The sequence below is a fragment of the Cellulomonas sp. H30R-01 genome (genome assembly GCF_010119915.1).
Lineage (GTDB): Bacteria > Actinomycetota > Actinomycetes > Actinomycetales > Cellulomonadaceae > Cellulomonas > Cellulomonas algicola.
In genome coordinates, this window is record NZ_CP048210.1 from 807,107 (window position 1) to 1,268,479 (window position 461,373).

Annotated in this window: 399 protein-coding genes, 7 tRNA genes, 3 rRNA genes and 1 riboswitch (2 of these 410 only partly in view); of the genes, 279 read left to right on the forward strand and 130 right to left on the reverse strand. The window is 74.3% G+C overall.

Going from position 1 to position 461,373, the window contains the following annotated elements:
* The 3 genes in view from GXP71_RS03520 to GXP71_RS03530 are tightly spaced (at most 34 nt apart) and all read left to right on the forward strand, a layout consistent with a single transcriptional unit that may run on beyond the window.
* A protein-coding gene (locus GXP71_RS03520) for a hypothetical protein (RefSeq protein WP_162351526.1) crosses the window boundary here: on the forward strand, nucleotides 1-40 show its end. Its footprint begins 530 nt before the window's first position; 40 of the gene's 570 nt are visible here — the last part of the coding sequence; the start codon falls outside the window, past its left edge; it ends in the stop codon at nucleotides 38-40.
* A complete protein-coding gene (locus GXP71_RS03525) occupies nucleotides 37-573 on the forward strand; it encodes an OmpA family protein (RefSeq protein ID WP_162351527.1) in 537 nt (178 codons plus the stop codon). Before GXP71_RS03520 ends, GXP71_RS03525 begins: the two co-directional genes overlap by 4 nt.
* Before the next feature lie 34 nt (nucleotides 574-607).
* Nucleotides 608-931 carry a hypothetical protein gene (locus GXP71_RS03530; protein WP_162351528.1) on the forward strand — a complete coding sequence of 108 codons (324 nt, stop codon included), beginning with the start codon at nucleotides 608-610 and terminating at the stop codon, nucleotides 929-931.
* Nucleotides 932-1,029: 98 nt separating this feature from the next.
* On the opposite strand, the gene GXP71_RS03535 is transcribed toward GXP71_RS03530, so the two are convergent.
* Nucleotides 1,030-2,082 carry an LLM class flavin-dependent oxidoreductase gene (locus GXP71_RS03535; RefSeq protein ID WP_162351529.1) on the reverse strand — a complete coding sequence of 351 codons (1,053 nt, stop codon included), beginning with the start codon at nucleotides 2,080-2,082 and terminating at the stop codon, nucleotides 1,030-1,032.
* Between the two features lie 225 nt (nucleotides 2,083-2,307).
* Here GXP71_RS03535 and GXP71_RS03540 point away from each other — a divergent pair, with 225 nt between their 5' ends.
* The 9 genes from GXP71_RS03540 to GXP71_RS20090 all read left to right on the forward strand — a co-directional run bounded on the left by GXP71_RS03540 (nucleotide 2,308) and on the right by GXP71_RS20090 (nucleotide 11,323).
* The gene (locus tag GXP71_RS03540; RefSeq protein WP_162354186.1) at nucleotides 2,308-3,495 is read left to right on the forward strand and encodes an ROK family transcriptional regulator; all 1,188 of its coding nucleotides are present in this window, start codon (nucleotides 2,308-2,310) and stop codon (nucleotides 3,493-3,495) included.
* 92 nt (nucleotides 3,496-3,587) lie between these two features.
* Nucleotides 3,588-4,907: an extracellular solute-binding protein gene (locus GXP71_RS03545; protein ID WP_238402715.1), complete on the forward strand. Its 1,320-nt coding sequence runs from the start codon at nucleotides 3,588-3,590 to the stop codon at nucleotides 4,905-4,907.
* A 115-nt stretch (nucleotides 4,908-5,022) separates the two neighbouring features.
* On the forward strand, nucleotides 5,023-5,964 hold the full coding sequence (locus GXP71_RS03550; RefSeq protein WP_162351531.1) for a carbohydrate ABC transporter permease: 942 nt from the start codon (nucleotides 5,023-5,025) through the stop codon (nucleotides 5,962-5,964).
* On the forward strand, nucleotides 5,961-6,908 hold the full coding sequence (locus tag GXP71_RS03555) for a carbohydrate ABC transporter permease (RefSeq protein WP_162351532.1): 948 nt from the start codon (nucleotides 5,961-5,963) through the stop codon (nucleotides 6,906-6,908). Before GXP71_RS03550 ends, GXP71_RS03555 begins: the two co-directional genes overlap by 4 nt.
* A 1-nt stretch (nucleotide 6,909) precedes the next feature.
* Nucleotides 6,910-7,869 (forward strand): ROK family protein, encoded by a 960-nt coding sequence (locus GXP71_RS03560; protein WP_162351533.1) that lies wholly within the window; start codon nucleotides 6,910-6,912, stop codon nucleotides 7,867-7,869.
* Between the two features lie 40 nt (nucleotides 7,870-7,909).
* Entirely contained in the window at nucleotides 7,910-8,692 is a 783-nt protein-coding gene (gene nagB, locus GXP71_RS03565; RefSeq protein WP_162351534.1) for a glucosamine-6-phosphate deaminase, read from the forward strand.
* Between the two features lie 50 nt (nucleotides 8,693-8,742).
* Nucleotides 8,743-9,111, forward strand: a complete 369-nt coding sequence (locus GXP71_RS03570) for a DUF3039 domain-containing protein (protein ID WP_124344285.1) — start codon at nucleotides 8,743-8,745, stop codon at nucleotides 9,109-9,111.
* The gene (locus GXP71_RS03575) at nucleotides 9,108-10,922 is read left to right on the forward strand and encodes a DEAD/DEAH box helicase (RefSeq protein WP_162351535.1); all 1,815 of its coding nucleotides are present in this window, start codon (nucleotides 9,108-9,110) and stop codon (nucleotides 10,920-10,922) included. The genes GXP71_RS03570 and GXP71_RS03575 overlap by 4 nt, the downstream gene beginning before the upstream one ends.
* 242 nt (nucleotides 10,923-11,164) lie before the next feature.
* Nucleotides 11,165-11,323 carry a hypothetical protein gene (locus GXP71_RS20090; RefSeq protein ID WP_168679405.1) on the forward strand — a complete coding sequence of 53 codons (159 nt, stop codon included), beginning with the start codon at nucleotides 11,165-11,167 and terminating at the stop codon, nucleotides 11,321-11,323.
* 97 nt (nucleotides 11,324-11,420) lie between these two features.
* Here GXP71_RS20090 and GXP71_RS03580 read toward each other — a convergent pair whose 3' ends face one another.
* Complete coding sequence (locus GXP71_RS03580; protein WP_162351536.1) at nucleotides 11,421-12,779, reverse strand: nicotinate phosphoribosyltransferase; 1,359 nt, start codon at nucleotides 12,777-12,779, stop codon at nucleotides 11,421-11,423.
* 67 nt (nucleotides 12,780-12,846) lie between these two features.
* Here GXP71_RS03580 and clpS point away from each other — a divergent pair, with 67 nt between their 5' ends.
* The 8 genes from clpS to GXP71_RS03620 are packed head-to-tail and all read left to right on the forward strand — an operon-like array spanning nucleotide 12,847 to nucleotide 19,148.
* Entirely contained in the window at nucleotides 12,847-13,140 is a 294-nt protein-coding gene (gene clpS / locus GXP71_RS03585) for an ATP-dependent Clp protease adapter ClpS (protein ID WP_124344637.1), read from the forward strand.
* Nucleotides 13,140-13,769, forward strand: coding sequence for a DUF2017 domain-containing protein (locus GXP71_RS03590; RefSeq protein ID WP_162351537.1), 630 nt, complete (start codon nucleotides 13,140-13,142; stop codon nucleotides 13,767-13,769). Before clpS ends, GXP71_RS03590 begins: the two co-directional genes overlap by 1 nt.
* A gap of 10 nt (nucleotides 13,770-13,779) precedes the next feature.
* Nucleotides 13,780-14,595: a glutamate racemase gene (murI, locus tag GXP71_RS03595; RefSeq protein WP_162351538.1), complete on the forward strand. Its 816-nt coding sequence runs from the start codon at nucleotides 13,780-13,782 to the stop codon at nucleotides 14,593-14,595.
* On the forward strand, nucleotides 14,592-15,380 hold the full coding sequence (locus tag GXP71_RS03600; protein ID WP_162351539.1) for an MBL fold metallo-hydrolase: 789 nt from the start codon (nucleotides 14,592-14,594) through the stop codon (nucleotides 15,378-15,380). The genes murI and GXP71_RS03600 overlap by 4 nt, the downstream gene beginning before the upstream one ends.
* A gap of 58 nt (nucleotides 15,381-15,438) precedes the next feature.
* Nucleotides 15,439-15,987, forward strand: coding sequence for a hypothetical protein (locus tag GXP71_RS03605; RefSeq protein WP_162351540.1), 549 nt, complete (start codon nucleotides 15,439-15,441; stop codon nucleotides 15,985-15,987).
* Between the two features lie 10 nt (nucleotides 15,988-15,997).
* The gene (gene rph / locus GXP71_RS03610) at nucleotides 15,998-16,819 is read left to right on the forward strand and encodes a ribonuclease PH (RefSeq protein WP_162351541.1); all 822 of its coding nucleotides are present in this window, start codon (nucleotides 15,998-16,000) and stop codon (nucleotides 16,817-16,819) included.
* On the forward strand, nucleotides 16,816-17,442 hold the full coding sequence (gene rdgB, locus GXP71_RS03615; protein WP_162351542.1) for an RdgB/HAM1 family non-canonical purine NTP pyrophosphatase: 627 nt from the start codon (nucleotides 16,816-16,818) through the stop codon (nucleotides 17,440-17,442). The genes rph and rdgB overlap by 4 nt, the downstream gene beginning before the upstream one ends.
* Nucleotides 17,439-19,148 (forward strand): ABC-F family ATP-binding cassette domain-containing protein, encoded by a 1,710-nt coding sequence (locus tag GXP71_RS03620; RefSeq protein ID WP_162351543.1) that lies wholly within the window; start codon nucleotides 17,439-17,441, stop codon nucleotides 19,146-19,148. The genes rdgB and GXP71_RS03620 overlap by 4 nt, the downstream gene beginning before the upstream one ends.
* A gap of 79 nt (nucleotides 19,149-19,227) precedes the next feature.
* Here GXP71_RS03620 and GXP71_RS03625 read toward each other — a convergent pair whose 3' ends face one another.
* On the reverse strand, nucleotides 19,228-19,782 hold the full coding sequence (locus GXP71_RS03625; protein ID WP_124344645.1) for an NUDIX hydrolase family protein: 555 nt from the start codon (nucleotides 19,780-19,782) through the stop codon (nucleotides 19,228-19,230).
* Nucleotides 19,783-19,913: 131 nt separating this feature from the next.
* On the opposite strand from GXP71_RS03625, the gene trxA reads away from it, so the two are divergent.
* Both trxA and GXP71_RS03635 read left to right on the forward strand, forming a co-directional pair.
* Nucleotides 19,914-20,294 (forward strand): thioredoxin, encoded by a 381-nt coding sequence (gene trxA, locus GXP71_RS03630; protein ID WP_162351544.1) that lies wholly within the window; start codon nucleotides 19,914-19,916, stop codon nucleotides 20,292-20,294.
* Between the two features lie 291 nt (nucleotides 20,295-20,585).
* Complete coding sequence (locus GXP71_RS03635; protein WP_162351545.1) at nucleotides 20,586-23,546, forward strand: glycosyl hydrolase; 2,961 nt, start codon at nucleotides 20,586-20,588, stop codon at nucleotides 23,544-23,546.
* Nucleotides 23,547-23,602: 56 nt separating this feature from the next.
* On the opposite strand, the gene GXP71_RS03640 is transcribed toward GXP71_RS03635, so the two are convergent.
* A tRNA-Leu gene (locus GXP71_RS03640) sits at nucleotides 23,603-23,688 on the reverse strand.
* 81 nt (nucleotides 23,689-23,769) lie between these two features.
* Nucleotides 23,770-24,237 (reverse strand): thioredoxin-dependent thiol peroxidase, encoded by a 468-nt coding sequence (bcp, locus tag GXP71_RS03645; protein WP_162351546.1) that lies wholly within the window; start codon nucleotides 24,235-24,237, stop codon nucleotides 23,770-23,772.
* 130 nt (nucleotides 24,238-24,367) lie between these two features.
* Here bcp and GXP71_RS03650 point away from each other — a divergent pair, with 130 nt between their 5' ends.
* The 3 genes from GXP71_RS03650 (at nucleotide 24,368) to GXP71_RS03660 (ending at nucleotide 25,132) form a co-directional block, all read left to right on the forward strand.
* Complete coding sequence (locus tag GXP71_RS03650; protein WP_124343865.1) at nucleotides 24,368-24,664, forward strand: co-chaperone GroES; 297 nt, start codon at nucleotides 24,368-24,370, stop codon at nucleotides 24,662-24,664.
* A 100-nt stretch (nucleotides 24,665-24,764) separates the two neighbouring features.
* On the forward strand, nucleotides 24,765-24,980 hold the full coding sequence (locus tag GXP71_RS03655) for a hypothetical protein (RefSeq protein ID WP_162351547.1): 216 nt from the start codon (nucleotides 24,765-24,767) through the stop codon (nucleotides 24,978-24,980).
* Between the two features lie 76 nt (nucleotides 24,981-25,056).
* Nucleotides 25,057-25,132: transfer RNA gene (locus tag GXP71_RS03660), tRNA-Lys, on the forward strand.
* Between the two features lie 13 nt (nucleotides 25,133-25,145).
* Here GXP71_RS03660 and GXP71_RS03665 read toward each other — a convergent pair.
* Both GXP71_RS03665 and GXP71_RS03670 read right to left on the reverse strand, forming a co-directional pair.
* Nucleotides 25,146-26,147, reverse strand: a complete 1,002-nt coding sequence (locus GXP71_RS03665) for a YrhK family protein (protein WP_162351548.1) — start codon at nucleotides 26,145-26,147, stop codon at nucleotides 25,146-25,148.
* Nucleotides 26,144-27,565 carry a glutamate decarboxylase gene (locus tag GXP71_RS03670; protein ID WP_162351549.1) on the reverse strand — a complete coding sequence of 474 codons (1,422 nt, stop codon included), beginning with the start codon at nucleotides 27,563-27,565 and terminating at the stop codon, nucleotides 26,144-26,146. The genes GXP71_RS03665 and GXP71_RS03670 overlap by 4 nt, the downstream gene beginning before the upstream one ends.
* A gap of 162 nt (nucleotides 27,566-27,727) precedes the next feature.
* Between GXP71_RS03670 and GXP71_RS03675 the strand changes: the two genes are divergently transcribed.
* Nucleotides 27,728-29,206 (forward strand): NAD(P)/FAD-dependent oxidoreductase, encoded by a 1,479-nt coding sequence (locus tag GXP71_RS03675; RefSeq protein ID WP_162351550.1) that lies wholly within the window; start codon nucleotides 27,728-27,730, stop codon nucleotides 29,204-29,206.
* 198 nt (nucleotides 29,207-29,404) lie between these two features.
* Here GXP71_RS03675 and GXP71_RS03680 read toward each other — a convergent pair whose 3' ends face one another.
* From GXP71_RS03680 to GXP71_RS03690, 3 genes are all read right to left on the reverse strand, one after another.
* On the reverse strand, nucleotides 29,405-30,409 hold the full coding sequence (locus GXP71_RS03680) for a glycine betaine ABC transporter substrate-binding protein (protein WP_162351551.1): 1,005 nt from the start codon (nucleotides 30,407-30,409) through the stop codon (nucleotides 29,405-29,407).
* Between the two features lie 70 nt (nucleotides 30,410-30,479).
* On the reverse strand, nucleotides 30,480-31,265 hold the full coding sequence (locus tag GXP71_RS03685) for an ABC transporter permease (RefSeq protein WP_162351552.1): 786 nt from the start codon (nucleotides 31,263-31,265) through the stop codon (nucleotides 30,480-30,482).
* Nucleotides 31,266-31,276: 11 nt separating this feature from the next.
* Nucleotides 31,277-31,951: an ABC transporter permease gene (locus GXP71_RS03690; protein ID WP_124343858.1), complete on the reverse strand. Its 675-nt coding sequence runs from the start codon at nucleotides 31,949-31,951 to the stop codon at nucleotides 31,277-31,279.
* 131 nt (nucleotides 31,952-32,082) lie between these two features.
* On the opposite strand from GXP71_RS03690, the gene GXP71_RS03695 reads away from it, so the two are divergent.
* From GXP71_RS03695 to GXP71_RS03705, 3 genes are all read left to right on the forward strand, one after another.
* Nucleotides 32,083-33,216: an ABC transporter ATP-binding protein gene (locus GXP71_RS03695; protein WP_162351553.1), complete on the forward strand. Its 1,134-nt coding sequence runs from the start codon at nucleotides 32,083-32,085 to the stop codon at nucleotides 33,214-33,216.
* Complete coding sequence (locus GXP71_RS03700) at nucleotides 33,213-34,142, forward strand: RimK family alpha-L-glutamate ligase (RefSeq protein WP_162351554.1); 930 nt, start codon at nucleotides 33,213-33,215, stop codon at nucleotides 34,140-34,142. The genes GXP71_RS03695 and GXP71_RS03700 overlap by 4 nt, the downstream gene beginning before the upstream one ends.
* A gap of 104 nt (nucleotides 34,143-34,246) precedes the next feature.
* Nucleotides 34,247-34,322: transfer RNA gene (locus GXP71_RS03705), tRNA-His, on the forward strand.
* Between the two features lie 87 nt (nucleotides 34,323-34,409).
* On the opposite strand, the gene orn is transcribed toward GXP71_RS03705, so the two are convergent.
* From orn to GXP71_RS03720, 3 genes are all read right to left on the reverse strand, one after another.
* On the reverse strand, nucleotides 34,410-35,000 hold the full coding sequence (gene orn, locus GXP71_RS03710) for an oligoribonuclease (RefSeq protein ID WP_370521010.1): 591 nt from the start codon (nucleotides 34,998-35,000) through the stop codon (nucleotides 34,410-34,412).
* Between the two features lie 151 nt (nucleotides 35,001-35,151).
* Entirely contained in the window at nucleotides 35,152-35,412 is a 261-nt protein-coding gene (locus tag GXP71_RS03715; protein ID WP_162351556.1) for a hypothetical protein, read from the reverse strand.
* A gap of 258 nt (nucleotides 35,413-35,670) precedes the next feature.
* On the reverse strand, nucleotides 35,671-35,880 hold the full coding sequence (locus GXP71_RS03720; protein ID WP_162351557.1) for a hypothetical protein: 210 nt from the start codon (nucleotides 35,878-35,880) through the stop codon (nucleotides 35,671-35,673).
* 285 nt (nucleotides 35,881-36,165) lie between these two features.
* Between GXP71_RS03720 and GXP71_RS03725 the strand changes: the two genes are divergently transcribed.
* From GXP71_RS03725 to GXP71_RS03740, 4 genes are read left to right on the forward strand one after another with little or no spacing between them, the layout of a single operon-like run.
* On the forward strand, nucleotides 36,166-37,356 hold the full coding sequence (locus tag GXP71_RS03725) for a PP2C family protein-serine/threonine phosphatase (RefSeq protein WP_162351558.1): 1,191 nt from the start codon (nucleotides 36,166-36,168) through the stop codon (nucleotides 37,354-37,356).
* Nucleotides 37,356-39,293 carry a glycosyltransferase family 2 protein gene (locus tag GXP71_RS03730; protein WP_162351559.1) on the forward strand — a complete coding sequence of 646 codons (1,938 nt, stop codon included), beginning with the start codon at nucleotides 37,356-37,358 and terminating at the stop codon, nucleotides 39,291-39,293. Before GXP71_RS03725 ends, GXP71_RS03730 begins: the two co-directional genes overlap by 1 nt.
* Nucleotides 39,293-39,625 (forward strand): STAS domain-containing protein, encoded by a 333-nt coding sequence (locus tag GXP71_RS03735; RefSeq protein WP_162351560.1) that lies wholly within the window; start codon nucleotides 39,293-39,295, stop codon nucleotides 39,623-39,625. Before GXP71_RS03730 ends, GXP71_RS03735 begins: the two co-directional genes overlap by 1 nt.
* On the forward strand, nucleotides 39,615-40,016 hold the full coding sequence (locus tag GXP71_RS03740; protein WP_162351561.1) for an ATP-binding protein: 402 nt from the start codon (nucleotides 39,615-39,617) through the stop codon (nucleotides 40,014-40,016). The genes GXP71_RS03735 and GXP71_RS03740 overlap by 11 nt, the downstream gene beginning before the upstream one ends.
* A 160-nt stretch (nucleotides 40,017-40,176) precedes the next feature.
* Here GXP71_RS03740 and GXP71_RS03745 read toward each other — a convergent pair.
* Nucleotides 40,177-40,249, reverse strand: a tRNA-Arg gene (locus GXP71_RS03745).
* 163 nt (nucleotides 40,250-40,412) lie between these two features.
* On the opposite strand from GXP71_RS03745, the gene GXP71_RS03750 reads away from it, so the two are divergent.
* The 7 genes from GXP71_RS03750 (at nucleotide 40,413) to GXP71_RS03780 (ending at nucleotide 50,780) form a co-directional block, all read left to right on the forward strand.
* Complete coding sequence (locus GXP71_RS03750; protein ID WP_162351562.1) at nucleotides 40,413-42,182, forward strand: dynamin family protein; 1,770 nt, start codon at nucleotides 40,413-40,415, stop codon at nucleotides 42,180-42,182.
* Nucleotides 42,179-43,699 carry a GTPase gene (locus GXP71_RS03755; RefSeq protein WP_162351563.1) on the forward strand — a complete coding sequence of 507 codons (1,521 nt, stop codon included), beginning with the start codon at nucleotides 42,179-42,181 and terminating at the stop codon, nucleotides 43,697-43,699. The genes GXP71_RS03750 and GXP71_RS03755 overlap by 4 nt, the downstream gene beginning before the upstream one ends.
* A gap of 200 nt (nucleotides 43,700-43,899) precedes the next feature.
* A complete protein-coding gene (locus GXP71_RS03760) occupies nucleotides 43,900-44,454 on the forward strand; it encodes a single-stranded DNA-binding protein (protein WP_162351564.1) in 555 nt (184 codons plus the stop codon).
* Nucleotides 44,455-44,570: 116 nt separating this feature from the next.
* The gene (gene ettA, locus GXP71_RS03765) at nucleotides 44,571-46,253 is read left to right on the forward strand and encodes an energy-dependent translational throttle protein EttA (RefSeq protein WP_162351565.1); all 1,683 of its coding nucleotides are present in this window, start codon (nucleotides 44,571-44,573) and stop codon (nucleotides 46,251-46,253) included.
* 195 nt (nucleotides 46,254-46,448) lie between these two features.
* On the forward strand, nucleotides 46,449-48,449 hold the full coding sequence (locus tag GXP71_RS03770; protein WP_238402606.1) for a dynamin family protein: 2,001 nt from the start codon (nucleotides 46,449-46,451) through the stop codon (nucleotides 48,447-48,449).
* A complete protein-coding gene (locus GXP71_RS03775; RefSeq protein ID WP_162351566.1) occupies nucleotides 48,446-50,227 on the forward strand; it encodes a GTPase in 1,782 nt (593 codons plus the stop codon). The genes GXP71_RS03770 and GXP71_RS03775 overlap by 4 nt, the downstream gene beginning before the upstream one ends.
* Nucleotides 50,228-50,279: 52 nt before the next feature.
* Entirely contained in the window at nucleotides 50,280-50,780 is a 501-nt protein-coding gene (locus tag GXP71_RS03780) for a thioesterase family protein (protein WP_162351567.1), read from the forward strand.
* Between the two features lie 89 nt (nucleotides 50,781-50,869).
* On the opposite strand, the gene GXP71_RS03785 is transcribed toward GXP71_RS03780, so the two are convergent.
* The 6 genes from GXP71_RS03785 to ptsP form a co-directional block, all read right to left on the reverse strand.
* Nucleotides 50,870-51,628 carry a glycosyltransferase family 2 protein gene (locus GXP71_RS03785; RefSeq protein ID WP_162351568.1) on the reverse strand — a complete coding sequence of 253 codons (759 nt, stop codon included), beginning with the start codon at nucleotides 51,626-51,628 and terminating at the stop codon, nucleotides 50,870-50,872.
* A complete protein-coding gene (locus tag GXP71_RS03795; protein ID WP_238402607.1) occupies nucleotides 51,625-53,583 on the reverse strand; it encodes an SDR family oxidoreductase in 1,959 nt (652 codons plus the stop codon). Before GXP71_RS03795 ends, GXP71_RS03785 begins: the two co-directional genes overlap by 4 nt.
* A 76-nt stretch (nucleotides 53,584-53,659) precedes the next feature.
* Nucleotides 53,660-54,661, reverse strand: a complete 1,002-nt coding sequence (locus GXP71_RS03800) for a DNA topoisomerase IB (protein ID WP_162351569.1) — start codon at nucleotides 54,659-54,661, stop codon at nucleotides 53,660-53,662.
* 96 nt (nucleotides 54,662-54,757) lie between these two features.
* Nucleotides 54,758-55,630, reverse strand: coding sequence for an acyl-CoA thioesterase II (locus tag GXP71_RS03805; RefSeq protein ID WP_124344562.1), 873 nt, complete (start codon nucleotides 55,628-55,630; stop codon nucleotides 54,758-54,760).
* A 201-nt stretch (nucleotides 55,631-55,831) separates the two neighbouring features.
* Nucleotides 55,832-56,215: a globin gene (locus tag GXP71_RS03810; protein ID WP_162351570.1), complete on the reverse strand. Its 384-nt coding sequence runs from the start codon at nucleotides 56,213-56,215 to the stop codon at nucleotides 55,832-55,834.
* A gap of 88 nt (nucleotides 56,216-56,303) precedes the next feature.
* A complete protein-coding gene (gene ptsP / locus GXP71_RS03815; RefSeq protein ID WP_162351571.1) occupies nucleotides 56,304-57,995 on the reverse strand; it encodes a phosphoenolpyruvate--protein phosphotransferase in 1,692 nt (563 codons plus the stop codon).
* Nucleotides 57,996-58,145: 150 nt separating this feature from the next.
* On the opposite strand from ptsP, the gene GXP71_RS03820 reads away from it, so the two are divergent.
* Nucleotides 58,146-58,376, forward strand: a complete 231-nt coding sequence (locus GXP71_RS03820; RefSeq protein WP_124343219.1) for a glucose PTS transporter subunit EIIB — start codon at nucleotides 58,146-58,148, stop codon at nucleotides 58,374-58,376.
* A gap of 149 nt (nucleotides 58,377-58,525) precedes the next feature.
* On the opposite strand, the gene GXP71_RS03825 is transcribed toward GXP71_RS03820, so the two are convergent.
* Together GXP71_RS03825 and GXP71_RS03830 are read right to left on the reverse strand one after the other, a co-directional pair.
* Entirely contained in the window at nucleotides 58,526-59,719 is a 1,194-nt protein-coding gene (locus GXP71_RS03825; protein WP_162351572.1) for a mechanosensitive ion channel family protein, read from the reverse strand.
* Entirely contained in the window at nucleotides 59,716-61,887 is a 2,172-nt protein-coding gene (locus GXP71_RS03830; protein WP_162351573.1) for a prolyl oligopeptidase family protein, read from the reverse strand. The genes GXP71_RS03825 and GXP71_RS03830 overlap by 4 nt, the downstream gene beginning before the upstream one ends.
* 154 nt (nucleotides 61,888-62,041) lie before the next feature.
* On the opposite strand from GXP71_RS03830, the gene malQ reads away from it, so the two are divergent.
* Together malQ and GXP71_RS03840 are read left to right on the forward strand one after the other, a co-directional pair.
* On the forward strand, nucleotides 62,042-64,198 hold the full coding sequence (malQ, locus tag GXP71_RS03835; protein ID WP_162351574.1) for a 4-alpha-glucanotransferase: 2,157 nt from the start codon (nucleotides 62,042-62,044) through the stop codon (nucleotides 64,196-64,198).
* 32 nt (nucleotides 64,199-64,230) lie between these two features.
* Nucleotides 64,231-64,812 (forward strand): toxin, encoded by a 582-nt coding sequence (locus GXP71_RS03840; RefSeq protein ID WP_162351575.1) that lies wholly within the window; start codon nucleotides 64,231-64,233, stop codon nucleotides 64,810-64,812.
* Nucleotides 64,813-64,866: 54 nt separating this feature from the next.
* Here GXP71_RS03840 and pepN read toward each other — a convergent pair whose 3' ends face one another.
* A complete protein-coding gene (gene pepN, locus GXP71_RS03845; RefSeq protein WP_162351576.1) occupies nucleotides 64,867-67,467 on the reverse strand; it encodes an aminopeptidase N in 2,601 nt (866 codons plus the stop codon).
* A gap of 209 nt (nucleotides 67,468-67,676) precedes the next feature.
* On the opposite strand from pepN, the gene GXP71_RS03850 reads away from it, so the two are divergent.
* Entirely contained in the window at nucleotides 67,677-68,291 is a 615-nt protein-coding gene (locus tag GXP71_RS03850) for a DsbA family protein (protein ID WP_162351577.1), read from the forward strand.
* Between the two features lie 148 nt (nucleotides 68,292-68,439).
* Complete coding sequence (locus tag GXP71_RS03855; protein ID WP_162351578.1) at nucleotides 68,440-68,946, forward strand: hypothetical protein; 507 nt, start codon at nucleotides 68,440-68,442, stop codon at nucleotides 68,944-68,946.
* 69 nt (nucleotides 68,947-69,015) lie between these two features.
* On the opposite strand, the gene GXP71_RS03860 is transcribed toward GXP71_RS03855, so the two are convergent.
* Nucleotides 69,016-71,001 carry a M13 family metallopeptidase gene (locus GXP71_RS03860; RefSeq protein WP_162351579.1) on the reverse strand — a complete coding sequence of 662 codons (1,986 nt, stop codon included), beginning with the start codon at nucleotides 70,999-71,001 and terminating at the stop codon, nucleotides 69,016-69,018.
* Between the two features lie 58 nt (nucleotides 71,002-71,059).
* Between GXP71_RS03860 and GXP71_RS03865 the strand changes: the two genes are divergently transcribed.
* The gene (locus GXP71_RS03865; protein ID WP_162351580.1) at nucleotides 71,060-71,512 is read left to right on the forward strand and encodes a ribose-5-phosphate isomerase; all 453 of its coding nucleotides are present in this window, start codon (nucleotides 71,060-71,062) and stop codon (nucleotides 71,510-71,512) included.
* 165 nt (nucleotides 71,513-71,677) lie between these two features.
* Here the strand turns inward: GXP71_RS03865 and GXP71_RS03870 are convergent, their stop codons facing one another.
* A complete protein-coding gene (locus tag GXP71_RS03870) occupies nucleotides 71,678-72,946 on the reverse strand; it encodes a GNAT family N-acetyltransferase (protein WP_162351581.1) in 1,269 nt (422 codons plus the stop codon).
* A gap of 106 nt (nucleotides 72,947-73,052) precedes the next feature.
* Here GXP71_RS03870 and GXP71_RS03875 point away from each other — a divergent pair, with 106 nt between their 5' ends.
* Nucleotides 73,053-74,138, forward strand: a complete 1,086-nt coding sequence (locus tag GXP71_RS03875) for a PP2C family protein-serine/threonine phosphatase (RefSeq protein ID WP_124343230.1) — start codon at nucleotides 73,053-73,055, stop codon at nucleotides 74,136-74,138.
* 112 nt (nucleotides 74,139-74,250) lie between these two features.
* On the opposite strand, the gene GXP71_RS03880 is transcribed toward GXP71_RS03875, so the two are convergent.
* From GXP71_RS03880 to GXP71_RS03920, 9 genes are all read right to left on the reverse strand, one after another.
* Nucleotides 74,251-74,580 (reverse strand): MGMT family protein, encoded by a 330-nt coding sequence (locus tag GXP71_RS03880; RefSeq protein ID WP_124343231.1) that lies wholly within the window; start codon nucleotides 74,578-74,580, stop codon nucleotides 74,251-74,253.
* A gap of 29 nt (nucleotides 74,581-74,609) precedes the next feature.
* Nucleotides 74,610-75,674 (reverse strand): LLM class F420-dependent oxidoreductase, encoded by a 1,065-nt coding sequence (locus GXP71_RS03885; protein WP_162351582.1) that lies wholly within the window; start codon nucleotides 75,672-75,674, stop codon nucleotides 74,610-74,612.
* Nucleotides 75,675-75,773: 99 nt separating this feature from the next.
* Nucleotides 75,774-76,760 (reverse strand): DUF1648 domain-containing protein, encoded by a 987-nt coding sequence (locus GXP71_RS03890; protein ID WP_162351583.1) that lies wholly within the window; start codon nucleotides 76,758-76,760, stop codon nucleotides 75,774-75,776.
* On the reverse strand, nucleotides 76,757-77,104 hold the full coding sequence (locus GXP71_RS03895) for a GntR family transcriptional regulator (protein WP_162351584.1): 348 nt from the start codon (nucleotides 77,102-77,104) through the stop codon (nucleotides 76,757-76,759). Before GXP71_RS03895 ends, GXP71_RS03890 begins: the two co-directional genes overlap by 4 nt.
* A gap of 143 nt (nucleotides 77,105-77,247) precedes the next feature.
* Nucleotides 77,248-77,832 carry a serine O-acetyltransferase EpsC gene (gene epsC, locus GXP71_RS03900; protein WP_162351585.1) on the reverse strand — a complete coding sequence of 195 codons (585 nt, stop codon included), beginning with the start codon at nucleotides 77,830-77,832 and terminating at the stop codon, nucleotides 77,248-77,250.
* Nucleotides 77,833-77,873: 41 nt separating this feature from the next.
* On the reverse strand, nucleotides 77,874-78,809 hold the full coding sequence (gene cysK, locus GXP71_RS03905) for a cysteine synthase A (protein ID WP_162351586.1): 936 nt from the start codon (nucleotides 78,807-78,809) through the stop codon (nucleotides 77,874-77,876).
* A gap of 407 nt (nucleotides 78,810-79,216) precedes the next feature.
* Nucleotides 79,217-79,858, reverse strand: a complete 642-nt coding sequence (locus GXP71_RS03910; RefSeq protein ID WP_162351587.1) for an SGNH/GDSL hydrolase family protein — start codon at nucleotides 79,856-79,858, stop codon at nucleotides 79,217-79,219.
* Between the two features lie 130 nt (nucleotides 79,859-79,988).
* Nucleotides 79,989-80,381 carry a hypothetical protein gene (locus GXP71_RS03915; protein ID WP_162351588.1) on the reverse strand — a complete coding sequence of 131 codons (393 nt, stop codon included), beginning with the start codon at nucleotides 80,379-80,381 and terminating at the stop codon, nucleotides 79,989-79,991.
* A gap of 280 nt (nucleotides 80,382-80,661) precedes the next feature.
* Nucleotides 80,662-81,096, reverse strand: coding sequence for a YdeI/OmpD-associated family protein (locus tag GXP71_RS03920; RefSeq protein WP_162351589.1), 435 nt, complete (start codon nucleotides 81,094-81,096; stop codon nucleotides 80,662-80,664).
* 137 nt (nucleotides 81,097-81,233) lie between these two features.
* Between GXP71_RS03920 and GXP71_RS03925 the strand changes: the two genes are divergently transcribed.
* Together GXP71_RS03925 and GXP71_RS03930 are read left to right on the forward strand one after the other, a co-directional pair.
* A complete protein-coding gene (locus GXP71_RS03925; RefSeq protein ID WP_202924328.1) occupies nucleotides 81,234-81,749 on the forward strand; it encodes a gluconokinase in 516 nt (171 codons plus the stop codon).
* A gap of 15 nt (nucleotides 81,750-81,764) precedes the next feature.
* Entirely contained in the window at nucleotides 81,765-83,138 is a 1,374-nt protein-coding gene (locus GXP71_RS03930; RefSeq protein WP_162351590.1) for a gluconate:H+ symporter, read from the forward strand.
* Nucleotides 83,139-83,224: 86 nt separating this feature from the next.
* Here GXP71_RS03930 and GXP71_RS03935 read toward each other — a convergent pair whose 3' ends face one another.
* Complete coding sequence (locus tag GXP71_RS03935) at nucleotides 83,225-83,641, reverse strand: CBS domain-containing protein (RefSeq protein WP_124341616.1); 417 nt, start codon at nucleotides 83,639-83,641, stop codon at nucleotides 83,225-83,227.
* Nucleotides 83,642-83,869: 228 nt separating this feature from the next.
* On the opposite strand from GXP71_RS03935, the gene GXP71_RS03940 reads away from it, so the two are divergent.
* Complete coding sequence (locus tag GXP71_RS03940) at nucleotides 83,870-86,182, forward strand: family 43 glycosylhydrolase (protein WP_162351591.1); 2,313 nt, start codon at nucleotides 83,870-83,872, stop codon at nucleotides 86,180-86,182.
* A gap of 19 nt (nucleotides 86,183-86,201) precedes the next feature.
* Here GXP71_RS03940 and GXP71_RS03945 read toward each other — a convergent pair whose 3' ends face one another.
* Together GXP71_RS03945 and GXP71_RS03950 are read right to left on the reverse strand one after the other, a co-directional pair.
* Complete coding sequence (locus GXP71_RS03945; protein WP_162351592.1) at nucleotides 86,202-87,338, reverse strand: epoxide hydrolase family protein; 1,137 nt, start codon at nucleotides 87,336-87,338, stop codon at nucleotides 86,202-86,204.
* A gap of 52 nt (nucleotides 87,339-87,390) precedes the next feature.
* A complete protein-coding gene (locus GXP71_RS03950; RefSeq protein ID WP_162351593.1) occupies nucleotides 87,391-88,179 on the reverse strand; it encodes a hypothetical protein in 789 nt (262 codons plus the stop codon).
* A gap of 194 nt (nucleotides 88,180-88,373) precedes the next feature.
* On the opposite strand from GXP71_RS03950, the gene GXP71_RS03955 reads away from it, so the two are divergent.
* Nucleotides 88,374-88,970 carry a hypothetical protein gene (locus GXP71_RS03955; RefSeq protein WP_162351594.1) on the forward strand — a complete coding sequence of 199 codons (597 nt, stop codon included), beginning with the start codon at nucleotides 88,374-88,376 and terminating at the stop codon, nucleotides 88,968-88,970.
* A 65-nt stretch (nucleotides 88,971-89,035) separates the two neighbouring features.
* Here the strand turns inward: GXP71_RS03955 and GXP71_RS03960 are convergent.
* A tRNA-Gly gene (locus tag GXP71_RS03960) sits at nucleotides 89,036-89,106 on the reverse strand.
* A gap of 97 nt (nucleotides 89,107-89,203) precedes the next feature.
* Between GXP71_RS03960 and GXP71_RS03965 the strand changes: the two genes are divergently transcribed.
* From GXP71_RS03965 to clpX, 6 genes are all read left to right on the forward strand, one after another.
* A tRNA-Pro gene (locus GXP71_RS03965) sits at nucleotides 89,204-89,277 on the forward strand.
* A gap of 153 nt (nucleotides 89,278-89,430) precedes the next feature.
* Nucleotides 89,431-90,768, forward strand: coding sequence for a glycosyltransferase (locus GXP71_RS03970; RefSeq protein WP_162351595.1), 1,338 nt, complete (start codon nucleotides 89,431-89,433; stop codon nucleotides 90,766-90,768).
* Between the two features lie 210 nt (nucleotides 90,769-90,978).
* Nucleotides 90,979-92,379: a trigger factor gene (gene tig, locus GXP71_RS03975; RefSeq protein ID WP_162354188.1), complete on the forward strand. Its 1,401-nt coding sequence runs from the start codon at nucleotides 90,979-90,981 to the stop codon at nucleotides 92,377-92,379.
* A 240-nt stretch (nucleotides 92,380-92,619) separates the two neighbouring features.
* On the forward strand, nucleotides 92,620-93,237 hold the full coding sequence (locus tag GXP71_RS03980; protein ID WP_370520978.1) for an ATP-dependent Clp protease proteolytic subunit: 618 nt from the start codon (nucleotides 92,620-92,622) through the stop codon (nucleotides 93,235-93,237).
* Nucleotides 93,238-93,286: 49 nt separating this feature from the next.
* Complete coding sequence (locus tag GXP71_RS03985; protein WP_124341611.1) at nucleotides 93,287-93,991, forward strand: ATP-dependent Clp protease proteolytic subunit; 705 nt, start codon at nucleotides 93,287-93,289, stop codon at nucleotides 93,989-93,991.
* Between the two features lie 236 nt (nucleotides 93,992-94,227).
* Entirely contained in the window at nucleotides 94,228-95,505 is a 1,278-nt protein-coding gene (clpX, locus tag GXP71_RS03990) for an ATP-dependent Clp protease ATP-binding subunit ClpX (protein ID WP_124341610.1), read from the forward strand.
* A gap of 119 nt (nucleotides 95,506-95,624) precedes the next feature.
* Here the strand turns inward: clpX and GXP71_RS03995 are convergent, their stop codons facing one another.
* Nucleotides 95,625-98,330 carry an HAD-IC family P-type ATPase gene (locus tag GXP71_RS03995; RefSeq protein ID WP_162351596.1) on the reverse strand — a complete coding sequence of 902 codons (2,706 nt, stop codon included), beginning with the start codon at nucleotides 98,328-98,330 and terminating at the stop codon, nucleotides 95,625-95,627.
* A gap of 83 nt (nucleotides 98,331-98,413) precedes the next feature.
* Nucleotides 98,414-99,418 (reverse strand): ABC transporter substrate-binding protein, encoded by a 1,005-nt coding sequence (locus GXP71_RS04000; RefSeq protein ID WP_162351597.1) that lies wholly within the window; start codon nucleotides 99,416-99,418, stop codon nucleotides 98,414-98,416.
* A gap of 358 nt (nucleotides 99,419-99,776) precedes the next feature.
* Here GXP71_RS04000 and GXP71_RS04005 point away from each other — a divergent pair, with 358 nt between their 5' ends.
* A complete protein-coding gene (locus GXP71_RS04005) occupies nucleotides 99,777-100,103 on the forward strand; it encodes a chorismate mutase (protein ID WP_124341607.1) in 327 nt (108 codons plus the stop codon).
* Nucleotides 100,104-100,241: 138 nt separating this feature from the next.
* The gene (locus tag GXP71_RS04010; protein WP_162351598.1) at nucleotides 100,242-101,441 is read left to right on the forward strand and encodes a hypothetical protein; all 1,200 of its coding nucleotides are present in this window, start codon (nucleotides 100,242-100,244) and stop codon (nucleotides 101,439-101,441) included.
* Between the two features lie 66 nt (nucleotides 101,442-101,507).
* On the opposite strand, the gene GXP71_RS04015 is transcribed toward GXP71_RS04010, so the two are convergent.
* Together GXP71_RS04015 and valS are read right to left on the reverse strand one after the other, a co-directional pair.
* A complete protein-coding gene (locus GXP71_RS04015) occupies nucleotides 101,508-103,325 on the reverse strand; it encodes a long-chain fatty acid--CoA ligase (RefSeq protein ID WP_162351599.1) in 1,818 nt (605 codons plus the stop codon).
* Nucleotides 103,326-103,379: 54 nt separating this feature from the next.
* Nucleotides 103,380-106,049, reverse strand: a complete 2,670-nt coding sequence (gene valS / locus GXP71_RS04020) for a valine--tRNA ligase (protein ID WP_162351600.1) — start codon at nucleotides 106,047-106,049, stop codon at nucleotides 103,380-103,382.
* A gap of 209 nt (nucleotides 106,050-106,258) precedes the next feature.
* Here valS and GXP71_RS04025 point away from each other — a divergent pair, with 209 nt between their 5' ends.
* The 6 genes from GXP71_RS04025 to GXP71_RS04050 all read left to right on the forward strand — a co-directional run bounded on the left by GXP71_RS04025 (nucleotide 106,259) and on the right by GXP71_RS04050 (nucleotide 111,186).
* Entirely contained in the window at nucleotides 106,259-107,230 is a 972-nt protein-coding gene (locus GXP71_RS04025) for a TIGR03557 family F420-dependent LLM class oxidoreductase (protein ID WP_162354191.1), read from the forward strand.
* Complete coding sequence (locus GXP71_RS04030; protein WP_162351601.1) at nucleotides 107,227-108,024, forward strand: coenzyme F420-0:L-glutamate ligase; 798 nt, start codon at nucleotides 107,227-107,229, stop codon at nucleotides 108,022-108,024. Before GXP71_RS04025 ends, GXP71_RS04030 begins: the two co-directional genes overlap by 4 nt.
* Before the next feature lie 134 nt (nucleotides 108,025-108,158).
* On the forward strand, nucleotides 108,159-108,656 hold the full coding sequence (locus tag GXP71_RS04035) for a toxin-antitoxin system HicB family antitoxin (RefSeq protein WP_124341602.1): 498 nt from the start codon (nucleotides 108,159-108,161) through the stop codon (nucleotides 108,654-108,656).
* A gap of 100 nt (nucleotides 108,657-108,756) precedes the next feature.
* Nucleotides 108,757-109,602, forward strand: coding sequence for a DUF4097 family beta strand repeat-containing protein (locus GXP71_RS04040; RefSeq protein WP_162351602.1), 846 nt, complete (start codon nucleotides 108,757-108,759; stop codon nucleotides 109,600-109,602).
* Between the two features lie 37 nt (nucleotides 109,603-109,639).
* Nucleotides 109,640-110,428, forward strand: coding sequence for an ABC transporter ATP-binding protein (locus GXP71_RS04045; RefSeq protein ID WP_162351603.1), 789 nt, complete (start codon nucleotides 109,640-109,642; stop codon nucleotides 110,426-110,428).
* Nucleotides 110,425-111,186, forward strand: a complete 762-nt coding sequence (locus tag GXP71_RS04050; RefSeq protein ID WP_162351604.1) for an ABC transporter permease — start codon at nucleotides 110,425-110,427, stop codon at nucleotides 111,184-111,186. Before GXP71_RS04045 ends, GXP71_RS04050 begins: the two co-directional genes overlap by 4 nt.
* A 104-nt stretch (nucleotides 111,187-111,290) precedes the next feature.
* Here GXP71_RS04050 and GXP71_RS04055 read toward each other — a convergent pair whose 3' ends face one another.
* A complete protein-coding gene (locus GXP71_RS04055; RefSeq protein WP_124341598.1) occupies nucleotides 111,291-111,677 on the reverse strand; it encodes a YbjQ family protein in 387 nt (128 codons plus the stop codon).
* A gap of 259 nt (nucleotides 111,678-111,936) precedes the next feature.
* Between GXP71_RS04055 and GXP71_RS04060 the strand changes: the two genes are divergently transcribed.
* On the forward strand, nucleotides 111,937-114,039 hold the full coding sequence (locus GXP71_RS04060) for a carbohydrate-binding module family 20 domain-containing protein (RefSeq protein ID WP_238402608.1): 2,103 nt from the start codon (nucleotides 111,937-111,939) through the stop codon (nucleotides 114,037-114,039).
* Between the two features lie 92 nt (nucleotides 114,040-114,131).
* Here the strand turns inward: GXP71_RS04060 and GXP71_RS04065 are convergent, their stop codons facing one another.
* The 7 genes from GXP71_RS04065 to GXP71_RS04095 all read right to left on the reverse strand — a co-directional run bounded on the left by GXP71_RS04065 (nucleotide 114,132) and on the right by GXP71_RS04095 (nucleotide 120,863).
* A complete protein-coding gene (locus GXP71_RS04065; protein ID WP_162351605.1) occupies nucleotides 114,132-114,707 on the reverse strand; it encodes an HhH-GPD-type base excision DNA repair protein in 576 nt (191 codons plus the stop codon).
* Nucleotides 114,704-115,333 carry a 2-phospho-L-lactate guanylyltransferase gene (gene cofC, locus GXP71_RS04070; RefSeq protein ID WP_162351606.1) on the reverse strand — a complete coding sequence of 210 codons (630 nt, stop codon included), beginning with the start codon at nucleotides 115,331-115,333 and terminating at the stop codon, nucleotides 114,704-114,706. The genes GXP71_RS04065 and cofC overlap by 4 nt, the downstream gene beginning before the upstream one ends.
* Nucleotides 115,330-116,316: a 2-phospho-L-lactate transferase gene (cofD, locus tag GXP71_RS04075; RefSeq protein WP_162351607.1), complete on the reverse strand. Its 987-nt coding sequence runs from the start codon at nucleotides 116,314-116,316 to the stop codon at nucleotides 115,330-115,332. The genes cofC and cofD overlap by 4 nt, the downstream gene beginning before the upstream one ends.
* Complete coding sequence (locus GXP71_RS04080; protein ID WP_162351608.1) at nucleotides 116,313-117,125, reverse strand: putative F420-0 ABC transporter ATP-binding protein; 813 nt, start codon at nucleotides 117,123-117,125, stop codon at nucleotides 116,313-116,315. The genes cofD and GXP71_RS04080 overlap by 4 nt, the downstream gene beginning before the upstream one ends.
* A complete protein-coding gene (locus tag GXP71_RS04085; protein WP_202924329.1) occupies nucleotides 117,116-118,195 on the reverse strand; it encodes a putative F420-0 ABC transporter permease subunit in 1,080 nt (359 codons plus the stop codon). Before GXP71_RS04085 ends, GXP71_RS04080 begins: the two co-directional genes overlap by 10 nt.
* Nucleotides 118,192-119,214, reverse strand: a complete 1,023-nt coding sequence (locus tag GXP71_RS04090) for a putative F420-0 ABC transporter substrate-binding protein (RefSeq protein ID WP_162351609.1) — start codon at nucleotides 119,212-119,214, stop codon at nucleotides 118,192-118,194. Before GXP71_RS04090 ends, GXP71_RS04085 begins: the two co-directional genes overlap by 4 nt.
* A 311-nt stretch (nucleotides 119,215-119,525) precedes the next feature.
* The gene (locus GXP71_RS04095; protein WP_162351610.1) at nucleotides 119,526-120,863 is read right to left on the reverse strand and encodes an aminotransferase class I/II-fold pyridoxal phosphate-dependent enzyme; all 1,338 of its coding nucleotides are present in this window, start codon (nucleotides 120,861-120,863) and stop codon (nucleotides 119,526-119,528) included.
* A 257-nt stretch (nucleotides 120,864-121,120) separates the two neighbouring features.
* Here GXP71_RS04095 and GXP71_RS04100 point away from each other — a divergent pair, with 257 nt between their 5' ends.
* The 14 genes from GXP71_RS04100 (at nucleotide 121,121) to GXP71_RS04165 (ending at nucleotide 136,285) form a co-directional block, all read left to right on the forward strand.
* A complete protein-coding gene (locus tag GXP71_RS04100) occupies nucleotides 121,121-121,969 on the forward strand; it encodes a nitrilase-related carbon-nitrogen hydrolase (RefSeq protein ID WP_162351611.1) in 849 nt (282 codons plus the stop codon).
* Nucleotides 121,970-121,997: 28 nt separating this feature from the next.
* Nucleotides 121,998-123,422, forward strand: a complete 1,425-nt coding sequence (hydA, locus tag GXP71_RS04105; RefSeq protein ID WP_162351612.1) for a dihydropyrimidinase — start codon at nucleotides 121,998-122,000, stop codon at nucleotides 123,420-123,422.
* 34 nt (nucleotides 123,423-123,456) lie between these two features.
* Nucleotides 123,457-124,488, forward strand: coding sequence for a TIGR03842 family LLM class F420-dependent oxidoreductase (locus tag GXP71_RS04110; RefSeq protein ID WP_162351613.1), 1,032 nt, complete (start codon nucleotides 123,457-123,459; stop codon nucleotides 124,486-124,488).
* Entirely contained in the window at nucleotides 124,485-125,363 is an 879-nt protein-coding gene (locus tag GXP71_RS04115) for an ABC transporter permease (RefSeq protein WP_162351614.1), read from the forward strand. The genes GXP71_RS04110 and GXP71_RS04115 overlap by 4 nt, the downstream gene beginning before the upstream one ends.
* Entirely contained in the window at nucleotides 125,360-126,259 is a 900-nt protein-coding gene (locus GXP71_RS04120; protein WP_162351615.1) for an ABC transporter ATP-binding protein, read from the forward strand. Before GXP71_RS04115 ends, GXP71_RS04120 begins: the two co-directional genes overlap by 4 nt.
* Entirely contained in the window at nucleotides 126,256-127,077 is an 822-nt protein-coding gene (locus tag GXP71_RS04125) for an ABC transporter permease (RefSeq protein WP_162351616.1), read from the forward strand. The genes GXP71_RS04120 and GXP71_RS04125 overlap by 4 nt, the downstream gene beginning before the upstream one ends.
* Nucleotides 127,078-127,184: 107 nt before the next feature.
* The gene (locus GXP71_RS04130; protein ID WP_162351617.1) at nucleotides 127,185-128,342 is read left to right on the forward strand and encodes an ABC transporter substrate-binding protein; all 1,158 of its coding nucleotides are present in this window, start codon (nucleotides 127,185-127,187) and stop codon (nucleotides 128,340-128,342) included.
* Between the two features lie 70 nt (nucleotides 128,343-128,412).
* Nucleotides 128,413-129,750 (forward strand): aspartate aminotransferase family protein, encoded by a 1,338-nt coding sequence (locus GXP71_RS04135; RefSeq protein ID WP_162351618.1) that lies wholly within the window; start codon nucleotides 128,413-128,415, stop codon nucleotides 129,748-129,750.
* A 59-nt stretch (nucleotides 129,751-129,809) separates the two neighbouring features.
* On the forward strand, nucleotides 129,810-130,574 hold the full coding sequence (locus tag GXP71_RS04140) for an SDR family oxidoreductase (RefSeq protein WP_162351619.1): 765 nt from the start codon (nucleotides 129,810-129,812) through the stop codon (nucleotides 130,572-130,574).
* A gap of 40 nt (nucleotides 130,575-130,614) precedes the next feature.
* Nucleotides 130,615-131,286: a SigE family RNA polymerase sigma factor gene (locus GXP71_RS04145; protein ID WP_162351620.1), complete on the forward strand. Its 672-nt coding sequence runs from the start codon at nucleotides 130,615-130,617 to the stop codon at nucleotides 131,284-131,286.
* Nucleotides 131,283-131,957: a hypothetical protein gene (locus GXP71_RS04150; RefSeq protein WP_162351621.1), complete on the forward strand. Its 675-nt coding sequence runs from the start codon at nucleotides 131,283-131,285 to the stop codon at nucleotides 131,955-131,957. The genes GXP71_RS04145 and GXP71_RS04150 overlap by 4 nt, the downstream gene beginning before the upstream one ends.
* Nucleotides 131,958-132,109: 152 nt before the next feature.
* Nucleotides 132,110-133,876 (forward strand): ABC transporter ATP-binding protein, encoded by a 1,767-nt coding sequence (locus GXP71_RS04155; RefSeq protein ID WP_162351622.1) that lies wholly within the window; start codon nucleotides 132,110-132,112, stop codon nucleotides 133,874-133,876.
* Nucleotides 133,873-135,681 carry an ABC transporter ATP-binding protein gene (locus GXP71_RS04160; protein WP_162351623.1) on the forward strand — a complete coding sequence of 603 codons (1,809 nt, stop codon included), beginning with the start codon at nucleotides 133,873-133,875 and terminating at the stop codon, nucleotides 135,679-135,681. Before GXP71_RS04155 ends, GXP71_RS04160 begins: the two co-directional genes overlap by 4 nt.
* Nucleotides 135,682-135,769: 88 nt before the next feature.
* On the forward strand, nucleotides 135,770-136,285 hold the full coding sequence (locus GXP71_RS04165) for a phosphoribosyltransferase (protein ID WP_162351624.1): 516 nt from the start codon (nucleotides 135,770-135,772) through the stop codon (nucleotides 136,283-136,285).
* A gap of 7 nt (nucleotides 136,286-136,292) precedes the next feature.
* Here the strand turns inward: GXP71_RS04165 and GXP71_RS04170 are convergent, their stop codons facing one another.
* The 5 genes from GXP71_RS04170 to GXP71_RS04190 all read right to left on the reverse strand — a co-directional run bounded on the left by GXP71_RS04170 (nucleotide 136,293) and on the right by GXP71_RS04190 (nucleotide 141,427).
* Nucleotides 136,293-136,940, reverse strand: coding sequence for a response regulator transcription factor (locus GXP71_RS04170; RefSeq protein ID WP_162351625.1), 648 nt, complete (start codon nucleotides 136,938-136,940; stop codon nucleotides 136,293-136,295).
* Complete coding sequence (locus GXP71_RS04175; protein WP_162351626.1) at nucleotides 136,937-138,931, reverse strand: histidine kinase; 1,995 nt, start codon at nucleotides 138,929-138,931, stop codon at nucleotides 136,937-136,939. The genes GXP71_RS04170 and GXP71_RS04175 overlap by 4 nt, the downstream gene beginning before the upstream one ends.
* Nucleotides 138,932-139,050: 119 nt before the next feature.
* Complete coding sequence (locus GXP71_RS04180) at nucleotides 139,051-139,734, reverse strand: hypothetical protein (protein WP_162351627.1); 684 nt, start codon at nucleotides 139,732-139,734, stop codon at nucleotides 139,051-139,053.
* 189 nt (nucleotides 139,735-139,923) lie between these two features.
* Nucleotides 139,924-140,679, reverse strand: coding sequence for a MerR family transcriptional regulator (locus GXP71_RS04185; RefSeq protein ID WP_162351628.1), 756 nt, complete (start codon nucleotides 140,677-140,679; stop codon nucleotides 139,924-139,926).
* A 64-nt stretch (nucleotides 140,680-140,743) separates the two neighbouring features.
* Nucleotides 140,744-141,427 (reverse strand): HAD hydrolase-like protein, encoded by a 684-nt coding sequence (locus GXP71_RS04190; protein ID WP_162351629.1) that lies wholly within the window; start codon nucleotides 141,425-141,427, stop codon nucleotides 140,744-140,746.
* A gap of 96 nt (nucleotides 141,428-141,523) precedes the next feature.
* On the opposite strand from GXP71_RS04190, the gene GXP71_RS04195 reads away from it, so the two are divergent.
* The 31 genes from GXP71_RS04195 (at nucleotide 141,524) to whiG (ending at nucleotide 179,193) form a co-directional block, all read left to right on the forward strand.
* On the forward strand, nucleotides 141,524-143,401 hold the full coding sequence (locus GXP71_RS04195; protein WP_238402609.1) for a glycoside hydrolase family 9 protein: 1,878 nt from the start codon (nucleotides 141,524-141,526) through the stop codon (nucleotides 143,399-143,401).
* 156 nt (nucleotides 143,402-143,557) lie between these two features.
* Nucleotides 143,558-145,930, forward strand: coding sequence for a LamG-like jellyroll fold domain-containing protein (locus tag GXP71_RS04200; RefSeq protein WP_162351630.1), 2,373 nt, complete (start codon nucleotides 143,558-143,560; stop codon nucleotides 145,928-145,930).
* A 342-nt stretch (nucleotides 145,931-146,272) separates the two neighbouring features.
* Nucleotides 146,273-149,557: an isoleucine--tRNA ligase gene (ileS, locus tag GXP71_RS04205; protein WP_162351631.1), complete on the forward strand. Its 3,285-nt coding sequence runs from the start codon at nucleotides 146,273-146,275 to the stop codon at nucleotides 149,555-149,557.
* Entirely contained in the window at nucleotides 149,554-150,933 is a 1,380-nt protein-coding gene (locus tag GXP71_RS04210; RefSeq protein ID WP_162351632.1) for a folylpolyglutamate synthase/dihydrofolate synthase family protein, read from the forward strand. Before ileS ends, GXP71_RS04210 begins: the two co-directional genes overlap by 4 nt.
* Nucleotides 150,934-151,127: 194 nt before the next feature.
* Nucleotides 151,128-152,123, forward strand: coding sequence for a dihydroxyacetone kinase subunit DhaK (dhaK, locus tag GXP71_RS04215; protein ID WP_162351633.1), 996 nt, complete (start codon nucleotides 151,128-151,130; stop codon nucleotides 152,121-152,123).
* 34 nt (nucleotides 152,124-152,157) lie between these two features.
* On the forward strand, nucleotides 152,158-152,790 hold the full coding sequence (gene dhaL, locus GXP71_RS04220) for a dihydroxyacetone kinase subunit DhaL (RefSeq protein ID WP_162351634.1): 633 nt from the start codon (nucleotides 152,158-152,160) through the stop codon (nucleotides 152,788-152,790).
* Nucleotides 152,787-153,500, forward strand: coding sequence for a dihydroxyacetone kinase phosphoryl donor subunit DhaM (gene dhaM, locus GXP71_RS04225; RefSeq protein ID WP_162351635.1), 714 nt, complete (start codon nucleotides 152,787-152,789; stop codon nucleotides 153,498-153,500). Before dhaL ends, dhaM begins: the two co-directional genes overlap by 4 nt.
* A gap of 96 nt (nucleotides 153,501-153,596) precedes the next feature.
* On the forward strand, nucleotides 153,597-154,274 hold the full coding sequence (locus GXP71_RS04230) for a TetR/AcrR family transcriptional regulator (RefSeq protein ID WP_238402610.1): 678 nt from the start codon (nucleotides 153,597-153,599) through the stop codon (nucleotides 154,272-154,274).
* 95 nt (nucleotides 154,275-154,369) lie between these two features.
* Nucleotides 154,370-156,097 carry an MDR family MFS transporter gene (locus GXP71_RS04235; RefSeq protein WP_162351637.1) on the forward strand — a complete coding sequence of 576 codons (1,728 nt, stop codon included), beginning with the start codon at nucleotides 154,370-154,372 and terminating at the stop codon, nucleotides 156,095-156,097.
* 9 nt (nucleotides 156,098-156,106) lie between these two features.
* The gene (locus GXP71_RS04240; RefSeq protein WP_162351638.1) at nucleotides 156,107-156,502 is read left to right on the forward strand and encodes a DUF4233 domain-containing protein; all 396 of its coding nucleotides are present in this window, start codon (nucleotides 156,107-156,109) and stop codon (nucleotides 156,500-156,502) included.
* Between the two features lie 54 nt (nucleotides 156,503-156,556).
* Complete coding sequence (gene ndk, locus GXP71_RS04245) at nucleotides 156,557-156,982, forward strand: nucleoside-diphosphate kinase (protein WP_124344401.1); 426 nt, start codon at nucleotides 156,557-156,559, stop codon at nucleotides 156,980-156,982.
* 111 nt (nucleotides 156,983-157,093) lie between these two features.
* A complete protein-coding gene (gene smc / locus GXP71_RS04250; protein WP_162351639.1) occupies nucleotides 157,094-160,657 on the forward strand; it encodes a chromosome segregation protein SMC in 3,564 nt (1,187 codons plus the stop codon).
* A gap of 118 nt (nucleotides 160,658-160,775) precedes the next feature.
* Nucleotides 160,776-161,114: a hypothetical protein gene (locus tag GXP71_RS04255; protein ID WP_162351640.1), complete on the forward strand. Its 339-nt coding sequence runs from the start codon at nucleotides 160,776-160,778 to the stop codon at nucleotides 161,112-161,114.
* Between the two features lie 116 nt (nucleotides 161,115-161,230).
* Nucleotides 161,231-162,457 (forward strand): signal recognition particle-docking protein FtsY, encoded by a 1,227-nt coding sequence (gene ftsY / locus GXP71_RS04260; protein ID WP_162351641.1) that lies wholly within the window; start codon nucleotides 161,231-161,233, stop codon nucleotides 162,455-162,457.
* Between the two features lie 178 nt (nucleotides 162,458-162,635).
* Nucleotides 162,636-163,940 (forward strand): ammonium transporter, encoded by a 1,305-nt coding sequence (locus tag GXP71_RS04265; protein ID WP_162351642.1) that lies wholly within the window; start codon nucleotides 162,636-162,638, stop codon nucleotides 163,938-163,940.
* A complete protein-coding gene (locus GXP71_RS04270; RefSeq protein WP_124343010.1) occupies nucleotides 163,940-164,281 on the forward strand; it encodes a P-II family nitrogen regulator in 342 nt (113 codons plus the stop codon). The genes GXP71_RS04265 and GXP71_RS04270 overlap by 1 nt, the downstream gene beginning before the upstream one ends.
* A 22-nt stretch (nucleotides 164,282-164,303) precedes the next feature.
* Nucleotides 164,304-166,097 carry a [protein-PII] uridylyltransferase gene (locus tag GXP71_RS04275; protein ID WP_162351643.1) on the forward strand — a complete coding sequence of 598 codons (1,794 nt, stop codon included), beginning with the start codon at nucleotides 164,304-164,306 and terminating at the stop codon, nucleotides 166,095-166,097.
* 24 nt (nucleotides 166,098-166,121) lie between these two features.
* The gene (gene ffh / locus GXP71_RS04280) at nucleotides 166,122-167,723 is read left to right on the forward strand and encodes a signal recognition particle protein (RefSeq protein WP_162351644.1); all 1,602 of its coding nucleotides are present in this window, start codon (nucleotides 166,122-166,124) and stop codon (nucleotides 167,721-167,723) included.
* A gap of 4 nt (nucleotides 167,724-167,727) precedes the next feature.
* Nucleotides 167,728-168,828, forward strand: a complete 1,101-nt coding sequence (locus GXP71_RS04285) for an amidohydrolase family protein (protein WP_162351645.1) — start codon at nucleotides 167,728-167,730, stop codon at nucleotides 168,826-168,828.
* A 181-nt stretch (nucleotides 168,829-169,009) separates the two neighbouring features.
* On the forward strand, nucleotides 169,010-169,441 hold the full coding sequence (gene rpsP, locus GXP71_RS04290; RefSeq protein WP_162351646.1) for a 30S ribosomal protein S16: 432 nt from the start codon (nucleotides 169,010-169,012) through the stop codon (nucleotides 169,439-169,441).
* Nucleotides 169,441-169,680, forward strand: coding sequence for an RNA-binding protein (locus GXP71_RS04295; protein WP_124343926.1), 240 nt, complete (start codon nucleotides 169,441-169,443; stop codon nucleotides 169,678-169,680). The genes rpsP and GXP71_RS04295 overlap by 1 nt, the downstream gene beginning before the upstream one ends.
* Before the next feature lie 151 nt (nucleotides 169,681-169,831).
* Nucleotides 169,832-170,416: a ribosome maturation factor RimM gene (gene rimM, locus GXP71_RS04300; RefSeq protein WP_162351647.1), complete on the forward strand. Its 585-nt coding sequence runs from the start codon at nucleotides 169,832-169,834 to the stop codon at nucleotides 170,414-170,416.
* A 1-nt stretch (nucleotide 170,417) separates the two neighbouring features.
* Entirely contained in the window at nucleotides 170,418-171,233 is an 816-nt protein-coding gene (trmD, locus tag GXP71_RS04305) for a tRNA (guanosine(37)-N1)-methyltransferase TrmD (RefSeq protein ID WP_162351648.1), read from the forward strand.
* A 218-nt stretch (nucleotides 171,234-171,451) separates the two neighbouring features.
* The gene (rplS, locus tag GXP71_RS04310; RefSeq protein WP_124343923.1) at nucleotides 171,452-171,814 is read left to right on the forward strand and encodes a 50S ribosomal protein L19; all 363 of its coding nucleotides are present in this window, start codon (nucleotides 171,452-171,454) and stop codon (nucleotides 171,812-171,814) included.
* A 217-nt stretch (nucleotides 171,815-172,031) separates the two neighbouring features.
* Nucleotides 172,032-172,874 (forward strand): signal peptidase I, encoded by an 843-nt coding sequence (gene lepB / locus GXP71_RS04315; RefSeq protein WP_238402611.1) that lies wholly within the window; start codon nucleotides 172,032-172,034, stop codon nucleotides 172,872-172,874.
* On the forward strand, nucleotides 172,871-173,698 hold the full coding sequence (locus GXP71_RS04320) for a ribonuclease HII (protein WP_162351649.1): 828 nt from the start codon (nucleotides 172,871-172,873) through the stop codon (nucleotides 173,696-173,698). Before lepB ends, GXP71_RS04320 begins: the two co-directional genes overlap by 4 nt.
* Nucleotides 173,699-173,767: 69 nt before the next feature.
* Nucleotides 173,768-174,091 carry a DUF2469 domain-containing protein gene (locus GXP71_RS04325; RefSeq protein ID WP_124343921.1) on the forward strand — a complete coding sequence of 108 codons (324 nt, stop codon included), beginning with the start codon at nucleotides 173,768-173,770 and terminating at the stop codon, nucleotides 174,089-174,091.
* A gap of 323 nt (nucleotides 174,092-174,414) precedes the next feature.
* Nucleotides 174,415-174,771 (forward strand): YraN family protein, encoded by a 357-nt coding sequence (locus GXP71_RS04330; protein WP_162351650.1) that lies wholly within the window; start codon nucleotides 174,415-174,417, stop codon nucleotides 174,769-174,771.
* Complete coding sequence (locus GXP71_RS04335) at nucleotides 174,772-176,295, forward strand: YifB family Mg chelatase-like AAA ATPase (RefSeq protein WP_162351651.1); 1,524 nt, start codon at nucleotides 174,772-174,774, stop codon at nucleotides 176,293-176,295.
* Between the two features lie 335 nt (nucleotides 176,296-176,630).
* Nucleotides 176,631-177,557 (forward strand): DNA-processing protein DprA, encoded by a 927-nt coding sequence (dprA, locus tag GXP71_RS04340; protein WP_238402612.1) that lies wholly within the window; start codon nucleotides 176,631-176,633, stop codon nucleotides 177,555-177,557.
* 736 nt (nucleotides 177,558-178,293) lie between these two features.
* A complete protein-coding gene (gene whiG, locus GXP71_RS04345; RefSeq protein WP_162351653.1) occupies nucleotides 178,294-179,193 on the forward strand; it encodes an RNA polymerase sigma factor WhiG in 900 nt (299 codons plus the stop codon).
* A 314-nt stretch (nucleotides 179,194-179,507) separates the two neighbouring features.
* Here whiG and GXP71_RS04350 read toward each other — a convergent pair whose 3' ends face one another.
* A complete protein-coding gene (locus GXP71_RS04350; RefSeq protein WP_162351654.1) occupies nucleotides 179,508-180,437 on the reverse strand; it encodes a M23 family metallopeptidase in 930 nt (309 codons plus the stop codon).
* 225 nt (nucleotides 180,438-180,662) lie between these two features.
* Between GXP71_RS04350 and rpsB the strand changes: the two genes are divergently transcribed.
* The 8 genes from rpsB to dxr all read left to right on the forward strand — a co-directional run bounded on the left by rpsB (nucleotide 180,663) and on the right by dxr (nucleotide 187,923).
* On the forward strand, nucleotides 180,663-181,673 hold the full coding sequence (gene rpsB, locus GXP71_RS04355) for a 30S ribosomal protein S2 (RefSeq protein WP_162351655.1): 1,011 nt from the start codon (nucleotides 180,663-180,665) through the stop codon (nucleotides 181,671-181,673).
* Nucleotides 181,674-181,716: 43 nt separating this feature from the next.
* Entirely contained in the window at nucleotides 181,717-182,562 is an 846-nt protein-coding gene (gene tsf / locus GXP71_RS04360) for a translation elongation factor Ts (RefSeq protein WP_162351656.1), read from the forward strand.
* A gap of 141 nt (nucleotides 182,563-182,703) precedes the next feature.
* A complete protein-coding gene (pyrH, locus tag GXP71_RS04365) occupies nucleotides 182,704-183,459 on the forward strand; it encodes a UMP kinase (protein ID WP_162351657.1) in 756 nt (251 codons plus the stop codon).
* Between the two features lie 54 nt (nucleotides 183,460-183,513).
* A complete protein-coding gene (gene frr, locus GXP71_RS04370; RefSeq protein WP_124343700.1) occupies nucleotides 183,514-184,071 on the forward strand; it encodes a ribosome recycling factor in 558 nt (185 codons plus the stop codon).
* Nucleotides 184,071-184,919 (forward strand): phosphatidate cytidylyltransferase, encoded by an 849-nt coding sequence (locus GXP71_RS04375; protein WP_162351658.1) that lies wholly within the window; start codon nucleotides 184,071-184,073, stop codon nucleotides 184,917-184,919. The genes frr and GXP71_RS04375 overlap by 1 nt, the downstream gene beginning before the upstream one ends.
* A gap of 73 nt (nucleotides 184,920-184,992) precedes the next feature.
* Nucleotides 184,993-186,117: a 23S rRNA (adenine(2503)-C(2))-methyltransferase RlmN gene (gene rlmN, locus GXP71_RS04380; protein ID WP_124343698.1), complete on the forward strand. Its 1,125-nt coding sequence runs from the start codon at nucleotides 184,993-184,995 to the stop codon at nucleotides 186,115-186,117.
* Complete coding sequence (locus GXP71_RS04385) at nucleotides 186,118-186,672, forward strand: DivIVA domain-containing protein (RefSeq protein ID WP_162351659.1); 555 nt, start codon at nucleotides 186,118-186,120, stop codon at nucleotides 186,670-186,672.
* An 87-nt stretch (nucleotides 186,673-186,759) separates the two neighbouring features.
* Nucleotides 186,760-187,923: a 1-deoxy-D-xylulose-5-phosphate reductoisomerase gene (gene dxr / locus GXP71_RS04390; protein WP_162351660.1), complete on the forward strand. Its 1,164-nt coding sequence runs from the start codon at nucleotides 186,760-186,762 to the stop codon at nucleotides 187,921-187,923.
* Here dxr and GXP71_RS04395 read toward each other — a convergent pair.
* Nucleotides 187,868-189,190: an FAD-binding oxidoreductase gene (locus GXP71_RS04395; protein WP_162351661.1), complete on the reverse strand. Its 1,323-nt coding sequence runs from the start codon at nucleotides 189,188-189,190 to the stop codon at nucleotides 187,868-187,870. The genes dxr and GXP71_RS04395 overlap by 56 nt on opposite strands.
* Before the next feature lie 211 nt (nucleotides 189,191-189,401).
* On the opposite strand from GXP71_RS04395, the gene GXP71_RS04400 reads away from it, so the two are divergent.
* The 3 genes from GXP71_RS04400 to GXP71_RS04410 all read left to right on the forward strand — a co-directional run bounded on the left by GXP71_RS04400 (nucleotide 189,402) and on the right by GXP71_RS04410 (nucleotide 192,963).
* Nucleotides 189,402-190,712, forward strand: a complete 1,311-nt coding sequence (locus GXP71_RS04400; RefSeq protein WP_162351662.1) for an RIP metalloprotease — start codon at nucleotides 189,402-189,404, stop codon at nucleotides 190,710-190,712.
* A 132-nt stretch (nucleotides 190,713-190,844) separates the two neighbouring features.
* Nucleotides 190,845-191,981: a flavodoxin-dependent (E)-4-hydroxy-3-methylbut-2-enyl-diphosphate synthase gene (gene ispG / locus GXP71_RS04405; protein WP_202924371.1), complete on the forward strand. Its 1,137-nt coding sequence runs from the start codon at nucleotides 190,845-190,847 to the stop codon at nucleotides 191,979-191,981.
* A 73-nt stretch (nucleotides 191,982-192,054) separates the two neighbouring features.
* Nucleotides 192,055-192,963: a GNAT family N-acetyltransferase gene (locus tag GXP71_RS04410; RefSeq protein ID WP_162351664.1), complete on the forward strand. Its 909-nt coding sequence runs from the start codon at nucleotides 192,055-192,057 to the stop codon at nucleotides 192,961-192,963.
* 104 nt (nucleotides 192,964-193,067) lie between these two features.
* Here the strand turns inward: GXP71_RS04410 and GXP71_RS04415 are convergent, their stop codons facing one another.
* A complete protein-coding gene (locus tag GXP71_RS04415) occupies nucleotides 193,068-193,958 on the reverse strand; it encodes an Fpg/Nei family DNA glycosylase (protein ID WP_162351665.1) in 891 nt (296 codons plus the stop codon).
* 80 nt (nucleotides 193,959-194,038) lie between these two features.
* Here GXP71_RS04415 and GXP71_RS04420 point away from each other — a divergent pair, with 80 nt between their 5' ends.
* Nucleotides 194,039-195,832 carry a proline--tRNA ligase gene (locus tag GXP71_RS04420; protein ID WP_162351666.1) on the forward strand — a complete coding sequence of 598 codons (1,794 nt, stop codon included), beginning with the start codon at nucleotides 194,039-194,041 and terminating at the stop codon, nucleotides 195,830-195,832.
* 72 nt (nucleotides 195,833-195,904) lie between these two features.
* Here the strand turns inward: GXP71_RS04420 and GXP71_RS04425 are convergent, their stop codons facing one another.
* A complete protein-coding gene (locus tag GXP71_RS04425) occupies nucleotides 195,905-197,014 on the reverse strand; it encodes a DUF4439 domain-containing protein (protein ID WP_162351667.1) in 1,110 nt (369 codons plus the stop codon).
* Nucleotides 197,015-197,154: 140 nt separating this feature from the next.
* Between GXP71_RS04425 and rimP the strand changes: the two genes are divergently transcribed.
* The 5 genes from rimP (at nucleotide 197,155) to rbfA (ending at nucleotide 202,825) form a co-directional block, all read left to right on the forward strand.
* A complete protein-coding gene (rimP, locus tag GXP71_RS04430; protein WP_162351668.1) occupies nucleotides 197,155-197,736 on the forward strand; it encodes a ribosome maturation factor RimP in 582 nt (193 codons plus the stop codon).
* A gap of 1 nt (nucleotide 197,737) precedes the next feature.
* Nucleotides 197,738-198,811: a transcription termination factor NusA gene (gene nusA / locus GXP71_RS04435; protein WP_162351669.1), complete on the forward strand. Its 1,074-nt coding sequence runs from the start codon at nucleotides 197,738-197,740 to the stop codon at nucleotides 198,809-198,811.
* A 155-nt stretch (nucleotides 198,812-198,966) separates the two neighbouring features.
* Complete coding sequence (locus GXP71_RS20630) at nucleotides 198,967-199,173, forward strand: YlxR family protein (RefSeq protein ID WP_370520981.1); 207 nt, start codon at nucleotides 198,967-198,969, stop codon at nucleotides 199,171-199,173.
* A 162-nt stretch (nucleotides 199,174-199,335) separates the two neighbouring features.
* A complete protein-coding gene (infB, locus tag GXP71_RS04445; RefSeq protein WP_162351670.1) occupies nucleotides 199,336-202,230 on the forward strand; it encodes a translation initiation factor IF-2 in 2,895 nt (964 codons plus the stop codon).
* A gap of 151 nt (nucleotides 202,231-202,381) precedes the next feature.
* Nucleotides 202,382-202,825, forward strand: coding sequence for a 30S ribosome-binding factor RbfA (gene rbfA / locus GXP71_RS04450; protein WP_162351671.1), 444 nt, complete (start codon nucleotides 202,382-202,384; stop codon nucleotides 202,823-202,825).
* Between the two features lie 115 nt (nucleotides 202,826-202,940).
* Here the strand turns inward: rbfA and GXP71_RS04455 are convergent, their stop codons facing one another.
* Nucleotides 202,941-204,413: an MFS transporter gene (locus tag GXP71_RS04455; protein WP_162351672.1), complete on the reverse strand. Its 1,473-nt coding sequence runs from the start codon at nucleotides 204,411-204,413 to the stop codon at nucleotides 202,941-202,943.
* 78 nt (nucleotides 204,414-204,491) lie between these two features.
* Here GXP71_RS04455 and GXP71_RS04460 point away from each other — a divergent pair, with 78 nt between their 5' ends.
* From GXP71_RS04460 to GXP71_RS04505, 10 genes are all read left to right on the forward strand, one after another.
* Nucleotides 204,492-205,067 carry a TetR/AcrR family transcriptional regulator gene (locus GXP71_RS04460; protein ID WP_238402614.1) on the forward strand — a complete coding sequence of 192 codons (576 nt, stop codon included), beginning with the start codon at nucleotides 204,492-204,494 and terminating at the stop codon, nucleotides 205,065-205,067.
* Nucleotides 205,064-206,011: a tRNA pseudouridine(55) synthase TruB gene (truB, locus tag GXP71_RS04465; RefSeq protein WP_162351673.1), complete on the forward strand. Its 948-nt coding sequence runs from the start codon at nucleotides 205,064-205,066 to the stop codon at nucleotides 206,009-206,011. The genes GXP71_RS04460 and truB overlap by 4 nt, the downstream gene beginning before the upstream one ends.
* A gap of 296 nt (nucleotides 206,012-206,307) precedes the next feature.
* A complete protein-coding gene (locus tag GXP71_RS04470) occupies nucleotides 206,308-209,550 on the forward strand; it encodes a glycoside hydrolase family 9 protein (RefSeq protein ID WP_238402615.1) in 3,243 nt (1,080 codons plus the stop codon).
* A 175-nt stretch (nucleotides 209,551-209,725) separates the two neighbouring features.
* Nucleotides 209,726-210,766, forward strand: a complete 1,041-nt coding sequence (locus GXP71_RS04475) for a bifunctional riboflavin kinase/FAD synthetase (protein WP_162351675.1) — start codon at nucleotides 209,726-209,728, stop codon at nucleotides 210,764-210,766.
* Between the two features lie 136 nt (nucleotides 210,767-210,902).
* Nucleotides 210,903-211,172: a 30S ribosomal protein S15 gene (gene rpsO, locus GXP71_RS04480; protein WP_013770699.1), complete on the forward strand. Its 270-nt coding sequence runs from the start codon at nucleotides 210,903-210,905 to the stop codon at nucleotides 211,170-211,172.
* Nucleotides 211,173-211,426: 254 nt separating this feature from the next.
* On the forward strand, nucleotides 211,427-213,664 hold the full coding sequence (locus GXP71_RS04485) for a polyribonucleotide nucleotidyltransferase (RefSeq protein WP_162351676.1): 2,238 nt from the start codon (nucleotides 211,427-211,429) through the stop codon (nucleotides 213,662-213,664).
* Between the two features lies 1 nt (nucleotide 213,665).
* On the forward strand, nucleotides 213,666-215,012 hold the full coding sequence (locus tag GXP71_RS04490) for a pitrilysin family protein (RefSeq protein WP_162351677.1): 1,347 nt from the start codon (nucleotides 213,666-213,668) through the stop codon (nucleotides 215,010-215,012).
* A gap of 91 nt (nucleotides 215,013-215,103) precedes the next feature.
* Complete coding sequence (locus tag GXP71_RS04495; protein ID WP_162351678.1) at nucleotides 215,104-215,928, forward strand: hypothetical protein; 825 nt, start codon at nucleotides 215,104-215,106, stop codon at nucleotides 215,926-215,928.
* An 11-nt stretch (nucleotides 215,929-215,939) separates the two neighbouring features.
* The gene (gene dapB, locus GXP71_RS04500; RefSeq protein WP_162351679.1) at nucleotides 215,940-216,692 is read left to right on the forward strand and encodes a 4-hydroxy-tetrahydrodipicolinate reductase; all 753 of its coding nucleotides are present in this window, start codon (nucleotides 215,940-215,942) and stop codon (nucleotides 216,690-216,692) included.
* 53 nt (nucleotides 216,693-216,745) lie between these two features.
* Nucleotides 216,746-217,159, forward strand: a complete 414-nt coding sequence (locus GXP71_RS04505; protein WP_162354197.1) for a hypothetical protein — start codon at nucleotides 216,746-216,748, stop codon at nucleotides 217,157-217,159.
* Between the two features lie 115 nt (nucleotides 217,160-217,274).
* Here GXP71_RS04505 and GXP71_RS04510 read toward each other — a convergent pair whose 3' ends face one another.
* From GXP71_RS04510 to GXP71_RS04525, 4 genes are all read right to left on the reverse strand, one after another.
* Nucleotides 217,275-217,826, reverse strand: coding sequence for a GNAT family N-acetyltransferase (locus GXP71_RS04510; RefSeq protein ID WP_162351680.1), 552 nt, complete (start codon nucleotides 217,824-217,826; stop codon nucleotides 217,275-217,277).
* Between the two features lie 216 nt (nucleotides 217,827-218,042).
* A complete protein-coding gene (locus GXP71_RS04515; RefSeq protein ID WP_162351681.1) occupies nucleotides 218,043-218,363 on the reverse strand; it encodes an AzlD domain-containing protein in 321 nt (106 codons plus the stop codon).
* On the reverse strand, nucleotides 218,360-219,082 hold the full coding sequence (locus tag GXP71_RS04520) for an AzlC family ABC transporter permease (RefSeq protein WP_162351682.1): 723 nt from the start codon (nucleotides 219,080-219,082) through the stop codon (nucleotides 218,360-218,362). The genes GXP71_RS04515 and GXP71_RS04520 overlap by 4 nt, the downstream gene beginning before the upstream one ends.
* A 47-nt stretch (nucleotides 219,083-219,129) precedes the next feature.
* A complete protein-coding gene (locus tag GXP71_RS04525; protein ID WP_162351683.1) occupies nucleotides 219,130-220,608 on the reverse strand; it encodes an NAD-dependent succinate-semialdehyde dehydrogenase in 1,479 nt (492 codons plus the stop codon).
* Between the two features lie 137 nt (nucleotides 220,609-220,745).
* Between GXP71_RS04525 and GXP71_RS04530 the strand changes: the two genes are divergently transcribed.
* From GXP71_RS04530 to GXP71_RS04540, 3 genes are read left to right on the forward strand one after another with little or no spacing between them, the layout of a single operon-like run.
* Complete coding sequence (locus GXP71_RS04530) at nucleotides 220,746-221,252, forward strand: dihydrofolate reductase (protein WP_162351684.1); 507 nt, start codon at nucleotides 220,746-220,748, stop codon at nucleotides 221,250-221,252.
* 60 nt (nucleotides 221,253-221,312) lie between these two features.
* On the forward strand, nucleotides 221,313-222,230 hold the full coding sequence (gene dapA / locus GXP71_RS04535; RefSeq protein ID WP_162351685.1) for a 4-hydroxy-tetrahydrodipicolinate synthase: 918 nt from the start codon (nucleotides 221,313-221,315) through the stop codon (nucleotides 222,228-222,230).
* A 15-nt stretch (nucleotides 222,231-222,245) separates the two neighbouring features.
* Nucleotides 222,246-223,931 (forward strand): ribonuclease J, encoded by a 1,686-nt coding sequence (locus GXP71_RS04540; protein WP_162351686.1) that lies wholly within the window; start codon nucleotides 222,246-222,248, stop codon nucleotides 223,929-223,931.
* On the opposite strand, the gene GXP71_RS04545 is transcribed toward GXP71_RS04540, so the two are convergent.
* Together GXP71_RS04545 and GXP71_RS04550 are read right to left on the reverse strand one after the other, a co-directional pair.
* Nucleotides 223,906-224,853 carry a DMT family transporter gene (locus GXP71_RS04545; protein ID WP_162351687.1) on the reverse strand — a complete coding sequence of 316 codons (948 nt, stop codon included), beginning with the start codon at nucleotides 224,851-224,853 and terminating at the stop codon, nucleotides 223,906-223,908. The genes GXP71_RS04540 and GXP71_RS04545 overlap by 26 nt on opposite strands.
* 70 nt (nucleotides 224,854-224,923) lie before the next feature.
* Nucleotides 224,924-225,868: a GlxA family transcriptional regulator gene (locus tag GXP71_RS04550; RefSeq protein WP_162351688.1), complete on the reverse strand. Its 945-nt coding sequence runs from the start codon at nucleotides 225,866-225,868 to the stop codon at nucleotides 224,924-224,926.
* An 85-nt stretch (nucleotides 225,869-225,953) separates the two neighbouring features.
* Here GXP71_RS04550 and GXP71_RS04555 point away from each other — a divergent pair, with 85 nt between their 5' ends.
* Nucleotides 225,954-226,820: an MBL fold metallo-hydrolase gene (locus GXP71_RS04555; RefSeq protein ID WP_162351689.1), complete on the forward strand. Its 867-nt coding sequence runs from the start codon at nucleotides 225,954-225,956 to the stop codon at nucleotides 226,818-226,820.
* Between the two features lie 90 nt (nucleotides 226,821-226,910).
* Here GXP71_RS04555 and GXP71_RS04560 read toward each other — a convergent pair whose 3' ends face one another.
* Nucleotides 226,911-228,050, reverse strand: coding sequence for a DNA glycosylase AlkZ-like family protein (locus GXP71_RS04560; protein ID WP_162351690.1), 1,140 nt, complete (start codon nucleotides 228,048-228,050; stop codon nucleotides 226,911-226,913).
* Between the two features lie 192 nt (nucleotides 228,051-228,242).
* Nucleotides 228,243-228,842, reverse strand: a complete 600-nt coding sequence (locus GXP71_RS04565; RefSeq protein WP_162351691.1) for a TetR/AcrR family transcriptional regulator — start codon at nucleotides 228,840-228,842, stop codon at nucleotides 228,243-228,245.
* An 83-nt stretch (nucleotides 228,843-228,925) separates the two neighbouring features.
* On the opposite strand from GXP71_RS04565, the gene GXP71_RS04570 reads away from it, so the two are divergent.
* The 3 genes from GXP71_RS04570 (at nucleotide 228,926) to GXP71_RS04580 (ending at nucleotide 234,319) form a co-directional block, all read left to right on the forward strand.
* Nucleotides 228,926-229,336 (forward strand): hypothetical protein, encoded by a 411-nt coding sequence (locus GXP71_RS04570; protein WP_162351692.1) that lies wholly within the window; start codon nucleotides 228,926-228,928, stop codon nucleotides 229,334-229,336.
* Between the two features lie 139 nt (nucleotides 229,337-229,475).
* A complete protein-coding gene (locus GXP71_RS04575; protein ID WP_238402616.1) occupies nucleotides 229,476-232,121 on the forward strand; it encodes a DNA translocase FtsK in 2,646 nt (881 codons plus the stop codon).
* Between the two features lie 8 nt (nucleotides 232,122-232,129).
* Entirely contained in the window at nucleotides 232,130-234,319 is a 2,190-nt protein-coding gene (locus tag GXP71_RS04580; protein WP_238402617.1) for a bifunctional diguanylate cyclase/phosphodiesterase, read from the forward strand.
* A 149-nt stretch (nucleotides 234,320-234,468) separates the two neighbouring features.
* Here GXP71_RS04580 and GXP71_RS04585 read toward each other — a convergent pair whose 3' ends face one another.
* Nucleotides 234,469-235,824, reverse strand: coding sequence for a CapA family protein (locus GXP71_RS04585; protein WP_162351694.1), 1,356 nt, complete (start codon nucleotides 235,822-235,824; stop codon nucleotides 234,469-234,471).
* 94 nt (nucleotides 235,825-235,918) lie between these two features.
* Here GXP71_RS04585 and pgsA point away from each other — a divergent pair, with 94 nt between their 5' ends.
* The 3 genes from pgsA to GXP71_RS04600 all read left to right on the forward strand — a co-directional run bounded on the left by pgsA (nucleotide 235,919) and on the right by GXP71_RS04600 (nucleotide 237,613).
* Nucleotides 235,919-236,512 (forward strand): CDP-diacylglycerol--glycerol-3-phosphate 3-phosphatidyltransferase, encoded by a 594-nt coding sequence (gene pgsA, locus GXP71_RS04590; RefSeq protein ID WP_124344346.1) that lies wholly within the window; start codon nucleotides 235,919-235,921, stop codon nucleotides 236,510-236,512.
* 76 nt (nucleotides 236,513-236,588) lie between these two features.
* Nucleotides 236,589-237,107, forward strand: a complete 519-nt coding sequence (locus tag GXP71_RS04595; RefSeq protein WP_162354199.1) for a CinA family protein — start codon at nucleotides 236,589-236,591, stop codon at nucleotides 237,105-237,107.
* Between the two features lie 164 nt (nucleotides 237,108-237,271).
* Nucleotides 237,272-237,613 carry a helix-turn-helix domain-containing protein gene (locus GXP71_RS04600; RefSeq protein WP_124344347.1) on the forward strand — a complete coding sequence of 114 codons (342 nt, stop codon included), beginning with the start codon at nucleotides 237,272-237,274 and terminating at the stop codon, nucleotides 237,611-237,613.
* A gap of 166 nt (nucleotides 237,614-237,779) precedes the next feature.
* Here the strand turns inward: GXP71_RS04600 and GXP71_RS04605 are convergent, their stop codons facing one another.
* Nucleotides 237,780-238,550, reverse strand: a complete 771-nt coding sequence (locus GXP71_RS04605) for a DNA-formamidopyrimidine glycosylase family protein (protein WP_162351695.1) — start codon at nucleotides 238,548-238,550, stop codon at nucleotides 237,780-237,782.
* A gap of 9 nt (nucleotides 238,551-238,559) precedes the next feature.
* Nucleotides 238,560-243,551, reverse strand: a complete 4,992-nt coding sequence (locus tag GXP71_RS04610; protein WP_238402618.1) for an ATP-dependent helicase — start codon at nucleotides 243,549-243,551, stop codon at nucleotides 238,560-238,562.
* Between the two features lie 93 nt (nucleotides 243,552-243,644).
* On the opposite strand from GXP71_RS04610, the gene GXP71_RS04615 reads away from it, so the two are divergent.
* The 5 genes from GXP71_RS04615 (at nucleotide 243,645) to GXP71_RS04635 (ending at nucleotide 248,897) form a co-directional block, all read left to right on the forward strand.
* Nucleotides 243,645-243,878: a DUF3046 domain-containing protein gene (locus GXP71_RS04615; RefSeq protein WP_162351697.1), complete on the forward strand. Its 234-nt coding sequence runs from the start codon at nucleotides 243,645-243,647 to the stop codon at nucleotides 243,876-243,878.
* An 8-nt stretch (nucleotides 243,879-243,886) separates the two neighbouring features.
* Nucleotides 243,887-245,977, forward strand: a complete 2,091-nt coding sequence (locus GXP71_RS04620) for an alkaline phosphatase family protein (protein ID WP_162351698.1) — start codon at nucleotides 243,887-243,889, stop codon at nucleotides 245,975-245,977.
* Nucleotides 245,974-246,912: an MBL fold metallo-hydrolase gene (locus GXP71_RS04625; RefSeq protein ID WP_162351699.1), complete on the forward strand. Its 939-nt coding sequence runs from the start codon at nucleotides 245,974-245,976 to the stop codon at nucleotides 246,910-246,912. The genes GXP71_RS04620 and GXP71_RS04625 overlap by 4 nt, the downstream gene beginning before the upstream one ends.
* 351 nt (nucleotides 246,913-247,263) lie before the next feature.
* Entirely contained in the window at nucleotides 247,264-248,304 is a 1,041-nt protein-coding gene (gene recA, locus GXP71_RS04630; RefSeq protein WP_124342842.1) for a recombinase RecA, read from the forward strand.
* A gap of 104 nt (nucleotides 248,305-248,408) precedes the next feature.
* Nucleotides 248,409-248,897: a regulatory protein RecX gene (locus GXP71_RS04635; protein WP_238402619.1), complete on the forward strand. Its 489-nt coding sequence runs from the start codon at nucleotides 248,409-248,411 to the stop codon at nucleotides 248,895-248,897.
* Nucleotides 248,898-249,094: 197 nt separating this feature from the next.
* On the opposite strand, the gene GXP71_RS04640 is transcribed toward GXP71_RS04635, so the two are convergent.
* Nucleotides 249,095-249,541 carry an Hsp20/alpha crystallin family protein gene (locus GXP71_RS04640; RefSeq protein ID WP_162351701.1) on the reverse strand — a complete coding sequence of 149 codons (447 nt, stop codon included), beginning with the start codon at nucleotides 249,539-249,541 and terminating at the stop codon, nucleotides 249,095-249,097.
* A 290-nt stretch (nucleotides 249,542-249,831) separates the two neighbouring features.
* Between GXP71_RS04640 and rny the strand changes: the two genes are divergently transcribed.
* Nucleotides 249,832-251,397 (forward strand): ribonuclease Y, encoded by a 1,566-nt coding sequence (gene rny, locus GXP71_RS04645; RefSeq protein WP_162351702.1) that lies wholly within the window; start codon nucleotides 249,832-249,834, stop codon nucleotides 251,395-251,397.
* Nucleotides 251,398-251,540: 143 nt separating this feature from the next.
* Here the strand turns inward: rny and GXP71_RS04650 are convergent, their stop codons facing one another.
* The 4 genes from GXP71_RS04650 to GXP71_RS04665 form a co-directional block, all read right to left on the reverse strand.
* Nucleotides 251,541-252,404 (reverse strand): amino acid ABC transporter permease, encoded by an 864-nt coding sequence (locus GXP71_RS04650; protein ID WP_162351703.1) that lies wholly within the window; start codon nucleotides 252,402-252,404, stop codon nucleotides 251,541-251,543.
* Nucleotides 252,401-253,090, reverse strand: a complete 690-nt coding sequence (locus GXP71_RS04655; protein WP_162351704.1) for an amino acid ABC transporter permease — start codon at nucleotides 253,088-253,090, stop codon at nucleotides 252,401-252,403. Before GXP71_RS04655 ends, GXP71_RS04650 begins: the two co-directional genes overlap by 4 nt.
* A gap of 108 nt (nucleotides 253,091-253,198) precedes the next feature.
* Nucleotides 253,199-254,065 (reverse strand): glutamate ABC transporter substrate-binding protein, encoded by an 867-nt coding sequence (locus GXP71_RS04660; protein WP_162351705.1) that lies wholly within the window; start codon nucleotides 254,063-254,065, stop codon nucleotides 253,199-253,201.
* Nucleotides 254,066-254,160: 95 nt separating this feature from the next.
* A complete protein-coding gene (locus GXP71_RS04665) occupies nucleotides 254,161-254,949 on the reverse strand; it encodes an amino acid ABC transporter ATP-binding protein (protein ID WP_162351706.1) in 789 nt (262 codons plus the stop codon).
* Nucleotides 254,950-255,148: 199 nt separating this feature from the next.
* Here GXP71_RS04665 and miaB point away from each other — a divergent pair, with 199 nt between their 5' ends.
* Nucleotides 255,149-256,732, forward strand: coding sequence for a tRNA (N6-isopentenyl adenosine(37)-C2)-methylthiotransferase MiaB (miaB, locus tag GXP71_RS04670; protein WP_162351707.1), 1,584 nt, complete (start codon nucleotides 255,149-255,151; stop codon nucleotides 256,730-256,732).
* A gap of 64 nt (nucleotides 256,733-256,796) precedes the next feature.
* On the opposite strand, the gene GXP71_RS04675 is transcribed toward miaB, so the two are convergent.
* Both GXP71_RS04675 and GXP71_RS04680 read right to left on the reverse strand, forming a co-directional pair.
* On the reverse strand, nucleotides 256,797-257,318 hold the full coding sequence (locus GXP71_RS04675; protein WP_124344412.1) for a YbjN domain-containing protein: 522 nt from the start codon (nucleotides 257,316-257,318) through the stop codon (nucleotides 256,797-256,799).
* 13 nt (nucleotides 257,319-257,331) lie between these two features.
* Nucleotides 257,332-257,931, reverse strand: coding sequence for a YbjN domain-containing protein (locus GXP71_RS04680; RefSeq protein ID WP_162351708.1), 600 nt, complete (start codon nucleotides 257,929-257,931; stop codon nucleotides 257,332-257,334).
* Between the two features lie 82 nt (nucleotides 257,932-258,013).
* Here GXP71_RS04680 and GXP71_RS04685 point away from each other — a divergent pair, with 82 nt between their 5' ends.
* From GXP71_RS04685 to GXP71_RS04700, 4 genes are read left to right on the forward strand one after another with little or no spacing between them, the layout of a single operon-like run.
* On the forward strand, nucleotides 258,014-258,835 hold the full coding sequence (locus GXP71_RS04685) for a hypothetical protein (RefSeq protein WP_162351709.1): 822 nt from the start codon (nucleotides 258,014-258,016) through the stop codon (nucleotides 258,833-258,835).
* On the forward strand, nucleotides 258,832-259,788 hold the full coding sequence (gene miaA, locus GXP71_RS04690) for a tRNA (adenosine(37)-N6)-dimethylallyltransferase MiaA (RefSeq protein ID WP_162351710.1): 957 nt from the start codon (nucleotides 258,832-258,834) through the stop codon (nucleotides 259,786-259,788). Before GXP71_RS04685 ends, miaA begins: the two co-directional genes overlap by 4 nt.
* A complete protein-coding gene (gene dapF / locus GXP71_RS04695) occupies nucleotides 259,785-260,777 on the forward strand; it encodes a diaminopimelate epimerase (protein WP_162351711.1) in 993 nt (330 codons plus the stop codon). Before miaA ends, dapF begins: the two co-directional genes overlap by 4 nt.
* A complete protein-coding gene (locus tag GXP71_RS04700) occupies nucleotides 260,774-261,208 on the forward strand; it encodes a thioredoxin family protein (RefSeq protein ID WP_162351712.1) in 435 nt (144 codons plus the stop codon). The genes dapF and GXP71_RS04700 overlap by 4 nt, the downstream gene beginning before the upstream one ends.
* 59 nt (nucleotides 261,209-261,267) lie before the next feature.
* Here the strand turns inward: GXP71_RS04700 and GXP71_RS04705 are convergent, their stop codons facing one another.
* The gene (locus tag GXP71_RS04705) at nucleotides 261,268-261,879 is read right to left on the reverse strand and encodes a class I SAM-dependent methyltransferase (protein ID WP_162351713.1); all 612 of its coding nucleotides are present in this window, start codon (nucleotides 261,877-261,879) and stop codon (nucleotides 261,268-261,270) included.
* A gap of 110 nt (nucleotides 261,880-261,989) precedes the next feature.
* Between GXP71_RS04705 and hflX the strand changes: the two genes are divergently transcribed.
* The 3 genes from hflX (at nucleotide 261,990) to GXP71_RS04720 (ending at nucleotide 266,773) form a co-directional block, all read left to right on the forward strand.
* Nucleotides 261,990-263,510, forward strand: a complete 1,521-nt coding sequence (gene hflX / locus GXP71_RS04710) for a GTPase HflX (protein WP_162351714.1) — start codon at nucleotides 261,990-261,992, stop codon at nucleotides 263,508-263,510.
* 35 nt (nucleotides 263,511-263,545) lie between these two features.
* Nucleotides 263,546-265,666: an ATP-dependent DNA helicase gene (locus GXP71_RS04715; protein ID WP_162351715.1), complete on the forward strand. Its 2,121-nt coding sequence runs from the start codon at nucleotides 263,546-263,548 to the stop codon at nucleotides 265,664-265,666.
* A 105-nt stretch (nucleotides 265,667-265,771) separates the two neighbouring features.
* Nucleotides 265,772-266,773, forward strand: a complete 1,002-nt coding sequence (locus tag GXP71_RS04720; protein ID WP_124343314.1) for an L-lactate dehydrogenase — start codon at nucleotides 265,772-265,774, stop codon at nucleotides 266,771-266,773.
* Between the two features lie 76 nt (nucleotides 266,774-266,849).
* On the opposite strand, the gene GXP71_RS04725 is transcribed toward GXP71_RS04720, so the two are convergent.
* Nucleotides 266,850-267,125, reverse strand: coding sequence for a Rho termination factor N-terminal domain-containing protein (locus tag GXP71_RS04725; protein ID WP_162351716.1), 276 nt, complete (start codon nucleotides 267,123-267,125; stop codon nucleotides 266,850-266,852).
* 97 nt (nucleotides 267,126-267,222) lie between these two features.
* Entirely contained in the window at nucleotides 267,223-267,984 is a 762-nt protein-coding gene (lexA, locus tag GXP71_RS04730) for a transcriptional repressor LexA (RefSeq protein WP_162351717.1), read from the reverse strand.
* A 266-nt stretch (nucleotides 267,985-268,250) separates the two neighbouring features.
* Here lexA and GXP71_RS04735 point away from each other — a divergent pair, with 266 nt between their 5' ends.
* From GXP71_RS04735 to GXP71_RS04745, 3 genes are all read left to right on the forward strand, one after another.
* Nucleotides 268,251-268,715: a LysM peptidoglycan-binding domain-containing protein gene (locus GXP71_RS04735; protein ID WP_162351718.1), complete on the forward strand. Its 465-nt coding sequence runs from the start codon at nucleotides 268,251-268,253 to the stop codon at nucleotides 268,713-268,715.
* A gap of 410 nt (nucleotides 268,716-269,125) precedes the next feature.
* The gene (gene nrdR, locus GXP71_RS04740; protein WP_238402620.1) at nucleotides 269,126-269,656 is read left to right on the forward strand and encodes a transcriptional regulator NrdR; all 531 of its coding nucleotides are present in this window, start codon (nucleotides 269,126-269,128) and stop codon (nucleotides 269,654-269,656) included.
* 73 nt (nucleotides 269,657-269,729) lie between these two features.
* Nucleotides 269,730-271,757, forward strand: coding sequence for a S9 family peptidase (locus GXP71_RS04745; RefSeq protein WP_162351719.1), 2,028 nt, complete (start codon nucleotides 269,730-269,732; stop codon nucleotides 271,755-271,757).
* 19 nt (nucleotides 271,758-271,776) lie between these two features.
* Here GXP71_RS04745 and GXP71_RS04750 read toward each other — a convergent pair whose 3' ends face one another.
* Nucleotides 271,777-272,802 carry an aldo/keto reductase gene (locus tag GXP71_RS04750; protein ID WP_162351720.1) on the reverse strand — a complete coding sequence of 342 codons (1,026 nt, stop codon included), beginning with the start codon at nucleotides 272,800-272,802 and terminating at the stop codon, nucleotides 271,777-271,779.
* A 214-nt stretch (nucleotides 272,803-273,016) separates the two neighbouring features.
* On the opposite strand from GXP71_RS04750, the gene GXP71_RS04755 reads away from it, so the two are divergent.
* A complete protein-coding gene (locus GXP71_RS04755) occupies nucleotides 273,017-273,214 on the forward strand; it encodes a DUF5302 domain-containing protein (RefSeq protein ID WP_124342213.1) in 198 nt (65 codons plus the stop codon).
* Between the two features lie 98 nt (nucleotides 273,215-273,312).
* On the opposite strand, the gene serA is transcribed toward GXP71_RS04755, so the two are convergent.
* The gene (serA, locus tag GXP71_RS04760) at nucleotides 273,313-274,512 is read right to left on the reverse strand and encodes a phosphoglycerate dehydrogenase (protein WP_162351721.1); all 1,200 of its coding nucleotides are present in this window, start codon (nucleotides 274,510-274,512) and stop codon (nucleotides 273,313-273,315) included.
* An 80-nt stretch (nucleotides 274,513-274,592) separates the two neighbouring features.
* Nucleotides 274,593-276,842, reverse strand: coding sequence for an AAA family ATPase (locus GXP71_RS04765; RefSeq protein ID WP_162351722.1), 2,250 nt, complete (start codon nucleotides 276,840-276,842; stop codon nucleotides 274,593-274,595).
* A gap of 208 nt (nucleotides 276,843-277,050) precedes the next feature.
* Here GXP71_RS04765 and GXP71_RS04770 point away from each other — a divergent pair, with 208 nt between their 5' ends.
* The 5 genes from GXP71_RS04770 (at nucleotide 277,051) to GXP71_RS04790 (ending at nucleotide 281,828) form a co-directional block, all read left to right on the forward strand.
* Nucleotides 277,051-278,295, forward strand: a complete 1,245-nt coding sequence (locus tag GXP71_RS04770) for a PP2C family protein-serine/threonine phosphatase (protein WP_162351723.1) — start codon at nucleotides 277,051-277,053, stop codon at nucleotides 278,293-278,295.
* Nucleotides 278,292-279,875 carry an ATP-binding protein gene (locus GXP71_RS04775; protein ID WP_162351724.1) on the forward strand — a complete coding sequence of 528 codons (1,584 nt, stop codon included), beginning with the start codon at nucleotides 278,292-278,294 and terminating at the stop codon, nucleotides 279,873-279,875. The genes GXP71_RS04770 and GXP71_RS04775 overlap by 4 nt, the downstream gene beginning before the upstream one ends.
* 74 nt (nucleotides 279,876-279,949) lie before the next feature.
* Nucleotides 279,950-280,327, forward strand: a complete 378-nt coding sequence (locus GXP71_RS04780; protein ID WP_235843378.1) for a response regulator — start codon at nucleotides 279,950-279,952, stop codon at nucleotides 280,325-280,327.
* Nucleotides 280,328-280,418: 91 nt separating this feature from the next.
* On the forward strand, nucleotides 280,419-281,351 hold the full coding sequence (locus tag GXP71_RS04785; RefSeq protein ID WP_162351725.1) for a proteasome assembly chaperone family protein: 933 nt from the start codon (nucleotides 280,419-280,421) through the stop codon (nucleotides 281,349-281,351).
* 273 nt (nucleotides 281,352-281,624) lie between these two features.
* The gene (locus GXP71_RS04790) at nucleotides 281,625-281,828 is read left to right on the forward strand and encodes a cold-shock protein (RefSeq protein ID WP_013770758.1); all 204 of its coding nucleotides are present in this window, start codon (nucleotides 281,625-281,627) and stop codon (nucleotides 281,826-281,828) included.
* Between the two features lie 52 nt (nucleotides 281,829-281,880).
* Here GXP71_RS04790 and GXP71_RS04795 read toward each other — a convergent pair whose 3' ends face one another.
* Entirely contained in the window at nucleotides 281,881-282,786 is a 906-nt protein-coding gene (locus tag GXP71_RS04795; RefSeq protein WP_238402621.1) for a spermidine synthase, read from the reverse strand.
* 164 nt (nucleotides 282,787-282,950) lie between these two features.
* Between GXP71_RS04795 and GXP71_RS04800 the strand changes: the two genes are divergently transcribed.
* Genes GXP71_RS04800 through GXP71_RS04810 form a run of 3 tightly spaced genes read left to right on the forward strand, consistent with a single transcriptional unit; the run spans nucleotide 282,951 to nucleotide 285,129 of the window.
* The gene (locus GXP71_RS04800) at nucleotides 282,951-283,430 is read left to right on the forward strand and encodes an SAV_6107 family HEPN domain-containing protein (RefSeq protein WP_162351727.1); all 480 of its coding nucleotides are present in this window, start codon (nucleotides 282,951-282,953) and stop codon (nucleotides 283,428-283,430) included.
* Nucleotides 283,427-284,698: a DNA polymerase IV gene (locus GXP71_RS04805; protein ID WP_162351728.1), complete on the forward strand. Its 1,272-nt coding sequence runs from the start codon at nucleotides 283,427-283,429 to the stop codon at nucleotides 284,696-284,698. Before GXP71_RS04800 ends, GXP71_RS04805 begins: the two co-directional genes overlap by 4 nt.
* Nucleotides 284,699-284,733: 35 nt before the next feature.
* Nucleotides 284,734-285,129 carry a DUF3040 domain-containing protein gene (locus GXP71_RS04810; RefSeq protein WP_124342222.1) on the forward strand — a complete coding sequence of 132 codons (396 nt, stop codon included), beginning with the start codon at nucleotides 284,734-284,736 and terminating at the stop codon, nucleotides 285,127-285,129.
* 411 nt (nucleotides 285,130-285,540) lie between these two features.
* Here the strand turns inward: GXP71_RS04810 and GXP71_RS04815 are convergent, their stop codons facing one another.
* Genes GXP71_RS04815 through GXP71_RS04825 form a run of 3 tightly spaced genes read right to left on the reverse strand, consistent with a single transcriptional unit; the run spans nucleotide 285,541 to nucleotide 290,089 of the window.
* On the reverse strand, nucleotides 285,541-287,838 hold the full coding sequence (locus tag GXP71_RS04815; protein WP_162351729.1) for a DUF3488 and transglutaminase-like domain-containing protein: 2,298 nt from the start codon (nucleotides 287,836-287,838) through the stop codon (nucleotides 285,541-285,543).
* Nucleotides 287,835-289,076, reverse strand: coding sequence for a DUF58 domain-containing protein (locus GXP71_RS04820; protein WP_162351730.1), 1,242 nt, complete (start codon nucleotides 289,074-289,076; stop codon nucleotides 287,835-287,837). The genes GXP71_RS04815 and GXP71_RS04820 overlap by 4 nt, the downstream gene beginning before the upstream one ends.
* On the reverse strand, nucleotides 289,076-290,089 hold the full coding sequence (locus tag GXP71_RS04825) for a MoxR family ATPase (RefSeq protein WP_162351731.1): 1,014 nt from the start codon (nucleotides 290,087-290,089) through the stop codon (nucleotides 289,076-289,078). The genes GXP71_RS04820 and GXP71_RS04825 overlap by 1 nt, the downstream gene beginning before the upstream one ends.
* A 359-nt stretch (nucleotides 290,090-290,448) precedes the next feature.
* On the opposite strand from GXP71_RS04825, the gene mraZ reads away from it, so the two are divergent.
* The 23 genes from mraZ to GXP71_RS04940 all read left to right on the forward strand — a co-directional run bounded on the left by mraZ (nucleotide 290,449) and on the right by GXP71_RS04940 (nucleotide 315,918).
* Entirely contained in the window at nucleotides 290,449-290,925 is a 477-nt protein-coding gene (gene mraZ / locus GXP71_RS04830) for a division/cell wall cluster transcriptional repressor MraZ (RefSeq protein ID WP_124342229.1), read from the forward strand.
* A gap of 216 nt (nucleotides 290,926-291,141) precedes the next feature.
* On the forward strand, nucleotides 291,142-292,152 hold the full coding sequence (gene rsmH, locus GXP71_RS04835) for a 16S rRNA (cytosine(1402)-N(4))-methyltransferase RsmH (protein ID WP_162351732.1): 1,011 nt from the start codon (nucleotides 291,142-291,144) through the stop codon (nucleotides 292,150-292,152).
* Complete coding sequence (locus GXP71_RS04840; RefSeq protein ID WP_162351733.1) at nucleotides 292,149-292,565, forward strand: hypothetical protein; 417 nt, start codon at nucleotides 292,149-292,151, stop codon at nucleotides 292,563-292,565. The genes rsmH and GXP71_RS04840 overlap by 4 nt, the downstream gene beginning before the upstream one ends.
* A 266-nt stretch (nucleotides 292,566-292,831) precedes the next feature.
* A complete protein-coding gene (locus tag GXP71_RS04845; RefSeq protein WP_238402622.1) occupies nucleotides 292,832-294,550 on the forward strand; it encodes a penicillin-binding protein 2 in 1,719 nt (572 codons plus the stop codon).
* Between the two features lie 61 nt (nucleotides 294,551-294,611).
* Nucleotides 294,612-296,189: a UDP-N-acetylmuramoyl-L-alanyl-D-glutamate--2,6-diaminopimelate ligase gene (locus GXP71_RS04850; RefSeq protein ID WP_162351735.1), complete on the forward strand. Its 1,578-nt coding sequence runs from the start codon at nucleotides 294,612-294,614 to the stop codon at nucleotides 296,187-296,189.
* The gene (gene murF / locus GXP71_RS04855; RefSeq protein ID WP_162351736.1) at nucleotides 296,186-297,637 is read left to right on the forward strand and encodes a UDP-N-acetylmuramoyl-tripeptide--D-alanyl-D-alanine ligase; all 1,452 of its coding nucleotides are present in this window, start codon (nucleotides 296,186-296,188) and stop codon (nucleotides 297,635-297,637) included. The genes GXP71_RS04850 and murF overlap by 4 nt, the downstream gene beginning before the upstream one ends.
* Nucleotides 297,634-298,716 (forward strand): phospho-N-acetylmuramoyl-pentapeptide-transferase, encoded by a 1,083-nt coding sequence (gene mraY, locus GXP71_RS04860; RefSeq protein WP_162351737.1) that lies wholly within the window; start codon nucleotides 297,634-297,636, stop codon nucleotides 298,714-298,716. Before murF ends, mraY begins: the two co-directional genes overlap by 4 nt.
* Nucleotides 298,717-298,761: 45 nt before the next feature.
* Nucleotides 298,762-300,147, forward strand: coding sequence for a UDP-N-acetylmuramoyl-L-alanine--D-glutamate ligase (gene murD / locus GXP71_RS04865; protein WP_238402720.1), 1,386 nt, complete (start codon nucleotides 298,762-298,764; stop codon nucleotides 300,145-300,147).
* A 4-nt stretch (nucleotides 300,148-300,151) separates the two neighbouring features.
* On the forward strand, nucleotides 300,152-301,378 hold the full coding sequence (ftsW, locus tag GXP71_RS04870) for a putative lipid II flippase FtsW (protein WP_162351739.1): 1,227 nt from the start codon (nucleotides 300,152-300,154) through the stop codon (nucleotides 301,376-301,378).
* Nucleotides 301,371-302,516: a glycosyltransferase gene (locus GXP71_RS04875; RefSeq protein WP_162351740.1), complete on the forward strand. Its 1,146-nt coding sequence runs from the start codon at nucleotides 301,371-301,373 to the stop codon at nucleotides 302,514-302,516. Before ftsW ends, GXP71_RS04875 begins: the two co-directional genes overlap by 8 nt.
* Before the next feature lie 56 nt (nucleotides 302,517-302,572).
* Nucleotides 302,573-303,943, forward strand: a complete 1,371-nt coding sequence (gene murC / locus GXP71_RS04880) for a UDP-N-acetylmuramate--L-alanine ligase (RefSeq protein ID WP_238402721.1) — start codon at nucleotides 302,573-302,575, stop codon at nucleotides 303,941-303,943.
* 410 nt (nucleotides 303,944-304,353) lie between these two features.
* Nucleotides 304,354-305,091 (forward strand): cell division protein FtsQ/DivIB, encoded by a 738-nt coding sequence (locus GXP71_RS04885; RefSeq protein ID WP_238402623.1) that lies wholly within the window; start codon nucleotides 304,354-304,356, stop codon nucleotides 305,089-305,091.
* Between the two features lie 230 nt (nucleotides 305,092-305,321).
* Complete coding sequence (gene ftsZ, locus GXP71_RS04890; protein ID WP_162351742.1) at nucleotides 305,322-306,578, forward strand: cell division protein FtsZ; 1,257 nt, start codon at nucleotides 305,322-305,324, stop codon at nucleotides 306,576-306,578.
* Between the two features lie 21 nt (nucleotides 306,579-306,599).
* Nucleotides 306,600-307,331 carry a peptidoglycan editing factor PgeF gene (gene pgeF / locus GXP71_RS04895; RefSeq protein WP_162351743.1) on the forward strand — a complete coding sequence of 244 codons (732 nt, stop codon included), beginning with the start codon at nucleotides 306,600-306,602 and terminating at the stop codon, nucleotides 307,329-307,331.
* 179 nt (nucleotides 307,332-307,510) lie between these two features.
* Nucleotides 307,511-307,996 (forward strand): cell division protein SepF, encoded by a 486-nt coding sequence (locus GXP71_RS04900; RefSeq protein WP_162351744.1) that lies wholly within the window; start codon nucleotides 307,511-307,513, stop codon nucleotides 307,994-307,996.
* Nucleotide 307,997: 1 nt separating this feature from the next.
* Nucleotides 307,998-308,288, forward strand: a complete 291-nt coding sequence (locus GXP71_RS04905; RefSeq protein WP_162351745.1) for a YggT family protein — start codon at nucleotides 307,998-308,000, stop codon at nucleotides 308,286-308,288.
* Between the two features lie 154 nt (nucleotides 308,289-308,442).
* Complete coding sequence (locus GXP71_RS04910) at nucleotides 308,443-309,102, forward strand: DivIVA domain-containing protein (protein WP_162351746.1); 660 nt, start codon at nucleotides 308,443-308,445, stop codon at nucleotides 309,100-309,102.
* Between the two features lie 148 nt (nucleotides 309,103-309,250).
* Complete coding sequence (locus tag GXP71_RS04915; RefSeq protein ID WP_162351747.1) at nucleotides 309,251-309,712, forward strand: TraR/DksA family transcriptional regulator; 462 nt, start codon at nucleotides 309,251-309,253, stop codon at nucleotides 309,710-309,712.
* A 20-nt stretch (nucleotides 309,713-309,732) separates the two neighbouring features.
* On the forward strand, nucleotides 309,733-310,395 hold the full coding sequence (locus tag GXP71_RS04920; protein WP_162351748.1) for a signal peptidase II: 663 nt from the start codon (nucleotides 309,733-309,735) through the stop codon (nucleotides 310,393-310,395).
* A complete protein-coding gene (locus GXP71_RS04925) occupies nucleotides 310,388-311,326 on the forward strand; it encodes an RluA family pseudouridine synthase (RefSeq protein ID WP_162351749.1) in 939 nt (312 codons plus the stop codon). The genes GXP71_RS04920 and GXP71_RS04925 overlap by 8 nt, the downstream gene beginning before the upstream one ends.
* A gap of 131 nt (nucleotides 311,327-311,457) precedes the next feature.
* A complete protein-coding gene (gene dnaE / locus GXP71_RS04930; RefSeq protein WP_162351750.1) occupies nucleotides 311,458-314,997 on the forward strand; it encodes a DNA polymerase III subunit alpha in 3,540 nt (1,179 codons plus the stop codon).
* Nucleotides 314,998-315,055: 58 nt separating this feature from the next.
* A complete protein-coding gene (locus GXP71_RS04935; protein ID WP_162354201.1) occupies nucleotides 315,056-315,421 on the forward strand; it encodes a helix-turn-helix transcriptional regulator in 366 nt (121 codons plus the stop codon).
* Nucleotides 315,418-315,918 (forward strand): SRPBCC family protein, encoded by a 501-nt coding sequence (locus GXP71_RS04940; RefSeq protein WP_162351751.1) that lies wholly within the window; start codon nucleotides 315,418-315,420, stop codon nucleotides 315,916-315,918. The genes GXP71_RS04935 and GXP71_RS04940 overlap by 4 nt, the downstream gene beginning before the upstream one ends.
* On the opposite strand, the gene GXP71_RS04945 is transcribed toward GXP71_RS04940, so the two are convergent.
* Together GXP71_RS04945 and GXP71_RS04950 are read right to left on the reverse strand one after the other, a co-directional pair.
* Entirely contained in the window at nucleotides 315,906-317,129 is a 1,224-nt protein-coding gene (locus tag GXP71_RS04945) for a HEAT repeat domain-containing protein (RefSeq protein WP_162351752.1), read from the reverse strand. The two genes, GXP71_RS04940 and GXP71_RS04945, sit on opposite strands and share 13 nt — an antisense overlap.
* Nucleotides 317,130-317,190: 61 nt before the next feature.
* Nucleotides 317,191-317,409 (reverse strand): RNA-binding S4 domain-containing protein, encoded by a 219-nt coding sequence (locus tag GXP71_RS04950; RefSeq protein ID WP_162351753.1) that lies wholly within the window; start codon nucleotides 317,407-317,409, stop codon nucleotides 317,191-317,193.
* A gap of 82 nt (nucleotides 317,410-317,491) precedes the next feature.
* On the opposite strand from GXP71_RS04950, the gene hisD reads away from it, so the two are divergent.
* The 7 genes from hisD (at nucleotide 317,492) to GXP71_RS04985 (ending at nucleotide 323,705) form a co-directional block, all read left to right on the forward strand.
* Nucleotides 317,492-318,814, forward strand: a complete 1,323-nt coding sequence (hisD, locus tag GXP71_RS04955; protein WP_162351754.1) for a histidinol dehydrogenase — start codon at nucleotides 317,492-317,494, stop codon at nucleotides 318,812-318,814.
* A gap of 143 nt (nucleotides 318,815-318,957) precedes the next feature.
* Nucleotides 318,958-320,100, forward strand: a complete 1,143-nt coding sequence (locus GXP71_RS04960; protein ID WP_162351755.1) for a histidinol-phosphate transaminase — start codon at nucleotides 318,958-318,960, stop codon at nucleotides 320,098-320,100.
* Nucleotides 320,097-320,717, forward strand: coding sequence for an imidazoleglycerol-phosphate dehydratase HisB (gene hisB, locus GXP71_RS04965; RefSeq protein ID WP_162351756.1), 621 nt, complete (start codon nucleotides 320,097-320,099; stop codon nucleotides 320,715-320,717). Before GXP71_RS04960 ends, hisB begins: the two co-directional genes overlap by 4 nt.
* Nucleotides 320,714-321,466 (forward strand): hypothetical protein, encoded by a 753-nt coding sequence (locus GXP71_RS20260; RefSeq protein WP_238402624.1) that lies wholly within the window; start codon nucleotides 320,714-320,716, stop codon nucleotides 321,464-321,466. The genes hisB and GXP71_RS20260 overlap by 4 nt, the downstream gene beginning before the upstream one ends.
* 63 nt (nucleotides 321,467-321,529) lie before the next feature.
* Nucleotides 321,530-322,177: an imidazole glycerol phosphate synthase subunit HisH gene (hisH, locus tag GXP71_RS04975; RefSeq protein WP_162351757.1), complete on the forward strand. Its 648-nt coding sequence runs from the start codon at nucleotides 321,530-321,532 to the stop codon at nucleotides 322,175-322,177.
* Between the two features lie 45 nt (nucleotides 322,178-322,222).
* Entirely contained in the window at nucleotides 322,223-322,963 is a 741-nt protein-coding gene (gene priA, locus GXP71_RS04980) for a bifunctional 1-(5-phosphoribosyl)-5-((5-phosphoribosylamino)methylideneamino)imidazole-4-carboxamide isomerase/phosphoribosylanthranilate isomerase PriA (protein WP_162351758.1), read from the forward strand.
* Between the two features lies 1 nt (nucleotide 322,964).
* Nucleotides 322,965-323,705, forward strand: a complete 741-nt coding sequence (locus tag GXP71_RS04985) for an SseB family protein (protein WP_162354203.1) — start codon at nucleotides 322,965-322,967, stop codon at nucleotides 323,703-323,705.
* Nucleotides 323,706-323,720: 15 nt separating this feature from the next.
* Here the strand turns inward: GXP71_RS04985 and GXP71_RS04990 are convergent, their stop codons facing one another.
* From GXP71_RS04990 to GXP71_RS20265, 3 genes are read right to left on the reverse strand one after another with little or no spacing between them, the layout of a single operon-like run.
* A complete protein-coding gene (locus GXP71_RS04990) occupies nucleotides 323,721-324,143 on the reverse strand; it encodes a spore germination protein GerW family protein (RefSeq protein ID WP_162351759.1) in 423 nt (140 codons plus the stop codon).
* Nucleotides 324,144-324,189: 46 nt separating this feature from the next.
* A complete protein-coding gene (locus GXP71_RS04995; protein WP_238402626.1) occupies nucleotides 324,190-324,921 on the reverse strand; it encodes a S1C family serine protease in 732 nt (243 codons plus the stop codon).
* Nucleotides 324,918-325,742 carry a hypothetical protein gene (locus tag GXP71_RS20265; RefSeq protein WP_238402627.1) on the reverse strand — a complete coding sequence of 275 codons (825 nt, stop codon included), beginning with the start codon at nucleotides 325,740-325,742 and terminating at the stop codon, nucleotides 324,918-324,920. The genes GXP71_RS04995 and GXP71_RS20265 overlap by 4 nt, the downstream gene beginning before the upstream one ends.
* Nucleotides 325,743-325,928: 186 nt before the next feature.
* Here GXP71_RS20265 and GXP71_RS05005 point away from each other — a divergent pair, with 186 nt between their 5' ends.
* Nucleotides 325,929-327,263 (forward strand): MFS transporter, encoded by a 1,335-nt coding sequence (locus GXP71_RS05005; RefSeq protein ID WP_238402628.1) that lies wholly within the window; start codon nucleotides 325,929-325,931, stop codon nucleotides 327,261-327,263.
* Between the two features lie 151 nt (nucleotides 327,264-327,414).
* Here GXP71_RS05005 and GXP71_RS05010 read toward each other — a convergent pair whose 3' ends face one another.
* From GXP71_RS05010 to GXP71_RS05020, 3 genes are all read right to left on the reverse strand, one after another.
* Nucleotides 327,415-327,810 (reverse strand): DUF1844 domain-containing protein, encoded by a 396-nt coding sequence (locus tag GXP71_RS05010; protein ID WP_238402629.1) that lies wholly within the window; start codon nucleotides 327,808-327,810, stop codon nucleotides 327,415-327,417.
* 99 nt (nucleotides 327,811-327,909) lie between these two features.
* Nucleotides 327,910-329,412, reverse strand: coding sequence for a catalase (locus GXP71_RS05015; RefSeq protein ID WP_162351761.1), 1,503 nt, complete (start codon nucleotides 329,410-329,412; stop codon nucleotides 327,910-327,912).
* 92 nt (nucleotides 329,413-329,504) lie between these two features.
* Nucleotides 329,505-329,933: a Fur family transcriptional regulator gene (locus GXP71_RS05020; RefSeq protein WP_238402630.1), complete on the reverse strand. Its 429-nt coding sequence runs from the start codon at nucleotides 329,931-329,933 to the stop codon at nucleotides 329,505-329,507.
* 449 nt (nucleotides 329,934-330,382) lie between these two features.
* On the opposite strand from GXP71_RS05020, the gene infC reads away from it, so the two are divergent.
* From infC to thiD, 12 genes are all read left to right on the forward strand, one after another.
* Entirely contained in the window at nucleotides 330,383-331,318 is a 936-nt protein-coding gene (infC, locus tag GXP71_RS05025) for a translation initiation factor IF-3 (protein ID WP_238402723.1), read from the forward strand.
* Between the two features lie 98 nt (nucleotides 331,319-331,416).
* A complete protein-coding gene (rpmI, locus tag GXP71_RS05030; protein WP_013770804.1) occupies nucleotides 331,417-331,611 on the forward strand; it encodes a 50S ribosomal protein L35 in 195 nt (64 codons plus the stop codon).
* Between the two features lie 64 nt (nucleotides 331,612-331,675).
* Nucleotides 331,676-332,059, forward strand: coding sequence for a 50S ribosomal protein L20 (gene rplT, locus GXP71_RS05035; RefSeq protein WP_124344182.1), 384 nt, complete (start codon nucleotides 331,676-331,678; stop codon nucleotides 332,057-332,059).
* A gap of 43 nt (nucleotides 332,060-332,102) precedes the next feature.
* Nucleotides 332,103-332,927 carry an RNA methyltransferase gene (locus GXP71_RS05040; protein ID WP_162351763.1) on the forward strand — a complete coding sequence of 275 codons (825 nt, stop codon included), beginning with the start codon at nucleotides 332,103-332,105 and terminating at the stop codon, nucleotides 332,925-332,927.
* A 180-nt stretch (nucleotides 332,928-333,107) separates the two neighbouring features.
* Nucleotides 333,108-333,755 (forward strand): RNA 2',3'-cyclic phosphodiesterase, encoded by a 648-nt coding sequence (thpR, locus tag GXP71_RS05045; protein WP_162351764.1) that lies wholly within the window; start codon nucleotides 333,108-333,110, stop codon nucleotides 333,753-333,755.
* A 384-nt stretch (nucleotides 333,756-334,139) separates the two neighbouring features.
* A complete protein-coding gene (gene pheS, locus GXP71_RS05050) occupies nucleotides 334,140-335,186 on the forward strand; it encodes a phenylalanine--tRNA ligase subunit alpha (RefSeq protein WP_162351765.1) in 1,047 nt (348 codons plus the stop codon).
* The gene (gene pheT / locus GXP71_RS05055) at nucleotides 335,186-337,750 is read left to right on the forward strand and encodes a phenylalanine--tRNA ligase subunit beta (RefSeq protein WP_162351766.1); all 2,565 of its coding nucleotides are present in this window, start codon (nucleotides 335,186-335,188) and stop codon (nucleotides 337,748-337,750) included. Before pheS ends, pheT begins: the two co-directional genes overlap by 1 nt.
* Nucleotides 337,751-337,986: 236 nt before the next feature.
* Nucleotides 337,987-342,951, forward strand: a complete 4,965-nt coding sequence (locus GXP71_RS05060) for an ExeM/NucH family extracellular endonuclease (protein WP_162351767.1) — start codon at nucleotides 337,987-337,989, stop codon at nucleotides 342,949-342,951.
* Nucleotides 342,952-343,066: 115 nt separating this feature from the next.
* Nucleotides 343,067-343,294 carry a hypothetical protein gene (locus tag GXP71_RS05065; protein ID WP_162351768.1) on the forward strand — a complete coding sequence of 76 codons (228 nt, stop codon included), beginning with the start codon at nucleotides 343,067-343,069 and terminating at the stop codon, nucleotides 343,292-343,294.
* A gap of 122 nt (nucleotides 343,295-343,416) precedes the next feature.
* Nucleotides 343,417-343,529: riboswitch (TPP riboswitch) on the forward strand.
* Nucleotides 343,523-344,389, forward strand: coding sequence for a hydroxyethylthiazole kinase (gene thiM, locus GXP71_RS05070; RefSeq protein WP_162351769.1), 867 nt, complete (start codon nucleotides 343,523-343,525; stop codon nucleotides 344,387-344,389). Its footprint overlaps the riboswitch before it by 7 nt.
* Nucleotides 344,386-345,162, forward strand: a complete 777-nt coding sequence (gene thiE, locus GXP71_RS05075; protein WP_162351770.1) for a thiamine phosphate synthase — start codon at nucleotides 344,386-344,388, stop codon at nucleotides 345,160-345,162. Before thiM ends, thiE begins: the two co-directional genes overlap by 4 nt.
* Nucleotides 345,159-346,673, forward strand: coding sequence for a bifunctional hydroxymethylpyrimidine kinase/phosphomethylpyrimidine kinase (thiD, locus tag GXP71_RS05080; RefSeq protein WP_162351771.1), 1,515 nt, complete (start codon nucleotides 345,159-345,161; stop codon nucleotides 346,671-346,673). Before thiE ends, thiD begins: the two co-directional genes overlap by 4 nt.
* Nucleotides 346,674-346,718: 45 nt before the next feature.
* On the opposite strand, the gene GXP71_RS05085 is transcribed toward thiD, so the two are convergent.
* From GXP71_RS05085 to GXP71_RS05095, 3 genes are read right to left on the reverse strand one after another with little or no spacing between them, the layout of a single operon-like run.
* Nucleotides 346,719-348,029: a TrpB-like pyridoxal phosphate-dependent enzyme gene (locus tag GXP71_RS05085; protein ID WP_162351772.1), complete on the reverse strand. Its 1,311-nt coding sequence runs from the start codon at nucleotides 348,027-348,029 to the stop codon at nucleotides 346,719-346,721.
* A 47-nt stretch (nucleotides 348,030-348,076) separates the two neighbouring features.
* Nucleotides 348,077-348,856 (reverse strand): DsbA family oxidoreductase, encoded by a 780-nt coding sequence (locus GXP71_RS05090; protein WP_162351773.1) that lies wholly within the window; start codon nucleotides 348,854-348,856, stop codon nucleotides 348,077-348,079.
* Nucleotides 348,853-349,836 carry a quinone oxidoreductase gene (locus GXP71_RS05095; RefSeq protein ID WP_202924330.1) on the reverse strand — a complete coding sequence of 328 codons (984 nt, stop codon included), beginning with the start codon at nucleotides 349,834-349,836 and terminating at the stop codon, nucleotides 348,853-348,855. The genes GXP71_RS05090 and GXP71_RS05095 overlap by 4 nt, the downstream gene beginning before the upstream one ends.
* Nucleotides 349,837-349,918: 82 nt before the next feature.
* Between GXP71_RS05095 and argC the strand changes: the two genes are divergently transcribed.
* From argC to GXP71_RS05225, 27 genes are all read left to right on the forward strand, one after another.
* Nucleotides 349,919-350,983 carry an N-acetyl-gamma-glutamyl-phosphate reductase gene (argC, locus tag GXP71_RS05100; protein ID WP_202924331.1) on the forward strand — a complete coding sequence of 355 codons (1,065 nt, stop codon included), beginning with the start codon at nucleotides 349,919-349,921 and terminating at the stop codon, nucleotides 350,981-350,983.
* A 52-nt stretch (nucleotides 350,984-351,035) separates the two neighbouring features.
* Nucleotides 351,036-352,253, forward strand: a complete 1,218-nt coding sequence (argJ, locus tag GXP71_RS05105; protein WP_162351776.1) for a bifunctional glutamate N-acetyltransferase/amino-acid acetyltransferase ArgJ — start codon at nucleotides 351,036-351,038, stop codon at nucleotides 352,251-352,253.
* Complete coding sequence (gene argB / locus GXP71_RS05110; RefSeq protein WP_162351777.1) at nucleotides 352,250-353,236, forward strand: acetylglutamate kinase; 987 nt, start codon at nucleotides 352,250-352,252, stop codon at nucleotides 353,234-353,236. The genes argJ and argB overlap by 4 nt, the downstream gene beginning before the upstream one ends.
* On the forward strand, nucleotides 353,233-354,540 hold the full coding sequence (locus GXP71_RS05115; protein ID WP_162351778.1) for an acetylornithine transaminase: 1,308 nt from the start codon (nucleotides 353,233-353,235) through the stop codon (nucleotides 354,538-354,540). Before argB ends, GXP71_RS05115 begins: the two co-directional genes overlap by 4 nt.
* Nucleotides 354,537-355,469 (forward strand): ornithine carbamoyltransferase, encoded by a 933-nt coding sequence (argF, locus tag GXP71_RS05120; RefSeq protein WP_162351779.1) that lies wholly within the window; start codon nucleotides 354,537-354,539, stop codon nucleotides 355,467-355,469. The genes GXP71_RS05115 and argF overlap by 4 nt, the downstream gene beginning before the upstream one ends.
* Nucleotides 355,466-356,029, forward strand: coding sequence for an arginine repressor (locus GXP71_RS05125; protein ID WP_162351780.1), 564 nt, complete (start codon nucleotides 355,466-355,468; stop codon nucleotides 356,027-356,029). The genes argF and GXP71_RS05125 overlap by 4 nt, the downstream gene beginning before the upstream one ends.
* Before the next feature lie 41 nt (nucleotides 356,030-356,070).
* On the forward strand, nucleotides 356,071-357,312 hold the full coding sequence (locus tag GXP71_RS05130) for an argininosuccinate synthase (RefSeq protein WP_162351781.1): 1,242 nt from the start codon (nucleotides 356,071-356,073) through the stop codon (nucleotides 357,310-357,312).
* Complete coding sequence (argH, locus tag GXP71_RS05135) at nucleotides 357,305-358,732, forward strand: argininosuccinate lyase (protein WP_162351782.1); 1,428 nt, start codon at nucleotides 357,305-357,307, stop codon at nucleotides 358,730-358,732. The genes GXP71_RS05130 and argH overlap by 8 nt, the downstream gene beginning before the upstream one ends.
* 111 nt (nucleotides 358,733-358,843) lie before the next feature.
* Nucleotides 358,844-360,145, forward strand: coding sequence for a methyl-accepting chemotaxis protein (locus GXP71_RS05140; RefSeq protein ID WP_162351783.1), 1,302 nt, complete (start codon nucleotides 358,844-358,846; stop codon nucleotides 360,143-360,145).
* Between the two features lie 35 nt (nucleotides 360,146-360,180).
* Nucleotides 360,181-360,759, forward strand: coding sequence for a (d)CMP kinase (locus GXP71_RS05145; protein ID WP_238402631.1), 579 nt, complete (start codon nucleotides 360,181-360,183; stop codon nucleotides 360,757-360,759).
* Between the two features lie 174 nt (nucleotides 360,760-360,933).
* Nucleotides 360,934-361,635 carry a DNA-3-methyladenine glycosylase gene (locus GXP71_RS05150; RefSeq protein WP_162351785.1) on the forward strand — a complete coding sequence of 234 codons (702 nt, stop codon included), beginning with the start codon at nucleotides 360,934-360,936 and terminating at the stop codon, nucleotides 361,633-361,635.
* A gap of 208 nt (nucleotides 361,636-361,843) precedes the next feature.
* The gene (gene tyrS, locus GXP71_RS05155) at nucleotides 361,844-363,106 is read left to right on the forward strand and encodes a tyrosine--tRNA ligase (protein ID WP_162351786.1); all 1,263 of its coding nucleotides are present in this window, start codon (nucleotides 361,844-361,846) and stop codon (nucleotides 363,104-363,106) included.
* A 967-nt stretch (nucleotides 363,107-364,073) separates the two neighbouring features.
* Nucleotides 364,074-365,593, forward strand: a 16S ribosomal RNA gene (locus GXP71_RS05160).
* Nucleotides 365,594-366,016: 423 nt separating this feature from the next.
* Nucleotides 366,017-369,121, forward strand: a 23S ribosomal RNA gene (locus GXP71_RS05165).
* 74 nt (nucleotides 369,122-369,195) lie between these two features.
* Nucleotides 369,196-369,312: ribosomal RNA gene (gene rrf / locus GXP71_RS05170) — 5S ribosomal RNA — on the forward strand.
* The 16S, 23S and 5S rRNA genes sit together here, the layout of an rRNA operon.
* A 2,021-nt stretch (nucleotides 369,313-371,333) precedes the next feature.
* The gene (locus tag GXP71_RS20270; RefSeq protein WP_238402632.1) at nucleotides 371,334-372,548 is read left to right on the forward strand and encodes a hypothetical protein; all 1,215 of its coding nucleotides are present in this window, start codon (nucleotides 371,334-371,336) and stop codon (nucleotides 372,546-372,548) included.
* Nucleotides 372,545-373,585 (forward strand): HAD-IIA family hydrolase, encoded by a 1,041-nt coding sequence (locus tag GXP71_RS05180; protein ID WP_162351787.1) that lies wholly within the window; start codon nucleotides 372,545-372,547, stop codon nucleotides 373,583-373,585. The genes GXP71_RS20270 and GXP71_RS05180 overlap by 4 nt, the downstream gene beginning before the upstream one ends.
* Before the next feature lie 221 nt (nucleotides 373,586-373,806).
* Complete coding sequence (locus GXP71_RS20095; RefSeq protein ID WP_202924332.1) at nucleotides 373,807-373,983, forward strand: hypothetical protein; 177 nt, start codon at nucleotides 373,807-373,809, stop codon at nucleotides 373,981-373,983.
* Between the two features lie 6 nt (nucleotides 373,984-373,989).
* Entirely contained in the window at nucleotides 373,990-374,844 is an 855-nt protein-coding gene (locus tag GXP71_RS05185) for a TlyA family RNA methyltransferase (RefSeq protein ID WP_162351788.1), read from the forward strand.
* Nucleotides 374,841-375,716, forward strand: coding sequence for an NAD kinase (locus GXP71_RS05190; protein WP_162351789.1), 876 nt, complete (start codon nucleotides 374,841-374,843; stop codon nucleotides 375,714-375,716). The genes GXP71_RS05185 and GXP71_RS05190 overlap by 4 nt, the downstream gene beginning before the upstream one ends.
* 1 nt (nucleotide 375,717) lies before the next feature.
* Nucleotides 375,718-377,454 (forward strand): DNA repair protein RecN, encoded by a 1,737-nt coding sequence (gene recN / locus GXP71_RS05195; RefSeq protein ID WP_162351790.1) that lies wholly within the window; start codon nucleotides 375,718-375,720, stop codon nucleotides 377,452-377,454.
* 6 nt (nucleotides 377,455-377,460) lie between these two features.
* Complete coding sequence (gene steA, locus GXP71_RS05200) at nucleotides 377,461-378,648, forward strand: putative cytokinetic ring protein SteA (RefSeq protein WP_124344518.1); 1,188 nt, start codon at nucleotides 377,461-377,463, stop codon at nucleotides 378,646-378,648.
* Between the two features lie 118 nt (nucleotides 378,649-378,766).
* A complete protein-coding gene (locus GXP71_RS05205; RefSeq protein WP_162351791.1) occupies nucleotides 378,767-379,798 on the forward strand; it encodes a copper transporter in 1,032 nt (343 codons plus the stop codon).
* Complete coding sequence (locus GXP71_RS05210; protein ID WP_238402633.1) at nucleotides 379,795-380,802, forward strand: hypothetical protein; 1,008 nt, start codon at nucleotides 379,795-379,797, stop codon at nucleotides 380,800-380,802. Before GXP71_RS05205 ends, GXP71_RS05210 begins: the two co-directional genes overlap by 4 nt.
* Nucleotides 380,799-382,466 carry a murein biosynthesis integral membrane protein MurJ gene (gene murJ / locus GXP71_RS05215; RefSeq protein ID WP_162351792.1) on the forward strand — a complete coding sequence of 556 codons (1,668 nt, stop codon included), beginning with the start codon at nucleotides 380,799-380,801 and terminating at the stop codon, nucleotides 382,464-382,466. The genes GXP71_RS05210 and murJ overlap by 4 nt, the downstream gene beginning before the upstream one ends.
* 79 nt (nucleotides 382,467-382,545) lie before the next feature.
* Nucleotides 382,546-384,216, forward strand: coding sequence for a CTP synthase (locus GXP71_RS05220; RefSeq protein ID WP_162351793.1), 1,671 nt, complete (start codon nucleotides 382,546-382,548; stop codon nucleotides 384,214-384,216).
* The gene (locus tag GXP71_RS05225; RefSeq protein WP_162351794.1) at nucleotides 384,216-384,830 is read left to right on the forward strand and encodes an NUDIX domain-containing protein; all 615 of its coding nucleotides are present in this window, start codon (nucleotides 384,216-384,218) and stop codon (nucleotides 384,828-384,830) included. Before GXP71_RS05220 ends, GXP71_RS05225 begins: the two co-directional genes overlap by 1 nt.
* Before the next feature lie 81 nt (nucleotides 384,831-384,911).
* On the opposite strand, the gene GXP71_RS05230 is transcribed toward GXP71_RS05225, so the two are convergent.
* Both GXP71_RS05230 and GXP71_RS05235 read right to left on the reverse strand, forming a co-directional pair.
* Nucleotides 384,912-385,724 carry an ABC transporter permease gene (locus GXP71_RS05230; protein WP_162351795.1) on the reverse strand — a complete coding sequence of 271 codons (813 nt, stop codon included), beginning with the start codon at nucleotides 385,722-385,724 and terminating at the stop codon, nucleotides 384,912-384,914.
* Nucleotides 385,724-386,746, reverse strand: a complete 1,023-nt coding sequence (locus GXP71_RS05235) for an ATP-binding cassette domain-containing protein (protein WP_162351796.1) — start codon at nucleotides 386,744-386,746, stop codon at nucleotides 385,724-385,726. Before GXP71_RS05235 ends, GXP71_RS05230 begins: the two co-directional genes overlap by 1 nt.
* A gap of 203 nt (nucleotides 386,747-386,949) precedes the next feature.
* Between GXP71_RS05235 and GXP71_RS05240 the strand changes: the two genes are divergently transcribed.
* Nucleotides 386,950-390,324, forward strand: coding sequence for a BTAD domain-containing putative transcriptional regulator (locus GXP71_RS05240; RefSeq protein WP_162351797.1), 3,375 nt, complete (start codon nucleotides 386,950-386,952; stop codon nucleotides 390,322-390,324).
* Between the two features lie 56 nt (nucleotides 390,325-390,380).
* Here GXP71_RS05240 and GXP71_RS05245 read toward each other — a convergent pair whose 3' ends face one another.
* The 5 genes from GXP71_RS05245 to GXP71_RS05265 all read right to left on the reverse strand — a co-directional run bounded on the left by GXP71_RS05245 (nucleotide 390,381) and on the right by GXP71_RS05265 (nucleotide 395,064).
* A complete protein-coding gene (locus tag GXP71_RS05245; RefSeq protein ID WP_162351798.1) occupies nucleotides 390,381-391,202 on the reverse strand; it encodes an ABC transporter permease in 822 nt (273 codons plus the stop codon).
* Nucleotides 391,199-392,215 (reverse strand): ATP-binding cassette domain-containing protein, encoded by a 1,017-nt coding sequence (locus GXP71_RS05250; RefSeq protein ID WP_162351799.1) that lies wholly within the window; start codon nucleotides 392,213-392,215, stop codon nucleotides 391,199-391,201. Before GXP71_RS05250 ends, GXP71_RS05245 begins: the two co-directional genes overlap by 4 nt.
* A 101-nt stretch (nucleotides 392,216-392,316) precedes the next feature.
* A complete protein-coding gene (locus GXP71_RS05255; protein ID WP_162351800.1) occupies nucleotides 392,317-393,297 on the reverse strand; it encodes a heme A synthase in 981 nt (326 codons plus the stop codon).
* A gap of 64 nt (nucleotides 393,298-393,361) precedes the next feature.
* Nucleotides 393,362-394,144, reverse strand: coding sequence for an ABC transporter permease (locus GXP71_RS05260; RefSeq protein WP_162351801.1), 783 nt, complete (start codon nucleotides 394,142-394,144; stop codon nucleotides 393,362-393,364).
* Nucleotides 394,141-395,064, reverse strand: coding sequence for an ABC transporter ATP-binding protein (locus tag GXP71_RS05265; RefSeq protein WP_162351802.1), 924 nt, complete (start codon nucleotides 395,062-395,064; stop codon nucleotides 394,141-394,143). The genes GXP71_RS05260 and GXP71_RS05265 overlap by 4 nt, the downstream gene beginning before the upstream one ends.
* Before the next feature lie 274 nt (nucleotides 395,065-395,338).
* On the opposite strand from GXP71_RS05265, the gene GXP71_RS05270 reads away from it, so the two are divergent.
* From GXP71_RS05270 to GXP71_RS05305, 8 genes are all read left to right on the forward strand, one after another.
* Entirely contained in the window at nucleotides 395,339-396,076 is a 738-nt protein-coding gene (locus GXP71_RS05270) for a metalloregulator ArsR/SmtB family transcription factor (RefSeq protein ID WP_162351803.1), read from the forward strand.
* Nucleotides 396,073-397,518 (forward strand): Fe-S cluster assembly protein SufB, encoded by a 1,446-nt coding sequence (gene sufB / locus GXP71_RS05275; RefSeq protein WP_124343621.1) that lies wholly within the window; start codon nucleotides 396,073-396,075, stop codon nucleotides 397,516-397,518. The genes GXP71_RS05270 and sufB overlap by 4 nt, the downstream gene beginning before the upstream one ends.
* On the forward strand, nucleotides 397,518-398,819 hold the full coding sequence (gene sufD / locus GXP71_RS05280; RefSeq protein ID WP_124343620.1) for a Fe-S cluster assembly protein SufD: 1,302 nt from the start codon (nucleotides 397,518-397,520) through the stop codon (nucleotides 398,817-398,819). Before sufB ends, sufD begins: the two co-directional genes overlap by 1 nt.
* Nucleotides 398,816-399,148 carry a non-heme iron oxygenase ferredoxin subunit gene (locus tag GXP71_RS05285; RefSeq protein WP_124343619.1) on the forward strand — a complete coding sequence of 111 codons (333 nt, stop codon included), beginning with the start codon at nucleotides 398,816-398,818 and terminating at the stop codon, nucleotides 399,146-399,148. The genes sufD and GXP71_RS05285 overlap by 4 nt, the downstream gene beginning before the upstream one ends.
* A 16-nt stretch (nucleotides 399,149-399,164) precedes the next feature.
* The gene (gene sufC / locus GXP71_RS05290; RefSeq protein WP_124343618.1) at nucleotides 399,165-399,923 is read left to right on the forward strand and encodes a Fe-S cluster assembly ATPase SufC; all 759 of its coding nucleotides are present in this window, start codon (nucleotides 399,165-399,167) and stop codon (nucleotides 399,921-399,923) included.
* A 98-nt stretch (nucleotides 399,924-400,021) separates the two neighbouring features.
* Complete coding sequence (locus tag GXP71_RS05295; RefSeq protein WP_162351804.1) at nucleotides 400,022-401,368, forward strand: SufS family cysteine desulfurase; 1,347 nt, start codon at nucleotides 400,022-400,024, stop codon at nucleotides 401,366-401,368.
* Nucleotides 401,365-401,850 (forward strand): Fe-S cluster assembly sulfur transfer protein SufU, encoded by a 486-nt coding sequence (gene sufU / locus GXP71_RS05300; protein WP_162351805.1) that lies wholly within the window; start codon nucleotides 401,365-401,367, stop codon nucleotides 401,848-401,850. Before GXP71_RS05295 ends, sufU begins: the two co-directional genes overlap by 4 nt.
* Nucleotides 401,847-402,173, forward strand: coding sequence for a metal-sulfur cluster assembly factor (locus GXP71_RS05305; protein ID WP_124343615.1), 327 nt, complete (start codon nucleotides 401,847-401,849; stop codon nucleotides 402,171-402,173). The genes sufU and GXP71_RS05305 overlap by 4 nt, the downstream gene beginning before the upstream one ends.
* A gap of 89 nt (nucleotides 402,174-402,262) precedes the next feature.
* On the opposite strand, the gene GXP71_RS05310 is transcribed toward GXP71_RS05305, so the two are convergent.
* Together GXP71_RS05310 and GXP71_RS05315 are read right to left on the reverse strand one after the other, a co-directional pair.
* Nucleotides 402,263-402,802: a GNAT family N-acetyltransferase gene (locus tag GXP71_RS05310; RefSeq protein WP_162351806.1), complete on the reverse strand. Its 540-nt coding sequence runs from the start codon at nucleotides 402,800-402,802 to the stop codon at nucleotides 402,263-402,265.
* 54 nt (nucleotides 402,803-402,856) lie between these two features.
* Complete coding sequence (locus GXP71_RS05315) at nucleotides 402,857-403,840, reverse strand: LacI family DNA-binding transcriptional regulator (RefSeq protein WP_238402634.1); 984 nt, start codon at nucleotides 403,838-403,840, stop codon at nucleotides 402,857-402,859.
* Between the two features lie 388 nt (nucleotides 403,841-404,228).
* Between GXP71_RS05315 and GXP71_RS05320 the strand changes: the two genes are divergently transcribed.
* A complete protein-coding gene (locus GXP71_RS05320; protein WP_162351808.1) occupies nucleotides 404,229-407,537 on the forward strand; it encodes a glycoside hydrolase family 9 protein in 3,309 nt (1,102 codons plus the stop codon).
* A 133-nt stretch (nucleotides 407,538-407,670) separates the two neighbouring features.
* Here the strand turns inward: GXP71_RS05320 and GXP71_RS05325 are convergent, their stop codons facing one another.
* From GXP71_RS05325 to GXP71_RS05340, 4 genes are all read right to left on the reverse strand, one after another.
* Nucleotides 407,671-408,558, reverse strand: a complete 888-nt coding sequence (locus GXP71_RS05325; RefSeq protein WP_162351809.1) for a neutral zinc metallopeptidase — start codon at nucleotides 408,556-408,558, stop codon at nucleotides 407,671-407,673.
* A gap of 92 nt (nucleotides 408,559-408,650) precedes the next feature.
* On the reverse strand, nucleotides 408,651-409,295 hold the full coding sequence (locus tag GXP71_RS05330) for an energy-coupling factor transporter transmembrane protein EcfT (RefSeq protein WP_162351810.1): 645 nt from the start codon (nucleotides 409,293-409,295) through the stop codon (nucleotides 408,651-408,653).
* Entirely contained in the window at nucleotides 409,292-410,011 is a 720-nt protein-coding gene (locus GXP71_RS05335) for an energy-coupling factor ABC transporter ATP-binding protein (protein ID WP_162351811.1), read from the reverse strand. Before GXP71_RS05335 ends, GXP71_RS05330 begins: the two co-directional genes overlap by 4 nt.
* A gap of 12 nt (nucleotides 410,012-410,023) precedes the next feature.
* Nucleotides 410,024-410,662 carry a biotin transporter BioY gene (locus GXP71_RS05340; protein ID WP_162351812.1) on the reverse strand — a complete coding sequence of 213 codons (639 nt, stop codon included), beginning with the start codon at nucleotides 410,660-410,662 and terminating at the stop codon, nucleotides 410,024-410,026.
* Between the two features lie 133 nt (nucleotides 410,663-410,795).
* Here GXP71_RS05340 and abc-f point away from each other — a divergent pair, with 133 nt between their 5' ends.
* Complete coding sequence (abc-f, locus tag GXP71_RS05345; RefSeq protein WP_162351813.1) at nucleotides 410,796-412,394, forward strand: ribosomal protection-like ABC-F family protein; 1,599 nt, start codon at nucleotides 410,796-410,798, stop codon at nucleotides 412,392-412,394.
* Here abc-f and GXP71_RS05350 read toward each other — a convergent pair.
* From GXP71_RS05350 to GXP71_RS05360, 3 genes are read right to left on the reverse strand one after another with little or no spacing between them, the layout of a single operon-like run.
* The gene (locus tag GXP71_RS05350; RefSeq protein WP_162351814.1) at nucleotides 412,378-413,394 is read right to left on the reverse strand and encodes an SURF1 family protein; all 1,017 of its coding nucleotides are present in this window, start codon (nucleotides 413,392-413,394) and stop codon (nucleotides 412,378-412,380) included. The two genes, abc-f and GXP71_RS05350, sit on opposite strands and share 17 nt — an antisense overlap.
* A complete protein-coding gene (locus tag GXP71_RS05355) occupies nucleotides 413,391-413,633 on the reverse strand; it encodes a hypothetical protein (protein WP_162351815.1) in 243 nt (80 codons plus the stop codon). The genes GXP71_RS05350 and GXP71_RS05355 overlap by 4 nt, the downstream gene beginning before the upstream one ends.
* Nucleotides 413,630-413,980, reverse strand: coding sequence for a DUF3099 domain-containing protein (locus GXP71_RS05360; RefSeq protein ID WP_238402635.1), 351 nt, complete (start codon nucleotides 413,978-413,980; stop codon nucleotides 413,630-413,632). Before GXP71_RS05360 ends, GXP71_RS05355 begins: the two co-directional genes overlap by 4 nt.
* Before the next feature lie 134 nt (nucleotides 413,981-414,114).
* Between GXP71_RS05360 and GXP71_RS05365 the strand changes: the two genes are divergently transcribed.
* Genes GXP71_RS05365 through GXP71_RS05375 form a run of 3 tightly spaced genes read left to right on the forward strand, consistent with a single transcriptional unit; the run spans nucleotide 414,115 to nucleotide 416,219 of the window.
* Nucleotides 414,115-414,867, forward strand: coding sequence for a beta-ketoacyl-ACP reductase (locus GXP71_RS05365; protein ID WP_162351816.1), 753 nt, complete (start codon nucleotides 414,115-414,117; stop codon nucleotides 414,865-414,867).
* A gap of 47 nt (nucleotides 414,868-414,914) precedes the next feature.
* On the forward strand, nucleotides 414,915-415,685 hold the full coding sequence (gene fabI, locus GXP71_RS05370) for an enoyl-ACP reductase FabI (protein WP_162351817.1): 771 nt from the start codon (nucleotides 414,915-414,917) through the stop codon (nucleotides 415,683-415,685).
* Between the two features lie 15 nt (nucleotides 415,686-415,700).
* On the forward strand, nucleotides 415,701-416,219 hold the full coding sequence (locus GXP71_RS05375; protein WP_162351818.1) for a histidine phosphatase family protein: 519 nt from the start codon (nucleotides 415,701-415,703) through the stop codon (nucleotides 416,217-416,219).
* A gap of 50 nt (nucleotides 416,220-416,269) precedes the next feature.
* Here GXP71_RS05375 and GXP71_RS05380 read toward each other — a convergent pair whose 3' ends face one another.
* The 3 genes from GXP71_RS05380 to glgC form a co-directional block, all read right to left on the reverse strand.
* Nucleotides 416,270-417,355 (reverse strand): DUF4037 domain-containing protein, encoded by a 1,086-nt coding sequence (locus GXP71_RS05380; RefSeq protein ID WP_162351819.1) that lies wholly within the window; start codon nucleotides 417,353-417,355, stop codon nucleotides 416,270-416,272.
* Nucleotides 417,352-417,972 (reverse strand): phosphoserine phosphatase SerB, encoded by a 621-nt coding sequence (gene serB / locus GXP71_RS05385; protein WP_238402724.1) that lies wholly within the window; start codon nucleotides 417,970-417,972, stop codon nucleotides 417,352-417,354. The genes GXP71_RS05380 and serB overlap by 4 nt, the downstream gene beginning before the upstream one ends.
* 221 nt (nucleotides 417,973-418,193) lie before the next feature.
* Complete coding sequence (gene glgC, locus GXP71_RS05390) at nucleotides 418,194-419,435, reverse strand: glucose-1-phosphate adenylyltransferase (protein WP_162351820.1); 1,242 nt, start codon at nucleotides 419,433-419,435, stop codon at nucleotides 418,194-418,196.
* Nucleotides 419,436-419,546: 111 nt separating this feature from the next.
* Here glgC and glgA point away from each other — a divergent pair, with 111 nt between their 5' ends.
* Entirely contained in the window at nucleotides 419,547-420,770 is a 1,224-nt protein-coding gene (glgA, locus tag GXP71_RS05395; protein WP_162351821.1) for a glycogen synthase, read from the forward strand.
* Nucleotides 420,771-420,776: 6 nt separating this feature from the next.
* Here the strand turns inward: glgA and GXP71_RS05400 are convergent, their stop codons facing one another.
* A complete protein-coding gene (locus GXP71_RS05400) occupies nucleotides 420,777-421,547 on the reverse strand; it encodes a hypothetical protein (RefSeq protein WP_162351822.1) in 771 nt (256 codons plus the stop codon).
* A gap of 112 nt (nucleotides 421,548-421,659) precedes the next feature.
* Here GXP71_RS05400 and GXP71_RS05405 point away from each other — a divergent pair, with 112 nt between their 5' ends.
* From GXP71_RS05405 to GXP71_RS05430, 6 genes are all read left to right on the forward strand, one after another.
* The gene (locus GXP71_RS05405; RefSeq protein ID WP_162351823.1) at nucleotides 421,660-422,445 is read left to right on the forward strand and encodes an ABC transporter ATP-binding protein; all 786 of its coding nucleotides are present in this window, start codon (nucleotides 421,660-421,662) and stop codon (nucleotides 422,443-422,445) included.
* Between the two features lie 120 nt (nucleotides 422,446-422,565).
* Nucleotides 422,566-423,036, forward strand: a complete 471-nt coding sequence (locus tag GXP71_RS05410) for an NfeD family protein (protein ID WP_238402636.1) — start codon at nucleotides 422,566-422,568, stop codon at nucleotides 423,034-423,036.
* 48 nt (nucleotides 423,037-423,084) lie between these two features.
* Complete coding sequence (locus GXP71_RS05415; protein ID WP_162351824.1) at nucleotides 423,085-424,245, forward strand: SPFH domain-containing protein; 1,161 nt, start codon at nucleotides 423,085-423,087, stop codon at nucleotides 424,243-424,245.
* A gap of 215 nt (nucleotides 424,246-424,460) precedes the next feature.
* The gene (locus tag GXP71_RS05420; protein WP_162351825.1) at nucleotides 424,461-426,206 is read left to right on the forward strand and encodes an ABC transporter ATP-binding protein; all 1,746 of its coding nucleotides are present in this window, start codon (nucleotides 424,461-424,463) and stop codon (nucleotides 426,204-426,206) included.
* On the forward strand, nucleotides 426,203-428,221 hold the full coding sequence (locus GXP71_RS05425) for an ABC transporter ATP-binding protein (protein WP_162351826.1): 2,019 nt from the start codon (nucleotides 426,203-426,205) through the stop codon (nucleotides 428,219-428,221). The genes GXP71_RS05420 and GXP71_RS05425 overlap by 4 nt, the downstream gene beginning before the upstream one ends.
* Before the next feature lie 88 nt (nucleotides 428,222-428,309).
* Nucleotides 428,310-429,203: an SDR family oxidoreductase gene (locus GXP71_RS05430; protein WP_162351827.1), complete on the forward strand. Its 894-nt coding sequence runs from the start codon at nucleotides 428,310-428,312 to the stop codon at nucleotides 429,201-429,203.
* A 53-nt stretch (nucleotides 429,204-429,256) separates the two neighbouring features.
* Here the strand turns inward: GXP71_RS05430 and GXP71_RS05435 are convergent, their stop codons facing one another.
* From GXP71_RS05435 to GXP71_RS05445, 3 genes are read right to left on the reverse strand one after another with little or no spacing between them, the layout of a single operon-like run.
* The gene (locus GXP71_RS05435; protein ID WP_162351828.1) at nucleotides 429,257-430,033 is read right to left on the reverse strand and encodes an FAD:protein FMN transferase; all 777 of its coding nucleotides are present in this window, start codon (nucleotides 430,031-430,033) and stop codon (nucleotides 429,257-429,259) included.
* Entirely contained in the window at nucleotides 430,030-430,548 is a 519-nt protein-coding gene (locus tag GXP71_RS05440; protein ID WP_162351829.1) for an FMN-binding protein, read from the reverse strand. Before GXP71_RS05440 ends, GXP71_RS05435 begins: the two co-directional genes overlap by 4 nt.
* Before the next feature lie 6 nt (nucleotides 430,549-430,554).
* Entirely contained in the window at nucleotides 430,555-431,979 is a 1,425-nt protein-coding gene (locus GXP71_RS05445; protein ID WP_238402637.1) for a ferric reductase-like transmembrane domain-containing protein, read from the reverse strand.
* A gap of 142 nt (nucleotides 431,980-432,121) precedes the next feature.
* On the opposite strand from GXP71_RS05445, the gene GXP71_RS05450 reads away from it, so the two are divergent.
* The 4 genes from GXP71_RS05450 (at nucleotide 432,122) to GXP71_RS05465 (ending at nucleotide 436,395) form a co-directional block, all read left to right on the forward strand.
* Nucleotides 432,122-433,381 carry a sugar MFS transporter gene (locus GXP71_RS05450; RefSeq protein ID WP_162351831.1) on the forward strand — a complete coding sequence of 420 codons (1,260 nt, stop codon included), beginning with the start codon at nucleotides 432,122-432,124 and terminating at the stop codon, nucleotides 433,379-433,381.
* 62 nt (nucleotides 433,382-433,443) lie between these two features.
* Nucleotides 433,444-434,760, forward strand: a complete 1,317-nt coding sequence (locus GXP71_RS05455; RefSeq protein WP_162354209.1) for an endo-1,4-beta-xylanase — start codon at nucleotides 433,444-433,446, stop codon at nucleotides 434,758-434,760.
* Nucleotides 434,761-434,806: 46 nt separating this feature from the next.
* Nucleotides 434,807-435,649 (forward strand): RNA methyltransferase, encoded by an 843-nt coding sequence (locus tag GXP71_RS05460; RefSeq protein WP_162351832.1) that lies wholly within the window; start codon nucleotides 434,807-434,809, stop codon nucleotides 435,647-435,649.
* Nucleotides 435,650-435,837: 188 nt separating this feature from the next.
* On the forward strand, nucleotides 435,838-436,395 hold the full coding sequence (locus tag GXP71_RS05465; protein WP_162351833.1) for a hypothetical protein: 558 nt from the start codon (nucleotides 435,838-435,840) through the stop codon (nucleotides 436,393-436,395).
* Nucleotides 436,396-436,483: 88 nt separating this feature from the next.
* Here GXP71_RS05465 and GXP71_RS05470 read toward each other — a convergent pair whose 3' ends face one another.
* Nucleotides 436,484-437,065, reverse strand: coding sequence for a YbaK/EbsC family protein (locus tag GXP71_RS05470; protein WP_162351834.1), 582 nt, complete (start codon nucleotides 437,063-437,065; stop codon nucleotides 436,484-436,486).
* Nucleotides 437,062-437,601 (reverse strand): YbhB/YbcL family Raf kinase inhibitor-like protein, encoded by a 540-nt coding sequence (locus tag GXP71_RS05475; RefSeq protein WP_162351835.1) that lies wholly within the window; start codon nucleotides 437,599-437,601, stop codon nucleotides 437,062-437,064. The genes GXP71_RS05470 and GXP71_RS05475 overlap by 4 nt, the downstream gene beginning before the upstream one ends.
* A 425-nt stretch (nucleotides 437,602-438,026) precedes the next feature.
* Between GXP71_RS05475 and GXP71_RS20275 the strand changes: the two genes are divergently transcribed.
* From GXP71_RS20275 to GXP71_RS05500, 4 genes are all read left to right on the forward strand, one after another.
* On the forward strand, nucleotides 438,027-439,259 hold the full coding sequence (locus GXP71_RS20275) for a hypothetical protein (protein WP_238402639.1): 1,233 nt from the start codon (nucleotides 438,027-438,029) through the stop codon (nucleotides 439,257-439,259).
* A gap of 10 nt (nucleotides 439,260-439,269) precedes the next feature.
* Complete coding sequence (locus tag GXP71_RS05485; protein ID WP_162351836.1) at nucleotides 439,270-441,294, forward strand: DNA polymerase Y family protein; 2,025 nt, start codon at nucleotides 439,270-439,272, stop codon at nucleotides 441,292-441,294.
* Nucleotides 441,287-445,222 carry a PHP domain-containing protein gene (locus GXP71_RS20280; RefSeq protein WP_238402640.1) on the forward strand — a complete coding sequence of 1,312 codons (3,936 nt, stop codon included), beginning with the start codon at nucleotides 441,287-441,289 and terminating at the stop codon, nucleotides 445,220-445,222. Before GXP71_RS05485 ends, GXP71_RS20280 begins: the two co-directional genes overlap by 8 nt.
* Nucleotides 445,223-445,481: 259 nt before the next feature.
* Nucleotides 445,482-446,366, forward strand: coding sequence for a dihydrodipicolinate synthase family protein (locus GXP71_RS05500; protein ID WP_162351837.1), 885 nt, complete (start codon nucleotides 445,482-445,484; stop codon nucleotides 446,364-446,366).
* A 35-nt stretch (nucleotides 446,367-446,401) separates the two neighbouring features.
* Here the strand turns inward: GXP71_RS05500 and GXP71_RS05505 are convergent, their stop codons facing one another.
* Nucleotides 446,402-447,625 carry an AI-2E family transporter gene (locus tag GXP71_RS05505; protein WP_162351838.1) on the reverse strand — a complete coding sequence of 408 codons (1,224 nt, stop codon included), beginning with the start codon at nucleotides 447,623-447,625 and terminating at the stop codon, nucleotides 446,402-446,404.
* 154 nt (nucleotides 447,626-447,779) lie between these two features.
* On the opposite strand from GXP71_RS05505, the gene GXP71_RS05510 reads away from it, so the two are divergent.
* Nucleotides 447,780-447,862: transfer RNA gene (locus GXP71_RS05510), tRNA-Leu, on the forward strand.
* A gap of 81 nt (nucleotides 447,863-447,943) precedes the next feature.
* Here GXP71_RS05510 and GXP71_RS05515 read toward each other — a convergent pair.
* From GXP71_RS05515 to GXP71_RS05535, 5 genes are all read right to left on the reverse strand, one after another.
* A complete protein-coding gene (locus tag GXP71_RS05515) occupies nucleotides 447,944-449,617 on the reverse strand; it encodes a beta-xylosidase (protein ID WP_162351839.1) in 1,674 nt (557 codons plus the stop codon).
* Nucleotides 449,618-449,682: 65 nt separating this feature from the next.
* Entirely contained in the window at nucleotides 449,683-450,714 is a 1,032-nt protein-coding gene (locus tag GXP71_RS05520; RefSeq protein ID WP_162351840.1) for an alpha/beta hydrolase fold domain-containing protein, read from the reverse strand.
* Entirely contained in the window at nucleotides 450,711-452,348 is a 1,638-nt protein-coding gene (locus tag GXP71_RS05525; protein ID WP_162351841.1) for a glycoside hydrolase 43 family protein, read from the reverse strand. The genes GXP71_RS05520 and GXP71_RS05525 overlap by 4 nt, the downstream gene beginning before the upstream one ends.
* Nucleotides 452,345-453,889, reverse strand: a complete 1,545-nt coding sequence (locus tag GXP71_RS05530; protein ID WP_162351842.1) for an alpha-N-arabinofuranosidase — start codon at nucleotides 453,887-453,889, stop codon at nucleotides 452,345-452,347. The genes GXP71_RS05525 and GXP71_RS05530 overlap by 4 nt, the downstream gene beginning before the upstream one ends.
* A gap of 67 nt (nucleotides 453,890-453,956) precedes the next feature.
* The gene (locus GXP71_RS05535) at nucleotides 453,957-454,961 is read right to left on the reverse strand and encodes a LacI family DNA-binding transcriptional regulator (RefSeq protein ID WP_162351843.1); all 1,005 of its coding nucleotides are present in this window, start codon (nucleotides 454,959-454,961) and stop codon (nucleotides 453,957-453,959) included.
* Nucleotides 454,962-455,342: 381 nt separating this feature from the next.
* Between GXP71_RS05535 and GXP71_RS05540 the strand changes: the two genes are divergently transcribed.
* The 5 genes from GXP71_RS05540 to GXP71_RS05560 form a co-directional block, all read left to right on the forward strand.
* Nucleotides 455,343-457,007, forward strand: a complete 1,665-nt coding sequence (locus GXP71_RS05540; protein ID WP_238402641.1) for an extracellular solute-binding protein — start codon at nucleotides 455,343-455,345, stop codon at nucleotides 457,005-457,007.
* Nucleotides 457,008-457,096: 89 nt separating this feature from the next.
* Complete coding sequence (locus GXP71_RS05545) at nucleotides 457,097-458,149, forward strand: sugar ABC transporter permease (protein WP_162351844.1); 1,053 nt, start codon at nucleotides 457,097-457,099, stop codon at nucleotides 458,147-458,149.
* 9 nt (nucleotides 458,150-458,158) lie between these two features.
* Nucleotides 458,159-459,121, forward strand: coding sequence for a carbohydrate ABC transporter permease (locus tag GXP71_RS05550; protein ID WP_162351845.1), 963 nt, complete (start codon nucleotides 458,159-458,161; stop codon nucleotides 459,119-459,121).
* A 167-nt stretch (nucleotides 459,122-459,288) separates the two neighbouring features.
* A complete protein-coding gene (locus GXP71_RS05555) occupies nucleotides 459,289-459,849 on the forward strand; it encodes a hypothetical protein (protein ID WP_238402642.1) in 561 nt (186 codons plus the stop codon).
* Nucleotides 459,846-461,373, forward strand: partial view of a right-handed parallel beta-helix repeat-containing protein gene (locus GXP71_RS05560; RefSeq protein WP_162351846.1) — the 5' portion only. The gene runs 512 nt beyond the window's last position; 1,528 of the gene's 2,040 nt are visible here — the first part of the coding sequence; it begins with the start codon at nucleotides 459,846-459,848; the stop codon falls past the right edge of the window. The genes GXP71_RS05555 and GXP71_RS05560 overlap by 4 nt, the downstream gene beginning before the upstream one ends.

Genomic DNA, 461,373 nt, shown 5'->3' on the forward strand with positions numbered 1-461,373 from the left:
GTGGTCGGTCGAGCTGCCCGCGATCCCGGTGGCGTCGTGAGCACGGTGCACCTCGCCGTCGCGGCGGCCCTCGCGCTCCCGCTGGTGGTCGTCCCCGCGGGCTACGTCGACCGGTCGGACGCCGCCGAGCCGTCGACGGCGAAGATCGAGAAGTCGATCGACCGCTACTCGACCGACGGGTCGGTCGAGGCCGTCGAGCCGCCCCAGCAGGAGGGCACCACGACGGTCCTGACGATCGGGTCGGACGTGCTGTTCGCGTTCGGCAGCGCCGACCTCGACCCCGCCGCGCAGGCCGCGGTCGAGCACCAGGCGCAGCAGGTGCCGCACGGCGCCGAGGTGTCGGTCGACGGGCACACCGACTCGCGCGGCGGCGACGCGATCAACCTGCCGCTGTCGAGCGCCCGCGCGGAGGCCGTCGCGGCGGTCCTGCGGTCGTCGCGGCCCGACCTCGTCCTCGCAGTCGGCGGCGCCGGGTCGAGCGAGCCGCTCGCGTCGGAGTACGCCGGCACGACGCCCGACCTGGAGGCGATGGCCCGCAACCGCCGCGTCGAGATCCGCTGGGCGACAGGCTGACGGGCCGTCCACGCGTGCGACGTAGGGTGACCCGGTGCACCGGATCCCCACCGCGCTGATCGCCGCGCTCACGCTCGTCGTCGGGTTCGCGGTCGCGCAGGCGACCGACGTGCGGGCGCTCGGCGGCGCGGTGCTCCTGGCCGGGGGCGCATGGTGCGCGGTGCGGTCGTGGCGCCGCGCGGGTCCGGTGCGGACCGTCGCGGTGCTCGTCGTCGCGGCTCTCTGCTTCGTCGTGTCGCACCTGCTCGCACCGCACCTGGGTGCCTGGCCGTCCGTCCTGCTCGTGGCCGTCGTGCTGGCTGCGGTGACGTGGACACTGGTCGACCGCCCGATGGCGCGCGTGCGCGCGCGGTCCTGACCGAGGCGCGGTCCTGACCGAGGCGCGGTCCTCCCCGAGGCGCAGTCCTGACCGAACCGCTGTCCGGACCGAGGCGCAGTCCTGACTGCTCCGCGCCGTCAGCCCAGCGCGTCCCGGACCAGCGGCGCGACGCGCGTGCCGAGCAGCTCGATCGCGTGCATCGACTCGGCGTGCGGCACGCCCGACAGGTCCATCTGGAACGCCTGCCGGTCGTGGTGCAGCACGCCGTGCAGCGCGACGATCCGCTCGGCGACCTCCTCGGGGTGCCCGACGAAGTAGGCGCCGCCGCGCGCGGCCTGCGACTCGAACGCGATCCGGTTGGGCTGCGCGAACCCGCGCTCGGACGCGATCCGGCGCAGGGAGTCGTGCCAGTACGGGTAGAAGAAGTCGCGCGCGGCGCGCGGGTCGTCGGCGACGAAGCCCATGCCGGCGACGGAGACGAACGGCTGCTCGGGGCGCCCGGGCCGCGTCGAGGCGGCGTAGGACTCGCGGTAGAGGTCGACGAGCGGCGCGAACGACGCGGGCTGGCCGCCGATGATCGCGTAGGACACGGGCAGGCCGAGCGCACCCGCGCGCGCCGACGAGCGGGGGTTGCCGCCGGTGGCGATGGCGATGCGCAGGTGCGGGCCGAGCCCGGGCTTGTCGAGCGGGCGGGGGAGGACGAGCGCGTCGTCGAGCGGCGCGCGGAACCGGCCCGTCCACGTCGTGCGCTCGTCCTCGTCGAGGCGCAGCAGCAGGCCGATCTTCTCGTCGAAGAGCGCGTCGTAGTCGTCGAGGGACGCACCGAACAGCGGGTAGGACTCGATGAACGAGCCGCGTCCGGCGAGCAGCTCGACCCGGCCGCCGGAGTAGAGGTCCATGGTCGAGAACTGCTGGTGCACGCGGACGGGGTCCTCGGTGGACAGCACGGTGACGGCGGAGCCGACGGTGATCCGCGACGTCTGCGCGAGCGCGGCGGCGATCACGGTCGCGGGGGAGGAGATCGCGTAGTCGGGGCGGTGGTGCTCGCCGATGCCGACGTAGTCGAGCCCGACGTCCTCGGCCAGGCGGATGCGCTCGAGGATCTCCCGCAGCCGCTGGGCGGGGGAGACCGTCGCGCCGGACGTGGGGTCGGGGTGGATGTCGCCGAACGTGTACAGGCCGAGCTCCATGCGTCGTCCAACGTGGGACGGCGCCGCGGTGTTCCGATCCGCGGCTACCACGATCGTGGCGTCGTCGCACGTCGGACGGTCTGGACACGCTCCCACCTCGGCAGATGTCGCCCGCGTGTCGCGCAGGACGACCGCGAGTCGGCCGTGTGAACGGTCGGTCACGATGTGGTCACGGTCACAGATGGACACTTGACCGAGATTAGTAAGGACGCTCTACTAACAAACGTGACGACGACCACCACGCCCGGCTCGGCAGCCGGCAGCGGGACCGCCCGGCCCGTCGGACGCGCGCTGCGTCCCACGGCCAAGGCGCTGCCCGAGCACGGTCGCGCGCACAACCGGTCGATGGTGCTCGCGCACCTCTTCCACGTCGGCCCGTCGTCGCGTGCCGACCTCGCGCGGAGCACGGGGCTCACGCGGGTCACCGTCTCGGGCCTCGTCGCGGAGCTCATCGCGGAGGGCCTCGTCGAGGAGCTCGGGGTCCGCGCCGAGGGCAAGGTGGGCAAGCCCGCGACGCTCGTCGGGATGCGCACCGAGGCGTACCAGGTCGTCGCGGTCGACCTGACCGACGACGCCCGCATGCACGGCGCGGTCATGAACCTCGACGGCTCCGTCGTCGCCCGGCGCTCCGTGCCGCTCGACGGTCGCACGGGGGAGGACGCGGTCCAGCTGCTCGACGCGCTGTGCCGCGACCTGCTCGGTGCCGCGCAGCGGACCGTCATCGGCGTCGGCATCGCGTCGCCCGGTGTCATCGACCCCGCGGGCGTCGTCGTCCAGGCGCCCAACCGGGGCTGGTACGGCGTGCCGCTCGCTGCGCGCCTCACCGACTCGCTCGGCGTCCCCGTGCACGTCGCGAACGACGCCAACACGCGCGCGCTCGCCGAGTTCACGTACGGCGACGCGAGCGGCAAGGGCACGATCGTCGTGACCGTCGGGCAGGGCGTCGGCGCGGGCATCGTCGTCGACGGCGCCCTCGTCCTCGGCCGGCACCACGCCGCGGGCGAGATCGGCCACGTCACGGTCCTCGACGGCGACACCCCCGAGCGGCCCGCGCCGTGCGCGTGCGGGCGCGAGGGCTGCCTCGAGACCGTGCTCTCCGTCCCCGCGCTGCGCCGCCGCACCGCAGGACGCGACCCCCAGGACTCCGACGCCGAGCTGGCGTCGGTCGGACGGCTGCTGGGCATCGCCCTCGCACCCGTCGTCAGCGCGCTCGACCTCGCGGAGGTCCTGCTCTCCGGCCCCTCGGAGCTGCTGGACGGCCCTCTCCGCGAGTCGGCGCTCGCCACCCTCCGCACCCGCACCATGCCCGTCATCGGCGACGGGCTGGCGCTGCGGATGGGCTCACTCGACGAGGACGGGACCCTCGCCGGCGCGACGGTCCTCGTCCTGTCAGGTCAGCTCGGGGTCACGTGACGACCCCGAGCCGACCCGTTGCAGTCGGAATCACCACCCCGGCGACGCCGTTCGGCGCTCGCCTCGCTCACGGGAGGAACCCCAACGTGAAGATGCTACGTTTCGCGGCCGTCGGCGTGGCAGCCGCGCTCACCCTGACGGCGTGCAGCCAGGGCGACGAAGGCTCGGACGACGCGACCGACAACGGCACCCCGGCGCCCGCCACGATCAAGCTGTGGCTCAACGGCACCGACACGGGTGACGCGCTCCGCGAGTACCTCGTGACGACGTTCGAGAAGGAGAACCCCGGCTCGAAGCTCGTCATCGAGGAGCAGGACTGGAGCGGCCTCGTGCCGCGCCTGCAGACCGCCCTCGCCTCCGAGGAGCAGACCCCGGACGTCGTCGAGATCGGCAACACCCAGTCCGCGACGTTCACCTACGCGGGCGCGTTCTCGGACATCAGCGACCTGTACGAGGAGGTCGGCGGCGCCAAGCTGCTCGACGGCTTCGTCGAGGCGGGCAAGGTCGACGGCAAGAACTACGCGCTGCCGTACTACTCGGGCGCTCGCGCGGTGTTCTACAACAAGGACATGTTCGCCGCCGCGGGCGTCGAGGTCCCGACGACGATCCAGGAGTTCGGCGAGGCCGCCAAGAAGCTGCAGTCCGACGCGGTCTCGGGCTTCTGGTTCCCCGGCCAGGACTGGTACAACGGCGCGACGTGGCTCTACACCGCGGGCGGCGACTTCGCGGTGCAGGACGGCGACCAGTGGAAGGGCGCGCTGTCCGACCCCAAGTCGGTCGAGGGTCTCGAGCAGGTCGCCGACCTGTTCGCGAACGCGACCAACGCGCCGGCCGACGCCGACTCGAACGAGCCGTGGGTCCCGTTCAACGCGGGCCAGGCGGCGATGTTCTCCGCGCCGACGTGGGCGCGCTGGAGCATCGACCTGCCGCAGTGCAACAAGGGCGTCGACCCCGACGACACCTCCGACGAGGCCAAGGCGCTGCGCGGTGAGCAGCAGGCCTGCAACGAGGAGCACACCGGCATCTTCGCGATGCCCGGCAACACCAAGGGCGAGTTCGCCACGGCCTTCGCGGGCGGTTCCAACATCGCGGTCGCCGCGAAGTCCAAGAACCAGGAGCTCGCGAAGAACCTCGTCCGCATCATCTACTCGCCCGAGTTCCAGGAGATGCTCGGCCAGAACGGCCTCATCCCGGGCAACACCGAGTACACGTCGTCGATGGGTGACGACGTCTACGCCCAGGCCGCGGTCTCGGCCGCGATCAACGCCAAGCTGACGCCGGCTGCCGAGAAGTGGGCCGACGTCGAGGGCGACCGCATCCTGGAGGACTTCTTCCAGCAGATCGCCACGGGCACCCCCGTCGAGCAGGCCGCGGCGGACGCGGACAAGCTCCTCGAGGACACGCTCAACTGATCCACCGGCCGGCCGGGCCCCGCCACGTGCGGACCCGGCCGGCCCCGGTCAGGCGCGGCCGGGCCGCCGGTGCACAGCCCCGGCCCGGCCGCACCCTGCGAAGGAGCCTTCCCGCATGGCAGCCACCGCCCTCGCGACGGACGCGCCCGACGCCCCGGCCGCACCGGTCCGCCGTCGCCGCCCCCGGCTCGGCGTCTACGGACTCCTGGTCCCCGCCGCCGCCGTCATCGCCGTCGCCCTCGGCTACCCCCTCGTCCGGCAGTTCGTCATCTCCTTCCAGGAGTACGGGCTGCGCCAGCAGTTCGGCCAGCCCGCCGAGTGGGTCGGCCTGCAGAACTACACCGACCTGCTGTCCGACCCCTACGTGTGGACGGTCATCGCCCGGTCCATCGCGTTCTGCCTCGTCAACGCGGCCGTCACGATGGTGATCGGCATGGCCCTCGCGGTGCTCATGTCGCGCGTCGGCCGAGCGGCGCGCACCGCGCTGCAGGTCTCGCTGCTCCTCGCCTGGGGCACGCCGGTCCTCGCGTCGATGACGGTGTGGCAATGGTTGTTCGACACGCAGTACGGCGTCATCAACTGGGTGCTCGTGCACGTCTTCGGCATCGACTCGATGGCCGGGCACTCGTGGATCGTCCAGCCGGCGTCGTTCTACGTCGTCGCGACCGTGATCGTCGTGTGGATGTCGGTGCCGTTCGTCGTGTTCTCCGTCTACGCGGGCCTGCTGCAGGTCCCGGAGGAGACGATGGAGGCCGCGCAGCTCGACGGTGCCTCCGCACGGCAGCGGTTCTGGAGCATCACGATCCCGATCATGCGGCCCGTCCTGTCGATCGTCCTGCTGCTGCAGGTGATCTGGGACCTCAAGGTGTTCACGCAGATCTACGTCCTGCAGCGCGCCGGAGCGCCCACGCGGGACACCAACCTGCTCGGCACCCTCATCTACTCGTACTCGGACGAGTTCTCGAAGGCCGGCGCGCTGGCCACGATCATGCTCGTCATCACGCTCGCCCTGACCGGGTTCTACATCCGGCAGATGCTCAAGGAGGACGAGCTGTGAGCGCGCTCGCCACACCCCCCGCCCCCGCGCCGCACGGCGTGCCCGACCCCGCCGCGACCGACGCGGTCGCCCGCACCGCACCCCGCCGACGCGCGTCGGCGGACTCCGGCCGGACGCAGAGCCCGCTCGCGCGGCGCCTGCTCGGCCTGGTCGCCGTGCTCGTCGCGGTCGTCTGGGTGTTCCCGGTCTACTGGATGATCAACAGCGCGTTCCTGCCGCTCAACAAGCTCCAGGCGCCGGACCCGACGTTCCTGCCGCTCGGCGGCACGTGGTCGAACTTCCGCCGGGTCGTGAACGACGACTCGTTCTGGGCGTCGATGCGCGTGTCCCTGTCGGTCGTCGTGATCGTGCTGGTCGCCGCGCTGCTGTTCGCGTTCCTCGCGGCGCTCGCGGTGAGCCGGTTCCGCTTCAAGGGCCGCAAGTCGTTCATCCTCACGATCCTCGTCGTGCAGATGATCCCGGCCGAGGGCCTGTTCATCTCGCAGTACCAGCTGCTCGACGGCTGGGACCTGGTGAACCGCGTCGGGGGCCTCGCGCTCGTCTACACGGCGGCGATCCTGCCGTTCACGATCTGGATGCTGCGCGGCTTCGTCGCGGGCGTGCCGATCGAGCTCGAGGAGGCCGCGATGGTCGACGGGCTCTCCCGCACCGCCGCGTTCTTCCGCATCACGTTCCCGCTGCTCGCCCCCGGCCTGGTCGCCTCCGGCGTCTACGGGTTCCTGCAGGCGTGGAACGAGTACACCCTGGCCCTCGTCGTCATGACCGACCCCGCCCAGCGCACCCTGCCGCTGTGGCTCCAGGGTCTGGTCGAGGCGAACCGGGCGACCGACTGGGGTGTGGTCATGGCCGGAGCGGCGATCATCGCCGTCCCCGTGATCGTGTTCTTCCTGTTCGTGCAGGGGAAGATGACGTCCGGCCTGGTGGCGGGCGCGGTGAAGGGCTGACGTGGACGTGCGGGTGAGGTCCGGCGGCTGGTCCGTCGGGCTGGACATCGGGGGCAGCAAGGTCCTGGGAGTGGCGCTCGACCCGTCGGGCGTCGTCCGGCACCAGGTGAAGGCGGGGACCGTGCGCGGCCTCGACGGCGTGGTCGCGGGTGCGGTCGCGGCGGTCGAGCAGCTCGCGGGCCGCGCGGGCGTGGCGGTGGGCGACCTCGTGGGCGTCGGTCTGGGCCTGCCGGGCGTCGTCGACGTCGCCGCGGGCACCGTCGAGCACGCGGTCAACCTGGGCATCGACGAGAGCGTCGCCCTCGCGGCGCTGGTCGCCGACCGCCTGGGATCCGTCCCCGTGCGCCTGGAGAACGACCTCAACGCGGCCGTGGTGGGTGCGGCGCGGTTCGTCGAGCCGCACGCGGACGGTGCGCAGCACGACCTCGCGTTCCTCGCGCTCGGCACCGGCATGGCGGCCGGGCTGCTGCTCGACGGCCGGCTGCGGCGCGGCTCGCAGGGCGCGGCGGGGGAGATCGGGCACCTGACGTTCGTGCCCGACGGCCTGCCGTGCAAGTGCGGCCAGGTCGGCTGCCTCGAGCAGTACGCGTCGGGCTCCGCGCTCGACGCCGCGTGGCCCAGCCGCACGGGCGCCCCCGCGCCGGCCGAGGTGTTCGCGGCGGCCGCCGCGGGCGACCCGCGGGCCGTCGAGCTGCGCGACCAGTTCGCCGCCGCGGTCGCCGCCGCGGTCCGCGTGCTCGTGCTCACGTGCGACGTGCGGCACGTCGTGGTCGGCGGCGGGGTGAGCGCCGTGGGTGCGCCGCTGCTCGACGCCGTCCGCGCCGTGCTCGACGCGGCCGCCGGCACGTCCCCGTTCCTGGCGTCGATGCGGCTCGCGGCGCGGGTGACGCTCGCGCCGGAGGGGGTGCCCGTCGGTGCCGTCGGCGCGGCGCTCGTCGGACGCGGGGAGCACGACGCATGACTCGCCGTGGCATTGCCGCGGCCCGACAGGAGGACAGCTGATGGAGGTCGTCATCGCGCCCGCGGCGCAGCTCGCGGTGATCGCGGCCGACGCGGTCGAGCGGCTGCTGCGCGCGCGTCCGACGGCGGTGCTCGGGCTCGCGACGGGCTCGAGCCCGCTGGCCGTCTACGACGAGCTCGCACGCCGGCACGCCGACGACGGGCTGTCGTTCGCGCACGCACGGGCGTTCATGCTCGACGAGTACGTCGGCCTGCCTGCCGACCACCCGGAGCGGTACCGCAACGTCATCGAGAAGGAGATCGCGTCGCGCGTCGACTTCGCCGAGGGCGCGGTGCAAGGGCCGGACGGTCTCGCGCAGGACGTGCCCGCGGCGTGCGCGGCGTACGAGCAGGCGATCGCGGACGCGGGCGGGGTCGACCTGCAGATCCTGGGCATCGGCACCGACGGGCACGTCGCGTTCAACGAGCCGGGGTCGTCGCTCGCGTCGCGGACCCGCATCAAGACGCTCACGCGCCAGACCCGCGAGGACAACGCGCGGTTCTTCGGCGGCGACGTCGACCAGGTCCCGACGCACTGCCTCACGCAGGGGCTCGCGACGATCATGGCGGCGCGGCACCTGGTGCTGCTGGCGACCGGCCGGGGCAAGGCCGAGGCGGTGCACCAGCTCGCCGAGGGTCCGGTGAGCGCGATGTGGCCGGCGACGGTCCTGCAGCACCACCCGCACGTCACGGTGCTCGTGGACGACGCCGCAGCGTCGCGCCTGCAGCTCGCGGACTACTACCGCGAGACGTACGCCGCGAAGCCCGGCTGGCAGGGTCTCTAGGGGCGGTGTCGATCCCGGTGGCGTCGGGGGCGCGACGTAGACTCCTGCGCATGACCGAACCCCTCCCGCCGACCGGCCCCGCCGACCCGAACGACCCGGGCCAGGGCACGTCGACGAGCGTGCTCGAGCGCCAGGAGACGCACGAGCAGGTCGAGCCGGGCGACCACGAGCGCTTCGCGCACTACGTGCGTAAGGAGAAGATCATGGAGTCCGCGATGAGCGGCAAGCCCGTGATCGCGCTCTGCGGCAAGGTCTGGGTCCCGGGCCGGGACCCGAACAAGTTCCCGGTCTGCCCCGTCTGCAAGGAGATCTACGAGGGGCTGCGCGACCCGCAGGACGGTGAGGGTGCGTCCGGTGACGGCGGCTCCGAGGGCTCGGGCGGGGGTCGTCGCTGGGGCTTCGGCCGCGGCGGCAAGTGAGCGCGGCCGCACGCCCGTCCTCCACCACGTCCCACGCGTCCACGTCGGCGGCCTCCCACCTGCCGCCGGCGTTCCCCGGGCGTGCGCCGTGGGGGACCGCGGGCAAGCTGCGTGCGTGGCAGGCCGAGGCGCTGGAGCTGTACCGGGAGCGCTCGCCGCGTGACTTCCTCGCGGTCGCGACGCCCGGGGCGGGCAAGACGACCTTCGCGCTCCGCATCGCGACCGAGCTGCTCGAGGCCCGTGTCGTGCGCCGCGTCACGGTCGTGGCGCCGACGGAGCACCTGAAGAAGCAGTGGGCCGACGCCGCGGCACGCGTCGGGATCCGGCTCGACCCGAACTTCTCGAACGCGCAGGGCCGGCACGGGCACGGGTTCGACGGGGTCGCCGTCACGTACGCGCAGGTCGCGTCGAAGCCCGCGCTGCACGCGGCGCGGACCACGGCCGAGCGCACGCTGGTCATCCTCGACGAGGTGCACCACGGCGGCGACGCGCTGTCGTGGGGCGACGCGGTCCGGGAGGCGTTCGAGGACGCGACCCGGCGTCTCGCGCTCACCGGCACCCCGTTCCGCTCCGACACGGCGGCCATCCCGTTCGTGCAGTACGCGCGCGACCACGAGGGGATCCGCCGGAGCGTCGCGGACTACACCTACGGCTACGGCGACGCGCTGCGCGACCACGTCGTGCGGCCCGTGATCTTCCTGTCCTACAGCGGCTCGATGCGCTGGCGGACGCGCGCAGGCGACGAGGTGAGCGCCCGCCTCGGCGAGCCGCTGACCAAGGACATGACCGCGCAGGCGTGGCGGACCGCGCTCGACCCGAACGGCGAGTGGATCCCCAGCGTCCTCGCGGCCGCCGACCGGCGGCTCACCGAGGTGCGGCGGGCGGTGCCGGACGCGGGCGCGATGATCATCGCGACCGACCAGACCGACGCGCGCGCCTACGCGGGCCACCTGGCGCGGCTGACAGGGGAGTCGCCCACGGTCGTGCTGTCCGACGACGACGGCGCGAGCGACCGGATCGACGAGTTCTCCGCGAGCGACTCGCGCTGGCTCGTCGCGGTGCGCATGGTGTCCGAGGGTGTCGACGTGCCGCGTCTCGCGGTCGGCGTCTACGCGACGAGCACCGCCACGCCGCTGTTCTTCGCGCAGGCCGTCGGGAGGTTCGTGCGCGCCCGCAAGCGCGGCGAGACGGCGTCGGTGTTCCTGCCGTCGGTCCCGCAGCTGCTGGGTCTCGCGAGCAGCCTCGAGCTCGAGCGGGACCACGCCCTGGACCGGCCGCAGACCGCCGAGGAGCAGGGCCTCGAGTACAACCCCGAGGACGCGCTCCTCGCGGCTGCGAACGCGGAGCAGAACGGCCCTGACGCGGTCGGGCCGGACGGCAAGCAGGGCACGTTCGAGGCGCTCGAGGCGCAGGCGTCCTTCGACCGCGTGCTGTTCGACGGTGGCGAGTTCGGCACCGAGGCGGCAGTCGGCTCGGACGAGGAGCTCGACTTCCTCGGCCTGCCCGGGCTGCTGGACGCCGACCAGGTGTCGGCGCTGCTGCGGCAGCGGCAGGCGGACCAGCTCAAGGGCAAGCGTCGCCCGGCGGCGTCGGAGCCCGCGCCCGAGATGGACCACCGCAAGCAGGCGGAGCTGCGCAAGGAGCTCGCGCAGCTGGTCGGGGCCTGGTCGCGGCGCAGCGGGCAGCCGCACGGCGCGGTGCACGCCGAGCTCCGTCGGCGGTGCGGCGGGCCGGAGGTCGCGCTCGCGGACCCGGCGCAGCTCACGGCTCGTGTCGCGATGCTGCGCGGCTGGTTCGTCGGCAAGAAGTGACGTCCGTTACGCCTCGGTAGCGTGACCAGACAACCCCCGTCTCACCATGCGAGACGGTGACAAATCCCTCATCTGTGCAGGTCAGAGCCCTGGACGCGCGACCACATAGCAGCGACCGGTGTGCGCGCAACTCGTCCTCTCGGCGTGCGGAGCCGTCACCCGTTCGGCAGCCTCGTCCTCGTGCTTCACGGCGCCGGGTTCCCCCGGACGCTCACGGTGACCACGTAGAAAGGGGTCGCACCATGCCCAGCTGGCTCATCCTCGTCCTCGTCGGAGCGGTTCTCCTCATCCTCGGCTTCGCCGGGGTCGGTGAGTTCCTCCTGTGGATCGGTATCGCCGTCCTGGTCGTCAGCCTGATCCTCGGCCTGGTCGGCCGCGGCCGCGGCCGCGCCCGGATCTGACCGGGCCGCGGCGCGGGTGGCGGGGGCCTAGCCCCCCTGCGCTCCCGCCCCGCGTCCGCGGCCTGGTCCTCGCGCAGCGGTCTGGCCGGACGGTCCCTCAGTCCCGTCCGGCCAGCCGCAGCGTCACGGTCGGCACCGCGGCCTCGTCGGCCGACAGCCGTCGCGCTCCGCGCGGCAGCTCGTCCCGCGAGGCGCGGTGCCGATCCCGCGCCCGGCGCACCCCCTGCGGACCCGTCCACGACAGGTCCACCTCCCCGCCGGTCACGAGCGGCACGTGCAGCGCACGCAGCTCGCCGCCCTCGGGCTCCCACGACGCGACCGCCTGGTCCGGTCCCGTCACCAGCACCTCCTCGACGGCCCGCCCGTCCGGCCCCCGCCGCCGCGCCGCCGTCTTGCGGCCCCCGACGCTCGTCTTCGCCGACGACCTCTTCTCGACCGGCGCGAGCGCACCGTCCCGCCCTTCGCGGGCCACGAGCTTGTAGACCATGCCGCACGTCGGCGCCCCCGAGCCGGTCACGACCGACGTCCCGACGCCGTAGACGTCCACCGGTGCCGCGGCCAGCGCGGCGATCGCGTACTCGTCGAGGTCCGACGTCACCACGATCCGCGTGTCGTGCGCTCCCGCCGCGTCGAGCTGCGCGCGCACCTCCTGCGCCAGCACTCCCAGGTCTCCCGAGTCGAGCCGCACCGCACCCAGACCGGTGCCGGCCGCGGCGAGCGCGAGCTCGACGCCGCGCTTCACGTCGTACGTGTCGACCAGGAGCGTCGTGCCGGGTCCCTGGGCCGCGACCTGCGCCGCGAAGGCGGCCTCCTCGTCGTCGTGCAGCAGCGTGAACGCGTGCGCCGCCGTGCCGATCGTGTCGAGGCCGTAGCGGCGCCCCGCCTCGAGGTTCGACGTGGCCGCGAAGCCCGCGACGACCGCGGCCCGAGCCGCCGACACCGCGGCCTCCTCGTGCGCGCGCCGCGCGCCCATCTCCAGCACCGGCCGGTCCACCGCGGCGCTCGTCATGCGCGAGGCCGCCGACGCGACCGCCGAGTCGTAGTTGAGGATCGACAGCGCGAGCGTCTCGAGCAGCACGGCCTCGGCGAACGTGCCCTCGACGACGAGGAGCGGCGACTGCGGGAAGAACACCTCACCCTCGGCGTACCCGCGGATCGACCCCGTGAACCGGTAGTCCGCGAGGAACGCGAGCGTCGCGTCGTCGACGACGCCCTCGTCGGAGAGCCAGTCGAGCTCGCGCGACGTGAACCGGAACGCGGGCAGCGCCTCGAGCAGCCGACCCGTCCCCGCGACGACGCCGTACCGGCGGCCGGGCGGCAGCCGGCGCGTGAAGACCTCGAACACGCAGCGGCGGTGCGCAGTGCCGTCGGCGAGCGCCGCCTGCAGCATCGTGAGCTCGTAGCGGTCGGTGAGCAGCGACGTCACGGGGACGGCGGCGGGCTGCGGCTGCGTCATGCGGCCAACGTAGGGCGCCCGGGACCGGGCGGCGCGCCCGGCGCGCACGGGCACCTACAGTGGTCGGGTGCCCGTCCAGACCGCGCCCGACGAACGCGTCGAGGCCGCCGAGCAGGCGGCCGTCGCCGACCCGTGGGTCACCATCGTGTGGAACGACCCCGTCAACCTCATGTCGTACGTGACCTACGTGTTCGAGACGTACTTCGGCCACCCCCACGAGAAGGCCGAGAAGCTCATGCGCCAGGTGCACGAGGAGGGGAGGGCGGTCGTGTCGAGCGGGTCGCTCGAGGGCATGGAGGTCGACGTGCAGGCGATGCACGGGTTCGGCCTGTGGGCGACGCTGCAGCGCAGCGGGGTCTGATGCGCGCGTTCACCGAGAAGCACGGCGCGTTCGTCGCCCGGCTCGACGCCGCGGAGCGCGAGGTCGTCGCGGCGCTCGTCGCGGACGTCGCGCAGCTGCTGGGCGCGCCGCGGTTCGACGAGGCCGGTCCGGCCGCCGCGCCCGCGGGCCCGCTGCTGCGCACCGAGCGGATCCCGCCACCGCAGGACCCGGCGGTGCGACGGCTGCTGCCCGACGCGTCGCAGGACGACCCGGACGTCGCGGCCGAGTTCCGCCGGCTGACCGAGGACGACCTGCGGGCGCGCAAGGTCGCGCGCCTCGGGGTGATGTGGACGCTGCTGACGACGCCCGGCGACGGCCGGCGGCACGACCTCCTCACGGTCGCCCCGAAGGACGCGCCCGAGCTCGCGGCGGCCATCACGGACCTGCGGCTCGTGCTCGCCGAGCGGCTCGACGTGCGGACGGACCAGGACGCCGAGTCGCTGTACGACGTCCTGTCCGACGACGCGCAGGGGCAGGACGTCGACGTCCGGCGCTATCTCGTGTCGCTGTACGGCGCGCTGAGCTGGCTGCAGGAGTCGCTGGTCGGGCTCATGCTCGAGCACGCGCGGCGCGGCGGGGCGTCCGGCCGCCCCGCGCACGAGGGTTAGGCTCTCGCCCGTGAACGACGCCCCCCTCGGCATCTTCGACTCCGGCGTCGGCGGTCTCACGGTGGCACGGTCCATCCTCGACCAGCTGCCGCACGAGTCCACGCTCTACATCGGCGACACGCTCAACACCCCGTACGGTCCGAAGCCGCTCGCCGCGGTGCGCGCGCACGCGCTCGAGGTCATGGACGACCTGGTCGACGCGGGCGTGAAGCTGCTGGTCATCGCGTGCAACACCGCGTCGGCCGCGATGCTCCGGGACGCGCGCGAGCGGTACACGCTGCGCCGCGGGATCCCCGTCGTCGAGGTGATCCTCCCCGCCGCCCGACGCGCGGTCGCCGCGACGCGGACCGGCCGGATCGGCGTCATCGGCACCCGCGCGACCGTCGAGTCCCGGGCCTACGACGACGCGTTCGCCGTCGCGCCCGGCGTGACGCTCACCACGCAGGCGTGCCCCCGGTTCGTCGAGCTCGTCGAGGCCGGCATCACGTCGGGGCCCGAGGTGCTGGCGGTGGCCCGCGAGTACCTCGAGCCCGTCAAGGAGGCCGGCGTCGACACGCTCGTCCTGGGCTGCACGCACTACCCGCTGCTGACCGGCGCGATCTCGTACGTCATGGGCGACGAGGTCACGCTCGTGTCGAGCGCCGAGGAGACCGCGAAGGACGTGTACCGGACGCTCGTCGCGCACGACCTCGAGCGCGACGCCGCGGCGGGCCCGCCGACGCACCGCTTCCTCGCGACGGGCGACCCGGACTCGTTCCACGCCCTCGCGCGCCGCTTCCTCGGCCCCGAGGTCGGGTCCGTCGAGTCACGGATGGCCCTGCGATGAGGCTCGTCGTCGTGGGCTGCGCGGGCTCGTTCCCCGGCCCCGACGCTGCCGCGTCCGGCTACCTCGTGCAGGCCGACGACGCCGACGGGCGCACGTGGACGGTCCTGCTGGACCTCGGCAACGGCGCGCTCGGCCCGCTCCAGCGGTACGGCGACCCGACCCGGATCGACGCGATCGGCCTGTCCCACCTGCACGCGGACCACGTCGCCGACATGGTCGTGCTCAACGTGCTGCGGAGGTACCACCCCGACGGTGCGCTGCCCCCGGTCGACGTGCACGGACCCGAGGGGACCGCGCAGCGGCTCACGCAGATCGCGGGCGGCGACCCGGCGACAGACGTCGGCGGCCAGTTCACGTTCCACGCCTGGGACCCGTCGACGCCCGTCGTCGTGGGCCCGCTGACGCTGACGCCGGTGCCCGTCGAGCACCCGGTCCCCGCCTTCGGGATCCGGGTCGCCGGCCCGTCCGACGCGGACCCGTCGACGACCGTCACCCTCGCCTACACCGGCGACACCGACGCGTGCGCCGGTCTCGACACGCTCGCGGACGGTGTCGACCTGCTGCTCGCCGAGGCGGCGTTCGTCGAGGGGCGCGACGACGCCGTGCGCGGCGTGCACCTCACGGGCCGGCGTGCGGGCGAGGCCGCGGCGCGGGCCGGTGCACGCCGGCTCGTCCTCACGCACATCCCCGCCTGGAACGACCCGCAGGTCGCGGTCGCGGAGGCCCGCTCGGCCTACGACGGTCCCGTCGCGCTGGCCCGCCCGGGCGACGTGCACACGCTCTGACGCGACACCCGCCGGACGGTCCCCGCGCGGGCTGCCGCGGCTGGCACGCTGTGCGGTCATGCGCACCCGTACCGTCCGCACGCCCGTCGGACCGTCCTTCGACGTCGCCGTGCAGTGGGCACCCCGGTGGGCCCGCGTGTTCCGTCGGCTGCGTCGGGCGCACCGCCGCAGCCGCGAGGGCGCGGACGTCGCGTTCGAGGGCGTCGGCGAGCTGGCCGGCGGTCTCGACGACCTCGGCGGGGTGTTCGTGTGGATCGTCGGGGCGGTCGCGTTCGTCCTCGGCGTGCTGCTCGTCTGGCTGTTCCTCGTGCCCCTGCTGCTCGTCGTGCTCGACCTGCTCGTCGTGGTCGTCGTCCTCGTGCTCGCGTTCCTCGGGCGGCTCCTGCTGCGTCGCCCGTGGACCGTCGCGGTGACGCCGGCCGGCGACGACGACACCCCCGTGGCGCTCGCCGACGTCATGGGCTGGAACCGCGCGCTGCGCGTCCGTGACGCGATCGGGGGACGCCTCGCGGCCGGGGCCCCGCCCGCGCAGGCCGTGCTCGACGTCGCGCTCGGCGACAAGGCGGTGACCGCCCGCGTCGCGGGGGGCGTGGGCCTGCGCGGTTAGGCTCGTCCGCATGACCGCCACCACTCCCGCGCTCCGCGCCGACGGCCGCCGCCCCGACGAGCTGCGCCCCGTCACGCTCACCCGCCGCTTCCTCGACGCGGGGGAGGGCAGCGTCCTCGTCGAGTTCGGCGGGACCAAGGTGCTGTGCGTGGCGTCGTTCACGGAGGGGGTGCCGCGCTGGCGCAAGGGCTCGGGCGAGGGCTGGGTCACCGCCGAGTACGCGATGCTGCCGCGCGCGACCACGACGCGGTCCGACCGCGAGTCGGTCAAGGGCCGCGTCGGCGGCCGCACGCAGGAGATCTCGCGCCTCATCGGCCGCTCGCTGCGGGCCGTCGTCGACGTGTCCGCGCTCGGCGAGAACACGATCGTCCTCGACTGCGACGTGCTGCAGGCCGACGGCGGGACGCGGACCGCCGCCATCACGGGCGCCTACGTGGCGCTGGCCGACGCGGTCGCGTGGGCGACGCAGCAGCGCATCGTGAAGCCCGGCCGCACGGTCCTGCGCGACTCGGTCGCCGCCGTGTCCGTCGGCATCGTCGACGGCGTCCCGGTGCTCGACCTCCCGTACGTCGAGGACGTCCGCGCCGAGACCGACATGAACGTCGTCGTCACCGGCTCGGGTGCGTTCGTCGAGGTGCAGGGCACCGCCGAGCACGCCCCGTTCGACCGTGCCGAGCTCGACGCCCTGCTCGACCTCGCGGTCGCGGGCGGCGCGCAGCTCACCGCGCTGCAGCGCGCGGCTCTCGCGTCTGCCCCCGGCGACGGCTCCGCCACGCGCTTGGTCGTGGACGGGGTCGACGGCGTGGACGTGGCGGGCGAGGTGGGCGCGTGACGGTGCCCGTCGGCGCGCGGCTGGTCCTCGCGACGCACAACGCGCACAAGATCGGCGAGCTCCGCGCGATCCTGTCCCCGTCGCTGCCGGGCCTCGACCCCGCCGCGGTCGTCGGCGCGGGCGACGTCGGTGCTCCCGAGCCCGTCGAGGACGGCGTCACGTTCGCGGAGAACGCGCTGCTCAAGGCGCGCGCGCTCGCCGCGTTCACCGGCCTGCCCGCGGTCGCCGACGACTCCGGTCTCGCGGTCGACGTGCTCGGCGGCGCGCCCGGCATCTTCTCCGCGCGCTGGGCCGGACGGCACGGGGACGACGCCGCGAACCTCGACCTGCTGCTCGCGCAGCTCCGCGACGTGAGGCCCGAGCACCGGGGTGCGCGGTTCGTCTGCGCCGCCGCGCTCGTCACGCCCGACGGGTTCGAGCACGTGGAGACGGGCGCGCTCGTCGGCACGCTCGCGGACGCGCCGCGTGGCGCGCACGGGTTCGGCTACGACCCGGTGCTCGTCCCGCTCGGCGAGGAGCGCACGTGCGCCGAGCTCGACCCCGCCGAGAAGAACGCCATCAGCCACCGCGGTCAGGCGTTCCGCGCGCTCGCGCCGACGCTGGTGCGGGTGCTGGGCGGATGACGCTGCCCGCCCGGCGGGACGAGCACGCGGTGGTCGACCACGTGCACGTCGCCGCCGACGCGGTGACGTTCGCCTACGGGGAGCAGGTCGTCCTCGACGCCGTCGACCTCGTGGTGTCCGCGGGCGACCGCGTCGGGCTCGTCGGGGAGAACGGCGCGGGCAAGACGACGCTGCTGCGGCTGCTCGCGGGCGACCTCGCGCCGTTGTCCGGTGCCGTGCGTCGCGCCGGCACGCTCGCCGTCGTCGAGCAGGAGCTCGACGAGCCCGCGGGGACGACCGTGGGCACGCTCGTCGACCGGGCGCTGGGCGCGGTGCGGGTCGCGTCGGGCGAGCTCGAGGCCGCCATCGAGGGCTTCGACCACGAGAACGGCGACCTGGCCCGCCTCACGGCCGCGATGGCCCGGTACGAGCACCTCGCCGCGTGGGACGCCGACCGGCGCGTCGACGAGGCGCTCACGCGGTTCGGGGCGCCGCGCGACCGCGAGCGGCCGCTCGACCGGCTCAGCGTGGGCGAGCGCTACCGGGTCCGGCTCGCGTGCCGGATCGGCGAGCGCGCGGACGTGCTGCTGCTCGACGAGCCGACCAACCACCTCGACGCCGCGGGCGTCGACTACCTGACGGCCCAGCTGCGGGACTGGCCGGGGGCCGTCGTGATCGTCACGCACGACCGGCGCCTGCTCGACGACGTGATGACCGCGATCCTCGACCTCGACCCGTCGATGGACGGCCGCCCCGCGCTCTACGGCGCGACCCGGTACGCCGACTACCGGTTCGCGAAGGACCAGATGCTGCGCCGCTGGCGCGCCCGGTACCGCGCGGAGCGCAAGCGTGCGCTCGCGCTCGCCGAACGGCTGGACACCGCGTACGAAGGGCTGTCCGACGAGTGGCGCCCGCCCAAGGGCTCGCAGAAGCACCGCCGCGGGACGCGTGCGCGCGTCCACGTGAAGGCCGCCGACCGGCTGATCCAGCGGCTCGAGGCGGAGGCCGTCGAGGTGCCCGTGCCGCCGCCCGCGCTCGCGTTCCCCGACCTGCCGTCGGTGCCCAAGCCCGTCGCGGGCGACCGCGGGGGCGGTGGCCCGCTGCTCGAGCTGCGTGCGCCGCGCGTCGACGGCGGTCCGGCCGGACGTCCCCGGCTCGACCTGCCGGGGCGACGCATCGAGGTCCCGCCGTGCGGGCGGCTGCTCGTCACGGGCCCGAACGGATCGGGCAAGTCGACGCTGCTCGCGGCGCTGGCCGGGACGGTCGCGCTCGACCGCGGCACGCGGGTGCTCGCGCCCGGCGCGCGGCTCGGGGTGCTCGCGCAGGAGGGACCGACCGAGCACGCCGCGCCGGCGGACGCCGACGGGTCGTCGCCGAGCGCGTTCGACGCGTACGCGCGGCACGCGCTCGACCTGCTCGAGGCCGGTCGCCTGGACCCCGAGCAGCTCGTGCCCGTGGCCGCGCTCGGGCTACTGAGCGAGGCGGACCTCGAGCGACCGCTGCGCGAGCTCTCCGTCGGTCAGCGCCGCCGGTTCGACCTCGCGTGCGCGCTGCTCGCCGCGCCCCACCTGCTGATCCTCGACGAGCCCACGAACCACCTGTCCGTCGGTCTGGTCGACGAGCTCACGGACGCGCTGCGGCTCACGTCGGCGGCCGTCGTGGTCGCGACGCACGACCGCAGGATGCGGGCGGACCTCGCCGACTGGCCGGAGCTCACGCTCGGCTGAGCCGGCGGGCGCGTCGGACAGGACCGCCCGCGGTGAGCACCGACGAGCGGTCCGGCACCGGCCGAGGCGGCGCGTCGGGTCAGGGCAGGCGGCCGACGTGCGCCATCGCCTGGCGCAGCAGCAGCCCTTGGCCGCCGTTCATCTCGACCTGCACCTGCTCGGCGCACGCCTCCTCGGGCGTGAGCCACGCGAGGTCGATCGCGTCCTGCTGAGGCCGGCAGTCGCCGGACACGGGCACGACGTACGCGAGCGACACCGCGTGCTGGCGCGGGTCGTGGTAGGGCGTGACGCCCGGCGTCGGGAAGTACTCGGCGACCGTGAACGGCTGCGGCGACGCGGGGATCTGCGGGAGCGCGACGGGCCCGAGGTCCTTCTCGACGTGCCGCACGAGCGCGTCGCGCACGCGCTCGTGGTACATGACCCGGCCGCTGACCAGCGCGCGCGACATCACGCCCTCGGGGGTGACGCGCAGCAGCAGCCCGACGGCGACCACGTCGCCCGAGTCGTCGACGCGCACGGGCACGGCGTCGACGTAGAGGATCGGGATCTGCGAGCGGACCTTGGCGATGCGCTCGGGGCTGAGCCAGCCCGCGGGGCGCTCGGGTCCGGGTGGGAACTCGGCGGTGTCGGTCACGGTGCAGTTCTACCCCGAGCCGCGGGTGGTCGCGGCCAGGCGCGCGCGCCCGGGTGGTCGTGGCGGCACCGGGAATATCGGCCGACGTGTGCGCGCTCTAGGTGGCGGACCTGACAACCAGGAGGTGCCACGTGGCGACGACCACGCTGACGGCCGAGACGATCGGCCAGGTCATCAACGAGAACGACATCGTGCTCATCGACTTCTGGGCCGAGTGGTGCGGACCGTGCAAGATGTTCGGCCCCATCTACGAGAAGTCGTCGGAGGAGCACCCGGACGTGGTGTTCGCCAAGGTCGACACCGAGGCCGAGCAGCTCATCGCGGCGCAGCTCCAGATCTCCGCGATCCCGACGATCATGGCCTTCCGCGAGGGCGTGCCGGTGTACCGGCAGTCCGGCGCCCTGCCGGGCCCGCTGCTCGAGAAGGTCGTGGCCGCGGTGAAGGACCTCGACATGGACGAGGTGCGCGAGAAGATCGCCGCCGCCGAGCAGTCGGCGACCGCCGAGGCCTGACGCCTCCGGCCGCCGCGACGACCCCGCACGGGTCCCGCGGCGCCGGCGAGGCAGGCCGCGCACGACGGCCCGGTCGCGGGGGGAACCAACCCCGCGACCGGGCCGTCGTCGCACCGGCGTGCCGGTGGCATGACCCGGGGTTACGGTTTCCTGACACCGCTCTCACACCGAGCGCGTCCAGAGGGGGCCGCGCGGGGAGCGGTCGCGGCGGGTCGCGACGGAGCGGCCGGCCGGTCACGCAGGGGCTGCCGCACGACGCCGTGCCGCTCACCCCTGCCCAGAGGGGCTGACATGAGCACATCACCCACCCGGCGTCGCCCGGGATCACGCGCACTCGTCATGGTCGCCGCCGGTCTGCTGGCCGGCACCGTCGTCGTCGCACCCGCCGCCACCGCGGCCGACACGGTGCCCGTGGGGCGGGGGAGCTACCTGACCTCGCCGCCCGGTCCGACGCCCGAGGGCTGCGACGCCCTCGAGGCGGACCCGCGCGCGTACCTGACGGACGACGCGCCCCGGGGTCCGTTGCCGACGAACGACTGGTGGTCCTCGCTGCTGTTCAAGCGGTGGAACTGCACCGCGTCCGAGCCGTTGCACGCCCACCCGGTCTCGTACCAGCCGACGGAGGCCGGTCTCGGGCTCTCGGTGACACGTGACACCACCGTGTCGGGCACCCCCGGCGGGGTCGGCGAGTTCCACTACCCGTACCGCCAGGACGTGCTCGTGGGCGTCTCCGGCCTGCGCGCGCCCGTCGTCGAGGTCGCCGACTGGAGCGACTGGACCGTGACGCCGTCGTGGGAGAGCGGGGGGAAGCGGCTGCGCGCCACGATCGGGCACGGCCTGCCGATCAGCTGGTACCACCTGACCGGCGGCGACGCCGTGCTGACCGCGGCCGCCGACCTGCGCGTCTGGCTGCGCGACGGGTCCACGCTGGGCTTCACGGCGGGCGGCAGCGACTACGTCGCCTACGCGCCGACCGGCGCGTCGTGGCAGGTGTCCGGCACGACCCTCACCAGCGGGCTCGCCGGTCGCGGTTTCCTCGCGGTCGCCGCGCTCACGACCGCGCCCGGGTCGACCGACACGCAGCGCACCGCGCAGGCCCGTGCGCTCGCGCCGTACGCGTTCGACGAGGTGACCGACTCCCGCGTGTCGTGGACGTACGACGAGGGTGCCTCGCGCGTGCGCACGACGTACGCGCTCACGACGACGCCGCTCCAGGGGCAGTCGCGGGGCACCGTCGTCGCGCTGTACCCGCACCAGCAGCGCTACGTCACGGCGACGACGGGCCCGGGCTCGACGGGCACGCTCGGCACGTACGTGTCCCCGCGCGGCGCGATGACCGCGTACACGGGTGCGACGTCGTTCACCACCACCACGCCGTTCACCGGGATCCTCCCCGAGGTGCCCGCGGTCGCGACGTCGACCGGCGCGGCGCGCGACCGGCTCGACGCGCTGCTCGGCGAGGCCGCGACCGACGACCTGGGGGTCCTGCGCGCCGACACCTACTGGACCGGCAAGGCCCTCGGACGGGCCGCCCGCATCGCCGAGATCGCCGACCAGCTCGGCCGCACCGACGTGCGCGACCGCACGCTGCGTGCGATGCGCACGACCCTCACCGACTGGTTCACGGCGACCGGCGGCAAGACCGAGCGCGTCTTCGCCTACGACGCCCGCTGGGGCACGCTGATCGGCTACCCCGCGTCGTACGGCTCCGACACCGAGCTCAACGACCACCACTTCCACTACGGCTACTACGTGGCGGCCGCCGCGACGCTCGCGCGGTTCGACCCGCAGTGGGCGGCCGACTACGGCGGCATGGTCGACGTGCTCGTGCGGGACGCGAACGGCTACGACCGGTCCGAGACGCGGTTCCCGTTCCTGCGCGACTTCGACCCGTACGCCGGGCACGACTGGGCGTCGGGCCACGGCGCGTTCGCGGCGGGCAACAACCAGGAGTCGAGCTCCGAGGGCATGAACTTCGCGGCGGCGCTCGTCCAGTGGGGCGAGGCCACGGGCCGCCAGGCCGTCCGCGACGCGGGCGCCTACCTCTACGCGACGCAGGCCGCCGCGATCCAGGAGTACTGGTTCGACCGCGCCGGGGCGATCCCGGACGGCTTCGGGCACAGCACGGTCGGCATGGTCTGGGGCGACGGCGGGGCCTACGCGACGTGGTTCAGCGGCGAGGCCGAGATGATCCAGGGGATCAACACGCTGCCGATCACGGGCGGGCACCTCTACCTCGGGCTGCGTCCCGACGACGTGCGCGCCAACTACGCCGAGCTCGTCCGCGCCAACGGCGGTCCGCCGACCGTCTGGCAGGACATCCTGTGGAGCTATCTCGCGCTCGGCGACGGTCCCGCCGCGCTGCGCGAGCTCCAGGCGAACCCCGGCTACACCGTCGAGGAGGGGGAGTCGCGGGCGCACACGTACCACTGGGTCGCCAACCTCGCGGCGCTCGGGACGCTCGACGCGACCGTGCGCGCCGACCACCCCCTCGCCGCGGTGTTCCGCGGGGCGGGTGGGCGCACGTACGTGGCGTCGAACGTCACCGCGACGCCGCTCACCGTGCGGTTCTCCGACGGCACGACGCTGCGCGTGCCGGCCGGGCGCACCGTGACGTCGGGGGCGCACACGTGGAGCGGAGGCAACGGACCGGGTGGTCCGACGACGACGCCCACCCCGACCCCGACGGCCACGCCGACCCCGACACCCACCCCGACGGTCACGCCCACGCCGAAGCCGACGCCGACGCCGACGCCGACGGTGCCGCCCTCGGACGCGTCGACGCTCTACCTCGACGGCGACGGCGGGCTCGTGACCAGCCCGGTGACGTCACCGGCGACGGTGACGGTCCCGCGCGCCGCGGGCATCGACACCGCCACCGAGCCGGCCGACGCGGTCGTCGCGACGATCGAGGGGGTCAGCGGCAGCCCGACGACCGCGGGGACGCGGTTCGACCTCGCGCTCGACGCGGGCGGCGTCGTCGGGAACGGCACGCGCGTGTCGGTCTCGTACGACCTGACGGGCGACGGCACGTGGGACCGGGTCGAGGTCTACCGCTACTTCGCGACCGACCCCGTGCCGGGCGTCGAGCGGTACACCGAGGCCGTCGGGACGGAGCGCGTCACCGGCACGCTGGGGCGACTGACGAACGGCACGGTGCGCGTCGCGGTGTGGAACGCGATCGGCTCGGGCCCGTCGACGGTGCGCCTCGCCGACTCGGTGGTCAGTCTGCCGCTGCGCGCCGCGAGCTGACGCCGGACGCACCACGGCCCGGCACCGGGATCCTCCCCGGTGCCGGGCCGTCGTCGTGGTGCGGGAGACGGGACTCGAACCCGCACGCCCTCTCGGGCACCAGGACCTAAACCTGGCGTGGCTACCGTTTCACCACTCCCGCGCGCCGAGTGTGGCACACCCGCCGCGCGCGTCCCGGGGGTCGCCGGGCGGGCGCGCGGCCCGGTGCCCCGGTCGGCGGTCGTCAGGCGATCTTCAGGTCCCGGCGCAGCTTCGCGACGTGGCCGGTCGCCTTCACGTTGTACTGCGCGAGCTCGACCTTGCCCTCGGGGTCGACGACGACCGTCGAACGGATCACTCCGGTCACGGTCTTGCCGTAGAGCGACTTCTCGCCCCACGCGCCCCACGCCTCGAGCACGGCCCGCTCGGTGTCCGACGCGAGCGGGAACGTCAGGTGCTCCGCCTCGGCGAACGCCGCGAGCTTGTCGACCGGGTCGGGGGAGACGCCGACGACCTTGTACCCGGCACCCTGCAGCGACGCGAGCGAGTCGCGGAAGTCGCACGCCTGCGTCGTGCAGCCGGGCGTCATCGCGGCCGGGTAGAAGTACACGACGACGTGCTCGCCGCGCAGGTCGGACAGCGTGACGCTGCCGCCGTCCGCGGTGGGCAGCGTGAAGTCGGGGGCGAGGTCGCCGACGGCGAGACGAGGCACGAGGACGCTCCGGTGGTCGCAGGGGAGGCGTCGGCCGGTCGACGCCGCGGTCAGCCTACGTCGCGCGCAGGGTAGCGTCGTGCGGGTGACCGCTCCCGCTCCCGACGCCCGTGCCGGGCTGCCGATCCGCATGCTCAACGACCGCCTCCTCGTGTCCGTCGACGGCGACCCCGCCGAGCGCCGGTCGTCCGCGGGCATCGTCATCCCGGCGACCGCGGCGGTCGGCAAGCGGCTCGCGTGGGCGTCGGTCGTGGCGGTCGGCCAGCACGTGCGCCAGGTCGAGCTGGGAGACCGCGTCCTGTTCGACCCCGAGGACCGCGCCGAGGTCGAGCTGGCGGGCGCGACGTACCTGCTGCTGCGCGAGAAGGACGTGCACGCGGTCGCGACCGACCGTGGCTCCGGTGAGGGCACCGGTCTGTACCTGTGACGATCCTGCGGAACCAGGACACCGACCTTGCACGTCGCGGTCACGTGGTGTGGCATGGAGACAGCCGGACGCCTGACCAAGGAACACCCAGGAGCCCCCGATGAGCGACGACACCCCCGAGACCCTCGCCGTGCCCGACGCCGAGCGTGTCCGCGAGCTGCTCGAGGCGCACGTGCCGCTCACCCTCATCGCCGACCTGACGGCCGCCGAGGCCGTGCCGTCGCAGGAGATCCTCGAGAAGGAGGGTCTGCCGGAGGAGGAGTGGTGGCAGCCGGAGAACGGCACCGCGCAGGCGAGCGGGGACGGACGTTCCTGACGTCGCGTGACGGTCGTCACGCCGGCCGGATCCGATTGGCTTCGCAGGCCGGACGGCTGCTAACGTTCTCAACCGCGCGCCATTAGCTCAATTGGCAGAGCAGCTGACTCTTAATCAGCGGGTTCGGGGTTCGAGTCCCTGATGGCGCACCAGCACGAAGGCCCTTCACCGCACGGTCGGTGAGGGGCCTTCGTCGTACCGCGGCCGCGCGGCGTCACGCGCCGCGGGGGCGTCGTCGTGCGGCAGCGACGCGCCGACGGCCGCCGCGGGCGCGCGGTCGCGCGCCGACTCGACCGGCAGCAGCACGGCGCCGACGAGGAAGCAGACCGCCCCGACGCACGTGCCCGCGTTGACGAGCGCCACGTTCGCCATCTGCTCGGTGCCGTGCAGGTAGCGGGCCGCGACGGCGGCGACACCGAACGCGATCGAGCCCGCGAGGTTGAGCCCCGCGATCGTCCACCCCACCGACCGGTCGGGGCGGGGGAGCACGCCGCGGTTGACCTCCGCGTAGGCGAACCAGCTCGCGACGAGGAAGCACACCGACCCGAGCACGTCGGGCGCCCACACGAGCGTCTTGTCGCCCGCGACCGCGAGACCCGTGCGGGTCGCGCTGAACGTGCTGACGTTGAACAGCACCGTGCCGACCAGCTGCACGGCGGACGCCCACAGGTCGATGCGGTCCGCCCGGAACCCGACGAGCGCCGCGATCCGGCTGCGCGGCGGCGCGGTCGCGAGGACGTCGCGCGGCGCCCGCGCCGCCTCGTCGTACTGCAGGGACGCGGCGCTCGTGAAGAACACCGACCCGACCGCGAACGTCCACGCCGTGACGGCCGGTGCGACGGTGTCGAAGTACGCCGGCACGGACCCGAGCGCGAAGCAGATCGAGCCGATCGCGAAGAGCGCGCCGATCCACCAGCTCCACGCGTCGGCACCGCGACGCGCGCCCGCGTCCGCCGGTGCCGGGGCGACGGCGGCGTCCGCCGGTGACGACCGCACGGGCGCACGTGCCCGCAGACCCAGCCCCTTGCGGTGCCGCCGCGACGTCCACTCCACCTCGCCGCCGTCCGGCCGCCGCAGGACGGCGTGCGCGACGAACGGACCGGGGCCCCGGGCGTCGACCGCGGTCCAGCCGTCCGGCAGGTCGGGCAGCGCCGAGGTGCGCGTCACGCCCGCAGACCGGTGCGCGCCTTGGCGTGGGCGGCCGCCTTGTCGGGCGCCGTCCAGACGTCCGGCTTGGACGCGGCTCGTGCGGTGGGCTGCTCGGCGGCGAGCGACTCCCAGGCGTGGTCGAGGTCGCGCAGGAGCATCTCGATCATCGTGCGGCTGAGGTCGAGGCGGACGACGACGCGCATGAGGTGCACGTCCTCCGCGTCGGCCGGGAGGCTGTAGGCCGGCACGATCCAACCGTTCTCCCGCAGCCGGGCGGACAGGTGGTAGACGTCGAAGCCCGGGTCGTCCTTGAGGCGGAACGTCACGACCGGCTCGGCGAGCCCCGGGTTGAGGATCTCGAACCGGCCCGAGGCCTTGAGCGCCTCGTTGAGGTGGCGCGCGTTGGCCAGCATGGTCTCGACGATCGCGGTGTACCCGTCGCGCCCGAGCCGCAGGAAGTTGTACATCTGCGCCTGGATCATCGCGGACCCGCGCGAGAAGTTGAACGTGTACGTCGGCTGCGCGCCGCCCAGGTAGTTGACGCTGAACACGAGGTCCTCGGGCAGTCGTGACGCGTCGCGGAAGATCAGCCAGCCGACGCCGGGGTACACGAGCCCGTACTTGTGCCCCGACGCGTTGATCGACGCCACCTGCTCGAGGCGGAAGTCCCACCGCAGGTCCGGCTCGGCGAACGGGGCCACGAACGCACCGCTCGCGCCGTCGACGTGCAGGGGGATGTCCCAGCCCCGCTCGGCCTTGATCCGCACGAGCAGGTCGTTGATCTCCTCGATCGGGTCGGCCTCGCCGATGTGCGTCGTCCCCAGCACCGCACCCACCGCGATGGTGTTCTCGTCGACCTGCGCCTCGACGTCCGCCGCGCTCAGCACGTAGCGGTCGGGCCGCATCGGGATCTTGCGCATCTCGACGTCGAAGTAGTTGGCGAACTTGTCCCACACGACGTGGGTCTCGGCGCCGAACACCACGTTCGGCCGGTCCGCGGGTCGGCCCGCCGCGAGCTGCCGGTGCCGCCACGCGCGCTTGTGGGCGAGCAGCCCGAGCATGATCGCCTCGGACGACCCGATCGTCGCGACACCCACGACCTTCGCCGGGTCCGGCGCGTGGAAGAGGTCGCCCAGCATGTGCACGCAGGCCTCCTCGACGAGCGACGCCGCCGGGTACTCCTCGTGGTCGATGTGGTTCTTGCGCAGCGAGTCGTGGATGAGCTGCTCGGCCTGCGGCTCCATCCACGTGGTGACGAACGACGCGAGGTTGAGCGTCTCGCGCCCGTCGAGCATGAGCCCCGTGTGCAGGAGCTCGTAGACCTCGTCGGAGCCGAGGCCGTGCTCGGGGAACCTGGACCTGTCGAACTGCTCGCGGAAGCTCGGTCGCCCGTGGATCGGTCCGAGCGCAGCACTGCCCTGGGATGTCTCGCTCACGTCGCCCCTCCGTCGCCGACGCCGGGAGCTCACGGCTGGTTGCCGTCTCCGGCGGACCCTCGGTGCGAACGTAGCAGCGCGGTCCGGACGAAAGCACCCAGGACGGACACGCCGACGGTCCCGCAACCTGCGCACGGGGCCGCGGGCCGCCACGATGGGGCGATGCCGAGTCAGCAGGAGTTCGACGTCGTGGTGGTGGGCGGCGGCGCGGTCGGGGAGAACGTCGCCGACCGTGCGAGCCGCACCGGGTTGAGCGTGGCGCTCGTGGAGCACGCGCTCGTCGGGGGCGAGTGCTCCTACTGGGCGTGCATGCCGTCCAAGGTGCTGCTGCGGGCGGGAGCCGTCCTCGCGGCGGCGCGCGGCGTGCCTGGAGCGAAGTCCGCCGTCGCGGACGCCACGGTGGACGCCGCAGCGGTGCTCGCGCGGCGCGACGAGATCGTCCACCACTGGGACGACTCCAGCCAGGTGTCCTGGGTCGAGTCGGTCGGGCTCACGCTGCTGCGCGGCCACGCACGGCTCACCGGTCCGCGCACCCTCCTCGTCTCGGGCGAGACCGAGACCGAGGTGCGCGCGCGGCACGCGGTCGTGCTCGCGACCGGGTCGGAGCCCGTCGTGCCCGACGTCCCCGGGCTGGCCGAGGCGGGCTTCTGGACGAGCCGCGAGGCGACCGCCGCGCGCGAGGTCCCGGCGCGGCTCGCGGTGCTCGGCGGCGGTGTCGTGGGCGTCGAGATGGCGCGCGCCTACGCGGATCTCGGCTCGGAGGTGACGGTCGTCGTGCGCGGCGGCCGGCTGCTCGGGAACGCCGAGCCGTTCGCGGGCGAGGCGGTCGCCGACGACCTGCGCGCGGCCGGCGTGCGCGTCCTGCTGCACGCCGAGACGACCGCGGTCCGGCGCGACGACGGCGGTGTGCACCTCGAGGTCGGCGCGACCTCGGGTGGCCCGCACCCCGACGCGAGCGCCGTGCACGCGTCCGAGGTGCTGGTCGCGACCGGCCGTCGTCCCCGCACCGGGCAGCTCGGCCTCGAGACCGTCGGCCTGACGCCGGGGGAGCCGCTGCACGTCGACGACGCCCTGCAGGTCGTCGGCGTCGAGGACGGCTGGCTGTTCGCCGCGGGCGACGTCACCGGACGCACCGCGACGACGCACCAGGGCAAGTACGACGCGCGCGTCGTCGGTGACGTGGTCGCCGCGCGCTTCCACCCGGACGGCGCGGACGCGGACGGCGGGCCGGGCGCCGAGCGGGACGCCGCACCGTGGACCCGCTACCGCGCGACGGCCGACGTGGCCGCGGTCCCGCAGGTCGTGTTCAGCCGGCCCGAGGTCGCGTGGGTCGGCCGCACCGAGGCGCAGGCGCGCCGCGACGGCATCGACGTGCGTGTCCTGCGGTACGACCTCGCGGACGTCGCGGGTGCGTCGGTCGCCTCCGAGGACTACCCGGGCGCCGCGCAGCTCGTCGTCGACCAGACGCGGGGCGTGGTCGTGGGCGCGACGTTCGTGGGACCCGACGCCGCGGAGATGCTGCACGCCGCGACGATCGCCGTCGTCGGCGAGGTCCCGCTCGATCGCCTGTGGCACGCGGTGCCGTCGTACCCGACGGTCTCCGAGGTGTGGCTGCGTCTCCTCGAGGCCGCGGGCCTCTGACGAGGGCGGTCGCGCGCGACGACGACCCCGCGAGGACGGCCGCGTGACGACGACGACGCGCGGAGGACCGCGTGACGACGACCACGTGACGACGGCGACGCGCGGAGGACCGCGTGACGACGACCACGTGACGACGGCCCCGTCGGCGGCCGGCTGAGCCGCTCGCCGACGAGGCCGTCGTGCCGTGGGTCGTGCGGATCAGTCGGTCGCGAGCGAGCCGTCGCTAGACAGCACGAGGCCGATCGCCGCGTCACCCTGACGCACCGCGGCGCCGATCAGGCCGAAGTCGTACGACTTGAACTCGCCGATCTCCATGCCGTACGTCTCCTCGAGACCCGGCTGGCAGAACGGACGCTCGGGGCACTCGGGCGGCCCCGCGAGCACGAGCCCGCCGCACGCCTCGGCGAGCTCGCTCAGGGTGCTGACGCCGTGCTCGTCGGCGAAGGCCTTCGTCACGGCGAACGCGTTCTGGTCCTGCGCGGCCGACGGCTTGCCGACGGCCAGTCCCGACTGCTCGGCGAGCGGCGTGAGCGCGGCGACGGTCTCGTCGACGTCGTCGCTCGACACCGACGCCGCGTCGGCACCGTTGACCTTGGCGTTGAGGAAGTCGGCGAGCGTCGCCGCGTACTCGGGCACCGTCGACAGCGTGCCGTCGACGAGCGCCGGCAGGTACGTGTCGCGGTTGCCGATCGTGCGGACCTCGACCTGGTAGCCGGCGGACCGCAGCACCTCGCCGTAGATCTCGGCGAGGGTCGCGCTCTCGGAGAAGTTCGCGGCCCCGACGACGAGGGACTGGCCGGCGCCCGCGGACGCGTCGCTCGCGGCGAGGCCCTCGTCGGCGACGAACTCCTTCGCGACCTCGCTCGACGTGCGGCGGTCGATGTCGACGGCCTTGTTGAGGTCGATCAGCTTGTCGGTGTCGAGCGCGGCGGACACGGTGTCGAGCAGCTCGATCACCGCTGGGCTCTGCTGCGCCACGCCCGCGTTGACCGCGGGGATCACGTTGTCGGCGTTCTGCAGACCTTGGTCGTCCTCGAGCACGACGAGCTGCTCGCCCGCGACGGGGTCGCAGACGGCCTTTCCGGAGGTCCCGGACGACGTGGGGTCGGCCTGGCCGCCTCCGGAGCCGGGCGTGCCGCACGCGCCGAGCACGAGCACGGCGGTGGCGAGGATCGCGAGACGGGCGGGACGGGTCGTGCGCATGGCGGTCTCCTGACGTCTGCCGACGACGGTCACGGGTGGGTGCCCCCGCTGGTCGAGGGTGCGGAGCGGGTCATCTCGATGGGGCTGGTTCATTGGACAGGTCGGGGGTGGTGGCGGCAAGCGGTGCAGCGGGACCGTGGTCCGCGTCACGTCGGCGTCCGCGGCGCGTCCGCGTCGGCCGCGCGGCGCGGTCGCGGGACCGCAGGCCGGCGGGCGTGACCGCGCGCTGCGCGAGCGCGAGCAGCCCTTCGGCGACGAGGCACAGCGCCGCGACGAGCAGGCCGCCCGCGAGCACCTGCCCGTAGCGCTGGGTGCCGAACCCGGTGACGACGATCGTGCCGAGGCTCCGCCCGCCGACGAGCGCCGCGAGCGGCACGGTCGCGAGCACCTGGACGGCACCGGTGCGCACGCCCGCGGCGAGCAGCGGCACGGCGAGCGGGAGCTCCACGGACCAGAGTCGCCGGGTGCCCGACATGCCGACCCCGCGCGCGGCGTCCCGGACGCCGGGGTCGACCTCGCCGAGGCCCGTCACGGCACCGGACAGCAGCGGTGGCACGGCGAACACGGCGCACGCGATGACCGTCGCGGGGTTGCCGAACAGGCCGCTCGCGGCGAGCAGCGTGAGCAGGGCCAGCGTGGGCAGCGCGCGCGTGGTGTTCGCGACGACCACCCCGACCGTCGCGCCGCGCCCGCGGTGCCCGAGCCACAGCCCCACGGGGAGCGCGACCACCGCGGCCAGCAGCACCGCCTGCACCGAGACCACGACGTGCGCCCACGTGAGCGCGAGCACGCCGTTGCGGCCCGTCCAGTTGAGCGGGTCGTTGAGCCAGGCGAACGCCTCGGCCAGGATCTCCACGCGTCGCCCCCTCAGACCGGCCGCGCCGTGCGCGCCCACGGCGTGACGAGCCGCCCGACGCCGGCCAGGACGAGGTCGCACACCAGGGCCAGCAGCAGGCACAGCACCGTCGCCGTCATGATCTCGGCGTGGTAGTTCGAGCGGAAGCCCCGGAACATGAGCTGCCCGAGCCCGCCGTAGCCGACGACGACCCCGACGGTCACGAGCGCGACGGTCGTCACCGTCGCCAGCCGCAGGCCGGCGACGATGCTGGGCAGCGCGTTGGGCAGCTCGACGGTAAGCAGCAGCCGTGCGCGCCCGTACCCCATGCCGCGGGCGGCGTCGCGCACCGCGGGGTCGACGCCCTCGAGCCCGACGACGACGTTGCGCGTGAGCACGAGCAGCGCGTACACGACGAGACCGATCAGCACCGTGGTGCGCTCGATGCCCGTGTAGGGCGCGAGGACCGCGAACAGCGCGAGCGACGGGATCGTGTAGAGCACGCCCGCGACGCCGAGCACCGGACCCGCCCAGCGCGGGCGCACGTGCGCCCACGCGCCCAGGGGGAGCGCGACGAGCGAGGCGAGGACGACAGCCTGGACGGTGAGGGACGCGTGCTGCCCGAGCGCGCCGAGGACGTCGTCGGCGTTGCGCTGCAGGTACTCCCACGAGAACCACGGGTTGTCCGGCTGTGCTGCTGACAGCATCCGCCGACGGTAACCGCGACCACCGACAGCCGCACCCGGCGTCCGGTCCGCGACCGCTGCGCCGACCTGCGCCGACCTGCGCCGACGTCCGGGGGAGGCGGGCGTCGGACCTGGGCAGTAGCGTCCGGGGGGTGGTCCAGCCCGCCATCGCGTTCGAGCACGTGCGCAAGGAGTACCCCGCCGCCCACGGCCGCGGCGGTGCCGCCGTCGACGACCTCTCCCTCGACGTCCGGCCGGGGGAGGTGCTCGTCCTGGTCGGACCGAGCGGCTGCGGCAAGTCGACGACGCTGCGGATGGCCAACCGGCTCGTCGAGCCGACGTCGGGCCGCATCCTGCTCGAGGGTGACGACGTCACGCACGCCGACCCGGTCGCCCTGCGGCGGCGCATCGGCTACGTCATCCAGGACGTCGGCCTGTTCCCGCACCGCACCGTCGCGCAGAACGTCGCGACCGTCCCGCGCCTGCTCGGCTGGGACCGCCGCCGCACCGCGGCCCGCGTCGACGAGCTGCTCGCCCTCGTCGGCCTCGACCCCGCGAAGTACGCACGCCGCTACCCGCACGAGCTCTCGGGCGGCGAGCGGCAGCGGATCGGCGTGGCCCGTGCGCTCGCGACCGACCCGCCCGTCCTGCTGATGGACGAGCCGTTCGGCGCGGTCGACCCGGTCGGCCGCCGTCGCCTCCAGACCGAGTTCGCGCGCATCCAGCGCGAGGTCGGCACGACCGTGATGCTCGTCACGCACGACATCGACGAGGCGGTCCGCATGGGCGACCGCGTCGCGGTGCTGTCCGCGGGCGCGCACGTCGAGCAGCTCGCGTCGCCGCTCGACGTCGTCGCCCGCCCCGCGACCGACGCCGTGGCGGACCTCGTGGGACGCGGCCGGCTGGCCCGGCTCCTGGCCCTGGGCACGCTCGCGCAGGCGGACCTCGACGCGCCTCCGGTCGACCCCTCGGGCGGGGTCGACCCAGCCCGGCTCACGAAGGACGCCACCAGGGGCGCCGGACGCGGTGCGTCGGTCGCGGTCGGCGACGAGCTCGGCGACGTGCTCGCGACGATCCTGGCCACCCCCGACGCCGGGGCCGAGAGCCGCGTGCCGGTGCGGGACGGCGACCGTGTGGTCGGGTCCGCGTCCGTCGCGACGGTCCTGCGCGCCCTGCGACGGGTCACGGACGAGGCTCCCGCCGACGCGTCCCGCACCGACCGCGTGCCGGACGGGTCCGCCGACGCGGCGACGGGCGGCGACCCCGTCGGTACGCTGCCGACGTGACCACGCCCACGACCGCCCGGCTCGCCATCGCGACCTGCTCCGCGCTCCCGGACCTGGACCCCGACGACCAGCCGCTGCGCGAGGCGCTCCTCGCGCGCGGTGTCGCGACCGACGTCGTCGTCTGGGACGACCCGACGGTCGACTGGTCCACCTACTCGCACGTGCTGATCCGCTCCACGTGGGACTACACCGAGCGCCCGCGCCTCTTCACGGAGTGGACGCGTCGCGTCGGCCGGTCGAGCGTCCTGCTCAACCCCGCCGACGTCGTCGTCTGGAACATCGACAAGACGTACCTGCGCGACCTCGAGCAGCGCGGCCTGCCGATCGTCCCGACCATCTGGCTCGACCCCGAGCGCAACTTCGACGCGCGCGCGATCCACACCCGGTTCCCGGCCTTCGGCGACTTCGTCGTCAAGCCCACCGTGAGCGCCGGCTCGCGCGACACCGGCCGCTACCAGGCCGACGAGACGCCGTCCCGCGCGCTCGCCATCCGGCACGCCAAGAACCTGCTCGGCGTCGGGCGGCACGTGATGATCCAGCGCTACCTCAAGCAGGTCGACACCGTCGGCGAGACGGCGCTGGTGTACGTCGACGGTCGGTTCAGCCACGCGGTCCGCAAGGGTGCGCTGCTCGAGGGCCCGTACCGCGAGGGCGACACCGACGGCGTGCTGTACCGCCGCGAGGTCATGTCGGCGCGCGAGGCGAGCGACGCCGAGCGCGAGCTCGGGGACGGCGTGGTCGCGGCGCTGGGGGAGATCTTCCCGGAGCACGGCAACCCGCTGCTGTACGCGCGCGTCGACCTCATCCCCGACGACGCGGGCCGGCCCGTGGTGCTCGAGGTCGAGCTGACCGAGCCGTCGTTCTTCTTCGGCTACGCGCCCGGGTCGGTCGACGTGTTCGCCGACGCGCTGGTCCGCCGGCTCTGAATCGGGTTCCGGACCACCCTCCGGCACCCGGTACACTTCTCGTCGGCCCTGACGTCCGCGTCGGGGACCGGTCCGTGGGTACCACCATCTGCGGGCGGATCGTGGTGGCTATAGCTCAGGTGGTAGAGCACCTGGTTGTGGTCCAGGGGGTCGCGGGTTCAAGTCCCGTTAGCCACCCCAAGCACGAAGGGCGTCGACGGTTCCCGTCGGCGCCCTTCGTCGTTCTCGGCGGCAGCCCGCCCGCGCGTCGGGCGGGCGGGTGCCCCGTCAGCCGTTGGCGGTCGAGCCCTTGACCGACGTGGCGACGACCTGCGCGGCGATCTGCCGGGCCGTCGCGGAGTCGGGTCCCGGCTGCGCCGGGAGGAGGGCCGCGCGGTAGTAGCGGAGCTCGTCGATCGACTCGAGGATGTCGGCGAGCGCCCGGTGCCCGCCGTTCTTGCGGGGCGACGCGAAGTACACGCGCGGGTACCAGCGGCGTGCGAGCTCCTTGATCGACGACACGTCGATGACGCGGTAGTGCAGGTGCGCGACCAGCTCGGGCATGTCGCGGTCGAGGAACGTCTTGTCGGTGCCGACCGAGTTGCCCGCGAGGGGCGCCTTCGACGGCTCGGGCACCCACGTGCGCACGTAGTCGAGCACCTGCGCCTGCGCGTCCTCGAGCGTCGTGCCCGCCGCGAGCTCGTCGAGCAGGCCGGACGTCGTGTGCATCGCGCGCACGAAGTCGTTCATCTGCGCGAGCGCCGCGTCGGGCGGCCGGACGACGACGTCCACGCCACCACCGAGGACCCGCAGCTCGGAGTCCGTCACGACGGCGGCGACCTCGACGAGCGCGTCGGCGCCGAGGTCGAGGCCCGTCATCTCGCAGTCGATCCAGACGATGCGCTCGGCGCTCTCGTGCCCGTTGGAGGTCGTGGCGGGGGACGTCGCGGGGGTCGGCGTGCTGGTCACCGGGCCAGCCTACGGGGGGAGGGCCGCCGACCGGCGAACCCGCGCGAAGCGGGCGCGCGCGTCAGCGCCGGGCGTCGTGGCCCGGGTGCGGCGGCGGGACGGTCGAGGCGAGCGCCCCGGCGACGAGCACGAGCACGGCGACGCCGCCGACGCACCACCACGTCGTCGTCCAGCCGACGCCCGCCCAGCGGAGCACCGCCAGCGTCGCGGCACCCGCGCCGGCGGCGATGAGGAGCCGTTCGAGCCACCGGACCAGGAACGCCCGCACGCGCGCGCCGCGCGTCGGCCGGGCGGGTTCGTCGCCCGTCGCGTGCCGCCCCATCAGCGCGCCTCGCAGGTGCGGTGGCGGGCGGCGGCGGGCGGCATGGCGCACATGGTGGCACGACCGACCGGTGCGGGAGGCCACCGTCCTCCGCGAGGGTGAGGGGTCCCCCGCGGTCGCCGGCGCAGGGTCGGACGCCGGCCGACGACGTCCGCTGGAGAGGATCCCTCCGCCTCCGCACCGGCGTGAGGGCCGCAGGGTCCGGGACATGACCGAGGCCGGCACCCCGGGTGGGGCACCGGCCTCGGTGCGGCGGCGTCAGCGGGCGACGGCGCCGGAGTAGCTGCCGGCGAACAGGCCGGCAAGCAGCAGGGGAAGCGCGACGCGCTCCGTATGCGGCGGACGCCTCGTGGCGTCGGACGCGTGTCTCGCGGCGGTGACGCGGGCACGGGCGCGGGCGATCGTCGCCTCCTCGAGGCGGCGGGCGTTCTCCTGGCGGGCGAGCTCGTGGGTCATGGTGGGATGCACGGTGGGCTCCTCGGGCGCGACGACGTGACCGTCGCCGGTGGGTGGGTGTGGGGTGATGTGGGCATGACGAAGCCGGGCCCTGCTGGCCCGGTCGTCGGTGGATCAAGGACACCGAACCACTCGCCAGATACGCGTGTCACACGCTTTTCCGACGGGTTCGCGACGCTTCCCGGTGGGTGTCCGCGGGTGATCTCTGCCGCACCCGGCACCGCACTCCGGGAGGAACCGGACAACGGACCAGCGTCCAGATGTCACAGTTCGTCGCCCCTGGCTACCGTCGGTCGCATGGGGGTGGACACCACGGAGGACGCGCGCCTCGCCGCGCTGCGACAGCTCGACGTCCTGGACACGCCGCCGGAGGAACGGTTCGACCGCGTCGTGCGGCTCGCGCAGCAGCTCTTCGGCGTGCCGACGGCGTTCGTCTCGCTCGTCGACCGCGACCGGCTGTTCTACAAGGCGAAGGTCGGGCTCGAGCAGACCGAGGCGGCGCGCGACACGTCGTTCTGCCGGCTGACGATCGAGCAGCCGGGGACGTTCGTCGTGCCGGACGCGACGGCCGACCCGCGGTTCGTCGAGAACCCGTGGGTCGTCGACGACCCGCACCTGCGCTTCTACGCGGGCCACCCGCTCGTCGCGCCCGGCGGTCACCGCGTGGGCACGTTCTGCCTGATGGACGTGCAGCCGCGCGAGTTCGGTGCCCAGGACGCGGTGCTGCTGCGCGACCTCGCGTCGTGGGTCGAGCAGGAGCTCGTGGTCGACGACGAGCTGCAGCGCGCCGCCCAGGTCCAGGCCGGGCTGCTGCCGCGCACCGTCCCCGACGTCCCCGGCTACGGGATCGCCGGTGCGTGCCTGCCCGCGCGCGGCGTCGGCGGGGACTTCTTCGACTGGGCGCTCACCGACGGGCGCCTGACGTTCACGCTCGCCGACGTCATGGGCAAGGGCGGGGGAGCGGCGATCATCGCCGCCACCGTCCGGGCGGTGCTGCGCGCGGCGTCCCGGCGGGGGAGCGTGTCGGACGCCGTCGCGACGGCGGAGGAGAGCCTGGCCCTCGACCTCTCGGGGACGTCGATGTTCGCCACCGCGTTCCACGCCCACCTCGACCCGGGCACCGGCCGCGTGGACTACGTCGACGCAGGTCACGGGCTGGCCGTCGTCGTCCACGCGGACGGGCGCACGACACGGCTGCAGCCCGGCGGGGCACCGCTCGGGTTCGCCGCCGCGCTCGACCCGGACGCGCCGCCGCCCGTGCGGGAGGCCGCGCACGTCGAGCTGGCCGCGGGCGACCTGCTCGTCACGTTCAGCGACGGCGTGCTCGACGTGCTCGACGGCACGCTCGCGTCGGTCGACGAGGTCGCGCGACGGCTCGGCGGCGCGTCGAGCGCGAGCGACGCGGTCGACCGTGTCCTCGCACTCGCGCGCGGGGCGACCGACCGGCCGGACGACCTCACGGTCGTCGCGGTGCAGCGGGAGCCGTGATGGGACGCACGCTGCTGCTCCGGGTCGTCGTCGCGCTGACGATCCTGCTGGGCGCCAACTACGTCGTCTGGCGCTGGCTCGAGTCGGTCAACTGGTCCGCGTGGTGGGTCGCGGTGCCGCTCGTGATCGCCGAGACGTACAGCTTCGTCGACGTCGCGCTGTTCGGCGTGACGATGTGGCGCGCGAAGGCCCGGCCCCAGCCCGACGCGCCGCCCGAGGGCCTCACGGTCGACGTCTTCGTCACGACGTACGACGAGCCGCTCGACCTCGTCATGGCGACCGCGGTCGCCGCACGCGACATCCGGTACCCGCACCGCACGTGGGTCCTCGACGACGGCGCCCGGCCCGCCCTCGCGGCCGCCGCGCACGACGCGGGCGTCGGCTACCTCGTGCGCAGCGACGACTGGCAGGACCGGCCGCGGCACGCCAAGGCGGGCAACCTCAACAACGCGCTGTTCCAGACGGACGGCGAGTTCCTCGTGGTGCTCGACGCCGACCAGATCCCCGACCCGGCGCTGCTCGACCGGACGCTCGGCCACTTCGACGACGCGCAGGTCGCGCTCGTGCAGACGCCGCAGTGGTTCACGAACGTGCCCGAGGCGGACCCGCTCGGCAGCCAGGCACCGCTGTTCTACGGCCCGATCCAGCAGGGCAAGGACGGCTGGAACGCCGCGTTCTTCTGCGGCTCGAACGCGATCCTGCGGCGCGACGCCCTCATGCAGCTCGGGCTCGTCGGGTACGTGCGCGCGACCGAGGCGGCCGTCCGGGAGGCGCTGCGCACCTCGCGGACCGTCCTGGCCCGTGCCCGCCGGCGGGCGGACGACCCGCGCGTCGCCGCCGCGGTCGACCGGGTCTCGGTCGCCGCGCGCACGTCGCTCGCGGAGCTGGACGCCGGCCAGCCGCTCGGCGAGGTCACCTACGCGTTCCAGCGGCGCGTCGACGAGGTGTCGAGCGGGCTCGTCGACCTCGACCTCGCGGCGATCCGCGCGGACCTCGACGCGATCGGCGCGTGGCCGATCGACACGGACACCGAGCTCGGCGCGCCCGTGGTCGACGACGCGGCGCTGGCGCGGCTCACCGACCGCGAGCTCTCGCCCCTCGGGGCGCTCGCCTCGGTGCAGGCGCTCGTCAGGGCCGTCGACGTGGACCGGGGCGACGAGGCGCAGCCCGTCATGCCCGTCGCGACCCTCTCCGTGACCGAGGACATGGCGACCGCGATGCGGCTGCACGCGCTGGGGTGGCGGACCGTGTACCACCACGAGGTGCTCGCGCACGGCCTCGCGCCCGAGGACCTCGGCACGATGATCACGCAGCGCCTGCGCTGGGCGCAGGGGACCATGCAGGTGTTCCTCCAGGAGAACCCCCTCACGGTCCGGGGGCTGCGCATCGGGCAGCGGCTCATGTACTTCGCGACCATGTGGAGCTACCTGTCCGGCTTCGCCGCGATCGTGTACCTCGCGGCGCCCGTCATCTTCCTGTGCTTCGGCGTCCTGCCCGTCACCGCCTGGACGTGGGACTTCTTCGCGCGGTTCCTGCCGTTCCAGATCGCGAGCCAGGTGCTGTTCCTCGTCGCCGCGCGCGGGATCCGGACGTGGCGCGGGCAGCAGTACTCGCTCGCGCTGTTCCCCGTGTGGATCAAGGCGACGTGGACCGCGGCGGCCAACGTGTGGTTCGGGCGGCCGCTCGGGTTCGCCGTCACCCCGAAGGTGCGGCAGGACGGGGGCGGCTCGTGGCGGCTCGTCGTGCCGCAGCTCACGGCGATGGCCGTGCTCGTCGTCGCGGCGGTCGTCGGGATCGTGCGCTGGGCGCTCGGGTACGCGCCGTGGGTCGGCACGTCCGTCAACCTGGTGTGGGTCGCGTACGACCTCGTCGTGCTCAGCGTGATCGTGCAGGCGCTCCGGTACCGCGGGTACCAGGGCGCGGAGAGGATGGACTGATGGAGATCGAGACCGACCTGCGACCCGACGCCGCCGTGCTGCGTCCGACCGGCCGCCTGACCATGGTGACCGCCTCCGAGCTGCGGGCCCGGGTCGACGAGACCGTCGCCGCGGGGCACCGTGTCGTCGTGCTCGACCTGGCGGACACGACGTTCATGGACTCGTCCGGGCTCGGCGCGCTCGTCGGCGGGCTGCGAGCCACGCGCGAGGTCGGGGGCGACCTGCGCCTCGCCCGACCGGGCCCGCAGATCCGGACCGTCCTGCAGCTGACGACCATGGACCGCGTGCTGCGGCCCTACGACACGGTCGAGGACGCCCTGCGTGCCTCCTGACGTCCGCGTCGAGGCGGACCTCGACGGGCTGGACGGCTCCGTCGCGCTCGAGCGCGTCCACGACGCGCTCGAACGGCTCTGGCGCGTGGTCGACGTCGGCGAGACCGACCGGATCGCGCTCGAGACGGCCGTCGTCGAGGTCGCGGGGAACGTCCTGCGCCACGGGCTCGACGGCCGCGGAGGCCACCTGCTGCTGCGCGCCGACGACGCCGGGCTGGTCGCCGAGATCACGCAGCCCGGCCCGCCGCCGGCCGTCGACCTCGACACCGCGATGCCCGGTGTCGAGGCGGAGTCGGGCCGCGGGCTCGCCCTCACGCGCATGCTGGTCGAGCTCACGTGCTCCGAGCGGGCCGGCGCGACCCTCTGGACGCTGTCCCGCCCGCGCGGCTGAACGCCTCGGCCCGCCGGCGTTCGTCGACGGAGGCGGCCTCTCGTTCGACCCGTGAGGACGGCGGCCCGCGTCGCCGGGCGCCCGCCTCCTCGACCGTGGCAGCCCGTGGGCGCGGACGCCCGGTCTCGCGCAGCCGTGCAGGTCACCGGCCGCGCTGCGGCGCCCCCGGCAGGACTCGAACCTGCAACCGACGGATTAGAAGGCCGTTGCTCTATCCGTTGAGCTACGGGGGCCAGCGGGGTCCCAGCCTAGTGTTCGCGACGCCCCGCGAGCGTCCTGGCGCGGTCCGCGAGGAGGCCGCACGAGGGCTGCACAACCCGCATCCGGTCAGGATCGGGGCACGCGTCACAGCGTGGCGCGTTTGTCCAGGTCAGATCGCGCCACGACAATGAGCGCGTGAGCGCGCAGCCCGGCACCGTCCCCGCGCCGCCGGCGCAGGGGTCGCACGCGGCGGCGCCCAGCCGCGCGCGGCACGCGGCGAGCGACCCGCGCGAGGTCCTCGCGCGTCCCCTCGCGGCGACCTCGCTGCTCGACGCCGTCAAGGACCTGCGCCGCGACGTCGAGCGCACCGGCTTCCCGCTGGACCTCGACGGCACCGCGTCGGCGCGGGCGTCGCGCGCCCGGCTGGTCGACCAGCTGGCCGAGCACCTGGTGCCGCGCCTGACGGAGCTGTCCGCGCCCGCGGTCGTCGTCGTGTCCGGCTCGACCGGCGCCGGCAAGTCGACGCTCGTGAACTCGCTCGTCGGACGCGAGGTCAGCGAGGCGGGCGTGCTGCGGCCGACCACGCGTCGTCCCGTCCTCGTGCACCACCCGCTCGACCACGAGCTGCTGTCGCACCACCCCGTGCTCGAGCTCGTCGAGGTCGTCGCCGACGAGGCGGTGCCGCGCGGCATCGCGCTGCTCGACGCACCCGACCTGGACTCGGTGCTCGACTCGAACCGCGAGCAGGCGCACCGGCTGCTCGAGGCCGCCGACCTGTGGCTCTTCGTCACGACAGCCGCCCGGTACGGCGACGCGCTGCCGTGGCGCGTCCTCGAGGCGGCCGTCGAGCGTGGCACGTCGATCGCGATGGTGCTCAACCGCGTCCCGCCCGCGTCGCTGCCGACGGTCCGCGGCGACCTGCTCGACCGGCTGCGCACGCACGGGCTCGAGGGGTCGCCGCTGTTCGTCGTCCCGGACCTCGGGCCGCACGAAGGGCTGCTGTCGCCCGGCGTCGTCGCGCCCGTGCAGCGCTGGCTCATGATGCTCGCGGGGCCCGACCGGGCGCGGACCGTCGTCGGGCGCACGCTGCGCGGGTCGCTCTCCGCGCTGCGGCCCTGGGTCGACGAGCTCGCCGAGGCCGTCCAGGCGCAGTCCGACGCCGCCGCGCGGATCGCCCGCACGCTCGACGACGCGCTCGACGCGCCGACCCGCCAGGCGGTCGCGTCGCTGCGGCAGGGTGCCGTCGCGGACGGTGCGGTGCGCGCCCGCTGGGCCGAGCTGACCGCGGACGGGGCGCCGCTCGCGTCCGTGCTGCGCGCGTCGGGCCGCGTCTCCGGGTCGTCGCGCGAGGGCCGCGCACGCGCGGCCGCCGTCGGGCCGCTCGTCGAGGACCTCATGCGGTCCGCCGCCGCCGTGCTGGGCGCGGCGGGCGCGCACGCGCAGGAGGTGCTGCACGAGACGCTGACCGGCCCCGACGCCCCTGCGGGCGGTCCGTCGGTCGACGCGGCCTGGGACGTCCAGGCCGACCGGCCCGTGCGGCTGCGCAGCGCCGAGCTCACCGCCCGCGCGTGGACCGCGCAGGGCCCGCGTGCGCTGCGGGCCGCGCTCGCGGTGCCTCCGCCGACCAGCGACGCGGACGGGCGCCCGCGCAGACCGCGGGACGTCGCGGCCGAGGGCCGCCGCCGGCAGAAGGCCGAGAAGGCGCTCGGGACCGAAGGGCTCGCCGCGCTCGCGCTCGCGGGCGCCGCGGGCGTCGACGAGGCGACCGAGCTGCTCGTCGACCTCCTGGGGGCCGCGGGGCACAAGGTCGTCGCCGACCTGCGCGACGACGTGGAGTCGCGGGTCGAGGCGCAGGTAGCGCTCGAGCGCGCGTCGGTCGGCAAGGTGCTCGCCGATCCCGACCTCGCCGAGGACGCCGCGTCGCTGCTGCGCCTGCGGCTGGCCGTGCTGAAGGGACTGACGTGACGACCGAGGGGACCCGGAGCCACGCCGTGCACCGGCACGTGCTGGACGCAGCGCTGCACGGCGACGAGACCGTCCGTCTGGAGGAGCGCGTCGGTGCGCTCGACCAGGCGCTCGTCGTCGGCGGCGCGCGGCTCGAGCCGCCCGTCGTGTCGCGCGTCGGGCAGACCATCGACCGCGTCCGCGAGCGGCTGGAGCTCGGCGTCGACCACGCCGTGGTCGCGCTCGTCGGGGGCACCGGGTCCGGCAAGTCGAGCATGTTCAACGCGGTGTGCGGGCTGCCGCTCGCCGACGTGGGCGTCAAGCGCCCGACGACGTCCGACGTGACCGCGTGCGTCTGGGCGACGGACGGCGGGGCGCTGCTCGACTGGCTGGGCGTCCGGCCCGACCGCCGCACGGTGCGCGAGAGCCTGCTGGACGGCGAGAGCGAGGCCGCGCTGCGGGGGCTGGTGCTGCTCGACCTGCCCGACCACGACTCGATCGCGCCGGAGCACCGCGAGGTCGTCGACCGGCTGCTGCCGCAGGCCGACCTGCTCGTGTGGGTCGTCGACCCGCAGAAGTACGCGGACGACGCGCTGCACTCCGGCTACCTGCGGCGGCTCGTCGGTCACGAGGCGTCGATGCTCGTCGTCCTCAACCAGGTCGACACCGTCCCGCCCGAGGTCCGCCCCGAGCTCGTCGCGGACGTCGCGCGGCTGCTCGAGGAGGACGGGCTCACCGGCGTCCCCGTGCTGGCCGCGTCGGCCCGGACCCTCGAGGGCGTGCCCGCCCTGCGTGCCCGGCTCGCGACCACCGTGGAGGGCCGCTCGGCTGCCGCGCGACGTGCCGGTGCGGAGGTCAACGACGCGGCGACGGCGCTCGCCGGCCAGGTCGCCGACCGGGAGCCCGCACCCGCGGCGCTCGCGCTCGGCGGGGTCGTCGACACGCTCGCCGACGCGGCCGGCCTGCCCGCCGTGGCCGGCGCGGTGGCTGCGGTCGTGCGCGGCGGGGCGTCGGCGTCGCCGTCGTTCGGGCCGGTCCAGGAGGACTCCGTCGCGCTCGCCCGGTCGGACTGGCTCGCGGCGTCGACCGCCGGGCTGCCGCGGTCGTGGAAGCAGGACGTGGCCACCCGGGTCGCGACGACCGCCGAGCTCCGGCTCGCCGTGACCGACGCGCTCGCGCAGGTCACGGTCGTCGCACGACGTTCGGTCGCCGCCGCGTGGCTGCTGGGCCTCGGTGTCGTGCTCGCGGCGGCCGCGGTGACCGTCGGGTCGGTGGCCCTCGGGTCCGGGTTCGCGAGCGTGCGCGCCAACCCGTGGGCGCCCGTCGTGGCGCTCGTGCTCCTCGCGGCGGCGGTGCTCGCGGTGGTGGCGTCGTTCTCGACGCGCAGGGCTGCCGCGCGGCGACGTGCGTCGCGCGTCCTGAAGGACGGGCGTGCGGCGCTCGAGCGGGTGGCGCGCGGGCGGCTGGCCGACCCGACACGGGCGGTGCTCGACGAGCACCGGTCGGTGCGCGAGCTCGTGGACGCGGCGCGCTCCTGACGCGAGCCCGGGGCCGACCCGCGTGCGCGGCTCGCGGACCGGACCGACCGCGTCGAGCCGGTGCCGGTGAGCCGTCCACAGCCCGCCCCGGGCGACGTCGGTCCACGGCCGCGTCCCGAGCCCGGTCGGCCGGGCCCGCGCGCGGCGGACGCTGACCGCACACGCCCCGCACCGGCGGGGCCGCGGCACAGGAGACCAGCATGAGCACGCACTCCCTCGACCTGACGCTCGTCGGGTGGGTCGGCAGCGACGTCCGGCACTTCAACGGCCCCGGCACGGTGCCGTTCACGTCGTTCCGCATGGCCAGCACGCGGCGGTGGTTCGACCGGCGCGAGGGCGCCTGGCGCGACGGCCGGACCGAGTGGTTCACCGTGAAGATCTGGCGGTCCGGCGCGCTGAACGTCGCCGAGTCGCTGCGCAAGGGCGACCCGGTCGTCGTGCACGGGCGCCTGTCGACCGAGGAGTGGCAGGCCGACGACGGTCCGCGCACGTCGCTCGTCGTCGAGGCGAGCGCGGTCGGCCACGACCTCACGTTCGGCACGTCGCGGTTCGCGCGGACCGTGAGCACGGGCGCCGACGCGGCCGACGGCGAGCCGGGCGCGGACGCGGACGGCACGACCCGTGCGCCCGTCTACGTCACGGGGTTCGTCGAGGGCGGCGACGACCTCGTCCCCGGTGAGGACGTCGACGACGACGGCCCGGGCGTGGTGTCCGGGCGCGTCGACGGGCCGCTCGCTCCGGTCGTCGTGGCCTGATCGCCTAGGCTGGGGGACCGCAACCGACGACGCGGCCGGGCCGCCGGGTGGCCGACACCCCGCGCGGCCCGCCGACGTCGTCCACCATCCACGACACCGAGGCGGACGACAGGCCAGTGGCTGAGTTCATCTACTCCATGTACAAGGCGCGCAAGGCGCACGGCGACAAGGTCATCCTCGACGACGTCTCCCTGAACTTCCTGCCCGGCGCGAAGATCGGCGTCGTCGGCCCCAACGGCGCCGGCAAGTCGACGATCCTCAAGATCATGGCCGGGCTCGACCAGCCGTCGAACGGCGAGGCGCGCCTGAGCCCCGGCTACACGGTCGGGATCCTGCAGCAGGAGCCGCCGCTCAACGAGGACAAGACGGTGCTCGGCAACGTCGAGGAGGGCGTCGGCGAGATCAAGGGCAAGCTCGACCGCTACAACGAGATCTCGGCCCTCATGGCGGACCCCGACGCGGACTTCGACGCGCTCCTCGCGGAGATGGGCCAGCTGCAGGAGGCCATCGACGCCGCTGACGCGTGGGACCTCGACGCGCAGCTCGAGCAGGCCATGGACGCGCTGCGCTGCCCGCCGCCGGACGCCGACGTCAAGGTGCTCTCCGGTGGTGAGCGCCGTCGCGTCGCGCTGTGCAAGCTCCTCCTCGAGAAGCCCGACCTGCTGCTCCTCGACGAGCCCACCAACCACCTCGATGCCGAGAGCGTGCTCTGGCTCGAGCAGCACCTCAAGGACTACCCGGGCGCGATCCTCGCGGTCACGCACGACCGGTACTTCCTCGACCACGTCGCGGAGTGGATCTGCGAGGTCGACCGCGGGCGCCTGTACCCGTACGAGGGCAACTACTCCACCTACCTGGAGAAGAAGCAGGAGCGTCTCGCGATCCAGGGCAAGAAGGACGCCAAGCTCGCGAAGCGCCTCAAGGACGAGCTCGAGTGGGTCCGGTCCAACGCGAAGGGCCGCCAGACCAAGTCGAAGTCGCGTCTGGCCCGCTACGAGGAGATGGCCGCCGAGGCGGACCGCACGCGCAAGCTCGACTTCGAGGAGATCCAGATCCCGCCGGGCCCGCGCCTGGGCTCGATCGTCCTCGAGGCCAAGGACCTGGAGAAGGGCTTCGACGGCCGCACCCTCATCGACGGGCTGTCGTTCACGCTGCCGCGCAACGGCATCGTCGGCGTCATCGGCCCGAACGGCGTCGGCAAGACGACCCTGTTCAAGACGATCGTCGGGCTGGAGCCGCTCGACGGCGGCGACCTGAAGATCGGCGAGACGGTGTCGATCTCCTACGTCGACCAGTCGCGCGGCGGCATCGACCCGAAGAAGACGCTGTGGGAGGTCGTCTCCGACGGCCTGGACTTCCTCAAGGTCGGCAACGTCGAGATGCCCTCGCGCGCGTACGTCGCGGCGTTCGGGTTCAAGGGCCCGGACCAGCAGAAGCCCGCGGGCGTCCTGTCGGGTGGCGAGCGCAACCGACTCAACCTCGCGCTCACGCTCAAGCAGGGCGGCAACCTGCTGCTCCTCGACGAGCCCACCAACGACCTCGACGTCGAGACCCTCGGCTCGCTCGAGAACGCGCTGCTCGAGTTCCCCGGCTGCGCGGTGGTCGTGTCGCACGACCGGTGGTTCCTCGACCGCGTCGCGACGCACATCCTCGCCTACGAGGGCACCGAGGAGGACCCCGCGAACTGGTACTGGTTCGAGGGCAACTTCGCGGCGTACGAGGAGAACAAGGTCGCGCGCCTGGGCGCCGACGCGGCGCGCCCGCACCGGGTGACGTACCGCAAGCTGCGGCGCGACTGAGCCGCCTGCGACGACGGGCCGTGCGGAGCGATCCGCGCGGCCCGTCGTCGTCCGCGTCCACGGGCGCCGGGCGCGGTGACGTCGGCGGCGTGGTCGCCGCGCGGCGCGCGACGCGACGAGGCAGGCTGGGGCGGCAACGGTCACCCGGCAAGGGCGGGGCGGCCGGACCGCGGGCGGACGACGGAAGGACGGCGCGTGACGACGAGCGAGTCCCCGGGCCTCGTCGACGCGCTCGTGGGCCTGCGCGACGCGCTCGACACGGTGTCGCTGCCGTTCGCGACACCCCTCGCCGCCGCTGCGGCAGCGGAGCGCCGGCGGCTGCTGGACCAGCTCGACGACCACCTGCTGCCGCGCGTGCGCGACCCCGAGGCCGCGACGCTCGTCGTCGTCGGCGGCTCGACGGGAGCGGGCAAGTCCACGCTGCTCAACTCGCTGCTCGGCGAGCACGTGAGCACGGCGGGCGTGCTGCGGCCGACGACGCGCAGCCCCGTGCTCGTGCACCACCCCGACGACGCCCCCGACGTCGACGCGGCACGCGTGCTGCCCGGCCTCGCCCGGCTGCGCGAGCACACCGGCGGCGCCGAGGCGAGCGGCGAGCCGCGTCGCGGTGACCCGGGCACGGACGGTCGTGCGCTGCGCACCGTCGCCTCGACGACGCTCCCGCAGGGCCTCGCGCTCGTGGACGCGCCCGACGTCGACTCGGTCGAGGAGGCGAACCGCGACCTCGCCGGCCAGCTGCTGCGCGCCGCCGACGCGTGGTTGTTCGTCACGACCGCCGCACGCTATGCCGACGCCGTCCCGTGGGAGCTCCTCACCGAGGCGCAGCGGCGCCGCACGCACCTGGCGATCGTGCTCGACCGCGTCGACGCGGGCACCGAGGACGCCGTGACCGCCGACCTGCGTCGCATGCTCGCGGAGCGCGGGCTGGGCGGTGCCGAGGTGCTCGTGGTCCGGGAGAGCACGCTGACGGACGGCCTCCTGCCGGAGGCCGAGATCGCCGGTGTCGCGGACTGGCTCATGGCGCTCGCGCTCGACCCGGACGTGCGCGCCCGAGCGGTCGCCGCGACGCGCGACGGCGCCGTGCTCGACGTGGCCGTGCGGGCCCGCGTGGTCGCCGACGCGGCCGACGACCAGCGGCGCGCCGCGGACCGGCTGCGCGACGCCGTCGCCGCCGCCTACGCCGCCGCGCGCGTCCGGGTCGCCGAGCAGACGTCCGACGGCACCATGCTGCGCGGCGAGGTGCTCGCGCGGTGGCAGGACGTCGTCGGGACCGGTGAGTGGTTCCGACGGCTCGAGGCGGGCGTGTCACGGGTCCGCGACCGCGTCGTCGGCGCGATGACCGGGCGCCGGGCGGCCGACCCGGGGCTCGCGCAGGCCGTCGGGCACGGCGTGACGGCGCTGGTCGTCGACGCCGCGGAGGACGCGGCCGCGCGCGCCCACGCCGACTGGCACCACGACCCCGCGGGCCAGCCGCTGCTGCACGGGCTCGCGCTGTCGCGCGCGTCGGCCGACCTGCGCGTGCGGGCCGAGGAGCAGGTCCGGGCCTGGCAGGACGACGTGCTCGACCTGGTGCGCGGCGAGGGCGCGGAGAAGCGGGCGACCGCCCGCGCGGTCTCCTTCGGTGTCAACGGGCTCGGTGCGGCGCTCATGGTCGCGGTGTTCGCGTCGACCGGCGGGCTCACGGGTGCGGAGGTCGGCATCGTCGGCGGCACGGCACTCCTCGCGCAGCGGCTCCTCGAGGCCGTCTTCGGCGACGAGGCCGTGCGGCGGCTCACACGCACCGCGCACGAGCGCCTCGACGCGCGCGTCGCGCAGCTGCTCGACGGCGAGGCGGCGCGGTTCACGTCGGCGCTCGAGACGCTCGCGGCGGGCGTCGTCGACGGCGGGGCGCTGCGGGCTCGCGCGTCGCTCGTCGAGGTCGCGGCGCGCGCGACGTCCGGCGACGGCGGGCTCGGGGCGCGCACGACGTCCGGCAGCGAGCAGCACGCACCCGGCGGGGCGGCGGACCCCACGAGGGCGTCGACGGCCGGCCCCGGTGGTGGACGCCTGCGCGGGTCCGGCCTGGGGGGCCGACCGCCTGTCGGCTCCCGCGCGGACGTCGGCGGCGCGAGCACGGACGACGGGGCGCCCGGCCGGGCGGAGGCGGGCGGTCTGCGCGGATGGTGGGCGCGCGTGCGCGGGGGAGGTCGCGCATGAGCCCCGCGGACGTCGACCCCGCGTCGCGGCTCCTCGCGCTCGAGCAGGCGGTGGCGCTCGCGGCGGGGCGCGTGGACCCGCAGGTCGAGTCGTCGGCGGCCGAGGTCCTCGGCCGGGCGCGCGAGCGGCTGGCGCTCTCGGGCGAGTACACGGTCGTGGCGCTCGCGGGCGCGACCGGCTCGGGGAAGTCGTCGCTGTTCAACGCGCTCGTCGGTGCCGAGATCGCCCGCCCCGGCGTGACGCGCCCGACGACGGGCCGCCCCCTCGCGGTGGTGCTGCCACCGCCCGGACCGGTGACGACCGCTCCCGCGCCCTCACCCGACGGCCTGCTGGACTGGCTCGAGGTGCGCGACCGTGTCGTCGTCGGTGGCGAGAGCCCCGACGTGGCCGGTGCCGGCGTCGTGAGGGCGCGGGGCCGCACGGGCGGGCTCGGCAGCCTCGGCACGCTCGTCCGGCGACGTCCGCGCGCGGTCGACGGACCGCCCGACCTGCCGACCGGTGCCGTCCTGCTCGACCTGCCCGACCACGACTCGGTCGTCGCCGAGCACCGGGCGGTCGCCGAACGGCTCTACGCGCGCGCCGACCTGCTCGTGTGGGTCGTCGACCCGCAGAAGTACGCCGACGCCGCGCTGCACGTGCGCTACCTGCGCCCGATGGCGGGGCACGCCGCGGTCCTGCTGCTCGCGCTCAACCAGGTCGACCGACTGACGCCGCGCGAGGTCACCGAGGTCGTGGCCGACGTCCGGCGGATCGCCGCGCAGGACGGGCTGCGGGACGTCACGGTGCTGCCGGTGAGCGCCGTGACGGGCGAGGGCGTCGACGCGCTGCGCGAGCATCTCGCCGAGGCCGCACGCCGCCGTCGGGCCGCCACCCAGCGCGTCGTGGCGGACGTGCGTGCTGCCGGCGCCGCGCTGCGCGAGGCCTGCGGGAGCGCTCAGGACGCCTCGTCCGCGGGGGACCGGGCCGCGCCCCGGCTGGTCGACGCGCTCGAGGTCGCGGCGGGCGTCCCGCTGGTCGTCGACGCCACCCGGCGCTCCACGGTCCGGCAGGCGCGCGCGGTGACCGGCTGGCCGGTCACGCGGTGGGTCGGGCGGCTGCGGGCGGACCCGCTGCGCCGGCTGGGCCTGGGCCGTCCGCCGGCGCTCGACGCGCTCACGGGCCGCGCCACGCCCGCGACGAGCAGGGCCTCGCACGAGGAGGAGGCGGCGTCGCGCCGCTCGTCGATGCCGCGCCCCGCGACCACGGCCGGCGCCCAGGTCTCGATCGCGGTCCGCGACTTCCTGGACGCGGCGACCACCGGCGCCCCGGACGCGTGGACGCTCGCCGCCCGCGCGGCCGTCGCGCGCGACGCGATCCCCGACGCGCTGGACCGCGCCGTCGTCGCGTCCGCGCCCGCGGGTGCGCGCGACCCGCGCTGGTGGCGCGCCGTCGGGGTGGTCCAGTGGGTGCTGCTCGCGGTCGCGGTCGCCGGCGCGGTGTGGCTCGCCGCCCTCGCCGGGCTGGCCTACCTCCAGCTGCCGGCGCCGCCGACACCCACCTGGGGCGAGGTGCCCTGGCCGACCGTGCTGACCGTCGGGGGTCTGCTGCTCGGCGTGCTCCTCGCGCTCGTGTCGCGCGTCCTCGCGGGCGTGGGTGCGCGGCGACGGGCCGCGCGGGTCCGGCGACGGCTGCGGGCCGGCGTCGAGGACGTCGCGCGCGACCTCGTCGTGCGTCCCGTGACCGACGAGCTGGGCGCGTGGGCCGCGTGCGCAGCGGCCGCCCAGCGGGCCGCGGCGTGACGCCCACGCACGCGGCGGGCTCGTAGGATCGCTGGTCGGCGAAGGAGGTCGTGTGGCTCGGCTCGAGGTCCCCGTGCAGCTGCGCTGGTCCGACATGGACGCGTACGCGCACGTCAACAACGTGGAGATGCTGCGCCTGCTCGAGGAGGCGCGGATCGAGGCGTTCTGGCGCCACCCCGAGGCGCAGGACGGCACGCGCCCGGACGCGACGTGGCCGACGGCCGTGCTCGACGCGGGTCCGGGCGCGCAGACGTCGACGCTCGTCGCGCGGCAGGAGATCGAGTACCTCGTCCCGCTCGGCTACCGGCGCTCGCCCGTGGTCGTCGAGATGTGGCTCGGTCACCTCGGCGGTGCGAGCCTCGACGTCTGCTACGAGGTGCGCGACCGCCCCGCCGTCGACCCGACGAGCACCGTGTTCGCGCGTGCGACGACGACGCTGGTGCTCGTCGACTCCGCGACCGGCCGCCCACGACGGCTCGGCGACGTCGAGCGTGCGGCGTGGCAGACGTACGTCGAGGAGCCCGTGCGGCACCGGCGCCGTCCGGAGGCCTGACCGGGGCCGCGGTCGACGCGTGGGTGCTCCTGACCCGGCGCACGCCGGGCCGGGTCCGGCGCCGGCGCGCCGTCGGACGGCCCCCCGGCTCAGAACGCCGCGCGTCCCGGTCGAGCCGCCGACCGCCAGCGCCGCAGGTGCCGGCGCGACGGGGCGTCGTCGGGACGGTGCACGTCGATCGTCCGCAGCCCGCGCCGGACCCGCTCCCACAGCCCGCGCCAGTCGCGCAGCGGGCGTGCCGAGATCCCCACGACGAGCGTCGGGTCGTGCCGGATCGTCCCGACGTCGCCCACGTGGTAGCTGAGGTCGACGTCGTCGTGCAGGTCCTGCCGTGTCCGGTGGACGTCGTGCGCGACGTGCTCCCACACCGTGCGGCGCATCGCGAGGTTCGACCCGAACAGCGGCGGGTGCGCGAGCGCGCCCCCCATGAGGACGCGGTACGCGCGCATGTAGAGCACGTCGCCCAGCACGCGCACCAGGCGTGACGGCCCGACGAAGCGCCCCGGCCCCGTGACGGCGGCGAGGTCCGGGTCGGCGTCGAACGTCGCCGCCAGGTGCTCGATCCAGTCGGGCGGCGGCACGCTGTCGGCGTCGCACCGGGCGATGACGTCCCCCACGGCCGCGTCGTAGCCGGTCGCGGCCGCGGCCCAGATGCCCGGCGTGCTCTCGTGCAGGCACGTCGCGCCGTAACGACGTGCGACGTCCGCGGTGTCGTCGCGCGAGCCGTTGTCCACGACCACGACCTGCGCGGGCGCGACGGTCTGCGCGGCGAGCGCCGTGAGGCACCGGTCGAGCAGCGTCGCGTCGTCCCGCGAGGGGACGACCACGGAGACGCTCGGCGGCGTCATGCGCCGGCCGCCGTGTCCGGGCGCGTGTTGTTCGCAGGGGGCGCGCCGACACCTGGCCGGGCCGCGTCGACACCTGGCCGGGCCGCGTCGACACCCGGCCGGGCCGCGTCTTCCCGGGCCGTCGTCCGGTCGGTCCGGGCCCGCTCGGCACGCTCCGCCGCGCGGGCCATGTTGCGCTGCATGCCGCCGAAGACGACGCCGTGGAAGGGTGCCACGGACCACCAGTAGAGCTGCCCCAGGAGCCCGCGCGGGTGGAACAGCGCGCGCTGCGCGAAGACGGCCGGCGGACGCAGCCACCGCGCGTCGTCGCCGGGCCGCACGACGCCACCCGCGTCGTCGCCGCCCCCGTCGTCGCCCGCGTCGTCGCCGCCCCCGTCGCCGCCCCCGTCGCCACGGCGCGGTGCGCCGCCGCCGCGGACGTCGTCCACGACGACGCCGTTCGCGGCGGGCTCCGCCTCGCGGCTCGCGTCGGCGTCGTCGTCCGTCTCCACCCGCAGCTCGAGCCATGCGAGCCCGGGGACGCGCATCTCGGCCCGCAGACGCAGCAGGCGCCCGGGCTCGACCTCCTCGACGCGCCAGAAGTCCACGGCGTCGTCGACGAGCAGCCGCCACGGGTCCCGCCGTCCGCGGCGCAGGCCCGGACCGCCGACGAGCCGGTCCCCGAACCCGCGGACGCGCCATGCGAGCGGCCACGAGTACCACCCGTTCTCGCCGCCGACGGACTCCAGCACGCGCCACAGCGCCGCAGGCGACGCGTCGACCGTGACGCGCCGTTCGTCGACGTAGAGCGAGCCGCCCGCCCACCCCGGGTCCGACGGCAGCGGGTCGCTCGGGGTCCCGGGCGCCGACGCGGACGACCAGCGGGTCGAGACGGCCGCGTCGTGCACGCGCCGCAGCGCGAGCCGCACCGCGCGGTCGAAGTCCACGAGCCCCTCGGGCGGGTCGGGCACCCAGCGCGCGATGTCGTGCTCGTCGCACACGACCTCGTGCACGAGCGACTCGACGAGCGGCCGCGCGAGCCCGCCCGGGACGGGCGTGACGAGCGAGACCCACAGGCTCGACAGCCGCGGTGTGAGCACGCCGACACCGACGATCACGCGTCGCGGCAGCCCTGCGGCGGCCGCGTAGCGCTGCATCATCTCGCGGTAGGTGAGGACGTCGGGGCCGCCGATGTCGAACCCGCGGCTCACCTCGGGCGGCATCGCCGCGGCGCCGACGAGGTAGCGCAGCACGTCGCGGATCGCGATGGGCTGGATCCGGTTCTCGACCCAGCGCGGGACCGTCATCGCGGGCAGGCGCTCGGTGAGGTAGCGCATCATCTCGAACGACGCCGAGCCGGACCCGAGGATGACGGCGGCGCGCAGCACCGTCGTCGGGACACCCGACGCGAGCAGGATCTCGCCGACCTCGGTGCGCGACGCGAGGTGGGGCGACAGGTCCTCGCCCTCGGGGTACAGGCCGCCCAGGTACACGATCCGCCGCACGCCGGCCTCGCGCGCCGCACGCGCGAACGTGAGCGCGGTCGTCCGGTCGCGCGACTCGAACGTCCGGCCCGACCCGAGCGAGTGGATGAGGTAGTACGCGATCTCGACGCCCTCGAGCGCCGCACGGGTCTGGTCGAGGTCCGACGCGTCCGCCTCGACGGCCTCGACGTCGCCGACCCACGGGCGCCCGCGCAGGCGCTTCGGCGACCGCGCGAGCGCGCGCACCCGATAGCCGGCCGACAGCAGCTCGGGGACGAGGCGTCCGCCCACGTAGCCGGTCACGCCGGTGACGGCGACGAGCGGGGCGTCGGGGCGCGGGCGCCCGTCCGGCCCGGGACCTGGCACGAGGCCCGGCAGCGTGGCGGCGACGGGTTCGGGCGCGAGGGCGGCGTCGTCGGCGCCCGGCGCGTCGGCCACCCTCGCGCCGTCCGACGGCTGGGCGGGAGGCGGTCCTGCGGCGCTGGGGGTCATCCGGGAAGTCTCCGTGGGGTGCGGGCGCCCCGCACGTCGGACGCGACACCGCCGGTCGTGGGGCCGGGCGCGGTGGTCATGACGACAGCATCCGCAGCGTCTCGCGCTCGGCGACGCGCTGGGACCGCGTGGGCCGGATCGTCTCGCCGCGCTCCCACAGGTCGACGACGCGCGGGTCGATGTACGACGCCCGGCACACCGCGGGCGTGTTGCCCAGCTCGTCCGCGACGTCCTTGACGACCTGCGTCACGACCTTGCGGCGCGCGCGGTCGCTGCGCGGCGCCGGCCCCACGGCCGCGAGCCCGCGCGCCGCGAGGACCGTCGCGTGCCACGTCCGGAAGTCCTTCGCCGACGCGTCGTCGCCGAGCCGCAGCTTCACGTACTGGCCGACGTCGGCGCTCGTCACGTCGTGCCAGACGCCGTCGTCGTCCTGCCACGCGAGCAGGTCCTCCATGTCGTCGCGCCGCCGCACGAGCGTCCGCACGAGCGTCGCGACCACGTCGTCCTCGACGACGGTGTCCCGCACCTGGCCCGACTTCGCGGGGAAGTGCAGGTGCACGCGCCCTTCGTCGGAGCCCGGCTCGGGCGGCAGGACGCGCACGTGGTCCTTGCGCAGCGTCGCGAGACCGTACGAGCCGTGCTTCGCGGCGTAGCCCTCGCCGCCGACCCGCAGGTACGCGAGGTCGAGCAGCCGGAACGCGAGCGCGAGCGCCTTCTGCTTCGGCATGCCCGGCAGCTCGAGGTCGCGCTCGACGTGCCGCCGCGCGGTGGGCAGCCGGCGCGCGACGTCGAGGACGTGGTCGTGCTTGAGCCGGTCGCGCCGCAGCCGCCACTGCGCGTGGTACAGGTACTGGCGGCGTTCGGCGTCGTCGAGCCCGGCCGCCTGGATGTGGCCGTTGGGCCACGGGCTGATCCACACGTCGCGCCACGCGGGCGGGATCGCGAGCCCGGTGATCCGCTCGAGGTGCTCGACCTCCGTGATCCGCACGCGCTGCACGTCGAGGTAGACGAACCCCTTGCCCGCGCGGCGGCGGGTCCAGCCGGGGGCGTCGATGCGGACGCGGCGGAGGCGAGCCATGCCGGGAGTGTCACCCGACGGCGCGCGTCCCGCGCGGTGAGCGGCCGTCGCGTGCCCGGCCGGCGCAGCACGCCCGCCCGCTCGGCGTCCGCGGGCTCAGTCCGGGAAGCGGACCATGCCCTCCTGCGCGATCGACGCGACGAGCGTCCCGTCACGCGTGAACACCCGTGCCGCCCCGAGGCCGCGCCCGCCCTGCGCGCTCGGCGACGTCTGCACGTACAGGAGCCAGTCGTCGACGCGCGCGTCCCGGTGCCACCACATCGCGTGGTCCAGGCTCGCGATCGACATGCCGGGCGTCACCCACGAGCGTCCCGACCGGCGCAGCACGGGCTCGAGCATGACCTGGTCGCACGCGTACGCGAGCAGCGCGCGGTGCAGCAGCCGGTCGTCCGGCAGCGGGTCGCGCGCCCGGAACCACACCTGCTGGCGTCCCGTGACCTCGGCGGCGCGGCCCAGGTAGATCGAGCCGTCGACGTGCCGGACGTCGAACGCCGACTCCTGCGCCCAGAACTTCGCCGCCGGGTGGTCGATCGTCCCGAGCAGGTCGAGCGCCGACGGCACGTCCTCGGGTGCGGGGACGCCGTCCGGCATCTCGTCCGCGTAGTCGACTCCGTCCTGCTCCGTCTGGAACGACGCGATGAGCGACAGGATCGGGGCGCCGCCCTGCAGCGCGTGCGTCCGGCGGGCCGTGAACGACCGCCCGTCCCGGAGCCGCTCGACCGCGAACGAGATCGGCTCCGTCACGACGCCCGCGCGCAGGAAGTACCCGTGCAGCGAGTGCGGCAGCCGGTCGGCGTCGACCGTGCGACCCGCGGCGAGCAGCGCCTGCGCGAGCACCTGCCCGCCGAACACTCGCCCGTTGGGCTGCGGGAGGCTGTGCCCCGAGAACTGGTCCGGGACCGTCGGGTCCGGTGTCAGGTCCAGCGCGTCCAGGACGGCGGCGGTGGGGGAGACGGGCGCGTCGCTCATGCCCCAGAGCGTGCCACGGCCAGGGCTGCGGTGTTGTCGGTCGGACCGAGGCTGCGCTCCGCTGCGGGCGCGTGCCGCCGGCGCGGCCCGCACCCTCCGCTGCGCTCCGCCTCAGTTCCGCTTCCTGTGGTCGGACTGAGGCTGCGCTCCGCTGCGGGCGCGTGCCGCCGGCGCGGCCCGCACCCTCCGCTGCGCTCCGCCTCAGTCCTCGAAGGTGTTGAGCAGCGAGTGCGCCGCGCGCTCCAGGTAGTCCCACAGCTCGGCCTTGTGCAGGGGGGCCAGGTCGAGGGTGTCCACCGCGGCGCGCATGTGGCGCAACCAGCGGTCGCGCGCGTCGGGGTTGACCTTGAACGGGGCGTGCCGCATGCGCAGGCGCGGGTGGCCGCGCTGCTCGCCGTAGGTCGTCGGGCCGCCCCAGTACTGCTCGAGGAACATCGTCAGCCGCTCGGCGGCGGGGCCGAGGTCCTCCTCGGGGTACATCGCGCGCAGCACCGGGTCGTCGGCGACGCCGCGGTAGAACTCGTCGACGAGCCGCACGAACGTGTCGTGCCCGCCGACGGCCGCGTAGAACGAGTCGGGTCTCACGCCGACCATCCTCACACGCACGCGCGGGCGCCAGGACGAGGCGTCGGTCACCCCGACCCGGACGCGGGGACCGGGCCGCGCACCCCCCTCAGAGCCCGAGCTCCGCCAGCACCGGCAGCCCCGCCCGGACGACCTCCTGCGCGTCGGTGGCGGTCGACGCGGCGAGCGCGAGGGTCGCGAGGCGGCGGCACTCGTCGAGCGGGGTCGCGGCGAGCACGGCGGCGACGTCGGGAAGCGCGCGCGACGTCATCGACAGCGACGTGACCCCGAGCCCGACGAGCACCACGGCGAGCGCGGGCACCGCGGCGGCCTCGCCGCAGACGCCGACGGGACGGCCCTGCTGGGCGCCGCCGCGGCACGTCGCCGCGACGAGCTGGAGCACGGCGGGCTGCCACGCGTACGACAGGTGCGCGACGGCACCGAGCACGCGGTCGGCGGCCATCGTGTACTGCGTGAGGTCGTTGGTGCCGATGCTCGCGAACGACGCGTGCGCGAGGATCGGGCCGGCGAGCAGCGCGGCGCTCGGCACCTCGACCATGACGCCGGCCGTCTCCAGCCCGTGCCGCGCGCACGCGGCGACGAACTCCTGGGCCTCGTCGACGGTCGCGACCATGGGGGCCATGACCCAGACCGTCGCCGACTCGGCGGCCGCCGCGCGCGCGATCGCCGTGAGCTGGTCCTCGAGGACCTCGGGGTGCGCGACGGACGTGCGCAGGCCCCGCACGCCGAGCGCGGGGTTGGCCTCGGCGTCACCGGCGAGGAAGGGCAGCGGCTTGTCGGCGCCCGCGTCGAGGGTGCGCACGACCACCTTGCGCCCGGGGAAGGCGGCGAGGACCTGCCGGTAGGCGGCGACCTGCTCGTCGAGGCCGGGCGCCTCGTCGTGGTCGAGGAACACGAACTCCGTGCGGAAGAGCCCGACACCCTCGGCACCCTGCGAGGCGGCGTCGAGCGCGTCCTGCGGGCTGCCGACGTTCGCGAGCAGCTCGACGCGGTGCCCGTCGGCGGTGCGCCCCTGGCCGTCGAACGTGCGGACCTGCGCGGCGAGCGCTCGAGCGGCGGCGACCTGCGCCGCGTCGGGCGCGACGGTCACCGTCCCCGCACCGCCGTCCACGAGGACCTCGACTCCCTCGTCGACGGTGGTCTCGATGCCGCGTGCGGCGACGACGCACGGGATGCCGCGCGCGCGGGCGAGGATCGCGGTGTGCGAGGTGGGTCCGCCCGCACCGGTGACGATGCCGAGCACCTGCGCGGGGTCGAGCGTCGCGACGAGCGCGGGCGCGATGTCGGTGGCGACGAGCACGTACGGCTGGTCGCGCTCGGGGAGGCCGGGCGCGGGCCGGCCGGTGAGGTCGGCGACGAGCCGGTCACGCACGTCCTCGATGTCGCGCACGCGCTCGGCGAACAGCCCGCCGAGGGCCGCGAACTGCTCGGCGACCGCGTCGGCGGCCTCCCACACCGCGCGCTCGGGCACGAGCCGGTCGGTGAGCACGCGCTGCTCGGCGTCGGCGACGAGCGTGGGGTCGGCGGCGATCGCGGCGGTGGCGTGCAGCAGGTCCGCGCTCTCGCCCTCGGCGCGCGTCGCGGCCGCGTCGAGCGCGGCCTGGACCCGGGCGGACGCCTCCCCGACGCGCGCCGCCTGCGCCGCGTAGTCGCTCCCGGGCGGGAGGCGGCGCCCCGACGGCGGTTCGGCGACGGGCTCGGGCAGGAAGGCCGCGGGCCCGACGGCACGGCCGGGGCCCACCCCGATGCCGGTGACGACGGTGGGCGGGTGGGGGCTCACGGTGCTGCGACCTCCTCGTCGACGTTGCAGGGCAGTGTCGTCCGTGGGGGCGTCGGAATGCCAGCGGACACGCACCGGCCCCGCGGCCGGACCGGGGTTAGGCTTGACGACGCGCGCCGACCGGCCGGCGCCGATGACCTGGGGAGTTCCATGAGCAAGGCAGAGCAGATCCTCGCTGCGCTGGGCGGCGACGGGAACGTCGTCGACCTGGAGCCGTGCATCACGCGGCTGCGCGTGGAGGTCAGCGACGCCCACCTGGTCGACGAGACGGCTCTCAAGGCCAGCGGCGCGTTCGGCGTCGTGCGGTCGGGGCACATCGTCCAGGTGATCGTCGGTCCCGAGGCCGACAACCTGGCGGCGGAGCTCGAGTCGCTGCGCTGACCTGTCGACCTTCCCGGCCGGACCGCTCCTGCGGCCCGGCCGGTGGCGTTCCCGGGCGCTGACGACGGCACCCGTCCCGGACGTGGGCGTCGAAGCCGGACCCCGGACGGGCCGCCGAGCGCACGGGGTGCGCCCAGCGGCGGTGCCGGTCAGGCGGAGTCGCCGGGCGGTGCCGCACGACGCGCGTCGCGCTGCTCCACGGCGTCGTGGACGGGCGTGTCGTGCGGGTCGCGCGGGAGCGGCACGTCCTGCGTCTCCTCGTCCTGCGGCCCGGTGGCGTGCTCCGGGTCGTCCTGACCCTCGTCGGGCTCGGCCGCCGGCGCGGACGGCTCGATGCCCGCGAGCTCGTCGCGGTGGGCCTTGAGCAGGTCGCGCTGACCGGCGAGCGGCACGGCGGCACGCTCGAGCACGTCGCGCGTCGCGGTCCGCAGCGCACGCGCCACGTCCCACTGCATCGCGGGCGACGTGCGCACCTTGAGCCGCAGCGTGATCGCGTCGGCGCTGAGCCGCTCGATGCCCGTGATGGTCGGCGTGCCCTGCAGGTGCGCGCCCAGGGCGGGATCCGACTCGACGCGTGCCGCGGCCTCGTGCAGGAGCGTGCGCACCTCGTCGAGGTCCGCGAAGTAGTCGACGTCGATCTCGACGACGGCGGTCGCCCAGCCCTGCGTCTTGTTGCCGACGCGCAGCATCGTGCCGTTGGGGACGTACCAGAGCGTGCCGTCGGAGTCGCGGATCTTGGTGACGCGCAGCGTCACGGCCTCGACGGTGCCCGTCGCGGGACCGACGTCGACGACGTCACCCACGCCGTACTGGTCCTCGAGCAGCATGAACAGACCCGTCAGGAAGTCCTTGACGAGGCTCTGCGCGCCGAACCCGAGGGCGACGCCGACGATGCCGGCGGACGCGATGAACGGCGCGATGTTGACGCCGAGCTCGGCGAGGACGAGCAGCACCATGATAGTCCCCACGACGACCGTCGCGGTCGACCGCAGGACCGACCCGAGCGTGCGGGCGCGCTGTGCGCGGCGGGCGGTCGCGAGCGGGTCGGCGGCGCGCAGGAGCGTGCGCGCGACGTCGGAGTCGCCGAGCGGGCGCATGACGCCGCGCTGGAACCACGGGGTGCCGTCGGCGACGTGGTCGGTGACGCCGCGGATCGCGCGTCGCAGCAGGACCAGCGTGATGCTGCCGACCGCGACGATGATGAGGATCCGCAACGGCAGCCCGAGGAACCACTCGAGCCACGCGTTGGGCGACGTCTTGTCGTCGGGCAGCAGCTCCGGGTCCGACGAGGACGGGCTGGGCGTGGGTGCCGCGGCGAGCACGAGGGCGACGGCGCGGCTCATCGGACGGCCCCCGTGCGGTCGGCGACGAACTGCAGCTGCTCGACGGTCAGCGCGACCGAGCGTGACAGCGCGCGGGCGCCGTGCCCGACGCCGGTCTCCCGGCGCACGAGGACGGGCGACCGGTCGACGTCGGCGCTCGTCGCGGCCTGGAGCGCGGCGGCGAGCTTGCGGGCGTGCAGCGGGTCGACGCGCGTGTCGCCCTCGAACACGGTGAACAGCGTCGCCGGGTAGGCGGTGCCGTCGACGACGCGGTGGTAGGGCGAGTACCCGAGCAGCCAGCCGAGCTCGACGGGGTCGTCGGCGTCGCCGTACTCCTCGGTCCACGTCACGCCGAGCCCGAACCGCTGGTAGCGGACCATGTCGAGCAGGGGGGCGGAGCACACGACGGCCGCGAACAGGTCGGGGCGCTGCGTGAGCGCGGCGCCGACGAGGAGGCCGCCGTTGGACCCGCCCCAGCACGCGAGCCGGTCGGGGGTGCTCCACCCACCGGCCACGAGGTGCTCCGCGACGGCGTGGAAGTCGTCGAACACGTTCTGCTTGTGCGCGCGCATGCCCGACCGGTGCCAGTCCTCGCCCTCCTCGCCACCTCCGCGCAGGTTCGCGACGACGTACACGCCGCCGGCCTCGACCCACGCGAGCGTCGCGGCCGAGTACGCGGGGTCGAGCGAGATCTGGAAGCCGCCGTAGCCGTAGAGGATCGTCGGGGCGGGTGCGAGCGGGCGCCCGTCGGCGTCGAGCGCGTCGGTCCGGGCGAGCACGAACGCGCGCACGACCGTCCCGTCGGCGCTCGCGACCTCGACCTGCTGCGCGCGCACGGGAGGCACGTCCGCGACGGTCCCGGGCGGGGCGGCCCACAGCGCCGTCGTCCGGGTGCCCGCGTCGAACCGCTGCACGCTCGGCACCGTCGTGTGGTCCGTGTAGGAGAACCACACGTCGGGCCCGCCGTCGGGTCGCGTGACGAGCCCGGACACCGACCCGAGGCCGGGCAGGTCGACCACGCCCAGCGGTGCACCTGTCGTGGGGTCGTGCAGGGTCACCTCCGACACGGTGTGGCGACGCCACGACGCCACGAGCAGCGTCGGCGTGCGGTCGTCCCCGCCGCCGTCGGTGAACGCGACGTCCTCGAGCACGGCCGTCGGGTCCTCCGCGAGGAGCGTGCGCCAGTGCGGCGCGCCCGGGGTCGTCGGGTCCGTGACCGCGACCCTCCCGCGTGGCGCGTCGAGGTCGGTGTGGACGTACAGGCGCCCGTCGCGCCCGATCCACGCGCCGGTCTGCGCGTCCAGACCCACGGCGACCTCGACGAACGTCGGCGCCTCGACGCCGCCGTCGGCCGTGAGGTCCGCGATCCAGACGTCGGTGCGCGGCGCCGTCCCCGCGGACGCCGACACGATCAGCCACCGGCCGTCGCGCGAGACGGACACGCCGTAGTAGTTCGTGAGGTCGAGCCCGTCGCCGAACACCTGCACGTCGCTGTCGGGCGACGTCCCGACCCGGTGCAGCCAGACCCGCCGGTGGTACTGCTGCTCGTCGGCCGGCACGAGGTCGGGCGCGAGGCGGCGCACGTAGAAGAACGCCTCGCCGCCGGGCAGCCACGCGACGGGGGAGTAGCGGGCGCGGTCGACGGGACCGTCGACGAGCTCGCCCGTCGTCACGTCGAGCACGTGCAGCACGCTCTCCTCGGTGCCGCCGTGCGACACCTGGTACGCGAGCAGACGGCCCTCCTTCGACGGCTGCCACGAGTCGAGCGTCGTCGTGCCCGCGGGGTCGAGCGCGACGGGGTCGATCAGCACGCGCTCGCGACGACCGCCCTCGGCGTCCGGGTCGGGCTCGGAGACGAGCACGACCGCGTGCTCCTGCTCGCCGGTGCGCCGCACGAAGAAGTACCGGTCGCCGCGCCACGCGGGAGCCCCGACGACGCCTGCGCCGAGCAGCTCGCGCAGCCGCGTCGTGAGCCGCTCCGCGGACCAGGGGCCGTCGCCGACCCGGGCCGTGAGCGCCTGGCGGTAGTCGGCGTACAGCGCGTCCTGCGCCTGCGACCACGTGCGGGTGGCGTCGTCGTCGGCGTCCTCGAGCCAGCGGTACGGGTCGGCGACACGGTGACCGTGCAGGTCCTCGACGAGATCCAGGCGGTGGGCGGACGGGTAGGGGCGCAGTGCAGGGGCCGTCATGGTCCGCAAGGCTACGACGCGCTCCTGGCCCCCCGCGTCCGAGGCTCGCAGGCGCCCGCCGACGGCTGACGGCACCGGCGTCCACCCGTGTCGCCGCTGGTCGGCGCGCCCTCTCGTCCTGCGTTCCGCCGGGGGCCTCTGGCAGGATCGGTGCGTGGCCGACGACCAGCAGACCCCCTCCGAAGCGCTCCTGCGTCTCGCGGCCGCCTACGACATCACCCCCGACTACTGGGGGTTCGACGGGCAGCACAAGATCGCGTCGGCCGCGACCCTGCAGGGCGTGCTGAAGGCGCTCGGGGTCGACGCGTCGTCGCCGGAACGGATCGAGCTCGCGCTCGCGCACCGCGAGGACCAGCCGTGGCGGCGCACGCTCCCGCCGGTCGTCGTCGTCCGGGAGGGCCGACAGGCGCACGTGCCCGTGCACGTGACGCACGAGGACGCCGTCGACGTCTGGCTCGAGCTCGACCCGGAGGCCGGCGGCGGGCGCCGCGAGGTCACGCAGGCCGACGTGCCGGTGCCGCCCCGCTCCGTCGACGGCCGGCTCGTGGGGCGTGCGACGTTCACCCTGCCGGCGGACCTGCCGCTCGGCTGGCACGAGATCCACGCCGAGGGACCGAGCGCGAACGCCCGCAGCGCCGTCATCGTGACCCCGGACCGGCTGGAGCTGCCGGACACGCTCGACGCGGGGCGCGCCTGGGGCTTCATGGCGCAGCTGTACTCGGTGCGCTCGCGGCGGTCGTGGGGGGTGGGCGACCTGGTCGACCTGGCCGACCTGGGAGCGATGACCGCGCGCCGCGGTGCCGACTTCCTGCTCATCAACCCGCTGCACGCCGCCGAGCCGCAGGTCCCGCTCACGCCGTCGCCCTACCTGCCGACCACCCGACGGTTCGTCAACCCGCTGTACCTGCGCGTCGAGGAGGTGCCGGAGGCCGCGTACCTGTCGGCCGCGGACCGGACGCTCGTCGAGTGGGCGGGCGAGCAGGCGATCGCGCTCGACACCGACCCGGGTCCGATCGACCGCGACGCCGCGTGGACGGCCAAGCGCGCCGCGCTCGAGGTCGTCTTCGCGTTCGAGCGGTCCGCCGCGCGCCAGGCGGCATTCGACGCGTTCGTCGAGGAGCAGGGTCCGGGGCTCGACACGTTCGCGCTGTGGTGCGCGCTCGCGGAGAAGCACGGGCCCGACCTGCGCACGTGGCCCACCGAGCTGCTCGACCCGGGCTCCGACGCGGTGGCCGCCGCGGGCGTCGAGCTCGCCGAGCGCGTGACCTTCCACCGCTGGCTGCAGTGGGTCGCCGACGAGCAGCTGTCCGACGCGCACCGCGCGGCCCTCGACAACGGGATGACGATCGGGATCATGCACGACCTCGCCGTCGGCGTGCACCCGCAGGGCGCCGACGTGTGGTCCCTCGGCGAGGTGCTCGCGCGTGGCGCGAGCGTCGGTGCGCCGCCCGACATGTACAACCAGCAGGGGCAGAACTGGTCGCAGCCGCCGTGGCAGCCGGACGCCCTCGCGCGCGCCGCGTACCGGCCCTACCGCGACATGCTCCGCACCGTGCTGCGGCACGCGGGAGCGATCCGCATCGACCACGTGCTGGGCCTGTTCCGTCTGTGGTGGGTGCCCGAGGGGGCCGCGAGGCCGTCCGAGGGCGCCTACGTCCGGTACGACCACGAGGCGCTCGTCGGCATCCTCGCGCTCGAGGCCTACCGTGCGGGCGCGATCGTCATCGGCGAGGACCTCGGCGTCGTCGAGCCCTGGGTGCGCGACTACCTGTCCGAGCGCGGCATCCTCGGCACGTCGGTCCTGTGGTTCGAGCGCGACATGAACGGCGACCCGCTCGCGCCCGAGGACTACCGCGAGCTCGTCCTCGCGACCGTCACGACGCACGACCTGCCCCCGACCGCGGGTTACCTCGCGGGCGAGCACGTCGCGATCCGCGAGCGCCTCGGTCTGCTCACCGAGCCCGTCGCGACCGTCCGGGCGGCGGCGGCCGCCGAGCGTGACCGCATGCTCGCCGCGCTGCGGGCGCGCGACCTCCTCGGGGACGACCCGTCCGAGCGCGAGATCGTCGAGGCGATGCACCGGTACGTGCTCGCGACGCCGTCCGTGCTCGTCGGGGTGTCGCTCGCCGACGCCGTGGGGGAGCGCCGCGCGCAGAACCAGCCCGGCACGGACCAGGAGTACCCGAACTGGAAGGTGCCGCTCGCGGACAGCGCCGGGCAGGTGGTCCTGGTGGACGACCTGTTCACCAACGCGCGCCTGCACTCGCTCGCGCAGGTGCTCAACGAGGGTCGCTGGTCGATCACCCCCTGACCGCAGCCGCGGCTGCGTGGGAGCATCGGCGGATGCCTGCACCGGTTCTCCGCCGCCTGCGCGTCGTCGGCAACACCGGCTCCGGCAAGACGACGCTCGCACGCGCGGCTGCCGCGCGCCTCGGGGTCGGGCACCTCGAGCTCGACGCGGTGTTCTGGGCCGAGGAGTGGACGAAGCGCGACCTCCCCGAGGCGCACGCGATCGTGCGGGAGTTCCTCGCCTCGCCTCAGGCGCGCGACGGCTGGGTCGTCGACGGCAACTGGAACTCGCACCGGCAGGGTCTGCTGGACGACGCCGACGCGCTCGTCTGGCTCGACTACCCGCGCCGTGTCGTCATGCGGCGCGTCGTCGCCCGGACGCTGCGCCGCGGGCTGCTGCGACAGGAGCTGTGGCACGGCAACCGGGAGCGGCTGCGCAACCTGCTGCGCCGCGACCCCGACGAGAACGTCGTCCTGTGGTCGTGGACGCAGCACGCCCGCTACCGCGCCCAGTACGGGCTGCTGCACGACGCGGGCGGGGTCGTCGTGGTCCGCCTGCGGCACCCGCGCGAGACCCGTCGCTGGCTGGAGTCCTTGCGCCCGCTGGCCGCGCGCTCGTCGTCCGAGCCCGGCTGACCGCACCGTCGACGGTGGCCCGGCGGGCGTGCCGCCCGGGCCACCGTCGAGCCGTCACGCCCTGCGGCGGTCCGTCTCCTGCGCGGCGAGCGCGCGCCGCACGCCGTCGCGGTTCTCGGCGACGAGCCGGCGCAGCGCGGGCGCGGCGTCCGCCTGCGACGCGAGCCACGCGTCGGTCGCACCGAGGACGTCCACGCCGTCGTGGTCGGCGAGGTCCGTCGGGTACAGGCCGAGGACGATGTTCTGCGCCATCTCGTTCGTCTTGGCGGCCCACACGGTGGCGAGCGCGGTGAAGTACGGCTCGACGTAGGGGAGCAGCAGAGAGCGGTCGTGCACGCGCCCGAAGCCCGCGATGGTGGCGGCCTGGATCGCGTTCGGCAGGTCGTCGCCGTCCACGACGGCGGCCCACGCGGCAGCCTTGGCCTCGGCGGTCGGGATCGCGGCGCGTGCGGCGGCCGCCGCCCGCTGACCCGTCGCGGTCGCGTCGGCCGAGAGCTGCACGGCGATGTCCGTCTCGCCTGCCCGGCCACCGGTGACGAGCGACGTGAGGAGCTCCCAGCGCAGGTCGGTGTCGATCGTGAGGCCGTCGAGCTGCTCACGACCGTCCAGCAGGGCGGCGACCGCGTCGAGCTGGGCGTCGGTCTCCGCACGTGCGGCGAACGCCTTGACGAGCTGGAGCTGGGTGTCGGACCCCGCCTCGGCGGATCGGGCCAGCTCGAGCAGCCGGTCGGCGGCCGCGACGGCCGTCGTCTGCCGGTGCTCGGGCGCGACGTACAGGTCGAGCGACGTCGTGAGCTGGCGCAGCAGCACGAGGACGACCGACGAGTCGGTCTCGTGGAGGATGTTGCCGAGCACGAGGTCGACGAAGTCGCGGGCGGGCGTCTCGCCGTCGCGCGTCGCGTCCCACGCCGCCGTCCACACGAGCGTGCGCGGCAGCGAGTCGTCGAACGCGCCGAGGTGCTCGATGGCGGCCGCGAGCGACTGCTCGTCGAGCCGGATCTTCGCGTACGCGAGGTCGTCGTCGTTCACGAGCACGAGGGCCGGGCGGCGTCGGCCGACCAGCTGCGGGACCTCGGTGCGCGCTCCGTCGACGTCGAGCTCGAGGTGCAGCGTGCGCGCGAGCCGGCCCGTCGCCGCGTCGAGGTCGTAGCCGCCGATCGCGAGGCGGTGCGGGCGCTGCACGGGGTGCTCGTCGGGCACCTCCTGCAGGACGGCGAACGACGTGATCGTGCCGTCCGCGTCGACCTCGATCTCGGGGCGCAGCAGCGTGACGCCGGCCTTCTCGAGCCAGAGCGCCGACCACGACGACAGGTCGCGGCCGCTGGTGGTCTCGAGCTCGGTGAGCAGGTCGCGCAGCTCGGTGTTGCCCCACGCGTGCTTCGCGAAGTAGGCGCGCACGCCGGCGAAGAACTGGTCCTGCCCGACCCACGCCACGAGCTGCTTGAGGACGCTCGCGCCCTTCGCGTAGGTGATGCCGTCGAAGTTGACCTCGACGTCCTCGAGGTCGCGCATGTCGGCGACGATCGGGTGCGTCGACGGCAGCTGGTCCTGGCGGTACGCCCAGTTCTTCTCCAGCGAGGAGAACGTCGTCCACGCGCTGGTCCAGGCCGTGGCCTGGGCGGTCGCGAGGGTCGAGACGTACTCGGCGAACGACTCGTTGAGCCACAGGTCGTCCCACCACCGCATGGTCACGAGATCGCCGAACCACATGTGCGCGAGCTCGTGCAGGATCGTGACCGCGCGGCGCTCGATGGTCGCCTCGGGGACCTTGGAGCGGAACACGTAGGACTCGAGGAACGTCACCGCGCCCGCGTTCTCCATCGCACCCGCGTTGAACTCGGGGACGAAGAGCTGGTCGTACTTCGCGAACGGGTAGGGGACGCCGAACTTGTCCTCGAAGAACGCGAAGCCCGCGCGCGTGATGTCGAGGATGTTGTCGGTGTCGAGGTGCTCGGCGAGCGAGCCGCGCACGTAGACGCCGAGCGGGATCGTCCGGCCGTCGCTGCTCGTGAGCTCGCCGTGCTCGGCGTGGTAGGGCCCTGCGATGACGGCCGTGATGTACGACGACATGCGGGGCGTGGTCTCGAACCGCCACGTGGCGGTGCCCTTGTCGGCGCCGCCGTTGCGGTTGACCCCGCCCTCGACAGGCTCGGGCTCGCCGACCTGCGGGTAGTTCGACACCACGACCCAGTGGGCGGGAGCGGTCACGGTGAACGTGAACGTCGCCTTGAGGTCGGGCTGCTCGAACACCGCGAACACGCGGCGGGAGTCGGCGACCTCGAACTGCGAGTACAGGTAGACCTCGTCGTCGACCGGGTCGACGAAGCGGTGCAGGCCCTCGCCCGTGTTCATGTACGCCGCGTCCGCCACGACCACGAGCTCGTTGTCGGCGGCCAGGTCGTCGAGCCGGATGCGCGAGTCGGCGAACACGTCGGCGACGTCGAGCGCACGGCCGTTGAGCGTGACCTCGTGCACCGTCGGGGCGATGAGGTCGATGAACGTGCTCGCACCGGGCGTCGCCGTGAACCGCACGACGGACCGCGACGCGAACGTCGCCGGTCCGGTCGTCAGGTCGAGGGTGACGTCGTACGACTGCGGGCTGACGACCGCGGCACGCTCGCGCGCCTCGGCACGGGTGAGGTTCTCAGCGGGCACGCTGGCTCTCCTTCGAGAAGGGGTACGGCTCGTGGCCGGGACCGATCATCGCACGCGTGCCCGTGCGGTCCGCCGCCCTGCGCGCGCACTCCTGTGGGGGCGCGTCCCGAGGCGTGGGCTGTGGACGGCTCGATGTGCACCGGACGGTGGGCGCGGGTGAGACTGCGGTCGACCGCGCCCGCGGTCGACGCCTGACCCGAGGAGCACCCGTGACCGTCACCGACACCCGCCCCGTCGTGGACTTCTGGTTCGACCCGGCCTGCCCGTGGGCGTGGCTCACGTCGCGCTGGATGGACGAGGTGGCGAAGGTGCGCGACGTCGACGTCCGGTGGCACGTCATGAGCCTGTCGGTCCTCAACGAGGGCCGCGACCTGCCCGAGAAGTACCGCGCGCTGATGGACGACTCGTGGGCGCCCGTGCGTATGCTGGTCGCCGCGGCGCGCGACCACGGCGACAAGGTGCTCAAGCCCCTCTACGACGCGCTCGGCTCGCGTCGCCACACCGACCGCCGCACCGACACGGCCGCGATCGTCGCCGAGGCGCTCGCCGAGGTCGGCCTGCCCGAGGAGCTCGCCGCCGTCGGCGCGACGGACGAGGTGGACGACCTGCTGCGCGCGTCGCACGGCGAGGCGATCACGCTCGTCGGCGACGAGGTCGGCACCCCGGTCGTCGCGATCGGCGGGGTCGGCTTCTTCGGCCCGGTCATCACGCCCGCCCCGACCGGCGAGGACGCCGGGAAGCTCTTCGACGGGCTCGCGCTCGTCACCCAGGTGCCCGGCTTCTACGAGCTCAAGCGCACGCGCACCGTCGGCCCCGCCGTCTGACGCGGGGCGCGCGGGGGACCCGTCCGGGACACGGTCGGTCGGGTCCCTGCTGCGCGCCCGCCGCCGCGCACCGACCGGCGCGGGTGGCTCGTCGGGTTCGTCCCGTGTGATCCTGGTCGACGCCCGCGCCCCCGGACTCAGGAGGACCATGACGTCGCAGCGGACGATCCGGACCCTGGTGATCGTCGACGCCGTCCTCGTCGTCGCGTTCCTCGTGCTTCTCGTCGTGACCCTCGCGACGCGCTCGGGAGGCGGCGGTGAGGCCGCCTCCACGGCGTCGCCGACGACGTCCGCCAGCGCGAGCAGCGCCCCCGCGGACGAGTTCCGGCTGCCCAGCGGCAACATCGCGTGCGCGATGTCCGGCGACGGTGTCACCTGCACGATCGCGAGCTACACGTACGCCGCGCCCGAGGTCCCGGGATGCACCGGCGACACCGGCCACGTCCTCACGCTCGGCGCCGACGGCGTCGCCTTCGCGTGCGAGGAGGGCCCGGCGCCCACCGTCGCGGGTTCGGACGTCCGGACGCTCGAGTACGGGTCCGAGACGCGCGTCGACGGGTACACGTGCAAGAGCGGGACCGACGGCGTGACGTGCACGGATGCCGACGGTGTGGGCTTCCGGCTCGCACGCGCGTCCTGGACCCCGCTGCCCTGACCCTCCTGCCGGCCGGACCGGGGACGACGGACGGCCCGGCGCGCGCGCACCGGTCCGTCCGTCGACGCCTCACCAGATCCGCACGCGCTCCTCTGGGTCGAGGTACAGCGCGTCGCCGGGCTGCACGTCGAACGCCTCGTAGTAGGCGTCGACGTTGCGCACGACGCCGTTGCAGCGGAACTCGTTGGGCGAGTGCGGGTCGGTCGCGAGCCGGCGCACGACCTCCTCGTCGCGGCCCTTCGACTGCCACACCTGCGCCCAGCCGAGGAAGACGCGCTGCGCACCCGTCAGACCGTCCACGACCGGCGCCTCGGCGAGCGGGCGGCCCAGCGCGATCTCGTACGCGGCGAGCGCGATCGACAGGCCGCCCAGGTCACCGATGTTCTCGCCGATCGTCAGCGCGCCGTTGACCTTGTGCGAGCCGTTCAGCTGCGCGGGGGAGAACTCGCCGTACTGGTCGACGAGCGCCTTGGTGCGCTTCTCGAACTCGGCGCGGTCCTCCGCGGTCCACCAGTCCTCGAGCCGGCCGGCACCGTCGTACTTCGAGCCCTGGTCGTCGAACCCGTGCCCGATCTCGTGCCCGATGACCGCACCGATCCCGCCGTAGTTCACGGCGTCGTCGGCGTCGGCGTCGAAGAACGGCGGCTGCAGGATCGCCGCGGGGAAGACGATCTCGTTCATCCCCGGGTTGTAGTACGCGTTGACCGTCTGCGGGGTCATGAACCACTCGTCGCGGTCCAGCGGCTTGCCGATCTTGTCCAGCTCGCGGTCCTGCTCGAACGCGTTCGCGCGGCGCACGTTGCCGAGCAGGTCGTCGGGGGACACCTCGAGGGCCGAGTAGTCGCGCCAGCGCACGGGGTAGCCGATCTTCGGCGTGAACGCCTCGAGCTTCGCGAGCGCCTTCGCGCGCGTCTCCTCGCCCATCCAGTCGAGCCGCGCGATCGACTGGCGGTACGCCTCGACGAGGTGCGCGACGAGCTCGTCCATGCGCTCCTTGTGGTTCGGCGGGAAGTGCCGCTCGACGTACACCTTGCCGACGGCCTCGCCGAGCACGCCCTGCACGAGCCCGACGCCGCGCTTCCAGCGGTCGCGCAGCTCCTGCGCACCCGTGAGCGTCCGGCCGTAGAAGTCGAAGTTCGCCTCGACGAGCGCGTCGGGCAGGAACGGTGCCCGGTCGCTGACCACGTGGTACGCCAGCCAGGCCTTCCACGCGTCGAGCGGCTCGCTCGCCCACAGCGCGGCGAACCCCTCCGCGAACGACGGCTCGCGCACGACGAGGTCGTCGAGCGCACCCGCGGGCGCACCGAGCGCGTGTGCCCACGCGACCCAGTCGAACCCGGGCGCGCGCTCGGCGAGCGCCGCGAGCGTCATCGGGTTGTAGGTGAGGTCGGCGTCACGGTCCTTCACGACGTCCCAGTGGTGCGACGCCAGCTTCGTCTCGAGGTCGACGACGGCGCCCGCGAGCGCGTCGGCGGCGGCCTCGTCGGCCGCGACGCCCGCGAGCCGGAGCATCCGCGCGACGTGCGGGCGGTACGCCGCGAGCACCTGCGCGTACTGCGCGTCGCGGTAGTACGACTCGTCGGGCAGGCCGAGCCCGGACTGCGCGAGGTACACGACGTAGCGCTCGGGGTCCTTCGCGTCGTTGTCGACCCAGAAGCCGACCGCCGACGCCGCACCCGTGCGCTGCAGCGCGCCGAGCGCGGCGGTGAGCTCGTCACGGGTCGTCGCGCCGTCGACGAGGTCGAGGTCCTCGCGCAGCGGCTCGAGCCCGCGGGCCTCGATCGTCGCGGTGTCCATGAACGACGCGTACACCGCGCCGATCTTCGCCTCGACGCCGTCGCCCCCACCGGCCTCGGCGGTCGCGGCGGCATCCGCGATGATGTCGCGGACCTGCTCCTCCGCCTGGTCGTGCAGGGCGCGGAACGCGCCGTCCATGGCCCGGTCGGCGGGGATCTCGTGGGCCGCGACCCACCTCCCGTTGACGTGGGCGAAGAGGTCGTCCTGGGGTCGGGTGGCCGGGTCGAGGGCGGTGAGGTCGATGCCGCTGCGCGTCATGGGCACAGCCTACGGACGCGGGAGCGCTCGTCGCGGACCGGTGCGGCAGGATGACCCCATGCGGATCCATGTCGCCTCCGACCATGCCGGTTTCGAGCTCAAGGTCGCGCTCGTCGAGCACCTGCGCTCCGAGGGCCACGACGTCGTCGACCACGGTGCCGACGCGTACGAGGCGCTCGACGACTACCCGCCGTTCTGCTTCGCCGCGGGCGAGGCCGTGGTCGCGGAGCCCGGAAGCCTCGGCGTCGTGATCGGCGGATCGGGCAACGGCGAGCAGATCGCCGCGAACAAGGTCACCGGGGTGCGCGCGGCGCTCGCCTGGAACCTCGACACCGCGCGCCTGGGCCGCCAGCACAACGACGCCAACGTCGTCGCGATCGGCGCCCGCCAGCACTCGGTCGACGAGGCGATCGCGCTCGTCGACGCGTTCGTCGCCGAGCCGTTCAGCCAGGACCCGCGCCACCAGCGCCGCATCGACCAGCTCGCCGAGTACGAGCGCACGCGCGGCTGACGCGCCTGCTCGCCGGGCCCGGGCGGACGCGCGGCTGAGGCGCACCCGACGCGAGCCTGCGCGCCGAGCGCGAGCGCCAGGGAGCGAGCTCCAGGGCGCGGTCGGCCGACGAGGTCGACCGGGCGGACGGGCGCGCGAGGACGACCCGCGCGCACCGTCCTCCGGTCAGAACACCCAGCTGCACACCGGCGCGACCGGCCAGCCGAACGCCGAGGCGGCCCCCTGCACCGCCTCCGCGCGGACCGGCGAGACGAGCCCGGCCCGGACCTGCGCGGCGAGCGAGCGCCCGCCGAGGTAGAGCGCGCCCAGCTCGCGCACGTCGAGCGCGACGTCCGCGCCGTCCTCCGTGCGCTCGACGCGAGCCTCCCACGCCCCGTCCGTCGGGCTGGTCGCCGTGGTGACGCGCCAGCGTCCCGCGTTGGCCGGCAGCAGCGCGTCCCGGACGTCCAGCACGACGTCGACGGGTGCGGCGTAGCGACGCGCCGTGAGTGCCGCCGGCACGTCCAGCAGCCGGACCCACAGGTTGTCGACCATCTTCGGCACGATGCCGCGCGGGTCCACGAGCTGGTGCAGCAGCGCGTCGTCGACCGGGAGCATCGGCCCCTCGACCGTCGCGGTGAGGTCGAGGTCGAGCAGGAACGACCACAGCCGGTGCGTGGCGGCCGCGTCGACCGCGACGGCCTCGCGGACGCGGACCTCGTACCGGGGGCCCCCTTCGGTCCACACGTCCTTGCGCCGCAGCGTCGCGTACCCGCGGACCTCGCCCGCGGCGTCGTGGACCGTCGCGAGCCGCAGCGGCTCCCCGCCGTCCCGCCACGCCGGCGGGTCGACGAGCTGACGACGGCGCAGCACCTCGGTGTCCCGTGTGATCCACCCCGGCCGTCCGGCGCCCGCCGCGCGGTGCACGGCGTCGAGCACGTCGCGGTGCGCGAACGCGTCGAGCGTCGTGAAGCGCACCGTGAGGTCGGCCGACCCCGGGACGTCGCGCAGCGCGGCCCCGCGCGACAGCTTGACGCGCAGGTCGTCGGCGGCCGAGCCGTAGCCGAACCGTCCGTAGATCGCGTGCTCCGCGGCGAACAGCGCCGAGACGGGCTCGCCGCGGTCGAGCGAGCGCGTGAAGTGGCTGTCGATCATCGTCGTGAGCAGGCCGCGGCGGCGCTGGTCGGGCCGCACCCCGACCCAGGTGAGACCCGAGCACGCGACGCTGCCGCCGGGGACGGGGAGCGTGAACGGGAAGGACGCGTGGACGGCGGCGAGCGAGCCGTCGGGCGCCTCGACGCCCATCGTGCGGTCGAACGGCACCGTGAGCGGCACGATCGCGTCGGTCTCGGGTGTGGAGTCGAACGCGAACGCCAGGCGGTCGGTCTCGAGGAACTCGGTCTGACGGGTCTCGGGCACGGCGACGACGCGGTACCCCTCGGGCAGGCGGCTCATGGTCGCCATGGTCGCGGGCCGCCAGCGGTGCGCGCGAGCGGTTTCCCGACGACGGACCGGTCCTGCCGCCCTGTTCGTGGCCGCGACCTGCGGATACGCTCGAGCGATGACGACGGGCGCGGTGGTCGGCCCGGGACCCCTCACGCGGATCGTGCTCGCCGTGCGGCGGCGCGTCCTGCGCTCGCAGCGAGGTCTGGCGGGGCTGCTGATCCTGCTGTCGGGCGCGGTCGTCGCCGGGATCGTCCTGCAGTCGCGGTGGGTGCCCCCGTCGACGCTCCTGCTGCTGCTCCTCGCGGGCGTCGTGCTGCTGCGCCTGCACCCGCTCGCGGCGCTCTGCGTCGTGGTCCTCGTCGAGGCGCTCGTCCTCATGCTGGCCGACGTCCCGGCGATGGTGCCCGGGGTGGTGGTCCTCATCGGCGTCGCGACGGTCGTCGCGCTCGTGTTCGCGAACGAGCGCGACCGGCTGGGACTGCGCGGCGCGCCCGGCGGGCACATGCTCGTCGACCTGCGGGACCGGTTGTCCGCGCACGGCCGCGTGCCCGCGCTGCCGGCGGGCTGGTCGGTCGACACCGAGATCCGGTCCGCGCACGCCGACGCGTTCTCGGGCGACTTCATGGTCGCGCGGCTACGCCGCGGGGCGGTGCTCGAGGTCGTGCTCGTCGACGTCTCGGGCAAGGGGCTCGACGCGGGCGTCCGGTCGCTGCAGCTGTCCGGCGCGTTCGGCGGGCTGCTCGGTGCGCTGCCGACCGAGTCGTTCCTGCAGGCGGCCAACGCGTACGTGCTCGACCAGGACTGGGAGGAGGGTTTCGCGACGGCCGTGCACGTCGCCGTCGACCTCTCCTCGGGCGACTACACGGTCGCGTCGGCCGGGCACCCGCCGCCGCTGCACCTGCACGCGGGCGCGGGCCGGCTCGACGTGGTCGACACCGTCGGCAGCCCTGCGCTCGGGGTCGTCGACGACCTGCCGTACCGGCCCCGGTACGGGCGCCTCGAGCCCGGCGACGTGCTGCTGCTCTACACCGACGGGCTGGTGGACACGCCCGGCACGTCGCTGGACCGCGGCCTCGACCGGCTGATGGGCGCGGCCGACCGCGTGCTCGCCCCGCGCGCCGGCGGTGCCGCGGCCGTGCTCGCGGCGGTGCGCGCCGACGACTCGGACGACCGCGCCCTCGTGCTGGTCCGACGCGACTGAGCCGGAGCCCCGGCAGACGGAGCCGCTCACACGGGGATCGGGGCTTGGACCCCTGCCCGGCACCCTCGCGGGCGTCAGCGAGACGGCGGTCAGGCGTCCGAGCCGGCGACGGTCAGTCGGCGGGGAACCAGATCGCCCGCCGGAGCGCGACGCGCGAGCCGTCGGCGGTCCGGGGCGTCCCCTCGGCGACGAGCTGCTCCATCGCGCGCACGCGGTGCCGTGCGGGCGGCGCGCCCTGCGCGTTGACGACGCGCCACCACGGCACTCCCGACCCGGCGCGGCTCATCACCTGACCGACCTGACGCGGTCCGCCGCGGGGTCGCCCACCCTCGCGCACGGCCTGCTCGCTCACCACCTCGGCGACCGTCCCGTAGGTCATGACGCGACCCGACGGGATCGTCGCGACGAGGTCGAGCACGGCCTCGACGTAGTCGTCGTCCACGTCAGCGGGCCTCCGCGTGCCGGTCCACGTCAGACGGCGTCCGCGGGTGCGTCGACCGCGCCCGCCAGCAGCGCGGCGACCGCGGGCAGCGCGCGCGGGTCGGTCTGGACGAGCATCGTCGTGATCGCGGTGCGCTGCCACGCCGGGAGCTGCGCACGGATGTCGTCCGGGGTCCCGACGAGCGCGATCTCGCGCACGAGCTCGGTCGGGACGGCGGCGACGGCCCGCGCCCTGTCGCCCGCGAGGTAGTGCGCCTGGATCTCGTCGCACGCCTCGGCGTAGCCCAGCCGGTCGAGCACGTTGCGGTGGAAGTTCGCACCCTTCGCGCCCATCCCGCCCGCGTAGAGCGCGACGTGGGGACGGATCGTGTCGGCGGCCTGCTCGACGTCGTCGGCCAGGACGACGGGTACCGCGGCCGTGACCTCGAACTCCTCGACCGGCCGGAGCGCGCCGGACCGCTTCGCGAACCCCTCGGCGAGCAGCGCACGGTGCTCGGCGTCCATGCGCGGCGAGTAGAACATCGGCAGCCAGCCGTCGGCGATCTCGGCCGTGAGCGCGGTGTTGCGCGGTCCCTCCGCGGCCAGGTGGATGGGCAGGTCGGCGCGCAGCGGGTGCACGGTCGAGCGCAGCGGCTTGCCGAGGCCCGTGCCCTGGTCCGCGGGGATCGGCAGGCGGAAGAAGTCGCCGTCGTAGGTCACGGGCGCCTCGCGGGCGAGCACCTGGCGGACGACGTCGACGTACTCGCGGGTGCGGGCGAGCGGCCGCGGGTACGGCTGGCCGTACCAGCCCTCGACCACCTGCGGCCCGCTCGCGCCGAGCCCGAGCACGAAGCGCCCGCCGGACAGGTGGTCGAGCGTGAGCGCGGCCATCGCCGCGGCGGTCGGGGTCCGTGCGGACAGCTGCGCGATCGCGGTGCCGAGGCGGATCCGCGACGTGCGGGCGCCCCACCACGCGAGCGGGGTCAGCGCGTCGGACCCGTACGCCTCGGCCGTCCAGACCGAGTCGAAGCCGAGCCGTTCCGCGGCGAGCACGGCCTCCTGCGCGCCCGGCGGCGGGCCGGCCGACCAGTACCCGACGTAGTACCCGAGGCGCATCCGTCCACCCTCCGCTCGACCGGCGCGTCGGCGGTGACGCGCGGCGGTCAGGTTACCGGTCGGTCGCCTCGCGCGGCTGCCCCGGCTCCGGCCGACCCGTCAGGAGACCCGGGAGCGCTCGGCGAGCGTGTTGAGCAGGGCGGCGGCCGTCGCGGCGTCGTCGACCGTGACGACCGTGGTGCGCCCGGCGGTCCGCTCGACGACGAGTGCGTCGCCCGCGCGCAGGACGAACCCGGCCCGACCGTCGAGCGCCACGCGGTATCCCCACCCGCCGAAGTCCCGCAGCGGGCTGATCGTCTCCGCGTGCGCGGCGACGACCTGCTCGAGCGGGACGTGCACGCGCGGCCAGCCGAGCGGCGAGCGTGCGACCAGCCCGGCGGCGCTGACCGTGACGCGCAGGACGAGCATCGTCGCGAGCAGCGCGGCGAGGACGGCGGCGATCGCGAGGAGGAGCCAGGTGTCGAGCACGATCGACAGCACGACCTGGAGCGCGATCACGGGGAGCGCGACGCCGATCGCCGCGGGTGACCACACGCTCGCGGTCCACGCGGCGCGCTCGCCGGGCGCGAGGGGCAGCCGTGCTGCGTCGGCGGGCGGGGCGTCGGTCGTGGTGACGTCGGGGTCCCCGGGCACCAGGAGGGCGGCGACGACGCCGAGCACGAGGCCCGTCGCGAACGCGGCGACGACGACACCCGTGATCGGACCGGTGTCGCGCGCGTCGTCGAGTCCGCGCTGCAGCGCGAGCGAGCCCACGACGAGGACCGCGAGCAGCGCGGCGATGCCGACGGACGTCCCGGCGGCGATGCGGCGCGTGGTCGCCTCGGCGCCGAGCCGCAGGGCGAGCACCCAGCACGACAGCGACAGCAGGACCGACGTGAGGGCGAGCAGCAGCAGCGCAGCCGCGAGGGACGAGAAGTCGTCGGGCGTGCCGCCGGGGCCCCAGTGCGTCGCGACCGGGTCGGGCAGCTCGTCCGCCCACGTCAGCGCCACGAGCACCGCGACGGCGGTGAGCGCGACGGGTGCGACGAGCGTGACCAGGGTGGTCGCTCGGCGGTGGGGGATGGTCGGGCGGCGGTCGGCGGTCACCGGAGGGCCTCCTTGAGCAGGGCGAGCGTGGTCGCGGGCGGGACGTCGAGCCGGCGGGCGGTCTGGACCAGGCGCTCGACGGCCTCGTGCAGCGCGGCGAGGTCGTCGGTGCGGGCGACGACGGCACCGCGCCCGCGGCGGAGCTCGATGACGCCCTCGTCGCGGAGCTCCTGGTAGGCACGCAGCACGGTGTGCAGGTTGATGTCGAGCGAGGTCGAGAGCTCCCGGGCGGCGGGGAGGCGTGCCCCCGCGGTGAGCTCGCCGCGGGCGACGGCACGGCGGACCTGGTCCGCGAGCTGCTGGAACAGCGGCTCGGAGGAGGAGGGGTCGACGCGCAAGAGCATGGTTCAACTCTAGTTGTTCGCACACAACTAGAACAAGAACGAGGTGTGGCGCGTCGGTCCCTGCGCCGGACCCCGGCGACACCGGGGAGCGGACCGACGACCGTGCCGGCAGGGCTCGCCGACCCGGCGGTGACGCGGTCGCGTCAGATGTAGATCGCGGGGTCGTCGACCTCGACGTCGAACGGCGCCGTCTTCGGCCGCAGCCGGATCTGCGCGGGTACGCCGACCGCGATCGCATCGGCCGGGACGTCGTGGATCACGACCGCGTTGGCCCCGACCTGGGCGCCGTTCCCGACCCACACCGGCCCGAGGATCTTGGCGCCCGCACCGACGACGACGCCGTCGCCGAGCGTGGGGTGGCGCTTGCCGCGCCGCATGGACTTGCCGCCGAGCGTCGACCCGTGGAACAGCACCACGTCGTCGCCGACCTCGGCGGTCTCGCCGACGACCACGCCCATGCCGTGGTCGATGAACAGCCGCCGCCCGAGCCGGGCGCCGGGGTGGATCTCGATCCCGGTCGCTGCCCGCGCGAGCTGCGACAGCAGTCGCGCGGGCAGCCGGAGACCGGGCTCCCGCCACATCCGGTGCGCCACCCGGTAGACCCACACCGCGTGCACGCCGGGGTAGCCGAGGGCGACCTCGAGCGCCGAGCGTGCCGCGGGGTCGCGGTGACGTGCGGCGTCGAGGTCCTCCTTCAGGAGGTCCAGCAGGCGCAGGGGTGCGGTCATGAGCCTTCCGGTCTGAGCGAGGGGAGGGGCGGGGCGCAGGCTCAGTCGAGCAGGTCGGCGTAGAGGATCGTCGACAGGTAGCGCTCGCCGAACGACGGGATGATCGCGACGATCAGCTTGCCCGCGTTCTCGGGACGCTGCGCGAGGAGCTTCGCGGCGTGCAGCGCGGCACCCGACGAGATGCCGACCAGCAGGCCCTCCTCGGCGGCGGCGCGGCGCGCGACCGCGACGGCCGTCTCGGCGTCGACGTCGATGATCTCGTCGTAGACCGACGTGTCGAGGATCTCCGGCACGAAGTTCGCGCCGATGCCCTGGATCTTGTGCGGGCCGGGGGCACCGCCGTTGAGGATCGGCGACTCGGCCGGCTCGACGCCGACGATCTGCACGCCCGGCTTGCGCTCCTTGAGCACCTGGCCGACGCCCGTGATCGTGCCGCCCGTGCCGATGCCCGCGACGAGGATGTCGATCTCGCCGTCCGTGTCCGCCCAGATCTCCTCGGCCGTCGTGCGGCGGTGGATCGCCGGGTTGGCCTCGTTGGCGAACTGCCGCGCCAGGATGGCACCCTCGCGCTCCTTGACGACCTCGTCGGCCTTGTTGACCGCGCCCTTCATGCCCTCCGAGCCCGGCGTGAGGATGAGCTCCGCGCCGAACGCCCGCAGCAGCGCCCGCCGCTCCTTCGACATCGTCTCCGGCATCGTGAGGACGACCTTGTAGCCGCGTGCCGCACCGACGAACGCGAGCGCGATGCCCGTGTTGCCGGACGTGGCCTCGACGATCGTGCCGCCCGGCTTGAGGTCGCCCGACGCCTCGGCCGCGTCGATGATCGCCACGCCGATGCGGTCCTTGACCGAGTTGGCCGGGTTGTAGAACTCGAGCTTGCCGACGACCGTGGCGGGGGCGCCGTCGGTGATCTTGTTGATGCGGACCAGCGGGGTGTTGCCGATCAGCGCGGTCGCGTCGTCGTAGATGCGGGCCATGGTTCCTCTTCGGTCGAGCCGCCCCGTCCGGGTGGGAGCGGCGTGCAGGGGTGGGGGACGAACGTGCGGGTCCGCCGGACCGGGGACGGGGCGCGTCAGGAGGCCGGCGGGGTGGTGCGGCGGGGCGAGCACTGGCGGGGCGGGGCGCACGCCCCGGTCAGGTGATCCTCGCGCGCGAGGGTCGCCAGCGCTCTACCGACAGCGACAGCAGCGCGCGGCCTGCGCGCGGGCGACGGAGGTGGCGGTGCGGGTCTGCACGCTCATCGCTCTCCTCCGGTCGCGGACCGCTCCCCGCGCCTCGACGAGCGCGGGGCCGCCCGACGGGCGACCGCAGTCGCGCCGACGTTATCTCCAAGCCCAGGCCCGCGCAAAGGCCCTCCACCCCTCGGACCGCGCGCCGCCGCTGGTCAGCGCGCGCCCACGCCGACGGCGTCGAGCCACGCCTCCGCGAGCAGGCCGAACCCCGCGGGCGTCGGGTGCACCCCGTCGTACGCCCACGCCGCCGGCGACGTCCGCACCGCCGCGGCCGCGAACAGCCCGTCGGCGGGCACGAGCACCGCACGGTGCTCCGCGGCCAGGCGCCGCACGACCGCGATGCGCGGGTCGAGGTCCTCGCGCCACACGTGCTGGTCCGGGGTCACGGCGACGAGGAACGGCTCGACGAGCACGAACCGCGCGCCGAGCCGGTCGGCGGCCGACGACAGCATCGCGCCGAGGTTGTCCTCGTACTCGTCGGTCGACGTGGGCACGCCGGAGTCGTAGCGCCTCCAGGTGTCGTTGATGCCGACCAGGACGGAGACGACCTGCGGCTCGAGCGCCAGCGCGTCGGGCTCCCAGCGCGCCCGCAGCATCGCCGACGTGTCGCCGCCGACGCCACGGTTGAGGAACTCCAGCGCCAGGTCCGGCCGGCGGGCGCCCGCGAGCGCGGCCACGATCCCCGCGTACCCGTGGCCCAGGCTCGCCGGGTCGGAGCGGTCGCGGCCCCAGTCCGTCACGGAGTCGCCGGTGAGCAGGACCCGGTCGCCCGGGCGCAGGAACGTCGTCGTCACCGGGGCATCCCACCACACGGGGATCGCCGCGCCCGGCCACGACGAGGCGCGCGGCGTCCCGCGTCGGCGGGGGCGGAGACGCCGAGGGCGGCCCACCGCGTGCTGCGGGGGCCGCCCTGGGGAGGGGATGTCAGGACGCCGGGTCGTCCGTGCGGCGCACGTCCAGCGTCACGACCGTGCCGGCGTCGACCTCGCCGGACAGCGGGTCCTGCGCGACGACGACCCACAGCGTCGGGTCGTCGACCGTGCGGCCCTGACCGGTGGAGTCGACGGTCTCGACCGTGAGGCCGCGGGCCTCGAGCGTGTCCTGCGCGGTCGCGAGGAGCAGGTGCGTCTGGTCGATGACCTCGACCTTGCCTGACGCCTCCTCGTCCGAGCCCGAGGTCACCTCGGCGCTCGTGCCGGTCGGCGTCGCGTCGTCGTCGGAGCCGGAGTCCGAGCAGCCGGCGAGGAAGGCCGTCGCGGCGAGCGCGGCCGTCGCGGCGCCGACGACGAGACGGGTGCGGGTGGCGTGCAGCTTCATGGGTCCATCCCCTGGGTGTGTCGCAGGTACAACCGGCGTGAGGGCACGACGACGAGACCCCTCGTCGTGGCGTCCCCCCACGAGTGCGGGCCGCAGCGGCGGCTCGCGAGTCCTTCACGACCGTAGGCCCGACCACCGACACGCGTCTCGTGCATAACGGGCGGGTCAGGACGAATGCCCCGGCCGACGACGTGTGCGTTCGGCCACACCCAGGGCCCCGACCTGCGACGTCGTCGGCGCGCGGGTCCGCCGGCCAGGCCTGGACGGGCCCCGTCCGGCGTCAGCGCAGCGCGTCGACCACCTTCGCGACCCGCCGCTCACGCGTCGTTCGCTGCTTCGCGTCGACGACGCTGCGGACGTGCTCCTTGCGGTGCGACGGCGCCAGCGCGTCGAACGCCGCCCGCAGCCCTGCGGCGTCCAGCGCGGCGGCGAGGTCCTCCGGCAGCTCGACCGTGCGGGGCTGGTCGTCCAGCACGAGCGTCACGTCGTGCTCCTCGTCGCCCGCGACCCCCGAGGCAGCGCGCACCGCGGCCGACACGGGCACCAGGAAGCGGCCGCCCATCGGCGCGACCGTCGAGCGGTACGTGTAGCCGTTGAGCGTCACGACCACCGGCGGCCGCCTGCCCGCCCCCAGCCCGAGGACGAGCTCCTCGGGCACGTCGATGCCGACGTTGTTCGCGCCGGAGCGGATCAGGACGGTGCGGAACGTGGTCACGTCGTCACGGTGGCACACCCCGGCGTGCCGGGCACGCGTCCCGGCCGTCCGGTGCTGCGAGCAGGTGCACGGCGTGCGAGGCTCGACGCGGGCCGTCGAGCGCAGCGGCGGCGCCGGACCGTCGCGAGGGGGCAGCGATGCCGGTCGAGCACGTCGTCGTCATGGGAGTCGCCGGGGCGGGCAAGACGACCGTCGGCCGGCTGCTCGCGGAACGGCTCGCACGCCTCTACGCCGAGGCCGACGAGTTCCACCCGCCCGAGAACGTCGCCAAGATGGCGGCGGGCACCCCGCTGACCGACGACGACCGCGCGCCCTGGCTCGCCGCGATCCGCGACTGGCTCACCGCACGGGCGCGCGCCGGCCAGGACACCGTCGTCACCTGCTCCGCGCTCAAGGTCGCCTACCGGGACGTCCTGCGGGACGCCGAGGGGCGGGTCCGCTTCCTGCACCTCTCCGGCCCGGGCGAGCTGATCGCCGACCGCATGGCCCACCGCGCCGGCCACTTCATGCCGACCTCGCTGCTCCCGTCGCAGCTCGCGACGCTCGAGCCGCTCACCGACGCCGAGGACGGCGTCACGGTCGTCGTGGACGTCCCGCCCGCCGACGTCGTCGAACGCGCGCTGCGCGCGCTCCACCCGGCCGAACCCTTCTGACCCCAGGGAGGCACCGTGCTCCACGCGCTCCTCACCGCCGCACCCGAGGGCGTCAGCGACGTCCGGCTCGTCGTCGCCGCGGTCGTCGGCATCGCCGTCATCGTCGTGCTCATCGTCTGGGCGAAGCTGCACCCGTTCCTGGCGCTCACCATCGGCTCCGGCGTCCTCGCCGTCGTCGCGGGCATCGCCTACCCGGACGCGTTCGCGAGCTTCGTCAAAGGCGTGGGGGAGACGGTCGCCGGGGTCGGCCTGCTCATCGCGCTCGGCGCCATCATCGGCAAGCTGCTCGTGGACAGCGGCGGCGCCGACGAGATCGTCGACACGATCCTCGCGCGGACCCCGACCGGTCGGCTGCCGTGGGCGATGGCGCTCATCGCGTTCGTCATCGGCATCCCGCTGTTCTTCGAGGTCGGCGTCGTCCTGCTCATCCCCGTCGTCATGCTCGTCGCGCGACGGTCCCGCGTGCCGCTGATCCTCGTCGGCATCCCCGCGCTCGCGGGCCTGTCCGCGCTGCACGGGCTCGTCCCGCCGCACCCCGGTCCGCTCATCGCGATCGACGCGCTCGGCGCCGACCTCGGGCTCACCCTCGGGCTCGGTCTGCTCGTCGCGGTCCCGACCGTGATCATCAGCGGCCCGCTCCTCGCGCGCCCCATGGCCCGGTGGGTCCCGATCGAGGCACCCGAACGCTTCCTCGGCGAGGCCGAGCGCGACGACGAGCACCGCCGCCCCGCGTTCGCGACCGCCCTCACCGTCGTGCTGCTGCCCGTCGTCCTCATGCTCGCGCGCACCGTCGTCGAGGCCGCGGGCGCCGAGGAGAGCGGCGCCGGGCGTGCGCTCGCGTTCCTCGGCACACCGCTGGTCGCGCTGCTCGTCACGTCCCTCGTCGCGCTCGTGCTGCTCGGCACCGCGCTCGGCCGCACCCGCCAGCAGGTCAGCACGCTCGTCGACAAGTCGTTCGCGCCCATCGCGTCGATCCTGCTCATCGTCGCCGCGGGCGGCGGGTTCAAGGCGACGCTCGTGGACTCCGGTGTCGGCGACGTCATCGCGAACGCGCTCGCCGACGCGCCCATCTCGCCGCTGCTCGCCGGCTGGCTCGTCGCCGTGCTGATCCGCCTCGCCACTGGGTCCGCGACCGTCGCGACGATCACCGCGGCGGGCATCGTCGCGCCGCTCGCCGCCGACCTCACGCCCACGCACGTCGCGCTGCTCGTCCTCGCGATCGGGGCCGGGTCCGTGTTCCTCAGCCACGTCAACGACGCCGGCTTCTGGCTGGTCAAGGAGTACTTCCGCATGACCGTCGGCCAGACGTTCAAGACGTGGTCCCTGATGGAGACCGTGCTGTCGGTGACCGGGCTGATCCTGGTCCTGCTGCTGAGCCTCGTGCTGTAGGCGCCGACGGCGCGCGGCGGGAGCGGCCGGGGCAGTCGTGCACCCGCGGTCCCTCCCGCCGCGCGGCGCGGCCGACGAGGTGCCGGTCAGTCGTTCGGCGGGGCCTCCGAGATGTCGGCGAGGGCCGAGTCCGGGTCGAGGTCGACCGCCAGGTCGCCGATGCTGACGATGCCGACGGCCTGGTCGCCGTCGACCACGGGCACGCGCCGGACGGCCCGCTCGCGCATGAGGCGGACGACCTCGTCGACGTCGTCGTCGGGTCCGACGGTCACCACGTCGCCCGTCGCGAGCTGGCCGACGGGCGCGTCGAGGCCGATGCCCTGGGCGAGGCCGCGGACCACGAGGTCGCGGTCGGTGACGATGCCGACGACGGCGCCGTCCTCCGCGACGACCAGCGACCCGACGTCCTGCGTGGCCATGGTCTGCGCGACCGCGTGCAGCGTGTCCGTGACCTCGACGACCGTCGGGTGCGGCGTCATGAATGCGGAGACCGTGCGAGTCATGGGTTCCTCCTCGTCGGTGGACGCCCCGGGCGCACGCCGCGCCCGAGGACGCGGCGGGGTCTGCACCGCGGTCCTACCGTCGGCCACGTCCAGCGACGACGCATCTCGAGACGCCGGTGCCGGCATCGTCGCGCCCGGTCGGGCGCGGTCCGACGCTCCCGGTCGCCGGGTCGTCGACCCCGGGGTAGAACGGATGTCCAGCCCATCGACGACGATCGGCAGGACCCTGTGCGCCCCTCCGCCTCGCTCACCGTGACCCTCGCCCTCACGCTCGCTCTGGCCGCCGCGGCGGCGCCGAGCACCGGCGCAGCACCCGACCACGACGGTGCGGCATGGAGCGCGTCGAGGTACGGGAACCCCGTGAGCGCCGGCTTCGCGGACACGTTCGCCGACCCCGCGGTGGTGCGCGGCAAGGACGGCTGGTGGTACGCGTACGGCACGACCGACCCGCTGCGCGAGGGCGAGGGCACGCGGCACCTGATCCCGACCGCGCGCTCGACCGACCTGGTGTCGTGGGAGTACGTCGGCGACGCGTTCAGCGAGGACGCGCTGCCCGTGTGGGCCGACAGGAGCCGGGGCGCGGCGCTCTGGGCGCCCGACGTCCGGTACGTCGACGGGCAGTACCGCATGTACTACGTCGTGACCGAGACGACCGTGACCGACGAGCCGAACGACAGCGCGATCGGTGTCGCGACCGCCCTGACGCCGACCGGCCCCTGGACGCCGACGGCCGAGCCGGTGGTCGGGCCGCGGCACGGCGCCGGGGGAGCGGGCGACTTCCTGTGGACCTTCGACCCGTCGCACGTCGTCGCGCCCGACGGCACGGAGCACCTCTTCTACGGCTCGTACTACGGCGGGATCTGGACGGTGCCGCTGTCGGCGGACGGCACGCGGGCCGCCGGCGAGCCGGTGCAGGTGGCGATCGACAACAAGTACGAGGGCGCGTACGTCGTCCAGCGCGACGGCTGGTGGTACCTGTTCGCGTCGTCCGCCAACTGCTGCGCCGGGCCGACGACCGGGTACAGCGTGCACGTCGGCCGGTCGCGCGACCTGGCGGGCCCGTACGTCGACCGCGAGGGCGTGCCGCTCCTGCAGTCGCGCGCCGGCGGGACGCCGGTGGTCGCGCCGAACGGGAACCGGTGGGTCGGGACCGGTCACAACGCGGTCGTCACGGACCTCGCGGGCCAGGACTGGCTCGCGTACCACGCGATCGACCGCGACGACCCGTTCCTCGACGGCACGGACGGCATCAACGAGCGGCCGATGCTCCTCGACCGGCTCGACTGGGTCGACGGCTGGCCGACCGTGCGCGGCGGCGCGTGGGCGTCCGACGACCAGCAGCGCGCACCGGTCACCGACGGCCGCACGGCCACGACCTTCGCCGACGGCCTCTCGCGCGCATGGTCCACGACGGGGACCTGGGCCGACGCCGACGAGCCCGACGCGGGACGGCACCTCCGGTCGGACGGCCGCGCGACGGTCGTCTCCCGGTCCGCGGTCGGGAAGGACGCGCGCGTCGAGGCCGACGTCCGCGTCGACGCGGGCGTCACGGCGTCGACGTCGCTCGCCCTGACCGCCCGCACGGGTACCGTCACCGCGACGCTCGACCCGGCGACGCGCACGCTCGTCGTCGCGCGGACGGACCGCAGCCGGACCGTGGACCGCGCGTCGGCGCCGGTCCCGGAGACGGCGGACCTCACGACGTGGCACGCGATGGCGCTCACGGTGCGCGGCGGCGTCGCGCGCGCCGAGCTCACGCACGCACGGCTGGGCGACCCGCTCGCGACGGTGGCTCTCGACGTGCGGCACCACGCCGTGCCAGGCGCTCGCGGCGGAGTGGTCGCGGCCGGTGCAGGGGTGCACGTCGACAACCTCAGCGCGCTGCCCGCCTCCCGCCCGGCCACCCGGACCGTCGCTGTGCCGCGGCCCGGCGTGCTCCTGACGGGCCTGAGCGACGAGTTCGACGGGACGACCCTCGACGACGGCTGGCGCACGGTCCGGGAGCCGCGGGTGACCGTCGCGGACGGGGTGCTGACCTGGCCCACCGAGGCGGCGGACCTCGTCGGCCCGACGAACGACGCCGGCGTGCTCCTGCGCGACGTGCCCGAGACCGACTGGGTCGCCGAGACGCGCCTGACCACCGACCTCGGCACGGACACCGTCCGGAACTACCAGCAGGGCGGGCTGGTCGTGTACGTCGACGACGACCTCTGGGCACGCCTCTCGCACGTCGCGATCTGGAACACGCGCCAGACCGAGTACGGCACCGAGCGTCCGTACGCCGGACGCCTCTCCTACGGCGGGACGATCGTCGGCCCGCCCGCGGAGACGACGTGGCTGCGGCTCGTCCACCGGACCGACCGCACGGGAGAGCACGACGTGCAGGCCTTCACGAGCACCGACGGTCGCACGTGGGTCGCGGGCGGCGTCTGGACGTTCCCCGCCGGCTCGGACCTCCAGGTCGGGCTCGTGTCGCACGGCGGGGCCGGCGCGACGAACCAGTTCGACTACCTGCGGGTGTCCCGCCTCGCACGCGGGTGACCGCGCGGGTGACGCGGGCTCAGGTCGCCGCGCGCAGCGGTCGGAAGAAGTCGCGGAGCTCCTGCGCGTAGCGCTCCGGGGTCTCGAACGGGGCGAAGTGCCCACCGGCGGGCGGCTCGGTCACGGAGACGACGTTCGCGACGCGGTCGAGCCACTCCCGAGGCGGTCGCAGGATGTCGCCCGGGAAGAGCGAGAACCCCGACGGCACCTCGACGCGGCGCGCGTGCTGCGCGCGGGGGATTCCGGCGTTCGCGTGGTACATGCGCATCGACGAGCCGATGGTGCCGGTGAACCACAGGGTGCTGAGCAGCGTGAGGACCTCGTCGTCGGTGAACGCCTCGATGCCGGTGCGCGGGTCGCTCCAGGCGTGCAGCTTCTCGACGACCCAGGCCGCCAGCCCGGCGGGCGAGTCGGTGAGGCCCACCGCCTGCGTCAGCGGCTTGGTGCGGTGGACCGCGCCGTAGGCGCCCTCGGCCGCACGCCACCGGTCCACGTCCGCGAACCAGTCGCGCTCCACGGGGGACAGGTCGGCGACGTCGCCGGTGAGGACCGGGAGGCCGGCGTCCATGCGGTGGACGCCCACGAGGTGCTCGGGGTGGTCGAGCGCGAGGAAGCGCGTCACGGCGCTGCCGATGTCGCCGCCCGCGGCGCCGTACCGGTCGTAGCCGAGCACATCCATCAGGTCCGCCCACACCCCGGCGACCGCGACCGAGTCGAGGACGACGTCCGGCGGGAGCACCGAGTGCCCGAACCCGGGCATGTCGGGGACGACCACGTCGAACGCGTCGTCCGGGTCGGCGCCGTGGGCGCCGGGGTCCGTGAGCGGCCCCACGACCTTGGAGTACCGCCACGACGAGTCCGGCCAGCCGTGCGTGAGCACGAGCGGTAGCGCCGCCGGCGCCCCGGGCGCCCGGACCGCGCGCACGTGGACGAAGCTGACCTCGACGCCGCGCACCCGCACGCGGAAGCGCGGCACGAGCGCCTGCTCGGCCTCCCGCGCCGGCCAGTCGAAGCCGTCCGCCCAGTAGGCGACCAGGTGTCGCAGGTACTCCTGGTCGGTGCCGAGCGACCAGCCCGCACCGCTCGGCGCCGCGGGCCAGCGCGTCGCGCGCAGGCGCGTGCGCAGGTCGTCCCACGCCTCGCGGGAGGTGGTCACGTCGTGCCGCTGCGGCGACGGCGTCCCGCTCGTCGCGCGGTCGACCGGTGGCCTACTGGACACGGAAGTCGAAGGCGTCCGGCTGACGGTGCCCGTACTTGTCGCGCAGGAAGTTGCCGCTCGTGCTCAGGTCCGCCGTCAGGCGACGCTGCCGGCTCGCGTCGAGGGTGTCGGCCTGGGCCGCGAGGATCCGCAGCTGCTCGGTCAGCTCCTCGACGGGGGTGCGCCCGTCGGGCTGGCGCTCGTGCACCCTGCTCGGCGGGATCGCGAGGTAGCTCGTGAGCACGGAGGGCAGGTACTGCCGCACCATCGCGTCGAGCTCGTACTCGAACCGCGCGTCCCGGGACGGCTCACGCTGCTCGGACGCGATCACGGCGTCCAGCACGTCGCAGAGCCGCAGGACCGTCCGGTGCGTGTCGCCGGGCAGTCGCCGCCTGTCCCGGTCGGCGCGCTCGCGGACCCGGGCGACCACGGAGGGCAGGTCCTCCGCCCCCTCGACAGGAGCCGGGTGCGGGGAGCGGGTCGTCGAGACGACGGTCGCGGTCCCCAGCACGTCGCGCTTCCACCACCGGGGACGCGCCGGCAGCCACAGGTCGCGCAGGTGCCAGGAGCGGACGCCCGAGGCGCCCATCGCGGTGAGCGCGAGCAGGACGCGCAGGCCCCAGGGGGCGTCGAGCACGAACGCCGCCGCGGAGAAGGCCCCGGCGTAGAGCAGCCCCTCGAGAGACGTCCGGAGGTTCTTGCGCACGGCGCCGATGACGAGCACCAGGTAGGCGAGCAGGGGCAGGAAGGCGAGGACAGCCATCACCTTCACGACGTTGCCGAGCGTCAGCCGCGACATGAGCCCTCCTCGAGCACCCGGTGTCCGGTCCGATCATCTCAGACGCCGCTCGGAAAGCGCCGCGAGAGTCCGAACGTCTCCCGAGCGGGGAGCGAAGGACGCGGTGAGGGGTGCGCGACGCCGCCGCTGCGGCGGACGGGTGACGCTCCTAAGCCGCGCCCCGAGGGGCGGTCCACCACTCCTATGGTCTGCGCATGCGCGACGAGCAGCTGTTCGACGAGGTCGACGAGTGGGTCAGGGCGGGCGAGCTGGACGAGGCGTGCGAGCGCCTCGCCGACAGGCTCCACGCGACAGGTGTCGACGGGTTCACTCGGGCTGCGCGCGGGGGGTTCACCAACCCGTCCGACGAGGTGCGGCGCTGGCTGCAGCGGTGCGCCGCGCTCCTGACCGAGAGCGAGGGCGAATACCCCGCGCTCTACACCGAGATGAACGGCTACACGATCAACCCCGACCACTGGTCGGCCTCGCTCGAGGCGTGGTCGTCGCCGATCGACGACTTCGACAGCCTGGACGACGGGCCGGCCGACATCCCGTTGCACTATCGGGAGGACCTGACCCTGCGCGGGTGGGCGTCCATGCAGGGCTCGTTCGAGCGCTACGTCGGCGAGCACGCACCGAGGTCCGCCGAGGTCGATGCCGCGCGGGACATCGCCGACCTGCTGGTGCACGTCTCGTTCCTGCGGCTGATCCGAGACGCCTGGCTCGCCGGTCCGATCGACGGCATCTCGGTGCCGCTCGCGGTGACGACGCACGACTCCGAGCTCGGGATCGTGCTGCAGCCGTCGACGTGACGGGCCGCGTGCCGGCGAGCGTCGTCGCCGCGGTGGTGGCGTGGCAGCAGCGGCTCGCGTGACGGAGCGGACGACGGGAATCGAACCCGCGTAGCCAGTTTGGAAGACTGGGGCTCTACCATTGAGCTACGTCCGCACAGGTCCGGCAGGCCGGACCGCGGCACCCAGGGTACCGGGTGCCCAGGAGCGGATCGTGCACCCCACCCGGCCACCCGGCCGTTCCGGGGTGCGCACGGGATGTGGCGCAGGTTGGTAGCGCGTCCGCTTTGGGAGCGGAAGGTCGTGGGTTCGAATCCCGCCATCCCGACCTCGTTCACCCGGGGACCGACGTCGACGTCGGTGTCGACGACGCGTGCGAGCGACCCGGTGCCTCGGACCCGGCGTATCAGGAACCGCGTCCGCGGCCCCTGAGTCGACGGGCCGGACGGACCGGCCGCCGACGAACCCCCGGAGCCCCCGCATGAGCCGGATCCTGTTCTCCCTCACGCCGATCACCGGCCACGTCCGCCCCGCTCTGCCCGTCGTGCGCGCGCTCGTGGACGCCGGTCACGACGTGGTCGTCCACACCGGCACGAAGTTCGCGTCCGCGGTCGCGGCGACCGGCGCCACCGCGGCCCCCGTGGTGCACGGCCGCGACCTCGACGACGCCGAGCTCGACACCTGGTCCGCGGCGCACGGCGCGCCCGAGCCGGGTGTGAAGCGCCTCCAGTGGGACGTCCTGCACCACTTCCTCGGGCCCGTGCCGGGCGACCTCGCCGACCTCGAGGCGGTCGTCGTGGACTGGCGTCCGGACGTCGTCGTCACCGACACCACGGGCATCGCGGGTGCGCTCCTCGCGCGCCGGCACGGCATCCCGTCGGTCCAGCTGACCGTCACGCCGTTGCCCGTGTCGAGCCGCGACACCGCGCCGTTCGGCACCGGCCTCCAACCGCCCCGCACAGGGCTCCAGGCGCTGCGCTACCGCCTGCTCGACGCGTTCATCAAGCGGGTCGTGTTCAAGGACGCCCAACGGAAGGCGCTCGCGCTCGTCGACGACGCGGGGGTCGAGCGCCCCGCCGGGTTCTTCCTCGACTGGATGCCGACGTTCGCGACCCGCGTGCTGCACCTGTCGGTCCCGTCGCTCGAGTACCCGCGCAGCGACCTCCCCGCGAACGTCGAGACGGTCGGCGCGGTGCTGCCGCGCGGCGTCGACCTGTTCGAGCCGCCGGTGTGGTGGCGCGACGTCCTCGCCGCGAAGGCCGACGGCCGGCCCGTCGTGCTGGTCACGCAGGGCACCGTCGCGACCGACCCGTCGCGGCTGCTGTACCCGGCGGTCGAGGCGCTCACGGGCACGCGAGCGCTCGTCGTCCTCACGACGGGCACCGCCGAGCCGGAGGACGTCTTCGCGGACGAGCTGCCCGCGAACGTGCGGGCCGCGCGCTTCGTGCCGTTCGAGCAGCTCCTGCCCCTCGTCGACGTGATGGTGACGAACGGCGGTTTCGGGGGAGTGCAGCAGGCGCTCGCGGCCGGCGTCCCGCTCGTCGTCGCCGGTCGGACGGAGGACAAGGCGGAGGTCGGGGCGCGCGTCGCGTGGGCGGGGGTCGGCGTCGCGCTGCGGACCGACCCGACGACCGACGCGACGACGACGCAGGCCGTGGCCGACGGGGTCCGACGCGTGCTCGAGGAGCCGTCGTTCGCGCGCCGGGCGCAGGAGCTCGCGGCCGAGTACGCGCGGTACGACGCCGTGGCGCGCGTCGTCGAGGTCGTCGAGGGTCTCGCGGGGGAGCAGGCGAGCGCGACGGAGGCAGCCGCGGCCTGAGCCTGCGCCCTGTCCGGGCGGGGGCACGGGCCGCCGTCGGAGGCGTGAGGAGCGCCCCCGGCGGTCCCGCGCCCACGGGCGGCTTTGGCGGCGGCTCGTCGCGGTGACGTACCATCGAGGGTCGCGTGCGCGTGCCGGCAGGCAGCGCCGCCCGAACCGTCCGGCGCCGCACTCGCCGGTACCCACCCGAATCAGTTGGAGACCATCGAAGTGAAGAGCGCCGTCGAGACCCTGGACCCGACCAAGGTCAAGCTGACCGTCGAGGTGACCTACGACGAGCTCAAGCCGAGCATCGAGCACGCGTACCAGCACATCGCCGAGCAGGTCAACGTGCCGGGCTTCCGCAAGGGCAAGGTGCCCCCGCGCATCATCGACCAGCGCGTCGGTCGTCCGGCCGTCATCGAGCACGCCGTCAACGAGGGCCTGTCCGGCTTCTACGCCGAGGCCGTCCGCGACAACAAGCTGCGCCCGCTCGGTCAGCCCGAGGTCGAGGTCACCAAGGTCCCCGGCCTCGTCGCCGGCGAGGACCAGGGCGAGCTGCACTTCACCGCCGAGGTCGAGGTCCGCCCCGAGATCGCCGTCCCGGCGCTCGACGGCCTGACGCTGACCGTCGACGACGTCGAGGTCTCCGACGAGGACGTGCAGGGCCGTCTCGACGCGCTGCGCGAGCGCTTCGGCACGCTTGTCGGCGTCGACCGCCCGGCCGCCGAGGGCGACTTCGTCGTGCTCGACCTGACCGCCACGATCAACGGCGACGAGGTCGACTCGGTCTCCGGCGTGAGCTACCAGATCGGCTCGGGCAACATGCTCGAGGGCCTCGACGAGGCGCTCACCGGCCTGTCCGCGGGCGAGACGACGACGTTCGTCACGAGCCTCGCGGGCGGCGAGCACGCGGGCGAGGAGGCGCAGGTCTCGGTCACCGCGACGAACGTCAAGGAGCGCCAGCTCCCCGACGCCGACGACGACTTCGCGCAGCTCGCCTCGGAGTTCGACACGCTCGACGAGCTCACGGCCGACCTGCGCGAGCAGGCGTCGCGCATCAAGGCGTCGAACCAGGCCGTCCAGGCCCGCGACCTGCTGCTCGAGAAGCTCCTCGAGGGCACCGAGATCCCGGTGCCGCAGGGCGTCGTCGACGCCGAGGTGCACCGTCACCTCGAGGGCGAGGGCCGCCTGGAGGACGACGAGCACCGTGCCGAGGTCGGCGAGCAGGCGACGACCGCGCTGCGCAACCAGATCCTCCTCGACACGCTCGCCGAGCAGCTCGAGATCAAGATCAGCCAGCAGGAGCTGCTCGACTACCTCGTGAGCGCGTCGCGCCAGTACGGCATGGACCCGAACACGTTCATCCAGACCGTCGACCAGCAGGGTCAGATCCCGGCGATGGTCGCCGAGGTCGCCCGCTCCAAGGCCCTCGCCGTGGCGCTGCGCCGCGTCGCGGTGACCGACGGGGCCGGCACGGCCGTCGACCTGTCGGAGTTCATCGGCACGGACGAGGAGGACGCCGCCGCCGACGCCGCCGAGCAGGCTGCCGCGGGCGCGTCCACCGACGCCGCGACCGACATCTCCGGGATCGCCGACGCGCCGGTCGAGGCCGAGGACGCCAAGGCCTGATCCGCCGTCCGGGCGACCGGACGCACCCGTCGAGGGCCCCGCACCGCAGGTCGGTGCGGGGCCCTCGCCGTCGGGGCTGCGCCGACAGCGAAACCCCCGGCCACGGGGCCCTGACCGGCGCCTCGTGCGCGTTAGGGTCGCAGCAGCGCACGGCCGGCAGGGGACGTCCCGACGGCCCGGTGCAGCACCACCCGCAGGACAGTGCGTCGAAGGACGCGAACGCCAGACGAAGGAGCCTTCGTGAACGTGCAGGTGCCGGCGATGGCCCGGGCAGACTCCCCGGGACTCGGCCTCAACGACTCCATCTACAACCGACTGCTCCGTGAGCGCATCATCTGGCTGGGCTCCGAGGTCCGCGACGAGAACGCGAACGCGATCTGCGCGCAGATGATGCTGCTGGCCGCCGAGGACCCCGACAAGGACATCTGGCTGTACATCAACTCGCCGGGTGGCTCGATCACGGCGGGCATGGCGATCTACGACACCATGCAGTACATCCAGCCGGACGTCGCGACGATCGCGATGGGCATGGCCGCGTCGATGGGGCAGTTCCTGCTCTCGTCGGGTGCCAAGGGCAAGCGCTACGCCACGCCGCACGCGCGCGTCATGATGCACCAGCCCTCGGGCGGCATCGGCGGTACGGCGACCGACGTGCGCATCAACGCCCAGCTGATCCTCCACATGAAGACGGTGCTCGCCGAGCTGACGGCCGAGCAGACCGGCAAGAGCGTGGAGCAGATCAACTCCGACGCGGACCGCGACCGCTGGTTCACGGCGCCCGAGGCCCTCGAGTACGGCTTCATCGACCACGTCGTCGAGACGGCGGGGTCCGTCGCGGGCGGCGGCGGCACCGCCTGAGCGGCGCCCCGACCCGACGACCCTTCCGCGACCTTCTGAGGAGACCCTCGTGAGCATCGAGTCCCAGTTCATCGCCCGTGCGGGCCGGCTCGCCGGTCCGGGCGGCCAGGCCCCGCAGGGCCCCGTCGGCCGCTACGTGCTGCCGCAGTTCGAGGAGCGCACGGCCTACGGGTTCAAGCGCCAGGACCCCTACACCAAGCTGTTCGAGGACCGGATCATCTTCCTCGGCGTGCAGGTGGACGACGCGTCGGCGGACGACGTCATGGCCCAGCTGCTCGTGCTCGAGAGCACGGACCCGGACCGCGACATCACGCTGTACATCAACTCGCCCGGCGGCTCGTTCACGGCGCTGACGGCCATCTACGACACGATGCAGTACATCAAGCCGCAGCTCGTGACGGTCTGCCTCGGGCAGGCGGCGTCGGCGGCGGCCGTGCTGCTCGCGGCGGGCTCGCCCGGCAAGCGTCTGGCGCTGCCCAACGCACGGGTGCTGATCCACCAGCCCGCGATGGAGGGCGGCGGCTACGCGCAGGCCTCCGACATCGAGATCCACGCCAACGAGCTCATCCGCATGCGCGAGTGGCTCGAGCAGACGATCGCGCACCACACGGGCCGCGACATCGAGCTCGTCCGCAAGGACATCGAGCGCGACAAGATCCTCACCGCGCAGCAGGCGCTGGAGTACGGGATCGTCGACCAGGTGCTCGAGAGCCGCAAGGGCGCGCACCCGACGGTCGTGCAGCCGACCGCCTGACACCCGACGGACGCCGCCGCGACCACCCGGTCCGGCGGCGTCCCGGTGGGGGACGCAGGTCCCGACGGTCGGACAATCCGGACGACCGTCCGAGGGACACGCCGCGCGCCACGGCGGGGTTCGGCTGACATCGGGCCCCGCGTGGTGTGCAATGGGAGGACGTCGCACCCGCGGGTGCGACGGGGACGACGCACCGCCCGACGGGCGGAGGGCGGACACGGAGGAAGGGGACACACGTGGCTCGAATCGGGGACGGAGCCGATCTCCTCAAGTGCTCGTTCTGCGGGAAGTCCCAGAAGCAGGTGAAGAAGCTCATCGCGGGCCCCGGCGTGTACATCTGCGACGAGTGCATCGAGCTGTGCAACGAGATCATCGAGGAAGAGCTCGCCGAGGCCACCGAGGTCGGCATGGTCGAGCTGCCCAAGCCGAAGGAGATCTTCGACTTCCTCGAGCAGTACATCATCGGCCAGGAGTCCGCGAAGCGGGCGCTGTCGGTCTCGGTGTACAACCACTACAAGCGCGTCCAGGCCGGTGAGCTGGGACGCAGCTCGGACGACCACGTCGAGATCGCGAAGTCGAACATCCTGCTGGTCGGCCCCACGGGCACCGGCAAGACGTACCTCGCGCAGACGCTGGCCCGCATGCTCAACGTCCCGTTCGCGATCGCCGACGCGACCGCGCTGACGGAGGCCGGCTACGTCGGCGAGGACGTCGAGAACATCCTCCTCAAGCTCATCCAGGCCGCCGACTACGACGTCAAGAAGGCCGAGCAGGGGATCATCTACATCGACGAGATCGACAAGATCGCCCGCAAGAGCGAGAACCCGTCGATCACGCGCGACGTCTCCGGCGAGGGCGTCCAGCAGGCGCTGCTCAAGATCATCGAGGGCACGACCGCCTCGGTCCCGCCGCAGGGCGGTCGCAAGCACCCGCACCAGGAGTTCATCCAGATCGACACGACGAACGTCCTGTTCATCGTGGCCGGCGCGTTCTCCGGGCTGGACGACATCATCGCCGCCCGTGCCCGCAAGCGCGTCGTCGGCTTCGGCGCCCCGCTGCTCGAGTCGCACGACGAGGGCGACCTGTTCGCCGAGGTCCGTCCTGAGGACCTGCAGAAGTACGGGCTCATCCCCGAGTTCATCGGGCGTCTGCCCGTCGTCGCCGCCGTGTCGCGGCTCGACCAGAGCGCGCTCGTGCGGATCCTGTCCGAGCCGCGCAACGCGCTCGTCAAGCAGTACCAGCGGATGTTCGAGATCGACGGCGTCGAGCTCGAGTTCGAGGACGAGGCCGTCGCCGCGATCGCCGACCAGGCGCTCCTGCGCGGGACCGGCGCGCGCGGTCTGCGGGCGATCATGGAGGAGGTCCTCCAGCAGGTCATGTTCGAGGTGCCGAGCCGCGACGACGTCGCCCGGGTCGTCATCACGCAGGACGTCGTCCTGGACAACGTGAACCCGACGCTCGTGCCGCGCGAGACGCCGCGCGACAAGCGGACCCCGCGCGAGAAGAGCGCCTGAGCCGCCGACGCGCGCACAGCACCACCCGAGCCCCCGACGGTCGCCGTCGGGGGCTCGGCCGTCTCGTGCCCGGTCTCGGTGGTGCGGCGCGCCTCTGACGAGCCCGCGAGGGGACCGGGTCAGCGCGCCGAAGGGCGGCGGCTGAGCGCCTTGACGGCCTCGACGAGCACCAGCACGACGACCGCGATCACCGCCGTGAGCGCCCAGTCGCGCGGCGCGATGGGCGCCGACTCGAACCAGTCGTGCATGAACGGGGCGTAGACGAACACCACCTGCAGCGCGAGGAGCGTGCCCACGGCGATCCACACGACCCTGTTCCCGACGAGCACCCGCGGCGTCAGGCTCGACGCGTGCAGGAACCGGCACGAGAACAGGAACGCGACCTGCCCGAGCGCGAGCATGGTGACCGCACTGGTCTGCGCGACGCCGTCGGTCGCCCCGAGGTCCTTCTCGACGAGGTAGACGCCGAGCGTCGCGCCGCCGATGAGCAGCGACGCGCACACGACGAGCACGAGCGAGCGCCCGGACAGGACGGACTCGGACGGTGAGCGTGGCGGCCGGTCCATGACACCGGCCTCGGCGGGCTCGTAGGCGAGCGCGAGCGACAGCGTCACGGCCGTGACGAGGTTGACCCAGAGGATCTGGACGGGGGACAGGGGCAGCGCGAGGCCGAACAGCACGGCGACGAGGATCACGAGCGACTGCGCGCCGTTCGTCGGCAGCAGGAAGACGACGGACTTGCGGATGTTGTCGTAGATCCGCCGCCCTTCCTCGACGGCCCGCTCGATCGTCGCGAAGTTGTCGTCCGCGAGGACGATCTCGGCGGCCTCCTTCGTCGCCTCGGTGCCCTTGATCCCCATGGCGATGCCGACGTCGGCGCGGGTCAGTGCGGGCGCGTCGTTCACGCCGTCGCCGGTCATCGCGACGACCTCGCGGTGCGACTGCAGGGCGCGCACGATGCGGATCTTGTGCTCGGGGCTCGTGCGTGCGTACACGTCGACGTCCTCGACGTGCACCCGCAGCGCTTCCTGGCTCATCGCCTCGAGCTCGGCGCCCGTCAGCGCGCGCACCTCCTCGCCGGGGCGGACGATGCCGAGCTCGCGCGCGATCGCGACCGCCGTGCCCGCGTGGTCGCCGGTGATCATCTTCACGGAGATGCCGGCACGGTGGCAGTCCGCGATGGCCGCGACTGCCTCCGGACGGGGCGGGTCGACGATGCCGACGACACCGAGCAGGACGAGGTCGTGCAGGTCGTCGAGGTCGAGCGTGGACGCGCCGGGGTCGGCGGGTCGTGCCGCGGCCGCGAGCACGCGCAGGCCCTGGCCGCCGAGCTCGTCGATGGTCGCCTCCCACCGGGCGACGTCGAGGGGCTCGGGCCGCCCGTCGGGTCCGCGCTGCGCGGTCGAGCGGTCGAGCAGACGGTCGGGCGCGCCGAGCACGTGGACGCGGAGCACGTCGTCACCCGGGAGCCGGTCGAGGGTCGCGGACAGCTTGTTCGCCGACTCGAACGGCACCTCGGCCAGGCGCGACGCGTCGCCGACGTCCGCACCGGACTTCAGTGCGAGCGTCGTGAGCGCCCCCTCGGTCGGCTGCCCGACGACACGCCAGTGCCCGGCCTCGTCGGCAACGACGCGCGCGTCGTTGCAGAGCGCCGCGGCCTCGACGAGCGCACGCAGGTCGGGGTGGTCTGCGAGGCGCGCCGTCGCGCCGTCGCGCGTGACCCGGCCCGTCGGTTCGTAGCCCAGGCCCTCGACGTCGTACGTGCGCTCCGCGGTGACCACGGTGCGCGCCGTCATCTCGTTCCTCGTCAGCGTCCCGGTCTTGTCCGAGCAGATCGTGGTGACGGACCCCAGCACCTCGACCGCGGGCAGCTTGCGGGTGATCGCGTGGCGGCGCGCCATCTGCTGCACACCCAGCGCGAGCGTGATCGTGACGAGCGCCGGCAGCCCTTCCGGCACGGCCGCGACGGCGAACCCGATCGCAGCCGAGATGAGCTCGGGCGGGTCCCAGTCGTGGATGACCCGGCCGATGACGAGCATGAGCGCGGCCATCACGAGGATGCCGCGCGACAGCAGCGTCCCGAGCCGGTTGAGCTGCTGCTTGAGGGGCGTGTCGAGGTGGTCGACGTCCGCGACGAGCGCCTGGATGCGGCCGATCTCGGTGCTCGCGCCGGTCGCCGTCACGACCGCGGTCGCCGTGCCTGCGGCGACGATCGTGCCGCTGAACAGCATGCTCGACCGGTCGCCCACGCCCGCGTCCGCCCCGACCGCCGCGACGTCCTTGACCGCGGGCACCGACTCGCCGGTCAGCGCCGACTCGTCGACCTGGAGGTTCGTCTCGTCCAGCAGGCGCGCGTCCGCCGGCACCTTGTCACCGGACCGCACGCGCACCACGTCGCCCGGCACGAGGCTCTCCGCAGCGACCGTCGACCAGTGCCCGTCGCGCAGCGCCGTGGCGTCGAGCGAGAGCATCGTGCGGATCCCGTCGAGCGCGCGCTCCGCCTGGCCCTCCTGGAGGAACCCGACGACCGCGTTCGCGACGGCGACGACGAGGATGACCGTGAAGTCCACCCAGTCGCCCAGGAACGCCTTGAGGACGGCCGCGGCGAGCAGGATGTAGATGAGGACGTCGTCGAAGTGCTGGAGGAAGCGCACCACTGGGTGCGCCTTCGCCGGCTCCGGCAGGCGATTCGGGCCGGTCTCGGCGAGGCGTCGCTCGGCGTCGGCCGCCGTCAGGCCGTGCGCGTCCGTGTCGAGCGAGGCGAGCACGTCGCCGGGCGGCAGCGCGTACGGACGCGGGTCGGGCAGGGTCGACGCAAGGCTCATGTCGTCACCTCGGGCATCGTGGCCGTTGCCCGCATCGTGGCACGGCGGTCCGCGCGCAGGCCACCCGCGGCGGTTGCCCCGACCTACGAGCCGGACCCGGCCGTCACGTCGTGGACCGCGTGCGCCATGTGCGGCTCCACGGCGAGGAACCCGAGCTCCACGAGGTCGTCCGCGAAGGCCCGCAGGCGCTCGACGCCGGCGTCGTCCAGGGGCGCCACCTCGGGCACGTCGAACGTGCCGATCACCTTGATCGCGTCGCCCGGCGCGCCGGCACGCGAGTACAGGTCCGTGATGGCGGACGGCTTGTCCTCGACCGCCGCGGCCTGCGCGACGAGGCCGTCGAACAGCGCCCGGACCGCCTCCGGGTGCTCGTGCGCGAACGTGCGCGACACGACGTGCACGGTCGCGTCGTGGGACCCGACCTGGTCGCCGCGCGCGACGACGACGGCTCCCGGCGTGCTCTGCGCGGTCGCGAAGTGCTCGTCGGCGGTCGCCCACGCGTCGACCGTGCCGGCCACGAACTCCGCGGTCGCGTCCGACTCGCTCAGGTAGACCCGCTGGACGTCGTCGCTCGTCAGGCCGACCGTCGCGAGCGCCTTCGCCAGGACGTAGTCCCCGACACCGCCGGGCGTCGGGCCGACGGCGACCGTCAGGCCCCGCAGGTCCGCGACGCCGGTGACCGGGGCACCCGGGCCGACGACGACGCCCTGGTCGTCGCCCGAGCTCGTCTCGACCGCGAACGCGACGACGTCGCGCTCCTCGGCCGCCCACGTCAGCAGCTGGGCCGCGTCGGTCGTCGTCACGTCCGCCTGGTCGGTGAGCAGCGCGTCGTACGCGACCGACGGGACCGTGTAGGGCCCGAGCCAGAGCGCCGACAGGCCCGCCTCGTCGAGCGCGTCGTCGACGAGCCCCGACGTGCGGCCGAGGGTCAGGTGGTTGGCCGTGGAGACGTCGGCGACCCGGACGGTCGTCGCCGTGCCGTCGGCGGGCGTCGACCCGCCGCCGGACGCGCCGTCCGCGGCGCACGCGGTCAGCAGGGCGGCCGCGGCGGTCGCGGTGGCGGCGAGGGCGGTACGACGTCGGGTCACGACGTGCTCCTTCGTGCGGTGGCCGGGCAGGCCGGCGGCGGGGCCGTGCGCGGGTGCGCGACGGCGACGGTTCGGTGGTCGACCGCACAGGGGGAGGCCGGGACGGCCGCGACGCGGGCGGGCGCCGGCCCCGCACGCACGCCGGCGTCAGCCGGCCCGTACGCACCTCGACCACGCGACCCGTGCGGCCCGAGCGGCGCTCGTGCGCCCTCCTGCCGCCCCACCCGTCGCGTCCCCCTGCTCCGGTCGGTCGCGCGACCGTAGCGGTGAAACGGACGAATGGGACGAGTCGTCCCATGTGCTGGTCAGCGGCGGACCGTCCGGCCGATGCCGAGGGGGTGCGCCTAGGATCGCGGGCGTGAGCGACCTGCCGGCACCGATCCCCACTGAGCTGGCGCGGCTGCGCCACAGCATCGACAACATCGACGCGGCGCTCGTGTACCTGCTCGCCGAGCGGTTCAAGGCGACCCAGCAGGTCGGCGTCCTCAAGGCCGAGCGCGGGCTCCCGCCGTCGGACCCGGGCCGTGAGGAGCAGCAGGTCGCGCGCCTGCGCGAGCTCGCGCACCAGGCGGACCTCGACCCGGTGTTCGCGGAGAAGTTCCTCGCGTTCATCGTCGAGGAGGTCATCCGCCACCACGAGGCCATCGCGCAGGACCACGCCGCGGAGCGCGCGCAGCAGCCGTGACGCCGGCGCGGTCGCGACCCGTCAGGGGTGGCGCGCCGCGCGCATCCGGACGAGGGTAGGTACGTCAGCCCCGGCAGGACGCGCGGGTCCGCTGCGCCCGCGGTCGCCGAGGACCGTCGACCACTCACGAGGTGCTGCATGGACCTGCACTGGCTGAAGCCCCTCCTCGGGCGCCCGGCTCCGTTCACGACCGTCTACCTGGACGTGACGCGTGCCGACGTCGCGGGGGAGGCCGAGGCGGCCGACCGTTGGCGGGCCGTCCGCCGGACGCTCGAGCGCGATGGCGCACCCGCGGCCGTGCTGGACGAGATCGGCGAGCGGTTCGCCGTGCCGACCGGCGTCAAGGGCCCGCACGGTCGCGTCATCGTCGCCGACGCCGAGGGCGTGCGTGTCGACCGCGTGCTGTCGGAGCCCCCCGCGCAGTCGAGCGCGGTGTTCGGACCGGCGCCCGCGCTGCTGCCGGCCGTGCGCGCGGCCGAGGAGGGCGTGCACCACGTGCTCGTCGAGGTGGACCGCAACGGCGCGGACCTCACGTGGCACACCGGCGACGGCGCACGGACCGGCGACGCGTCCGAGGTCGAGCACGTCGACGGTGGCCACGACGACGTGCACAAGGTCAAGGACGGCGCGCTGTCGCGGCGGAACCAGACCCGCGCCGAGGACTCGTGGGAGCGCAACGCGGAGGCGGTCGCGGCGGTCCTGGGCAAGCGGGTGGCCGAACGGTCGCCCGACCTCGTCGTGCTCACGGGCGACGTGCGCGCCGTCGCGCTCGTGCGCGACGAGGTCGACCAGCACGTGCGCGCCGTCCTCGTCGAGGTGCCGGGTGGCGCGCGGGGCGAGGGCGTCAAGCGGGACGCGTTCGCCGCCAAGGTCGCCGACGCGCTCGACTCGTTCCGCAACCGGCGGCGCGAGGCCGTGCTCGCGCGGTTCCGGGAGGGGCAGGGCCGGGGCGACGGCGCGGTCACCGCGCTCGACGACGTGATCGAGGTGCTGCGTCGGGGGCAGGTCGACGAGCTGGTGCTGCACGAGTCGACGCTCACGGGCGCCCTCGCGGACAAGGAGCTGTGGGTCGGACCCGAGCCGCTCCAGCTCGGCACGAGCAGCGCCGACCTCGACGCGCTCGGCGTGTCCGGCGACGCGCGCCGCAAGCTGCCCGCCGGCGTCGCGCTGGTGCGGGCCGCGCTGGGTCAGGATGCCGGGGTCACATTCGCTGAGGACGGCAGCGTCGAGCTCGTCGGCGGGGTCGGCGCCGTCCTGCGCTGGTCGGACGGGTCGACGCCCAGCGAGTCGGTGCCGACGCAGTCGGCCGACCAGCGGCGGCTGCGCAACGTCGTCTGACGCCGTCTCCGGACAGGTCGACGCGGTGGTCGGCGCGGAGAGGGCGGGGTTGCTCCTCCGCGCCGGTCAGCCGTGGTGCTCTCGCGTGTCGACGTAGAGCGCGTCGATGTCCGCCGCGAAGTCCTTGAGCACGAGCGCGCGCTTCACCTTGAGCGACGGCGTGAGGTAGCCGTTCGCCTCGGTGAGGTCGGTCGGCAGGACACGGATCTTGCGGATCGACTCGGCGCGCGACACGGCCTCGTTCGCGCGGTCGACGGCGCGGTCGAGGGCCTCGAGCACGCGCGGGTCGGACCCGGCCGTGACGACGTCCATGGGCGGCATGCCGTGGTTGGACAACCACCCGGGCAGCATCTCGGCGTCGAGCGTGACGAGCGCGCCGATGAACGGACGCTGGTCGCCGACGACGACGACCTGGCTGACGATGGGGTGGCCGCGCAGCCGGTCCTCGAGGACGGCGGGGGCGACGTTCTTGCCGCCCGCGGTCACGATGATCTCCTTGGTGCGGCCCGTGATGCGCAGGTAGCCGTCGTCGTCGAGCGTGCCGAGGTCGCCCGTGCGGAACCAGCCGTCGACCAGCGCCTCGGCGGTCGCCTCCGTGTTGTGCCGGTAGCCGCGGAAGACGTGCGGGCCGGAGATCCAGATGCCGCCGTCGTCGTCGACCCGCACGGACGTGCCGGGGAACGCGGGACCGACGGAGCCGACCTTGGTGAGGCCCGGACGGTTGACCGTCGTCGGTGCGGTGGTCTCGGTCAGGCCGTAGCCCTCGAGCACGCGGACGCCGATCCCGCGGTAGAAGTGCCCGAGCCGCTCGCCGAGCGGGGCGCCGCCGGAGATGGCCCACTCGGCCCTGCCGCCCAGCGCGGCGCGCAGCTTCGTGTGCACCAGCGCGCCCGCGAGACGGTGCTGGGCCTTCAGCGCGGCGGACGGCCCGGCGGGGGTGTCGTGCGCACGCGAGAAGGCGATCGCGACCTTCGCCGCCCAGCGGAACAGCCGCAGCTTCGTGCCGCCGCCCGCCTTCTGCTCGGCCGAGTTGTAGACCTTCTCGAACACGCGCGGTACGGCGAGGACGAACGTCGGCTGGAACGCCGCGAGGTCCGGCAGCAGGTTGCGCGTGTCGGGCGTGTGGCCGAGGACGGCGCCGGACGGGATGCACAGGACCTCGATGTACCGCGCGAACACGTGCGCGAGCGGCATGAACAGCAACGTCCGCGAGTGCGGCTGCGCGCACACCTCGCCCAGCCCGTCGACGCCGTTGAGAGTGTGGAACACGAAGTTGCCGTGCGTGAGCTCGACGCCCTTCGGGCGGCCCGTCGTGCCGGACGTGTAGATGACGGTGGCGAGGTCGTCCGCGCCGGCCAGCGCCGAACGTCGCTCGATCTCGGCGTCCGGCACCCCGGCGCCCTCGGCGACCAGCCCGTCGACCGCGCCCTCGTCGATGACGAGCACGTGCGCGAGGCCCGGCAGGTCGTCGCGGACCTGTGCGACCACGCTCGCGTGCGCCGCGGTCTCGACGAGCGCGATCCGTGCGCCCGTGTCGGCGGCGATCCACCGCACCTGCTCGGGCGACGACGTCTCGTACACCGGCACGCCGACGCCCCCCGCGGCCCAGATCGCGAAGTCGAGGAGCGTCCACTCGTACCGGGTGCGCGACATGAGCGCGACGCGGTCGCCGGGCTCGAGCCCGCGCGCGACGAGGCCCTTGGCGACGGTCCGCACCTCCGCGGCGAAGGCCGTCACCGTCACGGGCGCCCACGTCCCGCCGAGCCCGGTGGACCGTTCGATCAGGACGCCGTCCGGGTCCCGCGCGAGCCGCTGCGCGAGCAGTCCCGGGATGTTGGCGCGCGGGTCGAGATCGACCGGGCTGGGGGAGGAGAACTCGCGCACTGCCGCGCTCCTGTCGCTGGTCGCTGGATGTCTGCTCGGCGGCGCCGCGGCGCGTCAGGCCTGCGCGGCCTTCGGCTGCGGCTCGGCGAGCACCGCGTCGCGCGCGACGACCTGCTCGCCGTCCTGCTCGACGAGGTCGAGCGAGCCGACCGCGCGCCCCGCGGCCCGCACGTCGTCCAGCGCCACGTCGACGCCGGCGCGCAGCGCTGCGGGCACCGCGAGCGTCACCGCGGTGATCTCGGTGCGCATCGACACCTTCGCCTCCGACTTGACCTTGCGCAGCGCGGCCAGCGCGGCACCGGCGGCCGCGACCACGCCCGGGTCGGCGTCGCCCGCGGCGGCCCGCAGCGGCGCGGCGTCGGGCCACGGCGCACGGTGCACCGAGCCCTCGCGCCACCACGACCAGACCTCCTCGGTCGCGAACGGCAGCACGGGCGCGAACAGGCGCAGCATCGTGTCGAGCGCGATGCCGAGCGCGGCGCGCGCCGACGCGGTCTCGGCCGACACCTCCTGCGCGCCTGCGCCGTACGCGCGGTCCTTGACGAGCTCGAGGTAGTCGTCGCAGAACGTCCAGAAGAAGGTCTCCGACAACTCGAGCGCGCGCGTGTGGTCGTACGACTCGAGCGCCTCGGTCGCCTTCGCGACCACGTCCGCGAGGCCGGCGAGCATCGCGCGGTCGAGCGTCACGGTCACGAGCGCCGGGTCGAGCTCCGCGGTGCCGAACGACAGCGCGAACTTCGACGCGTTGAGGATCTTGATCGCCAGGCGGCGACCGATCTTCATCTGACCGACCTCGAACGCCGCGTCGGTGCCGAGGCGGGCGGAGGCCGCCCAGTAGCGGACCGCGTCGGAGCCGTGCTCCTCGAGCAGGCCCATCGGCGTGACGACGTTGCCCTTCGACTTCGACATCTTCTTGCGGTCGGGGTCGAGGATCCAGCCGCTGATCGCCGCGTCGCTCCACGGCAGCGTGCCGTGCTCGAGGTGCGAGCGGACCACGGTCGAGAACAGCCAGGTCCGGATGATGTCCTGGCCCTGCGGGCGCAGGTCCATCGGGAACACGCGCGCGAACAGGTCCGGGTCGGTGCGCCAGCCGCCGACGATCTGCGGGGTCAGCGAGCTGGTCGCCCAGGTGTCCATGACGTCCGGGTCGCCCACGAAGCCGCCCGGGACGCCGCGCTGGTCGGCCGTGTAGCCCGCGGGCACGTCGGACGACGGGTCGATCGGGAGCTGGTCCTCGGTCGGCAGCAGCGGAGCGCCGTGGTCGGGCTCGCCGTTCTCGTCGAGGCGGTACCAGACCGGGAACGGCACGCCGAAGAACCGCTGCCGCGAGATGAGCCAGTCGCCGTTGAGGCCGCCGACCCAGTTCTCGTAGCGCACGCGCATGAAGTCGGGGTGGAAGTCGAGCTCGGCGCCGCGCGCGAGCAGGCCCTCGCGCAGGTCGGCGTCGCGGCCGCCGTTGCGGATGTACCACTGGCGGCTCGTGACGATCTCGAGGGGCTTGTCGCCCTTCTCGTAGAAGTTCGCCTTGCGCTGCGTCGCCTGCGGCTCCCCGTCCAGGTCGCCAGACGCGCGCAGCCCGTTCACGACGGCCTCGCGTGCCGAGAACGTCGTCTTGCCCGCGAGCTCCTCGAACGCGGCACGACCGGCGTCCGTCGTGAGCCACTCGGGCGTCTCGCGGACGATGCGGCCGTCGCGGCCCACCACGGAGCGGGTCGGGAGCTGGAGCTCGCGCCACCACTGCACGTCGGTCAGGTCACCGAAGGTGCAGCACATCGCGATGCCGGCGCCCTTGTCGGGCTCGGCCGCGGGGTGCGCGAGGACGGGCAGCTCGACGCCGAACAGCGGCGACGTCACCGTCGTGCCGAACAGGTGCTGGTAGCGCTCGTCGTCGGGGTGCGCGATGAGGGCCACGCACGCGGGGAGGAGCTCGGGGCGGGTCGTCTCGATGTAGACGGGCTCGGCGGCGTCAGCCCCACCAGCACGGTGGAACGCGACGCGGTGGAACGCGCCCGGGTAGTCGCGCGCCTCGAGCTCGGCCTGCGCGACCGCCGTCTGGAACGTCACGTCCCACAGCCCCGGAGCCTCGGCCTGGTACGCCTCGCCGCGCGCGAGGTTGCGCAGGAACGCCTGCTGGGCGACCGCGCGGGCCTCGGCGGACACCGTCTGGTAGGTCATGGACCAGTCGACCGACAGGCCCAGGTGGCGCCACAGCGCCTCGAACTGGCGCTCGTCGTCGGCCGTCAGGCGCTCGCACAGCTCGACGAAGTTGCGGCGGCTCACCGGCACCTGGTCCGCGGGCTTGACCGGCTTGCCGTCCGTCCCCTCGTGCGGGGGCACGAAGCCCTCGACGTAGGGGAGCGAAGGGTCGCAGCGCACGCCGTAGTAGTTCTGCACGCGACGCTCGGTGGGCAGGCCGTTGTCGTCCCAGCCCATCGGGTAGAACACCTCGCTGCCGCGCATGCGGCGGAAGCGCGCGACGACGTCGGTGTGCGTGTAGGAGAACACGTGCCCCACGTGCAGCGAGCCGGAGACCGTCGGGGGCGGGGTGTCGATCGAGTAGATCTCCTCGCGCGTGCGCGAGCGGTCGAACGCGTAGAGGCCCTGGGCCGTCCACGCGGCGTCCCAACGCTCCTCCAGCCCGTCCAGCGAGACCTTGTCCGGTACCGCCCGCGTGCCCGTGGTGCCAGGGGTCGTCGAGGGGGCGGTCGGGTTCAGGTCGCTCATGGGCACACATCCTCCCAGATCCGCGACCACGACCCGCGCGGGTCTCCCCAGGCGGTCCGGCCCTGTGCGCGAGGGAACACGCGCGACACACGGCGGGGTTAGTGTCGCCGGAGGGCCACCCGCACGAGGCGGGCCGCCCGGCACGACGAGGGAGAGCGACGCGGGTGAGCGGTGTGACGGCGAACGGTCTGACGGTCGGGTACGCGGCGATGCTGGAGCAGTTCCACCCCACGGAGGCGGTGGACCTCTCGGCGTACGCCGAGGAGCACGGCTTCTCGGGCGTGATGGCGGCCGACCACTTCCAGCCCTGGGTGCCCGCGCAGGGGCAGTCCTCGTTCGTGTGGAACGTGCTGACGGCCGTCGGCGAGCGGACGCGCGGCGACTTCGGGCCCGGCGTCACCGCGCCGACGTTCCGCTGGCACCCCGCGATGGTCGCGCAGGCGTCGGCCACGCTCGCCGCGATGTACCCCGGTCGGCACTGGCTGGGCCTCGGTTCCGGCGAGGCGCTCAACGAGCACATCATCGCCGAGTACTGGCCCGAGGCCCCCGAGCGGATCAACCGCATGTTCGAGGCCATCGACATCATCAAGAAGCTGTTCACCGCGTCGCTCGCGGGCCGCGACGTCAAGCACGCCGGGCAGTTCTACAAGCTCGAGTCGACGCGGCTGTGGACCATGCCGGAGGAGGCGCCCGAGATCCTCGTCGCGACCGCCGGTCCCGTCACCGCGAAGCGCGCGGGCAAGCACGCCGACGGGCTCATCACGGTGGGTGCACCTCTCGAGAAGATCAGCGGCCTGTTCGGCAAGTTCCACGAGGGTGCGCGGGAGGCCGGGCGGGACGCGGACGCGATGCCCAAGGTCCTGCAGCTGCACATGTCGTGGGCGCCCACGGACGAGGAGGCGCTCGCCAACGCGATGCGCGAGTGGCCCAACGGCGGCATGAAGTTCCCCAAGGCCGACATCCGTTCGCCGTTCGACTTCGAGCAGATGGCCCGGCTCGTGCGCCCCGAGGACTTCGAGGGCCGCATGGTCATCTCGTCCGACCCCGACGTGCACCGCGCCGAGATCCAGAAGTACGTCGACCTCGGGTTCGACCGGATCTACCTGCACAACGTCGGCCGCAACCAGCGCGAGTGGATCGAGGTCTTCGGCGCCGACGTGCTGCCGAAGCTGTCGCGATGACCAGCGGCCCGACGGACGAGCTGCGGGTCTGGGCGCCCGACGGGCTCGGCGAGGTGCGGCCCGGCGACGACCTGCCGACGCTGCTCGTCGACCTGCTGCGCGCCGACGCGGCGGCCCGGCCGGACCGTGCGCTCGCGGACGGGGACGTGCTGGTGCTCACCAGCAAGGTCGTGTCGAAGGCCGAGGGGCGCGTCGTCGCCGCGGCCGACCGCGAGCAGGCGATCACCGACGAGACCGTGCGCGTCGTCGCGACGCGCGAGCACGCCGCCGGGGTCACGCGGATCGTCGAGAACCGGCTCGGCCTCGTCATGGCGGCCGCGGGCGTCGACGCGAGCAACACGCCCGACGGCACGGTCCTGCTGCTGCCGGTCGACCCCGACACGTCCGCACGCGCGGTGCGCGTCGCCGTCGCCGCGGCGTTCGGCGTGCGCGTCGGCGTCGTCGTGTCCGACACCGCAGGGCGACCGTGGCGTCAGGGTGTCGCCGACCTGGCGATCGGCGCGGCGGGTGTCGCGGTGCTCGACGACCTGCGCGGGCAGGTCGACTCGTTCGGGCGACCGCTGACGATGACCGTGACCGCCGTGGCGGACGAGATCGCCGCGGCGGCCGAGCTGGTCAAGGGGAAGGCGGCCGGGCGGCCGCTCGCGGTGGTCCGCGGCTTGGGGCACGTCGTCACCGTGGACGACGGGCCGGGCGCGCGCGTGCTGGTGCGGACCGGCGACGACGACATGTTCCGGCAGGGGAGCGCCGAGGCGTACGCGCAGGGCTGGAAAGACGCGGTCGAGCGAGGCTGAGGGCGCCGCGGAGCGCACATGACGCGGTGTCTCACTGTCGCGACACCACCGCGCGTCACTGGTGACACCATCTGACGAAGATTTGACACCACAAACGCTTGTGGTGACACCACTGTGGTGTCATGCTAGGTGTCATGGAACTCGGGCAGTACGTCAGCGACCTCCAGCGCCAGCTCATGGACGCCGCCGAGCACGGCGGGGACGACACCCGCGCCGTCGCCGAGCGGCTCGCCGCGGGCCTCGACGCGGCCACCCGTCTCGTCCTGCTCGACGCCCTGTCGGCGGCCGCCGGCGAGATCACGCGTGACCTCGCACCCGGCTCGGTCGACGTGCGGCTGCGCGGCCGCGAGGTCGAGTTCGTCGTCACGCAGCCCCCGTCCGAGGCGGACGCCGAGGAGGCGAACGCGGTGACCGCCGCGCCCGTCGACCTCGACGACGTCAGCACGTCACGCACGACCCTCCGTCTCCCCGACGCGCTCAAGGCGCGCGTCGACGAGGCGGCCACCGCCGACGGCCTGTCCGTCAACGCCTGGCTCGTCCGGGCGATCGCGGCAGCCCTGCAGCCCAAGCAGCGACGATCCGCGCAGCGCACGCTGCGCACCGGCGACAGCTTCGCCGGCTGGGCCCGCTAGCCGGGCACCGCACGCCCGGGACGACCAGCTCCTCGAGCACCACCAGCCCCGCGGACCCGCGGGGCGGGACAAGCACACCCCGACCACGGGAGGCGTCAGCATGCCCACGTACAGCACCCCCCAGCCCATCGACCTCGCGGTCCACGTCCCCGTCGGGGACCTGCGCGTCGTCGCGAGCGACCGCACGGACACCGTCGTGACGGTCACACCCTCGAACCCCACGAAGCAGGCCGACCACCGTGCGGTCGAGGAGACCAAGGTCGAGCTCGACGGGCGGCGGCTCACGGTCCTCGGGCCGCGGCCGCGGCTCAGCTGGATCGGCCCCGGGCCGTCCGACTCGGTCGACGTCGTCGTCGAGCTGCCCGCCGGCTCGCGTCTGACGGCCGAGCTGTCGGTCGGCAACGTCCAGACGGTCGGTCGGCTCGGCGCCACCCGGGTCAAGAGCTCCTCGGTGCGGATCGACACCACCGGCGACCTGTGGGTGCGCGCCATGCACGGCACCGTCGAGGTGGACCGCGTCGAGGGTGCCGCCGAGATCACGGCCGACCACGGGCGCGTCCTGGTCGGCACCGTGCACGGCGACGCCGTGCTCAAGGCCTCGCACGGGTCCGTGCGCGTCGAGGAGTCCGGGGGCGAGCTCGACGCGAAGCTCTCGTACGGCGACCTCGACGTCGAGCGCGCGCTCGGCTCCGTCACCGCGAAGACGGCCTACGGCAGCGTCCGCGTCGCCGAGGTCTCGAGCGGGTCGATCCAGGTCGAGAGCGGCTACGGCCAGGTGGCCGTCGGTGTGCGCCCCGGCGTGGCCGCGTGGCTCGACCTGTCGTCGAAGGACGGACGCGTCCGCAACCAGCTCGACGGCGAGCGTGCGCCCGACGAGGGCGAGCGCACCGTCGCGGTCCGGGCGCGCACGCGCTCGGGCGACATCACCGTCCAGCACGCCCGCTGAGCGGTCACCACCACCACCAGAAGGGACGCGACACCTCATGAACGTCACCTCACCCGCCATCCGCGTGCGCGGCGTCGAGAAGTCCTTCCAAGACCTCCACGTCCTGCGCGGCGTCGACCTCGAGGTCGCGCAGGGCAGCATCTTCGCCCTGCTCGGCTCGAACGGCGCCGGCAAGACGACGATGGTGCGGATCCTGTCGACGCTGCTCGCGCCCGACGCCGGCACCGCCGTCGTCAACGGCTTCGACGTCGGCACCTCGCCGCGCGACGTGCGTGAGTCGATCAGCCTGACCGGCCAGTTCGCGGCGGTCGACGAGATCCTCTCCGGCCGCGAGAACCTCGTCCTGGTCGCGCGGCTGCGGCACCTCGACGACCCCGGCCGCATCGCGGACGACCTGCTCGCGCAGTTCAGCCTCACCGAGGCCGGCGCCCGGCGCGTGTCGACCTACTCGGGCGGCATGCGGCGGCGCCTGGACATCGCGATGAGCCTCGTCGGGCACCCGACCGTGCTGTTCCTCGACGAGCCGACGACGGGCCTGGACCCCGAGGCGCGGCAGGAGGTCTGGCAGGTCATCCAGGGGCTCGCCCGGCAGGGGACGACCGTCCTGCTCACCACGCAGTACCTGGAGGAGGCCGAGCAGCTCGCCGACCGCATCGCGATCCTCCACCAGGGCCGCATCATCGCGAACGGCACGCTCGCCGAGCTCAAGGCGCTGCTGCCGCCCGCGACCGTCGAGTACGTCGAGAAGCAGCCGACGCTCGAGGAGATCTTCCTCGCGCTCGTCGGGTCCCGCGCCACCACCGAGTCCGGGAAGGACCAGTCATGAGCACCCACGTCTACGCCGACACCGTCGCCCTCACCGGGCGCTCGCTGCGGCACATCAGCCGCAGCGTCGACACGATCATCACGACCGCGCTCACGCCCATCGCCCTGCTGCTGCTGTTCGTCTACGTGTTCGGCGGGGCGATCGAGGCCGGCGGCGAGAGCTACGTCAGCTACCTGCTGCCGGGCATCCTGCTCATCGCGATCGCGTCGGGCATCGCGTACACCGCCGTCCGGCTGTTCACGGACCTGCAGAGCGGCATCTTCGAGCGGTTCTACTCGATGCCGATCGCGCGCTCGTCGGTGCTGTGGGCGCACGTGCTGACGTCGCTCGTCGCCAACGGGATCACGGTCGTGATCATCGTCGGCGTCGGGCTGCTCATGGGCTTCCGGACGTCGGCCGGGGTCGGGGCGTGGCTCGGTGTGGCGGGCATCCTCGCGCTGTTCACGCTCGCGCTCACGTGGCTCGCCGTCATCGCCGGTCTCACCGCGAAGTCCGTCGACGGAGCCGCGGGGTTCTCCTACCCGCTGATCTTCCTGCCCTTCATCAGCTCCGCGTTCGTCCCGACGGAGACCATGCCCAGGCCCGTGCGGTGGTTCGCCGAGAACCAGCCGGTGACGTCGATCGTCGACAGCATCCAGCACCTGTTCGCGGGCGAGCCCGTCGGCAGCGACCTCTGGGTCGCGCTGGGCTGGTGCGTCGGCATCCTCGTCGTCGCCTACCTCGCGGCGATGTCCGCGTACCGGCGGCGGGTCGGCTGATGCCGCACCGCTCGTCCCTCGTCCGGAACCCGGGCTGAGGCGCCAGGATCCTCGACCGCACGCCGGTCGGGGATCGTGGCGTGTCAGCCCTCCCCGCGCCTGCGTCAGCCGCCCGGCGGCGGCGTGCTCGCGGCGACGTGCGCGGACTGACCGGTCGCACCGGCATCGCCCGCCGGGATCGGCTCCGCGACGACCGCCGTCCCGTAGACGCACACCTCGCTGAACTGCCCGACGGCCCCGGTGTCGAACCGCATCGCGACGATCGCGTTCGCGCCGCGCTGCCGGGCCTCGTCGACCATGCGGCGCATCACCTCGTGCCGGCTCTCGTACATGATCTTCGTGTACTCGGGGATCTCCCCGCCGCCGATCGAGCGCAGGCTCGCGGTGAGGCTGCCGCCGATGTTCGTCGAGCGGACCGTCAGGCCCATGACCTCGCCGAGCACGGCCTGCACGCGGTAGCCGGGGATCTCGTTCGTCGTCACCACGATCACGCGCGCATCGTGTCACGCGCGCCCGACGGCAGGGCAGGGCCGCGGCCCGGATTCATCCCCTGTCCGCGGCGTCGCCCCGGTGGTACGTTCGCCCGCAACGCGGTGCTGCAAGTTGCAGCAAGAAGTTGCTGCCGTTCCGAGACCCGGAACCGGTCCGACGCCACGCCCACCCGGCGAGCAGCGCAGCTCGACGTCCGGACCGCCCGCCCACGCCCAGCCGCGCACGACGACGTGCGCCGAGCCCGATCGGAGCCTCTCCGTGACCGCCACGACCCGCACGCCCGCGCGTGCCGCCCGACCACGCCGGCGACGCGCCGTCGCCGCCCTGGCCGCCCTGCTCGTCGCCGGCGCCGGCCTGACCGCCTCCGTCGCGCCGACCGGAGCGGCACCACCTGTGCCGCAGCCCGTCGTGCCGTCCGCGAACGGCCGCGGCGACGTCATCCTCAACCTCTTCCAGTGGACGTGGGACGCCGTCGCCCGCGAGTGCTCCTCGACGATCGGGCCCGCCGGGTTCGGGTACGTGCAGGTGTCGCCGCCGCAGGAGCACGTCACCGGGTCGCAGTGGTGGACGTCGTACCAACCGGTCAGCTACCGCGTCGAGTCGAAGCTCGGGACGCGCGACGAGTTCCGCGCGATGGTCGCGACGTGCCGCGCCGCGGGGGTCGGCGTCATCGCCGACGCCGTGCTCAACCACACGACCGGCGCGGACCGGGGGAGCGGCACCGGCGTCGCCGGGTCGTCCTTCGGCGTCGACTCGTTCCCCGGGATCTACGGCGCCGCGGACTTCAACGACTGCCGGTCCAACATCGCGAACTACGGCGACCGCTACCAGGTGCAGAACTGCCGGCTGGTGTCGCTGCAGGACCTGCGCACCGGCTCGTCGTACGTCCGGGACCGGCTCGCCGGGTACCTCAACGACCTGCTGAGCCTCGGCGTCGCGGGCTTCCGCATCGACGCCGCCAAGCACATCCCCGCCGCCGACCTCGCCGCGATCAAGAGCCGGCTCACCAACCCGGACGTGTTCTGGGTGCACGAGGTCATCGGCGCGAGCGGCGAGCCCGTCCAGCCGTCCGAGTACCTGGGCAGCGGCGACTCGCACGAGTTCTTCTACGGCCGGCGGCTCAAGGCGGCCTTCGACGGCAACCTCGCCAACCTGCGCACGATCGCCGACGGGCTGCTGCCGTCGTCGTCCGCGGGGACGTTCGTCGACAACCACGACACCGAGCGCAACGGCGAGACGCTCAGCTACAAGCGCGGCGCCGAGTACCGGCTCGCGAACGTGTTCCTGCTCGCGCACCCCTACGGCGCCCCCTCGGTCTACAGCGGGTACACCTGGGACGACAAGGACGCCGGTGCCCCGGGCGCCTCCGCGACGAGCGTGCCCGACGCGTCCTGCGCGGACAGCCGGTGGGTCTGCACCCAGCGCTGGACCGAGGTGCAGGGCATGGTCGGCTTCCACAACACCGTGGGCAGCGCACCGCTCGTGCAGTGGACCGACGACGGCTCGCAGCTCATCGGCTTCGGCCGCGGCGACCGCGGGTACGTCGCGCTCAACGACCACGACCAGCCCGTCACGCGCACCTTCCAGACGGCGATGCCCGCCGGCTCGTACTGCGACGTCGTCGCGTCCGCGAGCTGCGCGTCGACCGTGACCGTGTCGTCGTCGGGCACCTTCACCGCGACCGTGCCCGCGCACGGTGCCGTCGCGATCCACGTCGGCCGTCCCGGCGGGCAGCCGACCGCGAGCACGACCGTCTACTACGCGACGACGCCCGGCTGGTCCGCGTACCGGATCCACTACCGCGTCGGCTCCGGGGCGTGGACCGCCGTGCCCGGCGTCGAGATGGCGCCCGCGTGCACCGGCTGGGTGTCGCGCGAGATCGCGACGGGCGGCGCCGCCGTGACCGCCGCGTTCACGAACGGCACCGGGACGTGGGACAGCAACGGCGGGCGGGACTACGCGCTCACCGGCGCCGCCGTGCGCGTGGCCGGAGGAGTCGTCACCCCGGGCAGCCCGTGCGGCACGACACCGACGCCCACCCCGACACCGACACCCACCCCGACCTCGTCGACCGCCGCCGTCTCGTTCGGCGTGCAGGCCACGACGGCGTGGGGCCAGAACGTGTTCGTGGTCGGCGACGCGACCGTGCTCGGCGGCTGGGACCCGGCGCGCGCCGTGCCGCTCTCGTCGGCGGCCTACCCCGTCTGGCGGGCGTCCGTCACGCTGCCCGCCGGCTCGACGGTGCAGTACAAGTACGTCCGCAAGGACGCGTCGGGTGCCGTGACGTGGGAGAGCGGGGCGAACCGCACGGTCACCGTGCCGTCGTCCGGGACGCTCACCCTGAACGACACCTGGCGCTGACGCGCGACGCGCGGCCCGCCCCTGCGCTCGGGGCGGGCCGCGCCCTCGCGGTCCTGGTGCCGGCCGGCCGGCCCTGCTCAGCTCAGCCGGTGTCAGGCCTTCGCGGCCTTGGCGGCGGCCTTGGCCGCCTGCTTCGTCGCGCGGACCTCGGCGAGCGACGTCGGGTCGGTCACGTCGGCGATCGAGCGGCGCGCGTCGACCTCGCCGTACGCGCCGGCAGCCTCACGCCAGCCCTCGGGCTCGACGCCGTACTGCTTCCCGAGCAGCGCGAGGAAGATCCGTGCCTTCTGGTCGCCGAAACCCGGGAGGGCCTTGAGGCGCTGGAGGACGGTCGCGCCGTCGGGGTCGCCGGTCGTCCAGATGCGCGAGACGTCACCGTGGTACGTCTCGACGACCTCGCGCGCGACCGCCTGGATGCGGCCCGCCATCGAGCCCGGGTAGCGGTGCACCGCCGGAGGGGTCGCGCACAGCGCGACGAACTGCTCGGGGTCGGCGTCCGCGACGTCGTGCACGTCGAGCCCGCCCATGCGTTCGGCGATCTTCGCGGGCCCGGCGAAGGCGCTCTCCATCGTCACCTGCTGGTCGAGCAGCATGCCGATGAGCAGCGCGAACGGGTCCTCGGAGAGCAGTCGGTCCGCGGCGTCGTCGCCGGTCAGCCAGAGCGTCATGCGCCCATCCTGGCGTGCGTGCCGGGCGCGCGGGCACCCGGCGCGTCGACCAGCGTGTCGAGGTCGGCGGGCTCGTCGACGTCGTGCCGAAGCGAGGAGTCGACGGGCAGGTCGAGCACGACGTGCCCGGCGGCGGTGTGTCGCGCCGACGACCCGGCCCCGAAGGCAGGTCGCAGCGTCGTCCCCGCAACCGCGGTGAGCAGCGTCGTGCCCGTGCCCGCGGCGTCGGGGACGTGCGCGCGCGGGTGCGCGGCGGCGAGATGCAGGGCGGTGTCGAGATCGGCGGGACGCAGGCCGGGCAGGTCGCCGAGCAGCGCGGCGACGGGGGCGTCAGGGGTGCGGGCGCGCACGACGGCCTCGCCCGCGCGGACCGCCTCGTCGAGCCCGCCGCCCGACGGCTCGTCGACGACGACCGCGCCGCCGCGCTGCGCCCACGACGCGAGTACGCGGTCCGGCGTCACGAGGACCACGCCCGCGACGAGCTCCGCGGACGCTGCCGCGGCGAGAGTGTCGAGGGCCATCGACCGCACGAAGCGCCCACGCTCGCCCGGTCCGAGGACGTCGGCGAGGCGCGACTTGCCCCGGTCGGCGTCCTTGACAGGGACGACGACCCACCAGCCGGTCACGGTGCCCGGTCCACGAGCGCGAGCGCCCGCGCCGCGATGGCGGCGGTCGCGGGGACGTCCGTCATGAGCGTCGGCGCGGACGCCACGCGCCACCCTTCGGCGCTCAGCGGCTCGACCACGGCGGCGTCGGCGTCGTCGACGAGCCACGCGTCGAGCACGCCACCGTCGGCCCGCCGGCCGTAGTGGCGGGCGACCGCGTCGGCCGCGGTCTCGACGCCGATCGCGGTGAGGCACGCGTCCGCCATGCCGCGCACGGGCGCGCCGCCGATCACGGGGCTGACCCCGACGACAGGGGCGGGCGTGGCGCGCAGCGCGTCGCGGATGCCGGGCACACCGAGGATCGTGCCGACGGACACGACAGGGTTCGACGGCGGCACCACGACGACGTCCGCGTCGGCGAGCGCCTCGAGCACGCCCGGCGCGGGCTCGGCGACCGTGACGTCGCCCTGGTGGAACGCGCGCGCGGGGATCGCGGCGCGGTGCAGGACCCACCACTCCTCGAAGTGCATGGTGCGGCCGTCGACCGTCTCGACGGTGGTCTCGACCTCGCTGTCCGTCATGGGCAGCAGCGTCACGCCGGGCTTCCACCGCTCGGCGAGGCGCGCGGTCACGGTGGACAGCGGGACGCCCGACAGCAGCAGCTCGGTGCGCGCCAGGTGCGTCGCCAGGTCGAGGTCGCCGAGCGTGAACCACTCCCAGCCGAGCCCGTACGCGGCGAGGTCGTCGGACACGCGGCGGCTCTCGTCGCGGCGGCCCCAGCCCTGCTCCTCGTGCACCGCGCCGCCGAGCGTGTACATGAGGGTGTCGAGGTCGGGGCACACGCGCACGCCGTGCAGCCACAGGTCGTCGCCGGTGTTCGCGACAACCGTGACCTGCGCGGTCGTGCCGCCCGCGCCGTCGGGCAGGCGGTCGTGCAGCAGCGCGAGGAGCCCGCGAGTGAAGCGCGCGCCACCGACGCCGCCGGACAGGACGGTGATCCTCATGCTTCTCCCGCGGGGACGGGAGCCGGCGCCGTGCGGGGCGCGGGCTCGTGGAACGCGATGACGGGCCGGCCGGTCCGCGGGTGCTCGAGCACGTCGGCGTCGACGCCGTACACGTCGCGCAGCAGCGCGGGCCGCAGCACCTCGCGCGGGTGGCCGGCCGCCGCGAGGCGCCCGCCGGACAGCACGACGACGTGCTCGCAGAACGCGGCCGCGAGGTTGAGGTCGTGCAGCGCGGCGACGGTCGTCGTGCCGAGGTCGCGCACGAACGCGAGCAGCGCGAGCTGCGCGCTCACGTCGAGGTGGTTGGTCGGCTCGTCGAGCAGCAGCAGCTCGGGCTCCTGCGCGAGCGCGCGCGCCACGTGCACGCGCTGACGCTCGCCGCCCGACAGGGACGACCACGCGCGGCCGGCCAGGTGCGCGGCGTCGGCGGCGTGCAGCGCGCGGTCGACGGCGTCGTCGTCGGGATCGGCACCCCACAGCGAGCGGTAGGGGATGCGGCCGAGCGCGACGACCTCGCGGACGGTCAGCGGGACGCTGCTCGACGACTCCTGCTCGAGCAGCGCGATCCGGCGGGCACGCTCGCGACGGCCCAGCTCCGCGACCGGCGTCGCCGACGCCCCCGCGCCCACGAGCACCGCACCGCGCTCGGGCGTGAGCAGCCCGGCGACGAGGCGCAGCAGCGTCGTCTTGCCCGCGCCGTTCGGGCCGAGCAGCCCGGTCAGCCGTCCCGGGGGTGGGGTCGCGTCGACACCGTCGACGACCCACCGGCCCCCGAGGCGCGTGCCGACACCGCTGAGCGTCAGGTCCACGCCGACCCCCGTCCCCGGCGCAGCAGCACCGCGAAGACGGGCACGCCGATGAGCGCCGTGACGATGCCGACGGGCAGCTCGCGCGGGTCGAAGAGCGTGCGCGCGAGCGTGTCGGCCCAGACGAGGAACACCGCGCCCGCGAGCGCCGCGACGGGCAGCAGCCGGCGGTGCGCCGGGCCGGTGAGCGACCCGACGGCGTGCGGCAGGACGAGCCCGACGAACCCGATCGCGCCGCTCACCGCGACCATCGCGCCCGTGAGCAGCGCGACGAGCGTCATGAGCGTCCACCGGGTCCGGTCGACGCCGACGCCGAGCGCCGCCGCGGCCGTGTCGCCGAACGCGAACGCATCGAGCCGCACGCCGGCGAGCACGACGAGCGTCCCGACGACGAGCACCGCGCCCCCGGCGATCGCGACCGACGACCACGTCGCGCCCGCGAGCGAGCCGAGGAGCCACGAGAGGATCTCGCGGTACGAGTCGCCGGTCGCGGTCCAGAAGATGACGAACGACGTGCCCGCCGCGCAGAGCTGCGACACGGCGAGCCCGGCGAGCACCGTGCGGCCCGGCGTGAGCGTCCCGCCCGAGCGGGCGAGCGCGAGCGTGGCGACCAGCGCGGCCATCGCGCCCACGAACGCGGCGACCGGCAGGAGCACCGCGACGCCGACCACCAGCACGGCGACGGCCCCGAGGGACGCCCCCGAGGAGAGCCCGAGCAGGTACGGGTCGGCCAGCGGGTTGCGCGTGAGGCTCTGCATGACGGCACCGGCGAGCGCGAGCCCTGCGCCGACGGCGGCGGCCGTCAGCACGCGCGGCAGGCGGAGCTCCCAGACGATCGCGTCGTGCAGCGGTGCGACGGGCGCGACGTCGAACCCCGCGTGCGCCGCGATGCTGCGCGCGACCTCGCCGACGCCCAGGTCCGCCGGACCGATCGTCACGGTGAGCAGGATCGTGCCGACGAGCGCCGCGACGCCCGCGAGCACGAGCAGCGCGAGGCGGGTGCGCGCCGGTGCCGCCGTCGACGGGGCGAGCGGCGGGGTGGTGCGGGGGACGGTGGCGGTCGTCGTCGTCACCCCTCGTCCAGCGCGTCGTCCAGCCCGGCGACCTGCTCGGCGATCGACGCGACGGCCTCGGCGTTGCGCACACCGGCCTCGGTCGCGGCGAACGGCACGGTCACGTACCGCTTCTCGCGCACCGCGGTGAGCTGCGACGTCGCCGGGTTCGACTCGAGCAGCGCGATCTTGCTGTCGGCGGTGTTCCACGACGCGTCCACCAGCACGATCACGTCGGGGTCGGCCGCGACGACCTGCTCCCACCCGACCGACGTCCACGTGTCCTGCACGTCGCCGAAGACGTTCGTCAGCCCCGCGGCGTCGAGGATCATCTGCGGCGCACCGATCCCGGCGCCCACGTAGGGGCTGTCGGTGCCCGACGAGTACCAGAGCGCGGTCGTCGGCTCGGCGGGCTTCTCGACCTCTGCGAGCGTGTCGCGCTGCGCGGCGATGAGCTCCTCGGCGCGGTCCTGCACGCCGAACAGCGACGCGACCTCGCGGATCTCGTCCTCGACGACGTCGAACGTCAGCGGGTCGGGCTGGTAGCCCTTCTCCTTGCACGCGGCGGGGGAGACGTACGTGCCGATCCCCAGCGCGGCGAGAGCGGTGCGGTCGCCGGCGCCGTCGGCGGAGAAGTTCGACTCCCAACCCGCGTAGACGAAGTCCGGCTCGAGCGCGAGCAGCGCCTCCTGGCCCGGGACCTTGTCCGACACGACCGGGATCGCGTCGTAGGCGTCGGCCCACTCGTCGGGCACGGGACCGTCCGCGAACGCCGTGCCGACGACGCGGTCCTCGAGCCCGAGCGCGAGCAGCATCTCGGTCGACGTCGACTTGATCGTCACGACGCGCTCCGGCGGGGCGTCGACCGTGACGGGTGTGCCGCAGTTGTCGAGGTCGACGGGCGTGAAGCCGCCGGGCTGCGACGCGGCAGCGGTCGGCGACGACGTGCCCGACGCGTCGGACGCGCACGCCGACAACCCGAGGGCGAGCGCGGCCGCGGCGACGAGGGGCACGAGGGGACGGCGGGTGGGGCGGGGCATCGGCACTCCGGGACTGGGCGCAGGGGCGACCCCTGCGTGGGCGGGGGTGCGCTGCGCTGCGCACGACGGGACGGGTGCACGTCGCACCCCGGAGGGCCGCCGAGTGCCGAGCGGCTCGACCCGGTCATCACGACCAGGTTCCGGGTCCCACCCTAGGCCGCTGCGCCACCTGTCCCGCAACCCGACGTCCACGCGCCCACCTGCGAGCCCGCCCGGCGGCGGGCGGACACCCCGACCCGGGTCTGGTGACCGCTCATCCGCCCCTTCCGGTCACCAGCCCCGGGTCGACGGCGACGTCGGCCACGAGCGGGTCAGGGGCGGGCGGCGAGCGCGAGCGCCTGGGCGACCTCGGCGACGTCGTCGGAGAGCAGGCCCACGGTGACGCGCAGGTGCGCGGTGGCCTCGTCCGGGCCGTTGGCGACGAACGGCGTGCCGGGCGCCGCGCGGATCCCCGCGGCCTCGAGCCGCAGCAGCGCGGTGCGCTCGTCGTGCACGGGCAGCCACAGGTTGATCCCGTCGCCGCCGTCGACGTGCACGTCGAGCGCCGCGAGCGCGGTCGTGAGCGCCCGGCGTCGCGCGAAGTAGACGCGGCGGGCGTGCGCGACCGCGTCGATCGCGGCGGGGTCGGTGAGCAGGTCGACGAGCACGTGCTGCAGCAGGCGGCTGGTCCAGCCGGGGCCGAGCATGCGGCGCGCGACGAGCGCGTCGAGCACGCGAGCAGGCCCGCCGACGGCCGCGAGGCGCAGGTCGGGGCCGTGCGACTTCGAGTACGAGCGGACGTGCACGGTCGCGTCGGGCAGCCAGGTGCCGAGCGAGACGTCGCGCGCGGAGGAGATCTGCCCGCAGTGGTCGTCCTCGACGACGGTCACTGCGGCCGCGGCGGGCACGCGGCGGACCACGGCGGCGAGCTCGCGCGCACGCGTGGGCGTGAGCGAGACGCCGGTCGGGTTCTGGGCGCGGGGTTGCAGCACGACGACGCTCGCACCGGCCGCGAGCGCACGCGCGAGGGAGTCGGGACGCATGCCGTTGCGGTCGAGCGCGACGGGCACGCGCCGCAGGCCGAGCTGGTCGAGCAGGTCGAAGAGCGGCGGGAAGCCCGGGTCCTCGACGGCGACGCGGTCCCCGAACGACGCGACCTGCTCGAGTGTGCGGCTGATCGCGTCGACCGCGCCGTCGACGACGGTGAGCCGCTGCGGCACGAAGGGCCACGACTCCCGCAGGAGCGACTCGAGCTCGGGCACGAGCGGTGTCGACAGGTAGGTGCCGGCCTCGGCGGCGGGCGTGCGGGCGGCGACGCGCGCGAGCGCCGGGCCGAGCGGCGGCAGCAGGTCAGGGTCCGGCGTGCCCGTCGACAGGTCGAGCCGGGCCGGCGCTCCCTCGGCGAGGTCGCGGTAGCGCGGGGGCAGCCACGCGGCGGGCGGTGGGAGGACGAACGTGCCCGCACGCCCGCGCGACGCGACGAGCCCGACGGTCGCGAGCGCCTGGAACGCGCCGCTCACGGTCGCCGGGCTGACCCCCAGGTCGACGGCGAGCGCGCGCACGGTCGGGAGCCGGTCGCCGGGGACGAGCTCGCCGCCGTGCACGAGCCGCGCCACGGCGGCCGCGATGCCGCGCGGCGACCGGTCGTCGACGTGGGCGGCCAGATCCATGGCGGCAGCATGCCCGCGCGCAGGACCCGCCCTGGGCGAAGCCCGGGACGAACCGGACGCCGGTCGCAGGTGTTTACACGCGGCCCGCCGTTGTTCGCGTGGCGGAAACGGAGGGTAACGCCGCAGAAATGTTCAACGCCGACAGTCACATTCCAGGCGACGGGGCCCGGCCCGGCAGGCAGGACCCGTCGCACGACGTGGGACCGCGGCACCGCGGCCGGGACCCGCCGCCGGCCGACCGAGGACCGGAGGACCCCATGACCGTCGTACGCGTCGCATTCACCCAGGCCACCTGGACCGGCGACAAGGAGTCGATGATCGCGCTGCACGAGGCGTGGACGCGCGAGGCCGCGTCGGCCGGTGCGCAGGTGATCTGCTTCCAGGAGCTGTTCTACGGGCCGTACTTCGGCATCACGCAGGACACCGCCTACTACGACTACGCGGAGTCCGTCCCGGGCCCGACGACCGAGCGGTTCGCGGCGCTCGCGGCCGAGCTCGGCATGGTGATCGTGCTGCCGGTCTACGAGGAGGACCAGCCGGGCGTGCTCTACAACACGGCCGCGGTGATCGACGCGGACGGCACCTACCTCGGCAAGTACCGCAAGCACCACATCCCGCACCTGCCGAAGTTCTGGGAGAAGTTCTACTTCCGTCCCGGCAACCTCGGGTACCCCGTGTTCGAGACGGCCGTCGGGAAGATCGGCGTCAACATCTGCTACGACCGGCACTTCCCCGAGGGCTGGCGCGTGCTCGCGCTGAACGGTGCCGAGATCGTCTTCAACCCCAACGCCACCGCGCCGGGCATCTCGAACAAGCTGTGGGAGATCGAGCAGCCCGCGGCCGCGGTCGCGAACGGCTACTTCGTCGTCGCGAACAACCGCGTCGGGCTCGAGGACAACGAGTACGGCGACGAGGCGGTCGCGTTCTACGGCTCGTCGTACGCGGTCGGCCCCGACGGCAACTACGTCGGCGAGGTCGGGTCGAGCACCGAGGACCAGCTGTTGATCCGCGACCTCGACCTCGACCAGATCCGCCAGGTCCGCGAGCGCTGGCAGTTCTTCCGCGACCGCCGGCCCGACGCCTACGGCGCGATCGTCGCCCCCTGACCCGGCACCCAGCGGAGAGGACGTCCGAGTGAAGACCCTGATCACCGGCGGGACCGTCGTCAGCGCGACGGGCCGCACCCCGGCCGACGTGCTGGTCGACGGCGACACCATCGCCGCGGTGCTCGCGCCCGGCTCGACGCTGCTCGGCTTCGACCTCGCGGCGCACGTCGACCGCGTGATCGACGCGACCGGCAAGTACGTCATCCCGGGCGGCGTCGACGCGCACACCCACATGGAGCTGCCGTTCGGCGGCACCGCGGCGTCCGACACGTTCGAGACGGGCACCCGCGCCGCGGCGTGGGGCGGCACGACGACGATCGTCGACTTCGCGGTGCAGCGCGCGGGCGAGCGCGTCATGGACGGGCTCGCCGCGTGGCACGAGAAGGCGGCCGGGCAGTGCGCGGTCGACTACGCGTTCCACCAGATCGTCGGCGGCGTCGACGACGACAGCCTGAAGGCGATGGAGGGCCTCGTCGCCGAGGGCGTCACGAGCTACAAGCTCTTCATGGCGTACCCCGGCGTGTTCTACGCCGACGACGCGCAGATCGTCCGGGCCATGCAGAAGGCCGCCGACCTCGGGCTGCTCACGATGATGCACGCCGAGAACGGGCCGGCCATCGACGTCCTCGCGGCGCAGCTCGTCGAGCAGGGGAAGACCGACCCCTACTTCCACGGGATCGCCCGCGCGTGGCAGCTCGAGGAGGAGGCGACGCACCGCGCGATCATGCTCGCCGACCTCACGAACGCGCCGCTCTACGTCGTGCACGTGAGCGCGAAGCAGGCCGTCCAGCAGCTCGCCTGGGCCCGCGACAACGGCAAGAACGTGTTCGGCGAGACGTGCCCGCAGTACCTCTACCTGTCGCTCGAGGAGCAGCTCGGCGCGCCGGGCTTCGAGGGCGCCAAGTGGGTGTGCTCGACGCCGCTGCGCTCGCGCGCCGAGGGGCACCAGGACCACATGTGGCAGGCGCTGCGCACCAACGACCTGCAGATGGTGTCGACCGACCACTGCCCGTTCTGCATGAAGGGCCAGAAGGAGCTCGGGCTCGCCGACTTCCGCGCGATCCCGAACGGCATCGGGTCCGTCGAGCACCGCATGGACCTCATGTACCAGGGCGTCGTGACCGGTCAGATCACGCTCGAGCGCTGGGTCGAGCTCACGTCGACGACGCCCGCGCGGATGTTCGGGCTGTACGGCCGCAAGGGCGTCATCGCGCCCGGGGCCGACGCGGACGTCGTCGTCTACGACCCGGCGGGGCACACGTCCATCGGGGTCGGCGAGGGCCGGACCCACCACATGCGCATGGACCACTCCGCGTGGGAGGGCTTCGAGGTCGACGGGCACGTCGACGTCGTCCTGTCGCGCGGGTCGGTGGTCGTCGACGCGGACGGGTACCACGGCCGGGCCGGCCACGGGCGCTACCTCAAGCGCGACCTCTCGCAGTACCTCGTCTGACCCGCGTCCCCACGCCCCGGAAGGAGGACCGCCCGTGGACTTCGGTGTCGTCCTGCAGACCAACCCGCCCGCCTGGCGGACCGTCGAGCTCGCCCGCCAGGCCGAGACGCACGGCTTCGACTACGTGTGGACGTTCGACTCGCACCTGCTGTGGCAGGAGCCGTTCGTCGTGTACTCCGCGATCCTCGCCGCGACGCGCAAGGTGGTCGTCGGGCCGATGGTCACCAACCCCGCGACGCGGGACTGGACCGTCACGGCCTCGCTGTTCGCGACGCTCAACGAGATGTTCGGCAACCGGACCGTGTGCGGCATCGGCCGCGGCGACTCCGCGGTCCGCACGCTCAACGGGCGGCCGTCGAACCTCGCGACGCTGCGCGAGTCGATCCACGTGATCCGCGAGCTCGCGAACGACCGCGCCGTCGAGGTCAACGGCCGGACCGTCCGGTTCCCGTGGGCCAAGGGCTCCGCGCTCGACGTGTGGGTCGCCGCGTACGGGCCGCTCGCGCTCAAGCTCACCGGCGAGGTCGGCGACGGCTTCATCCTCCAGCTCGCCGACCCCGACATCGCCGCCTGGACGATCAAGGTCGTCCGCGACGCCGCGGAGGCCGCCGGGCGCGACCCCGACGCGATCCAGTTCTGCGTCGCCGCACCCGCCTACGTCGGCGACGGCGACTCGCCCGCCGCCCGCGCGCACATGCGCGAGCAGTGCCGCTGGTTCGGCGGCATGGTCGGCAACCACGTGGCCGACATCGTCGCCCGCTACGGCAGCGACAGCACCGTGCCGAAGGCCCTCACCGACTACATCAAGGCGCGCGAGGGCTACGACTACAACGAGCACGGCCGCGCCGGGAACTCGCACACGTCCTTCGTCCCCGACGAGATCGTCGAACGGTTCTGCCTGCTCGGCAGCCCGCGCGAGCACGTCGAGAAGCTCGAGGCGCTGCGCGACCTCGGCGTCACCCAGTTCGCCGCCTACCTCCAGCACGACAACAAGGAGGAGACGATGCGGCTCTACGGCGAGCGGGTCATCCCCGCGCTCGCCGACACCGTCGTGGCGACCGCATGACGACGGGCCGGCGCGCCGCACGGTCGGCGCTCTGGGGCGCCGCGGCGCTCGTGCTGCTCGTCGTGCTGTGGGAGGTCGTCAAGGCCGTCGTGCCCGACACCGGGTGGCACGTCGGCGAGGCGAGCGTCCTGCCGCGCACCGATGACGTCGCGATGCCGCACGTGTGGGACGTCGTCTCGCGCATCGGCGAGCCCGAGACATCCGCGACGGGCGCGCCGACCGTGCTCGTCGCGATGCTCCAGGCGTGCTGGTTCACCCTCCGCGTCGCCGCCGCCGGGTGGGTCCTGGGAGTCGTCGGCGGGGCGCTCGTGGCCGTCGTCATGCAGCGCTCGCGGCTCGCCGAGTCCGCGCTGCTGCCGTGGGTCGTGCTGTCGCAGACCGTGCCGCTCGTCGCGCTCGCGCCGCTCGTCGTCGGATGGGGCGGGCGCATCCACCTGGGCGCGCTCGAGTGGCAGAAGTGGATGTCGGTCGCGCTCATCGCGTCCTACCTCGCGTTCTTCCCCGTCGCGGTGGGGATGCTGCGCGGCCTGCAGTCGCCCAGCGCGGCGCAGGTCGAGCTGTTCCGGGCGCAGGCCGCGTCCTGGGGGCGGACGCTCGTCTCCCTGCGGCTGCCCGCGTCCGTCCCGTACCTGCTGCCCGCGCTGCGGCTCGCCGCGGCCACCGCCGTCGTCGGCGCCATCGTCGCCGAGGTGTCCACGGGCACCAAGGGCGGCGTCGGGCGCCTCGTCATCGCGTACGCCCAGGCCGCGAGCGGCGACCCCGCCAAGCCGTGGGCGGCCATCCTCGCCGCCGCGGTGCTCGGCCTCGTCGCCGCCGGACTCGTCACCCTGCTCGGGCTCGGCCTGGGCCGCTACCGCCACGCGGAGGTCTCATGAGCGACGTCACCACCGCCACCGAGGCGACGGGCACCCCGCCCGACGCCGCGCCCGGCGCCACGTCCCTACCGGTCGCACCCGCCGGTCCCGCCACCGCCGTCGACGTGCGCGGCGTCTCCAAGGTGTTCGCCACGCGCGCCGGCACCGTCACCGCGCTCGACGACATCCACCTGAGCGTCGCCGCGGGCGAGTTCGTGTCGCTCATCGGCCCGTCCGGGTGCGGCAAGTCGACGCTGCTGCGGCTCGTCGCCGACCTGGACCAGCCGACGTCGGGGGAGATCGCGGTGTTCGGCCGTTCACCTCGCGTCGCTCGGGAGGCCCAGGACTACGGGATCGCGTTCCAGCAGGCCGGACTCCTGCCGTGGCGGACGGTGACCGCCAACGTCGAGCTGCCGCTCGAGCTGCACGGCGTCGGCCGTCGCGAGCGCGCCGCCCGCGCCGCCGAGCTGCTCGCGCTGGTCGGGCTCACGGAGTTCGCCGGGCACTTCCCGCACCAGCTCTCGGGCGGCATGCAGCAGCGCGTCGCGATCGCCCGGTCGCTCGCCGAGAGCCCGAGCCTGCTCCTCATGGACGAGCCGTTCGGCGCGCTCGACGAGATGACGCGCGAACGCATGCAGACCGAGCTCGTGCGGCTGTGCGCCGAGTCCGGGGCGGCCGTCGTGTTCGTCACGCACTCGATCCCCGAGGCCGTGTTCCTGTCCCAGCGCGTCGTCGTCATGTCGCCGCGGCCGGGTCGGATCGCCCAGGTCGTGCCCGTCGACCTCGCGCGCGCCGACGAGCGCACCGACGACCTGCGCGAGGACGCCGCGTTCTTCGCGGCGGTCACGGCGGTCCGGGAGGCGCTGCACGGTGGCCACGGGTCCGGCGTCCCGACGCGCGGCGTGGACGTCCGGTGAGCGCCGCGAGCACCGGCGGCGCCCTCCGCGCCGGTCGTGCGGGCCGTGCCACGCGTCTCGGGCGGTGGCTCGCGCCCGTCCTGGTCGGCGTGCTCGCGCTCGTCGCCTGGCAGGCGGTCGTCGTGGTCGCGGACCTGCCCCCGTACCTGCTGCCGAGCCCGACGGCGATCGTCGAGCAGCTCCGGCAGGTCGTGCCGCTCGTGTGGTCGGCCGCGCTCGCGACGGGTGCGAACGTCCTCGTCGGGCTGCTCGTCGGCGGGGTGACCGCCGTGCTCGCGGCCGTCGTGGCCGCCCGCAGCCGGATCGTCGACGGGCTCATGTCGCCGACGGCCGCGGCCGTGTCGGTCATGCCGATCGTCGCGCTCGCCCCCGCGCTCAACACGCTGTTCGGCACGACGTCGACGACCCCGCGCCGGCTCGTCGTGGCCGTCGTGGTCTTCGCCCCGGTGTTCGTCAACACGCTGCGCGGGCTGCGGCAGGTGCAGCCCGTGCACCGCGACCTCATGCGGGCCTACGCGGCGTCGCCGTGGCAGGTCACGCGCACGGTGACCGTGCCGGGCGCGCTGCCGTACCTGTTCACCGGCATGCGGATCGCGTCGTCGACGGGTGTCATCGCGGCCGTCGTCGCCGAGTACTTCGGCGGGCTGCAGAACGGGCTCGGCTCGCGCATCACCGCCGCCGCCGCGAACAGCGCGTACGCCCGCGCGTGGGCGTTCGTGCTCGGCGCGATCCTGCTGGGCCTCGTCCTCTACCTCGCGACGGCCGCGCTCGAACGTGCCGTCGCCCGCCGGAACGGCGCGGTCCCCGACGGGACCTGACGCCGCCCACCCGTCCCGCCTGCCGACGACGCCAGGTGCGGTCGACCGCGACTCGCCCCCTCCGGCGAGCGCGCCCCGCCAGTGCCGCCCCCCAGGAAGGACCCGAGATGACCCCCACCAGGCGTTCCGCGTGGACCGCGACGGCTGTCGGCGTCGCCACCGCGCTCGTGCTGTCGGCGTGCAGCAGCGGCAGCGGCGACCCCGAGCCCGAGGCGTCGGGCGACTCCGACGGGCTGACCCCCGTCACGCTCCAGCTGCAGTGGTTCACCCAGGCCCAGTTCGCCGGCTACATCGCGGCGGTCGAGCAGGGCTTCTACGAGGACGAGGGCCTCGACGTCGAGATCGTCGAGGGCGGCGTCGACATCGTCCCGCAGTCCGTGCTGGCCGACGGGTCCGTCGACTACGCGATCGCGTGGGTGCCGAAGGCGCTCGCGTCGCGCGAGCAGGGCGCGGGGATCACCGACGTCGCGCAGATCTTCCAGCGGTCGGGCACGCTCCAGGTCGCGTTCGCCGACTCGGGCATCACCTCGGCGGCGGACCTGCGGGGCAAGAAGGTCGGCAACTGGGGCTTCGGCAACGAGTTCGAGCTCTTCGCGGGCATGACCGAGGCGGGCCTCGACCCGGCGACCGACGTCACGCTCGTGCAGCAGCAGTTCGACATGAACGCGCTGCTGTCGGGCGAGATCGACGCCGCCCAGGCCATGACGTACAACGAGTACGCCCAGGTGCTCGAGGCCGTGAACCCCGCGACCGGCGAGCTCTACCAGCCCGAGGACTTCACGGTCGTCGACTGGAACGACGAGGGCACCGCGATGCTCCAGGACGCGATCTGGGCGAACTCCGAGCGCCTCGCGTCCGACGCGGAGTACGAGGAGACGACGGTCAAGTTCCTCAAGGCGAGCCTCGAGGGCTGGATCTGGGTCCGCGACAACCCGGAGGAGGCGCGTGACCTCGTCGTGGCCGCGGGCTCGCAGCTCGGCGCGAGCCACCAGCTGTGGCAGGTCAACGAGGTCAACAAGCTCGTCTGGCCGTCGCCGGGCGGCATCGGGATCATCGACGAGTCGGCCTGGGAGCGGACCGTCGACATCGCTCTGAACACCAAGAACGACCAGGGCGCGACGGTCATCACGGCCGAGCCGAGCGCCGACGCCTACACCAACGAGTACGTCGACAAGGCGCTCGAGGAGCTGCGCGCCGAGGGCGTCGACGTCGACGGCGCCGACTTCCAGGCCGCCGAGGTGACGCTCGAGCCGGGCGGCAACTGACCCACACCCGTGCGGCGCGGGTGCACCCTGCCCGCGCCGCACGGCCCGGCACGACCGACGAGGGGGAGACGTGAGCGTCCCGACCAGCACGACCATCCATCCCGACGACGCCGCCGCCGTGCGGCTCGACCGCGAGCACGTCTTCCACTCCTGGTCAGCCCAGGCGGCGCTCGACCCGCTCGTCCTGGCCGGCGGCTCCGGCTCGCACGTCTGGGACTCGTCGGGCCGCCGCTACCTCGACTTCTCGAGCCAGCTCGTCAACACGAACATCGGCCACCAGCACCCGCGCGTCGTCGAGGCGATCCGCGCGCAGGCGTCGACGCTCACGACGATCGCACCGTCGACCGCGGCGCTCGTCCGCGGCGAGGCGGCGGAGCGGGTCCTGGCGCACGCGCCCGCGGGCTTCTCGAAGGTGTTCTTCACCAACGGCGGCGCCGACGCGAACGAGAACGCGATCCGCATGGCGCGCCTGCACACGGGCCGCGACAAGGTCGTGTCGCACTACCGCTCGTACCACGGCAACACCGGCGCGGCCGTCGTCGCGACGGGGGACTGGCGGCGCGTGCCCAACGAGTACGCGCGCGGTCACGTGCACGTGTTCGGCCCGTACCCGTACCGGTCGGAGTTCTGGTCGACGACCCCCGAGCAGGAGGCCGAGCGCGCGCTGCACCACCTGGAGCGCGTCATCCAGTCCGAGGGCCCGACGTCGGTCGCCGCGATCCTGCTCGAGACGATCCCCGGCACGGCCGGCGTGCTCGTCCCGCCGCCCGGCTACCTGCGCGGCGTCCGCGAGATCGCCGACCGGTACGGGATCGTGCTGGTCCTCGACGAGGTCATGGCCGGGTTCGGCCGCACCGGACGCTGGCTCGCGCTCGACGGGTTCGACGTCGTGCCCGACCTCATCACCTTCGCGAAGGGCGTCAACTCCGGGTACGTCCCCGCCGGCGGCGTGATGATCTCCGACGCGATCGCGCGCACGTTCGACGTGCGCGTCTTCCCGGGCGGCCTCACGTACTCCGGTCACCCGCTCGCGATGGCGGCCATCGTCGCGACGCTCGACGCCATGGCCGACGAGGGGATCGTCGACCACGCCGCCGCCGTCGGGCGCGACGTCCTCGCTCCCGGCCTGGCCGCGCTCGCGGCCCGCAACCCGCTCGTCGGCGAGGTCCGCGGGCTCGGGGTGTTCTGGGCCGTCGAACTCGTGCGCGACCGGGAGACGCGCGAACCGGTCGACGCGTCCGTCGTCGGCCGCATCCGGGCCGGAGCCCTGGCCCGCGGCCTGCTGCCGTTCACCGCCGACAACCGCGTGCACGTCGTGCCCCCGTGCGTCGTCACGCCCGACGAGGCGGCGCACGGTCTCGAGATCCTCGGCGACGTGCTCGACGCCGTCGCCGCCGACGTGCTGTGATGCGCGACGGCACGCCCGACCGCCACCCGCACGACCGTGAGCAACCCCAGGGAGACCCGATGAGCACCGCCCCCGTCCGTCCGCGCCGCGCCGTCGTCACGGGCGCCTCGTCCGGGATCGGCGCCGCGACCGTGCGGCGGCTGCGCGCCGAGGGCTGGGACGTCGTCGCGACGGCTCGTCGGGCCGACCGGCTGGAGGCGCTCGCTGCCGAGACCGGTGCGGAGGCGTTCGTCGCCGACGTCACGTCCGACGACGACGTGGCCCGCCTCGCCGCGCACGTCGCCGCGACAGGCGGGCTCGACGCGCTCGTGAACAACGCCGGAGGCGCCCTCGGCCTCGACCCCGTCGAGACCGCTGACCTCGAGCAGTGGCGCACGATGTACGACCTCAACGTGCTCGGCACGCTGCGCGTCACGAAGGCCTTCCTGCCGCTGCTGCGCGAGCGGGGCGAGGGCGACGTCGTCGTGGTGACGTCGACCGCGGCGCACGGCGCCTACGAGGGCGGCGCCGGGTACACCGGCGCCAAGCACGCCGAGCGGATGCTCGCCACGACGCTGCGCTGGGAGATCGTCGGCGAGCCGATCCGGGTCATCGAGGTCGCGCCCGGCGCCGTCGCCACCGAGGAGTTCTCGCTCGTGCGGTTCGACGGCGACGAGGCGCGCGCCGCCGCGGTCTACGAGGGGTACCAGCCGCTGGTCGCCGACGACATCGCTGACGCGATCACCTGGGCGCTGACCCGCCCGCCGCACGTCAACGTCGACCTCCTCGTCGTCCGCCCGCGCGCGCAGGCGCACAACACCAAGACGGCCCGCACGGGCGTGTAGCCGGACGCAACCTTGGACCCCGCCCAGCCGTGTACGGGGTATGACGACACTGTCGACCGAGGGGAGCGCCGTGGACCGCGGTGACCCGGCCGACGTCGACGAACGCGTCGACGTGCTGCTCGCGGGTGGGCGAGCGGCCGACGACCCGGACCACGAGTCGGAGTTCGCCGCGTTCATGCGCGAGAGCGCGCCGGCGCTCGCGCGGACCGCGTGGCTGCTGTGCGGCGACGAGCACCGTGCGCAGGACCTCGTGCAGCTGGCGCTCATGCGCACGTACCTCGCCTGGCCGCGCGCCCGTCAGCGCGACCCCGTGGCCTACGCGCGTCGCGTCCTGGCGAACGCCCGGATCGACGCGTGGCGCAAGGTCCGCCGAGAGGTGCTCACGGCGCCGCACGACCTTCCGGACGGGATGGTGGCGGAGGAGGCCCGGTCGCACGCGGACCGGGACCAGCTGGTCCGGGCGCTGCGCACCCTGACAGCGCGACAGCGCCGGGTCGTCGTCCTCCGCCACCTCGTCGGCCTCTCGGAGCAGGAGGTCGCCGACGACCTCGGCGTGTCGGTCGGGACCGTGAAGTCGACCGCCTCGCGCGGTCTCGCCCGGCTCCGAGTCGCGCTGGCGGAACCCGGGCCGATCGCCAGCACGTTGCCGCCGAGCGGGTCACGGCCCGCGACCGGCTCCCCGGCAGAGCCCGGGAAGGAGACCCGCGCATGAGCACCGACGAGGACTTCGCGCGCGCACTGCGTCAGCGGGTGGAGCTGGTCGCGCCCGACATCCGGGTCGACACCGGTCGCGTCGTCCCGGGGGCGCGCCGCCTGCGCCGCCGCATGCGCGTCGTCGCCGCCCTCGCGACGGCCGCGGTCGCCGCAGGCGCGGGCACGGCCGCCGCGCTCGGCGGGTCGTGGTCCGGCCCGACCGTGGCGGCGACCCCGGACGCGACGTGGGCGCCACCCGCATGGTTCGCCGAGCAGCGGCGCGAACGGGCCGAGTACACCCGCACGGTCGGCGGCTGCCTGGAGGCGCTCGGGTGGAGCGTGACCGTCGACGTCGACGGAACGCTGAGCGCGCTCCGCAACAGTCCCGACGACTCCGATCCCGGGGCGCGCCTCGACGACCTGCGACGGTGCCACGAGGAGAACGGGTACCCGTACGACGCCCCGGCGCGCGAGCTCACCGCCGAGGAGGCCCGCACGGCCCACGCGAAGGACGTGGACTCGTGGCGCTGTTGGCAGCACGAGGGGTACGACCTCGAGGCGCCGCCGCCGCTTTCCGAGTACCTCTCGCGCGCGGGCGCCGTCGGGTGGGACGCGCTCCAGTTCAGCGGTCTGTCAGAGCGTGAGCGTGCGGAGCTGCTCGCCACCTGCCCGCTGCGCCTGGTCGGCTAGCGACCGGGACGGCCGTCCCCGTCGCCTGCGGCACGACCGTCTCGGGATGCAGGACGGGTGGGGTGCCCCGGGCGGCTTCGAGGAGCCGTTCGTAGGGTGGACGGGTGCCACCGTCCCCTCCGACCGCCGCCGGTCGGGCCACCCCCCGCGCGATGCTCCGACTCCTCACCTGGGCGCGCCCTGCCGTGCCGCGGGTGCTGCTCGGCGGCTGCACCGCCCTCGGCGCGAGCATGCTCGCGCTCGCGGTCCCGCAGGTGCTGCGCGCGATCGTCAACGGGCCGCTGCTGACGGACTCGTCGCGGCGCGGCGTGGTGCTCGGCGCGCTGCTCGTGCTGGGGCTCGGCGTGCTCGAGGCGGTGCTCGTGTGGAGCCGGCGCGCACTCATCCTCACGCCGGGGACGACCGTCGAGCGGGAGATGCGCACGTCGCTGTTCCGGCACCTGCTCGACCTGCCGGTCGCGTTCCACGACCGGTGGTCGGGCGGGCAGCTGCTGTCCCGGGCGATGTCGGACCTCGGAACCATCCGCCGCTGGATGGTCTTCGGGCTCGTGATGCTGCTGGTCAGCGCGACGACGCTCGTCGTCGGCGTCGTGCTCATGGTCGCGACGAGCTGGCAGCTCGGGCTCGTGTACGTCGCGGGCGCGATCCCGATGGTGTGGCTGAGCTTCCGGTTCCGCACGGGGTACCGGGACGTGGCCCGGCGCGCGCGGGACCAGGCGGGCGACCTCGCCACGGCGGTCGAGGAGTCCGTGCACGGCATCCGTGTGCTCAAGGCGTTCGGCCGCGGGGACGACGCGCTCGACGACTTCGTGCGCCAGGCCGACGAGCTGCGCGAGACCGAGATCCACAAGGCGCGCACGCTGTCGCGCGTGTCGTTCGCGCTCGGCGCGATCCCGGAGGCGGTGCTCGCGGTGTCGCTCGCGGTGGGCGTCACGCTGACCGCGCGCGGCGAGATCACCGTCGGCGCACTCGTCGCGTTCTTCGCGACCGCGGCCGTCGTCAACCAGCCCGTCGAGCGGCTGGGTGCCCTGCTCGCGATGACGCTCGACGCGCGCGCGGCGACCGACCGCTACCTCCAGGTGATCGACACCCCCTCGACGGTCACCGACCCGGCGCGGCCGTCCCACCTGCCGCCGGCCGGCCCGCACGGCGCGCGCCTCGTGCTGGACGGCGTGCGGTTCGGGCACGGCGACGGGCCCGACGTGCTCGCGGGTGTCGACCTCGTCGTCGAGCCGGGGGAGACCGTCGCGCTCGTCGGGCTCACGGGCAGCGGCAAGACGACGCTGCTGCAGCTCGTGCCGCGCCTGTTCGACGTCACCGCGGGCCGCGTCACGGTCGACGGCGTCGACGTCCGCGACCTCACGCGCGCCGAGCTCCGCGCGGCCGTCGGCGTCGCGTTCGAGGACCCGATCCTCTTCTCGACGAGCGTCCGCGAGAACGTCCTGCTCGGCGTCGACGCCGCCGGCGCGACCGACGACCGGCTCACGCGCGCGCTCGACGTCGCCCGCGCCGAGTTCGTGCACGACCTGCCCGACGGCGTCGAGACCGTCATCGGCGAGGAGGGCCTGAGCCTGTCGGGCGGGCAGCGGCAACGCGTCTCGCTCGCGCGCGCGATCGCCGTCCGACCCCGCGTCCTGCTGCTCGACGACCCGCTCTCGGCCCTCGACGTCACGACCGAGGCGGAGGTGACGCAGCGCCTGCGCGCGGAGCTCACCGGAACGACGACGCTCGTCGTCGCGCACCGACCGTCGACCGTCGCGCTCGCCGACCGCGTCGCGGTGCTGGAGGACGGCCGGATCACCGGCGTCGGCACGCACCGCGACCTGCTGGCCCATCACCCGCACTACCGGTTCGTGCTGACCGCGCTCGCGGCGACCGAGCACGAACCGGTCGACGACGAGGTGGAGGCGGCCCGATGAGCGCGACCACGCTCGACCACCCGACCGCCGACGACGCACGCGAGCGGTCGCGCGAGGCGCGTCGCCGGTCCCTCGTCCTGCTCCGGTCGCTGCTGCACCCGGTGCGTCGGCCGGTGTGGCTCACGGTGGCGCTCGTCGTCGGGTCGCAGGTCGCGGCGGTGTCCGGGCCCGCGCTCGTCGCGTACGGGATCGACCACGCGCTGCCCGCGCTGGTCGACGGGAACAGCACGCCGGTGCTCGCGGTCGCGGCGACGTACCTGGTCATCGCGGTCCTCGGCGGCGTGCTGGTCGCGGCCACCGTGCGCGCGTCGGCCCGCGTGTCCCAGGCGATCCTGCTGGACCTGCGCCGCCGCGTCTTCCGGCACACGCAGCGGCTCAGCCTGGAGTTCCACGAGCGGTACACGTCGGGCCGCATCATCAGCCGCCAGACGTCCGACCTCGACGCGGTGCGCGAGCTGCTCGACGGGGGCGTCACGACGCTCGCCGCGGGCGTCCTGTCGATGGTCCTCACCGCGGTCTCGCTCGCGATCCTCGACCCGCGCTCCGGGCTCGTCCTGCTCGTCGCGGTCGTGCCCGGTGTGCTGCTCAGCCGCTGGTTCCAGCGCCGCTCGCAGGCGCAGTACCGGCGCAACCGCACCGCGGCCGCACGCGTCATCGTGCGGTTCGTCGAGACCATGACCGGCATCCGTGCGGTGCAGGCGTTCCGCCGCGAGCCGCAGGTGCAGGGCGCCTACGACGCGCTGTCGGAGCAGTACCGCGAGTCCAGCGCGGGCTCGATCCGGCTCAACGGGTGGTTCGACTCGGGCCTCGTCCTCATCGGCAACGTCACGGTCGCGACGGTGCTGCTGGTCGGCGGCCTGCGGGCGCTGGAGGGCGACCTCGCGGTCGGCGTGCTCGCCGCCGCCGTGCTGTACGCGCGGCGGTTCTTCAGCCCGCTGCAGCAGATGGCGATGTTCTACAACTCCTTCCAGTCCGCCACCGCCGCGTTGGAGAAGGTCGCCGACCTCCTCGCGGAGGAGCCGTCGGTGCCCGACCCCGAGCACCCCGTCCGTCTGCCGCACGCGCGCGGCGACGTGCGCTTCGACGGCGTGACGTTCGGCTACGGGGACGGCCCGACGGTGCTGCACCGGCTCGACCTGCACGTCCCGCCCGGCCAGACGGTGGCGCTCGTCGGCGCGACCGGCGCGGGCAAGTCGACCGTCGCGAAGCTGCTCACGCGGTTCTACGACGTGCGGACGGGCGCGGTCACGATCGACGGCGTCGACGTGCGCGACCTCGACCCGGTGGACCTGCGCCGGGCGGTCGTCATGGTGACGCAGGAGGCGTACCTGTTCTCCGGGTCCGTCGCCGCCAACATCGCGCTCGGCCGCCCGGGCGCCACGCGCGGCGAGGTCGAGGCCGCGGCGCGCGCGGTCGGCGTGCACGACCTCGTCGCGTCGCTGCCCGACGGGTACGACACCGAGGTCGACAAGCGCGGGGTGCGGCTGTCGGCGGGCCAGCGTCAGCTCGTGTCGTTCGCGCGCGCGTTCCTCGCGGACCCCGCGCTGCTCGTGCTCGACGAGGCGACGAGCTCGCTCGACGTGCCCGGTGAGCTGCTCGTGCAGGAAGGGCTCGGCACGCTGCTCGCCGATCGGACCGCCGTCGTCATCGCGCACCGCCTGTCCACCGTGATGGGCGCCGACCGGGTGCTTGTCGTCGAGGGCGGGCGCGTCGTGGAGGACGGGTCGCCGGGCGACCTGGTGGCCGCCGGCGGGCGGTTCGCCGCGCTGCACGAGGACTGGCAGCGCTCGCTCGACCGGGCCTGAGCGGCGTCCCCCGTCGAGCGCCGCTCGGGCGCCTTCACCCGGGACCTGCGGGCAACGTGCCGCAACGCGCGCGACCTACCCTGACGGCATGGCGACCACCGAGGCAGCACCCGGCCAGGACCTCCCCGCGGACCGGGAGGTGCTCGACTGGGCGCTGTTCGGCGTGGCCGTCCGCGAGCTCGCGCAGGCCGTCGTCGACTCGGGCTTCACGCCCGACCTCGTCGTCGCCGTCGCGCGCGGCGGGCTCCCGCCGGGCGGTGCGATCGCCTACGCGCTCGGCACGAAGTCCGTCGGGACGCTCAACGTCGAGTTCTACACGGGCGTCGACGAGCGCCTCGACGAGCCGCAGCTGCTGCCCCCGCTGCTCGACACCGACGCCCTGCACGGCCTGACGGCCCTCGTCGTCGACGACGTCGCCGACACGGGCGAGACGCTCGCGCTCGTGCAGCGGCTCGTCGCCGGGCACTGCGCCGAGGCGCGCGCCGCGGTCCTGTACGCGAAGCCGCGGTCGGTCGTCGAGCCGGACTACGTGTGGCGGCGCACCGACCGCTGGATCACCTTCCCGTGGTCGGCGGAGCCGCCGGTCCAGGCCGCCCCAGCCTGACGGCGGCCTACGCCCCTCCGAGCCCCTCCTCGCGCGCCCGCACGATCGCCGCGGACCGGTCGGGCACCGCGAGCTTGGTGAGCACGTTCGCGACGTGGTTGCGGACGGTCTTGGGGCTGAGCGCCAGCCGCTTCGAGATGACCGCGTTGTCGAGCCCGGCGGCGACCAGGTCGAGCACCTCGCGCTCGCGGTCGGTGAGCTGCGGGAACGGCACGCGCGTCGCGGCCCGGCCACCGAGCACGTACGACATGGCCCGCTGGGCGACGGCGGGGGACAGGATCATCTCCCCGGCGGCGACGGCCCGGACGGCCCGCTCGACGGCGTCGGGCGGCGCCGACTTCACGAGGTAGCCGCGGGCGCCGGCGCGGACGGACGCGACGACCGCGTCGTCGTCCTCGTGCATCGTCACCACGAGCACCGCGAGGCCCGGCCGGTCGCGCAGCAGGTCACGCGTGAGGTCGACGCCCGACCCGTCGCCGAGGTCGAGGTCCATGAGGACGACGTCCGCCTCGACGCTCCCACCGAGCAGGGTGCGCGCCTCGGCGGCGGACGCCGCCTGACCCGTGACCCGGATGCCGGGCAGCGAGTCGAGCAGGGCGGCCATCCCGATCCGGAAGACGGGGTGGTCGTCGACGAGGACGGCACGGACGGTCACGCGAGCACCCCCTCGGCGCCGACGTCGGCCGCGTCGGACGCCTCCGGCACGAGCGGCAGGACGGTCCGCACCCGCACGCCACCGCCGTCGCGGTCGACCCACGCGACGGACCCGCCGAGCTCCGCGGCCCGCTCGCGCATGGACCGCGTCCCGACGCCGGGCGTCCGGTCGGCAGGCATGCCGTGCCCGTCGTCGTCGCACGTCACCACGACCGTCGCCCCGTGCACCGCGGCGGCGACCGTGCACGTCGCGGCACCGCTGTGCCGGGACGCGTTCGTGACGGCCTCGCTGACGATCCCGTACGCCGCAGCGGCGACCCGCGGGTCGAGCCCGTCGAGCGCGACCGCGTCGACGTCGAGCGTCACGGTGAACCCGGTCGCGGCCGTCCGCCGCGCGAGGTCGTCGAGCGCCGGGGCGAGCCCCTGCTCGTCGAGCACGGGCGGCAGCAGGCTGCGGGACAGCAGCCGCACGTCCTCGACGCGCTGCGTCACCTCGGCCTGGAGCGCGTCGAGCACCGCGGCGGCCGCGGCCGGGTCCCGGTCGAGCGTGTTCCGTGCGCCCTGCAGCCCGAGCCGCAGCCCGGTGAGCCACGGGCCGATCCCGTCGTGCAGCTCGCGCCGGATGAGGGTGCGCTCGGCGAGCCGTGCGCGGGTGGCGGCGTCGCGAGCGCGCACGAGGTCGGCGGTGCCCTGCGCGAGCGCGACGCCCGCGGCGACGACGGGCGCGAGGTGGTCGAGCGCGTCGGTCGAGCGGGCGTCGAGCCGCTCGCCCGGGCGGGCGGTGAGGGCGAGCGAGCCGACCCGTCGCCCGCTGTGCTCCAGCGGCCGCTCGACGGGGGCGGACGTCGCGACGCCCCACGTCGCCTCGACGCCCGGACGCGCGCCGCGCACGGTGACCGACTCCAGCCGCAGCGCCTCGCCCAGCGCCCCGGCGAGCCCGCGGAGCAGGTCGTCGGCGTCGGCCGCGGCGGACAGCTGCCGCCCGACGCGCAGCGCCGCCCGTCCCGGAGTGGCCGCCTCGCCGTACACGAGCACGCGGACGCGCCGCCCGAGCCACCCGTGCACGGGCTGGACGGCGGCCGCCACGCCGGCGGCGGCGAGCACCTGCGCGACCACGTGGCTGTCGACGAGCGCGCCGACGCCGACCAGCACGACCGCGTACACGACGGCGAGCCCGAGCGTCAGCAGTGACGCGACGGCCGCGCGGCTCACCGCGAGGTCGATGCCCCACAGCCGGTTGCGCAGCACGGTCGTGAGCAGCGCGACGGGGAACAGCGCCTGGCACGCGAGGTGCACCAGCGGCACCGCGAGGACGATCTCGAACGGCGTGTCGGCGAACGCGAGCGGCAGGAACGACAGCGCCATGAGCGCGACACCGGCGGCGAGCAGCCCGAGCCCCGGACGCTCGGCGACCGGTCCTCGCGCCCGCCGCCACCAGGTCGCGACGGCCGTGACGAGGCCGACCACGACGGTCGCCACGACCGCACCGGTGTTGTCGGTCTGGGGCAGCAGCAGCCGCTGCAGGGTGAAGACGGCGGTCGTCGCGACACCGAGCGCGAGGCCGGCGCGGGCCCACCACGACGGGCGGGTCTCCCGGACGAGCCACGGCACGACGAGGAACAGGGCGAGCGTGCCGGGTACCCACGCCCAGCTGACGAGCGACGCGACGGCGGGCAGCGGAGGCAGCGCCGGGTGCGCGCCCTGGTAGGCGCCCCAGCCGCTGCCGAACGTCGCGAGCGCACCGCCGACGCCGGTGACGACGACGAGCCAGCCGACCACGTGCGAGCGGCGCGCGACGATCACGGCACCGACCGTCCCGTAGACGAGGCCGACCATGACGTCGACCGCGGTGAACAGCAGCTCGGGCGTCGCGGGCTCGCGCGCGGCGACGAGGAGCAGCACGCCCATGAGCGTGAGCAGGTACGTCACCAGCGCGAGCGCGACGGCGGTCCGGGGCCGGCCGCCGCGACGCGCGACCACGGCCGTCGTCATGGCGTCACCGTAGGGGCTTCCTCCCAGGCACGGGTACGACCCCGCCCGGGTGAACCGGACGAGGTCGTCCCGCTGGTCGTGCGGTGGCACCCGTGCCTCCGCGGCTGGGGCGCGGTCGCTCAGCGCCGGTCGCCGAGCGCGAAGCCCAGCGCGACGACGACCAGCCAGATCGGCCCGACGAACCCGGCGAGGTACTGCAGCGGCGAGACGCCGGTGAGGACCGTGAGCGCGCCGAGGACGACGCTGACCCACCCGATCCACTTCGGGGCGGCGGCGTGCCGCAGCGACGCGACGCCGAGCGCGAGGGCGGACAGGCCCGCACCGAGCCACAGCCAGGGGATGGTCGCGACCCAGTCGGTGTAGAACGCGGCGGACTCCGGGACGACCATCGAGGTGTCCTGGAACGCGAACGTGAACTGCGTGTCGAGGCCGCTCCCGAGGAGCATCGCGGCCGCGGTGAGCAGCAGCCCTGCGGCGGCGATCCCGCCGTGCAGCGACCCGGCGGGCGCCTGCTGGTCGAGGCGTCGCCGCAGCCCCGCGCCGAAGATCGGCAGCAGGACGACGGTCAGCGCCGCCAGCACGTGGAACACGAGGAACGTCGACTGCTTGGTCGCGGCGTCCTCGATCATCGCGACGGGGTCGCCGGCGGTCTTCTCCCAGTCGACGCCCGCGGCGAGCGACGCCTGGATCGCGCCGATCGCGAGGGCGCCGGCGGCGACGCCGGTCCACGCCCAGGCGCGGCTGGTCGCCGACCCGGCCCGACGCGTCGTGGTGGCCGTCGGCTCGGCGGTGGTGCTGGTCATACGGGTGCTCCTTCGTCGGGGCGCCGGCGGACGTGCCGGCGGCTGACGAGGAGACTCGGCGGGCGGTGCGCCCGGGCACCAGGGCGCCGAGCCCGGATGCCCGGGCACTTCTCCCGGGCGGCGCGCCCGGCGGACGTCGTCCACCGGGCGTGCCGGGGCGTGCTGCCGAGCGGGCGCCCGGCACCGCCGTCAGAGGTGACGGGCCGCGTACTCGTGCAGCGCGTCGCGGACGAAGGTGGCGCCCTGCTCGCCCCCGTAGTTCTTCGCGAACCGCGGGTCGGCGACGTACATGTCGGCGAGCCCGACGACGTACTCGCGGACCGGGGCGGTCCCGTACCCGGGTGTGCCGGGGATGCCGCCGAGCCACGCGACGTGCCGCCGCGCGAGCTCCTGGGCCTCGTCGGACCGGGGGTCGACGCCGGCCTCCGCCGCGGCGCCCCAGTCGCGACCGAGCTGCGCGGCCTCCTGCTGGAACTCGCGCTTCTGCTGGTCGGACAGGCCGCGCCACCAGGTGTCACCCTGCGCGTACGCGTCCTTGCCCCAGCGCTCCTCGACCTCGTCCTGGTACTGCGTGTGGTCGAAGCCGTCGAACATCTCGTCGGCCATGATCGGTTCTCCTCCCTGTCGTGCGGTGAGGGTCCGCTCGACGGACGCGGCCTGCCGGGCGAGCCGCTGCTGCTCGTCGCGGAGCCAGGCGAGGTGCCGTCGCAGCGCGACGGTCTCGTCCTGCTCGCGGTCCAGCACCCGGCCGATCTCGGTGAGCCCGAGGCCGAGGTCGCGCAGGAGCAGGATCCGCTGGAGCCGGACGAGGGAGTCCTCGTCGTACCAGCGGTACCCGTTCTCGCCGACCCGGCTGGGCTCGAGCAGCCCGATCTGGTCGTAGTGCCGCAGCGTGCGGCTCGTGGTGCCCGTCAGCCGGGCGACCTCCTGGATCGAGGCCTCCACCGCGTCCTCCCGTACGTTCCCTGTGTGGTCCTGATCCACGGTAGGAGTTGACGCAGCGTCAAGGTCAAGCGTGCGGCGCGACCTCGTCGCGGAGGGTCGGGGCCAGGCGCCGCAGCACCTCGTCGCGCAGCGCCGCGGGGGAGTCCACGACGGTGACCGCGCCTGCGGCCTCGAGCTCGCCCGGGGCGGCGTACCCCCAGGTCACGCCGACGCAGGAGACGCCGTGCTCGGCCGCACCGTGCACGTCGTGCTCGCGGTCGCCGACCATGAGCGTGACCGCGGCCTCGGGCCGGTCGGCGAGCGAGGCGAGCGCGCGGGCGATGACGTCGGCCTTCGTCGAGGTCTCGTCGAGCGGGGCGCCGAACACGCCGTCGACGAGGTCCGCGAGGCCCAGCCGGTCGCAGATCGGCCGCGCGAACACCTCGGGCTTCGCCGTCGCGACGACGAGCGCGAGCCCGGCGGCGCGCAGGTCCCGCAGCACGTCGGTGATGCCGTCGAAGACGGTCGCGTCGTACATCCCGACGTCCGCGAAGGCGGTCCGGTAGGCGTGCACGACCTCGTCGACGCGGTCGGCCGGCACCCCGTGCGCGCGCAGGGAGTCCCAGATCGGCGGGCCGACGAACGAGCGCAGCACGTCGTCGGGCGGGACGGGCAGTCCGGCCGCGCGATAGGCGGCGCGCACGGACGCGGTGATGCCGGGCGCGGAGTCGAGGAGGGTGCCGTCGAGGTCGAGGAGGACGAGGGGCATGGGACCGATCCTCTCCCGGGCGTCCGAACGCCGCCGGGCCGTCCGTCCCGGGCCGTAGGGTGGCCGCCGTCGGCCTGCCGCGACGAAGGGACGGACATGACCAGCCAGGACGCACCCCGCGTGCGCGTGAACCAGGTCGGCTACCTCACGCACGGGCCGAAGACGGCGACGCTCGTCACGGGTGCGACCGAGCCGGTCGCGTGGCGGCTGCTCGACGGTGACGGTGCCGTCGTGGCCGAGGGGGAGTCCGTGCCGCGCGGCCACGACCCGTCCGCGGGGCTCGACGTCCACGTGCTGACCTTCGACGACGTCCGCACGCCCGGCACCGGCTACGTGCTGGCGGTCGACGAGGCGACGAGCGACCCGTTCGCGATCGGCGCCGACCTCTACGACGACCTGCGCGTCGAGTCGATCGTCGTCTTCTACGGCCAGCGCAGCGGCATCGCGATCGAGGAGGACCTGCTCGGCCCCGGCTACGGGCGCGCCGCTGGGCACGTGGACGTCGCCCCCAACCGCGGCGACGGCGCGGTCCCGTGCCTGCCGGCCGCGCACGCGACGACGGCGGACGGCGTCGACCTCTACGAGGGCTGGACCGGCGACTACACGCTCGACGTGACCGGTGGCTGGTACGACGCGGGCGACCAGGGCAAGTACGTCGTCAACGGCGGCATCGCGGTCGCCCAGCTGCTGGGCCTGTACGAGCGTGCGGTGCGCACCGGCACGGACGACGCGCTCGGCGACGGCTCGCTGCGCGTCCCGGAGCGCGGGAACGGCGTCCCCGACGTGCTCGACGAGGCGCGCTGGGAGCTCGAGTGGATGCTCCGCATGGTCGTGCCCGACGGTGAGCCGTACGCGGGTCTCGTGCACCACAAGGTGTCCGACGAGCGCTGGGTGCCGCTGCCGACGCTCCCCGCCGACGACCCGCAGCCGCGCTTCCTGCACCGCCCGTCGACCGCGGCGACGCTCAACCTCGCGGCGGTCGCCGCGCAGGGTGCCCGCGTCCTCGCGCCGCACGACGCCGCCTTCGCCGAGCGCCTGCTCGCCGCCGCCCAGGCGGCCTACGACGCTGCCGCGACGCACCCCGTCGTGCTCGCGCCCGACACCAACACGCTCGAGAACGCGGGCTCCGGCCCGTACGACGACCTCGACGTCGACGACGACCGCCTGTGGGCCGCCGCGGAGCTCTACCTCACGACGGGCGAGGACCGGTACGCCGCGGACCTGCGCGCCAACCCGTACCGCCTCGGCGGCGAGCGCCCCGCGTTCCAGCCCGAGGGGTTCGACTGGAACCACGTCGCCGCGTGGGCACGACTCCAGCTCGCGACCGTCGAGAGCGCGCTGCCGGAGCGGTCGCTCGTGCGCGCGTCCGTCGTCGACGCCGCCGACGCGCTCGTCGAGCAGCAGGCGACGCAGCCGTTCGGCCTGCCGTACGTGCCGACGAACGGCCGCTACGACTGGGGCAGCAACGGGCTGATCCTCAACAACCTCGCCGTCCTCGCCGCCGCGCACGAGATCACGCACGACGACCGCTACCGCGACGCCGTCCTGCGTGGCGTCGACTACCTGCTCGGCCGCAACGCCCTGGGCGTCTCCTACGTGACCGGCTTCGGGACGCACGCCGTCCAAAACCAGCACAGCCGCTGGTACGCGCACGCGCTCGACCCGGCGCTGCCGCCCCCGCCGCGCGGGACCGTCTCCGGCGGGCCCAACTCCGACTGCCCCGACCCGGTGTCGGCGGCGCTCGCGGGCAGCCCGGCGCAGCGCTGCTTCGTCGACGACGTGCACGCGTACGGCGTGAACGAGATGACGATCAACTGGAACTCGGCGCTCGCATGGGTCGCGTCGTACCTGGCCGGCCTGGGTGACGGGCGTGGACCCGGGCGCGGCGAGGGCGCCCGTGCCCTCGACGAGCCGGTCCCGACGACCGACGAGGAAGCGGCCGCCGACGAGGACCGCGTCCCGGCCGAGGGATGACGCACAGCGCGACGTGGGCCGTGTCTGGATCGACTGGTCGTCCTACAACGATGTACATCTGTCGCACAACGTTGTAGATTCCGGATTCGGCGCATTCGTGCGGCATCGCCGCCGCTCGCGCCGTGTCCTGCGTCCGACGTCGCACCAGGAGTTCCGATGGCCCGTCGCCCCGTGCGCGCCGCCCTGACGGCCGCCGCCCTCACCCTCGCGCTCGCCGTCACGAGCGCCCCCGTAGCCCAGGCGCACCGCCGCCCGGCCGAACCGCCACCGCCGACCTTCCAGGACGTCTCCGTGCACGACCCGTCGGTCGTCACCTCGGGCGACGAGATCTGGGTGTTCGGCAGCCACCTCGCGGCCGCGAAGACCGACGGCCTGCTGCACTGGGAGAAGGTCGCCGACGGCGCGAACGCCGACAACCCGCTGTTCGACGACGTCCGTGCCAATCTCGCGGAGACGTTCGCGTGGGCCCAGTCGGACACCCTCTGGGCGGCCGACGTCATCCAGCTGCCCGACGGCCGGTACGCGATGTACTACAACGCCTGCAAGGGCGACTCGCCCCGCTCGGCGATGGGCGTCGCGGTGAGTGACGACGTCGACGGCCCCTACGTCGACCAGGGGATCTTCCTGCGGTCGGGGATGTGGGACCAGCCGTCGGACGCGGTGGACGGTGCGATCTACGACGCGCGCGTGCACCCCAACACGGTCGACCCGGACGCGTTCGTCGACGCCCAGGGCACCTGGTGGCTCGTGTACGGCTCGTACTCGGGCGGCATCTTCATCCTGGAGCTCGACCCGTCCACCGGGAAGCCGGTCGCGGGCCAGGGCTACGGGAAGCACCTCGTCGGCGGGAACCACAGCCGCATCGAGGGACCGACCGTCATGTACGACACGCGCACGCGGTACTACTACCTCTTCCTCTCGTTCGGCGGCCTCGACGCGAACGGCGCCTACAACGTCCGCGTCGCGCGCTCGAAGAACCCCGACGGCCCGTACCTCGACGCCGCCGGGAACGACATGTCGCAGGTCAAGGCCGACCCGACCGAGCCGCTGTTCGACGACGCGTCGATCGAGCCGTTCGGCACCAAGATCCTCGGCAACCACCTGTTCGCGCGTGAGGTCGGCGACCCCGGCGAGGGCCCCGGCACCGGCTACCTGTCGCCAGGCCACAACAGCTGGTACCGCGACCCCGAGACCGGCGAGTCGTTCCTCGTCTTCCACTCCCGGTTCCCGGGCCAGGGCGAGCAGCACGAGGTGCGCGTGCACCAGATGTGGATGAACGCCCAGGGCTGGCCCGTCCTCGACCCGTACCGCTACGCGGGCGGCGACGACCGGCGCGTCGAGCGCAAGGACGTCGCGGGGGAGTACGCGCTCGTCACGCACGACAAGGCCCTCACCGCCGACCAGCGCCGCTCGACCGCCGTGACGCTGACCGCCACCGGCAAGGTCACCGGCTCGCTCACCGGGAAGTGGTCGCTGACCGGCAAGAACCAGGCCCGGATCGACGCGGGCGGCACGCGCTACGAGGGCGTCTTCACGCGCTCGTGGCAGCCGGACCAGGCGCGCTGGGTCGTGACGTTCAGCGTGCTGTCCCGTGACGGCGTGACGCTGTGGGGGAGCGCGGTCCCGTCGCTGACCGCGAAGCAGGCCGTCGACGCGGTCGTCGCCGACCTCGACCTGGGCGACACGTCCGGCGTCGTCGCCGACCTCACGCTGCCGACCACCGGCACGCACGGCACGACGATCACGTGGGCGTCGTCCGACCCGGCCGTCGTCTCGACGACCGGCGACGTGACCCGTCCGGAGGCGGGTGCGGGCGACGCGCACGTCACGCTCACCGCGACCGTCCGCAACGGCACGGCCCAGCGGGCGGCGACCTTCGACGTCACCGTCCTGCAGCGCGTCGCGGGCGGCGTCGTCGGCTCGTGGTCCTTCGAGGGCGACCTCGCCGACGGCACGGGCACGCACGCGCCGGCGGCGACGACCGGCCCGCGCATCGACCAGGCCGGCGGCACGGTCACGTACGTCGCCGACGGCGCGCGCGGGCAGGCCGCCCACCTCGACGGCACGTCCGGTGTCCGGCTGCCCGACGGCCTCGTCTCCGGCTCGACGTGGTCCGCGTCGATGTGGCTGCGCCCGCAGGTGCTCACGCCGTACACGACCGCGTTCTTCGCGGCGCGCGACACGAACAGCTGGGTCAGCGTCGTCCCGCGCGGCCACGACGGCGTCGGCGGCTCGACGATGGTCTGGTCGGGCGCGCAGTGGTACGACGCGGGGACGGGCACGCAGATCCCCGTCGGGGAGTGGAGCCACGTCGCGGTCACGGTCGACGGCGGGGACGTCGTCGTCTACGTCGACGGCGAGGCGCGCTACACGGGGACCGGCTTCCCCGACCTCCTCACGACGACGACCGGGGCCTTCGCGCTCGGCGTCAACTGGTGGGACACGCCGTTCCAGGGCGACGTCGACGAGGTGTCCGTCTGGAGCTCCGCGCTCACCCCCACGGAGGTCGCCGCGCTCGCGACGCGCTGACCTCCCCTCTGCGGCCCGGTCGTCATGCCCTCCCGTGACGGCCGGGCCGCGGCCTGCGCGGACGCGTTCGCGGTGGCGGACCCCGCGCGCGGGGTCGCTAGACTCGGGCGCACAGGCGTCGACCCGGCCATCACCGGCGAGCCTCCGGAAGAACAGGCTCCGACCCGCGTGACGGGGACGAGCCCCAGTAGAACCGGACGGGGCAGGCCCGTCACAGCCGCAGCAGAGAGGTCGACGACCCCGCGAGGGGGAGCCGGCAAGCGAGGTGGTACCGCGGTCGTCCCCGCACCCGGGGGTGGTCGTCCTCGCGGCCGTGAGCGAGATCGACCAGGAGACCCGACGGTGACCACCGCACCGCGCTACCCGCTGCACCGCCCCGACCAGCCCGTGCCCGCGTCGCCGGACCTGCCCGGGCTCGAGCGCGACGTCCTCGCGCACTGGGACGCCGACGGGACGTTCCAGGCGTCGATCGACCAGCGCGACGCGGGGGAGGACGGCAGCAACGAGTTCGTCTTCTACGACGGCCCGCCGTTCGCGAACGGCCTGCCGCACTACGGCCACCTGCTCACCGGCTACGCGAAGGACGTCGTCCCGCGCTTCCAGACGATGAAGGGCCGCCGCGTCGAGCGCCGGTTCGGCTGGGACACGCACGGTCTGCCCGCGGAGCTCGAGGCGCAGCGGCTGCTCGGCATCACCGAGAAGGCGCAGATCGACGAGCTCGGCATCGCGAAGTTCAACCAGGCGTGCCGCGAGTCGGTGCTCAAGTACACGGGCGAGTGGCGCGACTACGTCACGCGTCAGGCGCGCTGGGTGGACTTCGACCACGACTACAAGACGCTCGACGTCACCTTCATGGAGTCGGTGATCTGGGCGTTCAAGCAGCTCTACGACAAGGGTCTGGCGTACGAGGGCTACCGCGTCCTGCCGTACTGCTGGGTCGACGAGACGCCGCTGTCGAACCACGAGCTGCGCATGGACGACGACGTGTACGCGTCGCGCCAGGACCCGGCGCTCACGGTCGGTCTGCGCCTGGAGAGCGGCGAGCTGCTCCTCGTCTGGACGACGACCCCGTGGACGCTGCCGAGCAACCTCGCCGTGGCGGTCGGCCCGGACGTCGAGTACGTCGTCGTCGAGCCCGCGGCGGGCTCGCCGTTCGGTGAGGCGAACCCCGGCGAGCGCGTCGTGCTCGCGGCCGCGCGCCTGGGCGCGTACGCCCGGGAGCTCGGCGAGGCGACCGTGGTCGACACCGTGACCGGCACCGAGCTCGTGGGCCGCTCCTACACACCGCCGTTCGACTACTTCGCGGGCCACGAGCACGCGCACCGGGTGCTCGCCGCGGACTTCGTGACGACCGACGACGGCACGGGCGTCGTGCACCTCGCGCCCGCGTTCGGCGAGGACGACATGGTCGCGTGCGACGCGGCGGGCATCGCGCCCGTCGTGCCGGTCGACGCGCGTGGGCGGTTCACGGCCGAGGTCGGCGACTACGCCGGCCAGCAGGTGTTCGAGGCGAACAAGCCGATCATCGCGGACCTCAAGGCGGGCTCGGGTCCCCTCGCGCGCGTCGACGCCGCGCAGCGGTCCGTCGTCGTGCGCCACGAGACGTACGACCACTCCTACCCGCACTGCTGGCGCTGCCGGAACCCGCTGATCTACAAGGCCGTGTCGTCGTGGTTCGTGCGCGTCACGGAGTTCCGCGACCGCATGGTCGAGCTCAACCAGGAGATCACCTGGACGCCCGAGCACATCAAGGACGGCCAGTTCGGCAAGTGGCTCAGCAACGCGCGCGACTGGTCGATCAGCCGCAACCGGTACTGGGGCACGCCGATCCCGGTGTGGGTCTCGGACGACCCGCTGCACCCGCGCGTCGACGTGTACGGCTCGCTCGCGGAGCTCGAGGCCGACTTCGGCCGCCTGCCCGTGAACGAGGCGGGCGAGCCGGACCTGCACCGGCCGTTCATCGACGACCTCACGCGCCCGAACCCGGACGACCCGACCGGGCGCTCGACCATGCGCCGCATCCCCGACGTCCTCGACGTGTGGTTCGACTCGGGCGCGATGCCGTTCGCGCAGGTCCACTACCCGTTCGAGAACGCCGACTGGTTCGAGCACCACTACCCGGGCGACTTCATCGTCGAGTACATCGGGCAGACGCGCGGCTGGTTCTACACCCTGCACGTCCTCGCGACGGCGATCTTCGACCGCCCGGCGTTCCGCAACGTCATGTGCCACGGGATCGTCCTCGGCGACGACGGCCGCAAGGCGTCGAAGTCGCTACGCAACTTCCCGGACCCCGTCGTCATGTGGGACAAGTACGGCTCGGACGCCGTGCGCTGGTCGCTCATGTCGAGCCCGATCCTGCGCGGCGGGAACCTCGTCGTGACCGAGGAGGGCATCCGCGACGGCGTGCGCCAGGTGCTGCTGCCGCTGTGGAGCACGTACTACTTCTTCACGCTGTACGCGGGTGCGGTGCGCGGCGGGGAAGGGCTCACGGCCCGACGCGTCGACGAGTCGTCCGTGGGGTCGCTCGCGACGATGGACCGGTACGTGCTCGCGCGCACCCGGTGGCTCGTCGACGACGTCACGCGCCACCTCGACGCGTACGACATCGCGGAGGCGTGCGAGGCCGTCCGCGACCACCTCGACCTCGTGACCAACTGGTACGTGCGCACGCAGCGCGACCGGTTCTGGGACGAGGACCAGGCGGCCTTCGACACGCTGTGGACCGTGCTCGAGGTGCTCACGCGCCTCATGGCGCCGCTCGCGCCGCTCGTCACGGAGGAGATCTGGCGCGGCCTGACGGGCGGGCGCAGCGTGCACCTCACCGACTGGCCGACGGCCGCCGACGTCGTGGCGACGGACGTGGGCTTCGAGTACACCGAAGCCGAGCTCGTCGCGGCCATGGACCGCGTGCGCGAGGTCGTGTCGACGACGCACGCGCTGCGCAAGGCCCGGCAGATCCGCGTGCGCCAGCCCTTGCGCGGCCTGCGCGTCGTCGTGCCGCACCCCGAGTGGTTCGGCCCGTTCGTCGGCCTGATCGCGTCCGAGGTCAACGTCCGTGAGGTCGAGGTCCTGGGCCTGCACGACGCCGACGCCGCCGACCTGGGCGTGAGCGCGCAGCTCGCCGTGAACGCGCGTGCGGCCGGCCCGCGCCTGGGTCGTGCCGTGCAGACCGTCATCAAGGCCGCGAAGGCGGGTGCGTGGGAGCAGACGCCCGACGGCGTCGTCGTCCGCACCGACGACGGCGAGGTCGCGCTCCAGGAGCACGAGTACACGGTGTCGACGGTCGTCGAGCAGCGCGAGGGGGTCGACCTGGCCGCCGCGGTGCTGTCGACCGACGGGTTCGTCGTGCTCGACGTGGCCCTGGACGACGAGCTGCTGGCCGAGGGGTACGCGCGCGACGTCGTGCGGCAGGTCCAGGACGCCCGCAAGGCCGCCGGGCTCAACGTCGGCGACCGCATCCTCCTCACGCTCGACGTGCCGCGCGAGCACGTGGCCGACGTCGAGACGCACCGCGACACCATCGCGCACGAGACGCTCGCGGTGAGCGTCACGGTCAACCCCTCGGCCGGTGAGGCCGTCGAGGTCCACGTCGAGGCCGTCGAGGCGGGCGGGTACGAGGCATGAGCACGCAGGGATCCGAGCACCAGCGGGCCGAGCGGGCGAAGGCCGCGCGGGAGGCCGCCGACGAGGTCTACCGCGCCATCCTGTCGCGCGCTCCCGAGCACGACATCGACCCGACGCTCGACCGCGTGCGCGCGGTGTGCGAGCTGCTGGGCGACCCGCAGCGCGCGTACCGGACCATCCACCTCACGGGCACGAACGGCAAGACGTCGACGAGCCGGATGGTCGAGCGGCTGCTGCGCGAGCACGGCCTGCGCACCGGCCGGTTCACCAGTCCGCACCTCACGCGCGTGACCGAGCGCATCGCGATCGACGGCGAGCCGATCAGCGACGAGCGGTTCGTCGAGGTGTGGCAGGACGTCGCGCCCTACGTGCACCTGGTCGACCAGCGGTCGGCGGAGAAGGGCGAGCCGCGGCTGTCGTTCTTCGAGGTGTTCACGGTCATGGCGTTCGCGGCCTTCGCGGACGCACCCGTCGACGTCGCGGTGGTCGAGGTCGGCCTGGGCGGCCGGTGGGACGCGACGAACGTCGTCGACGGCGAGGTCGCGGTCATCACGCCGATCGCGATGGACCACGAGCGCTACCTCGGCGACACGCTCGTCGAGATCGCGTCCGAGAAGTCGGGGATCGTGAAGGACGGCGCGACGCTCGTCCTCGCGGAGCAGACGGAGGACGTCGAGGGCGTGGTGCTCGCGGCCGCGGCCGAGCACGGCGCGCGCGTCGTGCGCGAGGGCGTCGAGATCGCGGTCGTCGACCGGCAGGTCGCGGTCGGCGGGCAGATGCTCACGCTGCGCGGGCTCGGCGGCGTGTACTCCGAGGTCTTCCTGCCGCTGCACGGTGCGTTCCAGGCGCACAACGCGCTGCTCGCGCTCGTCGCGGTCGAGGCGTTCCTCACCGGCGGCGCGGCCCTCGACGGCGACGTCGTCGGGGCCGCGTTCGCCGACGTCACGTCGCCGGGCCGCCTCGAGGTCGTGCGGTCGAGCCCGACGGTCATCGTCGACGGCGCGCACAACCCCGCGGGCGTCGAGGCGCTCGTCGCGTCCCTCGAGGAGGCGTTCGCGTTCCAGCGCGTCGTGGGCGTCGTCGGCGTCATGGCGGACAAGGACCCGGAGGGGATCCTGTCGGTGCTGGAGCCGGTGCTGGCGGAGATCGTGGTGACGCGAGCACCGACGTCGCGCGCGCTCGACCCGCAGGACCTCGCCGAGGTCGCGATCGACGTGTTCGGCGAGGACCGCGTGCACGTCGTCGAACGTCTGGACGAGGCCGTCGACCTCGCGGCGTCGCTCGCGGAGAGCGAGGTCGAGCGGGGCGCCGCGGTGCTCGTCACCGGCTCGATCGTGCTCGTCGCGGAGGCGCGCATCCTCCTCGGCCGCCCCTGACCGGTCGTCGCACCTCGCACCGCCACCCGTCCGGGTGACACGGCGCCCCCGGCTGCACGAACGTGCACCGGGGGCGCACGTCGTCGCCTTGACCGTTCCTTGGGGCGCGGAGAAGGTGGGGGTGGTCGGGACGACGAGGCCTCGACGCACCTGACGTGGGCGGTCGTGCCCAGGTCGACGGGAGGACGGACAGCGTGAAGAAGCTCATCAACGACCCCCAGGACGTCGTCGCCGAGTCGCTCGAGGGCTTCGCGGCCGCGCACCCGGACCTCGTCGAGGTGCACCTCGACCCGCCGTACGTGGTGCGGGCGGGTGGCGCGCGCGAGGGCAAGGTCGGGCTCGTGAGCGGTGGCGGCAGTGGCCACGAGCCGCTGCACGCGGGGTTCGTCGGTGTCGGCATGCTCGACGCGGCCGTGCCGGGCGCGGTGTTCACGTCCCCGACGCCCGACCAGATCGCCCCGGCGATCCAGGCGGCGGACGGCGGCAAGGGCGTGCTCGCGATCGTCAAGAACTACACGGGCGACGTGCTCAACTTCGAGACGGGCGCGGAGCTCGCCGAGGCCGAGGGCGTGACCGTCCGCTCGGTCGTCGTGAACGACGACGTGGCCGTCGAGGACTCGCTCTACACCGCCGGCCGGCGCGGCGTCGCGGGGACCGTGTGCGTCGAGAAGATCGCGGGGGCGGCCGCGGAGCGCGGCGACGACCTCGACGCGGTCGCCACGCTGGCCGAGCGCGTCATCGCCAACGTGCGGTCCATGGGCGTCGCGCTCACCGCGTGCACCGTCCCGCACGCCGGCAAGCCGAGCTTCGACCTGCCCGAGGACGAGATCGAGATCGGGATCGGCATCCACGGCGAGCCCGGCCGCCGGCGCATCCCGCTCGCGGGGGCGGACGAGATCACCGAGATGCTGCTGACGCCTGTGGTCGACGACCTGGGCCTGACGGGCGGCGAGCAGGTGCTGCTGTTCGTCAACGGCATGGGGGGCACGCCCGCCTCCGAGCTGTACGTCGTCTATCGTCGGGCACGCGCGTTGCTCTCCGAGCGCGGGGTCGAGGTCACTCGCTCGCTCGTCGGCAACTACGTGACATCACTGGAGATGCAGGGCGCGTCGGTCACCGTGCTGCGGCTGGACGCCGAGCTGACCGCCCTGTGGGACGCCCCCGTGCACACGACCGCCCTGCGGTGGTGAGCTCGCGGGACGTCCGTGGTCGAGGGGACGGGGCATGACGCTGGACGTGGCGTGGGCGGTGGCGTGGGTGCGTGCGAGCGCCGCGACGGTCGCCGAGCATCGCGACGAGCTGGTCGAGCTCGACCGCCAGATCGGCGACGGCGACCACGGCGAGAACCTCAACCGCGGCTTCAAGGCGGTCGTCGCCAAGCTCGACGCCCTGCCCGAGCAGCCCGCCCAGATCGGCGACGTGCTCAAGCTCGTCGCGACGACCCTCATGTCGACGGTCGGCGGCGCGGCGGGACCGCTGTACGGCACGGCGTTCCTGCGGGCCGCCCGGGCGACCGACGTGACCGAGCTCGACAGCGGTGGCGTCGTCGCGCTGCTCGAGGCCGCGCTCGAGGGGATCGTCGCGCGCGGCAAGGCGACGACGGGCGAGAAGACCATGGTCGACGCGTGGACGCCGGCGACGGAGGCCGCGGTCGCGGCGGCCGACTCGGGTGCGGCGCCCCCGGCGGTGCTCGCGGCGGCGGCGCAGGCGGCGGCCGACGGTGCGCAGGCGACGATCCCGCTGGTCGCGACCAAGGGCCGGGCCAGCTACCTCGGCGAGCGCTCGGCGGGCCACCTCGACCCGGGCGCGCGGTCGACCGAGCTGCTCCTCGCCGCCGCGGCGCAGGCAGCGGCGTGACAGGCGAGCGCGCGACCGCCCGTGTCGCGCTCGTCCTCGTGTCGCACTCGCGCGGTCTCGCCGAGGGGGCGGTCGAGCTCGCCGGGCAGATGGCGCCGGGCGTGCTGCTGCTCGCGGCGGGCGGCGGTCCCGACGGCGGGCTGGGCACGAGCTTCGACCTGGTCGAGGCGGCGCTGACGGACGCGACCGCGGACGGCCGGTCGGCGGTCGTCCTGACGGACCTGGGCTCGGCGGTGCTGACCGCGGAGTCGGTGCTCGACCTCGCGGAGCCCGGCGTCGCCGCGCGCGTGCGCCTCGCGGACGCGCCCTTCGTCGAGGGGGCGGTCGCGGCCGCCGTCGCGGCGCACGGGGGAGCGGACCTCGCCGCGGTCGTGGCCGCGGCCGAGCACGCGGGCACGACGTTCGCGGCGGTGCCGCCGGCCGAGCCCGCGGCCCCGGCGGCCGCGGGGGACGACGTGGCCCGCGGTTCCGCGGTCCTGCGCAACCCGCTCGGGCTGCACGCGCGACCCGCGGCGATCGTGGCCCGCATGATCGCGGGCTACGACGCGCGTGTCCGCGTCAACGGCGTCGACGCGGCGAGCGTGCTGCAGCTCATGAAGCTCGGTGCCGTGCAGGGGCAGGAGATCGTCGTGGAGGCCGAGGGCCCGCAGGCCACCGAGGCGCGGGACGCGCTGCTCGCGGCCCTGGAGGGCGGCTTCGGGGAGGTCTGACGCGTTTGGGTCGCGGCGGCAGCGGATGGGCCGGGTGAGCGACGGCACAGAAACTGCATGGACTGCAAAGTTGCAGTGGATGTAATGTTGCATCCCATGCAGGAAGTCGACGCCGCGCACGGGCTGACCGACCCCGTGGACACGCGCCCGGTCGACGACTCCGCGCCCAGCATCGCCGAGCTCGTCGGCGCCCTCGGGCTCCGCGAGCGCAAGAAGCGCGCCCGTCGCGACGCGCTCATCGACGCCACCCACCGCCTCGTCGACCGCGACGGCCTCGACGCCGTCACCGTCGAGGCGATCTGCGAGGCGGCCGGCGTCTCCGTCCGCACGTTCTTCAACTACTTCGAGACGAAGGACGACGCCGTCCTCGGGCACGCGACGTACCCGATCGACCCCGTCGTCGAGGACGAGTTCGCGTCCGGCGGGCCCACCGGGCACCTCGTGACCGACCTCGAGCACCTCGTCGGCTCGCTGCTCGACGCCGCACCGCCCGGCCGGGCGCGCCTGGCGAAGGGCCTGGCCATCGCCGCGCAGGAGCCCCGGCTGCTCGCCCGCCACCTCGCGTGGCTCGACAAGCACAAGGGCAACCTCATGGCGCTCGTCGCGCGCCGGCTCGGCGATGATCCCGCCCACGCGCCCGACACCGTCGCGTCCCTCGCGCTCTTCCTCACGCACGCGACGTTCGTGCGCTGGGAGTCCGGGGGGAGCGAGGGCGAGATCCGCGACCACCTGCACACCGTCGTCGGGGAGCTGCGCGCGCTGCTCGCCGACTGACCCTCCCGATCCGCCCGCCGTCCACGGCGGGCTCGGGCGCCCTCGCGCGCCCGCACGACCACGCCATCCACGTCCCCTGAGAAGCAAGGAACACCATGGCCACCGCCACCGTCCCCGACGTGGGAGCGAGCGACAAGCCGCTCGTCGTCCTCACGCCCCGCACCGTCTGGCTCATCTTCGGCGCCCTGATGGCGAGCATGTTCCTGTCGTCGCTCGACCAGTCGATCGTCGGCACCGCGATGCCGACCATCGTCGGCGAGCTCGACGGCGTCGAGCACCAGGGCTGGGTCGTGACGGCCTACATCCTCGCCATCGCGATCGTCATGCCGCTCTACGGCAAGTTCGGCGACATCTGGGGGCGGCGCTGGCCGTTCCTCGTCGCGATCGCGCTGTTCACCGCCGGATCGGCCGTCGCGGGCTTCGCGGCCTCGTTCGGCTGGCTCGTCGTCGGCCGCGGCATCCAGGGCCTCGGCGGCGGCGGCCTCATGATCCTGTCGCAGGCGATCATCGCGGACATCGTGCCCGCCAAGGAGCGTGGCAAGTACATGGGCCCGATGGGTGCGCTGTTCGGCATCGCGGCCGTCGTCGGCCCGCTGCTCGGCGGCCTGTTCACCGAGCACGCCGACTGGCGCTGGTGCTTCTGGATCAACATCCCCGTCGGCATCGCGGCCTTCGCCGTCGCGTGGGTCACCCTCAAGCTGCCGTCGCACCGCTCGGGCCGCCGCATCGACGTCGCGGGCATCCTCTTCGTCGTGCTGGGCACGTCGGGCCTGGTCCTCGCGACGAGCTGGGAGAGCTGGAGCGGCCAGCGCGGCTACGACTGGTCCGACCCGGGCCTGCTCGCGCTCGTGCTCGGCACGCTGCTGTCGATCGGCCTGTTCGTGCTGGCGGAGCTCAAGGCGTCCGACCCGCTGCTGCCGCTGCGCCTGTTCCGCAACCGCACCTTCACGATCGCCACCGCGATCGGCTTCATCCTCGGCATGGGCATGTTCTCCGCGCTCGCGTTCCTGCCGACGTTCCTGCAGATGTCGACCGGTGTCGGCGTCACGCAGTCGGGCTACCTGCTGCTGCCGATGATGGCGGGCGTCATGCTCACCGCGATCGGCTCCGGCATCGCGATCACCAAGACCGGCCGCTACAAGATCTTCCCGGTCGCGGGTCTCGCGATCACGACCGTCGGCATGGTGTGGCTGACGCGCATCACGGGTGACATGTCGATGTGGCTCTTCGGCGCGATGATCTTCACCCTCGGCGCGGGCATGGGCCTCGTCATGCAGACGATCGTCCTGGCCGTGCAGAACGCGGTCGACCCGCACGAGCTCGGGACCGCGACGTCGGCGAACAACTTCTTCCGGGAGATCGGTGCGGCGGTCGGCGTCGCCGTCTTCTCGACGATGTTCACGAGCCGCCTGATCGAGCAGGTGACCGACGTGTTCGCGGGCGTGCCCGGCGGGTCCGGCGGCGAGGCGTCCGGCCTCACGCCCGACGTCGTCCAGCAGCTGCCCGAGCCGTTCAAGAGCGGTGTCATCGACGCCTACGCGAGCAGCCTCTCGTCGTCGTTCTGGTACTTCATCCCGCTCGTCGTGGTCGGCTTCGTGCTCGCGCTGTTCCTCCGCGAGGTGAAGCTGTCCGACGTCGCCGGCATGGTCGCGCGCGGCGAGGCGGTCGCGGCGGACGACGTGCGTGCGGGTGCGGTCCACGCGGACGCGACGGTCGACGGCGCGGTCGTCGTGGACGAGCTCTCGGCTCCCGCGCACGACGACGTCGCGACGGCGTCGCAGGGCGAGCGGGCCGCCGACGGCGACGCCGTGGGTGCCCGGTAGCCTGACGCGATGAGCTCGACCGACCCGCAGGCCGTGCGCCGCAAGCGCCCCGCGAAGCCGCAGTTCACCCAGACGATGCTCGTCCTCGAGGCCTTCGTGGTGTTCTTCGCGACGCTCGTGGCGTACGGCCTGCGGGTCGCCGACGCCGCCACCGTGTGGTGGGTCGGCGGCGCCCTCACCGTCGTCCTGATCGTGCTCGCCGGCTGGGTCGGCCGCCCCGGCGGCTACGTCGCGGGGTCGGTCGCACAGGTCGTCGTGCTGGCCTGCGGGTTCGTCGTCCCGATGATGTTCGTGGTCGGCGCGGTGTTCGCCGCGATGTGGGTGTTCTCGCTGCGCGTCGGCGGTCGCATCGACCGCGAGCGCGCCGAGTGGGACGCCGCGCACCCCGGGATGGTCGGCCCCTGACCGTTCACGGACACGTCACCGGGCTGCCGGGCCGCCCCCGTTAGGGTGACGCCCATGACTGACACGCAGCGCACCCTGGTCCTCGTCAAGCCCGACGGAGTCCGCCGGGGTCTGGTGGGGGAGATCCTGCGTCGCATCGAGGCGAAGGGCTACACGCTCGTCGCCGTCGAGCTCCGCGAGGCGGACGAGGCCCTGCTCGCTGAGCACTACGCCGAGCACGCCGGCAAGCCGTTCCTCGAGCCGCTCGTCGAGTTCATGCGGTCCGGCCCGGTGCTGGCCGCGGTCGTCGAGGGGCACCGCGTGATCGAGGGCTTCCGCTCGCTCGCCGGCGCGACCGACCCGACCGTCGCGGCCCCCGGCACGATCCGGGGCGACCTGTCCCGCGACTGGGGCTTCAAGGTCATCCAGAACCTCGTGCACGGCTCGGACGGCGAGGAGTCGGCGGCGCGCGAGATCGCGCTGTGGTTCCCGTCGCTCTGACGACGGCGACGACGGCACGGCACCGGCAGCGGCACTGACACCGACGGCGGGCGGCCGGCGGACGCGCCCAGCGTCCCCGACCGCCCGCCGTCCACGTCCTAGGCTTCCTCCGTGCACCTCAAGACCCTCACCCTGCGGGGGTTCAAGTCGTTCGCCTCGGCGACGACGCTGAGCTTCGAGCCGGGCGTCACCTGCGTGGTCGGCCCGAACGGGTCGGGCAAGTCGAACGTCGTCGACGCGCTCGCGTGGGTCATGGGGGAGCAGGGCGCCAAGTCGCTGCGCGGCGGCAAGATGGAGGACGTCATCTTCGCCGGCACGGCGGGCCGTCCGCCGCTGGGCCGCGCCGAGGTCGCGCTGACCATCGACAACACCGACGGCGCCCTGCCGATCGAGTACACCGAGGTCACGATCTCCCGGACGCTGTTCCGCAGCGGCGGGTCGGAGTACGCGATCAACGGGCAGGGCTGCCGGCTCCTCGACATCCAGGAGCTGCTGTCCGACTCCGGCCTGGGCCGCGAGATGCACGTGATCGTCGGGCAGGGGCAGCTCGACGCGGTGCTGCGTGCGACGCCCGAGGAGCGGCGCGGCTTCATCGAGGAGGCCGCGGGCGTCCTCAAGCACCGCAAGCGCAAGGAGAAGGCGCTCCGCAAGCTCGACGCGATGCAGGCCAACCTCACGCGGCTCGGTGACCTCACCGGTGAGATCCGTCGCCAGCTGGGACCGCTCGGGCGGCAGGCCGAGGTCGCGCGCAAGGCCGCCGTCGTCCAGGCCGACCTGCGCGACGCGCGCGCCCGCCTGCTCGCCGACGACCTGGCACAGCTCAGCGCGACGCTCGAGCAGGAGATCGCCGACGAGTCGGCGCTGCTCGCCCGCCGGGCCGAGGTCGAGCAGGCGCTCGCCGCAGCCCGCGACGGACTGGCCGCCCTGGAGCGCGAGGCTGCGGAGGCGACCCCGCACCTGACCGAGGTCACCGAGGTGTGGTACCGGCTGTCGTCGCTGCGCGAGCGGCTGCGCGGCACGGCGTCGCTCGCCGCCGACCGCGTCCGCCTGCTCGGCAGCGCCGGGTCGGAGCGCACGGGCGGGCAGGACCCGGACGACCTCGCCGCCCAGGCGGAACGCGTCCGGGCCGCGGAGGTCGAGCTCGCCGCCGAGGTCGACCTGGCGCGCGTCGCGCTCGAGGCCGCGGTGACGGCCCGCCAGGAGGCGGAGCAGGCGGCGACGACGGCGGAGAAGGAGCTCGCGACCGCGCTGCGGGGTGCCGCCGACCGGCGGGAGGGGGTCGCCCGGCTCGCCGGTCAGGTCGCGGCCCGCCGCAGCCGCGTCGAGGCGACCCAGGCGGAGATCGGGCGCCTCCACGAGACGCTCGCCGCGGCGCGCGAGCGCGAGGCCACGGCGCAGACGGAGTTCGTCGCGCTCGAGTCCGAGGTCGCGGGCGTGGAGGCCGGCGAGGAAGGGCTGGACGCCGCGCACGAGGCCGCCGCCGAGGCGCTCGACGTCGCGACCGAGCGGCTCACGGACCTGCAGCAGCGGGCGTCCGAGGCCGAGCGCGAGCACGGGGCGCTCGTCGCGCGGGCCGAGACGCTCGAGCTCAGCCTCACGCGCAAGGACGGCGCGGGTGCGCTGCTCGCCGCCGACGGGCTCACGGGCACCGTCGGGTCGGTCGCGGCGCTGCTCGCGGTCGACGCACGCGACGAGGAGGCCGTGGTCGCGGCGCTCGGCGCCCTCGCCGACGGCGTCGCGGTCGAGTCGGTCGACGCCGCCGTCGACGCGCTGCGCTGGCTGCGGACCGAGGACGCGGGTCGGGCGACGCTGCTGGTCGCGGGCGCGCCCGACACGAGCCCGGCCCCGGACCTGCCGCCGGGCGCCGACCGCGCGGTCGACCTCGTCACCGCCCCGCCGCACGTCCAGGCGACCGTGCGCGCGCTGCTCGCCGACGTCGTCGTCGTGGACGACCTCGCGACCGCCCGCGCACTCGTCGCGCAGCACCCGCACCTCGTCGTCGCGACCCGCGCGGGCGACGTCCTGTCCCGCCACCGGGCGTCCGGCGGGTCAGCCACCGCACCGAGCGCGCTGCACCTGCAGGCCGCCCTCGACCAGGCCCGCAGCGGAGCGGCCGAGGCCATCGCGACGGCCGAGCGCCTCCGGTTCGAGATCGCCGCCGCGACCGCGGAGCAGGAGAGCGCGCGCGCCGAGCACGACCGCACGCTGTCGCGTCTCAACGAGTCCGACGCCGCGCTCGCCGCGGTCGCCGAGCAGCTCGGGCACCTGGGGTCCGCCGTCCGGGCCGCGCGCGCCGAGGCCGACCGCGTCGAGGCGTCGCTCGCCGCCGCGTCCGCGACCCTCGAGTCCGACGCCGCCGAGCTGGCCGACCTCACCGCCCGCCTGGCGGTCGCCGAGGACGAGCCCGTCGACACCGAGGCGACCATCGCGGAGGCGACCGAGCGCCGCGACACCCTTGCGGGCCTGGCGACCGGAGCGCGCTCGCGCGAGACCGAGGCCCGCCTGACCCTGCGGACGAGCGAGGAGCGCGCGCGGGCCCTGTCGGGGCGCGCCGCGTCGCTCGAGCGCGCCGCCGAGGCCGAGCGCGCCGCGCGGCAGAAGGCCGCCGAGCGCGCACGCGTGCGTGCGCGCCAGGCGGCCGCGGCCGTCGCGGTCGGGCAGGGCGCCGCGCACGCGCTCGCCGCGATCGAGGGCTCGCTGCGCCGCGCGTCGACCGAGCGCGAGGCCGCGGAGGCCGCCCGCACGGAGCGCGAGCAGCAGCTCTCCGCGACGCGCGCCCGGGTCGACGAGCTCGCGCGCGAGCTCGCGCAGCTCACGGACGCCGCGCACCGCGACGAGGTCGCCCGCACCCAGCAGCGCCTGCGCATCGAGCAGCTGCAGAACCGGTCGGTCGAGGAGCTCGGGCTCGACCCCCAGGTGCTGCTCGACGAGTTCGGCCCGCACCGCGACGTGCCCGTCGTGCTGCCGCCGGGCACCGAGCCCGACCCCGACGCGCCGACCGCGGTGCCGTTCGTGCGCGAGCAGCAGGAGAAGCGGCTCAAGGCCGCCGAGCGCGCGCTGTCGCTGCTCGGGCGCGTCAACCCGCTGGCCCTCGAGGAGTTCGCCGCGCTCGAGGAGCGGCACAAGTTCCTCACCGACCAGCTCGCCGACCTCAAGAAGTCGCGCGCGGACCTGCTGGAGATCGTCAAGGAGATCGACGAGCGCGTCGAGCAGGTGTTCGCCGAGGCGTACCGCGACACCGCCGCGGCGTTCGACGTCGTCTTCCCGCGTCTGTTCCCGGGCGGCGAGGGGCGCCTGGTGCTGACGGACCCCGACGACATGCTCACCACGGGCATCGAGGTCGAGGCGCGTCCGGCCGGCAAGAAGGTCAAGCGCCTCTCGCTGCTGTCCGGCGGCGAGCGGTCCCTGACGGCCGTCGCTCTGCTCGTCGCGATCTTCAAGGCGCGGCCGTCACCGTTCTACGTCATGGACGAGGTCGAGGCGGCCCTCGACGACGCCAACCTCGGCCGGCTGCTCGACATCTTCCGCGAGCTGCAGGAGGACTCCCAGCTCATCGTCGTGACGCACCAGAAGCGCACGATGGAGATCGCCGACGCCCTCTACGGCGTGACGATGCGCGGCGACGGCGTCACGACCGTCGTGAGCCAGCGCATGCGTGAGGACGTCGCCGTCTGAGGCCCGGACCCGGGCGACCGGGACGAGCCGGGCGGCGCGTGTGGAGATCGTGTGAGGGCTGCCCGCCGCGCGGGTGACGTCGCGCGCGTCGGGCCCGCGGGGCGCGGAGGATGGTCCCGTGGCTGTGCTCGTCGGGATCCTCGTGTCGCTCCTCGTCGCCTTCGCCGTGCTGATCCTCGCCGGCGTCGCGGCGGGCTCCGGCGCGCCCGGCGAGGAGCGCACCGGCCCGTGGCGCTCCTTCCGCGCCGGCTGGGCGGCACGCAAGCACCCCGACGCCGACCAGACCGCGGCGGCCGCCGCCGCGTCGGTGCGCCCCGTCGACGTGTCCCTCGACGAGTTCCTCCGCGCGACCGCCGACGAGGGCGACCCGTACCTGCAGGTCGACGACCTCGCCGACACCCTGCAGCGCGCGAGCCGCAAGGCTGCGCGCGCCCTGCCCCGTCAGCGCGGCGCCTGACCCGCAGGACCACGATCGCCTGAACCGGCCCCGGCCCGCCTCGTGCGGGCCAGGTCGCACCGGCGCGTCGGTGGGCGGGCTCGCGCGCACGCCCGCCGCCCAGGGAGACTGTGCGCGTGGACCAGGACACCCTCAACACCCTCCTCGCCGTCGGGATCCCGACGGTCGTCGTCGTCACCGTCGGCACGCTGCTCGTCACGCTGCGCCGCGGTCGCGGCGGCGGCACCTCGACGCAGGACGTCCCGCCGCCCGTGCCGGCGCCCGAGGCGCCCTTCGGCGACCCGCAGGCCCCCGCTGCGACCCCCGTCCCGGTCGACACCGCTCCCGGGACGGCCGCACCGCCGGAGGCCGCGCCCGACGACGTCGCGGAGCTCGACCGCCCGCCCGTCCTGGAGGTCCCGGCTCCCGTCGCCGGACGGCTGACCCGCCTGCGCGACCGCCTGTCCCGGTCCGGGTCGCCGCTGGGCGCCCGCCTGCTGCAGGTCCTGTCGCGCGACCACCTCACCGAGGACGACTGGGACGAGCTCGAGGAGACCCTCCTGCTCGCCGACGTCGGTGCCGGCCCGACGACCGAGATCGTCGACGCGCTGCGCACGCGCGTCCGGGTCGAGGGGCTGCGCGAGCCCGGTCAGGTGCGTGCCGTGCTGCGGGACCAGCTCCTCGCGATCGTCGACCCGACGCTCGACCGGTCGCTGCACACGGACCCCGACACGACGTCGGAGGGTGCGGCCGTCCCGGCGGTCGTGCTGGTCGTCGGCGTCAACGGGACCGGCAAGACGACGACCGTCGGCAAGCTCGCGCGCGTGCTCGTCGCCGAGGGGCGGACCGTCGTGCTCGGTGCGGCCGACACGTTCCGCGCCGCGGCGGCCGACCAGCTCGAGACGTGGGGCTCGCGCGTCGGCGTGCGGACCGTGCGGTCCGACAAGGACGGGGCCGACCCGGCGTCGGTCGCGTTCGACGCCGTCCGTACCGGCAGGTCGGAGTCCGTCGACGTCGTGCTGGTCGACACCGCGGGCCGCCTGCAGAACAAGGCGGGCCTCATGGACGAGCTCGGCAAGATCACGCGCGTCCTCACGCGCGAGGCGCCGCTGGCCGAGGTGCTGCTCGTGCTCGACGCGACGACCGGTCAGAACGGCCTCAACCAGGCGCGCGTGTTCGCCGAGGTCGCGGGCGTCACGGGCATCGTCCTCACCAAGCTCGACGGCACCGCGAAGGGCGGGATCGTCGTCGCGGTGCAGCGCGAGCTGGGCGTCCCGGTCAAGCTCGTCGGGCTCGGCGAGGGCCCTGACGACCTCGCGCCGTTCGACCCCGAGGCGTTCGTCGACGCGCTGCTCGCGCAGTAGCCCGTCGCCGTGGTGGGCGTCCGCTGCTGGACGGACGCCCACCACGAAACCGAACGTTTACGCGCGGGTGAGCGTTGTCACACCGCTGTAACACCCTCAGCCCATCGCCGAAACCGTCCTGGCCGACCTTTGGTACCGGACCAGCCACCCCCGGCTGGCGACGGGAGAGGCGATTTCGATGTTCGAACTCGACAGCGGGAACACCGCGTTCATGATCCTCGCCGCGTCTCTGGTGCTGCTGATGACGCCCGCCCTGGCGTTCTTCTACGGCGGCATGGTGCGCGGCAAGAGCGTGCTCAACATGATGATGATGAGCTTCGGTGCCCTCGGCATCGTCTCGCTCATCTGGGTCCTGTACGGCTACTCGGCCACGTTCGGCGGCGACTACGGCGGCTTCGTCGGCAACCCGTTCGAGTACTTCGGCCTGCAGGGCGCCACCGACGAGCAGAGCCTCATGGCCGCCACGGGCGTGCCGTTCCTCGTCGCCGCCGGCTTCCAGCTGACGTTCGCGGTCATCACCGTCGCGCTGATCTCCGGCGCGATCGCGGACCGCTTCAAGTTCAACACCTGGCTCGTCTTCGCGGCGATCTGGGTCACGGTCGTCTACATCCCGCTGGCCCACATGGTCTGGGGCGGCGGCCTGCTCGGCGGCGGCTGGTTCCTCGCCGGCTCGCTCCCCACGCCGATCGACTTCGCGGGTGGGACCGTCGTCCACATCAACGCGGGTGTCGCGGGCCTGGTGCTCGCGATCGTCACGGGCAAGCGCCGCGGCTTCGGCCGCGAGCCGATGCGTCCGCACAACCTGCCGTTCGTCATGCTGGGCGCCGCGCTCCTGTGGTTCGGCTGGTTCGGGTTCAACGCGGGCTCCGAGTTCGCCGCCGACGGCACCGCCGGTCGCGCCTGGGTCAACACGACGGTCGCCACCGCGGTCGCGATGCTCGCCTGGCTCGCCACGGAGAAGGTCCGCGACGGCCACGCCACCTCGCTCGGTGCCGCGTCCGGCGTCGTCGCGGGTCTCGTCGCCATCACGCCGGCCGCCGCGGCCGTCGACACGTGGGGCGCCATCGGCATCGGCGTCGTCGCCGGCATCCTCTGCGCCCTGGCGGTCGGCCTCAAGTACCGGTTCAGCTACGACGACTCGCTCGACGTCGTGGGCGTCCACCTGGTCGGCGGCCTCGTCGGCACCGTGCTCATCGGGTTCTTCGCGACCGACGCGAACGCGACCTGGTACGCCGACGGCGCCGAGAACGGCCTGTTCTACGGTGGTGGCGTCGGACAGCTCGCCACGCAGATCATCGTCGCCCTGTGCGCGGTGCTCTTCAGCGGTCTGGCCACGCTCGTCATCGCCCTCATCCTCAGGGCCACCATCGGCCTGCGGGCGACGGAGGAGGACGAGGTCGGCGGTCTCGATCTCGCCACGCACGGCGAGACGGCGTACGAGTCCCTGGGCGCGGGCGCCCGGGTCGTGACGGAGGTGAAGTGATGACGAAGCTCGTGACGGCGGTCATCCAGCCGCACCGGCTGGACGACGTGAAGTCGGCCCTCGAGGCCGCGGGTGTGCGGGGTCTGACCGTGAGCGAGGCGAGCGGCTACGGCCGTCAGCGCGGGCACACCGAGGTCTACCGCGGCGCGGAGTACACCGTGGACCTGGTGCCGAAGGTCAAGATCGACGTGCTGGTCGCCGACGCGGACGCCGCGAGCGTCACCGAGGTGATCGTGCGCGCCGCGCAGACCGGCAAGATCGGCGACGGCAAGGTCTGGGTCGTGCCGGTCGAGGACGTGGCTCGCGTCCGCACCGGTGAGCACGGCGACGACGCCCTCTGAGCAGGACGGTCCCGCACAGCACATGACGCAGAACCGGCCGCCCGCGGGGGGCGCGGCCGAGCACGAGTCGCCGGAGGTCCCGCACCCGCTCGGGGTGCGGGACCTCCGCGTCGAGCGGCTCGACCTCGCCGCCCGCCTCACGGGCCCCACCGCCGACGGGGTCGCGCGCCGCGCGGCCGTCGTCGACCTGGTCCGGCACCGCCTCGCCGAGCTCTGGCAGGTGGCGACCGACGGTCAGGAGGTCAACGGCATCGCGCTCGGCGCGGTCGGCAGCATCGGCCGCGGCGACGCGAGCCCGGTGAGCGACCTCGACCTGCTGCTCGTGCACGAGGGGCGTGGGCACTCGCCCGAGCAGCTCGCCGAGCTCGCGCAGCGGCTCTGGTACCCGATCTGGGACGCCGGGCTCGACCTCGACCACTCGGTCCGCTCGCTCGCGCAGTGCCGCCAGGTCGCGTCGAAGGACCTCCCGGCGGCCGTCGGCCTGCTCGACCTGCAGCCCGTCGCGGGCGACGCCGTCGTGATCGCGCGCGCCAAGTCCGCGCTGCTCGAGGACTGGCGGTCCGCCGCCCGCCGCCGTCTGCCCGAGCTGCTGGCGTCGACGCGGCAGCGCGCCGACCAGCACGGCGAGCTCGCGTACCGCATCGAACCCGAGCTCAAGGAGGCCCGCGGCGGCATCCGCGACGCGGTCGTGCTCAGCGCGCTGGCCGCGACCTGGCTCACCGACCGCCCGCACGGCGCGGTCGACCACGCCTACGCGCACCTGCTCGACGTGCGCGACGCCGTCCAGGTCGCCACGCGCCGGCACACCAACCGGCTGCTGCTCGCCGACCAGGACGAGGTCGCGGCGCTCGTCGGGTTCGACGACCGGGACGACCTGCTCGCGAGCATCGCCGAGGCCGGCCGCGTCATCTCCTACGCGCTCGACACGACCGCGCGCAACGCGCGTCAGGCGCTCCAGCGGCCCGCCCGGAAGCCGATGCTGGTGCGCGGTCGACGCACGCCGCCGCGGCTGCGGCCCATCGCCGAGGACCTCGTCGAGCACGACGGCGAGATCGTGCTCGCGGTCGACGCGCGCCCGGCCGACGACCCGCTGCTCTCGCTGCGCGCCGCCGCGACCGCGGCCCGGACGGGCCTCGCGCTCTCGCCCGTCACGGTCGCGAGCCTCACGGCCACGCCGCCGCTGCCGACGCCGTGGCCCAAGGCGGCGCGGGCCTACCTCCTCCAGCTGCTAGCGTCCGAGCACGCGCAGGTGCCGATCTGGGAGGCGCTCGACCTGGCCGGCGTCGTGACGACGTGGATCCCCGAGTGGGCCGGCGTGCGGAACCGACCGCAGCGCTCGCCCGTGCACCGGCACACCGTCGACCGGCACCTGGTCGAGACCGTCGCGCGCGCGGGGCACGCACGTCGTGACCTCGCGCTCGGCGACACGCTGCTGCTCGCCGCGGTCCTGCACGACATCGGCAAGCGCGCGGGGGCGGGGGACCACTCCGTCGAGGGCGCGCGCCTCGCCGCGCCGATCGTGCTGCGCATGGGCTTCGACGACCAGGTCGCGACGGACGTCGCGCGCCTCGTGCGGGAGCACCTGACGCTCGTCGAGCTCGCCACGACGGCCGACCCGGACGACCCCGCGACCGTCGAGCGCCTGCTCGACGCGGTCGACCACCGCGCCGACCTGCTCGCCGTGCTCCGGGCCCTGACCGAGGCGGACGCGTCGGCGGCCGGTCCCGCGGCGTGGAGCGCGTGGCGTGGCACGCTCGTCGACGACCTCGTCGCGCGGGCCGGGCGGGTCCTGACAGGTACCCTGGGACGTCCGTGATCCCCGAAGCGTGAGGACCGCCCGGTGTTCGCCACCCTGTCCGACCGACTGACGTCGACCTTCAAGAACCTGCGCACCAAGGGCCGTCTGTCCGAGGCGGACATCGACGCGACCGTGCGCGAGATCCGCCGGGCGCTGCTCGACGCGGACGTCGCCGTGCCGGTCGTGCGGTCGTTCACCGGCGCCGTGCGCGAGCGCGCGCTGTCGGCGGAGGTGTCGCAGGCGCTCAACCCGGCGCAGCAGGTCGTCAAGATCGTCAACGACGAGCTCGTGTCGATCCTCGGCGGCCAGAACCGGCCGCTCGCGTACGCCAAGCGTCCGCCGACCGTCATCCTGCTCGCGGGTCTGCAGGGTGCGGGCAAGACGACCCTCGCGGGCAAGCTCGCACTCCACCTGAAGAGCCAGGGCCACACCCCGCTGCTCGTCGCGGCGGACCTCCAGCGCCCCAACGCGGTCACGCAGCTGCAGGTCGTGGGGGAGCGGGCCGGCGTGCCGGTGTACGCGCCGCACCCGGGCAACCAGGGCGCCGACGACTACCTGCCCGCCGGTGCGGACCCGGTGTCCGTCGCCCGGCAGGGGCTCGAGACCGCGCGCAACCGGCAGCACGACGTGCTGATCGTCGACACCGCGGGCCGCCTCGGCGTCGACGCCGAGCTCATGCAGCAGGCCTCCGACATCCGCGACGCGGTCGAGCCCGACGAGATCCTCTTCGTCATCGACGCGATGATCGGCCAGGACGCGGTCGCGACCGCGCAGGCCTTCGCGGACGGCGTCGGCTTCACGGGCGTCGTGCTGTCGAAGCTCGACGGCGACGCGCGCGGTGGTGCCGCGCTGTCCGTCGCGTCGGTCACGGGCCGCCCGATCCTGTTCGCGTCCACGGGCGAGAAGCTCACGGACTTCGAGGTCTTCCACCCCGACCGCATGGCGTCGCGCATCCTCGACATGGGCGACGTGCTCACGCTCATCGAGCAGGCCGAGAAGGCGTTCGACGCCGAGCAGGCCGAGAAGATGGCGGGCAAGCTCGTCAGCGGCGAGGACTTCACGCTCGAGGACTTCCTCGTGCAGATGCAGCAGCTGCGCAAGATGGGTCCGCTCAAGAACATGTTCGGGATGCTCCCGGGCATGGGCCAGATGCGTGAGGCGCTCGACAGCTTCGACGAGCGCGAGGTCGACCGCATCGAGGCGATCATCCGCTCGATGACGCCCGCCGAGCGGCAGAACCCCAAGATCATCAACGGCTCGCGCCGTGCCCGCATCGCGCGCGGCTCGGGCACCACGCCGACCGACATCAACCAGCTCGTCGAGCGGTTCGACGGTGCGCAGAAGATGATGCGCCAGATGGCCAAGGGCGGCGGCATGCCGGGCATGCCCGGGATGGGCAACCTGCCGGGCATGGGTGGCAAGAAGTCGCGGGGCAAGACCGCGGCGCCCGCGCGCAAGGTCAAGGGCAAGTCGGGGAACCCCGCGAAGCGTGCCGCGCAGGAGCGGGCGGCGCTCGAGCGCGGCCCAGCGACGCCGGCGGCGTCCGGCTCGGCGTTCGGGCTCGGTCAGCCGCCCGCGCAGCCGGACGTCGACCCGGCGGACCTGCAGCTCCCCGCCGGGCTGGACCGCTTCCTCGGTCGCTGACGCCATGACGGCCGGCGAGGTGCTGCACCTGCGCGGGACCGTCGTGCTCGACGACGACCGCGAGGTCGGGGAGGCGTGGGTCGTCGGCGGACGCGTGACGTTCTCCCGTCCCGCGGTGGCGCCGACGGCGACCCTCGACGGCTGGGTGCTGCCCGGCCTCGTCGACGTGCACTGCCACATCGGGCTCGCGTCCGACGGGCCCGTGGACGACGGCACCGCGGAGAAGCAGGCGCTGGCCGACCGCGACGCGGGTGTCCTGCTGGTCCGCGACGCGGGCTCGCCCGCGGACACCGGCTGGGTGCACGCGCGCGACGACCTGCCGCGCCTGATCCGCGCCGGCCGGCACCTCGCCCGCCCCAAGCGGTACCTGCGCCACTACGGCCGCGAGCTCGCGACCGTGGAGGAGCTGCCTGCCGCGGTCCGCGAGGAGGCCGCGCGCGGCGACGGCTGGGTCAAGCTCGTCGCCGACTGGATCGACCGCGACCTCGGCGCCGACGGCGACCTGCGACCGCTGTGGCCGCGCGACGTGCTGGCCGAGGCGGTCGCCGCCGCGCACGACGCCGGTGCGCGCGTCACCGCCCACACGTTCGCGACCGAGTCGCTCGACGACCTGCTCGACGCGGGCGTCGACTGCCTCGAGCACGCGACCGGCGCGTCCCCCGAGCACGTCGAGCGCATCGCCGCCGCCGGCATCCCCGTCACCGCGACGCTCCTGCAGGTCGCGCAGTTCCCGGCGATCGCCGCCCAGGGCGCCGAGCGCTACCCCGTCTTCGCGGTCCGCATGCGGGCCATGGGGGAGCGGCGGTACGACCACGTCCGCGACCTGCACGACGCGGGCGTGCGGGTGCTCGTCGGCACCGACGCGGGCGGGACGATCGGGCACGGCCGGATCGCCGAGGAGGCGACGGAGATGGCGCGCGCCGGCATCCCCGACCGGGACGTGGTCGCGGCTGCGAGCTGGCGGACCCGTGCCTGGCTGGGCGCCGACGGGCTGAGCGAGGGCGCGTCGGCCGACCTGGTCGTCTACACCTCCGACCCGCGGGACGACGTGCGCGTGCTCGCCGACCCGGCCGCCGTCGTCCTGCGCGGGCAGCGGGTGCGCTGACCCGTCGTCGCACCCGACGGACCGGCTTGGGAGCACGGCTCGTCGTCTGGCACAATGGTCGGCTGTACCCGATGGCTGCAGCCCCTCTACCTGCGTCCGTCGTGTCCTCGGCCGGACGGTGCGCCCACCCCACGGGCAGCGCCTCGAGGCCACCCCAGCAGATCCAGGAGAAGACCACACCGTGGCCACGAAGATCCGTCTCAAGCGTCTCGGCAAGATCCGGGCGCCGTACTACCGCATCGTCGTCGCGGACTCGCGCACCAAGCGCGACGGCCGCGTCATCGAGGAGATCGGCAAGTACCACCCGACCGAGGAGCCCTCGTTCATCGAGATCACCTCGGACCGCGCGCAGTACTGGCTCGGCGTCGGCGCGCAGCCGACCGAGCAGGTCCTCGCGCTCCTCAAGGTCACCGGCGACTGGCAGAAGTTCAAGGGCCTCCCGGGCGCCGAGGGCACCCTGCGGACCAAGGGCGACAAGGCCGACCCGAAGGCCGCGATCGAGGCCGCCGCCGCTGACGCCGAGAAGGTCAAGGCGACGGCGTCGGAGAAGAAGGCCGCCGTTGCCGAGGCCCCGGCCGACGAGGCGCCCGCCACCGAGGACGAGCAGGCCTGATGCTCGCCGACGCGCTCGAGCACCTGGTGCGCGGGATCGTCGACCACCCGGACGACGTGCGCGTGAGCGCCTCGTCCCTGCGGCGCGGCGAGCTCCTCGAGGTCCGGGTCCACCCGGACGACCTCGGACGCGTCATCGGTCGCGGCGGACGTACCGCCCGCGCGCTGCGCACCGTCGTCGGGGCGCTGTCCCCGGACGGTGCGGTGCGCGTCGACGTCGTGGACGTCGACCGCCGCTGACCCGCCCCCGGGCACGCCACCGCGGTGGCTGCCTGACGGCTCGACAGGCCCGGTCCCCTAACCTGGGGACCGGGCCTGTGCCGTGCCTGCCCGTCGTCGCCCGCCCGGCACAGGGCGCCCGATCCACGCCGTACCCCTCGGAGGAACTCCCATGCTGCTGACCGTCGCGCGGATCGGACGTGCGCACGGCCTGCGCGGCGAGGTCGCGCTCGACCTGCGCACCGACGCGCCGGAGGACCGGCTCGCCGCGGGAGCGGTGCTCACCACCGAGCCCGCGTCGGCCGGCCCGCTCACCGTCGTGCGGACGCGCGTGCAGCAGGGCCGCTGGTACGTGACGTTCGCCGAGGCGTCCGACCGCACCGCCGCGGAAGGGCTGACCGGGGTGACGCTCGTCGTCGACGCGGACGACTCCGACGACGACGAGGACGCCTGGTACCCGCACGAGCTCGCGGGCCTGCGGGCGGAGCACGTCGACGGCCGGGTCGTCGGCGAGGTCGTCGGGCTCGAGCACGCGCCGGCGCACGACGTCCTGGTGGTCCGGGAGACCGACGGCGCGCGCACGCTCGTGCCGTTCGTCCGGGCGATCGTGCCGGTGGTCGACGTCGCCGGGGGTCGCGTCGTGCTCGACCCGCCGGGCGGGCTGCTCGCGTCGGACGCGGCGAACCTCGTCGTGTCCGACGAGACGCGGGGCGACGGTGCCGCAGGCGCACGCGACGGCGCCGACGACGAGGCCTGACGTGCGCGTCGACGTCGTCACGATCTTCCCGGACTACCTGGCGCCGCTGGACCTCTCGCTCGTCGGCAAGGCGCGCACCGCCGGGCTCCTCGACCTGCGCGTGCACGACCTGCGCGACTGGACGTCGGACCGGCACCGCACCGTCGACGACACGCCGTTCGGCGGTGGCGCCGGCATGGTGATGCGACCCGACGTGTGGGGGAGGGCGCTCGACGACCTGCTCGACGACGGCTCGCACCTGCTCCTGCCGACGCCGTCGGGCGCACGGTTCACCCAGCGGACCGCCGAGCGCCTCGCGACCGAGTCGCACCTCGTCGTCGCGTGCGGGCGCTACGAGGGCATCGACGCGCGCGTGGCCGAGCACTACGCGACCCGCCCCGGCGTGACGGTCAGCGAGTTCTCGCTGGGCGACTACGTGCTCAACGGCGGTGAGGTGGCGGCGCTCGTGCTCGTCGAGGCCGTCGCCCGGCTGCTCCCGGGCGTCGTCGGGAACCCGGAGTCGCTCGTCGAGGAGTCGCACGGCGCCGCAGGGCTGCTCGAGTACCCCGTCTACACGAAGCCGCCGACCTGGGCCGACCTCGACGTGCCGGAGGTGCTGCTGTCCGGTCACCACGGCCGCATCGCGCGCTGGCGGCGCGACCAGGCGCTCGTCCGCACGGCGGCACGGCGTCCGGACCTGCTCGACGTGCTCGCCCCGGACCAGCTCGACGCGCACGACCGCGCGACGCTGGACGCGGCAGGGTGGCCGCCGGGCGCCGCGGAGCCGCAGGTGACGGGGTCCGGCGCGCCCGACGGTCCGGCGCCCGCCGACTCCTGACGCGATTACCGCGGTCGGGTGCCCCTGTGGCAGACTTGTGCGCTGGTGCGCGCAGGTCGCGTCTCTGCCACAGGGGAGACGGCCCACGGCCAGCCGGGAACCGCCGATCGCTCGGCCCCGGACGCACCGGAACCAGACCATCGCAGGCGCCCGCCCCTCGCGGCCGGGGCGCCCACGAGAACGTTCCTGACCTGTGGCAGGGCGGGGAAGCGGCACACATGCACACGCTCGACCAGCTCGACGCAGCCTCGCTGCGCAACGACGTCCCGGACTTCCGGCCCGGTGACACCGTCAAGGTCAACGTCAAGGTCGTCGAGGGCAACCGCTCGCGCGTCCAGGCGTTCCAGGGTGTCGTCATCGCCCGCCAGGGCGCCGGCGTCCGTGAGACGTTCACGGTCCGCAAGATCAGCTTCCAGGTCGGCGTCGAGCGCACGTTCCCGGTGCACTCCCCGTCGCTCGAGTCGATCGAGGTCGTCACCCGCGGTGACGTCCGTCGCGCGAAGCTGTACTACCTGCGTGGCCTGCGCGGCAAGAAGGCCAAGATCAAGGAGAAGCGCGAGAGCGTGCCGTCGAAGGGCTGAGCCCGCTCGACGCTCCACGACGGGCGGTCACCCTCCGGGGTGGCCGCCCGTCGGCGTCTTCGCGCGCTCTCCGGACGGTCTCCACCCGCGCTCGGCCCCGCGTCCCCGCACCCGTCGCGGGCGCCTGCACCGAGCCCTCACAGCCGGGTCACAGGAGCCCCGTGACCGTGTCGTGGTCAGGTACACGAACGGCCCTGCGGCGTGCGAGAGTGTGCGGGTGATCGACCGTCCCGCCGAGGGAGTCCACGAGCAGCCCCGGCGCACCCCCTGGCCGCGGGAGGGTCTCGTGCCCCCGCCCACCGACGACCACGCGCAGGGCGACGACGCCCCTGACGACCGGCGCTCGCGCCGGAACCGGCACGTCGCGAAGCGCCAGCGCAACGGCGCGCTGTCGATGCTCCGCGAGACCGTCATCATCCTCGTCAGCGCCCTCGCGCTGTCGCTCGTGGTCAAGACGTTCCTCATCCAGGCGTTCTTCATCCCGAGCCCCTCGATGCACGACACGCTCATCGAGGACGACCGGATCCTCGTCAGCAAGCTGACCCCGGGCCCGTTCGACCTGCGGCGCGGCGACATCGTCGTGTTCAAGGACCCGGGCGGCTGGCTCAACGGCGCCGAGGAGGTCGCGCCCACGGGCGTCAACAAGGTCGTGCGGGACGTCCTCACGTTCATCGGCCTGTACCCCCAGGACGCGGGCGAGCACCTGGTCAAGCGCGTGATCGGGCTTCCGGGCGACCACGTCGTGTGCGACGAGGCGTGCGTCGCGGGCGGGCCGCTGACGGTGAACGGCGTCGCGATCGACGAGCCGTACGTCGCGCCCGGCGCGATCCCGAGCGACGTGCCGTTCGACGTCACGGTCGCACCGGAGTCCCTGTGGGTCATGGGTGACAACCGGCAGCGCTCGCTCGACTCGCGGTTCAACATGGCGAAGCCGGGCGGGGGCGCCGTGCCGATCAAGAACGTCGTGGGTGTCGCGTTCGTGACCGTGTGGCCGCTCGACCGCGCCGGGCTGCTGCGCAACCCGTCGGCGACGTTCGAGGACGTCCCGGACCCGTCGTGACCGCCGACCTCGCCACCGCCGCGCCTCGTGCCGCGAGGGGCGTGAAGCCGCGCAGCGGGCCGCACCTGCGGCACGAGCGCGTGCTGCTGCGGGAGGGCGCCCGGCTCGTCGCGGGCATGGACGAGGTCGGCCGCGGCTCGCTCGCGGGACCCGTGAGCGTCGGTGTGGTCGTCGTCGACGCCTCGACGCGGTCGGCGCCCCGCGGGGTGGCCGACTCCAAGCTGCTCACGCCGCTCGCGCGCACGGCGCTGCTGCCCGCGCTGCGGCGCTGGGGGCTCGCGCGGGCCGTCGGGCACGCGAGCGCAGCCGAGATCGACGCGGTCGGGATCATCGCCGCGCTGCGGCTCGCCGGGACGCGTGCGCTCGCCGACGTGCGCACGCAGATCGGACCCGTCGACGTCGTCCTGCTGGACGGCTCGCACGACTGGTTGTCCGGCCCGACCCAGCAGGACCTGTTCGCGGCCGTCGAGGCCGAGGTCCCGCCGCCCCCGCGCGTGCTGACGCGCGTCAAGGCCGACCGCTCGTGCGCGACGGTGGCGGCGGCGTCCGTGCTCGCGAAGTGCGAGCGCGACGCGATGATGGTCGAGCTCGCCGCACAGCACCCGGACTACCGCTGGGACGAGAACAAGGGCTACTCGTCGCCGGACCACCTGGACGCGCTCCGCACGCTCGGGCCGTGCGTCCTGCACCGCCGATCGTGGCGGCTGCCGACCGCCGCGGAGGGCGTCCTGGGCGCCGAGGTCGCGGGCCTCGAGCCGCTCGTGCCGCTCGACGCGTTCGGCCTGCCGGAGGCCGTCCACGCGTCCCTGGTCGATCCGGACTGACCGGGACGACCGGGGCCCGCGGCGGGTCGCGGTGGCGTGCGGCCCGTGGGCATGGGGGATGATGGACGCGTGAGCGCCGAGGACCTGGAGAACTACGAGACCGACATGGAGCTCGCGCTCTACCGCGAGTACCGGGACGTCGTGGGGCTCTTCTCGTACGTGGTCGAGACCGAGCGGCGGTTCTACCTGGCCAACCACGTCGACCTCCAGGTGCGGTCCGCCGCGGGCGAGGTCTACTTCGAGCTGAGCCTCGCCGACGCGTGGGTGTGGGACGTCTACCGGTCGGCACGCTTCGTGAAGTCCGTGCGCGTCGTGACGTTCAAGGACGTCAACGTCGAGGAGCTCGCGAAGACCGAGCTCGACCTCGGCGGCGGAACCGCCTTCCCGCGCTGACGCACCGCGGGGCACCCTTCCCGCGTTGACGCGCCGCGGGACCGCGCTGTCGCACCGCGGGACCCTTTCGCCGCGCTGACGCACCGCGGGATTCCTTCCTGCGTCGAGGGCGGCGCGGAGCCGTCGTCATACGCTGACGCACGACGGGTCCGTCCGCGGGCGGCGCACCTCCCCTTCCCGGTGGGGCCCCAGGACGACGGCGCGTCGCCGACGCGGTCGCGAGCCGTCCACAGCCCGCCTCGTGCGGCGCGCGTCCACCGTGCGCCCGTGCGGGCCCACCCGCCCTTCCCGGCCGCGGCGAGGCTGCCTCCGGAGGTGGTCCGGTGCGGGCGAAGGACGCGGTGGGACGGTACGGCGAGGACGTGGCGGCGGCGCACGTGCGCGAGCGCGGCTGGCAGGTGCTCGAACGCAACTGGCGGTGCTCGGACGGCGAGCTCGACCTCGTGGCGCTCGACGGCACGGAGCTCGTGGTGATCGAGGTCAAGACACGACGGTCGACCGCCTACGGGTCGCCCGCCGAGGCGGTGACGGCGCGCAAGCTCGCACGGGTCCGGCGGCTCGCCGCGCGGTGGCTCGCCGCGCACGACGTCCGCCCGGCCTCCGTCCGCGTCGACGTCGTGTGCGTGCTCGTCCCCGCCCGCGGGGCCGCGCACGTCGAGCACCTCGTGGGGGTGGTCTGAGTGACCCTCGGACGCACCCTGGCCGTCGCCCTCGTCGGCCTGGCCGCCCACGTCGTCGACGTCGAGGCGCACCTCGCGCCGTCGCTCCCGGCGTTCACCCTCGTCGGTCTCCCCGACGCGTCGCTCGCGGAGGCGCGCGACCGGGTCCGCGCTGCGGTGACCTCCAGCGGGCTCGCGTGGCCGAACCGCCGGATCACCGTGAACCTCTCCCCGGCGACGCTCCCGAAGTCCGGGTCGGCGTTCGACCTCGCCATCGCGGTCGCGACGCTCGCCGGTGCCGGGCTCGTCGACGCCGACCGCGTGCACGGCGTCGTCCACGTGGGCGAGCTGGGGCTCGACGGGCGGCTGCGGCCCGTGCGTGGCGTGCTGCCTGCCGTGGCCGCGTCGGTCGCCGCCGGCCACGCGCGGGTCGTCGTCCCGGCAGGCAACGTCGCCGAGGCACGGCTCGTGCCCGGTGCGCTGGTCGTCGGGGCGGCCACGCTCGCCGAGGTCGCGGCCGGGTACGGCGCCGACGTCCCGGTGCCCGACCTGCCGCCCGTCGAGGGGCTCCTGGCCGGGACCGCGCGCACCGCTCGGGACCTCGACCTCGCGGACGTCCTGGGTCAGGAGGACGCACGGCACGCCCTGGAGGTCGCCGCGGCCGGCGGCCACCACCTGCTGATGGTCGGTCCGCCCGGGACGGGCAAGACGATGCTCGCGTCGCGCCTCCCGGGCCTGCTGCCCGACCTCGACGAGGGCGCCGCGGTCGAGGTGACGTCGGTGCACTCGATCGCGGGCACGTTCGACCCCGGCGCGGGCCTGCTGACCCGGCCGCCGTTCGAGGACCCGCACCACACGGCGACGCCCGCGAGCGTGGTCGGCGGCGGGTCCGGCGTCCCCCGACCCGGCGCGGCGTCGCGCGCCCACCGCGGAGTGCTGTTCCTCGACGAGGCGCCCGAGTTCACGACCGCGGTCCTGCAGACCCTGCGGCAGCCCCTCGAGCACGGCGAGCTCGTCCTGCACCGCGCCGCCGGCGCCGCGCGCTACCCGGCACGCTTCCAGCTCGTGCTCGCCGCCAACCCGTGCCCCTGCGGGCGCGCGGTCGGCAAGGGCCTCGACTGCACGTGCCGCAGCGAGCAGCGGCGCCGGTACTTCGCCCGGCTCTCCGGGCCGCTGCTCGACCGCGTCGACCTCCAGGTGGAGCTGCCCCCGACCCGGCCCGGAGGAGCCGTGGGCGACGCGACCGCCGTCGTCGCCCGACGCGTGGCCGACGCGCGGGCGGCCCAGGCGGAGCGTCTGGCCGGCACCCCGTGGCGGACGAACGCCGACGTGCCGGGGTCCTGGCTCCGCGAACGCCTCGGCGCCGACCGGGCCGTCGTCGCCGACCTCGACCGTGCCCTCGAGCGCGGCACGCTGAGCCTCCGAGGCGTCGACCGCGTGGTCAGGGTCGCGTGGACCCTCGCCGACCTGGACGGCCGGGACGCGCCGGGGCGGGCCGACGTCGGTCGCGCCCTGCTGCTTCGGACACGGGGGCACGGCGCATGAGCGTCCCGGAGCAGGAGCGCCGAGCCAGGGCGACATGGAGCGCACTCGTGGAGCCCGGCGACGCGGTCGCCGGCGCGATCGTGTCCACGTTCGGCCCGGTCGAGGCCTGGGAACGAGTCGCGCGCGCCGTGCGGACGAGCCCGGACGGTGCACGCGCCGCAGGGCTGGTGCTGGAGCCGGGTGACGGTCGTGACGCAGCAGCGTCGAGCGGGCGAGCCGAGGACCGGGACGGCGGCGACCGCGACGCGCGCACCAGCGGCCGTCCGGAGGAGGAGAGCCCGAGTCGCGCTCGCCTTGCCCGAGCGCTCGCTCGATGGGCGCCCCGAGCGTCGACGGTGGACGTCGCGCCGCTCCTCGGTGCGCTCGACGCGCTGGGTGGGACGTTCCTCGTGCCGGGGGACGACGGGTGGCCGCCTGCGCTCGACGCGCTCGGGCCGACGGCTCCGTTCGGGCTCTGGGTGCGTGGCGCCGCGGACCTCGCGCGGACCGGCGCGCGCGGCGTCGCCGTCGTGGGCGCACGTGCGGCGACCACCTACGGGGAGCACGTCGCGTACGACCTCGCGGCAGGCCTGGCCGAACGTGCCGTCACGGTCGTGTCCGGTGGCGCCTTCGGGATCGACGCCGCCGCGCACCGCGGCGCGCTCGCCCGGTCCGGCCGCACGGTCGTCGTGCTCGCCGGTGGGGTCGACCGGGCCTACCCGCGGGGTCACGCGCGACTGCTCGAGGCGGTCGTCGCGGACGGTGGAGCGGTCGTCTCCGAGGTCCCGGTGGGCTCGGTGCCGACCCGCGTCCGCTTCCTGCAGCGCAACCGGCTCATCGCAGGGCTCGCGACGGCCACCGTCGTCGTCGAGGCGGCGTGGCGGTCCGGCGCGATCAGCACGGCGTACCACGCGTCGACCCTGCTCCGGCCCGTCGGTGCGGTGCCCGGTCCCGTGACGTCCGTCGCGTCCGCCGGGTGCCACCGGCTCCTGCGGTCCGGCGTCGCGGTGTGCGTGACGGACACTGCGGAGGTGCTCGAGCTCGCCGGCCTGGACGGCCCTGCACCCGACCCGCCCGACGTCCCGACCCGTCCCGGGGACGGCTTGCCCGAGCACGTCCGCCGCGTCCTGGAGGCCGCACCGGCGCGCCGCGCGCTCGAGCCCGGCGCGCTCGCGGTCGCCGCCGGGGTCAGCCTCGCGGAGGCGCACGCTGCCCTCGGGTTGCTGGAGCTCGACGGTCTCGTCCGCCGGGAGGGTGCGGGATGGCGTCGCGCACGGCCCTGACCGGCGGTGCGCGGATCCGTGGGCGGCCGCGGCCGGGAGGAGCGCCGGGCAGGTGAGCGACGGCGGGACGCTCGTCGCGCGGGAGACATGTGCGCGACCGGGCCCCATGACGCGGGCGTGGCGGAACCCGGCGACGCGTGCGGCTGGGGCCCGCGGCGACACGTATGGCCCGGGCACGCGGTGACACGTGCGGCTGGGGCACGCGGTGATGCGACTGGGGTACGCGGCGACACGTGCGACTGCGGCGGGGTGACACGTGCACAGCGGGAGCGGGTGACAGATGCGCGAGGCAACTAGACGGGCGACGGGCCGCTGGAGTTCCCGCCGCGCCGGATCTCCACAGGACCTGCCGGGTGAATTTCGTCACCACGGACGGTCGAATCGGACATCGATTCAGACAATGCGTCCACAATCGCCCCCGACTGCGCCGGAGGAGTGAAGTTGCGGCTTGTTCGGCGCGTGTGTTTCCCGTCACCGTAGGGGCCATGAACGAGACGACGGCTCCCCGGGGGCACCGCGGCCCTCGCGCCGACGCCTCGTTCTCGGCATTTCCGATGAATGTCTCCGGACTTTTCTCGGGTCGTGTCCGTCCGGACGTGGCCGTCGGGAACCGGGGCGTCCTCGGCGCCGTGCGCACGGCGGCCACGCTGCGCGCGACCACCCCCTCCTTGGTCCAGCCGGTGTGCTCGGCCCCCTCATGCGCGCCCGGCCGCGCACGCACGAACGGAGTACCTCGATGACGAGTGCACTGGACGCAGCGCCGTCCCGCCTGCGGTTCGTCGGCACCGCGCCGATCGGCGTGATCCCGAGCCCCCGCACGGCCGCGCCGGCACCCGTCGAGGACGTCGACGTCGCGTCGGCCCCGGTCGTCGAGCCGCTCATCGCCGAGGCGTGGGACGACTACAAGTCGACCGGCAGCCGGGCGGCGCGCGAGCAGCTGATCCTGCACTACGCCCCGCTCGTGTCGGCGGTCGCCGGCCGCGTCGGGATGCGCCTGCCCAGCACGGTCGAGCAGGCCGACCTCGTGTCGTACGGCATGTTCGGGCTCATCGACGCGATCGAGAAGTACGAGACCGGCCGCGCGGTGAAGTTCGAGTCGTACGCGTCCTCGCGCATCCGTGGCGCGATCATCGACGAGCTCCGGGCGATGGACTGGGTCCCGCGCTCGGTGCGCACGAAGGCCCGTTCCGTCGACCGCGCGTACGCGGAGCTCGAGGCGAAGCTGCACCGGGCGCCCACGGAGTCGGAGGTCGCGGCGCACCTCGAGATCGCGGTGTCGGAGCTGCGCCAGACGTTCTCGCAGCTGTCGACCGTGAACATCGCGGCGCTCGACGAGCTGCTCGGCGGCGGCGAGGACCGTCAGGCGGGCGTCAGCCTCGTCGACACCCTCGGCGACGAGCGCACCGAGGACCCGGCGGGCTCGCTCGACGCGGCGGAGACCAAGTACCTCCTGGCGCGCGCGATCGAGCAGCTGACCGACCGTGAGCGCATGGTCGTCGTCCTCTACTACTACGAGGGCATGACGCTCGCCGAGATCGGTCGCGTCCTCGGCGTGACCGAGTCGCGCATCTCGCAGATGCACACCGCGGCCATGCTGCGCCTGCGCACGCGCCTGGTCGAGGCCGAGCAGGCCTGACGACCCGCATCACCCGTCGCGAGGCCGAGACCGCCTCGTCCCGGGGCGCGTCCACCTCACCAGCGGACGCGCCCGAGACCGCCTCGTCCTAGGGCGCGTCCGCCTCACCAGCGGACGCGCCCTGTGCGTCTCGGCGTGGACCAGCCAGGCGGACGCGCCCCGTGCACCCCGGCGTCGGCCGGGCAGGCCGACGCGCCCTGGGCGTCTCGGCGTCGACCGGGCAGGCGGGCGCGCCCTGCGGCTACGGGCGTCGGCGGGCGGACGTGCCCCGCGCGTGCCGGCGACCGACCCGGAGGGCGGACGTGCAGCGGGGGTCAGGGCATCGGGAGGAGGACGATCGGCCCGCCGTCGACGAGGGCGACCGGGTCGAGGTAGACGTCCCCCCGTCGCACACCCCAGTGCAGGCACGCGGTCGCCGCGCAGTGACCGCCGTCCGGGCTCACCGTGCCGACGGTGTCGCCTGCTGCGACGCGAGCCCCCACCTCCACCACGGAGCTGACCGGCTCCACCGAGGAGCGCAGGCCGTCGCCGTGCGCCACCGAGACGACGCCGCGGCCCGCGACGACGCCGACGAACGTCACGACGCCCGGAGCCGGTGCGCGGACGGCCGTGCCCGGCGTGGCCCGCAGGTCGACGCCTCGGTGCCCGGCTGCCCAGGGTGCGGGCGGGGCCTCGAACGGGGCGGTGACGGCGACGGGCGGCGCGAGCGGCCAGACGTAGCGGGCCGCGGGTCGTCGGACGTCCGGCGCGCCGGGGCCGGAAGTCCGGCCCGCGTCGTGGCTCGCGCGGTCGCCTGCGCCGCCGACCGTTCGTGCGGTCCGGACAGCGGCGCGCCTGTCCAGGGCGTGCCGGGCGACATCGCCACCGGCTGCACGTGCGCTCGTGTCCGTGGCCGCAGAGAGGCGGTGTCCGGACTCCGGAGCAGGGGGCGCCGATGCGGACAGCAGCGTGGTGACGGCGCCGAGCGCGACCGCGGTCGAGACCACATGCGCGCGCGGCCGCGCCCGACGCCCGGACGACGTGCCGCGGTGCGTCGGCCGCCGTGGGACGCGTCGACGGGGGAACGGGATGCTGGTCACGTGCCGAGCGTGGCGTGGAGCGGGACCGCCACGCCCGGGCTCCCGTGGCGACAGGGGAAGGGTGCGGCCCGGCTCCGGGCTGTGGACGGGTCGGAGGGGCGCCGGACGGGGCACCGCCCGACGTCGGCTAGACTTCCCCTGCGACCGGTCCGTGCCGGTCGACATCGCGCACCACCGACCCGCCTCGTCGTCCGCCCCGCGGACCTCGACCGGGGTCGGGCGCTGCACCGGTCCGCTGGACGTCCCGCTCGTCGGGGGTCCGCGGCGCAGCCCCTGACGTGGTGCCAGGGGCCCCGACCTGGTGTCGGAGCCGACAACCGAGACGCGGGTCCGCCGAGGCGGCCCCGCCCAGACGCGCGCACCGGCCGGTGCGCGCCGGAAGGACGTGCCATGGCCGTCGTGACCATGCGCCAGCTGCTCGAGAGCGGTGTCCACTTCGGGCACCAGACCCGCCGCTGGAACCCCAAGATGAAGCGCTTCATCTTCACCGAGCGCAACGGCATCTACATCGTCGACCTGCAGCAGTCGCTGTCCTACATCGACCGCGCGTACGACTTCGTCAGCCAGACCGTCGCCCACGGTGGCTCGATCCTCTTCGTCGGCACCAAGAAGCAGGCGCAGGAGCCCGTCGCCGAGCAGGCCGCGCGCGTCGGCATGCCGTACGTCAACCAGCGCTGGCTCGGTGGCATGCTCACCAACTTCACGACGGTCCACAAGCGCCTGCAGCGCCTCAAGGAGCTCGAGCAGATCGACTTCGACGACGTCGCGGCCTCGGGCCTGACGAAGAAGGAGCTGCTCGTCCTGCGTCGCGAGAAGGACAAGCTCAGCAAGACCCTCGGCGGCATCCGTGACATGGCCAAGGTCCCCTCGGCCGTGTGGATCGTCGACACGAACAAGGAGCACCTCGCGGTCGACGAGGCGCGCAAGCTGGGCATCCCGGTCGTCGCGATCCTCGACACGAACTGCGACCCGGACGTCGTCGACTACCCGATCCCGGGCAACGACGACGCGATCCGCGCCGTCCAGCTGCTCACCCGCGTGATCGCGGACGCCGCCGCCGACGGTCTGCTCAAGCGCCACTCGGGCCGCACCGCCGCCGCGGAGGGTGCCGAGGCCGACGCCGAGCCGCTCGCCGAGTGGGAGCGCGAGCTCCTCGCCGGCGCCGAGGCCGACCTGCAGTCCGGCTCGTCCGCCGCTGCGCCGGCCGCCGTGCAGGCCGACGCGCCGACGGCTGCCGACGTCGTGACGACGGACGCCCCGGCCGAGGAGGCCGCTGCGGTCGCCGAGGCTGCGGAGACCGTCGAGGCCGCTGCGGCCGCTCCCGCCGAGGGCGACGAGGCCAGCCCGGCCGCCGCCGGCGACGAGGCCGCCCCGGCCGAGGGCGACGCCGCGTCCCACTGACGCGCGTCCTCCTGCACACCCCTTCGACCAGAACGGAACACTGATGGCGAACTACTCGCTCGCTGACATCAAGGCGCTGCGCGAGAAGACCGGCGCGGGCATGCTCGACGTCAAGAAGGCGCTCGAGGAGGCCGAGGGCGACTCGGACAAGGCGCTCGAGATCATCCGCGTGAAGGGCCTCAAGGGCGTCGGCAAGCGCGAGGGCCGCTCGGCCTCCGACGGTCTCGTCGCGGCGCACGTCGGCCCGACGGCCGACGGGGAGGGCCAGACGGGCGTGCTCGTCGAGGTCAACTCGGAGACCGACTTCGTCGCGAAGAGCCCGAACTTCGTCGCGCTGGCCGACCGCGTCCTCGCGGCGGCGGTCGACTCGGCCGCCCGCGACGCGGACGCGCTGCTCGCGACCGAGGTCGACGGCACGAGCGTGCAGTCGATCGTCGACGAGACGGCCGCGACCCTGGGCGAGCGCGTCGTCGTGCGCCGTCTGGCCCGCGTGGCCGGCGAGCACGTCGAGGTCTACCTGCACAAGGTCAACAAGGACCTGCCCCCGCAGGTCGGCGTCCTCGTCGCCACGGACGCGGCCGGTGCCTCGGTCGCCCGTGACGTCGCGACCCACATCGCCGCCTTCTCGCCGTCGTACCTGACGCGCGACGAGGTCCCGGCGGAGACGGTCGAGAACGAGCGTCGCATCGCCGAGGAGACGGCCCGCACCGAGGGCAAGCCCGAGGCCGCGCTGCCGAAGATCGTCGAGGGTCGCCTCAACGGCTTCTTCAAGGAGAACGTGCTGCTCGACCAGGCGTTCGCGAAGGACCCGAAGAAGTCGGTCGGCCAGGTCCTCACCGAGGCCGGCGGCACGCTCACCGGCTTCGTGCGCTACCGCGTGGGAGCCTGACGCCATGTGATCGACGGTGGCCCCGGCCCGGGAGGGTCGGGGCCACCGTCGCACGGGGCGCCCCACGACCAGCCGCCGAGACGGCCCGCGGTCGCCGCGCCTGCCCGACACCCGGACGACCCGCACCCACCCCGACCGTCGATGGAGGCCGCAGTGACCCAGGACCCGAGCACGACCGGGGAGCCCGCGCCCGCCCGGCGCGTCCTGCTCAAGCTGTCCGGAGAGACGTTCGGCGGCGGTGACGTCGGACTCGCGGCAGACGTCGTGCAGCGGGTCGCCGCGGAGATCGCGGTCGCGGTGCGCTCCGGTGTGCAGGTCGCGATCGTCGTCGGGGGCGGCAACTTCTTCCGCGGCGCGGAGCTGTCGCAGCGCGGCATCGACCGGGCCCGCGCGGACTACATGGGCATGCTCGGCACGGTGATGAACTGCCTGGCGCTGCAGGACTTCCTGGAGCAGGCCGGCGTCAGCACGCGTGTGCAGACGGCGATCGCGATGGGTCAGGTCGCCGAGCCGTACATCCCGCTGCGGGCGATCCGCCACCTGGAGAAGGGCCGCGTCGTGATCTTCGGCGCGGGCGCCGGGATGCCGTACTTCTCGACCGACACCGTGAGCGTGCAGCGCGCCCTGGAGACGCACTGCCAGGAGGTGCTCATGGGCAAGAACGGCGTCGACGGCGTGTACACGGCGGACCCCCGCAAGGACCCGTCGGCCGTCAAGCTCGACCACCTCACCTACACCGACGCGCTCGTGGGCGACCTGGGCGTCATGGACGCCACGGCGCTGAGCCTGTGCCGCGACAACGACGTGGTGATGCGCGTCTTCGGGCTCGAGGAGCGGGGCAACGTCACCCGGGCCCTGCAGGGTGAGAAGATCGGCACGCTGGTCACGGCGGGCTGACGCACGGAGCCCGCCCGCCCGACCCCCAGACGACAGCAGCACGAAGGAGCAGCGGTGATCGACGAGACCCTCCTCGAGGCCGAGGAGAAGATGGACAAGGCGGTCGAGGTCGCCAAGGACGACTTCGCGACGATCCGCACCGGTCGGGCCAACGCGGCGATGTTCTCGAAGGTGTTCGTCGACTACTACGGCAGCCCGACGCCCCTGCAGCAGCTCGCGTCGTTCAACGTGACCGAGGCGCGCACGATCCTGGTCTCGCCGTTCGACAAGTCGTCGACGACGGCGATCGAGAAGGCGCTGCGCGACTCCGACCTGGGCGTGAACCCGACGAACGACGGCAACGTCATCCGCGTCGTGCTGCCCGCCCTCACCGAGGAGCGTCGCCGCGACTTCGTCAAGCTCGCGAAGTCGAAGGCGGAAGACGCCCGTGTCTCGGTGCGCTCGGTGCGCCGCAAGGCCAAGGAGGAGCTCGACCGCATCGTCAAGGACGGCGAGGCGGGCGAGGACGAGGTCGTGCGGGCGGAGAAGGAGCTCGAGGCGCTCACCAAGAAGCACGTCGAGACCATCGACCACCTGCTCGCCTCCAAGGAGAGCGAGCTCCTCGAGGTCTGATGACGGAGCAGAGCACCATCGCCGCGCCGAAGACCCTCCGGCCGGGCCGCGACCTCCCGGTCGCGGTCGTCGTCGGCGTGACCCTGCTCGTCGGCGTCGTCGCGTCGCTGTTCATCCGCAAGGAGATCTTCGGCGTCGTCGCGATCGTGGCGATCTGCGCGGCGCTGTGGGAGCTGGCGCAGGCGTTCGCGCGTCGCAACATCCACCTGCCGCTGCTCCCGCTGCTCGTGGGCGCGGTCGGCACGCTCGTGTCGGCGTACCTCGCCGGGCCGGAGGCGCTGTTCGTCGCGTTCATGCTGACCGTCGGTGGCGTCGTCGTCTGGCGCGTCCTCGACGGCAGCGGTGAGGCGGCGCTTCGCGACGCGAGCGCCGGGGCGTTCGCGGCCGCGTACCTGCCGTTCCTCGCGGGCTTCGCGATGCTGCTGCTCGCGGAGCCCGACGGGCCCTGGCGCGTGATGCTGTTCATCCTGCTCGTGGTCGCGAGCGACACGGGCGGCTACGCGGTGGGGGTGCTGCTGGGGCGGCACCCGCTCGCCCCGTCGGTCAGCCCGAACAAGACGTGGGAGGGCCTGCTCGGCTCGGTCGTCCTCGCGAGCGTCGTCGGCGTCGTCGGGGTGCAGGCCGCGTTCGGCGGCGAACCGCTCGTCGGCGTCGTCATGGGCCTCGCGACGGTCGTGACGGCGACGCTGGGGGACCTGGCCGAGTCGATGCTCAAGCGCGACCTCGAGCTCAAGGACATGGGCCGGCTCGTCCCGGGCCACGGCGGCATTCTCGACCGGCTCGACTCGTTGCTCCTCACCGCGCCCGCCGCCTACGTCATCCTCGCGGTGCTGCAGCCCGCGGGCTGACGCCCGCGCGCCACGTGCCCGCGCGCCACCGCACGACCCACGTCCCACCGACACCCAGAAGGGGGTGCCCCGCATGACCGGTACACCCGTGCGCCTCGACCTGTCCTCGCCGACCCGCGGACCGCGGGGCAAGCCGCCGAAGCACTTCGTCGACCTCACGCCCGAGCAGCGGGTCGAGGCCGTGGCCGAGCTCGGCGAGAAGCCCTTCCGCGCCAAGCAGCTCGCCACGCACTACTTCACGCACCTGACGAACGACCCGGCGCAGATGACGGACCTGCCGAAGGCGACGCGCGACAAGCTCGTCGAGGGCCTGTTCCCCACGCTGCTCACGGCGCACCGCACGCTGACCGCGGACCAGGGCACGACCGTCAAGACGCTGTGGCACCTGTTCGACGGCGCCAAGGTCGAGTCGGTGCTCATGCGGTACGCGAACCGCACCACGCTGTGCATCTCGAGCCAGGCGGGCTGCGGGCTCGCGTGCGCGTTCTGCGCGACGGGTCAGCTGGGCCTCACGCGCAACCTGTCGACGGCGGAGATCGTCGAGCAGGTGCGGGCTGCGGCGCGGTCGCTGGCCGACGGCGAGGTGCCCGGCGGACCGACGCGCCTCACGAACGTCGTGTTCATGGGCATGGGCGAGCCGCTCGCCAACTACAAGGCCGTCATGGAGACCGTGCGGCGCCTCGTCGCGCCCACGCCCGACGGCCTCGGGATGTCGGCGCGCAACGTCACGGTCTCGACCGTCGGCATGGTGCCCGCGATGGACCGGCTGGCGAACGAGGGCATCCCCGTGACGCTCGCGCTGTCGCTGCACGCCCCCGACGACGAGCTGCGCAGCGAGCTCGTGCCGGTCAACACGCGCTGGAGCGTCGACGAGGCGATCGACTCTGCGCACCGCTACTTCGAGAAGACCGGGCGCCGCGTGTCGATCGAGTACGCCCTGATCCGGGACGTGAACGACCACGCCTGGCGCGCGGACCTGCTCGGCGAGAAGCTCGCGGCGCGCGGCAAGGGGTGGGTGCACTGCAACCCGATCCCGCTCAACCCGGTGCCGAACTCGCGGTGGACGGCGAGCGATCCCGAGGTGGAGCGCGAGTTCGTGGCACGCTTGCGGGCGCACGGGATCCCGACCACCATCCGGGACACGCGCGGCAGCGAGATCGACGGGGCGTGCGGACAGCTCGCCGCGGAGGAGGACTGAGTGAGCGACGGCATGTTCCGGACCGTCTCCGGCCTGAAGCAGGGATACGACCCGGACGAGGTCGACGACTTCTTCACGCACGCGCGCCAGGTGTACGAGGCGGGCCCGTCGTCGGGGCTGTCGAGCAAGGACGTGCGCGGTGTCGCGTTCGACATGGTCCGCGGCGGCTACGTGACCGCGGCGGTCGACGCGGCCCTCGACCGCCTGGAGCAGGCGTTCGTCGCCCGGCAGCGCGCGGAGTTCGTGCAGCGCAACGGCCAGGACGCGTGGATGGCGAAGCTCAGCGAGCAGGCGCGCACGCTGTACGGACGCCTGTCGCGCCCGGACGGCGACCGGTTCGCCCCGCCCGAGGGGCGGCAGCAGGGCTACGAGCCCGCGGACGTCGACGCGCTGTGCCACCGCCTGGTCGCGTACTTCGACAAGGGCACGCCGCTGTCGGCGGCCGAGGTCCGGGCGGCGACCTTCCGTAGCCGGCGGGGCCGCAACGCGTACGCCGAGCAGTCGGTGGACGCGTTCCTCGCGCGTGCGGTCGAGGTGCTGCTCGGCGTGGAGTGACGTGCGCGACGGGTGACGTCGCGCTGCGCCGTCACCGGAGGGGCGGGGACGTCACCGCGCGGTCCGCGCGTCCGGGAGGATGGGCGGGTGAGTGAGCGCAGCGTCGTCATCCTCGGCTCGACGGGGTCCATCGGCACCCAGGCGATCGACGTGGTCCGCCGCAACCCCGACCGGTTCCGCGTCGTCGGCCTGAGCGCGGGCGGGCGGGACGTCGCGGCGGTCGCCCAGCAGGCGCGTGACCTGCGCGTGGAGACGGTCGCCGTGGCCGACCCCGCCGCGGGCGAGCCGTTGCGCGCCGCGCTCGACGGCACGGGTGTCGAGGTCGTCGCCGGCCCGGACGCGTCGACGGACCTCGCGGGTCGCGGGGCGGACGTCGTGCTCAACGGGATCACAGGGTCCGTGGGTCTCGGGCCGACGCTCGCGGCGCTGCGGGCGGGCAGCACGCTCGCCCTCGCCAACAAGGAGTCGCTCGTCGTGGGCGGCGCGCTCGTGCACGCGGCGCGCGTGCGACCCGACCAGATCGTGCCGGTCGACTCCGAGCACTCGGCGATCGCGCAGGCGCTGCGCGGCGGTGCGCGCGACGAGGTGCGCCGGATCGTGCTGACGGCATCGGGCGGGCCGTTCCGCGGGTGGTCGCTCGACGACGTCAAGGCGGTCACGGCGACGCAGGCGCTCGCACACCCGACGTGGTCGATGGGCCCGGTCGTGACGGTCAACTCCGCGACGCTCATGAACAAGGGCCTGGAGCTCATCGAGGCGCACCTGCTGTTCGGCGTGCCGGTCGACGACATCACCGTCGTCGTGCACCCGCAGTCGGTCGTGCACTCGATGGTCGAGTTCGTCGACGGCTCGACGATCGCCCAGGCGTCGCCGCCGGACATGCGCCTGCCGATCGCGCTCGGCCTGTCGTGGCCGGACCGGGTGCCGCTCGTCGCACCGCCGTGCGACTGGACGGCGGCGACGGCGTGGACGTTCGAGCCGCTCGACGAGGAGGTGTTCGGCGCCGTGCGGCTGGCCCGCGAGGCGGTCGCCGCGTCGGCGACGCACCCGGCGGTCTACAACGCGGCGAACGAGGAGTGCGTCGACGCGTTCCTCGCGGGCCGGATCGGCTTCCTCGACATCGTCTCGACGGTCGAGCGCGTGCTCGCCGAGCACGACGGCACCGCACCCGACGCCCTGTCGCTCGACGCGGTCCTCAGCGCGGAGCGGTGGGCGCGGGCACGCGCGCACGAGGTGCTCGCGCAGCGCTGACCCGCGCGACCGCGTTGCCGAGCAGCCGCACGGGCGCCGGCGGCCACGCGGGGGAGCGGTGCCCGACCCAGGGCAGCCGGACATGGGGTCCGCCCGCGCCGGTGACGAGGTCGGCGAGCGTGCGCCCGGCGAGGTTCGCCGCGGCCACGCCGTCGAAGCCCAGCCCGCGCACCCAGCCGATGCCGTCGTCGTCGAGCCCGAGCGACGGGTGCGCGTCGCGTGCCACGCCCACGGTCGCCGACCAGGCGTGGGTCAACGGCGTCCCGGCGAGGTCGGGGAACAGCTCGCCGAGCGTGGCGTGCAGCGCGGTCGCGGCGCGGTCGACGCCGGCCCGCGACGCGGTGGCGAGCCCGCGCACGTCGACGAGGACGAGCCGACCGTCGGCGGTGCGCTCGCCCCGCACGCGCGCGTCGGCGTCGACGAACGTCTGCGACCGTGCCAGGCCGACCGTGTCCCACTGCGCGCTCGTGAGCGGCGCGGTCGCGACCGCGACCCCGTGGCGGGCGACGACCGACCGGCCCGGGCCCGGCGTGAGCGACGCGCCCGCACCGGTCGCGACGACGGTCCACCGGGTCCGGACGATGCCCCGGTCGGTCGCGACGGCCCGTGGCGAGACGCGCACCGCGCGGGTCCGCTCGACGACCCGGCCACCGCGCGACAGCACGACGTCGCGCAGCCCGAGCGCGAGGGCTGCCGGCTGCACGCGCGCGCAGTCAGCGCTGTAGGCACCCGCGAGCACGCCGGTCGCACGCACGTGCTCGGCGACCTCGGCGGGTGCGAGCAGGTGCACGTCGTCCTCGAGGTCGGCTGCGACCTGCACGTGCGTCGCGATGCGCTCGACCTCCGCAGGGGTGCGCGCGAGGCGGACGGACCCGCCGTACGCGAACCCGCAGTCGACCTGCTCGGCGGCCGCGGCGCCGCCGACCTCGACGACGGCGTCGCGCAGCGCCGCCCGCAGCGCCCGTGCGCCCGCGAGCCCGTGCAGACGGACCAGCGCGTCGCCCGGCACGTCCAGGTCGGCGGAGCACCATCCCGACCCGTGGCCCGTCGCGCCGGCACCGGTGACGTCGGCCTCCACGACGAGCACGTCGAGCGAGGGGTCGGCCTCGAGGAGGTAGTACGCGGTCCACAGCCCGGCGAGCCCCGCGCCGACGACGACGACGTCGGCCTGGTCGTCACCGTCGAGCGGTTCCAGCGGGCGCAGCGCGGCGGGGTCGTCGTCGAGGATCTGGTCGAGCCACAGCGGGTGCGTGCGAGCGGTCGCCATGCCGGGACGGTAGTGGCGCGCGCGGGTTGCCGACAGCCGACACGACGCGGTCGGCGACGCGCGCGTGCGCCGGTCGGGTGGTCTGCGGACCGGTCCGTGGACCGGTGTCAGCGGACTCCCAGCCGGACGCGGGATGATGGTCGCCGGCCCGGGGAGCGACCCGGCCCGTCCGCGCGCGTGCGGACGTCTCGCGTGGAGGTGTCGGGACCGCATGGAGTTCCTGGTCGGCGTGCTGATCGTCGTGGTCGTCCTGCTGCTGTCGATCGCGTTGCACGAGGTCGGGCACATGGTGCCCGCCAAGCGGTTCGGCGTCCGCGTCAGCCACTACATGGTCGGGTTCGGCCCGACGCTGTGGTCGCGCACCAAGGGCGAGACGGAGTACGGCCTCAAGGCGATCCCGCTGGGCGGCTTCGTACGGCTCGTGGGCATGTACCCGCCCGACGAGGCCGTCGGCAACCCGCCGGCCCGCACCTGGGTCGGACGACTCGCGCGGGACGCCCGGCAGGCGAGCGCCGAGGAGATCCGTCCCGGCGAGGACCACCGGGCGTTCTACCGGCTCTCGACGCCGAAGAAGCTCGTCGTCATGCTCGGCGGCCCCGTGATGAACCTGCTGATCGCGGTGGTCCTCATGGTCGTGGTGCTCGTCGGGATCGGGATCCCCTCCGGGCAGAGCACGACGCTCGAGTCGGTCTCGCAGTGCGTCATCCCCGCCGACGCGCCCGCCGACCGCGCCTGCACGGACGGCGACGAGCCGGCGCCGGGCGCCGCGGCCGGGCTGCGGCCGGGGGACACCGTGGTGTCGTACGACGGCACCACCGTGGAGTCCTGGGAGCAGCTCACCGACCTCATCCGGGCGACCGGGGGCGAGAGCGTGCCGGTCGTCGTCGAGCGCGACGGCGCGCAGGTGACGCTGTCGGTGACGCCCGTCGTGGCCGAGCGTCCCGTCATCGGCGAGGACGGCGGCCCGGTGCTCGACGCGGACGGCGAGATGAAGACGGTCCCGGCCGGGTTCCTCGGAGTGACAGCGGCCCAGGCCATCGAGCGGCAGCCGTGGAGCGAGGCGCCCGAGTCGGTCGCGTCGGCCACGTGGCAGACCATCGGGGTCGTCGCGACGCTGCCGACGAAGGTCGCGGACCTGGCACGGTCGACGTTCGCGCACGAGGAGCGCGACCAGAACAGCATCGTCGGCGTCGTGGGCATCGCCCGGTTCGGCGGTGAGATCGGCGCCGCCGACCTGCCGTTCTCCGTGAAGATCGCCGGCTGGCTCCAGATGCTCGCGATGCTCAACGTCGCCCTGTTCGTCTTCAACCTCATCCCGCTGCCCCCGCTCGACGGCGGTCACGTCGCGGCGGCGCTCTGGGAGGGTGCGCGCCGGCAGGTCGCGCGCCTGCGCGGTCAGCCGCGGCCCGGGCCGTTCGACGCGGCGAAGCTCGTCCCGCTCGCGTACACCGTGTTCATCCTGCTCGGCGCCGTCGGCCTGCTGCTGGTCTACGCCGACATCGTGAACCCCATCACCATCTGACCTGCGCCTACCCCGCGGACCGCGGCGCGCGGCGCAGGTTCCGTGCGGGTTGTGTGGCGTCGGTCGCTCGGGCCCGGTCCGGGCGTACGACGGTGCGATGATGGGGGCGTGAGCACCCCGATCAGCCTCGGCATGCCGGCTGCGCCCGCCCCCGTCCTGGCGCCCCGGCGGGCCTCCCGCAAGATCCGCGTCGGCAAGGTCGAGGTCGGTGGCGACGCCCCGATCAGCGTCCAGTCGATGACGACGACGCCGACGACCGACATCAACGCGACGCTCCAGCAGATCGCCGCCCTCACGGCGTCCGGCTGCGACATCGTCCGCGTCGCCGTGCCCAGCCAGGACGACGCCGACGCGCTGCCCGCGATCGCCCGCAAGTCGCAGATCCCCGTGATCGCCGACATCCACTTCCAGCCGAAGTACGTGTTCGCCGCGATCGACGCGGGCTGCGCCGCCGTCCGCGTGAACCCCGGCAACATCCGCAAGTTCGACGACCAGGTCAAGGAGATCGCGCGCGCCGCGTCCGACGCCGGCGTCTCGCTGCGGATCGGCGTCAACGCGGGCTCGCTCGACCCGCGGCTCCTGGCGAAGTACGGCAAGGCCACGCCCGAGGCGCTCGTCGAGTCGGCCGTGTGGGAGGCGTCGCTCTTCGAGGAGCACGGCTTCCACGACTTCAAGATCTCCGTGAAGCACAACGACCCGGTCGTGATGGTGCGCGCCTACGAGCTGCTCGCCGAGGCCGGCGACTGGCCGCTGCACCTCGGCGTGACCGAGGCCGGCCCGGCGTTCCAGGGCACGATCAAGTCGGCGACCGCGTTCGGCGCGCTGCTCAGCAAGGGCATCGGCGACACGATCCGCGTCTCCCTGTCGGCACCTCCCGTCGAGGAGGTCAAGGTCGGCATCCAGATCCTGCAGGCGCTCAACCTGCGGCCCCGCAAGCTCGAGATCGTCTCGTGCCCGTCCTGCGGTCGCGCCCAGGTGGACGTCTACACGCTGGCCGAGAAGGTCACCGCCGGGCTCGAGGGCATGGAGGTGCCGCTGCGCGTCGCGGTCATGGGCTGCGTCGTCAACGGCCCCGGCGAGGCGCGCGAGGCGGACCTGGGGGTCGCGTCCGGCAACGGCAAGGGGCAGATCTTCGTCAAGGGCGAGGTCATCAAGACCGTCCCCGAGTCCCTCATCGTCGAGACGCTCATCGAGGAGGCCATGCGCCTCGCCGAGACCATGGACCCCGTCGAGGCCGGGCAGGGCAGCCCGACGGTCTCCGTCGGCTGACCCCGTCAGCGCCGGGGACGGCGGGTCGCCGGACGACAGGTCCGGTCGCCGTCCGTGGTGCACAATCCGTGTCATGGGTTCTCGCCGCGCGATGCTGCTCGACGAGCGGGCAGGGGGACGCGTCCTGACGGACGTCGACCTCCGGGCTGCGCTCGCCGTCTGCACGCTCGACCCGGTCGCGGCGGTCCTCGCGACCACACGGCTCGAGCAGGCCACGGTCAGCGGCCTGCGGTCCGCCGGCGGGACGCTGTGGGGCTTCGAGCACGACGGAGCGCTGCGCGCGGTCTGCTGGGCGGGGGCCAACGTCGTGCCCGTCGTCCCGACCGACGACCCGCAGCTCGCGGGACGCGCGCTCGACGCGTTCGCCGGCCTCGCACGCGCCCAGGGGCGCCGCTGCTCGTCGATCGTCGGCTCCGCCGACATGGTGCTCGGCCTCTGGGACCGGCTGAGCCGCACGTGGCCCGCGGCGCGCGAGGTCCGGGCCGACCAGCCGTCGATGGTCATCGACCACGAGCCGCGGATCGCGCCCGACCCGACCGTCCGCCGCTCCCGGGTCGAGGAGTACGACCTCGTCCTCCCCGCGTGCATCCGGATGTTCACCGAGGAGGTCGGCTACTCGCCCGCCGGCGGGCCCGGAGGTCCCTACGAGACACGTGTCCGCGGGCTGGTCGGCTCGGGGCGCTCGTTCGTCCGGGTCGAGCGGGAGGACGGCCGCCGCGGCCCGCGCGACACCATCGTGTTCAAGGCCGAGCTCGGGGCCGTCGCCGGGGGAGTCGCGCAGGTGCAGGGCGTGTGGGTCACGCCCGAGCGGCGCGGCGAGGGGCTCTCGGAGGCGGGCATGGCAGCCGTCGTGCAGCTCGCACGGTCCGCGGAGACGCCCGTCGTGTCCCTCTACGTCAACGGCTACAACCACCGCGCGCTCGCGGCGTACCGCGCGGTCGGGTTCCGCCAGGTCGGCACGTACGCCACCGTCCTGTTCTGACGGCGTCGTCCCGTCGCGGGGCCGGCGCACGGCCGACCGCAGCGTCCTGGCGCCCGGTCGCGCGCGGCTGACGACGCCACCGCGCCCGCCGGGGCCGCGTGGGCTCAGCGCAGGAGCCGCGACATCCGGCGGTCGGCGAGCGGCTTGCCGCCCGTCTGGCACGTCGGGCAGTACTGCAGGGACGAGTCGGCGAAGGACACCTCGTGCACGGTGTCGCCGCACGGAACGCCGTCCCAGCCCGGGCACGCCTCACCCGTCCGGCCGTGCACGCGCATCCCGCGCCGCTTCGCGTCCTTGAGCTCGGCCGCGGGCCGGCCCGACGCGGCGGCGACGGCGTCGGTCAGCACCTGCCGGATCGCGACCCACAGCGTCGCCGTGCGCTCGGCGTCGAACGACCGCGTGGGGGCGAACGGGCTCATGCGCGCCGCGTGCAGGATCTCGTCCGAGTAGGCGTTCCCGATGCCGGCGATCGTGCCCTGGTCACGCAGCAGGCCCTTGACCTGCTGGTTGCGGGCCGCGAGCAGCTCCGCCAGGCGGTCCTCGGTGAACTCGTCGGACAACGGCTCGACGCCGAGCGTCGCGATCTGCGGGACCTCGGTGGGCTCCTCGACGACGTGCACCGCGAGCCGCTTGCGCGTCCCGGCCTCCGTCAGGTCGAAGCCCGCGCCGTCGTCGAGCCGCACGCGCAGCGCGATCGGCGACTTGCCGGGCCGGACGGGCCGGGGAGAGAGCTCGTCGGACCAGCGCACCCAGCCCGCACGCGACAGGTGCCAGACGAGGTGCAGCGGCTCGCCGGTCGACGTCGCGACCATGAGGTCGAGCCACTTGCCGTGCCGCGACACGTCGACGACCGCGCCACCGACGAGCGCGTCGGGCGGCGGCCGGAACGTCTTCAGCGCGCTGATCGCGCCGACCTCGACTCCGGACACGGCACGGTCCACGGCGCGCCCGCGCAGGAACTGCGCGAGCGCCTCGACCTCGGGCAGCTCGGGCACCCGCCCATCCTGGCGGAGACCGCCCACACCGCGACAGCGGGCGCACGAGCGACCTCGCCGCGACCACTAGGCTCGCCCCCATGCTTCTGCGCCTGTCCACGCTCTTCGTCCGCACGCTGCGGGAGGACCCCGCCGACGCCGAGGTCGCGAGCCACAAGCTGCTCGTCCGCGCCGGCTACATCCGGCGCGCCGCCCCCGGGATCTACTCGTGGCTGCCGCTGGGGCTGCGCGTGCTCGCGAAGGTCGAGGCGGTCGTGCGCGAGGAGATGGCCGCGGCGGGTGCGCAGGAGGTGCACTTCCCGGCGCTGCTGCCCAAGGAGCCGTACGAGGCGACGGGGCGGTGGTCCGAGTACGGCCCGAACATCTTCCGGCTCAAGGACCGCAAGGGCGGCGACTACCTGCTCGCACCCACGCACGAGGAGATGTTCACGCTCCTCGTCAAGGACCTGTACTCGTCGTACAAGGACCTGCCGCTCACGCTCTTCCAGATCCAGACGAAGTACCGCGACGAGGCGCGCCCGCGCGCGGGTCTGATCCGCGGCCGCGAGTTCGTCATGAAGGACGCCTACTCCTTCGACGTCGACGACGCCGGGCTGGACGCGTCGTACGCGGCGCAGCGGGCGGCCTACCAGCGCGTGTTCGACCGGCTCGGCCTCGAGTACGTGATCGTGGCCGCGACGTCGGGTGCGATGGGCGGGTCGCGGTCGGAGGAGTTCCTCACGCCCACCGCGATCGGCGAGGACACGTTCGTCCGGTCCGCGGGCGGCTACGCCGCGAACGTCGAGGCCGTCACGACGGTCGCGCCGCCCGCGCTCGACTGGTCGGACGCACCCGCCGCGCACGTCGAGGACACGCCCGACACCCCGACCATCGAGTCGCTCGTCGCGCACGCCAACGCCCACCAGCCGCGCCCCGACCGGGAGTGGACCGCCGCCGACACGCTGAAGAACGTCGTGCTCGCGCTCGTGCACCCCACCGGTGAGCGCGAGCTGCTCGTCGTGGGTCTGCCCGGCGACCGCGAGGTCGACCTCAAGCGCCTCGAGGCGGGGCTCGCGCCCGCCGAGGTCGAGGCCGCGGGCGAGGCCGACTTCGCCGCGCACCCCGAGCTGGTCAAGGGCTACATCGGTCCCGGCGCGCTCGGCCCGAACGTGCCCGTCGCCGAGGGCGCCGAGCGGACCGCCGTGCGCTACCTCCTCGACCCGCGCGTCGTCGACGGCACGCGGTGGATCACCGGCGCGAACGAGCCCGGGCGGCACGTCTTCGACCTCGTCGCCGGACGTGACTTCACCGCCGACGGCACGGTCGAGGCCGCCGAGGTCCGTGCGGGCGACCCCGCGCCCGACGGTTCGGGCCCGCTCGAGCTCGCACGCGGCATCGAGATCGGCCACATCTTCCAGCTGGGCCGCAAGTACGCCCAGGCGCTCGGCCTCACGGTCCTCGACCAGAACGGCAAGGCGCAGGTCGTCACGATGGGGTCCTACGGCATCGGCGTCACGCGCGTGCTGGCCGCACTGGCCGAGGCGAACCACGACGACCGCGGCCTCGCGTGGCCGGCGCACGTCGCGCCCGCGCACGTGCACGTCGTCGCGACCGGGAAGGACGCGTCGGTCTTCGACGCCGCCGACGAGATCGCGCGCGACCTCTCCGGACGTGGCGTCGAGGTCCTCTACGACGACCGGCCGAAGGTGTCGCCCGGCGTCAAGTTCGCCGACGCCGAGCTGCTCGGCGTGCCGCTCGTCGTCGTCGTGGGGCGCGGTCTCGCCGACGGGCTCGTCGAGGTCCGTCCGCGGGCCGGCGGCGACGCGCAGCAGGTGCCCGTCGCGGACGTCGTCGAGCACGTCGCCGCGCGCGTCCGCGAGCTCCTGGCCGACTGACGGTGCACGGGGGCGGCTGACGTCGGCCCTCGGCGCCGGCGCGCCGTCGGCCGGGGCAGCGGCTCGGCTGCGTCAGCCCGCCGTGGGCGTGGGGAGCGGCTCGGCCGCGAGCTCGGGCATGCCCGGGAACGCGACCGGCGTCGCACCCCACGCGCGCGCCTGACGCGTCGCGTCGGCCAGGCCCGTGAGCAGCTCGGCGCGAGCACCCGCGTCGGCGGAGGCGACGAGCGTCGCGTAGGTGTCGGCGACCGCGGACACGGCACCGCGCGCGACGCCTGCCGCGACCGTCGGGTCGTCGAGGCCCGCGGGCAGCGCGTACGCGACGCGACGCGGGTCGTCGAGCTGCCCGGCCGTGCCGGCGGCGGTCGCCCACCGCTCGGCCGCGTCGCGGTGCCGGGCGGCGGTCTGCCGCGCGAGCGTGCGCGGGTCGCCGTCGAGCTTCGCGGCGACGACCTCGAGCGCGTACCCCGCCTCGTCGTGCGCGAGCGTCAGGGCGTCGAGGTCGGCGCGGTCCAAGCCCGCCGGAGCGGGCTCGTCGTCGGTCGCGGAGCCGGCCGTCGGGCTCGCGGACGGCGTCGGCGACGGGTCGGCGCCGCCCTCGGGCGTGCCGTCGACGCCGGCCCGGAGCGCGATCTCGGGCGCGGGGAGCCCGAGCGCCGCGGCGAGCCGTCCGGCCAGGTCGGTCCGGGCGGTCGCGACGGACCCGACCAGGCGCGCGAGCGGCCCGTCGGGGACGGCGTCGGCGTCCGCGAGCGCCGTCGCGGCGTCCTCGGCGAGCTCCGCCAGGACGGACTCGGCCGTCGGTGCGGCCGTGTCGGGCGTGCTGCTCGGGGACGCCGACGGCGTCGGCTCGGGCAGCCCCGAGTCGTACACCCCGCCCAGCTGCTCGGCGTGCAGCTCGCCGAACGCCGCGACGTCGGCGAGCACGGCGGCGACGGGCTCGGCGGGCGCGGTGTCGAGGAGCGTCCGCGCGTCCTGCGCGAGACCGAGCGCGTCGTCGACCGTGCGGCCGCGCACCTGCTCGACGGCGTCCGGCGAGGGCTCGGCAGGCGGGGGCGTCTCGAGCCGCAGACCGCAGCCGCTCAGCACGGTCGCCACGGCCGCGACGACGAGGAGCGCCGCCGCCCGGCGGAGCGGCACGGGACGGCGGCGGGCGGCGGTCGGGTGGTTCGGTGCGCTCATCGCCGGTGATCCTCCCACGGCGAGGCGGCGCGTCGACGCGGCGACCGGCGGGTGTGCGCGGACTCGTTACGCTGGTCCCACAACATCACAGGGTCGAGCCGCGTGCCGGTGACCCGTCGGAACCGACAGGAGGCCCTCCCATGGTCGCGCCAGCACCCGCTCAGCGGGTCCGGCAGGTCGTCGAACCGGCGGTGGCCGGCATCGGCCTCCTGCTGGAGGACGTCGAGGTGGTGAGGGCCGGGGCACGGTCGGTGGTCCGCGTGGTCGTGGACGTCGCCGAGGACGACGAGGGCGAGCTCGACCTGGACCGGGTCGCCGAGGTGACCCGTGCGGTGTCCGACGCGCTCGACGCGCAGGACGTCGTGGCGGGGGAGTACACCCTCGAGGTGTCGAGCCCGGGCGTGTCACGTCCGCTCACCGAGCGCCGGCACTTCGCCCGCGCGGTCGGTCGCTCGGTCACCGTGCGCCTCGTCGACGGCGGGACGCTCGCGGGCCGCCTGACGGCCGTGGAGCGCGGGACGACGGACGCCGACGACGCGGTCGTCGTGGTGCCGGTGACGCCGGGCGCGAAGGGGCGGCGTCCGAAGACCGGCGACCCCGTCCGGCTGCTGCTGACCGACGTGCGCGACGCACGCGTCGAGGTGGACCTGAGCGGCCTCGGACCTGTGGACGACGACGACGTGGCCGGCCCGGGTGCCGACGCCGCCGGACGGGAAGGCTGACATGGACATCGACATGCAGGCGCTGCGCCTGCTGGAGCGCGAGCGGGAGATCAGCCTCGACGTGCTCGTCTCGGCGATCGAGCAGGCGCTGCTCTCGGCCTACCACCGCACCCCGGGGTCGCACCCGCGGGCGCGCGTCGAGGTCGACCGCCGCAGCGGGCACGTGACGGTGTGGGCGCGCGAGCCGCAGCCCGTCGGCGAGGACGGTCGGCCGGTCGAGGTGGAGACCCCCGAGTTCGACGACACCCCCGACGGGTTCGGGCGCATCGCGACCGCGACCGCGCGCCAGGTGATCGTCCAGCGGCTGCGCGACGCCGAGGACGACCAGGTGCTCGGCACGTTCCGCGGCAAGGAGGGCGAGGTCCTCGGCGGCGTCATCCAGCAGGGTCGCGACCCGCGCACGGTGCTCGTCGACGTCGGCGGCACGGAGGCCGTGCTCCCGCAGCACGAGCAGGTGCCCGGCGAGGAGTACGTGCACGGCGACCGGCTGCGCGCGTACGTGATCGAGGTCGCCCGTGGCCCGCGCGGGCCGCAGGTCACGCTGTCGCGCACGCACCCGAACCTCGTGCGCCGGCTGTTCGCGCTCGAGGTGCCCGAGGTCGCCGACGGCACCGTCGAGATCACGGCGATCGCCCGGGAGGCCGGGCACCGCACGAAGATGGCGGTCCGCGCGACGGTCCCCGGGGTCAACGCGAAGGGTGCGTGCATCGGCCCGATGGGCGGCCGCGTCCGCGCGGTCATGGCGGAGCTGCACGGGGAGAAGATCGACATCGTCGACCACTCCGACGACCCGGCCGAGATGATCGCGCACGCGCTGTCGCCCGCCCGCGTGGTGTCGGTCACGGTCGTCGACGAGGCCGCCCGCGCCGCCCGGGTCGTCGTGCCCGACTACCAGCTGTCGCTCGCGATCGGCAAGGAGGGCCAGAACGCCCGCCTGGCCGCGAAGCTGACCGGCTGGCGCATCGACATCCGGTCCGACGCCGAGGCCCCCGTGGCCGACGGCGGGGCGGCCGGTGGCGCGGCCCGGCACGACGCCGGCGAGGCCCCACGGGGCGGCGCCGGTCAGCACCGGTGACGCGGAGGGGTAGACTGTCGACGGCTGGGCCGGATGCCCGGCTCTCCTCGCCGAGCAGGCGGACCCCCGACCCCGCACCCGTGGTGCCTGTCGTGGGACCGGTGCGCACGTGCGTGGGGTGCCGAGCGACCGGCCCGAGGTCAGCCCTGCTGAGGGTGGTCGCCCCCGCCGCCGGTCCCGGAGTCCCGGAGCTGGTCGTGGACGTCGGTCGCCGGATGCCGGGCAGGGGAGCGTGGCTGCACCCCGATCGTGCCTGCCTCGAGCTCGCCGAACGCCGCAGGGCGTTCGGGCGGGCCCTGCGGCTGCCGGGTCCGCCCGGTACGCGCGCGGTCCACGAGCACCTCGAGCAGCACGAGCAGTGAGCGTCACCGGGTCCCCCTGGTGGCGTGGCCGATCGTCGAGAAGGAAGCGGGTTGGAAGCCGATGGCTACCCGATGAGCACGCACCGATGAGTACCCAGCGATGAGTACCCAGCACTAACGACGGTCCGACCCTGTCCGGGGGCGGGCCAGGACAGGAGAGATGTGGCCAAGGTCCGCGTCTACGAGCTCGCCAAGGAGCTCGGAGTCGACAGCAAGACCCTCATGACCAAGCTGAACGAGCTCGGTGAGTTCGTCCGCTCGGCGAGCTCGACCATCGAGCCGCCCGTCGTGCGCAAGCTGCGCGACACCTACCCCGCAGGTGGCGGCGCCTCGGCGCCGAAGGCCGCTGGGCGCCCGGCTCCCGCCGCACCCGCGGCTCCGGCTCCCGCCGCACCCGCACCCGCACCCGCCGCCTCGGCCCCCGCGCCGGTGGCACCCGCCCCGAGCGCCCCGGCGGCGCCCGCCGCTGCGGCCCCTGCCGCGCCGGCACAGGCTCCGGCTCCCGCACGTCCGGCCCCGGCCGCGCGTCCCGCCGCCCCGGCTCCGGCCGCGTCGGCCGCGCCCGCCCCGGCGCCGTCCCGTCCCGCCGCTCCCGGTCAGGGCCGCCCCGGCGGCTCCGCGCCGACCCCCGGCGGCCGTCCGGCTCCGCGCCCCGCGGCGCGTCCCGGCAACAACCCGTTCGCGCCCTCGCAGGGCATGCCGCGCCAGGGCGAGCGCCCTGGTGCCGGCGGCGGCGGTCCCCGTCCCGGCGGTCCCCGTCCGGGCAACAACCCGTTCGCGCCCTCCCAGGGCATGCCGCGTCCCGGCGACCGTCGTCCCGAGGCGCCCGCGGCCGCGGCCGGCAGCGGCGACCGTCCCGGCGGCCCCCGTCCGGGCGGCCCGCGTCCCGGCGGTCCCCGTCCCAACCCCGGCATGATGCCGGGCCGCACGTCGAGCGGCGTCGGTCGCCCCGGTGAGCGTCCGGCCGGTGCCGGTCGCCCCGGCGGCGGTGGCGGTGGCGGCGGTCGCGGCGGCTTCGGTGGTCGTCCCGGTGGTGGCGGCGGTGCGCCCGGCGGCGGCGGCGGTTTCGCCGGTCGTCCCGGTGGCGGCGGCGGTCGTCCCGGCGGAGCCGGTCGCGGCTCCACGCAGGGTGCGTTCGGTCGCGCCGGCGGTCGCCCCGTGCGTGGGCGGAAGTCGAAGCGTGCGAAGCGCCAGGAGTTCGAGGCGATGCAGGCCCCGTCGCTCGGTGGCGTCAGCGTCCCGCGCGGCAACGGCTCGACCGTCATCCGCCTGCGGCACGGCTCATCCCTGAACGACTTCGCCGACAAGATCGACGCCAACCCGGCGGCGCTCGTCACGGTGCTGTTCCACCTCGGTGAGATGGCGACCGCGACGCAGTCGCTCGACGAGGACACCTTCGGCGCGCTCGCCCAGGAGCTGGGCTACGTCATCGAGATGGTGTCGGCCGAGGAGGAGGACCGCGAGCTGCTCGGGGCCTTCGACATCGACCTGGACGCCGAGCTCGAGGCCGAGGGCGACGACGACCTGCAGGCGCGCCCGCCGGTCGTGACCGTCATGGGTCACGTCGACCACGGCAAGACCAAGCTCCTCGACGCCATCCGGTCCACGGACGTGGTGGCCGGCGAGGCTGGTGGGATCACGCAGCACATCGGTGCCTACCAGGTCACCAAGGAGCACGAGGGCAACGAGCGGGCCATCACGTTCATCGACACCCCGGGTCACGAGGCGTTCACCGCCATGCGTGCCCGTGGTGCGCAGGTCACGGACATCGCGATCCTCGTGGTCGCGGCCGACGACGGCGTGATGCCCCAGACGATCGAGGCGCTCAACCACGCACAGGCGGCGAACGTGCCGATCGTGGTCGCGGTCAACAAGGTGGACAAGGAGGGGGCCAACCCCGCCAAGATCCGCCAGCAGCTCACCGAGTACAACCTCGTGGCCGAGGAGTACGGCGGCGACACCATGTTCGTCGACGTCTCCGCGAAGCAGAACATGGGCATCGACCAGCTCCTCGAGGCCGTGCTGCTGACGGCCGACGCGGCGCTCGACCTGCGGGCCAACCCCGACAAGGACGCGCGCGGTGTCGCCATCGAGGCGAACCTCGACAAGGGCCGCGGTGCCGTCGCGACGGTGCTGGTCCAGTCCGGCACGCTGCGTGTCGGCGACGCGATCGTCGCGGGCACGGCCCACGGCCGTGTCCGGGCGATGTTCGACGAGCACGGCAACACCGTCGCCGAGGCGGGCCCGGCCCGTCCGGTCCAGGTCCTCGGCCTCGCGTCGGTGCCGAGCGCCGGTGACACGCTGCTCGTCGCTCCGGAGGAGCGCACCGCCCGTCAGATCGCCGAGAAGCGCGAGGCCGCCGAGCGCGCCGCCCTCCTGGCCAAGCGCCGCAAGCGCATCAGCCTCGAGGACTTCACGCAGGCGCTCGCGCAGGGCAAGGTCGAGACCCTCAACCTGGTCCTCAAGGGCGACGTGTCGGGTGCCGTCGAGGCGCTCGAGGACGCGCTGCTCAAGATCGACGTGGGCGAGGAGGTCGACCTGCGCGTCATCCACCGCGGTGTGGGTGCCATCACGCAGAACGACGTCAACCTGGCGACGGTCGACAACGCGATCATCATCGGCTTCAACGTGAAGTTCGCGGAGCGCGTCGAGGACCTGGCCGACCGCGAGGGCGTCGACGTGCGCTTCTACTCGGTCATCTACCAGGCGATCGACGACGTCGAGGCGGCCCTCAAGGGCATGCTCAAGCCGGAGTACGAGGAGGTGCAGCTGGGCTCCGCGGAGATCCGCGAGGTCTTCCGCTCCTCCAAGTTCGGCAACATCGCCGGTTCCATCGTGCGCTCGGGCCTCATCCGCCGGAACACGAAGGCCCGCGTGCTGCGCGGTGGCAAGGTCGTCGGGGACAACCTCACGATCGAGTCGCTCAAGCGGTTCAAGGACGACGCCACCGAGGTCCGCGAGGGCTTCGAGTGCGGTATCGGTCTCGGGTCGTTCAACGACCTGCAGGTCGAGGACGTCATCGAGACGTGGGAGATGCGCGAGAAGCCTCGCGTGTAGTCCGTCACGAGCGCGGCGCCTCTCCACGGCCTTCCGGCCGGTCGCCCCTGACGGGGCGACCGGCTGCCAGCCCCACCACGGCCGCGGAGAGGCGCCGCGCTCGCTCCTCAGCGAGGCTTCTCGCTGGAAGGCATGAGAGAGGAGACGTGTCATGGCTGACACTGCACGGGCCAGGAAGCTGGCGGAGCGGATCCAGCAGGTCGTCGCGCAGATGCTCGACACGCGCATCAAGGACCCGCGCCTCGGGTTCGTCACCGTCACGGACGTCCGCGTGACCGGGGACCTGCAGCACGCCGACGTCTTCTACACGGTGTACGGCGACGACGAGGCGCGCGACGGGAGCGCGAAGGCGCTCGAGAGCGCGAAGGGCGTCATCCGCTCGGAGGTCGGCAAGCAGACCGGCATCCGGCTGACCCCGACGCTCGCGTTCCACCTGGACGCGGTGCCCGAGACGGCGGCGCACCTCGACGCGGCGCTGGTCGAGGCCGCGCGTCGGGACGCCGAGGTCGCGGCGCTCGCCGCGCAAGCGTCGTACGCGGGGGAGGCGGACCCGTACCGCCGCCCCGACGAGGACGACGAGGACGCCGAGGCCTGACGAGCGGCGTCCTCCGGGCGAGGACGACGGCGCAGCCCGACGGGCGGCGCCACCCGAACGACGACGAGCCCCCGACCGGTGCGGAACCGGTCGGGGGCTCGTCGCGTCCGGGCGGTCAGTGCGCGGCGATCCCGGTGACGCCCCGGCCGGTGGAGCGGGGCATCGCGAGGGCGATGACCGCCCCGACGCCGACGATCGCGGCGGCGACGAGCATCGCGGGCTGCAGACCGGCGGTGTAGCCCTCGGGGGTGAGCGTGCCGTCGGCGGCCTGGAAGACCGCGACCAGGACCGCGACGCCGAGCGCGCCGCCGAGCTCGCGGATGGTCGCGTTGACGGAGCTCGCGGTGCCGTGGTCGTCGGCACCCATGTCGGCGAGCACCGCGGTCGCGCTGGGGGCGAACGTCAGGCCCATGCCGACGCCCGCGAGGACGAGGCCTGGCACGAGGTCGGCGTACACCACGTCGCCGCCGACGAGCAGCCCCTGCCATGCGAGGCCGGCCGCCTGGAGCGCGAGCCCGGCGGTCAGCAGCGGGCGGACGCCGATGCGCGGAGCGAGGAGGCCCGCGACGGGCGCGACGAGCATGGGGGCCGCCGTCCAGGGCAGCGTGCGCAGACCCGCCTCGAGCGGCGAGTAGCCGAGGCCGACCTGCAGGTACTGCGAGAGCAGGAAGACGATCCCGAAGACGCCGACGGAGAACAGCAGCGCGGTGGCGTTGGCGACGCTGAACGAGCGGACGCGGAACAGGCGGAGCGGGACCAGCGGGTGGTCCGTGCGGGACTCGCGGCGCAGGAACGCGACGAGCAGGACGGCACCGAGGACGAGACCGCCGACGACGCGCGCGGAGCCCCAGCCGTCGTCGTTGCCGCGGATGATGGCCCACACGGTCGACAGGACGCCGCCGCCGGCGAGGAGCAGGCCGGGCACGTCGAGCGGCTGGCGCCGGCCGTGCGACTCGGGCAGTGCCCACCGGACGAGCGGGATCGCGACGATCGCCACGGGGACGTTGATCCAGAAGATGGCCTGCCAGGCGATGCCGTCGACGACGGCACCGCCGATGACGGGGCCGAGCGCGACGCCGAGGCCGGAGACGGCGCCCCAGATGCCGATCGCCATGGCCCGGCGCGCCGCGGGGACGGACCCGGCCAGCAGCGTGAGCGACAGCGGCATGACCGCGGCGGCGCCGGCGCCCTGGACGGCGCGCGCGGCGATGAGCGTGCCGGCGTCGGTCGCGAGCGCGGAGGCGATGGACGCGAGGGCGAAGACCGCGATGCCGGTGACGAACACCCGGCGGCGGCCGAGCCGGTCGCCGAGCGTCGCGGCGGCGATCATGAGGCTCGCGAACGACAGTGTGTAGGCGTTGACCATCCACTGCAGCTGCTCGAGCGACGCGGACAGCTCGACCTGCAGGACGGGGAGCGCGGTCGTCATGACGAGGTTGTCGAGCGTCGCCATGAACATGGGCAGCGACGCCGCGACGAGCGCGACGCCGACCGGGACGGCGCGGCGGCCTCGGCGTCCGGCGGGCCGGTCGGTCCGGCTCGGGGCGGGGCTCGCGCTCGGGGGAGGTGCGGTGGCGGTGGAGGTCACGACGGCTCCTGAAGCGTTGTTGGCATTGAGTGATTACTAACAAGAGCGAACGTAGGCATCGACTGATAACCTGTCAAGGTGCCGTCCACGACCGACCAGACCAGCCCCCCGCAGCGCATGACCGGCGCGGAGCGACGCGAGCAGATCCTCGTCGCCGCCCGCCGCGTCTTCGCCGAGGGCGGGTACGCCGCCTCGACCGACGAGGTCGCGCGCGCGGCCGGGGTGTCGCAGCCCTACGTCGTGCGGCTCTTCGGCTCCAAGCGCGAGCTCTTCCTCGAGGCGTACCGGCAGGCGAGCGCGGAGGTCCTCGCGGCGCTCGCCGGCGTCCCGGCCGGCCCGGAGGCGGGCAGGCTCATGGGCGACGCGTACGTCGGCCTGCTCGACGACCGCGACCTGCTCCGGCTGCTCATGCACGGCTTCATCGCGGGGGCCGACGAGGAGGTCGGGCGGGTGGCCCGGCACACGCTCGGTGAGGCGTTCCGGCTGTTCCGCGAGCGCGCGGGCGGCACCGAGGACGAGGCGCGCGTGTTCGTCGCGCAGGGCATGCTCATCAACGTGCTCCTGGCCGTCGACGCGCACCAGCACCAGGGCGAGGACGACGGCATGGACGGCCTCGTCCTGTGCACGCTCGACGGCATCGCGCGCCTGTCGTGAACCGTCCGACCCCCAGCGGCCCGCGTCGTCCGACCGCCGCCGACGGTCTCGTCGTCGTCGACAAGCCGCAGGGCTGGACCAGCCACGACGTCGTCGCGCGCACCCGCCGCCTCGCGGCGACGCGCAAGGTCGGGCACGCCGGCACGCTCGACCCGATGGCCACGGGCGTGCTCGTGCTCGGCATCGGCCGGGCGACGAAGCTGCTCACCTACGTCGTCGGCGCGGACAAGGAGTACACCGCGACGGTCCGGCTCGGCGTGGCGACGACGACCGACGACGCCGAGGGGGAGGTCGTGGCGGCGCAGGACGCGTCCGGCGTGACGGACGCCGCGCTCGACGCGGCGGTCGCGGCGCTCACCGGCCCGATCCAGCAGGTGCCCAGCTCGGTGTCGGCGATCAAGGTGGCCGGCGAGCGCGCGTACGCGCGCGTCCGGGCGGGGGAGCAGGTCGAGCTCGCCGCGCGGCCCGTCACGGTGTCGCGGTTCGAGGTGCACGACCGCCGCGCGGTCGTGGTCGACGGGGTCCCGGCGCTCGACGTCGACGTCACGGTCGTCTGCTCGTCGGGCACCTACGTGCGTGCGCTCGCGCGCGACGTGGGCGTGGCGCTGGGCGTGGGCGGGCACCTCACGGCGCTGCGCCGCACCCGTGTCGGGGGCTTCGGCCTGGACGTCGCGCGGACGCTCGACGAGCTCGCCGCCGAGCCCGAGGACGTGCCGCTGCCGGTGCTGCCGCTGGCCGACGCGGCGCGGGCGACGTTCCCCGTCCGCGAGCTCACCGAGGCGGAGGAGCGGGCGCTGTCGTACGGGCAGTCGCTGGCGCCGGTCCCCGGCGGTCCGGACGGGACCGTCGCGGCGTTCGGGCCGGGCGGGACGCTCGTGGCGCTCGTCGAGGAGCGTGGCCCGCGGGTCCGCCCGGTGCTCGTCTTCGCCCCCGCGTCGACCTGACGCCGTCCGCCAGCGCCGTCGCGGGCGCGACGTCGCTGGCGCGACGCACGGGCCCACGGGTACGAGCCCGTGCGACCCGCTGGGGGCCGGACCCGTGCGCGTGCCCGGACCAAATCGTTTTGGTCAGATCGATTCGCTTCTCTCGTCGGGCTGCGCCTGCCTAACCTGCCGCCGCCGCACCGGTGCTCCCGCTCATGTGATGGGAGCGCTCCTACGACAGGGGAGACAGAGTGGTTTCTCGCACGTCATCACACGCGCGCAGGGGCGCGACGGCCGTCGTCGCGACGGCCGCGCTCATGCTGGCAGGAAGCGGCACGGCGCTCGCCGCGTCGCAGATCGGGGACGGGACCTTCGAGTCCGGGGCCGAGGGCTGGGTCGCGTACGGCACCGACGGGCCGGTCGACACGAGCACCGGCGCGCTGTGCGTCGACGTGCCCGCCGGGTCGGCGCAGTACGGGGTGGGGGTCGTGCTCAACGGCGTCGCGATCGAGCAGGGCTCGACCTACACGCTCGCCTACACGGCCAGCGCCTCGACGGACGTCACCATCCGCTCGCTGGTCGGGCAGAACGGCGCGCCGTACGGCACGGTGCTCGACACGGCCCCAGCCCTCTCGTCCGACCCGCGCCAGGTCAGCGAGACGTTCACCGCGTCCGCGACGTACCCCGCGAGCCCCGCGCCCGACGACCCCGAGGGCCAGATCGCCTTCCAGCTCGGCGGGTTCAGCGCCGACGCGTGGACCTTCTGCCTCGACGACGTGTCCCTGAGCTCGGACGTCGAGCTCCTGTCGCACACGTCGTTCGCCGAGTCGCTCGGCCCGTGGTCGCTGTACGGCACGAGCGACCCCGTCTTCGCCGACGGTCGCATGTGCGTCGACCTGCCGGGCGGCCAGAGCAACCCGTGGGACGCCGGGCTGTCCTACAACGGGCTGCCGGTCGACGAGGGGGAGAACTACGTCCTGTCCTTCACGGCGAGCGCGACGCCCGACATGCCGGTGCGCGTCATCGTCGGCGAGGGCGGCGGTGCCTACAGGACCGCGTTCGAGCAGGGCTCGGCCCCGCTCACCGGTGAGCCGACGACGCTCGAGTACGCCTTCACGTCGAACCTCACGTTCCCGCCCGACGGGACGGCTCCGGGCCAGCTCGCGTTCCACCTCGGGAAGGCCGCGCCCTACGAGTTCTGCATCTCGGACGTCTCGCTGAGGACGTCCGCGACCCCGCCGCCCGGGTACGAGCCCGACACCGGCCCGCGCGTGCGCGTCAACCAGGTCGGCTACCTGCCGTTCGGCCCGAAGCGCGCGACGCTCGTGACCGACGCGTCCGACGCGGTCGCGTGGCGGCTGCACGACGCCGACGGCGCGGTCGTCGCCGACGGCACGAGCGAGCCGCGGGGTGTCGAGCCGTCCGCCGAGCAGGCCGTGCACGTCATCGACTTCTCCGACGTGACGGCCGAGGGCGAGGGCTTCACGCTGGTCGCCGACGGTGAGACGAGCCGGCCGTTCGACATCGCGGCCGACCTCTACCAGCAGCTCCGGTACGACGCGCTCAACTACTTCTACCTCGCGCGCTCGGGCACCGAGATCGAGGCGGACGTCGTCGGCGAGGAGTACGCCCGTGAGGCCGGGCACGTCGGCGTCGCACCCAACCAGGGCGACACGGACGTCCCCTGCATCGGGCCGCGTGACTACTACGACGGCTGGACGTGCGACTACCGGCTCGACGTGAGCGGCGGCTGGTACGACGCGGGCGACCACGGCAAGTACGTCGTCAACGGCGGCATCGCGGTCGGGCAGCTCCTCCAGACGTACGAGCGGGCACTGCACGCGGGGACCGCCGACGCGCTCGCGGACGGCACGCTCGACGTGCCCGAGCACGGCAACGACGTGCCCGACGTGCTCGACGAGGCGCGCTGGGAGCTCGAGTGGATGCTCTCGATGATCGTCCCCGAGGGCGAGTACGCGGGCATGGTCCACCACAAGGTGCACGACGAGGGCTGGACCGGCCTCCCGCTGCTGCCCGCCGACGACCCGCAGGTGCGCTCGCTGCACCGGCCGTCGACTGCGGCGACGCTCAACCTGTCCGCGGTCGCCGCGCAGGGGGCGCGGCTGTTCGAGGAGTACGACCCGGCGTTCGCCGAGACGCTGCTCGAGGCCGCGCGCTCGACGTGGGCCGCGGCGCGGGCGCACCCGGCGCTCCACGCGCCCGGCGAGGCCGGTGCGGACGGCGGCGGTGCGTACAACGACTCCGAGGTGTCCGACGAGTTCTACTGGGCGGCCGCGGAGCTGTACCTCACCACGGGCGACGACGCGTTCGCGCAGGCCGTCGCGTCGTCTCCCGTGCACACGGCGGACGTGTTCACGGCCGACGGGTTCAGCTGGGGGAGCGTCGCGGCGCTCGGCCGTCTCGACCTCGCGACCGTCCCGAGCGCGCTGCCGGACCGTGACGACGTCCGCGCGTCGGTCGTCGCAGGCGCCGAGGAGTACCTCGCCGCGCAGGCCGAGCAGGGCTTCGGGTCGCTGTACTCGCCGCCCGGCGGTCAGTACGTGTGGGGCTCGAGCTCGCAGGTCGCGAACAACCTCGTCGTCGTCGCCACCGCGTACGACCTCACCGGCGACGCGAGGTTCCGCGCGTCGACGCTCGAGGGGCTCGACTACCTGCTGGGCCGCAACGCGCTCAACCAGTCGTACGTGACGGGCTGGGGCGAGGTCGCCTCGCACCAGCAGCACAGCCGGTGGTTCGCGCACCAGCTCGACCCGTCGCTGCCGAGCCCGCCGCCCGGCTCGCTCGCCGGTGGCCCGAACTCGCAGGCCGCCACGTGGGACCCGACGACGAAGGCCGCCTTCCCGGCGGGCTGCGCGCCGTCGGCGTGCTACGTCGACCAGATCCAGGCGTGGTCGACCAACGAGATCACGGTCAACTGGAACTCGGCGCTGTCGTGGGTCGCGTCGTGGGTCGCCGACCAGGGCGCCGGCGAGCCGGCCGCGGTCGCGCCCACGATCACGCAGCAGCCCGTGGACACCACGGTCCGCGTGGGCACCGACGCCACGTTCACGGCCGCGGCCGGCGGGGTCCCCGCGCCGACGGTGCAGTGGCAGGTGAAGGGTGCCCGCGGGGGGTGGAAGGACGTGAAGGGCGCGACGCGCGCGACGCTCACGGTCCGCGCGACCGGCAGCACCGACGGCAACCGCTACCGGGCGGTGTTCACGAACGCGTCCGGCACGGTCGAGTCGGCCGCCGCCCGGCTCACGGTGCAGCGCGGCGCGCCGGTCGTGACGCAGCACCCGAAGGACGTCACGGCCAGGCTCGGCACGGTCGCCACGTTCCGTGCCGCCGCCGACGGGTACCCCGAGCCGCGCGTCGCGTGGCAGGTGCGCTGGGCCCGCGGGTCGTGGCACACGATCCCGGGGGCGACGTCGACGACGCTGCGGGTCCCGGTGACCGTGCTCGCCGCGACGACGCAGTACCGCGCGGTCTTCACGAACACCGAGGGCTCCGAGCGGACCGAGGCTGCGGCGCTGCGCATCGACCGGCCGCGCAGCTGACGGACTGTCCACCACGGTGCGCGGCCGGCCCTCGTCGGGTCGGCCGCGCGCCGTCCGTCGTGCCCGGCTCGTCCACGGCGGCGACGGGGGAGCAGGACGGCCACGGCAGCAGCACGGGGGCGGCGACGACCGTCCGTGACGGGGACCGTCGCGAGGCGTGGGTCGCGGCGGTGGCATGATCCTCCCTGTGCAGCGCTGGAACGACCTCGCGGACGTCCCGTCCGGGTTCGGCCCGTCGGTCGTCACCATCGGCAACTTCGACGGCGTCCACCGGGGGCACGTCAGCGTCCTCACGCGGATGTGCGCCGACGCACGAGCCGTCGGGGCGCGCGCCGTCGCCGTGACCTTCACGCCGCACCCGCTCCAGGTGCACCGGCCTGACAGCGCACCCGAGCTCATCACCGGTGACGAGGACCGGCTCGAGCTGCTCGCGGAGACGGGCCTCGACGCCGTCCTGCTGCTGCCCTACACGCTCGAGTTCGCGCGGCAGACGCCGCAGGAGTTCGTCGAGCGGTACCTGGTCGACGGTCTGCGGACGCGGACCGTGGTCGTCGGGCGCGACGTGCGGTTCGGCTGGCAGAACTCGGGCGACCTCTCGACCATGGTCGCGCTCGGCGAGCGGTACGGGTTCGACGTCGAGGTCATCGAGGACGTCACGCCCGCACCCGCCGCGGATCCGGGCAGCCCCGAGGACCAGGCCGCCGACCCGCTGCGTCGCCGCTGGTCGTCGACGTGGGCGCGCGAGCTGCTCGAGGCCGGCGACGTGGTGCAGGCCGCGCGGGTGCTCGGTCGGCCGCACCGCGTGCGGGGGACCGTCGTGCACGGCGACGCGCGCGGTCGCGAGCTCGGCTACCCGACCGCGAACCTCGGGGGCGACCTCACCGGCATGGTCCCCGCCGACGGCGTCTACGCGGGGTGGCTCCGCCGGGTGCGGCGCCCCGACGGTACGCCCGTGACGTCGCAGGACCCCGACCGCGTGCTGCCGGCCGCGGTGTCGATCGGCACGAACCCCACGTTCGACGGCCAGGAGCGTCGGGTCGAGGCCTACGTGCTCGACCGCGACGACCTCGACCTGTACGACGAGCAGGTCGTCGTCGAGCTCGTCGAGCGGCTGCGCCCGACGCTGCGGTTCGACTCGGTCGACGCGCTCCTGGAGCGGATGAGCGAGGACGTCGAGCGGGTCCGCACGGTCCTCGCGGGTGCGGCGACCGCCTGATCGGGCGGCACGACCGGCTGACCGGGTGGTGCGAACCGCCTGGTACGATGGTCGACGCCGTCAGAACGGCCGCGGAACGAGAGAGCCCGGGTGGACATGCCCCGGAGCACCGCGCAACGAGACAACCTGGAGAACCGTGTCCCTGGACAGCGCCACCAAGCAGGCCATCATGACCGAGTACGCGACGCACGAGGGCGACACCGGTTCGCCGGAGGTGCAGATCGCCGTCCTGACCCAGCGGATCAAGGACCTGACGGAGCACCTCAAGGAGCACAAGCACGACCACCACAGCCGCCGCGGCCTGCTGCTGCTCGTCGGTCGTCGTCGTCGTCTTCTCGGCTACCTGCAGAAGGTCGACATCAACCGCTACCGCTCGATCATCGAGCGCCTCGGCCTGCGCCGTTGAGCCTCCGGACCAGCCCGGACCCGCGACAGGGTCCGGGCTGGTCCGATGTTCGCCCCGGTCGGGCCTGACCGTCCGGCCGGCGTGCATCCCGCACGACCAGCACCACCAGCACGACCAGCACCACCCAGCACCATCCACCGCGTCGGCCCGCTCGTCCGGTCCTCGGTAGTGGCCCCCGGAGCTCTCGGCTCCGAGGACCACGGTCGAAGACCGCCGCGGCCGGCCGGCGCCTTCGTAGAACGAGGAGGGCACCCGTGGAGGGTCCCGAGATCCAGTTCGCCGAGGCCGTCATCGACAACGGCCGCTTCGGCACCCGCACCGTCCGCTTCGAGACGGGCCGCCTGGCCAAGCAGGCCGCCGGCTCGGCCGCCGCCTACCTGGACGGCGACACGATGCTGCTGGCCGCCACGACGGCCGGCAAGCACCCCAAGGACCAGTTCGACTTCTTCCCGCTGACGATCGACGTCGAGGAGCGGCAGTACGCCGCCGGCAAGATCCCGGGCTCCTTCTTCCGCCGCGAGGGCCGTCCCTCGACCGAGGCGATCCTCGCGTGCCGTCTGGTCGACCGCCCGCTGCGCCCCCTGTTCGTCAAGGGCCTGCGCAACGAGGTCCAGGTCGTCATCACGGTCCTGGCGATCCACCCGGACGACTCGTACGACACGCTCGCGATCAACGCCGCGTCGATCTCGACGCAGCTCTCGGGCCTGCCCTTCTCGGGTCCGGTCGGTGGCGTGCGCATCGCGCTCGTCGACGGCCAGTGGGTCGCGTTCCCGCGCTACTCCGAGCGTGAGCGCGCCACGTTCGACATGGTCGTCGCCGGCCGTGTCGTGGGTGACGACGTCGCGATCGCGATGATCGAGGCCGAGGCGCCCGAGAAGTCGTGGAACCTCATCCAGGAGGGTGCGACCGCGCCCACCGAGGAGATCGTCGCGCAGGGCCTCGAGGCCGCGAAGCCGTTCATCAAGGTGCTCGTCGAGGCGCAGCAGGAGCTCGCCGCGAAGGCCGCCAAGGAGACCCAGGTCTTCCCGACGTTCCCCGACTACCAGGACGACGCCTACGCCGCCGTCGAGGCCGCCTCGACCGCGTCGCTCGGCGAGGCCCTGTCCATCGCGGACAAGCAGACGCGCGAGAACCGCCTCGACGAGATCAAGGCCGAGGTCGTGGGCCAGCTCGCCGAGCAGTTCGAGGGCCGCGAGAAGGAGCTCTCCGCCGCGTACCGGTCGGTGCAGAAGAAGCTCATCCGCCAGCGCATCCTCACGGACGGCTTCCGCATCGACGGCCGTGGCCTGCGGGACATCCGCACGCTCTCGGCCGAGGTCGAGGTCCTGCCCCGCGTGCACGGCTCCGCGATCTTCGAGCGCGGCGAGACGCAGATCCTCGGCGTCACGACGCTCAACATGCTCCGCATGGAGCAGCAGCTCGACACGCTCTCCCCGGAGACGCGCAAGCGGTACATGCACAACTACAACTTCCCGCCCTACTCGACGGGTGAGACGGGCCGCGTCGGCTCGCCGAAGCGTCGCGAGATCGGCCACGGCGCGCTCGCCGAGCGGGCGCTCATGCCCGTGCTGCCGAGCCGCGAGGAGTTCCCCTACGCGATCCGTCAGGTGTCCGAGGCCCTCGGCTCCAACGGCTCCACGTCGATGGGCTCCGTCTGCGCGTCCACGCTGTCGCTGCTCAACGCGGGTGTGCCGCTGCGCGCACCGGTCGCGGGCATCGCGATGGGCCTCGTGTCCGACACCGTCGACGGTGAGACCCGCTACGCGGCGCTCACCGACATCCTCGGGGCCGAGGACGCGTTCGGCGACATGGACTTCAAGGTCGCCGGCACGCGCGACTTCGTCACCGCGATCCAGCTCGACACCAAGCTCGACGGCATCCCCGCGTCGGTCCTGGCCGGTGCGCTGACGCAGGCCAAGGAGGCGCGCCTCGCGATCCTCGACGTCATCGCCGAGGCGATCGACGTCCCGGACGAGATGAGCCCGTTCGCGCCGCGCGTCATCACGGTGAAGGTCCCGGTCGACAAGATCGGCGAGGTCATCGGCCCGAAGGGCAAGATGATCAACCAGATCCAGGAGGAGACCGGCGCCGACATCTCGATCGAGGACGACGGCACGGTCTACATCGGCGCCACCGACGGTCCGTCGGCGGAGGCCGCGCGGGCGGCGATCAACGCGATCGCCAACCCGCACATGCCCGAGGTGGGCGAGCGCTTCGTCGGCACCGTCGTCAAGACGACGACGTTCGGCGCGTTCGTGTCGCTCTCGCCGGGCAAGGACGGTCTGCTGCACATCTCGCAGATCCGCAAGCTCGTCGGCGGCAAGCGCGTCGAGAACGTCGAGGACGTCCTGTCCATCGGGCAGAAGGTCCAGGTCGAGATCGGCGAGATCGACCCGCGCGGCAAGCTCTCGCTGCACGCGGTCATCGAGGAGGACGCCGAGGGTGCCTCCGACGCGACGCCGGACGCCGCCGCGGCGCCCGCCGACGCCTGACGTGCCGCTGGACCTCCCGCTCGTCGGCCCCGGGCTCCCCGGGGCGGAGCAGACCGCCGGGCAGGACGGCGACGCCATCGTGCGTCGTTCCGTCCTGCCCGGCGGGGTCCGCGTGGTCACCGAGCAGATGCCCGGCCTGCGCTCCGCGACCGTGGGGGCGTGGGTCGGCGTCGGCTCGCGGGACGAGGAGTCGGGCCACTTCGGCTCGACGCACTTCCTCGAGCACCTGCTGTTCAAGGGCACGGCCCGCCGGTCCGCGATGGACATCGCCGAGGCGTTCGACGCCGTCGGCGGCGAGGCCAACGCGGCGACCGGCAAGGAGCACACGTGCTACTACGCGCGCGTGCTCGACACCGACCTGCCCATGGCGGTCGACGTCATCGCGGACATGGTGACCTCGGCGAGGATCGACGCCGACGAGCTCGAGACCGAGCGCGGCGTGATCCTCGAAGAGCTCGCCATGAACGACGACGACCCGAGCGACGTCGTGCACGAGCAGTTCGCGACCGCGGTGCTCGGTGCGCACCCGCTGGGCCGTCCCATCGGCGGGACGCCCGACACCATCCGCGCGGTCCCGCGCGACGCGGTGTGGGAGCACTACCGCTGGCACTACACGCCGTCGACGCTCGTCGTCACCGCGGCCGGCGGGGTGGACCACGACGTGCTGTGCGCGCAGGTCGCCGACGCGCTCGCGACCGGCGGCTGGACGCTGGGCGACGACGCCGTGCCTACCGGGCGTCGCCCGGTCACGTCACGCGCGCTGCTCGCGGGCTCGGCCGGCATCCCCGGCCAGGGCGTCGAGCTGACCGTGCGCCGCCACACCGAGCAGGCCAACGTCATCGTCGGCGGCACGTCGCTCACCGCGACCGACGACCGTCGCTTCACGCTCTCGGTGCTCAACGCGGTCCTCGGCGGCGGCATGTCGTCGCGCCTGTTCCAGGAGATCCGTGAGAAGCGCGGCCTCGCGTACTCGACGTACTCGTACGCGTCGGGACACGCCGACACGGGCGTCTTCGGGCTGTACGCCGGCTGCGCACCGGGCAAGGTCGACGAGGTCGTCGCGCTCATGCTCGCCGAGTGGGAGCGGCTCGCGCAGGACGGCATCACGCCGGCCGAGCTCGAGCGGTCCCGCGGTCAGCTGGCCGGAGGCCTCGTGCTCGGCATGGAGGACACCGGTTCGCGCATGAGCCGCCTCGGGAAGGCCGAGCTCGTCCACGGCGAGCTGCTGAGCATCGACGAGTCGCTCGAGCGCATCCGCGCGGTCACCGCCGCCGACGTGCAGGAGCTCGCGGCCGAGCTCGCGTCGCGGCCCCGCTCCGTGGTGCGCGTCGGACCGTTCGGCGACTGAGAGCGCCCTCCCCGGGCCGGACCTGCACGTCTCACCCGTCCGTCGGGCCGATCGGCCCACCGGGCGGGGCGTCGGCGCGCGATCATGGGGTATGGCCGTCGAGTACCGCAGGTTCGCACCGCCCGCGGCGGCGCGTGACCTCGTCGAGCACCTGTGGGTCGTGCGCCAGCCGGCGGGCGTCGTCACGCGCGAGGTGCTGCTGCCCGACGGGCACGGCCTCGCGCTCGTGACGCTCGGTGCGCGCGGGTCGCACGTCGACGCGCTCACCCGGCGCCGGACCGCCGACGGACCAGGTGTCCGCGGCCCGTCGAGCCGGCCCGTCGTCCGCGAGCAGCCCGGTCCGTCGGTCCGGCTCGGCGCCCAGCTCGGCCCGCTCGCGCTGGCCCGTCTGCGCGTGCACGTCGCACCCGACGACGTCGTCCCGCTCGACCGGGCCTTCGCGACGGCCGACGTCGCGGCCTGCCAGGCCGCGCTCGAGGCGGGCGACGACGCGCGCGCCGTGGACCTGCTCGGTGCCGCGCTGGCCGGGGCGCTCGCCGCGACCGACGAGCCCGCGGAGCTCACGCTGCTCGAGCCCGCCGTGCAGCAGGTCCTCGCGTCCCGCGGCCTCGTCACCGTCGCCGACCTCGCGCGGGCGGCGGAGCTGCCCGTCGGCACGCTGCACCGGTGGTCGGTCGAGCACCTCGGGCTCACGCCCGACGCGCTGCTCGCGGCGGTGCGGTTCTCGGCGTTCGTGCGCGACGCCGTCGGGCCCGGTCCCGTGCGGCCCGAGGACGCGCTCGGCGCGATCCGCTGGTACGTGCAGGCGGGCTACGCGCCGCGCGAGGTCGAGCGGTTCACCGGCTCGACCCCGCTCGAGCTGCGGCGCGTCGAGCAGGGGATCGCGGCGGCGCTGGGGGCACCGGTCGCCGGATAGGGTTGCACCCCGTGAGCGAACCGATCAGGGTGGCCGTCCTGGGCGCGGCCGGACGCATGGGCTCGACCGTCGTCCGGGCCGTCGACGACGCCCCCGACCTCGAGCTGGCCGTCGCGCTCGACGCGGGCGGTGACCTGGCAGCGGTCGTCGACGCGGGTGCCCAGGTCGCCGTCGACTTCACCGTCCCCTCCGTGACCGAGGGCAACGTGCACGCGCTCGTCGACGCGGGCGTGCACACCGTCGTCGGCACGACCGGCTGGGACGACGAGTCGCTGGCGCGCGTCCGTGACCATCTCGCCGACCGGCCCGGTGTGGGCGTGCTCGTCGCGCCGAACTTCGCGCTCGGCGCCGTGCTGGCCATGGCGTTCGCGGCGCGCGCCGCACGCTGGTTCGAGTCGGCCGAGGTCGTCGAGCTGCACCACCCGAACAAGGTGGACGCGCCGTCCGGCACCGCGCGCCACACGGCCGCCGGCATCGCCGCGGCACGCGCCGCCGCAGGACTGGGCCCGATGCCCGACGCGACCGAGCAGACGCTCGACGGCGCGCGGGGCGCCGACGTCGACGGCGTGCGCGTCCACGCGGTCCGGCTGCGCGGCCTCGTCGCGCACGAGGAGATCCTGCTCGGCAACGCGGGCGAGCAGCTGACGATCCGGCACGACTCGTTCGACCGCGTGAGCTTCATGCCCGGCGTGCTGCTGGCCGTGCGCGAGGTCGGCCGACGCCCTGGCCTGACCGTCGGCCTCGAGCACCTGCTCGACCTCTGACCGTGGCCGAGCCCCACCGCCGCCGGCGGACCGGCGTCGCGGCCGCGGTCGCGATGACCGGCCTGCTCGCCCTGTACGTCTGGCTGGTCGCCGTGCGCGCGACCGCGCTCGTCACGAGCGGCGAACCCGTCGGGGTCGTCCTCGGGGTCGCGTTCTGGGTGCTGCCGCTGCTCGTGGTCGGTCTCGTCGCACGCGAGTGGCGGCTCGCCGTCGACGTGCAGCGGATGGCCGACGAGCTCGCCGACGCCGACGAGCTGCCCGTCGACACGCTCCCGCGGTCGCCCGGCGGGCGGATCGACCGTGCCGCTGCGCGCGAGGCGTTCGAGGACGCGCGCGCCGTCGTCGACGATGCGCCCGACGACTGGCGCTCCTGGTACCACCTCGCGTTCGCGTACGACGCGGCGGGGGACCGGCGACGTGCCCGCGAGTCGCTGCGGACCGCGAGCCGGCTGCACCGCGCGACCTGACGAGCCCGCCGCCCGGTCGTGCCGAGCGGCGCTGTCGCGCGCCGGGGCACCGCGCTCCGGGCTGACCGGGCCGTGACGTGCCCGGGCGCCGACGCGCACGGTCGTCCGGAGGCGGTCAGATGGAGGCGGACCAGCGGCGCTCGACGACGATGCGCTCGGCGCCCTGCGCGTCACGTGCGGGCGCGAGCTCACGCACCGCGCCGTCCGCACCGAGCCCGCACGACGCGAGGAACTCCTCGCGGGCGGTGTCACCGTCGAGCACCCACGTGAGGACCTGGTCGGCGCCGTCCGCGCGGAGCAGGTCGACAGCCGCGGCGAGCAGCCGCGACCCGTGACCCTGCCGCTGCCGCAGCGGCTCGACCTCGAGCGCGAGCACGACGCCGCCGGGTGCGGCGGTCGGGTCGTCGGCCGGCGCGGGGACGGGGGCGACGGACGCGACGCCGACGACCGCGGGCCCGTCGCAGGCCACCAGCACGTGGAAGCCGGTCGCCGGCGGGGACGTGATCGCGGTCGACCAGCGGTCCCGCACGGCGTCCTCGTCGACGAGGGCGAGCGCCTCGCTGCCGAGCGCGTCGGCGTGCGCGACCCGCCACGCGGCGACCTGCACGCGTGCGATGCGGCTCTCGTCGCCGGGGACGGCGGGCCGGACGGAGACGTCGGCGTTCACGCCGCACCGCCCGTGAGAGGCGGGACGGCCGGGCCGCACCGGGCGGTCGCGGTCGCCCGCGAGGTCGGGGTGCCGGACGGGCACCACCGGTCGTTCTGCACGGGGTCCTCCGGAGGATCGGGCCGCCGGTGCGCGGCGACCGTCGGGTCGGGCGAGGCTATCAAGCGGGAGGCCGCCTCCCCGTCGACCGGGGCGGACGCCGGCGCCGTCCGTGCCTCAGGGCATGCCGAGCGCGCGCAGCACCGCGGCGGTGACGGCCGCGAGCAGCACGACCACGATGAACGGCGCGCGCAGCGCGAGCGCGATCGCCGCGACGGCGAGCGCGGGGAGGCGGGCGTCGAGGACGATCGCGCGCCCCGTGGTGGCCGCCTGGACGGCGACGAGCGCGGACAGCAGCGCGACCGTGACGAGTGCGGCGGCGCGCGCGACACGCGGCTCGGCGAGCCAGTGCTCGGGGACGAGATGGCCGACGAGCTTGAGGCCGAGGCAGACGAGGCCCGCGACGGCGATGGCGACCCACAGGACGACGTCGCTCACGGGGTGGCCCCCTCGCGCTCGGGGGCGGCGTCCGTGGGGTCGGGCGGTGCCGCGACGACACCCACCACGATCGCGACCGCGGCGGCCAGCAGGACGGGCACCCCGGCGGGCACGAACGGCGTGGCGGCGAGCGCGACGAGGACGGCACCGGCGGCGACGAGGCGTGCGAGGTGCGCCGAGGGGCCGGTGAGCCGGGGCCACACGAGCGCGAGGAACGCGGCGGCGGCTGCGGCGTCGAGGCCGTACTTCCGCGGGTCGCCGAGCGCGTCACCGAGCACCGCCCCGGCGAGCGTGAAGGCGTTCCAGAGGACGAACACGCCGACCCCGGTCCACCAGAACCCGGCCCGGGCCGCGGACCGGGTGCGTTGCGCGGTGCCGACCGCGGTCGACTCGTCGATCGTGAGGTGCGCGGCGAGCAGACGGCGCCACCCGTGCACGCCGAGCAGCGGCGCGACCTGCGGACCGTAGAGCCCGTTCCGGACGCCCAGCAGCCCTGCGGTCGCGATCGCGGCACCGGCCGCACCGCCCGCGCCGACGACGCCGATGAACGCGAACTGCGAGCCGCCCGAGAACATGAGGATGCTCAGGGCGGCCGTCTGGGGGAGGTTCAGCCCGGCCGCGACCGCGAGCGCGCCGAAGGACACGCCGTACAGGCCCGTCGCGACCGACACCGACACCGCCTGGCGGACGGCCGCCCGCGTCTCGTCGTCCCGTGCCACGCGCGCCACTGTCGCACACGGACGGGCGGTGCCCGCGACGCGCCCGGTCAGAGCGCCACGTACACCGGCTCGAGGTACTCCTCGAGGCCCGCCTCGCCGCCCTCGCGCCCGAGCCCGGACGACTTCACGCCGCCGAACGGTGCGCTCGCGTCCGAGACCATGCCGCGGTTCACGCCGAGCATCCCGGTCTCCAGGGCCTCCGCGAGCCGCATGACGCGTCCGACGTCGCGCGTGTACGCGTACGCGACCAGCCCGAACGGCGTGCCGTTGGCGAGGCGGACGCCGTCGTCCTCGGACCCGAACGTCACGACGGGCGCGACGGGGCCGAAGATCTCCTCGCGGACGAGCCGCGCGTCGGGCTCGACCCGGTCGACGACCGTCGGGGCGTAGAAGTACCCGGGCCGGTCCGGCCGCTCGCCGCCGACGTGCACGCGCGCGCCGCCGTCGACGGCCTCGGCGACGACCTCCTCGACGCGGTCGACCGCCGACGCCTCGATGAGCGGCCCGACGGTCGTGCCGGGCTCGGCGCCGTGCCCGACCACGAGGTCGCCGAACGCCGCCGTGAGCCGCCGCGTGAACTCCTGCGCGACGCCTTCCTGCACGAGGAACCGGTTGGCCGCGACGCACGTCTGGCCGGCGTTGCGCATCTTCGCCTGCACGGCGCCCTCGACGGCGGCGTCCAGGTCGGCGTCGTCGAACACGAGGAACGGCGCGTTGCCGCCGAGCTCCATCGACGTCCGCAGGATGCGGTCCGCCGACGCCTTGAGCAGCGTCGCCCCGACCTCGGTCGAGCCGGTGAACGACAGCTTGCGCAGGCGCGGGTCGGCGAGCAGCGGTCCCGACACGTTCCGCGCGGACGACGTCGGCACGACGTTGAGGACGCCCGTGGGCAGGTCGCGCGCGTCGAGCTCCTCCCGGACGATCTCCGCGACGAACGCCGTGGTGAGCGGGGTGAGCTGCGCGGGCTTCACGACGGCGGTGCAGCCCGCGGCGAGAGCGGGTGCGACCTTGCGCGCGATCATCGCGATCGGGAAGTTCCACGGCGCGATGAGCAGCGCCGGGCCGACGGGGCGTCGCAGCACGAGCTGGTGGTGCGTCCCGGCGGGCGCGCGCCGCGCCAGGCCGTCGACGCGCACCGCCTGCTCGGAGTACCAGCGCACGTACTCGGCGGCGTACGCGACCTCGGCCCGCGACTCCGCGAGCGGCTTGCCGCCCTCCGCGGTGACGAGCGCCGCGATGTCCTCGGTGCGGCGCGTCAGCGTGTCGAACACGGCGCGCAGCAGCTCGGCGCGGACGCGCGGCGGTGCGGCACGCCACTCCTCGAAGCAGTCGTCGGCGGCCGCGAGCGCGTCGAGCGCGTCCTGCTCGTCGCCGTCGGCCACGTCGAACAGGACCTCGGTCGTGGCGGGGTCGGACACCTCGAACGTGCGCCCGGAGCTCGCGGGACGCCACGCGCCGCCGACGAGGACGCCCGTGGGGACGTGCGCCGCGACCGTGGGGGGCAGGTGGGGGGACGTCGTCGTCATCGGTCCAGTGTCGCCCGACCGCGGCGCGCGCACACCAGGAACACCGCGTCGACCGTCGACCGACCGACCGACCGGCCGGTCGGCGCGTCGTCCGGGCGGTGAGGGCGGCCACCGCGCGGCGGCGGCGCCGCCCTAGCATGGCGGCCGTGAGCGTGAACCTCGTGTGGGCGCAGACGCCCGCGGGTGTCATCGGCGCGGACGGGCGCATCCCGTGGCACGTGCCCGAGGACCAGGCGCGGTTCCGGCGGCTCACGACCGGGCACGCGGTCGTCATGGGGCGCGCGACGTGGCAGTCGCTGCCCGCGCGCGCCCGCCCGCTGCCGGGACGCCGCAACGTCGTCCTGTCCCGGGACCCGGCGTTCACGGCGCCCGGGGCCGAGGTCGCACGCTCGTTTCCGGACGCCCTCGCGCTCGTCGACGGCGCCGAGACGTGGGTGATCGGCGGGCGGGCGGTCCTCGACGCCGCCCTCCCGGTGGCCGACCGGGCGGAGGTCACGCTCGTCGACCTCGACGTCCCGGGGGACGCCTGCGCGCCGCGGCTCGACCCGGGGGAGTGGCGCGAGCAGGACCCGGAGGACACCACCGGCAGCTGGCAGACGTCGGGCGTCGTCCGGTTCCGCTACCGCACGTGGGTGCGGCGCTGAGCGAGGTCCGCGGCGTGGTCCGGGCACCTGTGCAGGTCCGCCGGGCGGTACCGTGAGCGCATGACCCGCGCCGCCACGCCCGCCCGTCCGTTCGGGGCCGTGCTCACCGCGATGGTGACGCCGATGACCCCCGACGGTGCCGTCGACCTCGGTGCGGCGGTCACCCTCGCGAAGCGTCTGGTCGAGCAGGGCAACGACGGCGTCGTGCTCAACGGCACGACGGGCGAGGCACCGACCACGCACGCGCCCGAGAAGGCCGAGCTCGTGCAGGCCGTCGTCGAGGCCGTCGGCGACGACGCGTTCGTGCTCGCGGGCGCCGGGTCCAACGACACCGCGCACGCCGTCCGGATGGCCGAGCAGGCCGCCGAGGCCGGCGCGCACGGGCTCCTCGTCGTCTCCCCGTACTACTCGCGCCCGTCGCAGGCGGGCCTCGTCGCGCACGTCACGGCGATCGCCGACGCCACCGACGTGCCCGTCATGCTCTACGACGTCCCCGGCCGCACCGGCGTGCGCTTCGCACCCGAGAGCATCGCCACGCTCGCCGCGCACGACCGCGTCGTCGCGATGAAGGACGCGTCCGGCGACCCGTTCACCGCCACGAAGGTGATCGAGCGCACCGGCCTCGCCTGGTACTCCGGCGACGACGGCGCGCTCCTGACGCTCCTCGCGGCGGGCGCGGTCGGCATCGTCAGCGTCTCCGGCCACGTCGCCGGGTCGCAGCTCGCCGCCGTCGTGCGCGCGTGGGACGCGGGCGACCACGCCGAGGCGCTGCGCCGGTTCCGCGCCGTGGTGCCCGCGATCGACGCCCTCAACGGCGCCGGCTTCCAGGGTGTCGCCGCGAAGGCTGCGTGCGAGATCCTCGGCCTCATCCCGACCCGTGCCACGCGGCTGCCGCTCGTGCCCGCGACCGACGACGAGGTCGACGCGATCCGGGACGGCCTGCGCGCCGCCGGGCTGCTCGACGTCGCGCTCCGCTAGACCCAGGAGAGATCTTTGAGCCACCCCCACCCCGAGCTCACCCTTCCCCCCGCGCTGCCCGACGGCGGCCTGCGTGTCGTCGCCCTCGGCGGCCTCGGCGAGGTCGGCCGCAACATGGCGGTCCTCGAGTACGCCGGCCGGCTGCTCGTCATCGACTGCGGCGTCCTGTTCCCCGAGGACCACCAGCCCGGTGTCGACCTGATCCTCCCGGACTTCGACTACATCCGGGACCGGCTCGACGACATCGAGGCGATCGTCCTCACGCACGGCCACGAGGACCACATCGGGGCCGTGCCGTACCTGCTGCGGCTGCGCCGGGACATCCCGCTGGTGGGCTCGCAGCTGACGCTCGCGTTCGTCGAGGCGAAGCTCAAGGAGCACCGGATCCAGCCGTTCACGCTGGCGGTGCGCGAGGGCCAGACGGAGACGCTCGGCGTGTTCGAGTGCGAGTTCGTCGCGGTCAACCACTCGATCCCCGACGCGCTCGCGGTCGCCGTGCGCACGGGCGCCGGCACCGTGCTGCACACGGGCGACTTCAAGATGGACCAGCTCCCGCTCGACGGGCGCATCACCGACCTGCGGGCGTTCGCGCGGCTCGGCGAGCAGGGCGTCGACCTGTTCATGGTCGACTCGACCAACGCCGAGGTGCCCGGGTTCGTCGCGCAGGAGCGCGGCATCGGCCCGGTGCTCGACTCGGTGTTCGCGGACTCGACCAAGCGGATCATCGTCGCGTCGTTCGCGTCGCACGTGCACCGCGTCCAGCAGGTCCTCGACGCCGCCGTCGCGCACGGACGCCGTGTCGCGCTCGTCGGCCGCTCGATGGTCCGCAACATGGCCATCGCGTCCGAGCTCGGCTACCTCACCGTCCCCGAGGGCGTGCTGATCGACCTCAAGGGCGTCGACAGCCTCCCCGACGACGAGGTCGTGCTCATGTGCACGGGTTCGCAGGGCGAGCCGATGGCGGCCCTGTCGCGCATCGCGAACAACGACCACAAGGTGTCCGTGGGCCCCGGCGACACGGTGATCCTCGCGTCGTCGCTCATCCCCGGGAACGAGAACGCGGTGTTCCGGGTCATCAACGGGCTGACCCGCCTCGGCGCGCGCGTCGTGCACTCGGGCAACGCGAAGGTGCACGTGTCCGGCCACGCGAGCGCCGGCGAGCTCCTGTACTGCTACAACATCCTGAAGCCTCGCAACGTCATGCCGGTGCACGGCGAGGTGCGGCACCTCGTCGCGAACGCGGCGCTCGCGGTCCAGACCGGTGTGCCGGCCGAGCGGGTCGTGCTCGCGGAGGACGGCGTCGTCGTGGACCTGGTCGACGGCAAGGCGTCGGTCGTGGGCGCGGTCCCGTGCGGCTACGTCTACGTCGACGGGTCGAGCGTCGGCGGCATCACCGAGGCCGAGCTCAAGGACCGCCGGATCCTCGGCGACGAGGGCTTCATCTCGATCTTCGCGGTGGTGAGCTCGGCCGACGGCAAGGTGCTGGCCGGGCCGCAGATCCACGCGCGCGGGTTCGCCGAGCAGGACGAGATCTTCGAGGACATCCTCCCGGACCTCACGCGCGCGCTCGAGGAGGCCGCGGCGCAGGGTGCGGTCGACACCCACCAGCTGCAGCAGGTGATGCGTCGTGTCGTCGGGCGATGGGTGTCGAACCGGCTGCGCCGCCGGCCGATGATCATCCCGGTGGTCGTGGAGGCGTAGCCGCACCGACGGCCACGCCGGCCTCGCCGGCGGGCACCGCCTCGGCGGGCTCGTCGGCGCGCGCTGCCCGACCCGAGGTGCGCCGCGACGCGGCGGCCGAGCCGACGAGGATCAGGGCGGTCGCGACGACGACGGTCACGGTGAGCGGCTCGTCGAGCACCAGCGCCCCCAGCAGCACCGCGACGACCGGGTTGAGGTACGCGACGAGCGTCGAGCGGGCCGCTCCGACCTCCGCGATGAGACCGAAGAAGAGCACGAACGCGACGGCGGTGCAGACGGCGCCCAGGGCCGCGAGCGACAGCACCGCGGGCGTCGACGGCCACGGGTGCGGGCCGGTGAGCGCGACGACCGGCGCGTAGGCGAGCGCGGACAGCGCGAGGCACGCGGTCGTCAGCGGGATCGGGGGGACGTCGCGCAGGTGACGGTCCGCGATCATCGGGGCGACCGCGTAGCCCAGCGCGGCGAGCAGCACCTGCGCGACGGCCCACGGGTCGTCCGCGCCCGCGCCGGGGCCGAGCAGGAGGGCGACGCCGCCGAGGGCGACCAGCAGACCGGCCCACCGCACGAGCGCCACGTGCTCCTTGGCGACGACGCGGGCGACCACGACGGCCAGGATCGGGACCGTCGCGACGAGCAGGCCGGTGAGCGAGCTCGACAGCGTGCGCTCCGCGTTGGAGAGCAGGATCCACGGCCCGACGATCTCGAGGACCGCGAAGGCGACGACCGGACGCCAGTGCCCGCGCAGGACGCGGAGCCCGCCACCGCGCAGCGCGAACGGGACGAGCAGCAGCGCACCGAGCCCGGTCCGCACGAACACCACCATCGGCGGCGTGACCTCGCCCACCGCGACCTTGATGAGCAGGTACGGCACGCCCCAGATCACGCCCATCGCGACGAGCAGGAGCCAGCCCCGGCGGCTCACGAGCGGCCGCCGGCGGGGTGCGTGGACGTCATGGCGCCACGCTAGGACCGAGCACCGACACCGGTCCCCGTCATTCCTGCCGGAAAGCGGCGCGATGCTGCCGCGGGCTCGTCCGGAAGCGGCGGGCGAAGTGCGCGCGCAGCGACGCGGACGAGCCGAAGCCGGAGCGCCGCGCGACGACCTCGACGGGCTCGTCGCCCCGCTCGAGCAGCGCCCGTGCACGGGCGAGCCGCTGCTCGAGCAGCCACGCGGACGGGCTCGTGCCGGTGCGGGCCCGGAACTGGCGCGTGAGGGTGCGCCGCGAGACGTGCGCGTGCGCGGCCCACGTGTCGAGGTCGAGCGGCTCGTCGAGCCGCTGCGCGGCCCAGGCCATCGCGCGCGCGACGGGGTCGGTCCCGTCGGCGGGCGCGACGGGGACGGGCACGAACTGCGCCTGCGACCCGTCACGGTGGGGCGCGAGGACGAGCGAGCGCGCGACCTCCGCCGCGACGTGCGCGCCCAGGTCCGTGCGGACCACGTGCAGGCAGCAGTCGAGCGCCGCCGCGACTCCCGCCGACGTCACCACGTCCCCGAGGTCCGACCACAGCACGTCCGGACGGACGCGGACCGACGGGTGCCGCCGCGCGAGCGCCTCCGCGGCGTGCCAGTGGGTCGCCGCCTCGCGCCCGTCGAGGAGGCCCGCGGCGGCCACGACGAACGCGCCGAGGCAGAGGCCGACGACGCGGGCACCGCGCGCGTGCGCGGCCCGGACCGCGTCCAGCAGGTCGGCGGGCGGCTCGCGCGTGAGGTCCCAGCTCGGGAGCACGACGAGGTCGGCGCGCTCGAGCAGGTCGAGGCCGTGCGGGACCGTGACCTCGTAGCCGGCCTCGGTCGGCAGCGAGCCGGGGGAGGACGCGCACACCTGCACGTCGTACGCCGCGCCGCGCAGCGGCCGGGCGCCGAGCACGGCCTGCGGCACGGCGAGAAGGAACGGGCTGATGCCGTCGAACGCGACGACCGCGACGAGCCGGGGCACGCCCCGAGCGTAGTGGCCCGATCCTGGCGACAGGTGTCCTGCGGGCCACTTCCGCCCCCGACGCCCGGCCGCGAGGCTCGTCCTCATGACGACCTCGACACCCGGTGACCGCCACGACCCCGCCGACACCGTCACGCCCGACCCGGGAGCGCCCCGGGGCGCCGAGCACGCGCCCGAGAGTCCGACCAGCGACCCCGTGGGTCGTGTCGAGGCGACGTTCGTGGGCGGGCCGACGCTCCTCCTGCGCTACGCCGGTCTCGCGTTCCTCACCGACCCCACCTTCGACCCCGCGCCCGCCGAGTACCCGGGAGCCGTGACGCTGCACAAGCTCGTCGGACCCGCGGTCGCGCCTGCCGACCTCGGACCCGTCGACGCCGTCCTGCTGTCGCACGACCAGCACGCCGACAACCTCGACGTCAGCGGCCGCGCGCTGCTCGCCGACGTGCCGCTCGTGCTGTCCACGCCCGACGCCGCGGCGCGCGTGCCGGGTGTCCGCGGCCTCGCACCGTGGGAGGAGACCCGCGTCGGCGACCGCGTGCGGGTGACCGCGGTCCCCGCCGTGCACGGCCCGCCCGGGGCGGAGGCCCTCAGCGGGCAGGTCACGGGGTTCGTGCTGCGTGCGGCGGGGGAGCCGACGGTCTACGTGTCGGGCGACAACGCACAGGTCGACGTCGTCGCGCAGATCGCCGGCCGGTTCCCCGACGTCGCGATCGCGGTGCTGTTCGTCGGGGGTGCGAACGTCGGCCGGTTCGGTGCCGAGCCGCTGACGCTCGACGCCGGTCGTGCGGTCGCCGCGACGGCGCTGCTCGCCGGTGCCCGCGTGGTCCCGGTGCACCACACCGACTGGGCGCACTTCGTCGACCCGCTCGACGCGTTCGTGGACGCCGCGCGCGCCGCGGGGCTGCAGGACCGGCTGGTCGTCCTCGAGCGCGGCGTACCGACCGCGATCTGACGCCGCGAGCCGACGCACGGCCCGCCGGCCCCGCGCGGCCGTCCGCCCGTTCCTGGCCCGCCCGGCGTCACGGTCGGTCGTGGCCTCGGCTCACGCCGGCTCGAGGCCCCGGAACTCCGCCAGCCGGGCGTGCTCGACGTCCACGGCGCGCTCGACGTCGCGCGACCACGGCACCCACGGGTCGAGCTCAAGGGCGAGCCGCTTGCCCCGGGCGCGCGGGCGCCACGTGCCGACGACGTCGCCGTCCGCGAGCACCGCTCCGGGCCGGCCCAGCACGGGCCACAGTGCCCGGCGGCGGGCGGCGTCGGGCACGAGGATCTCCCGGTCGCGCGACTGGAGGAACAGGTCGTAGGGGCCGAGCAGCCGGACGACCGGAGCGGCGTCGTGGGAGCCCGCGCGCACGAGCGCGTCGACGTCGGCCTCGAGCACGGCACGCGTCGCGCCGTCGACCTCGACGTCGACCGTGTCGGAGGGCCAGCGCTCGCGCACGTCCGCGACGGGCGCGTCGAGGAACGCGGCGACCTGCTTCGGGTCGAGCGGGCCGAGCAGGTGCAGCAGCAGCCGCACGGTGTCCAGCGCGTCGGGGCGCGCCGACGGGCGACGCTCGACGCTGCCGACGCGCGACGCCGGCCAGCCGGGGATGCGCCGCAGCACGGGCGGTGAGGTGCCGGGCTCGAGCTCGAGGCCGCCGTGCAGCGCGGCCAGCCGGAACGTCATCTCCCACATGTGCGTGGCACCGCAGGGCCGGCACCACCGCACGTAGGGCTCGGGGAGCTCCCGCGTCATGCGCGTCGAGAGCGCGCCCTTGACGGTGGGCTCCGTGACGACCGTGCGCATGGTGCGTGCGGCGTGCGCGAGGCCGTCGACCGGGCGGATCCCTGCGGCGCGCAGCGGCTTCGCGGCGTCGTAGACGCGCGCGGCGGCGTCGGCGTCGGAGAACGGCCGGAGCGCCGCCTGGACGTCGCGCAGCGCGTCGCGCCGGTACGCGTGCGGCGCGCCGCGCAGGGACCAGACGAGCGCGAGGTCGTCCTGCGGCCACGCGCGGGCTCGGACGGGCACGCCCCGGACCGCGAGCGCCCACAGCGCGCCGTCGGGTCCCGTGTCCTGCACGCCGAGGTCGAGGACGGCGGCGTCGGTCGCGGCGCGCGCCGGGTCGACGGGCCGGTCGAGCTGCTGGACGTGCACACGGTGCCGCAGCACCTGGTCGCGACTCACGGACAGGACTCCCACGGGGCCACCGTCCCACGACGGTCCGACACGGCCCCGGCGGACCGGTCGGCGGGTGCACGTCGCCCGGCCGGCCCGCCGCGCGTCGTGACGCCGCGCGGCGCCTGGCTGCCCGTCGTCGCGACCCGCGGCGCCGGGGTGAGCGTCGTGCGGACCCCCGGCGGCCGCGCGCGGTCCGGCCGTGCGCCGTCGTCGCTACGCGTCGCGGAGGATCCCGGGGCCCGCTGCGCGCAGCACGGACTCGTACCGCGCGGTCGCAGCCTCCGCGTCGCCCGGCAGGAGGCCGCCGAGCTCGAGGTCGACGAGCCCGTGCACGAGGGCCCACAGCCCCTCGGCGGCACGGGCGGCGCGCTCGTCGGCGTCGGGTGCGCCCGCGGCGCGCAGGACGGCGAGCGCGGAGTCGCGCAGCACGCGGAACGTGGCGTCCTGCGTCACGGAGGCGACGGCGGGCTCGTCGGCGGGGCGGGTCCCGAACATGACGCGGTAGAAGTGCGGCTCGTCGACGGCCCAGCGGCGGTAGGCGAGCCCGAGCGCGAGGAGGTCCTCTCCGGGGTCGTCCGTGCGGGCTGCCGCGGCGAGCGACGCGGCGAAACGTGCGGCGGCCTCGGCGCCGACGGCCTGCAGGAGCGCGTCGCGTCCGCCGAACAGCGAGTAGACGGCCGACGCGGACGTGCCGGCAGCCGTGGCGACGTCGCGGACGGTCACCGCGTCGGGCCCGCCGCGCGAGATGGCGCGCGACGTCGCGTCGAGGAGGCGTGCGCGCAGGGCGTCGTCGTGGAGCCGGGGACGGGCCATGCGGGGAGTGTACGGGCTTGACGGACGTTGACGAACGATGTTCCATAACAGTGTTCGTAAACGATGGCACGCGAGGAGGACCCGTGATCGAGCTCAGCGACGCCGCACGCATCACCGCCGGGATCGTCGCGCTGACCGTCGTCGGCATCGAGTCCGGCGGGTGGTTCCTCCTGCGCGTCGGCGGCGGCGCCGTCCCCGCCACGGACTTCCAGCGCTCCTTCTTCCGCGCCGGTCACGCGCACGCGGGCGTCCTCGTCACGCTCGGGCTCGTGTGCCTGCTGCTCGGGGAGGTGACCGCGCTCGACGGGTTCTGGCGCTGGCTCGCGCAGACCGGCGTCCTGGTCGCCGCGATCCTGCTGCCGGCCGGGTTCTTCCTGTCCGCCGCGGGGGCGGGGCGGACGCGCCCCGGCCGGCTCGTCGTGCTCCTGCCTGCCGGGGCGGTGGTGCTCGCTGCGGGCGTGACGACCCTCGGGGTGGGCCTGCTGACGGCGTGACGTCGGGAGCGCTGGGGTCGGCCGGGGCTGCGGACGGCCCCAGGGCGCCGCGCCGGCCGACCACCGACCGGCGGCCGTCCGTGCGACACGCGGCCGCTCCACCCGGAGGGCGTCGGTGCGGGCCACTACCGTGAGGACCATGGCGACCCGTACCTCCTCCTCCCGGGCGCGCTCCGGCGCGTCCGGCGGAGCCTCGCGCCAGGGCCGCCCCGCGACACCGCGCGGCGGCTCGTCGCGACCCACCGGCAAGGCGCCCGCCCCGGCGCCCCGACGGCCCGCGCTGCCGCTGCGCATGCTCCGCGGCGTCTGGATGGGGTCGGCGCACCTCGTCGGCGGCGCCGCGCGCAAGGTCGGCCACGGCGCGCGCGACCTCGACCCCGCGCACCGCCGCGACGGTCTCGCGTTCACGCTGCTCGGCCTCGCGATCGTCATCGCGGCGCGCGAGTGGTGGAGCCTGTCCGGGACCGCGGGCGACGTCGTGCACGCGGTGGTCGCCGGGACGTTCGGCACGGTCGGCGTCGTCGTGCCCGTCGTGCTGCTCGGTCTCTCGGTGCGACTCATGCGGCACCCCGACCGCGTGCAGGCCAACTCACGCATCAGCATCGGGCTCACCGCGATCACGCTCGCGGTCTGCGGGCTCGTGCACATCGGGGCCGGGCTGCCGACCACGGACGACTTCGCCGCGCTGCGCAGCGCGGGCGGCGTCGTCGGCTTCCTCGTCGGGACCCCGCTCGCGAGCCTGCTCACGTCGGGCGTCGCCGTCGCGCTGCTGCTGCTCCTCGCGTTCTTCGGGGTGCTCGTCGTCACCGCGACGCCCGTCCACCAGATCGTGCCGCGCCTGCGCGACCTCTACCACCGGCTCACCGGCGGCCACCGCGACGCCGAGGTCGAGGAGGACGAGGACGCGCCGCTCGTCATCAACGCGGGTCACTCCGCGCTGCCCGAGGTCGAGCCTCCGAAGAAGAAGACCCGGCTGCTCGGGCGGCGCAAGCGCGCGGACCAGCTCGACGACGCCGACCCCGACCGCCTCGACGCGTACGTCGGTGACGAGGCGTTCGAGCGCGCGGCGGTCGTCGAGGCGCTCGCGGGGGAGGCCGAGCCGTCGCCCGTCACCGAGCCGACCGCCGTCGTCCCGGCACCGCGCCCGCCCGCGGAGCTGCGCGCCCCCGAGCCCCGCGGTGTCCCGCGCGGCGAGCAGCCGATGCTCGAGGGCGACGTGCTCTACACGCTCCCGAACGAGGACGCGCTCGCCAAGGGCGCGCCGCACAAGGTGCGCTCGGCCGCGAACGACCGCGTCGTCGAGTCGCTCACGACCGTCCTGGACCAGTTCGAGATCGACGCCAAGGTCACCGGCTTCACGCGCGGGCCCACGGTCACGCGCTACGAGGTCGAGCTCGGACCCGCCGTCAAGGTCGAGCGGGTCACCGCGCTCAGCAAGAACATCGCGTACGCGGTCGCGAGCGCCGACGTCCGCATCCTGTCGCCGATCCCCGGCAAGTCCGCGATCGGCATCGAGATCCCCAACACCGACCGCGAGACGGTGTCGCTCGGCGACGTGCTGCGCTCCAGCGCGGCCAAGCGGTCCGAGCACCCGATGGTCATCGGCGTCGGCAAGGACGTCGAGGGCGGCTACGTCACCGCGAACCTCGCGAAGATGCCGCACCTCCTGGTCGCCGGCGCGACCGGCGCGGGCAAGTCGAGCTTCGTCAACTCGATGATCGTGTCGATCCTCATGCGCGCCACACCCGACGAGGTCCGCATGGTGCTCGTCGACCCCAAGCGCGTCGAGCTCACGATCTACGAGGGGATCCCGCACCTCATCACGCCCATCATCACCAACCCCAAGAAGGCCGCCGAGGCGCTCGAGTGGGTCGTGCGGGAGATGGAGGCGCGGTACGACGACCTCGCGCTGTTCGGGTTCAAGCACGTGGACGACTTCAACGTCGCCGTGCGGGCCGGCAAGGTCAAGCCGCTGCCCGGCTCCGAGCGCAAGATCGCGCCGTACCCCTACCTGCTGGTGATCGTCGACGAGCTCGCCGACCTCATGATGGTCGCGCCCCGCGACGTCGAGGCGTCGATCCAGCGCATCACGCAGCTCGCGCGTGCGGCCGGCATCCACCTCGTCCTCGCCACCCAGCGCCCATCGGTCGACGTCGTCACCGGTCTGATCAAGGCGAACGTGCCGTCGCGGCTCGCGTTCGCGACGAGCTCGCTCACCGACTCGCGCGTCGTGCTCGACCAGCCGGGAGCCGAGAAGCTCATCGGCCAGGGCGACGCGCTGTTCCTCCCCATGGGTGCCGCCAAGCCGATGCGCACACAGGGTGCCTGGGTCTCCGAGTCGGAGATCCACGCGGTCGTCGAGCACGTCAAGAAGCAGCTCAAGCCCGTGTACCGCGAGGACGTCGCCGTCACGGCCGCCAAGAAGCAGGTCGACGAGGACATCGGCGACGACCTCGACCTGCTCCTGCAGGCGGCCGAGCTCGTCGTCACGTCGCAGTTCGGCTCGACGTCGATGCTGCAGCGCAAGCTGCGCGTCGGCTTCGCCAAGGCCGGGCGCCTCATGGACCTGCTCGAGTCGCGGGAGATCGTCGGGCCGTCCGAGGGGTCGAAGGCGCGCGAGGTGCTCGTGCAGCCCGACGACCTGCCCGGCACGCTCGCGATGCTGCGCGGCGAGCCCGGGACCGAGGACGACGGTGCGCTGCCCGGCGACCCGCCCGTGGCGACCGACTACTTCGACGACGCCGAGGAGGACGACGCAGGACCCTGGTCCGGCGGCGGCCGATGAGCCTGTCGGTGACCGACCCACGGAGCCTGGTCTCCACGGTCATCGCGATCGTCGCGATCGTCGCGCTCGTCGCCGTCCTCGTCCTGCTCGCCCGCCAGCGCCGGCAGGTCCGCACGGCGAACCAGCTCCTCGAGCTGTCCCGCGAGCTGCGGCAGCGCTACGACGCGCTGCAGTCCGTCACCAAGGAAGGCGTGCTCGTCCAGTCGCTGGGCGGGCGCGTCCTCGACATCTCCGAGCGTGCCGCCGCGATCCTCGGCGTCGACCCGGCGTCCGCCCTGGGCCGGCCCGTCAGCGACCTGCCGCTCGTGCTCGTCAACGAGCAGGGGCTGTCGATGAACCCCGCCGCGGTGCTGGGCCACCGCACCGTGCCTGGTCCCGACGCCGCCGAGGTGGGCCCCGAGCTCGTGGGCGTCGCGCTGCCCGACAGCGCCGGCATGCACGTGCGCATGGTGCAGGTCGCGAGCCAGCTCGTCCCGGCGGGCGACGGCGAGAACCCCGCGGTGCTCACGACGCTCGTCGACGTGACGGGGCGGCGCGAGGTCGAGGCCGCGCTGTCCCGGAGCGAGACGCAGTTCCGGGTCGCGATGGAGAACGCGCCCATCGGCATGGCGCTCGTCGACCTGGACTGGTGCGTCGTCGAGGCGAACTCGGCGCTCGCCGACCTGCTGGGCACGCGCGTCGACGCGCTGCGCGGCTACCCGATGTCCGAGCTCGGCGAGCCCGAGGGGCGGGCGGCCGAACGGGTCGAGGTCGACAAGCTGCTCGCGGGCGGTGCGCCGCGGTTCTCGCTCGAGCAGAAGTACGTGCGCGCCGACGGGCACGCCGTCTGGGTCGTCCTCGACGCGGCGCTCGTGCGGTCCGCGAGCGGCATGCCCGACCACTTCGTCGTGCAGGTCCGCGACTCCACGGAGTCCCGCCTGCAGGCCGAGATGCTCACGCACCGCGCGATGCACGACCCCCTGACGGGCCTCGCGAACCGCACGCTCATGCAGGAGGTGCTCCAGTCCGTGCTGGAGCAGCCCGGCGTCGTGGACCGCGTCGCGGTCATCGCGTGCGACCTCGACGGCTTCAAGCAGGTCAACGACCGCTACGGGCATGCCGCCGGGGACGAGCTCCTGGTGCACGTCGCGGGCGTCCTGCGTGCCGCGACCGCCCGGCGCGGGACGGTCGCACGGCTCGGCGGTGACGAGTTCGTCGTCGTCGTGCAGGACGCCGACGGGCCGCGTGCGGTGTTCGAGATCGCCGCCGCGATCCACGCGGGCCTGGTCGAGCCCGCGCGCATCGCACGGCGCCGCGTGCAGGTCGCCGCGAGCATCGGCATCGCCCTGGCGGACCCGGAGACCGTCGAGGGTGGTGCGCCCGCCCTGGTCGCCGCGGCCGACGCCGCGCTCTACCGGGCCAAGGCCGCGGGGCGCGGCCGGACCGAGGTGTACGACGCGTCGATGAGTGCGACGTCGACGACCGGCGTGCACCGTGAGCTCGCCGACGCGATCGCCGGGCGCGAGCTCGTCGTGCACTACCAGCCGATCGTCGACCTCGCCGACATGCGCGTCGTCGGCTACGAGGCGCTCGTGCGGTGGCAGCACCCGCATCGCGGCCTGCTGCTGCCCGGGTCGTTCCTGTCGCTCGTGCAGGAGGCCGGCCTGTCCGTCCCGCTCGCGCAGTACGTCGCGACGTCGGTCGTCGACTTCGTCGCGCGCACGCGCGACAAGACCCGCTGGGTCTCCGTCAACGTGTCGGCGGACCAGCTCGGCGACGGCGAGTTCGCGACGACGCTCCTCGGCGAGATCTCGCGCCGACGCGTGACGCCGGGGCGCATCGTCGTCGAGCTCACCGAGTCGTCGCTCGTCGCGTCGAGCACGCGCATCCGGCACGAGCTCACGCAGCTGTCGGCCGCGGGCGTCCCGATCCTGCTCGACGACTTCGGGACGGGCGTGTCGCCCCTGTCGTACCTGCGCGACCTGCCCGTCGCGGGGGTCAAGCTCGACATGTCCTTCACGTCCGGCATCCCCGACGACCCGACCGCCGGCAAGGTCGCCCGGGCGCTCGGCGCGCTGGCCCGCGAGCTCGCGATGGTGACGATCGCCGAGGGGATCGAGCACGAGGAGCAGGCGCGCTACCTGCACCGCAACGGCTGGCGGTACGGCCAGGGGTGGTTGTTCGGCGGCGCGCAGCCTGCGGAGGCGACCCGCACCTGACGCGGGCGCCCGCCCAGGAGCTGCGCGACGGGCAGGCGGCGCGTCGCGAGTCCACGCCGACAGCGCCGTCCCCGAGCGCGACGTCCCGGTGGGCGGGCCGCGCTCAGCGCGGGGCTGCGCTCAGAGGGTGAGCGGCGGGTCTGCGGCGGTCAGCCCGCGGTGCGCGGCACGACGACCGGTGCGGGACCGGTCGGGACGACGGGCGTCGTCCGCTCGGGCGCCTGCGCCCCCGCCGCCGCCCGGACCCGCGCCGCGCGGTCGGCGACCTGTGCGGCGGTCAGCGTGCCGGTGCCCTGCGGGACGTCGACGAGCGCGTGGAGCCGGTGCCCTCCCTTCCGGTCGACCGTCACCGGCGTCCACTCGACGCCGGTGACCTCGACGGGTCCCGCCGCGACGCCTCGCGCCGGGAAGGCGCCGGTCGCCCGCAGGTGCGCGGTGAGCAGCAACCCCGAGCTCGTCGCAGGCACGCAGCACGCCTCGTCCTGGTTCGACAGGTAGTTCCCCAGCCCGTACGCGACCCACATGCCCGCACCCCGGGGACCGCCGGCCAGGCGCTCGACGGGCTGCGGCACGTGCGCGTGGTGGCCGATGACGAGGTCGACGACGCCCGAGTCGGCGAGCTCCTGGTCGATCGCGACCTGCTCCGCGGTCGGCTCGGTGCGGTACTCGACGCAGCAGTGCACGCTCGCCACGACGACGTCCGCACCCGCCGTGCGGGCAGCCGTCGCGGCCGCGATCAGCGCGGGCACGTCGACGCGGTCGACGGACCACGGCTTGTCCGCGTCGACCGGCATGCCGTTCGTGCCGTAGGTCGCCGCGAGGTGCGCGACCGTGACGACGCGCCCGCTGCGCTCGAGCCGGTAGAGCTGGGGCTGCGCCTGCTCGGCTGCCGATCGGGCGGTGCCGACGTGCCCGAGGCCGGCCGCGTCGAGCGCGTCGAGCGTCGCGGTCACCCCCGCGAAGCCGCGGTCGACCGCGTGGTTCGACGCCGTCGAGCAGCCGTCCCAGCCCTGCGCGCGCAGCCCCTGCACGATCGCGGCGGGTGAGCCGAACATCGGGTAGCCGCTCGGCCGCGTGCCGGCGGGCGCGACGGGGACCTCGAGGTGGCACAGCGCGAGATCGGCAGGCTGCACCCACCGGTCCAGGCCCGCGAGCAGCGGGGACACGTCGTACCCGTCCGCGGTCCGCGCCGACGCGAGCACCGGGAGGTGGGGGAGGACGTCGCCGGCGGCGACGAGCGTGAGGTCCACCTCCGGGTCGGCGGTCGGCTCCGGCGTCGGCGCGGTGGAGGCGGTCGGCGGGGCAGCGGCACCACCCGGTGCGCCCGTGGGTGTCACGGTCTGGCCCGGCGACAGGTCGAGGCGCGCGCCTGCCACGATCCCGCCGTCGTCCGGCGCGGGGGCCAGCGCGGCCGCGGCACCCACGCCGACCAGCACGCACGCGAGCGCGACCAGCGCGCCCACCGCGGGCGACCGGCGTCGTCCGGCGCGGGCGTGGCGGGTCACACGCGGACAGTAGTGGCGGCGTCACGGCCGGATGACACGCGTCACCCGAACGGCCGTGCGCGGCGCTGCTCGTCCGCGCAACTAGGCTGGGCGGGTGGTCGACGCCGTCCCCTCCGCCTGGAACCTGGCGAACGTGCTCACGGTGGCCCGCATCGTGCTCGTCCCGTTCTTCGCGTGGGCGCTCCTCGCCGACGGCGGCCACACCGTCACGGGCCGCCTCGTCGCGACCGGCATCTTCGTCGTCGCCGCACTCACCGACCGCCTCGACGGCTGGCTCGCCCGGCGCTCGGGCACCATCACCGACCTCGGGAAGCTGCTCGACCCGATCGCGGACAAGCTGCTCGTCGGCACCGCGCTGGTCCTGCTGTCGTGGCTCGGCGACCTGCCGTGGTGGGTCACCGTCGTGATCCTCGTGCGCGAGCTCGGCATCACCGCGATGCGGTTCTTCCTGCTGCGGTACGTCGTGCTGCCCGCGTCGCGCGGCGGCAAGCTCAAGACGGTGCTCCAGTCGGTCGCGATCGGCCTCTACCTCCTGCCGCTCGACCAGCTCCCGGCCGCCGTCGAGGTGGTCGCCGCCGTCGCGATGGGCGCCGCCGTGCTGGTGACGGTCGTGACCGGCCTCGACTACGTGCGCACCGCCGTGCGCATCCGCCGGGCCGCCGCGGTGCCGCCCGCGGCGGGCGTCTAGGCGCGGCACCGTGGCAGAGGGCCGCGAGTCCGCGCCGGACACGCCTGACGAGGCGCCGGATCAGTCGCACGGCGTCGTGGGGCGGGCGGCCGCGCTGCTCGACGTCCTCGGCCGACGCGGCTGGACGCTCGCCGTCGCCGAGTCGCTGACGGGCGGCCTCGTCTGCGCGACGCTCGTCGAGGTCGCCGGTGCCTCGGCGGTGCTGCGCGGCGGCGTCGTCGCGTACGCGACCGACCTCAAGGGCACGCTGCTCGACGTCGACCGCGCACTGCTCGCGGCGCGGGGCGCGGTCGACCCGTACGTCGCGACCGCCATGGCCGCCGGGGTCCGTGCCCGTCTCGGCGCCGACGTCGGCCTCGCCACCACCGGTGTCGCCGGCCCGACCGCGCAGGACGGTCACCCGCCCGGCACGGTGCACGTCGCGGTCGTCACGCCGTCGGGTGCCGCCGTGGGCTCGCTGCACCTCGCCGGCGACCGGCCCGCGGTGCGGGCCGCAGCGGTGCGCGCAGTGCTCGACCTCGCGCTCGACGAGCTCGCCGGACGCGTGCCCGGGTCGGGAACACCCGGCGCCCCAGGACCGTTGCACACCACGTGATGAGCACTCGACCCCCGGCCCGACGCACGCCCGCGCGCGCGGGAGGTGCGCGGTACGGTGGGAGTCTCCCGGCGCAGACGAAGCCGGGTGCAGTGGTGACGGGTCCCTCGCGGGTCCCGGCGCCGAGCGATGGGCCGGCACGCGACGCGAGAGGGGGAGCCCGGATGGTTGTGCTACGTCGAGAGATCGGCGACGTCCTGCGGGACGCTCGTCAGCGCCAGGGGCGCACCCTGCGTGAGGTGTCGTCCGCGGCCCGTGTCTCGCTGGGCTACCTCAGCGAGGTCGAGCGAGGACAGAAGGAGGCGTCGTCGGAGCTGCTGAACAGCATCTGCGAGGCGCTGGACGTCCCGATGTCGCTCGTGCTGCGCGAGGTCAGCGACCGTGTCGCGGTGGCCGAGGGTCTGCTGATCCCCGACACCGTCCCGGCCGACCTCGCCGCGTCCGTCGGCGGCAGCGCCGACAACGGCTGGCAGCGCGGTCGCGCGGAGCTCGCCCCGATCGGGTAGGCCCCGACGTCCCGGTGCTGCCGGGCTCACGGTCCGTGGACCTCAGGTCCGCGGACCGTGCCATGTCGCCGCCCTGGTGATGCTCGCGCGCTCGACGCCGCGGCTCGCTGCGCCGGGCGGGTGACGCACGCGTCCGGAGTGTGGTCACACCCGGGTGAAAACGCTGTTACGGCGACGACGTCGGCGGTGCCTGGCAGCGCGGGCACCAGAAGACCGGCCGTTCCATCGGCGGCTTGCGGGTCGTGCCACGAGCGATCGGTGTCCCGCACCGCACGCACGGCCGCTGCCGTCGACCGTGCACGCGCTCGTCCGGACGTCCCGTCGCCACCGACCGCTGCATGAGCCGACGAGCGACCCCGAGGATGCGTGCGGGGTCCGTGACCTCGTCCGCGGGCGTCCACGGCCAGACGCGCTCCGCGAAGAGCGACTCCGCCATGAAGATCGTGCCGATCCCCGCGACGGCCGTCTGGTCGAGCAGCACCTCCGCCACGGGCGTCGCGCCGCGGTCGGCCCAGCGGCGCAGCACCTCGTCGACGTCGAAGTCGTCGTCGAGGACGTCCGGGCCGAGGTGCCCCACGAGGGTGTGCTCGTCCCGCGTGGCGACGACGTCGAGCATGCCGAGCAGACGTCCGAGCGCGGTCCACCGCTCGGTGGCGAGCACCGCGCGGATCTGGGGTGCGCGCGCCTGCGCCTGCGGTGAGCCGGTCGCTGCGACGCGCCACGTCCCGTCCATGCGCAGGTGCGTGTGCAGCGTGCGCCCGTCGTCGAAGCGCGTGAGCAGGTGCTTGCCGTACGCCGTGGTGCCCAGCACCGTCCGCCCGACGAGGTGGACGCCAGCGGCGGTCGGCCACCGGAGCTCGGCACGGACGAGCGGCTCCCCGACGAGCGCGGCGTTCAGACGGGCTGCCGTGCGACGCAGGACGTCACCCTCGGGCATCGGCGGTCCTCACGACTGCCCTCGCAGACGCAGCCCTCGCGGTGTCGGGGCGAACCCGGCCGCGACGAGCGCCTGACCCACGGGCCCGTGCAGCGCGCCGTCCGCGAGCACCTCGGCACCGTCGAGGCGCGTCACGGTGAGCCGTCCGGTGTGGCGCGTGCGCACGGCGTCGGCGAGCCCGTGCGCGGCGGCCTCGAGGACGGCCCCGTCGGACGTGAACGACAGCGCGGTCCGGCCACCGCGCTCGAGGTACAGGACGAGCGCGCCGTCGACGAGGACGACGAGCGCACCGGCCTTGCGGCCCGGCCGGTGGCGTCCGGGCGCGGGAGCCGGGCGTGCCGCGTCCGCCGACCCGGGGGTGTCCCGCTCGACGTCGCCGCTCGGCCACGCGAGCGCGGCTCCGTACGGGTTCGCGGGGTCGGTCGCGGCCAGCACCACGACGACGGGCCCCTCGCCCTCCGTGCGACCGGCCGCGCCGTGCGGGTCGTCGGCGGCGTCCGCCGCACGTTCGGCGGCCCGGTCGACGACCTGCGCGTCGACGCGCAGGCGGTCCACCGCGCCGGGCAGCGCGAACTGCGAGCCGCCGAGCCGTTCGACGAAGTACCCGCGCCGGACCTGGCCGCCGTTCTCGAGCGCCGTCAGCACGCGGTAGACGTCGGCGAACCGCCCGCCGAGGCCCTCGGACGGCGCGACGGCGCGCGTGAGGACGCCGTGCCGGTCGAGCAGCTGCGCCGCGGCCGCGTGCGCGCGCAGGGTCGGGTCGGCCTCGCGGCCCGGCAGCAGCGACCACCGGCCGCCGGCCGCCGCGGCCGAGGCGGCGGCGCCGCCGGGCAGCGCACCCGACGCCGCACCCACGGCTGCTCCGGTCCCGTCGGTCGCGTAGGCCCGCAGCCCTGCGCGCAGACCCAGCCTCGGGCGCAGCGCCCGGCCCCGCGGTGACGGCGCGCGCGTCCGGTGCGCGGTCGTGCCGGTGCCGAGCCACGCGCGCAGCGGCGTGAGGCCGTCGTTCGTCACGAGCCCCGCCCACACGAGGTCCCAGAGTGCGGTCGCGACCTCGGTCGACGTCGGCGGCGTCTCCTCCGGGGACGTCGCGCGCACGCGCTCGACGAGCTGGTGCAGGAACCAGGCACCGCCGCCCGCGAGCGCCTCGAGGACGCCGTCGTGCAGCACGGTCGACGTCGGGTCGTCGGCGTCCCGGTCGCGCGGCGGCGGCAGCGTCAGGTCGGCCACCGACGCGGGGTGCAGCGACACGAGCCCGTCGTGCCCGGCGAGCGCACCGTGCCCGGCCCACACCACCTCGCCCGCGGCGGTGAGCTCGTCGAGCATCGCCGGCGCGTAGTCCGGGACGCGCGCGGGCAGGACGTGCGTCTCCCACGCCGACGCCGGCAGCACGGCCCCGGCCAGCTGCTCGACGACGCGCGCGACACCGTCCACCCCGCGCAGGGACGCGTGACCCGCGGCGCGACCGGGCAGCCGCACCGGCTGCACGCCCTGCCACCGCGGCAGGAAGACGCCCAGCGCCTGCGGGTCGACGGGCTCGACCTGCGCGCGCAGCGCGGCGAGCGACCGGCGGCGCAGCGTGCGCAGCACCTGGGCGTCGCAGAACTCGTCGCCCGTGCCGCCGAGCTCGTCGGGACGCAGCCGGCCGTGGACCAGGACGCCCGCGGCCTCCATCCGCTGCAGCGCGTCCGACACGACCGCGACGCCGAAGCCGAACCGCGCCGCCGCCGACGCGGCCGTGAACGGTCCGCGCGTGCGCGCGTGCCGGCGCAGGAGGTCCCCGACGGGGTCGGGCACGAGCTCCGTGAAGACCTCGGGCACCCCGACGGGGAGCGCCACACCGAGCGCGTCGCGCAGGCGCCCGGCGTCCTCGACCGCGGCCCACTGCTCGGCGCGCCCGGGCGGCAGCCCGCCGAGCCGCACCCGGATCGCGCGGCGGGCGCGCGCGAGCTCGTCGAGCCACGCAGGCACCTCCGTGCGGTGGTCCTCGACGACACGCTGCGCGGCCTCGTCGACGGTCAGCGGCCCGTGCCGCCGCAGCACGTCGGCGAGCCCCTCGAGCGACGACACCTGCCGGTCCGGCGCCGCGCCTGCGAGCTCGGCCTCCGTCCGGACGACCGCCGCCGGGTCGAGGAGGTCCGCGAGCTGCGACTCGCCGCCCTGGCCGAGCAGCTCGGCGAGCAGCGTCGGGTCGAGCGTGAGCGCGGCCGCGCGCCGCTCGGCGAGGGGCGCGTCGCCCTCGTACAGGAACTGCGCGGTGTACCCGAACAGGAGCGCCTGCGCGAAGGGCGACGGCTGCGGCGTGGTCACCTCGACGACGCGCACGCGCCCGTCGGCGACGTCGCGCATGAGCGACCTGAGCGCCTCGGTGTCGAAGTCGTCCTGCAGGCACTCGCGGACGGCCTCGAGCAGGATCGGGAAGTCGGGGTACTGCGCGGCGACGGACAGCAGCTGCGCGGACCGCTGCCGCTGCTGCCACAGCGGCTGACGCCGGTCGGGACGGCGCCGGGGGAGCAGCAGCGCGCGGCTCGCGGCCTCGCGGAACCGGGCGCCGAACATCGCCGACGAGCCGAGCTCCGAACGCACCGTGTCGAGCACCTCGTCGGCGTCGACGAGCAGGTCGTCGAGCCCGATCGCCGGGCCCGCGTCGGCGTCGCTCCCGTCGGCCCACGCGTCCTCCCCGAGCACGTCGGGCAGCCGCAGGACGATCCCGTCGTCGGCGTGCATCGCGGCGGCGTCGACCCCGTACCGCTCGCGCAGCCGCGCCCCCACGACGATCGCCCACGGCGCGTGCACGCGCGCGCCGTAGGGGGAGTGCAGCACGACGCGCCAGTCGCCGATCTCGTCGCGGAACCGCTCGACGACGAGGACGGTGTCGGTCGGCAGGTCGCCCGTCGCCGCGCGCTGCTCGGCGAGGTACGTGAGCAGGTTGTCGGCCGCCCACGGGTCGAGCCCGGCCGCCTCGACGCGCGCGCGTGCGGCCGGCTCGGGCAGCGTCCCGAGCTCGCGCACCCAGGCGCCCATCGCGCGGCCGAGCTCTGCGGGCCGTCCCTGCGAGTCGCCCTTCCAGAACGGCAGCCGCCCCGGCACGCCCGGCGCGGGGGTGACGAGGACGCGGTCGGGCGTGATGTCGTCGATGCGCCACGTGCTCGAGCCGAGCGTGAACGTGTCGCCCACGCGCGACTCGTACACCATCTCCTCGTCGAGCTCGCCGACACGGCGCCCCCCGCGCACGCGACCGCCGGTGCGTTCGGCGTCGACGGGCACGTCGCTCGTCGTCGCGCCGCTCGCGAGGAACACGCCGAACAGGCCCCGGTCGGGGATCGTCCCGCCGCTCGTGACCGCGAGCCGCAGCGCGCCCGGGCGGGCCGACAGCGTGTCGGTCACGCGGTCCCACACGAGCCGCGGGCGCAGCTCGGCGAACTCCTCGCTCGGGTAGCGGCCCGCGAGCATGTCGAGCACCGCGCGCAGCGTCGCGTCGCCGAGCGTCGAGAACGGCCCGGCGCGGCGGACGACGGCCGCGAGGTCGTCGACCGACCAGTCGTCGGTCGCGACCATCGCGACGACCTGCTGTGCGAGCACGTCGAGCGCGTTGCGGGGTACCGACAGCGGCTCGAGCGTGCCGGACCGCATCCGCTCGGCCGTGACCGCGGCCGGCACGAGCTCGCCGCGGAACGTGGGGAACACGACGCCGCGCGAGACCGCGCCCACCTGGTGACCCGCGCGCCCGACGCGCTGCAGACCGCTCGCGACCGACGGTGGGGAGCCGACCTGCACGACGAGGTCGATCGCGCCCATGTCGATGCCGAGCTCGAGCGAGCTGGTCGCCACCACCGCGGGCAGGCGGCCCGCCTTGAGCTCGGACTCCGTGCGCGTCCGTTCCGCACGGCTCATCGACCCGTGGTGCGCGCGCGCGAGGATCGTCTCCGCGGTGCGGGTGTCGATCCCGACGGCCGTCCCCGACTGCGCCGGTGCCGCCGCGGGCCGCAGCGTGCCCGGGTCGGGGACGTCCTCTCCCTGGCGGCCGGCCCACACCTCGTTGATGCGCGCGGTCAGGCGTTCTGCGCCGCGCCGGGAGTTGGTGAACACGAGCGTCGAGCGGTGCTCCGCGACGAGGTCGACGACGCGCTCCTCGACGTGCGGCCAGATCGACGGGCGGGTCAGCGGGCGGTCCGCGGTCCCGCTCAGGTCGAGGTCGGGCAGCGGGGTGTCCGTCCCGGCGGCGGTCCCGAGCTCCGTGAGGTCCGGGACGGGCACGACGACGTCGACCTCGATGCGCTTGGTCGACGGCGGCTGGACGACGGTCACGGTCCGCCCGCCCTGGGCCGCCGGTCGCGCGCCCCCGAGGAACTCCGCGACCGTCTCGACGGGCCGGACGGTCGCGGACAGCCCGATCCGCTGCACCGGGCCGGGGCCGTCCGGGCGGTCCAGCAGCGCGTCGAGCCGCTCGAGCGACAGCGCGAGGTGCGCACCGCGCTTGGTCCCCGCGACGGCGTGGATCTCGTCGACGATGACCGTCCGGACCCCCGACAGGCCCGACCGCGCGGCCGACGTCAGCACGAGGTACAGCGACTCGGGCGTCGTGATGAGGATGTCCGGCGGCTTCGTCGCGAACGCGCGCCGCTCGGCGGGCGGGGTGTCGCCCGTGCGGATCCCGACCGACACGTCCGGCAGCGTGCGCCCGAGCCGCGCCGCGGCCTGCCGGATGCCGACCAGCGGGGACTGCAGGTTGCGCTCGACGTCCGTCGCGAGCGCCTTGAGCGGCGACACGTACACGACGCGGCAGCGCGCGGCCGGATCCTCCGGCTGCTCCTGGGTGAGCAGGCCGTCGAGCGCCCAGAGGAAGGCCGCGAGCGTCTTGCCGGACCCGGTCGGCGCGACGACGAGCGCGTGCTCCCCGCCCGACACCGCGGTCCACGCGCCCGTCTGCGCGGCCGTGGGCTGCTCGAACGCGCCGGAGAACCACGCCTGCGTCGCGTCGGAGAACCGGTTCAGCACCACCGCGTCATCGTGCCAGCCACCGCCGACACCCGCTCTTCGCCGATCCGCACGTCGGTGTGGGCGCATCGCGCCCGGGATGGCAGGCTGTGGGCCGTGAGGTACCGGGAGTTCTGGGATCTGGTCGACGACGTCCTGGGCAGCGCCCAGGGCCGCGGGCTCGTGCGCGAGCTCGTCGTCCTGGAGCTCGGCAACCGGACCGCGCAGCAGGCGCTCGACGACGGCGAGGAGCCGCGCACCGTCTGGCACGCGCTGTGCGACGCGCTCGGCGTCCCGGACGCCGCCCGCTGGGGCACCGACCCGCACCGCGCGGCACCGCCGAGGCGCTGACCCCGCCGATGCCCGCCGACGAGCGCCCCGACCGCCCGCCCCGCCGGTGGGTGCCGACGCTCGCCGACGTGGGGGACGTCCTGCTGGGTCTCGCGACCACCGCGCTCGGCCTGGGCGTCGCCATCGCGCTCGTCGACGGGGTCACCGCCGCCTCACCGCTCGGGGTCGTCGTCGTCGCGCTCGCGGTCGCGGTCGGCGACCTGCTGCTGCGGGCGCCCCTGCGGTGGTTCGCGGCGGTCGCCGGCGCCATGGGTGCGCTGGTCGCCGGGCTCGTCGTCCAGGTGGCCGTCGCGTGGGTCGCGCTCGCGTACGCGCCGGGCATCGAGCTCGACTCCGCGTGGGCCACCGCCGCGGTCCTGGTCGTGACGGCGGTCGTCATGGCGGCGGCGCGCTGGGTCTGGGGCGCGAACGACAGCGACTACGTGATCGCCGACGTGCTCCGACGCGCCCGACGGCACGCACGGCGGTCGGGTGCGGTGCCCGACGGCACGCGTCAGGCCGGTCTGCTCGTCGTGCAGCTCGACGGCGTCGCGGAGCCCGTGCTCCAGCAGGCGATCGAGGCGGGCCTCGCCCCGACCATGCAGCGGTGGCTGACCGAGGGCTCGCACCGGCTCGAGCAGTGGTGGGCGCGCGTCCCGTCCACGACACCCGCGAGCCAGGCAGGGCTCCTGCACGGCGACTCGACGCAGATCCCCGCGTTCCGCTGGTGGGACCGCGGGCTCGGCCGGCTGGTCGTCACCAACCACCCGGTCGACGCGGCGCTCGTCGAGACCCGGCTGACGACGGGCAAGGGCCTGCTCGCGGGCGGCGGCACCGCGGTGTCGACGATGTTCTCGGGCGACGCCGCGTCGGCGTACGTCGTGATGAGCCGTACGCGCAGCCGCGGGCCCGACGGCGAGCGCGCCGGGCTCGGGCCCGGCCCGTCGTTCCTGCGCTTCTTCGCGAGCCCGTTCGTGCTCGCACGCGCGGTCAGCCTCTCGCTCGGCGAGATGGTCAAGGAGCTCTACCAGGCGAGGCGCCAGCGCGTGCGCGACGTGCGCCCCCGGATCTCCCGCGGCGGGTGGTACGTCGTGCTGCGCGGCGTCACCAACGTGCTCATGCGGGACCTGTCGACGTCCCTCGTCGCCGAGGCGCTCATGCGCGGCGACCCGACGATCTACGTCGACCTCGTCGACTACGACGAGATCGCGCACCACGCCGGCCCGACGCGGCCCGAGTCGATGCGCTCGCTCGAGGGGCTCGACCGCGTGCTGCGCACGCTCGAGGCGGTGTGCGCGGTCGCGCCGCGCTCGTACCGGGTCGTCGTGCTGTCCGACCACGGGCAGGCGCTCGGCCCGACGTTCGAGGACGTCGAGGGCCGCAGCCTCCTCGACACCGTGCGCGCGCTCATGGCGACGCCGGCCGCACCCGGTGTGCAGAGCGGCACCGGCGAGGACTGGGGCCCGCTCAACGCGCTCCTGACGTCCGCGTTCGGCGGCGGCCGCACGGCGACGGTCGTCGGGCCGGACGCCCGCGCGCGCGACACGGGCGAGGCGGCGGCCGGCGGTGACGTGCCCGAGGTCGTCGTCGTCGGGTCCGGCAACCTGGGCCTCGTGTGGTTCCCGCACGCACCGCACCGCCTCGCCCTCGAGGACCTGCAGGAGCGCTGGCCGGGGCTCGTCGTCGGGCTCGCGGCGGTGCCGACCGTCGGCGTCGTCGTGGCCGACACGCGCGACCGTGGGCTCGTGGCCCTCGGTGCACGGGGCCTCGTGCTGCTCGAGCAGGACGACGCCGAGCCGGAGGGCGAGGACCCGCTCGTCGCGTACGGCCCGCGCGGACGCGCCGACCTGGTGCGGGCGGCCCGGCTGGCGCACTCCGGCGACCTGCTGCTGGTGTCCACCGTGTCGGAGCGTGGCCACGTCCACGCGTTCGAGGGGCAGGTCGGGTCGCACGGCGGGATCGGCGGCGACCAGAACCGCGCGCTGCTGCTGCACCCGACGGACTGGCCGGTCGACGACGACCTGCGCGAGGACGTCGGGTCGCTGCGGATGCTCGTCGGCGCCGAGGCCGTGCACGCCCAGCTCGTGCGCTGGGCGACGGCGGCGGGACTCCGCCCGTGACCGCACCGACCGGTCCACCCGCACCGTCCGCACCGGCCGCGTCCGGCGCGGTCCGGGTCCGCTGGCTCGGGCACGCCACCGTGGTGCTCGACGTCGACGGGGTCCGGCTGCTGACGGACCCGCTGCTGCGCGGCAACGCCGGCCTGCTGCGGCGGCGCGGCGAGGCGCCCGACGCGACGCACTGGGAGGGCGCCGACGCGGTCCTCCTCTCGCACCTGCACCACGACCACGCCGAGCTCGGCTCGTTGCGGCTGCTGCCCGGCGCCCCCGTGCTGTCCGCGCCCGCGAACGCGCGGTGGCTGCGCGCGCACGGTGTGGACGGCGCGCTCGGGCTCCCGGACCACGTGTGGTGGCCCGTGCCCGGCAGCGACGTCCGCGTGCGGCTCGCGCCCGCGGTGCACGCCGACCGGCCGATGCCGCACCGCCCGAACAGCGCGCACGGCTTCCTCGTCGACGCACCGTCCGGCCGCGTGTGGTTCGCCGGCGACACCGCGCCGTACGCCGCGATGGCCGACCTGCCCGCGCTCCTCGGCGGGCCGGTCGACCTCGCGCTCGTGCCCGTCGGCGGGTGGGGGCCGCGGCTGTCGGGCGGGCACATGGACCCGTCGCAGGCCGCGCGCGTGTGCGCGCTGGTCGGCGCGCGGGCGGCCGTGCCGGTGCACTGGGGGACGCTGCACGCGCCCGTGTCGCGACGGCTCCCGCCGGGGTGGATGGACCGCGCGGGCCCGGCGTTCGCGCACGCCGCGGCGCGGTTCGCGCCACGCTGCCGCGTGCACGTGCTGGCGCCGGGGGAGCAGGCGGAGGTCCCGGGGGTCGCGGCGGCGGGTGGTGGCGCGTCGGCGGGGGCCGCGGCGCCGGGCGGCGCGAGGGCGGGGAGCGCGGCGGCGGGCGTCGGTGCGGACGCGGGGAGCGCGGCGGCGCCGGAAGGATCGTGACGGCGGTCGAGGGGCGCAGGGCCCTGCCGGGAGGACCTGGGGCCCCGGGACGTCCGGCGGAGGCTGAGGGCCCGTCCGTCGGAGGGGACGCGGCCGGTCCGCGCAGCTCGCCGGGGCGTGCGCGGCGGGCTGCGCGACACGCGCGGCGTGTCGTGCTCCGTCGAACACGTGTTCGGGTATCGTCGCCCTCAGGTGACACGGCCGAGCCGTCCACAGCCCCCGTCCGGCGCAGCCGGTCCACGGGTTGTCGGGGGAGCGGCCGGGATGTCGGTGGTCGGGCATAGCGTCACCTGCGACGAAGACCAGCCCCCGCAGGCGCAGCCGGACGCTGCTCGAACGACGAGGTGGAACATGCCCGCACCCCAGGACCGCGAGAAGGCTCTCGAGGCCGCTCTCAGCCAGATCGACCGCCAGTTCGGCAAGGGCTCGATCATGCGCCTCGGCGACGAGGGGCGTCCCCCCGTCGAGGTCATCCCGACCGGCTCCATCGCGCTCGACGTGGCGCTCGGCATCGGCGGACTCCCGCGCGGCCGGATCATCGAGGTCTACGGCCCCGAGTCCTCCGGCAAGACGACCGTCGCGCTGCACGCGGTCGCGAACGCGCAGAAGGCCGGCGGCATCGCGGCGTTCATCGACGCCGAGCACGCGCTGGACCCGGAGTACGCGAAGAAGCTCGGCGTCGACACCGACGCGCTGCTGGTCTCGCAGCCGGACACCGGCGAGCAGGCGCTCGAGATCATGGACATGCTGATCCGCTCGGGCGCGATCGACATCATCGTCATCGACTCGGTCGCGGCGCTGGTCCCCAAGGCCGAGATCGAGGGCGAGATGGGTGACAGCCACGTCGGCCTCCAGGCCCGCCTCATGTCGCAGGCCCTGCGCAAGATCACCGGTGCGCTCAACGCGTCGGGCACGACCGCGATCTTCATCAACCAGCTGCGCGAGAAGATCGGCGTGTTCTTCGGCTCGCCCGAGACGACGACCGGTGGCAAGGCGCTCAAGTTCTACGCGTCGGTCCGCATGGACATCCGCCGCATCGAGACCCTCAAGGAGGGCACCGACGCGGTCGGCAACCGCACGCGCGTGAAGATCGTCAAGAACAAGATGGCGCCGCCGTTCAAGCAGGCCGAGTTCGACATCCTCTACGGGGTCGGCATCTCCCGCGAGGGCAGCCTCATCGACCTCGGTGTCGAGCACGGCTTCGTCCGCAAGTCGGGCGCCTGGTACACGTACGAGGGCGACCAGCTGGGGCAGGGCAAGGAGAACGCCCGCAAGTTCCTCAAGGACAACCCCGACCTCGCGGACGAGATCGACAAGAAGATCAAGGAGAAGCTGGGCGTCGGCGCACGGGTCGACGCGCCCGCCGACGCACCGGCCCCGGTCGACTTCTGAGGCCCGGCTTGTCTCGCACGAGCACCGGATCCCGTCGTGGGCGCGCCTCCGAGCCGCCCGCGACGGGATCCGCCGCGCACGACGCGGAGCCGGACCCGGAGTCCGTGGCCCGCGCGATCGCGCTGCGGATGCTCACCGGTGCCCCGCGCAGTCGCGCACAGCTCGCCGAGGGGATGGCGCGACGCGACGTCCCGGAAGAGGTCGCGGAGCGCGTCCTCGACCGGTTCACCGAGGTCGGCCTCGTCGACGACGTCGCCTACGCGGAGAGCCTGGTCCGGACGCGACACGCGGAACGTGGCCTGTCCCGTCGGGCGCTCGCGGTCGAGCTGCGGCGCAAGGGCGTCGCGGACGAGGACGCGCAGCGCGCGCTCGAGCAGGTCGACGCCGACGACGAAGAGGAGGCGGCGCGCCACCTCGTGCGTCGTCGGCTCGCGTCGACGGTCGGGCTCGACCCCCAGACCCGGACGCGGCGGACGTTCGCGGCCCTCGGCCGCAAGGGGTACGCGCCGGGGCTGGTGTCGCGGCTGGTCCGCGAGGAGCTCGCGGCGGAGGGAGTCGACCCGTCCGGCCTGGCGGAGCCCGGGCTGGACTGAGGCGACCGACCTCGCGCGTGCGGACGTGCGACGGCCCCCGCGACGCAGGTCGTCGCGGGGGCCGTCGTCGTCGAACCGTCGCGGTGCGCGGCTGTGCGGGTGCCGCTGCGCCACCCGGCCGCCACGGGCGCCTCTGCCGAGTCGGTGCAACCTGCCAGTCGGTCAGGGTGCTCGGCGAGCGGCGTGAGGCGACGGCGTCAGGCGGAGGCCTGGGCGTCGGCGGTCGTGCCGATCTGCGCGGCCGACGCACCGTGCTGCACCTCGATGCGGCGCGGCTTGGCGTCCTCGGCGACCGGGATGGTCAGGGTGAGGACACCGTCGGTGTAGGTCGCGCTGATCGCGTCGAGCGCGAGGCCTCGCCCCACCGTGAGCTGGCGGGCGTACGTGCCGACGGGGCGCTCCTTCGCGAGCCACTGGACGTCCTGCTCGGTGCGCGACGAGCGCTGCGCACGGATGGTCAGCGTGCGGTCCTCGACGTTCACGTCGATCGTGCCCGGGTCCGCACCCGGCAGGTCGACGTGCAGCACGTAGTGGTCGCCCGAGCGGTACAGGTCCATCGGCATGGTCGCCGACGCGCGGTCGGCGGCGAACATCTGGCCGAGCATCCGGTCCATCTCCTGGAACGGGTCGAAACGGGTAGCCACGCCCCTCACCTCCTCGTCGTCGGGTCGCGGACCTCCCGCGACCCGGGTGCTTCCCGGCGTCCCTCGCCGGGTTCGGCTACATCTCCTGTGTTAGCACTCTCGACGGTCGAGTGCCAGTCGCTCGTGGGCGGTGTTCGCGCTCGGAGAACACGGCGGGTGCCCAGGGTGGTGTCGAACGGTCGCGTCGGGCACCACCGTGCCGAGCCTGCGCCGCGCCCGGCCCCGGTTGGGTGAGAATGTCGCCAGAGCCGGGAGCGCGCGCCGCGGGCCCCCGCACGACGGGAGGACACGTGGATCCAGGTCCCATCGCCACGGTGATCGGGCTGCTCGGTGCCTGCCTGGTGGCCCTGATCCTGGTGCTCGTCGCCCGACGCGAGGCAGCCGCCCAGCGCGCGCGTGCCGAGCAGGACGTCGCGAGCATCAAGGACGAGGCGCGCGCCCTGCTCGCGGACGCAGACCGGCGGGAGCGGCGGCTCGCGGAGCGCGAGCGTGCGCTCGCGTCGGACCGCGCGCAGGTCGAGGAGCTCGACCGCAAGGCGCGCAGCCGGGCCGAGGAGGCCGCAGACGCCCGGCAGGAGGCCACCCGCAGGCTCGACGACGCGCAGCGCGAGGCGGACCGCCGCCTCGCCGCAGCCGAGCGTGATGCCGAGGCTCGCCTCGCCGAGGCGGATGCGCTCGCCGGTCGTCGGATCCTCGAGGCCGAGCGTGACGCGGTCGCCGAGCTGGAGTCGACCAGCGGTCTGACACGCGAGGACGCGCTGGAGGAGCTCCGGCGGCGGCTCGTGGACCGGGCCGCGAACGACGCCGCCGCGCACGTCCGGCGCGCGGAGGCGCAGGCGCGCCGCACGGCTGAGGCGCGCGCCCGACGGATCGTCGCCACGGCGGTGCAGCGCACGGCCGTCGCCACGAGCGCGCAGGCGTCGACGACGTCGCTCCCGCTGCCGTCGGACGACATGAAGGGCCGCATCATCGGCAAGGAGGGCCGCAACATCCGCGCCTTCGAGGCGCTCACGGGTGTCAACGTGCTCGTCGACGAGCAGCCGGGCGCGGTCGTGCTGTCGTGCTTCGACGCGGAGCGGCGCGAGGTCGCCCAGGTCGCGCTCGAGGCGCTCATGGCCGACGGGCGCATCCACCCGCAGCGGATCGAGTCCGCGTACGCGGACGCGCTCGCGGCGGCGGACGAGCGCACGGACGCCGCGGGGCACGACGCCGCGGAGCGCGCGGGGGTCGCGGGCCTGCACCCGGACCTCGTGCGCACGCTCGGGCGGCTGCGGCTGCGGACGTCCTACGGCCAGAACGTCCTCGAGCACCTGGTCGAGAGCGCGCTGATCGCCGCGCAGCTCGCCGCGGAGACCGGCAGCGACGTCGAGGTGGCCCGTCGGGGTGCGTTCCTGCACGACGTCGGCAAGGCGCTGACCGCCGAGGTCGCCGGCACGCACGCGACGGTCGGCGCCGACCTGGCGCGGCGGCTGGGGGAGTCCGACGAGGTCGTCAACGCGATCGCGGCGCACCACGAGGAGGTCCCGGCGCAGACCGTCGAGGCCGTCCTCGTGCAGGTCGCGGACGCGATCTCCGCGGCCCGCCCTGGCGCGCGCCGCGAGGAGCTCGACCAGTACGTCGAGCGCATGGACAAGCTCGAGCAGCTCGTGTCGGAGCACGACGGCGTCCGTCGGGCGCTGGTCATGTCGGCCGGCCACGAGGTGCGGGTCGTGGTCGAGCCGTCGGCGGTCGTCGACTCCGACCTGCCGCAGCTGGCCGTGCGGATCGCGCGGCACATCGAGCGCGACCTCGCGTACCCGGGCGAGATCAAGGTGACAGTCGTCCGGGAGACGCGCGCGAGCGCGACCGCCGGCTGAGCAGCGCCCGCCGCGCCTGACGTCGGGCTTCCGGGCGTGGTCGACCCGGCCGGTAGGGCGTCCGGTGGGGCAACCTCGCGGCGACGTGGCCGCGCCCGGCCGGCGTCGACGGCCCTGCGATCGGCGCGTGCGACCCGTCCCCGTCAGCGGCCGGTGGACACGACCAGGCTCGGCGCCTCGACGCGGGCACGCCCGGCGGTGCGTCGCCCGACCCGCCCCGCGAGCACACCGGCGAGCCGCGTGAGGCCGTAGTTGATGACGATGAAGATCAGCGCGGCCACGACGAGCGACTGCAGGATGTTGCCCTGGCTGGAGCCCAGCCGGCGGGCCGCGTCGAGCAGCTCGGGGTACGTGATGATGTAGCCGAGCGCCGTGTCCTTGAGGATGACGACGAGCTGGCTCGCGATCGCGGGCAGCATCGCCAGCAGCGCCTGCGGGACCTCGACGAGCCGCAGCGACTGGCCTCGTCGCAGCCCGACGGCGAGCGCGGCCTCGCGCTGCCCGCGCGGCAGGCTGTGCACCCCGGAGCGCACGAGCTCGGCGAACACCGAGCCGTTGTAGAGGGTGAGCGCGAGCACGACCGCGACGAGCGGGAGGTCGCTCGGCTCGAAGAACTGCAGCTGGGCGAGCCCGAGCCAGAAGAAGATCATCATGAGCAGCACGGGGACGGCGCGGAAGAACTCGACGACCGTGCCGCTCGCGGCGCGCACCCAGGCGGACGCCGAGAGGCGTCCGAGGCCGAACACGAGGCCGAACAGCGCCGAGGTGACGATTGCGATCCCCGCGGCGCGCAGGGTGCCGACGAGACCGGGGAGCAGGTAGTCGACCCAGGGGTCGGGGGTGAGGAAGACGGTCCACAGGCTCGGCTCGAGCTGACCGTTGGCGCCGAGCCGCGACAGCACCCAGACGCCGATCGCGGCGACGACGACCGTCGCGGCGACGTTGACCCACACCATGCGCCGGCGGGTGCGTGGCCCCGCCGCGTCGAAGAGGACAGTCTCGTTCACCGTGCCACCGCCCATCGGCGTGAGAGGGAGGTCGTCGCGAGCCCGAGCGGCACGACGATGATCACGAAGCCGAGCGCGAACGTGAAGAAGATCAGCAGGATGACGTCGGGCCGGAACTCGATCATCGTCTTCATGAGGCCGGACGCCTCGGCGACCGACCCCGCGGCGGCGACCGTCGAGTTCTTGGTGAGGGCGATGAGGACGTTGCCGAGCGGTGCGACGGCGCCGCGGAACGCCTGCGGCATGATCACGAGCCGCGCCGCGGGCCAGAAGCCCAGCCCGATCGCGCGTGCGGCCTCCGCCTGGCCGACCGGGACCGTGTTGACGCCGGACCGCAGCGCCTCGCACACGAACGCCGCGTGGTAGACGGCGAGACCGAGCACCGCGAGGCGGAAGAAGTTGGTCTGGAAGTCCTGCGAGAGCTGGATGCCGAGCTGGCCCCAGAGCCCGAGCACGCAGAACACGACGATGATCGTGAGCGGCGTGTTGCGCAGGAGCGTCACGTACGTCGAGCCGGCCCATCGCAGGCTCGGGACCGGGGAGATCCGCATGACCGCGAGCGCGGTGCCGAGCACGAGGGCGAGCACGCCGGCGAAGAAGGTCAGCTGGATGTTCACCCAGAAGGCGCCGACCACGTCGAACTCGGCGAAGAGCGACGTGAACTGCGCCCAGGTGCCGTCGTCCACCGGCACTCCTCTCGTCCAGGGGGTGTCCGGGGCGGGGGCGTGAGGCCCCGGAGCGATGCGGCCGGGTGGTCCGCGCGACGTCGCCGCGCGGACCACCCGGCGTCACGGTCAGGCGCAGGCGGCCTGCGCGGGCGGGTTGAGGTCCGCGTTGAACTTGAAGCCGGACGCGCCGACGTTCTTGTCGAGGAGCTCCTCCCACGTGCCGTCGTCGATCATCGCGCCGATGGCCTCGTTGATCGCCTCGCACTGGTCGGAGTCCTTCGGCAGCCCGACGCCGTAGTTCTCCTCGGAGAACGGGTTGCCGACGACCTTGACCTTGCCCTCGTTGGCGGGCACCGCGGCGAGGCCGGCGAGGATGATGTCGTCGGTCGTGACGGCGTCGACCTGGCCTGCGGTGAGCGCGGTGACGCACTCGGCGTAGCCCGGCTGCTCGAGCAGGTTCGTGCCTGCGGCGTACTCGTCCTTGATGCGCTGCGCGCTCGTCGAGCCGGTGACCGAGCAGAGGTTCTTGCCCTCGAGGTCCTCGGGGCCCTTGATCGAGTCGTCGTCGGCCGCGACCAGCAGGTCCTGCCCGGCGACGAAGTACGGACCGGCGAAGGAGACGACCTCCTTGCGCTTGTCGGTGATCGAGTACGTCGCGAAGATCATGTCGACCTGGCCGGTCTGCAGCAGGTTCTCGCGCTGCGCGGACGGGGCCTGGACCCACTCGATCTGGTCCTCGGAGTAGCCGAGCGCCTCGGCGACGGTCCGGGCGACGTCGACGTCGAAGCCGGTGTAGTCCGAGCCGTCCTTGAAGCCCAGGCCGGGCTGGTCGAACTTGATGCCGATGCGGATCGAGCCCTCGGCGCCGCCGGAGGTCTCGGTCGAGTCGCCGGTGGCGCCGGCGTCGGTGTCGTCGTCACCACCGCCGCTGGAACAGGCGGCGAGCGTGAGCGTGGCGGCGGCCGCGAGTGCGACCAGTCGTCGTGCGCGCATGGTGGTCCCCTTCTTCTGCGTGGACGTGCGGTGTGTCGGTCAGAGGGTCGGATCGTGTCCGGGTGGGGTCGGGGGCGGGCTTCGGCCGGGTCGGGTCAGTGCGTGAGGATCTTCGACAGGAAGTCGCGGGCGCGGGCGCTCGTGGGCGCGGTGAAGAACGTCTCGGGGTCGGCCTGCTCGACGATCTGGCCGCCGTCCATGAAGACGACGCGGTGCGCGGCGCGGCGGGCGAACCCCATCTCGTGCGTGACGACGAGCATCGTCATGCCCTCGCGCGCGAGGCCGACCATGACGTCGAGGACCTCGTTGATCATCTCGGGGTCGAGCGCGGACGTCGGCTCGTCGAACAGCATGACCTTGGGGTCCATGGCGAGTGCGCGGGCGATCGCGACGCGTTGCTGCTGGCCGCCGGACAGCTGCGCGGGCAGCTTGTCGGCCTGGTCAGCGACGCCGACGCGCTTCAGCAGCTCCATCGCGCGCTCGGTCGCGACGGACTTCTTGACGCCCTTGGCGCGGATCGGCCCGAGGGTGACGTTCTCGAGGACCGTCTTGTGCGCGAAGAGGTTGAACGACTGGAACACCATGCCGACGTCGGCGCGCAGTCGCGCGAGCTCACGGCCCTCGGCGGGCAGCTCCTTGCCGTCGATGGTGATCGTGCCCGAGTCGATGGTCTCGAGCCGGTTGATGGTGCGGCACAGCGTCGACTTGCCGCTGCCTGACGGGCCGATGACGACGACGACCTCGCCGCGGCGCACCGTCAGGTCGACGGACTGCAGCACGTGCAGCGGGCCGAAGTGCTTGTCGACGCCGGAGAGGACGACGAGCGGGTCCCCGACAGGGCGGTCGGCGGCGGTGGGGGGCGGGTCCGTCGCGAGGTCAGCCATCCGTCGACGCTAGAGGGCACATGTCCGATCTGGCCACCCGTGGGGGTCACGGTTGTGCAACACCGCAGTCAAGTGCGCTGGCCGAGCGGTGCTGGACGTGGGTCCGCGACGCACGTGGCCGCAGCGTGCACCGTCGCTCCGGCGCGGTCGGGGACGGCGGTGCCGGGCGCCCGTCCGGCGGGTCGTACCCTTGTCGGTGATGTCCACGACCCTGCCCGCCCCGACGCCGCTCGACCCCGAGGTCACCGGCGCGTCGCCGCGCACCTACCTCGTCAAGACGCTCGGCTGCCAGATGAACGTGCACGACTCGGAGCACATGGCGGGCATGCTCGAGCAGGCCGGCTACGTCCCGGCGACGCCCGAGGACGCCGCGTCGGAGGACGCCGACGTCATCGTCATCAACACGTGCGCGGTCCGCGAGAACGCGGCGGACAAGCTGTACGGCAACCTCGGTCGGCTCGCCGGGACCAAGCGCGCCCGGCCCGGTATGCAGATCGCCGTCGGCGGCTGCCTCGCGCAGAAGGACCGTGCCGGGATCGTCGAGCGTGCGCCGTGGGTCGACGTCGTGTTCGGCACGCACAACCTCGACGTGCTGCCCGTCCTGCTCGAGCGCGCGCGGCACAACGAGCGCGCCGAGGTCGAGATCGCGGAGTCCCTGCAGGTCTTCCCGTCGACGCTGCCGACGCGGCGCGAGTCGGCCTACGCGGGCTGGGTGTCGATCAGCGTCGGGTGCAACAACACGTGCACGTTCTGCATCGTCCCGCACCTGCGCGGCAAGGAGCGCGACCGGCGTCCGGGGGAGATCCTCGCCGAGGTCGAGGCGCTCGTGCAGCAGGGCGCGATCGAGGTCACGCTGCTCGGGCAGAACGTCAACTCGTACGGCGTCGAGTTCGGCGACCGCGGCGCGTTCGCGAAGCTGCTGCGCGCGGCCGGCGCGGTCGAGGGCCTCGAGCGCCTGCGCTTCACGTCGCCGCACCCGGCCGCGTTCACCGACGACGTCATCGAGGCGATGGCCGCGACGCCGACCGTCATGCCGCAGCTCCACATGCCGCTCCAGTCCGGGTCGGACCGTGTGCTGCGCGCGATGCGCCGCTCGTACCGCTCGGAGAAGTTCCTCGGCATCCTCGACCGCGTGCGCGCCGCGATGCCGCACGCCGCGATCACGACCGACATCATCGTGGGCTTCCCGGGCGAGACCGAGGAGGACTTCGCGGACACCCTGCGCGTCGTCGAGGCCTCCCGCTTCGCGTCCGCGTTCACGTTCCAGTACTCGCCGCGTCCCGGCACGCCGGCTGCCGACCTGCCCGACCAGCTGCCGAAGGCCGTCGTCCAGGAGCGCTACGAGCGGCTGGTCGCGCTGCAGGAGCGCATCTCCCTGGAGGAGAACGAGGCGCAGGTCGGCCGCACGCTGGACGTGCTCATGGCCGAGGGCGAGGGTCGCAAGGACGGGGCGACCGAGCGTCGCTCCGGCCGTGCCGAGGACAACCGGCTCGTCCACCTCGCGCTGCCCGCGGGTCTCGCGCCCCAGGACGCGCCCCGTCCCGGTGACGTCGTGACCGTGACGGTGACGCATGGTGCGCCGCACCACCTCGTCGCCGACTCGGCCGCGACGGGCGGAACGTTCGCGGTGCGCCGGACGCGCGCGGGCGACGCGTGGGAGGCGCGGCAGGCCGGCGGCGACGCGCACGACCACGGCGGTGCGGGTGCGGCGTGCGGGACGGGTGCGCCGGCGCCGACCGGTCCCGTCGTCCTCGGGCTCCCGACGATCGGCGTGCGCGCCTGACCGCTGCGGCGCTCGACGGCGTGCGCTGCTGACAGCCTGCGCCCCCCGGCAGCCCGCGCGGCCCTCAGTTGTCGGGCAGGTCCGGCGGGGGAGCGTCGTCGCGCGGCAGCAGGCCCTCGAGCGCGGCGAACATCTGCACGCCCGTGCCGAGCCCGCACGCGACGAGCTGCGCGAGCTGCAGGTCGGTGACGCCCGGCTCGAAGTCGGCGGACACCTCGCTGTAGAGCGCGATGACGCCGTCCTCCTCGCGCAGGTACGCCTTGGGCCAGATGCGCTCGCGGTTCCAGTCGTTGACCGCGAGGCCGACGGCCGCACGCTGCTCGAGCGCGAACGTCCGGTGCCAGCGCCCGCGCACCTGGAGGATCTCCTGGTGCTCGCCGAGCATGAGGAACCAGAACCGGCTGCCGTCCCACGTGCCGGTGAGGTCGCCGTCCTCGTCGACGACGAACCGGTAGCCGCGTCCGAGCAGGTAGTCCCCGATGCGGTCCCGGGCGAGCGGGCGCGGCGGCTCGTCGTCGGCCGACGGTCGCTTGGTGGGCTTGGGCAGCCCGCCGAGGACCCGCAGCAGCCAGCCGGGTCCGCTCATCGTGCCTCCCGCCTCACGGTGCGACCCCGGCGGGGTCGGGATAGCGCTCGTCGAGCGCGTCGAAGAACATGCTGCCGGTCGACAGCCCGCAGAACAGCATCTGGCTGAGCTGGGCGTCGGTCGCGCCGTGCTCGAGGTCGGTCGCGACCTCGGCGACGACGTGCACGCGCCCGTTGTCGCGCACGCGCACGTACGCCTTGGGCCAGATGCGGTCGGCGTTCCACTCGTTGCACAGGTCGAGCACCTCCTCGAGGCGCTCGATGGCGATCTCCCGGTGCCACTGGCCGCGGACCTGCAGGATCTCGGCCCGCTCGCCGAAGAGGAAGAAGTAGAACAGCCGGCCCCGCCACAGCCCGCCGAGGTCGCCGTCGTTGTCGACGAAGTAGCTGAACTGGTTCTCGGTCATCCACGCCGCGATCCGCGCCGGGGTGACGGCCGTCGGCACGTCCTCGGCCGGCTCGGCGACGCCGAGCTCGCGCGCCAGCAGGGCCGCGACGCGCTCGTGCAGCTCGTCGTCCGTCGGCTCCGGCGCGACGACGTCGCGCGAGGCGTGACGCACCGGCCGCGGGCGGCGCGTGAGCCAGCGGCGGGCACGGTCGGCGAACGGTGCCATGCGGACGACCCTACCCGCGCCCGCCGACGCCGCGCGGTCACCGGCGACGGTCATCCGTCCGGCAGCAGATACGGTCGGGGGCATGCTCGTCGCCGCGGCCCTGGTGCCCGACACCGCCCTGCTGGTCCCGGGGGTCTCCGGCCGTCACGACGCCCTCCCGGCGCTGCGCGACGCGGCGCTCACGGCCGTCGCGCACGCGGTCGCGGAGGCCGCCTCGGTGGTGGTCGTCGCCCCCGCACCACGGGCGGCGGAGCCCGTCGGGACGCTGCGGGGGTCGCTCGCGGCCGTCGGCGTCCCCGACGCGCTGCTCGACTGGCCGGTCCCCGAGACCGTCGTCGGTGCGTCCGGGACGGCCGTCGTCCCTGCGGTCGCCTCGGCCGTCGCGCTGCACCTGCTCGCGCGTGCCGGCTGGGACGGGCCGCTGCGCGTCGTCGAGGTCGAGCGTGCCGCCGCCGCCGCCGGGCCCGCCGCGGCGCTGGCTGCACGCGGTGCCGAGCTCGTGGCCGACGCCGAGGGACCGCTCGCGCTGGTCGTCGTGGGGTCGGGCAGCGGTCGCCACGGGCCTGACGCCCCGCTGGCCGACGACGAGCGCGCCCCCGCGCTCGACGCGTCGCTCGCCGCCGACCTCGGGTCGGGCGACACCGGGGCGCGCACGCGGCTCGGGTCCCTCGACGCCGGCCTCGCCTCGGCCCTCGCGGTGTCCGGCTGGGCGCCCTGGCAGGTGCTCCTCGGCGCCGTCGGGCCGCGACCGGTCGACGCGACCCTGCTCGCCGAGGACGTGTCGCTCGGCGCGCACCACGCGGTCGCGCTGTGGCAGGTGCCGTCCGACAGGCCCGTCGCCGGCGCACCGGTCGGGACGTCCGCCGTCGACGGCACCACGACGCACCCGGGGGCGTCCGCGTGAGCCTCGTCGTCGCGGTGGTCGGCCCCACCGCCACGGGCAAGTCCGACCTCGGCATCGCGCTCGCGCTCGCGCTCGGCGGTGAGGTCGTGAACACCGACGCGATGCAGCTCTACCGCGGCATGGACATCGGCACGGCGAAGGTGCCCGTCGACGAGCGCCGCGGCGTGCGGCACCACCTGCTCGACGTGCTCGAGCCGTCGCAGGACGCGACCGTCGCCGACTACCAGCAGCGGGCCCGTGCGACGTTGGCCGACCTCGACGCGCGCGCTGCCCGCGCGGTCGCGGTCGGCGGGTCCGGGCTCTACGTGCGGGCGCTGCTGGACCACATGGAGTTCCCGGGGACCGACCCGGACCTGCGCGCCCGCCTCGAGGAGCGCGTCGAGCACGAGGGGTCGCGCGCGCTGCACGCCGAGCTCGCGGCCGCCGACCCGGTCGCGGCCGACGGGATCGGGCCGCGCAACGCCCGCCGCGTCGTGCGCGCGCTCGAGGTCATCGCGCTCACCGGACGTCCCTACTCGGCGTCGCTCCCGCAGCACGTCTACGAGGTGCCGGCCGTGCAGATCGGGCTCGACTGCGACCGCCCGACGCTGGACGCCCGGGTCGAGGGCCGCGTGGACCGCATGTGGGCCGTGGGTCTCGTGGCCGAGGTCGAGACGCTGCTCGCGCGCGGGCTCGGCCGGACGGCGTCCCGCGCGGTCGGCTACGCGGAGGTCGCCGCGATGCTCCGCGGCGAGCTCACGGAGCAGGAGGCGCGCGCCGCGACGACCGCCGGGACGCGACGCCTCGCCCGCAAGCAGATGGGCTGGTTCGGCCGCGACCCGCGCGTGCACTGGCTCGACGCGCAGGACCCGGACCTCGTCGACCGCGCGCTGGACCTCGTCGCGCGCGCCGACGCCGGGACGCTCGGGCCGGCCACCGACGACCCCGCGCCCCGCCGTAGTCTGGGGTCATGACGACCGTCCCCGTGTCCGCCGACGCGCCCGCCGACCTGACCCTCGCGGTCGGGCTGCCGGTGACCAAGGGCCACGGCACGCAGAACGACTTCGTGCTCGTCGACGACCGCGACGGTCTGCTCGACCTCGCCGCACCGCTCGTGCGCGAGCTCGCCGACCGCCGTGCGGGCCTCGGTGGCGACGGCGTCATCCGCCTGGTCGCGAGCCGCCTCGTCCCCGAGGGGGCTGCGGTGCTCGCCGAGGACCCCTCCGCGACGTGGTTCATGGACTACCGCAACGCGGACGGCTCGGTCGCCGAGATGTGCGGCAACGGCGTGCGCGTCTTCGCGGCGTTCGCGCAGCGCCTCGGCCTGTGGGACGCGGAGGGCGAGCTCGTGCTCGGCACCCGCGCGGGCGTCCGCCGGGTGCGCCGCGTGCCGGTCCCGGCGGGTCTCGACGACGACGTCTGGTACGCGGTCGACATGGGTCGCTGGTCCGTCCCCGGCGGCGACGAGGCCGTGCAGGCAGGCTTCGACGCGCAGGTGCACGTCGCTGGCCTCGACGACGTCCGGCCCGCGCTGTCGCTCGACGTCGGCAACCCGCACACGGTCCTCGCGCTCGCGGGCCCCGACGAGCTCGCCGCCGCGGACCTGACGCGCGCGCCCGAGGTCCGGCCCGTCCCGCCGTACGGCACCAACGTCGAGCTCGTCGTGCCGCTCACCGAGGACCGCGCCGCCGACGGCACCCTCGTCGGGCACGTCGCGATGCGCGTGCACGAGCGCGGGGTCGGCGAGACCCGGTCGTGCGGGACCGGTGCGTGCGCGGCCGCGATGGCGGTCCGGACGTGGGCCGGGGCGGGGGCACCCGACGTGTGGCTCGTCGACGTCCCCGGCGGCACGGTGCGCGTGACCGCGCTGCCGGACGGGCACGTCGAGCTCGCGGGTCCTGCCGTCCTGGTGGCGACCGCGACGGTCGACCTCGCCGCCGTCACGGGGGCCACGGGTCGATGACCGAGGCCGCGCGGACCGCCCACGCCGCGGGGGCCGGGCCGACGGCGGTCGCCGTCCCGGCGGTGCGCGGTCGCCGCCCGGGGCCGGTGCCGGACGTCGCGCTGACCTCCGACGACCTGGGCGCACCCCTCGGTGCGCGCGCGACCGTCGTGCAGTTCTCCAGCACGTTCTGCGTGCCGTGCCGCCGGACCCGCCAGGTCGTGGAGCACGCGCTGCGCACCGAGGACGGCGTCACGCACGTCGACCTCGACGTCGCCGACCACCTGGACCTCGGCGAGCGGCTCGCGATCCTGTCGACGCCCACCGTCCTGGTCCTCGACGCGACCGGACGCGTCCGTCGACGGGCGACCGGCGTGCCGTCGCTCGCGCAGCTGCGCGCCGCCATCGCGGAGGCGTCGGCGGTGGCGTCTCCCGAGGCCGCCCGGTCCTGACGGGCGAGACGTCCAGGGCGCCGAGGCGCCTCGCCGACGCCGGAGCGCGGGCGCCCGCCTCAGGCGTCCCGCACGACGAGGACCCGGAACCCCTTCGCGCTCGCGGACCGCTCGACCACGACGCCACCGCCGAGGGTCGCGGCGAGCCAGCGCTGCAACGAGTCGGCGCCGAGGTTCTTCCCGACGACGAGGTGCGCGTCGCCGCCCGGCGCACGTCGCGGCAGCCAGCGCAGCAGGAGCTCGTGCAGCGCCTCCTTGCCGACGCGGATCGGCGGGTTGGACCGGATCGTCGCGAACCGCACGTCGTCGGGGACCTCGTCGGGCAGGGCCGCGACGACGTTGCCGAGGCCGAGCGCCGCGGCGTTGCGCCGGACCAGGTCGAGCGCGCGCTCGTTCACGTCGACGGCCCACACGCGCGCGTCCGGGGACTCGAGCGCGAGCGCCAGCGCGACGGGCCCCCAGCCGCACCCGAGGTCGAGCAGGTCGCCGGTCGACGGCGGCGGGGGAGCGGTCCGCAGCAGGACCTGCGTGCCGTGGTCGACGTGGTCGGGGGAGAAGACGCCGCCCGCCGTCTGCACCTGCACCGGTCGCCCGGCCAGCTCGACGGTCAGCGTGCGCAGCTCCACCGGGGACGCGGGCTGCGCGGTGAAGTAGTGCTCCTGGCCGCTCACGGGCCGACCCTACCCGCGCACGCTCGGCCCGCAGCGAAATGGATCGCACCCCGGGGGAGCGCGTGCGACCCTGGAAGAGCAGCCGACGAAGCCGACCCGAGAGGCACCGCGTGAACGACCCGCAGCACACCACCCACGAGACCGAGGCCTACGAGCCTCGTAGCGTGCAGGACGTCGCCGACGACGTCGTCGCGCGTGTGCTCGCCCGGGCCGGCACCGCGCTGCAGGACGGCGGCACCGTCCACTCCACCTACGACGGGGACCAGCTCGACCTCGAGGAGCGCACGTCGCTCCGCCGGGTCGCGGGCCTGTCGACCGAGCTCGAGGACGTCACCGAGGTCGAGTACCGGCAGCTCCGTCTGGAGAAGGTCGTGCTCGTCGGCGTGTGGGGCACCGGCACCGCGGAGGACGCCGAGGTCTCGCTGCGCGAGCTCGCGGCGCTCGCCGAGACGGCCGGCTCCGAGGTCCTCGACGGCGTCATCCAGCGCCGCCGCACGCCCGACCCGGGCACGTACCTCGGCTCGGGCAAGGCCGCCGAGCTCGCGCTGCTCGTCGCGTCCGTCGGCGCCGACACGGTCGTGGTCGACGGCGAGCTCGCCCCCTCGCAGCGCCGCGCGCTCGAGGACATCGTGCGGGTCAAGGTCGTCGACCGGACCGCGCTGATCCTCGACATCTTCGCCCAGCACGCCAAGTCGCGGGAGGGCAAGGCGCAGGTCGAGCTCGCGCAGCTCGAGTACCTGCTCCCGCGCCTGCGCGGGTGGGGCGAGTCGATGTCCCGGCAGGCCGGTGGCCAGGTCGGCGGCGCCGGCGCGGGCATGGGCTCGCGCGGTCCCGGTGAGACGAAGATCGAGCTCGACCGGCGCCGGATCCGCAACCGCATGGCCAAGCTGCGCCGCGAGATCGCGGCGATGGAACCCGCACGTCTGACCAAGCGTGCGTCGCGTCGCAAGAACGCGATCCCGTCGGTCGCGATCGCCGGGTACACGAACGCCGGCAAGTCGTCGCTGCTCAACCGGCTGACGAACGCCGGGGTGCTCGTCGAGAACGCGCTGTTCGCCACGCTGGACCCGACGGTCCGCCGCGCCGAGACGACCGACGGGCGCGTCTACACGCTCGCCGACACGGTCGGGTTCGTGCGGGCGCTCCCGCACCAGCTCGTCGAGGCGTTCCGGTCGACGCTCGAGGAGGTCGCCGACGCCGACCTCATCCTGCACGTCGTCGACGCGTCCCACCCCGACCCGGAGGGGCAGATCGCGGCCGTGCGGCACGTGTTCGCCGACATCCCGGGGGCGATGGACGTGCCGGAGATCATCGTGCTCAACAAGGCGGACCGGGCGTCCGACGAGGCGATCACGCGGCTCCGGTCGCGCGAGGTGCACTCGGTCGTCGTGTCCGCCCACACGGGCGAGGGCATCGAGGAGCTGCAGGCGCTCATCGCCGACCAGCTCCCGCGGCCCGGCGTGGCCGTCGACGTCGTCGTCCCGTACGACCGCGGCGACCTGGTCAGCCGGGTGCACGAGCACGGTGACATCGACCACGAGGAGCACACGGCGCAGGGCACCGCGCTGCGTGCGCGGGTCGACCAGCAGCTCGCGGCCGAGCTCACGGCGGCGGCGGTCCGGACCGCCTGACCGACGGCGTGGGTGACCGCGACTACGCTGTCGCGGTGCCCGATGCGGAACCGACGGTCGACGACCTCCTGGACCTCGCCGTCGGCGCCCTCGGCGGCGCCCGCCGCGACGGTCAGCACGCGATGGCGCAGGCCGTCTCGCGGTCGCTCGAGACCGGCGAGCACCTGCTCGTCCAGGCGGGGACGGGCACCGGGAAGTCGCTCGGCTACCTGGTCCCGGCGGTCCGGCACGCGGTCCTCGCGGACGAGCACGTCGTCGTCTCGACCGCGACGCTCGCGCTGCAGCGGCAGGTCGTCACGCGCGACCTGCCGCTCGTCGCGGACGCGCTCGCGCCTCGGCTGCCCCGCCGGCCGCACATCGCGCTCCTCAAGGGCTGGCACAACTACCTGTGCGTGCACAAGGTCGCCGGCGGGTACCCCGACGACGAGCCCGGCACGCTGTTCGACCTCGGGGACCACGCGGGCGCCGCGGACCACCCCGCACCTGCCGGGGCGGGACGTCGCGACGGCAGCGAGTCGCTCGGCGAGCAGATCCTCCGGCTGCGCGAGTGGGCCGAGGAGACCGACACGGGCGACCGGGACGACCTCGTCCCCGGCGTGACCGACCGCGCGTGGCGCCAGGTGTCGGTGACGTCGCTCGAGTGCCTCGGCACCCGCTGCCCGATGATCGAGGAGTGCTTCCCCGAGCGCGCGCGGGCGTCGGCGCGCGAGGCGGACGTGGTCGTGACGAACCACGCGATGCTCGGCATCGCCGCCTCGGGCTCGCCGGGCGTGCTGCCCGAGCACGACGTGCTGATCGTCGACGAGGCGCACGAGCTCACGGACCGCGTCACCGCGCAGGCGACGTCCGACCTGTCGTTCGCGACCGTGGACCACGCCGCGCGCCTCGCGCGGCGGCACGGGGGAGTGCCGACGACGGACCTGGACGCGGCGGCGCAGGCGCTCGCCGCGGTGCTCGTCGAGCTGCCCGAGGGGCGGTTCCCCGACGGGCTGCCCGACGCCGCACGCGACGCCGTCGCCGCGGTCCGGGACGCGTCGCGCACGCTGCTGAGCGCCCTCAAGCCCGACTCCACCGCGGGGCGTCCTGCCGCGCCGGACGGCGGGCTGAAGATGGCCGCGTCCGCGATGCTCGCGCTGTTCGAGGTCGCCGACCGCATGGCCGCCGACCCGGAGGACAACCGCCACACGGTGCTGTGGTGCGCGCGGGGCGAGGACCGGCGCGGTGGCGTCCTCACGCGCCTGCACGCCGCGCCGCTCGCGGTGAACGGGCTCATCCGCACGAACCTGCTGGGCGGGCGGACCGGGGTGCTCACGTCGGCGACGCTCTCGCTCGGCGGCTCGTTCGACCCGGTCGCCCGGTCCGTGGGTCTCGAGGTCCGACCCGACGCCGAACCCGTCGGCCCGTCGCGCCTGCCGGGCACGCAGGACGACGCCGACGCGCTCGACGTCGCGACCGGCACGGACGCGGCCGACGACCCCGGGCCCCTCACCTGGCACGGCCTCGACGTGGGCAGCCCGTTCGACTACGCCCGGCAGGGGATCCTCTACGTCGCACGTCGGCTGCCCCCGCCCGGGCGCGAACCCGCGACGGATGCGCAGCTCGACGAGATCGAGGCGCTCGTCCGCGCCGCCGGGGGACGCACGCTCGGGCTCTTCTCGTCGCGCCGCGCCGCCACGGCGGCCGCGCTCGCGATGCGGGAACGGCTCGACGTGCCGGTGCTGCTGCAGGGCGACGACCAGCTCCCGACGCTCGTCGCGCGGTTCGCCGCCGACGAGCCGACGTGCCTGTTCGGCACGCTGTCGCTGTGGCAGGGCGTCGACGTGCCCGGGCCCGCGTGCCGGCTCGTCCTCATCGACCGCATCCCGTTCCCGCGCCCGGACGACCCGGTGCGCTCGGCCCGGACCGAGGCGGTCGCCGCCGCGGGCGGCAACGGCTTCATGTCCGTGTCCGCGACGCACGCCGCGCTGCTGCTCGCGCAGGGCGCGGGACGCCTGGTCCGCACGACAGAGGACCGCGGTGTCGTGGCCGTCCTGGACCCGCGGCTCGTCACCGCGCGCTACGGCGAGTTCCTCGCCCGGTCGCTGCCGGGCTTCTGGCGGACCACCGAGCGCGACGTCGCCGTGTCCGCCCTGCGCCGCCTCACCGGGGACGACTAGCCTCAGAGCTGCGCCGACGTGCGGCGCCGGTGCTCGTGGCCGGCGCCGACGCGCACCCCGACCGACCCGGACCCGGGCGGTCGCACGACGACGCGGGAGACCCCCATGACCGAGACCCCTGACCTCGACGACGCCGTGACGCCGCACGTCCCGCGCCGCCGGACGTCCAAGCTCGCGATCGTGGGGGCCGGCGCCGTCGGGTCGACGATGGCCTACGCCGCCCTGATGCGCGGTGCCGCCCGCACGGTCGCGCTCTACGACATCAACAAGGCCAAGGTGCAGGCCGAGGCGCTCGACCTGGGGCACGGCATCCAGTTCATGCCGATGGCCCAGGTCGTCGGGTCGGACGACATCGCGGTGTGCGCCGACGCCGACATCGTGATGTTCACCGCGGGTGCGAAGCAGAAGCCCGGCCAGACGCGCCTCGACCTCGCCGAGGCCACGATCTCGCTCGTCCGGAAGGTCCTCCCGGCTGTCGTCGAGGTCGCGCCCGACGCGACGTACGTGATGGTCACCAACCCGGTCGACGTCGTGACGTACGCCGCGCTGCGCATCTCGGGGCTCCCGCCGTCGCGGCTGTTCGGCTCCGGGACGGTCCTCGACTCGTCGCGGCTGCGGTACCTCATCGCGCGCGAGACGGGCGTCGCGGTGCAGAACGTCCACGCGTACGTCGCGGGCGAGCACGGTGACAGCGAGCTGCCGCTCTGGAGCTCCGCGAGCATCGGCGCGGTGCCGCTGCTCGAGTGGAACGGCCTCGGCGGGCGCGGCGGCGCGCTGACCTCCGAGGTGCGCGAGCGGATCGCGCGCGAGGTCGTGGACTCCGCCTACCAGATCATCGAGGGCAAGGGCGCCACCAACTACGCGGTCGCGCTCGCGGGGTCGCGCATCATCGAGGCGGTCCTCAACGACGAGTCCCGCATCCTGCCCGTGTCGTCCCTGCTCGACGACTACTACGGGATCTCCGACGTCTGCCTCTCCGTGCCCGCCGTCGTCGGTGCCAAGGGCGTCGAGGACCGGCTCGCGGTGCCGATGTCGGCGGACGAGCTCGCCGGCCTGCGCCGCTCCGCCGAGGCGGTCAAGGACGTCGCGCGCCAGTTCGGGTTCTGACCCGCGACCACCTCGCGGCCGCCGCTGCGCCCGTCGTGCGACGGCGGCCACGGGGTGGTGGCGCGGGTCGTCGGGCTCAGTGCGACCGGAGGGCGTCGATGAGCTGCGACTTGCGCATGCGCGACCGCCCCTCGATGCCCACGTCCGCCGCCTTCCTGCGCAGGTCGTCGACGGTCCAGTCGCCGTAGTCGCCCGAGCGGCCGCCCTTGCGGCCGACGGCCGACCGTGACGATCCGGCGGCGGCGTTGGCGATGCGCGCCGACTTCGCCTTGCTGTTCCCCTCGTCGCGCAGCCGCTCGTAGAGCTTCGCGTCCTTCACGCTGGGGCCGGGGTCTCGCATCCGTCCGGGCATCGTGGCTCCTCGGTCGGGCTCCGGGGCGTCGTCCTCACCCCGGACCAGGGTCGCGCCCACGTCGCCGAGCTGCACCCGGACGAGGACGAGGCCGGCGTCAGAGGCTGCGCAGGACGGAGACGACCCGGCCGAGGATCGTCGCCTCGTCACCGACGATCGGCGCGTAGGCGGCGTTGTGCGGCATCAGCCACACGTGACCGTCGGCGCGGCGGAGCGTCTTGACCGTCGCCTCGCCGTCGATCATGGCCGCGACGATCTCGCCGTTCTCCGCGACCGGCTGCCGGCGGACGACCACCCAGTCGCCGTCGCAGATGGCGGCGTCGATCATCGAGTCGCCCGCGACCCGGAGCAGGAACAGCTCACCGTCGCCGACGAGCTGACGCGGCAGCGGGAACACGTCCTCGACGACCTGGTCGGCCAGGATCGGGCCGCCCGCGGCGATCCGGCCGACGACCGGGACGTAGGACGGGCTGGGCACCTGCTCGTCGTCCCCGGTGACGGGTGCCGAGAACGGTGTGCGCGAGCCGTCGGGCGCCGTCCAGGTGGACACGCCGCGCGAGTCGTCGGGGTGAACGACCTCGATCGCGCGCGGTCGGTTCGGGTCGCGGCGCAGGTAGCCCTTGCGCTCGAGAGCCGTGAGCTGGTGCTTGACGCTCGACGGGCTCGTGAGGCCGACGGCCTCGCCGATCTCGCGCATGCTGGGCGGGTAGCCGCGCGACTCGACCGACGCCCGGATCGTGTCGAGCACCAGGCGCTGCCGCGCCGTGAGGCCGTCGGACCCGTCCGGCCCGTCGGGGAGCGCGTGGACGGTCGCCACCCGGTCCTGTGTGCCGGTCGTGGTGTCCCCGCTGGTGCTCACTGCAGCCCTCCTGACGTCGTCGGCCGGTCGCCGCCTGCTCGGTGCCGGACCGGGCGCACCGCTGCTGACCTGCGTCCGGGCCGGGCGGACCCGGGCGGTGTCAGTGGTCGGTGGTGCGCTTGTCCTGCGCGGCCAGCCTAGGCAGTGCGAGCAGCCAGATCAAACATCTGTTCGATCTCGTCTGGACGCGTGTCGGAGCCGGGTGGTAGACATCGTACAGACGTTCGACGAACAGACGTTCGAACATGACGGAGCGGAGAGTCGACATGAGCGCTGCGGTGCTGTCGCCGGCGGGGCCGGGAGCGGTGCGTCCGAACCTGCGGGTCGTCCGGTTGTCGGCGCCCCCCGCGTCGCGGTCCGTCGGACCGGCGGGCCGGACGTCGGTCGAGCCTCGTGCGGGGGGCGGCGGTGCCGCCGCCCCCACCGCCGCAGAGCAGGCGCCGCTGCGGTTGACGGCCCGCGGCCGTCTGGTAGTCGTCGTGCTCGGCCTGCTGCTCGCGATCGGTGTCTCGACGATCGCCGCGCGGGCGTCCGCGGACGGTCCTGTCAGCTCCGCGGTCGAGGTCACGCGTCACGTCGTCCTCGACGGGGAGACGATGTGGGGTCTCGCTCAGCAGGTCGCGGCACCGGGCGAGGACGTGCGCGACGTCGTGCTCGAGCTCGTGCGTCTCAACGACCTCCCGAACGCCGGTCTGATGGCGGGCCAGGAGATCCTCCTGCCTCGCTCCTGAGCCGCGGCGGTGCCCCTGCGGGGAAGGCGGGGGCGCCGCCGGGAGGAGCGTTGACGAGGGGGCTGTCCCTCAGTAGGTTAGGCTTACCTCATCGAACGGGCTGGGGGGCTCGTCGAGGGGTGGCCGAGGTGATGCCCGCATCGCCACGCGCCGCAGCACCGCGCCGGACCGAGGCGAGTCGGTCCGTGATCTGGGACGGCAGCGTCTCCGGGGAGGCGGCCGCGTCGAGCGGCCGCCTCCTTGCGCGCCAGCGCCTGACTCCGCGACCTCGCCCGCGACACCGGAGCGGTCGTTCGAGTGGTCAGGTCGGCGCGCCTTGCGACGCCGTGGGACGGTGTCCTAGCGTCGCCGGGACGAGGACGAGCGGGGGGCAGGGGCCTCGCTGTCCGTGACAGCGAGGAGACATCGCGGTGCACTGCCCGTTCTGCCGACACCCGGACTCCCGTGTCGTCGACTCCCGCACGTCGGACGACGGCTCGTCCATCCGCCGCCGCCGTCAGTGCCCGCAGTGCAACCGGCGGTTCACGACCGTCGAGACCGCGAGCCTCTCGGTCGTGAAGCGCTCCGGCGTCACCGAGCCGTTCAGCCGCGAGAAGATCGCCAACGGCGTCCGCAAGGCGTGCCAGGGGCGTCCCGTGAGCGAGGACGACCTCGCGCTGCTGGCGCAGCGCGTCGAGGAGACGCTGCGCGCGTCGGGTTCGGCCGAGATCGACGCGTACGAGATCGGCCTGGCGATCCTCGGGCCGCTGCGCGAGCTCGACGAGGTCGCGTACCTCAGGTTCGCGAGCGTCTACCAGGCGTTCGACTCGCTCGAGGACTTCGAGGCGGCGATCACCGTCCTCCGCGCGGACCGCGAAGGTCGCATCGAGGCGGCGGGCTCCGACTCCGTGGACGAGGTCGGTTCGGTCGCCGGCTCGACGAGCCCCGGCCCGACCGCCTGAGTCGGGGCGCGCCCTGCGTATCGGCGCGGCGGGCACGGCCGGAGCACGGCGCGACGTCACGTAGGTTCGTCCGGTGACACCTGACGACCTGCCGCTCCTGTCCGTCCCGTCCGCCCCCGCCGTGCTGCCCGACGGTTCCGCGGCCGTCGTGGCCGTCACGCACCCCGACCTCGAGACCGACGAGTACACCGGGCAGCTGTGGCTGGTCCCGCTCGTCGGCGACGCCGCGCCGCACCGGATCACCCGCGGGCACCGCGACACCGCCCCGGACGTGTCGCCCGACGGCCGCTGGGTCGCGTTCTGCCGTGCGGAGCCCCGGGGCAAGCCGCAGCTCTACGTGGTCGAGGCGACCGGCGGGGAGCCGGTGCGGCTCACGGACGCGCCGCTCGGGGTGTCGGCACCCCGGTTCTCGCCCGACGGGCGGCGGATCGCGTACCTCGCCCGCGTGCCGGAGGAGGGGCGCTACGTGGCCGGCGGCGACCCGGCCGGTGAGCCCGCGCGGCACATCACGTCGTTCCGGTACCGCGGCGACGGCGTCGGGTTCGAGCGGGACAAGCGCCAGCACGTCTTCGTCGTCCAGGTACCGACGGCGGACGGAGCGCCCGCGCAGCTGGCCCGGGTGACCGAGGTCCCGGAGTCGACGGCGCTGACCCGCGGTGACGCGGAGGTGCGCGGCGCGCGCTGGCTTCCGTCGGGCGACGCGCTGGTCGCGGTCGTCCCGCGGCACGCCGACCGGGAGGAGGACCTGCGTCGGGACGCGGTTCTCGTGCCCGCGGGGTCGTCGGCGGTCGACGTGCTCGACCTGGTGCCGGTGACCGACGCGGACCGGGGGAGCACCCTGGGTGTCGAGGCGGTGCTGCCGTCGGCCGACGGCACGTCGGTGTGGCTGCTCGCGACCGACCTCGGCGCGTCGGGCCACGACTTCGTGGCCGCGCAGGTCGGCCTGTTCCGCGCGGCGCTGCCGGTCGCGGGTCAGGAGCCCGCTGTGCCGGTGCGGCTGACGGACGCCGATGCGGTCGACCTCGACGCGGGCGTGCTCGCCGAGTCGCCCGACGGGCCGCTCGTGGCCGTCCAGCACCGGGGTGCGGTGCACCTGGCGCGGGTGACCGACGACGGTGCGCTGGTCACGCTGCTCGGGGACCGGCACGTCGTGTCGGGCGCGGCGGTCGCGTCGGGTGCGGTGCCGTTCGCCGTGGTCACCGCGGCGCACCCGACGTCGGCGGGCGACGTCCTCACGGTGCCGCTCGACGGGTCGGGTGCCGCCGCACCGCGCACCGACCTCTCGGCGCCGCTGCGGGGGGCGGGCGTTCGTGAGCCCCGGGAGGTGGAGGCGACCGCACCGGACGGCTACCCGGTCCACGGCTGGGTCGTGACGCCCGACCCGGAGCGGCACGGGCCGGGCCCGTACCCGACGATCCTCATGATCCACGGCGGACCGCACGCGCAGTACACCCACGCGGTCTTCGACGAGGTGCAGGTGCTCGCCGCGGCCGGCTGGGCGGTCGTGCTGGGCAACCCCCGCGGCTCGTCGGGGTACGGCCGCGCGCACGGCCGGGCGATCCACCGCGCGTTCGGCACGGTCGACACGGACGACGTGCTGGCGCTGCTCGACGCGGCGGCGACGCTGCCGGAGGTCGACGCGGACCGGGTGGGCGTGATGGGCGGGTCGTACGGCGGGTACCTCACGGCGTGGCTGACGACGCGCACGGACCGGTTCGCGGCGGCGGTCGTCGAGCGCGGCTTCCTCGACCCTGTGAGCTTCGTCGGCTCGAGCGACATCGGCTGGTTCTTCGGTCTGGAGTACCTGGGTGACGCGGCCGACGAGGACGGTGCGCGCGCGGTCGCGGCCCAGTCGCCGATGGCGCACGTCGGCGCGGTGCGCACGCCGACCCTGGTGATCCACTCGGAGCAGGACTGGCGGTGCCCGGTCGAGCAGGGGCAGCGGTGGTTCGTCGAGCTGCGTCGGCGGGGTGTCGAGGCGGAGCTGCTGCTGTTCCCGGGGGAGGGCCACGAGCTGACGCGGTCGGGGCGCCCGCGGCACCGCCGGCAGCGCTTCGAGCACGTGCTCGCGTGGTGGGGGCGGCACCTGCCGACCTCCTGACGGCCCGCCGGGCCGAGCCTCAGCGGTCGCTCGACCGCGGCCCCCAGAGGTTGACACCCGCATCCACCGCGTGGGCGTCGACCGCGGCGATCTCGTCGTCGTCCAGGGGAGCCGCGGTCGCCGCGGCGAGGTTGTCCTCGAGCTGCTGGACGGTGCGCGCGCCGACGAGGACCGAGGTCACGCGCGGGTCCCGCAGCACCCAGGCGAGCGCGAGCTGCGGGAGCGTGCGCCCACCGGCGCGCGCGACGCCGTCGAGCGCGCGCACGTGGTCGAGCACCTCGGGGGTCAGCCACTCGGGGCGCAGCGGCCCACCGCGCGCGGCGCGCGAGTCGGCGGGGACCCCGTCGAGGTACCGGGGCGTGAGCATGCCCTGGGCGAGCGGCGAGAACGCGACGACGGCCATCCCGGCGTCCCCGGCGACGTCGAGCAGCGACCGGCCGTCGGCGCCCGGCGTCTCGACCCACCGGTTGAGGATCGAGTAGGCGGGCTGGTGCACGGCGAGGCGGACCCCGAGCCGTGCGGCGACGTCGAGCGCCTCGCGCGTGCGGTCCGCGGAGTACGACGAGATGCCCACGTGCACGGCCTTGCCCGCGCGGACCGCGGCACCGAGCGCACCGAGCGTCTCCTCGAGCGGTGTCGTCGGGTCGTAGCGGTGGCTGTAGTACACGTCGACCGCGTCGACGCCGAGCCGGCGGAGCGACTCGTCGAGCGAGGCGCGCAGGTACTTCGCGGACCCGTGCTCGCCGTACGGGCCGGGCCACGCGCGGTACCCGGCCTTGGTGGTCACGACGAGCTCGTCGCGGTGACCGCGCAGGTCCGTCGCGAGCAACCGTCCCACGGTCTCCTCGGCGGCGAACGGCGGCGGACCGTAGTTGTTCGCGAGGTCGAGGTGCACGACGCCGCGCTCGACCGCGTGCAGCACGACCTCCCGCTGCTGCGCGTACGGTCGCGCCTCGCCGAAGTTCTGCCACAGCCCGAGCGAGACGGCCGGGAGCGAGAGACCGCCCGCGCGCCGGTGCGGGAGGGGCGGCGGTGCGGTGCTCACCGCTCGACCGTACCGCGCACGCGAGGACGACCGACGGGCCGTGAGGCCGCGCCGGCCGCCGCGCTCGTCGCACGGCGCGCCTGGGACGACGCACGGCAGGCCTGGGACGACACGGGTGCCCCAAACGGGTGGCGCGGCCGCGCGCGGTCCGGGAGGCTGGACCGACGCGCCCCCCGGGTGCGTCGACGGACCGAGTCACACCGAGGAGTAGCCGATGAGCAACGACAGCGCGAAGCCGGCAGCGGAGGCGGTGAGCGAGGACGCCAAGGCGAAGTTCCGGGAGGCGCTCGACCGCAAGAAGGCGGCGCAGCACCGGACGGCCGCGGGCTCCACGAACACCGGGCAGGTCCACGGGTCGGAGACGGCGGGTCCGGCCCAGCGCCGGTTCCAGCGCAAGTCCGGCTCGTCCTGAGCCTCACCCGCACCGCATGACGAAGGGCCCCGCCGGCGACCGGTGGGGCCCTTCGTCGTGCACGGGCCAGCAGCGGTGACCGCCGCCGTGCACGAGGCTCAGGACAGCAGGCGCAGCCGCACCGTCTCCGGTCGCGACGAGAGCGCGTCGACGACGGCCTGGTCGACGGCCGAGCCGGCGTCGGTGACCACGTAGCCGAGGTCGCCGCGGGTCGCGAGCAGCTGGCCCTCGATGTTGACGCCGTGCTCGGCCAGCGTGGCGTTCACCGCCGCGAGCACCCCGGGCACGTTGCGGTGCAGGTACGCGAGGCGGTGCACGCCCGGCTGCTGGTCGAGCGCGAGGTTCGGCACGTTGACGCTGAGCGTCGTCGAGCCGGTCGACAGGTAGTCGCGCACCTTGTTCGACACGAACTGGCCGATCGCCTCCTGCGCCTCCTCCGTCGAGCCGCCGGTGTGCGGCGTGAGGATGACGTTCGGCAGGCCGCGCAGCTCGGAGTCGAACGGGTCGCCCTTGCGCTTGGGCTCGACGGGGAACACGTCGACGGCCGCGCCGCTCACGTGGCCCGACACGACCGCGTCGCGCAGCGCGGAGTAGTCGACGACGAACCCGCGCGACAGGTTGAGGAACACCGCGCCCGGGCGCATGCGCGCGAACTGCTTGGCACCGAAGAGGCCCGCGTTGCCGCTGCGACCGTCGACGTGCAGCGTGACGATGTCGGCCGCCTCGAGCAGCTCGTCGAGCGTGTCCATGCGGCGCGCGTTGCCGAGCGCGAGCTTCTCGGCCGTGTCGTAGAAGACGACGGACATGCCGAGGTTCTCGGCGAGCACCGACAGCTGGGTGCCGATGTTGCCGTAGCCGATGATGCCGAGCGTGCGGCCGCGGACCTCGTGCGCGCCGGTCGCGGACTTGTTCCACACGCCGTCGTGCATGGCCTTGTCGAACTCGGTGAGACGGCGGGTCAGCGCGATGATCTCGGAGATCGCGATCTCGACGACCGAGCGCGTGTTCGAGAACGGCGCGTTGAACGTCGCGACACCGCGTGCGGCCGCGGCGGCGAGGTCGATCTGGTTGGTGCCGATGCAGTACGCGCCGATCGCGACCAGGTCCGGCGCCTGCTCGAGCACCGCGGACGTCACGTGCGTCTTGGAACGGATGCCGAGGAGCTGGACCCCCTCCAGGGCCTCGACGAGCTCGTGCTCGTCGAGCGCACCCGTGCGGGTGGTCACGTCGTAGCCGGCGGACTCGAGGATCGAGCGCGCCTGCGGGTGGAGGTTCTCGAGCAGCAGGGCCTTGGGCACGTCCCTATGGTGCGCCCCGTCCGGCCCGCGACCCAAGACGGTCCGGTCCTCGGACACGACGCGCCCGCGGTGGCGACGCGTCAGTCGGTCGCCCAGCCGGCGGGCAGCGGTGCGCTGTGGAGCACGCGCAGCGCGCGCGTCGGGCGCGTCATGGCGACGTAGAGGTCGCCCGCGGACGCGGCGAGCACGTCGGCGGGCTCCACGAGGACGACGACGTCGAACTCGAGGCCCTTCGCCTCGCGCGGCGTGAGCAGCACCAGCGGCGCGTCGAGGTCGGCGCTCGTCGCACCGGCGCCCAGCACCGCGGGCGTGCCGGCGTCGCGCAGCGCCTCGTGCACGCGCCCCAGGTGCTCGGGGGTCGCGACGACGGCGACGCGCCCCGCTCCGGAGGCGTCGCTGACCTCGGTGACGGCCTTCTCGGCGTACCGCGCCGCCGCCGCACCGACCGCGTCCGCCCCGACGGCCTCCACGACGAGGGCGTCGGGCACGTCACGTGCGGAGGTCAGCGGGCTGACGGGCAGCCCGGCGGCGACGGCGACGCGACGGGCCGTGTCCGCGACGACCGCGGGCGTCCGGTAGTTCACGGTCAGCTCCGCGAGCCGCCACGACGAGCGCAGCACCGGGTCGAGCATGCGCGCCCAGTCGCGTGCACCGGCGGCGGCGGTCGTCTGGGCCACGTCGCCGACGATCGTGAGCGACCGCGTGGGCACACGTCGCAGCAGCGCGCGCCACGCCATGGCCGACAGCTCCTGCGCCTCGTCGACGACGACGTGCCCGTAGGTCCAGCTGCGGTCGGCGGCGGCGCGCTCCGCGGTCGTCAGCGCGGGACCGGACGACGCGAACCGGTCGGCGAGCATCTCGGCGGAGACGAGCGCACCGCTGCCCGTCGACTCGAGCACCTGACGCGCGTACTCGAGCTCCGACTGGCGGCGCTCGGCCGCCGCGCGGGCCTGCGCGCGCACCGCCTGGTCGTCCTCGCCCAGCAGCTCGGCGGCCTCGTCGAGCAGCGGCACGTCGGCGGGCGTCCACGGGGCGTCGGGGTCGCGCGCGAGCAGCCGGCGCTGGGCGGGGGAGAGCTGCGGCGCCGCGGACTCGAGCCGCCACGGCTTGGCCCACAGGTCGGCGAGCAGCTTCTCCGGGGTCAGCGGCATCCACGCGAGGTTGAGCGCGATGCGGATCTCGCGGGTCGTACGGAGCTCCTCGACGATCTCGCCGCGCTCGTCGGAGGGGATCTCGCCGCCGAGCTGCTGCACGTACTGCTCGGCGAGCCGCGCGAGCATGTCGCGGACGAATCCGACGCGCGCGAGGTTGTGCGGCCGGTGGTTGCGCCGGGCCCGGGCGATCGCCGACGCGACGTCCTGCGGCCGCACGACGATCGTCCGGCCGTCGACGCGCACCGTCGTCGCCTCGGCGGGTACCCGTTGCCGGTCGCGGACGGCACGCCCGACGACCGACGCCATGACGGCACGTCCCTTGAGCTCGGCGACCGCCTCGGGCTCGGTGCCCGTCGCGACGATGCCCGGGACGAGCTCGGCGACGGTCGTCGTGACCACCCCCGTCTCGCCCAGGGACGGGAGCACCTGGTCGATGTAGCGCAGGAACGTGCGGCTCGGCCCGACGAGCAGGACGCCGGAACGCTCGAGCACGCGGCGGTGCGCGTACAGCAGGTACGCCGCGCGGTGCAGCGCGACCGCGGTCTTGCCGGTGCCCGGCCCGCCCTGCACGACGAGGGCGCCGGTGAGCTCGTCGCGGATGATCCGGTCCTGCTCGGCCTGGATCGTCGCGACGATGTCGCCCATCCGCCCGGTCCGCCCCGCGGCCAGGCCCGCGAGCAGCGCACCCTCGCCCGACAGTCCCGAGAGGCGCGCGTCGTCGCCGTCGGCGAGCAGGTCGAGGTCGAGCACCTCGTCCTCGACACCCGTGACCGTCCGCCCGCGCGTGACGACGTGCCGTCGCCGCACGACGCCGTCGGGGTGCGCGGCGGTGGCGCGGTAGAACGGCTGCGCCGCGGGTGCGCGCCAGTCGGTGAGCAGCGGCGACTGCTCCTCGTCGGTCAGGCCGATGCGTCCCACGTACCGGCGCACGCCGTCCTCGAGGTCGAGCCGCCCGAACACCAGGCGCTCCTCGACGGCCTCGAGCTGCGCGACGCGGTCCTCGTACAGCGTCGCGAACGCGTCGCGCTCGCTGCGGTTCTGGGGCGACCCCGAGGGACCGGACCGGCGGACCCGTGCGAGCCGGTCGCGCGTCTGGGCGCGCAGGTCGTCGAGCCGCGCGTAGAGCCCGTCGACCGTCTGCTGCTCGGCGGCGAGCTCTGCCTCGATTCCTGCCACGTGCGCGATCCTCCGTCCGCGGAACGGTGCTCCGCTCGAACCTGCCGCCCGTTCACCCGGTCGGGTCGACGGGCGCCGAAAGCGGCCGTCCATTGTCCACCACGACGGGGACGCCTCGCACCGTCCGGTCGGCGGCCCGCCCGGCGGTGGGGGACGCACGAAGGCCGCGCGGGGCCTACGCTTCCCCCAGCCCGACGAGAGGAGACCCGTGACCCACGCGACGACCGCGGGCGACGACGCCCGCGGCACCGCCACGCCCGGTCCCGTCGGCTCCCGGGACGGTGTCGTCCGGATCCTCCTGGTCGAGGACGACGACGGCGACGCCCTTCTCGTGCGGGAGCACCTGAGCGACGCCGGCCTGCCGGTCGACCTCGTGTGGGTGCGCTCCCTCGACGAGGCGCTCGAACGGCTGGACGTCGACTGCGTGCTCCTGGACCTCGGCCTGCCCGACGCGATGGGGATCGGCGCGCTCGAGCGCCTGCTCGGCGCCGGTGCCCCCGCGGTCGTGGTGCTGACGGGACTCTCGGGCGCCGACGCCGGCGTGCAGGCCGTCGCCGCGGGTGCGCAGGACTACCTCGTCAAGGGCGAGGTCGACGGCGAGCTGCTGTCGCGCTCGGTGCGGTACGCCGTCCAGCGACGTCGGCTCGAGGAGACGGACCGCGCGCTGTACCGCAGCCTGGTCCGGGCGGAGGAGACGACGCGCCTGGAGCGCGCGCTGCTGCCGACGCCGGCCGTGCGCGACGACAAGCTCGAGGTCCGGGTCGGCTACCGCGCGGGTCGCGACGGCCTCCTCGGCGGGGACTTCTACGACGTCGTCGAGCTGCCCGACGGCCACGTGCTCGCGCTCGTCGGCGACGTGTGCGGGCACGGCCCGGACGAGGCCGCGCTCGGCGCGACGCTGCGCACCGCGTGGCGCACGCTCGTGCTGGCCGGGACGCCCGCGGCGGAGATCCTCGGCCTGCTCGAGCGCGTGCTCGCGTTCGAGCGCGCGCGACCCGAGGTGTTCACGACGGCGACGATGCTGGTCGTCGCGCCCGACCGCGCGAGCGCCGACCTCTACCAGGCGGGTCACCCCGTGCCGTTCCTGCTCGGCCCGCCCTCGGCGCTCCTGCCGACGCAGCGCCGCGGCCGCGCGCTCGGCATCCCGGTGCAGGGCGGCTGGGAGCCCGAGCGGCTCGAGCTCGACGGCGACTGGCGCATCCTCATGTACACCGACGGGCTGCTCGAGGCGACGGTGCACGGCGGGCCGGAGCGCGTCGGCAAGGCCGGGCTGCTCGCGGTCGTCGACCGCGTCCTCGCGACCGAGCGTCGCGGCACCGCCGACGCGTGTGCCGACGACGACCCGGTCGACCCCGTCGACCTCGTCGAGCGCGTCCTGCACGAGGTCCGCGGCCTGCACGGCGGCGACCTCGTCGACGACGCCGCGGTCGTCCTGCTCGGGTGGGGTGCATGAGCGCTCCGACCACCCCCCGCGTCGGCGGGCGCGTCACGCTGCGCCGTCGCCTGCTCAGGCTGCTCGTGACGGCGGCCGCGGTCCTCGCGCTCGTCGTGGTCGGCGCCGCGGTCGTCCTCGGCCGCGTCGTCGAGCGGCAGGACGCCGTGACGCAGACGTACTTCGAGGCGATCACGCAGGCCGACGGGGCCTACATCCAGCTCGTCGACGCCGAGACGTCGGTCCGCGGGTACGCGCTCACGGGCGACGAGGTCACCCTCGAGCCCTACCACCGCGCGCTCGCGGACGACCTGTCGTTCCGGGTCCTCGCCGAGCGCGAGCGCGAGCACGGCGCCGACCCGGAGCTCGCGGCCGCGGCGCAGGCCGCCGCCGACGCCGGCGCGCGCTGGAATGAGGAGTTCGCGCAGCCGACGATGGCGCAGGTCGCCTCGGACGGCACCGCCGCCGTCACCACCGAGGAGATCGAGGCCGGCCGCCAGCTCTTCGACGAGGCGCGCGCGGAGGCCGAGACCTACATCTCGCTCCTGCGCGACCGCCGCACCGCGGCCGTCGACGAGCTCTCGCACTGGATGCTCGTCGCCGCGCTCTCGGTGATCCTGCTGGTGGTCGCGGCGATCGGTGTCGGCGTCGCGCTCTGGGTGGCCCTGCGCCGCTGGGTGCTGGAGCCCCTCGACGAGCTCGCGACGGACGCCCGGGCGGTCGCGTCGGGCGAGCTCACGCACCCGGTCGACACGACGGGACCGGGCGAGATCGCCGACCTCGCCGACGACGTCGAGCGGATGCGCGTCGCGCTCGTGACCGAGGTGCGCGCCGTCGAGCAGTCGCGGTCCGAGATCGCCGAGGCGCACGACCAGCTCACCGCCCAGGCGGAGGAGCTGCGCCGCTCGAACCGCGACCTCGAGCAGTTCGCGTACGTCGCGTCGCACGACCTGCAGGAGCCGCTGCGCAAGGTCGCGAGCTTCACGCAGCTGCTGCAGAAGCGCTACGGCGGCCAGCTCGACGAGCGTGCCGACCAGTACATCGACTTCGCCGTCGACGGCGCGAAGCGCATGCAGCGGCTCATCAACGACCTGCTCGGCTTCTCCCGCGTCGGGCGGCACGGCGGCGAGGTGACCGACGTCGACCTCGACGCGGCCTTCGCGGAGGCCGTCGACAACCTCGAGGAACGGATCGCGGAGACGGGCGCGGTCGTCACGCACGACCCGCTGCCGACCGTGCGCGGCGAGGAGGCCCTGCTCGTCCAGCTCTTCCAGAACGTCGTCGGCAACGCCGTGAAGTTCCGGGCTCCCGACCGCGTGCCGCACGTGCACGTCAGCGCGCGTCAGGTCGGCGACGAGTGGGAGCTCGAGTGCCGGGACAACGGCATCGGGATCGACGCGCAGTACGCCGAGCGGGTGTTCGTGATCTTCCAGCGGCTGCACGCCAAGGACGTCTACGAGGGCACGGGCATCGGGCTCGCGCTGTGCAAGAAGATCGTCGAGTTCCACGGCGGCCGCATCTGGATCGAGCCGTCGCAGGACGTCGGGACCCGTATCCTCTGGACGTTGCCTGCACCGGCTTTCGACACCCTCACCGCCTGAACGGAGCTCCTGTGCCCTCCAGCACCAAGGTCATCGACGTCCTTCTCGTCGAGGACGACCCGGGCGACGTCCTCATGACGCGTGAGGCCTTCGAGCACAACAAGGTGCGCAACCGGCTCTGGGTCGTGGCTGACGGCGTGAGCGCCATGGAGTTCCTCCGCAAGGAGGGTGAGCACACCGACGCGCCGACGCCGGACCTGATCCTCCTCGACCTCAACCTGCCGCGCATGGACGGGCGTGAGGTGCTGCAGGCCCTCAAGGTCGACGAGTCGCTGCGGTCGATCCCGGTCGTCGTGCTCACCACCTCGGAGGCCGAGGAGGACGTGGTGCGCAGCTACTCGCTGCACGCGAACGCGTACGTCACCAAGCCCGTCGACTTCGACCGGTTCATCGACGTCGTCCGCCAGATCGACGAGTTCTTCGTCGAGGTGGTGCGTCTCCCCGGTCGCTGACGCCGCGGGGAAGACTTCCGACCGTCCCGACGTTGTGGCGGGCAGGCCCACCCGCAGCGGGTGGGCGGTCGGAGGAAGGCGAACGCCCACGATGTTGGACCCCAGCGAGATCTACGACGTCGACCCGCAGACGGCTGCGGCGCTCGCGGAGCGCGCCCGGGAGGGTTCCGGCCCGGTCCTGGTGCACGCGGTGCGCGGGTTCGTCGACGCCGGCAGCGCGGGGCAGCTCGTCGCGGAGCACCTCACGGAGGAGCTCGGCGCGACGCGCCTCGTGACCTTCGACGTCGACCAGCTGCTCGACTACCGCTCGCGCCGCCCGGTGATGACGTTCGACTCCACGACGTGGAGCGACTACGCGGAGCCCGAGCTCGTCGTCGACGTCCTCGAGGACGCGGCCGGCGTCCCCTTCCTGCTGCTGCACGGCTCCGAGCCCGACGTGCAGTGGGAGCGGTACGTGGCGGCCGTCCGGCAGATCGTCGAGCGCTTCGACGTGCCCCTGACGATCGGCGTGCACGGCGTGCCCATGGGCATCCCGCACACGCGCCCGATCTCCGTGACGGCGCACGCCACGCGACCCGACCTGGTCGCCGACCACGCCTCGTGGTTCGGCCGCGTCCAGGTCCCGGCGAGCGCGAGCGCGCTCCTGGAGCTGCGCCTCGGCCAGTCCGGGCACGACGCCATGGGCTTCGCGGTGCACGTCCCGCACTACCTCGCGCAGTCGTCGTACCCGCAGGCGAGCGTCGCGGCGCTCGAGGGGATCGAGCGGGCGACGGGTCTGGACCTGCGCGTCGCCGCACTGACCGAGGCGGCGAAGGACGCCGAGCGGGAGATCGAGCGTCAGGTCGCGGGCTCCGAGGAGGTCTCGACCGTCGTGCGTGCGCTCGAGGAGCAGTACGACGCGTTCGCCCGCAGCATCGGCCGCACGAGCCTGCTCGCCGGGACGACGGACCTCCCGACGGCGGAGGAGCTCGGCGCGGAGTTCGAGCGCTTCCTCGCGGAGCAGGGCGGCGACGACCCCCGCTGAGCGTCGTCGCGACCGTTCTGCGACCGAACGTTTACCGGATCGTTGTCGAGTCGCGTCGTGCACGTGCCCGAAATCGTGGCGTGGCGTAGGTCACCGTGCGAGGATGCAGTCGTTGCAGTGACGTACTCGTTTGACCGGCGCCGGCCCGCTCACCTGGGCTTCGGTACCTTCCAGCCGCAGGGCTGGTCCACCCGGTGCAGGACGTGAGGCATTGCGGCACGGCGCGGGCAGAGGGTCTGGGCCGTCACACCGGTTGGACAGAGGGAAACGGTCATGGCACAGGGTGCTGTCAAGTGGTTCAACGCCGAGAAGGGCTACGGCTTCATCGCGCAGGACGGCGGCGGCGCTGACGTCTTCGTCCACTACTCCGCGATCGACACGCAGGGCTACCGCTCGCTCGACGAGGGCCAGCGCGTCGAGTTCGAGATCACGCAGGGCGACAAGGGGCCGCAGGCGGAGCACGTCCGCCCGCTCTGACCCCGCCCGCGCGCCGTCCGGGCGCGCAGCACGGTTCCCACAGGGCCGCACCTCACGAGGTGCGGCCCTGTGCGTCGTCCGGGGCACCGTCCGGCACCAGCCCCCGCACCGGCACCGGAGCCGTGCGCGTGCCGGGCTCGGTGCCGGGCGCGCCGGCGTGGCCCGGGTGCGGGTCGTCGTCCGGGTCCTGCAGGACTCCCGCGCCACCGATGAACGCGGCCACGTCGTCGCCGTGCAGCAGGCGGGCCGGCGCGGGCAGGCTCCGCACCGTGCGGGCCAGCGCGGGCGAGCCGAGCAGCTGAGGGTCGTCGGTGGCCGCGAGCACGACGTTGCCGTAGCCACGCCCCCGCAGCAGCCCGGGCTCGGCGACGACCGCGACGTCGTCGAACACGTCTGCGAGGGTCGCGGCCTCGGACCGTGCACCGGCGAGCGGGGGCCGGTCGGCGCAGTTGACGAGGTAGACGCCACCGGGCCGCAGCACGCGCGCGACGTCCGCGACGACCGCCCGCGTGCGCACGTGCGGCGGCGTCGTGTCCCCGGAGAAGACGTCCCGCACGACGACGTCCGCGGACCCGTCGGCCAGCCGGGCGAGCTGCTCGCGCGCGTCGCCCGCACGGATCCGCAGCGCGGGGGCGCGCGGCAGGTCGAACCATCCGCGGACCAGCTCGGGCAGCGCGGTGTCGAGCTCGACAGCGACTTGCTGGGAGCCGGGGCGCTCCGCGTCGACCGCGCGTGCGAGCGCGCAGCCGCCCGCGCCGAGGTGCACGACGGACAGCGGCGAGCCGGGCGGGCCGACACGCTCGATGACGGCGGCCATCTGCTGCATGTACTCGAACACCAGCCGTGTCGGGTCCGCGGTGTCGAGGTAGGAGCTCGGCACGCCGTTGACCAGCACGGTCACGCCGTCGGGGTCGTCCGGGTCACGGACCAGCTCGACCGTGCCGGTGGGGATCGTCACGGGCCCGGTCGGCCACGGCGTGCGGGTCGTCGACCGCCCCGGCCGTGTGGGTCCCCGGTGCGATCCTGAGGTGCGGCGGGCGTTCCGGTCGGGCATGCCCCCACGCTACGGCGTTGACGGGATCGAACACCTGTTCGATACTGGAGGAGGTGGAGGGAGACGCGATGGGCGCCACGACGGTCGGCAGGGACGGGCAGGGCGCTGTCGTGCAGCGTCTCGACGCCGCACGGACGGCGCCGCGCGCCGCGGAGCTCCTCGGCCGCGCCGACGCCGAGCTGCTCGCCGCCCAGTTCTCGTCGGAGGCGTGGGAGCAGTTCTCGCACGCGCACCTCGCGGCGCTGCGGGCGGGCGCGGCCGTGATCGCGTCGCGCGGCCGTCCGGCGGGTCGCCGCGCGCTGCGGACCGTCTGGGAGATCCTCGACGTCGTGGCACCCGAGCTCGCGACCTGGAGCGGCTACTTCGCGGACGCGGCTCCGCTGCGGTCGGCGGTCGACGCCGGCCGTTTCGACGCCGTCACCCCGGCACGCGCCGAGCAGGCGGTGTGCGCAGCCGAGGACTTCGTCGACGCGGCGCGCGCCCTGGTCGAGGCGTCCTCGACCGCGCTGCCGGGCGCACCACGCATGCTCGCGGTGACTGCCTCGTGAGCCGAGGTCCCCGGGCCGCCGCGGCCCGGCGCGACTGGGGCCGCGAGGAGGACGGCTGCTCGATCCTCCACGTCGACATGGACGCCTTCTTCGCCTCCGTCGAGCTCGCCCGGCGGCCGCAGCTGCGAGGGCTGCCGGTCATCGTCGGGGGCGCGCAGCGGGGCGTCGTGCTCGCGGCGACGTACGAGGCGCGGGCGTTCGGCGTGCACTCGGCGATGCCGATGGCGGCGGCCCTGCGCATGTGCCCGCAGGCGGTCGTCGTGCCGCCCGACCACACCGCGTACCGCGACGTCTCACAGGGCGTCATGCGGATCCTGCACGACGTGACCGCGCTCGTGGAGCAGGTGAGCGTCGACGAGGCGTTCCTCGACGTCGCGGGCGCCCGGCGCCGGCTCGGCCCTCCGACCACGATCGCGGCCGAGATCCGCCGGCGCGTCCACGCCGAGTTCGGCATCACGTGCTCGGTCGGCATCGCCGCGAACAAGTTCGTCGCCAAGCTCGCGTCCGGCCACGCCAAGCCCGACGGCGTCCTGCTCGTGCCGCGCGCGGCGACGCTCGACTTCCTGCGGGTCCTGCCCGTCGGTGCGCTGTGGGGCGTGGGGGAGCGGACGGAGGCCGCGCTCGCGCGCTGGGGGATCCGGACGGTCGCGGAGCTCGCGGACAGCGACGTCGCGACCGTGCAGCGCGCCGTCGGCAAGGTCGCGGGCGCGCACCTGTTCGACCTCTCGTGGGGGCGGGACCCGCGACCCGTGCAGCCGCACCGCGAGGAGAAGTCGATCGGCGCGGAGGAGACGTTCGTCGAGGACGTCGCCGACCTCGCGGTCGTCCAGGCCAAGGTGCTCGAGCTCGCCGACCGGTGCGCGACGCGCCTGCGCCACAAGGAGGTCGTCGCCCGGACCGTGACCGTCAAGGTCCGCACGTCCGACTTCCGCACGCTGACGCGCTCGCGGACGCTGACGACGCCGAGCGACGTCGGCCGCGAGCTCTACCTCGTCGCGCGCGAGCTCGTCGCCGGCGCGGACCTCGGAGGGCTGCCCGTGCGGCTCGTCGGCGTGCGCGCCGAGGGTCTCGAGCCCGCCGCGGCGACCGTCCGGCAGCCGACGCTCGAGGAGGCGGTCGCGGAGCCGACGCCCGACCGACGGGACGCCGAACGGGTGATGGACGAGGTGCGGGCGCGGTTCGGGGCCGCTGCCATCAGGACAGGTGTCCATTCATCCGACCCTGAGGCGCGCTCGACTACCACCTTCGTTCCCGCGGATCTATCCTGAACCCGTCACGGATCCACAGCCCAACGGGGGTCGGAATGCCTCTCTCCGAGTACGAGCAGCGCGTACTTGAGCAGATGGAGCGCCAGCTCACCTCTGACGACCCGCGCTTGGCCAACACGCTCACCCAGCGTGGCCGCCGGCCCGTCAGTCGGTATCTCATCGCCGGCGGCGGCGCAGCCGTCGGCCTGCTCCTGCTCGTGCTCGGTGCCGCGGGAAGTCTTCCGTGGCTCGGCGTCGTCGGTTTCGTCGTGATGTTCGCGGGCGTCGCGTTCGCGTTCGCCGACCCGCACCGCGGCGCGCGACGACACGGGCCGCAGGGGGTCGTCCAGGCGGACGGCGCCGTCCGCCGTGCACCGCAGGCGCGCAAGAGCGGCTTCATGTCGCGTCTCGAGGAGCGCTGGGACCGCCGTCGGGGTCAGCAGGGTCGCTGATCCGTCGGTCGGTCTGATCCGGCGCACCGAGCCGCGAGGGCGCGTCATCGGGCATCGGCGTCGACGCGTCTGTCTGGGCCTCGTCCCGGGTGCACGACGACCCGTCATCGTGGGTGCGCGACGGGCCGTGGCACCGCGCGGCCTGAGGTATGCCGCTCTCGCCTGGCACCGCCGTCACCCTGAGTGCGCGACGTGCCGTCGCGCTGCGCAGCCTGAGGTGCGTCGCCCGCATCCGGCACCGCGGTCATCCAGAGTGCGCCATGTGCCCGCTGCGACGCCTGAGGTGCGTCGCCCGCGTCCGGCACCGCGGTCATCCGGGGTGCGCGGCGCGCCGTCGCACGGCAGCGCCTGAGGTGCGGCGCTCGCGTCCGGCACGCGTACGCCGGAGCGGCCCCTCGCGTCGAGGCGCCGTCAGGACGAGGAGCGGCCCGCACCCGTGAGCACCGACCCCACCCCGTCGACGATCTCGTCCGTCCAGCGCACGAGCTGGTCGGGGTCGACGTCACCCGGGACCGGCGCGTACCGCTGACGCTCGACCGTCCGCGCGAGCGCGCGCAGGGCGGCCGCGGTGACCTCGTCGAGGTCGGCGCCCGACGTGGCGCGCACCTGGTCGTGCACCGCCGCGACCGCGTCGCGCGGGGTCGTCGAGTCCGACCACGACACGCCCTTCGCGGCGAGCCGCCGGCGGGTCCGCAACCAGGCGCGCTCGGGTGTCTCGTCGGCGCGGGTGCGCGTGCTGCGTCGGACGAGCGACAGGCCGACGACGACGAGGACGAGCACGATCCCCCCGATGACGCCCACACGGGTCCAGCTCGCGCCGGCCTCCTCCTGGGCGGTCGGGCCGGACGGTGCGGGTGCGGTCGTGGCGGCACCGGTCGGCGCGGCGGCCGCGGACGGGATCGCCTCGTCGGGCTGGCTCGCGGGTGCGTCGACGGCGCTGAACGGGTCGCTCCAGACGGGCGGGAGCCCGGCCTGGACCGCGGGGGTCGGCTCGAACCGCACCCAGCCCTGGTCCTCGAAGTACAGCTCGGGCCACGCGTGCGACTTGCGGCCGGTGACGACGTACTGACCGTCGCCGTTCGCGTCGCCGGGCAGGAAGCCGACGCCGACGCGCGCGGGGATTCCGAGCATGCGGGCCATGAGCGTCATCGACGTGGCGAACTGCACGCAGTACCCGCGCCGGGACTGCAGGAAGTCCCACACGGCGTCCTCGGTGCGCGCGGGTGCGATCCGGGTGTCGTACGTGAAGTTCGTGCCGGCCCGGAAGTAGGACTGCAGCGCCATCGCCTGCTGGTACGGGGTCTCGGCGTCGGCCGTGATCTCGCGTGCGAGGTCGGCGATCTGCTCGCGGTGGTCGGTGCCGGGCACCTCGAGGGACGCGCCGCCGTCGTCGGGTGTGCCGACGGGTGCGTCCTCGAGGTCGTCCGGCATGAGGTCGGGGACCTCGACGACCATCGAGTAGCGCATGCCGTCGAAGGTGCTGCGGCGCCCGACGACCTCGTCGCGGAGCTCGTCGTAGCTCCAGCCGCCCTCGACGGTGACCGTGCGGGGAAAGGTGCTCACGGGCAGGCGTCGTTCGCGGAGCGCGCCGACCTCGACGTCGACGGTGGCCAGCGTGCCGCGCGTGGCGTCCGGGGCGCCGCCGCGCAGCGCGGGGTCCGAGGCGAGGAGCTGGCCGGGCTCCCACGTGGACAGGTCGAGGGTGTCGTCGCGCTGCCACTCCCGGCCGTCGAAGGTCGTGAGCGTGAAGGCGCGCAGCGGGCCCACGATGCGCGCGGTGACGACGACGGCGTCGTCGCTCGGGGCGGGGACGGGGACCTCGAGCGCACCGGTCGCGTCGTCGTCCGGCTCGGCGTCTGGCTCGGCGGCGTCCTCGGGCGCCACGACGGTGTACCGCAGCACGACCTGGCCGGAGCGGGTGCCGAGGCTCTCGCGCAGGTCGAGGTTGTCGGACAGCTGCAGGGGGCCGACGGGGCCGTTGCCGAACGTGGGCAGCGCGAGCGAGGCCCACCCCGGCAGCGCGGCGACGACGGGACCGGCGACCAGGGCGAGCACGACGACGGCGACGGCTCCGGCGAGCGCACCCCCGGTGCGGCGGGCGCGGTCGCTGTGCGCGGTCGTCGGCGTCGCGCTGAGCGCGAGCAGCAGCAGGTAGGCGAGGCCGGTCCAGGCGACCGCCCAGCTGTTCGCGGGGAAGCCGAGCACCACGGTCGGGGTCCACAGCGCGAGGAGCGGGATCCCGGCGAGCGCGGGGATGCCGATCCCGACGGCCACGAGGTCGGTGACGAGCAGCACGAGGACGGCGCCGGCGACGACGAGGAGCTCGGCGGGTCGGACCCCCGCCATCGGGACCAGCGACGCGTTGATGACGGCGGCGCCCTCACGGGCGGTCGCGAGCGTGCGGTCGAGCGAGCCGAGGTCCGGCAGGACCTGGATGCGGCCCGGGGGAGCGCCGTACCGGACGAGCAGCCCGGCGGCGAGGACGACGAACCCGACGAGGGTCGGCGCCCACCAGGACCGGGTGACGGCGCGCGTGCCGGCCACGACGCCGGCGACGAGGAGGACGGCGACCCAGGTCACCGTGAGCCAGCGGCCCGGCTCGATGAGGTTGGACAGCGCGGTGACGGCGGCGCACGTCGCGATCGCGCACAGCGCGGTGGCGATCAGGCTGCGGGGGCCGCGAGGCACGCGCCCGGGTGCGGCGTTCACCGGGCGCTCCCGAGCAGCCGCAGCCAGCAGGCGACGATGTCCTCGCCGGGGGAGACCGTGCACGCGCGCCATCCCGCCCGGCGCAGGGCGTGCACGGTGTGCTGCGCCTCGCGCTCGTGCGCGGGGGACGCGCCGTCGGTCCGGACGACGGCCCAGCCCTGGGCGCCGTCGGCGACGTGCGCGAGGGCGGCGCGGGCGCTCGCGCCGAGCGGACCGAGGACCGCGAGCACGATCTCGCCGCCCGCGTCGGTCGTCTCGAGCAGGTGCGCCGCGTCGAGGAGGTGGCTCTCGGCCTCGTCGGACGTGCGCGGCGCCTCGAGGTCGACGGTCGAGTCGAGCAGCGCGGTGCGGGCCGTCGGGCCGGTGCGGGCCTGGTGGAACGCCGACGGGGTGGCCGCGCGCCCGCCGACGAGCCGGACGGGGTGGCCGCCGTCGAGCATCGCGAGCGCCATCGACGCGGCGAGGGAGATGGTCCACTCGAGCGCGGTCAGCTTCGCGGGCAGGTCGAGCAGCACCGACACGGGGCGCATCCCGGCGCGCTCGTCCGACCGGACCATGAGGGCCCCGCGCCGCGCGCTGCTGCGCCAGTGCACGCGACGCAGGTCGTCGCCCTCGCGGTAGTCGCGCAGGGACGCGTCGTCCGTCGACGGCGTGCGGGCCCCGAGCGCGACGCGGTCCGGCTCGCCGACCAGCACGTCGGACGCGGTGGGCAGCGCGACGATGGCGGGCCACACGACGACCTCGGCGTGGTCGCCGAGCGTGGCGCTGGACCGGGCCACGCCGAACGGGTCGCCGCGCGTGACGACGAGCGGGCCGAGCTGCCAGCGCCCGCGCCGGGCCGCGTCCACCTGGTAGGAGACGGTGACCTGCTGCGGCGAGCGCTGGACGCGTGCGCGCAGCGGCCGGCCGCCGGAGAGCTCGGTGGCCGCCTGCTCGGAGAACCTCAGCCCGGCGAGGCGCACGCGCGCGGCGGGGTCGGACGCCTTGATCCGCACGTCGACCCGTGCGTGCTCGCCGGCGTGGACGGGGTTGGGCTGGACGTCGCGCGCGACGGCGAGCCGGTGGCGCCCGCGGCCCGGGTCGAGCATCCCGACGAGGACGCACGCGCCCACGACGAGCAGCACGACGAGCGTGCCGATGCGCACGAGGTCGACGGCCCCGAGCCCGACGCCGAGGAGCCCGAGGGCGACCCCGCCGAGCCCGAGCGCCCAGCCTCGACGCGTGGGCCGCAGGCCCATCAGCCGATGGCGCGTCGGGCGCGCGAGGCGGTCGCGGTCAGCGACGCGGACACGGGGAGCGGCGTGCGCTCCACGATGTCGGCGACGATGTCGCTCGTGCTGCGCCCGGAGAGCCGGGACTCGGTGCTGGGCAGGAGGCGGTGCGCTAGCACGGGCTCGGCGAGACTCTGGACGTCGTCGGGGAGGACGTGGTCGCGTCCGTCCATCGCGGCGACCGACTTGGCGGCGCGCAGCAGCTGGATCGCGGCGCGGGGGGACGCACCGAGCCGCAGCCCGTGGTCCTGACGCGTCGCGGTGACGAGGTCGACGACGTACCGCTTGACGGCGGGCGCGGCGAAGAGCCGGCGCGTCGTGGCGATGAGCCGGGCGACGGCCTCGGCGTCGGTGACCGGGCGCAGCTGGTCGAGCGGGTCGGACGTCTCCTGGAGGTCGAGCATGTCGAGCTCGGACTCGACGCTCGGGTAGCCGACGGTGAGCCGTGCCATGAAGCGGTCGCGCTGCGCCTCGGGCAGCGGGTAGGTCCCCTCCATCTCGACGGGGTTCTGCGTCGCGACGACGAGGAACGGCCGGGGGAGCGGGTAGGTGCGGCCGTCGACCGTGGCCTGCGCCTCCTGCATGCACTCGAGGAGCGCCGACTGCGTCTTGGGCGACGCGCGGTTGATCTCGTCGCCGATGACCACGTGCGCGAACACGGGTCCGGGCCGGAACTCGAACTCGTGCGTCTGCGTGCGGAAGATGTTGACGCCGGTGAGGTCGCTCGGGAGCAGGTCGGGCGTGAACTGGATGCGGCCGACGGGGCAGTCGATCGTGCGCGCGACCGCCTTGGCGAGCGTCGTCTTGCCGACGCCGGGGACGTCCTCGAGGAGGATGTGCCCCTCCGCGAGCAGGACGGCGATCGTGGTGCGGACGAGGTCCGGACGCCCGGTCACGACGGACTCGATGCCGGCGCGCATCCGGCCGGTGGTGTCGACGACGTCGTCGAGCTCGCTCGACGACGGCACGGCCTGCAGCATGACGCCTCCCTTGGCGGAACTGTGACGAGCCTAAAGGAATCAGGCCCGCGCCGACCGTGAGTCCTCGCCCCACTTCCCTCCACCGGCGGGCGAAACCTCACCACGTCCCGTCGGCGGCCTGCGCCGAATCGCGAAGTTCCGCCCGAAGAGCGCGGTTGTCGTGGTGCGTGCGACACGCCCCGGACGGGTGAACCCCCAATTCCGCTCCACTTCTCACCACCGCCTCTGACCTGCGCCTTCACCGTTCCCGACGGGTGAATTCACGCACCTTTCCAGTAGCGGGTGGAGGGAAGTGGAGTACCGTGGAGGCACGTGGTGAGGCGGGGAGAACCCGCGACAGGGACCGGGAGGGAGGCGTGGTGACGCATGACTCGTCGACCGGCCTCTTCGGGTCCTTCGCGCCCTTCCTCGGGACGTACACACCGCGCCTGGACGACAAGGGCCGGCTCATCCTCCCGGCCAAGTTCCGCGGCCAGCTCGCCCCGGGGCTCGTCATGACGCGCGGGCAGGAGCGCTGCCTCTTCCTGCTGCCGATGGACGAGTTCCGCCGCATGCACGACCAGCTGCGGCAGGCGCCCGTGACCAGCAAGCAGGCGCGCGACTACCTGCGCGTGTTCCTGTCGGGCGCGAGCGACGAGCTGCCCGACAAGCAGGGCCGCATCTCGATCCCGCCGGTGCTGCGCAAGTACGCCGGGCTGGACCGGGACGTCGCCGTCATCGGCGCGGGCACCCGCGTCGAGATCTGGGACCTGCAGGCGTGGGAGACGTACCTCGCCGAGCAGGAGGCCGGCTACGCCGACACGGCGGAGGAGGTCTTCCCGAACGGGCCGTTCTGAGCACCACGGCCCGCGCCCCGCCCGTCCGTCCGTCCGTCCCACGAACCCTCGCTCCGCCCGTCGAGACCTCCCCCCGTCCGCTCTGGCGCACTTCCCCGGTGCCAGAGGGTCGGTGGGGGATCTGGCCGGACGGCGGAGGGACCGTCCGACCACCACCCCCACACCCCTGACCGGGCACACCCGTACCCGCAGCCGGCGCACCCGAAGGAGGCAGCGATGGACGAGCGACGCGACGACGCCGCCACCCGGCACACGCCGGTCCTGCTCCAGCGCTGCCTCGACCTGCTCGCTCCCGCGCTCGCCGCGGAGGGTGCCGTGATGGTCGACTCGACGCTCGGCATGGGCGGGCACACCGAGGGCGTGCTGCGCGCGTTCCCGCACGTCCGTGTCGTCGGCATCGACCGCGACCCGCAGGCGCTCGACCTCGCGGGCCGTCGGCTCGCGCCGTTCGGCGAGCGGTTCACGGCGGTGCACGCGGTCTACGACGAGATCCGGGACGTGCTCGACGACCTCGGCCTCGCGCACGTGCAGGGCGTCCTCATGGACCTCGGCGTCTCGTCGCTGCAGCTCGACGAGCGCGAGCGGGGCTTCTCCTACGCGCACGACGCACCGCTCGACATGCGGATGGACGCCACGCGCGGCCTCACCGCGGCGGACGTCGTCAACACGTACGAGGAGCGCGAGATCGCGCGCGTCCTGCGCGAGTACGGCGAGGAGCGGTTCGCGCCGCGCATCGCCCGCTCGATCGTCCGGGCCCGCGAGAAGGCGCCCCTGGCCCGGACCGGCGAGCTCGTCGACCTCGTCCGCGCGGCCATCCCGGCGGCGACCCGCAAGACGGGCGGTCACCCGGCCAAGCGCACGTTCCAGGCGCTGCGCATCGAGGTCAACGGCGAGCTCGAGGTCCTCGAGCGGGCGCTCCCGGCGTCGGTCGAGGCCCTCGCCGTCGGCGGCCGGATCGTCGTCGAGGCGTACCACTCGCTCGAGGACCGGCTGGTGAAGCGCACGTTCGCCGCGGGTGCCACGTCGAGCGCACCGCCCGACCTCCCGGTCGAGCCGGAGACCCACGCGCCGTACCTGCGGCTCGTCACGCGCGGTGCGGAGGAGGCCGACGAGGCCGAGCTCGCCGCGAACCCCCGCTCGCAGTCCGTGCGCCTGCGCGCCGCCGAGCGGACCCGACCGACCCCCGACCACCTCCGTGGTGGCACCCCTGGCAGGAGGGCAGCATGAGCGCAGAGGCGACGGCGCGGGTCAGCGCCGCTCGGGCGTACCCCGCGGCACGGCCGCAGCCCGCACCCGCACCGCGGCTGCGGCTGGTCCGGGCACCGCAGACGGCGCGCACGCGCGTGCCGTTCGTGCTGGCCTGCATGGCCGTGCTGACGCTCGCGCTCGTGTCCGCGCTGCTGCTGAACACGCAGATGGCGCAGGGCGCGTACGAGAAGTACGGCCTGACGAACGAGCTCGGCCGGCTCAACCAGGACGCGAAGGACCTGCAGGCGCAGCTCGACCAGAAGGCGTCGCCGGCGCAGCTCGCCGCCGCGGCGCGTGCGCTCGGCATGGTGCCCGCCGACGGCACCGGCTGGGTCCGCGTCGCCGACGGCACCGTGCAGGGCTCGCCGGCGCCGGCTGCCGCGGGCGGATGACGACGCGCGTCGGCGGGTCGCCGCGGGTCCAGCCGCGTCGCCCGCAGACTGGGGGCATGCCACCGCACCGCACGTCCAGCGCGCCCACGCGCGGCGGGTCGGCGCGGCAGGCGACCCCGCGGCCGACGGCGCAGCCGCGCACCATCGACGTCGTCCCGCGTCCACGGACCGGGGCTCCCGCCCCGCGCCGTGGCGGCGGCACGCCCGTCCGCGGTGGCGGGGGAGGTCGGCCGCCGAGGAACGTGCGCACGGGCGCGCGGGCGCGGATGGCCTTCCTCACCGTCGTCGTGCTGCTCGTCCTGTCGGTGTTCACCGGGCGGCTCGTCTGGGTGCAGGGGATCCGGGGCGACGCGATCGCGGCCGAGGCGCGCGAGAAGCGCATGACGTCGTTCGAGGTGCTGGGCGCGCGCGGCGAGATCACCGACGCCGAGGGGCGTCCGCTCGCGATGTCGGTCGAGCGCTACGACATCTCCGTGAACCAGCGCCAGGTCGGCGAGTTCAGGAGCACCGGCACGCCCGAGGTGCCGGACGGCGCCGCCGGGGTCGCGCAGCGTCTCGCACCCATCCTCGGCAAGAGCCCCGCAGAGGTCGGCGGGATGCTCGTGGGCGACCGCCAGTTCCGCTACATCGCGAAGAACGTGGAGCCGTCGGTCGCGCGCGAGATCCGGGCGCTCAAGCTGCCGGGCGTCCAGATCGACAAGGTCGCCGAGCGCGTCTACCCGAACGGCGACCTCGCGGGCAACGTCATCGGCTTCGTGAACTCGAGCGGCGTCGGCCTGGAGGGCCTCGAGCGGTCGCTCGACGACCGGCTCGCCGGGTCGCCGGGTGAGGAGACGTACGAGCGCGGGCGCAAGGGCCAGCCGATCCCCGGCGGGTACTCGGCGGGCTCCCCGGCGCAGCAGGGCGACTCGGTCCAGCTGACGATCCTGTCGGACCTGCAGTTCAAGGCGCAGGAGGCCCTGTCGGCCGCGGTCGCGTCGACGGGCGCGGACGGCGGCACGGTCGTCGTGCTCGACACGCGCACCGGCGAGGTGCTGGCCCTGGCCGACTCGGGCTCGGTGGACCCGAACGACCCGGGCGACAGCACCGGCGGCTCGCTGGCCAGCTCGGTCTCCGACGTGTTCGAGCCGGGCTCCACGGGCAAGGTCATCACGATGGCCGCCGCGCTGGACGCCGGGCTCGTCACCCCGCTCACGCAGTTCGAGGTGCCGTACACCTACACGACGGAGAACGGCGAGACGTTCAAGGACTCGCACGAGCACGGGCTGCTGCGCCTCACGACGACGGGCGTGCTCGCGGAGTCGTCGAACACGGGCACCGTGATGATCGGGCAGAACCTGCCCCAGCAGACGCGGCACGACTACCTCACGAAGTTCGGCTTCGGGGCGCGCACGGGCATCGAGCTGCCGGGGGAGTCGCCCGGCATCCTGCGCTCGTGGGAGACCTGGGACAGCTGGGACCGTCGGTCCAAGTTCGCCGTGCTGTTCGGGCAGGCGGTGTCGGTGACCGCGCTGCAGGCCACGCAGGTGTTCGCGACGATCGCGAACGGCGGCGTGCGCGTCCAGCCGCACATCATCAAGGGCTGGACGGCGGCCGACGGCACCTACACGCCCGAGCCCGCCGCGGCGACCACGCAGGTGGTCTCGCCGCAGACCGCGGCGACCGTCCTCACGATGATGGAGAGCGTCGTCGACGACGGCACCGGCGGGAGCGCGGCGATCCCCGGCTACCGGGTCGCCGGCAAGACCGGGACCGCGCAGAACTGGGTCAAGGGCCACCAGGGCATCACGGCCTCGTTCATCGGTGTCGCGCCCGTCGACTCGCCCCGCATCGCGGTGAGCGTGATCCTGCACAACCCGCGCACGTCCATCTACGGCGGCACGGTCGCCGCCCCCGTCTTCCGCGACGTCGCCGGGTTCGCGCTCGGCGAGCTCGGGGTGCCGCCGTCGGGGAGCCAGGCGCAGCTCTTCCCGACGACGTGGTGAGCGTGCTCACGGCCGCCCCGGACGCGCCGTGGTGGGGGGCCGACCGGGGTAGATTCTCCCCATGACGTCCCCGGCCCGGATGCGCCCCCAGCATCCCGAGACCCACCGGGTGACCGACCTCACCGCCACGTTCTCGCTGGTCACGGACGCGCTCGATCCCGCGCTCGTCGTCACCGGCGTCACCGTCTCGAGCGGCGACGTCGCACCCGGCGACCTGTTCGTCGCCGTCCCCGGCCTCAAGGTGCACGGCGCGACGTTCGCCCCGCAGGCGGTCGCCGCAGGCGCGGTCGCGGTCGTCACCGACACCGCCGGCGCGGCGCTCGTCCGGGACGCCGGCCTGACCGTGCCCGTGCTCCTCACCGACGACCCGCGGTCCGTGTCGGGTCCGCTGGCGGCGCACGTGCACGGCCACCCGGGTGAGGACCTCGTGACCGTCGGGGTCACGGGCACCAACGGCAAGACCACCACGGCGTACTTCGTGGACGCGGCCCTGCGCGCCGCGCACGCGGTCACGGCGGTGCTCGGCACGGTCGAGCTGCGCGTGGGCGACGACGCCGTCGAGAGCCCTCGCACGACCGTCGAGGCCCCCGCGCTGCAGGCGATCCTCGCGCTGGCGCGCGAGCGGGGCGCCGGTGCGGTCGCCATGGAGGTGTCGTCGCACGCCCTCGCGCTCGGTCGTGTGCGCGGCCTGACGTTCGACGTCGTCGGCTTCACCAACCTGCAGCGCGACCACCTGGACTTCCACGGCGACATGGAGGGGTACTTCCGCGACAAGGCGCGGCTGTTCGACCCCGACCAGGCCCGCCGCGGCGTGGTGGTCGTCGACGACGAGTGGGGCCGCCGCCTCGCGAGCAGCGCACGGATCCCCGTGGAGACGGTCGCGACGCACGTCGACGACCCGCACGCGGCGGACGCCGACTGGGCGGTGGTGTCGGCCGACATCGGTCTCGACGGCGTCGGGTCGTCGTTCGTGCTGCGCGGGCCGGACGGCACCGAGCACGCCGCGGCGAGCCCGCTGCCCGGGCTGGTCAACGTGTCGAACGCCGCGCTCGCGATCGTGCTGGCCCACGCGGCCGGCGTCGACCTCGCGGTCGCGATCGACGCCGTCGCGCACGCGCACGAGATCCCCGGCCGCATGGAGCGTGTGATCGAGCGCGGCGACGGCTGGCCGCTGTGCCTCGTCGACTACGCGCACACGCCTGACGCGCTGGTGCTCGCGCTCGAGGCGGTCCGACCGATCACGCCCGGCCGGCTGATCCTCGTCTTCGGCTCGGACGGCGACCGTGACCAGGGCAAGCGCCCGATCATGGGGCAGGTCGCGGCCCGGCTGGCCGACGTGCTGGTCGTCACCGACGAGAACCCCCGCTCCGAGGACCCCGCGACGATCCGCGCCGCGATCCTCGAAGGCGTGCACGCCGAGCGCCCGTCCGGCGCCGACGTGCACGAGGCGACGAGCCGCGCCCAGGCCATCCGCGACGCCCTCGCCCTGGCGACCGACCAGGACACCGTGATCGTCACGGGCAAGGGCCACGAACCCACACAGGAGATCGCCGGCGTGTTCCACCGGTACAACGACCGCGACGTCTACCTCGCGGCCAAGGCCGAGCGCTCGTCCGCACGGGCGGAGCAGCACGCGTGATCGCCCTGACAGCGGCCGAGATCGCGGCCGCCACGGGTGGAGTGCTGCGCCCCGACGTCGACCCCGCGCTGGTCGTCGCGGGTCCCGTGGTCGTCGACTCGCGCGAGGTCGAGCCGGGCGGGCTGTTCGTCGCCCTGCCGGGCGAGCACGTGGACGGGCACGACTACGCCGCGGGGGCCGTCGCGGCCGGTGCGGCGCTCGTGCTCGCGGCGCGCGACGTGCCCGGGCCCGAAGGGCAGCCTCTGCCGACGGTCGTGGTGCCGGACGTGGAGCGTGCGCTCGGCGACCTCGCGCGCGAGGTGCTCGTGCGCCTGCGCGCCGCGTCGCTCGAGCCCGGGTCGCCCGGTCTGCGCGTCGTGGGCATCACGGGCTCGGTCGGCAAGACGACGACGAAGGACCTGCTCGCGCAGCTGTGCGGGAGCGCGGGTCCGACGGTCGCGCCCGTGCGGTCGTTCAACAACGAGATCGGGCTCCCGCTCACGGTGCTGAAGGCCGACGAGGCCACGCGGTTCCTGGTCCTGGAGATGGGCGCGAGCGGCATCGGCCACCTCACGTACCTCACCGACATCGCGCCGCCCGACGTCGCCGTCGTGCTGGTCGTCGGCCAGGCCCACCTGGGCGGGTTCGGTGGCATCGAGGCGGTCGCGCGTGCCAAGAGCGAGATCGTCCAGGGCCTCGTGCCCGACGGCGTGGCCGTGCTCAACGCCGACGACCTGCGCGTCATGGCGATGGCGGAGCTCGCCCCGGGCGACGTCGTGACGTTCGGCGCGTCGGCCGGCGCGGACGTGCGGGCGCGCGACGTCGTCGTCGACCGCACCGGGCGGGCGCGCTTCACGCTCGAGGCGCGCGACGGCGACGGCGGCACGCGCTCGGTGCCCGTCGAGCTGCGCCTCGTCGGCGAGCACCACGTGCACAACGCGCTCGCCGCCGCGACCGCGGGCCTCGCGGTCGGCCTGACCCTCGACGAGGTCGCCGCCGGGCTCAGCGCCGCGGACGCGCTCAGTCCGCACCGCATGCACGTCGTCGAGCGTCCTGACGGTGTGACCGTCGTCGACGACTCCTACAACGCCAACCCGGACTCGATGCGCGCCGCGCTGAAGGCGCTCGCCGTGCTCGCGGGCCGCGACCGGCGTTCGATCGCGGTCCTCGGGGAGATGCTCGAGCTCGGCGACGAGCACCGCGAGGCGCACGACGCGATCGGGCGCCTCGTCGTCCGGCTCAACATCGGTCTCACGGTCGTCGTCGGCGAGGGCGCGCGCGCGATCCGCGACGGCGCGAACCACGAGGGCTCGTGGGGCGACGAGGTGCTGCTCGCGGACGACGTCGACGCCGCGGCGCAGTTCCTCGAGGGTGAGCTGCGCCCCGGTGACGTGGTGCTCGTGAAGTCGTCGTACGGCGCGGGGCTGTGGCAGCTCGGCGACCTGCTCGTCGGTGAGGTCGCCCGGTGATCGCGGTCCTCATCGCCGGTGGGCTCTCGATGCTCATCGCGCTGCTCGGCACGCCGCTGTTCATCCGCTTCCTCGTCGCGCGCCAGTACGGGCAGTTCATCCGCCAGGACGGACCGACCGCGCACTTCACGAAGCGCGGGACGCCGACGATGGGCGGCGTCGTCATCATCGGCGCGACGCTGCTCGGGTTCGCCGGCGCGCAGATGGCGACGGGCACGCTGCCGTCGGCGTCGGCCGTGCTCGTGCTGTTCCTCATGACGGGTCTCGGCGTCGTCGGGTTCCTCGACGACTACATCAAGATCTCGCGGCAGCGCAGCCTCGGCCTCAAGGCCCGCTGGAAGATCGTGGGTCAGGGGCTCGTCGGCGTCGTGTTCTCGGTCGCGGCGCTGCAGTTCCCGAACGAGAAGTTCCGCACGCCCGCGTCGACGCACATCTCGTTCATCCGGGACACGAACATCGACCTGGCCTTCGCGGGCGCGACGGTCGGGCTCATCCTCTTCGTCGTGTGGGCGAACTTCCTCATCACGGCCTGGTCGAACGCGGTGAACCTCACCGACGGTCTCGACGGGCTCGCGACCGGCGTCTCCCTCATCGTGTTCGGCGCGTACGTCGTCGTCGGCGTGTGGCAGAACAACCAGAGCTGCCAGAACCTCCTGACGGCCGGCCCGAGCTGCTACGAGACGCGCGACCCCATGTCGCTCGCGGTGGTCGCGGCCGCGATCACGGGTGCGTGCTTCGGCTTCCTCTGGTGGAACGCGAGCCCCGCGAAGATCTTCATGGGCGACACCGGGGCGCTCGCGCTCGGCGGGGCGCTCGCGGGTCTCTCGATCCTGTCCCGCACCGAGATCCTCGCAGCGATCATCGGCGGCCTGTTCGTGCTCGTCGTGCTCTCCGACGTCATCCAGATCGGCTTCTTCCGGCTCACCGGGAAACGCGTCTTCAAGATGGCGCCGCTGCACCACCACTTCGAGCTGTCGGGGTGGGGCGAGGTCACCATCGTCATCCGGTTCTGGCTCATCGCCGGGTTGTTCGTCGCGCTCGGCGTCGGGATCTTCTACGCCGAGTGGGTGGCCGGCTAGGTGGCGGTCCCCGACCTGGAGGGCGCCCGCGTCGTCGTCGCCGGCATGGGGGTGTCGGGCCGCGCCGCGGCCGAGGTGCTCGCGTCGCGCGGCGCACGCGTCGTCCCCGTCGACGACGCGGCCGGTGACGTGCTGTCCACCGACGAGCTGCTCGCGGGCGACGTCCTCGACCGGACCGACCTCGTCGTCGCGTCGCCGGGTCTCGCACCCCACCACCCGCTGCTGCGCGCCGCGACCGAGCGCTCGGTGCCGGTGTGGAGCGAGGTCGAGCTCGCGTGGCAGGTGCGCGTCGCGACGTCCGGGGGCGCGCCTGCGCCGTGGCTCGCGGTCACGGGCACGAACGGCAAGACGACGACCGTCGGCATGCTCGAGTCGATCCTGCAGGCCGCCGGGCGCGCGACGGCGGCCGTCGGGAACGTCGGGACGCCCGTCGTGCTCGCGGCGACCGACCCGACGCTCGACGTGCTCGCCGTCGAGCTCTCGAGCTTCCAGCTGCACCACACGTACGCGATGTCCGCGCAGGCCGCCGCCGTGCTCAACGTCGCAGCCGACCACCTCGACTGGCACGGGACGCTCGACGCGTACGCCGCCGCGAAGGGGCGCATCTACGAGCGCGCGCAGGTCGCGTGCGTCTACAACGCGGCCGACCCGATGACCGAGCACCTCGTGCGCGAGGCGGACGTCGTCGACGGCTGCGTCGCGGTCGGCTTCACGACGGGCACGCCGAGCGTCGGGCAGGTCGGCCTCGTCGAGGACGTGCTCGTCGACCGCGGGTTCGCGCGGCTGCGCCACACGCACGCGGCCGAGCTCGGCACGCTCGCCGACCTGCACCGGCTCGCCGGGCCCGACGGTGCGGTGCCGCCGCACGTCGTCGCCGACGCGCTGGCCGCGGGAGCGCTCGCGCTGGCGCACGGCGTCGAGCCGCAGGACGTGCGCGACGGGCTGCGCGCCTACGCACCCGGGGCGCACCGCATCGCCCCCGTCGACGTGGTCGACGGTGTCGCGTACGTCGACGACTCGAAGGCCACCAACGCGCACGCCGCGGCCGCGTCGCTCGCGTCGTTCGCCCCGGGCAGCGTCGTCTGGGTCGCGGGCGGGCTCGCGAAGGGCGCGACGTTCGACGAGCTCGTCGCGAGCCGCCGGGACCGCCTGCGTGGCGTCGTGCTCATCGGCGCCGACCGCGAGCCGCTGCGCGACGCGCTCGCCCGACACGCACCGGACGTCCCGGTCGTCGAGGTCGACCCCGGTGACACTGGGGCGGTGATGACCCTCGCCGTGCACGAGGCCCGACGGCTCGCGTCGGGCGCCCCCGCCGACGCCGTCACCGTCCTGCTCGCACCGGCGTGCGCGTCGATGGACCAGTTCGCGTCGTACGCCGAGCGCGGCGACCGGTTCGCCGACGCCGTGCGCGCGCTGCGCGAGGAGGGCTGACCCGATGGCCGACACCGCGACCGCGACGGCCGAGCCGCGCGGCTCGGCGCTCGGGCAGTGGAACTCCGCCGTCACGAGCTACTACGTGCTGCTCGGCGCCACGACGCTCCTGCTCGTCATCGGGCTCGTCATGGTCCTGTCGAGCTCGAGCGTCGAGTCGCTCGACGAGGGCAACTCGCCGTACGCGGTGTTCGCCGACCAGGCCAAGTTCGCGCTCATCGGCCTGCCCCTGCTCGTGATCCTGTCGCGCGTCCCCGTCCGCGTCATGCAGGCGTTCGCGTGGCCCGTGCTGGGCGCCGCGATCATCTTCCAGCTCCTGGTGTTCGTGCCCGGGCTCGGCTGCGGCGAGGGCGGCAACCGCAACTGGGTCTGCGTCGGCGGCATGTCCGCGCAGCCGTCGGAGGCGATCAAGCTCGCGCTCGCCGTGTGGCTCGGGGCCGTGCTCGCCCGCAAGCTGCCGCTCCTGCACGAGTGGAAGCACGCGCTGATCCCCGTCGTCCCGATCGCCGGCCTGGCGGTGCTCGTGGTCCTCGCCGGTCACGACCTCGGCACGGCGCTCGTCCTGCTCATGCTCGTCGCCGGGGCGCTGTTCGTCGCCGGGGTGCCGTTGCGGATGTTCGGCCTCGCCGCGGTCGCCGGTGCCGCCCTCGCCTTCGTGCTGACCGTGACGAGCGACAACCGGACGGACCGCATCACCTCGTGGCTGTCCACCGAGGGCTGCGACACGAGCAGCGCCTGCTACCAGACGCTGCACGGCGGCTGGGGTCTCGCGAGCGGCGGCTGGGGCGGCCTCGGGCTGGGGGAGAGCCGTGAGAAGTGGTCCTACCTGCCCGCGGCGCACAACGACTTCATCTTCGCGATCATCGGTGAGGAGCTGGGACTGATCGGCACGCTGCTCGTCCTCGGACTGTTCGGCCTCATGGCACTGGCGATGGTGCGCGTCATCCGCCGCCACCCGGACCCGTTCGTCCAGATCACGACGGGCGCGGTGCTGTGCTGGATCATCGGCCAGGCGTTCGTCAACGTCGCCGTCGTGATCGGCCTCGCGCCCGTCATCGGCCTGCCGCTGCCGCTCGTGTCGGCGGGCGGTTCCGCGCTCATCATGACGATGGCGGCGCTCGGCGTCGTCATCTCGTTCGCGCGGTCCGAGCCCGGCGCGGCCGAGGCCCTCGCGGCCCGACCCAGCGTCGTGCGGCGGTCGCTCGCGGTGATCGGGCGGTCCCGTGGCTGACGCGACGCCGGGTGCCGTCCTGCTCGCGGGCGGCGGCACCGCGGGCCACGTGAACCCCCTGCTCGCCGTCGCGGACGCGGTCGCGGCCCGCCGCCCGGGCGTCGTCCTGCGCGTGCTCGGCACGGCCGAGGGCCTCGAGTCGACGCTCGTGCCGCAGCACGGGCTCACGCTCGACGTCGTGCCGCGCGTCCCGCTCCCGCGACGCCCGACCCCCGACTACCTGCGCCTGCCGACGCGCCTGCGCGCGGCCGTCGACGCGGCCGGTGCGGCGATCGACGCGATCGGCGCGGACGTCGTCGTCGGCTTCGGCGGCTACGTCGCGACCCCGGCCTACCTCGCGGCGCGGCGCCGGGGCGTCCCCGTCGTCGTGCACGAGCAGAACGCGCGTCCCGGCCTCGCGAACCGGCTCGGTGCCCGCTGGGCAGCCGAGGTCGCGGTGACGTTCCCTGGCACCCAGCTCCCGCGTGCGCAGGTCACCGGCCTGCCGCTGCGGGCCGCCGTCGCCGACCTGGTCGCCGCACGGACGGCCGACGCCGTCGAGTCGCGCCGCGCCGCCGCCGAGGTGCTCGGGCTCGACCCCGACCTGCCGACGCTGCTCGTGTCGGGCGGCTCGCTGGGGGCCGTCTCGGTCAACACGGCGGTCTCGGGCGCGGCAGCCGACCTGCTCGCGGGCGGCGCCCAGGTGCTGCACCTCACAGGGCGCGGCAAGGCCGACGCGGTGCGGACCGCGATCGAGGGTGTGCCCGGTGCCGAGCGGTACCAGGTGCGCGAGTACCTCGCCGACATGCACCTCGCGCTGGCCGTGGCCGACCTCGCCGTCGGACGGTCCGGGGCTGGCACGGTGTGCGAGCTGGCAGCCCTCGGCATCCCTGCGGTGTACGTGCCGTTGCCCGTCGGCAACGGTGAGCAGCGGCTCAACGCGGCGCCCGTCGTCGCGGCGGGCGGCGGCCTGCTGGTCGACGACGACTCGCTCACGTCCGCCTGGGTCAGCACGCACGTCCCGCGGCTGCTCGTCGGTGACGACGCCGTCGCGACGCGCGCGCGCATGGCCGCGGCGGCGGCGTCGGTCGGCGTGCGCGACGCCGCGGACCGGGTCGCCGCGCTCGTCGAGCGACACCTGCCGGGAGGGGCCGCGTGACCGCGACGGTGGCGGACCTCGGTCGCGTGCACCTGGTCGGCGTGGGCGGTGCGGGCATGTCCGCCATCGCCGCGCTGCTCGCCGCGCGCGGCCTGCACGTGAGCGGCTCGGACGCGGCCGACGGTCCGGCACTGCCGGGCCTCCGCTCCGCCGGGGTGGCCGTGCACGTCGGCCACGACGCCGCGTTCGTCGCGGACGCCGACACGGTCGTCGTGTCCTCGGCCGTCCGCGAGTCGAACCCGGAGCTCGCCGCGGCCCGAGCCGCCGGGCTGCAGGTGCTGCACCGCTCGGAGGCGCTCGCCGCGCTCATGGCGGACCGCGACGCCGTCGCGGTCGCGGGGGCGCACGGCAAGACGACGACCTCGGCGATGGTCGCGACAACGCTGCTGCACGCCGGCGCCGACCCGTCGTTCGCGATCGGGGGCACGGTCCTCACGTCCGACGGCGCGCTCGGGGGCAGCCGCGACGGCAGCGGACCGGCGTTCGTCGCCGAGGCGGACGAGTCCGACGGGTCGTTCCTCGCGTACCAGCCGCTCGTCGCGGTCGTCACCAACGTCGAGCCCGACCACCTGGACCACTACGGCTCGCGCGAGGCGTTCGAGGACGCGTTCGTCGCGTTCGCGCGGCGCATCCGGCCGGGTGGCGTGCTCGTGGCGTGCGCCGACGACGACGGTGCGGCGCGGCTCGTCGCGACGGTCGCGCAGGAGCTCGCCGACGCGTCGGTGACGGTCGTGACCTACGGCCGGTCGGACGACGCCGACGTGCGGGTCGGCGACCTGCGTCCTGCGGGCGACGGCTGGGCCGTCGACCTCGAGACCGACGCGGTGCCGGTCACCGTGCACCTCGCCGTGCCGGGTGAGCACAACGCGCTCAACGCGGCGGCCGCGTGGGCGGCGACGCGCGCGCTCGGCGTGGACCCGCTCGAGGCGGCACGCGCGCTCGGCGAGTTCCGCGGCACGGGTCGCCGGTTCGAGGACCGCGGGACCGTGGGCGGCGTGCGTGTCGTGGACGACTACGCGCACCACCCGACGGAGGTCGCCGCGATCCTGCGGGCCGCACGCTCGGTCGTCGGCGACGGCCGTGTCCTCGTGCTGTTCCAACCGCACCTCTTCTCCCGCACGCGCACGTTCGCGCGCGAGTTCGGTGCCGCTCTCGACCTGGCGGACGTCGTGGTCGTGACGGACGTGTACGCGGCGCGTGAGGACCCGGACCCGAGCGTCACGGGTGGCCTGCTCGTCGAGCACGTGCCGACCGCCGGTCGAGCCACCTTCGTCCCGGACCGTCTCGACGCCGCGCGCGCGATCGCCGCGGCCGCGCGTCCCGGCGACCTGCTGATGACCGTGGGCGCCGGTGACGTGACGGCCCTCGTGCCCGTCGTGCTGGAGACGCTGCGGACCCTGCCCTCGCCGGGAGGGGGACGGCCGTGAGCCCGTCGCGCCCGCCGAAGCCGCGCGTGGCGCCGCCGTCGCGGCCGCGCGCGGTGCCGGCGGCGCGACAGGACGGTGCGTCCGACGGATCCCGACCGGCGACGCCCGGGCAGGGGACCGGTGAGTCCTCCGCCCCGACCAGCGCGAGCACGGGCCGCGCGGCTCGCAGTGGCAGCGCGTCGCGGGACGCGAGCGGCACGCGGGACGCGGGCACGGCACGCGCGGCCGGTCCCGCACGGGACCCGGGCGCGTCGCGCGCCGCACACCCCGGGCCGGCGCCCTCTCGGGGAGGTTCCGCGGCCGCGTCCGGCAGCGCCGACGCGTCCACGACGTTCGGGCGTGCCGTCACGACGTACACCGCGGGCGGGCGGGGCCTGACCGGCCGCGGGGGGCCGGTCGCGCCGCCCGTCGTGTCGTCGAGCTCGGCCGCACGGTTCGAGGAGCGGGCGCGTGCGCGCCGGTCGCGCTCGCGGCGCAAGGTCGCGACGGTCGCCGGGGGAGCGGTCGCGGCGGGCACGCTCGGGTGGCTGCTGCTGCTGTCGCCGGTGCTCGCGCTGGACCCGCAGGACGTGCGTGTCGAGGGTGCGGGCACGGTGGTCGCGGTCGACCAGGTGCTCGACGTCGTGGACGCGCACGCCGGCACGCCGCTGCCGCGGCTCGACACCGTGCGCCTGCGCGACGAGGTGCTCGAGGTCCCGGGCGTGCGCGAGGCGCGCGTGACGCGTGGCTGGCCGCACGGGCTGCTCGTGGTCCTCGTCGCGCGCGAGCCGGTCGCGGCGGTGCCCGAGCCGGCCGAGGGCGGCTTCGCGCTCCTCGACATGGAGGGCGTCCAGGTGGGCCGGGTCGACACCGCCCCGGACGGGCTGCCGGTGGTCGACGTGCCGGTCGGCGACGCGCGCACGCTGTCCGCGGTCCTCGCGGTGCTCGAGCAGCTGCCCCCGGACCTGCTCGCGCAGGTGCAGGGCGTGTCGGCGCGCACGCAGGACACGGTCACCATGCAGCTGCGCGACGGCGTGCGGGTGGACTGGGGGGCCGCGTCGGAGACGCCGCTCAAGATCGCGGTGCTGTCGACCCTGCGGTCGTCGGGTGCGGCAACGGGGGCGACGGTGATCGACGTCTCGGCCCCGCGTCTGCCGATCACACGGTGACGTGGCGGGCGGCGCGGCGGCGTCCGCGCAGCGTCCGGAACACGTCGCGCGACACGCGGCGTGGTGCGTTGAACACGGCGCGTGCGGCACCTAGCGTCACGCACTGACAGCACGCCTGACATAACTCTAACCCTCAACCTGAACCTGAAGGTTGAACCTCGACCGCGGCGTGTCGCGGTCACCCTCGCGGGCAGCACCCCGCGACCGGCTCGGAACGAGAGGCACCCACCGTGGCAGCTCCGCAGAACTACCTGGCGGTCATCAAGGTCGTCGGCATCGGCGGCGGCGGCGTCAACGCCGTGAACCGCATGATCGAGGTCGGCCTCAAGGGTGTCGAGTTCATCGCCGTCAACACCGACGCCCAGGCCCTGCTCATGTCCGACGCCGACGTCAAGCTCGACGTCGGCCGCGAGCTCACGCGCGGGCTCGGCGCAGGCGCCGACCCCGAGGTCGGCAAGAAGGCCGCCGAGGACCACGCCGAGGAGATCGAGGACGTCCTGCGCGGCGCCGACATGGTCTTCGTGACCGCGGGTGAGGGCGGCGGCACGGGCACCGGCGGTGCGCCGGTCGTCGCGCGCATCGCCCGCTCGCTCGGCGCCCTGACGATCGGCGTCGTGACGCGTCCGTTCACGTTCGAGGGCCGTCGTCGCTCGGTGCAGGCCGACACGGGCATCGAGGCGCTGCGGGCCGAGGTCGACACGCTCATCGTCATCCCGAACGACCGCCTGCTGTCGATCTCCGACCGCAACGTGTCGGTGCTCGACGCGTTCCACTCCGCCGACCAGGTGCTGCTGTCCGGCGTGCAGGGCATCACCGACCTCATCACGACCCCGGGTCTGATCAACCTCGACTTCGCGGACGTGAAGTCCGTCATGCAGGGCGCGGGCTCCGCGCTCATGGGCATCGGGTTCGCGCGCGGCGAGGACCGTGCGGTGCAGGCCGCCGAGATGGCGATCTCGTCGCCGCTGCTCGAGGCCAGCATCGACGGCGCGCACGGCGTGCTGCTCTCGATCCAGGGCGGATCCGACCTCGGCCTGTTCGAGATCAACGAGGCCGCGCGCCTCGTGCAGGAGGCCGCGCACCCCGAGGCGAACATCATCTTCGGTGCGGTCATCGACGACGCCCTGGGCGACGAGGTCCGCGTGACCGTCATCGCGGCCGGGTTCGACGGCGGCGGCCCGGTCGTGCGACGCGACTCGCGCGCGCTCGGCCAGGTCAGCGGTGCCTCGGTCCGCTCGGTCCCGTCCGTCCCGTCGGTGCCCACGCCGCGTCCCGTCGTCGACCCCGAGGACGAGGTCCTGCCCGTCGGCGCGTACGGGCAGTCGCGCACCGTGCGGCCCGCGGCGCAGCCCGAGGTGCCCGCGTTCCTGTCGACCGAGGCCGAGCCCACGCCGATCACCGGTGCGCTCGAGGTGCCGCGCATCTTCACCGAGGACGCGCCGCGCCGGGAGCGCGAGGAGCTCGACGTCCCCGACTTCCTCAAGTAAGCGGTGCCGGGCGAGCTGGCCGTGCTGGCCGTGGACCTCGGCCCGGGCGTCCGGGCCGGGTTCACGACGCGGGCCGGCGGCGTGAGCCGTGCGCCGTACGACGCGCTCAACCTCGGTGCGGGCGTCGCCGACGACCCGTCGGCCGTGGCGGAGAACCGGCGCCGCGTCGCGCGCTGGGTCGGCGCACCGGTGGCGTACGGCACGCAGGTGCACGGTCGGGAGGTCGCGGTCGTGCGTGCCCCGGCCGAGGACGACGACCCGCTCAGGTCGGTCGGCGAGGTCGACGCGATCGTCGGCGTCGCCCCGGGCGTCGCGGTCGGCGTGCTCGTCGCGGACTGCGTGCCGGTGCTGCTCGCCGACGCGGAGGCCGGACTGGTCGCCGCGGTGCACGCCGGGCGGCGGGGGCTGGTCGCGGGCGTCGTGCAGGCGGCCGTCGACGCGCTCGCCCTCGCGGGCGCCGATCGGGAGCGCGTGCGCGCCGCGGTCGGTCCGTGCATCGCGGGCGCGTCCTACGAGGTGCCCGCCGACCTGCGCGACGAGGTGGCCGCCGCGGTCCCGGAGACGTCCGCGACGACGGCGTGGGGCACGCCTGCGCTCGACCTGCCCGCCGGTGTCGCGGCGGTGCTGCGCCGCGCCGGCGTGCGGGCGGTGCAGCGTGTCGAGCGCGACACGTTCACCGGCCCCGACCTCTTCTCCTTCCGCCGCGACGGCACGACGGGCCGGCTCGCGGGGGTCGTGCGCGCTCCGGGCTGACCAGCGACGCGACCCGATCGGGCGAGTCCGGCGCGTCGCGGGCGTGTCGCGGTGGCGGTCCGCGGGCCCGTTGCTAGCGTGACCGTCGGAGGGAGCCCGTCGCTCCCGGTACCGGTGTCGCCGGTGCCGGTCGGCGGGACCGGGAAGGCCGGAGAGATCCGGGGAGGGAGCCACAGGCGATGGCCGGAGCGCTGCGCAAGACGATGCTGTACCTCGGTCTGGCCGACGACCGGTCCGAGCACGAGGAGTACCTCGAGGACCTCGACGGAGGGGACGTCGCCGTGGAGCACGAGTACGAGGCACAGGTCACGCCGCTGCACCGCCCGGTGCCGCGCACGCCCGCCCCGGCGCCCGCGCCGGCGCCGGTCGCGCACGACCTGCGTCGCATCACCACGATCCACCCGCGCTCGTACAACGACGCGCGCAAGATCGGTGAGGCGTTCCGCGAGGGCACGCCGGTGATCATGAACCTCACGGACATGGACGACGCGGACGCCAAGCGTCTCGTCGACTTCTCCGCGGGCCTGATCTTCGGCCTGCACGGTGCGATCGAGCGCGTGACGAGCAAGGTCTTCCTGCTCTCGCCCGCGCACGTCGAGGTCGCGGGCGACGCCGCGCCCGCGGAGTCGCAGGCCGGACGCTCCGGCTTCTACAACCAGAGCTGACGTGCGCCTGCTCTTCAGCGTCCTGTACCTGGTCGTCCTCGCGTTCTTCCTGCTGCTGCTCGTGCGTCTCGTGCTGGACTGGGTCCAGTTCTTCGCGCGCGACTGGCGCCCCCGCGGTGTGGCGCTCGTCATCGCCGAGGCGACGTACACGGTGACGGACCCGCCGCTGAAGGCGCTGCGACGGGTCCTCCCGCCCGTCGGGATCGGGTCCATCCGGCTCGACCTGGCGTTCTTCGTGCTGGTCCTCGGATGCTCGCTGCTGATGGCGGTCCTGGGCAACCTGGCCGCATGATCACGCGCCCCGCGACCCACCGACGGACCGTGTCCACGCCCGGTCCAGCCGTGTGTCGAGGGACGTGTCCCCGCTGCAATCTCCGCTACGGTGGCCCGAGGCGGTCGGTCGACCGCCGCGGCCCGACCGAGCTCGACCGACAGAGGTGACGACGATGGCACTGCTGACCGCAGACGACGTCCTGAACAAGAAGTTCCAGGCGACGAAGTTCCGCGAGGGGTACGACCAGGACGAGGTCGACGACTTCCTGGACGAGGTCGTCAACACGCTGCGCGAGCTCCAGAACGAGAACGAGGACCTCAAGACGAAGCTCGCCGCCGCCGAGCGCCGGATCGCCGAGCTGAGCCGTGCCGGCGCGCAGCAGGCCGCTCCCGCGCCGAAGCCCGAGCCGGTCCCCGAGCTGCAGAAGCCGCAGCCCGCCCCCGTGGTCGCCCCCGTCGCACCGGTCGCCCCGCAGCGTCCGAGCGAGCCCGAGTCGGCGACGGGCATGCTCGCCCTCGCGCAGAAGCTGCACGACGACTACGTGCGCAGCGGCCAGGAGGAGAGCGACCGCCTCGTCGGCGAGGCCAAGACGCAGGCCAACCGCATCGTCCGCGAGGCGGAGGAGACGTCGCAGCGCACGCTGGGCCAGCTGGAGCAGGAGCGCTCGCTCCTCGAGCGCAAGATCGACGAGCTGCGGGTGTTCGAGCGCGACTACCGCACGCGTCTCAAGAGCTACCTCGAGAACCTGCTGGGCGACCTCGACAACCGTGGCAACGCGCTGCCGCCGCGCTCCGGTCAGGTGCAGCCGGTCGGGGACGGTCAGAACATCTGACCCAGGACGGCGCCGGGCCGCGTCGTCACAGGTCAGCGCAGTACTCGCACGACACACCACGCCGGGGATTCACCCGGCGTGGTGTGTTGTCTCCGGACGTATCCACGCATAAAGTCGCGGGACTTGACGACTTGGGGGGGACCAGGACGTGGCAATCAACGACGCACTGAGCGACGTCGCCGTAGCGGCCGACACGAAGGATCTGGACGAGCGCGTGAAGCAGTTCCCCGTCCGCGACGGCGAGACGCCCTGGACGGCGGCCGAGGTCAAGGAGGTCGCCGACGAGCTGACCTCGGACATCGACCGCCTCACCGGCGAGCTCGCGGCTGCCGACGCGGAGCTGTCCGACCTGCTGCGGAACTCCGGTGACGGCGCCGGCGACGACCAGGCGGACTCGGGCTCGTCGGCGCTCGAGCGCGAGCAGGAGCTCACGCTCGTCAACAACACGCGGGACCTGCTCGCGCAGACGCAGCGCGCGCTCGGCCGGATCTCGGCGGGCACGTTCGGCACGTGCGAGTCGTGCGGCCGCGCCATCGGCAAGGCGCGGGTGCAGGCATTCCCGCGCGCGACGCTGTGCGTCGAGTGCAAGCAGCGGGAGGAGCGTCGCTGACGCGCCCGTAGACTCCTGCGGTGCCTTCCACGACCTCCGGACCTGACGCGTCCGCGACCACGCCTGCGCGCCGCCAGCGGCTCGTGACGACGCTCGTCGTCCTCGCGGCCGCCGTCCTGCTCGTCGACCAGCTCACGAAGCAGTGGGCGCTCGCGTCGCTCGAGGAGGGCGTCCGGCACGAGCTGGTCGGCGACCTGCTGGGGCTGCAGCTCGTCTTCAACCCCGGTGCCGCGCTGGGGATCGCCACGGGCATGACGTGGGTCCTGACGGTCGTCGCGACGGTCGTCGTCGTGGTGGTCGTGCGCGCGTCGCGCCGCATCGGCTCGGCCGCGTGGGCGGTCGCGCTGGGCCTGCTGCTCGGCGGTGCGCTGGGCAACCTCGTCGACCGCTTCCTGCGCGAGCCCGCGTTCGCGCGCGGCGAGGTCGTCGACTTCATCGCGTACGCGAACTGGTTCGTCGGCAACGTCGCCGACATCGCGATCGTCGTCGCGGCGGGCCTGATCGTCCTGCTCGCGGGCCGCGGGGTGCACCTCGACGGGACGCGCGACAGCGACGCCGCACCCGTCGACGACGCCGCGGAGGACACACCTGCCGCCGAGGCGGGGACGACGAGCGGCGGAACGACCGACGACGGCGGCTCCGTCGCCCGGACGGACTCCCCGGCGGAGCGACCCGGTGCCTGAGGTCCGCGCGCTGCCCGTGCCCGACGGGCTCGCGGGCGAGCGGGTCGACGCCGCGCTGTCCCGGATGCTCGGCCTGTCGCGGACACGTGCCGCGGAGATCGCCGCCGCCGGTGGTGTCCGTGTCGACGGCCGCACGGTCGGCAAGTCGGACCGGCTCGTGGCCGGCGGATGGCTCGAGGTCGAGATCCCGGACCCGCAGGGCCCACCCGCGCCCGCGGTCGTGCCCGAGCCGGTCCCGGGCATGCGGATCGTGCACGACGACGACGAGGTCGTGGTCGTCGACAAGCCCGTGGGCGTCGCCGCGCACCCCTCGCCGGGCTGGACCGGCCCGACGGTCGTCGGTGCGCTGGCCGCCGCGGGGTACCGCATCTCGACGTCGGGTGCCGCCGAGCGGCAGGGTGTCGTGCACCGTCTCGACGTCGGGACGTCGGGGCTCATGGTCGTCGCGAAGAGCGAGCACGCGTACACGGTGCTCAAGCGCGCGTTCAAGGAGCGCACGGTCGAGAAGGTGTACCACGCGCTCGTCCAGGGCCACCCCGAGCCGACGACCGGCACGATCGACGCCCCGATCGGGCGGCACCCGTCGGCGGACTGGAAGTTCGCGGTGGTCGCGGACGGCAAGCCGTCGGTCACGCACTACGAGGTCCTCGAGATGCTCCCGTCGGCGTCGCTCGTCGAGGTGCACCTGGAGACCGGCCGGACGCACCAGATCCGCGTGCACTTCGCGGCGCTGCGGCACCCGTGCGTCGGGGACCTGACGTACGGCGCGGACCCGACGCTCGCGGCCCGCACCGGTCTGTCGCGGCAGTGGCTGCACGCGGTCCGGCTCGGCTTCGAGCACCCGGGGACGGGGCAGTGGCTCGAGGTCACGAGCACCTACCCGGACGACCTCGCGCACGCCCTGGAGACGCTCGGCGCGGGCTACCGCTGACCGTCCGCACGAACGTCGTACGGCGGGTGCCGGCGCGTCCGCCGTGACGCGTCCGGCGTGTCGTGCACGCCACCTCCGACACGGTCGCGGGGCGTCCGGAGCTGTCGGTGGGGCGACCTAGGATGGCCCGCATGGCATCTGCTGGAGGCTCCGACTTCGTCCACCTCCACGTGCACACCGAGTACTCGATGCTCGACGGTGCGGCCCGGCTCGGCGACCTCTTCGCGGAGGTCGAGCGGCAGGGTCAGACGGCCATCGCGACCACGGACCACGGGTACCTGTTCGGTGCGTTCGACTTCTGGTCGAAGGGTACGGCGGCCGGGATCAAGCCGATCATCGGCGTCGAGGCGTACATCACGCCGGGCACGAGCCGGTTCGACCAGACGCGTGTGCGGTTCGGCCAGCAGGGTCAGGAGGCCGACGACGTCTCCGCGCGTGGCGCGTACACGCACATGACGATGCTGGCGCGGAACAACGAGGGTCTGCACAACCTGTTCCGCGCGTCGTCGCTCGCGTCGCTCGAGGGACAGATGGGCAAGTGGCCGCGGATGGACCGCGACCTGCTGGAGACCTACGGCAAGGGGCTCATCGCCACGTCGGGCTGCCCGTCGGGGGAGATCCAGACGCGGCTGCGCCTCGGCCAGTGGGACGAGGCGGTGCGCGTCGCCGGCGAGCTGCAGGACATCTTCGGCAAGGAGTTCTTCTACGTCGAGCTGATGGACCACGGGATCGAGATCGAGACCCGCGTCCTCAAGGACCTGCTGCGCCTGTCGGAGACGATCGGCGCCCCGCTCGTCGCGACGAACGACCTGCACTACGTGAAGCAGGAGGACAGCGCGTCGCAGGAGGCCCTGCTCGCGATCAACTCCGGCTCGACCCTCGCGGACCCGGACCGGTTCAAGTTCGACGGCGACGGCTACTACGTGAAGTCGGCCGCGGAGATGCGGCGCATCTGGGCCGAGCTGCCCGAGGCGTGCGACAACACGCTGCGGATCGCGGAGCAGTGCGAGGTCTCGTTCAACACCTCGGCGAACTACATGCCGAACTACCCGGTCCCGGCGGGCGAGGACGAGACGAGCTGGTTCGTCAAGGAGGTCGAGGCGGGCCTGCACCACCGGTACCCGGGCGGCATCCCGGACGAGGTGCGCAAGCAGGCCGCGTACGAGACCGAGGTCATCACGCAGATGGGCTTCCCGGGGTACTTCCTCGTGGTCGCCGACTTCATCAACTGGGCCAAGGACAACGGGATCCGTGTCGGGCCGGGCCGTGGCTCGGGCGCGGGCTCGATGGCCGCGTACGCCATGAAGATCACCGACCTCGACCCGTTGCAGCACGGCCTGATCTTCGAGCGGTTCCTCAACCCGGACCGCGTCTCGATGCCCGACTTCGACGTCGACTTCGACGAGCGTCGTCGCGGCGAGGTCATCCGGTACGTGACGGAGAAGTACGGCGAGGACCGCGTCGCGCAGATCGTCACGTACGGCACCATCAAGGCCAAGCAGGCCCTCAAGGACTCGGCGCGGCTGCTCGGCATGCCGTTCGCGATGGGGGAGAAGCTCACCAAGGCGATGCCGCCCGCGATCATGGGCAAGGACATCAGCCTCACGGGCATCTTCGACCCGGCGGACAAGCGGTACCACGAGGCCGAGGAGTTCCGTCAGGTCCACGCGACCGACCCGGACGCGCAGCGCGTCGTCGAGCTCGCGAAGGGCATCGAGGGCCTGAAGCGGCAGTGGGGCGTGCACGCCGCGGGCGTCATCATGTCGAGCGACCCGCTGATCGACATCATCCCGATCATGCGGCGGCCGCAGGACGGCGCCGTCATCACGCAGTTCGACTACCCGACGTCCGAGGGCCTCGGCCTCATCAAGATGGACTTCCTCGGGCTGCGCAACCTCACGATCCTCGACGACGCGCTCGAGAACATCGTGATGAACGGCAAGGACCCGGTCGTGCTCGAGGAGCTCGAGCTCACGGACCGCAAGACGTACGAGATGCTCGGGCGCGGCGACACGCTGGGCGTGTTCCAGCTCGACGGCGGCGGCATGCGGACCCTGCTGCGCCTCATGCGCCCCGACAACTTCGAGGACATCTCGGCCGTCGGTGCGCTGTACCGACCGGGCCCGATGGGCGCGAACTCCCACACCAACTACGCGCTGCGCAAGAACGGCGCGCAGGAGGTCACGCCGATCCACCCCGAGCTGGCCGAGCCGCTCGAGGACATCCTCGGCACGACGTACGGCCTGATCGTGTACCAGGAGCAGGTCATGGCGATCGCGCAGCGCGTCGCCGGGTACTCGCTCGGACAGGCCGACATCCTGCGCCGCGCGATGGGCAAGAAGAAGAAGTCCGAGCTGGACAAGCAGTTCGAGGGCTTCTCGGCCGGCATGCAGGAGCGCGGCTTCTCGATGTCCGCGGTGCAGACGCTGTGGGACATCCTGCTGCCGTTCTCCGACTACGCGTTCAACAAGGCGCACTCGGCCGCGTACGGCGTCATCTCCTACTGGACGGCGTACCTCAAGGCGAACTACCCGGTCGAGTACATGGCCGCGCTGCTCACGTCGGTCAAGGACGACAAGGACAAGTCGGCCCTGTACCTCGGCGAGTGCCGCCACATGGGCATCACGGTCCTGCCGCCGGACGTGAACTCGTCGGCCGCCAACTTCACGGCCGTGGGCGCAGACATCCGCTTCGGCCTCACCGCGGTGCGCAACGTCGGCGCGAACGTCGTCGACGCGATCGTGCGGACCCGCGAGGAGAAGGGCGCGTTCACGTCGTTCACCGACTTCCTCGAGAAGGTGCCGGCGGTCGTCTGCAACAAGCGGACCATCGAGTCGCTCATCAAGGCGGGCGCGTTCGACTCGCTCGGCCACCCGCGACGCGCGCTGCTGCTCGTCCACGAGCAGGCGGTCGACTCCGTCATCGGCGTCAAGCGCAAGGAGGCGGAGGGTCAGTTCGACCTGTTCGCCGACCTGATGGGCGGCGACGACGCGGGCCCGGGCTTCGCCGTCGCGATCCCCGACCTGCCCGACTGGGACAAGAAGCAGCGCCTCGCGTTCGAGCGGGAGATGCTCGGGCTCTACGTGTCGGACCACCCGCTGTCGGGCATCGAGCACGTCCTCGCGGCGTCGGCGGACGTGTCGATCGCGACCCTGCTCGCGGACGAGGCGCGGCCGGACGGGTCCACCGTGGTGATCGCGGGGCTCATCACGTCCCTGCAGCGCAAGATGTCGAAGCAGGGCAACCCGTGGGCGGCGGTCACGATCGAGGACATGGAGGGGTCCGTCGAGATCATGTTCTTCGGCGAGACGTACCTCGCGTACTCGACGGTGCTCGCGGAGGACGCGGTCGTGGTGGTGAAGGGCCGGGTGCGTCGCCGCGACGAGTCGATGTCGCTGCAGGCGATGGAGGTGTCGCTGCCCGACGTGTCGCAGGTCGCGGACGCGCCGGTCGTCGTCTCGCTCGCGGTCGCGCGCTGCACGCAGCCGCTGGTCGAGCGCCTGCGCGAGGTCCTGTCGACCCACCCGGGGATCACGGAGGTGCACCTGCGCCTCACCAGCCCGGGGCGGGCGACGGTGATGCGCCTGGGCGACGGGTTGCGGGTCGAGCGTTCGCCGTCGCTGTTCGGCGACCTCAAGGCGCTCCTCGGCCCGAGCTGCCTCTCCGCCTGACGACACATAGCCCTTGCGTTATATAACGCAAGATGGAAACATCGCCTCCGTGGACGTGATGGACGCGTTGGGCGACCCGGTGCGGCGGCGGCTCGTCGAGCTGCTCGCCGACGGCGGTCGGAGCGCGGGCGACCTCGCCGACGCGGTCGGCGCGGAGTTCGGCATCAGCCAGCCTGCGACGTCCCGTCATCTGCGCGTCCTGCGCGAGGCGGGCGTCGTCGAGTCGCGCCCGCAGGGCCCGGTCCGGCTGTACTCCGTGCGTCCCGAGCCGCTCGCCGACGTCGAGCGGTGGGCGCGCGACGTGCGCCGCTACTGGGAGCCCCGTCTCGACGCGCTCGCCACCGAGGTCGCACGTGGCACGCGTGCCCGCCGCCTGGCGTCGGGCGACGCGCCCGGCACCAACGGCCAGGGGAGGAACCCATGAGCGACAGCACCGACGTGCGCGGCGTCCTGACCGCGACGCCCGCCGGCACCACCGTCCGCTTCGAGCGCCGGTACGCGACGGACGTCGACGACCTGTGGACGTGCCTGACGGAGCCGGCCCGCGTCGCCCGCTGGCTCGGCCCTCTGTACGGAAACCTCCGGGTCGGTGGCGCGTACGAGCTGCGGATGGGGGAGGACGTGCCGGGCGCGGACCAGAACGCGACGGGCGAGGTCCTGGTCTGCGAACCGCCGCACCGCCTCGAGGTGACGTGGGCGTTCCCGGGCGAGCCGGTGACGCGCGTGTCGGCGACGGTCGGGGAGGTCGGCTCGGGTGCGGTCCTCGTCCTCGAGCACGTCGACCTCGGTGACGCGGCGGCCCGCGGGTACGGCGGGGGATGGCACGCCTCGCTCGACCGGCTCGACGACCACCTCGACGGCCGGCCGATCCGGCCGTGGGACGACCTGTTCGCCGAGCGCCACGGCCTCTACCGCGCCTGAGTCGCCTCGATCCGGCGCACGCGTTCCGCGGCAGCCCGCCGCATCGGGCCGTCGACGGTCGCCATCGCTCGGAGGCGCGCGAGTCCGTCGGGTGAGCCGAGCCGATCCAGCGCCCACGCGATCGCGAGGCGGAGCGACGGCTCGTCCGTGTCGAGGTCCCGGAGGAAGGCGGCGTACCCGGGATCGCCCGACCTGGCCAGCGCGTACACGGCTGTCACCAGATTCCACGGGCGTGGGCCGGGGAGCCCGTCGACCAGGGCGCGTCGCGCGACCGTCACCGCGCGTCGGTCGCCGAGCAGCGACAGCTCGTGCGCGCAGCCCCAGCGGGCGAGCACGTCCGCCGCCTGCGCGGTCCCCGCGAGCAGCAGCGCCTCCTCGCCGCCGGGCGGACGCAGACGCTCGACGGCCTCGACCGCCTCGGCGGTGGCGATCCGCCCCAGGCTTCGCACCTCGGGCTGGGGGAACCGCAGCGTCTCGATCCGCGCGGTCAGCAGCGGAACGGCAGCGGGCGCGGTGATGCGACTCCTCCGGAAGCCGTCGACGAGGCTGCCGGCGTCCGCGAGTGCCAGCACCTCCTCCGCCTCGGCCAGCGACGTGACGGGTGTGCGGATGGCCACCTCGTGCTCGAGCATCGATCGGAAGGAGTGGAAGGCCTTCGACGTCTCCTTGACGATCTGCCACACCTCCCACTCCTCGACCCCGTCACGCGGGACCAGGCAGGTCGTCCCCGGGAACCAGCCGCGCCCGATGACGAGGCCGTCGGCGAACGGGGCCCACGGCCAGATGTCGGCGCCGTCCGTGACGATCCGCGCAGGCCCGTCCGCGTCGGCAGCGGTGTCCGCGTACATCCGGGCACCCTGGGGATCGTCGTCGCGCCACCATCGTGTCTCCTCGCACGGGAGAAGGCCGATCCCGACCACGCTCGAGTCGGACGGCCACTCGTCCCACCACCCGTCCGCGTCGGTGGCCGTCGCGCCGAACAGGTCGGCGTACGCGCCGTCGCTGATCCGCAGGAACTCGCGGTACGACGGCGGGAGGCGCCGCCCGATGCGGTCCTCGGTCGCCAGGACGGCGTCCTCCGAGGCGGGCGCCCGGAGCACCGTCCCCTCCTCGCGGGCCACGCTCGTGGGCACCATCCCGAGCGGGACGTCGTCGAGCACCAGCCTGCTCCACGTGCGCAGGAGCTCGTGCATGGTCAGGTCGTGCGTCACCTCGCCAGGATCGCCACCCGCCCGGTCGAGACAAGGGGGCGCGCCGGGAGGCCGGCGCGCGTCACCCGACCGTCGCGCTGACCACGCCCGTCGGCAGGTCCACGTCGACGCGGTCGCCGCGCACGAGCTGCCGGCCGCGACGGGACTCGGGCTCGCCGTTGACGGTCACCGCGCCGTCGTCGAGGAGCTCGCGCGCCTGCGCGCCCGTCTCGGCGAGGTCGGCGAGCTTGAGGAACTGGCCGAGGCGGATCGAGTCGTCGGCGATGGGCACCTGCGTCATGGCAGCAGTCTGCCCGCCGCGGCGGGCGCCCGAGGGCCGGGCGCAACGGAAAGGGGAGGCGTCCGCTCGTAGACTCGTGGCCGTGATCACCCGAATCGACCTGCGCGGTCGCGTGCTGTCCCGTCGTGAGCTCCTGCAGGAGCTGCCTCGCGCGGAGGTCGACGTCGAGCACGCCGCCGAGGCGGTCGCGCCGATCATCGCGGCCGTGCGCGAGCGGGGCGCGGCCGAGCTGCGCGACCTCGCCGAGCGGTTCGACGGCGTCCGCCCGCAGCACGTGCGCGTCCCCGCCGCGACGATCACGGCGGCGGTCGACCGGCTCGACCCGCAGGTGCGGGCCGCGCTCGAGGAGACGATCCGCCGCGTCCGTCAGGTGCACGGCGCGCAGCGTCCCGACGACTTCACGGTCCAGGTCGCGCCGGGTGCGACGGTCCGCCAGCGCTGGCTCCCGGTGCGGCGCGTGGGCCTGTACGTGCCGGGCGGGCTCGCGGTGTACCCGTCGTCGGTCGTGATGAACGTCGTCGCGGCGCAGGAGGCCGGGGTCGGCTCGCTCGCGGTCGCGTCGCCGCCGCAGCAGGATGAGGGCGGGCTGCCCGACCCGGTGGTGCTCGCCACGTGCGCGCTGCTCGGGGTGGACGAGGTGTACGCCGTCGGCGGCGCGCAGGCGGTCGCGATGTTCGCGTACGGCGCCGCGGGCTCGCAGGCGGAGGACGGAGACACGCTGTGCGAGCCGGTCGACGTCATCACCGGACCCGGCAACGTGTACGTCGCCGCAGCCAAGCGGCTGGTGCGCGGCGTCGTCGGCATCGACGCGGAGGCGGGCCCGACGGAGATCGCGATCCTCGCCGACGGGACGGCCGACGCCAACCACGTCGCGGCCGACCTCGTCTCGCAGGCGGAGCACGACCCGCTGGCGGCGGCCGTGCTGGTCACGACGTCGGTCGAGCTCGCGGGCTCGGTCGAGGCGAAGCTCGTCGACCGCGTCGACGCGACGCGGCACCGCGAGCGCGTGACGACCGCGCTCAACGGCGCGCAGTCCGCGATCGTCCTGGTCGACGACCTCGACGCGGGGCTCGACGTCGTCAACGCCTACGGCGCCGAGCACCTCGAGATCCAGGCGGTCGGAGCGTCCGCGCTCGCGGACCGCGTGACGAGCGCGGGCGCGATCTTCGTCGGGCCGTACTCGCCGGTGTCGCTCGGCGACTACATGGCGGGCTCGAACCACGTGCTGCCGACGGGCGGCTGCGCGCACTTCGCGAGCGGGCTCGGCGTGCACTCATTCCTGCGAGCCGTGCAGGTCGTGGAGTACGACGCCGACGCGCTCGCGGTGGTCGCGGACCGGATCGTCGCCCTCGCCGACGCCGAGGGTCTCCCGGCGCACGGTGAGGCGGTCCGCGCGCGCTTCTGACCCGCTGCCCGCACGCGCGACGACGGCCGGCTCACCGTGTGGTGGTCGGCCGTCGCCGTGGTCGGACGTCGTGGGGTCGCGGTGGTCCCCTTCCTGCGGACGCCTGAGCCGGTCGTGGGCGGACGCTCCCTAGAATCGGTGGCGTGACCGCCGACCTCGCCCGTCCCGCGCTGCCGCTGCGCCCCGAGCTCGCCGGGCTGGAGCCGTACGGCGCGCCCCAGCTCGACGTGCCCGTGCTGCTCAACGTCAACGAGAACCCGTACGCGCCGTCGGACGCCGTCGTCGAGGACGTCGCGCGCGCGGTGGCCGAGGCGACGCGCACGCTCAACCGGTACCCGGACCGCGACTTCGCCGCCCTCCGCCAGGACCTCGCGGACTACCTCGCGGTCGAGTCGGGCGTGCGGGTCGCACCCGAGCAGGTGTGGGCGGCCAACGGGTCGAACGAGATCATGCTGCACGTCCTGCAGGCCTTCGGTGGTCCGGGACGCACGGCGCTGTCGTTCGCGCCGACGTACTCGATGTACCCCGAGTACGCGCGCGACACCTCGACGGCCTGGATCGAGGGCCGCCGCGAGGAGGACTTCAGCCTCGACCCCGACGCGGCGCGCACCGCGATCGAGCAGCACGCACCGTCGGTCGTCCTGCTCGCCAGCCCGAACAACCCGACGGGCACCGCGCTCCCGGCGGCCACGGTGCTCGCGGTCCTCGACGCCGCCGCGCGCGTGCCCGGCGGCTGCGTCGTCGTCGTCGACGAGGCGTACGGCGAGTTCCGCCGGCGCGGCACGCCGTCCGCGCTCGAGCTGCTCGACGGTCACCCGCACCTCGCCGTGAGCCGCACGATGTCGAAGGCGTTCGGCCTCGCCGGGGCGCGCGTCGGCTACCTGACGGCCTCGACCGCGTTCGTCGACGCGCTGCGCGTCGTGCGCCTGCCCTACCACCTGTCGGCCGTCACGCAGGCGGTCGCCCGGGCCGCGCTGCGGCACGCGCCGGAGCTCATGGCGCAGGTGGGCTCGCTGCGCGACGAGCGCGACGCCCTCGTCGGCTGGCTGCGCGAGCGCGGGCTGCAGGTCGCGGACTCCGACGCCAACTTCGTCCTGTTCGGCACGTTCGACGACCGCCGGGCCGTCTGGCAGGGTCTGCTCGACCGTGGCGTCCTCATCCGCGAGGTCGGGCCGCAGGGCTGGTTGCGGGTGTCGGTCGGCACCCCGCAGGAGACGGCGGCGTTCAAGGACGCCCTGACGCAGGTCGTGGGACTGGCCGCGACCGGCAACGAGGAGGACCGGTGAGCACTGGCACGACCGCGGCCCCGCGGACCGCACGCGTCGAGCGCACGACGAGCGAGTCGAGCGTCGTCGTCGAGCTCGACCTGGACGGGACGGGCCGCACCGAGATCTCGACGACGGTGCCGTTCTACGACCACATGCTCACGGCGCTCGGCAAGCACTCGCTCATCGACCTCACCGTCCGCGCGACGGGCGACACCCACATCGACGCGCACCACACGGTCGAGGACGTCGCGATCACCCTGGGCGAGGCGCTGCGTCAGGCGCTCGGCGACAAGCGCGGCATCTCCCGGTACGGCGACGCGACGGTGCCGCTCGACGAGGCGCTCGCGCAGGCCGTCGTCGACGTGTCCGGCCGCCCGTACCTCGTGCACTCCGGCGAGCCCGCGGGGCAGGAGTACCACCTCATCGGCGGGCACTTCACCGGCTCCCTGACGCGGCACGTGCTCGAGTCGATCGCGCACCACGCCGCGTTCAGCATCCACGTCCGCGTGCTCGCGGGCCGTGACCCCCACCACATCGTCGAGGCGCAGTTCAAGGCACTCGCCCGGGCGCTCCGGTTCGCGGTCGCGCTCGACCCGCGCGTGGACGGCATCCCGTCGACGAAGGGTGCGCTGTGAGCGACCAGCCCTCCGGCGGCCGCACGCCCGACGAGCCGGACGACGTCGTCGTCCCCGACGACCTGTCGTCGCTGCTCGACGGGCCCGGCGGCTCCTCGGTCCCGGACGACGCCTCGGCGCTGCTCGACGACACCGCGGGCCGGACCGTGCCCGACGACGCGTCGGCGCTCCCCGGCGACGCGGAGGAGCCGTCGCCGACGGGCGCCACGCGCGCGGGGGACGGCGCGGACGCTGCGGACGCGGCGGACGGCGCGGGCGCGGCCGGCGACGCCGACGCCGCTCAGGTGGTCGTGCCGGACGACCTGTCGTCGCTCGCCGCGGGCGGCACCGAGGTCCCGTCGCTCGCGCTCGTCGTGACGCAGGTCGCCGCACCGGCGCCGCTCGCCGCGGCGTGCGCGCTCGCCAAGGTCGACGTGGACGTCGTGCCGTCGTCGGTCGGCGCGATCGCGGTGCTGCGCGACCCCGCGAGCGGGCCGGCCGGTGCGGAGGCGATCTCCCGGCTGCTGCGGACGCTGCCCGTGATCCTGCTCGAGCGCCGCGAGGGTCAGATCTCCGCGGGACGCTGGACGGGCGGGGCCCGGGTCGCTGACCTGCCGCCGGGTCTCGTGCTGTCGGACGCGCCGTCGGTGCTCGAGGACCTGCTGCTCGGCGACGCGAAGGTCGCCGAGGTCCCGGGCGTCGTGTCGAGCGTCGGCATGTCCCGCTGGCAGGCGATGCGTGCGCTCGCGGCGGGCCGCAAGAGCCGGTGAGAGGTCCGTCTCGTCGCACGACCGCGGCCCGCCTCGGCGACGACCGGCGGGTAGCCTGACGCGGTGTCCAACCCCCGCGTCGTCGTCCTCGACTACGGCTTCGGCAACGTCCGCTCCGCGGTGCGCGCGCTCGAGCGCGTCGGCGCCCAGGTCGAGCTGACCGCGGACAAGCACGCCGCGACGGAGGCTGACGGCCTCGTCGTGCCCGGCGTCGGTGCGTTCGCGGCCGTGATGGGCGGGCTGCGCGCGGTCGGCGGCGACCAGGTCGTCGACCGGCGGCTCGCGGGCGGGCGTCCCGTGCTCGGCATCTGCGTCGGGATGCAGGTCATGTTCGCCGAGGGCGTCGAGCACGGAGACCGCACCGACGGGCTGGGCGAGTGGCCCGGCGTGGTCGACCGGCTCGAGGCCGATGTCGTGCCGCACATGGGCTGGGCGACGATCGACGCGCCCGCGGGCAGCACGCTGTTCCGCGGCCTCGAGGACGAGCGCTTCTACTTCGTGCACTCCTACGCCGCGCGGTCGTTCCCGCTGACCGACGAGGAGCAGAGCGCGACGCCGTTCAGCGCGCCGCTCGTCACGTGGGCCACGCACGGCGACCGGTTCGTCGCGGCGGTCGAGAACGGCCCGCTCGCCGCGACGCAGTTCCACCCCGAGAAGTCCGGCGACGCGGGCGCGCAGCTGCTGACCCACTGGGTCGACTCGCTGCGCTGACCCCGGCGCTCCCCTCACCACCGCACCACCTCCCGGAGGACACCCATGACCGACCGCCTCGAGCTGCTGCCCGCCGTCGACGTCGCCGACGGCCAGGCCGTCCGCCTCGTCCAGGGGGAGGCCGGCTCCGAGACCGGCTACGGCGACCCGCTCGCCGCGGCGCTCGACTGGCACGCCGGCGGGGCCGAGTGGATCCACCTCGTCGACCTCGACGCGGCGTTCGGGCGCGGCTCCAACGCGGACCTGCTCGCCGACGTCACGCAGCACCTGGCGGGCAAGGGCGTGAAGATCGAGCTGTCGGGCGGGATCCGCGACGACGCGTCGCTCGCCCGCGCGCTCGGCACCGGCGCGACGCGCGTCAACCTCGGCACGGCCGCGCTCGAGGACCCGGAGTGGACCGCGCGCGTCATCGCCGAGCACGGCGACCAGATCGCGGTGGGCCTCGACGTGCGGGGCACGACGCTCGCGGCCCGTGGTTGGACGCAGGAGGGCGGTGACCTGTGGGAGGTGCTCGAGCGCCTCGACACGGCCGGCTGCTCCCGCTACGTGGTCACCGACGTGACGAAGGACGGCACGCTGCGCGGCCCGAACGTCGACCTGCTCCGCGAGGTGTGCGCGCGCACCGACGCCCCGGTGGTCGCGTCCGGCGGCGTGTCGAGCCTCGAGGACCTGCGCGTGCTGCGCGAGCTCGTCCCCGTGGGCGTCGAGGGCGCGATCGTCGGCAAGGCGCTGTACGCGGGGGCGTTCACGCTGCCGCAGGCGCTCGACGTCGCCGGCCGGCCCTGACCTGGTCGTGAGCACGGGTCGCGCGCTGCCGCCGTCGTCGCCGTTCGCCGGCGACGACGGGTCCGCCGACCCCCGCGTCGCCGCGGCGGTGTCCGCCTACGGACGGGGCGACGGCACGGTCGCGGGCGTGGTCGACGCGCTCGCCGGCACGCGCGTGCTGGTGCCCGTGCTCGCCGAGCTCGAGGCGGCCGACGTCGTCGTGCACGACGGGCACGCGCACACGGTCGACAAGGAGGCGTCCGCGGGGATCGTCGCGCTGCGCACGCCCGACGGTCGCACGGCGCTGCCGGTCTTCACGAGCGTCGCGGCGATGACGGCGTGGCGTGCCGACGCCCGGCCCGTGCCGACCGACGCGGCGCGCGCGGCGCTGTCCGCGGTCGACGAGGGCTGGGAGGTCCTCGTCGTGGACGCCGGCGGGCCGGTCACCGTGCTGCTGCCGCGGACGGCCGTGTGGGCGCTGGCCCAGGGGCAGGCGTGGCGGCCCGCCGTGGTCGGCGGGACGGTCGACCGCGACGTCGCCGAGGCGGTCCGGCACGCGCTCGCGACCGTGCGCGACGTCGTCGAGTCGAGCACGGAGCCGGGGAAACGCGCGGAGGTGGCCGTCGTCCTGGGCCTCGTCCCCGGGCTGGACCGGGCGCGTCTCGACGCAGCGCTGGCGCAGGTGAACGCCGCGCTGGCGGCCGACGAGACCGTGACGTCGCGCGTCGACTCGCTCGAGCTGCGCGTGCGCGCCGCCCGCTGACCCGGGCGCGCGGCGTCAGTGCCGGCGGCGCAGCGCCCAGGCGAACGCGAACACCGTGACCGCGGTCGCGGCGACCAGCTGCCCGCCGAGGATCACCCGGTTGAGGTCGAGCGTGGGCCGCCACTGCACCCCGGACTCGTCGACGACGAACACGCCGACCGCCTTCACGTGCGCGGCGTAGCCGCCGCCCCCGCCGTGCCCGCCGCCGTGCCCGTGGTGCGGCTCGGGGTCGCCCGTGCGCCGGCCGAACGACGGCGCCGACGGCAGGTCGCCCTCGCCGTCCCCGGACCCGAGACCGACCGCGCCCGACACCCGGGCGACGGGGATGACGAGCGTGCCGTCCTTCTCGTACGCGTCCCCGAACACGCGGCGGACCGTGAGGTTGTCGTTGGCGGCGCCGGCGAGCTGCGTCGGGTCGAAACGAGGTGCGTCGGACATGCGTTCCTCCGTGCGTTCTCGGTCGGTCAGGAGCAGGTCGAGCGGTTCAGGTGCAGGTGGGTGCGTCCGTGAAGGCGGACTCGTCGTCCAGCATGGCGCGCAGGGTGCTCACGGGCACCACGAAGCTGTGCCCCTCGGCGTCCTTCGCGTACACGACCCCGACGACGCGTCCGTCGGTGTCGAGCACGGCGGAACCCGAGCTCCCCGGCTCGACGGGTGCGTCGGTCACGAGGACCTCGCCGAGGTTGACGTTGAGCGGGTCGGTCGTCGCGCCGAGCACGGCGCCCGTCGTGATCGTGAGCCGCTGCCCGAGCGGGTAGCCGACGACGGTCACGGCGTCCCCGGGTGCGGGGTCGGCGTCCGCGAGCTCGGGTGCGGCGGGCAGCGGCTCGGCCGTCCGGACGATCGCGAGGTCCGCGAGACCCGCGGTGCTCGCGGCGGTCGCGCCGACGTCGCGCCCGTCGTACGTGCTGAGCTGCAGCGCGGAGGAGTCGGCGACGACGTGCCGGTTCGTGACGAGCGTGTTCGCGTCGATCGCGAAGCCGGAGCCCGTCGAGACCGAGCCGCACCCGATGTTCCGGATCCGGACCGCCATGCGCTGCGCCGAGTCGAAGCCGTCGGGCGAGAGGTTGCCGGACGACGTGGGCGCCGGCGCCGGGGCGCGGCTCGGGATGACGCTCGACGGCACCGGTGCGGGCATCGCGGGCAGGACGGCGCAGCCGGTCAGGCACACCAGGAGCGCGAGCCCGGCGAGCGGCCGCAGGCGGGGTCGCGTCACCGGTCGAGCTCGCGCTGGAGGGAGGCGTTGGCGTCGGTCGCGGCCCCGCACACGCGGTCCACGTCGGTCGCGAACCGCTGCAGGTCGGACGGGTCGTACTGGTCGGACTCGCGGAGGTAGCCGATGAGGCGCTGCTGGCCGTCGATGCAGTTCGCGAGCGCGGTCGCGACCTGTCCCGCGGCCTGCGACACGCGCGCCTGGTAGTCGGCGAGCTGCTGCTGCGACGCGCTCGTGTCGCCGAGCCGTGCCTTCTCGTCGGCGAGCTCCGTGATGCGCTGCTGCGCGGCAGCGAGCTGCGTCTGCGTGTCCGTGAGCTCGGCCTGCGCGGCCTCGAGGTCCGTCTGCGCCTGGGCCAGCGCCGTGCCGTGCGTGCGCGCGAGGTCCTCCCACTGCGCCGACGACCGCTGCCACGCGCTCGTGGTGCGGATCAGGTAGACGGTCAGGAGCGCGGCCACGACGACGACCGCGACGAGCGCGACCGCGAGGACGGTCGTGCCCCGGCGGCGTGGCGTCCTCGGTCCGCCGGCGCGGTCGACGCCACCGGCGGGCGGGACGACGGGCGGGCCCGCCGGCACCCACGGCCCGGGTGTCGGTGCCGGTGCCGCGGTGGCGACCGGTGCACCGGTGGTGCCAGGTGCGGCGGCGGTCGCGGGTGCGGGCCGGGAGCCCGGTGCGGGCGGCACGGCGCCGGGCACGGGCGGCAGGGGTGCCGTCGGCGCGTGCGTCGCCGGCGGGACGGGAGCGCTCGCGGGCGAACCCGGTGCGGGTGTCCCGGGTCGCGGGGTCTCGGGCCAGCCGGCGGGGGCGTTGTCGGTCGGCATCGCCCCAGGATACGAGCGCCCGACGGCCCCGGGGTCGACCGTGGCGGGTGAGGCCGCGAGCCGGTCCGGGGGATCGCCCGGTCCGTCCCGATGCCGGTCGCCGTCGGGCGCGAGCCGCGTCACACCCGGCCTGCGGGCCGGGGAAATCGGTCGGAGGACCGTTCGCCCCGGGCGACAATGGTCGCCATGTCCCGCTTCCCCTACGGCGCGCTGCTGCGTCTCCCGGGGGTGGGGCGGCTGTTCGCCGTGTCGTTCGTCGCCCGCATCCCGCACGCCATGACCGGCGTCGTCCTCACGCTGCACGTCGTGACGGCGCTCGACCGCGGCTACGCCCAGGCGGGACTCGTCGCGGGCGCGATGACGGTCGGCATGGCCGTCGGCGCGCCGTGGCGCGGGCGGCTCGTCGACCGGCTGGGCCTGCGCCGCGCGATCGCGCCGTCCATCGTGGTCGAGTCGGCCGTCTGGGTCGTCGCACCGCACCTCTCCTACGAGGCGCTCGTGGCCGCGGCCGTGGTCGCCGGGCTGTTCCTCGTGCCCGTGTTCTCGGTGACGCGCCAGTCGCTGTCCGTCATGGTGCCGCTCGCCCAGCAGCGGTCCGCGTTCGCGCTCGACTCGGTCGCCGTCGAGGTGACCTTCATGCTCGCGCCGGTCCTCGGCGTGGTGCTCGCGACCCAGGTGTCGACGTCCGTGGCCCTCACCGTGGTCGGCAGCACGACGGTGCTGGCCGGCGTCCTGCTGTTCTGGGCCAACCCGCCGACGCGCTCGGCGACCCCGGCCGACGCCGCGACGGTCGTCGAGGGCGCGCGGGCGCGCGTGCTCGGACCCGACCTCGTCGTCGTGCTGCTCGCCGCGCTCGCGGCGTCGTTCGTGCTGGTCGGCACCGACGTGTCGCTCGTGGCCGCGCTCAACGACGAGGGCCGCGCGTCCGACGTCGGCTGGATGATCGCGCTCTGGGCGGGCGGCTCCGTGGTCGGCGGCCTCGTGCACGGCGCCCGGCACCGGTCGCCGTCACCGCTCGCCCTCGTCGCGATCCTCGCGCTCGCGACCGTGCCGGCGGCCTTCGCGCCCGTCCCGGTGTGGCTCGCGCTCGCGGTCGTGCTCGCGGGCCTGCCGTGCGCGCCGGCGCTGTCGTCGATCAACGCGACGCTCGTGCGGCTCGTGCCCGAGCACCGGCGCGGCGAGGTCATGGGCTGGAGCGGGACGATGTCGACCGTCGGCAACGCGCTCGGCGCGCCCCTGTGCGGCTGGGTGATCGACCGCGGCACGCCGGGTCACGGCTTCCTCACCGCGGCCGCCGTCGGGGGCGCCGTCGCGGTCGGCGGCCTCGTGGTCCTGCGGGTCACGTCCGCACGGCGCGGCGGACCGGGGGGTGCGGCGCCGCACGACGACGCTGCTCCCGCGCCCGCCGACGAGACCACGCGCGGACTCGCGCCGGTCGCCTCCGACGAGCCGACGGTGGTCACGCCGCGCGAGCCGCTCGCCACCGAGGGCGCGGCCGCGAAGGACCCCGCGGGCGTCTGACGCCACTCTCGGGGCGCCTGACGCCCCTCCCGGAGCCCGGGCCAGGGGCGTCTGACGCCTCTCGCGCCGGCGGCGCCGAACGTCGGACGGCGCGCGTCGCGCCGGCGGCGCCCGCAGGGGCGTCCCGTCGGGGCGGCGACGCCTCCGGGCGTCAGACGACGGAGCCGGTGAACTTCTCGCCGGGGCCCTCGCCGGGGGCGTCGGGGATGACGGACGCCTCACGGAACGCGAGCTGGAGGGTGCGGAGCCCGTCGCGCAGCGACCGCGCGTGCTGGTTGCCGATGTCCGGGGCGGACGCCGTGACGAGCGCCGCGAGCGCGGTGATGAGCTTGCGTGCCTCGTCGAGGTCCAGGTACGCGGCGCCCGCTCCGTCCGGGCCGTCCTCCGCGAGCCCGCACTTCACGGCGGCGGCGCTCATGAGGTGCACGGCGGCGGTCGTGATGACCTCGACGGCGGCGACGTCCGCGATGTCGCGGGTCGCGCCGGTCACCGAGCCGTCGGTCGGCTCGGCGGTGTCGGGGGCGTCGGACGTGGGGGAGTCGGTCATGGGCCCGATCCTCTCATCGCCCGCGCACGCGCCGACGCGACGAGGCCCCGTCGTGCCGGGGTCGGCGGGACGGGGCCTCGTCGTGCGGGGTCGTGCGGGTCAGGCGACCGGGACGCTCGCCGTCGCGGGCTCGCCGGTCTCCAGGGGAGCGGAGCCGGTCAGCGCGGCGCGCAGCTGCGCCCCCAGACCGGCGTCGACCTGCGTCCAGTACTGGATGGCCCGCTCGCGGATGTCGTCGCGGCGCACGCCACCCACGTGCCCCGTGATCGTCTCGAGGAACCGGGCGCGCGCCGCGTCGTCGAAGACCTCGCGGTAGAGCGTGCCCGCCTGGCCGAAGTCGTCGTCCTCGGCGTGCAGCGTCGCGGCGGCGCGGACCATCGCGCCGTCGGACTCCCACCCGCCGGACTCGCCCGCACGCGCCGGGTCGGCCGCGGGGCCGCCCGCCGAGTTCGGGGCGTAGACGGGGACGTCGGGGGCCGCGAAGGCGATGCGCGCGGCGCCGTCCTTCGAGTACGAGTGCACGTCGGCGTGGGGCGCGTTGACCGGGAGCTGCGCGTGGTTGGTGCCCACGCGGTACCGGTGCGCGTCGGCGTAGGAGAAGATCCGCGCGAGCAGCATCTTGTCGGGGCTGGCGCCGATGCCGGGGACGAAGTTCGACGGCGCGAACGTCGCCTGCTCGATCTGCGCGAAGTAGTTCTCGGGGTTCCGGTTGAGCTCCATGACGCCGACCTCGATCAGCGGGTAGTCGGCGTGCGGCCACACCTTCGTGAGGTCGAACGGGTTGAAGCGGTACGTCGTGGCGTCCTCGTACGGCATGACCTGCACCGACATCGTCCAGCGCGGGAAGTCGCCGGCCTCGATGTGGCCGAACAGGTCGCGGATGTGGTGGTCGGCGTCGGACCCGGCGAGCTGCGCGGCCTCGTCGGCCGTGAGGTTGTCGATGCCCTGCTGGGTCTTGAAGTGGTACTTGACCCAGAACCGCTCGCCCGCGGCGTTGACCCACTGGTAGGTGTGCGAGCCGAAGCCGTCCATGTGGCGCCACGACGACGGCAGACCGCGGTCGCCCATGAGCCACGTGACCTGGTGCGCGGACTCGGGCGACAGCGTCCAGAAGTCCCACTGCATGTCGTTGTCGCGCAGGTGCGAGCCCGGGAGGCGCTTCTGCGAGCGGATGAAGTCGGGGAACTTGATCCCGTCACGGATGAAGAAGACCGGGGTGTTGTTGCCGACGAGGTCGTAGTTGCCCTCGGACGTGTAGAACTTCAGCGCGAACCCGCGGGGGTCGCGCCACGTGTCGGGCGAGCCGTTCTCGCCGGCGACCGACGAGAAGCGCGCGAGCACGTCGGTCTGCATGCCCGGCTGGAACAGCGCGGCGCGCGTGTAGGCGGACACGTCGCCCGTCGTCGTGAACGTGCCGAACGCGCCGCCGCCCTTGGCGTGGACCACGCGCTCGGGCACGCGCTCGCGGTTGAACTGCGCGAGCTTCTCGACGAGGTAGTGGTCGTGCAGGACGATCGGGCCGTCGGCGCCGACGGCGAGCGAGTGCGCGTCGGAGGCGACGGGGGCGCCGCTGTTCGTCGTCGTCGGGGGCACGTGAGACATGGGTGTCCTCTCCAGGGTGGGTGGTGCGACGCGCGACCCGGGTACCGGGTGCCCGTCAGGGCCGGCGTGCTCGGCGGTCGCCGGGCGGCCGGTCAGTCGTCGACGGCGGCCGCGGCCGCCGCGCAGGTGGGGCACAGGCCCCAGAACGTGACCTCCGCCGTCTCGACCGCGAAGCCGGACGTGGAGGAGGGGATCAGGCAGGGGGCGTGGCCGGTGACGCAGTCGACGTCGTCGACGGCGCCGCAGCCCCGGCAGACGACGTGGTGGTGGTTGTCGCCGACGCGCCGCTCGTAGCGGGCCGGGTGGCCCGCGGGCTCGATGCGCCGCAGCAGCCCGGCGGCCGTGAGCGCGCCGAGCACGTCGTAGACAGCCTGCACCGACACCGACGGCACGCCGGCGCGCACGACGCGGAGCACGGTGTCCGCGTCGGCGTGCGGGGTGCGGCGGAGCGCGTCGAGCACGGCCAGTCGCGGGCTGGTGACCCGCAGGCCGTGGTCGCGCAGGAGTGCGGTGTCGTCCACGTCCTCCACCCAACCATCGAAACTGGAATGATTCAAGTATTGGAACGGTTCCATGTCATGTGGACCCGGCGGCGGGCGCCCCTCGGACAGAGGGTGCGCGGCCGTCTGGTAACCTTGTCCACGACTGACCTGCGACCGCGCGCGACTCGACCCTCACGGGACGGCGACCGGCGGTCCAGGGGCACAAGTGGAGAACCTCCCACCTGGGTCTCGACCGACCGGCTCGACCGGCGACAGGGACCGGGTCACCAGTCCGCACGTCGACGGCCACGCCGTCGGCGCGACTCGCGGCGACCGGCCGGTCGTGCGCGGGGCGGAGCTGTACGAGGCCTCCTCCTGTGCTCAGGACGGGGGCCTTCCTCGTTCCTGACGGTCCGCCACGACGAACCTGAGGAGCACACATCAGCGAGCCCCGCATCAACGATCGGATCCGCGTCGCCGAGGTCCGCCTGGTCGGCCCCAACGGCGAGCAGGTCGGCATCGTCCGCGTGGAAGACGCACTGCGCCTGGCCCAGGACGCCGACCTCGACCTCGTCGAGGTCGCCCCGGACGCCCGCCCGCCCGTCTGCAAGATCATGGACTACGGCAAGTTCAAGTACGAAGCAGACATGAAGGCCCGCGAGGCCCGGCGCAACCAGACCAACACGGTCCTCAAGGAGATCCGCTTCCGCCTGAAGATCGACCCGCACGACTACGGCACCAAGAAGGGCCACGTCGAGCGGTTCCTCAAGGCGGGGGACAAGGTCAAGGTCATGATCATGTTCCGCGGTCGCGAGCAGTCGCGCCCGGAGATGGGCATCCGCCTGCTGCAGCGCCTCGCCGAGGACGTGGCCGAGCTCGGCTTCGTCGAGAGCTCGCCGAAGCAGGACGGGCGCAACATGATCATGGTGCTCGGCCCGACCAAGAAGAAGGCCGACCAGAAGCTGGAGCAGCGTCGTGCCGCGCAGGCCGCGGCCCGTGCCGCGGAGGAGACCGAGCCCGAGGCTTCCGCCGCGGCGCCCGAGGCTCCCACTGCCGTGCCGGTCCGCACCGAGGCTCCCGTCGCGCCCGCGGCGACCGCCCCGTCGGCGCCTGCTCCGGCCGTCGCCGCGCCTGCCCCGGCAGCGGCAGCGCCCGCTCCGGCGGCGGCCGCTCCGGCAGCCGCTGCTGCTCCGGCCGCTCCCGCGGCCGACGCAGCCGAGGCGTCGCGTCCGGCCGCACCGCGTCCGGCGTCCCCGCGTCCGCCGGCCCCGCGGGCGGCGCCCGCCCGGACGGCGCAGGCGGCACCCGCTCCCGCGGCGCGACCGGCCGCACCCCGGCCGGCGCCCGCGTCGGCCACCCCCAAGCCGCCGGCACCTCGCCCGGCCCCGCGGCCCCGGCCGCAGGCCCCGGGTCAGTCCGGCTGACCGACCTGATCACGCCGGCCCGGTTCCCCGCCGGGCCGCACGACGACGAGTCGCGCACGATCCGCGCGCGATGAGATGGACAAGGAGACACGGCAGCCATGCCGAAGAACAAGACGCACTCCGGTGCCAAGAAGCGCTTCCGGATCACCGGCAGCGGCAAGGTCATGCGTGAGCAGGCCAACGGCCGTCACCTCCTCGAGCACAAGTCGAGCCGTCGCACCCGCCGCATCGCCGGCGACGTCGTCGTCTCCGCCGCTGACACCCCGAAGATCAAGAAGCTGCTCGGCAAGTGACCCGTCCGGGGTCGCGACGAGCGATCCCGGGGCACTCGAGCCCTAGACAAGCAAGGAGCATCACGTGGCACGCGTGAAGCGGGCGGTCAACGCCCAGAAGAAGCGCCGGGCAACTCTCGAGCGCGCCAGCGGCTACCGCGGGCAGCGCTCGCGCCTCTACCGCAAGGCGAAGGAGCAGGTCACCCACTCCCTCGTCTACGCCTACCGCGACCGCAAGGTCCGCAAGCAGGACTTCCGCAAGCTGTGGATCCAGCGCATCAACGCAGCGTCGCGCGAGCAGGGCCTGACGTACAACCGCCTCATCCAGGGCCTCAAGCTCGCGGGTGTCGAGGTCGACCGTCGTGTCCTCGCGGACCTCGCGGTCAACGACGCCGCGGCGTTCAACGCCCTGGTGCAGGTCGCCAAGGACGCGCTGCCCGCCGACGTCAACGCGCCGTCGGCTGCGTGACGACTGCCTCGCAGCAGCACAGCACCTCCCGGACGCCCGGCCGATGCCCGAGCTGACCAACCCCCGCGCCGAGCGGGTGAAGGCAGTGCGGGCGCTGGCCGGGCGTCCGGCGCGTGCACGGTCGGGTCGGTTCCTGGTCGAGGGACCGCAGGCCGTGCGCGAGGCCGTGCGCGCCGAGCACGTGCACGTGCACGACCTGTACGTCACTGACGCGGCCGCGGAGCGGTACGGCGAGATCGTGTCCGCCGCGGGCGGGCGGGGGATCGTCGCCCGGACCGGCACGCCCGAGGTGCTCGACGCGATGAGCGCCGACGCCCAGGGCGTCCTCGCGGTCGCGGACCAGGTCGACGTCGGCCTGGACGACGTCCTCGCGAGCCGTCCGCGCCTGGTGGCGCTGCTCGTGCACGTCCGCGACCCCGGGAACGCGGGCACCGTGGTGCGTGCGGCCGACGCCGCCGGCGCCGACGCCGTCGTCCTGACGCGCGAGAGCGTCGACCTGCACAACCCCAAGGTGGTCCGCTCCACCGCAGGGTCGCTCTTCCACCTCCCGGTCGCGACGGGTGCCGACCTCACGTCCGCCGTCGCGGCGCTCCGCGGGCGCGGCGTGACCGTGCTCGCGGCCGACGGCACGGGTGAGCACGACATCGACGACCTGCTCGACGTCGCGGGCGCCGCACCCGACGGCGTGCCGGACCTCGCGGGGCCGACCGCGTGGGTCTTCGGCAACGAGGCGTGGGGCCTGCGCGACGAGGACCGCGCGCTGGCCGACGCCGTCGTCCGGGTCCCGATCCGGGGCCGCGCCGAGTCCCTCAACCTCGCCACGGCCGCGACGGTCTGCCTGTACGCGAGCGCCCGCGCGCAGCGCTGACGAGGACGCGCGCATGGCGCCGCGCTACTCTGCTCGTCCGCGGTCGGGCAGCCCGACCTCTGGTGATGGTCCCGGCGTACCGACGAACGCCGTCACGATGCTTCCTGCAGCGCCCTCGTCCGCCCGCACGCCCCGGGTCGCACCACCCGCGGAGCCGATCCCGAGCCGCACGGTCGCGCCGTGAGACTGTTCGCGGCCGTGTGGCCGCCCGACGACGTCCTCGACCACCTCGACCTGGCGCTCGCGACCGTCCGGGGCGGTCCGGCCGGGGCGTCGACCGCGGTGCGCTGGTCCGCCCGTGAGACGTGGCACCTGACGGCGGCCTTCTACGGCGAGCTCCCCGACGGCGCCGTGCCCGGCCTGGTCGCCGATCTCGCCGCGGCGGCGCGGAACCGCGCACCGTTCACCCTGGCGTTGCGGGGTGCCGGCGTGTTCTCCCACCGGACGATGTGGGTCGGCGTCGGCGGTGACGTCGAGGCGCAGCGGCGGCTGAGCGGCGCGTGCGTCGACGCAGGCGTCGAGGCGGGCGCCGTGCCCGACCGGCGTCCCCGCGAGCGGCCGCATTTGACGATCGCCCGGATCAGGCCGGGTGCGCGGCCCCCGCGGCGCGGGTCGTCCCGCCCGGTACGCGGGCGCGGCCCCGGGGCCCCGGGCGGTGACGCACCGCTGACCGAGCAGGACGTCGCGCGCGGGGTCGCGCGTGCGCTGGCCGTGTACGAGGGGCCGTCGTGGACCGTCGACGAGCTGTGCCTCGTCGCGTCGGTGCCGGGTGCCGGGCGCGGGGGCGGACCGCTCTACGACGTGCTGGAGCGCTTCGCGTTCGCCTGAGGCGGGCCGTCGTCCGTCGCTCGGAGAGGGCGCGCGTGCGGAGCGCGCCCCCGCGCGGCGTGACGAGCGACCGCTCCCTCGTCCCCGCGGACGCGCGCGTCGGGGTCGACCGCGTGAAGGGGTCGTGGCGACGCGTGGCGCCGTGGCACGATGGGCGGCATGTCAGCGCGTGCACGGGCGGCCGGTGGTCGCCGATTTCCGCGGCCCGTCCTCGGGCTGCGCTGACGCGCGCGTGACCTGACCGCCGACGAGCGGACGGGCACGAGGGCCCGGGGCGGGCGCCACTAGACTTCCCTGCTGGCCGGTGCGCTGTCGCGCGCCCGGTCAGGGCCCGTCCGTCCGTGGCGCGGACGCGGGCTCCGGCTTCTCCCCTGGAAGGTCCGCATGACCGACACACCCCTGTCCCCGCTCGACGAGGCGGGCGTCGACCTCGCGGTGAAGGCGGCCCTGGCCGCCGTCAGCGCGGCCGGCGACCTCGACGAGCTCAAGTCCGCACGCCTGGCGCACCTCGGTGAGCACAGCCCGATCGCGCTCGCGAACCGTGCGATCGGCGGGCTCGCGCCCGCCGACAAGGGCGTCGCCGGCCGTGTGCTGGGCGGTGCCCGCGGGCGGCTGCAGCAGGCGCTCGCGGAGCGGCAGACGCAGCTCGAGGCGGAGCGCGACGCGCGCGTGCTGGTCGAGGAGACCGTCGACGTGACGCTCCCCGTCGACCGGCGCCCGCGCGGTGCGCGGCACCCGCTGGAGACGCTGCAGGAGCGCATCGCGGACATCTTCGTCGCGATGGGCTGGGAGATCGCCGAGGGGCCCGAGCTCGAGTCGGAGTGGTTCAACTTCGACGCGCTCAACTTCGGCGTGGACCACCCCGCGCGGCAGATGCAGGACACGTTCTTCGTCGACCCGCCGGAGTCGGGGCTCGTGCTGCGGACGCACACGTCGCCGGTGCAGGCGCGCACGCTCCTCGAGCGCGACCTGCCCGTGTACATCGCGTGCCCCGGCAAGGTGTTCCGCACGGACGCGCTCGACGCGACGCACACCCCCGTGTTCCACCAGGTCGAGGGCCTCGCGGTCGACAAGGGCCTGACGATGGCGCACCTCAAGGGCACGCTGGACCACTTCGCGCAGGCGATCTTCGGTCCCGAGGCGCGCACGCGTCTGCGGCCGTCGTTCTTCCCATTCACCGAGCCGTCCGCGGAGATGGACCTGTGGTTCCCGCAGAAGAAGGGCGGGCCCGGCTGGATCGAGTGGGGCGGCTGCGGCATGGTCAACCCCCACGTCCTGCGGGCGTGCGGCGTGGACCCCGACGCCTACTCGGGCTTCGCCTTCGGCATGGGCATCGAGCGGACCCTGATGCTGCGCCACGGCATCGCCGACATGCACGACATGGTGGAGGGCGACGTGCGCTTCTCCACGCAGTTCGGGACGGAGATCTGATGCCCCGCGTTCCCCTGACGTGGCTCGCCGACCACGTCGACCTGCCCGCCGGCCTCACGGCCGAGCAGCTCGCCGCCGACCTCGTGCGCGTCGGGCTCGAGGAGGAGGCGATCCACGCCGCCGCCGTGACGGGCCCGCTGGTGGTCGGCGAGGTCGTCGAGCGCACGCCCGAGCCGCAGAAGAACGGCAAGACGATCAACTGGTGCCGCGTCGACGTGGGCCCCGAGCACAACGAGCCCGGCGGTGCTCCGCGCGGGATCGTGTGCGGCGCGCACAACTTCGACGTCGGCGACAAGGTCGTCGTCGCGCTGCCCGGTGCGGTGCTGCCCGGGCCGTTCCCGATCGCGTCGCGCAAGACGTACGGCCACGTGTCGGACGGCATGATCTGCTCGGCGCGCGAGCTCGGGCTCGGCGAGGACCACGCGGGCATCATCGTGCTGTCGACGCTCGGCCTCGACGTGCCCGTCGGGACGGACGCGCGCGAGCTGCTGGGTCTCGGCGACGAGGTGCTCGAGATCAACGTGACGCCCGACCGCGGGTACGCGTTCTCCATGCGCGGGGTCGCCCGGGAGTACGCGCACGCCACCGGTGCGGCGTTCACCGACCGCGGTCTGCCGACGCCCGAGCAGCGCGAGCCCGTGCCCGGCGGCGTCGCCGTCGAGCTCGAGGACGACGCGCCGATCCACGGCGTGCCCGGGTCGGACCGGTTCGTCGCGCAGGTCGTCCGCGGGGTGCGCGCGAGCGACCCGTCGCCGCAGTGGATGCAGCGGCGCCTCACGCAGGCGGGCATGCGTCCGATCGGCCTGGCGGTCGACGCGACGAACTACGTCATGCTCGACCTCGGCCAGCCGCTGCACGCGTACGACCTGGCGAAGGTCGCCGAGCCGATCGTGGTGCGGCGCGCCCGCACGGGTGAGCGGCTGCTCACGCTCGACGGCGTGGACCGGGCGCTCGACCCCGAGGACCTGCTCGTCACGGACAGCCCCGAGGGGGCGCGTGCGGCGCGGATCATCGGGCTCGCCGGGGTCATGGGCGGCGGGGACAGCGAGGTCGGGCCGGACACGGTCGACGTCCTCGTCGAGGCCGCGCACTGGGACCCGGTCACGGTCGCGCGCACCTCGCGGCGGCACAAGCTGTCGAGCGAGGCCGCCAAGCGCTACGAGCGCGGCGTCGACCCGCAGCTGCCGCGGGTCGCGGTCGCCCGGGTCGTCGAGCTGCTCGTCGAGCACGGTGGTGGGGTCCCGGACGCGGCGCTCACCGACGTGGACCGCACGACCGAGCCGCCGACGATCACGCTGCCGCTCGACCTGCCCGGTCGCCTCGTCGGCGTGCCGTACACGGCGGACGAGGTCCGCGACGTGCTGACGCAGATCGGCGCCGAGGTGTCCGACGCCGGGGACGACGCGCTCGCGGTGCGGGTGCCGTCGTGGCGGCCCGACCTGGTCGTGCCGGTGGACCTCGTCGAGGAGGTCGCGCGTCTGCGCGGCTACGACGCGATCCCGTCGACCCTGCCCGTCGCCCCCGCGGGACGCGGCCTGACCGACGGCCAGCGCACCCGCCGCTCGGTCGCGCGGGCGCTCGCCGAGGCCGGCTTCGTCGAGGTGCTGACGTACCCATTCGTCTCGACCGAGCAGCTCGACGCGCTCGCGCTGCCGGAGGACGACGACCGCCGACGCGCGATCCGCCTGGTGAACCCGCTCGCGGAGTCGCACCCGTACCTGCGGACGAACCTGCTGGTCACGCTGCTCGACGCGGCGCGCCGCAACGTCGGTCGCGGCCAGAGCGACCTCGCGGTCTTCGAGATCGGGCTCGTGACGCGGCCGGCGTCCGACACCCCGGCGGCCCCGCGCCTGCCGGGTGGGGTGCGACCGAGCGACGACGACCTCGCCGCGATCGAGGCCGCCGTCCCCGCGCAGCCGCGTCGCGTCGCGGGCGTGCTCGCGGGCGCGGCGGAGCCTGCCGGGTGGTGGGGGAGCGGCCGTCGCGCCGACCACACCGACGCGATCGCCGCGGCCCGCCGGGTCGCCGAGGTCGTGGGCGTCGACGTCCAGCTGGCCGCGGACGGCGAGCACCTGCCGTGGCACCCGGGCCGCTGCGCGCGCATCACGCTCGCCGACGGCACGCTCGTCGGGCACGCGGGCGAGCTGCACCCGAACGTCGTCGCGGCCCACGGGCTTCCGGCGCGGACCGCGGCGTTCGAGCTCGACCTGGACGTGCTCCTCGCGGCCGCGCCCGCCGAGCCGACGCAGGCGCACCCGGTGTCGTCGTTCCCCCTGGCGAAGGAGGACGTCGCGCTCGTCGTCCCCGCGCACGTGCCCGCGGCCGACGTGCTCGACGCCGTCCGCGTCGGCGCGGCAGCGGGACCCGCGGGGGACGTCGTCGAGGACGTGCGGCTGTTCGACGTGTACGTCGGTGGCCAGGTGCCGGACGGCACGCGGTCGCTCGCGTTCTCGCTGCGGTTGCGCGCGGCCGACCGGACGCTGACGGCGCAGGAGACGGCGGGGGTCCGCGAGGCCGTCGTCGCCGAGGCGCAGCGCCGGTTCGGGGCGACGCTGCGGGCCTGACGCCCGGCGCCCACCAGCAAGGACGGCCCCGCGACCTGCCACGGTCGCGGGGCCGTCGTCGTCTCCGAGCGCTGTTCGAGCGCCCGGCCGAACCCGGACGAAGTCGTCGGACGTGGGACGAGTTCACCAAACGGTTACCGACGAGTAGTTGCCGTGAATCGGACGGAAAGGCGAAGGTGGCTGGTGGCCCGTCACGAGCGGGCATCTCTTGTGCCCCCGATGAAGGAGAGCTCGACGTGCACGCAGGAGTGAAGTCGGCGACCGGGGGCCTCGCAGCCCTCGCGCTGGCGGCGGCCGGGTCACTGGCCGCGGCGACACAGGCGGCAGCGGCGCCGTCACCCACCGCGCCACTGGTCATCAACGAGGTGTACGGCGGTGGCGGCAACTCCGGCGCGCCGTTCAACCGGGACTTCGTCGAGCTGGTGAACACGACCACCGCGCCCGTCAGCGTCGACGGGTGGGCGGTGCAGTACGCCTCGGCGACAGGCACGTCCTGGCAGGTCACAGGGCTGTCCGGCACCGTGGCGGCCGGCGACCGGCTGCTCGTCGGCATGGGCTCGGGCGCGACGGGGGCCGCGTTCGAGGTCGACGTCGACGGCACGACCCTCATGGGGGCGGCCAACGGCAAGGTCGCGCTGACGTCGAGCGCGACGGCACTCACCTGCGGCGCGGCGGCCAACCCGTGCAGCACGCAGGCGGCGGTGGTCGACCTCGTCGGCTACGGCACCGCGACCGACTTCACCGGCACCGGTCCGGCGCCCGCCGCGTCCAACACCACGTCGGTGTCGCGCAGCGCGACCCACACGAACACCGCGAACAACGCGGCCGACTTCACGGCGGGCACGCCGACGCCGGAGAAGTCCGGTGGCGGCGGCACCGACCCGGGCAACCCCGGGGACGGCGAGCACACGATCGCCGAGATCCAGGGCACGGGTGCCGCGTCGCCGCTGCAGGGCGCGACCGTCACGACGACGGGCGTCGTCACGGCGGCGTACCCGACGGGCGGCTTCAACGGCTACGTCATCCAGACGGCCGGCACGGGTGGCGGGCTCGACCCGGCGCGCACGGCGTCCGACGCGGTCTTCGTGTTCTCGTCGGCGACCGTCGGATCGGTCGCGATCGGCGACCACGTCGAGGTCACGGGTGTCGTGAGCGAGTTCAACGGGCTCACCGAGATCACGGTCGCGGCGGGCGGCGCCGAGAAGCTCGCGACGCCGGGTGCGGTCACCCCGCTCAGCGGGGGCTGGCCCACGACGGCCGAGGGTCGCGAGGCGATCGAGTCGATGCTGCTGGCGCCCACGGGCGAGTTCACCGTCGCGAACACCTTCTCGACGAACCAGTACGGCGAGGTCGGCCTCGCAGCCGGCGCGACCCCGCTGCTCCAGCCGACCGAGGTCGGGCGGCCGGGCTCCGCCGAGGCGACGGCCACCGTCGCCGACAACGCGGCGCGCGGCGTGGTGCTCGACGACGGCGCCACCACCAACTTCCTGTCAGCGGCGAACCAGTCGCAGACGCCGCCGTACGTCTCGCTCACCCACCCGGTGCGCGTCGGCGCGGCCGCGACGTTCCAGGCGCCCGTGATCGTCGACTACCGGAACAACGCGTGGAAGCTCAACCCGACCAGCCAGTACGTCGCGGGCGGGACCGCGCCGGTGACGTTCGAGAACGACCGCACCACCGCGCCCGCGGAGGTCGGCGGTGACGTCACGGTCGCGTCGTTCAACGTGCTCAACTACTTCACGACCCTCGGTGCGCAGGGTGCGACGTGCGTGCCGTTCCGCGACCGCACCGGTGACCCCGTCACGGTCGACACGGGCTGCGACCAGCGCGGCGCGTGGGACCCCGCCGACCTCCAGCGTCAGCAGGACAAGATCGTCGCGGCGATCAACGCGCTCGACGCGGACGTCGTGGGCCTGCTCGAGATCGAGAACTCCGCGGTCGTCGACGGTGTCCCGGACGAGGCGCTCGGCACCCTGGTCGACGCGCTCAACGCCGAGGCCGGGGCCGGCACGTGGGCGTTCGTCCCGTCGTCGGCGGACCTGCCGGCGGTCGAGCTGCAGGACACCATCACGAACGCGCTGATCTACCGCACGGCGGCCGTCGAGCGCACGGGCGACGCCCGCGCCCTCGGCACGGCCAGCGCCGACGGCCAGGCGTTCGCGAACGCGCGTGAGCCCATCGCGCAGGCGTTCACGCCCGTCGCGGGCGGCGAGCCCGTGCTCGTGGTCGTCAACCACCTCAAGTCGAAGGGCTCGGCCGGTCCGTGGCCGGGCGACGCCGACACGGGCGACGGGCAGGGGGCGTCGAACGAGTCGCGCGTCCGCCAGGCGACCACGCTGCGCGACTGGGTCCCGACGATCCAGGGCGACACCGAGGCCGTCGCGCTCGTCGGCGACTTCAACGCGTACACGCACGAGGACCCGCTGCAGGTCCTGTACGACGCGGGCTACGTCGACGCGGTCGACCAGCTCGCGCCGGGGCAGTGGTCGTACACGTTCTCCGGGCTGTCCGGCTCTCTCGACCACGTGCTTCTCAACGCCGCGGCGCGCGAGCGCACGACCGGTGCGGACGTCTGGGAGATCAACGCCGAGGAGTCCATCGCGCTGGAGTACAGCCGGTACAACTACCACGGCACGCTCTTCTACGCGGACGACGTGTACCGCTCGTCCGACCACGACCCGGTCGTCGTCGGCCTCGCCGCCGGGGACAACACGGGCCCGGTCGACCTGACCTTCCTCAACATCAACGACTTCCACGGGCGCATCGACGCCAACACCGTGAAGTTCGCGGGGACGGTCGAGAAGGAGCGTGCGGCGGCCCCCGGCCCGGTCGCGTTCCTGTCCGCGGGCGACAACATCGGCGCATCGCTGTTCGCGTCGGCCGTCCAGCAGGACCAGCCCACGATCGACGTGCTGAACGCGCTCGAGCTGCGCGCGTCGGCGATCGGCAACCACGAGCTCGACGGCGGGTTCAGCGACCTCACGGACCGCGTGGTCCCCGAGGCCGACTTCACCTACCTCGGCGCGAACGTCTACGAGAAGGGCACGACGACCCCGGCGCTGCCGGAGTACGCGCTGCTCGACATGGGCGGCGTGACGGTCGGCGTCATCGGTGCCGTCACCGAGGAGACCCCGACGCTCGTCACCCCGGGCGGCATCGCGACGCTCGACTTCGGGGACCCCGTCGCGGCCGTCAACCGCGTCGCGGCGCAGCTCACCGACGGCGACGCGTCCAACGGTGAGGCCGACGTCATCGTCGCCGAGTACCACGAGGGGGCCGGTGCCGGCACGCCCGACGGGGCGACGCTCGAGGAGGAGGTCGCCGCGGGCGGCGCCTTCGCGGCGATCGTCGAGGACACGTCGGCCGCGGTCGACGCGATCTTCACCGGCCACACCCACAAGCAGTACGCGTGGGAGGGCCCCGTCCCCGGCGACGCGGACCGTACCCGGCCGATCGTCCAGACCGGCTCGTACGGCGATTTCATCGGCAAGGTCGTGCTGACGTACGACCCGACGACCGACGAGGTCACGGCGCACACGCAGACGAACGTGGCGCGCACGACGGACGCCGACGCGACGCTCATCAGCACGTTCCCGCGCGTCGCGGCGGTCAACCAGATCGTCACCGACGCGCTCGCGTACGCGGCCGTCGTGGGCAACCAGCCCGTCGGCTCGGTGACCGCGGACATCACGACCGCGTACTCGGGCGGCTCCTACGTCAACGGCGTCTACGTCGGCTCGGGCCCGCTGCCCAGCACCGGCCGTGACGACCGGTCGAAGGAGTCGACGCTCGGCGGCCTGGTGGCGGACTCGCTGCTCGACACGCTGGCGTCACCCGAGCGCGGTGGCGCCGACATCGGAGTCGTCAACCCGGGCGGCATGCGCAACGAGCTGTTCTCCGCGCCCGACGGCGTCATCACCTACGCCGAGGCCAACGCGGTGCTGCCGTTCGTCAACAACCTCTGGACCACGACCCTCACGGGCGACCAGGTGAAGACGATGCTCGAGCAGCAGTGGCAGACCAACCGCGACGGCACCGTCCCGAGCCGTCCGTACCTGCAGCTCGGCCTGTCGTCGAACGTCACCTACACGTACGACCCCGACGCGCCGCTCGGCTCGCACATCACCTCGGTGACCGTGAACGGCGAGCCGCTCGACCCGGCGGGCGAGTACCGCATCGGCACGTTCTCGTTCCTCGCGCAGGGCGGCGACAACTTCCGGGTGTTCGAGGACGGGGCCGACACGGCGGACTCGGGTCTCATCGACCGGGACGCGTGGATCGCCTACCTGCAGGCGCACCCGAACCTGTCGCCGGACTTCGCGCGGCAGGCCGTGGGTCTGGCCGACGTGCCCACGAGCGTCGAGGCGGGCGGCCAGCTCGCGTTCGACGTGACCGGGCTCGACCTGACGAGCCTCGGCTCGCCGCTCAACACGTCGCTCGACGTGCGCGTCGACGGCCAGTCGATCGGCACGGCGACGGTGACGAACGGCGCGGCGACGGTCGCGGTGACCGTCCCGGAGAGCACCCCGGCCGGCGAGCACGTCCTCACGCTGGTCGCGAGCCCCAGCGGCACCACGGTGACGCTGCCGCTCACGGTCGAGGAGGGCCGGGCGTCGTCCACGACGACCCTCACCGCCAAGCCGACGACGCAGGTGGTCGGCAAGTCGAAGGTCAAGCTCACCGCGACCGTCACGTCCGACGCGTCGGTGGCGGGTGCGACGGTCGAGTTTGTCGCCGGCGACACCGTCCTCGGCTCCGAGACGCTGTCGAAGAAGGGCTCGGCGACGTTCACGCTGCCCGCGAGCACGCCCGCCGGGACCTACCAGGTCGTCGCCCGGTTCGCCGGCACGGCCGACGTCGCGCCGTCGCAGTCCGCGCCGGTGACCGTCACGGTCACGCAGGTGAAGACGCACACCGGCCTGGACGCGACCCGCACGACGCAGAAGCAGGGCTCGCTCCTGCCGACGCTGCTCGTCGCGGGCGTCGTCCAGGAGAACCTGCGGATCCCGTCCGGGAAGGTCGAGATCCGTGAGGGCGCGACCGTGGTGAGCCGGCACGACGTCGTCCTCGGCGTCGCGGTCGGCCGTGTGCCGCACGACGCGAGCGTCGGCACGCACACGTACACCGCGACCTTCGTGCCCAGCGACCCGGACGTCGCACCCAGCACGAGCGACCCGGTGACGGTGCGCGTCACGCGCTGACGTGGCCCGCCGGAGGCCCGGCCGTCCGCCCCGCGAGGGGCGGCGGCCGGGCCTTCGTCGCATTCGGGCCTTTCGTCCTCTGTGCCCGGGCCGTCCTCGGGAGCACGCTGGACCCATGGCCGATCCGTCGCGCACCGACCGACGCCCCCTGCCGCTCGCCACGCACGGACCGCAGCCGTGGGAGCCGCCCGAGCTGCGGCACACGCCCGGCGGCGTCTGGGCTCCCGACCCTCTCGCGGTGCCCGCGGTCGCAGGCTGGGTCGACCCCGACGACCGCGTCGTCTGGTTCGAGCACCGCAACCCCGTGTCGGGCAGCGGCACCACCTGGGGCACCGTCCGGTAGCCGGTCCGCACGACCGTGCGCACGACCCGTCCGCACGAGCTGTTCGCACGACCTCCGACGACCCGTCGGTCCACCTGGTGAGCGGTGGGCCGACGGGTCGTCGGCGTCGTGGCTAGCCTGAGCGCACTGACACGGGGTGCCCCGCACCGCCCGACCGGGCGGACCAGGGGCTGAGATCACACCCGCCGAACCTGATCTAGTTCGTACTAGCGAAGGGATGTCGTCGCGATGACGTCTGCCCACCACCCGTCCACCGATCCGCACGGTGACGCGCTCGCGCTCGCCGACGCCGCCGGCGAGGCGCTCGCCGCGGTCCGTGCGGCCACGCCGCTCGTCCAGTGCCTGACGAACGAGGTGACCACGAACCTCGTCGCGAGCACCCTCCTCGCGGTCGGGGCGTCCCCCGCGATGGCGGCCGTGCCCGGTGAGGCGGAGGAGCTCGCGGGCGTCGCGGGCGCCGTCCTCGTCAACCTGGGCACGCTCGACCCGGACCTGCGCGCGTGCGTCGAACCGACGGTCGCGACGGCCGTGGGTGCGCGCACGCCGTGGGTGCTCGACCCGGTCGCCGTGGGCGTCCTGTCGGTGCGCACCCGCCTCGCGGCGCGGCTGGTGGCCGAGCGCCCCGCCGTGGTGCGCGGCAACGCGAGCGAGGTGCGCGCGCTCGCGGGACGGCTCTCCGCGGGCCGCGGTGTCGACGCGCGCGACGGCGTCGACACCGCGCGCGAGGCGGCGACCGGTCTCGCGGCACGGCACGGGACGGTCGTCGCCGTGTCCGGCCCGGTCGACCTCGTCACGGACGGCGAGCACGAGGTGCGGCTCGCCGTCGGGCATCCGCTCCTGACCCGGATCACGGGCGCCGGGTGCGCGCTCGGCGGCCTGACGGCCGCGTTCGCCGCGGTCACCGAGCCGCTCGTCGCCGCGGTCGGGGCGACGACGCTGCTGGGCGTCGCCGCCGAGCGCGCCGCGGTGGCTGCCGCGGGGCCCGCGTCGTTCCAGGTCGCGCTCGTCGACCACCTCGCCTCGGTCGCACCCGACGACCTCGCGGCGCGCGTCGTGTCGGCGGCGACGGTCGAGCGCGCGGCGGTGCCCGCATGAGCCGCGTGCTGCCCGACGGCCCGTACCTCGTGGTCGACGCGGACACCTGCGCGGCCGCCGCGCGTCGACCCGCCGACGTCGCCCGGGCCGCCGTCGACGCGGGTGTCCGCGTCCTGCAGGTGCGCGCCAAGCGAGCGCCGGTCCGCGACCTCGTGGCGCTCACCGTCGACGTCGCGCACGCGGTCGACGGCACGGGAGCCCTGGTGGTCGTCGACGACCGGGTCGACGTCGCGCTCGTCGCGCGCTCGCGCGGCTGCACGGTCGCCGGGGTGCACGTGGGCCAGGGTGATCTCGACGTCGTCGACGCCCGGCGGCTCCTCGGCCAGGACGCGCTCGTCGGCGTGTCCGCGGCGACCGCCGAGCACCTCGCGGAGGTCGACCCCGCGGTCGTCGACTACGTCGGCGCGGGTCCCGTGCGGGGGACGCCGACGAAGCCGGACGCAGGCCCGCCGCTGGGGTTCGACGGCCTGCGGGCGGCGGTCCACCGCAGTCCGCTGCCGGTCGTCGCGATCGGCGGCCTCGGCGTCGCGGACGTCGTGGCCGTGCGCGAGACCGGTGCGCACGGGCTCGCGGTCGTGTCGGCCGTCTGCGCGGCGCCGGACCCCGCGCGCGCCGCGGCCGACCTCGTCGCGGCGTGGACGACGGCGGTCGGGCGGAGCGCGTCGGACGTCGACGCAGCGCCCGCCCGTGCCGCGGACACGCTCACGCGTGCCGGCGCCGCGCGTCCGGCCGGGACGGCCGCCGTCACGGTGCGGGCGGGGGCTGCGCGATGACCGGGCACGGCCCGGCGGCGGGGTCGCGCCCGCGGGTCCTGTCGGTCGCGGGGACCGACCCGACCGGAGGAGCCGGGATCCAGGCGGACCTCAAGGCGTTCGCCGCGCACGGCGCCTACGGCATGGCGGTCGTCACGGCGCTCGTCGCGCAGAACACGCACGGCGTGCGGGAGGTCCTGGTGCCGGACGTCGCGTTCCTGCGCGCGCAGCTCGACGCGGTGTCCGACGACGTGACGGTCGACGCGGTGAAGATCGGCATGCTCGCGACGGCGGCCGTGGCCGACGAGGTCGAGGACTGGCTGGCGCGCCACCGGACGCCGTTCGTCGTGCTCGACCCGGTGATGGTCGCGACGAGCGGCGACCGGCTGCTCGACGACGACGCCGTCGCCGCCGTCCGTCGGCTGCTCGCGCACGCCGACGTGGTGACGCCCAACCTGCCCGAGCTCGCGGTCCTCGCGGACGAGCCGGTCGCGCCCACCTGGCCGGACGCGCTGCGGCAGGCGGCTCGGGTGTCGCGCACCGCGGCCGTCACCGTGCTGGTGAAGGGCGGCCATCTGCCCGGCACCGCGAGCCCCGACGCGCTCGTGGACGGCACGCGTGTCGTCGAGCTGCCGGGTGAGCGTGTCGCGACCACCAGCACGCACGGCACAGGGTGCTCGCTCTCGGCCGCGCTCGCCGCCCTGCGCCCCCGGCGGCCCGACTGGGCGTCGGCGGCCCGGGACGCCAAGCGCTGGCTGGGCGGTGCGATCGCCGCGGGCGAGGCGCTGCGGGTCGGCTCGGGCCACGGGCCCGTCGACCACTTCCACCACGCGCCGCAGCTCGGCCTGCCGCCCTTCACCGACGAGGTCGCGGGCGCGCTCGCGGCGGCCTGCGCGGCGTCCCTCGAGCAACCGCTCGTGCGGGGTCTCGCGGACGGCTCGCTGCCGTTCGAGGCGTTCGCCGAGCAGCTCCACCAGGACGCGCTCTACCTCACGGCGTACTCGCGCGTGCTCGCGCGCGCGTCGGCGCTCGCCCCGACGGCGGACGGCCAGGAGTTCTTCGCCCGTGGCGCGCACTCGTGCCTCGCGGTCGAGCGCAGCCTGCACGAGACCTACCTGGCGCGGGCGGCCGTGCGCCCGTCGACACCACCGTCGGCGGTCACGCGCGCGTACGTCGACCACCTGGCGGCCGTCGCGGCGCACGGGTCGTACGCGGAGGTCGTCGCGGCCGTCCTGCCGTGCTACTGGGTGTACGCGGAGGTGGGGGTCGCGCTCCTCGCACGGGCGGACGCCGGCCCGGGCCACCCGTACCGCGACTGGGTCGCGACGTACGGCAGCGCGTCGTTCACGGACCACGCCGCGCACGCGTGCCGGCTGGCCGATGCCGCCGCGCAGCACGTGGACCCGGTCACGCGCGAGCGGATGGTCGCCGCGTTCGAGGCGTCGTGCCGCCACGAGGTGGCGTTCTTCGGGCAGGTCGCGGTCCTCGCGCCGGAGCGGCAGCGGCCGGCCGCCGCGCTCGTGGCCCGGTGACGCGGGTGCGCGGCCCGGGCGTGTGGCCCGGACCGCGCACCGGCGTCAGACGTACTGGTGGTACGCGGGCAGGTCGAGGATCCCGTTGCCGGACAGACCGATGACGATCGTCTCCGCCTCGGTCGCTGCGCGCGCGTACGCGAGGGCCCCTGCGACGGCGTGCGTCGACTCGGGCGCGGGGATGATCCCCTCGGCGCGCGCGAACTCGACGCCGGCGGCGAACGCGTCCTCCTGCTCGACGGCGATCGCGGACAGCAGCCCGAGCTCGTAGGCGTGCGACACCATCGGCGCCATGCCGTGGTAGCGCAGGCCGCCGGCGTGGATGGGCGGCGGCACGAAGTCCTTGCCGAGCGTGTGCATCTTGAGCAGCGGCGTGAGCCCGGCGACGTCGCCGAAGTCGTACCGGTACTCGCCCTGCGTCATCGACGGGCACGCGGCGGGCTCGCACGCGACGACGCGGGTGGTCGCACCGTCGCGCAGGTTGCGGCCGAGGAACGGGAACGCGAGCCCGCCCAGGTTGGAGCCGCCGCCCGCGCAGCCGAAGACGACGTCGGCGGTTTCGCCGATCTCGTCGAGCTGCGCGAGGGCCTCCTGCCCGATGACGGACTGGTGCAGCAGCACGTGGTTGAGCACGGAGCCGAGCGCGTAGTGCGCGGCGGGGTTCGTCGCGGCGGCCTCGACCGCCTCGCTGATCGCCATGCCGAGCGACCCGGTGGTGTCGGGGTCCGCCGCGAGCATCGCGCGACCGGCCTCCGTCAGGTCGGACGGCGACGGGTGGCACACGCCGCCGTACGTCTCCATCTGCATGCGGCGGTAGGGCTTGGCGTCGTACGACGCGCGCACCTGCCACACCTCGCACTCGAGCCCGAGCAGGGAGCACGCCATCGACAGCGACGCGCCCCACTGGCCGGCACCGGTCTCGGTCGTGAGCTTCGTGATGCCCTCGACCGCGTTGTAGTACGCCTGCGCGACGGCCGTGTTCGGCTTGTGCGACCCGACCGGGCTGACGCCCTCGTACTTGTAGTAGATCCGTGCGGGCGTGCCGAGCGCACGCTCGAGCCGCACGGCCCGGACCAGGGGTGACGGCCGCCACAGCGCGTACAGCTCGCGGACGGTCTGCGGGATCTCGACCCAGCGTTCCGTCGTCACCTCCTGCGCGATGAGCGCCATCGGGAACAGCGGGGCGAGGTCGTCGGGCGTGAGCGGCTCGCGCGTGCCCGGGTGCAGCGCGGGCGGGCACGGCTCGGGCAGGTCGGCCGCGAGGTTGTACCAGTGGGTCGGCACGGACGAGGGGACGACGACCCCGAGGGGGTCGGTCCGGGGGGCGGGGCGCACGTCGTCGGGCGTGGTGGTCATGGCGTGACCCTAGGCTGCGACGACGGCGCCCCGCGCCGGAACGACGCTCAGATCGCGCAGGAGTCGTCCGTGCACGCGGCCGCGTCGGCGTCCCCGAGGACGGTCAGCGGGTTGGCCTCGCGCCATCCCGCCTCGAGCAGCTGCGTGAAGACCGCAGCGGGCTGCGCGCCGGACACGGCGATGCGTCGGTCGACGACGAAGAACGGCACGCCCGTGACGCCGAGCAGCCGCGCCTGCGCCTCGTCGGCCCGCACGGCGTCGGCGGCGCGCTCGCCGTCGAGCACCTCCCGGACGTCGTCGCCGGACAGCCCCGCCGCGGCGAAGCCCGCGGCAGCGGCGAGCTCGACGAGCGTCGCCGGGTCGCCCAGGTCGCGTCCGTGCTCGAAGTGCGCGGAGAAGAGCGTCTCGACGAGCGCGTCCGCGAGCGGCGCCCCGCCGACCTCGGCGGCGACGTGCACGAGCCGGTGCGCGTCGAACGTGTTGAACGCGAGCGCGCGGTCGAAGTCGTACGCGAGGCCCTCGCCCGCGGCCACGGCCGTCACGTGCGCGAACATCTCGCGCACGCGGTCGGCGGGCATGCCCTTGTGCTCGACGAGCGCGTCGATCTCCGGACGGCCCGGCCCGGTGGGCGTGTCGGGGGAGAGCTCGTAGGAGCGCCACGTGACGCGCACGTGCGCGCGGTGCGGGAACTCGGCGAGCGCGGAGGCGAACCGGCGCTTGCCGATGAAGCACCACGGGCACGCGATGTCGGACCAGACCTCGACGTGGAGCGCGCGCGGGCCGACGACGGACCCGTCGACGTGGTCGAGGGCGGGGAGGGTGGTCACGGGAGGATCAGGACCTTTCCGGTGGTGGAGCGCGACTCGAGCGCGCGGTGGGCGTCGGCCGCGTCGGCCAGGGGGAACGTGGCGCCGACCCGCACGTCGAGCGTGCCCGCCCGGACGGCGTCGAAGAGCTCGCGCGCACGCCACTCGAGCTCGTCGCGCGTCGCGGTGTGGTCGCCGAGCGTCGGACGGGTGAGGAACAGGGAGCCGCCGGAGTTGAGGCGCTGCGGGTCGAACGGCGGCACCGGGCCCGACGACGCGCCGAACAGGACGAGCGTGCCGCGTCGGGCCAGCGACGCGAGGGACGCGTCGAAGGTGTCCTTGCCCACGGAGTCGTAGACGGCGTGCACGCCGCGCCCGCCCGTGAGGTCGCGCACGAGCGCGGGCAGCTCGGTCGTGAGGTCGTCGAGCTCGCGGTAGCGGATGACCTCGGCGGCGCCGGCCTCGCGCGCGAGCGCCTCCTTCTCGGCGGTCCCGACGGTCGCGACGACGCGCGCGCCGCGCTGCGCGGCGAGCTGGGTGAGCAGCAGCCCGACCCCGCCCGCGGCGGCGTGCACGAGCACGTCGTGGCCGACCGCGACGGGGAACGACGACGTGACGAGGTAGTGCGCGGTCATGCCCTGCAGGGGGAGCGCGGCGGCGACCTGGTCGTCGACTCCCTCGGGGACGACGAGCACGTCCCGCTCGGCGACGAGCGCGAGCTCGGCGTACGCGCCGGGCGACGCGGCCCAGGCCACGCGGTCACCGGGCGCGACCAGCGTGACGTCGGCCCCGACGGCGACGACCTCGCCGGCCCCCTCGGCCCCCACGACGTGCGGGTACGGCACGCGGTACACGCCGCTGCGCCGGTAGGTGTCGATGAAGTTCACACCCGCGGCGGCGACCCGCACGAGCACCTGGTCGGGACCGGGCTCGGGGTCGGGCACGTCACGGAGCTCGAGGACGTCGGGACCGCCCGCGGCGGTGGCGAGGATGGCGCGCACGTCTGGCGCAACGCGGCCGCCCCGGCGCGTCATCCCTGGATCGCGCACGTATCTTCGTGCAGAGGCGTGTATGTTCATGCACATGACGTTCAGCGTGGCGGTCGCCGGGGCCAGCGGGTACGCCGGGGGCGAGATGCTCCGGGTGCTCCTCGCGCACCCCGAGGCCCGCATCGGTGGTCTCACCGCCCACTCCAACGCGGGCGCGACCCTCGGCAGCATCCACCCGCATCTGCGCTCGCTCGCCGACCGGGTCCTCGAGCCGACAGAGGTCGACGCGCTCGCCGGGCACGACGTGGTGGTGCTCGCGCTCCCGCACGGCGCCAGCGGCGCGGTCGCCGCCGAGCTCGCGGAGCGCGGCGACGGCGCGATCGTCGTGGACCTCGGTGCGGACCACCGCCTCGTGGACCCCGTCGCGTGGGAGACGTACTACGGCAGCGCGCACGCCGGGACCTGGCCCTACGGTCTGCCCGAGCTGCTGCACGCCGGCGAGCAGGCGGCCTCCGCCCAGCGCGCCGCGCTCGCCGACGCCCGCCGCGTCGCCGTCCCCGGCTGCAACGTCACCGCGGTCACCCTCGGCCTCCAGCCCGGCGTCGCCGCGGGCGTGATCGAGCCCGTCGACGTCGTCGCGGTCCTCGCCGTCGGCTACTCCGGCGCCGGCCGGACCCTCAAGACGCACCTCCTCGCGAGCGAGGCGCTCGGCGCCGCGCAGCCGTACGCCGTCGGCGGCACGCACCGGCACATCCCGGAGATCGCCCAGAACCTCCAGGCCGCGGGCGCGCCCGACGTGACGATCTCGTTCACGCCGACGCTCGTGCCGATGTCCCGCGGCATCCTCGCGACCGCGACCGCCCGGATCGCCGAGGGCACCGACCCGGCGGCCGTGCGCGCCGCCTGGGAGGCCGCCTACGCCGACGAGCCGTTCGTGCACCTGCTCCCCGAGGGGCAGTGGCCGACCACGGCGGCGACGCTGGGCGCGAACACCGCGCTCGTGCAGGTCGCGGTCGACGCGCGCGCCGGCCGCGTCGTGACCGTCACGGCGATCGACAACCTCGTCAAGGGCACCGCGGGCGGCGCGCTGCAGTCGCTCAACCTCGCGCTCGGCCTGCCCGAGACGCTCGGCCTCCCCGTCGAGGGGGTCGCACCGTGAGCACCTCACCCGGAGCGAGCACCACCCACCCGACCGTGGACCAGGAGGACTGATGGCCCAGCCGACCGCCGTCGACACCGACGACCTCGCGTCGCCGGGCGTGACCGCCGCCGCGGGATTCCGCGCGTCCGGCGTGACCGCCGGCCTCAAGGCGTCGGGCCGCCCCGACCTCGCGCTCGTCGTCAACGACGGGCCGCTGCAGGTCGGCACGGCCGTGTTCACGACGAACCGCGTCGTCGGCGCGCCCGTCGTGTGGTCGCGCCAGGTCGTCGCCGACAGCACGGTCTCGGCCGTCGTCCTCAACTCCGGCGGCGCGAACGTGTGCACGGGCCCCGATGGTTTCGCCGACGTGCACCGCACGGCCGAGAAGGTCGCGGACGTCCTCGGCGTCTCGGCGGGCGACGTGGTCGTCGCGTCGACCGGCCTCATCGGGGAGCGGCTGCCGATCGAGAAGCTCCTCGCGGGGGTCGACGACGCCGCCGCGGCGCTGCACGGCGAGGGCGGCCCCGACGCCGCGACCGCGATCATGACGACCGACACCGTCGCGAAGACCGCGCACGTCACCGTCCCCGGCGACTTCGGCACGTTCACCGTCGGCGGCATGGCGAAGGGTGCGGGCATGCTCGCGCCCGGGCTCGCCACGATGCTGTGCGTGATCACGACCGACGCGGTCGTCGACGCGGACGTCGCCGCCGACGCGCTGCGCACCGCCACACGGGCCACGTTCGACCGGGTCGACTCCGACGGCTGCATGTCGACGTCGGACACGGTCGCGCTGCTCGTGTCCGGCGCGAGCGGCGCGACCCCCGACCCCGCGGGCTTCTCCGCCGCGCTGACGGCCGTGTGCGGGCAGCTCGCCCGACAGCTCGTCGCGGACGCCGAGGGCGCGACGCACGACGTCGCGATCACGGTCGTCGGCGCCGAGACCGAGGACGCCGCCGTCGCCGTCGGCCGCGCCGTGGCCCGCTCCAACCTCTTCAAGGCCGCGATCTTCGGCAACGACCCCAACTGGGGCCGCGTGCTCGCGCAGGTCGGGACGGTGCCCGAGTCGGTCGCCGCGTTCGACCCCGAGCTCCTCGACGTCACGATCAACGGCGTCCAGGTCTGCCGGGCCGGGGGAGCGCACGCACCCCGCACCGAGGTCGACCTCGCGGCGAACCGCGAGGTGCACGTCCTGATCGACCTCCACGCGGGCACCGAGCTCGCGACGATCTGGACCAACGACCTCACGCACGACTACGTCCACGAGAACAGCGCGTACTCCACATGAGCGGCATCCCCGACGACTTCGTCTTCGACACCCGGACGGACCTGCGCCCGGACCAGAAGGCGGAGGTCCTCATCCAGGCGCTGCCGTGGCTGCAGAAGTTCAGCGGCGCGCTCGTCGTCGTGAAGTACGGCGGCAACGCGATGATCGACGACACGCTCAAGCGTGCCTTCGCCGAGGACATGGTGTTCCTGCACCAGGTCGGCCTGCGGCCGGTCGTCGTGCACGGCGGCGGCCCGCAGATCAACGCGATGCTCGACCGGCTCGGCATCGAGTCCGAGTTCCGCGGCGGCCTGCGCGTCACGACGCCCGAGGCCATGGACGTCGTCCGCATGGTGCTGACCGGCCAGGTGTCGCGCGAGCTCGTCGGGCTCCTCAACGCGTACGGCCCGCACGCGGTCGGCCTGTCGGGCGAGGACGGCGGGCTGTTCCAGGCGCGCCGCCGCACCGCGGTCGTCGACGGCGAGCACGTCGACATCGGCCTCGTCGGCGACGTCGTGCACGTCAACCCGGGTGCCGTGCAGGACCTGCTCGACGCGGGACGCATCCCGGTCGTCTCGACGGTCGCGCCCGACATCGACGACCCGACGCAGGTGCTCAACGTCAACGCCGACACGGCCGCCGCGGCGCTCGCGGTCGCGCTCGGCGCGCGCAAGCTCATCGTCCTCACGGACGTCGAGGGCCTGTACACGAGCTGGCCGGACCGCACGTCGCTCGTGCGCCGCCTGCGCGCCCGCGAGCTCGCCGAGCTGCTGCCGTCGCTCGACTCGGGCATGCGCCCGAAGATGGAGGCGTGCTGGCGCGCCGTCGAGGGCGGCGTCGGCCGCGCGCACGTCATCGACGGCCGCGCCCCGCACTCGATCCTCGTCGAGGTCTTCACGTCCGACGGCATCGGCACGATGGTGCTGCCCGACGAGGAGCCCGCCGACGCCCCGTTCACCGCCCCCGTGCCGGCCGTCCGGCCCACCCCGGAGGTCCCCGCATGAGCACCGACGTCACGCCCTCGGGCGGCCGGCACCGGGCCCCGGCGGCCCCCGACGCCTCGCTGCCCGTCCAGGCCGTCGACGGCTCGGTCGCGCAGTGGACCGAGCGCTACACGCACGCGCTCATGGACACGTTCGGCGCGCCGCAGCGCGTGCTCGTGCGCGGCGAGGGCCCGTTCGTGTGGGACGCCGACGGCCGCCGCTATCTCGACCTGCTCGGCGGGATCGCGGTGAACTCGCTCGGCCACGCGCACCCGACGCTGACCGCGGCGATCAGCGCGCAGCTCGGCACGCTCGGCCACGTGTCGAACTTCTTCGCGAGCCCGACGCAGATCGCGTTCGCCGAGCGGCTCCTGTCGCTCGCGCAGGCGCCGGAGGGGTCGCGCGTCTTCCTCACCAACTCCGGCACGGAGGCGAACGAGGCGGCCTTCAAGCTCGCGCGGCGCAACGGCGGCCCGGACCGCCCGCGGGTACTCGCGCTCGAGGGGGCGTTCCACGGCCGGTCGATGGGCGCGCTCGCGCTCACCCACAAGGCGGCCTACCGGGAGCCGTTCGAGCCGCTGCCCGGTGGTGTCGAGTTCCTGCCGTTCGGCGACGCCTCGGCGCTCGAGGCCGCCTTCGCCGACGGTGCGGGCGCCCAGGTCGCCGCGCTCGTCGTCGAGCCGATCCAGGGCGAGGCCGGTGTGCGGCCGCTGCCGCCCGGCTACCTCGCGCTCGCGCGTCGGCTGACGGCCGAGCACGGCGCGCTCCTGATCCTCGACGAGGTCCAGACGGGCATGGGCCGGACGGGCTCGTGGCTCGCGTACCAGCAGCCGGAGATCGGCGGCGGCATCGTGCCCGACGCGGTCACGCTCGCGAAGGGCCTCGGTGGCGGGTTCCCCGTCGGCGCGCTCGTCGCGTACGGCGAGCGGACGGCCACGCTGCTCGGCCGCGGTCAGCACGGCACGACGTTCGGCGGCAACCCGGTCGCCGCGGCGGCGGGTCTGGCGACGATCGCGGTGATCGAGCGCGACGGCCTGCTCGACCACGTCCGGACGCTCGGCGCCGCGCTGCGCGCACGGGTCGCCGGCCTCGGCCACCCGCTCGTGACCGACGTGCGCGGCGCGGGTCTCCTGATCGCGCTCGAGCTCGCCCGGCCCGTCGCGCCCCAGGTCGCCGCGGCGGCGCTCGACGCGGGCTTCGTCGTCAACCCGTGCACGCCGACCACGATCCGGCTCGCGCCGCCGTTCGTCCTCACCGAGGAGCAGGCCGGCACGTTCGTCGACTTCCTCGCGGCGGTCCCGGCGGATCTGGGGGCCGACGCATGACGCGGCACTTCCTGCGCGACGACGACCTGACGCCCGCGGAGCAGCGCGACGTCCTCGAGCTCGCGCTCGCGTTCCGCGACGACCGGTACGTGCGCCGGCCGCTCGTCGGCCCGCGCGCGGTCGCGGTGATCTTCGACAAGCCCACGCTGCGCACGCAGGTCTCGTTCACGACGGGCATCGCCGAGCTCGGCGGCTACCCGCTGCTCGTCGAGGGCAAGCTCGCGCAGATCGGCGTGCGCGAGTCGGTCGCGGACACCGCGCGCGTGCTCGGCCGGCAGGTCGCGGCGGTCGTCTGGCGGACGTTCGAGCAGGCGCGCCTCGACGAGATGGCGCAGCACGCGGGCGTCCCCGTCGTGAACGCGCTCACGGACTTGTTCCACCCGTGCCAGGTGCTCGCGGACCTCGCGACGGTCGCGCTGCACCGCGGGGGTGTCGGCCGCCTCGCGGGCCAGACGCTCGCGTACGTCGGCGACGGCGCGAACAACATGGCGCACTCGTACCTCCTGGGCGGAGCGACCGCCGGCCTGCACGTGCGGATCGGCACGCCCGACGGGTACCCGCCCGACGCGGGCGTCCTCGCCGACGCGGCGGCGGTCGCCGAGCGCACGGGCGGCTCCGTCGCGGTCGTCGGCTCGATCGCCGAGGCGGTGACGGGTGCGGACGTCGTCGCGACCGACACCTGGGTCTCGATGGGCCAGGAGGGCCAGGCGGCCGAGCGCGAGACGCCGTTCGTGCCGTTCCGCGTCGACGCGGCCGCCCTGGCGCTCGCCGCGCCGGACGCGATCGTCCTGCACTGCCTGCCCGCCTACCGCGGCAAGGAGATCACCGCCGACGTGCTCGACGGCCCCCAGTCGGTCGTCTGGGACGAGGCCGAGTTCCGCCTGCACGCGCAGAAGGCGCTCCTGACGTGGCTGCTGGAGCAGTCGTGAGCGTCGCGTCCGGGCCGGTCCCGTCCACCAAGGCGGCGCGCCAGGCGCTCGTCCAGTCGCTCCTGACCCGCGGCACGGTGCACTCGCAGCAGCAGCTCGCCGAGCTCCTCGCCGCCGAGGGCGTGTCCGTCACGCAGGCGACGCTCTCGCGCGACCTCGTCGAGCTGCGTGCCGTGAAGGTGCGCACCCCGTCGGGTGGGCTCGCCTACGCGGTCCCGGCCGAGGGCGGTCACCGCGCCGCGACGACGGGCGTCGACGAGGAGATGCTCGCCGCGCGGCTCGCGCGCCTGTGCGCGGAGCTGCTGGTCACCGCGGAGGCGTCGGGCAACCTCGTCGTCCTGCGCACCCCGCCGGGCGCGGCGCAGTTCCTCGCCTCGGCGATCGACCACTCCGTGCTGCCCGCCGTGCTCGGCACGATCGCGGGCGACGACACCGTCCTCGTCATCGCCCGCGAGGGCGACGACACCGGGCCGGCGGCCGCGGGCACCGCGCTCGCGGCCCGCTTCCTCGCGCTCGCGACCGACGCACGGCCCGAGTCGCGTCCGCGCACCCTCGACTGAGCACCCCAGACCTGCACACCCCCTGAGAAGAGAGAAGTTCCATGACTGAGCGTGTCGTCCTCGCGTACTCCGGCGGCCTGGACACGTCCGTCGGCATCGGCTGGATCGCGGAGGCCACCGGTGCCGAGGTCATTGCCGTGGCGGTCGACGTCGGCCAGGGCGGCGAGGACCTCGAGGTCATCCGCCGGCGTGCGCTCGACTGCGGCGCGGTCGAGGCGTACGTCGCCGACGCGCGTGACGAGTTCGCCGCCGAGTACTGCATGCCCGCCCTCAAGGCGAACGGCCTGTACCTCGACCGCTACCCGCTGGTCTCGGCGCTCTCGCGTCCGGTGATCGTCAAGCACCTCGTGCGCGCCGCCCGCCAGTTCGGCGCGACGACCGTCGCGCACGGCTGCACCGGCAAGGGCAACGACCAGGTCCGCTTCGAGGTCGGCATCACCTCGCTCGCGCCCGACCTGACGTGCCTCGCACCCGTCCGTGACCTGGCCCTGACCCGCGACAAGGCGATCGACTTCGCGGAGAAGCACGACCTGCCGATCGCGACCACCAAGCACAACCCGTTCTCGATCGACCAGAACGTGTGGGGCCGCGCCGTCGAGACCGGCTTCCTCGAGGACATCTGGAACGCCCCGACGAAGGACGTCTACACCTACACCGACGACCCGACGTTCCCCCCGGTCGCCGACGAGGTCGTCGTGACGTTCGAGGCGGGCGTGCCCGTCGCGCTCGACGGCGTCCCGGTGACGCCGCTCCAGGCCATCCAGGAGATGAACCGCCGCGCGGGCGCCCAGGGCGTCGGCCGGATCGACATCGTCGAGGACCGCCTCGTCGGCATCAAGTCGCGCGAGGTCTACGAGGCGCCGGGCGCGATCGCGCTCATCGCCGCGCACCAGGAGCTCGAGAACGTCACCGTCGAGCGCGAGCAGGCCAGGTTCAAGCGCGGCGTCGAGCAGCGCTGGACCGAGCTCGTCTACGACGGCCAGTGGTTCTCGCCGCTCAAGAAGTCGCTCGACGTGTTCATCGACGACACCCAGAAGTACGTCTCGGGCGACGTCCGCCTCGTCCTGCACGGCGGTCGCGCGACCGTCTCGGGCCGCCGGTCCGACGCGTCGCTGTACGATTTCAACCTCGCGACGTACGACACGGGCGACACGTTCGACCAGTCCGCCGCCAAGGGATTCATCGAGATCTACGGCCTGTCGTCCAAGCTCGCCGCCGCGCGCGACGTGCGGTTCGGCAACGCCGAGGACCTCGGCTCGCAGGGCGGGATCGGCAGTGTCTGACGAGCAGGCGCCCCTGGCCCTGTGGGGCGGCCGGTTCGCGTCCGGACCGGCCGCCGCGCTCGCCGACCTGTCGCGGTCGACGCACTTCGACTGGCGGCTCGCCGACCACGACATCTCGGGGTCGGTCGCGCACGCGCGCGTCCTGCACCGGGCCGGGCTGCTGACCGCCGACGAGCTCGACGGCATGGTCGACGCGCTCGAGCGGCTGCGCGCGGACGTCGCGTCGGGCTCGTTCGGACCGGCACCCGACGACGAGGACGTGCACACGGCCCTCGAGCGTGGCCTGATCGAGCGCGCGGGTGCCGACCTCGGCGGCAAGCTGCGCGCGGGGCGCTCGCGCAACGACCAGATCGCGACGCTCGTGCGGATGTACCTGCGCGAGCAGGCGCGCGTCCTGTCGGGGCTCGTGCTCGACGTCGTCGACGCGCTCGTCGCGCAGGCCTCTGCCGCGGGCGACGCCCCGATGCCCGGGCGCACGCACCTGCAGCACGCGCAGCCCGTCCTCCTGGCGCACCACCTGCTGGCGCACGCGTGGCCGCTGCTCCGCGACGTCGAGCGCTGGGTCGACTGGGACGCGCGCGCCGCGCGCTCGCCCTACGGCTCGGGTGCGCTCGCCGGGTCGTCGCTCGGGCTCGACCCGGCCGCGGTCGCGGCCGAGCTCGGGTTCGACGGTCCCGTCGAGAACTCGATCGACGGCACCGCGTCGCGCGACGTCGTCGCCGAGTTCGCGTTCGTCGCCGCGATGCTCGCCGTCGACGTCTCCCGGCTCGCCGAGGAGGTCGTGCTGTGGTCGACCAAGGAGTTCGGGTTCGTGCGCCTGCACGACGCCTACTCCACGGGGTCGAGCATCATGCCGCAGAAGAAGAACCCGGACGTCGCCGAGCTCGCGCGCGGCAAGGCGGGGCGCCTCGTCGGCGACCTCACCGGCCTGCTCACGACGCTCAAGGGCCTCCCGCTCGCGTACAACCGCGACCTGCAGGAGGACAAGGAGCCGGTGTTCGACCAGGTCGACCAGCTGACGGTCCTCCTGCCCGCGTTCGCGGGGATGGTCGCGACCCTCACGTTCGACACCGACCGCATGGCCGACCTCGCACCGCAAGGCTTCTCGCTGGCCACGGACGTCGCGGAGTGGCTCGTCCGCGAGGGCGTGGCCTTCCGCGTCGCGCACGAGATCGCCGGGGCGTGCGTCCGCGCGTGCGAGGAGCGCGAGCCCGCGATCGAGCTGTGGGAGCTCAGCGACGACGACCTCCTCGCGATCTCCCCGCACCTCACGAGCGGGGTCCGATCGGTCCTGTCCGTCGAGGGCTCGCTCGCCTCGCGCGACGCTGCCGGCGGCACCGCCCCCGTGCGCGTCGCCGAGCAGCTCGCGTCCGCGCGCGACGCGGCGACGGCCCTGCGTGCGCGGTTCGCCCCGGACTGACGCGGCCAGGTTCCTCATCGCGGGGGCTCGTCGGCCGATGGGTCCGGCGACCCCCACGTCGGCACGCGCCAGTCGCTGGACGTGGTCGGCACGACGAGGAGCGACACCCGAGTGAGCACCACCAGCACGGCCGTGAGTCCCGACGTCCGCTCCGGCCGGGCGGCCGCCCGCACGGCGCGGCGGGCGGCCTCGCTGGACCGGCCGTACCTGAGCACGCTCACCGGCTTCCAGCGGTGGTTCGCGAACATGTCGATCCGCGCGAAGGTGCTCACGCTCGCGCTCGTCATGCTCACGATGGTCCTGGCCGTCCTCGTCGTCGCCTGGGTGGACGGCACCGAGGTCGTCGCGCTCGCGGGCGACGACCCGGCGGTCGCGGAGCACGTCGGCGCGACCCGCCGCACGCTCGTCGGCCTCGGCGTCGCCGCGACGGTGCTCGCGGGCGGCCTCACCACCTGGGGCGCGCACGCGATCGACCGCGAGCTGAGCCGGCTCTTCCGGGTGTCCGCCGCGGTGGAGGCGGGCGACCTCACCCAGCGCACGCGGCTCGACAACCGGGACCAGATCGGCCGCGCGGGCCGTGCGCTCGACACCGGCCTGGACGCGCTGCACGGCTCGCTCAGGGTCGTCGCCGACGAGGTGGTCGTCCTGCACGACGCGGCGCAGCAGCTCGACGACGGCAACCGGACGCTGTCGGCCACGGCCGAACGCGCGAGCTCCGACGCCGACGCCGCCGCGTCGGCAGCCGAGCAGGTGGCGCAGACCGTCCGGTCCGTCGCAGCCGGTGCCGACCAGATGGGTGCCTCGATCCGGCAGATCGCGAGCAACGCGAGCGAGGCCCTGCACGTCGCGACCGAGGCGACGACCGCGGTGGACGACGCGGTGCGCACCGTTGGTCGCCTCGGCGACTCCTCGGAGCAGATCGGCGCGGTCGTGCGGCTCATCACGTCGATCGCGGAGCAGACGAACCTGCTGGCGCTCAACGCGACGATCGAGGCGGCGCGCGCCGGCGACGCGGGCAAGGGCTTCGTCGTCGTCGCGAACGAGGTCAAGGAGCTCGCCGGCGAGACCGCGCGGGCGACCGACGAGATCGCGCGCCGGATCGCGGCGATCCAGGTCGACACCACGGCCGCGGTGGACGCCATCGGACGCATCACCCAGGTGATCGCGGCGATCAACGAGTACCAGTCCACGATCGCCGCGGCGGTCGAGGAGCAGTCGGCGACGACCGCCGCGATGTCCCGCGGCGTCGGCGAGGCGGCGACGGGGATCGGGGAGATCGCGACGTCCGTGTCGTCGGTCGCGAGCGGTGCGGGCCGGACCAGCGACGCCCTGGCACGCGAGAGCGTCGCCGTCGGGTCGATCGCGGAGGTGTCGGACCGTCTGGCGTCCTCGACGGCGGCGTTCCGCCTCTGACCGGCATGATGTCCTCTCCGTCGAGAGGAGGCCGCGTGACCGTTCCGACGCCTGGGACCGACGCCGTCGACGTGGTCGTCGCGCAGGCGCGAGCCGCCCGGCCCCGCCTCGGTGGCGTGCGGCTCGTCTGCGTCGACGGCCCGGCCGGCTCCGGCAAGTCGACGCTCGCGCGCCGGGTCGGCGCGGCGCTGGGGGCGACCGTGCTCCACGTCGACGACCTGCTCGACGGGTGGTCCGACCTCGAGGGCGTGTGGGAGCGGCTCGACGCGCAGGTGCTCGGGCCGCTCGCGGCCGGGCGGCCGGGCCGGTACCGCCGGTACGACTGGACGGCGGGCGCGTTCGCCGAGTGGCACGACGTCCCGGTGCCCGAGGTCCTCGTCCTCGACGGCTGCGGCTCGGCGCGGACCGCCGCGGATGCCGTCGCGGCCGTGAAGGTCTGGGTCGAGGCACCGCGCGACCTGCGCCTGTCGCGCGGGCTCGAGCGCGACGGCGCCGCCGCCCGCGAGCACTGGCTCGCGTGGATGGTCGCCGAGTCGGAGCACTTCGCCCGGGAGCGCACGCGGGAGCGCGCAGACGTCCACGTCGACGCCGTCGGCCGCCTCGTCGAGCGCTGATCGCACGGCCCGTCCGCCGATGGTCGCGCGGCTTCACCGCGAAGATCGGGCGGTCCGGGCGGCGTGGGGTGCGTGGTCGGCACGGCGACGCTCGCGCGGTCGGCACGCCGACGCTCGGCGTCCGCGACCCGGATCGGCGAGCCGGTCGCGCGGCCGGTGCGGCAGGATGAGCGCGTGACCCAGCCCAGCGAGGTACCGACGACACCGGACGCGGCCGACCCGCGCGCGGTCGTCGCGGTGCCCGCCCGCGTCTGGTACAGCCGCGACGTGCACGTCGTCGCGCGGGACCTGCTGGGCTCCTACCTGACGTCGCGCTCGCCCGAGGGCGACGTGACCGTGCGCCTCACCGAGGTCGAGGCCTACGGCGGCGCCGACGACCCGGGCTCGCACGCCTACCGCGGCCGCACGTCGCGCAACGCGGTGATGTTCGCCGAGCCGGGACGCCTGTACGTCTACCGCCACCTCGGCCTGCACCACTGCCTCAACGTCGTCGCCCAGCCGACGGGCAGCCCGGCCGCGGTCCTGCTGCGCGCCGGCGAGGTCGTCGAGGGCGAGGACCTCGCGTGGGAGCGTCGCGAGCGCGTCGGCGTCGTCGACTCCCAGCGGCAGCTCGCGCGCGGCCCCGCCCGGCTCGCGGTGTGCCTCGGCCTGGACCTGCGCGCCAACGGTGCGGACCTCACGGAGGCCGGCGGCGCGACCGTGCTGCACCGGCACGCGGGGTCGTCGCTGTCCGCGCACGCGTCCGGCCCGCGCGTCGGCGTGTCCGGCGCCGGCGGCGAGGCGCACTTCCCCTGGCGCTACTGGCTGACGGGGGAGCGCACCGTGTCGGCGTACCGGCCCGCGTATCGGCGGCCGGCGTCGGTAGACGTCCCGTGAGGACGACGACGTCGGCCCTGTGCCCACCGCGCTCCGCGGGTCGCTTGCCCGCGCGGGGCAGTCGGCCCGTCCACGGCGTGCCGGCGACCTCGGACGCGACGCACGCCCAGGACTCGCGGCCCACCCGGGACGCGCGGTCCCCCCGGAGCACCTCGCCTCTCGAGGGCGCCGTGACCACGGCCGCCCCGACCTTCGCAGGAGAACCCTCGTGACCCACATCCTCGACGAGCTCGCGTGGCGCGGCCTCGTCGCCCAGACCACCGACGCCGACGCGCTGCGTGCCGCCCTCTCGGACGGCCAGGTGACGCTGTACTGCGGCTTCGACCCGACCGCGCCGAGCCTGCACATCGGCAACCTGGTCCAGATCCTCACCGTGCGCCGCCTCCAGGACGCCGGTCACCGCCCGCTGGCGCTCGTCGGCGGCGCGACCGGGCTCATCGGCGACCCGAAGATGACGGGGGAGCGCACCCTCAACTCGCCGGAGATCGTCGCCGGCTGGGTCGAGCGCATCCGCCGCCAGATCGAGCCGCTGCTGCGCTTCGACGGCCCGGCCGCCGCGACCATGGTGAACAACCTCGAATGGACCGCGCCGCTGTCCGCGATCGACTTCCTGCGGGACGTCGGCAAGCACTTCCGCCTCGGCACGATGCTCGCCAAGGACACCGTCGCGCGTCGCCTCAGCAGCGAGCAGGGCATCAGCTTCACCGAGTTCAGCTACCAGATCCTGCAGGGCATGGACTTCCTCGAGCTGCACCGCCGGCACGGCGTGACGCTCCAGACCGGCGGCAGCGACCAGTGGGGCAACCTGCTGTCGGGCGTCGAGCTCATCCGCAAGGTCGAGGGCACCGCGGTCCACGCGCTCACCACGCCGCTCGTGACGAAGGCCGACGGCACCAAGTTCGGCAAGACCGAGGCCGGCACCGTGTGGCTCGACCCCGAGCTCACGACGCCGTACGCCTTCTACCAGTTCTGGCTCAACGCCGACGACGCCGACGTCGTGAAGTACCTGAAGATCTTCACGTTCCGCTCGCACGAGCAGATCGAGGACCTCGCCGAGGCCGTCGCCCAGCGACCGGCCGCCCGCGAGGCGCAGCGCGCGCTGGCGCACGACGTCACGTCCCTCGTCCACGGCACCGCCGCGGCCGACAAGGTGGTCGCGGCGAGCCAGGCGCTCTTTGGGCGCGGGTCGCTCGGCGACCTCGACGAGGCGACGCTCGCCGCCGCCGTCGCGGAGCTCCCGACCGCGCCCGGCCGCGCGGGCGACCCGGTCGTCGACGTGCTCGCCGCCTCGGGCATCGTCGCGTCGAAGGCGGCGGCCCGCCGGGCGATCGGGGAGGGCGGCGCGTCGGTCAACAACATCCGGGTCGAGGCGGAGGACGCGGTCCTGCGCACCGAGGACCTCCTCCACGGGCGGTGGGCCGTCCTCCGCCGCGGCAAGCGCACCCTCGCCGTGGTCGACGCGCACGCCTGACCCCACACGCACCGGCCCGTCCCGCGCGCCCGACGGATGCCCGGTCCCCTCGTGGGGCCGGGCATCCGTCGTCGAGGCCGGTACATCCCGTGCGCTCGCCGACCGGCCGGGGGTCGTCCGGCTCGTCGCCGGCGCCGGGCGAGCTCGGCTGGCGGGACGGTCGTCCGTGGACGCCGTGCGCCGAGAGACCGTGCCGCGCGCGCCGACCCCGCGACCAGCGCGCGCCGCGCAGCGGACCCGGCCGACGGGGACTGGGCGGTCGACGGACGCACCGTCGACGCACGCACCGTTGGCGCCGTCCCGCGCGGTGCGCGGGCGGACGGACGGGACATGTCGAACGAAGCGGCACCTGCGGGGGCGGGGGAGTCCGGGGCCTACGGCCCGCCGTCCGACAGCGGTCGACGGTGTCCGCGCAGGTCAGGGCGGCTCCGGGACGCTCCGAAGGCGCCCCTGCGATGCCTGGTGACGGGGGTCACCGCAACCGGATTTGCCTCCGTGGCCAGGGCCCGCGTAATGTTCTCGATGTCGCCCGGCAGGGAGGAACGGACACCGAGGAACGATCCCGGTGGCTGGTCCCGAGGGTGGCCGCCCCCGAACAGAACCGCAGGAGCTCAGTGCGCCTGCAGCTCGTTCGGGAGGGCCTGAGCCCGCAACCGCGAGCCCCACGGGGCGGACGGGAACGGCCGGAAGGTCCGGTAAGATGGAGAACGACAAAGCCTCTGACGAAGAGCCGAAAGGCTCGAGCGGATGCGCGTCTGTTCCTTGAGAACTCAACAGTGTGCCAAGTAGTCGATGCCAAGATGGTTCATCGCACGGTTTCGTGTGGTGGGTCTTGGTTGAGATTGAGAGGGCTTGTCCCGCCCCGTGGGTCGGGTCTTCTCGTGAACAGCCGAATCTGATTGGTCCTTCGGGACTGTTTCGTGTGTCGGTTGCTGGCCTGCTTCGGTGGGTCGGTGCCATGTAGACATTTACGGAGAGTTTGATTCTGGCTCAGGACGAACGCTGGTGGCGTGCTTAACACATGCAAGTCGAACGGTGACGACCAGCTTGCTGGTCTGATCAGTGGCGAACGGGTGAGTAACACGTGAGCAACCTGCCCCTGACTCTGGGATAACGACCGGAAACGGTCGCTAATACCGGATATGAGAGGCCCGGGCATCCGGGTTTCTGGAAAGTTTTTCGGTCAGGGATGGGCTCGCGGCCTATCAGCTTGTTGGTGGGGTAATGGCCTACCAAGGCGACGACGGGTAGCCGGCCTGAGAGGGCGACCGGCCACACTGGGACTGAGACACGGCCCAGACTCCTACGGGAGGCAGCAGTGGGGAATATTGCACAATGGGCGAAAGCCTGATGCAGCGACGCCACGTGAGGGATGACGGCCTTCGGGTTGTAAACCTCTTTCAGCAGGGAAGAAGCGCAAGTGACGGTACCTGCAGAAGAAGCGCCGGCTAACTACGTGCCAGCAGCCGCGGTAATACGTAGGGCGCAAGCGTTGTCCGGAATTATTGGGCGTAAAGAGCTCGTAGGCGGTTTGTCGCGTCTGCTGTGAAAACCTCAGGCTCAACCTGGGGCTTGCAGTGGGTACGGGCAGACTAGAGTGCGGTAGGGGTGACTGGAATTCCTGGTGTAGCGGTGGAATGCGCAGATATCAGGAGGAACACCGATGGCGAAGGCAGGTCACTGGGCCGCAACTGACGCTGAGGAGCGAAAGCATGGGGAGCGAACAGGATTAGATACCCTGGTAGTCCATGCCGTAAACGTTGGGCACTAGGTGTGGGGCTCATTCCACGAGCTCTGTGCCGCAGCAAACGCATTAAGTGCCCCGCCTGGGGAGTACGGCCGCAAGGCTAAAACTCAAAGAAATTGACGGGGGCCCGCACAAGCGGCGGAGCATGCGGATTAATTCGATGCAACGCGAAGAACCTTACCAAGGCTTGACATACACCGGAAAAGTGCAGAGATGTGCTCCCCGTAAGGTCGGTGTACAGGTGGTGCATGGTTGTCGTCAGCTCGTGTCGTGAGATGTTGGGTTAAGTCCCGCAACGAGCGCAACCCTCGTCCCATGTTGCCAGCGGGTTATGCCGGGGACTCATGGGAGACTGCCGGGGTCAACTCGGAGGAAGGTGGGGATGACGTCAAATCATCATGCCCCTTATGTCTTGGGCTTCACGCATGCTACAATGGCCGGTACAAAGGGCTGCGATACCGCGAGGTGGAGCGAATCCCAAAAAGCCGGTCTCAGTTCGGATTGGGGTCTGCAACTCGACCCCATGAAGTCGGAGTCGCTAGTAATCGCAGATCAGCAACGCTGCGGTGAATACGTTCCCGGGCCTTGTACACACCGCCCGTCAAGTCACGAAAGTCGGTAACACCCGAAGCCAGTGGCCCAACTCGCAAGAGAGGGAGCTGTCGAAGGTGGGACTGGCGATTGGGACTAAGTCGTAACAAGGTAGCCGTACCGGAAGGTGCGGCTGGATCACCTCCTTTCTAAGGAGCATCTGGCACCGGGTTCGCCTGTCATGGGTGAGCTTGTGGTGTCCAGGCCCACGCCCTGGCCGGATGTGCTGGGGGTGGTGCTCGAGGGTGGAACATCGACTACGGCCGGCTCGGTTCCGGTGGCTCCTAGTACGCCTGCAGCTTGTCTGTGGGGAGGGAACGGAGATCCACACCGGGTGATCGGGTCGGCCTGGCACGCTGTTGGGTCCTGAGGGAACAGCCGGAAGGTTGTTGACCTTGGGGTCGGTGCGCGCACTTGATCTGCCTGCGGGTGGGTGGGTGCGCGTCGGCCTGCGGGCCGCCTGGTCCAGCGAACCGCCCTTCGGGGGTAGGCGCTCGGACGTCACAGGTGAGTCACCCGGTCGTAGCTTGAGAACTGCACAGTGGACGCGAGCATCTTTGAATGATCTTTGTGGTCAAGTTTATAAGGGCACAGGGTGGATGCCTTGGCACTAGGAGCCGAAGAAGGACGTGGTAGCCTGCGATAAGCCTCGGGGAGTTGGCAAACGAACCGTGATCCGAGGATGTCCGAATGGGGAAACCCCGCACGAGTCATGTCGTGTGACCCGCACCTGAATATATAGGGTGTGTGGAGGGAACGCCGGGAAGTGAAACATCTCAGTACCGGCAGGAAGAGATATTCCGTGAGTAGTGGCGAGCGAAAGCGGATCAGGCCAAACCGTATGCGTGTTCAAGCCGGCAGGCGTTGCGCATGCGGGGTTGTGGGACCTTTCAGCTGGTTCTGCCGAACCAGCAGGGAGTCAGAAAGTCGCGTCATAGTCGAAGGGCATTGAAAGGCCCGGCACAGAGGGTGGTACCCCCGTAGACGAAATGGCGTGGCCTCCCGAGAGGGATCCCAAGTAGCTCCGGGCCCGAGAAACCTGGAGTGAATCTGCACAGACCACTGTGTAAGCCTAAATACTACCTAGTGACCGATAGCGGACAAGTACCGTGAGGGAAAGGTGAAAAGTACCCCGGGAGGGGAGTGAAATAGTACCTGAAACCGTGTGCCTACAAACCGTCGGAGCCTCCCTAGCAGGGGTGACGGCGTGCCTTTTGAAGAATGAGCCTGCGAGTTAGTGGTACGTGGCGAGGTTAACCCGTGTGGGGAAGCCGTAGCGAAAGCGAGTCCGAATAGGGCGATTCAGTCGCGTGCTCTAGACCCGAAGCGGAGTGATCTAGCCATGGGCAGGGTGAAGCGCGGGTAAGACCGCGTGGAGGCCCGAACCCACCAGGGTTGAAAACCTGGGGGATGACCTGTGGTTAGGGGTGAAAGGCCAATCAAACTCCGTGATAGCTGGTTCTCCCCGAAATGCATTTAGGTGCAGCGTCACGCGTTTCTTGCCGGAGGTAGAGCTACTGGATAGCCGATGGGCCCCACCAGGTTACTGACGTTAGCCAAACTCCGAATGCCGGTAAGCCAGAGCGTGGCAGTGAGACTGCGGGGGATAAGCTCCGTAGTCGAGAGGGAAACAGCCCAGACCACCAGCTAAGGCCCCTAAGCGTATGCTAAGTGGGAAAGGATGTGGAGTTGCACAGACAACCAGGAGGTTGGCTTAGAAGCAGCCACCCTTGAAAGAGTGCGTAATAGCTCACTGGTCAAGTGATTCCGCGCCGACAATGTAGCGGGGCTCAAGCATACCGCCGAAGCTGTGGCATTCACACGTTCGACAAGCCTTCGTGGTTCAGTCGTGTGGATGGGTAGGGGAGCGTCGTGTGGCGGGCGAAGTCGCGGGGTAACCCAGCGGTGGACGCCACACGAGTGAGAATGCAGGCATGAGTAGCGAATGACGGGTGAGAAACCCGTCCGCCGAATGACCAAGGGTTCCAGGGCCAGGCTAATCCGCCCTGGGTAAGTCGGGACCTAAGGCGAGGCCGACAGGCGTAGTCGATGGACAACGGGTTGATATTCCCGTACCGGCGAAGAACCGCCCATACCGAGCCCGGTGATGCTAACCGTCCGAGCCGGCCCACCGCACCTTCGGGTGCACCGGGCCGGGGAGCACGGGACCCGAACCGGTAGTAGGTAAGCGTATTAACAGGGGTGACGCAGGAAGGTAGCCAAGCGTGGCGATGGTAGTCCACGTCCAAGGTCGTAGGGCGAGGTGTAGGCAAATCCGCACCTCACGAGCCTGAGAGCTGACGGTGACCGCGAATGCGGGAATCTGGTGATCCTATGCTGCCAAGAAAAGCCTCGACGCGAGGTTCTAGCCGCCCGTACCCCAAACCGACTCAGGTGGTCAGGTAGAGAATACCAAGGCGATCGAGAGAATCGTGGTTAAGGAACTCGGCAAAATGCCCCCGTAACTTCGGGAGAAGGGGGGCCTGAAGCGTGAACCGACTTGCTCGGGGAGCGTGAAGGGCCGCAGAGACCAGGGAGAAGCGACTGTTTACTAAAAACACAGGTCCGTGCGAAGTCGCAAGACGATGTATACGGACTGACGCCTGCCCGGTGCTGGAAGGTTAAGAGGACGGGTCAGCCGCAAGGCGAAGCTCAGAATTTAAGCCCCAGTAAACGGCGGTGGTAACTATAACCATCCTAAGGTAGCGAAATTCCTTGTCGGGTAAGTTCCGACCTGCACGAATGGCGTAACGACTTCTCCGCTGTCTCAACCGCGAACTCGGCGAAATTGCACTACGAGTAAAGATGCTCGTTACGCGCAGCAGGACGGAAAGACCCCGGGACCTTTACTATAGCTTGGTATTGGTGTTCGGTGCGGCTTGTGTAGGATAGGTGGGAGACTGTGAAGCCGGCACGCCAGTGTCGGTGGAGTCAACGTTGAAATACCACTCTGGTCGCTCTGGACATCTAACCTCGGTCCGTGATCCGGACTAGGGACAGTGCCTGGTGGGTAGTTTAACTGGGGCGGTTGCCTCCTAAAATGTAACGGAGGCGCTCAAAGGTTCCCTCAGCCTGGTTGGCAATCAGGTGGCGAGTGCAAGTGCACAAGGGAGCTTGACTGTGAGACTGACAGGTCGAGCAGGGACGAAAGTCGGAACTAGTGATCCGGCGGTGGCTTGTGGAAGCGCCGTCGCTCAACGGATAAAAGGTACCCCGGGGATAACAGGCTGATCTTGCCCAAGAGTCCATATCGACGGCATGGTTTGGCACCTCGATGTCGGCTCGTCGCATCCTGGGGCTGGAGTAGGTCCCAAGGGTTGGGCTGTTCGCCCATTAAAGCGGTACGCGAGCTGGGTTTAGAACGTCGTGAGACAGTTCGGTCCCTATCCGCTGCGCGCGCAGGAAACTTGAGAAGGGCTGTCCCTAGTACGAGAGGACCGGGACGGACGAACCTCTGGTGTGCCAGTTGTTCCGCCAGGAGCACGGCTGGTTGGCTACGTTCGGAAGGGATAACCGCTGAAAGCATCTAAGCGGGAAGCCTGCTTCAAGATGAGGTTTCCACGGGACTCGTCCCGAGAGGCACCCCGCTAGACCACGGGGTTGATAGGCCGGATGTGGAAGAGGGGACCAACGACCCTCGCAGCTGACCGGTACTAATAAGCCGACAACTTCACCACCTCATTCATTGCTACGCGTCCACTGTGCGGTTCCCGAGAGACGAACGGGAACCCGTTTGACAACTCGACAACGTTACGGCGGTCATAGCGAAGGGGAAACGCCCGGTCCCATTCCGAACCCGGAAGCTAAGCCCTTCAGCGCCGATGGTACTGCACTCGCCAGGGTGTGGGAGAGTAGGACGCCGCCGGACACCATTCAGAAAGAGCCACCCCAGCAACGGGGTGGCTCTTTCTGTTTCCCCGAACGATTCCACGGAACACCAGCCCAGCGGGGATCGTCGTGACCGCCGTGCGTTCGCGGTATCGGTCAGGGGGTTTCCTTGGGGTTCCCGCGACGCGTCTTTTGCGGTGCGTGTGCGCGTGGCGTGCTCGGCTGGTCGGGCGGTGCTTGTGAGACGCGGCCCGCCGCGATGTCGTGGGCGTCACGACGCCGAGGGGAGACGGCACCATCCGGGATGAGACGATGGTGCGGTCGTTTGCGACGAGGAGAGAGCCACACATGAACAGCGATCACCGGTCCGCTCAGCCCGAGCGTCGAGGACCGTCACGCCAAGGTCAGGAGACCTCGAGGAGCGGACGGTCCGGTTCGACGTCCGGTGGGTCCGGCGACCGCCGATCCGGTGGTGACCGCGGGGCGTCGGGGGAACCCGGCTCCTCGGCCGGGGGGCGTGAGCGTCGCGAAGGCGATCGGCCCGCTCGCGGCTCGTCGTGGTCTGGCGGACAGTCGGGCGGTGGACCGCGAGGTGGCGGACGATCCGGCCCGCGGACCTTCGACGAGCGCCCCGACCGTTCCGGCGGGTTCGCCGGTGGCGCACGCAGCTCCGCCCCCCGCGGTCAGGACCGTGGGGATGCCACGGGGGCGGGCTCGCAGCGGGCACGCGGAGGTGGCGCCGGCGACGGCTCGCGGGGTGGGTACTCGGGCGGAGGGTCGCGTGGCGGTGATACCCGCGGCGGCTCGCGCGGTGAGTACGCCGGCGGTTCTCGCGGGTTCTCCCCTGAGGGCTCGCGGGGGGCGGCGACCGGCGAGGGTCCGCGCGGTGGGTTCTCCGGCGAGCGTTCGCGAGGGGGCTCTTCGGACGGAGGGTCGCGTGGCGGGTATTCGGGCGGTGCCCCGCGCGGTGGGTTCTCCGGTGAGCGTTCGCGAGGGGGCTCTTCGGACGGAGGGTCGCGTAGCGGGTACTCGGGCGGTGCCCCGCGCGGTGGGTTCTCCGGCGGGCGATCGCGAGAGGGCTCTTCCGACGGAGGGTCGCGCGGTGCGTACTCGGGCGGCGCTCCGCGCGGTGGCTACGGCGACCGTCCCGCTCGACGGGATGACGAGCGTCGCGGTCCGAACGGGGATCGGCCGCAGCAGCGTGACGCAGGGCGGGCGGGTTACTCGCGTGACGGCGGCGCGCGCGGAAGGGCGGGCGACGAGCGCACCAGCGGGTACGCGCCGGGTGCCGAGCGCGGTGGCTGGCGGGAACGAGGCGACGACGGGCGCGATCGCCGTCCCTACGGACGGACTGACGGTGGTCCGTCCGGGGGGTCGCGCGGTGCGGGTGAGCGATCGGGCGGCCGCGCCGGTGCGGCAGGTCACGGTCGTCCGCGCGTCGCGGGTGAACGTCCGGGGGACCGGGCCGGTCGCGGTGCGGGCTCGGCCGGGGGTTGGTCCGGACGGAGCGGTGAGCGCTCGGTCGAGCGAACGGACGAGCCGCGCGGTGAGCGGTCCCCGCGCAGCGGTGACCGTGCGTGGGGCGTTCGGGACGGCTCCAGCTCGGACGCCGCGTCGGCAGAGCGGCGTTCGTCGTCCGCACCGCGTTCGGGCGCGACCGGCGCACGCGAGCAGGGGCGGGCGTCCTTCGGCGACCGAGGCGAGGCTGCGGCCTCGTCCGGTGACCGCTCTCGCGGCGACTCGGGTGAGCGTGTCGGCGGTCGGTCGGATCGGGCTGGTGGGTTCTCGGGTGAGCGTGCCGGTGGTCGGTCGGATCGGGCTGGTGGGTTCTCGGGTGAGCGTGCCGGTGGTCGGTCGGATCGGGCTGGTGGGTTCTCGGGTGAGCGCGCCCGTGGTCGGACCGATGGGCGCACGGGTGGTTCGTGGTCGCGGGACAACGGTCCCCGGCACGGCGACGCCGGTCGCGGCGGTGACTCCCGGCGTGCCGGAGGGCCGCCGCGCGGACGGGACGACGTCCACGGTGACGAGCAGCGGGCGACACGGCCGCCGCAGGACGAGCGTGTGCCCGCGCCGCCGGTGCCGGACGACGTCGTCTTCGGTGACCTCGACCGGTCGGTGCGCGCGCGGCTGCGGTCGCTGACCAAGGACAACGCGGAGCGCGTCGGTCGGCACCTGGTGGTCGTGGGACAGCTGCTCGACACCGACCCGGAGCTCGCGTACGAGCACGCACAGGCGGCGGTTCGGCGTGCCGGGCGGATCGACGTCGTACGGGAGGCCGCGGGCGTCGCGGCGTACCGGACCGGGCGGTTCGCGGAGGCGCTGCGCGAGCTGCGCACCGTGCGACGGCTGAACGGCTCGTCGGAGCACCTGCCGATCATGGCGGACTGCGAGCGCGGGCTCGGGCGGCCTGAGCGCGCGATCGCCCTGGCCAACGAGCCGGAGGCGGAGACGCTGGACGCCGACGCTCGCATCGAGCTGGCGATCGTCGTGTCCGGTGCCCGGCTCGACCTCGGTCAGTCGGAGGCTGCCGTCGCCGTGCTGTCGAGCCCTGCCGTGCAGCAGGCGACCGGCGTGCTGGCCGTCCGGGTCGCGCAGGCGCGTGCCACGGCCCTCGAGGCGGCGGGGCGGGCCGACGAGGCAGCGACGCTGCTCGCGCGGTACTCGGCCGCCGAGCTCGCCGAGGCCGCAGGGGAGGTCGACGAGGAGGTCGTCGTCTTCGACCTGGACGACGAGGACGACACGGACGACGACGGCGCAGGGTCGGCCGTCGACCAGACGTCGACGGGCGTGGCTGGTGCAGGTCCCGACGCGTCCGGCGCGCTGGAAGCGGCTGACGACGTACCGGCAGGGGACGACGGCCTCGGCGGCGACGACGGCCTCGACGGGGACGACGGGGACGACGAGCCTGCCGGGGACGACGAGCCTGCCGGGGACGACGAGCCCGACCGGGACGATGTTCTGGCCGGCGACGGCGGGCTCGACGGAGACGACGAGCTCGACGAGGACGACGTCCTCGACGGAGACGACGAGCTCTCCGGTGCCGATGACGTCGACGAGGCGCGCGACGAGCTCGAGCGGGTCGACGCGTCGGACGGCGACGGTCACCTCGACGAGGCGGGCGACGCCGACCAGGTCGATTCCGACGCGGGCACGGACGAGCCCGCGCTCGACCCTGACGGCGCCGGCGGGGCCGATGGCGGGCTCGACGCCGACGTCGTGGATCGCGAGGTCGCGGACCGCGAGGGCGTGGCACGCAGCGAGGAGGAGGAGGCGTGAGCGGGGGGCTCATCGGGTCGGACGTGCCGCTCGCGGATCGGTTCGACCTCGCGCTCGTCGACCTCGACGGCGTGGCGTACCGCGGGCACGAGCCCATCGACGGTGCGGCCGCCGGGCTGACGTCGGCGCGCGCCCGCGGGATGCGGCTGGTGTTCGTCACCAACAACGCGTCGCGGGAGCCGGAGTCCGTCGCGGACCAGCTGACCGAGCTCGGGATCCCGACCCGGTCCGGCGAGGTCATGACGGCGGCCCAGGCGGCGGCGCAGCTGCTGCGCACGCGGCTCGAGCCGGGTGCGAAGGTGCTGGTCGTCGGCGGGGCAGGTCTCGTCACGGCCGTGCGGTCCGCCGGGTTCGTGGTCGTGGAGTCGGCGGACGACGACCCCGCCGCGGTCGCCCAGGGGTTCGCGCCCGACGTCGGCTGGGCACAGCTCGCGGAGGCGGCCTACGCCGTCGAGCGTGGGGCGTGGCACGTCGCGTCGAACCTCGACCTCAGCCTCCCGACCGCGCGGGGGTTCGCTCCCGGCAACGGGTCGCTCGTGGGTGCGGTGCGGAACGCGACGGGCGTCGTCCCGGACAGCGCAGGCAAGCCGTCGCCCACCATGTACCGGATGGCGGTCGACCGGGCGGGGGCGCGCGAGACGCTCGTCATCGGCGACCGGCTCGACACGGACCTCGCGGGCGCGCGGGCCGGTGGCTACGTCGGCCTGCACGTGCTGACCGGTGTGAGCACGGCGCGCGACGACGTCCTGGCGGCGCCGACCGAGCGACCGCACCTCATCGGTGCCGACCTGCTGTCCCTGCTCGAGCCGCACCCGGTGCCGCGTCGGGACGCCGACGGGTGGTGGGCGTGCGGGGAGGTCGCCGCGCGCGTCGTCGACGGCGCGCTGGACCTCGGGCGGGCGACGCCCGGCTCTCCTGCGGCCCAGCTCGACCTCGTGCGGGCCGCCTGCGCGGCTGCGTGGGACGCCGTCGACAGCGGCGGCTCGCTCGACCCGGCCACGGTGCCTGAGTTGCACGTCGACGCACCGGCTCGCTGAGGGCACGCGCCCGTGTCGTGGCCGGCGTAGGCCACGTGCGTCGGGCGGTGCGGGCCGCGTGCGCCGGGCGGCTGCGACGCGACCGGGTGTCCCGTGCCTGTGGGTGCGTCGGGACGCGCTGTGGGCCTCGGCAGGTACCGTGGGCGCGGTCGTCGGGGAGCACGGCGTGACCGTCGGGACCGTCAGCGTGCGGCGGTCGGAACGCACGAGGAGGTACACCGGTGAGCGAGACGTCCGCGCTCGGGTCGTCCGACGGCCCGACGACGGGGGACGCCCAGGTCGACGAGGCGCTGACGCGTCTCGCCGGGCTCGACGACGCCCCGGTGCGTGACCACGTCGTCGTCTTCGAGGCGGTGCACGGGGCGCTGCAGGACCGCCTGGCGGACGCGGAGGGCTGAGAGGTCGTGACGACACGCCTCGACAGCGAGCTCGTGCGCCGCGGGCTCGCCCGGTCGCGCGGCCACGCGGGCGACCTCATCGCGGCCGGTCGGGTGACGGTCCGCGGCCGGGCGGTCGCGCGTGCGTCGGTGCAGGTGTCCGACGAGGACGCGGTCGAGGTCACGGTGGACCCCGACGACCCCGGCTACGCCTCGCGCGCCGCGTACAAGCTCGCGGGCGTGCTCGACGCGCTCGGGCCGGACGGGCCTCGGGTCGCGGGGGCGTCGTGCCTCGACGCGGGCGCGAGCACCGGCGGGTTCACGGACGTGCTCCTCCGCCGCGGCGCCCGGCGCGTCGTCGCGGTCGACGTGGGCCACGACCAGCTCGTCCCGGCGCTGCGGGAGGACCCGCGGGTCGAGGTGCGCGAGGGCGTGAACGTCCGATCGCTCGTGGCGGGCGACGTTGACCCGGCGCCGGGCGTCGTGGTGGCGGACCTGTCGTTCATCTCGCTCGCACTGGTGCTGCCGGCGCTGGCGTCGGTCGCGGCGCCGGGCGCCGACCTCGTGGTGCTCGTGAAGCCGCAGTTCGAGGTCGGACGAGAGCGTCTCGGTTCCGGCGGCGTCGTGCGCGACGCGAGGCTGCGCGCGCGTGCCGTGCGGGACGTCGCCGGGGGAGCGGGCGCCGCAGGGCTCGCGGTGCGGGCGGTCGCGCGCAGCGTCCTGCCCGGCCCGAGCGGGAACGTGGAGTACTTCCTGTGGCTCGTCGCCGGTGACGCGCCGCCGGAGCCGGACGGCGTGCCGCTCGACGACGCCGTGCGGGAGGTCGTCGAGGGCGGGATCGAGGTGCGTCGCGTGCGCGCGGCGCTCGGAGGTGAGGCGTGACCAGACGAGCGCTCGTCGTGACCCACGGCGGTCGGGAGGAGGCGGTCGCAGCGACGCAGGAGGCCGTCCGTGAGCTGGAGGCCGCCGGCGTCGAGCCCGTGCTCGCGCCCGACGACTGCGTGCCGGACGACCTGCCGTCGTTCGAGCTCGCCATCGTGCTCGGCGGCGACGGGACGATCCTGCGTGCCGCCGAGCTCACGCGCGGCACGGACGTGCCCGTCCTGGGGGTGAACCTCGGGCACGTGGGCTTCCTCGCGGAGGCCGAGCGGGACGACGTCGGCGAGGCGGTGCGCCGGCTGACGGCGGGCGACTTCGAGGTCGAGGAGCGCGGGACGCTCGACGTGCGCGTGCTCCACCCGGACGGGACGGTCGGCACGGGCTGGGCGCTCAACGAGTGCGCGATCGAGAAGGCCGACCGCTCGCGGATGCTCGAGGTGATGCTCGAGGTCGACGGGCACCCGTTGTCGTCGTTCGGCTGCGACGGGGTCGTCGCGTCGACCGCGACGGGGTCGACCGCGCACGCGTTCTCGGCGGGCGGCCCGGTGGTCTGGCCGGACGTCGACGGGATGATCCTCGTGCCGATCTCGGCGCACGCGCTGTTCGCACGGCCCCTCGTCGTCGGTCCGCGCAGCCGTCTCGCGGTCGAGGTGCTCGACCGGTCGTCGGCGCGCGGCCTCGTCACGTGCGACGGGCGGCGGCAGCTCGACGTGCCGCGCGGGGCGCGCGTCGAGGTCACGCGCAGCGACGTGCCGGTCAAGCTCGCTCGTCTGACCCTCGCGCCGTTCACCACGCGGCTGGTGCACAAGTTCGGGCTCCCCGTGAGCGGCTGGCGCGGCCGGCCCGCCGGTGGTTCGACGAGGACGGGGGAGTGACGTGATCGAGGAGATCCGGATCGACAACCTGGGCGTCATCACCCGGGCGCACGTCGAGCTCGGGCCCGGCCTCACGGTCCTCACCGGCGAGACCGGTGCGGGCAAGACGATGGTGCTCACGGCGCTGTCGCTGCTGCTCGGCGGCAAGGCGGACCCCGCGACCGTGCGGCGGGGCGCCGCGTCGGCCGCGGTCGAGGGGCGTGTCCTGCTCCCCGGTGACGCCCCGGCCGTCGCCCGCGCGGCGGAGGCGGGTGCCGAGCTCGACGACGACGGCAGCCTGCTGCTGGTGCGGACGGTCGGCGCGGGGAGCGACGGCGTCGCGGGCCGGTCGCGCGCCTACGTCGGCGGTCGCTCGGTGCCGCAGGCCGTGCTCGCAGACCTCGCGGAGGCGCTCGTCACCGTGCACGGCCAGGCGGACCAGGCACGGCTGCGGTCGCCCGCGCACCAGCGGGAGGCGCTCGACGCGTTCGTCGGCGAGGCGCACCGCGAGACGCTGGCGCGGTACCGCGCGGCCTGGGCGGAGCGGGCGCGTGTCGTCGAGGAGCTCGACGACCTGGTGGCGCGCACGCAGGAGCGTGCACGCGAGGCGGAGCTGCTGCGGCTCGGGCTCGCGGAGGTGGAGCGGGTCGACCCGCAGCCGGGCGAGGACGTCGCGCTCGCCGAGGAGGCGGACCGGCTGTCGCACGCGGAGGACCTGCGGGCGGCCGCGTCGGGCGCGCACGAGGCGCTCGCCGGCGAGGCGGACGCGTCGGGTGACGCGCTCGCCGCGACCGAGGTCGTCGACCGCGCGAAGCGCCTGCTCGAGCAGGCGGGCGGGCACGACCAGGCGCTCGCCGCGCTCGCGACGCGCGTGGCGGAGGCGGGGTACCTGCTCGCGGACGTGGCCGCGGAGCTGTCGTCGTACATGGAGGACCTGCAGGCCGACCCGTTGCGCCTCGAGGCCGTGCAGCAGCGCCGCGCGGCGCTGGCGCAGCTCACGCGCAGCTACGGCTCCGACGTGGCGCAGGTGCTCGCGTGGGCGGAGGACGCCGGGCGACGGCTCCTCGACCTCGACGGCGGCGACCAGCGGCTCGACGACCTGCGGGCGCGGGTGCACGAGCTCGACGAGGCGGTGGCCGCGCTCGCCGCCGACCTCACGCAGGGCCGGACGGAGGCCGCGAGCCGGCTGGCGGCCGCGGTGTCCGCGGAGCTCTCGGGACTCGCGATGGCGGGGGCCGAGCTGCAGGTGACCGTCGAACCCGCCGAGCCCGGGCCGTACGGCGCGGACCGGGTCGAGATGCTGCTCGTCCCGCACGCGGGTGCGCCCGCGCGGCCGCTCGGCAAGGGCGCGTCCGGCGGCGAGCTCTCGCGCGTCATGCTCGCGATCGAGGTCACGCTCGCGACGGCCCCCGACTCGGGCGCCGCACGACCCGGGACGTTCGTGTTCGACGAGGTCGACGCGGGTGTCGGCGGGCGCGCGGCGATCGAGGTCGGCCGGCGGCTCGCGGACGTCGCGCGGTCCGCCCAGGTGCTCGTCGTCACGCACCTCGCGCAGGTCGCCGCGTTCGCGGACCGGCACCTCGTCGTCACCAAGTCGACCGCCGACGGCGTGGACGTCGTCACCGAGTCGGATGTGCGCCTGGTCACAGACGAGGCCCGCGTGCGCGAGCTCGCCCGCATGCTGTCCGGCCAGGACGACTCGGAGGCGGCGCGCACGCACGCAGCCGAGCTCCTGGAGCTCTCGACCGTGGGACGATGAGGCACGATGAGAGCTTCCCTGCGCAGACGGACCCCCGCGCCCGAGGCCGGCGTCATCGCCGGTCCGGCCCGGGTCGACCCTCGGACCAAGGCCCTCACCAAGCGCCTGCGGCCGGGTGACGTCGCCGTCATCGACCACCTCGACCTCGACCGCGTCTCCGCAGAGGCGCTCGTCGCGTGCCAGCCGGCGGCCGTGCTCAACGCCGCGCGGTCGACGTCAGGCCGGTACCCGAACCTCGGGCCCGAGATCCTCGTGTCCGCCGGTGTGCCGCTCGTCGACGACCTCGGCGCGGACGTCATGGCGCTCCCGGAGGGGCACCAGCTGCGCGTGGTCGACGGGTGCGTCTACGACGGCGAGACGCTCGTCGCCGAGGGCGTCGAGCAGACGCCGCAGACCGTCGCGGCGACCATGGAAGAGGCCCGCGCCGGGCTGTCCGTCCAGCTCGAGTCGTTCGCGGCGAACACGATGGACTACCTGCGCCGCGAGCGCGAGCTGCTGCTCGACGGCGTCGGCGTGCCGGACATCGACACCGAGATCGACGGCCGTCAGGTGCTGATCGTGGTGCGCGGCTATCACTACAAGGAGGACCTGGTCACCCTCCGCCCGTACATCCGCGAGTACCGGCCCGTGCTCATCGGGGTCGACGGCGGCGCGGACGCGATCCTCGACGCCGGCTGGAAGCCCGACATGATCGTCGGCGACATGGACTCGGTGTCGGACCGCGCGCTCACGTGCGGCGCGGAGGTCGTCGTGCACGCCTACCGCGACGGTCGCGCGCCCGGCCTCGCGCGCGTCGAGCAGCTCGGCGTGCGGCACGTCGTCTTCCCCGCGACGGGGACCAGCGAGGACGTCGCGATGCTGCTCGCCGACGACAAGGGCGCGGAGCTCATCGTCGCGGTCGGCACGCACGCGACGCTCGTCGAGTTCCTCGACAAGGGGCGGTCCGGCATGGCGAGCACCTTCCTCACACGTCTGCGTGTGGGCGGCAAGCTCGTCGACGCCAAGGGCGTGTCCCGCCTCTACAAGCACCGGATCTCGAACCTGCAGGTCGCGCTGCTCATCCTCGCGGGCCTCTTCGCGCTCGGCGTCGCGCTCGCCTCGACCGCCGCCGGGCAGACGTTGCTCGGGCTGCTCGGCGCGCGCATCGACGACGTCACGTCCTGGATCGGCTCGCTGTTCGGAGGGTCGTCGTGACGCTCCGGCGCGTCCACGCCCGACCCGCGCCGCGACCCGTGACCCACCCCGCCCCGCTCGCCCGCCGCCTCGCGGCCGCGGCGACGCCTGCCGCCGCCCCCGACGGAGATGCCGCACCGTGATCGACTTCCGCTACCACATCGTCTCGCTGATCTCCGTGTTCCTGGCGCTCGCGGTCGGCATCGCGCTCGGCGCCGGGCCGCTCAAGGAGACCATCGGCGACACGCTCACGGGTCAGGTGCAGCAGCTGCGCGCCGAGAAGGACGAGCTGCGGTCGCAGCTGGACAGCGCGTCCGACGACCTGGGCCACGCCGTGACCTACATCGACGCCGCCGGTCCGCGCCTGCTCGAGGGCTCGCTCACCGACCGCCGCGTCGCGGTCGTCGCGCTGGGCGAGGTCGACGAGTCCGTGCGCACGGCGGTCGACGAGCGCTTCGCGCAGGCGGGCGCGACGGTGACGGCGCACGTCACGCTCAACGACGCCTGGACCGACACCGGCCTGGACTCGTTCCGGCAGGCGCTCGGCGGGCAGCTCGTCCAGTACCTCTCGCCCGCACCGGCCGACGGCGCCGGCGTGCAGGAGGAGCTCGCGGCGGCGCTCGTGCAGGGTCTCGTCGCTGCCGACCCGGCGGCGCCCGACACGCTCGCGTCCGACTCCGCCTTCCTGCTCGAGCTCCTGTCGGGCGGCGACTACCCGCTCGTCACGCTCCAGGACCCGGTGGAGGTGCCGGCAGACGCGATCGTCGTCCTCGCGCCGTCCGAGCGGTCCGGCACGGCGCCCTCGGCCGACACCGACGAGGTCGAGCAGACGCAGGCGGCGTGGCTCGCGGTGCTCACGGCTGCGCAGGAGCGGTCCGAGGGTGCCGTCCTCGCGGACGGGCCCCGCGGCGACGGCAGCCTGACCGACGCGATCCTCGGCGACGACCAGCTCGCCGGCGCGCTCACCACCGTCTCCGACACGCAGGTCGTCACCGGTCAGGTGTCCACGCCGCTCGCGCTCGCCGTGCGGATCTCCGGCGAGAACGGCCACTACGGCTTCGGTGACGGCGAGACGCCGCTGCCCGACGCGGTGACGCTCACGCCCGTCGATCGCACGCCCGCCAGCGCGGACGCCGGTGCGGGGGCGGGGACCGACGGGACCCAGGGGTGAGCGTGCTGCGGCGAGCCGCCGCGGCCGTCGTCGCCGGAGGCGTGACCGCGGTCGTCCGCGGTGTGCTGGACATGAGCCCTCCGGGCGGTGCGGCGCGCTGGACGCGGACCAACCACCGCGGTGAGCCCGTGAGCATGCTCGAGGGCCCCGCGGTCGCCGCCGGGCTGCTCGCGGGCGGGATCGTCGGGGCGCCGTCCGCGCGCGCCGCGGTCGCGCTCACCGTCGCGACGGGTGCCGGCGCGGCGTTCGGCGTGATCGACGACCTCACCGAGGACACCGAGGTCCGTCGCAAGGGCCTGCGCGGGCACCTCGGTGCGCTGTCGCGGGGCGAGCTCACGACCGGTGGGCTCAAGGTCCTCGGGATCGGCGCGGCGTCGCTCGTCGCCGCCGCGGTCGCGACGCCCGTGCGCGACGCGTCGGGTGCACGCCGTTCCGCGGCCGGCTGGGCCGTCGACGTGGCCGTCTCGGGTGCGCTCGTCGCCGCGAGCGCGAACCTGCTCAACCTCCTGGACCTGCGCCCGGGCCGTGCGCTCAAGGCGGCGTCGCTCGTCGCGGCACCCCTGGCGGTCGCGGGCGGTGCGGGCGCGGGCGCCGCGGCCGGCGTGCTCGGCACCGCGGGTGCGGCGGGGGAGCAGGACCTCGCGGAGCACGACATGCTCGGCGACGGGGGAGCGAACGCCCTCGGCGCGACGCTCGGCACGGCGCTCGTGCTGGCCGCTCCGCGGCCCGTGCGCTGGGCGGCGCTCGGCGTCGTCACCGCGCTCACGCTCGCGAGCGAGAAGGTCAGCTTCACGCGGGTCATCGAGCGCACGCCGGTGCTGCGCGAGATCGACGGGTGGGGCCGACGGCCGGTTGCCCCGGCTCCCGGGCCCGCCGCACCCGACGAGGTGCCCGACGCCGAGCCGGCGTCCCCGACCAGCGGCACGGCCACGGGACCCGTCCGCGACGACGGCCGCGACGGGACGGGCGAGGGCGCGGCGCCGTCGACGACCGGACCGCGGTGAGCCCGACCGCTCGCCGCGTCCTGGGCGGGCTCGGCGGTGCCGCGGCGATGATCGCCGCGATCACCGTGCTGAGCCGCGTGCTCGGGTTCGGCCGCTACCTGGTGCAGGCCAGCGCCTTCGGCGTCGGCGCGATCGGCAGCACCTACAACTCGGCCAACCTCCTGCCGAACGTGCTGTTCGAGGCCGCTGCGGGCGGTGCGCTCGCTGGCGCGCTGGTCCCGCTGCTCGCGCTGCCGGTCGCGAAGAACCTCCGGGGGGACGTCGACGCGATCGCGTCGGCCGCGCTCGGCTGGACGCTCGCGGTGCTCGTGCCGCTCGGTGCGCTGCTCGCGGCCCTCGCGGAACCGATCGCCGCGGTCTGGCCCGACCTCCCCGACGCGCAGCGGGACCTGCTGCGGTACTTCGTCACGGTGTTCGCGGTGCAGGTGCCGCTGTACGGCGTCGCGGTGCTGCTGTACGCGGTGCTGCAGGCGCACAAGCGGTTCTTCTGGCCCGCGTTCGCCCCCGTGATGTCGTCGGTCGTGGTGATCGCGGTGTACGCGACCTACGGGCACCTCGCCGGGGGCGAGCTGAACGACCCGGGGGCCGCAGGTGACGCCGCCCTCACGGTGCTCGCGTGGGGCACGACGGCGGGCGTCGCGGTCATGGCCCTGCCGATGTTCTGGCCCGTGCACCGGCTCGGTGTCCGCCTGCGGCCGACGCTGCGGTTCCCGCCCGGGGTCGCGCGCCCGTTCGCCGCGCTGGCGTTCGCCGGCGTCGGGTCGCTCGTCGCGCAGCAGCTCACGACCCTCGTCGTCATGCTCGCCGCGTCGTGGCGCGGCGGTGACGGGACGTTCTCGCTCTACGTCTGGTCCCAGCAGGTGTACCTGCTGCCGTACGCCGTGCTCGTCGTCCCGCTCGCGACCTCGACGTTCCCGCGCCTGGCCGCCCGTGCGAAGGACGGCCGCCTCGGCGAGTACGCGACGATGGCGTCCGCCACGACGCGAGCGGTCGTCGCCGCGGCCGGTGTCGGCGCGGCAGCCGTCGCGGCCGCGGCCCCTGCGGTGGCGGACGTGTTCGGGACGATCGGACGGGACCGCTCCGGCATCGGGGCGATGGCGCCGACGATCACGCTGATGATGCCCGGTCTCGTCGGCTTCGCCGTGATGTTCCACGTGTCGCGCGCGCTGTACGCGCTCGAGCGCGGGCGGGCGGCTGTGACGGCCAACGTGATCGGGTGGGCGACCGCCGCCGTCGGGTCGGTCGCGCTCGCCGTGGTGCTCGTGCCCGACGGCAAGGACCTCGCGCGCACGCTCGCGGCCGTCGCGATCGCCGGGAGCGCCGGGATGCTCGTCGGCGGTGTCGCCGCCGTCGTGGCGCTCGCACGGGCCGCCGGCGGGACGTCCGTCGCCGGCCTCGCCCGGACGACCGCCGTCGTCGTCGTGGCCGGCGTCCTCGCGGCGCTCGTGGGTCGGTGGGTCGTCGACACGGTCGGCTCGCTCGTCGGGCACGACGTCTGGGCAGCCGTCGGCGCGGCGGCCGGTGGCGGAGTCGTCGCGCTCGTCGTCCTGGGCGGCGCGCTCGCCGTCCTGGACCGTCGCACGCTCACCGACGTCGTGCGCGTCGAGCGCACCCCCGTCCCCGCGGAGGCCGCCGTGCCGGCCGCGCCCGACCCGACCGACTGACAGACAGACACCCTGCGTGGCGGGACTCACCCCGCGCGCCTGACCAGACCGACCGCCGCGTCGGGTAGATTGGAAGCCCGTGACAGAGCGCGCGCATCGACTCTCCGGGCGGTCGGACTCCACGACCCGGCACATCTTCGTCACCGGGGGCGTCGCCTCCTCCCTCGGCAAGGGCCTGACGGCATCGAGCCTCGGCCGCCTCCTCCGCTCTCGCGGCCTCCGGGTCACGATGCAGAAGCTCGACCCGTACCTGAACGTCGACCCCGGGACGATGAACCCGTTCCAGCACGGCGAGGTCTTCGTGACCGAGGACGGCGCCGAGACGGACCTCGACGTCGGCCACTACGAGCGGTTCCTCGACGTCGACCTCGTCGGCTCCGCCAACGTGACGACCGGCCAGGTCTACTCGCAGGTGATCGCCAAGGAGCGCCGCGGCGAGTACCTCGGCGACACGGTGCAGGTCATCCCGCACATCACCGACGAGATCAAGACCCGCATGCGCTCGCAGGCGAGCGACGACGTCGACGTCATCATCACCGAGATCGGCGGGACCGTCGGCGACATCGAGTCGCTGCCGTTCCTCGAGGCCGCGCGCCAGGTGCGCCACGACCTCGGCCGCTCCAACGTGTTCTTCTTGCACGTCTCGCTGCTGCCGTACATCGGCCCGTCGGGCGAGCTCAAGACCAAGCCCACGCAGCACTCGGTCGCCGCGCTGCGCAGCATCGGCATCCAGCCCGACGCGATCGTCCTGCGCGCGGACCGCGACGTGCCCGAGGGCACCAAGCGCAAGATCGCGCTGTTCTGCGACGTCGACGTCGAGGGCGTCGTCACCGCGAAGGACGCGCCGAGCATCTACGACATCCCGCGCGTGCTGCACTCCGAGGGTCTCGACGCCTACGTCGTGCAGCGCCTCGGCCTGCCGTTCCGCGACGTCGACTGGTCCGGGTGGGACGAGCTGCTGCACCGCGTGCACCAGCCCGCGCACCAGGTCGAGGTCGCGCTCGTCGGCAAGTACATCGACCTGCCCGACGCGTACCTGTCCGTCACCGAGGCGCTGCGCGCCGGCGGTTTCCACCACGACGCGCGCGTCGTGATCCGCTGGGTGCGCTCCGACGACTGCCAGACCCCCGAGGGTGCCCGGCTGGCGCTCGAGGGCGTCGACGCGGTGCTCGTCCCCGGCGGGTTCGGCGTGCGGGGCATCGAGGGCAAGCTCGGCGCGCTGCGCTGGGCCCGGGAGAGCCGCGTGCCGACGCTCGGGATCTGCCTCGGCCTGCAGTGCATGGTCATCGAGTACTCGCGCAACGTGCTCGGGCTCGAGGGGGCGTCGTCGTCGGAGTTCGACGAGAACCCGGCGCACCCCGTCATCGCGACGATGGCCGAGCAGCTCGCGATCGTGGGCGGCGAGGGCGACCTCGGCGGCACGATGCGTCTGGGCGCGTACGAGGCGCGGCTCACGCCCGGTTCGGTCGTCGCGGAGGCGTACGGCAGCGAGACCGTGTCCGAGCGGCACCGCCACCGGTACGAGGTGAACAACGCGTACCGCGACAAGCTCGAGGACGCGGGCTTCGTGATCTCCGGCGTGTCCCCGGACACGTCGCTCGTCGAGTTCGTCGAGCTCCCGCGCGAGACGCACCCGTACTTCGTCGCGACGCAGGCGCACCCGGAGTTCAAGTCGCGGCCGACGCGCGCGCACCCGCTGTTCGCGGGGCTCGTCGGCGCGGCCCTCGAGCAGCGCACCGACGAGGTCTGATGACGGACCCGACGAGCCCCGTGGAGGACCGGCACGCACCGCGGCCGGTCGTCTCGCACGAGGTCATCCACCATGGCAAGGTCTGGGACCTCGCGGGGGACGTCGTCGACCTCGGTGACAGCCAGGTGCTGCGCGAGTACGTCGACCACCCCGGTGCGGTCGCGGTCATCGCGCTCGACGACGACGACCGGGTGCTGCTGCTGTCGCAGTACCGGCACCCCGTGCGGCACGAGCTGTGGGAGCCGCCCGCGGGTCTGCTCGACGTCGAGGGTGAGGACCTCGTCGTCGCCGCGGCGCGCGAGCTCGCGGAGGAAGCCGATCTCGTGGCCGGCTCGTGGTGGCGGCTCACGGAGTTCTTCTCGTCACCGGGCGGCTCCGACGAGCGGATCGTCGTGTTCCTCGCGCGGGACCTGTCGCCCGTGCCCGAGGCCGACCGCTACGCGCGGGTCGACGAGGAGGCCGCGATGGTGCCCGTGTGGGTCCCGCTCGACGAGGCCGTGGACGCGGTGCTCGCGGGCCGCCTGCACAGCCCGACGACGGTCTCCGGGGTCCTCGCGGCCGCGGCGGCCCGCGCCCGGGACTGGTCGACGCTCATCGACGCGTCGCCCGCCTGACGCACGACACGACGCGGCGCCGTCCCCGACCTCGCGGTTCGGGGGGCGGCGCCGCGTCGTTCCTGTCCGCGTCGTTCCTGTTCAGCGGCTCGCCGACCGTCGGTACTGGAGGTTGGCGAGCGGGATGAACACGAGCAGGAAGATGCCCGCCCAGATGAGCGTGTAGAGCTCGGCGTGCTGCAGGGGCCACGCGTCGGGCGGCGGGACCTGCGGCGGGATGTTGCCGAACAGCTCGCGCGACGCCTGCGTCACGGCGGAGACCGGGTTCCACTCGGCGAAGGTCTGCAGCGGGGCGGGAAGCGTGTTCAGAGGCACGAACGTGTTCGCGACGAAGGTCAGCGGGAAGATCACGATGAACGTCGCGTTGTTGAACACCTCGACGCTCGGCACGAGCATGCCGAGCCACGCCATCACCCACGAGATCGCGTAGGCGAACACCAGCAGCAGCAGGAACCCGAGGGCAGCCTCCGCGACCGAGCTGTGGATGCCCCAGCCGACGAGCAGCCCGGTGAGGCTCATGACGACGAGCACGAGGACGTTGTTCACGACGTCCGACATCGTCCGTCCGGTGAGGACGGCCGACGGGGCCATCGGCAGCGAGCGGAACCGGTCGATGATGCCCTTCTTGATGTCCTCCGCGAGGCCCGCGCCCGTGATGGTGGCGCCGAAGATGACGGTCTGGGCGAAGATCCCCGCCATGAGGAACTCGCGGTACGCGCTCGGGTCCGCGCCGCCGGGGACGTCGATCGCGCCGCCGAACACGTACGCGAACAGCAGCACGAACATGATGGGCGACAGCGTGGTGAAGACGAGCAGGTCCGGGACCCGCTTGATCTTGATGATGTTCCGCTTGGCGACGACGTAGGCGTCGGACAGCACGATCGGGGTGGCCATCACTCGCCTCCGGAGGTGGGTCGCAGACCGGTCGTGACACCGGCGGGCGGCTCCTCGTCGGACGGTCGGCCGTCGTCCTCGTCCTCGGCGGGCCTGCCGGTGAGCGAGAGGAACACGTCGTCGAGGGTCGGGCGCCGCAGGCCGACGTCGTCGAGCGCGACACCCGCGTCGCCGAGCACGCGCAGCGACTCGGTCAGGGTGCTCGGGCCGCCGTCGACGGGCATGAGCAGCGACCGGCGGGCATGGTCGAGCGTCGCCGCGCCCACGCCGAGCGGCTCGAGCAGGCGGCGCGCCTCGTCGAGGCGGGCCGGGTCGCGCACGGTGAGCTCGAGGCGCTCGCCGCCGACCTGCAGCTTGAGCTGGTCGGAGGTGCCCTGCGCGATGATGCGGCCGTGGTCGATGACCACGATCTCGTCGGCGAGCAGGTCGGCCTCCTCCAGGTACTGCGTCGTGAGCAGCAGCGTCGTGCCGCCCGCGACGAGGTCCTGGATGACCTCCCACATGTCGGCCCGGCCGCGCGGGTCCAGGCCCGTCGTCGGCTCGTCGAGGAAGATCACCGGTGGGTCGGCCACGAGCGCGCCCGCGAGGTCCAGGCGTCGGCGCATGCCGCCCGAGTACGTCTTCGACGGGCGGTCCGCCGCGTCCTCGAGCCGGAACGCGGCGAGCAGCTCGCGCGCCCGCGCCTGCGACCTCTTGGCCCCGAGGTGGTAGAGCCGGCCGATCATGTCGAGGTTCTCGAACCCCGTGAGGTACTCGTCGACCGCCGCGTACTGGCCGGACAGGCCGATGCGGCGGCGCACCTCACGGGGATGGGTCCGCACGTCCACGCCTGCGACGGTCGCGGAGCCCGCGTCGGGCTGCAGCAGCGTCGCGAGGATGCGGACGATCGTGGTCTTGCCCGCCCCGTTGGGGCCGAGCAGACCGAGCACCGAGCCGGTCGGCACGGTGAGGTCGACGCCGTCGAGCGCCGTGACGTCCTTGTACCGCTTCACCAGGCCGGTGGCGGTGATCGCGTCGGTCATGGCACAGCAGCGTAGGCACCACCGCCCACATTCGTCCCGGTTCCTCCTGTTCGTGCCGGTGAGGGCGGTGCGGACGGTCGCCACGGGCAGGGGGACGGTCCGCAGGAGCGCGCGGCAGCAGCCGCGGTCGCGCCGGACCGTCCGGGCAGGTCAGGTCGTCGCGGCGCGACGGTCGCGCGCACGTGCGGACCTAGAGTGGTCCGGTGCCCGCAGTCGTCGCCTCCGTGCTGGGCCCCGTGCTCGTGGCCGCCGGCGACCGGTCCGTCTCGCCGGGCGGGCCGCGCGCCCGCGCGCTCGTGGTCGCCCTCGCGCTCGCCGACGGGGCCACCGTGCCGTGGCGCGCGCTCGCGGACGAGCTGTGGCCCGACGACCCGCCCGCCGACCCCCGGGGGGCGCTCCAGACCGTCGTCTCGCGCACGCGCGCCGCGGCGACCGCGCAGGTCGTCGAGTCGCAGGACGGCGGGTACCGGCTCGGCGGGACGTCGGACCTCTCGGTCGTCCGGCGGGCCTCCGCCGACGCCCGCGCGCTGCTCGCGCGCGACCCGCACGCGGCGCTCGCGCGGGCACGCGAGGCCCTGACCCTGTGGCGCGGCTCGGCGGGTCCGGACGTCGCGGACGCCGCGCCGGACCTCGCGGACGCGCTGTCGGCGGCAGCCGGATCCGCCCGGGACGCGCTCACGGCCGTCGAGGTGGAGGCCCTGCTCGCGCTCGGCCGGCCGGACGAGGCGCTGGAGCTCGCCGTCGGGGCGGCCGGGGCGGCACCCGCCGACGAGGACGCGCAGCTGCGGCTCATGCGGGTCCAGGCGGCGGCGGGACGGACCACCGACGCCCTGCGCACGTTCGCGCGGGTCCGTGACGTGCTCGCCGACGAGCTCGGCGCCGATCCGCGGCCGGACCTGGTCGCGCTCAACGAGCAGCTTCTCGCGGGTTCCGCGGACGCGGGGCGCGGACGGTCGGACTCGGCGGGGCCGACCGCGCGCGACGCCGCCACGACCGTGCACCGGCGCGGCCTCGTCCGGCACCCGGTCGGCCTGCGCGCACCGCGGCACGCGCTGCTCGGACGTGCCGACGACCTGGCCGCCGTCGACGCCGCGTGGGCCGACGCCCGCCTCGTCACCGTGCTCGGCACGGGTGGGCTGGGCAAGACGACGCTCGTGCAGGAGGTCGGCCGGCGCGCGCAGGACGACGCGTGGGTCGTGGTCGTCGAGCTCGCGGGCGTGCGCTCGGACGCGGACGTGGAGACCGCGATCGCGTCGGCGCTCGGCCTCGCGCACGGGGCGCGCAGCGCCCGGCTCGGCGACCGCCTCCCGGCGACGACCGACGCGACAGGCCGGATCGCCGAACGGCTGGGGGAGGTCCCCACCCTGCTCGTGCTCGACAACTGCGAGCACGTCGTCGCGGGCGCTGCGCAGTGCGCGGACGGGCTGCTCGCCGCGGTGCCCGGCCTGCGGGTCCTCACGACGAGCCGTACGCCGTTGCTCGTGGCGGGCGAGCGTGTGCACCCGCTCGCGCCGCTCCCGGTCGACGGTGGTCACGGCGCCGCCGTCGAGCTGTTCCGCGAGCGAGCGCGCGCCGCCCGACCCGGGGTCGCGCTGCCGCTCGACGTCGTCGCCCGCATCGCGACGCGGCTCGACGGGCTGCCGCTCGCGATCGAGCTCGCCGCCGCGCGGGTGCGCACCATGACGGTCGAGGAGGTCGAGCGCCGTCTCGACGCACGGTTCGCGCTGCTGCGGTCCGGGGACCGGCTCGCGCCGGACCGGCACCGGACGCTCGAGGCCGTCATCGACTGGAGCTGGCACCTCCTGGGCGACGACGAGCAGCGCGTGCTGCGCCGCCTGTCCGTGCTGCCCGACGGGTTCGACCTCGACGCGGCCGCGGCGCTCGGCCGGCTGACGACCGCGGCCGCCGGCGCGGGGGACGCAGCGGCCGCCCGCGACGGCGCCGGCACCGACGACGCCTGGGACGTGCTCGACGCCCTCGACGGGCTCGTGCTGCAGTCCCTGTGCAGCGTCGTCGAGGACCGCGGCGAGGGGGACGACGTGCCGGTCGTCCGGTACCGCATGCTGGAGACGGTCCGCGAGTTCGGCCAGCTGCGGCTCGTCGACGCGGGCGAGCACGGCGCGGCGATGGACGCGATGCTCGCGTGGGCCCTCGCGTTCGCCGACCGCTGGGCCCCCGGCCTCGTCGACGGCGACCAGCCCGCGGCGATGCGCGCGCTGCGCCGCGAGCAGGACAACCTGCTGCTCGCGTTCCGCACGGCGCTGGACCGCGGCCTGACGGGCGAGGCGTACGCGCTGTACGTCGCGCTCACCGGGTACTGGAGCCTGCGCGGGGCGCACGAGCAGGTCTTCGGCCTCGGCATCGACCTGCTGGCGGGCACGCACGGGTGGCGGGTCGAAACACGGCACGCGGACGCGGCGGCGCTCGCGCTCACGGAGCTCGCCGCGATGGGCATCTTCGGGGACGCGGGGAGCACCGCGCGTGCGCTCGCGCGCCTGCGTCTGGTCGTGCGGGAGCTCGGGTCGCACCTCGGCCCCCGCACGCGCGCCTTCGCGGGCCTCGCGCTCGCGGGTTCGGTCGCCGGGATGGCGCGCGAGCTCGCAGAGCTCCGGCGGTCGTCGGACACCTACCTGGCGATGCTGGGCCACATGCTCTCGGCGCAGCTCGCGGAGAACTCGGGCCGGCTCGAGGTGGCGCGGCGATGGGTCGAGGAGGCGTACGCGCTGGGCGTCGCCCGGGGCGACGTCTGGGCGGAGGCGAACAACGCGTCGTTCCTCGCGCAGCTCGCGGCCGAGGAAGGGCTCGCGCAGGAGGCGCTGCGGTGGGTCGCGGTCGCGCGCACCGGGATGGGCCGCCTGGTCGCCGAGGAGGAGCTGCACCAGGTCGCGTGGCTCGAGCTCGCGGCGTCGGTCGGCGTCGGCGACCTGGCCACGGCGCGTGACCGGTGCGACGCGCTCGCCGAGGTCGCTGCGTCGGGCCGCATGGGCCGCACCACCTGGCAGTCGCCCGAGCTCGTGGCCCTCGAGCAGGCCGGACGGGGGGAGATCGCGGCCGCCGAGGGTGACGTCGCCGCCGCGCTCGACCACCTCCAGGCCGCCTCCGACGCGTTCGGGCCCGACGGCGGCGGGGAGCGGACGTCGCCGTGGTTCATCATGATCTCGGTCGGCTGGATCGCCCGCCTCGTGCTCGCACCGGAGGCCGCACGCGCCGGCCGGCCCGCGCCGAGCGCGCCCGCGCCGGCCCTCGCACGGCACGTGCACGAGTGGCAGCTCGTGCGCGCCTCCGACGCCGTCGACCACCCGGTCCTCGGCACCGCGGCCGTCGGTCTCGGCACGGCCGCGTGGGAGGGGACGGACGAGGGCACGCGGGTCGACGACGGGCTCGAGCTCTTCTTCCTCGCCGAGCTGCTCGGCTCGCGGCAGGACCTGCCCATGCTGCACCGCGCGCCGCTCGAGGCGCGTGCCCGGGAGCTGCTGGGCACGGACCGGGCGGACGCCGCACGCGTGCGGGCGCGGGCCGTCGGGCGTCGCCACGCCGCGGCGCGGGCGCTGGCGCTGGTCGACGCCCTCTGGCGCTGAGCGGCACGCACGACGACGGCCCCGGGGCAGTCCCCGGAGCCGTCGTCGTGCGGCGCTCAGGCCTTGCGCATGTACGCGCGCACGGCGAGCGGGGCGAACACCGCGACGACGATCGCCGAGCCGAGGAGCGCGAGGCCGACCTGGTGCGTCGCCGTCGCCGTGTTGGCGAGCTCGCGCACGGCCGTGACGAGGTGCGACACCGGGTTCGCCTCGGCGAACACCTGCAGGGGCCGCGGCATCGTCGACGGGTCGACGAACGCGTTCGACAGGAACGTCAGCGGGAAGAGCACGAGGAACGAGATGCCCTGCACCGACGACGCGGTGCGCCCGACGACCCCGAAGAACGCGAAGATCCAGCTGAGCGACCACGAGCACAGGATCACGAGCAGGCCCGCGAGCACGACGCCGCCGATCCCGCCGCCGGGCCGGTAACCCATGACGTAGCCCATCGTGAAGGTCAGCGTCGTCGCGATGAGGTACCGGACCGCGTCGGCGACGAGCGCGCCCGCGAGGGGTGCGACGCGCGCGATGGGCAGCGACTTGAACCGGTCGAACACGCCCTTGTCCATGTCCTCGCGGAGCTGCACGCCCGTGACGACGGACGTCGTGAGGACGGTCTGGACGAGGATGCCCGGGATGATGACGGGCAGGTAGTCGCGCACGCTGCCGGAGATCGCACCGCCGAAGATGTACGTGAACATCAGCGTGAAGATGATCGGCTGCAGCGTCACGTCGAAGAGCTGCTCGGGCGTGCGGCGGACCTTGAGCAGCCCTCGCCACGCCATGGTGAGCGACTGCTTCGCCGCGACGGGCCACGAGACGGTGCGGGCGAGGTCGGCGGGGACTCCGGTGGTCGGGGAGAGGGTCGTGGCGCTCATGCGTTCACCGTCGTTCCTGCGGCGTCGGCCGCGTGCTCGGGCGCGGACGGGTCCGCGTCGTCGGACGCCTCGGCCGGGTGGCCGGTGAGCGTGAGGAAGACCTCGTCGAGCGAGGGCTTCTGCATGGACAGCTCGTCGACGGCGAGGCCGCGCTCGCGCAGCAGCACGAGCAGGTCCGTCACCGCGGCGGGGTCGTCCAGCGGGAGGGTGAGGCGTGCGGCCTCGGGGGAGACCGTCGGCTCGACGCGGAACCGGTCGCGGATCGTCGCCGCCGCGGCCAGGACCTGGCCCGGGTCGGCGAGCCGCAGCTGCAGCGACTGCGTGCCGACCGCCGACTTCAGCTCGTCGGCGGTGCCCTCGGCGACGACACGGCCGCGGTCGATGACCGCGATGCGGTCCGCGAGCTGGTCGGCCTCGTCGAGGTACTGGGTCGTGAGCAGGACCGTCGAACCGGTCGCGACGAGCTCGCGGATCGTGTCCCACATCTGCGCGCGGGTGCGCGGGTCGAGGCCCGTGGTCGGCTCGTCGAGGAAGATGAGCGGCGGCTGCGCGATGAGGCTCGCGGCGAGGTCCAGGCGGCGCCGCATGCCGCCGGAGAAGTTGCGCAGCGGCTTGTTCGCCGCCTCGGTCAGGCCGAACCGCTCCAGCAGGTCCGCGGACTTCGCGCGGGCGGCGGGCCGGGACAGGCCGTGCAGGCGCGAGAAGAGCACGAGGTTCTCGGTCGCGCTCAGCGTCTCGTCGACCGACGCGTACTGGCCGGTCACGCCGATGAGCTGCCGCACGACGTGCGGCTCACGGGCCACGTCGTGCCCGAAGACGTAGGCCGTGCCGGCGTCGGGGCGCAGGAGCGTGGCGAGCATGCGGATCGTCGTCGTCTTGCCGGCGCCGTTCGGACCGAGCACGCCGTAGACGGTGCCGGTCCGGACGGTGAGGTCGACGCCGTCGACGGCACGCTGCGCGCCGAACGTCTTGACGAGGCCCTCGGCCTCGATGGCCCAGGTGTGGTGGGTCATGGTGTCCTCCCTGGTCGTTGTCGTGACCAGGGTGGACGGACCCCGCTGTCAGCCTGCTGTCAGCGGGTGGCGCCGGCCGGCGGGCCGCTGTCGACCCGCTGTCAGACCGCTGTCAGCGGCGCCGCCGCGGGCGCACCGGCGCCCGGGACGACGGGCACCGGGCCGCGCGTGCGGAGCGTGCCGCAGAACGACACGACCCCGGCGGCGAGCAGCGCGGCCCCCACCATGTGCAGGTTGACCAGCGCGATCGGGAGGCCGGTGAAGAGCTGGACGTACCCGATCAGCCCCTGACCGAGCGTCACGCCGAGCAGCACGAGCCCGACCGTGCGCGGCCGGCCGCCGACCTGCGACCGCAGGACCCGCCACAGCATGACGGCGAGCACCGCGACGAAGAGCCAGACCGACGCCGCGTGCACGCGTGCCATGGCGTACGGGTCGACCGCGAACCGGTAGCCGACCTCCTCGTCGCCCGAGTGCGGCCCGGCGCCGGTGACGACGACCCCCAGCACGAGGACGAGGACGGTGAGCGCGGCGAGCAGCCAGCGCAGGCGGTACGTGCTGCGGTCGACGAGCGGCTCGGGCGGCGCGTCGCCCTCGGCCGACCGGACGAGCAGCCACGTCGACGCGGCGACGAGCGCCATCGAGATGAGCAGGTGGCCGCCGACGATCGCGGGGTGCAGGTCGACGAGCACGGTGATCCCCCCGACGACGGCCTGCACCGCGACCCCGGCGAGCGGCGCGAGGCCGAGCCAGCGGTAGGCGGCGGAGCGGCTGCGGTCGGAGAAGACGAGGAGCGCGACGACGATCGCGAGGATGCCCAGCACGCCGGTGATGGTCCGGTTGCCGAACTCGATGAACGGGTGGATCGACGTGGCCTCGTGGAACCGGGGCGTGAACTCGCCGGGCTCGCACTGCGGCCACGTCGAGCAGCCGAGGCCTGAGCCGGTGAGCCGCACGGCGCCGCCCGTGCCGACGATGACGATCTGCCCGACGAGGTTCGCGATGATCGCGGGCCGGGTCCAGCGCGGCCGCAGACGGTCGAGCAGGGGCGGCCGGACGGGTGCGGTGGCGGGCGTCGTCACGCGTCCCAGGGTAGTTCGGCGCGGTGGCCCGCCCGACCGCGTGCCGAGCGAGCCGCGTCACACGTCAGTGCCAGCGGAACAGCCGGCCCGCACCCCAGCCGAGCGCGGCGGTCCAGCCGAGCAGGACGACGACCGACCAGGGCGGGAGGACCCCGTGCAGCAGCGTCTCGCGCATGGCCTCGCCCAGCGCGCCGGACGGCAGCAGCAGCGCGACGTGCTCGAGCGGCCCCGGCAGGCTCGCGGCGGGCACGATCACCCCGCCCGCGACCGCGAGGACGAGCAGCGCGAGGTTGGCGACGGCCAGGACGGCCTCGGCGCGCAGCGTCCCCGCGACGAGCATCGCGAGCGACGTGAACGCCGCCGTGCCGAGCACGACCGCGACGGCGGCGAGCGGGATCCCGGCGGGGTCGGGACGCCAGCCGAGCACGACGGCCGCCGTCCCGATCACGAGCACCTGCACGAGCTCGACGACGAGCACGCCGAGCACCTTGCCCGCGAGCAGCCCGCCGCGGCCGAGCGGCGTGGTGGACAGCAGCCGCAGCACGCCGTTGCGCCGGTCGAACGACGACGCGATGGCCTGGGACGTGAACGACGTCGTCATGACGGCGAGCGCCAGGACACCGGGCGCGAGGAAGTCGATGCGGCTCGCGTCGCCGGTGTCGAGCTCGACGAACGTGCCGCGCGTCAGCCCGACGAGGACGAGCACGGGCACGACGACCGTCACGAGCAGCTGCTCGCCGTTGCGCAGGATCGCGCGCGCCTCGAACGAGGTCTGCGCGAGGACGCGGCGCCAGGTGGGCGCGGCACCGGCGTGGGGGTCGCGGACCGGTGCGGAGGTCGTCGTCATCGCAGGTCCCGTCCCGTCAGGTCGAGGAAGACGTCCTCGAGCGTCGAGCGGCCGACCGACAGACGTGTCGCGAGCACGTCGCCCGCGGCGAGCCAGGCGGTGACGGCCGCGACGGTCGCGGGCTGGACGGCGCCGGAGACGACGTACGTGCCGGGCGCGGCCTCGACGACGGCGAACCCGTCGCCGAGCGCGGCGCGCAGCCCGTCCAGGTCGAGCCCGGCGCGCGTCTCGAGACGCAGCGAGCGGTCGTCCGCCGACGTCAGCAGGTCCGCGACCGAGCCCTCGGCGACGACGCGGCCCTGGTCGACGACGACCACGTGGTCCGCCAGGTCCTCGGCCTCGTCCATGAGGTGGGTGGTGAGCAGCACGGCGACACCCTCGGCCCGCAGCTCGCGCACGAGCTCCCAGACGGCGAGCCGTGCCTGGGGGTCCATGCCGGCGCTGGGCTCGTCGAGGAACACGACGTCGGGCCGGCCGACGACCGCCGCGGCGAGCGCGAGACGCTGCCGCTGCCCGCCGGACAGCCGCCGGACCGTGGTGCGCGCGAACGACCCGAGCCCGAGCCGTTCGGTGAGCTCACCGAGGTCGCGCGGGTCCGCGTACATGCGGGCGACGTGCGCGAGCATGTCGGCGGCGCGGATCGACGTCGGCAGGCCGCCGTCCTGGAGCATCACGCCCACGCGCGGGCGGAGCTCACGGGCCTGCGTGCGCGGGTCGAGCCCGAGGACGCGCACGGCACCCTCGTCGGGCGTGCGCAGACCCTCGCAGCACTCGATCGTCGTCGTCTTGCCGGCGCCGTTGGGCCCGAGCACGGCCGTCACCTGGCCGGGGAGCGCGGCGAGGTCGAGCCCGTCGACGACGGCGCGACCGCCGTACCGCTTGACGAGCCCACGGACCTCCAGCGCGGGGGAGTCGGGCACGAGAGGGGAGTCTAGGCGCGCGGCCCGGCCGTCCCGGAGCGCCCGGCGGTCGAGGTGACGTCCGCCACAGCCGGTCGCGTGACCGTCGCGTCCCCGCCGGTGGGCACGGGGCGCCCGTCGCGTGTCGTCACCTGCGGGAAGGTCACCCTTGCTTGCAGGGATGGATTTCGACAACAAGGATGTTGCCAATATCGCGACCATCCCCCGGTCGTGCCCACGGCCGGTCCACCCGGTCGCGCGGCGTGGGGGAGGCCCCACGATCCGGGAGGTGACCATGAGCGCGACGCTGCCCGTCGCCGCCGTGAGCACCGCGGCGACGCCCGAGTCCGACGCCGGCACGCGCGAGCGCGTCCTGCGGCTCGTCGCCGCGCAGGGTCCGGTGTCCGCCACCGAGCTCGCCGCCCGGCTCGACCTCACGACCACCGGCATCCGCCGGCACCTCGCGGTGCTCGAGTCCGGCGACCAGATCGCCGTGCACGACGGGGTCGGCCTCGGCCCGGCGCGTCGCGGTCGCCCGGCCCGCCGCTACGTCGTGACCAGCCGCGGCCAGGCCGCGCTCTCGCACCGCTACTCCGAGCTCGCCGCGCAGGCGCTGCGCTTCCTCGCCGAGACCGGCGGACCGGCCGCGGTCGAGAGCTTCGCCGAGCAGCGGGTCCGCGACCTCGAGCAGCGCCTCGTGGCGGTCGTCGACGCGGCCGGCGACGACGTCACGGCCCGGGCCCGCTCGCTCGCCGACGGCCTGACCGCCGACGGGTACGCCGCGTCCGCACGGCCCGTCCCCGGCGCACGAGCCGTCCAGCTCTGCCAGGGGCACTGCCCCGTCCAGGACGTCGCGCACGAGTTCCCGCAGCTCTGCGAGGCCGAGGCCCGCGCGTTCTCGCGCATCCTCGGCGTCCACGTGCAGCGCCTCGCCACCCTCGCCGGTGGTGGGCACGTCTGCACCACGAACATCCCGACGACCGCACCGACCCCCGCAGCCCCCGTGCTCGCCCCGGAAGGACCGACAGCATGAGTGCACCCACCGAGAACGCGGCAGCCGCTGCGCCCCTCACGCAGGACGAGGCCATCGCCTCGATCGGCAACTACAACTACGGCTGGCACGACACCGACGTGGCCGGCGCCACGGCGAAGCGCGGCCTGTCCGAGGCCGTCGTGCGGGAGATCTCGGCGCTGAAGAACGAGCCCGAGTGGATGCTCAAGACGCGCCTGAAGTCGCTGCGCCTGTTCGAGAAGAAGCCCATGCCGTGGTGGGGCTCCGACCTGTCGGGCATCGACTTCGACAACATCAAGTACTTCGTGCGCTCGACGGAGAAGCAGGCCGCCAGCTGGGAGGACCTGCCCGAGGACATCAAGAACACGTACGACCGCCTCGGCATCCCGGAGGCGGAGAAGCAGCGCCTCGTCGCGGGCGTCGCCGCGCAGTACGAGTCCGAGGTCGTCTACCACCAGATCCAGGAGTCGCTCGAGGAGCAGGGCGTCATCTTCCTCGACACCGACACGGGCCTGCGCGAGCACCCCGAGATCTTCGAGCAGTACTTCGGCTCCGTGATCCCCCCGGGCGACAACAAGTTCGCGTCGCTCAACACCGCCGTGTGGTCGGGCGGGTCGTTCGTCTACGTGCCGCCGGGCGTGCACGTCGAGATCCCGCTGCAGGCCTACTTCCGCATCAACACGGAGAACATGGGCCAGTTCGAGCGGACGCTGATCATCGCCGACGAGGGCTCGTACGTGCACTACGTCGAGGGCTGCACCGCGCCCGTCTACTCGTCGGACTCGCTGCACTCCGCGGTCGTCGAGATCATCGTCAAGAAGAACGCCCGCGTGCGGTACACGACGATCCAGAACTGGTCGAACAACGTGTACAACCTCGTCACCAAGCGGGCGACCGCCGCCGAGGGCGCGACGATGGAGTGGGTCGACGGCAACATCGGCTCCAAGGTCACGATGAAGTACCCGGCGATCTACCTCATGGGCGAGCACGCGCGCGGCGAGACGCTGTCGATCGCGTTCGCGGGCGAGGGCCAGCACCAGGACGCGGGCGCCAAGATGGTGCACGCCGCGCCGCACACGTCGTCGTCGATCGTCTCGAAGTCGGTCGCGCGCGGCGGTGGCCGCACGTCCTACCGCGGGCTCGTGCAGGTGCTGGAGGGTGCGAGCCACTCCGCGTCGAACGTGCTCTGCGACGCGCTGCTCGTCGACCAGATCTCGCGCTCCGACACCTACCCGTACGTCGACGTCCGCGAGGACGACGTGTCGATGGGCCACGAGGCCACGGTGTCGCGCGTGAGCGAGGACCAGCTGTTCTACCTGATGTCCCGGGGCATGCCCGAGACCGAGGCGATGGCCATGATCGTGCGCGGGTTCGTCGAGCCCATCGCGCGCGAGCTGCCCATGGAGTACGCCCTCGAGCTCAACCGCCTCATCGAGCTGCAGATGGAAGGGGCCGTCGGCTGATGACGACCACCACGGAGAACCTGTCGACCGACCACTCGCGGGCGGTCGCCGACGGGGCCCACACGCACGGCACCGGGGGCACCCCGGAGGCGTCCCGTGCCGCGCGTCCGACGTCCTTCGACGTCGCCGACTTCGCGGTCCCCACGGGCCGTGAGGAGGAGTGGCGGTTCTCGCCCGTCGACCGCCTCGCGCCGCTGTTCGCCGCGACGAGCGAGGGCGTGCTCACGGGTCACGGCGTGCTGACGACCGTCGTCGAGGCGCCCGAGGTCAGGGTCGAGATCGTCGACCGCGATGACGAGCGCCTCGGCCGCGCGGGCGAGCCCGGCGACCGCACCGCCGCCGTCGCGTGGGCGTCGTTCCCGCGTGCGACCGTCGTGACGGTCCCGCGCGAGAAGGTCGCGTCCACCGTGACGTCGATCAAGATCGAGGGCGTCGAGGGTGCGGGCACGCACGACGCGCCGCTCGAGCCGTCGGCGACGCACCTGCTGGTGCACGCCGAGGCGCTGTCCGAGGGCGTCGTCGTCATCGACCACGTCGGGCACGCGTCGCTCACCGAGACCGTCGAGATCGTCGCGGACGAGGGTGCGCACCTCACCGTCGTCACGGTGCACGACTGGGCCGAGGGCTCGGTCCACGCGTCGTCGCACCGGCTGCGGATCGGTCGCGACGCGACCGTCAAGCACATCGCGGTGACGCTCGGCGGCGACGTCGTGCGCATCACGCCCGACGCCGCGTTCGTCGGCGAGGGTGCGTCGGTCAACCTGCTCGGCCTGTACTTCGCCGACGCGGGCCAGCACCAGGAGCAGCGCCTGTTCGTCGACCACGCGGTCCCCAACTGCGTGAGCCGTGTGACCTACAAGGGCGCGCTGCAGGGCGCGGGCGCGCACACCGTGTGGGTCGGCGACGTGCTGATCCGCGCGGCCGCCGAGGGCACCGACACGTACGAGCTCAACCGCAACCTCGTCCTCACCGACGGGGCGCGCGCGGACTCGGTGCCGAACCTCGAGATCGAGACGGGCGTCATCGAGGGTGCGGGCCACGCGTCCGCGACCGGCCGCTTCGACGACGAGCAGCTCTTCTACCTGCGCGCCCGCGGCATCCCCGAGGCCGACGCGCGTCGGCTCGTCGTGCGCGGCTTCTTCGCGGAGCTGGTCCACGAGATCGGCGTCCCCGCGGTCGAGGAGCGGCTCATCGGTGCGATCGAGAAGGAGCTCGAGGCGTCCATGTCGGCGCTCGACGGGCTCGCCGACCGTCCGCACGTCGACGGTTCCGAGTCATCCGTCCACACGGAGCGCGCATGACCGCACAGCTCGCCTGCTACGACGAGGACGTGCCGGCCGCCGGCACGCTCCGCGTCGAGCTCGAGGGCGAGTCCGGACCCGTCGAGGTCGCGATCGTCCGCGACGAGGACGGCGAGCTGCACGCCATCAGCGACATCTGCTCGCACGGCGCGGTCTCGCTGTCCGACGGCGAGGTCGAGGACTGCTCGATCGAGTGCTGGCTGCACGGGTCGCGGTTCGACCTGCGCACCGGCAAGCCGCTCGGCCCGCCCGCGGTCCGGCCCGTCCCCGTCTACCCCGTGACCGTCGACGGCCAGCGCGTGCTGGTCGACGTCGACGCCCCCCTCTGACCTAGGAGTACCCCGCATGGCCACCCTGGAGATCCGCGACCTGCACGTCAGCGTCGAGACCAAGGAGGGCGCCAAGCCCATCCTGCGCGGTGTCGACCTGACCGTGAACAGCGGCGAGACGCACGCGATCATGGGCCCCAACGGGTCCGGCAAGTCCACGCTCGCGTACTCGCTCGCGGGCCACCCGAAGTACCAGATCACCTCCGGCACCGTGACGCTCGACGGCGAGGACGTCCTCGCCCTGTCCGTCGACGAGCGCGCCCGCGCGGGCCTGTTCCTCGCGATGCAGTACCCGGTCGAGGTGCCCGGCGTCTCGGTGTCGAACTTCCTGCGCACCGCGAAGACCGCGATCGACGGCGAGGCCCCGCCGCTGCGCACGTGGGTCAAGGACGTCCGCACCGCGATGGACGACCTCCGCATGGACCCGGCGTTCGCGGACCGCTCCGTGAACGAGGGCTTCTCCGGCGGTGAGAAGAAGCGCCACGAGATCCTCCAGATGGAGCTCCTCAAGCCGAAGTTCGCGATCCTCGACGAGACCGACTCGGGCCTCGACGTCGACGCGCTGCGCGTCGTGTCGGAGGGCGTCAACCGCGTCCGCCAGAACCCGGACGTCGGCGTGCTGCTCATCACGCACTACACGCGCATCCTGCGCTACATCCAGCCCGACTTCGTGCACGTCTTCGTCGACGGCAAGGTCGCCGAGGAGGGCGGGCCCGAGCTCGCCGAGCGCCTCGAGAACGAGGGCTACGACCGGTTCCTCACGTCGGCGGTCTGACGACCGACGACCACCGTCCCCGGGGGAGCGTCCGTGCGACGCCCCCGGGGGACTCCTGACCCGGTAGGCGCACGACCCCACGACGAAGGGCGGACGACGTGACCAGCACGCTCGACACCGCGGTCCCGCAGGGCGGGACGCCGGCCGCGGCCGGCACGCTCGGTCCCGCCGAGCTCGCGGCGGTCCGCGCGGACTTCCCGCTGCTCGCGCGCACCCTGCGCGGCGGACGCCCGCTCGTCTACCTCGACTCGGGGGCGACGTCGCAGAAGCCCGAGGTCGTCCTCGACGCCGAGCAGGACTTCTACGTGCAGCGCAACGCCGCCGTGCACCGCGGCGCGCACCAGCTCGCGGAGGAGGCCACCGAGGCGTTCGAGGACGCGCGCGACCGCGTCGCGTCGTTCGTCGGCGTCTCACCCGGCGAGCTCGTCTGGACGTCGAACGCGACCGCGGCGATCAACCTCGTCGCGTACGCGATGTCGAACGCGTCCCTGGGGCGCGGCGGGTCGGAGTCGGCGCGCTTCGCCCTCCGCCCGGGCGACGAGATCGTCGTCACCGAGGCGGAGCACCACGCGAACCTCGTGCCGTGGCAGGAGCTCGCCGCCCGCACGGGCGCGACGCTGCGCTGGATCGGCGTCGACGACGACGGGCGCCTGCGCCTCGACGACCTCGCGACGGTCGTGGGGGAGCGGACCCGCGTGCTCGCGTTCACGCACGCGTCGAACGTGACCGGGGCGATCACGCCCGTCGAGGCGTTCGTCGCGCGGGCCCGCGAGGTCGGCGCGCTCACCGTCCTCGACGCGTGCCAGTCCGCGCCGCACCTGCCCGTCGACCTGCACGCGCTCGGCGTCGACTTCGCCGCGTTCTCGGGCCACAAGATGCTCGGTCCGACCGGCGTCGGCGCCCTCTACGGTCGCCGCGAGCTGCTCGAGGCCATGCCGCCCGTCACCACCGGCGGGTCGATGGTCGAGGTCGTCACCATGGAGCGCACGACGTACGCGCCGCCGCCGCAGCGGTTCGAGGCGGGCACGCAGATGGTGTCGCAGGCCGTCGGCATGGGCGCCGCCGCGTCGTACCTCGCCGAGCTCGGCATGGACGCCGTGGCCGCGCACGAGGCCCACCTCACGCAGCTCCTGCTCGACGCCGTGGCGTCCGTCCCGGGCGTCCGCGTGATCGGCCCGACCGACGCGCGCGACCGGCTCGCGAACGTGTCGTTCGTCGTCGACGGCGTGCACGCGCACGACGTCGGCCAGGTGCTCGACGACGCCGGCGTCGCCGTCCGCGTCGGGCACCACTGCGCGCAGCCGCTGCACCGCCGGTTCGGCGTCGCCGCGACCGCCCGCGCGTCGGCCGCCGTCTACACGACCGACGAGGAGATCGAGGTGTTCCGGGAAGCACTCGCGGGGGTGCGGACGTTCTTCGGTCTGGAGGACGGGAGTCACGCATGAGCACCTCGATGGAACAGCTGTACCAGCAGGTCATCCTCGACCACGCGAAGCACCCGCACGGGCGGGGCCTCGGCGAGGTCGCGGTGGCCGAGGCCCGCACGGCCCAGTCGCACCAGGTCAACCCGACGTGTGGCGACGAGGTGACCCTGCAGGTCGACGTCGACCCCTCGGGGGTCGTCCGCGACGTGCGCTGGGAGGGGCAGGGCTGCAGCATCTCGCAGGCCTCTGTCTCCGTGCTGCACGACCTCGTCGTCGACCAGGACCTGACCACCGTCGACGACCTCGCGGGCACGTTCCGCGCCCTCATGCAGTCGAAGGGCGCCGGGCTCGGTGACGAGGTGGAGGACAAGCTCGGAGACGCCGCCGCCTTCACGGGCGTCGGCCGCTACTCGGCCCGCGTGAAGTGCGCCCTGCTCGGCTGGGTCGCCCTGAACGACGCACTCATCAAGACCGGCGCGACGCGCACCAAGGAGGACGCATGAGCACCGAGACCAACCCGACCACGGTCGCCGACGTCGAGGAGGCCATGCGGGACGTCATCGACCCCGAGCTCGGCATCAACGTCGTCGACCTCGGCCTCGTCTACGGCGTCGTCATCGACCAGACGAACACCGCCGTGATCGACATGACCCTCACCTCCGCGGCGTGCCCGCTGACCGACGTCATCGAGGACCAGTCCGCGCAGGCGCTCGACGGCATCGTCGACGGCTTCCGCATCAACTGGGTCTGGATGCCGCCGTGGGGCCCGGAGAAGATCACCGACGACGGCCGCGCCCAGATGCGCGCCCTCGGCTTCAACATCTGACCAGCCGAGCAGCACGTCCACGACGACGCCCGCCTCCCGCCGGAGGCCGGGCGTCGTCGTGCGTCTGCCGGGAGCGGCGCCGCGGTCCGTCAGACGCGAGGGACGTCGTTGATCGCGAGCAGGGGAGCGGACAGCGTTGTCGGCCCCGTCATCCAAGGCTCGTGCGCGGGCAGGAGCGCGACCTGCCACGCGCCCGGCGGGATGAGGGGTGACGGCGACGCGAGCCCGACCGGGTCGGCGGCGACGAAGCCGCGGCGGCCGTAGTAGCAGGGGTCGCCCTCGAGGACGACGAGCGGCCATCCCGCGGCCGAGGCACTGTCGAGCGCGGCCGCGACGAGAGCCGTGCCGATACCGCGTCGCTGCGCGGCAGGGGCGACGGAGAGCGGGGAGAGCGTGAGGGCGGGCACGGGTCCGCGCGCCGAGGTGATCATGACGCGCGTGAGCAGGACGTGCCCCACGACGTCACCGTCGCCGCCGACCGCGACGAGCGAGAGGCCCTCGACCCACGCGGGGTCAGCCCGGAGCGCGTCGAGCATGGTCAGGACGTGGTCGGCGTGCTCGCCGAACGCGGAGCCGACGACCTCACGCACGGCATCGACGTCAGCAGGGGTCTCGGAGCGGATCAGCACGCGCGCGACCGTAGCCCGGCGCCGGGCCTGGGCGCAGGTCGATATCACTGGTCGCTAGGTCGGGAGCGGGGCCGACTCGCGGACCACGAGCCGTGTCGGCAGCAGGAGCGAGCTGGGCGTCTCGCCGTCGACGACCGCGAGGAGGACCCGCGCCATCTCCTGCCCGAGCGAGCGGATCGGCTGCTGGACCGTGGTGAGCGGCGGGTAGGCGAGCTCGGCGATCGGCAGGTCGTCGAAGCCCACGACGGCGACGTCCTCGGGCACGCGTCGTCCGTGCAGCGCGAGGGTCCGGAGCGCTCCGACGGCCATGTTGTCGGACGCGACGGCCACGGCGTCGATGTCGGGATCGCGGTCGAGCAGGCGCTCCATCGCGCGCGCGCCGCCCTCCCGCGTGAAGTCGGCGCGCTCGACGAGCGTGGGGTCGAGGTTCGCGACGGACAGGGCGTCGGTGACGCCCTCGAGGCGCGCGACGGCCGCGTGCGAGTCCTCGGGTCCGGCGATCGTGGCGATGCGTCGGCGGCCGAGCCGGACGAGGTGCTCGGCCGCGGTCCGGCCGCCGCCCCTGTTGTCGACGTCGACGAACAGCTCGGGCTGGCCGTGCAGGGGCCGGCCGCCGTACACCGCGGGCAGCCCCGACTCCTCGACCATCCGCTGGAGGGGGTCGTCGCCGCGCAGCGCCATGACCATGACCCCGTCGGCACGGGGGCGTCGCAGCATGCGCCGGACGCGGTCGTGGCCGCGCTCGGGGTGGCACAGGAGGAGCTTGAGGTCGAGCTCGGTGTTCTCGAGCGCCGTCGTGACCCCCACGATCACCTGGCCGATGAACGGGTCCCCGAGGAGGTCCGGGTTGTCGTGGGACGCGGCGAGGACGACGGCGCCGACCTTCTGGCGCGCGAGCGCCTGCGCGGTGACGTTCGGGACGTAGCCCAGCTCGCGCACCGCGCGGTCGACCGCGCGACGCGTCGCGGGGCTGACGTGGACGGCGTTGTTGATGGCGCGCGACGCCGCGGAGCGCGAGACACCGGCGCGTTCGGCCACCTCGTCGAGGGTGGGAGGGCGTCCCGTCCGACCTGTCATGGTTCCCCTCGTCCGCGTGCTGAACCCGCGTGAGGCTACCACCGGGGATGCTGCGGCGGGCAGCGCTCCCGGCGGGATCACGGTGCACGCTCGCTCACTCCTTAGAGCGATGACCTGCCGCTTCGTCTTGACATCGAACGGAGTCGCCCGGACCATCAAGCGCGGAACTGGAAGCGCGTCCAGTCAGTCGGGGAGCGCCGCCGTGACGATGCGGCGCGAGCGGCGGGCGACGTCCACTTTCGTGCGATGTGTCCGTCTCGGACGTCGTGGAAGCGCTACCAGTTCTCACTGCCCGCACCACCAGACAACGCGCCCCGACGGCGCCCGCCCTCACCCTTCCGGAGACACCGTGGTCCCCACACCCGCCCCGCGCCCACGCCGGCGCCGCCGGTGGCTGGCCGGCTCGACGTCGGCCGCCCTGCTCGTCGTCGCGGCCGTCGCGTCGACTGCGACCGCCGCCCCCCTGACGGACGAGCACGGCTTCGCCGACGGCGACGCGCAGGGCTGGTTCACCTACGCCAACGCCGGGACCGTGTCGTCGACCGCGGCGAGCGGTGAGATGTGCGCGGTGGTCGACGGCGGCGTCAACCCGTGGGACATCGCGCTGCAGCACGACGACGTGACGTACGACCGCGACACCACCTACACGGTATCGTTCGAGGCGCACGCGACCGCGCCCGTGACCGTGCCCGTCCAGGGCGGGCTCGGTTACCCCGCGGCGTTCGGTCACCAGGTCGTGCTCGACGGCTCCGCGACGCCGCAGCACGTCGAGTTCACGTTCACGCCGGCCGACTGGCCGACGCGTCCGGGCACGCCCGGCTCGCCGGTCGCCGACGACTGGACGACCGGGACCGGCCAGGTCTCGTTCCAGCTCGGCGGGCAGGCCGCGCCGTACACGTTCTGCGTCGACGACTTCTCCGTCACGTCGGGCGCCCGCATCGACCACTCGTTCGCGGGCGGTGACCTCGGGGAGTTCTCGCTCTACGACGCCGCCGGTGGCGGGACGGCCCGCGCCGGGGCCGACGGGCTCAGCGCGTGCATCGACCTGCGCGGCGGCTACGCGAACCCGTACGAGGCGGGTCTCGAGCGCAAGCACGTCGAGGTCGTCGAGGGGCGCAGCTACGTGCTCGAGCTCACGGCCTACGCGAGCGCCCCGGCGCCCGTCAACGTGCTCGTGGGGCAGTTCGGCGAGCCGTGGCACCGCGTGCTCGACGACGACGCGGCACTGACGACGACGCCGACGACCTTCACCTACGCCTTCATGGCCGACGCCTCGTTCAGCGCCGACCCGTCGGCGGCCTACGGCCGCATCCAGCTCGAGCTCGGTCGACGCACGGCGCCGTACACGTTCTGCATCACCGAGCTGTCGTTCGCCGAGACGACCGAGCCGCCGCCGCCGTACGAGCCCGACACCGGCTCGCGCGTCCGCGTGAACCAGGTCGGGTACCTGACCGACGGGCCCAAGCGCGCGACGCTCGTCACGACCGAGACCGACCCCGTCGACTGGGAGCTCCGCTCCGGCAGCACCGTGGTCGCGTCCGGCACGTCGACGCCGCGCGGCGTCGACCCGACGGCCGGCGTCAACGTGCACGTCGTGGACTTCGGCGACGTCACCACGCCCGGCACGTACACGCTGCGCGCGGACGGCGAGACCAGCCACCCGTTCGTCGTCGGTGACGACCTGTACGACAGCCTGCGCCACGACGCGCTCGACTACTTCTACCCGGTGCGCAGCGGCATCGCGATCGACGGGTCGATCATGGGCGACGCGCGCTACACGCGCCCTGCGGGCCACGTCGGACGGCCGGGTGACGCAGGCGCCAACCAGGGCGACCACGCCGTCCCCTGCATCACGCCGGCAGAGGCGCAGCACCTCTACGGCGACTGGACGTGCGACTACACGCTGGACGTCGTCGGCGGCTGGTACGACGCGGGCGACCACGGCAAGTACGTCGTCAACGGCGGCATCGCCGTCGCGCAGGTCATGAGCACCTACGAGCGTGCCCTGCACGCGCCGACGGGCGACGTCGTGGCCCTCGGTGACGGCTCCCTCGACATCCCGCTCGTCGAGCAGACCAACGGGGTGCCCGACGCGCTGGACGAGGCGCGCTGGGAGCTCGAGTGGATGCTGCGCATGCAGGTGCCGGCCGGGGAGCCGCTCGCGGGCATGGTCCACCACAAGGTGCACGACGTCGACTGGACCGGCCTGCCGCTGCTGCCGTCGGACGACCCGCAGGAGCGCCGGCTGCACCGCCCGTCGACCGCGGCGACCCTGAACCTCGCGGCCGCCGCGGCGCAGGGCGCCCGGCTGTGGGAGCCGTACGACGCCGAGTTCGCCGCCGAGCTGCTCGCCGCCGCCCGCACCGCGTACGCCGCCGCGGTCGCCACGCCCGACCTGTACGCGCCGGCGCCGAACGCCGACCCGAGCCCGGGTGGCGGTCCGTACGACGACACGGACGTGACCGACGAGTTCTACTGGGCGGCCGCCGAGCTGTTCCTCACGACCGGTGAGGCGCAGTTCCGCGACGCGGTGCTCGCGAACGAGCTCCACACCGCGGACATCTTCACCGCGGGCGGGATGTACTGGGGCGAGACGGCGGCCCTCGGTCGCATGGACCTCGCCGTCGTGGAGTCCGACATCCCCGGGCGCACCGCGATCCGCCAGTCGGTGGTGGACGGTGCGGAGACGTACCTCGAGCGGCAGGCGGCCGAGCCGTTCGGCACCGCGTACAGCGGCAACGACGACGGCGTGTACGAGTGGGGGTCGAACTCCGCGGTCCTCAACAACCAGGTGGTCCTCGGCACCGCGTTCGACCTCACGGGCGACCAGCGGTTCGCGGACGCCGTGCTCGAGTCGATGGACTACCTGCTCGGCCGCAACGCGCTCAACATCTCGTACGTCACCGGCTACGGCGACGTGTTCTCCGACGACCAGCACAGCCGGTGGTTCGCGCACTCGCTCACCGACGCGCTGCCCAACCCGCCGGTCGGGTCGGTGTCGGGCGGACCGAACTCGGACGTCGGCACGTGGGACCCGGTCATCAGCGGCCTCTACGGCCCCGACCACATGTGCGCACCCCAGCTCTGCTACGTCGACGACATCCAGTCGTGGTCGACCAACGAGATCACCGTGAACTGGAACTCGGCCCTGTCGTGGGTGGCGTCGTTCGTCGCCGACCAGCGCGGCGGAGCGTCGGCCGCGGGCACGGTCGCGTGGGTCCGTACCGGACCCGCGGACGTCACGGTCGCCGACGGTGCGCAGGCCCGCTTCACCGTCGCCGCGTCGGGCTCGCCGACGCCGACCGTGCAGTGGCAGCGGCTCGTCGACGGGACGTGGACCGACGTGCCGGGTGCGACGGAGGCGACGCTCGCGCTCACGGTGCGCACCGCCGACTCGGGGGCGCGGTTCCGGGCGTACGTCGCGAACACCTTCGGCGGCGCCTACTCCGACCCGGGGACCCTCACGGTGGCCGCGCCCGGCGCTCCGGTCGGCGGCGGCGGGGGCGGCACCTCGAGCGGAGCCACCCCGGCGGCCGGTGCCGGTCCCCTCGCGGTCACGGGCGCCGACCCGTGGGCGCTCCTCGGCATGGGGCTGCTGCTCGTCGCCGCAGGCGCGGGTGCGGTCGTCGTCACCCGGAGGTCGCGGACCACCGGCTGACGACCTGCGTGCCCGGTCGGCACCCGCTGGACCACGTCGCTCCCGTGACCTCCGGGTCGCGGGAGCGACGTGCGCGCGCCGCTGGGCCCCGCAGAGGCGTCGAGGGCGTGGACCGCTCCGGACCGGGGACGGTTCAGAGTGCGTCGGTCGCGAAGGTGTCGCAGGCGGCGAGCGTGCCCTGCTCGTAGCCGGTGGTGAACCAGCGCTGGCGCTGCTCGGACGAGCCGTGGGTCCACGAGTCGGGGTTCACGCCGCCGCCGGACTGCTGCTGGATGTGGTCGTCGCCGACGGCCTCCGCGGCGGACAGCGCCTGCTGGAGCTGCTCGGCGGTGATCGGCTCGAGGAACGTCACGCCGGTGTCCGGGTCGACCTCGGTCGCAGCGCTGCCGACCCACATGCCCGCGTAGCAGTCGGCCTGGAGCTCGACGCGCACGGAGTCGGACTCCGCGCCGGTGCCCTGCCGCTGCGCGCGGTCCATGACGCCGGTGAGGTTCTGGACGTGGTGCCCGTACTCGTGCGCCGTCACGTACATCTCCGCGAGCGGGCCGCCCTCGGCGCCGAACTGGCTCTGCAGGAGGTCGTAGAAGCCGAGGTCGAGGTAGATGGTCTGGTCGGGAGGGCAGTAGAACGGCCCGGTCGACGCCGATGCGGCGCCGCAGCCCGTCGTGGTCTGACCCTCGAACGCCTCGGCGGCGGGCTGCGCGAACTGCGCGCCCTGCGCGGGGAGCTCGGCCGCCCAGTACGCGTCGAGCGCCTGGAGCGTCGCGGACAGGCGGCAGTCGCGCTGCTCGTTGGCCTGCTCCGCGGTGCAGTCCCCGACCACACCCTGCTCGGCCTGCTGCCCGCTGCCGCCGGCGACCCCCTGCAGGACGTTGGCGAGGTCGCCGTTGCCCGACTGGTTGAGGAAGATCGCCAGCACCGCGACGACGAGCGCGCCGATCCCGCCGCCCACGGCGACCTTGCCACCGCGGCTCGTGCGCACGCGACCGCCCTCGAACTGACCACCCTCACCGAACGTCACGGAGGGGAACTTAATCCCGCGCCCCGGAGTCCGCCTGTCGGGACGGCGGCGCCACCCGTTCGTGCACGTCGGCCGCGCGGGGTACAGCGCGGTCAGTCGTCGGCGAGGCCGCGGGCGGCGAGCGCGTCACCGGTCGCGCGCGCGTGGGCGACCATCCGGACGGCCGCGGGCACGACGAGCGCGCGCGGGTCACGGTCGAGGCCCCGCGCCCGGGCGGCGGCCCGGACCTCGAGCGAGGACTGCGCGAGCACCGGGATGGTGCGGAGGAACAGGCCGACGGCAAGCGCCGCGGTCTCGGGGTGGAGCCCGACGTGCCGCAGGGGCAGTGTCACGCGCGCGAGCACGTCGAGCAGCGCGTCGGACCGGGTGGTCGCGGTGACGACCGTGCCGAGGACGACGAGCGCGAGGAGCTCGGCGGCGATCTCGACCCCGACCTCCCAGCCGCGCGACCACGTCTGGTAGACGCCGACGACGAGCGCGAGCACGGTGACCGGGAGCAGGCCGCGGGTCGTGAGGTGCAGCGGGACGCGTGCGACGAGCAGCACGCCGACCGCGACGACGAGGGCGCCGACGGCCGAGCGTGGGCCGTCGAGCAGCAGCACCGCGACGCCGGCCAGGGCGAGGCCGGCGAGCTTCGCGCCCGCAGGCAGGCGGTGCACGACCGTCGTGCCGGGGTGGTAGAGCCCGAGCGGGCCGGCCCAGGGCGGCCGGATCGGGCCGCGCTCCCGCCGGGTCACGGCACGCCCGCCTGGCCCATGAGCGCCTCGTAGTGCGCGACGGCCTCGTGCGGCGCACCGTCGTGCACGACGAGCCCGTCGTCGACCACGAGGACGCGGTCGGCACGGCGGGCGGCGTCGAGGTCGTGCGTGACGACGACGACCTGCTGGTCGAGGTCGCCGAGCAGGTCGTCGACGACCCGGCGCCAGCGCAGGTCCAGCAGCGTGGTCGGCTCGTCGCACACGAGCACTGCGGGCTCGACGGCCAGCACCGCCGCGATGGCGAGGAGCTGGCGCTGCCCGCCGGACAGCGCGTGCACGGACACGTCCGCCCGCTCGCCGAGCCCGAACCGGCGCAGCGCCGCCCGGGCCGCCTCCAGCCGCTCCGCCTTGTCGGGGAACCGGCGGCGCAGTGACAGGGCGACGTCCTCGAGCGGTGTCGGCAGGACGATCTGCGCGTTGGGGTCGGTGAACACGAACCCGACGCGCTGCCGGACCGCGGCACCGCCGGCGGCCGTGTCGAGCCCGTCGACGCGCACCGTCCCGCGGGACGGCAGGACCAGCCCGTTGAGCAGCCGCGCGAGCGTCGACTTGCCCGAGCCGTTGGCCCCGACGACCGCGATCCGGCGCTCGGCGAGCCGCAGCGTCACCGGACCGAGCAGCCGGACGACGCGGTCGGCGCCACCGGCCGGGTCGGGGCTCCAGGCGGTGACGACGACGTCGTCGAGCTCGATCACGCGTGCCTGCCGTCAGCGGCGCGAGCGCAGCAGGTCGGGGAACGCGCGGAACACGGCGAGCGCGACCGCGGCCGCGAGGAGGTTCTTCACGACGTCGCCGGGCCAGTACACGACGTCGATCGCGAACGCCTCGCCGAAGGACACGCCCAGCCGGGCCATGAGACCGACGATGCCCGCGGGGTGGACGGTGAGGAAGCTCGCACCGAGCCCGGCGCCCACGAGCGCGAGGTAGCGCAGCGCGCCCGTGAGCCGCAGCGCGCGCCCGGCGAGGAGGCCCGCGACGGCCGCGGCGAACGGGAACGCGAGCAGGTACCCGACGGACGGCTTGGTCAGCACGACGAGTCCGCCGGTGCCGTCCGCGAACACGGGCACGCCCGCGAGGCCGACGGCCAGGTACAGGAGGACGGCCAGCGCACCGCGCTGCCAGCCCAGCACGAGGCCGGCGAGCACCACGCCGAACGTCTGCAGCGTGATCGGCACGCCGGACGGCGTCGGGATGCCCGGGAGGATCGCGCACACGGCGATGAACGCCGCGAACGTCGAGACGAGCGCGACGTCCGTCGCGACGCTGGAGCGCACGACGGGTGCGGGATGGACGGCCGCCGCGGCGGCGGAGTCGGTCGACAGGTGCTTCTCGGGCGCGTCGGTCATGGGTCCCCCAGGGGCCTCGTGGCGTCGTGGCGTCGGAAATCAGCGCGGATCGTCACGCTAGCGGCTAGGTAGAATCGGGGTCCTTCGCGTCCGTGGCCAACGCCGGGACGCATTTCTCGGAGGAAACCACCACGTGATCACCGCTCAGGCCGTCGAGCTGCGCGTCGGCGCCCGTGTGCTGCTCGAGCCGACGACCTTCCGCATCGCCTCGGGCGACCGCATCGGTCTCGTCGGCCGCAACGGCGCCGGCAAGACGACCCTCACCCGCACGCTGTCGGGGGAGACCCAGCCGACGGGCGGCACGATCTCCCGCTCGGGCGACATCGGGTACCTCCCGCAGGACCCCAGCCACGGCGACCTCGCGCAGCTCGCGATGGACCGCGTGCTGTCGGCGCGCGGTCTCGACGAGATCGTCAGCGCGATGCGCGTGACCGAGGGCGCGATGGCCGCCGCGGACGACGACGTGCGTGAGACGGCGATGGCCCGGTACGCGCGCCTCGAGGCCCGCTTCACGGCTGCGGGCGGGTACGCCGCCGAGAGCGAGGCGCACCGCATCACGTCGAACCTCGGGCTCGACGAGCGCGTGCTCGCGCAGCCGATGGGCACGCTGTCCGGCGGTCAGCGGCGACGCGTCGAGCTCGCGCGGATCCTGTTCTCCGGCGTCGACACGCTGCTGCTCGACGAGCCGACGAACCACCTCGACGCCGACTCGATCACGTGGCTGCGCGACTACCTCAAGCAGTACTCGGGCGGCTTCGTCGTCATCTCGCACGACGTCGAGCTGCTGCGCGCGACCGTCAACAAGGTCTTCCACCTGGACGCGAACCGGTCGCAGCTCGACCAGTACAACCTCGGCTGGGACGCGTACCTCCAGCAGCGCGAGACGGACGAGAAGCGCCGCCGTCGCGAGCGTGCGAACGCCGAGAAGAAGGCGTCGGTGCTGCTCGCGCAGGCGGACAAGATGCGCGCGAAGGCCACGAAGGCCGTCGCCGCGCAGAACATGGCGCGCCGCGCCGAGCGGATGCTGTCCGGACTCGAGGAGGTGCGCGCCCAGGACAAGGTCGCGCGTCTGCGGTTCCCCGACCCGGCGCCCTGCGGTCGCACGCCCATCACGGCCGAAGGCCTGTCGAAGTCGTACGGCTCGCTCGAGGTGTTCACCGACGTGGACCTCGCGATCGACCGCGGTTCGAAGGTCGTCGTGCTCGGCCTCAACGGTGCGGGCAAGACGACGCTGCTGCGCATCCTCGGCGGCGTCGAGGCGTCCGACACGGGTGAGGTGAAGCCCGGGCACGGGCTCAAGCTCGGGTACTACGCGCAGGAGCACGAGACCCTCGACCTCGACCGCACGGTCGTCGAGAACCTGCGCACCGCGGCACCCGACCTCACCGACACGCAGGTCCGCTCGGTGCTCGGGTCCTTCCTGTTCTCGGGCGACGACGCCGACAAGCCGGCGCGCGTCCTGTCGGGCGGGGAGAAGACGCGTCTCGCGCTCGCGACGCTCGTCGTCTCGTCCGCGAACGTGCTGCTGCTCGACGAGCCGACGAACAACCTGGACCCGGCCTCGCGCGAGGAGATCCTCGCCGCGCTGCGCACCTACAAGGGCGCGGTCGTGCTGGTCTCTCACGACGAGGGCGCCGTCGCGGCGCTCGACCCCGAGCGCGTGCTGCTGCTCCCCGACGGCGCCGAGGACCTGTGGGGTCCCGACTACCTGGACCTCATCGCGCTGGCCTGACCGGCCCCTCCCGGCCGTCGGTCGCGGCGCGCGCGGACAGCTGCGCGTCGATGAGCGCGTCCTCCTCGTCCTCGGCACGGCCCCCGCGGCGGCGGGGTGCCGCTCGGACAGGGGTGCGGCCGGCCGGTGCAGCACCGCCACCGGTGCGGACAGGCCGTCGCTCGCCGTCGTCGGACGCGCCGTCGCCCGGGGGAGCCGCGCGCGCCTCGTCGTCCGTGACCTCGTCGTCGCTCGCCGCCTCGGTCAGGAGCGCCGCCTCGCGGCGGGCGACGACCACCGACCCGCCGAGGATCAGCAGCGCGAACGCCCACCACTGGAAGGCGTACGACAGGTGCGACCCCGGGTCGGTGCTCGGCGGCGGCAGCGTGCCGGGCACCTCGGCGGGTGCCGGGTCCTCGGACAGGCGCTGCGCGTAGGCGGCGTAGGGAACCGCGTCGAGCCCGCCCGCGGCGAGGACCTGGGACGACGCGACCGCCTGCACCTGCCCCGGAGGCGCCGTCCGGGTCGTCTCGCGCTCGTCGAGCCGGAGACGCGCGGTCAGCGTCACGGTGCCGGCCGGGGGAGCGGGCACGTCGACGGCGGCGCTCGCGTCCTCGCCGGTCGGCACCCAGCCGCGGTCGACGACGAGGACACCACCGGCGCCCGTCGGGTCGTCCGCGGTGCCCGCGGAGGCGTCGGACACGACGAAGGGGACGAGCACGTGGTAGGCGGGGTGACCGTCGACCGGGCGGTTGCGCAGCAGGACGGTCGCGTCGGTGTCGTACCGCCCGACGACCTCGACGGTGCGCCACTCGTCGGCCTTGCCCAGCGGGTCGTCGGTCGACTCCAGCACGTCGTCCAGCGGCACGGGGTCGGCGGCGTAGTTGGTCGTCACGACCGCGATCGCCGCGTCCCGCCACACGTGCCGGTTCCACTGCCACCGCCCCAGGAAGACGCACGCGGTCGCGAGGACGATCCCGACGCAGACGATCCCGACGGCCCGGCGAGCGGCCGCACTCACGACGGCGCCACCCGGTCCAGGTCGCCGGCGGGGACGACGTCACGCAGGAAGCCGCGCACGTCGAGGTACTGCGACAGGTGCTCGCGGTGGTCGTCGCACGCGAGCCACACCTTGCGCCGCTCGGGCGTGTGCAGCTTCGGGTTGTTCCAGAGCAGGCCCCACGCGGCGTCCGCGCGGCAGCCACGCGCGGAGCAGACGAGCTCGTCGACGGCGTCGGGCACGCCGCCCAGCAGGCTCACGTGCCGCCCCCGACCTCGTGGTGCGGGCCCGAGCCGGGCCCGATCTCGCGGTACTGCATGAACGACGCGTCGTCCGTGTCGCGCCGTTCGCGACCCGCGTTGGCGAACAGCACCGCGACGTAGGGGAGCACCACGGCCGCGATCAGCAGGATGATCGGGACCACGACCGGCAGGTGCCCCCACGTGAAGAAGGCCGCCGCGAAGCACACCATGCGGACGCCCATCTGGGCGAGGTAGCGACGCTGCCGGCGGGCCATGTCGTCGGCCAGGGACTCGGGCGCGGACGTGATGCGCTGGACGTCGTCGCCCGGCGCGTCGTGCGCTCTGGGGGTCCTGCGGCTGCTCACCACCTGATCGTAGTCCGGTCAGGGGACACCTACCGTCGGGGGCGGCCGTTGTCCGGTTCCCACAACATGGCGTGACGTTCCTGTGCCGGGCGCGACCGACGTCGTGCCGGGGACGTCGGATAGCGTCGGGTTCCGTGCCTGAGACTTCCGACAACGCCACGCCGCCCACGCGACCCGAGCACCGCCCGCGCAGCGTCCTCGTGACCGGCGCGAACCGCGGCATCGGCCGGTCCATCGCGGAGCGCTTCGTGGCGGCCGGCGACAAGGTCGCGACGATCTACCGCTCGGGCGACCTGCCCGACGGCGTGCTGGGTGCCGTGGCCGACGTGCGCGACACCGCCGCGGTCGACGCGGCGTTCACCGAGATCGAGGCCGCGCACGGCCCGGTCGAGGTCGTCGTCGCGAACGCGGGCGTCACGCGCGACCAGCTGCTGCTGCGCATGACCGACGAGGAGTTCACGGACGTCCTCGACGTCAACCTCACCGGCGCGTTCCGCGTCGTGCGGCGCGCGTCCAAGGGCATGATCCGGCTGCGTCGCGGCCGCATCGTGCTCATCTCCTCCGTCGTGGGCCTCTACGGCGGACCCGGCCAGGTGAACTACTCCGCGTCGAAGTCGGCGCTCGTCGGCATGGCGCGGTCCATCACGCGCGAGCTCGGCGGCCGCGGCATCACCGCGAACGTCGTCGCGCCCGGCTTCATCGACACCGACATGACGCGCGCGCTGCCCGAGGACCGCCAGAAGGCCTACCTCGCGTCGATCCCCGCCGGGCGCTTCGCGCAGCCCGAGGAGGTCGCCGCGGCCGTCGAGTTCGTCGCCTCCGACGCCGCCGGCTACATCTCCGGAGCCGTGATCCCCGTCGACGGCGGCCTCGGCATGGGTCACTGACCCCTCCCTCGACCTTCCCCCACGCACCGCAACAGGACGGAACTCCCATGGGTCTGCTCGACGGCAAGAAGCTCCTCATCACCGGCGTCCTCACCGACGGCTCGATCGCGTTCCACGTCGCGCGCCTCGCGCAGGAGCAGGGCGCGCAGGTCGTGCTCACCTCCTTCGGCCGGCAGTTCCGGCTGACCCAAGCCATCGCCCGGCGCCTGCCCGTCGAGGCGCAGGTCCTGCAGCTCGACGCGACGTCGCAGGAGGACCTCGACGCGCTCGCGGACCGCGTGCGCGAGGCCGGGCTCGACAGCCTCGACGGCGTCGTGCACTCCATCGGCTTCGCGCCGCAGTCCGTCATGGGCGGCAACTTCCTCGCGGGAGAGTGGGACGACGTCGCGACCGCGCTGCACGTCAGCGCCTACTCGCTGAAGTCGCTCGCGGTCGCCGCGCAGCCCCTGCTGGCCCGTGGCTCGGCCGTCGTCGGCCTCACGTTCGACGCGCGCTACGCGTGGCCGGTCTACGACTGGATGGGCGTCGCCAAGGCCGCGTTCGAGTCGACCGCCCGCTACCTCGCGCGCGACCTCGGCCCGCACGGCGTGCGCGTCAACCTCGTGTCGGCCGGCCCGATCCGCACCACGGCCGCGAAGTCGATCCCGGGCTTCGAGGCGATGGAGGGCGGCTGGCCCGACCGTGCGCCGCTCGGCTGGGACGTCTCCGACCCGGAGCCCACGGCCCGCGCCGTCGCCGCGCTCCTGTCCGACTGGTTCCCGGCGACGACCGGGGAGATCGTGCACGTCGACGGCGGCGTGCACGCGATGGGCCTGTGATGGGACGCTGAGCCGGTGACGTCCGACTCCACCCACCGACTGCTCCTGCTCCGGCACGCCAAGGCCGAGCACCCCGAAGGTCTTCCCGACCACCAGCGGCCGCTGTCGCTCGTGGGTCGCAAGCAGTCCGGCCAGGTCGGTGCCCAGCTCGCCGAGGCGGGGCTCGTCCCGGACCTCGTGCTGTGCTCGACGAGCCTGCGCACCCGGCAGACGTGGGAGCTGGTGCGCGGCACGCTCGGCGCCGACCCGGCGCTCGAGCTGCGCGACGAGGTGTACGACGCGGGTGTCTCGACCCTGCTCGACGTCCTGCGCGGCGTGGCCGACGACGTGGCGACCGTGCTCGTCGTCGGGCACGAGCCGACGATGAGCCGTGCCGCCGCCGCGCTCGCGGGTCCCGACTCCGACGTCGCGGCGCTGTCGCGCGTGCAGGTCGGCGTGCCGACCGCGAGCTGGTCGGTGCTCGGGTTCACCGGGCCGTGGTCGGGCCTGGGCCCGGCGGGCGCGACGCTCGAGCGCCTCGGCCTGCCAGGCTGACCGTCCGGCTGCCGCCGACCGCCGGCGCGCTGGCGTCCGGCGGACCGTCGTCAGGTGTACAGGCCGCGGAGCACCGCGCTGCGCGTGCTGTCCGTCGCGAGCGCCGTGCTCTGCGTGACCAGGTCGATCCCGCCGACCGGGCGTCGCCGTCCCAGCGACCGCACCGCGGGATCGACCACCGCGGCGAGCAGGGCGTCCGCGACACCCTCCGCGTCGACCACCTCGAACGGCCGGGCGTGGAACGGCACCGTCTCCTCGGGGACCGGCGCCGTCAGCGCGAGCGCGTTGTGCTCGCGCAGCAGCCCGACGAGCACCTGGCCCAGCGCGCGCTGGCGCGGCTCCCAGTCCGCGGCCGCCAGCGCGGCGTCGAGGGGGCCGAGCAGGTCGCGCGACGACGGCAGCCGTCGGAACGCCGTGCCGAGCCACTTGTCGTAGGGCGCGTACGTCCGCGCCTGGAGGAACGCGAGCAGCATCGCGGTCCGGCAGACGCGCGCCGTCACCAGTCGTGAGCCGAGGTCGTCGCCCGCCGTGCCGGCGCGGGGGGCCAGGTGGGAGTCCTCGGCGATCGCCCACCACGCCGACGCCTGCTGGTAGAGCCAGACGTCGTGCGGGTATGACGCGAGGTCCAGGCGCACCCGCTCCAGGCCCAGGTCGTCGTGGAGCACGACGCCGGCGGTGAGCGACAGCAGGCGCTGCTGCGGGACGACGAGCCAGTCGGCGACCGTCAGGGGCGGGCGGACGTCGCCGAGCACGCGCTCCAGCAGGGCGTCGAGCGTGAGGACCTCGACCCGGTGCTCGACCGGGCTGCCCGGGCCGCCCACCCCCGGACCACGCGTGCCGTCGTCGGCCGGGGGCGCCGCGCGCGTCGTCCAGCCCCCGACCTCCGCCGGCAGGCGCAGCCGTAGCTCCTCGTGCAGCGCGGCGGCGTGCGCCGCGTGGTCGTCGGGGGAGAGCAGCACCTGGAGGCGCGGACCCCAGTCGTGGTCCGTCGACGTCACGTCGTCGAAGCCCAGCACGTCCGACCCCGGGCCGACGAGCGCCGCCGTGTGCGCCAGCCCGCGCCCCGCGAGCACAAGCGCGACGTGCGCGTACAGCAGGCGCGCGAGCTCCCGGCCCGGGACGAACGCGGGGGTCACGCGCCGACGGTGAACGGCGGGAGGTCGAGGACCGCGTCGAGACGGTCGGTGACGACGGCGTCGGCCGACGCGGCGACGAGCGGCTTGGCGTTGAACGCGATGCCGAAGCCCGCTGCGGCCAGCATGTCGAGGTCGTTGGCGCCGTCGCCGATCGCGATCGTGCGCTCCATCGGGACGCCGACCCGCACCGCGTACTCGCGCAGCGTCTGGGCCTTCACCGCACGGTCGACCACGGGCCCGGCGACGCGGCCCGTGAGGCGCCCGTCCGCGACCTCGAGCCGGTTCGCGTGCACCAGGCGGATACCCACCCGGGCCGCGAGGGGCTCGACGATCTCGAGGAACCCGCCCGACACGAGCCCGACGGGCCAGCCGCGCGCGTCGAGCTCCGCGACGAGCTCCACCGCACCGGGCGACAGCTCGACCTGGGCGAGCACGTCCTCGCACACCGACGCCGGCAGCCCGGCGAGGGTCGCGACGCGCTCGTGCAGCGACTCGGCGAAGTCGATCTCGCCGCGCATCGCGCGCTCGGTGATCTCGGTGACCAGCTCCTCCGTGCCGGCGTGCGCCGCGAGCATCTCGACGACCTCGCCCGTGATGAACGTCGAGTCGACGTCCATGACGACGAGCCGACGCGTGTCCTCGACGGCGTCGGCGGTCGCGCCGGGCTCGATCACGGCGGCCGTTGCGGGCTCGGTGACGTCGGCGGGCACGGTGACGTCGGCGGGCTCGGTGACGTCGGCGGGCACGGCGGTGCGGGGCGCGGGGGTGCTCACGCCTCGCAGGCTAGTGCGAGGGTCCGCGGCGCTGCCGTGCGTGCCCGCCTGGTGTCCGGACGTCGTCAGTCGGAGACGACGGCGCCCTTCGGCACGACCGTGATGCCCGACTCGGTGATCGTGAAGCCGCGCGCGAGGTCGTGCTCGCGGTCGAGCCCGATCCGCGCGCGCTCGGGGACGATGACGTTCTTGTCGATGATCGCGCGGTGCACCTGCGCGTAGCGGTGCACGTGCACGTCGTCCATGAGCACCGAGTCCGTGACCTGCGCCCACGAGTGCAGCCGCACGCCGGGCGAGATGACGGACCCGGACACGGTCGCGCCGGAGACGAGCACGCCGGGGGAGACGATCGAGTCGGCCGCGTGGCCGAGGCGTCCGGCACCCGCGTGCACGAACTTGGCCGGCGGCAGGCCCGTGTACCCGGTGTAGAGCGGCCACTCGTCGTTGTAGAGGTTGAACACCGGCTCGATCGAGATGAGGTCGGTGTTCGCCTCGTAGAACGCGTCGATCGTCCCGACGTCCCGCCAGTAGTCGCGGTCGCGCGGCGTCGAACCGGGCACGTCGTTGCGGATGAAGTCGTAGACCGCAGCCGTGCCGCGCTCGACGAAGGCCGGGACGATGTCGCCGCCCATGTCGTGCCGCGACGTCGGGTTCTCGGCGTCCTCGGTGACCGCGCGGACGAGTGCGTCGGTGTCGGCGACGTAGTTGCCCATCGACGCGAGGATCTCGAGCGGCGAGTCCGCCAGGCCGACCGGGTCGCTCGGCTTCTCGCGGAACGCCGCGATCTTCGTCGGGTCGTTCGGGTGGGTCTCGATCACGCCGAACTGGTCGGCCTCCGAGATCGGCTGCCGGATCGCCGCGACGGTCAGCTCGGCACCGGACTCCCGGTGCGCGTCGACCATCTGCGAGAAGTCCATCCGGTACACGTGGTCGGCGCCGACCACGACGACGATGTCGGGGCGCTCGTCCTCGATGATGTTGAGGCACTGGTAGATCGCGTCCGCGGACCCCAGGTACCAGTGCTTGCCGACGCGCTGCTGCGCGGGCACCGCGGCGACGTAGTTGCCCAGCAGCGGCGACATGCGCCACGTCTTCGACACGTGCCGGTCGAGGCTGTGCGACTTGTACTGCGTGAGGACGATGACGTGCAGGTAGCGCGAGTTGATGACGTTCGACAGCGCGAAGTCCACGAGCCGGTAGATGCCCCCGAACGGGACGGCGGGCTTCGCGCGGTGCGCCGTGAGCGGCATGAGTCGTTTGCCCTCTCCACCTGCGAGGACGATTGCGAGAACACGCGGCGCTGCCATGCGACGACCCTAGGCCCACGGGGCGTCCTCCGGCGAGGCGAGCGGGCCGTCTCGCGCTAGCGTGTCGCGGAGAGAGCCGGTCGCCGACCGGACCCGACGCTGGAGGTCCCGGTGCGTGTCGACCTGCTGACCCGCGAGTACCCGCCGCACGTCTACGGCGGTGCCGGGGTCCACGTCGCGGGGCTCACCCGCGTGCTGCGCGACAAGGTCGACGTGCGCGTGCACGCCTTCGACGGACCGCGCGACGAGCCGGGCGTCGAGGGGTACACCGTCCCCGCCGGCCTGGCGTCGGCCAACGCGGCGCTGCAGACGCTCGGCGTCGACCTCGAGATGGTCGACGCGGTCGGCCGGGTCGGCGACGACGGCGTCGCGAGCTCGCTCGTGCACTCGCACACCTGGTACGCGAACCTCGCGGGGCACCTCGCGTCGCTGCTGCACGGCGTCCCGCACGTCCTCACCGCGCACAGCCTCGAGCCGCTGCGCCCGTGGAAGGCCGAGCAGCTCGGCGGCGGGTACGCGATCTCCTCGTGGGCCGAGCGCACGGCGTACGAGGCGGCGGCCGCGGTGATCGCCGTGTCCGGCGGCATGCGCGAGGACATCCTGCGGTCGTACCCGGCCGTCGACCCGTCGCGCGTGCACGTCGTGCACAACGGCATCGACCTCGACGGCTGGCGTCGCCCCGCCGGCGAGGACGCCGAGCGTGCGGAGGCCACCGTGCGGGCGCTCGGCATCGACCCGACGCGCCCGGCCGTGGTGTTCGTCGGCCGCATCACGCGCCAGAAGGGCCTGCCGTACTTCCTGCGCGCCGCCGAGCGGCTGCCTGCCGACGTGCAGCTCGTGCTGTGCGCGGGCGCGCCCGACACGCCGCAGATCGCCGCCGAGGTCGAGGGCCTCGTCGCGCAGCTGCGCGAGAAGCGCTCGGGCGTCGTGTGGATCGACCGGATGCTGCCGCGCGCCGACGTGGTCGCGATCCTCGCGCACGGCACGGTGTTCGTCTGCCCGTCGGTCTACGAGCCGCTCGGCATCGTCAACCTCGAGGCCATGGCCGTGGGCCTGCCGGTCGTCGGCACCGCCACGGGCGGGATCCCCGAAGTCATCGTCGACGGCGTCACGGGCACGCTGGTCCCGATCGACCAGGTGCAGGACGGCACCGGCACGCCCGTCGACCCCGACCGGTTCGTCGGCGACCTCGCGGACGCGCTGACCGCGCTCGTCCAGGACCCCGACCGCGCCGCCGCCTGGGGCCGGGCCGCACGCACGCGCGTCGAGGACCACTTCTCGTGGGAGGCGATCGGCGAGCGCACGCTCACCGTCTACCGCGACGTCCTCGGCTGAGGCGGGTCAGGGCCCGATCGACGTCGCCGCGGCCGCCATCGCGCGGCGGGCGACGCGGTCGACCTCGCGCAGCGCCGTCGAGCGCTGGTCGGCCTGCCACAGGTTGACCGCACCACCGTCGTCCTGCGTCGCGAGCGCGACGATGCCCCGCAGCCGCGCCGCCGAGGCGAGCACCCGCACGCGCCGCCCGTCGAGGCCGTCGGGCAGCCGCCACGCCGGCAGGTCGAGGTCGCGCAGCTCGGCGATCTGCTCGGCCGCGTCGGGCCGCCACCGCGCCACGTCGAGCCGCACGAGCGCCTCGGTCGCGTCGATGAGGCCCTGCCGCAGCGCGCGCTCGGCGTCGGACAGCGAGCCCGCCGTGCCGAGCACGGCGGTGCGCCAGTCGGCGACGCCGTGCACGTCCCACGTGACGAGGTGGCCGGGCTCGAGGTCCGACCCGAACCGCTCGACGCCCGGCACGGCCGCGACGCACGCGAGCTCGCTGCGGACGAGGAGCGCCTCGCCCGCCGTCGTCGCGGCGGCGCTCACCGCCGGAGGAGCGCCTGACGCGTCGCCCGGCGCGGGCACGAGGGCCGCGACGTCGCGCTGCCCGGGACCGCACACGTCGAGCAGCAGCGACAGCGGGCCGTCGAGGTGCTCGGACCCGTCGACGGTCGCGCGGACCGTGTGCGGCTCGTCGTCGACCTGCACCGCGCGGGCCATCGCGGCGCGGTCCACCCCGTCCTGCGCGAGCCACAGCGCGAGGACCACGGAGCGGGGCAGGTCGAGCGTCGTCACGCCTCCACGGTAGGGCCGGTCCGGGTCCGTCCCGCGCACGTGACCGAGGCCACGCCGGGCGACCCGCCGGTGCGTGCCGAGGACGTTCGTCCCGTTGGTTAGGGTCGTCACCATGACCGACGTGCTCGACCTGCAGGCCGTGACGATCCGCCGGGGGACGACGACGATCCTCGACGCGGTGTCGTGGACGGTCCGGGAGGGCGAGCGCTGGGTCGTGCTCGGCCGCAACGGTGCCGGCAAGACGACGATGCTCCAGGTCGCGTCGGGCCGCATGCACCCGTCGCAGGGCACCGCCGACGTGCTCGGGTCGCGGCTCGGACGGGTCGACGTGTTCGAGCTGCGCCCGCGCGTGGGCCTGTCGAGCGCGGCGCTCGCGGACCGCATCCCGTCGGGCGAGACCGTGCGCGACGTCGTGCTGACCGCCGCGTACGGCGTCACGGGCCGCTGGCGCGAGTCGTACGAGGAGCTCGACGAGCAGCGTGCCGCGGACCTGCTGCGCGCGTTCGGCGTCGAGCGGCTCGCGGACCGGTTCTTCGGCACGCTGAGCGAGGGCGAGCGCAAGCGCGTGCAGATCGCGCGGTCGCTCATGACGGACCCGGAGCTGCTGCTGCTCGACGAGCCCGCGGCAGGGCTGGACCTGGGCGGCCGCGAGGAGCTCGTCGCGGCACTCTCGGAGCTGGCCGCGGACCCCCGCTCACCGGTCCTCGTGCTGGTCACGCACCACGTCGAGGAGATCCCGCCGGGCTTCACGCACCTCCTCCTGCTGCGCGACGGGCGCGTGCACGCCGCCGGCCCGCTCGACGAGGTGCTGACGGCCGGCAACCTGTCCGGCGCGTTCGGCCTCGATCTCGAGGTCGACCACGTCGGGGGCCGGTGGGCGGCGCGCGCGGCGCGCTGACGTCGCCGCTCGTCCGGGTGACCGGGCAGGCGTCCGCCCCACGCGCGGGCAAAGCGATCGTCTAGGATCGGTGTACAGCGCGGTCATTCGACGACCGCGCCGGGACCGGGAGGTTCGGCCGTGCCGGACTGGCTGTGGTGGCTCAGCGGGGCGCTCGCGCTCGGCATCCTCGAGATGCTCACCCTCGACCTCGTGTTCATCATGCTCGCGGGCGGTGCCCTCGGCGGGGCCCTCTCCGCCGGCCTCGGGGCACCCGTGCCCGTCCAGATCGTCGTCGCGTGCGCGACCGCGGCGCTCCTCCTGCTCGCGCTGCGCCCCTGGTTGCTGCGCCACCTGCGCGGCCGGATGCCGCTCGTCGAGACCAACGCCGCGGCGCTCGTGGGCCGCGAGGCCGTCGTCATGTCGACCGTCACGGTCGAGGGCGGCCGCGTGAAGCTCGCGGGCGAGGTGTGGAGCGCGCGGGCCGACGCCGGCACCGCGATCGCCCCCGGCACGCCCGTCCGCGTCGCCCGCATCGACGGTGCGACGGCCGTCGTCGCCCCGGCCGGGACGGGCCAGCCGCCCGTCCCCGGCGCCGCTCCCGCGCACTGACCACCCCCCGCCGCCCGGAGACCCCGGGCACCACCCGAGGAGGACCTCTTGGACGACACGTCGAACGTGGGCACGATCGCCTTCTACCTGGTCGCGGGGCTCGTCCTGCTGTTCCTCGTCGTCGCGCTGGTCCGCTCGGTGCGGATCGTGCCGCAGACCGTCGCGATCATCGTCGAGCGCCTCGGCCGCTACTCGCGCACGCTCGACGCGGGCCTGCACCTGCTGATCCCGTTCGTCGACCGGGTCCGCGCGGGCGTGGACCTGCGTGAGCAGGTCGTGTCGTTCCCGCCGCAGCCGGTGATCACCTCGGACAACCTCGTGGTGAGCATCGACACGGTCATCTACTTCCAGGTCACGGACCCGAAGTCGGCCGTCTACGAGATCGCGAACTACATCACCGGCATCGAGCAGCTCACCGTCACGACGCTCCGCAACGTCATCGGGTCGATGGACCTCGAGCAGACGCTCACGAGCCGCGACCAGATCAACGGCCAGCTGCGCGGCGTCCTCGACGAGGCGACGGGCCGCTGGGGCATCCGCGTCAACCGCGTCGAGCTCAAGGCCATCGACCCGCCCGCCTCGGTGCAGGGCTCGATGGAGCAGCAGATGCGCGCCGAGCGTGACCGTCGTGCCGCGATCCTCACCGCCGAGGGCGTCAAGCAGTCGCAGATCCTCACGGCCGAGGGCGAGAAGCAGGCTGCGATCCTCCGCGCCGAGGGTGCCGCGCAGGCCGCGATCCTCACCGCCGAGGGCGAGGCGCGCGCGATCCTCCAGGTGTTCGACGCGGTCCACCGCGGCGACGCCGATCCCAAGCTGCTCGCCTACCAGTACCTGCAGATCCTGCCGAAGATCGCGCAGAGCCCGTCGAGCAAGATGTGGTTCCTGCCGTCCGAGCTCACGGGCGCCCTGGGCCAGCTGGCGCGGGGGTTCAGCGGCGCCGTCGACACCGGCGGCCCGGCGCGGCCCGCGGGCGAGTCGCCGCTCGGCGAGGACCTGCCGCCGGTCGCGCTGACGGACCCGGCCGAGGCCCTCGCCGAGGCGCGGCGCGAGTCGGCTGCGGCGACCGCGGACGCGACGAGCGCGGGCACGCTCAGCGGTCGTCCGTTCGACCCGACGGTCGAGCTCGGCCAGCGGCCGGGCGGAGGCGCGGTGCCGCCGCCGCTGCAGAAGCCGGCCACGCCGACCGCTCCGGAGGAGCCGACGGCCTGACGACCGGGCACCACCTGGTCGCACGACCAGCACGCGACCGACCGGATCTCCCGAAGAGCCCCGTGGCACCCGCCGCGGGGCTCTTCGCCTGCGGCGAACGCGGGCACGACACGGGCCCTTTGCCGTTGTCCGGGGCAAGCCGGGAGCTCTAGCGTCGCCAGAGCGGACGACGGTGCACGAGAGCCCGACCTCCGCCCGACCAGGGAGAAGGTCCCGTGCTCGTCACGCTCCTGCGCCACCACCTGAGGCCGTACCGCTCCGCCGTCGTCGCGGTCGTCGTCCTGCAGCTGGTCCAGACGCTCGCCACGCTCTACCTGCCCAGCCTCAACGCCCGCATCATCGACGACGGCGTCGCCACGGGCGACACGACGCAGATCCTCCGGCTCGGCGGCGTCATGCTCGCCGTCAGCCTCGTCCAGGTCGTGTGCGCCGTCGCCGCCGTCTACTTCGGCGCGAAGGCCGCGATGGCCTTCGGTCGCGACGTGCGCGGCCGGCTGTTCGGCCACGTGCAGACGTTCTCCGCGCAGGAGATCGGCCACTTCGGCGCCCCCACGCTTATCACGCGGACCACGAACGACGTGCAGCAGGTCCAGATGGTCGTGCTGTTCACGTTCACGCTCATGATCGTGGCGCCGATCATGCTGGTCGGCGGTGTCGTCATGGCGCTGCAGGAGGACGTCGGCCTGTCCGGGATCCTGCTGTTCGCGGTGCCGGTGCTCGCGGCCGTGATCGCGGCGATCGTCGTGCGGATGGTGCCGCACTTCCGGTCCATGCAGAAGCGCATCGACGCGATCAACCGGGTGCTGCGCGAGCAGATCACGGGCATCCGCGTCGTGCGGGCGTTCGTGCGCGAGGAGCGCGAGTCGCGACGGTTCGCCGCCGCGAACACCGACCTGTTCGACACGTCGCTGCGCGTCGGGCGGCTCATGGCGCTCATGTTCCCGGCCGTCATGCTCGTGCTCAACGTCACGAGCGTCGGGGTCCTGTGGTTCGGCGGGCAGCGTGTCGACGCGGGGGAGATGCAGATCGGGGCGCTCACCGCGTTCCTGTCCTACATCGCCTACATCCTGGTCGCGGTCATGATGTCGACGATGATGTTCGTGATGTTCCCGCGGGCCGTGGTGTCCGCGGAGCGGATCGGCGAGGTGCTGTCGACGACGACGAGCGTCGAGCCGCCGGCGAAGCCCGTCGGGCTCCCGGTCGGGCCGACGTCGCGACCCGGGCTGGTCGAGCTGCGCGGCGTGGAGTTCCGGTACCCGGGCGCGGAGCAAGCGGTCCTGCACGGTGTCGACCTGGTCGCGGAGCCCGGCCGGACGACCGCGATCATCGGCTCGACCGGCTCCGGCAAGACGACGCTGCTCAACCTCGTGCCGCGCCTGTTCGACGCGACCGGCGGTGCCGTCCTGCTCGACGGCGTCGACGTGCGCGACCTGGACCCGGACGTGCTGTGGACGCAGATCGGGCTCGTCCCGCAGAAGCCGTACCTGTTCTCGGGCACCGTGCGCAGCAACCTCGAGTTCGGCCGGCCCGGCGCGACGGACGACGAGCTGTGGCACGCGCTCGAGGTCGCGCAGGCGCGCGGGTTCGTCGAGGAGCTCGCCGAAGGGCTCGACGCCCCGATCAGTCAGGGCGGCACGAACGTGTCGGGTGGTCAGCGACAACGGCTCGCCATCGCGCGCGCCCTCGTCCGACGTCCGCACGTGTACCTGTTCGACGACTCGTTCTCGGCCCTCGACTACGCGACCGACGCGGCCCTGCGCGCCGCGCTGGTCCCCGAGACGCGCGACGCGACCGTCCTCGTCGTCGCGCAGCGGGTCGCGACCATCCGGCACGCCGACCGCATCGTCGTGCTCGAGGAGGGCGCCGTCGTCGGCGTCGGCACCCACCACGAGCTGCTGGAGACGTCGGAGACCTACCGCGAGATCGTCTACTCGCAGGTGAGCGCGGAGGAGGCGGCGTGAGCGAGCAGGAGCGTCCCGCCCCCACCGCCGACCCGGCGGTGCCCACGGCCCGTCCCGGGCAGGCCGTCGCCGTGCCCCGCCGGCCGCCGCGCGGCGGTCCGGGCCCGATGGGCGGCATGGGCATGCCCGGCGAGAAGTCGATGGACTTCCGCGGCTCCGGCCGGCGGTTCCTCACCGAGCTGCGCCCCGAGCGCGTGCCGCTCGTCGCGGTGATCGTGCTCGGTGTCGCGTCCGTCGTGCTCGCCGTCATCGGACCCAAGCTGCTGGGCAACGCGACCAACCTCATCTTCGACGGCTGGATCGGCGGCCAGCTGCCCGCAGGCCTCACCAAGCAGCAGGCGATCGACGGCCTGCGCGCCGAGGGGCAGACGCAGTTTGCCGACATGCTTCAGGGCACCGACGTCGTGCCCGGGCAGGGCGTCGACTTCACGCAGCTGCGCAACCTGCTGCTCGTCGTCGTGGTCATCTACGTCGGGTCGTTCCTGTTCGGCTGGCTGCAGGGCCGCATCACCGCGGGCGTCGTGCAGCGGACCGTCTACCGGCTGCGCGAGCGCGTCGAGAAGAAGCTGTCCCGGCTGCCGCTGTCGTATGTCGACGGCCAGCCGCGCGGCGAGCTGCTCAGCCGCGTCACCAACGACATCGACAACGTCGCGCAGTCCTTGCAGCAGACGCTGTCGCAGCTCATCACGTCCGTGCTCACGGTCGTCGGCGTGCTCGTCATGATGTTCTGGATCTCGCCGCTGCTCGCGGTCGTCGCGCTCGTCACCGTCCCGGCGTCGGTCATGGTGGCGGGCGCCATCGCGAAGCGCTCCCGCCCGCAGTTCATCGACCAGTGGGCGTGGACGGGCAAGCTCAACGCCCACATCGAGGAGATGTTCACCGGGCACGCGCTCGTCACCGTGTTCGGCCGCCAGCACGAGGCCGCGCAGACGTTCGACGAGCGCAACGAGGCGCTGTACCAGGCGTCGTTCAAGGCGCAGTACATCTCGGGGATCATCCAGCCGGCCCTGGGCTTCCTCGCGAACCTCAACTACCTCGTCGTCGCGGTCGTCGGCGGGCTGCGGGTCGCGTCGGGGGCCATGAGCATCGGCGACGTGCAGGCGTTCATCCAGTACAGCCGCCAGTTCACGCAGCCGATCACGCAGATCGCGTCCATGGCGAATCTGCTGCAGTCCGGCGTCGCGTCGGCCGAGCGTGTCTTCCAGCTGCTCGACGCGCCCGAGCAGACGCCGGACCCCGAGCCGGCCACGACGCTCGACCGGCCCGTGCGCGGGCGCGTCACGTTCGAGCACGTCGCGTTCCGCTACGACCCCGACACGCCCCTCATCGACGACCTCTCGATCGTCGCCGAGCCCGGTGCGACCGTCGCGATCGTCGGTCCCACGGGTGCGGGCAAGACGACGCTCGTGAACCTGCTCATGCGGTTCTACGACGCCGACTCGGGCCGCATCACGCTCGACGGCGTCGACACCCGTGACCTCACGCGCGACGAGCTGCGCTCGCAGATGGGCATGGTGCTGCAGGACACCTGGCTGTTCGGCGGCACGCTCGCGGAGAACATCGCGTACGGCGTCGACTCGGCGACGCACGAGGAGATCGTCGCCGCGGCGCAGGCCACGCACGTCGACCGGTTCGTGCGGACGCTGCCCGACGGCTACGACACGAAGGTCGACGACGAGGGCGCCAACGTGTCCGCGGGGGAGAAGCAGCTGCTCACCATCGCGCGCGCGTTCCTCGCCGACCCGGCGATCCTCATCCTCGACGAGGCCACGTCGTCCGTGGACACGCGCACCGAGGTGCTCGTCCAGCAGGCCATGAACGCGCTGCGCGCCGGGCGGACGTCGTTCGTGATCGCGCACCGCCTGTCCACGATCCGCGACGCCGACACCATCCTCGTGATGGAGCACGGGTCGATCGTGGAGCAGGGCTCGCACGACGAGCTGCTCGCCTCCGACGGCGCGTACGCGCGCCTGTACGCGAGCCAGTTCGCCGCCGCGGTGACCGCCGACGAGTGACGCGGGTGCGGCGCCTCGGCCTCGGGGCGCCGCACCTGGACGCGCGTTCCGGTGGCGCTCCGAGGAAGCGCGTGCCGACGATGGACCGATGACGGACCAGACCACCCCCCAGGACCCCCGTTCGCAGCAGCCCGGTGAGGACGCGCAGTCGCCCGAGCAGATCCCGCACCCCGGGCTCACCCGCCAGATGGACCACCAGCCCGACCACGGCGAGAAGTCGTACACGGGCGCCGACCGGCTCGCGGGCAAGCGTGCGCTCATCACCGGTGCGGACTCCGGCATCGGCCGGGCCGTCGCGCTCGCGTTCGCCCGTGAGGGCGCCGACGTCGTGCTGTCCTACCTCCCGGAGGAGGAGGCGGACGCCAAGGAGACCGCGCGGCTCGTCGAGGAGGCCGGCCGTCGCGCCGTGCACGCCCCCGGCGACATCCGGGACGAGCAGACGTGCGTCGATCTCGTCGAGACGACCGTGCGCGAGCTCGGCGGGATCGACGTCCTCGTCAACAACGCCGCCTACCAGATGGCGCAGGAGGACGGCCTGCTCGGCATCACCACCGAGCAGCTCGACCGGGTCTTCAAGACCAACCTGTACGCGCTGTTCTGGATCACCAAGGCCGCCGTGCCGCACATGCAGCCCGGGTCGTCGATCATCAACACGAGCTCGATCCAGGCGCAGCAGCCGAGCCCGCCACTGCTCGACTACGCGACGTCGAAGGCCGGCATCCTCAACTTCACGCGCGGGCTCGCGCAGCAGCTCGGCGAGAAGGGCATCCGCGTCAACGCGGTCTGCCCGGGCCCGATCTGGACGCCGCTCATCCCCGCGACGATGGACCCCGAGAAGGTCGACTCGTTCGGCTCCGACACGCCGCTCGGCCGCGCCGGGCAGCCCGCGGAGCTCGCGCCGGCCTACGTGTTCCTGGCGTCGCAGGAGGCGAGCTACGTGAGCGGCGACTACATCGCGGTGACGGGGGGCAAGCCGCTCTGACGCGGGTCGGCCGCAGCGAGCGACCGGGCACGGCACGTCGGGACCTCCTGCCGCTAGACGGGGTTCGACCACGCGTGGGTCGAGCCGTCGTCGAGCACGAGGACGCCCGACGTGCCGTGCAGGTCGTGGACCCGGTCGACGGCCGCGACGCCCTGCGCGACAGCCGCCGTCGCGAAGACGTCGGCCCACAGGATCGACGGCCCGACGACGGTCGCCTGACGCACGCCCGTCGCCGCGCGGCCCGCGCGCGGGTCGGCGATGTGCGACCCGCGCGCCGCGGTCCCCGACGTGGCCACCGCACCCGTGCCGACCGGGATCGTCGCCAGCAGGCGCGTGCGGTCCGCGGGGTCCTCGACGCCCACCAGCCACGTGCTGCCCGGGTCGACGCACCGGGCGGACAGGTCGCCGCCCGCGTCGACCGCGACGTCGGACGCGACGGGTTCGAGGATGCGCGCGGCGCGCGCGACCGCCCACCCCTTGACGAGGCCCGTCGGGTCGAAGCCGTCGCGCCACCGCCACGCGTCGAACCACCCGAGCGTGCGTGCGAGCGCGGTGCGGCACAGCCGCTCGACCTCGCGCAGCTCAGGGCCCGCGTCCGGCAGCTCGAGCTCGCCGCGCCGCACGCGCGACAGCTCGGAGTCCGCCCGGAACGGGCTGAGCAGCGCGTCGAGCCGGTCGACCTCCGCGAACGCCTGCGCGACCAGCCGGGCCGTCAGCTCGTCGTGAGCGGCCTCGCCGCGCACGTGGATGCTCCACGGCATGCCCATGTGGTGCTCGACCCAGGCGCGGCGGGGCGTGGCGGCGGTCGTGGACGTCAGGTCGGGGGTCACGAGAACGCCTGGTCGATCGCGTCCTGCAGCGACTGCACGTAGCCGTCGCTCGTCACGGTCGCGCCCGAGACGAGGTCGATGCTCGCGCCCTGCGCCTGCACGACCTCCTGGTCGAGCTGCGGGATCGCGTAGGCGTTGATCTGCCGGTCGTGCCCGTTCGCGTCCGGGTACGTCACGGCGTCGGCGGACGTGATGCGGCCGTCCTGGACCACGATCTGCACCTGCACCGGACCCCAGCGCGTCTGGACCTCGGCACCGGTGAACGTCCCGGAGACGGACCCCGCGTCCGACGAGGCGTCGGAGCTGCCGCCCGCGGTGCCGGACGACCCCGTCGACGAGCCGTCGGTGGACGAGCCACCCGACGACGAGGCACCGCCGACGCCGGCCCCGGCGCCGGACTCCTGCTGGGCCGCGGGGGCGGGCGCGTCGACCGACGCGTTCCTGCTGGTGGGATAGGCGAAGAGGGCGACGAGACCGGCCACGGTCCCGACGGTGAGGGCGAGGATGCGTCGCATGGTGACCTACCAGTCGTAGCGCTCGAGGTGGAGGGCGGAGTCGGGCACGCCGGCGGCGCGCACGGCGGCGACGACGGCATCGGCCCAGGGACCGGGGCCGCACACGACGACGTCGTGCTCGTCGAGGTCCGGCACGAGCCAGCGGACCGCGTCGGGACCGGGCACGTGGCCGAGGTCCGCCGGTAGCCAGGTCGTGCCGGTGGTGCTGCGTGCGCCGGTCAGCGGGACGTAGCGCAGGCCGCGGTCGCGCACGAGCCACGCCACGTCGGCGGCCAGCGGCGTCTCCTCGACGGTGCTCGTGCGCAGGACGAGGGTGTCGGCGCCGGGTCGCCACGCGCTGTCGTGCAGGAGCGCCATGACGGGGGCCACCCCGGAGCCCGCCGCGAAGCCGGCGAGCCGGGGCCGCGTGCGCACGCGGGGTGTGAGCCGTCCGTACGGCCCCTCGACGAGGACGCGGGTGCCGGGCCGCAGCCGGGCCAGGCGTTCCCCGTCGTCGCCGCGCGTCCCGACGGTGAGCCGCAGACCGGCCGACGTGGGTACAGCCGACAGCGAGAGCGGGTGCCCGCGGGTCCACCCGGGGCCGGTGAGGAAGCGCCACACGAAGAACTGCCCGGCGGCGACCCGGAGCCCTTCGAGGTGGCGTCCGCCGACGTACACCGACACCAGGCCGGGGGCCTCCGCCACGACGCGGTCGACGCGCAGGTGGTGACGCACCGACATCCGCAGCGGCAGCCCGACGCGGAAGACGAGGACCGCGGCGACCGCGGCACCCCAGAGCGCCCACCAGAACACGGCGGCCCACGGGCGTCCGACGAAGTCCGTCCCGGTCCACAGCTGGTGGGGGACCGCGAGCCCGACACCCAGGTACGCGTACAGGTGGAGCAGGTGCCAGCTCTCGTACCGCACCCGGCGGCGCGCGGCGCGCAGCGACGACGTCACGACCGCCACCAGCAGCGCCGTCCCCGCGGTCGCGATCAGCATGCCGGGCAGCGTCGTCACCATGTCCCACGCCTCGCGGACCACGCCCGTGCCGGCGGCGAGCGCGGACGACACGACGAGCGTCGCCATGTGCACGAGCAGCAGGTGGAACGACGTGAAGCCCGTCCACCGGTGCCACCGCGCGAGCCGGTCCTGGCCGAACGCCCGCTCGGCCCACGGGATGCGCGCCATGCCGAGCACCTGCAGCAGCAGGAGGTCGCTGGCGAGCAGCCCGGACAGGCGGCCGATCGTGCCGAGCACGTCGGCCGGCGACCCGGCGAGCGCACCGACGCCGCCGCCCGTCGCCCACAGCCCGACGACCCACACGACGGTGGCCCACGTCAGCGCGGTGACCGCGTCGGGCCACCAGCGGGCGGCGCGCGGCGGACGCAGGCGCACGGGGAGCGGCGGTGGTGCCGCGGCCGGGGGCTGCTCGACTGTCGTGGTGCTCACAGGACAGACGCTCGTGCCCGTTCCTGGGAGAACCCCGTGAGGAGCGCGGGAGGCGCCCATGAATGGGCCGAGCGGGTGGCCACGTGCCGCGGGGGACCTCCGGCCCGCGGTCGGCGTCACCGGCGGGACGTAACCTGCCCGCATGACCCCCTCCCACCCGCGGCTCCGGCGCGACCGCTTCACCGTCGCGCTGTACGGCTGCTTCGTCGTGTGGGGGTGGCTGCTCTACTCGTTCAACCCGAGCGTGCCGCTGCTCGCGGACGACCTCGACCTCACCGGGGCGCAGGCCGGTCTGCACGGCACCGCGATGGCGGCGGGCGCGATCCTCACGGCGTTCCTCACGCCGCGCTCGGTCCGTGCTCGCGGGCGCCGGTGGACGCTGCTCGCGTCGTGCGCGGTCGTGGTCGTGGGGATCGCCGTGCTGCTGACCGCGGGATCGCTCGCGACGAGCCTGCTCGGGATGTTCGTGCTCGCGATCGGCGGCAACCTCGCGATCAGCTCGGCCCAGCCGGGGCTCGCGCAGCACCACGGCCCTGCCGCCTCCGCGGCCGTCACCGAGGCCAACGGCGTCGGGTCGGGCGTGGGCCTGGTCGGGCCGCTCGCCGTGGGTGCGTGCGTCGCCGCCGGGTTCGGCTGGCGGCCCGCCGTCGCGGTCACCGCGGCGCTCGCCGTCGTCACCGCCGTGCTCGTGTCGCGGCAGCCCGTCGGGGGAGCGATGACGCCCGCGGAGCGGGCCGCGCTCGCGGACGGGACGCCCGTGCCGGACGTGCCGACCGTCGACGTCACCGACAGACCGCGCCGCGCGGGTGCGCCGACGTGGTGGTTCCTCGCGGCCATCGTCGCGGCGATCGCCCTCGAGAACGCGACGACGTACTGGGCGACCGACCTCGTGCGTGAGCAGACCGGTGCGGGCGCGGGCATCGCGGCCGCGACCACGGCGGGGCTCGTCGCCGGCATGACGGCCGTGCGGTTCGTCGTCGCGCCGCTGTCGCTGCGGGTGCGGCCCGCGATGCTGCTGGTCGTCGCGTTCGGTGTGGCGATCGTCGGGTGGGCGATCCTCTGGACCGCGACCGTGCCCGGCGTCGCGCTCGCGGGGCTCGTCGTCGCCGGGTTCGGCTACGGCGCGCAGTACCCGCTGTCGATCTCCCTGCTGCTCGCCGCGGCGCCCGGGCAGGGTGACCGGGCGCAGGCGCGCGCGACGCTCGCGGGCGGGATCGCGATCGGCGTCGCGCCGTTCGCGCTGGGGGCGCTGGCCGACGTCGTGGGTGCGCACACCGCGTTCCTCGTCGTGCCCGTGATCGCGGTCGTCGGGGCCGTCGCGTCGTGGGTCGGCGGGTCCGCGCTGCGGCGTGAGGCGTCCGCGGGTGTGTCGGCGGACGTGCGGGCCGCCGGGGTTCGATAACGTTATCGAACCGGGTGGGCTCCGACCCGGTCGACGACGACCACGAGGACACGCGCAACCCCATGACCCAGCTCTCGCACGCCCCCGTCACCGCGACCACCACGACCGCCGCCGGGGGCGCCGACCCCACGCTGACGCACCGGACCGCCGACGTCCGCCTGCTGCTGCGAGGTCCGGACGGTGCGCCCCTGACCAGCACCGACGTCGTCGTCGAGCAGACCCGGCACGCCTTCGGCTTCGGCTGCATCGGCTTCGACCTGATCGGCCTCGCGAACGGCGCGACCACCGACGCGCCGTCCGCGTTCGGCGGCGCGAGCGCCGAGTCCGCGCCCGCGCTCGCCGACCTCTGGTTCGACGTCTTCAACACCGTGACGCTGCCGTTCTACTGGGGCCAGTTCGAGCGCGAGCGCGGCCGTCCGGACACCGAGCGCCTGCTGCGCGCCGCCCGCTGGTTCGCCGAGCGCGGCGCGCACGTCAAGGGCCACCCGCTCGCGTGGCACACCGTGGCGCCGTCGTGGCTGCGCGACCTGCCCGTGGACGAGGTCGAGGCGGCTGTGCGGGACCGCATCACGCGCGACGTCACCGCGTTCGCGGGCGTCGTCGACACGTGGGACGCCATCAACGAGGTCGTCATCATGCCCGTCTTCGACAAGGAGCCGAACGGGCTCACGCGCCTCGCCTGGGACCGCGGGCGCATCCCGACGATCCGGCTCGCGTTCGAGACCGCGCGCGCCGCCAACCCGGGCGCGACGCTCCTGCTCAACGACTTCGACATGTCCACCGCGTACGAGTGCCTCGTCGAGGGCGTGCTCGAGGCCGGCATCCAGGTCGACGCGCTCGGCCTGCAGAGCCACATGCACCAGGGCTACTGGGGCGAGGAGAAGACGCTGCGCATCCTCGACCGCTTCGCACGGTTCGGGCTGCCGCTGCACCTCACCGAGACGACGCTCGTGTCGGGCGAGCTCATGCCCGCGCACATCGACGACCTCAACGACCACCAGGTCGACTCGTGGCCGTCGACGCCCGAGGGCGAGGCGCGGCAGGCCGACGAGCTCGAGCGGCACTACCGCACCCTCCTGTCGCACCCCGCGGTCGCGTCCACGACCTACTGGGGGATCGCCGACGAGGGCGCGTGGCTCGGTGCGCCCGCCGGGCTCGTGCGCCGCGACGGGACGCCCAAGCCCGCCTACGACGCGCTGCGGCGGCTCGTGCGCGACGAGTGGTGGCTCGCGCCGACGACGCTGCGCACCGACGACGACGGGACGGTGCCGGTGCGCGGGTTCCTCGGCGACTACGCCGTGACCGTCGGCGACCGCACGGTGCCGTTCACGCTCGACGGCGGTGCCGTCGGGCCGGTCGAGGTGCGTCTGCCGGCCTGACCGCGGCCCGTGCCGGGGCGTGGTCCGCGGCTGGGAGGATGGGCGCGTGCCACGCCCGGACCTGCAGCCCGTCACCGACCCGTCCGACCCGCGGCTCGCCGACTACGTCTCCCTGACGGACGTCGCGCTGCGCTCCCGGCACGAGCCCGAGAAGGGCCTCTACATCGCGGAGTCGTCCACCGTGCTGGGCCGCGCGCTGCGGGCCGGGCACCGGCCGCGGTCCGTGCTGCTCGCGCCGCGCTGGGTGCCGGACCTCGAGCGCATGCTCGCCGACCTGCCCGACGACGGCACGACCGTGCCGGTCTACGTCGCGGACGAGCCCGTGCTCGAGGCCATCACGGGCTTCCACGTGCACCGCGGTGCGCTCGCGGCGATGCACCGCCCGCCGCTCACGCCCGTCGCCGACGTGCTCGCCGGGGCACGTGACGGTGCCGGGGCGCGCCGCGTCGCGGTGCTCGAGGACGTCGTCGACCACACCAACGTCGGCGCCGCCTTCCGATCCGCCGCCGCGCTCGGCGTCGACGCCGTGCTGGTCACGCCGCGCTGCGCCGACCCGCTCTACCGGCGGTCCGTGCGCGTGTCGATGGGCACCGTCTTCCAGGTGCCGTGGACGCGCATCGACCCGTGGCCCGACGGCATCGACGAGCTGCGTGCGCACGGGTTCGTCACCGCGTCCCTCGCGCTGTCCGACGACGCGCTCACGCTCGACGAGCTCGTCGCCGACCCGCCCGAGCGGCTCGCGCTCGTCCTCGGCGCCGAGGGGCACGGCCTCAAGCCCGCGACCGTCGCCGCGTCCGACCTCGTCGTGCGCATCCCCATGGCCGGTGGCGTCGACTCGCTCAACGTCGCCGCCGCCGCGGCCGTCGCGTTCTGGGCGACGCGCGCCTGAGCCCCTCGTCGGGCGACCGGTGAGGAGCCGTCCCGTGTGACGAGACGCACACGCCGCCGCTCGGGCGAATCGAGGTGCGCGATGTCGGTGGCGTGCGGCAGGCTCGGAGGCTGACGCCGGCGTCTGCGGTCCTCGCCGTGCTCGCGTGCGCCGCAGGAGCACGGGTGCGACGAGGACGGAGGTACGACGTGGCCGCATGGGGCCCTGGGGCGTTCGACGCCCACCCCGCCCTCGACTTCCTCGAGCGCCTCACCTTCCAGCACGCCGAGGTCGACGCGACCCTCGACGTCGTGCCCGGCTCGGTCGACGTCGACGCGGTCGCCGAGCGGCTGCGTCACGAGCTGCGCTCCGCCGCCGACGGCTTCCGCTTCGCGTGCTACGCCTTCCCGCAGTCCACCTACGCCACCGCCGGTCTCGTCGCCGCGGTGCTCACGGGCGCCCACCGCAAGCCCACGTCGCGACGACGCCGCGGGGGGCGCGACCGGCTCGGGCTCGGCGCGCACGGCGGGCACACCGTCCTGCTCACCGAGCAGCACGCGCTCGACCTCCAGCCCGACGCGCGCGCCGCCGCCCGCGTCCTCGCGTCGCCCGAGGCCTGGGCCGACGAGCCCGACGCGACCGTGCACCTGCTCGCCGCGACGCGCCAGCTCGAGTCGCTGCTCGGCCGGACCTACGCGCCCTCGCCCGCACCGCTGCGCGTGCCGGGGCAGGCCGTCTGGGGGCGGGCCCTCCCGTACCGCCGCTGACGCGCACCGCGACTGACCTGCTCGCCCTCGGACGGTCGCTGACCCGCCGGCGGTCCGCACGACCGTCACGCGCTGCTCGGCGGCCAGGTCAGGCGAGCGCGAGCCCGTCCACCACCTCGACACCCGGTGCCGACGCGAGCAGCGCGCCGGGCAGCGCGACCTTCGAGCGGCGCAGACCGCTGCCGATGACGACGACCGCGCCCGCGTCCGGGTCGTCCGTCGCGACGCGCGCGTCGACCAGCACCCGGTAGCCGGCAGGGAGCCCGAGCGGCGTGATGCCGCCGTACTCCATCCCCGACTCCGCGACCGCGCGGTCCGTCGGCAGGAACGACGCCTTGCGCACGTCCAGCAGCCGCTTCACGGCGTTGTTGACGTCCGCCCGGGTCGTCGCGCGCACGACTGCCGCGGCGACGCGTTCCGCGCCCTCGCGACGGCCCGCGACCAGCACGCAGTTCGCCGACGCCGCGGGCGGCAGGTCGTAGGCGGCCGTGAGCGCCGCGGTGTCCGCCAGGTCGGGATCGATCTCGGTGACCACGACGGCGTCCGCGACGCGGTCGTCGACGGCGGCCCACGCGTCGACCGCGGCGCGCACGGGGTCGGCCAGCAGGTCGGGGCGGTCGAGCGCGGGCACCCAGGCCAGCGAGCCGAGCGTCGTGGGGTCCGCAGTCACCGCTGGTACGTCCCGACGAGCACGGCACGCGCGAGCGTGTGGAACACGACGGCGGTGTTCACCGCCCCCGGCATCGCGTCCGGGCCGACGCCGAGCGAGTCGGTGTCGAGCGCGTGCACGACGAAGAAGTACCGGTGCACCTGGTCACCGGGCGGGGGAGCGGCGCCGACGTAGGCGGACTCGCCGTCGTCGCCGCGCAGCGCGAAGGCCCCGGGCGGCAGCGTCGTGCTGCCGGCGCTCCCCGCACCCGTCGCGAGCTCCGTCGTCGTCGCGGGGACGTCCACGAGCGTCCAGTGCCACCAGCCCGCCGGTCCGGGCGCGTCCGGGTCGAAGCAGCTCACGACGAACGAGCGCGTCTCGGGCGGGAAGCCCGACCACGCCAGGTGCGGCGACACGTTGGCACCGGCCGGGGTGTTCGTGTGCGCGTCGGGGAGGCGGTCGCCGTGCGTGACGTCGTCGCTGCGCAGCTCGAACGACGGCACCGCGGGCAGCAGCGAGTACGGGTCGGGGGCGACGGGGCGGGTCAGCGAGGTCATCGCGTCATCATCACCCGGCGAGGCGTGCGGTGCGCGCGGTTCGGCGGTGCGCCGGACGTCGACGCGGCGGTGTCCCGGGGCCCGCTCGGCGATGTCCCGACGTCGGCGCAGGTCCGCGGTGCGGGGCGACACGCGCGGGCGGGTGGCGTCGTCCCGAGAGGACTCATCCAGGCGTCGCGCGCGGGCGAGTGGCGACAACACCGCGAGAGCGACACATCCATGCGTCGCTCTCGCGGTGTTGTCGCCCTCCGGGCGCCCACGAGGACGTAGGCGCGTTCGCGATCGCCCGGGAGGGTGGCTCGGATTGACACGCCTCCGGGTGTCAGCGTCTACTGAGATACTCGAACAGATGTTCGATCGAATGCGCGATCACGCGCGTCGCCGCAGGTCACAGCGGTGTACGTGGGTGCTGGAGGTGGGTGCGGATGGCAGCGAGCGTGCTGTCCGAGCAGGCACGGGTCGAGCTGGCCCGGGCCGTGCTGGCGCACGCCGAGCTCCGGACCGGGGCGCGCAGCGTCCGGGTCGCGACGCGCCCGGCCGAGTCGTCCGCGAGCCCCGTCGAAGGCGCTCAGCACGGGGCGGACACCCGGTCCACGCCGGCCGGCGGCGCGCCCGTGCCGTTCGCGGCGGACCCCGTGCGCGGGGCGGCACGTCCGTCGTCGGGTCTGCTGCCGACGCACCGCGCCGACCGGTCCACGGCGTCAGCGGCACCCGGCGCCGTGCCCGTCGACCGCACCCTGCCGCCGCACGGCGTGCCCGTCGACCGCACCGCGTCGCCGCACGGCGTGCCCGTCGATCGCACCGCGCCGCCGCACGGCGTGCCCGTCGATCGCACCGCGTCGCCGCACGGCGTGCCCGTCGATCGCACCGCGCCGCCGCACGGCGTGCCCGTCGACCGCACCGCGCCGCCGCACGCCGCTCCCGTCGACCGCACCCTGCCGCCACGGGCCGCGGACGAGGCGTGGGCACGGTCGCACCCGACCACGTCCGTGTCCCGGCCCGCCGGGGTGCTCGCGGCCGAGCGGCCGCCGCTGCCCGTCCCGGACCGGCTCGCGCCGCTGCTGCCCGACGGGCTGCGCCGCGGTGCCACGACGGCCGTCGTGGGGTCGACGTCGCTCGTGCTGACGATGCTCGCGCACGCCTGCGCGGGCGATGCGTGGGCGGCCGTCGTCGGGCAGCCGACCGTGGGGCTGCTCGCCGCAGCCGAGGCGGGCGTGGCGCTCGAGCGGCTCGCGCTCGTGCCGCGGCCGGGCCAGGACGCCGCGACCGTCGTCGCGGCGCTCGTCGACGGCATCGACGTGGTGCTCGTCGGACCGGACGCCGTGCTCACCGACACCGACCGGCGCCGGCTGTCCGCGCGGGCGCGGGACCGCGGCGCGGTGCTGCTGTCGAGCGTCGCGTGGCCGGGTGCGTCGACGGTGCTGACCGTCGAGGCGGGGCGCTGGTGGGGCGTCGGTGCGGGCGACGGGCGGCTGCGCACGCACGAGCTGCGCGTCACGCGGTCGGGACGCGGCGGGTCGGCCGTGCCGCTGTCCGTGGACGTCACGCTGCCGCTGTCGGCGGACACCCCGACCGGCACCCCCGTCGCACCCGCGTTGCCGGCCGCACCGGCCGAGGTCGAGGAGCAGGCCGCCGTCGGTCTGCGGCTCGTGGGTTGAGGAGCGCGTCGTGAGCACCCGCACCACCGTCCTCTGGGTCCCCGACTGGCCCGTCGTCGCCGCGACCACCACCGACGAGGTCCCCGCCCACCTCCCCGCCGCGGTGCACGACGGCCGGCGCGTCACGGCCGTGTCCGCGCTCGCCCGTGTCGAGGGGGTCCGTCGTGGCATGCGGCGACGGCAGGCCCAGGGGTGCTGCCCCGAGCTCGTGCTGCTGCCCGCCGACGACGCGCGCGACGTGCGCCTGTTCGAGCCGGTCGCGAGCGCGGCGGAGACCGTCGTCGCCGGCATCGAGGTCGTGCGCGCCGGCCTCCTGCTGCTGCCCGCCGGGGGAGCCACCCGGTACCACGGGTCGGAGGACGTGCTCGCGGAGCGGCTCGTCGACGCCGTCGCTGCGCGCGCCGGGCACGAGTGCGCGGTCGGCACCGCCGACGGGCTGCTCGCCGCGGTCGTCGCCGCGCGCACCGGGGCCGTCGTGCCACCCGGCTCGTCGCCCGCGTTCCTCGCCGCACGCGGGGTCACCGAGCTCGTGCACGCCGCCGTCACGGAGGACGCCGCCCAGCAGGTCGCCGACCTCGTCGACCTGCTGCACCGGCTCGGCCTGCGCACGCTCGGGCAGCTCGCCGCGCTCCCGACCGGGGACGTGCACGCGCGCTTCGGGCGGCTCGGCGTGTGGGCGCAGACCCTCGCGCGCGGCGACGACGAGCGCCCACCGGCGCGTCGTCGCCCCGAGGCCGACCTCGAGGTCGTCGCCGAGCTCGACCCGCCCGTCGACCGGGTCGACACCGCGACGTTCGCCGGCCGCCGCCTGGCCGAGGACCTGCACGCGCAGCTCGTGCACCGGTCCGTGTCGTGCGGGCGCATGCAGATCGCCGCGCGCACCGACGACGGCACCGACCTGGTCCGCACCTGGCGCACCGACCTCGGCGGGTTCGGCGGGCTGACGCCGCAGCGCATCACCGACCGCATCCGCTGGCAGCTCGAGAGCTGGCTGTCGTCCACGGCCGTCGCGACCGCCCGCAGCCGCGCGCAGGACGCCCCCGAGCGCGTCCGTGCGGCCCGTGCGCGCGCCGCACGTGCCCGGGCCGCCCGTGACGGGTCGCAGGACCCGTGGGCGTTCGACGACCTCGTCGACGAGCCGTGGGTCGACGACGACGTCCGGCCCGTGACGCTCGTACGGCTCGCCGTCACGGCGCTCGACGTCGCGCCCGCGGGTGCCGAGCAAGGGCGGCTGTGGGGCGGGCCGTCCGGCGGCGACCTGCGGGCGCACCGCGCGCTCGACCGCGTGCAGGGGATCGTCGGCGGGCAGGGCGTGCTCACCGCGACGCTCCAGGGCGGCCGTGGTGTGCGCGACCAGGTGCACCTGCAGCCGTGGGGCGAGCAGACGCAGGCCGCGCGCGCGGCCGACCTGCCGTGGCCCGGGCGGCTCCCGGACCCGGCTCCCGCGACCGTCCTCGCCCGTCCGCTCCCCGTCGACGTGCGCGACGCCGCCGGGCGGCCCGTGGTCCTCGACGTCCGCGTCGGGCTGCGCGGCGAGCCCGCGACGGTCCGCTGGCCGCTCGCGTCGGACGCCGACGTGCCGTCGGGGGCGCGCTCGGCAGGACCGGGCGCGTGGGGTCCCGGTGGGACGGCACGTCCGTCGGCGTACCGGACGTCGTCCGCAGACGGCTCGTCGGGCCACCTCCCGTCGTCCGCTCGGCTCGCGCCGTCGGCTCGTCCCGGCTCGTCCGCGCGGTTCCCCTCGTCGGGCGGTCTCACGTCGGCCGACGGGTTCCTGGCGTCCGACGGGTGGCCGTCCGGCGGGCCGCGACCGGGTGCGGGTGTCGCGTCGGACGACGGACACGGCGAGCCGGGCGGAGTGCGCGAGCGGGCGGTCGTCGGGTGGGCGGGCCCGTGGCTGTCGAGCGAGCGGTGGTGGGGGACCGGGGGACGCGTCGGTGTGCGCGGGCACCTGCAGGTCGCGTTCGACGACGGTGACGCGGTGCTCCTCGCCGGCGACGCGGACGGCTGGACGTGCGAGGCGACGTATGACTGAGAACTGGATGGCGACCGGCCGCTCGGTGGTGCCCGACGTCTCCCGCACGTCGCGTGCCGCCTTCCCGCCGCGCTACGCCGAGCTGCACGCGCACTCGGCGTTCAGCTTCCTCGACGGTGCGAGCCAGCCCGAGGAGCTCGCCGCGGAGGCCGCCCGGCTGGGCCTCGACGCGCTCGCGCTGACCGACCACGACGGGCTGTACGGCGTCGTCCGGTTCTCGCAGGCCGCGAAGGCCGTCGGCCTGCCCACGGCGTTCGGCGCCGAGCTGCACCTGCCTGCCCCCGACGGCCGCCGACACCTGCGGGAGCGCACGCGCGCCACGCCGGGCCTGCCCGTGCTGGACCTGCCGACGGGCGTGCCCGACCCGCGCGCGTCCCACCTCCTGGTGCTCGCACGCGGACCCGCGGGGTACCGGGCGCTGTCCCGGTCGATCGCCGAGGCGCACCTGCGCACGGGGGAGAAGGGCGCCGCGGACTACCGGCTGGAGGAGCTCGCCGCCAACGCGGCCGGGCAGTGGCTCGTGCTCACGGGCTGCCGCAAGGGGGCCGTGCGCCGGGCGCTCGCGGGCGGCGACCCGTCGGGTGTCGGCGGGGTCGCACCGGGCGGCCTGGACGCGGCGCGCACCGAACTCGACCGGCTCGTCGCGCTGTTCGGCCGGGACAACGTCGCCGTCGAGGTCACCGCGTCGGCCGACCCGTACGACTCCGAGCGGGCCGACGCGCTCGCCTCGCTCGCCGCCGACGCGGGCCTCCCGCTCGTCGCGACGGGCAACGTGCACTACGCGACGCCGCGCGACGCGGACCTCGCCGCGGCGCTCGCCGCGGTGCGCGCCCGCTCGTCGGTCGAGGACCTCGACGGGTGGCTGCCCGCGGCCCCCGTCGCGCACCTGCGGTCCGCGGAGGAGATGCTCGCGCTGCACCGGCGGCACCCGTCGGCGGTCGGCACGGCGGCGGCGCTCGCGGCCGAGTGCGCGTTCGACCTGTCCCTCGTCGCACCGCAGCTGCCGCCGTACCCGGTCCCGGACGGGCACACCGAGGCGACGTGGCTGCGTGAGCTCGTCCGGCAGGGCGCGCTCGAGCTCTACGGGCCGCCCGACGACGAGCGCGTCCCGGGCGCGTACACGCAGCTCGCGCACGAGCTGCGTGTCATCGAGGACCTCGGGTTCCCGGGGTACTTCCTCGTCGTCTACGACCTGGTGAAGTTCTGCCGCGACCACGGGATCCTCGCGCAGGGCCGCGGCTCGGCCGCGAACTCGGCGGTCTGCTACGCGCTGCGCGTCACGGCCGTCGACGCGGTGCGGCACGGGCTGCTGTTCGAGCGGTTCCTCGCCCCCGAGCGGGACGGTCCGCCGGACATCGACGTCGACATCGAGTCCGCGCGCCGCGAGGAGGTCATCCAGTACGTCTTCGAGAAGCACGGCCGGTCGCACGCCGCGCAGGTCGCCAACGTCATCTCCTACCGCCCGCGCTCCGCGATCCGTGACGCGGCCCGGGCGCTCGGGTACGACGCCGGCCAGCAGGACGCGTGGGCGAAGTCGATCGAGCGCTGGGGCAGCCTGCGCCCGCCGCAGCCCGCGCCGGCGCCCCCGTCGACGCCCCCGTCGACGCCCCCGCCGGCACCCCCGTCGTCGGCGCTCCTGTCACCGCCGCCGCCCGTCCCGCCGGGACCGTCGGGACGGCGACGGTCCACCGAGACCCCCGCCGCCGGACCGCAGGGGGTTCCGGCGGCGGGCCGTCCCGACCGGTCGCACGACGGCCGTGCCGGGTCGGGCGGTCCGCCGGACCGCTCGCACGACGGCCGCGGGTCGTCCGGTCGGCCGGACCGCTCGCACGACGGCCGCGGGTCGTCCGGTCGGCGGGACCGCCCGCACGACGGGCACGCCGGGCCGTGGCCGCCGGAGGGTCGCGGCGCGGGAGGTGAGCCGCACGACCGGGCCACGGCCGTCAGCACGGCGCGCGACGAGCGGCGCCGCGCCAAGGCGTCGATGTGGGGCACCACCTACGAGCCGCCGCCGGTGCTGACGCGCTCACCGCGCGGGACCGAGGTGCCGGGGCTCGCGACGTCCGACGGCCACGACGTCGTCCCCGCGACGCTGCCGCCCGCGGCGAGCGAGCTCGACGAGATCCCGGAGCACGTCGTCGACCTCGCGGACCGGTTCCTGCGCCTGCCACGGCACCTCGGGATCCACTCGGGCGGCATGGTGATGTGCGACCGGCCGGTGATCGAGGTGTGCCCGGTGGAGTGGGCGCGCATGCCGGGCCGCACGGTCCTGCAGTGGGACAAGGAGGACTGCGCCGACGCGGGGCTCGTGAAGTTCGACCTGCTGGGCCTCGGGATGCTCACGGCGCTGCGGCTCGCGTTCACCGACGTCGAGAAGCACGAGGGCAGGAAGCTCGACCTGCACGCGCTGCCCGCCGAGGACGCGCGGGTGTACGACCTGCTGAGCGCGGCGGACACCGTCGGGGTGTTCCAGGTGGAGTCCCGCGCGCAGATGGGGACGCTGCCGCGGCTGCGGCCGCGCACGTTCTACGACATCGTCATCGAGGTCGCGCTCATCCGGCCCGGGCCGATCCAGGGCAACTCGGTGCACCCGTACATCGAGCGCGCGCACGGCCGGCAGGCCGTCACCTACCTGCACCCGCTGCTGGAGAAGTCGCTCGCCAAGACCAAGGGCGTGCCGCTGTTCCAGGAGCAGCTCATGCAGATGGCGATCGACGTCGCCGACTTCACGCCCGCGGAGGCCGACCAGCTGCGCCGCGCGATGGGGTCCAAGCGCTCGACGGAACGCATGGAGGCGCTCAAGGGACGCCTCATGGCCGGCATGGCGACGCACGGCATCGGGCCGGACGTGGGGGAGCAGATCTACGAGAAGCTGCGCGCGTTCGCCGACTTCGGCTTCCCCGAGTCGCACGCGTACTCGTTCGCGTTCCTCGTGTACGCGAGCGCGTGGCTGAAGGTGTACCACCCGGCCGCGTTCTACGCGGGGCTGCTCGCGGCGCAGCCCATGGGCTTCTACTCGCCGCAGAGCCTCGCCGCCGACGCCCGCCGGCACGGCGTCGAGGTGCTGCGGCCCGACGTGCAGGCGTCCGACGTGCAGGCGTGCGTCGAGCGCACCGGCCCGACGCCGCCGGGCGGCGAGCCGCTGCTGGTCCCCGCGCCGAGCGGCACCGGTCCGGCCGTCGCCGCGGGCGTGCGGACGGGCGCCGACGCGGACGTGCCGCGCTCGCTCGCGGTGCGCCTGGGGCTCGCGTCGGTGCGGTCGGTGGGGGAGGACGTCGCGCAGCAGGTCGTCGACGAGCGCCTGGCGCACGGGCCGTTCGCGGACCTGCGCGACCTCGTGCGGCGCGTCCGGCTGACCACCGTGCAGGTCGAGGCGCTCGCGACCGCGGGTGCGCTCGACAGCCTCGGCTCGACCCGCCGCGAGGCGCTGTGGGCGGCCGGGGCGCTCGCGCAGGAAGGGCCGGACACGCTGCCCGGGGTGAGCGTCGGGGTCGCGGCGCCGACGCTGCCGGGGCTCAGCGACGTCGAGGTCGCGACGGCCGACGTGTGGGCGACGGGTGTGTCCGTCGACTCCTACCCGACGCAGTTCGTCCGCGACGGCCTGGACGAGGCCGGGGTGCTGCGCGTCGTCGACGCGTTCCGCCACGAGCCCGGGCGCCGGGTCGCCGTCGCGGGGGTCGTGACGCACCGGCAGCGTCCGGGCACCGCGGGCGGGGTGACGTTCCTGTCGCTCGAGGACGAGACCGGGCTGCTCAACATCGTGTGCTCCGCAGGGCTGTGGCAACGGTTCCGACGCGTCGCGCGGACCTCCCGGGCGCTCGTCGTGCGCGGCCGCCTGGAACGCTCCGACGGCGCGACGAACCTCGTCGCCGAGCACCTGGGCGTCCTGTCCCTCAAGGTCCGCTCGACGTCCCGCGACTTCCGCTGACACCGGCCGCACGTTCGAGGCGCGACCGAGCGCCGCGCGCGGGCGCAGTCAGCCGCGCGCGCTGCCCCGTGGTCTGCCGCGTCTTGGATCTCGTCGCGACACCCGCCCTGAGCCTCCTGAGCCTCCTGAGCCTCCTGAGGCGACGTCGCGCCGCCCGGAGCCCTTCTGACGCGACGTCGCGCCGCCCGGGGCGCGGCCGTCCCGACCGTGACGCGAGATCCGCGTCGGGCGGACGCCGCGTCTTCGCTAGCCTCCGCGCATGCTGGGACCCCTCGCCGCGTACCTGCCCACCCCGCGCACCGCCGACGGCGGCGTCGCCCCCGGCGTGCTGGCCGCGCTCGCGGACCGCGCCGTCGCTGCCGGAGCGGACGCGGTCGCGGTGCTCGGGTCGACCGGCGGCTTCGCCTACCTGAACGGTGGTGACCGGGCGCGCGTCGCGCGGGCCGCGGTCGAGGCGGTCGACGGCCGGGTGCCCGTGGTCTGCGGGATCGGCGCGCTCACGACGGCCGACGTGCTCGGCCACGCCGCCGCCGCGCGCGCCGCGGGCGTCGACGCGGTGCTGCTCCCGCCGATGTCCTACCTGCCGCTCACCGCCGCCGAGGCGCTCGCGCTGTACCGGGACGTCGCCGCGCTCGCGGAGGTGCCCGTGTGGATCTACCACAACCCCCGCACGACGGGCCTCGAGCTCACGGTCGACGACCTCCTCGCGATCGCCGCGCTGCCCGGCGTCGGCGGCCTCAAGGACCGCGGCCTCGACGTCGACGACGTCCGCACCCGCTGCGCCGCGCTGCTCACCGGTGTCCCGGCGCACGTCGAGGTCGGCTTCAGCGGCGACGCGCTCGGGTCGCAGGCACTGCTCGCGGGTGCCCGGACGTGGCACAGCGGCCTCGCGGGCGTCCTGCCGGGCCCGTGGGTGGCCACCGCGGCCGCGGCGACCGCCGGTGACGCGGCGCTCGTCGACACCTGGACCGAGCGGCTCGCCCCGCTCACCACGCTCGGTGCGCGCTGGGGTGCGATGCGTCTCGCGGGTCCGCTCGCCCGGCACGTGGGCCTGGACCTCGGTCCGCTCCCGGCACCGCTGCTCGACGTGCCTGCCGAGGTCCGCGCCGACCTCGACGCCGCCGTCGAGCGCGCGCTGGCCTGACCGACCGCGGCGGCGCCGCGAGCGACGAGCCCGCGTCAGCCGCGCGGCGAGTCCGCCGTCTCCTCCTCGGTCGTCGGCCGCACCTCGTCGTCGGCCTCGTCCTCGTCCATGGGCGGGTCGAGCGTCCGCAGGCGGGAGAAGATCGCCCACACGACGGACACGAGCGGCACCGCGATGACCGCGCCGAGGATCCCGGCCGTGAGCGTCCCGGCGGTCACGGCGAGCGCGACGACGACCGGGTGCAGCGACACCTGCTTGCCCATGACGAGCGGCTGCAGGATGTGCCCCTCGAACTGCCCGATGAGCGCGATGCCGATGCCGACGATCGCGGCGGACCACAGCCCGTTCGCGGCGAGCGCGACGATCATCGCGATGATCATGGCGGCGGGTGCGCCGACCAGCGGGATGAACGCACCGATCATGACGAGCACCGCGAGCGGCGCCGACAGCGGCACGCGCAGGATCGTCAGCAGGATGAACGCGAGCAGGCCGTCGGTGACGGCGATGATGACCGTCCCGCGCGTGTAGCCGGAGAACGTGTACCAGCCGGCGCCGCCCGCGACCTTCCAGGTCTCGCGGAACCGCGTGGGCAGCTGGTTGAGGAACCAGGTCCACATCTCCTGCCCGCGGGCCAGGAAGAACACCGTGCAGAAGATCGCGAGCGCGAGCGCGGTGAAGATCTCGACGACGGACCCGGCACCGGCTGCGGCCTGCGACGCGAGGTCGCCCGCGTGGTCCTGCACCCACTTCTGGGCGTTGCTGATCCACTCGGCGATCTGGTCGTTCGTGATCGTGAACGGCAGCGACCCGCTCTGCAGGAAGTCGGTGATCTGCGAGATGCCGTCGCTGAACTGCTTCGTGAGGTCGTTCCACTGGTTCGCGATCGAATACCCGATGTAGGTGAGCAGCCCGACGAAGAACAGGATCCCGCCCAGGATCGCGAGCGCGGTCGCCAGCCCGCGCCACATGAACCGCGACAGGAAGTCGACGATCGGCCGCAGCACCGCGCTGAACACGAACGCGAGGAACACCGCGATGAACAGCAGCTGCACGCGGGACGTGGCGTAGAACACGAGCGCGACGGCCGCGAGCACCACGAGGAGCCGCCAGGACACTCCCGCCATGACCCGCAGCCAGTGCGGTGCGGTGTGCTCGACCCCGTACACGCTGGGGTTGCGTCGTGCCCCTGCCACCTTGCGGGCCGCCGGGTTGCTCGGGCCGGTCAGCCCCTTGCTCCCGGTGCCGGTCGCCTCGGCCATGAACCCCCCGCCACCTCGGACTCGATCCCCGGCGCTGATGCCCAGGCCGGTGGCGTCAGTCTGCACCCCGGGGCCGATGCATGCCCGGCCGCCGCACCGTGCTATCTTTTCTGCCGCACCTGAGGGAGCCCACGGGCCCCCGGACGGTCCACCTGTCCGGGTGGCGGAATGGCAGACGCGCTAGCTTGAGGTGCTAGTGCCCGAAAGGGCGTGGGGGTTCAAGTCCCCCTCCGGACACTCGTTGAGACAGCGAACACGAAGGGCCTCGATCCACGGATCGGGGCCCTTCGTGTGTGTGCGGGCAGCCCGGACCAACCGTCACCGCGCCGCGGCGGCGCCGGCGACCGTCGCGGGGGTGACCGGGACGACGGAGGCGACGGCCCAGGCGGGCAGGTCGAGGTCGATCTCGAGGACGCCCGACTCCCGGACCGTGATCGTCCACCGGCGCAGGTCGTCCGCGACGGCCTTGAGCGCGGCGGTCTGGGCGCGGGTGAGGTTGAGCGGCTCGCCCATCTGGTGCCACGCCTCCGCGGCGTTGCCGTGCTCCCAGTCGAGCTGCTCGACCTGGAACACCGTGCCCGGCTCGAGGCCGGCGATCGTGTGGCGGACCCGCCGGGCCGTCCCGATCTTCCGGTACGCGCGCGTCGCGGCGTAGGAGTCGTGCTGCTCGACGCCGCGGGTGCCCATCTCGGCGGGGTAGTTCAGGAACACCGCGGACACGCGGCCGTCGTCGGACGAGCGCGTGATGACGCCCTGCTCGTCCTGGTGCACGACGCGGTCGCCCAGCCGGTTCAGCATCGCGACGGCGTGGAACGTGGGCTTGTGGATGCCCTGCTCGTTGACGAACCCGAAGCCGCCGTGGAACGGGCCGAGCCCGGCGCCGCCCTCCTCGAAGATGTCGGTGAACGTCCAGTAGGAGATCGAGTCCGCCAGCGCGGCGCCCTTGAGGAACGCGCGCGTGACGTACGTGGCGGCGAAGAGGGTGTCGTGCGTGCGGTCCCGGCTCGACGGCGAGCTCGACCACTCGGTGATGTGCAGCTCGGCGTCGGGGTACGGGCTCGCGGCGATGAGCTCGCGCATGAGGCGCAGGTCCTGCGCGGTGGCGTCCACGTGGCGGTGGATGGCCGTGACGCCGCTGCCGGTCCCGTCGGCCGCGTAGTCCGTCGGGTAGAGGTGGGTCGAGAGGAAGTCGAGCGGGAGGTCGCGCTCGGCGCACCAGTCGATGAGCTCGCGGACCCAGACGGGCTGCCAGTCGAGCGCGTCGGGGTCGGGTGCCTGGCCGGTGGCGAACTCGGCCGCGCGGTCGTAGGTCTCGCCGGCGTAGCGGGCGTCGGGCACGAACACGGAGGTGGACGGGCCGCCCACCTGGAGCTGCGGGTCGATCGCCTTGAGCGCGCGCGCGGTGGCCTCGTACAGCTCGAAGTACTCCGTGCGGGTGCCGGTCCAGAAGTGGGGCACCAGGTTGGGCTCGTTCCACACCTCGAACCGCCACTGGCGCACCTCGTCGAGGCCGTAGCGCTCGATCCAGTGCCGCACCGTCTCGCTCACGAGGCGCACCCACTCCGCCATGTCGGTGGGCGGGCTGCAGTGCGCCTTCCACCAGAACAGCGTCTCGGTCTGCGTGGCGAGGTCCCGGGGCATGAACCCGAGCTCGACGAACGGGCGCGCGCCGGCGTCGAGGATCGCGTCGAAGACCATGTCGACGTAGCTGAAGGTGATCATCGGCTCGGGCAGCGCCTCCGGCGGCGCGAACCCGCCGCCGTAGGTGGCGCGGTACACGAACATGTCGTCGTGGAACAGGCCGTGGAACCGCACGGACCGGACCCCGAGCACGTCCACGGCCTCGCGGAAGTGGGCCTGCCAGTCGGCGCGCAGCGCCTCGTTGGCCCGGCCCGCGCCCACGCACCGGTTCCACACGTGGTGCAGCGGCGCGTCCGTCGGCGGCGCGCCGTCCACCCGGAGCGCGTCGAGCGCGTGCGCGTCGTGGGGCATGGAGATCTCCTTCGGTCCACGCGGTGCCTCCTGCGGTCCGTCGCGGCCGGGCACCGTCCGTCGGGTCAGGGTCGGGGGGTCGAGGGCTGCCGATCCGCGGCGGCGTGTGCACCGAGCCGCCCGGCGAGAGCGTCCAGGGTGTCCCGCGCGGACGCGAACCCCACCCAGTCGAGGTGGCCGTGGGGCACGCCCGCCCGGGTCACCTCGACGACGTCGACGCCGGCGGCGCGCAGGCGCGTGCTGAAGTGCTCGCCGCTCGCCCGGAACGCGTCGCACTCGGCGTTCTCCACGTAGGTCGCGGGGAAGCCCTCGAGACGCGCCGCCAGGCCGGGGAACGCCTCGTCGTCGGACTGCTCCGGCTCGTGCCCGAGCACCGTGCGGTTCGTGGCGTCGATCATCCACGCCGGGAGCTGGAGCGCGCGCGGGGCCGACTCGACCGCCTCGGCGAGGTCGGCGCCGAGCACGGGGAGCCGGGGGTGCAGCATCGGGTACACGAGCAGGGTCTGCCAGGGCGCCCGGCCGTCGGCGACGGTGCGCAGGGTCACGGCCGCCGCGAGGAAGGCGCCCGCGCTCGCGCCACCGATCGCGACCCGAGCCGGGTCGACCCCGAAGCGTGCCGGGTCGGCGCGGACGGCGTCGAGCACGGCGCGGCAGTCGTCCTGCGGGACGGGGAACCGGACCGGCTCGCCGCGCTCGTCGACGCGGTCGCCGACGCTGCCGCCGAGCTCGGGCATCACGGGGCACAGGCGGTAGTCCACCGACACGACGACGGCGTCCGCGCGTCCGGCGAGACCGCGCGCGACCTCGTGCGCCTCCGCCATGTCGAGGTCGCCCCAGGCGAACGCGCCGCCGTGCATCCAGACCAGGCACGCGCGGCCCCCGTCGGGCGACGGGCCCACCGGCGTGTAGACGCGCACGGGCACCGGGCCGTGCGGGCCGGGGACCACCTGGTCGACCACGGTCAGGTCCCAGTCCTCGGGCGGCCCGAACGGCGCCTTCCACCGTGCGACGACCGACTCGGGGATCTGCGTGAAGTCCGCGTGGTCCTCGACGAGGTGGCGCCGCGCCTCGAGCTCGGGCACCAGTCGTCCCGTCATGGCCGCATCCCTCCGATGTCGTCGCCGACACGGAACCAGTCGACGTCCACGTGGCCGCCGGTCTCGGCCGTGGCGTAGCAGAAGATCGCGAACCGGTACCCCGTGAAGTGGTCGAGGCTGTACTCCATCGCCAGGTCGTCGCCGATCGGCGTCCAGGCGGCGCCGTCGAGCGAGTACGCGAACGAGGCGCGGTCGGCGGCGTCCCGGAAGTCCACGTCCGCGCGGAGCAGCACCGTCCCGGCGGTCAGCGGCACAGGAGTGCTGGTGAAGGCGACGCGCCCCTGCCGGTCGGCACGGCGCATGACGAGCCGACGCTCCCCGTCGGCCATCTCGACGCCCACGTACCCGTACTTCTGCTGGTACGCGGACAGGCCCGCGACGTCGCCGTCCACCATCGCGGAGACGTCCAGCGAGATCGCCGCGGCGCTCGCGGGCCCGACCGTGCGCTGGGTGAGCGTGTTGCGGGCGTCGAGGATGCCCGACGCGATGCTGCCCGTGGTCAGCCGCAGGTGGCCGGGCCGGTCGGTGAGCGACCAGAACCGGTGGTCCGGGTTGTGGTTCCACTGCCACGTCAGCCCGAGGTTCGAGCCGTTCCAGGCGTTCTCGTCCGACGCCGTCAGGGCACCGGCGTTCGCGGTGCTCCAGTAGCCGGCCCGCGTGGGCTGGTGGTCGAAGTCGTCCGAGACGAGGAGTGCCGTCGCTCCCGCCGCCGGCGCCCCTGCGGGGACCGCCGTCGCGGCGTCGAGCGTGTAGACCGGCCACCCGTGGTCGTCCCAGGTCACGCGCGCCAGCTGCGGTGAGCGCCCGAGCGGCCCTTCGTCCTGGAAGAGCATCGCGTACCACTGCCCGTCGGGCGCCTGCACGACGCCGCCCTGCGCGACGCCGCCGCCCCCACGTCCCTCGACCGGCACCGCCTGGCTGAGCACGACCCTGCCCTCCCAGGCCCCGCCCTGGGACTGCGGCGTCAGCGACGTCGACCGCCACACGACCTCCTGGCGGATCCCGTCCGTCGGCCACTCGATCATGAAGACGTAGTAGTGGTCGCCGATCTTGTAGGCGTGCGCGCCCTCGGCGTCCAGCCCGCTCGTCTGGTCGACGTTCGCGTCCTCGACGAGCCGCGTCGCCGGACCGTCCCAGACGAAGGTCCCGTCGTCGTCCCGGCGGAGCCGGCGCAGGTCGATCACCCCGCCGCCGTACACGAGGTAGGTGTCCCCGTCGTCGAACAGCAGCGACTGGTCGTGGGCGTAGCCGTCGAGGACGGACCTGGTCCACGGCCCGTGCTCGATGCTCGGCGTCGCGTAGACGTACGTCTTCTGCGTGGTGAGGCTGCCGACCGAGACGTAGTACGTGCCCTCGTGGTGCCGGATGCTCCCGGCCCACGTGCCCTGCCCGTAGGCGTTCTGCCCGTCGCGCAGGGCGAGCGCGTCCGTGTCGTCGAGGATCGGGCCGGTGTAGCCGGCGATCGACCAGTGCACCAGGTCGTCCGAGCGCATGATCGGCACGCTCGGCGCGAAGTACATGGTCGTGCTGACCATGTAGTAGTGCCGGCCGTCGAAGACGACGTCCGGGTCGGGGACGTCCGCGAGGACGACCGGGTGGGCGACGGTGACGGCCCGGTGGTCGCGTCCCGTCAACGGAGGCCGAGACCGACGGTCACGTAGGAGTGCGCGGGGAGGTCGACCTCGAGCCCGCGCGCGTGGGGCCGGACGCCGTCGTGCGCGGTCGGGGCGACGGCGTCGAGCTGCTCCGGGGTGTTGTGCGCGTCCAGGGCGGGTGCCGTCAGCACCCGTGCCTCGTGCCCGACGACGTCGCGGCCGCGCAGGTCGAGCACGACCGTGCGGTCGGTGTCGGTGTCGAGGTTCGACAACGAGACCAGCGCGGCGTCACCCTTCACCGACGCCGACGCGGAGATCAGCGGCAGCTCGGTCCCGTCGACGGCCCGCGTCTCGACGTCGCGCAGGTGCACGGCGAGCGCCGCGGCGTCGTGGTGCCCGCGGTTCATCGCGAACACGTGGTACGTCGGGGTGAGGACCAGCGCGCCGGTGTCCGGGTCGGTGAGGATCATCGCCTGCAGCACGTTGACCGTCTGCGCGATGTTCGCCATCACGACCCGCTCGGCGTGCCGGTGGAACGCGTCGAGGTGCACGGACGCGACCAGCGCGTCGCGCAGCGTGTTCTGCTGGTACAGGAACCCCGGGTTCGTGCCCTTCTCGACGTTCCACCAGGTGCCCCACTCGTCGACGACCAGGCCGACCTTGCGGTGCGGGTCGTACCGGTCCATCACCGTCGAGTGGCGGGTGAGCAGCTCCTCCATGCGGCGGGCCCTGGCCATCGTCGTGTACCACTCGTCCGTGCTGAAGCCGGTGGCGTCGCCCTTGTCGCCCCACGAGCCCGACATCGTGTAGTAGTGCAGCGACAGCGCCTGGAAAGGCCGGGCCGGCTCGGCCGGGTCGGCGGCCAGGTCGTCGAACGACCGCATGAGCGTCTCGGTCCAGTGCAGGTCCGACTCGTTCGCGCCGGCCGCGATCCGGTACAGCGCGTTGCCGCCGTGGTCGCGCGAGTACGTGGCGTACTGCCGGGCCAACGACGCGAACTGCTCGGCACGCAGGTGCCCGCCGCACCCCCACGCCTCGTTCCCCAACCCCCAGAACGGCACCCGCCACGGCTCGTCGCGCCCGTTCGCCCGGCGCAGCGCTGCCATCGGCGAGTCGTCCGCCCGGGTCAGGTACTCGACCCAGTCCGACATCTCCGCCACGCTGCCGGACCCGACGTTCCCTGACACATACGGGTCCGCCCCGAGCAGCTCGCACAGGTCCATGAACTCGTGGGTGCCGAACGCGTTGTCCTCGACGACGTCGCCCCAGTGCGAGTTGACCATCCGGGGCCGCTGGTCGCGCGGGCCGATCCCGTCGCGCCAGTGGTAGTCGTCGGCGAAGCAGCCGCCCGGCCAGCGCAGGTTCGGGATGTGCAGGTCCCGCAGGGCCGCCACGACGTCGGAGCGGATGCCGCGCACGTGGGGGACGGGGGAGTCCTCACCCACCCAGAACCCGCCGTAGATGCACCGGCCCAGGTGCTCCGCGAAGTGCCCGTACACGTGCCGGCTGATCGTCGCACCGGGCAGGTCGAGGTCGATGATCGCCGTCGTGCGGGCGGGAGAGGGCGCAGGGGTGCTCACGGGGGTTGGTCTCCTTCGACCGGACGGTGACGTGGGTGACGCGGGAGAGGTGCTCGCGTGCGTGCGGCTAGGCGCCGCCGCGGGTGGATCCACGCACCACGAGACGTACGGGTGCGACGACGTGCTCGGCCGGACCGGTCCAGCCCGACATCTGGCGGTGCAGCAGCCCGATCGCCGCCTCGGCCACGCCCTCGTGGTTGGCGTCGACCGACGTGATGCCCGGCGGGACGAAGCGTGACATGTCGAGGTTGTCGAACCCGGCGAGCTGGACGTCGTCGGGGACCCGCAGCCCGCTGTCCGCGAGCGCGGACAGCGCCCCGAGGGCGACGATGTCGGTGACGGCGAAGACCCCGTCGAAGGGCAGCCCCGAGGCGAGGAACTCGAGCATCGCGTCGCGACCACCGAGAGACGTGTAGTCGCTGACGGGCACGACGTAGGCCGGGTCGGCCGCGAGACCGGCCTCGTGGTACGCGTGCTCCCACCCGGCGCGACGGTCCGTGGTCATCATGTGCGCGCCGTCGAACGAGCACCCGAGCGCGACGATCCGACGCGATCCGTGCTCGATCATGTGCGCCGTGGCGAGGCGGGCGCCCGACTCGTTCGCGAGGCGCACGTGGTTGAGGTGGTCGGGGACGTCGCGCTCGCCCAGCAGCACGATCGGCTTCGACGTGCGCACGCGCGCCAGCTGCTCCAGGTCGAGGCCGGCGACGGACAGCACGACGCCGTCGTAGATCTGGAGCCGCGCGACGCTCAGCGCCTCCATCTCCTGCTCGGCGTTGGCGCTCGTCCGTTCGAGGACGAGGTGACGGCCCTCCGCCTCGACCAGCGGGGCCAGATGGTCGGCGAGCTCGCCGAAGTAGTCGTGGAAGCTCGGGACGACGAACGCGACGGTGTCGGTCCGTCCGGCGCGCAGGTGCCGCGCGGTCAGGTTCACCTCGTACCCGAGGGCCTCGACGGCCGCCATGACGCGGGCGCGCGTCGGCTCGCCGACGGGAAGGCGCTCGTTGAGGACGTTCGACACGGTCATGACCGAGACGCCGGCCTCGCGGGCCACGTCCGCCATCCGCACCATGCGCATCCTCCTTCCGGCGACACTCTGCCAGTCCAGCGAGGGGTCGTCGGACCCGGAGGCCCCGGCCGCGCCGCCGAGCGCGCCCAATATATCGATAAAACCGGGGACGGCAAGGCTCTCCTCGTGAGGCCTCGACCGGGCGTCGGGCCGGCCGGCGCACTGGGCGGGCCGTGACCATTCCGAGATGTGCCAGGGGGTTGACGGCTCGGGAACGCGTCTCTACTTTAACGCTAAAATCCCGCCGGGATGAGGACGCGGAAGCCCGAGCTCGCGTCCGATCTGCACGGGTTCCCGTCAAGGACGACCGGAACTGTTCTCAAGGGAGAGACCTCGGTGCGTACCGCTAGAACGAAGTTGTCAGCTCTTGTCCTGGTCGCCGCAGTGTCGGCGGGACTGGTCGGATGTACCGCGGGCGACGCCCCCGACGAGGACCCGAAGGACGTCGTCATCCCCGAGGGCGAGCTCGCGGACCAGTCGGGGACGCTGACCCCCAGCAACCCGACGACGCTCACGACCTGGATCACGACGGCGTCGCAGGCCCCGGCCCCCGACAACAAGATCACCAAGCTGCTCGAGGAGAACCTCGGCGTCACCCTGAAGTACGAGATCGTCACGCCGGACGCCGTGGACCAGAAGATCGGCGTCATGCTCGCGGGCGGCGAGTACCCCGACCTCGTCGGCACCACGGACCTGAAGATGCGTCTCCTCGAGGGCGGCGCCCTCCTGCGTCTGGACGACATGCTGGAGACCGGGGACTACCCGAACCTCTCCACGCACGTCGAGGACGACATCAAGAAGATGAGCTACGCGGGCGAGGAGGTGGACCCGGGCCTGTACATCTTCCCGAACTACAACCGCTTCTACGGCGAGGTCACGGGCGGCACCTACTACGGTCCCGCGTTCTGGATCCAGAAGCGCGTCCTCGAGGACGCCGGCTGGCCGGACCTCAGCAACATGACGCTCGAGCGCTACTTCGAGCTCATCGCGAACTACAAGGCGAAGAACCCCCAGACCGACGGCGCCCCGACCGTCGGCTTCGAGGTCCTCGCGTCGACGGGCCGTGAGTGGGGCATGACCAACCCGCCGGCGCTGCTGGCCGGCTCCCCGAACAACGGTGGCGTCATCGTCGACGACGACGACCACGCGGAGATCTACGCCGACAAGGACATCGCGAAGGACTTCTACAAGGTCCTCAACGAGCAGTACAAGGCGGGTCTCGTCGACCGCGAGTCCTTCACCCTGACGTTCGACCAGTACACCGCGAAGCTCGCCACCGGCGCCGTGCTCGGCATGCACGACCAGGGCTGGAACTTCCAGACCGCCACCGACTCGCTGCGCAGCGCCGGCAAGGACGAGTACACCTACGTGCCGCTCATGCCCGTCTACGACGGCGCGGAGCCGTGGTACGCCGACCGCCCCGTGATGAACACCAACCAGGGCTTCGGCATCTCCGTCTCCAGCAAGCAGCCGGAGAAGGCCATGAAGTTCCTCGACCTGATGCTCAGCGAGCCCTGGCAGAAGGTGCTCTCGTGGGGCATCGAGGGCGAGGACTACCAGGTCGGCGAGGACGGGATGTTCACGCGCACCGAGGAGCAGCGGGCCAACGCCCGCGACCTCACCTGGCGTGCCTCCAACCGTCTCGAGGCGCTGCTCGACGTGCTGCCCAAGCACAACGGCCAGTTCTCCGACGGCAACGCCTACAGCCCTGACGACCAGCCCGCCGAGTTCTTCGCGACGCTGACCGACTACGACCGAGGCGTCATGGAGAAGTACGGCAAGAAGACCTGGCTCGAGTTCATGAACCCGCAGCCGGAGAACCCGAAGTACTACCCGGCGTGGAACATCACGCTCTCCGACGAGGCCAACGAGGTCAACCAGCAGCTGACCGACGCAGGCGTCCAGAACCTGCCGAAGATCATCGCGGGCGACCCTGCCGACTTCGAGGCGAGCTGGAAGGCCTACGTCGACACGATCAAGAAGATCGACGTCGAGGTGTACGAGGACGCCATCAACGCCGGCATCCAGGACCGCCTGGAGAACTGGTAGCAGTCCGCGACGACGCGTGGTGGGGGCGAGCGCCCTCACCACGCGTCGTCGACGACGACCCACTGCTCGGCGACGACGAGGTTGGACAGATGACGGACACCACGGTCACCACGCTTGTGGCCGCCACCGGGCTCGAACCGGCCCAGGAGCCCGCGAGCGGCTCGCGTGCGCCGCGCCGCAAGGCCCGGGCGCGAGCCCCGAAGGAGCCCCGGCGCAAGATCACCTGGGACAGGATCTGGGCGCAGCGGGTCCTGCTCGCGATGGCCGTCCCGCTGCTGATGTACCAGATCCTGTTCAAGTACGTCCCGGTCTACGGCTGGGCGATCGCCTTCCAGGACTACAAGCCGGGCCGCGGCAGCATCTGGAACCAGGAGTGGGTCGGCTTCGAGAACTTCGTCGACCTGTTCACCGGCGTCAACGGCGAGCGGTTCCGCCGGGTCGTGATCAACACGGTCGGGCAGTCGGTCCTGACCCTCGTCGTCGGGACACTGGGCGCGATCGTCCTGGCGCTGCTGCTGAACGAGGTCAAGAACGCCCCGTTCAAGCGGATCATGCAGAACATCACCTACATGCCCCACTTCCTCAGCTGGGTGATCGTGGCGAGCCTGGCGTCGGTCGCGCTGTCGCTGCCCTCCTCCGGCGGGTTCATCAACCAGGCCCTCCTGAGCGTGGGCCTCGTCCAGGAACCGGTCCTGTTCCTCACCGAGCCGAACCACTTCTGGGGGATCGTCGCCGGGACGAGCCTGTGGAAGGAGCTCGGCTGGAACACGATCCTCTACCTGGCGGCGATCACCGCGATCGACCCGAGCCTGTACGAGGCCGCCGAGGTCGACGGGGCAGGCCGCTACCGCAAGATGTGGAACATCACGCTGCCGGGGATCCGGCCCACGATCGTGGTGCTGCTCATCATCAACGCCGGCTGGATCCTGTCCACGAACTTCGAGCTGCCGTACTTCCTCGGCAACGGCCTGATCTCCGAGCGGGCCGAGACCATCGACGTCTTCGTGCTGCGCTACGGCTACCAGCTGGGCAACTACGACCTCGCCGTCGTCGCGGGCATCTTCAAGACGCTCGTCGCCATCATCCTGGTGGGCTCGGCGAACTGGGCGGCCAAGCGCCTGAACCAAGAGACGCTGGTCTAGGAGGACGTCATGACAAGCACCCTCGCCCCGAAGTCCCTGCCGCGGCGCGCACCGCGGAGCAGGTCACCGCGTCACCGGTGGACGGCCGAGCGCGTCATCTTCACGACGCTGAACACCACGTTCCTCCTGGCGCTCGCGACGCTCATGGTCTACCCGCTGCTCAACACGCTCGCGATCTCCCTGAACGACGGCATGGACGCCGTCCGCGGCGGGATCGGCATCTGGCCCCGGGTGTTCTCGCTGAAGAACTACGAGGTCGTGCTCAACATGAACACGATCTACCAGGCGTTCTTCATGAGCGTCCTCAAGACCGTCGTGGTGGTGGCGACGAACCTGTTCTTCACCTCGATGCTCGCCTACGCGCTCAGCCGCAAGGAGTTCATCTTCCGCCGCCCGATCACCCTGATCTTCGTGCTGACCCTGTACTTCGACGCCGGCCTCATCCCCAACTACCTGCTCATCAAGGACCTGGGGATGCTGAACAGCTTCCAGGCCTACTGGGTGCCGGTGATCATCAGCGCGTTCAACCTGATCATCCTGCGCACCTACATGAAGTCGATCCCCGAGGAGATCACCGAGTCGGCACGGGTCGACGGCGCGGGGGAGTTCCGCACGTGGTGGCAGATCATCATGCCGCTGTGCAAGCCCGCGCTGGCCGTGGTGGGGCTGTTCGTCGCGGTCGGCAGCTGGAACGCGTGGCTGGACACCCTGCTGTACAACTCGGGCGACCAGGCGCTGTCCACCCTGCAGTACGAGCTGCAGAAGCTGCTGGCGAGCTCGATGAACGCCGGCGCGAACTCCGCGAACGTCGCGGGCAACGCGGCCTCGGTGGGCAGCGGCGGCCAGCTCACCACCCCGATCGCGCTGCGGTCGGCGATCACCATGGTGGCGGCCGTGCCCATCCTGCTCGTCTACCCGTTCCTGCAGAAGCACTTCGTGTCCGGTCTCATGATCGGCTCCGTCAAGGGCTGACGGCGTCGGCCTCCCGCACGGCGCGGGAGGCCGACCCCCGTCCGCAGGACCCGCCACCTCCGCCGCACCGAGAGGCCCCGACCATCTTCCGCTTCAACCCCGCGTCGCGGCTGTGGCGCATCCTCGACTCGCTCGGCTCCGTCATCCTGATCAGCCTGTTCTGGCTCGTGAGCGTCGGCCTCGTCGTGACGGCGGGCGCGGGAACCGTCATCGCCTACGAGGTCTGCCGCCGGTACGTCCTGGGCAAGGACGCAGGCCTCTGGGCGGTCGCCACGAAGGCCTGGCGGCAGAGCGGGACGCAGGCGACCGTCGTCGGGCTGCTGGCCGTCCCGGTCGCAGCCGCCGGCATCGTCTCGCTCTCGTACCTGCCCACGTCCGGGCTGGCCGAGGTCCTCGTGCCGCTCCTCGTCGTCGGGCTCTTCCTCCTGCTCCTGCTCTTCTGGTGCCTCCCCCTCGTCGCCCGTTTCACCAACCCCACCTGGCGCCAGCTGCGCAACGGGTTCACCTTGGGGCTGACGACGCCCAGCCTGACGTTCCTGCTCGCGATCGCCGCCGTCCTCGGGGGCGTCGTCCTCTGGAACGTCCCGATCGCGGTGCTCGTGGTGCCCGGTCTGATCCTCGTGTGGTGGTGCTACCTGCTCGAGCGGTTCTTCGTCGCCCGGGGGTTCGTGCCACCGGAGCCCCGGGAGGCGGAGGACTCCACCGATCGACGAGAGGCGCTGTCGTGACCTTCCTGCACGTCGCCGTCACCGGCGCCGACAGGGCTGACGGGTCGGCCGAGGCCCCGTTCCGGACCATCGACCGCGCCGCTCAGGCGGCCGTGGCGGGCGACACCGTCGTGGTGCACGAAGGCGTGTACCGGGAGTGGGTGAACCCACCACGCGGCGGCACGGCCGACGCGCCGATCACGTACCAGGCGGCGGTGGGGCCGGACGGGCGCTTCGAGCCGGTCACGATCTCCGGCGCCGAGGTGGTCACCGACTGGCGGCCCCACCCCGGTGCCGAGGGCCGGGTCTGGGTCACGGAGGTGCCGAACACCCTGTTCGGGGCGCGCAACCCGTACGCGGAGCGCATCGGCGGGGACTGGTTCTTCGACCGGGTCAACACCTGGCACACGGGTGAGGTGTACCTCGACGGGAAGTCGATGTACGAGTCGCTGACGCTCGGCGGCGTCGAGCACCCCGAGGTCACCCCGGACTCGTTCGACCCGGAGGGCTCGCTGCTCACCTGGTACTGCGAGGTGGGCGACGACGTCACGACGATCTGGGCGAACTTCGGGGGCGCCGACCCGGCCGCGCACGAGGTCGAGATCAACGCGCGCACCTTCGTCTTCTGGCCCTCGCAGACGGGCATCGACCACATCACCGTGCGCGGGTTCACCCTGACGAAGGCCGCCACGCAGTGGGCCCCGCCCACGGCGCTGCAGGAAGGGCTGATCGGCCCCCACTGGTCGACGGGCTGGGTGATCGAGGACAACACGATCACCGACTCGAAGAACGTCGGCGTCTCGCTCGGCAAGGAGGCCAGCACCGGGCAGAACGAGGCGGCCGCCGGGCCGGCCGGCGCCAAGGGCGGCACGCAGCGCGAGCGCGAGGTGATCCAGCGGGCGCTCGTCCTGGGCGGGCCGGATGCGGGCGAGCCGCACCCGTGGCACCGGGACCACGTCGGCTCCCACGTCGTGCGCCGCAACACGATCCGGGACTGCGAGCAGGCCGGCGTCGTCGGGCATCTCGGGGCGGCGTTCTCGACGATCGCCGACAACCACGTCTTCCGCATCCACGTGAAGCGGCAGTGGCACGGCGCCGAGGTGGCCGGGATCAAGCTGCACGCCGCGATCGACACGGTGATCAGCGGGAACACGATCCACCACACGCACCGCGCGCTGTGGCTCGACTGGCAGGCCCAGGGCACCCAGGTGCGGCGCAACGTCTTCTACGCCTCGACCGCCGAGGACTTCATGGTCGAGGTCTGCCACGGCCCGTACCTCGTGGACTCGAACCTGTTCCTGTCCCCGTGGGCGGTCAAGGACATGTCCACCGGCGGCGCGTACGTGCACAACTACGTCGCGGGGCGCATCGCGAACTGCACCGAGCACCAGCGGTACACCCCGTACCACCTCCCGCACTCGACGGCCGTCTACGGCGTCTCGAACATCCTGGGCGGTGACGACCGGTTCTACAACAACCTCTTCGTCGGTGACCCCGCCACCAGCGACGCCGTCGGTCCGGACGCACCGGACGGGCCGGCGCTCG

Bases quoted from the DNA above. Each gene is read 5' to 3' on its own strand.
- GXP71_RS04950 (WP_162351753.1), bottom strand. From the start codon at position 317,409: ATGACGCAGGTGCCCATCGCCGACGACTCGATCCGCCTCGGCCAGTTC.
- GXP71_RS04800 (WP_162351727.1), top strand. From the start codon at position 282,951: ATGGGCGCCACGACGGTCGGCAGGGACGGGCAGGGCGCTGTCGTGCAG.
- rimM (WP_162351647.1), top strand. From the start codon at position 169,832: ATGCTGCTGACCGTCGCGCGGATCGGACGTGCGCACGGCCTGCGCGGC.
- GXP71_RS04755 (WP_124342213.1), top strand. From the start codon at position 273,017: ATGAGCAACGACAGCGCGAAGCCGGCAGCGGAGGCGGTGAGCGAGGAC.
- GXP71_RS04410 (WP_162351664.1), top strand. From the start codon at position 192,055: ATGGGTTCTCGCCGCGCGATGCTGCTCGACGAGCGGGCAGGGGGACGC.
- steA (WP_124344518.1), top strand. From the start codon at position 377,461: ATGAGAGCTTCCCTGCGCAGACGGACCCCCGCGCCCGAGGCCGGCGTC.
- GXP71_RS04065 (WP_162351605.1), bottom strand. From the start codon at position 114,707: ATGACGCTCTGGCTGACCGGCGACGACGCCGCGGACCGACTGCTCTCC.
- GXP71_RS05340 (WP_162351812.1), bottom strand. From the start codon at position 410,662: ATGACCGACGCGCCCGAGAAGCACCTGTCGACCGACTCCGCCGCCGCG.
- GXP71_RS03690 (WP_124343858.1), bottom strand. From the start codon at position 31,951: ATGCTGTCAGCAGCACAGCCGGACAACCCGTGGTTCTCGTGGGAGTAC.
- GXP71_RS05235 (WP_162351796.1), bottom strand. From the start codon at position 386,746: ATGACCGACGCGATCACCGCCACCGGCCTGGTGAAGCGGTACAAGGAC.
- GXP71_RS04575 (WP_238402616.1), top strand. From the start codon at position 229,476: ATGGCGACCCGTACCTCCTCCTCCCGGGCGCGCTCCGGCGCGTCCGGC.
- GXP71_RS04375 (WP_162351658.1), top strand. From the start codon at position 184,071: ATGACGGAGCAGAGCACCATCGCCGCGCCGAAGACCCTCCGGCCGGGC.
- argB (WP_162351777.1), top strand. From the start codon at position 352,250: ATGAGCGGCATCCCCGACGACTTCGTCTTCGACACCCGGACGGACCTG.
- GXP71_RS04675 (WP_124344412.1), bottom strand. From the start codon at position 257,318: ATGAGCGGACCCGGCTGGCTGCTGCGGGTCCTCGGCGGGCTGCCCAAG.
- GXP71_RS04600 (WP_124344347.1), top strand. From the start codon at position 237,272: ATGGTTGTGCTACGTCGAGAGATCGGCGACGTCCTGCGGGACGCTCGT.
- GXP71_RS04680 (WP_162351708.1), bottom strand. From the start codon at position 257,931: ATGGCACCGTTCGCCGACCGTGCCCGCCGCTGGCTCACGCGCCGCCCG.
- pheS (WP_162351765.1), top strand. From the start codon at position 334,140: ATGACCGACACACCCCTGTCCCCGCTCGACGAGGCGGGCGTCGACCTC.
- thiD (WP_162351771.1), top strand. From the start codon at position 345,159: ATGACCGGGCACGGCCCGGCGGCGGGGTCGCGCCCGCGGGTCCTGTCG.
- ispG (WP_202924371.1), top strand. From the start codon at position 190,845: ATGCCGGCTGCGCCCGCCCCCGTCCTGGCGCCCCGGCGGGCCTCCCGC.
- murD (WP_238402720.1), top strand. From the start codon at position 298,762: ATGGGGGTGTCGGGCCGCGCCGCGGCCGAGGTGCTCGCGTCGCGCGGC.
- GXP71_RS04285 (WP_162351645.1), top strand. From the start codon at position 167,728: ATGACGGCCGGCGAGGTGCTGCACCTGCGCGGGACCGTCGTGCTCGAC.
- GXP71_RS04030 (WP_162351601.1), top strand. From the start codon at position 107,227: ATGACCAGCGGCCCGACGGACGAGCTGCGGGTCTGGGCGCCCGACGGG.
- GXP71_RS04660 (WP_162351705.1), bottom strand. From the start codon at position 254,065: ATGCGCGCACGACGACTGGTCGCACTCGCGGCCGCCGCCACGCTCACG.
- pyrH (WP_162351657.1), top strand. From the start codon at position 182,704: ATGGAGGCCGCAGTGACCCAGGACCCGAGCACGACCGGGGAGCCCGCG.
- GXP71_RS04910 (WP_162351746.1), top strand. From the start codon at position 308,443: ATGGCACTGCTGACCGCAGACGACGTCCTGAACAAGAAGTTCCAGGCG.
- GXP71_RS05260 (WP_162351801.1), bottom strand. From the start codon at position 394,144: ATGACGACGACCTCCGCACCGGTCCGCGACCCCCACGCCGGTGCCGCG.
- GXP71_RS04845 (WP_238402622.1), top strand. From the start codon at position 292,832: ATGGCCTTCCTCACCGTCGTCGTGCTGCTCGTCCTGTCGGTGTTCACC.
- tsf (WP_162351656.1), top strand. From the start codon at position 181,717: ATGGCGAACTACTCGCTCGCTGACATCAAGGCGCTGCGCGAGAAGACC.
- dapA (WP_162351685.1), top strand. From the start codon at position 221,313: ATGACCCGCGCCGCCACGCCCGCCCGTCCGTTCGGGGCCGTGCTCACC.
- GXP71_RS04180 (WP_162351627.1), bottom strand. From the start codon at position 139,734: ATGACCAGCACCACCGCCGAGCCGACGGCCACCACGACGCGTCGGGCC.
- GXP71_RS03925 (WP_202924328.1), top strand. From the start codon at position 81,234: ATGCCGGTCGAGCACGTCGTCGTCATGGGAGTCGCCGGGGCGGGCAAG.
- GXP71_RS05130 (WP_162351781.1), top strand. From the start codon at position 356,071: ATGACTGAGCGTGTCGTCCTCGCGTACTCCGGCGGCCTGGACACGTCC.
- GXP71_RS04100 (WP_162351611.1), top strand. From the start codon at position 121,121: ATGACCGTCGTACGCGTCGCATTCACCCAGGCCACCTGGACCGGCGAC.
- GXP71_RS03830 (WP_162351573.1), bottom strand. From the start codon at position 61,887: ATGACGGCCCCTGCACTGCGCCCCTACCCGTCCGCCCACCGCCTGGAT.
- cysK (WP_162351586.1), bottom strand. From the start codon at position 78,809: ATGGCCCGCATCTACGACGACGCGACCGCGCTGATCGGCAACACCCCG.
- GXP71_RS04210 (WP_162351632.1), top strand. From the start codon at position 149,554: ATGAGCACGCAGGGATCCGAGCACCAGCGGGCCGAGCGGGCGAAGGCC.
- GXP71_RS03715 (WP_162351556.1), bottom strand. From the start codon at position 35,412: ATGGGGCGGCACGCGACGGGCGACGAACCCGCCCGGCCGACGCGCGGC.
- GXP71_RS20265 (WP_238402627.1), bottom strand. From the start codon at position 325,742: ATGCCGACCGACAACGCCCCCGCCGGCTGGCCCGAGACCCCGCGACCC.
- GXP71_RS05245 (WP_162351798.1), bottom strand. From the start codon at position 391,202: ATGAGCGCCACGACCCTCTCCCCGACCACCGGAGTCCCCGCCGACCTC.
- nusA (WP_162351669.1), top strand. From the start codon at position 197,738: ATGGACATCGACATGCAGGCGCTGCGCCTGCTGGAGCGCGAGCGGGAG.
- GXP71_RS04990 (WP_162351759.1), bottom strand. From the start codon at position 324,143: ATGTCCGACGCACCTCGTTTCGACCCGACGCAGCTCGCCGGCGCCGCC.
- valS (WP_162351600.1), bottom strand. From the start codon at position 106,049: ATGAGCGACCTGAACCCGACCGCCCCCTCGACGACCCCTGGCACCACG.
- sufD (WP_124343620.1), top strand. From the start codon at position 397,518: ATGACGACCACCACGGAGAACCTGTCGACCGACCACTCGCGGGCGGTC.
- GXP71_RS03580 (WP_162351536.1), bottom strand. From the start codon at position 12,779: ATGACGCAGCCGCAGCCCGCCGCCGTCCCCGTGACGTCGCTGCTCACC.
- GXP71_RS04840 (WP_162351733.1), top strand. From the start codon at position 292,149: ATGAGCGCAGAGGCGACGGCGCGGGTCAGCGCCGCTCGGGCGTACCCC.
- GXP71_RS04165 (WP_162351624.1), top strand. From the start codon at position 135,770: ATGGCGACCACCGAGGCAGCACCCGGCCAGGACCTCCCCGCGGACCGG.
- GXP71_RS04735 (WP_162351718.1), top strand. From the start codon at position 268,251: ATGAGCGCTGCGGTGCTGTCGCCGGCGGGGCCGGGAGCGGTGCGTCCG.
- GXP71_RS05230 (WP_162351795.1), bottom strand. From the start codon at position 385,724: ATGGCCACCCCGATCGTGCTGTCCGACGCCTACGTCGTCGCCAAGCGG.
- GXP71_RS05450 (WP_162351831.1), top strand. From the start codon at position 432,122: ATGACCCCCTCCCACCCGCGGCTCCGGCGCGACCGCTTCACCGTCGCG.
- GXP71_RS05250 (WP_162351799.1), bottom strand. From the start codon at position 392,215: ATGACCCACCACACCTGGGCCATCGAGGCCGAGGGCCTCGTCAAGACG.
- GXP71_RS03840 (WP_162351575.1), top strand. From the start codon at position 64,231: ATGCCTGCACCGGTTCTCCGCCGCCTGCGCGTCGTCGGCAACACCGGC.
- GXP71_RS04470 (WP_238402615.1), top strand. From the start codon at position 206,308: ATGCTGGCAGGAAGCGGCACGGCGCTCGCCGCGTCGCAGATCGGGGAC.
- GXP71_RS04530 (WP_162351684.1), top strand. From the start codon at position 220,746: ATGGCGGCCGTGAGCGTGAACCTCGTGTGGGCGCAGACGCCCGCGGGT.
- GXP71_RS04425 (WP_162351667.1), bottom strand. From the start codon at position 197,014: ATGAGCGCACCGAACCACCCGACCGCCGCCCGCCGCCGTCCCGTGCCG.
- GXP71_RS04605 (WP_162351695.1), bottom strand. From the start codon at position 238,550: ATGCCCGAGGGTGACGTCCTGCGTCGCACGGCAGCCCGTCTGAACGCC.
- GXP71_RS04050 (WP_162351604.1), top strand. From the start codon at position 110,425: ATGAGCACCCACGTCTACGCCGACACCGTCGCCCTCACCGGGCGCTCG.
- GXP71_RS04935 (WP_162354201.1), top strand. From the start codon at position 315,056: ATGGACGCGTTGGGCGACCCGGTGCGGCGGCGGCTCGTCGAGCTGCTC.
- GXP71_RS05505 (WP_162351838.1), bottom strand. From the start codon at position 447,625: ATGGCCGAGGCGACCGGCACCGGGAGCAAGGGGCTGACCGGCCCGAGC.
- GXP71_RS04140 (WP_162351619.1), top strand. From the start codon at position 129,810: ATGAGCACCGCCCCCGTCCGTCCGCGCCGCGCCGTCGTCACGGGCGCC.
- GXP71_RS04265 (WP_162351642.1), top strand. From the start codon at position 162,636: ATGTTCGAACTCGACAGCGGGAACACCGCGTTCATGATCCTCGCCGCG.
- ndk (WP_124344401.1), top strand. From the start codon at position 156,557: ATGACTGACACGCAGCGCACCCTGGTCCTCGTCAAGCCCGACGGAGTC.
- GXP71_RS04780 (WP_235843378.1), top strand. From the start codon at position 279,950: ATGACGCGTGAGGCCTTCGAGCACAACAAGGTGCGCAACCGGCTCTGG.
- GXP71_RS03650 (WP_124343865.1), top strand. From the start codon at position 24,368: ATGCTCAACGACCGCCTCCTCGTGTCCGTCGACGGCGACCCCGCCGAG.
- GXP71_RS04025 (WP_162354191.1), top strand. From the start codon at position 106,259: ATGCTGGAGCAGTTCCACCCCACGGAGGCGGTGGACCTCTCGGCGTAC.
- sufB (WP_124343621.1), top strand. From the start codon at position 396,073: ATGAGTGCACCCACCGAGAACGCGGCAGCCGCTGCGCCCCTCACGCAG.
- GXP71_RS04115 (WP_162351614.1), top strand. From the start codon at position 124,485: ATGACGACGGGCCGGCGCGCCGCACGGTCGGCGCTCTGGGGCGCCGCG.
- GXP71_RS03795 (WP_238402607.1), bottom strand. From the start codon at position 53,583: ATGACCCCCAGCGCCGCAGGACCGCCTCCCGCCCAGCCGTCGGACGGC.
- sufU (WP_162351805.1), top strand. From the start codon at position 401,365: ATGAGCACCTCGATGGAACAGCTGTACCAGCAGGTCATCCTCGACCAC.
- rph (WP_162351541.1), top strand. From the start codon at position 15,998: ATGACCGCCACCACTCCCGCGCTCCGCGCCGACGGCCGCCGCCCCGAC.
- GXP71_RS04810 (WP_124342222.1), top strand. From the start codon at position 284,734: ATGCCTCTCTCCGAGTACGAGCAGCGCGTACTTGAGCAGATGGAGCGC.
- GXP71_RS04090 (WP_162351609.1), bottom strand. From the start codon at position 119,214: ATGCCCCGCCCCACCCGCCGTCCCCTCGTGCCCCTCGTCGCCGCGGCC.
- GXP71_RS04160 (WP_162351623.1), top strand. From the start codon at position 133,873: ATGAGCGCGACCACGCTCGACCACCCGACCGCCGACGACGCACGCGAG.
- GXP71_RS04495 (WP_162351678.1), top strand. From the start codon at position 215,104: ATGGCCGTCGAGTACCGCAGGTTCGCACCGCCCGCGGCGGCGCGTGAC.
- GXP71_RS04190 (WP_162351629.1), bottom strand. From the start codon at position 141,427: ATGCCCCTCGTCCTCCTCGACCTCGACGGCACCCTCCTCGACTCCGCG.
- GXP71_RS03995 (WP_162351596.1), bottom strand. From the start codon at position 98,330: ATGAGCCTTGCGTCGACCCTGCCCGACCCGCGTCCGTACGCGCTGCCG.
- rlmN (WP_124343698.1), top strand. From the start codon at position 184,993: ATGACCGGTACACCCGTGCGCCTCGACCTGTCCTCGCCGACCCGCGGA.
- GXP71_RS04475 (WP_162351675.1), top strand. From the start codon at position 209,726: ATGATCCTCCCTGTGCAGCGCTGGAACGACCTCGCGGACGTCCCGTCC.
- GXP71_RS03950 (WP_162351593.1), bottom strand. From the start codon at position 88,179: ATGTCGCGGCTGACGCTCGGCAACGTCGTGAAGGTGATGGCTGTCCTC.
- GXP71_RS04240 (WP_162351638.1), top strand. From the start codon at position 156,107: ATGAGCTCGACCGACCCGCAGGCCGTGCGCCGCAAGCGCCCCGCGAAG.
- GXP71_RS03545 (WP_238402715.1), top strand. From the start codon at position 3,588: ATGCTACGTTTCGCGGCCGTCGGCGTGGCAGCCGCGCTCACCCTGACG.
- GXP71_RS04400 (WP_162351662.1), top strand. From the start codon at position 189,402: ATGGAGTTCCTGGTCGGCGTGCTGATCGTCGTGGTCGTCCTGCTGCTG.
- GXP71_RS04700 (WP_162351712.1), top strand. From the start codon at position 260,774: ATGACCGAGGCCGCGCGGACCGCCCACGCCGCGGGGGCCGGGCCGACG.
- GXP71_RS04665 (WP_162351706.1), bottom strand. From the start codon at position 254,949: ATGGCTGACCTCGCGACGGACCCGCCCCCCACCGCCGCCGACCGCCCT.
- GXP71_RS05515 (WP_162351839.1), bottom strand. From the start codon at position 449,617: ATGCCCCACGACGCGCACGCGCTCGACGCGCTCCGGGTGGACGGCGCG.
- GXP71_RS03785 (WP_162351568.1), bottom strand. From the start codon at position 51,628: ATGACGCCGCCGAGCGTCTCCGTGGTCGTCCCCTCGCGGGACGACGCG.
- epsC (WP_162351585.1), bottom strand. From the start codon at position 77,832: ATGACCGCACCCCTGCGCCTGCTGGACCTCCTGAAGGAGGACCTCGAC.
- thiE (WP_162351770.1), top strand. From the start codon at position 344,386: ATGAGCCGCGTGCTGCCCGACGGCCCGTACCTCGTGGTCGACGCGGAC.
- GXP71_RS03895 (WP_162351584.1), bottom strand. From the start codon at position 77,104: ATGCTCTTGCGCGTCGACCCCTCCTCCTCCGAGCCGCTGTTCCAGCAG.
- GXP71_RS05085 (WP_162351772.1), bottom strand. From the start codon at position 348,029: ATGACCACCACGCCCGACGACGTGCGCCCCGCCCCCCGGACCGACCCC.
- GXP71_RS03620 (WP_162351543.1), top strand. From the start codon at position 17,439: ATGACGCTGCCCGCCCGGCGGGACGAGCACGCGGTGGTCGACCACGTG.
- miaB (WP_162351707.1), top strand. From the start codon at position 255,149: ATGTCCACGACCCTGCCCGCCCCGACGCCGCTCGACCCCGAGGTCACC.
- GXP71_RS05475 (WP_162351835.1), bottom strand. From the start codon at position 437,601: ATGACCTCGCTGACCCGCCCCGTCGCCCCCGACCCGTACTCGCTGCTG.
- thiM (WP_162351769.1), top strand. From the start codon at position 343,523: ATGACGTCTGCCCACCACCCGTCCACCGATCCGCACGGTGACGCGCTC.
- GXP71_RS05285 (WP_124343619.1), top strand. From the start codon at position 398,816: ATGACCGCACAGCTCGCCTGCTACGACGAGGACGTGCCGGCCGCCGGC.
- GXP71_RS05270 (WP_162351803.1), top strand. From the start codon at position 395,339: ATGAGCGCGACGCTGCCCGTCGCCGCCGTGAGCACCGCGGCGACGCCC.
- GXP71_RS05405 (WP_162351823.1), top strand. From the start codon at position 421,660: ATGACCGACGTGCTCGACCTGCAGGCCGTGACGATCCGCCGGGGGACG.
- GXP71_RS04505 (WP_162354197.1), top strand. From the start codon at position 216,746: ATGACCGGCCTGCTCGCCCTGTACGTCTGGCTGGTCGCCGTGCGCGCG.
- GXP71_RS03680 (WP_162351551.1), bottom strand. From the start codon at position 30,409: ATGCGCACGACCCGTCCCGCCCGTCTCGCGATCCTCGCCACCGCCGTG.
- GXP71_RS04040 (WP_162351602.1), top strand. From the start codon at position 108,757: ATGCCCACGTACAGCACCCCCCAGCCCATCGACCTCGCGGTCCACGTC.
- GXP71_RS04350 (WP_162351654.1), bottom strand. From the start codon at position 180,437: ATGTCGACCGGCACGGACCGGTCGCAGGGGAAGTCTAGCCGACGTCGG.
- GXP71_RS05040 (WP_162351763.1), top strand. From the start codon at position 332,103: ATGCCCGAGCTGACCAACCCCCGCGCCGAGCGGGTGAAGGCAGTGCGG.
- GXP71_RS04720 (WP_124343314.1), top strand. From the start codon at position 265,772: ATGACCGAGACCCCTGACCTCGACGACGCCGTGACGCCGCACGTCCCG.
- GXP71_RS05550 (WP_162351845.1), top strand. From the start codon at position 458,159: ATGACAAGCACCCTCGCCCCGAAGTCCCTGCCGCGGCGCGCACCGCGG.
- GXP71_RS03820 (WP_124343219.1), top strand. From the start codon at position 58,146: ATGAGCAAGGCAGAGCAGATCCTCGCTGCGCTGGGCGGCGACGGGAAC.
- ftsW (WP_162351739.1), top strand. From the start codon at position 300,152: ATGGCCGACACCGCGACCGCGACGGCCGAGCCGCGCGGCTCGGCGCTC.
- GXP71_RS04230 (WP_238402610.1), top strand. From the start codon at position 153,597: ATGCAGGAAGTCGACGCCGCGCACGGGCTGACCGACCCCGTGGACACG.
- GXP71_RS03675 (WP_162351550.1), top strand. From the start codon at position 27,728: ATGCCGAGTCAGCAGGAGTTCGACGTCGTGGTGGTGGGCGGCGGCGCG.
- GXP71_RS05500 (WP_162351837.1), top strand. From the start codon at position 445,482: ATGCTGGGACCCCTCGCCGCGTACCTGCCCACCCCGCGCACCGCCGAC.
- GXP71_RS03885 (WP_162351582.1), bottom strand. From the start codon at position 75,674: ATGCGCCTCGGGTACTACGTCGGGTACTGGTCGGCCGGCCCGCCGCCG.
- rimP (WP_162351668.1), top strand. From the start codon at position 197,155: ATGGTCGCGCCAGCACCCGCTCAGCGGGTCCGGCAGGTCGTCGAACCG.
- whiG (WP_162351653.1), top strand. From the start codon at position 178,294: ATGACGAGTGCACTGGACGCAGCGCCGTCCCGCCTGCGGTTCGTCGGC.
- GXP71_RS04045 (WP_162351603.1), top strand. From the start codon at position 109,640: ATGAACGTCACCTCACCCGCCATCCGCGTGCGCGGCGTCGAGAAGTCC.
- GXP71_RS05545 (WP_162351844.1), top strand. From the start codon at position 457,097: ATGACGGACACCACGGTCACCACGCTTGTGGCCGCCACCGGGCTCGAA.
- GXP71_RS04155 (WP_162351622.1), top strand. From the start codon at position 132,110: ATGCTCCGACTCCTCACCTGGGCGCGCCCTGCCGTGCCGCGGGTGCTG.
- dnaE (WP_162351750.1), top strand. From the start codon at position 311,458: ATGGCATCTGCTGGAGGCTCCGACTTCGTCCACCTCCACGTGCACACC.
- GXP71_RS04395 (WP_162351661.1), bottom strand. From the start codon at position 189,190: ATGGCGACCGCTCGCACGCACCCGCTGTGGCTCGACCAGATCCTCGAC.
- GXP71_RS03590 (WP_162351537.1), top strand. From the start codon at position 13,140: ATGCGCGCGTTCACCGAGAAGCACGGCGCGTTCGTCGCCCGGCTCGAC.
- priA (WP_162351758.1), top strand. From the start codon at position 322,223: ATGACCGACCGCCTCGAGCTGCTGCCCGCCGTCGACGTCGCCGACGGC.
- GXP71_RS03870 (WP_162351581.1), bottom strand. From the start codon at position 72,946: ATGAGCCGCCTGCCCGAGGGGTACCGCGTCGTCGCCGTGCCCGAGACC.
- GXP71_RS20275 (WP_238402639.1), top strand. From the start codon at position 438,027: ATGGCAGCGAGCGTGCTGTCCGAGCAGGCACGGGTCGAGCTGGCCCGG.
- rpsB (WP_162351655.1), top strand. From the start codon at position 180,663: ATGGCCGTCGTGACCATGCGCCAGCTGCTCGAGAGCGGTGTCCACTTC.
- GXP71_RS04195 (WP_238402609.1), top strand. From the start codon at position 141,524: ATGACCAGCCAGGACGCACCCCGCGTGCGCGTGAACCAGGTCGGCTAC.
- GXP71_RS04620 (WP_162351698.1), top strand. From the start codon at position 243,887: ATGCCCGCCGACGAGCGCCCCGACCGCCCGCCCCGCCGGTGGGTGCCG.
- GXP71_RS20280 (WP_238402640.1), top strand. From the start codon at position 441,287: ATGACTGAGAACTGGATGGCGACCGGCCGCTCGGTGGTGCCCGACGTC.
- GXP71_RS03800 (WP_162351569.1), bottom strand. From the start codon at position 54,661: ATGGCTCGCCTCCGCCGCGTCCGCATCGACGCCCCCGGCTGGACCCGC.
- GXP71_RS03970 (WP_162351595.1), top strand. From the start codon at position 89,431: ATGAGCCGGATCCTGTTCTCCCTCACGCCGATCACCGGCCACGTCCGC.
- GXP71_RS04270 (WP_124343010.1), top strand. From the start codon at position 163,940: ATGACGAAGCTCGTGACGGCGGTCATCCAGCCGCACCGGCTGGACGAC.
- GXP71_RS03855 (WP_162351578.1), top strand. From the start codon at position 68,440: ATGACGTCGCAGCGGACGATCCGGACCCTGGTGATCGTCGACGCCGTC.
- GXP71_RS03935 (WP_124341616.1), bottom strand. From the start codon at position 83,641: ATGACTCGCACGGTCTCCGCATTCATGACGCCGCACCCGACGGTCGTC.
- GXP71_RS04200 (WP_162351630.1), top strand. From the start codon at position 143,558: ATGGCCCGTCGCCCCGTGCGCGCCGCCCTGACGGCCGCCGCCCTCACC.
- GXP71_RS04555 (WP_162351689.1), top strand. From the start codon at position 225,954: ATGACGACCTCGACACCCGGTGACCGCCACGACCCCGCCGACACCGTC.
- GXP71_RS03955 (WP_162351594.1), top strand. From the start codon at position 88,374: ATGCGCGACGAGCAGCTGTTCGACGAGGTCGACGAGTGGGTCAGGGCG.
- orn (WP_370521010.1), bottom strand. From the start codon at position 35,000: ATGACGGGCCTCGACCTCGGCGCCGACGCGCTCGTCGAGGTCGCCGCC.
- GXP71_RS04940 (WP_162351751.1), top strand. From the start codon at position 315,418: ATGAGCGACAGCACCGACGTGCGCGGCGTCCTGACCGCGACGCCCGCC.
- argC (WP_202924331.1), top strand. From the start codon at position 349,919: ATGACGTTCAGCGTGGCGGTCGCCGGGGCCAGCGGGTACGCCGGGGGC.
- GXP71_RS04150 (WP_162351621.1), top strand. From the start codon at position 131,283: ATGAGCACCGACGAGGACTTCGCGCGCGCACTGCGTCAGCGGGTGGAG.
- GXP71_RS04775 (WP_162351724.1), top strand. From the start codon at position 278,292: ATGAGCGCTCCGACCACCCCCCGCGTCGGCGGGCGCGTCACGCTGCGC.
- pheT (WP_162351766.1), top strand. From the start codon at position 335,186: ATGCCCCGCGTTCCCCTGACGTGGCTCGCCGACCACGTCGACCTGCCC.
- recA (WP_124342842.1), top strand. From the start codon at position 247,264: ATGCCCGCACCCCAGGACCGCGAGAAGGCTCTCGAGGCCGCTCTCAGC.
- GXP71_RS04275 (WP_162351643.1), top strand. From the start codon at position 164,304: ATGACGCAGAACCGGCCGCCCGCGGGGGGCGCGGCCGAGCACGAGTCG.
- GXP71_RS03865 (WP_162351580.1), top strand. From the start codon at position 71,060: ATGCGGATCCATGTCGCCTCCGACCATGCCGGTTTCGAGCTCAAGGTC.
- GXP71_RS04820 (WP_162351730.1), bottom strand. From the start codon at position 289,076: ATGGGCCTGCGGCCCACGCGTCGAGGCTGGGCGCTCGGGCTCGGCGGG.
- GXP71_RS04295 (WP_124343926.1), top strand. From the start codon at position 169,441: ATGCTCGCCGACGCGCTCGAGCACCTGGTGCGCGGGATCGTCGACCAC.
- GXP71_RS05065 (WP_162351768.1), top strand. From the start codon at position 343,067: ATGGCCGATCCGTCGCGCACCGACCGACGCCCCCTGCCGCTCGCCACG.
- GXP71_RS04035 (WP_124341602.1), top strand. From the start codon at position 108,159: ATGGAACTCGGGCAGTACGTCAGCGACCTCCAGCGCCAGCTCATGGAC.
- GXP71_RS03730 (WP_162351559.1), top strand. From the start codon at position 37,356: ATGGGACGCACGCTGCTGCTCCGGGTCGTCGTCGCGCTGACGATCCTG.
- GXP71_RS03735 (WP_162351560.1), top strand. From the start codon at position 39,293: ATGGAGATCGAGACCGACCTGCGACCCGACGCCGCCGTGCTGCGTCCG.
- GXP71_RS20090 (WP_168679405.1), top strand. From the start codon at position 11,165: ATGCCCAGCTGGCTCATCCTCGTCCTCGTCGGAGCGGTTCTCCTCATC.
- GXP71_RS03655 (WP_162351547.1), top strand. From the start codon at position 24,765: ATGAGCGACGACACCCCCGAGACCCTCGCCGTGCCCGACGCCGAGCGT.
- GXP71_RS03600 (WP_162351539.1), top strand. From the start codon at position 14,592: ATGAGGCTCGTCGTCGTGGGCTGCGCGGGCTCGTTCCCCGGCCCCGAC.
- GXP71_RS05455 (WP_162354209.1), top strand. From the start codon at position 433,444: ATGACCCAGCTCTCGCACGCCCCCGTCACCGCGACCACCACGACCGCC.
- GXP71_RS04790 (WP_013770758.1), top strand. From the start codon at position 281,625: ATGGCACAGGGTGCTGTCAAGTGGTTCAACGCCGAGAAGGGCTACGGC.
- GXP71_RS04130 (WP_162351617.1), top strand. From the start codon at position 127,185: ATGACCCCCACCAGGCGTTCCGCGTGGACCGCGACGGCTGTCGGCGTC.
- GXP71_RS04565 (WP_162351691.1), bottom strand. From the start codon at position 228,842: ATGGCCCGTCCCCGGCTCCACGACGACGCCCTGCGCGCACGCCTCCTC.
- rpmI (WP_013770804.1), top strand. From the start codon at position 331,417: ATGCCGAAGAACAAGACGCACTCCGGTGCCAAGAAGCGCTTCCGGATC.
- rplS (WP_124343923.1), top strand. From the start codon at position 171,452: ATGCACACGCTCGACCAGCTCGACGCAGCCTCGCTGCGCAACGACGTC.
- GXP71_RS05430 (WP_162351827.1), top strand. From the start codon at position 428,310: ATGACGGACCAGACCACCCCCCAGGACCCCCGTTCGCAGCAGCCCGGT.
- murC (WP_238402721.1), top strand. From the start codon at position 302,573: ATGTCCGCCATCGCCGCGCTGCTCGCCGCGCGCGGCCTGCACGTGAGC.
- sufC (WP_124343618.1), top strand. From the start codon at position 399,165: ATGGCCACCCTGGAGATCCGCGACCTGCACGTCAGCGTCGAGACCAAG.
- GXP71_RS04725 (WP_162351716.1), bottom strand. From the start codon at position 267,125: ATGCCCGGACGGATGCGAGACCCCGGCCCCAGCGTGAAGGACGCGAAG.
- GXP71_RS03535 (WP_162351529.1), bottom strand. From the start codon at position 2,082: ATGGAGCTCGGCCTGTACACGTTCGGCGACATCCACCCCGACCCCACG.
- GXP71_RS03860 (WP_162351579.1), bottom strand. From the start codon at position 71,001: ATGACGCGCAGCGGCATCGACCTCACCGCCCTCGACCCGGCCACCCGA.
- GXP71_RS04145 (WP_162351620.1), top strand. From the start codon at position 130,615: ATGACGACACTGTCGACCGAGGGGAGCGCCGTGGACCGCGGTGACCCG.
- GXP71_RS04010 (WP_162351598.1), top strand. From the start codon at position 100,242: ATGGACCTGCACTGGCTGAAGCCCCTCCTCGGGCGCCCGGCTCCGTTC.
- serB (WP_238402724.1), bottom strand. From the start codon at position 417,972: ATGGACGTCGACTCGACGTTCATCACGGGCGAGGTCGTCGAGATGCTC.
- GXP71_RS03805 (WP_124344562.1), bottom strand. From the start codon at position 55,630: ATGAGCGACGCGCCCGTCTCCCCCACCGCCGCCGTCCTGGACGCGCTG.
- fabI (WP_162351817.1), top strand. From the start codon at position 414,915: ATGGGTCTGCTCGACGGCAAGAAGCTCCTCATCACCGGCGTCCTCACC.
- GXP71_RS04525 (WP_162351683.1), bottom strand. From the start codon at position 220,608: ATGACGACGACGTCCCCCCACCTGCCCCCCACGGTCGCGGCGCACGTC.
- GXP71_RS04120 (WP_162351615.1), top strand. From the start codon at position 125,360: ATGAGCGACGTCACCACCGCCACCGAGGCGACGGGCACCCCGCCCGAC.
- GXP71_RS03875 (WP_124343230.1), top strand. From the start codon at position 73,053: ATGACGACGGGCGCGGTGGTCGGCCCGGGACCCCTCACGCGGATCGTG.
- GXP71_RS05115 (WP_162351778.1), top strand. From the start codon at position 353,233: ATGAGCACCGACGTCACGCCCTCGGGCGGCCGGCACCGGGCCCCGGCG.
- rbfA (WP_162351671.1), top strand. From the start codon at position 202,382: ATGGCTGACACTGCACGGGCCAGGAAGCTGGCGGAGCGGATCCAGCAG.
- GXP71_RS03550 (WP_162351531.1), top strand. From the start codon at position 5,023: ATGGCAGCCACCGCCCTCGCGACGGACGCGCCCGACGCCCCGGCCGCA.
- GXP71_RS03605 (WP_162351540.1), top strand. From the start codon at position 15,439: ATGCGCACCCGTACCGTCCGCACGCCCGTCGGACCGTCCTTCGACGTC.
- argJ (WP_162351776.1), top strand. From the start codon at position 351,036: ATGGCCCAGCCGACCGCCGTCGACACCGACGACCTCGCGTCGCCGGGC.
- glgC (WP_162351820.1), bottom strand. From the start codon at position 419,435: ATGGCAGCGCCGCGTGTTCTCGCAATCGTCCTCGCAGGTGGAGAGGGC.
- nagB (WP_162351534.1), top strand. From the start codon at position 7,910: ATGGAGGTCGTCATCGCGCCCGCGGCGCAGCTCGCGGTGATCGCGGCC.
- GXP71_RS05005 (WP_238402628.1), top strand. From the start codon at position 325,929: ATGTCCCGCTTCCCCTACGGCGCGCTGCTGCGTCTCCCGGGGGTGGGG.
- argF (WP_162351779.1), top strand. From the start codon at position 354,537: ATGACGCGGCACTTCCTGCGCGACGACGACCTGACGCCCGCGGAGCAG.
- GXP71_RS03825 (WP_162351572.1), bottom strand. From the start codon at position 59,719: ATGAGCCGCGCCGTCGCCCTCGTGCTCGCCGCGGCACCCACGCCCAGC.
- GXP71_RS04235 (WP_162351637.1), top strand. From the start codon at position 154,370: ATGGCCACCGCCACCGTCCCCGACGTGGGAGCGAGCGACAAGCCGCTC.
- GXP71_RS05015 (WP_162351761.1), bottom strand. From the start codon at position 329,412: ATGTCTCACGTGCCCCCGACGACGACGAACAGCGGCGCCCCCGTCGCC.
- GXP71_RS04900 (WP_162351744.1), top strand. From the start codon at position 307,511: ATGGCCGGAGCGCTGCGCAAGACGATGCTGTACCTCGGTCTGGCCGAC.
- GXP71_RS03635 (WP_162351545.1), top strand. From the start codon at position 20,586: ATGAGCACATCACCCACCCGGCGTCGCCCGGGATCACGCGCACTCGTC.
- GXP71_RS05225 (WP_162351794.1), top strand. From the start codon at position 384,216: ATGACGGACCCGACGAGCCCCGTGGAGGACCGGCACGCACCGCGGCCG.
- GXP71_RS03915 (WP_162351588.1), bottom strand. From the start codon at position 80,381: ATGAAGCTGCACGCCACCCGCACCCGTCTCGTCGTCGGCGCCGCGACG.
- GXP71_RS04825 (WP_162351731.1), bottom strand. From the start codon at position 290,089: ATGCTGCAGGCCGTGCCGTCGTCGAGCGAGCTCGACGACGTCGTCGAC.
- GXP71_RS03725 (WP_162351558.1), top strand. From the start codon at position 36,166: ATGGGGGTGGACACCACGGAGGACGCGCGCCTCGCCGCGCTGCGACAG.
- GXP71_RS05535 (WP_162351843.1), bottom strand. From the start codon at position 454,961: ATGGTGCGGATGGCGGACGTGGCCCGCGAGGCCGGCGTCTCGGTCATG.
- GXP71_RS03775 (WP_162351566.1), top strand. From the start codon at position 48,446: ATGAGCCCCGCGGACGTCGACCCCGCGTCGCGGCTCCTCGCGCTCGAG.
- GXP71_RS05520 (WP_162351840.1), bottom strand. From the start codon at position 450,714: ATGACGGGACGACTGGTGCCCGAGCTCGAGGCGCGGCGCCACCTCGTC.
- dapF (WP_162351711.1), top strand. From the start codon at position 259,785: ATGACGACCGTCCCCGTGTCCGCCGACGCGCCCGCCGACCTGACCCTC.
- GXP71_RS04095 (WP_162351610.1), bottom strand. From the start codon at position 120,863: ATGGATCTGGCCGCCCACGTCGACGACCGGTCGCCGCGCGGCATCGCG.
- GXP71_RS03760 (WP_162351564.1), top strand. From the start codon at position 43,900: ATGAGCACGCACTCCCTCGACCTGACGCTCGTCGGGTGGGTCGGCAGC.
- GXP71_RS04420 (WP_162351666.1), top strand. From the start codon at position 194,039: ATGCTTCTGCGCCTGTCCACGCTCTTCGTCCGCACGCTGCGGGAGGAC.
- GXP71_RS03570 (WP_124344285.1), top strand. From the start codon at position 8,743: ATGACCGAACCCCTCCCGCCGACCGGCCCCGCCGACCCGAACGACCCG.
- GXP71_RS04785 (WP_162351725.1), top strand. From the start codon at position 280,419: ATGTTGGACCCCAGCGAGATCTACGACGTCGACCCGCAGACGGCTGCG.
- GXP71_RS04850 (WP_162351735.1), top strand. From the start codon at position 294,612: ATGACGTCCCCGGCCCGGATGCGCCCCCAGCATCCCGAGACCCACCGG.
- GXP71_RS04685 (WP_162351709.1), top strand. From the start codon at position 258,014: ATGCTCGTCGCCGCGGCCCTGGTGCCCGACACCGCCCTGCTGGTCCCG.
- rsmH (WP_162351732.1), top strand. From the start codon at position 291,142: ATGGACGAGCGACGCGACGACGCCGCCACCCGGCACACGCCGGTCCTG.
- GXP71_RS05305 (WP_124343615.1), top strand. From the start codon at position 401,847: ATGAGCACCGAGACCAACCCGACCACGGTCGCCGACGTCGAGGAGGCC.
- GXP71_RS04175 (WP_162351626.1), bottom strand. From the start codon at position 138,931: ATGACGACGGCCGTGGTCGCGCGTCGCGGCGGCCGGCCCCGGACCGCC.
- GXP71_RS05440 (WP_162351829.1), bottom strand. From the start codon at position 430,548: ATGCGACGCATCCTCGCCCTCACCGTCGGGACCGTGGCCGGTCTCGTC.
- GXP71_RS05010 (WP_238402629.1), bottom strand. From the start codon at position 327,810: ATGACCGACTCCCCCACGTCCGACGCCCCCGACACCGCCGAGCCGACC.
- cofD (WP_162351607.1), bottom strand. From the start codon at position 116,316: ATGAGGATCACCGTCCTGTCCGGCGGCGTCGGTGGCGCGCGCTTCACT.
- dhaL (WP_162351634.1), top strand. From the start codon at position 152,158: ATGACGCTGGACGTGGCGTGGGCGGTGGCGTGGGTGCGTGCGAGCGCC.